This is a genomic window from Pseudomonas sp. Q1-7 (assembly GCF_028010285.1).
Taxonomy (GTDB): domain Bacteria; phylum Pseudomonadota; class Gammaproteobacteria; order Pseudomonadales; family Pseudomonadaceae; genus Metapseudomonas.
Genome location: NZ_CP116304.1, coordinates 822501 through 1271652 on the forward strand (window position 1 = coordinate 822501; position 449152 = coordinate 1271652).

Below are 449152 nucleotides of genomic sequence, written 5' to 3' on the forward strand. Positions count from 1 at the left end.
AAGAAAGCGTAATAGCTCACTAGTCGAGTCGGCCTGCGCGGAAGATGTAACGGGGCTCAAACTACACACCGAAGCTACGGGTTCGTCGTAAGACGAGCGGTAGAGGAGCGTTCTGTAAGCCTGTGAAGGTGAGTTGAGAAGCTTGCTGGAGGTATCAGAAGTGCGAATGCTGACATGAGTAACGACAATGGGTGTGAAAAACACCCACGCCGAAAGACCAAGGGTTCCTGCGCAACGTTAATCGACGCAGGGTGAGTCGGCCCCTAAGGCGAGGCAGAAATGCGTAGTCGATGGGAAACGGGTTAATATTCCCGTACTTCTAGTTACTGCGATGGAGGGACGGAGAAGGCTAGGCCAGCTTGGCGTTGGTTGTCCAAGTTTAAGGTGGTAGGCCGAACACTTAGGCAAATCCGGGTGTTCAAGGCCGAGAACTGATGACGAGTGTTCTTTTAGAACACGAAGTGGTTGATGCCATGCTTCCAGGAAAAGCTTCTAAGCTTCAGGTAACTAGGAACCGTACCCCAAACCGACACAGGTGGTCGGGTAGAGAATACCAAGGCGCTTGAGAGAACTCGGGTGAAGGAACTAGGCAAAATGGCACCGTAACTTCGGGAGAAGGTGCGCCGGTGAGGGTGAAGGACTTGCTCCGTAAGCCCATGCCGGTCGAAGATACCAGGCCGCTGCGACTGTTTATTAAAAACACAGCACTCTGCAAACACGAAAGTGGACGTATAGGGTGTGACGCCTGCCCGGTGCCGGAAGGTTAATTGATGGGGTTAGCGCAAGCGAAGCTCTTGATCGAAGCCCCGGTAAACGGCGGCCGTAACTATAACGGTCCTAAGGTAGCGAAATTCCTTGTCGGGTAAGTTCCGACCTGCACGAATGGCGTAACGATGGCGGCGCTGTCTCCACCCGAGACTCAGTGAAATTGAAATCGCTGTGAAGATGCAGTGTATCCGCGGCTAGACGGAAAGACCCCGTGAACCTTTACTGTAGCTTTGCACTGGACTTTGAGCCTGCTTGTGTAGGATAGGTGGGAGGCTTTGAAGCGAGGACGCCAGTTCTCGTGGAGCCATCCTTGAAATACCACCCTGGCATGCTTGAGGTTCTAACTCTGGTCCGTCATCCGGATCGAGGACAGTGTATGGTGGGCAGTTTGACTGGGGCGGTCTCCTCCTAAAGAGTAACGGAGGAGTACGAAGGTGCGCTCAGACCGGTCGGAAATCGGTCGCAGAGTATAAAGGCAAAAGCGCGCTTGACTGCGAGACAGACACGTCGAGCAGGTACGAAAGTAGGTCTTAGTGATCCGGTGGTTCTGTATGGAAGGGCCATCGCTCAACGGATAAAAGGTACTCCGGGGATAACAGGCTGATACCGCCCAAGAGTTCATATCGACGGCGGTGTTTGGCACCTCGATGTCGGCTCATCACATCCTGGGGCTGAAGCCGGTCCCAAGGGTATGGCTGTTCGCCATTTAAAGTGGTACGCGAGCTGGGTTTAGAACGTCGTGAGACAGTTCGGTCCCTATCTGCCGTGGACGTTTGAGATTTGAGAGGGGCTGCTCCTAGTACGAGAGGACCGGAGTGGACGAACCTCTGGTGTTCCGGTTGTCACGCCAGTGGCACTGCCGGGTAGCTATGTTCGGAAGAGATAACCGCTGAAAGCATCTAAGCGGGAAACTCGCCTCAAGATGAGATCTCACTGGGATCTTGAATCCCCTAAAGGGCCGTCGAAGACTACGACGTTGATAGGTTGGGTGTGTAAGCGCTGTGAGGCGTTGAGCTAACCAATACTAATTGCCCGTGAGGCTTGACCATATAACACCCAAACAATCTGGTGATTGTGGGTGCGACTGGTGAAGTCGATATAGACCGAAAGTTCGCAAGAACCGCAAAGCCAACCACTGTCACATACCTGATTCGGGGTAGCGTCACCGACGATGCCCCAACCGAATTGCTTGACGACTATAGAGCGTTGGAACCACCTGATCCCATCCCGAACTCAGCAGTGAAACGACGCATCGCCGATGGTAGTGTGGAGCTTCTCCATGTGAGAGTAGGTCATCGTCAAGCTCCTATCCCAAACCCCCGATCCGCGACTGCGGTTCGGGGGTTTGTCTTTGCGCGCGGGAAAATCCGGGTTGGATGATGCATGGGCAGGTGGTAGTGCCTGCCCGGTACGTGCCGGATTTCTATGCAACCCAGGTGTGCATGGATATGATGCCTGCCTCATTGTGAGTCGGACCGAGTACATGCTGACCCTATTGAAACTTCTGCAAGATGGACGCTTTCACTCGGGCCAGGCCTTGGGTCGGGCCCTTGGTGTGAGCAGAAGTGCTGTGTGGAAGCAGCTTCAGCAGCTGGAGGTGGAGCTGGGCCTTTCTATATACAAAGTGCGCGGCCGAGGTTATCGCTTGCAATGTCCGTTAAGCCTGCTCGATCAAGATGTTTTGAATGGTACAGGCGTTCCTTGGGAGCACCGGATATTCGACTCGTTGGACTCCACCAATGCTGAAGTGATGCGCCGCCTTTCGATGGGGAGCGCGCCGCCATTCGCAGTTATTGCTGAGCGGCAAACTGAAGGCAGGGGGCGCCGAGGGCGCCGGTGGGTCAGCCCTTATGCCCAGAATCTCTATTACAGCTTGGCGCTACGCATCGATGGTGGTGCTCGTCAGTTGGAGGGCTTGAGCCTGGTGGTTGGGCTGGCAGTTCTGAGGGCTTTGCGTTCGCTTGGCCTTGGATCGGTTGGCCTTAAGTGGCCAAACGATCTCCTGGTGGGGCATCGCAAGATTGCGGGAATTCTTCTTGAGCTGCTGGGCGATCCGGCCGACATCTGCCATGTCGTCGTCGGGATTGGGGTTAACGTGAATATGCAGTTGCCTGCCGAAGAAATCGATCAGCCCTGGACTTCCATGCAAATGGAAATCGGTGCACCGATGGATAGGAATGTGCTGGTGGCTCGCTTGAGTGAATGTCTTGCGGAGTATCTAGAGCGCCATAAGAGAGAAGGCTTTTCAGTCCTGCGTGAGGAGTGGGAGGCTAGTCATCTTTGGCAGGGGAAGCAGGTCAACCTGATTGCGGGTGTACAGACGATTCAAGGACGGGTGCTAGGGATAGATGTAACGGGTGCGTTGCTTCTCAGTGTCGACGGCGAAGAGCGGGCATACAGTGGTGGAGAGCTCAGTTTGAGGTTGAGTGATGATTCTTGAGCTTGACTGCGGCAACAGCTTTATCAAGTGGCGCGTGATCGATGACGCCCAAGTGGTAATCGTGGCGGGTGGGGTGGCCGGTTCCGATGAGGAGCTGATTTCTGCGCTGCGGAAGGTTTCGGGGCTCGCGCTTCGTCACTGTCGGTTGGTCAGTGTCCGTTCCGGGGAGGAAACCTGTGCATTGACTGATCAGTTGCAGGCGGTTTTTGGAGTTACTTGCGTCAGTGCATCACCAGCCATGGAGTTGGGAGGGGTGCGCAACGGCTATTCCGACTTTCAGCGCCTTGGGCTTGATCGGTGGCTGGCGGTCCTGGGCGCCTATCACATTGCCCGTAAACCTTGCCTGGTCCTGGACCTTGGCACGGCGGTGACGTCAGATCTCATCGCTGGGGATGGGGAGCACCTAGGCGGGTTCATCTGTCCGGGAATGCCGCTTATGCGCAATCAGCTTCGCACTCACACCCGTCGCATTCGTTATAACGACGAGGCCGCGGAGAGGGCGCTGCTCGACTTGGCGCCTGGGCGTTCGACCGTTGAGGCGGTAGAGAGAGGATGCCTCCTTATGCTGCGTGGTTTTGTGCAGGCACAGATTGACCTGGCGTCCAAGCACTTTGGCGATGAGTTCGAAGTCTTCCTAACGGGAGGAGATGCGCTACTGGTCAGGGACGTGCTGCCGTGCGCAAGGGTGCTGCCTGATCTGGTGTTTGTAGGCCTGGCAATTGCCTGTCCATTGCATCGAGGTTGATTCATGCGCTGGTTGTTTCTGTTTCTTCTGGTTCTGAATCTCTTCTATTACGTCTGGCACCAGCAACAGGCCCCACTGCGGCCGAAAGAGGTAGAGACGCTGTCGCTCTATAAGGGTGGGCGGCAGGACATTCGTCTTCTTAGCGAGTCCGCCGATGTCCAGCCAAGGCGAAGTGCGTCATCGGCTGTTCCGGTAGCGGAAGTCGAATGTCTCTTTCTGGGAGGGTTTGAGCGTGAAGAGCAGGCTCGTGAGATTGAGCAGCGCTTGATCAGTCTGGATGTCCGCTCGACGGTACAGCCCGTTGATGCTGCGGCGGGCATCGACTATTGGGTCTATCTCTCACCCTTGGCGTCGCGGGAGGCTTCGCTGCGTCAGCTCAAAGAACTGCAGGCCCGGAAGATCGACAGCTACATCGTTACGCAGGGCGATCTGGTCAACGGTATCTCCCTCGGCATTTTCCCGCGTATGGACTCGGCTGAAAGCGTCATGCAGCGACTGCGGGATGCAGGCTACGAGCCTTTTATGCGCGAATTGACCCGTGCGCACCGAGATTATTGGGTGCGCGTGGCTCCTGAAAGCCGCCGCTTGGTCGATGATCCACTGCTCGGGCAGCTGTCGGGAGATTTTTTTGGGCTAAAACATCAACTTATGCCGTGCGAAGGTGTTGCATCTCCTCGTTAGCTTGAATAGAATGGCGCCCGCTTCGCAGGGTGGCCCGAAAAGCCGAATGCGAAGATGCTGTCAAATGAAGCTAACCTCAAGATTTTAATGAGAAAAAGCTTGACAGTAGGGTGGCAGAAGAAGAGAATGCCGCCTCCCTTGGAGGGGTTCCCGAGCGGCCAAAGGGATCAGACTGTAAATCTGACGTCATAGACTTCGAAGGTTCGAATCCTTCCCCCTCCACCAGATTCAAAGCGAGAGCTGCGAGCTCCGCGGGTATAGTTCAGTGGTAGAACCTCAGCCTTCCAAGCTGATGATGCGGGTTCGATTCCCGCTACCCGCTCCAGGTTTGCTGTTTTCGTAATGCGTTTGGCTCATGTAGCTCAGCTGGTAGAGCACACCCTTGGTAAGGGTGAGGTCAGCGGTTCAAATCCGCTCATGAGCTCCATCTCAACAAAGGCAGATATGAAAATATCTGCCTTTGTTTTAATGGTGGCGTGACTTGCTCAATTTTGATGGGAGACGTTCTCGATGGCTAAAGAAAAGTTCGAACGTAACAAACCGCACGTCAACGTTGGCACCATTGGTCACGTTGACCACGGTAAGACCACTCTGACCGCTGCGCTGACCAAGGTTTGCTCCGAGACCTGGGGTGGTGCTGCTCGTGCTTTCGACCAGATCGACAACGCGCCGGAAGAGAAGGCTCGCGGTATCACCATCAACACCTCCCACGTTGAGTACGATTCCGCCATTCGTCACTACGCTCACGTTGACTGCCCCGGTCACGCTGACTACGTGAAGAACATGATCACTGGTGCTGCCCAGATGGACGGCGCGATCCTGGTTTGCTCCGCTGCCGACGGCCCCATGCCGCAGACTCGCGAGCACATCCTGCTGTCCCGTCAGGTAGGCGTGCCCTATATCGTCGTATTCCTGAACAAGGCCGACATGGTCGACGACGCCGAGCTGCTGGAACTGGTCGAAATGGAAGTTCGCGACCTGCTGAACACCTACGACTTCCCGGGTGACGACACTCCGATCGTGATCGGCTCTGCTCTGATGGCCCTGGAAGGCAAGGACGACAACGAAATCGGCGTTTCCGCTGTTCGTAAACTGGTTGAGACCCTGGACTCCTACATTCCGGAGCCGGTGCGTGCCATCGACCAGCCGTTCCTGATGCCGATCGAAGACGTGTTCTCCATCTCCGGTCGCGGCACCGTGGTTACCGGTCGTGTTGAGCGCGGTATCGTCAAGGTGGGCGAGGAAATCGAGATCGTCGGTATCCGTCCGACCACCAAGACCACCTGCACCGGCGTGGAAATGTTCCGCAAGCTGCTCGACGAAGGTCGTGCTGGCGAGAACGTTGGCGCCCTGCTGCGCGGCACCAAGCGTGATGACGTAGAGCGTGGTCAGGTTCTGGCCAAGCCGGGCACCATCAAGCCGCACACCAAGTTCGAGTGCGAAGTGTACGTGCTGTCCAAGGAAGAAGGCGGTCGCCACACTCCGTTCTTCAAGGGCTACCGTCCGCAGTTCTACTTCCGTACCACTGACGTGACCGGTAACTGTGAACTGCCGGAAGGCGTTGAGATGGTAATGCCGGGCGACAACATCAAGATGGTTGTCACCCTGATCGCCCCGATCGCCATGGAAGACGGCCTGCGTTTCGCGATCCGCGAAGGTGGCCGTACCGTTGGTGCCGGCGTGGTTGCCAAGATCATCGAGTAACGACTTGATCTTGGTGTATCAGGCCGGCATAATGGTCGGCCTGACTTTGTTATAGGCCAGTAGCTCAATTGGCAGAGCGGCGGTCTCCAAAACCGCAGGTTGGGGGTTCGATTCCCTCCTGGCCTGCCAGATTCCAAGAAAGAGAATCTGGCATTTCTCTCACAGGATCCTAGCTGATGAATGCCAAGGCTGAAGCCAAAGAAACACGCTTCGACGTTCTGAAGTGGGTCGTTGTGGTGGCTCTTGTTGCTGTTGGCGTGGTCGGCAATCAGTATTTTTCTGCTGAGCCGATCCTGTATCGTGTCCTTGCTCTTCTCGCTCTTGCTGCTGCAGCTGCTGTCATTGCTCTGCAGACTGCTAAGGGTCAGGCTTTCTTTGTTCTTGCCAAGGAAGCTCGTGCGGAGATACGCAAGGTTGTTTGGCCGACCCGTCAGGAAACCACTCAGACCACTTTGATTGTCGTGGCTGTCGTGCTGGTAATGGCGCTGCTGTTGTGGGGGCTTGATACCCTGCTCGGCTGGCTTGTTTCGTTGATTGTTGGTTAATAGGTGCGCCGTGGCTAAGCGTTGGTACGTTGTGCATGCCTACTCGGGTTACGAGAAGCATGTCATGCGCTCGCTGATTGAGCGCGTCAAGCTGGCCGGCATGGAAGATGAGTTCGGCGAGATTCTGGTTCCCACTGAAGAAGTGGTTGAGATGCGTAACGGCCAGAAGCGCAAGAGCGAACGCAAGTTCTTCCCTGGCTATGTGCTGGTGCAGATGGAGATGAACGAGGCGACTTGGCACTTGATCAAGGACACTCCTCGTGTGATGGGCTTTATCGGTGGTACTGCCGATAAGCCGGCTCCGATCACCGAGAAAGAGGCTGACGCCATCCTGCGTCGTGTTGCTGATAGCGGTGATAAGCCGAAGCCGAAAACGTTGTTTGAGCCGGGTGAGACCGTTCGGGTTATCGATGGTCCATTCGCTGACTTCAATGGCGTTGTCGAAGAGGTCAATTACGAGAAGAGCCGGATCCAAGTGGCCGTGCTCATCTTTGGCCGCTCTACGCCGGTAGAGCTGGAGTTCAGTCAGGTCGAGAAGGCTTAGCTGAAAATGGCATCCCAACCCCGCAGCCCTAGGTTGCGGGGTTTTGTCGTCACTGGGATAAACGCGAAAGCAATCGGGGAGCCTTCGGGCGCTAGAACCCGTAACTGGAGTTATACATGGCTAAGAAGATTCAAGCTTATATCAAGCTGCAAGTGAAGGCCGGTCAGGCCAACCCGTCGCCGCCGGTCGGTCCCGCTCTGGGTCAGCACGGCGTGAACATCATGGAGTTCTGCAAGGCGTTCAACGCCAAGACCCAAGGCCTCGAGCCGGGTCTGCCGACTCCCGTGATCATCACCGTATACAGCGACCGCAGCTTCACTTTTGAGACCAAGAGCACCCCGGCTTCCGTCCTGCTGAAAAAAGCGGCCGGCATCGCCAGCGGTTCTCCGCGTCCGAACACCCAGAAAGTAGGCACCGTTACCCGTGCTCAGCTGGAAGAGATCGCCAAAGCCAAGAAGGCTGATCTGACTGCAGCTGACCTGGACGCGGCCGTGCGTAGCATCGCCGGTTCCGCTCGTAGCATGGGCCTGAACGTGGAGGGTGTGTAATGGCTAAGTTGACCAAGCGCCAAAAGGCAATCGCCGAGAAAGTAGAAGCTGGCAAACAGTACGCTTTCGAGGACGCCGCCAAACTGCTGGCTGAACTGGCTACCTCCAAGTTCAAAGAGTCCGTCGACGTCTCCATCAACCTGGGCGTTGATCCGCGTAAATCCGACCAGGTCGTTCGTGGTGCCACCGTTCTGCCGAACGGCACCGGCAAGAGCGTCCGCGTTGCCGTCTTCACCCAGGGTCCGGCCGCCGAAGCTGCTCTGGCTGCTGGCGCTGACAAGGTTGGTATGGACGAGCTGGCTGCCGAAATGAAAGGCGGCGACCTGAGCTATGACGTCGTGATCGCTTCCCCGGATGCGATGCGTGTTGTAGGTCAGCTGGGCCAGATCCTCGGCCCGCGCGGTCTGATGCCGAACCCGAAAGTCGGCACCGTGACCCCGGACGTGGCCACCGCCGTCAAGAACGCCAAGGCTGGTCAGGTGCGTTTCCGTACCGACAAGAACGGTATCATCCACGCTTCCGTAGGCAAGGTTGACTTCGAGCCGATCAAGCTGAAGCAGAACGTGGAAGCCCTGATGGCTGACCTGAAGCGCCTGAAGCCGTCCACCTCCAAGGGTGTGTACCTGAAGCGCGTGACCCTGAGCACCACCATGGGGCCGGGCCTGCAGATCGATCAGGCTTCCCTCGAAGGCTAAGTGATAAGAGGTGCGTCGGATGCGTCCGGCGCACCAGGTATTGGGGTCCCTGCCTGGCGGGGGCTATCCAAGACCGTAGGCGGCGACAGCCTTAAACCGGGAAGTGATTTCCAGGCCTACGCAGATGGTGCTCCCGATTCGTTTACCGAATCAGACACCAAAACGCCGTCCGGCTCCGGCTGGACGAAACGGTAACATCCAGGAGTTAGACCCGTGGCAATTAAACTCGAAGACAAGAAGGCCATCGTCGCTGAAGTCAACGAGGCTGCCAAAGCTGGCCTGTCCGCTGTCGTGGCTGATGCCCGTGGCGTGACCGTAGCCGCTATGACCGGACTCCGTAAAGAGGCCCGCGAAGCAGGCGTATACGTACGTGTCGTACGTAACACCCTGGCTCGCCGCGCCGTTGCCGGCACTCAATTTGAAGTGCTCAACGACGTGTTCAAAGGCCCGACCCTGATTGCGTTCTCCAATGAACATCCGGGCGCAGCTGCCCGCATCTTCAAGGAATTCGCCAAGGGTCAGGACAAGTTCGAGATCAAGGCCGCTGCATTCGAGGGCCAGTTCCTCGCAGCCAATCAGATCGACGTACTGGCGACCCTGCCGACCTACAACGAAGCCGTTGCACAGCTGATGAGCGTAATCCAAGGCGCTACCAGCAAGCTGGCTCGTACTCTGGCGGCTATTCGCGACCAGAAAGAAGGCGCCGCTGCCTGATCCAGGCTGCATCGTCCCTTTCACGAAATCTTTTAATTTTGATGGCCGCGAAGGCTGTCCACCAATACAGGAATTAGAGTCATGGCTCTGACCAACGAAGACATCATCAACGCCGTATCCGAAATGTCCGTCATGCAGATCGTTGAACTGATCAAGGCGATGGAAGAGAAGTTCGGTGTTACCGCTGCTGCCGCCGTTGCCGCTGGCCCGGCTGTAGCTGCTGCTGCTGTTGAAGAGCAGACCGAGTTCACCATCGTCCTGGCCGAAGCTGGCGACAAGAAAGTGAACGTGATCAAGGTCGTTCGCGAGCTGACCGGTCTGGGTCTGAAAGAGGCCAAGGCAGTTGTTGACGGCGCCCCGGGCGTGGTCAAGGAAGGCGCTTCGAAAGAAGAGGCCGAAGCTGCCAAGAAAGCTCTGGAAGAAGCTGGCGCCAAAGTCGAGCTCAAGTAAGCGACGACCTTGCGTCAACAGCCTCCGCGCCTCGCGCAAGGCTGACGGCTGGTGGCTCATGCCACCGGCCTTTTTCCGTTCTAGGTGGTTGTCTCTCCTGACGCCACCTTGAGCGTGACCCGACCTCCATGGGAGGCGGCGCAAACCAAGGGGTTTGCACGATTTTCTGGCTACTCCCGTCGGAGGGGCCAAACAAGCAGGTGACCAAGCTGGGGAACGCTGATGGCTTACTCATACACTGAGAAAAAACGTATCCGCAAAGACTTTAGCAAGTTGCCGGACGTCATGGATGTACCCTACCTCCTGGCCATCCAGCTGGATTCGTATCGCGAATTCCTGCAGGCGGGAGTCAGCAAAGAGCAGTTCCGTGACATCGGCCTGCACGCGGCCTTCAAGTCTGTTTTCCCGATCATCAGCTATTCCGGCAATGCCGCCCTGGAATACGTGGGCTATCGCTTGGGCGAGCCGGCGTTCGATGTCAAGGAATGCGTGCTGCGCGGCGTGACCTTCGCCGTGCCGCTGCGGGTGAAAGTCCGTCTGATCATCTTCGACAAAGAGTCGTCGAACAAAGCGATCAAGGACATCAAGGAACAGGAAGTCTACATGGGGGAAATCCCCCTCATGACCGAGAACGGTACCTTCATCATCAACGGTACCGAGCGCGTCATCGTCTCCCAGCTGCATCGCTCGCCGGGCGTGTTCTTCGATCACGACCGTGGCAAGACCCACAGCTCGGGCAAACTGCTGTATTCCGCTCGTATCATCCCCTACCGCGGTTCCTGGCTGGACTTCGAGTTTGATCCGAAGGACTGCGTGTTCGTCCGTATCGACCGTCGCCGCAAGCTGCCGGCCTCCGTCCTGCTGCGCGCGCTGAACTACAGCACTGAAGAAGTGCTGGACGCGTTCTACGCCACGAACGTTTTCCACGTGAAGGGCGAAGGCCTGCACCTGGAGCTCGTGCCGCAGCGCCTGCGCGGTGAGATCGCCGTGTTTGATATCAAGGACGAGAACGGCAAGGTGATCGTGGAGCAGGGGCGTCGTATCACTGCCCGCCACATCAACCAGTTGGAAAAAGCCGGCATCAAGGAGCTGGAGGTTCCGCTCGACTATGTCCTTGGTCGTACCACCGCCAAGGCCATCGTGCATCCGGCCACCGGCGAGATCATCGCCGAGTGCAATACCGAGCTGACCACCGACCTGCTGGTGAAGATCGCCAAGGCGCAGGTCGTCCGCATCGAGACCTTGTACACCAACGACATCGACTGCGGTCCGTTCATTTCGGACACCCTGAAGATCGACTCCACCGGCAACCAGCTGGAGGCCCTGGTCGAGATCTACCGCATGATGCGCCCGGGCGAGCCGCCGACCAAGGAAGCCGCCGAGACGCTGTTCAACAACCTGTTCTTCAGCGCCGAGCGTTACGACCTGTCCGCCGTTGGCCGCATGAAGTTCAACCGTCGTATCGGTCGCACCGAGATCGAAGGTTCCGGCGTGTTGAGCAAGGAAGACATCGTCGACGTACTGAAGACCCTGGTCGATATCCGTAACGGCAAGGGTATCGTCGACGACATCGACCACCTGGGTAACCGTCGCGTCCGTTGCGTCGGTGAAATGGCCGAGAACCAGTTCCGCGTTGGCCTGGTGCGCGTCGAGCGCGCGGTCAAGGAACGCTTGTCCATGGCTGAGAGCGAAGGCCTGATGCCGCAGGACCTGATCAACGCCAAGCCGGTGGCTGCCGCGATCAAGGAGTTCTTCGGCTCCAGCCAGTTGTCCCAGTTCATGGACCAGAACAACCCGCTCTCCGAGATCACCCACAAGCGCCGTGTTTCCGCACTCGGCCCAGGCGGTCTGACCCGTGAGCGCGCGGGCTTCGAGGTTCGTGACGTACACCCGACCCATTACGGCCGCGTGTGCCCGATCGAAACCCCTGAAGGTCCGAACATCGGTCTGATCAACTCCCTCGCGACCTACGCCCGCACCAATCAGTACGGCTTCCTGGAAAGCCCGTACCGCGTGGTGAAAGGCACTCAGGTTACCGACGAGATCGTCTTCCTCTCCGCCATCGAAGAGGCCGACCACGTCATCGCTCAGGCATCCGCGACGATGAACGAGCAAGGTCAGCTGGTGGACGAACTGGTGGCCGTACGTCACCTGAACGAATTCACCGTGAAGGCTCCGGAAGACGTGACCCTGATGGACGTCTCGCCGAAGCAGGTCGTTTCCGTCGCCGCCTCGTTGATCCCGTTCCTCGAGCACGACGACGCCAACCGTGCACTCATGGGCTCGAACATGCAGCGTCAGGCCGTGCCGACCCTGCGTGCCGACAAGCCGCTGGTGGGTACCGGTATGGAGCGCAACGTTGCGCGCGACTCCGGCGTCTGCGTCGTGGCTCGCCGTGGCGGCGTGATCGACTCGGTCGACGCCAGCCGAATCGTGGTTCGCGTCAACGACGACGAAGTCGAGACCGGCGAAGCAGGTGTGGATATCTACAACCTGACCAAATACACCCGTTCCAACCAGAACACCTGCATCAACCAGCGTCCGCTGGTGCAGAAGGGTGATGTGGTCGCTCGCGCCGACATCCTCGCCGATGGTCCGTCCACCGACATGGGTGAACTCGCTCTGGGTCAGAACATGCGCGTTGCGTTCATGCCCTGGAACGGCTTCAACTTCGAGGACTCCATCTGCCTGTCCGAGCGCGTGGTGCAGGAGGATCGCTTCACCACTATCCACATCCAGGAACTGACCTGTGTGGCGCGTGACACCAAGCTCGGCCCAGAAGAAATCACCGCGGACATCCCGAACGTGGGTGAGGCTGCGCTGAACAAGCTGGACGAGGCCGGCATCGTTTACGTTGGTGCGGAAGTGCAGGCAGGCGACATCCTGGTGGGCAAGGTCACTCCGAAAGGCGAGACCCAGCTGACCCCGGAAGAGAAGCTGCTGCGCGCGATCTTCGGTGAGAAGGCGTCCGACGTGAAGGACACCTCCCTGCGCGTGCCCACCGGCACCAAGGGCACCGTGATCGACGTCCAGGTCTTCACCCGCGATGGCGTCGAGCGCGACAGCCGTGCCTTGTCCATCGAGAAGATGCAGCTGGACGAGATCCGCAAGGACCTGAACGAAGAGTTCCGCATCGTCGAAGGAGCAACCTTCGAGCGTCTGCGTTCCGCTCTGGTTGGCCAGATCGCCGAAGGCGGCGCCGGCCTGAAGAAGGGCACCGAGATCACCGACGAGTACCTCGACGGTCTCGAGCGCGGCCAGTGGTTCAAGCTGCGCATGTCCGAGGACGCCCTGAACGAGCAGTTGGAAAAGGCCCAGGCCTACCTGTCCGACCGCCGTCAGATGCTGGACGACAAGTTCGAAGACAAGAAGCGCAAACTGCAGCAGGGCGATGACCTCGCTCCGGGCGTGCTGAAAATCGTCAAGGTCTACCTGGCCATCAAGCGTCGCATCCAGCCGGGCGACAAGATGGCGGGACGTCACGGTAACAAGGGTGTGGTCTCCGTGATCATGCCGGTCGAAGACATGCCCCACGACGCCAACGGCACTCCGGTGGACATCGTTCTGAACCCGCTGGGCGTACCGTCTCGTATGAACGTTGGTCAGATTCTCGAAACCCACCTGGGCCTCGCTGCCAAGGGTCTGGGCGAGAAGATCAACCGCATGATGGAAGAGCAGCGCAAGATCGCTGAACTGCGCGAGTTCCTCCATGAGATCTACAACGAGATCGGTGGCCGTCAGGAGAGCCTGAACGAGCTGAGCGACCAGGAAATCCTGGACCTGGCGAAGAACCTGAAGGGTGGCGTACCCATGGCCACCCCAGTGTTCGACGGCGCCAAGGAAAGCGAGATCAAGGCCATGCTGAAGCTCGCCGACCTGCCGGAAAGCGGCCAGATGCGTCTGTTCGACGGTCGTACCGGCAACCAGTTCGAGCGTCCGACCACCGTCGGCTACATGTACATGCTCAAGCTGAACCACCTGGTCGACGACAAGATGCACGCACGTTCCACCGGTTCCTACAGCCTGGTTACCCAGCAGCCGCTGGGCGGTAAGGCGCAGTTCGGTGGCCAGCGTTTCGGGGAGATGGAGGTCTGGGCGCTGGAAGCCTACGGCGCCGCCTACACCCTGCAGGAAATGCTGACCGTGAAGTCGGACGACGTGAACGGCCGGACCAAGATGTACAAGAACATCGTGGACGGCGATCACCGCATGGAGGCTGGCATGCCCGAGTCCTTCAACGTGCTGATCAAAGAGATCCGCTCGCTCGGCATCGACATCGAACTGGAAACCGAATAACACGCGACGCCCAAAGCGCTACGGCTGGTCAAGGCCGGTCGTAGCGGGTCCGTGAGGAGGAAAGGCCTTGAAAGACTTGCTGAATCTGTTGAAAAACCAGGGTCAAATCGAAGAGTTCGATGCCATCCGTATTGGTCTGGCCTCGCCCGAGATGATCCGTTCCTGGTCCTTCGGTGAAGTGAAGAAGCCGGAGACCATCAACTACCGTACCTTCAAGCCGGAGCGCGACGGCCTGTTCTGCGCCAAGATCTTTGGCCCGGTCAAGGACTACGAGTGCCTGTGCGGTAAGTACAAGCGCCTCAAGCATCGCGGCGTGATCTGCGAGAAGTGCGGCGTGGAAGTCGCGCTGGCCAAGGTGCGCCGTGAGCGCATGGGCCACATCGAGCTGGCTTCGCCCGTTGCCCACATCTGGTTTCTGAAGTCCCTGCCGTCCCGTATCGGCCTGCTGCTGGACATGACCCTGCGCGATATCGAGCGCGTGCTCTATTTCGAGAGCTACGTCGTGATCGACCCGGGCATGACCACCCTGGAAAAGAACCAACTGCTGAACGACGAGCAGTACTTCGAAGCCCTCGAGGAGTTCGGTGACGACTTCGACGCCCGCATGGGTGCCGAGGCTGTCCGCGAGCTGCTCAACGCCATTGACCTGGACCACGAGATCGGCCGCCTGCGCGAAGAGATTCCGCAGACCAACTCGGAAACCAAGATCAAGAAACTGTCCAAGCGCCTGAAGCTGATGGAAGCCTTCAAGGATTCCGGCAACCATCCCGAGTGGATGGTGCTGACCGTCCTGCCGGTGCTGCCGCCGGACCTGCGTCCGCTGGTTCCGCTGGATGGCGGCCGCTTCGCGACTTCCGACCTGAACGATCTGTATCGTCGCGTCATCAACCGTAACAACCGCCTGAAGCGCCTGCTCGACCTCGCTGCGCCGGACATCATCGTGCGCAACGAAAAGCGCATGCTGCAGGAAGCCGTCGATGCCCTGCTGGACAACGGCCGTCGTGGCCGCGCCATCACTGGCTCGAACAAGCGCCCGCTGAAGTCCCTGGCCGACATGATCAAGGGCAAGCAAGGCCGCTTCCGTCAGAACCTGCTCGGTAAGCGCGTGGACTACTCCGGTCGTTCCGTGATCACCGTGGGTCCGACCCTGCGCCTGCATCAGTGCGGTCTGCCGAAGAAGATGGCGCTCGAGCTGTTCAAGCCGTTCATTTTCGGCAAGCTCGAAGCCCGTGGCATGGCGACCACCATCAAGGCCGCCAAGAAGATGGTCGAGCGCGAGCTGCCCGAGGTCTGGGACGTACTCGCCGAAGTCATCCGCGAACACCCCGTGTTGCTGAACCGCGCGCCGACCCTGCACCGTCTGGGTATCCAGGCGTTCGAGCCGGTACTGATCGAAGGCAAGGCCATCCAGCTGCACCCGCTGGTCTGTGCCGCGTACAACGCCGACTTCGACGGTGACCAGATGGCCGTTCACGTTCCGCTGACCCTCGAGGCCCAGCTGGAAGCGCGCGCGCTGATGATGTCCACCAACAACATCCTGTCCCCCGCCAACGGCGAGCCGATCATCGTGCCGTCGCAGGACGTGGTACTGGGTCTGTACTACATGACCCGCGAAGCCGTTAACGCCAAGGGCGAAGGTCGCGTGTTCGCAGACCTGCAGGAAGTCGACCGCGTGTTCCGCGCCGGCGAAGCATCCCTGCACGCCCGCGTGAAAGTGCGGATCAACGAGACCGTGAAGGAAAAGGACGGCTCCATTTCCAAGAACACCCGCATCGTCGACACCACCGTCGGCCGTGCGCTGCTGTTCCAGGTGGTCCCGGCCGGCCTGTCCTTCGATGTGGTCAACCAGCCGATGAAGAAGAAGGCGATCTCCAAGCTGATCAACCTGTGCTATCGCGTGGTGGGTCTGAAGGACACCGTCATCTTCGCTGACCAGCTGATGTATACCGGTTTCGCCTACTCCACCATTTCCGGCGTCTCCATTGGCGTGAACGACTTCGTCATCCCCGACGAGAAAGCGCGCATCATCGATGCCGCCACCGAGGAAGTGAAGGAAATCGAATCCCAGTACGCCTCCGGCCTGGTAACCCAGGGCGAGAAGTACAACAAGGTGATCGACCTCTGGTCCAAGGCCAACGACGAAGTGTCCAAGGCGATGATGGCCAACCTCTCGAAAGAGAAGGTTGTCGATCGCGAGGGCAAGGAGGTCGACCAGGAGTCCTTCAACTCCATGTACATGATGGCGGACTCCGGTGCGCGGGGTTCCGCGGCCCAGATCCGTCAGCTGGCCGGTATGCGTGGCCTGATGGCCAAGCCGGACGGCTCCATCATCGAGACCCCCATCACCGCGAACTTCCGTGAAGGCCTGAACGTACTCCAGTACTTCATCTCCACCCACGGTGCTCGTAAGGGTCTGGCGGATACCGCGCTGAAAACCGCGAACTCCGGTTACCTGACCCGTCGTCTCGTCGACGTCGCCCAGGACCTGGTAGTGACCGAGATCGACTGCGGCACCGAGCATGGTCTGCTGATGACTCCGCACATCGAAGGTGGCGACGTGGTTGAGCCCCTGGGTGAGCGCGTGCTGGGCCGTGTCATTGCCCGTGACGTGTTCAAGCCGGGTAGCGACGATGGCGAAGTCATCGTTCCCGCCGGCACCCTGATCGACGAGAAGTGGGTCGAGTTCATCGAGCGCATGAGCGTCGACGAAGTGGTGGTGCGTTCGCCCATCACCTGCGAAACCCGTTACGGCATCTGCGCCAAGTGCTACGGCCGCGATCTCGCTCGTGGTCACCAGGTGAACATCGGTGAGGCAGTGGGCGTAATCGCTGCCCAGTCCATCGGTGAGCCGGGTACGCAGCTGACCATGCGTACCTTCCACATCGGTGGTGCCGCAAGCCGTACCTCGGCTGCCGACAACGTCCAGGTGAAGAACGGCGGTACCATCCGTCTGCACAACCTGAAGCACGTTGAGCGTGCTGACGGTGCCCTGGTTGCGGTATCCCGTTCCGGCGAACTGGCCGTTGCCGACGACTTCGGTCGCGAGCGCGAGCGCTACAAGCTGCCGTACGGCGCCGTGATTTCCGTGAAGGAAGGTGACAAGGTCGATCCGGGCGCAATCGTCGCCAAGTGGGACCCGCACACCCACCCCATCGTGACCGAAATGAAGGGTACCGTGACCTTCGTCGGCATGGAGGAGGGCATCACCATCAAGCGTCAGACCGACGAACTCACCGGCCTGACCAACATCGAGGTTCTGGATCCGAAGGATCGTCCGGCCGCCGGCAAGGATATTCGTCCGGCCGTGAAGCTGGTCGACGCCAATGGCAAGGAGCTGCTGCTGCCGGGTACCGACGTTCCCGCCCAGTACTTCCTGCCGGCGAACGCCCTGGTGGGTGTGGCTGACGGTGCCCAGGTGGGCGTGGGTGACGTTATCGCCCGTATCCCGCAGGAAACCTCGAAGACCCGCGACATCACCGGTGGTCTGCCGCGCGTGGCCGACCTCTTCGAAGCGCGTCGTCCGAAAGAGCCTTCGATTCTGGCGGAAATCAGCGGCACCATCTCCTTCGGCAAGGAGACCAAGGGCAAGCGCCGTCTGGTCATCACCCCGAACGACGGTACTGATCCTTACGAGGAGCTGATTCCGAAGTGGCGTCACCTGAACGTGTTCGAAGGTGAGCAGGTGAACCGCGGCGAAGTGATCTCCGACGGCCCGAGCAACCCGCATGACATCCTGCGCCTGCTGGGTGTGAGCGCGCTGGCCAAGTACATCGTCAACGAGATCCAGGACGTGTACCGCCTGCAGGGCGTGAAGATCAACGACAAGCACATCGAGACCATTCTGCGTCAGATGCTGCGTAAAGTGGAAATTGCCGAGTCCGGCGACTCCAGCTTCATCAAGGGCGACCAGATGGAGCTGACCCAGGTGCTGGAGGAAAACGAGCGTCTGTCGACCGAAGATCGCTTCATTGCGAAGTTCGAGCGCGTTCTGCTGGGTATCACCAAGGCCTCGCTGTCTACCGAGTCGTTCATCTCCGCAGCGTCCTTCCAGGAAACCACTCGCGTCCTCACCGAAGCGGCGGTTACTGGTAAGCGCGACTACCTGCGCGGCTTGAAGGAAAACGTGGTGGTGGGTCGCCTGATTCCGGCCGGTACCGGCCTGGCCTACCACAGCGAGCGCAAGCGCCAGCGCGAGGCCGGCAAGCCGGTTCGCGTAAGCGCGAGCGAAGTGGAAGCGGCGCTCACCGAAGCGCTGAATTCCGGCAGCAACTAAGTGCGATGCCCCTGGCGGTCATGAACCGCCAGGGGCATCGCCTTGACGGGGGCATTGAGTCTCTTTAGACTCATGCACCCCTAAATTTGGCAGGGCGTATTGCCCTGTCATTTTGCTTTCTTTGTAAGGCAATAGCGTCGAAAGACAACAGTGGAGCAATTAGATGGCAACTATTAACCAGCTGGTGCGTAAGCCGCGCAGCCGTATCGTCGAGAAATCCGACGTACCTGCGCTGCAGAACTGCCCGCAGCGTCGCGGCGTTTGCACCCGCGTCTACACCACCACGCCGAAGAAGCCGAACTCCGCACTCCGTAAGGTTTGCCGTGTTCGCCTGACCAACGGCTACGAAGTCACTTCGTATATCGGTGGCGAAGGTCACAACCTGCAAGAGCACAGCGTAGTGCTGATCCGTGGCGGTCGTGTAAAGGACCTCCCGGGTGTGCGTTACCACACCGTTCGCGGTTCGCTGGATACCACCGGCGTCAAAGACCGTAAGCAGGGTCGTTCCAAGTACGGTACCAAGCGTCCGAAGTAATTCGGTGCTTTGTCAGTTTTCATATTCATTGAGTCGATAAGAGTAAGGTCGGGCGTAACCAAATGGTTATGGTCCCGGGCTAACCTGAAGACCGTTTGAGGGCTTATCAATGCCAAGACGTCGTGTAGCAGCAAAACGTGAGATCCTGGACGATCCGAAGTACGGAAGCCAGATTCTCGCCAAGTTCATGAACCACGTGATGGAAAGCGGCAAGAAGGCCGTAGCCGAGCGCATCGTTTATGGTGCTCTGGATACCGTCAAATCCCGCAAGAACAGCGATCCCCTGGAAATCTTCGAGAAAGCTCTCGACGCCATCGCTCCGCTGGTCGAAGTAAAGTCCCGCCGTGTCGGCGGTGCCACTTACCAGGTTCCGGTCGAAGTTCGTCCGTCCCGTCGTAATGCCCTGGCCATGCGTTGGCTGGTTGAGTCCGCGCGCAAGCGTGGTGAGAAATCCATGGCCCTGCGCCTGGCTGGCGAGCTGCTGGATGCCTTCGATGGCAAGGGCGCCGCTGTCAAGAAGCGTGAAGACGTGCACCGCATGGCAGAGGCCAACAAGGCCTTCTCGCATTATCGCTTCTAATCTAGCGAGGATTTTTTCGTGGCTCGTACAACCCCTATCAACCGCTACCGTAACATCGGTATCTGCGCACACGTAGACGCCGGTAAGACCACCACTACGGAGCGGATCCTGTTCTACACAGGTCTCAGCCACAAAATGGGTGAGGTGCATGACGGCGCCGCCACTACCGACTGGATGGTGCAGGAGCAGGAGCGTGGTATCACCATTACCTCCGCTGCTGTGACCACTTTCTGGAAGGGTTCCCGTGGTCAGTATGACAACTACCGCGTCAACGTAATCGACACCCCCGGTCACGTCGACTTCACCATCGAAGTGGAGCGCTCCCTGCGTGTTCTCGACGGTGCGGTCGTTGTGTTCTGCGGTACTTCCGGCGTTGAGCCTCAGTCCGAAACCGTATGGCGTCAGGCCAACAAGTACGGTGTTCCGCGCGTCGTCTACGTGAACAAGATGGACCGTGCTGGCGCCAACTTCCTGCGCGTAGTTGGTCAGATCAAGAATCGTCTGGGTCACACCCCGGTCCCGGTTCAGCTGGCTATCGGCGCCGAGGATGACTTCCAGGGCCAGATCGACCTGATCAAGATGAAGGCGATCTACTGGAACGAAGACGACAAGGGCACTACCTACCGCGAGGAAGAAATTCCCGCCGAGCTCCAGGCCCTGGCTGAAGAATGGCGCAACAACATGGTTGAAGCCGCCGCCGAAGCCAACGAAGAGCTGATGAACAAGTACCTGGAAGAGGGTGAGCTGACCGTCGAGGAAATCAAGGCAGGTCTGCGCGCTCGTACTCTCGCCAGCGAAATCGTTCCGGCCGTTTGCGGTTCCTCCTTCAAGAACAAGGGTGTGCCCCTGGTTCTGGATGCCGTGATCGACTTCCTGCCGGCTCCGACCGAGATCCCGCCGATTCAGGGCGTCCACCCGGATAGCACTGATGACAACGAGATCCATGACGAGCGTCGTGCGGACGATACCGAGCCCTTCTCGGCTCTGGCGTTCAAGATCGCTACCGACCCCTTCGTCGGTACTCTGACCTTCGCTCGTGTTTACTCCGGCGTCCTGGCTTCCGGCGACTCCGTGCTGAACTCGGTCAAGGGCAAGAAAGAGCGTGTAGGTCGGATGGTGCAAATGCACGCCAACCAGCGTGAAGAGATCAAGGAATGCCGCGCTGGCGACATTGCGGCCCTGATCGGTATGAAGGACGTCACCACCGGTGACACCCTGTGCGATATCGAGAAACCAATCGTTCTCGAGCGCATGGACTTCCCGGAGCCCGTAATCTCGGTAGCTGTAGAGCCGAAGACCAAGGCCGACCAGGAGAAAATGGGTATTGCCCTCGGCAAGCTGGCCCAGGAAGACCCGTCGTTCCGCGTGAAGACCGACGAAGAAACCGGCCAGACCATCATTTCCGGCATGGGTGAGTTGCACCTGGATATCATCGTCGACCGCATGAAGCGCGAATTCGGCGTTGAGGCCAACATCGGCAAGCCTCAGGTTTCCTACCGCGAAACCATCTCCAAGGACAACGTGGAGATCGAAGGCAAGTTCGTTCGTCAGTCCGGCGGTCGTGGCCAGTTCGGTCACTGCTGGATCCGCTTCTCTGCCGCCGACGTGGACGAGAAGGGCAACATTGCCGAGGGTCTGGTGTTCACCAACGAAGTCGTGGGTGGTGTGGTTCCGAAGGAATACATCCCGGCGATCCAGAAGGGTATCGAAGAGCAGATGAAGAACGGCGTCGTTGCCGGCTATCCGCTCATCGGCCTGAAGGCTACTGTCTTCGACGGCTCCTACCATGACGTCGACTCCAACGAGATGGCGTTCAAGATCGCTGCCTCCATGGCGACCAAGCAACTGGCCCAGAAGGGCGGTGGTAAGGTGCTTGAGCCGATCATGAAGGTAGAGGTGGTGACCCCCGAGGACTACATGGGTGACGTGATGGGCGACCTGAACCGTCGTCGTGGTCTGATTCAGGGGATGGAGGACTCGGTTTCCGGTAAGGTTATCCGTGCCGAGGTTCCGCTGGGCGAGATGTTCGGTTATGCGACCGACGTGCGTTCCATGTCCCAGGGTCGCGCGAGCTACTCCATGGAATTCTCCAAATACGCAGAAGCTCCGTCGAACATCGTCGAAGCGCTGGTTAAAAAACAAGGTTGATTCAGCCCTTTAAGTAAGAGGTTTACTGTCGTGGCTAAGGAAAAATTCGAACGTAACAAACCGCACGTCAACGTTGGCACCATTGGTCACGTTGACCACGGTAAGACCACTCTGACCGCTGCGCTGACCAAGGTTTGCTCCGAGACCTGGGGTGGTGCTGCTCGTGCTTTCGACCAGATCGACAACGCGCCGGAAGAGAAGGCTCGCGGTATCACCATCAACACCTCCCACGTTGAGTACGATTCCGCCATTCGTCACTACGCTCACGTTGACTGCCCCGGTCACGCTGACTACGTGAAGAACATGATCACCGGTGCTGCCCAGATGGACGGCGCGATCCTGGTTTGCTCCGCTGCCGACGGCCCCATGCCGCAGACTCGCGAGCACATCCTGCTGTCCCGTCAGGTAGGCGTACCCTACATCGTCGTATTCCTGAACAAGGCCGACATGGTCGACGACGCCGAGCTGCTGGAACTGGTCGAAATGGAAGTTCGCGACCTGCTGAACACCTACGACTTCCCGGGTGACGACACTCCGATCGTGATCGGCTCTGCTCTGATGGCCCTGGAAGGCAAGGACGACAACGAAATCGGCGTTTCCGCTGTTCGTAAACTGGTTGAGACCCTGGACTCCTACATTCCGGAGCCGGTGCGTGCCATCGACCAGCCGTTCCTGATGCCGATCGAAGACGTGTTCTCCATCTCCGGTCGCGGCACCGTGGTTACCGGTCGTGTTGAGCGCGGTATCGTCAAGGTGGGCGAGGAAATCGAGATCGTCGGTATCCGTCCGACCACCAAGACCACCTGCACCGGTGTGGAAATGTTCCGCAAGCTGCTCGACGAAGGTCGTGCTGGCGAGAACGTTGGCGCCCTGCTGCGCGGCACCAAGCGTGATGACGTAGAGCGTGGTCAGGTTCTGGCCAAGCCGGGCACCATCAAGCCGCACACCAAGTTCGAGTGCGAAGTGTACGTGCTGTCCAAGGAAGAAGGCGGTCGCCACACTCCGTTCTTCAAGGGCTACCGTCCGCAGTTCTACTTCCGTACCACTGACGTGACCGGTAACTGTGAGCTGCCGGAAGGCGTTGAGATGGTAATGCCGGGCGACAACATCAAGATGGTTGTCACCCTGATCGCCCCGATCGCCATGGAAGACGGCCTGCGTTTCGCGATCCGCGAAGGTGGCCGTACCGTTGGTGCCGGCGTGGTTGCCAAGATCATCGAGTAATCGAGGATCTCGCTAGAGAAAAGGGCCCTTCGGGGCCCTTTTCTTTTGGTTGGTCAAAAGTTGACACCCATTCGGCGCATCCGTACAATCACGCCTCCTTTTAACGGGCGTAGTCCGTCCGTTGGGGATAGCAGAGATAGAGTCTGAGGTCAAAATGCAAAACCAACAAATCCGTATTCGGTTGAAGGCTTTTGACCATCGCCTGATCGATCAATCCACCCAGGAAATCGTGGAAACCGCGAAACGTACTGGTGCTCAGGTGCGTGGTCCTATTCCTCTGCCTACTCGCAAAGAGCGGTACACCGTTCTGATCTCCCCGCACGTCAACAAAGACGCGCGTGATCAGTACGAAATTCGTACCCACAAGCGTGTTCTGGACATCGTCCAGCCGACGGATAAAACCGTCGATGCGCTGATGAAGCTCGACCTTGCGGCAGGCGTGGAAGTGCAGATCAGCCTCGGCTAATAACCTTCGGGTTTTAGTCGTGTAACGCTCTGAAATGGGCGGCCATAGCGGGTGAAAGCCCCGTACACTCATGAGGTTTACAACATGACTATTGGTGTAGTCGGTCGTAAGTGCGGCATGACCCGCATTTTCACCGAAGAAGGTGTCTCCATTCCGGTTACGGTCATCGAGATCGAGCCGAATCGTGTGACCCAGTTCAAGAGCGAAGAGAGCGATGGCTACCGCGCCGTGCAGGTGACTGTCGGTGAGCGTCGTGCCTCTCGTGTGACCAAGGCTCAGGCTGGTCATTTCGCCAAGGCGAACGTGGCTGCTGGTCGTGGCGTCTGGGAATTCCGTCTCGAAGACGGCGAGTTCCAGGCTGGCGATCAACTGACTGCCGAGCTGTTCCAAGCGGGTCAACTGGTAGACGTTACCGGTCAGTCCAAGGGTAAAGGCTATGCCGGTACCATCAAGCGCTGGAACTTCCGTGGTCAGGACAATACCCACGGTAACTCCGTTTCCCACCGCGCCCCGGGTTCTATTGGCCAGTGCCAGACTCCTGGTCGTGTCTTCAAGGGCAAGAAAATGTCCGGTCATCTGGGCGCTGAGCGCGTGACCGTGCAGTCCCTGGAAGTTGTGCGTGTCGATGCAGAACGCAATCTGCTGCTGGTCAAGGGTGCCGTTCCCGGCGCTACCGGCGGTGATGTCGTTGTGCGTCCGGCAGCCAAGGCTCGTGGTTAAGAGGGGAAGCTGAGATGCAATTGAATGTAAATGGCGCTCAGGCTATCGAAGTCTCCGAGCGTACCTTTGGCGGTGAGTTCAACGAGACCCTGGTTCACCAGGCTGTCGTCGCCTACATGGCCGGTGGTCGTCAGGGCACTCGCGCGCAGAAGACCCGTTCCGAAGTATCCGGTGGCGGCAAGAAGCCCTGGCGTCAGAAGGGCACCGGTCGTGCTCGTGCTGGCACCATTCGCAGCCCCATCTGGCGCTCCGGTGGTACCACCTTCGCTGCCAAGCCCCAGGATCACTCCCAGAAGCTCAACAAGAAGATGTACCGCGCTGCCCTGCGCTCCATTCTTGCCGAGCTGGTTCGTCAGGACCGTCTGGTAGTGGTTGAGGACTTCGCTGTTGAAGCCCCGAAAACCAAGACTCTGCTGGGTAAGCTGAACGGCCTGGGTCTGACCGACGTGCTGATCGTTTCCGAGGCCGTTGATCAGAACCTGTATCTGGCTGCTCGCAACCTGCCGCACGTTGATGTTCGCGACGTCCAAGGTTCCGATCCGGTTAGCCTGATCGCCTACGACAAAGTCCTGATCACCGTGTCTGCCGTGAAGAAATTCGAGGAGCTGCTGGCATGAACCAGGAACGCGTATTCAAGGTGCTGGTTGGTCCGCACATCTCCGAGAAGGCCACCATGCTGGCAGACAGCAAGGGCCAGTTCGTTTTCAAGGTTGCCACTGATGCAACCAAGCTGGAAATCAAGAAGGCCGTAGAAAGCCTGTTCAGCGTGAAAGTCGCTCGCGTCACCACCCTCAATGTGAAGGGCAAGACCAAGCGTACCGTTCGTGGTCTGGGCAAGCGTAACGACTGGAAGAAAGCGTACATCGCTCTTCAGCCGGGCCAAGATCTCGATTTCGCCAGCAGCGCTGAGTAAAGGGGTGCATCATGGCAATCGTTAAGTGCAAACCGACTTCCGCTGGCCGCCGTTTCGTGGTCAAGGTGGTCAACCAGGAGCTGCACAAAGGCGCTCCCTACGCTCCGCTGGTCGAGAAGAAGTCGAAGACCGGTGGTCGTAACAACAACGGCCGCATCACCACTCGCCACATCGGCGGTGGTCACAAGCAGCACTACCGTCTGGTCGACTTCCGTCGCAACAAGGATGGCATTCCTGCCACCGTTGAGCGCATCGAATACGATCCTAACCGTACTGCTCATATCGCTCTGCTGAAGTACGCCGACGGCGAGCGTCGCTACATCATCGCGCCGAAGGGCGTGAGCGCTGGCGACCAGCTGATCTCGGGTGTCAATGCACCGATCAAGGCCGGTAACACCCTGCCGCTGCGTAACATCCCGGTTGGTAGCACCATTCACGGCATCGAACTCAAGCCCGGCAAAGGCGCGCAAATCGCCCGTTCCGCTGGTGCCTCCGTTCAGCTGGTTGCCCGTGAAGGCGCCTACGTAACCCTGCGTCTGCGTTCCGGCGAGATGCGTAAAGTCCTGGCCGAGTGCCGTGCGACCCTGGGCGAAGTCTCGAACTCCGAGCACAGCCTGCGTTCGCTGGGTAAAGCCGGTGCCAAGCGCTGGCGTGGTGTTCGCCCGACCGTTCGCGGCGTGGCGATGAACCCGGTAGACCACCCGCATGGTGGTGGTGAAGGTCGTACCTCTGGTGGCCGTCATCCGGTGTCTCCGTGGGGCTTCCCGACCAAGGGTGCGAAGACCCGCGCGAACAAGCGCACCGACAACATGATCGTCCGTCGCCGTAAATAACTGAGGATACGACAGTGCCGCGTTCTCTGAAAAAAGGTCCTTTTATCGATCTTCACCTACTGAAGAAGATCGAAGTGGCGGTGGAAAAGAACGATCGCAAGCCGGTGAAAACCTGGTCGCGTCGCTCCATCGTACTGCCGCAAATGGTCGGTCTGACCATCGCTGTGCATAACGGTCGTCAACACGTCCCGGTCCTCGTGAACGAAGACATGGTCGGCCACAAACTGGGCGAGTTCGCCGCTACCCGCACCTATCGCGGGCACGCTGCGGACAAGAAAGCCAAGCGTTAAGGGGTAAGGAACGATGGAAGTAGCCGCTAAGCTGTCGGGCGCTCGAATCTCCGCCCAGAAAGCCCGCTTGGTCGCCGACCAGATCCGCGGGAAGAAGGTGGGCGAAGCGCTCAACCTGTTGACTTTCAGCAGCAAGAAAGCCGCTGAGATCATGAAGAAAGTGCTCGAATCGGCCGTGGCCAACGCTGAGCACAACGAAGGCGCAGACGTGGATGACCTGAAGGTTTCCACCGTTTTCGTCAACGAGGGGCGTTCGCTGAAGCGCATCATGCCGCGTGCCAAGGGCCGTGCTGATCGCATCGTCAAGCGGTCTTGCCATATCACTGTCAAGGTTGCGGACAAGTAACGGAGTCGATCAGATGGGTCAGAAAGTACATCCCACTGGCATTCGCCTGGGTATCGTCAAGGAGCACACCTCCGTTTGGTATGCAGATAAGCGCACTTATGCCGATTATCTGTTTGCCGATCTGAAGGTGCGTGAGTACCTCCAAGACAAACTAAAAAGCGCGTCCGTAAGCCGTATCGATATCCATCGTCCGGCTCAAACCGCACGTATCACCATCCACACCGCCCGTCCCGGTATCGTGATCGGCAAGAAAGGTGAAGATGTTGAGAAACTGCGCCAGGACCTGACCAAGCAAATGGGTGTGCCGGTGCACATCAATATCGAAGAGATCCGCAAGCCGGAGCTTGACGGTATGCTGGTTGCGCAGAGCGTAGCTCAGCAGCTGGAGCGTCGCGTGATGTTCCGTCGCGCCATGAAGCGCGCTGTACAGAACGCCATGCGCATTGGTGCCAAGGGTATCAAGATTCAGGTAAGTGGTCGTCTCGGTGGCGCTGAAATCGCCCGTACCGAGTGGTACCGCGAAGGTCGTGTGCCTCTGCACACCCTGCGTGCCGACATCGACTACGCAACCTATGAAGCGCACACCACCTACGGTGTGATTGGTGTGAAGGTTTGGATCTTCAAGGGTGAGGTCATTGGTGGCCGCCAGGAAGAGCTGAAGCCCGTAGCGCCCGCTCCTCGTAAAAAAGCTGCTAAGTAAGGGGTACGCCAAATGCTGCAACCAAAGCGTACGAAGTTCCGCAAGCAGATGACCGGCCACAACCGTGGTCTGGCTCAGCGCGGTAGCAAGGTCAGCTTCGGCGAGTTCGCGCTGAAGGCAACTGGCCGTGGTCGTCTCACTGCCCGCCAGATCGAGGCTGCACGTCGTGCCCTCACCCGTCACGTGAAGCGTGGCGGCAAGATCTGGATCCGTGTGTTCCCGGATAAGCCCGTGACCAAGAAGCCCCTCGAAGTTCGTATGGGTAAAGGTAAGGGTGGCGTCGAGTACTGGGTTGCCCAGATTCAACCGGGCAAGGTCCTGTACGAGATCGAGGGTGTTTCCGAAGAGCTGGCGCGTGAGGCATTCGCCCTGGCTGCTGCAAAGCTGCCGCTCGCCACCTCCTTTGTTAAGCGGACGGTGATGTGATGAAAGCGAATGAACTTCGTGAAAAATCCGTACAGCAGCTGAACGAGCAACTGCTCGGCCTGCTGCGCGACCAGTTCAATCTGCGCATGCAGAAAGCAACTGGCCAGTTGGGGCAGTCTCACCTGCTCTCGCAAGTGAAGCGCGACATCGCTCGCGTGAAAACTGTGCTCAACCAGCAAGCAGGTAAGTAATCATGGCTGAAGCTCAGAAAACCGTCCGCACGCTGACCGGCCGTGTCGTCAGCGACAAGATGGACAAGACCATCACCGTCCTGATCGAGCGTCGCGTAAAGCACCCGATCTACGGTAAATACGTGAAGCGTTCGACCAAGCTGCACGCCCACGACGAAACCAACCAGTGCCGCATCGGCGACAAGGTCACCATTCGTGAGACCCGCCCGCTGGCCAAGACCAAGTCCTGGTCCCTGGTGGAAGTCGTCGAACGTGCCGTGGAAGTCTAAGGACTAAGGGTCGGAGAAAGATATGATTCAGACTCAATCCATGCTCGACGTCGCTGACAACAGCGGTGCTCGTCGCGTTATGTGCATCAAGGTCCTTGGTGGTTCGCACCGTCGCTATGCCGGCATCGGCGACATCATCAAGGTCACCGTGAAAGAAGCGATTCCGCGTGGCAAGGTGAAGAAAGGCCAGGTAATGACCGCTGTCGTGGTCCGTACCAAGCACGGCGTTCGTCGCCCTGACGGCTCGATCATCCGCTTCGACGGCAACGCCGCCGTCCTGCTGAACAACAAGCAGGAGCCGATCGGCACCCGTATCTTCGGGCCCGTGACCCGTGAACTGCGTTCCGAGAAGTTCATGAAGATCGTCTCGCTCGCCCCCGAAGTGCTGTAAGGAGAAGCCGTCATGCAAAAGATTCGTCGTGACGACGAGATCATCGTCATCGCCGGCAAGGACAAGGGCAAGCGTGGCAAGGTGCTGAAGGTTCTCGCCGACAGCCGTGTGCTGGTCAGTGGTGTAAACCTGATCAAGCGCCACACCAAGCCTAACCCCATGGCCGGTGTCCAGGGCGGTATCGTCGAGCGGGAGGCGCCGCTGCACCTCTCCAACGTTGCCATCTTCAATGCCGAAACCAACAAGGCTGATCGCGTTGGTTTCAAGGTTGAAGAAGGTAAGAAAATTCGTGTCTTCAAGTCGACCCAAAAACCGGTTGATGCTTGAGAACTGCTAGGTAGATAACCATGGCACGACTGAAAGAGATTTACCGGAACGAAATCGCGCCGAAACTGAAGGAGCAACTTCAGCTTTCGAACGTGATGGAGATTCCGCGCATCACCAAGATCACCCTGAACATGGGTCTGGGCGAAGCCATCGGTGACAAGAAAGTCATCGAGAGCGCAGTAGCTGACCTGGAAAAGATCACTGGCCAGAAAGCCGTCGTGACCTATGCTCGCAAGTCCATTGCGGGCTTCAAGGTGCGTGAAGGTTGGCCGATCGGCGTCAAGGTCACCCTGCGCCGTGACCGCATGTACGAATTCCTGGATCGTCTGCTGTCCATCTCCCTGCCGCGTGTACGCGACTTCCGCGGCCTGAATGCCAAGTCCTTCGACGGTCGTGGCAACTACAGCATGGGTGTGAAAGAGCAGATCATCTTCCCGGAAATCGATTACGACAAAATCGATGCGCTGCGCGGTCTGGACATCACCCTGACCACCACCGCCCGTACGGATGATGAAGGTCGTGCCCTGCTGCGCGCCTTCAACTTCCCGTTCCGCAACTGATTGGAGTAGGTAAATGGCCAAACAGAGCATGAAGAACCGTGAGCTGAAGCGTCAGCAAACGGTTGCTAAGTACGCCAAAAAGCGTGCTGAGCTGAAAGCTATCATCGCCAACCCGAACTCCACTCCGGAAGCTCGTTGGGAAGCGCAGGTAGCCCTGCAGAAGCAGCCACGTGACGCCAGCGCCTCGCGCCTGCGTAACCGCTGCCGCATCACCGGGCGTCCGCACGGCGTTTACCGCAAGTTCGGCCTCGGTCGTAACAAGCTGCGTGAAGCCGCCATGCGCGGTGATGTGCCGGGCCTGGTGAAAGCCAGCTGGTAATGATCCTCGGTTAGGCTGGCCTCGGTCAGCCCAACCTGGCTCATCTGAATCAAGCCCCTTTTGGGGCTTGATTCGTTTCTGGAGTATCTCTAGAATGTCCGGCTCGCCGAGCCTGGCATTAGTCCGTCCAGTGCTCGCGTGTGACTCTAGCCGCAAGGCTATTTATTTTTGTATCAGGAGCATCTAGCCCATGAGTATGCAGGACCCGTTAGCGGACATGCTAACTCGTATCCGTAATGCCCAGATGGCTGAAAAGTCTGTCGTAAGCATGCCGTCCTCCAAGCTGAAGGTGGCAGTAGCCGACGTTCTGAAGAACGAAGGTTACATCACGGGATACCAAGTCAGCAGCGACATCAAGCCTCTGCTGTCCATCGAGCTCAAGTACTTCGAAGGCCGTCCGGTCATCGAGGAGCTTAAGCGCGTAAGTCGTCCTGGCCTGCGCCAGTACAAGTCCGTCGATCAGCTGCCGAAAGTACGTGGCGGCCTGGGCGTATCGATCGTTTCCACCAACAAGGGTGTGATGACTGATCGTGCTGCTCGCGCTGCTGGTGTTGGCGGCGAAGTGCTTTGCACTGTGTTCTAAGGGGGTTGAAGCATGTCTCGCGTTGCTAAGAACCCCGTCAAGCTGCCCGCTGGCGTAGAAGTCAAACTCGCCGGTCAGCAGCTCTCGGTAAAGGGCGCCAAAGGCTCCCTCGAACTGAAAGTGCATCCGTCCGTTGAGGTTCTGCAGGAATCCGGTGAGCTGCGTTTCGCTGCTCGCAACGGCGACCAGCAGAACAAGGCAATGGCCGGTACCACCCGTGCGCTGGTAAACAACATGGTGATCGGCGTCAGCCAGGGCTTCGAGCGCAAGCTCCAGCTGGTCGGCGTTGGTTACAAAGCTCAGGCCAAAGGTCAAACCTTGTCCTTGGCTCTTGGCTTCTCGCACCCGGTGGATTACGAACTGCCGCAAGGCATCACCGCTGAAACCCCCAGCCAGACCGATATCCTGATCAAGGGCATCGACAAGCAGCTGGTCGGTCAAGTGGCCGCCGAGATCCGCGACTTCCGTCCGCCGGAGCCTTACAAAGGCAAGGGTGTACGTTACGCCGACGAAGTCGTCCGTCGTAAAGAAGCTAAGAAGAAGTAGGGCATAGCAAATGAGCGTAAAGAAAGAAACTCGTCTGCGTCGCGCTCGCAAGGCACGCCTGAAAATGCGCGAGCTGGAAGCCGTACGCCTCTGCGTGTACCGTTCTTCCCAGCACATCTACGCCCAGGTCATTTCGGCCGACGGCGCCAAGGTCCTGGCCAGCGCCTCGACCCTGGACAAAGAACTGCGTGACGGCGCCACCGGCAATGTCGACGCGGCCAAGAAGGTTGGTCAACTGGTTGCCGAGCGTGCGAAAGCCGCTGGCGTCACTCAGGTGGCATTCGATCGTTCTGGCTTCAAGTACCACGGCCGCGTCAAGGCGCTGGCTGATGCTGCTCGTGAAGGCGGGCTGGAGTTCTAAGTTATGGCAAATAACGAGCAAAAGCGCGACGAAGGCTACATCGAGAAGCTGGTTCAGGTTAACCGCGTTGCCAAGACCGTAAAAGGTGGTCGTATTTTCACTTTCACCGCGCTGACCGTGGTGGGTGATGGCAAGGGTCGTGTCGGCTTCGGTCGTGGCAAGTCGCGCGAAGTGCCGGCAGCCATCCAGAAGGCGATGGAAGCTGCCCGCCGCAACATGATCCAGGTCGATCTGGACGGCACGACTCTGCAGTACCCGATCAAGTCCGCTCATGGCGCCTCCAAGGTGTTCATGCAGCCGGCTTCCGAAGGTACCGGTATCATCGCTGGCGGCGCCATGCGTGCCGTTCTGGAAGTGGCCGGTGTGCAGAACGTTCTGGCCAAATGCTACGGCTCCACCAATCCGGTGAACGTGGTTTACGCCACCTTCAAGGGTCTGAAGAACATGCAGTCCCCTGAGTCCGTTGCGGCCAAGCGTGGTAAGAGCGTCGAGGAGATTCTCTAATCATGGCAACTGTCAAAGTAACGCTGATCAAAAGCGTCAGCGGCCGTCTGGCTAACCACAAAGCTTGCGTCAAGGGCCTCGGCCTGCGTCGCATTGGTCATACCGTAGAGGTCCAGGACACTCCTGAGAACCGCGGCATGATCAACAAGGCTTACTACCTTCTGCGTGTCGAGGGTTAATCCATGAAACTGAACGATCTGCGTTCCGCGCCGGGTGCCCGTCGCGAGAAGCACCGTCCGGGCCGTGGTATCGGCAGCGGTCTGGGCAAGACTGGTGGCCGTGGTCACAAAGGTCAGACCTCCCGCTCCGGTGGCACCATCGCTCCGGGCTTCGAGGGCGGTCAACAGCCGCTGCACCGTCGTCTGCCGAAGTTCGGCTTCGTTTCCCTGAAGGCTCTGGATCGCGCCGAAGTGCGTACCTCCGAGCTGGCCAAGGTTGAAGGCGACGTCATCACTCTGCAGGCATTGAAGGATGCCAACGTGATTAACCAGAACGTACAGCGTGTGAAAGTCATGCTGTCCGGCGACGTTACTCGCGCGGTGACCCTGAAAGGTATCGCAGCCACCAAAGGTGCGCGTGCGGCTATCGAAGCAGCTGGCGGTAAGTTCGAGGACTAAATGGCTAAGCAAGGTGCTCTCTCCGCGCTCAGCAATGGCGGGTTGTCCGAGCTCTGGGCTCGACTGCGTTTCCTGTTCCTGGCGATCATCGTCTACCGGATCGGCGCGCACATCCCAGTGCCCGGTATCAACCCGGACCGGCTGGCCGAACTGTTCCGGCAGAACGAGGGGACCATTCTTAGCCTGTTCAACATGTTCTCCGGTGGTGCATTGGAGCGGATGAGCATCTTTGCGCTGGGGATCATGCCGTACATCTCGGCATCGATCATCATGCAGCTCATGACCGCTATCAGTCCGCAGCTGGAGCAGTTGAAGAAGGAAGGTGAGGCTGGCCGTCGCAAGATCAGCCAGTACACCCGCTACGGCACTGTAGCCCTGGCATTGGTTCAGGCCATCGGCATGTCCGTTGGCCTGGCCAGTCAGGGCGTCGCTTTCTCGACTGATTTCGGCTTCCACTTCGTGGCCGTTACCACCTTCGTGGCTGGTGCGATGTTCATGATGTGGCTGGGCGAGCAGATCACAGAGCGCGGTGTCGGCAACGGTATCTCGATGCTGATTTTTGCTGGCATCGTGGCCGGTCTGCCGAGTGCGATCGGGCAGTCCTTCGAGTCTGCACGTCAGGGCGATATCAATATTCTCGCCCTGGTCGCTATCGGTCTGCTGGCAGTAGCGATCATCGGTTTCGTGGTGTTCATTGAGCGTGGTCAGCGTCGCATTGCGGTGCACTACGCCAAGCGTCAGCAGGGCCGTAAGGTCTTCGCTGCGCAAACCAGCCACCTCCCGTTGAAGGTGAACATGGCCGGTGTTATCCCGGCTATTTTCGCCAGCAGCATCCTGCTGTTCCCGGCCTCTCTGGGCGCCTGGTTCGGTCAGTCCGAAAGCATGGGCTGGCTGCAGGACGTTGCACAGGCCATCGCTCCTGGTCAGCCGTTGAACATTCTGCTGTTTAGTGCAGGGATCGTATTCTTCTGCTTCTTCTACACAGCGCTGATGTTCAATCCGAAAGACGTGGCGGAGAACCTGAAGAAGTCCGGTGCCTTTATTCCGGGCATCCGTCCGGGCGAGCAGTCGGCGCGCTATATCGATGGCGTACTGACCCGCTTGACCATGTTCGGTGCTCTGTACATGACGGCTGTTTGCCTGCTGCCCCAGTTCCTGGTGGTTGCAGCAAACGTACCGTTCTACCTTGGCGGGACCTCGTTGCTGATCGTGGTCGTGGTTGTGATGGACTTTATGGCCCAAGTACAATCGCACCTCGTTTCGCACCAGTACGAATCCCTGATGAAGAAAGCCAACCTGAAGGGCTACGGCAGCGGCATGCTCCGCTGATCCGGTTCCGTAAGGTTCTAGGAGTTACTGATGAAAGTTCGTGCATCGGTGAAGAAGCTGTGCCGCAACTGCAAGATCATCCGTCGCGACGGTGTCGTTCGCGTGATCTGCAGCGCGGAGCCGCGTCACAAACAGCGCCAAGGCTGAGTGTGATTCACGCGTTATGAGCCCGGCAGCTAGTGCGCTGCCGGGTTGATTATTCGTTTTTACAGCGCTAATATCTCGCGCCCTTTTCTTGGCTTCCGGGGCGTAGGTAGCTGTCAACTGGAGTTTCACTGAATGGCCCGTATTGCAGGCGTCAACATTCCAGATAACAAGCACACTGTTATCTCGCTGACCTACATCTACGGTGTTGGTCGCACCACCGCGCAGAAAATCTGCGCTGTCACCGGTGTTAATCCGGCGGCAAAGATCAAAGATCTCTCTGACGAGCAGATCGAACAGCTGCGTGGCGAAGTCGCGAAGCTCACCACCGAAGGTGACCTGCGTCGCGAAATCAACATGAACATCAAGCGTCTGATGGATCTGGGTTGCTACCGCGGCCTGCGTCATCGTCGTGGCCTGCCTGTTCATGGCCAACGTACCAAGACCAACGCGCGCACCCGCAAGGGCCCGCGTAAGCCGATCCGCAAGTAATTGCGCCCGCGAATCGACAGGAATTAAGTCATGGCTAAGCCTGCTGCTCGTCCTCGTAAGAAAGTCAAAAAGACAGTGGTGGATGGGATCGCCCATATCCACGCTTCTTTCAACAACACCATCGTCACCATTACCGACCGTCAAGGTAACGCCCTGTCCTGGGCTACCTCCGGTGGTTCTGGTTTCCGCGGTTCCCGTAAGAGCACTCCGTTCGCTGCCCAGGTTGCGGCCGAGCGTGCCGGTCAGGCAGCTCTGGAGTACGGCCTGAAGAACCTCGACGTGAACGTCAAGGGCCCGGGTCCGGGTCGCGAATCCGCTGTGCGTGCTCTGAACGCCTGCGGTTACAAGATCGCCAGCATCACCGACGTGACGCCCATCCCGCATAACGGGTGCCGTCCGCCGAAGAAGCGTCGCGTGTAATAGGAGACAGTGAGAAATGGCTCGTTACATTGGTCCCAAGTGCAAACTGTCCCGTCGTGAAGGTACCGACCTCTTCCTGAAGAGTGGTGCTCGCGCGCTCGAATCCAAGTGCAACATCGAATCCGCTCCTGGTCAGCACGGTGCCCGTCGCGGTCGCCTGTCCGACTACGGCACCCAGCTGCGTGAAAAGCAGAAAGTGCGCCGTATCTATGGCGTCCTGGAGCGTCAGTTCGGTAACTACTACAAAGAAGCTGCTGCCCGTAAAGGCGCTACCGGCGAAAACCTGCTGCAACTCCTCGAGTGCCGCCTGGACAACGTCGTGTACCGCATGGGCTTCGGCGCTACCCGTTCCGAGTCCCGTCAGCTGGTTTCCCACAAGGCCATCAGCGTGAACGGCCAGACCGTGAACGTTCCGTCCTACCAGGTCAAAGCTGGTGACGTGGTTGCCGTTCGCGAGAAGTCGAAGAACCAACTGCGTATTGCCCAGGCCCTCGAACTGTGCGCCCAGCGTGGCCGCGTTGAGTGGGTCGAGGTAGACGCAGACAAGAAGTCCGGCGTGTTCAAGAGCGTGCCGGCTCGCAGCGATCTGTCCGCCGACATCAACGAAAACCTGATTGTCGAGCTCTACTCCAAGTAAGGGCTAGAAAATAGGTGCATCCATGCAGAGTTCGGTAAATGAGTTCCTGACCCCCCGCCACATTGATGTGCAGGTGGTCAGTCCGACCCGCGCCAAAATCACGCTCGAGCCTCTCGAGCGTGGTTTCGGCCATACCCTGGGCAACGCGCTGCGTCGCATCCTGTTGTCCTCCATGCCTGGCTGTGCAGTAGTCGAGGCCGAAATCGACGGCGTACTCCATGAGTACAGTGCCATCGAAGGTGTTCAGGAAGACGTCATCGAAATCCTGCTCAACCTGAAAGGTCTGGCTATCAAGCTGCACGGCCGTGACGAAGTAACGCTGAGCCTTTCGAAGAAAGGTCCGGGCGTGGTCACTGCTGCCGATATTCAGCTGGATCATGATGTCGAAATCGTCAACGGCGACCACGTGATCGCCAACCTGGCGGATAACGGCGTCCTGAACATGAAGCTCAAGGTGTCCCGCGGTCGTGGCTATGAGCCCGCCGACGCACGCCAGAGCGACGAAGACGAGAGCCGCAGCATCGGTCGCTTGCAGCTCGACGCCTCGTTCAGTCCCGTCCGTCGTGTTGCCTACGTGGTTGAAAACGCCCGTGTGGAGCAGCGCACCAACCTGGACAAGCTGGTCATCGATCTGGAAACGAACGGCACCCTGGACCCTGAAGAGGCAATCCGTCGCGCCGCCACCATCCTGCAACACCAACTGGCAGCCTTCGTCGACCTGAAGGGCGACAGCGAGCCGGTGGTGGTTGAGCAGGAAGACGAGATCGATCCGATCCTCCTGCGTCCGGTTGATGACCTCGAGCTGACCGTACGTTCGGCCAACTGCCTGAAGGCGGAGAACATCTACTACATCGGTGATCTGATCCAGCGCACCGAAGTGGAGCTGTTGAAGACTCCGAACCTGGGCAAGAAGTCCCTGACCGAGATCAAGGACGTCCTGGCCTCCCGTGGTCTGTCCCTCGGCATGCGCCTCGACAACTGGCCGCCGGCAAGTCTCAAGAAGGACGACAAGGCGACTGCCTGATCGTCGTAATCACCGAACGTAGAAGTTTGGTAAGGAATTGAACCATGCGTCATCGTAAAAGTGGCCGTCACCTGAGCCGCACCAGCGCACACCGCAAGGCCATGTTCCAGAACATGGCAGTGTCGCTGTTCGAGCACGAACTGATCAAAACCACCCTGCCCAAAGCCAAGGAACTGCGCCGCGTTGCCGAGCCGCTGATCACCCTGGCCAAGGAAGACAGCGTTGCCAACCGTCGTCTGGCTTTCGACCGCACCCGTTCGAAAGCTGCCGTAGGCAAGCTGTTCAACGATCTGGGTAAGCGCTACGCCAACCGTCAGGGCGGCTACCTGCGCATCCTGAAGTGCGGTTTCCGCGCTGGCGACAACGCTCCGATGGCTTACGTCGAACTGGTTGACCGTCCGGTCGCTGGTGAAGTCGAAGCTGCTGCCGAGTAAGTCGGTCGTTGCATGAAAAACCGGGCCCAGTGCCCGGTTTTTTTATTTCCGCGTTATCCCTCTCCCCCCGCACCGCCAATCCCCCTGCGTGTTCGATCGTTATTTCCCGTCTGCGGCTCTGTAGCTCTGGATGCTGCCTTGTCGTGCGCCTGTGCCCCCTCTGTTTGGCTAGCTCATGTTTCGACATATGCTCAGAGATATTAACTATCGATTTGTTTACTTTAATACATTGGTTCTTCATTAGAACGCGGTCTAGTCTTATCCAACCGTCGGCCGTCAGTAGCGGGCCGACCTGATGAGGAAATGGAGGGAGCAATGACAAATCAAGGTAAATGTCCGTTCAATCATGTCGCCGGCGGCGGCACTACCAACCAGGATTGGTGGCCTAACCAGCTTCGTGTTGACCTGCTTAACCAGCATTCGGGCAGGTCAAACCCGCTCGGCGAAACGTTCAACTACGCGAAGGAATTCAAAAAGCTCGACTACAAGGCGCTGAAGGCCGACCTGGTCAAGCTGATGACTGACTCCCAGGACTGGTGGCCGGCCGACTTTGGTCACTATGGTCCGCAGATGATCCGCATGGCCTGGCACGCGACTGGTACCTACCGCACCACGGATGGGCGTGGGGGCGGCGGTCGTGGTCAGCAGCGTTTCGCGCCGCTCAACTCCTGGCCGGACAACGTCAACATCGACAAGACCCGCCGTCTCCTCTGGCCGATCAAGCAGAAGTATGGTCAGCAGATCTCCTGGGCAGACTTGCTGGTACTCGCCGGCAACGTGGCACTGGAATCCATGGGCTTTCGTACCTTCGGTTTTGGTGCCGGTCGTGAAGATGTATGGGAGCCGGACCTGGACGTGAACTGGGGGGCCGAAATCGCCTGGCTAGGTGTCGATCCTGAGCGCGTTACCGGTGATCGCGAGCTCACGGCTCCCTTCGGCGCTACCCACATGGGGCTGATCTACGTGAACCCCGAAGGTCCGAATGCGAGCGGCGACTACATGCTGGCGGCCAAGGACATTCGTGCCACCTTTGGGCGGATGGCCATGGACGACGAGGAAACCGTCGCGCTGATTGCCGGCGGCCATACCTTCGGCAAGGCCCACGGCGCAGCGCCCGAATCCCACAAGGGGCCGGAACCCGAGGGAGCCCCCATCGAGGCGCAAGGCTTGGGCTGGATGAGCAGTTTCGGCAGCGGCCATGGAAAGGACACCATCTCCAGCGGCATTGAGGTTACATGGACCAAGACGCCGGCGTTGTGGAGCAACAACTTCTTCGAAAACCTGTTCAAGTACGAGTGGGAGCTGACCACCTCTCCAGCCGGTGCCAAGCAGTGGGTGGCCAAGGATGCCCCGGATATCATTCCGGACGCGCATGTTCCCGGTAAGTTCCACAAGCCGACTATGCTGACCACCGACCTGACCCTGCGTTTCGATCCGGAATTCGGCAAGATTTCCAAGCGTTTCCTGGACGACCCGCAGGCCTTCGCCGACGCTTTCGCCCGTGCCTGGTACAAGCTGACCCACCGGGACATGGGGCCTAAGGCCCGCTACCTTGGCCCGGAAGTACCAAAGGAAGACCTGATCTGGCAAGACCCGCTCCCTGCCGCGACCCACAACCCCAGCGCGGCCGATATCGCCGACCTGAAGTCCAGCATCGCCGCGTCCGGCCTGTCGGTCGGTGATCTGGTCTCGGTGGCCTGGGCCTCGGCTTCGACCTTCCGGGGTGGCGACAAGCGCGGTGGCGCCAACGGTGCCCGCCTCGCCTTGGCACCGCAGAAGGACTGGGCGGTCAACCAGCGCGCGATCAAGGCGCTGCCGAAGCTGGTGGATATCCAGAAAGCCTCCGGCAAGGCGTCATTGGCTGATGTGATCGTGCTGGCCGGCAATGTGGCGATCGAACAGGCCGCCAAGGCGGCCGGTGTGAGCGTGGATGTACCTTTTGCCCCGGGGCGTGTCGATGCCCGTCAGGACCAGACCGATGTCGAGTCCTTCGGCGTGCTCGAGCCTGTTGCCGACGGTTTCCGCAACTACGTCAAAGGCAAGCTTGGTGTTCCCACGGAAGCGATGCTGGTGGATAAGGCGCAGTTGCTGACCTTGACCGCTCCGGAACTGACCGCGCTGGTCGGAGGGCTGCGTGTGCTGGGGGCGAACCATGACGGCAGCCAGCATGGTGTGTTCACCGATAAGGTCGGGGTCCTGAGCAATGACTTTTTCATCAACCTGCTCGACATGGGTACGGAGTGGAAACCGGTCAACGGCGACGCCGAAGTCTTCGAGGGACGGGATCGCAAGTCCGGTCAGGTGAAGTACACCGGTACTCGCAGCGACCTGGTGTTCGGCTCCAACTCGGTGCTGCGTGCCTACGCAGAGGTCTACGCCAGTGGCGATGCCAAGGAGAAGTTCGTCAGGGACTTCGTCGCGGCCTGGACCAAGGTGATGAACCTGGATCGTTTCGATCTGGCCTGATTTGCCGGTAATACGAAGAAGCCCCGCATTCGCGGGGCTTCTTCGTTTCAGGCGCGGTCTCGCTCCAGGAGCGGCTTGAGGAAGCGTCCGGTGTGGGACTGGGCCATTGCCGCCACGTCTTCCGGCGTGCCGGTCGCGATGATCTGGCCGCCCTTGGAGCCGCCCTCGGGGCCGAGGTCCACGAGCCAGTCGGCGGTCTTGATCACATCCAGGTTGTGTTCGATGACGACCACGGTATTGCCGTGGTCGCGGAGTCGGTGCAGCACGTCCAGCAACTGTTGGATATCCGCGAAGTGCAGGCCCGTGGTGGGCTCGTCGAGGATGTACAGCGTCTTGCCGGTGTCGCGCTTGGAGAGCTCGCGGGACAGCTTCACCCGTTGCGCTTCGCCGCCCGAAAGGGTGGTGGCCGACTGGCCCAGGCGGATATAGGACAGGCCGACGTCCATCAGGGTCTGCAACTTGCGGGCAATGGCCGGCACGGCATCGAAGAATACGCGGGCTTCTTCGATGGTCATCTCCAGCACTTCGTGGATGCTCTTGCCCTTGTAGCGGATCTCCAGGGTTTCTCGGTTGTATCGCTTGCCCTTGCAGACGTCGCAGGGGACGTAGATATCCGGCAGGAAGTGCATTTCCACCTTGATCACGCCGTCGCCCTGGCAGGCCTCGCAGCGGCCGCCCTTGACGTTGAAGGAGAAGCGCCCGGGGCCGTAGCCGCGCGAACGGGATTCCGGTACGCCGGAGAACAGCTCGCGGATCGGGGTGAACAGCCCGGTATAGGTCGCCGGGTTGGAGCGCGGCGTACGGCCGATCGGGCTCTGGTCGATGTCGACCACCTTGTCCAGGTGCTGCAGGCCGTCGAAGCTGTCGTGGGCCGCCGCTTCCAGCGAAGTGGCGCCGTTCAGCGCGGTGGCGGTGATCGGGAACAGGGTGTTGTTGATCAGGGTCGACTTACCCGAGCCGGACACCCCGGTCACGCAGGTCAGCAGGCCGACCGGAATCTCCAGGTTCACGTTCTGCAGATTATTGCCGCTGGCGCCCTTGAGCTTGAGGGACTTCTTCTTGTCCCGCGGCGTGCGCTGCGCCGGGTAGCGAATCTTCTCGCGACCGGAGAGGTACTTGCCGGTGAGTGAGTCAGGATGGTTCATCACCTCGTCCGGAGAGCCCTCGGCGACGATGCGGCCACCATGCACGCCGGCGCCAGGGCCGATGTCGACCACGTAGTCGGCGAGGCGGATGGCGTCTTCGTCGTGCTCCACCACAATCACCGTGTTGCCGAGGTTGCGCAGGTGAGTGAGGGTGGCCAGCAGGCGCTCGTTGTCCCGCTGGTGCAGGCCGATGGAGGGTTCGTCGAGGATGTACATAACCCCCACCAGGCCGGCGCCGATCTGGCTGGCCAGGCGGATACGCTGGGCTTCGCCGCCGGACAGGGTGTCGGCGCTGCGGTCCAGGGTCAGGTAGTCGAGGCCGACATTGACCAGGAACTGCAGGCGCTCGCGGATTTCCTTGAGGATCTTCTCGGCGATCTCGCCACGGCGGCCGGTCAGGCTCAAGCCGCCGAAGTACTCCGCCGCATCACCCACCGGCAGGCCGGTGACCGCCGGCAGGGTCTTGTCGCCCACCCAGACGTGACGCGCTTCGCGGCGCAGGCGGGTGCCGCGGCAGTCGGGGCAGGGCTGGGTGCTGAGGAACTTGGCCAGCTCCTCGCGTACGGTGGCCGATTCGGTTTCGCGATAGCGCCGTTCCAGGTTGGGGATGATCCCTTCGAAGGGGTGCGAGCGCTTGACGATGTCGCCACGGTCGTTGAGGTAGCGGAAGTCCACGTCCTCGCGACCGCTGCCGAACAGGATCACCTTCTGGTGCTCGGCGGACAGCTGGTCGAAGGGTTTTTCCAGGCTGAAGCCGTAGTGGGCGGCCAGGGAGCCGAGCATCTGGAAGTAGTACACGTTGCGCCGGTCCCAGCCGCGAATGGCGCCCTCGGCCAGGGTCAGCTCGCCGTTCACCAGGCGTTTGGCGTCGAAGAACTGCTTCACGCCCAGGCCGTCGCAGGTGGGGCAGGCGCCGGCCGGGTTGTTGAAGGAGAACAGCTTGGGTTCCAGCTCGCTGATGGAGTGGCCGCAATGGGGGCAGGCGAAGCGCGCGGAGAAGATGATCTCCTCACCCTGTTCGTCGTCCATGGGGGCCACCAGGGCGATACCGTCGGCGAGGTTGATGGCGGTCTCGAAGGATTCCGCCAGACGCTGCTGCAGGTCCTCGCGGACTTTGAAGCGGTCCACCACCACATCGATGCTGTGCTTCTTCTGCTTGTCCAGCTTGGGCAGTTCATCCAGCTCGTAGAGCCTGCCGTCCACCCGCGCGCGGACGAAGCCCTGGGCGCGCAGCTCCTCGAACACCGCCAGGTGCTCGCCCTTGCGCTCGCGTACCACCGGCGCCAACAGCATCAGCTTGCGGCCTTCGGGCAGGGCCAGGACCTGGTCCACCATCTGGCTGACGGTCTGGGCCTCCAGCGGCACATCATGGTCCGGGCAGCGCGGCGTGCCCACGCGAGCGTAGAGCAGGCGCAGGTAGTCGTAGATCTCGGTGATGGTGCCGACGGTGGAGCGCGGGTTGTGGGAGGTGGATTTCTGCTCGATGGAAATCGCCGGGGAAAGACCTTCGATGGTGTCCACATCGGGTTTTTCCATCATCGACAGGAACTGCCGGGCATAGGCCGACAGGGATTCCACATAGCGGCGCTGACCCTCGGCGTAGAGGGTGTCGAAGGCCAGCGACGACTTGCCCGAACCGGACAGTCCAGTGATCACGATCAGCTTGTCGCGGGGCAGGGTGAGGTCGACGTTCTTCAGGTTGTGGGTGCGTGCCCCACGGATCAGGATCTTGTCCACAACGGCCTCACTTGGCGGGCGGAAACCCGCGATTATACGGCCCGCCACGGGAGCGCGGCAAAGCGTCACAAGTGTGTCGCAATCCGTCGGGACTGCTAGAATGCGCGGCATTTTTCGGGCTCCGGCGGCTGCCGGACACCCAGGATCGGGTGGTCAGCCAGGCAGGGGCGCATGACGCGAGCCCCGACCGTTCTCCCTCGAGGCATCTATGCACGATTCCCACTCTGAACGCATGAGCGGCAGCGAAACGCGCGCGGCCAGCGGCCTGGCCCTGGTGTTCGCCTTCCGCATGCTCGGCATGTTCATGGTATTGCCGGTGCTGGCCACCTACGGCCAGGACCTCGCCGGCGCCACCCCGGCCCTGATCGGCCTGGCCATCGGCGCCTACGGTCTGACCCAGGCCGTGCTGCAGATCCCCTTCGGCGTCCTCTCCGATCGCATCGGCCGGTTGCCGGTCATCTACGTCGGCCTGCTGATATTCGCCGCCGGCGCCGCGCTGGCGGCCAACGCCGATTCCATCTGGGGCGTGATCGCTGGCCGCGTGCTGCAGGGCGCCGGGGCCATTTCGGCGGCGGTGATGGCGTTGCTTTCCGACCTCACCCGCGAGCAGCACCGCACCAAGGCCATGGCCATGATCGGCATGAGCATCGGCGTTTCCTTCGCCGTGGCCATGGTGGTCGGCCCGCTGCTGACCCGCGCGTTCGGCCTGTCCGGTCTGTTCTGGGCAACCGCCATCATGGCCGTGCTGGGCATGCTGATCATCGCCGTCATGGTGCCGCGTGCGGCGCATCCGCTGCAGCACCGCGAATCCGGCGTGGCGCGCCGGGCCTTGATCCCGACGCTCCGGCATCCGGACCTGCTGCGTCTCGACTTCGGCATCCTCGCCCTGCACGCCATCCTCATGGCCAGCTTCGTCGCCCTGCCGCTGGCCCTGGTGGAGAAGGCCGGCCTGCCCAGGGAAGATCACTGGTGGGTTTACCTGACCGCTTTGCTGGTGGGTTTCTTCGGCATGGTCCCCTTCATCATCTATGGCGAGAAGAAGCGCCAGATGAAGCGGGTACTGGTCGGCGCGGTCGCCGTGCTCGGCGCCTGCGAACTGTTCTTCTGGCAGTTCGGCGACAGCCTGCGCGCCCTGGTGTTCGGCGCCATCGTGTTCTTCACCGCCTTCAACCTGCTGGAGGCCTCGCTGCCCTCGCTGATCAGCAAGGTCGCCCCGGCCGGCGGCAAGGGCACGGCCATGGGCGTTTATTCCACCAGCCAGTTCCTTGGCGCGGCCCTGGGCGGCATCCTCGGCGGCTGGCTGTTCCAGCACGGCGGGCTGTCGACGGTATTCGTCGGCTGTGCGGTGGTCTGTGCGATTTGGCTGGCCATTGCTGTTACTATGCGTGAACCTCCGTACGTGACCAGCCTGCGCCTGCCGCTCAGCGCGGCGGCCGTGGCCGATACCGGGTTGGTTGCGCGTTTGCTGGCATTGCCTGGAGTGGCGGATGCCGTCGTGGTGGCCGAAGAGGCGGCCATCTATATCAAAGTGGATTCTGAAAAACTGGACCGCACGTCCCTGGAGCGCCTGATCGAATCGGCCCCGGAACGTGCTGAAGCCTAGGAGAACGTCATGGCCCGTGGGGTTAACAAAGTCATTCTGGTTGGTAACGTCGGTGGTGATCCGGAAACCCGCTACCTGCCCAACGGCAATGCGGTGACCAACATCACCCTGGCCACCAGCGAGTCCTGGAAGGACAAGCAGACCGGCCAGCAGCAGGAGCGCACCGAATGGCACCGCGTGGTGTTCTTCGGCCGCCTCGCCGAGATCGCCGGTGAGTACCTGCGCAAGGGCTCGCAAGTCTACGTCGAAGGTTCCCTGCGCACCCGCGAGTGGGAAAAGGACGGCGTGAAGCGCTACACCACCGAGATCGTGGTGGACATCAACGGCCAGATGCAACTGCTCGGCGGCCGTCCCGGCAGCGAAGGCGACGCCCCGCGCGCGCCGCGCCCGCAGCGCGAGCCGCAGCAGGCCGCCCCGCAGCAGCGTCCGGCTCCGCAACCGGCCGCCCAGCCCGCTCCGGACTACGACAGCTTCGACGACGACATCCCGTTCTGAGTCGAATCGCGCAAGCGGAAAGACAGAAAGGCGCAGCCATCGGGCTGCGCCTTTTTCGTTTCAGCGGCTGGTGAGCGGCATGACCGCCATGCGCCAGGTGATCTCCAGGGTTTCGCCCGCCGCCAGCAGGCGCAGTCCGGGACGGCCCTGCAGATGGTGGGCGTTGACCGGGTGGGTCACCGGCTCGAAGCAGAAGAACGGCTGGTCCTGCGGGCAGAACAGCAGGAAGGTGTCGCAGCCCCTGGCGCTGCATGCCAGGCGGTAGCCGAGGTCGGGCTGGAGGATGCTGCAGGTGCCCGACCAGCCGCTGAAGCCGTTGTCCACCAGCTCCTCCGGCAGCGCGGCGCCTTCGGCGAAGTCCCAGGCCGGGGGGAGGCCGACCTGGGCCGTGGGCAGCTTGTCGGCGCCGCACAGCCAGGCGCTTTCGGCGTGGGCGAGCAGGCGCGTTGCGGGCGTGCGCGGAAAGTAGGGATGCAGCCCGAGCCCGTGCCAGATGGGGCGTTCATCCAGGTGGGTGGTCTTCAGGCTGATTTCCAGACAACCCGCCGCCAGGCGGAATTCCTGTTCGGCGCGATAGGCGAAGGGCTCCCTGCTTTCCAGGCCGAGCCGCACCCGGCCATCGGCCTGTTCGAGGACTTCCCAGGGTTGCTGCCAGGCACTGCCGTGGATGGGCAGGGGATCGTTCGTGGTATTGGGCTCCAGAGTCAGCCAGCCGTCCGGCAGGGCAAAGCCGCCGTTGCCGATGCGGTTCGACCAGGGCGCCAACGGGTAGCAGCCGAGCCGCCTGGGCGTGCCCGCCGCCAGGGCCGATGCGTCGGCGTGGCGCAGCAGCGGTTGGCCGCTTTCCAACAATTGCCAGTTGGCGATGGCGCCGCCCAGTCCGGGCGCCAGGGAGAGGCGGCTGTGAGCGTCTTCGAGCGTGATCAGGGGCGTGGTCATTGTCGGCTTACCGGGTTGTAGGAATGCAGGTAGAACCCCCGACAGTTGCCGCGGACGAGTGTCATCGTACAACTTGCTGGGCTATGATGGGCGCTCAGTTTCCGCCGAGATCGAATGTCGACATGGACAACCCGAGTACCCAGCAACGACCGCGCCGCAAGCACCGCAGCCTGGCCCAGGAGCTGGTGAGCGAACTCTCCCAGCAGATCCAGGACGGGGTGATCAAGCGGGGCGAGAAGCTGCCCACCGAGTCGGCCATCATGGAGGCCCAGGGCGTCAGCCGCACCGTGGTGCGCGAGGCCATTTCGCGCCTGCAGGCCGCCGGCCTGGTGGAAACCCGCCACGGCATCGGCACCTTCGTGCTGGACACGCCGAGCCCCATGGGCTTTCGCATCGACCCGGCGACCATCGTCACCCTGCGCGACGTGATGGCGATCCTCGAGTTGCGCATCAGCCTCGAAGTGGAATCCGCCGGCCTCGCCGCCCAGCGCCGTTCCCCCGAGCAACTGGCGGCCATGCGCGAGGCGCTGGACGTCTTCCTCAACGCGGCGCACCGCAGCGATGCGGTGGCTTCGGACTTCCAGTTCCACCTGCAGATCGCCCAGGCCACCGGCAACCGCTACTTCACCGACATCATGACCCACCTGGGCACCAGCATCATTCCGCGGACCCGGATCAACTCGGCGCGCATCGCCCACGATGACCAGCAGCACTACCTGGCCCGGCTCAGCCGCGAGCACGAGGAAATCTACGAAGCCATCGCCCGCCAGGACGCCGAAGCGGCGCGCGCGGCCATGCGCCTGCACCTGACCAACAGCCGCGAACGGCTGCGCCAGGCCCACGAAGAGGCCGAGCGGGAGCAGCAGGAAGCCTGATGCCCTCGCCTGGGCGCCCATGGCGCTCAGGCATCCTTCCGATAGGTCAGCAGCACGATGCCGGCAACCACGATGGCGCCGCCGGCCAACTGCATCCCGCTCAGCACCTGGTCCAGCAGAACCCAGCCGAGCAGCAGCGTGGCGATGGGCTCGACGTTCATCACCGGCGCGTTCTGCGGCATGTTCAGGCGCGGCACGCTGACGAAGAGCACCGAGAACGCCGTGCCGTACAGCAGCACCAGGGCGCCCAGGGCCATCCAGCCGCCGCTGCTGGACGGCGTGCTCATGCCGCCCGGCACCAGTCCGCTGGCGCCGGCCACGGCCATGCTGCAGAACACGATCATCAGGGTCAGCATGCTGCGTACCGGCCCGCGCAGGGCGGCCAGCTTGTGGTCGGTTATCCACAGGGCGCAGGCGAAGGCGCACGCGGCACAGAAGGCCAGTGCGACGCCCAGGCTCCACTCGGGGCCGGCGCCTTCGTGGGCGGCCAGGCGACCGGGCACGTCCAGGACGAAGACCAGCCCGAGCAGGATCAAGCCCATCAACGTGGCCTGGCGCCGGCTCGGTGCGCCTCCGCCCAGCGCCCAGGTGAGCAGCGCCAGCACGATGGGAAAAGTGTTGCCCACCAGCAGCGCCAGGGCCACCGGGATGCGCGCCACCGCGGAGTAGAGGCACAGGCTCTGGGTGGCGATCAGCAGGCCCAGCAGTAGCTGCCAGCGGCGGGTGCCGGCGGGCAGGCCGAGGGGCTGGCGCTGCCAGAGCACGATGCCGGTGAGCACCAGCATGGCGACGCCCGAGCGGCAGAGGATGGCCAGCAGCAGGCCGGTGCCGTCATCGAAGGCGATGCGCGCGGAGATGTGGTTGCCGGCGAAGGCGCAGGCGAGCAGGGCGAGTAGCAGGACGGCGACCTGCCGGGGGAAGAGGGCGGGTGACGCGGTGGGGGCGGGCATGGAAACGGTCCGTGTGGTCGGGGCTCCAAATGGCGCGTGGCCGCTGGTCTGGAGAAGGAAGGGCGGGCCGCGAACGGCCCGCCGGGGTGGATCAGAGTACGACGCTGGGCAGCCAGAGGGAGATCGCGGGGATGTAGGTCACCGCGATCAGCACCAGGAACAGGGCCAGGTAGAAGGGCAGCAGCGCCTTCACCGTGCTCTCGATGCTGACCTTGCCGATGGCCGAGCCGACGAAGAGTACCGCGCCCACCGGCGGGGTGATCAGGCCGATGCCCAGGTTCACCAGCATGATCATGCCGAAGTGCACCGGATCGACGCCGATACCGGTGATCACCGGCATCAGGATCGGGGTGAGGATCAGGATCAGCGGCGCCATGTCCATCACGGTGCCCAGCAGCAGGAGCATGGCGTTGATGCACATGAGGATCACGTAGCGGTTGTCCGACAGGGTCAGGAACAGCGTGGTGATCTTCGCCGGGATCTGCATCAGGGTCATGATGTAGCCGAAGCTGGCGGCGAAGGCGATGAGGATCATCACGATGGAGATGGTCCGCACCGTGCGGTGCATCAGCTTGGGCAGGTCGCGCCACTTGTAGTCGCGGTAGATGAACATGGTCACGAAGAACGACCAGACCACCGCGATGGCCGCCGACTCGGTGGCGGTGAACACCCCGGAGAGGATGCCGCCGAGAATGATCACCATGGCCATCAGGCCCCAGAGCGCCTCACCGGCGATCTTCAGCGCCTGGCGCAGCGGGATCACTTCGCCCTTGGGGTAATTGCGCTTCTTCGCGAACACCAGGCACAGCCCCATCATCACCGCCGAGAGCAGCAATCCGGGCATGACGCCGGCCACGAACAGTGCGCCGATGGACACGGTGCCGCCGGCCGCGAGGGAATAGAGCACCGAGTTGTGGCTGGGCGGGGTCAGCAGGGCCTGCACCGAGCCGCTCACGGTGACGGCGGTGGAGAACTCGCGGGGATAGCCCTTGCGCTCCATCTCCGGGATCAGCACCGAGCCCACCGAGGCGGTGTCGGCCACCGAGGAGCCGGAAATGGCACCGAAGAAGGTGGAGGCCATGATGTTCACCAGCGACAGGCCGCCACGTACGAAGCCCACCAGTACCCCGGCGAAGGCCACCAGGCGCCGCGACATGCCGCCCTCCGCCATGATGGCGCCGGCCAGTACGAAGAAGGGGATCGCCAGCAGGGAGAACTTGTTAACCCCGCCGGCCATCTGGATCATCATCGCCTGCAGCGGGATGTCGATCCACCAGGCGCCGATCAGGGCGGACAGGCCCAGGGCGTAGGCCACCGGCATGCCGAGGAGGATCAGCAGGATGAAACTGCCAAGAAGGATGAATGCGTCCACTTATGCGGCTCCTTCGTTTTCTTCCACCAGGTCGAACTGCACCACGCGGCGGTGGCTCTGGTCGCCCAGCAGGAGCTTCTCGAGTACGAATATCAGGGTCAGCACGCCACCGATCGGGATTGGCGCGTAGGTCAGGCCCACCCGCAGGCTGGGCAGCGATGCGACGAACTGGTTCCAGGTGGTGGCGCACAGCTTGGCGCCCCAGATGGCCATGAACAGGCAGATCAGCGCCATCAGCACCTGGACCAGCAGCGAAGCCGCCTGCTTCAGGTTTGGCGGCAGGCGGTCGGTGAGCATGTTCACCGCCATGTGCGCGCCGGCGCGGTAGCTGGCGGCGGCGCCGATGAAGGTGAACACCACCATCAGCAGGATCGACACCGGCTCGGGCCAACTGGAACCGCTGCCCAGCACATAGCGGGCGAAGATGCCCCAGGGAATGATCAGGGACATGGTGGCGACGGACAGGCCCGCGACCCAGATACAGGTCATGTACAGGCCGTCGTTGAAACGCAGCAGGGTGTCTTTCATGGGGCTTCACCGGCACCGTGGCGAGCCCGGCCCGCCACGGTGTTCTTCAGGGAGTTGAGTCGCTGTTACTGGACGTCGCCGATGCGCTTGATCAGGTCGGCGTACTGGGCGCCGTACTTCTCGCGAATCGGCGCGGTGGCATCGAAGAAGGGTTTCTTGTCCACGGTGATGAACTCGACGCCGGCGGCCTTGAGCTTCTCTTCGCTGGCGGCGGACTTGGCGTCCCACAGGGCGCGTTCTTCCATCTGCGCGTCGCGGGCGAGCTTCTTCACCAGTGCCTGTTGCTCGGGCGTGAGTTTTTCCCAGGTGGTCTTCGACATCACGACCGGCTCGGGGAGGATCAGGTGGCCGGTGAGGGTGTAGTACTTGGCGTTCTGGAAGTGGTTGTGCTCCAGCATGGTCGGCGGGTTGTTCTCGGCGCCGTCGATCACGCCGGTCTGCAGGGCGCTGAAAATCTCGCCGGTGTCCATGGCGATGCCGTTGCCGCCCATGGCGTTCATCATCTCGATGAACATCGGGTTGCCCATGACGCGGATCTTCTTGCCGTGCAGGTCGTCGATCGTGCGCACCGGCTCCTTGGTGTAGAGGTTGCGCGTACCGCCGTCCATCCAGGCCAGGGCCACCAGGTTGAATTCGGAGTGAGTGATCTTGTCGAGGATCTCCTGGCCGATCTCACCGTCGATGACCTTGCGCATGTGGGCGTGGTCGCGGAATACGAAGGGCATGTTGAAGACGTTCACGTCCGGCACTACCGGACCGACGATGCCGAGGCTGACACGGGCCATCTGGATGGCGCCGATCTGGATCTGCTCGACCACTTCCTTCTCGGAGCCGAGCACGCCGCCGGCGAACATCTTGAAGGCGATATCGCCGTTGGTGGCTTCCTCCAGCTTCTTGCCCATGTTCTGTTCGGCGACCACGGTCGGGTAACCGGCCGGGTGGATCTCGGCGAACTTGATGTCCAGGGCATGGGCGCTGCCAGCCAGGCAGAAGGCGAAGGGCAGGGCGGCGACGAGCAGTTTGCGTTTGAGGTTCATGGGGAAACTCCGGTCTTGTTGTTGTTGGGTTTCGATCCAGCGGGTTGCAGGTATTGCCGGGGGTTCAGCCCCGGAATTGCGGTTCCTCCAGGCCTTTCACCCCGGGACGCAGGGCGAATACGCCGCCGGCCAGGGGCTGGTCCGTGAGGTCGACGCCGCCCGGACGGATGGAGGTGACGAACAGGGTGTCCAGATCGGGGCCGCCGAAGGCGCACATGGCCGGCTTCTTCACGGGCACTGGCAGGGAGCGGTCGAGGCGCCCGTCGGGCGTGAAGCGGTGCACCAGGCCAGCGTCGTTGCCGCAGATCCAGTAACAGCCGTCTTCGTCCACGGCGGCGCCGTCGGGCCGGCCGGGAAACTCGCGCATGTCGACGAAGAGCCGGCGGTTGTAGGGCGTGCCGCTGTCGATGTCGTAGTCGAAGGTCCAGATGGCCTGGACCTGCGGGTGCGAATCGGAGAGGTACATGCGCGTGCCGTCCGGGCTGAACGCCAGGCCGTTGGGCACGATGAAGTCATCCAGGCGCGCCTCCAGCGGCGCGTGCTCACCATCGAAGCGGTAGAGCGCGCCGACCCGTGCGCCGACGCCCATGTCCAGGAGCATGGTGCCGGCCCAGAAGCGGCCCTGGCGATCGCAGCGGCCGTCGTTGAAGCGCATCGCCGGGGCGGCATGGGCCGCTTCGGCGAGGCGGGTCGCGGTGATGCCGCCCTCGGCATCCGGTTGCAGGTGGAAGATGCCGCTCTGCATGCCGGCGATCCAGCCGCCACCCTGGGCGTCGCCGCGGCGGGCGATACAGGCGATCATTTCTTCGGCCTGCCAGCTATGGCTGGCGCCGTCCCGCAGGCACCAGCGGTGCAGGCGGGCGGCGGGGATATCGACCCAGTAGAGGGCCTGTTCCCGTGGCAGCCACACCGGGCTTTCGCCCGTGGCGTTGCGGGCATCCACTATGAGTTCGGCATGCATGGCGAGTGATCTCTTGTTCTTGTCGGCCGTGCGCAGCGGGGGCGGACTCAGTCGAACGGCCCGGCCGCGACGAAGGCGCCACCCTGGTAGACCGCCACCGGGTCGTCGTCGGCCGGCGCCGGTTGTGCTTCCACTTGGGCGCGGAAGGGCTCGGAGCTGTCCTTGGGCGCGTAGTCCAGATGGCTGGCGAGGCGGTTATCCCACCAGACGTCGCGGTTGTCGGACATGCCATAGACCACGGTGTGGCCGACGTCGGGCGTGAACAACGCCTTGCCGATGAGTTGGGTCAGGTCGTCGTAGCTCAGCCAGGTGGAGAGCATCCGGCGGTTCTGCGGCTCGGGGAAGGAGGAGCCGATGCGGATGCTCACGGTCTCGATGCCGTAACGGTCGAAGTAGAAGCTGGCCATGTCCTCGCCATAGGACTTGGACAGGCCGTAGTAACCATCGGGGCGGCGCGGCGACGCCGCGTCGAGGCGCTGGTCCTGGCGATAGAAACCGATCACATGGTTGGAGCTGGCGAACACCACGCGCTTCACACCGTGGCGGCGCGCGGCTTCATAGATATGGAAGACGCCGCGGATATTGGCATCGAGTATTTCCTCGAAGGGGCGCTCCACCGAGACGCCGCCGAAATGCAGGATGGCGTCGACGCCCTGCACCAAGGCATCCACCGCCGCCTTGTCGGCGAGGTTGCAGGGGATTACTTCTTCATGGGCGCCGGTCGCGGGGGTCATGGCGGCGATATCGGAGAGGCGCAGGACTTCGGCGAAGGGGCGGACGCTCTCGCGCAGGACCTTGCCAAGGCCGCCAGCGGCGCCGGTGAGCAGGATGCGCTTGAGGCATGGGAATGCGGGTTGGGATGGGGTCATCGTGTGGGCCTTTCCATCTCTTGTTGTTATGAAACGTCGTCATATGTTGTCGTACGACAGTGGGTGAATTATCTGCCGGGTTTTTTGAGCTTGTCAACGCGACATAGGTGGAAAATTTCCTGTCCGGAGCCAACGGCGTGGGCTCTCCGCGGGGTACCCGTTCTTCGGCTGAAAGCCCTATTCTGGTGCGGTTATGCCGAGCCGGAGGGGTGAGGTCGCGAGGGGTGCCGAAGGCATCCTCCGGCGCGGTGGCGGACGAGCGGTCGGCAAGCAGGCGGAAGGGATGAGTGGGGATTGGCAATTTCTATAGTTGTACGATAACGTATCTCTCAAGCCGGATCACCGGCTCAACTCAAATCGCTTCGCAGGGTGCTCGAATAATGAATCCACAAGAACTCAAGTCCATCCTCTCCTCCGGGTTGCTGTCCTTCCCCGTCACCGACTTCGACGCTGCCGGCAATTTCCGCGCTGACACCTACGCCCGCCGCCTGGAATGGCTGGCTCCCTACGGCGCTTCGGCACTCTTCGCCGCGGGCGGTACCGGTGAATTCTTCTCCCTGGCGCCGGACGAGTACTCCGCCGTCATCAAGACCGCCGTCGACACGTGCGCCGGCAGCGTTCCGATCCTCGCCGGCGTCGGCGGCCCGACCCGCCTGGCCATCCAGTACGCCCAGGAGGCCGAGCGCCTTGGCGCCAAGGGCCTGCTGCTGCTGCCGCACTACCTGACCGAAGCCAGCCAGGAAGGCGTGGCCGCCCACGTCGAGCAGGTCTGCAAGTCGGTGAACATCGGCGTGGTGGTCTACAACCGCAACGTCTGTCGCCTGACCCCGGCGCTGCTGGAGCAACTGGCCGAGCGCTGCCCGAACCTGATCGGCTACAAGGACGGCCTGGGCGATATCGAGCTGATGGTCTCCATCCGCCGTCGCCTCGGCGACCGCTTCAGCTACCTGGGTGGCCTGCCCACCGCCGAGGTCTATGCCGCCGCCTACAAGGCGCTGGGCGTGCCGGTCTACTCCTCGGCCGTGTTCAACTTCATCCCCAAGACCGCCATGGACTTCTACAAGGCCATCGCCGCCGACGACCACGCCACCGTGGCCAGGCTGATCGACGATTTCTTCCTGCCTTACCTGGACATCCGCAACCGCCGCGCCGGCTATGCCGTCAGCATCGTGAAGGCCGGCGCGCGCATCGTCGGCCATGACGCCGGCCCGGTCCGTGCGCCGCTGACCGACCTGCTGCCGGACGAGTACGAGCGCCTCGCCGCGCTGATCGACGCCCAGGGCGCGCAGTGATCCGCCACCAGGAGAAGACCCGTGACTGACAAGCGCTACGACAACTACATCGGCGGGGAATGGGTGACTGGCAGTGGCTGGTCGCGCAACATCAATCCCTCCGACCTGAGTGACTGCCTGGGCGAGTACGCCCAGGCCGACGCCGCCCAGGTGACCCAGGCCATCGCGGCGGCCCGTGCGGCCTTTCCGGCCTGGTCGGTGTCCGGCATCCAGGCCCGCGCCGATGCCCTGGACAAGGTGGGCAGCGAGATCCTCGCCCGCCGCGAGGAGCTGGGCACCCTGCTGGCGCGGGAGGAGGGCAAGACCCTGCCCGAAGCCATTGGCGAGGTGAGCCGCGCCGGCAATATCTTCAAGTTCTTCGCCGGCGAATGCCTGCGCCTTGCCGGCGAGGTACTGCCCTCGGTACGTCCCGGCGTGTCGGTGGAAGTCACCCGCGAGCCCCTGGGCGTGATCGGCCTGATCACCCCGTGGAACTTCCCCATCGCCATTCCCGCCTGGAAGATCGCCCCGGCGCTGGCCCACGGCAACTGCGTGGTGTTCAAGCCGGCGGACCTGGTGCCCGGCAGCGCCTGGGCCCTGGCCGAGATCATCTCCCGCGCCGGCTTCCCCGCCGGGGTGTTCAACCTGGTGATGGGCAGCGGCCGGGTGGTCGGCGAGGCCCTGGTCAATGACCCGCGCGTCGACGGCATCAGCTTCACCGGCTCGGTGGGTGTGGGCCGTGGCATCGCCGCTGCCTGCGTGGCCCGTGGCGCCAAGGTCCAGCTGGAAATGGGTGGCAAGAACCCGCAGGTGATCCTCGACGACGCCGACCTCAAGACCGCCGTCGAGCTCGCCGTGCAAAGCGCCTTCTATTCCACCGGCCAGCGTTGCACCGCCAGCAGCCGCCTGATCGTCACCGCCGGTATCCATGACCGCTTCGTCGAAGCCATGGCCGAACGCATGCGCGCTATCCGCGTCGGCCACGCGCTGCAGAGCGGCGTCGACATCGGCCCGGTGGTGTCCCAGGCGCAACTGGAGCAGGATCTCGGCTACATCGAAATCGGCCGCGGCGAAGGCGCGCGTCTGGTGGTCGGTGGCGAGCGGGTGCGCTGCGAGACCGAGGGCTACTTCATGGCCCCGACGCTGTTCGCCGACAGCGACGCGGAGATGCGCATCAGCCGCGAGGAAATCTTCGGTCCGGTGGCCAACGTCATCCGCGTAGCCAACTACGAAGAGGCGCTGGCGCTGGCCAACGACACCGAGTTCGGTCTGTCGGCCGGCATCGCCACCACTTCGCTGAAGTACGCCAACCACTTCAAGCGTCATGCCCAGGCCGGCATGGTCATGGTCAACCTGCCCACTGCCGGGGTGGATTACCACGTGCCATTCGGTGGTCGCAAAGGTTCGTCCTACGGCCCGCGCGAACAGGGGCGCTACGCCCAGGAGTTCTACACCACGGTGAAGACCACCTACATCGGCGGCTGATCCGACGCGTCGGCACATCGCGGGGCAGCCTCTGCCCCGCGCTTCAACAGCAACTACCGGTACAACAACAAGCACAGGTAGGAATCGGTCGTGAAGATCAAACGAGTCAGAGTTACCCCCATCGCCTTTCGCGATGCGCCGCTGCTCAACGCCAGCGGTATCCACGAACCCTTCGCGCTGCGCTCGATCATCGAGGTGGAAGGCGACAACGGCCATGTCGGCCTCGGCGAAAGCTACGGCGACGCGCCGGTCCTGGCCGTGCTGCAAGCCATGCAGGACAGCCTGGTCGGGCTGGACGCCTTCGACCTCAACGGCCTGCGCGCCCGCGTCGTGCAGACGGTCGCCCGCCTCGGGCCGGCCAGGGCCGGTGCCGAACTGGCGCCCGGCTCCCATCCCAGCAAGCAGGTGGCCAACGCCTATTCCGCCTTCGAGGTGGCCTTCCTCGACCTGCAGGCGCGCTCCCTGGGCTTGCCCCTGGTCGACCTGCTGGGCGGTGCCGTGCGCACCGAGGTGCCTTTCAGCGCGTACCTGTTCTTCAAGTACGCCGAGCACATCGACGCGCCCTACGCGCCGGACTCCTGGGGCGAAGCCCTGTCCGAGGCGCAGATCGTCGCCCAGGCCGCGCGCATGATCGAGGCCCACGGCTTCCAGAGCATCAAGCTCAAGGCCGGTGCCTTGCAGCCGGAGCACGAAGTCGCCTGCATCAAGGCGTTGAAGAAGGCCTTCCCCGATCACCCGTTGCGCATCGACCCCAACGGCAACTGGTCGCTGGAAACCGCCGTGCGCATGGCCGAGCTGCTCGGCGACGACCTGCAGTACTACGAGGACCCGACTCCCGGCCTGGAAGGCATGGCTGAGCTGCACGAGCGCACCGGTCTGTCCCTGGCCACCAACATGGTGGTCACCGACTTCGACGAGTTCCGCCGCAGCGTGGCGCTGAACAGCGTGCAGATCGTCCTCGCCGACCACCACTACTGGGGCGGCCTGCGGGATACCCAGGCGCTGGCGCGGATGTGCGACACCTTCGGCCTCGGCCTGTCGATGCACTCCAACTCGCACCTCGGCATCAGCCTGATGGCCATGACCCACGTGGCCGCCGCGGTGCCCAACCTCACCTACGCCTGCGACACCCACTACCCCTGGCAGGAAGAGGACGAGGAGGTCATCAAGGGTGGCAAACTGCCGATCCGCAACGGGTGCGTGAGCATCACTCGCGCGCCCGGCCTGGGTGTCGAGCTGGACCAGGATCAACTGGCCAAGCTGCATGAGCAGTTCCTGTCCATCGACATCCGTAGTCGCGACGACGCACGGCAGATGCGCAAGTACGACCCGGCCTGGAAGATCAGCAAGCCGAGGTTCTGACACCCGTCCGCTGCCTGCGGAATGCACAACCCTCGCGCGCCAGCCGCGCGAGCTCTTCGACAAGAACAATTCAGAGAGAAGAACCATGGGCCAGACACTGCAAAGAACCCGTGTGCGCTACCTGATCCTGCTCATGCTGTTCCTGGTGACCACGATCAACTATGCCGACCGTGCCACCATTTCCATCGCCGGCTCCGCCATGCAGAAGGACCTGGGCATCGACGCCGTCATGCTCGGCTACATCTTCTCCGCCTTCGGCTGGGCCTATGTGCTCGGCCAGATTCCCGGCGGCTGGCTCCTCGACCGCTTCGGCTCCAAGCGTGTCTATGCCTTCAGCATCTTCACCTGGTCGGTGTTCACCCTGTTGCAGGGCTTCGTCGACGTGGTGCCCATCGCCTGGTCGGTGATGACCCTGTTCATGCTGCGCTTCCTGGTGGGCTTCGCCGAAGCGCCGTCCTTCCCCGGCAACGCGCGCATCGTCGCCGCCTGGTTCCCCACCGCCGAGCGCGGCACCGCTTCGGCGATCTTCAACTCCGCGCAGTACTTCGCCACCGTGATCTTCGCCCCGCTGATGGGCTGGATCGTCCACAGCTTCGGCTGGGAGCACGTGTTCATCGTCATGGGGGTGATCGGCATCCTGTTCTCCGGGGTCTGGCTGAAGTTCATCTACAACCCCAAGGAACACCCGCTGATCAACCAGGCCGAGATCGATCATCTCGCCAGCAATGGCGCCCTGGTGGACATGGACCAGAACCGTCGCCTGCCGGGCAACGGGCCGAAGTGGGAGCACGTCAAGCAACTGGTGAGCAACCGCATGATGGCCGGCATCTACCTGGGCCAGTTCTGCATCAACGCGCTCACCTACTTCTTCCTCACCTGGTTCCCGGTGTACCTGGTGCAGGAACGCGGCATGACCATCCTCAAGGCGGGCATCATCGCCTCCCTGCCGGCCATCTGCGGCTTCATCGGCGGCGTACTCGGCGGCGTGCTTTCCGATTGGCTGCTGCGTCGCGGCCATAGCCTCAGCGTGGCGCGCAAGACCCCGATCGTCTGCGGCATGCTGCTGTCCATGAGCATGATCCTGTGCAACTACGTGGACGCCGACTGGATGGTGGTGGGCTTCATGGCCCTGGCCTTCTTCGGCAAGGGCATCGGCGCCCTCGGCTGGGCGGTGATGTCGGACACCTCGCCCAAGCAGATCGCCGGCCTCTCCGGCGGCATCTTCAACACCTGCGGCAACCTGTCGTCGATCTCCACCCCCATCGTCATTGGCTACATCATCGCCGCCACCGGTTCCTTCAAGTGGGCCCTGGTCTTCGTTGGCATCAACGCCTTCGTCGCCGCCTTCAGCTACCTGTTCATCGTCGGCGAGATCAAGCGCATCGAGCTCAAGGGCGCAACGCCCGAACCCGAGGCTCCGTCGGCCGGCGAAGCGCCCGCCGCCAGCCCGGCCCGCTAATGACAAGAAGGACTGCGAGATGACCCCACACAACCTGCCCAGCGGCACGCCGCGTATCACCGAACTCACCGTCGTCCCGGTGGCCGGCCAGGACAGCATGCTGATGAACCTCAGCGGCGCCCACGGTCCGTACTTCACCCGTAACGTGGTGATCCTCAAGGACAACGCCGGCCATGTCGGCGTCGGCGAAGTGCCCGGCGGCGAAGCCATTCGCCAGACCCTGGAAGATGCCCGCGGCCTGCTCGTGGGCCAGTCCATCGGCCACTACCAGCGCCTGCTCAACCAGGTGCGCCAGGCCTTCGCCGACCGCGACGCCGGCGGCCGTGGCCTGCAGACCTTCGACCTGCGCATCGCCATCCATGCCGTCACCGCGCTGGAAGCGGCGCTGCTCGACCTGCTGGGCCAGCACCTGGACGTGCCGGTGGCGGCCCTGCTCGGCGAAGGCCAGCAGCGCGACGAGGTGGAGATGCTCGGCTACCTGTTCTACATCGGCGACCGCAACAAGACCGACCTCGGCTACCGCAGCGAGGCCGATGCCGATGACGCCTGGTTCCGCGTGCGCAACGAAGAGGCGCTGACCCCCGAGGCGGTGGTGCGCCTGGCCGAGGCGGCCCACGCCCGCTACGGCTTCAACGACTTCAAGCTCAAGGGCGGCGTATTGCCGGGCGAAGCGGAAATCGAAGCGGTGACCGCGCTGGCCGAGCGCTTCCCCGAGGCGCGCATCACCCTCGACCCGAATGGTGCGTGGTCGCTCAAGCAGGCCATCGCCCTGTGCCGCGACCAGCACCCTGTACTGGCTTACGCCGAAGATCCCTGCGGTGCCGAGAACGGCTATTCCGGCCGCGAGGTGATGGCCGAGTTCCGCCGTGCCACCGGCCTGCCCACCGCGACCAACATGATTGCCACCGACTGGCGCCAGATGGGCCACGCCATTTCCCTGCAATCGGTGGACATCCCCCTGGCCGACCCGCACTTCTGGACCATGCAAGGTTCGGTGCGGGTGGCGCAGATGTGCAACGACTGGGGCCTGACCTGGGGCTCGCACTCCAACAACCACTTCGACATTTCCCTGGCGATGTTCACCCACGTCGCCGCGGCCGCGCCGGGCCGGATCACCGCCATCGACACTCACTGGATCTGGCAGGACGGCCAGCGCCTGACCAAGGAACCGCTGCGTATCGTCAACGGCAAGGTGGCCGTGCCGCAGAAGCCGGGCCTGGGCGTCGAGCTGGACACGGACGAACTGGCCAAGGCCCATGCGTTGTACAAGGCCAAGGGCCTGGGCGCCCGCGACGACGCGGTGGCCATGCAGTTCCTGGTGCCGAACTGGACCTTCGACAACAAGCGTCCCTGCCTGGTGCGCTGAAGCGAGAACCAAGCTGACCCGTAGGGTGGACATCGCTCTTCATGTCCACCATCGGCGCCGATCCCACTCCCGATGGTGGATCGGTGAAGCGTGATCCACCCTACGAACGTCCACCGCCTCACCCCGAGAACAACAATGGAGTCAGTCATGCAGTTGATCCAACACCAGGACTCCCCGCGCCACGTGCGCCTGCACCCCGATGACAACGTCGCCATTGTCATCAACGAGCAGGGCGTGGCCGAGGGCGGCCAGTTCCCCGATGGGCTGGTCACCCGTGAAGCCATTCCCCAGAGCCACAAGGTCACCCTGGTGGACATCCCCGCCGGCGGCGCCGTGCTGCGCTACGGCACGGTCATCGGCCATGCCCTGCGGGATATCCCCCGAGGCAGCTGGGTGCGCGAGGAGCTGCTGAGCATCCCCGAGGCGCCCGGCCTGGACCGCCTGCCCATGGCCACCGCCGTACCGCCGCCCCTGGCGGAGCTTCCGGGCTACACCTTCGAGGGTTTCCGCAATCCGGACGGCAGCGTCGGCACCCGCAACATCCTCGGCGTCACCACCACCGTGCAGTGCGTCACCGGCGTGCTGGACCACTGTGTCCAGCGGGTGCGCCAGGAAATCCTGCCCAAGTACCCGCATGTCGATGACGTCATCGCCCTGACCCACAGCTACGGCTGCGGCGTGGCCATCAACGCGCCGGATGCGGTGATCCCGATCCGCACCCTGCACAACATCGCGCGCAACCCCAACCTCGGCGGCCAGGCGCTGGTGATCGGCCTTGGCTGCGAGAAGCTGCAGGCCGAGCAACTGATGCCCGGCGACGCCCTCACCGCCGGCCAGGACGAGGACGCCTGGCTGTTCCGCCTGCAGGATTCGGACAGCGGCTTCGCCGGCATGGTCGAGCAGATCATGGGCATGATCGAGGATCGCCTGAAGGTGCTCGACCAGCGCCGTCGGGAAACCTGCCCGGCCTCGGAGCTGGTGCTGGGCATGCAGTGCGGCGGCAGCGACGCCTTCTCCGGCGTCACCGCCAACCCGGCCCTGGGTGTGGCCGCCGACTTGCTGGTGCGTGCCGGCGCCACCGTGATGTTCTCGGAAAACACCGAAGTGCGCGACGGCATCCACCTGCTGACCCCGCGCGCCGCGACGGCTGAGGTGGCCCAGGCCCTGGTGCGCGAGATGGACTGGTACGACCGCTACCTCGCCCGTGGCATGGCCGATCGCAGCGCCAACACCACGCCGGGCAACAAGAAGGGCGGGCTGAACAACATCGTCGAGAAGGCCATGGGCTCCATCGCCAAGTCCGGCAACAGCGCCATCGCCGGCGTGGTCGCCCCTGGCGAGCGCGTGCGCGGCAAGGGCCTGCAGTACTGCGCCACCCCGGCCAGCGATTTCGTCTGCGGCACCCTGCAACTGGCCGCCGGCATGAACCTGCACGTGTTCACCACCGGGCGCGGTACGCCTTACGGCCTGGCGATGGTGCCGGTGATCAAGGTGTCCACCCGCACCCAGCTCGCTGAGCGCTGGCCGGACCTGATCGATGTCGATGCCGGGCGCATCACCTCGGGGCGCATCAGCCTGGAGGAACTGGGGTGGGAGCTGTTCCGCTACTACCTGGACGTGGCCAGCGGCAAGGAACGCACCTGGGCCGAGAAGCACCGGCTGCACAACGACCTGACCCTGTTCAACCCGGCGCCCATCACCTGAAGGCCGGAATACCAAGGAGCATCGGGATGGACTGCAGAATCCTCCAGGTCGGCCCGCTGACCGAACGCTTCAACCGGCGCCTCGCCAGCGAGCACGCGGTCGTGCCGCTGTGGTGCCAGGGCGATGCCCTGGCCTTTCTCGACGGGCAGGGCGCCGGCTTCGACATCGTCGTCACCTCGGCGCGCTTCGGCTGTTCCGCCGCCATGCTGGAACGCCTGCCGAACGTTCGCGCCATCTGCAGCTTCGGCGTCGGCTACGACGCCATCGCGGTGGAGGCGGCGCGGCAGCGCGGCATCCAGGTCAGCTACACGCCGGACGTGCTCAACGACTGCGTGGCGGACCTGGCCATGGGCCTGGTGATCGACTGCGCGCGGCGCATCAGCGCGGCGGATCGCTTCGTTCGCGCGGGCCTCTGGACCGCCGGCAACTTCCCCCTGGCGCGCAAGGTCAGCGGCAAGCGGCTGGGCATCGTCGGGCTCGGCCGCATTGGCAAGGACGTGGCGCGCCGGGCAAGCGGCTTCGACATGCAGGTGCGCTACCACAATCGCCGGCCGGATGCCGACGCGCCCTACGGCTTCGAAGCGGACCTGCTGGCGCTCGCGCGCTGGTCCGACTTCCTGGTGCTGACCTGTCCGGGCGGCGCCGCCACCCATCACCTGATTTCGGCGCCGGTGCTCGACGCCCTGGGGCCGGAGGGCATCCTGGTCAATGTCTCCCGGGGTTCGGTGGTGGACGAAACCGCACTGGTGGCGGCGTTGCTGGAAGGGCGCCTGGGCGGTGCCGGGCTGGATGTGTTCGAGGCCGAACCGCAGGTGCCAGACGCCTTGCTGGCGCTGGATAACCTGGTGCTGGCGCCGCATATCGGCAGCGGCACCGAGGAAACCCGCTTGCAGATGGAGGAACTGGTGTTCGCCAACCTGCGGGCTTTCACGGACAAGGGCGAGTTGCTCACCCCGGTGGTCTGACTCGCCCCCAGATAGCGGAGGTCGCGTCGGGCGGCCTTCCTATACGGCGCCGGGCCACACGCCTGGCGCCGGATTACTCCCACGGACTGAGCTGCAGATTCGCGGCGACGGCGCACCACGAGTGCGCCGATTTTTTTTAGGCGCCGCAGGCCTCCCGTAGGTTGGGTTGAGGTACGAAACCCAACACTGCGAGGTCGGGCTTTGCCGCGTTGGGCCTCGTTCCTCGGCGCCAACCTACCTGGCCTGCGCTTGAATCCCTGCCAAGAAAAAGGTTCATCGCGCTTTCCCGGGGAAGGCGGCCTTGATTTTCAGGAAGAAGTAGTGGGAGTCCCGGAAGCCGTAGGCCATCCGTTTGATCACCTTGATGCGGTTGTTCACGCCTTCCAGGACGCTGGTGTGCAGGGGGAAGCGGGCGCTGGCGAGGATGCCCCGGGCGTATTTGCGCAGATTCCGGGCAAAGCGTTGGAGCGGCGCCAGACCGCTGTCCCGAGCATGCCGTAGCCAACTTCGCCAGCGCCGCCAGCCCTCTCGCACAGTGGGGGCGTACCAGACTTCCTTCAGGGCATCCTTGAGCACGTAGACCGTGGCCAGCGGCTGGTTGGCGTCGAGTAGCTCCTGCAACTGCACGGCTTGCCCGTCCTTCAGACTCTCGCGGTTGCGCAGCAACAGCCAGCGGCTCTGCTTGACCACCTTGCGCGCCGGTTTGTCCTGGCGCAGCAGGTTGGCCTGGTCGACCCGGATGCGGTCGATCACCTCGCGGCCGTAGCGCGCCACCACATGGAAGAGGTCGTACACCACTTCGGCCTGCGGGCAATGCCGCTGCACCTCCAGGTCGAACGCGGTGTTCATGTCCATCGCCACCGCCTCGATCTGTTGGCAGCGCTCGCCGAGCAGCTCGAAGAACGGACGAATCGCCTCACGGCTGTTGCCATGCCCCACCCACAGCACCCGTGTCCGCTCGGCATCCATGATCACCGTGGCGTAGCGATGGCCCTTGTGCAGGGCGAACTCGTCCATCACCAACCGGCGCACCTCGCCCGGATCGAACGCGCCGACGGCGGCTTCCAGGCGACGTTTATCGAGCTGCTTGAGCGTGTGCCAGTGCAAGCCGGTGAGGCGGCTGACGTGGCTGATCGGCAGCAGTTGCAGCAAAGCCTCGAGCCAGGCCTGCAAGCGCCGCGTCAGGCGTGACGCCGGCTCCAGCCAGGCGATCCGCTCGGTCACCCGCCCACAGCGCAGGCAGTCAACGCGGCGCACCGGCACCTGGAGCAGAACGCGCTGGTCGAGCAAGTCGCGATCGCGTACCCGACGCAGTCGGCACTCATGGATCAGCGGACAAGCTTGGCCGCAGCGCCCACATTCGGGGATGGCGTCGGCTCGAGGCTTGAGTTCGATCAGCAGGGTGTTGTCGGCAGAGGGGCGACAGGCGACGACTTCGTAGCCTGGCCAGAACTGGGCAAGATCAATAGGATGCACGGCGGCAGCAGGGAGTGGGGGTTGGTTCGTTTGGCGACTGCCAATTTACCCACTTCCCTGACTGTCAACGCGCTCTTCCCCCAGACTCCGCGAAGAACCAAGAAAAAAGGCACCCGAAGGTGCCTTGAGGAAAGCCGGGATGAAGGGAGCCCCATCCCGGTCGGCGCATCAGAGAATCGACAGCGGGTAGTTGATGATCAGGCGGTTCTCGTCGAACTCGTTGTTGCTGAAGTCGCGGCGGACGCTCGCGTTGCGCCACTTCACGCTGAGCGCCTTGAACACCCCTGACTGCACGACATAGGCCAGCTCGGTCTCGCGCACCCATTCCTTGCCGTCGGTCACCGTGCCGATGTGGGCGTCCTCGCCGCTGATGTAGCGGTTCATCAGGGTCAGCCCGGGCACGCCGAGGGCAGCGAAGTTGTAGTCGTGGCGCAGTTGCCAGGACTCTTCCTTGGCGTTGTCGAAGCTGGAGTTGTAGCTGTCGTTGGCCAGGGTGCCGCCGCTGGTGCCGTTGACGCGCATCCAGGCGTTGTCGCCGCTGACCTTCTGCAGGCCGAGGGAGAAGGTGTTGCCGCCGTATTTGGCGGAGAGCAGGGCGGACCAGGTGCGGTTGTCCAGGTCGCCGGCCAGGGCGCTGCCGTTCTCCTTGCCGTCGAAGTAGCCGAGGTTGGCGCCCAGGGTCCAGTCGCCCACGGGCTGGCTGTGCGTCAGTTGCAGGTACTGCTGCTGGTAGATGTCGTCCAGCTCGGCGTACCACAGGCCGACCAGGGTGCGCTTCTCGTTGAAGGCGTACTCGCCGCCGGCGAAGTTGAAGCGGTCCGAGGTGAAGGCGGCGCGGCCGTTCATCGACATATCTTCCAGGCTGGCGTCGTTGCGCGGGCTGTTCTGGCGGAACTGGCCGCCGTACAGGGTCAGGCCGTCGAGCTCCTGGGAGGTGACCTGGCCGCCCTGGAAGGTCTGCGGCAGGGAGCGGCCGTCGTCGGCGCGGAGGATCGGCAGCACCGGCATCCATTCGCCGACTTTCAACTCGGTCTTCGACACGCGCATCTTGCCGGCCGCGGCCAGGCGGCCGAAGTCGTCGGCTGGGCGGCCGTCGTCATGCACCGGCAGCAACTGGGTGCCGCGGGTGCCCTTGCCGCCGTCGAGCTTGACCGCAAGCAGGCCGAGCAGGTCCACGCCAAACCCCACCGGCCCTTCGGTGAAGCCGGAGCGGGCGTCGAGGATGAAGCTCTGGGTCCATTCCTCGGCCTTGCCCTGGGGGTTGGTCGGGTTCACGAAGTTGCGGTTGATGTAGAAGTTGCGCAGGTTCAGGCCGACCTTGGCGTCTTCGGCGAAGCCGGCGGCGTGGACGCTGGCGGGCAACAGGGCGAGGCCGCAGGCGAGGCTGCCGGCCCCCAGGAGGGTGGAGTGAAGGGCGGTGCGGAGGATCATTGTTGTTGTGCTCCGGGGTTTCTTGGGTTGAGCCGGCCCCTGCGCGCGGCGTGCGCACATCGACAGGGTGGGGGCAAGGTGTGGCCCTGGACTCAGGGCATGATCTGGCCGGGTGGCCAGGTATCAGCCGCGGCTAGCCGTCGGCGAATCCGCTGGGCGCCAGTCGGGCGCGCCGGGAAAACGGGAGAATGGCCTGGCTGGCGCAGGCCTGGCGGGATGCAGTGAAGCCTGGGAAGTCGAGGGTCATGGTGGGCCCCTGTGGCAGTCTTGTTCTTATGCTCTGTTATACGTTGTCGTACAACATGGCGGCGATTATCAACAGGCTGCTTCGCCGTTGTCAACGCGTATAAGGCTTTAGTTCAAGGGCGCTGGGGACGTCAGGGGAAAGGGCGACGGATGGTGGTTGTACGATAACGAGGCGTCTCCATGGAGATCGGCATGGGTTTCGCTTCGCTCTACGCCATCCCGGGGGAGCGCTCAGCGATACCAGCGCGGCGTATACACCCAATCCTCGCCATTGCCCTTGGGCACGCGGCGGGTCAGCGACGAGCCGACGATCACCAGGGTGCGCATGTCCACTTGATCCGGGGTCAGTTCGCCGAGGCTGGTGAGCGTGAGCTTTTCCGCCGGGCGGCCGATATCCCGGCCCAGCACCACCACCGTTTCCGGCTTGCGGTGGCGGGCGACGATGTCCAGGGCGCGGCCCAGTTGCCAGGGGCGGGCCCGGGAAATCGGGTTGTAGAAGGCCATGGCCAGGTCGGCGGCGGCGGCATGGTCGAGGCGGTCCTCGATCACGGCCCAGGGCTTGAGGTTGTCCGACAGGGAAATCAGGCAGAAGTCGTGGCCCAGCGGCGCACCGGCCTTGGCCGCCGTGGCCAGGGCGGCGGAAACGCCGGGGTACACCTGCAGCTCCACCCGCAGCCAGTCGGGATCGCGGGCGTCGTCGAGGGCTTCGAGCACGGCGGCGGCCATGGCGAACACCCCCGGATCGCCGGAGGACACCACCACCACGCGGCGGCCGCTGGCGGCCAGCTCGAACGCGTGGCGGGCACGCTGCAGTTCTTCACGGTTGTCGGTGCAGTGGGCCACCTGGCCGGGGCGCAACGGTCCGGCCATGCGGATGTAGGTGTCGTAGCCGAGCAGGTCCTCGGCCTCGTCCAGGGCCCTGCGCGCGGCCGGCACCATGAATTCGGCGGCGCCGGGGCCGAGGCCGATCACGCTCAGGCGTCCGCGCGGCTGGCCGAAATCCTTCGGGTCCAGCGGTTGCGCCGCGAGGTGGAGGTCCAGGGTTTCGCCCTGATGATGCAAGGGGGGCAGGGCCGCTTCGCCCTCGATGAAGCGCAACGGCACACCGAGTGCGGCGGCGCTGGCCGCCAAGGCGGCATCCGTCATGCGCTCGCGAGGCGCCAGCAGGCAGGCCAGTGCCTGCGGCGCCAGCCCGGCGGTGGATAGCGCCTCGTGCAGGCTGTCGGCCGTTACGTCGCCATGGATGCGGGCGAGGACGACGCGGGGGTGGATGAGCAGTTCGTCGCGTTCGGCGGGACGAGCCTCGGCGGTGATCTGGATGACCCGTCGCGCCGTCTCGGCCAGGGGCAGACGGGCGTCCTCCAGCCAGGGCGCGGCACCTTCGACCCGCACGTTTTCCCCGCCGAGCAGGTCGGCGACGAAGCGCTTGCCCTGCTCGATATCGGCCAGGGCATAGCCCGCCGGCGGGTCCAGCAGGCAGGTGCCGAAGCGCAGTTCGCCGCTGGTGGTGATGGCCGGCGCCACGTCCAGCGCGGCGGCGATTTCCCGCGCCATGCGGTTGACCCCGCCAAGGCCGCCGAGCAGCGGCACCACGGCGCTGCCGTCCTCCGCCAGGGCCAGTACCGGTGGCTCGGCACCCTTGCTCGCCAGCAACGGTGCCAGGGTGCGGATGACGATGCCGGCGGCGCACAGGGCGATGATCGGCGTGTCCTCGCGATAGAGCCCGCGCAGGGTTTCTCCGAACTCCGCGTAGTGGGCGTCGGCGCCTTCGACCCGGCCGGCGAGGCCGAGGATGCGCGCCTGTGGATAAAGCGCCTGGATTTTCCGGGCGACCGGCAGGCCGCTCGCGCCGAGAAGCAGGATGGCCGGTGCGTTGCGCTGTTGCATCAGCCTCTCCACTGCTGGCCGGGGATGACGATCATCGAGAAGTAGGGCGAGGCCATGGGGTCCACCTCGTCCAGCGGCACGATGCGCTGGTTGGCCATGGTGGCGCGCTCCACGTAGTGAGCGCGGTCGGCGATGCCGAGCTGCTGCAGCACCCGGCGCACCTTGTCGAAGTTGCGCCCGAGCTTCATCACCACGGCGGCTTCGGCGTCAGCGAGGCGCGTCTTGAGTTCGTCTTCCGGCAACACGCCGGAGAGTACCGAGAGGCTCTGGTTGCGGTACACCAGGGGCACGCCGAGCACCGCCGCGCTGCCCAGCATGGAGCACACGCCGGGCACCACTTCCACCTCGTAGCGCGCGGCCAGGCGGTCGTGCAGGTACATGTAGGAGCCGTAGAAGAATGGGTCGCCCTCACAGATCACCGCCACGTCGCGACCGGCGTCCAGATGCTGGGCGACCTGTGCGGCGGCGGTGTCGTAGAAGTCGCTGATCACGGTCTCGTAGGACAGCGGCGGTTCCAGCTTCTCGGTGGTCACCGGGTAGACCAGAGGCATGCGCTGCTGCGTCTCGCCGAGGTGCTGCTCGATGATGCCGAAGGCATTGCCGCCCTGGCCCTGGCTGGCCTTCGCCTTGGCCACGAAATAGCCGACCACGGCGGCCGACTGCAGCAGGCGCAGGGCCTTGAGGGTGATCAGTTCGGGGTCGCCGGGGCCCACGCCCAGGCCGATCAGCCGTCCCTTGCGTTCCATCATTCCACCTCCGTGGCCAGGGCGTTGACCGCCGCCGCCGCCATGGCGCTGCCGCCGCGCCGCCCGCGTACGATCACGTAGGGCACGCCACGGCTGTCGGCGGCGAGCAGGTCCTTGGATTCCGCCGCGCCGACGAAACCCACCGGGAAGCCGAGGATCAGCGCCGGTCTGGGGGCGCCGGCATCGAGCATTTCCAGCAGGTAGAAGAGCGCGGTGGGGGCATTGCCGATCACCACCACGCTGCCTTCCAGATGCTCGCGCCAGTGCTCCAGCGCTACCGCCGAGCGGGTATTGCCGCGTTCGCGGGCCAGCTCCGGCACGCCCGGATCGTTGAGGGTGCAGATGACCCGGTTGTCCGCCGGCAGGCGCGCGCGGGTGATGCCTTCGGCCACCATGCGCGCATCGCAGAGGATCGGCGCGCCAGCGGCGAGCGCCGCGCGGCCGGCGCTGCCCGCGCCGGGCGAGAAGCGCAGGTCCGCCACCACGTCGACCATGCCGCAGGCGTGGATCACCCGCACCGCGAGCTTTTCCAGGTCGGCGGGAATACCGCTGAGATCGGCCTCGGCGCGGATGATGGAGAAGGAGTTGCGATAGATCTCCTGACCATCGCGGATGTATTCGATCATGGGGTGGAACTCCAGGTGTCAGGAGGCGTGGCCAGCCGTTCGCCGGCCTCTTGGATGCTGAGGTCGCGCGCCAGCAGCCGGCCGAAGCCGGCGCCGCCACGCTGGTACAGGTCATAGCGCCCCGGGCCGCTGGCCAGCAGGGTAAACGGCGCCACATGGGCGGCGGCGCAGGAGCGCGGGCAGCCGCTGAGGTGCACCACGGCGTCCGCCGGCAGCCGCGGCGCCAGGGCCAGGGCGTCGGCCTTGGTGTCGGCCAGGCCCCGGGTGCAGCCGGCGGAACCGGTGCAGGCGACCAGCCGCGCGAAGGGCTCGCTCGCCCCGGTGGCAAGGCCCAGTCGCCCCATGGCCCGCAGGACCGCGTCAGGGTGCCGCGCGTTGGGCAGCAGCAGGGATTGCCAGGGCGTCAGGCGCAGGCTGCCGTCGCCCAGGTCGTCGGCGAGTTCGGCCAGCGCCTGGAGCTGAGCGGCCCCCAGCCGGCCCAGTGCGGGGGCGCCACCGACGTGGCGGCCGGCGTGCGTGCCCAGGTGGGCGAAGGGCTGTGGCGTGGGGCGGCACCAGTCGCCGGCCGGCAACAGGGGAACGTCCAGCCGCTGCTGCAGACGCAGCAGCAGGTCGCCCTCCGGGTATTGGGCGAGCAGGTGGCGCATGCGCGTCTGCTCGGGTGTCGCCAGTTCGAGGAACAGCGCCAGCACGGCTTCCACCAGGGCGGGCACCTGGTCGCGCGCTACCGCCGCCAGGGCAGGGGCATCGCCAGCGGCGTGCGGCGGACAGCCCGCCAGGCCGAAGGCGAACAGTGCCTGATCGCCATCGCCCATGGCCGACAGCCAGAGATCGTGGGGATGGTCGAGCATCGCCATGGCCTCGCCGCCGTCCAGCAGCAGGGCGAACTTGGGCGACAGGGCGTGGAAGCGCGTCTGGTCTTGCAGCAGCGCGAGGATGCGTTCGGCCAGCGGCGAGATATCCACCAGGGCGCTGCCGTCGAGGCCGGCCAGCGGGCTGACCATCAGGTTGCGCACATCGTCGGCGCCGGGGGAGCCCGCGCCCAGGCCGGCGGCCAGCAGGGCCCCGATCAGCGCGCCCTCGCCGCCCGGTTTCACGCCGCGAATCTGCAGGTTGGAACGGTTGGTCGTCTCGATCACGCCAGCGGCGTATGCGGTCGCCGCGGCCGCCACGGCGCGGGCCTGGCTCGAACCCAGGCGGCCACAGGGCAGCTTGATCCGGCAGATGCCGCCGTCCCTGGCCTGGACGATGCGCAGCAACCCCGGACAGGCCGAGGGGCGGACGGAGGGGACTGTGGGTTGCGCGTGCTTCACTCAGGTCACCATGGTTGGCGTCGCGGCGACCCGGTTCCCTTGGCAAGGGACAACGTTGCACCGATACACCCCGCTCGATGCGCGCACACGCGACTGGTTCCACCGGCAGGTCTCCTGGCTGGCAGGTCGTCGTCCTCTGCGGCCTTCCCGAAAATTCAGTGGCCTGTTCAGGTTGAGCAAATGCTGCTGCGCTCGATGATGGGGGCGTTGGCGACGGCCTTGCCTAATCTTCGCGCGCGACGCTTTCGATCAATCTGGAATGCATGGACTCGCTGCTTACAGTTGCGGGGGCAGCCACGGCTCGACCGTGTTCCCTCTTAGGCCGGGCTCGTCAGGTGAGCGCCGGCGACCGATGAAGGGCGCTATTATGCCCGCTTTGCCCGGAGCGGGGAAAAGGCTGCCTGTCGGAAGCCGGATATCCCGGGCGATTTCGGAAATGAGGACGGCAAATGCAGCCCTGGCTGACAGTGATTGGTATTGGCGAAGACGGCTACGCGGGCCTGGGCAAGGCGGCCCGTCACGCCCTGCTGGACGCCGCCGAGGTGGTCGGCGGAGCGCGCCAGCTCGACCTGCTGCCCCGCTGCATCCGCGCCCGCCGCACGCCCTGGCCGAGCCCCTTCTCTCTGGCGCCGGTGCTGGAAAAACGCGGTACGCCGATCTGCGTGCTGGCCAGCGGCGATCCCATGCTGTTCGGCGTCGGCGCCAGCCTGGCGCGGCAGGTTGCCAGCGCGGAAATGCGTGTGCTGCCCGCGCCTTCGTCCTGTTCGCTGGCGGCTGCCCGCCTGGGCTGGCCGCTGCAGGAGGTGGTCCTGCTGTCGCTGGTCGCCCGGCCCCTGGCCGTGCTGAATGCCCACCTGCATGAAGGCGCCCGCCTGCTGGTGCTGAGCAACGACGGCAGCAGCCCGGCCGCCGTCGCGGCGCTGCTGGCCGAGCGCGGTTTCGGCTGCAGCCGGCTGACCGTGCTGGAGCACCTGGGGGGCGAACGGGAGCGGCGTATCGACGGCGTCGCCGGTGAATGGCCGGCGGGCGACAACGCCGCGCTCAACCTGCTGGCCATCGAAGTCCAGGGCGACGCGGGCACCCGTGCGTTGCCCCTGACCACCGGCCTGGCGGACGACGCCTTCCGCCACGACGGCCAGCTCACCAAGCGCGACGTGCGCGCCATCACCCTGGCGCGGCTGGCGCCACGTCCGGGTGAATTGCTGTGGGACGTGGGCGCCGGTTGCGGCTCCATCGGCATCGAATGGATGCGCGCCCACCCGACTTGCCGCGCCATCGCCATCGAAGCCAACGCGGAGCGCCAGGCGCACATCGCCCACAACCGCGATGCCCTCGGCGTGCCCGGCCTGCAACTGGTGGCTGGCGAGGCTCCGGCGGCGCTGGACGGCCTGCCCGCGCCGGACGCCCTCTTCATCGGCGGCGGCGTCACCGAAGCCGGCGTGCTGGACACCTGCTGGAGCCGGCTGAAGCCTGGCGGACGGCTGATCGCCAATGCCGTGACCCTGCAGAGCGAGGCCGTCCTGATGGCCTTCCGCACAGCCCATGGCGGCGAACTCACGCGCATCGCCGTGGCCCAGGCCCAACCACTGGGTGGCTTCGACACCTGGCGTTCGGCCCTGCCGATTACCCTGCTTGAGGTGACCAAGCATGCGTAGGTTGGTGCCGAGGAACGAGGCCCAGCATCGACGCGTTGGGCTTCGCTGCGCTCAGCGCCAAGCTGAACCTCTGAGTGGACCCGCCATTGCCCATGCGTGACGAAACCCCCGAACAGCCCGCGCCCCTGCGCAGCGGCTACACCACCGGCAGCTGCGCCACGGCGACCAGCCTGGCGGCGGCGCGCCTGTTGCTGGGCGGGGAGGCGACGGATGCGGTGGAAATCGTGCTGCCCAAGGGGCAGCAGGTGCTGATGCGCCTGGAGTTCTGTCGGCTGATGGGCGGCGGCGCCGAAGCCGGCACCCTGAAGGATGCCGGCGACGACCCGGACGTGACCCACGGTGCGCTGATCTATGCCCAGGTGCGCCTGGCCGCCGAAGCCGGCGTGCGCTTCCATGCCGGCCCCGGCGTCGGCACCGTCACCAAGCCGGGCCTGACCCTGGCCGTGGGCGAGCCGGCGATCAACCTGGTGCCCCGGCAGATGATCACCGAGCACCTCACCCGCCTCGCTGCCGAGCGCGGCTACCGCGGCGGATTCGCGGTGACGCTCTGCGTACAGGGTGGCGAGGAGCTGGCGCTGAAGACCATGAACCCGCGTCTGGGCATCCTCGGCGGCCTGTCGATTCTCGGCACCACCGGCATCGTCAGGCCGTTCTCCTGCTCGGCCTACATCGCCTCCATCCACCAGGGGATCGATGTCGCCCGTGCCAATGGCTTCCGCCACCTGGCCGCCTGCACCGGCAACGCCAGCGAGGACGCCATGCGCCGCCGCTACCACCTGGACGACACCGCGCTGATCGAAATGGGCGACTTCGCCGGCGCGGTGCTCAAGCACCTGCGCAAGGCGCCGGTGGACAAGCTCAGCCTGTGTGGCGGCTTCGGCAAGATCAGCAAGCTCGCCGCCGGCCACCTGGACCTGCACAGCCGCAGCTCCAGCATCGACCTGCCGCTGCTGGCGCAATGGGCCGCCGAACTGGGTGCCAGCGCCGAGTTGCAGGCCGCCATGCGCGGCGCCAACACCAGCCAGCTGGCGCTGGTCATGGCCCAGGACGCCGGCATCGCGCTGGGCAACGCGGTCTGCGCCCATGCCCTGGCCTTCGCCCGCAAGACCGTGCCGGCCGGCGTGGCGCTGGAAGTCTTCGCCATCGACCGTCTGGGCAACATCGTCGGTGAGGCCGTGGAACCGCGATGACGCGCATCCTCCTGCTGGGCGGGGTCAGCGAAGCCCTGGCCATCGCCCGCCGCCTGGGACCCGCGCACGTCTACAGCCTCGCCGGCCTCGGCAAGGTGCCGGACGACCTCGCCTGCCAGGTGCGCGTGGGCGGTTACGGCGGCGCCGAAGGCCTGGCCCGGTTCATGGCCGCCGAAGGCATCGGCCTGCTGCTGGACGCCACCCACCCCTATGCCGCGCAGATCAGCCGCAATGCCGCTGCCGCCGCCCGGCTGGCGGGCGTGCCCTGCTGGGCCCTGCGCCGTCCCGGCTGGCAGGCGGGCGAGGCCGACGACTGGCGCGAGGTCGAAGACTGGCAGGGGCTGACGGCGGCCCTGAGGGCGTTCCGCCGCCCGTTCTTCACCCTCGGTCGCGAACCCCTGGAGCACCTCCACGAGATTCCGCCACGGCAGCACTGGACCGTGCGCTGCCTGCAAGACCAGCCGGCGGGTGAGCGCTACGAGGTGATAGGCGCCCGTGGCCCCTTCGACCTCGACGGCGAGCGCGCGCTGTTCGCACGGCTGGGCAGCGACGTGCTGGTCAGCAAGAACAGCGGCAGTCAGTCCACCGAACCCAAGTTGCAGGTGGCCCGCGAACGCGGGCTGCCGGTGCTGATCCTCAAGCGTCCGGACCTGCCGCCGGTGACGCGCGAATTCGATTCGGTCGAGCGCCTCTGGCAGGCCCTTGCCCCCTACCTGGAAACCCCATGAACGCAACTTCCTACGCCCGCGTGCTGTTCGCCGGGCCGGACCTCGGCGAGGGTGCCTTCGCCGAACTCTTCCGTCGCCAACTGGCTGCCCTGCGCGGTGGGCCGGCCCTGGCCGATGTCGTCGATACCAGCGCCGGCTACGACGCCCTCTGGCGCGAAGTGCAGGCCAGTGCGCGGCCGCTGCTGGTGATCGATCTGGAGCCGCAAGCCTCTGCCCCGCACCTGGACTGGCTGCGCAGCGAACTGGGCCGGCTGGAGGCGCCCGACGGGTTGTTCGTCGCCAGCCTGCTCGGCCAGTTCGAGGCCGACCCGGCCGGCGCCGCCTGTGCCCTGGTCGAGCGCCCGGCGTTGCACCTGGCCTGCCTGGATGTGCCCGCTCTACCCGGCAGCCACGCCTGGTCCTGCATCCCGCCCCACGCCCGTCGCCTGCTGCTGTGCAACGGTCCGCGCTGCACCCGCCGCGGCGCCCTGCCACTGTGGAAGAAGCTGCGGGAAACGCTCAAGGCCGCCGGCAAGCTGGAGTGCGAAGGCGGTGTACACATCACCCGCACCCAGTGCCAGTTCCCCTGCGACGAGGGCCCCACCGCCAGCCTCTACCCGGAAGGTGAGTGGTACCGCATCCGCGATGAGGAAGAGGTGCTGCGCTGGGTTCAGGCGCGGATCGTGGAAGAGCGGCAAGTGCCGGAGATGTTGATGAAGGGCTGAATCCATTCGGCCGGCGGCTTTGACCGGCATGCCTGAGTGCGCATAGTCTGTGCGCATTGCTCGTGAGGATCGATCATGCCCGCCATCTACGATCAGCATGCCCCCAAGAAGCCTGCGAATCTCAGCATCAACAGTGACTTGCTGAACAAGGCCCGCTCGCTGGACATCAACCTCTCCGCCACCCTCGAACAGGCCCTGGTGGAAGCGCTGAGAGCCCGTCAACGCGAGCTTTGGCTGGAAGAGAACCGTGCAGCGATGGCCGCCTACAACCAGCACATCGAGATGGACGGTGTGTTCAGCGACGGCCTGAGACGCTTCTGATGCCTCAGTTCGCTGTCCACCTCAATGCGAACCCCGCCACGCGTACGACCATTCCCTATCTGCTGGATATCCAGAGTGACCTGATCGCCGATCTGGGAAGCCGAGTGGTGGTGCCGCTCTACACCGTCGACGTGATGAAGGGCCGGGTGCTCAAGACCCTGATGCCCCTGTTCGAGGTGGAGGGAAACACCGTCGTGATGGTGACGCCGGAGCTGGCCGGTGTCTCCAGGAAGGCGCTGGGCGAGCAGGTCGCCGACCTTTCTGCATTGCGCAACGAAATCATCGCGGCACTGGATTTGCTGATTACTGGGATCTAGCGCGCAGGATGGGTTGAGGAACGAACCCCATCGATTCCCAGTTCGGCGATGGTCCGGTACTCCGCCAGCAACGCCTCCGCCAGCCGCTTCGCCCGTCCCAACCGGATCGGCCCACTTTCGATATCCACCAGCAGCGCTGGGCACCCCAACGGCTGCAGCGCCGGCCAGTCCTTCAGGCGGCCATCGGTGAGGATCAGCATCCGCTGGGTCTCGGCGGGCTTCTGCCGTTGGCGCCGTTCCAGCCATCGGCCGGCCTGGTGCAGCGCCTCGATCAACGGCGTGCCGCCGCCAGCGCCGAGTTCGGCGAGCCAGTGATGCAGGGCGGGGGACGCCTTGCTGCCCTGCCACAGCCACTGGGGCGCGCGGCCGGTGGCGTGGAGCACGGCGAGACGGGCGCGCTGGCGGTAGGCGGACTCGAACAGCTCGGCCAGCAACCCCTTGGCCTGGCTCAGGGCGCCATGGCGACGGGTGGAGGCGGAGGCGTCCACCAGCACCAGCCAGAGTTCATCGGGGTGTTGGCTACGCGGCACGCGAACCAGATCGGCGGCCTTGCGCGGGCGGCCGCGCAGCAGGGTGGGCAGCCATTGGATGGCGCCCTCGACGCCGGAACGGCGTGCGCCGCTGCGACCGTTGCCGAGGGGGCCGGGCCTGGGTCGGGCACCCGCCCCTGTGACCGTGTGCGGGCGGATGCTCAGGGCTTTTTTGGCCAGCGTGGCAGCTCGCGCCGTTCGCCCATGGGTACGGCCTGCGCGGGCAGTTCGCCCCATTGGCCTTCGCCGTCGCTGGGCTGGGATTGAGTGCCGCCGGGCGGGGATTGCGGCGCTTGTGCGGCCGGTGGCGGGGTGTGGGTACGGCGGTGGGCCAGGGCGAAGTGCTCGACGGCGTCGAGGTCTTCCGCCTCGATCCGCGCGGCGCCGCGCCAGGCGGCATGGGCGCGGGCGGCGCGCAGCCATACCAGGTCGGCGCGCAGGCCGTCGACCCCGGCGGCGAAGCAGCGGCGGGCGATCTCGTCCAGCGCGGCGTCGTCCAGGGGAATGCCGGCCAGCCGGGTGCGGGCGTTCCGGCAGCGTTCGGCCAGGGCCTGTTGCTCGGTGTGCCAGCGGGCGACGAAGGCCTGCGGGTCGGCATCGAAGGCCAGGCGGCGTCGGACGATCTCGGCGCGCTCGGCCGGTTGCGGCTGGCCGTCCTGCAACACCTTGAGGCCGAAGCGATCCAGCAGTTGCGGGCGCAGTTCGCCTTCCTCGGGGTTCATGGTGCCGATCAGCACGAAGCGCGCGGCGTGACGGTGGGAAATGCCGTCACGCTCCACCAGGTTGACGCCGCTGGCGGCCACATCCAGCAGCAGGTCCACCAGGTGGTCGGGCAACAGGTTCACCTCGTCCACGTAGAGGACGCCGCCGTGGGCCTTGGCCAGCACGCCGGGGGAGAAGCGGGCGCGGCCTTCGCCGAGGGCGGCGTCGAGGTCCAGGGTGCCGACGATGCGTTCCTCGCTGGCACCCAGTGGCAGGGTGACGAAGCTGGCGTCTTCCAGCAGGTCGGCGATGCCCCGCGCCAGGGTGGACTTGGCCATGCCGCGCGGACCTTCGATCAGCACGCCGCCGATGGCGGGGTCGATGGCGGCGAGCTGGAGCGCCAGCTTCAGCTCATCGGCGCCGACCACGGCGCTGAGGGGGAAGTGGGGGAGGTCGGACATGGCAGATTCCTACGGACGCGTGCGGCGCATGGTAGCGAAACACCGGGGCGGCCGATAGAAAACAGTGATTGAACGGCACGGGGCGATGCAGTAGGTTAGCCAGCATTCGCTTTGGAGATCGTCATGCCGCACACCGCTTCCACTTCGCCCATCGCTCGCCCGGCCTCGGCCCAGGCGCGTGTGCGTGTGGCCGCGGCGGCCAGCTATTTCCACGGGTATTGGTTTAGCCAGGGGCTGACCTGATACCCATCAGGCGGCCCACTCCAGCAGGGTCGCCGCCAAAGCTCCACGAAACCCCCGGTCGGCAACCCGACCGGGGGTTTTTGTTTTCCAGGGTCCAAAAGACCGAACCGACGTTACCGAGGATCGCACCATGATCAGCTACCGCACCGACTCGACCTATTACCGCAACGACTGGCGATTTAGCCGCTCCCGTACCGCCCGCACCCCCTTGAATCGAACACCCAGATAGCGCGCCGCGCGCGGATCGAGCCGCGCCGGCCGAGGACGCCAGTCATGAATTCTTCCGTTTCCGTTCTGCCCACCGCTGTACCGCCGCTGCATGCCCTGGACGTGGTCATCCCGTCATCCCGCAGCACGCGTCCGCTGCCCACCCCTGCCGACCTGCGCCAGCGCCTGCCGCTGACCCATGAGCTCGCCCGCCAGATCCGCGCCCAGCGCGAGGCCGTGCGCGCCGTGCTGGATGGCGAGGACTCGCGCCTGCTGGTGGTGGTCGGCCCCTGTTCCCTCCACGACCCGCAGTCCGCCCTCGACTACGCCCGGCGCCTCGCCGCCCTGGCACCCGAGGTGAGCGACCAGTTGCTGCTGGTGATGCGCGCCTACGTCGAGAAGCCCCGTACCACCGTGGGCTGGAAGGGACTGGTGTACGACCCACGGCTGGACGGCAGCGGCGACATGGCCGAAGGACTGGCGCTCAGCCGCCGGCTGATGCTGGACATCGCCGAGCTGGGCTTGCCGGTGGCCACCGAGTTGCTGCAACCCCTGGTGGCCGGTTACCTGGACGACCTGCTGAGCTGGGCCGCCATCGGTGCGCGCACCAGCGAATCGCAGATCCACCGCGAGCTGGTCAGTGGCCTCGACCTGCCGGTGGGCTTCAAGAACGGAACCGACGGCAGCCTCGGCATCGTCACTGACGCCATGCGCTCGGCGGCCCATGCCCACCAGCATTTCGGCCTCGACGACCAGGGCCGTCCGGCGCTGGTGCAGACCGCCGGCAATGCCGATACCCACCTGGTGCTGCGCGGCGGTCACCAGGGCCCTAACTTCGACGCCGAGAGCGTTCAGGCGGCCCGCGCCGGCCTGGAGAAGCTCGGTATCGCTCCGCGCATCATGGTCGACTGCAGCCACGCCAACAGCGGCAAAGACCCGCTGCGCCAGCCGGCGGTACTGGAGGATGTGATCGCCCAGCGCCTTGCCGGCCAGGACGCGCTGCGCGGGGTGATGCTCGAAAGCCACCTGTTCGACGGCGCCCAGCCGCTGTCCTGCGACCTGCGCTACGGCGTGTCCATCACCGATGGCTGCCTGGGCTGGGAAGGCACTGCGCGCATCCTGCGGGAGGCGGCGGCGCGTCTGCGGGGGTGAGCCGTGGGGATGCTCTCGTAGGTTGGGTAGAGCCTGCGAAACCCAACGTGCGGGCTCTACCTCGAAACGTTGGGCTTCGCTGCGCTCTGCACCAACCTACTGTTCTTCGCTATCGAGCAGCAGGTTCTCGATCGCCTCGCGGTAGTCGCCCGGGTTTTCCCATAACCCGCGCTGCTGGGCTTCCACCAGGCGCTCGGCGATATCGCGCAGGGCCTCGGGGTTGTGCTGGCGAATGAACGCGCGGGTGTCCGGGTCCAGCAGGTAGGCATCGGCCAGTTGCCGGTACTGGTGGTCGTCCACCAGTTCGCTGGTGGCGTCGAAGGCGAACAGGTAGTCCACGGTCGCGGCCAGTTCGAACGCCCCCTTGTAGCCGTGGCGCTTCATGCCGGCGATCCACTTCGGATTGGCCGCGCGGGCACGAACCACGCGGGCCAGTTCTTCCTTGAGGCTGCGGATGCGTGGCAGGTCGGGCTGGCTGTGGTCGCCGTGGTAACTGGCGACCCTTTCCCCGCGCAGGGTTTCGGCGGCGGCGAGCATGCCGCCCTGGAACTGGTAGTAGTCGTTCGAATCGAGCAGGTCGTGCTCGCGGTTGTCCTGGTTCTGCAGCACCGCCTGCAAGCGTTGCAGGCGCTGGGCGAAGCGTTCCCGAGCCGGGGTGCCGGCATCCTGCGCGCCATAGGCATAGCCGCCCCAGTTGAGATAGACCTCGGCCAGCTCGGCGCGGTCCTGCCACTGGCGTGCCTCGATGGCGCCCTGCACGCCGGCGCCGTAGGCCCCGGGCTGGGCACCGAAGACCCGCCAGCCGGCCTGCAGGCGGGCATCTTCGACGGCCAGGCCTTCGGCGGCGAGGCGTGTGCTTTCCTGTTTCACCCGTGCCGCGAGGGGGTTCAGGTCCTCCGGTTCGTCCAGTTCAGCCACGGCCTGCACGGCGGCGTCGAACAGGCGGATGAGGTTGGCGAAGGCGTCGCGGAAGAAGCCCGACACCCGCAGGGTCACGTCCACCCGCGGACGATCCAGCAGGGACAACGGCAGGATTTCGAAGTCTTCCACTCGCTGGCTGCCGGCCTGCCACACCGGCCGCACGCCCATCAGCGCCAGGGCCTGGGCGATGTCGTCGCCGCCGGTGCGCATGGTGGCGGTGCCCCACACGGAAATACCGAGCTGGCGCAGGTGGTCGCCCTGGTCCTGCAGGTGGCGCTCCAGCAACAGGCTGGCGGACTGGAAGCCCAGGCGCCAGGCGGTGGGCGTGGGTAGATTGCGCACGTCCACGGTGAAGAAGTTGCGCCCTGTGGGCAGTACGTCGAGGCGGCCGCGGCTCGGCGCGCCGCTGGGGCCCGGCGGGACGAAGCGGCCTTCCAGGGCGGCCAGCACGCCGCCGATTTCGGCGCCGCCGCAGGCATCCAGGGTGGGGGCGATCCGGGTCCGCAGGTTGTGGATAACCGCATCGCTGGCGGCGCCGATGGAGCCGAAGTCGCGGGTCTCGATCAGGCCCAGGGCGAGCAGTTCCAGGCGTTCGCGGGTGTCTCCATTGCTGCGCCAGGGTTCCGCGCTGATGGCGTCCAGCACCGCAGGGCGCGGGCCTTGCCAGGGCTCGCCCCAGTTCAGGTCGAGCGGGTCGCTTCCCAGTTTCAGGTCACTGGCCAGGGCACGCAGCAGGCTGGCGTTGGCGCCCTTGCCATCGCTGCGCGGTATCCGCACCAGGGACAGCAGGGTGTCATCCCGCAGGCGTCCGGACGGCGACTCGCCGAACACATGGAGGCCATCGCGGATCTGCGATTCCTTGAGGTCGCAGAGGTAGGCATCCAGTTGCGGCAGCCAGCTGTCGGCGTCGTCGTTGAGGCCGAGGTTCAGCTCGCGGTCGAGTGAGGTTGCCCTCACCAGTTCGAGGATTTCTCCCCGCAGTTGCACGGCCCGGCGCGGGTCGAGCAGGGTCGCGTCGTAGTATTCGTCGGCCAGCCGTTCCAGGTCGCGCAGGGGCCCGTAGGTCTCGGCGCGGGTCAGCGGCGGCATCAGGTGGTCGATGATCACCGCCTGGGCGCGGCGCTTGGCCTGGGCGCCTTCGCCGGGGTCGTTGACGATGAACGGGTAGATGTTCGGCAAGGGGCCCATCACCGCGTCCGGCCAGCACTCGGCGGACAGGCCGACGCCCTTGCCCGGCAGCCATTCCAGATTGCTGTGCTTGCCGACGTGGACCAGCGCGTCGGCGGCGAAGACCTCCCGCAGCCAGAAGTAGAAGGCCAGGTAGCCGTGGGGCGGCACGAGGTCGGCATCGTGGTAGATGGCCGCCGGGTCCAACTGGTAACCGCGTGCCGGCTGGATGCCGACGAAGGCGAGGCCGCAGCGCAGGCCGGCGACCATCATCCTTCCGGCGCGGAACATCGGGTCCTGCTGCGGCTCGCCCCAGCGCGCGCGCACCGCGTGCTGGTTGGCCTCCGGCAGGCGGGCGAAACAGGCGAGGTAATCGGCCAGCGCCAGGCTTTGCGCGCAGGGACGCAGGTCGAGGTTGTCCAGGTCGTTGCTGACGCCACCCAGCAGGCTGTGGATAAGTGCCGTGCCGCTGTCCGGCAGACCGGCCACGGGATAACCCTCGGCCTCCAGGGCGCGCAGGATGTTCAGCGCCGCTGCCGGGGTGTCCAGGCCCACGCCGTTGCCGATGCGGCCGTCGCGGGTGGGGTAGTTGGCGAGAATCAGCGCGACGCGCTTGTCGGCGTTGGCCTTGCGCGCGAGCGCGCACCAGCGCCGGCCCAATTCGGCGACGAAGTCCATGCGCTCGACCTGGGGCAGGTAGCAGACCACGTCGCTCTGGCTGCGCTCGCTGCGCCAGGCCAGGCCCTTGAAGCTGATGGGGCGGGTGATGATGCGGCCATCCAGTTCCGGCAGGGCGATGTGCATGGCCAGGTCGCGCGGGCCCAGGCCTTGCGGGTTTTCGCGCCAGAGCGGTTCGTTGTCCAGCGAGCAGATGGCCTGCAGCACCGGAATGTCGCGGCGGAACGGGCGCGGGCCGGGAGTGTCCGGGTTGGACTGGGCGAAGCCGGTGGTGTTGATGATCAGACTGGCGTCGGCCGCGTCCAGCCAGTGCTCCACCGTCTCCAGGCATTCGGCCTCCTTGAGGCTGGCGACGGCGATGGGCAGCGGATTCAGGCCCTGGGCGGCGATGCGCGCGCAGAAGCTGTCGATGAAGGCTGTGTTGGCGGCCTGCAAGTGGGTTCGGTAGAAGAGCAGGGCGGCCACCGGCTGTCCGGGCTGCCACTCGGATTGCCAGTCGTCCAAGCGCGCCGGGCTCAGGCGCGGGTGGTAGAGGGCGACGCGGGGCAAGGCGCGGGGTTCGCTCCAGGGGTAGTCGCGGTCAAGCCAGCGGCTGGCCAGGCAATGGAAGAGCTGTCGCGCGTTGTCCAGGCCGCCCTGGCGCAGGTACTGCCAGAGGCGTTCGGCCTCTTCGGCGGGCACGTTGCACAGGCCGGTCAGCTCCGGGTCGGGGCGGTCGTCACCGGGTACCAGTATCAGCGTCGCGCCACGCTCGGCCAGCGTCACCAACTGCTCGATGCCGTAGCGCCAGTAGCCGACGCCGCCATGCACCGAGATGAGGATCACCTTGGCGTGTTGCAGCACTTCGTCGACATAGAGGTCCACCGAGGCGTGGTTCTGCAACTGCATGGGGTTGGCCAGGCGCAGGCTGGGGTAGTCCGCCGGCAGCTCGCGGGCGGCCTCGGCCAGCAGCGCCAGGTGGGAGTCGCCGCTGCAGAGAATCACCAGCTCGGCAGGCGTCTGGGCCAGGTGGGCGATGCCGTCGTCGGGGACGAAGCCGCCGGGTTGGGTGCGCAGGAGGTGCATGCTCTTTTACCCCCTCTCCCTCTGGGAGAGGGTTGGGGGGAGGGAAGGTCCCCGCGCCCGGCTATTGCCCTCACCCCCGGCCCCTCTCCCGATGGGGGAGGGGCGTTGTGCGTGCCTCATGCCAGCGCAGTCCGCAGCTCATTGGCGATGGCGACCTGGTCCAGCTCCTGGCCGATCACCACCAGGCGGGTGCCACGGGGTTCGTCGGCCAGCCATTTGCGGTCGAAGTGCTTGTCGAAGCGCTTGCCGACGCCCTGCACCAGCAGGCGCATGGGTTTGCCGGGGATGGCGGCGAACCCCTTGATGCGCAGGATGGCGTGGCGTTCCACCAGTTGGCCGAGGGCGCTGAGCAGCGTGGTTTCGTCCACGTCCGGCAGGTCGACGTGGAAGGAATCGAACTCGTCGTGATCGTGGTCCTCGTGGCCTTCGTGGTCGTGGTGGGTGGGGCGGCTGTCGATGTGCAGCTCGGCCTCGGCATTCAGGCCCAGGAGGATATCGAGCGGCAGCTTGCCGGCGCTGGCCTCGACGATCTTCACCGCCGGCGGCAGCTCTTCCGCCACCTCGGCGCGCACCGCGGCCAGGGCGTCGGCGCTGAGCAGGTCGGCCTTGTTCAGCACCACCAGGTCGGCGCTGGCCAACTGGTCCTCGAACAGCTCGTGCAGCGGCGATTCGTGGTCCAGGTTCGGGTCCTGGCGGCGCTGCTCGTCCACCTGTTCGGGGTGGGCGGCGAAGGTGCCGGCGGCCACGGCCGGGCTGTCGACCACGGTGATCACCGCGTCGACGGTGCAGGCGTTGCGGATTTCCGGCCACTGGAAGGCTTGCACCAGTGGCTTGGGCAGGGCCAGGCCGGAGGTTTCGATGAGGATCTGGTCGAGGTCGCCACGGCGTGCCACCAGCTCGCGCATCACTGGGAAGAACTCTTCCTGCACGGTGCAGCAGAGGCAGCCGTTGGCCAGCTCGTAGACGCGGCCCACGGCCTCTTCCTCGCTGCAGCCGATGGCGCATTGCTTGAGGATTTCGCCGTCGATGCCCAGCTCGCCAAATTCGTTGACGATCACCGCGATGCGCCGGCCGGAGGCCGAGTCCAGCATGTGACGGAGCAGGGTGGTCTTACCGGCGCCGAGGAAGCCGGTGACGATGGTGACGGGGAGCTTGGCCAGGGTTTTCATGCGCGCCTCTGCGTGGTCGGTCGGCGGGCATGACGAACGCAGCGGGGCTCGCCCCGCGCAACGGATTCGCCACCGGATCACCCCGCCCGGTTGTGTGGAATGTCGTCGAGGCAGGTCTCCTGGCTCTCGCCCGGCCCGTTTCGGGGCCTTTCCTTCGCCTTCCCGCATGAAGCAGTGGCATTTCGAAGGCGTTCGCGGCGATCACAGTTGCGGGGGCAGCCGTGGCCTTGACCACGTTCCCTCTTAGCTCCGGGACGTGCCCGGAGAACCTCGAAAGGGCGAAGGCTACGCAGGGCGCCAACGGCGGTCAATCGCGCCAGTTGACGCTTGGTCGGTCTCGTGTTGTCCTAGCGCGGATTTTTCAGGTGCCTTGCGTCGCCGTACGCGAGGTGAAACGGGAAGTCGGTGCATCCAATTTCGGATAAGTCCGACGCTGCCCCCGCAACGGTAAGCGAACGTAGGGATTAGTAGGCCACTGTGCTTTCGGGCATGGGAAGGCAAGCCCATCCTGCCATCGGCAGGCGTCGCAAGCCCGGAGACCGGCCTGATCACGTTTTGGCAACCCGCGGTGGGCGGGCGCAAGCCGGAAATCGGGGTGCCTGTGCGCCCGCTTCCCTCATGCGCGTTCCCCTGCCGCCATCACTCGCAACGCAGAGGGAACCTCCATGTCCAGCCGCACCCTGTCCCATTCCGCCGCTTCGTCATCGACCCTGGCCCAGCGTCTCGTCCTGGCCATCGGTGCCGGCCTGATCGGCCTGTCCCTGGTGTATTTCGCCGGCTTCTCGCATATCGAGGCTGTGCACAACGCCGCCCACGACACCCGCCACAGCGCCGCCTTCCCCTGCCACTGAGTAAGCTCCGATGATCAAGCGCATTGCCCAGACCGCCGGGTTCGCCGGCCTGATCGCCGCCCTGGTGCTGACCCTGTTGCAGAGTCTGTGGGTCACGCCGCTGATCCTCCAGGCGGAGACTTACGAGACCGCCGAGCCGGCGCCTGTGGAACAGCCCCACGAGCATGAACACGGCGGCGCCGCCGTGGCCCACATCCACGATCACAGCGACGAAGCCTGGGCCCCGGAAGACGGTTGGCAGCGCACCCTCGCCACCGGGGGCAGCAACCTGGTGGTGGCGGTGGGCTTCGCCCTGATCCTCGCCGGGTTGTTCAGCCTGCGCGGCCCGACCCGCGCCTGGCAGGGCCTGCTCTGGGGGCTGGGCGGTTTTGCCACCTTCGCCCTGGCGCCGTCCCTCGGCCTGCCGCCGGAGCTGCCGGGCACCGCCGCCGCCGATCTGGCCCAGCGCCAGACCTGGTGGGTAGGCACCGCCTGCGCCACCGCTGTGGGCCTGGCGCTGATCGCCTTCGGCCGCCACTGGGCCCTGCGCGTGGCCGGCCTGCTGCTGCTGGTGATCCCGCATCTGCTGGGCGCGCCGCAACCGGACGTCCACACCAGCCTAGCGCCTGAAGCCCTGGAGCACGCGTTCATCGCGGCCTCGCTGATCACCAATGCCCTGTTCTGGGCGGTGCTGGGCTGGGCCGCCGCCTGGCTGCACCAGCGCCACGCGTCGCCCTCCGTTTGAAACTGGTCGCCGGGCTGGGTTGCCGACGCGGCTGCCCGGCGGACGAGTTGCAAGGCCTGCTGCGGCAGTGCCTGGCCGAGGCCGGCGCGTCCTTCGAGGCGCTGGTCGCGCTGGCCAGCGCCGAAGGCAAGGCGGCGGAGCCCGGGCTGAACGACCTGGCCAGGGAGCTGGGGCTCCCGCTGCATTGCCTGCCTGTGGATAAGCTGGTTGCCCAGGAACGGCGCCTTAGCCAGCCTTCCGAGCCGGTGCGCGCGGCCAGCGGCAGTGCGGGGGTGGCCGAAGCCGCCGCCCTGGCCCTGGCTGACACCCTGTTTGGCAGTCGCGCCGTCCTGCTCATCGACAAACGCCGCAGCGCCAGCGCCACCTGTGCCCTGGCCTGCCTCCAGCACGAGGTAGAACGGCCATGACCGTTTATTTCATCGGCGCCGGCCCCGGCGATCCGGAACTCATCACGGTGAAGGGCCAGCGGCTGATCCGCTCCTGCCCGGTGATCCTCTACGCCGGTTCGCTGGTGCCGGAAGCGGTGCTGGCCGGGCATTGCGCAGAGCGCGTGGTGAATACCGCCGAACTGCACCTGGAGGAAATCGTCGCCCTGCTGGCCGAGGCCCACGCCAGGGGGCAGGACGTGGCGCGGGTGCATTCCGGCGATCCGTCCCTCTACGGCGCCATCGGCGAGCAGATCCGCCACCTGCGTGCGCGGGGCATTCCCTACGACGTGGTGCCGGGGGTGACTGCCACCTCCGCCTGCGCCGCCCTGCTGGGCTGCGAGCTGACCCTGCCGGAGGTGTCCCAGACGCTGATCCTCACCCGCTACGCCAGCAAGACACGGATGCCGGAAGGCGAAGCGCTGGGCGACCTGGCGCGGCACCGTGCGACCCTGGCCATTCACTTGGGGGTAAGCCAGTTGGCGAAAATTGTCGAAGAACTGCTGCCGCATTACGGCGCCGAGTGCCCGATCGCGGTGATCCACCGCGCCAGCTGGCCGGACCAGGAGCAGGTCACCGGCACCCTGGGCGACATCCTGCCCAAGGTGGCGGCACGGGATTTCCGCCGCACCGCGCTGATCCTGGTGGGTGAGGTGCTGGCCGCCGAGGGCTTCGCCGATTCCTCCCTCTACCGCGCCGAGCACAGCCATCTGTTCCGCCCGGCGCGGGCGGAGCCGCCACGCGGTTAGTGACGTACGGCGGTGAAACCCGCAGAATGCGGCTCTTAAGCGGCGGGCGAATGACCCGCCCACTCCCTCTAACCGGCTTTAAGCGACCTTTTTCTCTATGCGAATGCGCTTGATGCTGTTGGGTGGCGGCAATTCACTCGGACAGGCGCTGATTCGCCTGGGGGCCGAGGAAGACATTGGATTTCTCGCTCCGCGTCCGCCCGAACAGGGCTGGGACGCCGCCAGCCTGACGCAGCTGCTCGATGACACCCGGCCCGACGCCGTGGTCAACCTCGCCTACTACTTCGACTGGTTCCAGGCCGACGAAGTCAGCGATGCCCGCCTGGCCGCCCAGGAGCGCGGCGTGGAGCGTCTGGCCGAACTCTGCCAGCACCACGGCATCGTCCTGCTGCAACCTTCCACCTATCGGGTGTTCGACGGTTCCCGCGCCACCGCCTACAGCGAGAAGGACGAAACCGTCCCCCTCAGCGCGCGTGGCCAGGCGATCTGGCGCATGGAGCAGAGCGTTCGCGCGACCTGCCCCAAGCACGTGCTGCTGCGCTTCGGCTGGTTGCTCGACGACAGCCGCGAAGGTGCCCTCGGGCGTTTCCTCGGCCGCGCCGAACAGGCCGACGAGATTTGCCTGGCCGACGACCGCCGGGGCAATCCCACGCCGGTGGACGATGCCGCGCGGGTGCTGCTGGCCGTGCTCAAGCAACTGGATTGCTCCGCGCCGCTCTGGGGGACCTACCACTACGGCGGCCACGAGGCGACCACACCCCTGGCCTTGGGCCAGGCGCTGCTCGCCGAGGCCCGCGCCCTGCACCCGCTGAAGGTGCAGGACATCACGCCCCAGGCCCACGCCGCCCGCCCCGACGCGGCGGAAGAACCGCAGAACGCGGTGCTGGCCTGCAAGAAAATCCTCCACACCTTCGGCATCAAGCCGCGCGCCTGGCGCGCCGCGTTGCCGACCCTGCTGGATCGTTACTACCGCCATGGCTGATTCTCCCATCCTCATTACGGGCGGCGCCGGTTTCATCGGCTCGCACCTGGCCGATGCGCTGCTTGCCAAGGGCCACGCCGTGCGTGTGCTGGATAACCTCTCCACCGGCAAGCGCGCCAACCTGCAACTGGATAACCAGCGGCTGGAACTCATTGAGGGCGACGTGGCCGATGCCGCCGTGGTGGCGCGTGCCATGTCCGGCTGCAAGGCGGTGGCGCACCTGGCGGCCGTGGCTTCGGTGCAGGCCTCGGTGGATGACCCGGTGGCGACCCACCAGAGCAACTTCATCGGCACCCTGAACGTCTGCGAGGCCATGCGCCGGCACGGCGTGAAGCGGGTGGTCTTCGCGTCCAGCGCGGCGGTGTACGGCCAGAACGGCGAAGGCACGGCCATCGACGAAGACACGCCGAAGGCGCCGCTGACGCCCTACGCGGTGGACAAGCTGGCCAGCGAGCAGTACCTGGACTTCTACCGCCGCGAACATCGCCTGGAGCCGGCGGTGTTCCGCTTCTTCAACATCTTCGGGCCGCGCCAGGACCCGTCTTCGCCCTATTCCGGGGTGATCAGCATCTTCACCGAGCGCGCCCTGGCCGGGCTGCCGATCACCCTGTTCGGCGATGGCGAGCAGACCCGCGACTTCGTCTACGTCGGTGACCTGGTGCAGGTGCTGGTGCAGGCGCTGGAAGCGGAGTGGCTGGAGGCCGGCCCGGTGAATGTCGGCCTCAACCAGGCCACCAGCCTCAAGCAATTGCTCGCCGCCATCGGCGACGTGCTGGGCGACCTGCCGCCAGTGACCCATGCCGAGCCGCGTGCCGGGGATATTCGCCACTCGCGGGCGAACAACGCGCGCCTGCTGTTGCGCTACGACTTCCCCACGGCGACACCGCTGCGCGAGGGCGTGGCGCGCCTGCTGGGGCGCTGAGCCCGCCTGACCTGCCTATGGTTTCCCTGGTGGGAGCGAATTCATTCGCGCCGGGCCGCATTGCGGCCCCATGAGTCCTTGGGCAGGACTGCGTCCTGCTTTCGCGAATGAATTCGCTCCCACCCCCATCCTGTGTATTCCTCCAGATACGAAAAAGGCGCCCGGAGGCGCCTTGAAAGAACTGGGTCAGAACCTGTCCATGAGCTTGCGAGCTAGAGAAGAACAAGGCGGATATGGCTGAGGATGCGGAGTTCACGAGCTGTAAATGAGCACATCCGAAGCCATTTCCAACGCAGTTATTCCGACGCGCAGCGGGTCATGGGCAGGTTCTCAGAACTTGTAGCCGACACCCACCATGTAGACCCATGGGTCCACGTCCACATCGACCTTGACCTTGCCGACACCGGCCAGGTCGGTGGTGGCCTGGGTGTCGATGTCGATGTACCAGACGGCGGCGTTGAGCAGGATGTTGTCGGTCAGCATGTAGTCCATGCCCACCTGTGCGGCGAGGCCCACGGAATCGTCCAGGTCCAGGTTACTGAAGCCCTGGGCCTTGCGCGCGCTGGTCAGGTCCTCGTCGAAGAACAGGGTGTAGTTGATGCCCGCGCCGACATAGGGCTGGAAGGCCGAATTCGGGTCCAGCGGGTAGTACTGCAGGCTGAGGGTCGGCGGCAGTTGCTTGATGTCGGCCAGCTTGCCGTCGAGGCCGCCCAGGCCTTTCACGCCCACTTCGTGCTGGAAGGGGGTGGCGGCCAGCAGTTCCAGACCGATGTGGTCGGTGAGCATGTAGGTGCCGGTCAGGCCGAGTTGGGTGTCGTTTTCCAGGGTGGCCTTGGTGCCACCGACCTTGGTGCCGGCGATGGACAAGGCGGAGCTGTCTTCATTCGGGGCGACGGTGGCGGCGCCTGCGCGGACGATCACATCGCCGGCCTTGTGGGCCTGGGCCAGGGGCGAGGCAACGGCGAGAGCGAGCAGGGAGGCGGTAAGAAGATGCTTGCGCATGGATGGCTCCAGTCGGTTCTAAGTGTGTTGGACTGGTGCCAGTTTCGTTAGTTAGGAAGCTTCGTATCTTGATCCAGAGCAATGCCGCTGGGTGCGGACGGCAAAAAGGCCCGGTAAATCCGGGCCTTGGCGTATCCAGGGTCAGCTGGCGGGTGATTCGTAGGGGTAGATCTTGTTCGCGTCCATCTGGTAGCCGGCTTCGGCCAGCTCGCTGCTGCTGGCCTGCACCCGCAGGGGCCCCTCGATCCAGAAGGGCTGGTAGAGGGCATCCAGCAGCACACCCAGTTCGCTTTTCACATGGACGATCTGGTTCGACGGCGGTGGCGGCACGTGGATGCAGGCGCCAAAGTAGGGCACCAGCAGGAACTCGGTGACGCGCCCTTCCTCGGTGACTTCCAGGGGCACGATATAGCCCGGCAGCTTAACGTCCTGGCCGTCGAGCGCCTTGACCACCGGTGCCGCCGGCGATTGCTGGGTGGCGGCGGGGCCAGCCTCGGCGCTGAGGGCGTCGGACAGTTGCGAGAGGTCGTGGATGGGCGCGGGCGGCGCGGGTGGCGGCGCGCCTTCGGGGATCATCTCGGACCAGGTGAGTTCGCGCGGCTCGCCAGCCCAGAGTGGTGAGGAAAGGGTCAACAACAGAGCCAGCAGCACGCGCGTCATGGAGGTCTCACAGGCGAATGGAAAGGCCGTCGGCCAGCGACTGCCGGTAGGCACGCCAGGCCGGCACCACGCCCATCAGCAGGGCGGCGGCCAGAATAGCGCCGAGCAGCGACCACTCATAGGGGCTTGGCAGGGCCAGGGGCAGGTAGAGGCCGTAGTTGGCCTGCACGTAGCCCTGGCCGAGGCCGATGCCCAGGTACAGCAGGCCCAGGCCCAGCGTCGCCCCGGCCAGGGCCAGGGCGAAGGCTTCCAGCACCAGCAGGCTGCCGATATGCCAGGGCCGCGCGCCCACCGAGCGGAGGATGGCCATTTCCCGGCGGCGCTCGTTGAGGCTGGTGAGGATGGCCGTGAGCATGCCGATCAGGCCGGTGAGCACCACGAACAGCGAGACGACGAACAGCGCCTTCTCGGCCGTGCCCATCAGGCTCCACAGCTCCTGCAGGGCCACGCCGGGGAGGATCGCCAGCAGCGGTTCGCCACGGTACTCGTTGATCTGCCGCTGCAGCGCGAAGGTGGCGATCTTGCTGTTGAGGCCGAGCATGAAGGCGGTGATCGCCTTGGGTTGCAGGTCCAGGGCGCGGGCCTGGTCGGCGCTGACCTTGCCGGCCCCGCGTGCGGGGACGCCGTTCTGCCAGTCGACGTGCAGTGCCTCCATGCCGGCCAGGGAAATGTGCAGGGTACGGTCCACCGGGGTGCCGGTGCGGGCGAGGATGCCGACCACGGTGAACGGCTTGTCGTCGTGCTGCACCAGGCTGACGGTGCTGACGCCGTGGGCGAGGACGATGCGCTCGCCGAGCTTGTACTGCAGCGCCTCGGCCACGTCGGCGCCCAGCACCACCTCGAACAGGTCGGCGAAGGGCTTGCCCTCGGCCAGGCGCAGCGGCTGGCCGCGGCCGTAGCGGTAGTGCTCGAAATAGGCGGCGCTGGTGCCCATCACCCGGTAGCCGCGGTGGGAGTCGCCGAGGGAGACGGGGATGGCCCATTTGACCCGTTTGTCCTGGCTAATGGCCTCGAAGCTGTCCCAGCGGATGTTGTTGGTGGCATTGCCGATGCGGAACACCGAGTAGAGCAGCAGGTTCACCGAGCCGGAGCGCGCGCCGACGATCAGGTCGGTGCCGCTGATGGTGCTGGCGAAGCTGGCGCGGGCCTCGGTGCGCACCCGTTCCACGGCCAGCAGCAGGCAGACCGAGAGGGCGATGGCGAAGACCGTCAGCAGGGCCGTGAAGCGGCGGTTGGCAAGGCTGGCCAGGGCCAGGCGCAGCAGATACATCTCAATCCTCCTCGATGCGTGCGGCGCGGTTCAGCTCCGCCAGGGACAGGCTGCGGTCGAACAGCGGCGCCAGGCTCTGGTCATGGCTGACGAACAGCAGGCTGGCACCGGCGTCGCGGCATTCGGCGAAAAGCAGGTGGAGGAAAGCCTCGCGAGCATCGAAGTCCAGCGCCGAGGTGGGCTCGTCGGCGATCACCAGCTCTGGCTGGCCGATCAGCGCGCGGGCGGCGGCGACCCGCTGCTGCTGGCCGATGGACAGGGCGTCGGCGCGGCGTTGCAGCAGTTCTTCCTTCAGGCCCAGGTGGCGCAGCAGGGTCGCGGCGGCCGCGTCGACGCTGCCGTGGCGCTGGCGGGCGCGTGCGGCGCGCAGGCGCGAGAAGCGGCAGGGCAGCTCGACGTTCTCCCGCACCGAGAGGAATGGCAGCAGGTTGAACTGCTGGAAGATGTAGCCGGTGTGGTCGACGCGAAAGTGGTCGCGGGCGCTGGCGGAAAGCGTCGCCAGGTCCTGGCCGAGCAGGCGGATGGTGCCGCGTCCGGGTTGCTGCACGCCGCCGAGCAGCCCCAACAGGGTGGTCTTGCCGCTGCCGCTGGGGCCTTTGAGGAAGAGGCTTTCGCCCCGTTTCAGCGAGAACGCCGGGATATCCAGCAGCTCCCCGTGACCGGGCCAGGCGAAGCCCAGCCCCTGGAGTTCGATCAGTGTCTGGCTCATGGGCAAGCGACCGGGTTACCCCGGTCGGTTCGTGGGAAATTAGAAGCTCAGGCTGGCGTTGGCGGCGGTGAGTTCCGCGCCTTGCTGGCCCTTCGGGCCGATCAGTTGTACCTGAATTTTCCGGGTGGCGGGGAAGCGCTTGAACAGCTCGGCGAGGTCCAGGGCCTTCAGCGCCTCGGGGGCGGCGCACGCCAGGCGGTACTGGGCATGGACGTCGGTGTGCGCCTGCTCCTCGGCGTGCTCGTCATGGCCTTCGTGGTCATCGGCGTGGTCGTCGCCGAACAGCGGACTTTCCAGCTCCTGGGAGGCCACCTTGCAGCCGGCCGCGGCGGGCAGGGCGAAGAGCGCCAGGGGCTGCTCCAGTTCGGCGCGGGCGGCGGCCACCTTGGCCTTGTCGGCAGCGCTGTTCACCGCGTGCTCGAAGCCCACCAGGTTCATGGCCGGGCTTTCCAGCTCCAGCTCCAGGGTCTTGCCGTCCAGTGCCGCGTTGAGCCGCGCCACCCCGTGCTCGTGGGCGTCGAGGCTGCCATGTGCGTGGTCATGGTCGTGTTCGTGGTTCTGGGCCTGGGCGATGGCCAGGGGCAGCAGGGCGAGGGGGAGGGCGAACAGCAGGCGACGCATGGGCGTGACTCCAAGGCGAGGTATTGGTTTGCGTTACGTTATAACAAATGTGGGCATCTCGCCAGCGAAGTGGGAGCATTGCCCAGTCGTTTCTGGAGGAGTGGGACATGCTGCGCATACGTGGACGGATCGGTGACTGGCCGGTGGACCTGACGGTGGAGATGGACGCCGAGGACTGGGACCAACTGGCGAGGCGGATTTCGCCTGAGGCGGTGGCGCAGGTTCCGGCGGCGCCAAGGACGCCCGGCGCCCCGCGCAGCGACGCGCTCTGGGAGACCGCTCAGCAAGTGCTGCGCGAGGCTGGACAGATGGAAGGACCGCGCCTGCTGGCCGAGCTGGAGGGCCTGGCCGGCGGCGTGGCGGCGGGCAAGCGCCTGCTGGTGCGCCTGCGCCACAACGAGCAGGTGCACGTCGAGGTGCGGGAAGACGCGCCGCTGTATATCTGGAAGGGCTGAGGACCCGCGCGTTGGGCTTCGTGTCTCAGCCCAACCTACAGGCGTAGGTTGGTGCCGAGCTTGCGAGGCCCAACGGCCAGGGCGATCAATAGATGGCGTTGTACAGCTTGCGGCGGTAGGTGGTGACCAGCGGGTGGTCGTTGCCCAGCAGGTCGAACACCTGCAGCAGCGTCTTGTGGGGCAGGCCGTTGTCGTAGCCGCGATTGCGCACGAAGAGCTTGAGCAGGGCCTCCAGCGCGGGTTCGTACTGCTGGCGGGAAAGCTGCTGCACCGCCAGTTGGTAGACCGCTTCGTCATCGCCGGCGTCCTGCGCCAGGCGGGATTTCAGGTCGGCCACTTCCGGCAGGTCGGCGGCCTGGCGGAGGAAGGTCAACTGGGCGCGCGCGCCGGCCAGGGCCTGCTTGTGCTCGTCGCTCTTCACCGCATTGAGTACGCTTTCCGCTTCGCCCAGCTCACCGCGCTCGGCCAGGCAGCGGGCGTAGAGGATCAGACCGGCGGCATTGGTGTTGTCCTCGGTCAGCAATTGCTTGAGCAGGTTCTCGGCTTCGCCGATGCGGCCGTCGCTGAAGGCGGCCTGGGCGGCGTCCAGCAGGTTTCCCTGGGGTGTGGCCGGCATCTGCACATGGGGTTCGAGCATGGCGCGGATGGCCGATTCCGGCTGGGCGCCGGCGAAGCCGTCCACCGGCTGGCCGTCCTTGAACAGCACCACGGTGGGCAGGCTGCGGATGCCGAAGCGCATCACGATGTCCTGCTCGATGTCGCAGTTGACCTTGGCCAGCAGCAGTTCGCCCTGGTAGGACTCGGCGATCTGCGCCAGCAGCGGCATCAGCGCTTTGCACGGCGCGCACCAGTCGGCCCAGAAGTCGACCAGCACGGGCTTGTGGAAGGAGTTCTGGATCACCGCCTGGTCGAAATCGGCGCCGGTGGTATCGAAGATGTAGGGAATGTCGCTCATCTGGAGTCTCGAAAGCGCGAAAGGATGGGCGAATCATACGGCCGCCGGAGGCAGCCGCCTACAGGAAGACGCAGGCTGGATGCGAGCGCCGGGCTTCCCCGTTACTCGGTCTGCTCTACCCGTAGGAGCGAATTCATTCGCGAATCGGGCCGCAGGTCCGGCCCCGGGAAACCACTCGGGAGCGCTGCGCACGCCATCGCGAATGAATTCGCTCCCACAAGGTATGTCCCACCCATGACCCGCACCCGCGTCAGCGTATCGCGTGATACAGGCTCACGCTGCGGAATTCCGCCGGTTCGGCCAGGTCCGGCCAGGTGCAGGCGTCGAGCACGGCCAGGCGGGTGTAGAGCGGGTGCTGGAAGTCGCGGACCCGCGAGTCGGCCACCAGGGCCTGACGCCCGCGACTGAGGAAATGGTCGAGCAGCGGCAGGTTGGCGCGGTCGTAGAGCACGTCGGCGACTATCACCAGGTCGAAGCGGTCCTCTTCCTGGAAGAAGTCCGTCGAGTAGTTCAGCTCTACCCCATTCAATGCCGCGTTGGCGCGGCAGGCGTCCAGGGCCAGCGGGTCGAGGTCACAGGCCACCACGTCGAGGGCGCCGGCCTTGGCCGCGGCGATGGCGGCGACGCCGGAGCCGGCGCCGAAGTCCAGCACGCGCTTGCCCGCCACCCACTCCGGCTTTTCCGCCAGCCAGCGCGCCAGGGCCAGGCCGCTGGCCCAGCAGAAGCACCAGTAGGGCGGCTCTTCGAGGATGCGCCGGGTTTCCTCGGGGCTGAAGGCCCTGTCCATGTTGCTGGCGTCGATCAGCCAGAGCTTGAGATCGGTGCCGGGCAGGGTTTCCGCGCTCAGGCTGGCATCGCCCAGCAACTGGCCAAGGGCCTGCTGAAGCGGCTGTGGAGCTTTCATGGTGCGGGCACCATGTGCAGGGTGCCCAGGGCCTGGCTGTCCGGCTGCAGGATGAGGCGCGGCTGCAGCTTGAGGATCAGGCGTCCGGACAGCGTGGCGCGGGCGCGCAGTTCCACCCGTTCGCCACGGGGGAAGGCTTCGGGGTTGAACAGCAGGCGGAAAGGCAGGGGACCGCCGTTGCCACTGAGCACCAGGCTGCCCAGCAGGCGTTGTGGCCGGTCGCGGGAATCGACGCTCAACAGGGCCATCTCCACTTCGCTGCCCGATGGTGGCAGCTGCAGTACGCCGCTGAGTTCGCGCAGGTGCGCGGGCGTGGCCTGTACCTTCGGCGCGGGAGTCGGGGCAGGCTGGGGCGGGGCGGGCTCTTCGCTGGCGCAAGCCGCCAGCAGGGCCGCAAGGAGCAGGGGGAGGACTGGGCGCATCGGGGCTTCCTGATCTCTGTGCGCGGGCCTTATAGCGCAAAGGCGTCGACTTGTCTTGCCTCGGGGATGCGCTACCATGGACCACCTTTTCTGCCGATGCCCTCCCGAACGCCATGCACTGTCCCTTCTGCGGCGCCCACGACACCAAGGTCATTGATTCGCGGTTGGTCGCCGAGGGCGATCAGGTGCGCCGCCGTCGCGAGTGCCTGGCCTGCGAAGAACGCTTCACCACCTTCGAAACCGCCGAGCTGGTGATGCCCCGGCTGATCAAGCAGGACGGCAGCCGTCAGCCCTTCGACGAAGACAAGCTGCGCGCCGGCATGCAGCGCGCGCTGGAAAAGCGCCCGGTGAGTGTCGAGCGGCTGGAAGCGGCCATCGCCCACATCAAGCATAAACTGCGCGCCACCGGCGAACGCGAGGTGAAGTCGCGGGTGCTGGGCGAGCTGGTGATGGCCGAGCTGCAGAAGCTCGACGAAGTCGCGTACATCCGCTTCGCCTCCGTCTACCGCCGCTTCCAGGATCTCAACGAGTTCCGCGAGGAAATCGAACGCCTGGCCCGCGAGCCCTCGAAAGACTGATGGCCGGTAACGATCAGGCCTACATGGCCCGCGCCCTGGAGCTGGCGCGCAAAGGCGTCTACTCCACTCATCCCAATCCCCGCGTCGGTTGCGTCATCGTGCGCGATGGTCAGGTCGTCGGCGAAGGCTGGCACGTCCGCGCCGGCGAGCCGCATGCCGAAGTCCATGCCCTGCGCCAGGCCGGTGAACGGGCCCGTGGCGCCACCGCCTACGTCACCCTGGAACCCTGCAGCCACCATGGCCGCACGCCACCCTGCGCCGACGCCCTGGTGGCCTCCGGTGTCGGCCGTGTGGTGGCGGCCATGCAGGACCCCAATCCCCAGGTCGCCGGCCGTGGCCTCCAGCGCCTGGCGGACGCCGGCATCGCCGTCGCCAGCGGTGTGCTGGAAGCCGAGGCGCGCGCGTTGAATCCCGGTTTCATCAAACGCATGGAGCAGGGCCTGCCCTTCGTGCGGGTCAAGCTGGCCATGAGCCTGGATGGCCGCACCGCCATGGCCAGCGGCGAAAGCCAGTGGATCACCGGCCCGGCGGCGCGTTCCGCCGTGCAGCGCCTGCGCGCCCGCGCCAGCCTGGTGCTGACCGGCGCCGACACCGTGCTCACCGACGCCGCGCGCCTCACCGTGCGCGGCGACGAACTGGGGCTGGACCCCGAACTCACCGCCCTGGCCGTCAGCCGCCCGCCGTTGCGCGTCCTGGTGGATGGCCGACTGCGGGTGCCCGCCTCCGCGCCCTTCTTCCAGGCCGGTCCGGCGCTGGTGGCCACCGCACTGGAAGGCCGTAACGCCCATCCGGGGCACGAGCTGCTGGCGCTGCCCGGCGCCGATGGCCATGTCGACCTGCGCCGCCTGCTGCTGAAGCTGGCCGAGCGTGGCGCCAACGAGGTGTTGGTGGAAGCCGGCCCGCGCCTGGCCGGCGCTTTCGCCCGCGAAGGGCTGGTGGACGAGTACCAGATCTTCATCGCCGGCAAGTTCCTTGGTTCCAGTGCGCGCCCGCTGCTGGACTGGCCCCTGGAGCGGATGGCCGAGGCGCCGGAGCTGACGATCGTCGAGATACGGGCCGTGGGCGACGACTGGCGGGTTATCGCGGTTCCCCGCGTTCCCGCCTGATTTCCCGGTCGCCGGCAGGGCCGCAAAGGCCGATGCAAGATCGCCACGACTGTGATAAAACGCCTGCCAGCCAGTCTCATCGACTGGCTGAAACGTTCTCAGGGCGGGGTGAAAGTCCCCACCGGCGGTGATTGCGCAGTACGCGCATAGCCCGCGAGCGCTTGCGTGGATTTATGTTCAAGATTGAGCGAGCTGGAGCGAGACAAGGCGGTTTTCAACGCCGTATCGCCGACGCGCAGCCAATCGCTTCCAGCAAGGTCAGCAGACCCGGTGTGACTCCGGGGCCGACGGTTAAAGTCCGGATGAAGAGAGAACGGGATTGCCTGCCTGGGTCGGGGTGCGTCCGCACTGCTGCCCGCCAGATCCCTTTCGATCCGATACGCCCTGTTTTTCACGAAACAGGAGTTCCATCGATGCCACATGCAATGACCCACTTCCTTCCGGCGCCGGCGGCCTGCCTGCGCGCGGGCCGGGCGTGGGCGCCTATACTGCCTCACTCGCCGGTTCCGGCCGGTTCGCTGCACGCTCTGGAGGTCCCATGTTCACCGGCATAATCGAAGCCATCGGCACCATCCGTGCGATCACGCCCAAGGGCGGCGACGTCCGCGTCCTGGTGGAAACCGGCAAGCTGGACCTGTCCGACGTCAAGCTCGGCGACAGCATCGCGGTCAATGGCGTCTGCCTGACCGCCGTGGAGCTGCCCGGCAACGGCTTCTGGGCCGACGTCAGTCGCGAAACCCTGGCCCGCACCGCCTTCGACGACCTCAAGCCCGGCAGTCCGGTCAATCTGGAAAAGGCCCTGACCCCCACCAGCCGCCTGGGCGGCCATCTGGTCAGCGGTCACGTCGACGGCATCGGGGAAGTGGTGGCCCGGGAAGACAATGCCCGCGCCGTGCAATTCCGCATCCGCGCCCCCCGCGACCTGGCCAGGTACATCGCCCTCAAGGGCTCGATCACCGTCGACGGCACCAGCCTGACGGTGAACGCGGTGAACGGCGCCGAGTTCGAGCTGACCATCGTCCCGCACACCCTGGCCGAGACCATCATGGTCGACTACCGCCCCGGACGCCGGATCAACCTGGAAGTCGACCTGCTGGCCCGCTACCTGGAGCGCCTGCTGCTCGGCGACAAGGCGGCCGAGCCCCAGTCTTCCGGCCTGACCGAAAGCTTCCTCGCCGAACACGGCTACCTCAAACACTGAATTCATAAGGAGGGCCCATGGCTCTCAACAGCATCGACGAACTGATCGAAGACATCCGCCAGGGCAAGATGGTCATCCTCATGGATGACGAGGATCGCGAGAACGAAGGCGACCTGATCATGGCCTCCGAGTGCGTGCAGGCCGAGCACATCAACTTCATGGCCAAGTTCGCCCGTGGCCTGATCTGCATGCCCATGACCCGTGAGCGCTGCGAGCTGCTCAAGCTGCCGCTGATGGCGCCGCGCAACGGTTCCGGCTTCGGCACCAAGTTCACCGTCTCCATCGAGGCCGCCGAGGGTGTCACCACCGGCATCTCCGCCGCCGACCGCGCGCGCACCGTGCAGGTGGCCGCCGCCAAGAACGCCAAGGCCGAGGATATCGTCAGCCCCGGCCACATCTTCCCGCTGATGGCCCAGCCCGGCGGCGTGCTGGCCCGTGCCGGCCACACCGAGGCGGCTTGCGACCTGGCGCGCATGGCCGGTTTCGAAGCGAGCGGGGTGATCTGCGAGATCATGAACGACGACGGCACCATGTCCCGTCGTCCGGAGCTGGAGGCCTTCGCCGCCGAGCACGGGATCAAGATCGGCACCATCGCCGACCTCATCCACTACCGCCTGATCCACGAACGCACGGTCGAGCGCATCGCCGAGCAGCCGCTGGACAGCGAGCTGGGCCACTTCAACCTGGTGACCTACCGCGATGCCGTGGAAGGCGACGTGCACATGGCCCTGACCCTGGGCAATATCTGCCCGGAAGAGCCGACCCTGGTGCGGGTGCACAACATGGACCCGCTGCGCGACCTGTTCATGGTCAACCAGGCCGGCCGCTGGAGCCTGCGCGCCGCGATGAAGGAAGTGGCCGCCGCCGGCAGCGGCGTGGTGCTGCTCCTCGGCACCCCGCTCACCGGCCCGCAGCTGCTGGCGCACCTGGAGCGCCAGATGGGCGCCGAGACCCGCGTCACCAACCCGACCACCTACAGCACCGTCGGTGCCGGATCGCAGATCCTGCGCGACCTCGGGGTGCGCAAGATGCGCCTGATGAGCTCGCCGATGAAGTTCAACGCGATATCCGGTTTCGACCTGGAAGTTGTAGAATACCTGCCCGCTGAATGACCCGCAGGGCTCCGGCCATCAAGGCCGGGGCCCTCGCTCTTTAAATTGACGAGAACTCGCCCATGTCCCTGAAGACCATCGAAGGTACCTTCATCGCCCCCAAAGGCCGCTATGCCCTGGTGGTCGGCCGTTTCAACAGCTTCGTCGTGGAAAGCCTGGTGAGCGGCGCCGTAGACGCCCTGGTCCGCCACGGTGTCAGCGAAAGCGACATCACCCTCATCCGCGCCCCCGGCGCCTTCGAAATCCCGCTGGTGGCCCAGAAGGTCGCCCAGCAAGGCGAGTACTCCGCCATCATCGCCCTCGGCGCGGTCATTCGTGGCGGCACCCCGCACTTCGAATACGTCGCCGGCGAGTGCACCAAGGGCCTGGCCCAGGTTTCTATGGAATTCGGCGTACCGGTCGCCTTCGGCGTGCTGACCGTCGACTCCATCGAGCAGGCCATCGAGCGCTCCGGCACCAAGGCCGGCAACAAGGGCGCCGAAGCCGCCCTGTCCGCCCTGGAGATGGTCAGCCTGCTGGCTGCCCTGGAGGCCAAGTGAGCAACGCAGACGGTTCGGCGCCCAAGGCGCCGAAAGGCAAGATCGCAGCCCGTCGCCAGGCCCGCAGCCTGGCGATGCAGGCGCTCTACTCCTGGCACATCGCCGGTCAGCCGCTCAACGAAATCGAGGCGCAGTTCCGCGTCGACAACGATTTCAGCACGGTCGACGGTGCCTACTTCCATGAAATCCTCCACGGCGTGCCGCGCCTGAAGACCGAGATCGACGAGGCCTTCCTGCCCTGCCTGGACCGCGCCCTCGAGGAAGTCGACCCGGTCGAGCTGGCGATCCTGCGCCTGTCCACCTACGAACTGATGAACCGGGTGGACGTGCCGTACCGCGTGGTAATCAACGAAGGCATCGAGCTGGCCAAGGTGTTCGGCGCCACCGACGGGCACAAGTTCGTCAACGGCGTACTGGACAAGCTGGCGCCGCGCCTGCGGGCCGCCGAAGTCCGCGGCGGCAAGCGCTGATCGCAGCGCGCGCCCCTCAGTGAATGGGTGAGTTCGAGCTGATCCGCCGTTTCTTCGCCTCCGCCGCCTGCGCGGCCGGGGGCGAAGGCATTGCCCTCGGCATCGGCGACGACTGTGCCCTGTTGCAACTGCCTGCCGGCGAGCAACTGGCGATTTCCACCGACACCCTGGTGTCCGGCGTGCACTTCCCCCACGCTGCCGACCCCTTCCTGCTCGGCCAACGCGCCCTGGCGGTGTCCGTCAGCGATCTGGCGGCGATGGGCGCCGCGCCTGTCGCCTTCACCCTCGCCCTGACCCTGTCCGAAGCCCGGCCCGACTGGCTGGAAGGCTTCGCCCGTGGCCTTTGCGCCATGGCGCAGGGTTGTGGCATCGGCCTGGTGGGCGGCGACACCACGCGCGGGCCGCTGAGCCTGACCCTCACCGTATTCGGCCGGCTGCCCGCCGGCCAGGCGCTGACCCGCGCCGGTGCGCGTGCCGGCGACCTGCTCTGCGTGGGCGGCAGCCTGGGCGATGGTGCCGGGGCCTTGCCGCTGGTGCTGGGCGAGCGGCAGGACAGCGGCGCCGAGGCGGATTACCTGCTGCAGCGCTACTGGGCGCCGCAGCCGCAATTGGCCCTGGGCCAGGCCTTGCGTGGCCGGGCCACGGCGGCACTGGACATCTCCGACGGCCTGCTTGCCGATTGCGGGCACATCGCCGCCGCCTCCGGAGTGGCGCTGTGGATAGACATCGCGCGACTGCCGCTGTCGGCCGCGCTCGCGGGGCTCCATTCGAGGGATTTCGCCCTCAACTGTGCGCTGTCCGGTGGCGACGACTACCGCCTGGCCTTTACCCTGCCCGCCGACGAGCTGGCCGCTGTCCAGGCCGCATGGCCCGAGGTGGCGGTGATCGGGCGGGTCGAGGCGGGGCAGGGCGTGCACCTGCTGGATGCCGCCGGCCAGGCCGTGCAGCCGTCGGCACTGGGTTATCAACATTTCGGGAGTCAAGGTGACTGATCACGACTCGGCCACGCCGCAGCCAATCCCCCATTCGGTGTGGAGCAACCCCTGGCATTTCATCGCTTTCGGCTTCGGCTCGGGCACCTTGCCCAAGGCGCCCGGCACCTGGGGTTCGCTGGTGGCGCTGCCGTTCATTCCGCTCTGGCAGATGCTGCCGGACTGGGGCTACTGGCTGATGCTGGGACTGACCATGCTGTTCGGCTTCTGGCTGTGCGGCAAGGTGGCCGACGACCTGCGGGTGCATGACCATGAAGGTATCGTCTGGGACGAGATGGTCGGCATGTGGATCACCCTCTGGCTGGTGCCCGAGGGCTGGCAGTGGCTGCTGCTGGGATTCCTGATGTTCCGGGTGATGGACATTCTCAAGCCCTGGCCGATCCGCTGGATCGACCGGCATGTTCACGGCGGCGTGGGCATCATGCTCGACGACGTGCTGGCCGGGGTCTTCGCCTGGCTGGCGATGCAGCTCATTGTCTGGGGCCTGGCCTAGTGCCGGCCGGGTGCGGGTCTAAGGCGCACGGAGGGCGGATGCGGAACTGGATACTCAAGGTGCTGGTCGGGTGCCTGCTGGTGCCGGCGGCCTGGGCCGCCCCCTTTCCGGTCGACGAGATCCACCTGGTCGCCGAGGTCTGGGCCCGGCATACCGAGGCCGATGGCAGCGGCCTCGGCTGGGACATCCTGCGCCGCGTGTACGAGCCCGCGGGGATCCGGCTGAAGATCCGCTCCGTGCCCTATACCCGCTCCATCGGCCTGGTGCAGCGCGGCGAGGCGGATGCCTGGGTCGGCTCCTACCCTGACGAGGTCGAGGGCACCCTGTATCCGCGCTGGCACTACGACGCCGACCGGGTCAGCGCCCTGTCGCGGAGTTCGACGCCTGTCCCCACCCTGGCCAGCCTGGGCCAGTACCGCCTCGCCTGGATGCGTGGCTACAACTACCAGGCCTACCTGCCGAACCTGAAGCACTTCGAGGAAATCCAGCGGCGCAACGGTATCCTGTCGATGCTCGACCTCGGCCACGTGGACTTCTACATCGACGCCCGCACCGAGGTGGACGATGTGCTGCACAGCGCTGCCGATCCCAGCCGTTATCGGATCACCCCGCTGACGCGCCTGCCGCTCTACCTGGGCTTCGCCAATACCGAGCGGGGGCGGCGCCTGGCGGACATCTTCGATCGCCGCATGGGGGCCCTGGTCGCCAGTGGCGAGTTGCGGCCGCTGTTCCGCCGCTGGCAGCAGCCCTACGCTTTCGACAAGGAACTGGAGAGACCCCATGCCACGCCCTGATCTACGCATCGCCGCCTGCCTGCTGGCACTCGCCCCGGTGTTCGTCGGCGCTGCGCAGGTGCAAGTGGTCGGCCTGTTTCCCGGCGCGGCGGTGATCAACGTCGATGGCCAGCGCAAGCTGGTGAAGGTGGGCCAGACCGGCCCTGGCGGCGTGCAGGTGATCAGCGCCGACAGCAAGGGCGCGGTACTGCGGGTCGATGGCGTCGAGCGCCACTATGGCCTCTCCCGCGAATACAACCAGGCTGGCCCTTCCTCCGGCGCGTCTTCCGTAACGGCCCCGCCGCAGAAGGCCCAACTGAGCATCGCCCGCAGCAACAATGGCCATTACCAGGTCGCTGGCTCCATCGACGGCCACCCGGTGCAGTTCCTGGTGGATACCGGGGCTACCAGCGTCGCCATGAACGAGCACCAGGCACGGCGGCTGGGTATCGACTACCGGGTCAAGGGTCTGCCGATGAAGGCCAGCACCGCGGGCGGTACGGTGAACGCCTGGCGGGTGACCTTCGACCGGATCAAGGTCGGCAGCCTCGAAGTGCTGGGCGTGGAGGGCGCAGTGATCGAGGGGCAGGCGCCGGTGGACGTGCTGCTGGGCATGAGCTTCCTCAACCGTGTGCGCTGGCGCGAAGAGCAGGGCGTGCTGTTGCTGGAGTCCAAGTTCTAGCCGGATTGCTTCCAGGCATTCGATATTTATCCCCAACTATTCAGTCTGACCGGCCGGTTGGCGCTGCTGATACAATGCCGGCCTTGTCACTATCCAGGAGTCCTACGGTGTCCGTCGTATTCGTCGCCGCCTCCCAGTTGCCCACCCCGTTCGGCGTGTTCACCATGCACGGCTTCCTCGATGAAACCAGTGGCAAGGAGCACGTCGCCCTGACCCTGGGGGATGTGGCCAGCGGCGAACCCGTGCTGGGTCGCCTGCACTCCGAGTGCCTCACCGGCGACGCCCTGTTCAGCCTGCGCTGCGACTGCGGTTTCCAGCTGGAAGCCGCGCTGCGCGCCATCGCCGAAGTCGGCCGCGGCGTACTGCTCTACCTGCGCCAGGAAGGCCGAGGCATCGGCCTGCTGAACAAGATCCGCGCCTATGAGCTGCAGGACGGCGGTGCGGACACCGTGGAGGCCAATGAGCGCCTGGGATTCGGCGCCGACCAGCGCGACTACGCCATGTGCCAGCCCATGCTGGAGCACCTGGGTATCAGCGCCATCAAGCTGATGACCAACAACCCGCGCAAGGTCAAGGCGCTGGAAAGCTATGGCCTGAACGTCTCCGAGCGGGTGCCGCTGCAGACCGGCCTGAACAAGCACAACCGCAAGTACCTGGCTACCAAGGCCGGCAAACTCGGGCACATGCTCGGCAACCTGCACCAGGCGGAAGCCGAGTCGTGACCCGCGCGCAAGCCCGTCGCCGGCTGGGCGTGGCCTGGTGGCGGCAGTTGCTGCTGACCCTCGCGCCGCTGTTCCTGATGGAGGCCTTCCTCGGCGGCCGTGAATGGTTGCCGGCGCTGCAGATGCCGATGTTCATCGTCGGCCTGCTGGCCATGTTCCCCAGCCTCAAACTGTTCGCCGCCTACAAGCGTGCGCTGGTGGCTACCGAGGCCGTTCTCGACACGCCCGAGGAACCCGCTGCCTGGACCGCGCTGGGTCGTTGTCGCGCCAAGGCCCTGCAGGTCGCCTCGCTGCCGGCCTGGATCGCCGCCCTGGCGGTGCCGGTGGGCCTCAACGGCGTCGCGCTGTTCCTGCTGGCCATGAGCAGCCTGGTGCTGCTCTACCTCTACCGAATTCCCCGCCAGCTCGGCTGATGCGCCGGCTGCTCGCCTGCCTGCTGCTGTGCCTGGCACTGCCCGCCGCGGCGCAGTTGCGGGTGGTCAGCCTGGCACCTTCCCTTACTGAAATCATGCTCGACCTTGGCGCGGGCGACCTGCTGGTGGGCGTGCTCGATGGTGGCGAGCGACCGGCTGACCTGACGGGGCTACCGTCCGTGGGGCGCTACGGCCAGTTGCAGGCGGAAAGCCTGCTCGCCCTGAAACCCGATCTGGTGCTGCTCTGGCCGGACAGTGTCGGCGCCACCGGCCGCGAGCAACTGGCCAGGCTGTCGATTCCGCAACTGGTGGTGGAACCCCGGGATCTGGCGCAACTGGCGCAGTCCTTCGCCGCCATCGGTGAGCGCGTCGGCCGCGCCGAGCAGGGACGCCAGTTGGCCGCGCGCTTCGAGGCGGGCCTGGCCGCGCTGCGTCAGCGCCATGGGCGCGAGGTGCCGCTGAAAGTCTTCTATCAGGTCTGGGACAAGCCGCTCTACACCCTGGGCGGCCGGCAGATCGTCAGCGATGCCCTGACGCTCTGTGGGGCGCAGAACGTTTTCGCCGACCTGACGCTGCCGGCGCCGCAAGTGGGGATCGAGGCCGTGCTGCAGCGCGACCCGGCGGTGATCCTGGTCAGCGAGCCCAGTCAGGCGGGCGCCTGGAAGGCCTGGCCGCAGGTGGCGGCGGTGAGGAATGGGCAGGTCTGGGCGGTGCCGGATCGGGGCCTGGAGCGTCCGAGCTTCCAGATGCTCCAGGCCACCGAGAAGCTTTGCCGGCTGCTGGATACCGCGCGCTAGCCACCGATGGGTTTCGTGCCTCAACCCATCCTACAGTCGGGCTGCGTAGGATGGCGTAGAGCGAAGCGAAACCCATCACAGCAGAACGATGGGTTTCGTGCCTCAACCCATCCTACGGTTGCGGTTGCGTAGGATGGTGTAGAGCGAAGCGAAACCCATCACAGCGGAACGATGGGTTTCGTGCCTCAACCCATCCTACGGTCGGGCTGCGTAGGATGGTGTAGAGCGAAGCGAAACCCATCATCGCGGGCCGATGGGTTTCGTGCCTCAACCCATCCTACGGTCGGGCTGCGTAGGATGGTGTAGAGCGAAGCGAAACCCATCGCGTGGGGCGGGCTCAGAGGCCCAGCAGCGCTATCCGCTGACGTACCGAGGCTTCGATGCCGGCCGCGTCCAGTCCGCATTCGGCGAGCATTTCCGCCGGCTTGGCGTGTTCCACGTAATAGTCCGGCAAGCCCAGGTGCAGCACCGGCCTGACCAGGTTCTCGCGGGCGAGGAATTCGCTGACGGCGGCCCCGGCGCCACCCATCACGCTGTTTTCTTCGATGGTCACCAGCAGCTCGTGGCTGCCGGCCAACTCGCGCACCAAGTCCTCGTCCAGGGGTTTGACGAAGCGCATGTCCACCACCGTGGCGTCCAGGGATTCGGCCACCTGCAGGGCCTCGGCCAACTGCACGCCGAACACCAGCATCGCCACTTGACTGCCCTTGCGGCGCACCACGCCCTTACCGATTTCCACCGGCGCCAGGGCCGGGTCGATCGGGGCGTTGGGGCCGCTGCCGCGCGGGTAGCGCACCGCCGCCGGGCCTTCGAAGTGGTAGCCGGTGGTGAGCAGCAGGCGCAGTTCGTTCTCGTCGCTCGGCGTCATCACCAGCATGCCGGGGATGCAGCGCAGGTAGGAGAGGTCGAAGCTGCCGGCGTGGGTGGGGCCGTCTTCGCCCACCAGACCGGCGCGGTCGATGGCGAAGGTCACGTCGAGGTTCTGCACCGCCACGTCGTGGATCAGTTGGTCGTAGCCGCGTTGCAGGAAGGTGGAGTAGATCGCCACCACCGGCTTGGCGCCGTCGCAGGCCATGCCCGCCGCCAGGGTCACGGCGTGCTGTTCGGCGATGGCGACGTCGAAGTAGCGGTCCGGGAAGCGCTCGGCGAAGGCCACCAGATCGGAACCTTCCTTCATCGCCGGGGTGATGCCCACCAGGCGCGGGTCCTGCCCGGCCATGTCGCACAGCCACTGGCCGAACACGTTGGAATACTTCGGCCCGGATGGCTTTTTCGGCGCGGCCGGGGCGTTCATCGGCTCCAGCTTGGTGATGGCGTGGTAGCCGATGGGGTCGACCTCCGCGGGGGCGAAGCCCTTACCCTTCTTGGTCACCACATGGAGGAACTGCGGGCCCTTGAGGTCGCGCATGTTGCGCAGGGTGGCCACCAGGGTGGGCAGGTCGTGGCCGTCGATGGGGCCAATGTAGTTCCAGCCCAGTTCCTCGAACAGGGTGCCGGGCACCAGCATGCCCTTGGCGTATTCCTCGGTGCGGCGGGCGATTTCCCAGGCGCCGGGCAGGCGTGAGAGCACTTTCTTGCTGCCCTCGCGCATGCTGGCGTAGGTGCGGCTGGAGAGAATTTTCGCCAGGTAGTTGGACAGGCCGCCGACATTGCGCGAGATCGACATGTCGTTGTCGTTGAGGATCACCAGCATGTCGGCCTGTACGTCCGAGGCGTGGTTGAGGGCCTCGAAGGCCATGCCGGCGGTGAGCGCGCCGTCGCCGATCACGGCGATGGACTTGCGCTCCGAACCCTGCATGCGGGCGGCGATGGCCATGCCCAGGGCGGCGCTGATGGAGGTGCTGGAGTGGCCGACGCCGAAGGTGTCGTACTCGCTTTCCACGCGGCGCGGGAAGGCGGCGATGCCGTCCTTCTGGCGCAGGCTGCCCATCTGCTCGCGGCGACCGGTCAGGATCTTGTGCGGGTAGGCCTGGTGACCCACGTCCCAGACCAGCCGGTCGTCGGGCGTGTCATAGACGTAATGCAGGGCGATGGTCAGTTCCACCACGCCCAGGCCGGCACCGAAGTGGCCGCCAGTCTTGCCGACGGTATAGAGCAGGTACTGGCGCAGTTCGTCGGCCAGGGTTTCCAGCTCCGCCTCACCGAGCCGGCGCAACGCCTCCGGCGTTACCGCGCGGTCGAGCAGGGGCGTGACGGGGCGTTCGCGGGGAATCTCGTGGAACGTCGTGGGCATCAGGCTTATCGTTATGGGCAAAAAAAAGATGGGCAAGTTTACCTGATGCCGCTTTGCCTGCCCAAGACATGGTGTCGGATGCCCTTGCCGCCCGCCCGCGCTACCAGGTATCCACGAACCGCCGCTTCTTGCCGTCGCGCGCATCGGGGCGGGGCGCGGCGTTGAGTCCGCGCAGCAGCCAGCGGCGGGTTTCCTGCGGGTCGATGACGGCGTCGATTTCGAGGAAGCTGGCCATGTTGATCGCCTTGCCGTTCTCGTAGGCCTTGCCAACCATCTTCTGGAACAGCATTTCCCGCTCGGCGGGGTCTGCCACGGCGGCCAGTTCCTTGGCGTAACCCAGGCGCACCGCGCCTTCCAGCCCCATGGCGCCGAATTCGCCGCTGGGCCAGGCGATGGTGAACAGCGGCGAGTGGAAGCTGCCCGCCGCCATGGCTTGCGCGCCCAGGCCATAACCCTTGCGCAGCACCACGGTGAAGAAGGGCACCGAGAGGCCGGCGGCGGAAACGAACATCCGCGAAACGTGGCGCACCGTGGCCTGCTTCTCCGACTCGGGGCCCACCATGAAGCCGGGGGTGTCGCAGAGGGACAGCATGGGGATGTCGAAGGCCTCGCACAGCTGCATGAAGCGCGCGGCCTTGTCGCCGGCCTGGGCGTCGATGGCGCCGCCCAGGTGCATCGGGTTGTTGGCGATCAGGCCGAAGGCCTTGCCTTCGATGCGGATAAACGCCGTGACCAGCCCCGGCGCGAACTGTCGCCGCAGCTCCAGCACCGAACCCCGGTCGGCCAGGGTCTCGATCAACGCGCGGATGTCGTAGACCCGCAGCCGGTTCTCCGGGATGGCGTGGCGCAGCAGACGCTGGTCGGCGCATTCCCAGTCCGCCAGGTCGCCCTGGAAATAGGACAGGTACTGCCGCGCCACCCGCACCGCCTCGGCTTCGTCCGCCACCAGCACATCGATCACCCCGTTCGGGCCCTGGACGCGGGTGGGGCCGACCTCCTCCGGGGCAAAGCGGCCCAGTCCGCCACCCTCGATCATCGCGGGGCCGGCCATGCCGATGCTGGCGTTCCTCGTGGCGATGATCACGTCGCAGCATCCCAGCAGCGCCGCATTGCCGGCGAAGCAGCGGCCGGACACCACTCCCACCAGCGGCACCAGGCCGGACAGCCGGGCCATGCCGACGAAGGTGTGGCAATCCAGCCCGGCCACCCCGACGAAGTCCGAATCCCCCGGCCGGCCGCCACCGCCCTCGGCGAACAGCACCAGCGGCAGGCGCCATTGCTCGGCGAGGCCGAGCATGCGGTCGGTCTTCTTGTGGTTCATCACCCCCTGGGTGCCGGCGAACACCGTGTAGTCGTAGGCAATGGCCATGCAACGCGCCGTTTCGGCGCCGAAAAGGGCGGCGTTGACTGTGCCGATGCCCGCCACCAGGCCGTCCGCCGGGCTCTGTTCGATCAGCGCCTCCAGCGCGCGGCGCCGGCGTTGGGCGGCCAGGGCCAGGGCGCCGTACTCGATGAAACTGTCCTCGTCGAGCAGGTCATCGAGGTTCTCGCGGGCGGTGCGCTGGCCGGTGCGGCGACGCTTTTCCACCGCGTGCGGGCGTCGCTCGTCCGTGGTGATGGCGTGGCGTTCGAGCACCTCGGCGAGGTCGGCGCGGATCTGCGCCAGGTCGATGCTTTCCTCGGTCTGTAGCGCCCCGTTGCTCACCTCGGCTGGCTCCAGGAACAACAGCGGTGCGCCTTCGAACAGACTGCTGCCGGGTGCCACGGCCAGGGCACGGACGATGCCGCCCTGGCTGGCCTTGACCACGAACTCCATCTTCATCGCCTCCAGCACCGCCACCGGCTGGCCGGCCGCGACGGCGTCGCCCACCTGCACGTCCAGGCTCACCAGCACGCCCTGACTGGGGGCATTCAGCGGTATGCAGCCGGCCGGGGCGTCCACCTGTCCGGCCTGGGCGCCGGCAATGCCGGTCGCGACGCTGGCGAACCGGTGCGGATGGGCTTCCTGCTGTGGTGCCAGCAGTTGGCCGATTTCTCGTTCGATGAAGCGGGTGTCCACGCCCGTGGCCAGCTCCGGGCGGCGCAGCAGGTTCTGCAAGAAATGGATATTGCTCGCCACCCCTTCCAGGCGGAATTCACAGAGGGCGCGGTAGGCGCGGCGTAGCGTGGCGGGCAGGTCGTCGCCCTGGACGATCAGCTTGGCCAGCAGCGAGTCGTAGCTCGGGCTGGTGGCGTAGCCGGCGTAGCCATAGCCGTCGACGCGGATACCCGGTCCGCTGGGTGGCTCGTAGGCGCTGATCAGGCCGCCGGCGGGGCGGGCGCTGCCGTCGGCCTGCATGTTTTCCAGGTTGATCCGCAGCTGCACGGCGAAGCCACGGGGTGCGGCGGGCTCCAACAGGCCCAGCTCGGCCAGGCGGGCGCCAGCCGCCAGGCGCAGCTGCGCCTGCACCAGGTCGATGCCGGTGACCGCCTCGGTGATGCAGTGCTCCACCTGGATGCGCGGGTTGGCCTCCATGAACACGAAGTCGCCGCGTTCGCCGTCCACCAGGAACTCGAAGGTGCCGATGCCGCGATAGTTCACGGCGCCGGCCAGGGTCAGCGCGGCCTCGAGGATGCGCTGGCGCAGGCCGGCGTCCAGTCCCGGCGCGGGGGCGATCTCGATCACCTTCTGATGGCGTCGTTGCAGGCTGCAATCGCGCTCCCAGAGATGAGCGACACGCTCGCCGTCGCCCAGCACCTGCACCTCGATGTGCCGGGCATTGTCGATCAGTCGCTCGACGTAGAGGTCGCCATTGCCGAAGGCGGCGCGGGCCTCCGACTGGCAGCGTTCGAAGGCCTGCTCCAGCTCGCCGGCCTCGCGCACCGCACGCATGCCGCGCCCGCCGCCGCCAGCCAGGGCCTTGAGCATGATGGGGCCGCTCTCCAGCAGGGCGCGGGCTTCCGCCAGGCTGGTGGCGCGGTTGCTGCCGGCGGCCAGGGGCAGGCCGCAGCGCGCCGCCAGCTCACGGGCGCGGGCCTTGTCGCCGAACAGTTCAAGGGCTTCGGGGGAAGGGCCGACGAAGCGGATGCCGGCGGCCTCGCACTGGCGGGCGAAGTCGGCGTTCTCGCTGAGGAAGCCGTAGCCGGGATGCAGCGCGTCGCAACCCTGCTGGCGGGCCACCTCCACCAATTGCGCGGCGTCCAGGTAGGCGGCCGCGCCCCGGCCCTGCAGCGGCACCGCCAGGTCGGCCTTGCGCAGGTGCAGGGAGGCGCCATCGTCCTCGGCGTACACCGCGACACTGCGGATGCCCAGCTCGTCGGCGGCGCGGGCGATGCGGATGGCGATCTCGCCACGGTTGGCGATCAGCAGGGACTGGATGGCTCGATTCACGGCGGAGGTCCTTGGCGGGCGATCCATGGATCTTAGGCATCGACCGCACGACGCCGCAGCCAACTGTGTCGCGACGAATACCCGCCACTCAGGGCGATTGATGATCCGGTGACATGGATTGTCCTGATCGGACCTTGTTCGTGGTGCGCCGGTTGCAGTATCTCTGGCGCCTTTATCCCCTCTACAAGGACCGTCCATGAACGAACTGCTGCACAGCCTGGACTGGGTGCTGCCCCTGCGCAGCGACACGCTGACGCCGGTGATGCGTTTCTTCACCCTGCTGGGCTACGAGAAGTTCATCCTGTTCTTCCTCCCCCTCGGCTACTGGGCCTGGAACCGTGGGGTGTTCCTGCGCCTGCTGGTGCTGGTGGCCGTGACTGCGCTGCTCAACGCCTGGCTCAAGGACTACTGGCAGGACCCGCGCCCGGACATTGCCCTGCGCATGGATCACGACGTGGGCGACAGCTTCGGCCTGCCCAGCGGTCACGCGCAGATCGCCGTGGTCATCTGGTTCTGGCTGGCCTTCGAGTTGCGCCGCACCTGGGCCTGGCTGGTCAGCGGGGTGGTGGTGACGGGGATCATTTTCAGCCGCCTGTACCTGGGCGCCCATGATGTGGAGGACGTGCTGGGCGGCTCGCTGCTGGGTGTCGCCACCCTGCTGCTGTTCGCCCAGGTGCGGCATTGGAACGGGTGGCGCGAGGCCCATGGCCTGCTGCACCTGGGGCTGATCCTGCTGGTGTTTCTGGCGGCCTGGCTGACCTGGCCGGGTGTGGCGCCGAGCTACGTCCCGTTGCTGGCGGGGCTGATGATCGGCGTGCTGTTCGGCTATCGCCAGGTGGCGTTCTCCGCCGAGGTCGCCACCTGGCGCCGCCTGCTGGCCGCCGCCATCGGCGCAGTGGCCTTCATCCTGCTGCAGAAAGCATTGAAGCTGGCCGGCGCATCCTGGCCGCTGGACCCGCAGCTCTGGCAAGGCTTGCGCGGGCTGGTCATGGGGCTGTTCGTTGCCTTGGCGATGCCCTGGCTGCTGGTGCGTCTCGGCCTGCTGGCCGCCGGGCGCGAGCCTGTTTCCAAAGCGCTGGCGCAGACGGCCGCCTGAAGGGGCTGGGGCGGAGCGGATCAGCCCCGGCAGGTGTCGCGGTACTGGCTGGGGGAAAGCCCGGTCAGGGCCTTGAACTGGCGGCTGAAGGCACTGTGGTCGGTGTAGCCGCAGCTGAGCGCGATCTCGGTGATGGGTAGGTCGCCGGTGAGCAATTGGGTGGCGGCGCCCAGGCGCGCCTTGTGGATCATCTGCCGGGGCGTGAGCTGGAAGATGCGTTTGCACAAACGCTCCAGCTGGGCGACCGAGAGACCCGCGATGTCGGTCAGTTGTTCCAGGCTGATGGCGGTGTCGTAGTGCTCGCGGATGTAGGCATCCACCGCCGCCAGCCGCTGGTAGGCCGGGTGGCTGGACTGCGGGGCCTGCAGGTCGTAGGAAATCCCGGCCATGCCGATCACCCGCTGCTGGTCGTCGCGCAGCGCCAGCTTGTGGGTCAGGCACCAGCCGGGTTGCCGGCCAGGGTACAGGTGCAGTTCCAACTGGTCGCTCAGCGGCTCGCCCCGGTCCAGGACGCGCCGGTCCTGCTCGGTGTAGTTCGGCCCGAAGCGGGTCGGGAAAACGTCTTCGGCGGTGCGCCCGAGCAGGGCTTGCTTGCTCTTGAGGCCGCAGCGCCGGGCCAGGGTCTGGTTGACCAGCACATAGCGCGCCTGCGGGTCCTTGATGAAAAACACCACGTCGGGCATGGCATCCAGCAGCGGGACGATCTGCTCCAGGCCGTCGAGCAGCGTGGCCAGGTTGCGGGCGGTGGGCAGGTGTTCGAGTTTCATGATGCGATGTGCCTCCTCGCTGTCGTCATCCCACCCGCTCAGGCATTGTCGACCGCTGGCGGGCGCTGGTGCAGAGGATGAGTGTGCCGTAGGCAGGGGCCTGCCGTGTGCGGCATTTCCTGGCAGAAGACGCTGCTGCTGCCTGCCCCTGCGCTGGAAGGGGCTCGCAAGGGTGGCGCCGTGGGGGCGTCGGCGGCTTGAGGGATTTCTGCCGGGCGTGTGACGAAATCGGCACAGGCCCGGCGGCGGTCAGCTGCGCCGTTCGACGATGTAGCGCGCCAGGGCGCGCAGCGGTTCGGCGCTGTCGCCCAGGTTGGCGACGGCGCGCAGGGCCTGGTCGCGCAGGTCCAGGGCGTAGGCCTTGGCGTTGTCGAGGCCGAGCAGCGCGGGGTAGGTGGGCTTGTCGTGGGCCTGGTCCTTGCCCTGGGTCTTGCCCAGGGTGGCGGTGTCGCTTTCCACGTCGAGGATGTCGTCCTGCACCTGGAAGGCCAGGCCGATGGCGCGGGCATAGATGCGCAGCGCGGCCAGCGCCGCGGGGTTCGCCTTGCCGCTGGCCAGGGCACCGAGGCGCACGCTGGCTTCGATCAGGGCGCCGGTCTTGTGCCGGTGCATGGTTTCCAGCGCGGCCTGGTCGAGCTTGCGGCCGACCGAGCCGAGGTCGATCGCCTGGCCGCCGACCATGCCGGCAGGGCCGGCGGCCTGGCCGAGGCTGGCGATCATCGCCAGGCGGGTCTCGGCGTCGTGGGGGTTGCGCTCACCGTCGGCCAGCACCTCGAAGGCCAGCGCCTGCAGGCCGTCGCCGGCGAGGATGGCGCTGGCTTCGTCGAAGGCGATGTGGGTGGTGGGCTGGCCGCGACGCAGATCGTCGTCGTCCATGGCCGGCAGGTCGTCATGGACCAGGGAATAGGCGTGGATCAGCTCCACCGCGCAGGCCGCGCCGTCGGCACGGGCCGGATCGCCGCCGAGGGCTTCGCAGGCGGCGTAGACCAGCAGCGGGCGAACGCGCTTGCCACCGTTCACCACGCTGTAGCGCATGGCCTGGTAAAGGCGCTCCAGTGGCGCCAGCGGCGCGTTGAACAGTTCGCCGAGGGCGCTGTCGACCCGCTGCTGGCAGCGCGCCTGGTAGTCGGCGATCATGCTGGCTCGTCCGCGTCGAAGGGCGCTTCTTCCAGTTGGCCGTCGCGCTCCAGCAGGATCTGCACCTTCTGCTCGGCCTGGTTCAGCGCGGCCTGGCATTCGCGGGTGAGGCGGATGCCCTGCTCGAAGGCGCTGAGCGAGTCCTCGAGCGACAGTTCACCGCTTTCCAGGCGTTCCACCAGGCTCTGCAGGTCGGCGAGGGACTGTTCGAAATCGGGGGTGGCTTTCTTGCGGGCCATGCTGCTGTCTCGCGAAGGTCGAATCGGGCGCGACACTAGCAGAGCCGCACCCTGCGGGCAAATGAAGGGGGCGGATGGCTGCGGTCCGCAGCCGCTTTTTCCTGTGGGGCTGGCTCAGTCGGTAGCCCAGTGATGTCTGGGTTGTTGGGCCCCGCCGTGCTCGGCACCCACCTGCGAACAACCTGTGGTGCGGCCTTCTGTCCGCCTTGCTCCTGCAGCCTGTGGGGTGGTTTCAGGTGGTGACGAAGTAATACACCGTCATCCCCGCGCCCACCGCGATCACCAGCCAGCGCAGCCAGAGGGTCGGCAGGCGCCGGGCCAGGGCGCCGCCGCAGTAGCCCCCGCAACTGGCGGCGGCGAGCAGCACCGCCAGCTCCGCCCAACTGACCCGGCCGGCCACCACGAAGGTCACTACCGCCACGCTGTAGATGGTGCTCGACAGCAGGTTCTTCAGGGCATTGGCGCGCAGCAGGGGATGGCCTTCGATGGAGAAGGCGGCCAGTTGCAGGATGCCCATGCCGGCGCCGAAGTAGCCGCCGTAGATGGCCACCAGGCTGTGGCAGAGATGGCTGCCAAGACCGTGGGCCGGCAGTTCTCCGGCCTCGCGTTGGCGGTTGATCAGCCGGCTCAGCCAGGGGCTGGCGGCGAACAGCAGGGTCGCGGCCAGCAGCAACCAGGGAATCAGCCGGCGGAAGATTTCGTCGCCGCCGGCGAGCAGCAGCAGACCGCCACCCAGGCCACCCAGCAGCGACACCAGCACCAGCGGAACCACGTAGCGCCCGAGCGGCCGCAATTGCTCCCGCGCCGCCCAGCTCGCCGCCAGGCTGGCCGGCCACAGGGCCACGGCATTGGTGGCGTTGGCAGTCACCGGTGGCAGGCCGGTGGCGAGCAGGGCGGGAAAGGAGAAGAAGGTCCCGCCACCGGCGAGGGCGTTCATGCCGCCGGCGGCGAAGCCGGCGAGCAACAGCAGGATGATGTCGTGGAGGTTCATGGACGGCTGCGCAAAAAGCGGCAGGTTACTCCTCGGGCATGAACGGTGGCAAAGGCGGGGCGAATGGTCGGCCGCACGGAGGGCCGCCGACCAATGAGCCGAATCGGTGATAAGCGGGGGTGCCTGGTTCCGCGATAGCAGTATGCTTTCACTAACTCGTATGGGGCGGGGGCAGTAACGTGCAGGGAAGCCCACTCCACAGCCTTTCCAGGCAGTAGCAGCGGAAGACTGAAAACGCAGAGAGTCACGCTAAGGCGTCAGGCCGGAACCGGGTTCAGCAGTCCCGCTTCCGGCCTCTTTCATTGGGCCTTTGGCTCGTCCGCCAGCAGGCCGAAGCCTTCGCGGTTGTCGCTGACGATGCGGAAGTGTTCGCTCTGGCCGGGCTCCACACGGGCGGCCTTTTCACGGCGCAGGCGGCCCTTGGAGCAGAGGGTGTCGTCCTGTTCGTCGATGCCGATGCCGACGATGCGATCCCCCGGCGGCACTTCGAAACTGGCCTCTTCGCCGATGCCGATGCGCGCCGCCAGCTGGCGGTCTACATGCACGGCGATGTAGCAGCCGCTGCCCAGTCCGCCCATGTCGCGGTTCACCACGATCCGGCCGCCGCCCTCCACCGGCGTCTGGAACGCCAGGAGGCGATCGGCCGGGACCTGGGTGATGTGTTCCGGGGTCGCCCGGTAGGACGAGCAACCGGCGAGCAGGAACAGCGAAGCGGCGACGCAGATCAGGCGCATGGAAGCCCTCCTTGGGCGGAATGATCGGGAAGCGATGCAGGAACTCTAGTGGATGGGCCGGGCTTTGCCACGGGCGGGTTCCTTTCAGGGGCCTTCGGCCGGGCGTCTCTTCAACCGGTAGGCCAGGGCGGGGCGGGTCATGCCCAGCAGGCGCGCGGCTTCGGAGACGTTGTTGCGGGCGCGTTTCATGGCGCCCTGCATCAGCGCTTCTTCGACGGCTTCGAGGCTGACGCCGTGGTCGATCAGGCGTTCCACCCACTCGGGCGCGGCGCTGGCGCTGGCCTCCACCAGGGCGCCGTCGCTGGACAGGCCGATGCTGTCGGCTTCGGCCGAGAGGTGGGGGAAGAGCGCGTCGGCGCTGATGCTCTGCTTGGCGTCGGTGATGATCACGCCGCGTTCGATGAGGTTCTCCAGTTCGCGAATGTTGCCCGGCCAGTCGTAGCGCATGCAGGCTTCCAGGGCGCGGTCGGAAAGGCCGAGGGTGGTCTTGCCGTAGGCCGCGTGCAGGCGCGAGAGGAAGTGCTCCACCAGGCGCGGGATGTCTTCCTTGCGTTCGCGCAGTGAGGGGATCAACACCGGGTAGACGTTCAGCCGGTAGTAGAGGTCGGCGCGGAAACGACCGTCCTTCACCGCCTGGGCGAGGTCCTCGTGGGTGGCCGCCACCACGCGGACGTCCACCTTGCGGGTCTGGGAGTCGCCTACCCGTTCCAGTTCTTCCTCCTGCAGCACGCGCAGCAGGCTGGCCTGGGCGCGGGGCGTGAGCTCCACCACTTCGTCGAGGAACAGGGTGCCGCCGTTGGCGCGTTCGAAGCGGCCCATGCGCGACTGCTGCGCCCCGGTGTAGGCGCCGCGTTCGACGCCGAACAGTTCGGCCTCGATCAGGTCGGGCGGGATGGCGGCGCAGTTCAGCGCGACGAAGGGGCCGGCGGCGCGTTCGCTGCGCAGGTGCAGGCTGCGCGCCATGACTTCCTTGCCCACCCCGGTTTCGCCCAGCAGCAGCACCGAGGCCTTGCCCGGCGCGACCTTGTCGATCAGGGTGCAGGCCTTGCGGTAGAGCGGTGCCTTGCCGATGCCGTAGTACTGCCCGGCATCCTGTTCCAGGCGCTGGCGCAGGTCGGCCACCTGCACTTGCAAGGCCTGGAGTTCGTCGATGATGGGGTCGCTCTGGAAATAGCGGAGGAAGGCCTCCGCGTCCTCCCATTCTTCCACCGGCTTGCCGATGATGCGGCAGCGGGCATCGCCGCAACCCCGGCAGCTGACTTCCTTGTAGAGCACCTGGCGGCCGAGGAAGAAGGACGAGTAGGCGATGGCGTAACCCAGCAGGGTCCAGCACACCGGCTGGTCGGAGTGCAGGCCTTCGACCTGGCAGTTTTCCACCTCGTAGGAGTTCTGCCATTCGAGGTCGGCGTAGAACTGGCCGTTGTCGATGTCGATGTTCATCTCCAGCGGATTGACCTTGACCATGCCCTTGAGGGAATGCAGTTGCGGTCCGGTGAGGAACATCTCCACCGCGTCGGCTCCGGGGCGCAGCTTGCGCGCCAGTTCGGCGTCCTTCAGCCCCGACTGGTAGCCCAGGCGCAGGAAGAACCCCTTGGCCCGTTCCTCCCCGAGCATGTCCACCAGCTCGCGGCGGAAGGAGCCCATGGCGGCGGACTGGAGCAGCAGCATGCGCTGCTCATCGAGCCAGATCTTGCCCTCGTTGCCGAGGAAGTGAACCCGGTCGGTCAGGTCCTTGAGGGTCGGGCAGTGTTCCGACGCCTTGTAGTCGACTTTCATGGTGTCGCACCCCTGATTGTTCTTGTGCGGGGAGTTCGGTGAAGCATCGCTCAGGCAGGCGATTCCTGCGATTCGTCCGGGCGGCCGGCGTACGCAAGGCGGCCACGTTCTTTTTTCTAAGCGGCCTGATTGGCGGACAAAAGTCAATTGCCGCGCAAGCCGGCGGATCAGCGTTGCTCATTTGCTCAAACCGCCTGCGGGGCTTTGATCAAATGGTGAAGGTCGTGCGTTCGCGGATGCGTCGCGCCAGACGCTGTGTCTTCTTTTAAAGTCTATATAAAACAATCACTTGTGTTGTTATGGCGGCGACTTGAAGGCCCCTGGCACAGCCGTTGCTCCTGCCCTGGCAACCGCCCCCGGAGTTGCCTTGCATGAGCCAGCCACAACCCAGCTTCGATCAGCTTCCGCGCTACGTGCGGGTACGCAGCGAACCCGACGCCGCGTTCGTCGAGTTCGACTTCGCCATCGGTTATCCGGACCTCTTCGTCGAGCTGGTGCTGCCGCGTGCGGCTTTCGCCAGCTTCTGCGAGCGCAACCGGGTCCGGCACATGGATGCAGCGATGGCCGAGGCCGTCGACGCCGACATGGAGAAATGGCGCTACGGCGCGAGCCGCGGCCAGGCCGACTGACCCCGGCCACTCGCGTCGATCCCCCACAACAACAAGTACAGGACGCCCTGCATGAGTATCGAGATCAAGACGGCGACGGCCGAGCCGATCCGCCAGACCTTCAGCCACACCCGCCGACGTTTCGGCGACAAGCCTGCCAGCCGCTACCAGGAGGCCAGTTTCGACATCGAGGCGGCCACCAACTTCCACTATCGACCGTTGTGGCAGCCGGACAAGCTGCTCAACGACCCCAGCCGCACCGCCGTGCGCATGGCCGACTGGTATGCCGTCAGCGACCCGCGCCAGTTCTACTACGGCGCCTACGTGCAGACCCGCGCCAAGATGCAGGAGAACGCCGAGCACGACTACGCCTTCTGCGAGAAGCGCAACCTGCTGGCGACCCTGGATGCCGCCAGCCGCGAGCGCATCGCCCACCTGTTGCTGCCCCTGCGCCACGCCGAGCTGGGCGCCAACATGAACAACAGCGGCATCGCCGCCGACGGCTTCGGCACCAGTCTCACCCAGATGCACATGTTCCAGGCCATGGACCGCCTCGGCATCGCCCAGTACCTCTCGCGCATCGGCCTGATGCTGGACGACGGCGGCACCGAGCTGCTCGCCGAGGCCAAGCGGCAGTGGCTGGAAGAGCCGGCCTGGCAGGGCCTGCGCCTCTACGTGGAAGACACGCTGGTGGTGCGCGACTGGTTCGAGCTGACCCTGGCGCAGAACCTGGTCAGCGACGGCCTGCTGTATCCATTGGTCTTCCACAAGTTCGACGAACAGCTCTGCGCCCAGGGCGCCGGCCAGGTGGGCATGCTCACCGAGTTCATGCGCCTGTGGTTCGCCGAGACCCAGCGCTGGGTCGATGCCCTGGTGAAAACGGTGGTGGCCGAGAGCGCCGACAACCGCCAGCTCGTCGAAGGCTGGGTCGCCCACTGGCAGGCCCGCGCCCTGGAGGCCCTGGCGCCGCTGGCGGAGATGGGGCCGGGACGCGATGCCCTCGACAGCGTGGCAGGCGACTTCTCCGCCCGCCTGAAGAAACTCAGCCTTGCAGGAGCCGCGCAATGACGTCCCTCGTCTACATCGCCTTCCAGGACAACGACAACGCCCGCTACATCGTCGAAGCCATCGTCCAGGACAACCCCCACGCCGAGGTCCAGCACCAGCCGGCCATGATCCGCATCCAGGCCGAAGGCCGCCTGGAGATCCACCGCGCCACGGTGGAGGAAAAGCTCGGCCGCGAATGGGACGTGCAGGAAATGCTGATCGACGTCATCACCCTCGGCGGCAACGTCGAGGAAGACGAAGACCGCTTCGCCCTGCACTGGAACTGACCGCGCCTTCACAACAAGAATCCGGAGCACCGAGATGGCCGCCAAACGCCTGAACCAGAAAGACAAGTACCGCTGCCTGACCCGCGACCTGGCCTGGGAGCCGAGCTACCAGAGCAAGGACGACATCTACCCCTACGAGCGCTTCGAGGGCATCAAGATCACCGACTGGGACAAGTGGGAGGACCCCTTCCGCCTGACCATGGACGCCTACTGGAAGTACCAGGCCGAGAAGGAGAAGAAGCTCTACGCCATCTTCGACGCCTTCGCCCAGAACAACGGCCATACCAACCTGTCCGACGCGCGCTACGTCAACGCGCTGAAGCTGTTCCTCTGCGGCGTGACCCCGCTGGAGTACCAGGCCTACCAGGGCTTCGCCCGTGTCGGCCGGCATTTCGGCGGCGCCGGGGCGCGGGTCGCCTGCCAGATGCAGGCGATCGACGAACTGCGCCACGTGCAGACCCAGATCCACGCCATGAGCCACTACAACAAGCACTTCAACGGCCTGCATGACTTCGCCCACATGCACGACCGGGTGTGGTTCCTCTCGGTGCCCAAGTCCTTCTTCGAGGACGCCCGCACCGCCGGGCCGTTCGAGTTCCTCACGGCGATTTCCTTCAGCTTCGAATACGTGCTGACCAACCTGCTGTTCGTGCCCTTCATGTCCGGCGCCGCCTACAACGGCGATATGGCCACCGTCACCTTCGGCTTCTCGGCCCAGTCCGACGAGGCGCGTCACATGACCCTGGGCCTGGAAGTGATCAAGTTCCTGCTGGAACAGCACGAGGACAACGTGCCCATCATCCAGCGCTGGATCGACAAGTGGTTCTGGCGCGGCTACCGCCTGCTGACGCTGGTGGGAATGATGATGGACTACATGCTGCCGAACAAAGTCATGTCCTGGGCCGAAGCCTGGGAGGTGTACTACGAGCAGGCCGGCGGCGCGCTGTTCAAGGACCTGGAGCGCTACGGCATCCGCCCGCCCAAGTACGTCGAGCAGACCACCATCGGCAAACAGCACATCAGCCACCAGGCCTGGTCGATCTTCTACCAGTACAGCCAGGCCACCAACTTCCACACCTGGATGCCCACGGACGAAGAACTGGACTGGCTCTCGGCCAAGTACCCGGACACCTTCGACCGCATCTACCGCCCGCGCTACGAGCACTGGCGCGAGATGCACGCCCGTGGCGAGCGCTTCTACAACACTGCGCTGCCGATGCTCTGCCAGATCTGCCAGATCCCGCTGTCCTTCACCGAGCCGGACGCCGACACCACCCTGAGCCATCGCAGCGTCGTGCATGGCGGCGAGCGCTTCCATTTCTGCTCGGACGGTTGCTGCGACATCTTCCAGCACGAGCCGGAGAAGTACGTCCAGGCCTGGTTGCCGGTGCACCAGATTTTCCAGGGCAACTGCGGCGGCGGCGATGTCGAGAGCGTGGTGCGCGACTACTACAACATCGCCTTCGGCCAGGACAACTTCGACTACCAGGGCTCGCCCGAGCACCAGCGCTGGCGCGAATGGCAGGGCGACAAGCCCGCCGGCCTCGATACGGTCGATAGCGCCAAGGCCGTATGAGCCCTCCACCCCATTACAAGAAGGACAGCATCATGCCCGTGACTGCCATCGGCGCCTATGCGGCGCAATCCCTGGACCGCCAGGAACACTTCAACGGCCTGCAACTGGTGTACCTCTGCTGGGAACGCCACCTGATGTTCTGCGCCCCCTTCACCTTGCCGCTGCCGCCGGACATGCCCTTTGGCGACTTCATCGAGCAGGTGGTGAAAGCCGCCATCGCGCCGCACCCGGATGCGGCCAGGGTGGACTTCACCCAGGCCCGGTGGCGCCTCGACGACGCCGAATTCCACCCCGATCCGCAGCAGGGCCTCGCCGCCAACGGCATCGGCCACAAGAGCCTGCTGCACCTTGCCACCCCCGGCCTGGATGGCCTCGACGGCAGCTTCAACTGAGGAGGTCGCCATGAGTTACCAGGTCACTATCGAGCCCACCGGCGAGCAGATCGACGTCGAGGAGGGCCAGACCATTCTCCAGGCCGCACTGCGCCAGGGCGTCTGGTTGCCCTTCGCCTGCGGCCACGGCACCTGCGCCACCTGCAAGCTGCAGGTGCTGGAAGGGGAGGTGGACGTCGGCGCAGCCTCGCCCTTCGCCCTGATGGACATGGAACGCGACGAAGGCAAGGTGCTGGCCTGCTGCGCCATCCCGCAGAGCGACCTGGTGATCGAGGCCGACATCGACGTCGACCCGGACTTCGCCGGCTACGCCGTGCAGGACTACCGCGCGACCGTGGTCGCCCTGGACGACCTGTCGCCCACCATCAAAGGGGTGCGCCTGAAGCTGGACCGGCCCATGGACTTCCAGGCCGGGCAGTACATCAACCTGCAGATACCGGGCATCGACGGCACCCGCGCCTTCTCCCTGGCCAACCCGCCGAGTCGCGCCGACGAGGTGGAGCTGCACGTGCGGCGGGTGGAGGGCGGCCAGGCCACCGGTTTCATCCACGACACGCTGCAAGTGGGCGATGCGCTGGAGCTGTCCGGCCCTTATGGCCAGTTCTTCGTGCGCGGCTCGCAGGCCGGCGACCTGATCTTCATCGCCGGCGGTTCCGGGCTGTCCAGCCCGCAGTCGATGATCCTCGACCTGCTGGAGCAGGGCGACACGCGGCGCATAGTGCTGTTCCAGGGCGCGCGCAACCGGGCGGAGCTGTACAACCGCGAGCTGTTCGAGCGCCTGGCCGAGGAGCACGAGAACTTCACCTATGTGCCGTCCCTCAGCCAGGCCGCGGAAGACAGTGAATGGAGCGGATTCCGTGGCTACGTGCATGACGCCGCGAAGCAGCATTTCGACGGCCGCTTCTCCGGCAACAAGGCCTACCTCTGCGGGCCGCCGCCGATGATCGACGCCGCCATCACTGCCCTGATGCAGGGGCGGTTGTTCGAGCGCGACATCTTCATGGAGCGCTTCCTCACCGCCGCCGATGGCGCCGGCGAGAGCACCCGCTCGGCGCTGTTCAAGCGCATCTGACCCGCTTCACCCGCCGCTCCGCGCCGCGAGCGCGGACGGCGGCCCACGCCCATAAAAACAAGAAGGAAATGCCGATGAGCGCCACACTGCGTGCCCTGTCCTGCTGCATCCTCGCCACCCTCGGGCCCGTCGCCCAGGCCACCGAAGGCGGCGGCTCCACCTACCCGATGGGCGCCGAGAACTACATGTCCGGCGCCATGCCGCCGCCCGGCCTCTACGGCCAGGTATTCTCCACCCACTACGAGGCCGACACCCTGCGCGGCAATGACGGCAAGAGCCTGCCGGTGGACTTCCGCGTGCGTGCCAGCGTCATCGCGCCGCGCCTGATCTGGGTCTCCGAGCAGCAACTGTTCGGCGGCAACCTGGCCTTTGCCGCGCTGTTCCCCTTCGTCGACCTGAAGGTGGACGTGAACGGCCAGTCGCAGCACAAGAAGGGCCTGGGCGACATCATCTTCGGCCCGGCCCTGGGCTTCCACCACAGCGACAAGCTGCACAGCATCTTCGCCCTGGACTTCATCGCCCCCACCGGGGAATACGACCGCGGCGACCTGGCCAATATCGGCCGCAACTACTGGACCGTGGAGCCGGTCTGGGCAATCTCCTACGTCGACCCCGCCGGCCTCAACGCCAGCGTCAAGCTGATGTACGACTTCAACCTGGAAAACAACGCCACCGACTACCGCTCCGGGCAGGAATTCCACTTCGACTACGCCGTCGGCTGGGGGCTGGGCAACGGCTGGGTGCTGGGCGTGGGCGGCTACTTCCATCGCCAGACCACCGACGACCGCCAGCACGGCGAGCGCATCGACGACAACAAGGGGCGCGCCTTCGCCATCGGCCCGTCGGTCATGTACAGCAACCCGCAGGGCTGGTTCCTCACCGCCAAGTGGGAGCAGGAAACCCAGGTGCGCAACCGCGCCGAAGGGGAGGCCTATTGGTTGAAGCTGACGGTGCCGTTCTAGCCCTCACCAACCCCGGGGCAGGACTGCGTCCTGTTTCGCGAATGAATTCGCCCCCACAGGTTTATCGAACCCTGGCACGGACAGAGACGTAGGATGGGTTGAGCGGAGCGATACCCATGCGGACATGGTTGATGGGTATCGCAAATTCGGCCGGCGTGAGTCACCCCTCTCCCACATGTGGGAGAGGGGCCGGGGGAGAGGGGGAGTCAGCATGATGCTGGGCCTCGTTCCTCGGGCCAGCGTGGCCCGCACCAACCTACGGCAGGACTTCGTCCTGCTTGGCGAATGAATTCGCCCCTACAGGGTGACCCTGCCCGCTCGATCTACCCGCGTCGAAACACCAACGCCTTCAATCCGGCATCCGGATCGATGTCTTCGAATTCTGGCGGATTCTCCAGTCGCTCCACGAACCTCAACTCAGGCGCCTCCGTTTTCATGCCCTGAATGAGGAAGTCCGGGCCGATCCCCGGATCGTTCACACACGCCAGCACCACACCGTTCTCGGTCAGCAATTCCGGCAGACGACGGAGGATCTTCTGGTAATCGCGGGTCAGGGCAAAGCTGCCCTTCTGGAAGGACGGCGGATCGATGATCACCAGATCATAAGGACCGAGCTTCTTCACCTTGCCCCAGGACTTGAACAACTCATGGCCGAGGAAGCTCACCCGGCCCAGGTCATGGCCGTTGAGGCGGTGATTGTCGCGCCCCCGGCTCAACGCCGAACTGGCCATGTCGAGGTTCACCACCTGCTCCGCACCGCCCTCGATGGCCGCCACCGAGAAGCCGCAGGTGTAGGCGAACAGGTTGAGCACCTGCTGGCCCCGGGCGTTGGCACGCACCCAGTCGCGGCCATGGCGCATGTCCAGGAACAGTCCGTTGTTCTGCTTCTTGCCCAGGTCCAGCTTGTAGCGCAGGCCGCTTTCGCTGACGACGCACTCATCCACCGCCTCGCCCCACAGCAGCTCCACGGTGCTGTCCAGCAGGTAGCGATGCTGCAGCAGCAGGCTGCGTGCCTGGCTCTCGCTCCAGACTGGGGATGCGCTGAGCCGCAGCAACATCGCCTTCAGCGCGCCGATCTCGTCCCCGCCCGGTTCGCGAAACAGCGACACCAGCACCACCCCTTCCAGCCAGTCGACCGTCACCTGTTCCAGCCCCGGCCAGCGCCGCCCACGGCCATGGAAAATGCGGCGCACCTCCGCTGGCGGGGTCTCCAGGGCGGAGGTCAGTTGCTGTTCCAGGGTGGTAATGGCGTCGAGGTTCATGGCGGAGCGGCACGAGGGAAAACGGAGCGGCATTCTAACCCGAGCCTTCCGCCGAGGGCGGGTCGGTCAGGCGTTCTCGGCTGATGAGCCGGCATCAAGGTCCAGGCTTGGCCGCAGCAGGCGAAGGTGCGCCGCCTCGTAGAGCACGCGGGCATCCGCCAGCAGGATGCCGACGGCGGCGGCCAATCGCGCCGCCTGGTGCCGGGTGAGGTCCTGGCTGTCGCTGAACTCCACCAGATGCAACAGGCTGAGTACCGCGTTCATGCGAAGCTCGGCGGTATCGAAAAGATCCGTCGCCGGGGCGGAGGCGTTGAAGAAAAGCACGTCCTGGCAGGGCTGGGGGAGGGGCTTGAAGTCGGTCATGGCATTGGTCCGGAAGTTCCATGGTCTGTACCCGGCTCACGCAGTCCTGCCAGGGCACCGGAAGAATCTCTGCGCTGAGCTTGCCGTACTTCTTTCAGGGCGTTACTAAGAGTTCCTTAACTTGGCTGCCGCAACTGGCAGATCAGCGACTGTCCGTCGTTTGGGGCGATGTGAGGCAAGGCAGGGGGACGCGAAGGGGGAACGATGAAGGTCCGTGATACCTAATCTTCAGGCAATAAAAAAGCCGGCTTGTGGCCGGCTTTCTTTTTGATTATCTACTTGATTTTAAAGAATAAATAAAATTCATGCTCGCTTGACCCTCACATTGACCCACACTTTGTCCCTTGCGTAAACCGCACAGGACTTGAGGGCCCTCTTTGAGCATCCTTTGGGGAAGTGCATTGCAGGGCCCTCTGGATCAGTCTTGCTCATCAGTTCAAACAGTGGTGTTGAATTGGCAAGAGTGGCCATGATCCATAACTGGTAAATGCTACTTCTCTTTTTACCTTGCTCGGCTATTGCTGAGCAGGCCTTCCTGGGCGACGTAGCGAAGAGCGGTTCTAGCCTGCTCCATTTTCCTCTCGACCAGTTGCTTGATGGCTGCTTCATCGAGATCTGAGTTCGGCAGACTCTCTCCATGGATGGTTTCCCACATCGATAGGCGCTGTAGGTGGTTCCCAAGCTGTTTCATTGCTTCTTCGAGCTGCGCTTTGTACGAGTCCGATTCTGACGCTCTACGTTCGCGCTCAAGCACTAAGGCCTCCTTCAGCTTTTTCACCTGCTCACTGTCTTTCTGACTCCGTTGCTCTGCATCGTCGATGAGCGAGGTGACTATTGATGTTTCTGTCTGTTGACGCTGCCTAGCTAGTCGGCGGAGCTGCGTCACGGTGGAATTGGGAAGCGAGAAGGTGCATGCCTTTCTGCCGTTGCTGGGGGAGCGGTACTTGCGTTGCTTCAAGGCATTCTTGAGCTTCTGAATCAGTATCCATCCTTCGGGGTGCTCCTGGAGGGCCTTAATGACGGCCATCACATCGGAGTGCGTCGATCTCCATCGAGGGCTTGATGCGTCGTTGACGATCTTAGAGAGATGCTCCGATTTGGTGCGAGTCCAGATGTAGTCCTTTGCCCATTCTGCTTCCCGTTGAGGAAGCCATCCTTCGCGGTTAGCTGTCAATTCGAGGCCCTCAGATTTCTATTTTTCGCAATGAAAAATATGTATTAATTTGTAAATGAAAATTTATTGGTTATGCGTTATGTTATCAGTCACGTAACGCATAACTTAAAAATTATTTTATAGCCTTTTTATCACCTGTTAATTTCGCTGATTTAAACGACGACGCTTACCGATGTCCCTGTATGTTCATGAGAAATGCACTGCTCTAGCTGGCTGTGGGCCCGAGGCCAGGTTCCTGCTTGAAGCGGTATCCCGTCAGGTGCAGATTGGTGCATGTAACAGGCGTCAGGCCTTAAGGCCAAAGATCCTTTCCAAGCAGTTCCGTCTTGCGGAGCAGCCGGTCAAGAGAGCGCTCCGCGAGCTCGAGGCTGCAGGGGCGCTGGTGTTCGATGAGGGAGTGCCGGGAAGGCGGGGAAGGCCGCCGATCCTTTTCAGGATCTCGCCTGCCACATTGGCGGAAATTCAGGGGCGACAGCAGGTATGTCACGTCCATGCGCCTATTGTGGCGCGTCTCTTTTCTCCGGAAGACATCATGACTGCGGCGCTGGAGCTGGAAGAAGGGGGAGCCAAAGAGGACGCTAGCCCTCGTGACACGACCTTGAGTGCGTGCAATCGATTTCTACTGGCCACTTTGTTGATGCATGCGGACCAGTTCGGCGTGGTGACGATTAGTAAGGGAAAGCTCAAGCAGTTGACAGGGTTTAGCGATGCCCGCTTGAGGTATCGGCTGGACGGCTTAGTGGGTTCGAGGCTGATCGTCGCCCATATCCCCGGAATCTCCAGTTCGATATTTCCCAAGAGTAAGGCCAGTAGTACCTATTTTCTTGATCTGGCCGTTCTTGGGGCTGGGATACCGGGTGAGGAGTTTTTGCCGGAGCAAAAGCTAGGGCACCCAGGCGCGCAGTGTCCCTCGCGTGACCAAATCCTAGGACTGGATCTCGGCAAGAAGGAGGCTAGGCCCGTTCGCCTCAAAGCCTTCCTGTCGGGGCAACGTGATGCTGTCTTTGATGTCCTTCGATTTAGGTTTCTCAGGTATGCCTCGTACGTGCTTTCTCGCTACGGGGTCAACCCAACGATCACACCGACCATTGAAGACGCTCAGCTTCGTGAGACGATTTCGGCTGACTTCCAGGTACCTGAACGATGGAGGAATGGTCAGGAAGTGCATGATCTGGAGTGGGAAGAGATCATTAGCCATTTCTACAGACTGGCTTTCACTGTTGCGAGGACCTTCGCCCAGAGGTCTGATCTGCCTCTCTGGGTGGATGGTACTTTTGAGGAAATGTGCATCGTACCTTCGGATGGTCGGGTTCAGCTTTTCTTCATGCTGTACCGAGTAGATGCCTTGGGGGCGAGCCAGGCTGCTGACTCTGCGCCATAGCTCTAAGGGCAGGGCCAGGTAGTTTTTTACTGGGCGTGCCAATCCTCTGAACGAACACGAGGAGCCCGTTCATGAGGATCATTCGCCTGAAAGAAGTCATCGATTCGACCGGCCTGGCCCGGTCCACCGTCTACAAGTACATCGCCGAGGGTACCTTCCCGAAACCGGTCTCTCTGGGAGACCGTTGTGTGGGCTGGGTAGAACGCGAGGTGCACGACTGGATCCTGGCCAGGATCGCGGAGCGTGACTTGGCTGAGGCTGTCGCAGCATGACGCCGGAGCAGAAAACCTGTTGATGACATACAGCACCATGGCGGAGCTTGGGCTCCGCCATGGTGCTTATGCTGGTAATGCGGAGGGGCGAATCTCAGATAACTCACTCATGCCGCAGGCCGGCAAACCTCCCTGCCAGCAGGGCAGTGTCGCTCCACGCTGCCTTGCCTGCCGGGGATTTCGGTCTGTGGCATGAGCTGGTTCTAGTTATATACATACATCTACTACCTACCAACACACGTAGCTCATCCAGCCATCTACTACCACCCACTGCCCAGACAGGAGAACACGGGTTGTCGGTTAAAAAGTACACAGCCTGTACCTGATACGTCACAGACCATCAGGTACACGACCATGACCAGCTTTGCCCCCTACATCCAGCTTTCCCAATCCGAGGTTGCTGTCCAGATCGAACGGCTAGTCCAAGCGATCGAGCAGCACGACACCCCTGCCTTCAGATTCAGGCAAACGCGCTCTGGAGAAGAGCAGGTTGAAGAGACCAGGCTGTCTCGCTACTTCGATCACATCCAGCAGATGTTCGATCTGTTCGATGATTGCCACTCCTACCGCTACAGCGAGCACCTACAAGTGTTCCAGGATGCCTGCTGTGACATCGGCTTGGAGCGTAGCCCGGTCGGTCTTGTGTGTCTGAACGAGCAAGAATCCGCATACCTGGACTCTCATCGCACCATGAATGCTGTGGTCGAACGGATTCGCGAGCTCACTTGTGAGCCGCATTATCGCCGCAGGAAGAGCGATCGTAGCTATGAGGTGGGCCAGTTGCAGCGTCGGGTCAGTAAGTACGTCGACGCCGTGTTGGATCGCTACTCACGCACGGTAGTGGTCAGGGTCAACCTCTACTACCGTACGGAAGCGCAGGCCAGGCTGCGCGCTGAGCACGTGTTCGATCATCTGGATAGGCTGATTGATGCACGTGAGCGGAACCCGATCTTCGAGCACGAAACGGGATATATCTGCAGCGTCGAGCAGGGGGCGCGTCGGGGCTACCACATCCATGCTGCCTTTTTCTTCAATGGGGCGGAGGTGCGCGGCGACGTCTACAAGGCCCAGAAGATCGGAGAACTGTGGGAGCGCATCACTCAAGGGCAGGGATGCTACGACAGTTGCAACCATGACAAGGATGCCTACGGAGACAGGTGTGCCATCGGCATTATTTTGCGTAGCGACGATGATGTCCGGCCACATGTTCACCGCGCCATGCATTACTTGGTCAAGGGTGAGCAGAATCTGCGGATGAAGCCCGTAGGGGCGCGTGCAGTACGGATGGGAATATGTCGCTAAATGCTCTGTTACGCTGGTGGGGTTTGAGAAACGCAAGCTTGGCCCGGTGAGCAATTGCACTTGTTTGACTAGCCAACGGCATTATCGCTGACCACCTATTGAAGCTTGGAATGGGAGACTCCCACGCGGCAAAAAAAGCCAGGCATGGCCTGGCTTTTGATGGGATCACCGCCATCGCGGCCTGTTCACACGACCTGTTCCTCGATAGCCTGAGCATTGGCACTGTCAGGGTGCCTGCTCCGGTCCGCGTCGTGATAGACCCCTGGAAAGGCCAGCAGCCCAATCAATCCTTCAAGATCATTCAGGCTTACCAGCCGAGTCCTCCATTCCGGTGTGATGCTGAACTCCAAGGGCACGGATGACAGGTCCTGCTCCAAAAGGAAGGGGAAGACCTGCAACTGACCGTCGCTAACCGCGCAGATCACTTTCCAGTACCTGACGGGAATCCGGACATCCTCGGTACCTGCGAAGACCTTGTCACTGTCGCTGAGCACGGGGCCGGCAAAGATGCACAGCCTCTCGGCCTTTGCCTGCTTGCCGATATGGTTTTCGAGCTGCCCCCATACGCCGGACTCGGCAGCCTGGTTAAAGCCCTTCACCTGCGGTGAGCAGTTGGTGACGTGATACGTGTCGCCATTTGCGCGCTGCACTTCAGCATAGGTGCTTCCCCAGCACACATCGTCTCGGCGTACCAGGTGGCCTTTATCGAATGCTTTGTTGTCGTTCGTATAGAACTTGTCTGGAACCTGATTCTCTTCCGGAACTCGAGGGTCCAGCAGCCATTTCTCCTGGTCGTTTTTCCCCAGCCCGCCGAGTGATTTTCTCGAGTAGGCCAGGCCAGGTTCGGGATTCTTGGCTGTTTCGTTCCAGTCGACATTTGAGGCGGTGTAGAGGGCCAGCTTTCTTTCAGCATGTAGGACAACGCTGAAGTGCTCATAGGGGATCACGTACTCGCTGGAGCCTTTCATCTTCACAACCTTGTCTTTGTCGATCACCTCCGGCAGCGGCGTGGGAAGCTCCAGAAAATCGGCATTGAAACCCGCCCGCGTCACATAATCGCGGTCGACGATGGGCTCCCTGAACGCTTCAAGAGCGCCACTGTCCAGTACTGCAGCGGAGAGGGCAGACAGCTCGGGTGCCCGGCCTTTGAGTTCCAGGACTAGCGTGCCGAGCTCCAGGCGTCCCTGAGCAATGCTGATGGGAGCATGGGGGGCAGTAGCAGAGGCTATCTCTGTATGGCTTCTACTGTATGCAGCGGACAGCACATCGCCGCCCTCCATTGCCGCTTTCAGCTCCGTGAGAAACTCGCCCGCCGGTGCAGCATTCAGGAAGTATGCGCAGATGCTGCTGATCCGAACGCCTTCGTTAGCAATCCAGACGATTGATTCTTCTGCTACGCCATCCAGGGAGTCCCGGGTGCTGCCGTCCTTGAGCACGAATCTGCCTTGGGTGTCCTGCTGAGCCTTTCCGGAGTGGTGAAGCGCCACCACCTGGAAGCTGTCGTTGAGCACTGGTGCGCCGCTTGAGCCGGGAGCGGTGTCGCTCATGTACCAGATGAAGTTGGGATCAGTCGCATCAATGCACTGATTTTCCCTGATGGCCCACTGACGGTAGGCGCCGCCGGGATGCTGAACGATGCTGAGCCATTCTTTCGGTACCACTTTGCCGCTGCGGGCCAGAAGCCGATGATAGCCAAAGGACGACAGTCCAACTGCCCCGTCCAGAGAGACCGGCTCAACCGCCACCATCGCGAAATCCAGCCCTTCATCGGAAAGGAAGAACTGATCTGGGCGCAGTTTGAAGCGGTACGACTTCTCGGGTTCGCCCGCCACCCCCAGTCGATAGTTGAACTCGGCCAGGCTCGGAGCAGCATCCTCCGGTGTGGCGAATACATGGTGGTTGGTCAGCATCAGGCGAGGGGACACCATGAAGCCGGTTGCCCACCCCCGGATCGCGCCCGAATCATGCCTGACCGCAATGCGGCAGATGGGTTTGCCCACCAGCAAGGCGCGTTCAAAGAAGAACTCATCCACTAGGTCATTGGCGCCAAGAATTCGCTCAAACTCTATTCCAGACGGCTTGGCCCCGCCGGCGAATAGAAAGGAATTTCTCACATCCGGATCAATCACCCGCAAGAGGTGGGCAGGAGTGAATTCAAGACCCTGTTTTACATTGATATTTTTCAGTACCTCGGGAGTCCGCCTTTTACTGCCCTCCAACTGCTGCTCTTTAATCAAGCTCATTTGAAGTCTCCTTTGCCCTAAGCAATCCAGGGCCACCAGTCACAGTGGCCAACAGAGCGTAGTCGAAGCAGGGCGTGTGCAGAGTTTTCATGGTCGGGGTTGGTGGCAGTCTTTACATGCGAAGAGTGGGGGCAGTGATTCCCAAAGCTGCTTTTTTTTGGAAGCTCCGTGGGCGAGTTCATCTCAATGTGTTGCTACCCGGAGCTGTTGCTTCGACATACTTTCGTCCCCCTTCGGATAATTCTGACGCCTCCCTCGGTCGTTGAAAGCACCTTCCTTGGGGCCATTGCTACTGTGTTTGGTGGCGGGGCCGCGTAGTGTAGATGCTCAGCCCTCAGGTCAGTGGGAACCTGGCGGCACTGTTCAACGGCAAACGACGCTGGGGCTGCGCGATCATCAGTGTGTCCATTTACGCCGAGGACAAGGCATAGCAAGATGCCGGCTTTTCGCAAGGAAGGGCAGCATGTTTGACTGGGCGAGGAAGATCGGCGGAGCGCCTTATCGTTGGTTTGAGTCAATGGTCTCCCCGGGGGAGGACTTAGGGCTCTCGAAGCTGTACCGCCTGTTTGTGCTTGCGGTCATCTTGGTACTGGCAGCATTTCTGATTGATCTTTATTTGACGAAAAATGCTGATGCTAACTCCGCCTGGCATGGCATCTTCGGGGACTTCTTCGGCGGCGTCGTAAACCCGATTTTGACGTTCTTGACCTTCTTTGGTCTGCTGATCACGATTGTGCTGCAGAAGGAGGAGCTGAGCGAAACCCGCAAGGAGCTTGCGCGGTCAGCTTCGGCGCTCGATGCCCAGGTTGCGCAATTCAAGCGGCAATCCGCAATCGCGACCTTCTACAAGATGCTCGACACCCATATGGCTGTGGTGGCGTCGATCGACTTGATTGACATGAACAAACACCGGACGGTTGGGCGTGACTGTATGAGAGTGTTCCGGTCTAGGTTAAAGAAATGCTTTAAGGACGGTGTTCGCTACGGAGAGCAGCACAACGTTGTGGACACTCGGCCGCTGGCCACGGACTTGGTCGCTGTGAAAATCTGCTTCGTAGACTTCTGGAGGGAGAATGGCGAGGAACTGCAGCATTATATCGCTGGAGTACGACTGACTCTTTCGTTCCTGTATCAGGCGCTGGAGGGGCAGGACGAGTTGGTGGAGATGTACAAAGCGCTGTTCACCGATTCGGAGAAGGCGCTGATCTTTTACTACGCCGTATCCATGGGTGACGCCGACTTTTGCGCCAACCTGGAAAAATCGGCTTTTTGTGTCGGCATGCCTAGGTCTCATCTGCTGCTTGGCTTTCATGAGTCTGGTTTGGCAACTGTAATGATCCCTGCATATGGCTCTTAATTTTTTGTTTCTGCAGGATGTATTACCGGTAGAGATGTGGACTTCGGGCCAGTCACATGAGCCTTGGAACTCCCAGCGTCGAAGCACATTTATGCTGGGAGGGACGGGCGGGACAGAGAGGCTTATTTTTTATAGGTGACGTAGATGCTTGCGTTGAATATGCTCTTTCCTATTTCGTAGTCAGGGTTCCATGTAACGATGTTGTGGGCAGCAATTGCAATCCCTGAGAGTAAACCTAGAGCTCCTGTAACGCCACCGAAGATAGTCGCTCCTGCTGTTGCGACTCGTCCTATTGTGTAGGTTCTGAATTTTAGCCCTTGCCCGTCAATGGTTTTTTCTATGAGATCAATGGCTGATGAGAACCTCATTGGATCAACTCTCTGTATGACGAAGCTCTCTCTTTTCTTTATTTTATCTAATAGTTGGCTGTTGGAAATTTCTTCTAGTGTGTATACATTGACTTCCATGGTTTGTCCGTTATCTGGAATTATATTGATCCCCGCCATTCTGTTTAATCAGAGTGGCGGAGCAGTTCGGGGTGACGGTGGTGCCCAAAGCATAGCTGATTAAGGTTTTCGGGGCTTTGTGTTAGGGCTGCTTCCCTTCTGCGCACCAGCCTTCCCATTCATCAAAGAAGCTGTAGTGAATCAGGGCTTCTTCACCATTCTCCTTGCGGAAAGCAGAGATCCATTTGTCGACGCAAGTATCCGTATCGGAACTGCTAGCTTTTTCTTTCACTGCTAAAGCCGGGGCGGTTTCCCCTCCAGCTTCAGGTCCACTCCCCTTCATGTACGCAACGATACGACCATCTGCTGCATTACCAAGGTAGTAGCCGCGATGAAGAAGTATGGGGGTGTAATTGGATTGCTGGACTTGGCCTGCGTATTCGTTGGTGGAGTAGAAGATACCGCTGCTGCTTTGTTCGTGGAATTCGCAGACACCTTGTTTGCAGATGGCAGTTACTCGGCTGGGTAATACTTGGGTGCTTCCATCATCCATTCGGTATGGAAGTCGAGCGGGAGTTTCTTCAGAGGTGCAGTCCAGCCAGTTTTCGTTTTGGGAACTGGTGGGACATTCTTGAACTTCATTCAGTTGCCAAGCGGTTGCGTTCAGTGCACTGCAGCCGACCACCCAGCCGAGCAGTAAGGCCAAAGAGTGTTTCTTGTCCATCCAAGTATTTCCTTGTGTTGATTGAATAAGCAGACCGTCCAGAGTGCTTGGTAAGTCGATTTTCATCTTTATGAGTTGATTCTCAACTTGTGACGTCCTTCATGTCAACGAGTCGATGCCCAACCATCCAGGTTGACTGGTGGAGGCGTCATGGTAGAAGCGAATCAAAAATCTCTGGCGGAAGCGATGGGGCGTGCCATCGCCAAGCAGCGCCTGCGTTGTGAGATGACACAGGAAGAAGTAGCCGAGCGGTTGGGGATTGGTAACGAAGCGGTTTCCCGTATCGAGCGGGGGCTCGTCATTCCAAACATCGGCCGGTTGTTCGACTTTGCGTCGATCTTTCAGTGCAAGGCGTCGGACCTGCTCAATGAGGTCAGTCCTCGCCCCGATGACCAAGCCAGTCGACTCAGCCAATTGCTGAGCGAGTTGGATCAGACTGATCGTCAGTTGGTCGTCGAGATGGTGGAGCGTCTGAGCGAGCGGTTGGGGCGCCGCTGAGGAGCATTTCAGCGGGGCTGTTCATCGTATTTCGCTCCGCAACGAAGGCAGAGACAGTCGTACTCCATGAACTGATGCTTCCTGACGTCGCGGATGAAGTCGCTGGTATTGGCCCAGCTGCACGCCGCGCCAGCGAGGCCGTCGACCATCAAATTGAAGGCACGTTCTAGAGGGCGCAGTGCTGCATCCGCGTCGGATGCTATTGCTTGCCGCTTGGCGGTGGACTGCTGAACGCCTTGCAGGAAACCGTCCAGGGTGCCAATCAGGCGAGCGATGGCGATAGCGGCATCCTTGGACAGAACAACGGAAGAGTTACAGATCAGGCAGCGCGTGACCATAAGGACTCCTGTTGGATGAAAGGTTAAGGCGAGGGGAATGGGGTGGACAGGCGGCAGAGCAGTCGCCTGTCGATGCTGTATCAGTCGCGAGTGCTGACGTGGATGCCGCTGTGTTCCATGAGCCAGCCGAACAGCGCAATGGCCATAACGCCCACGAGTAGCACCGGCCAGAACCGCAGCATGAGCAACAGCAGCATGACAACGACCACACAGCTAGCGAGCACGCCGATGAACGCGAGCAGCAGCCCTAAGAAGCGCACGACACTCATGACGTGACTTCCAGAGTCGTGCTTGCCATTTCGGAAGTAGTCGAATGCGCTGCTTCGATAAGATGCCTTTGCTGGTCGTGCTGTCTCGCTGAGTGCTCTAGCTTTTCAGCCAGAGTGGATAGAGGATGGATTGTGGCCCTCGACCGCATGGGCCGATCATCCATCGCTGGATAAAACTCCTCGATTACGGCGCCGCCATCCTCTTCGCTGTCTTCGAATGCTCCATTGCTGAAACCCCGGCGGGCTGCTTCATCCAGTGCTGCTTGGTCGAAGCCTGCTGCCTGTCGTTGCGCATCGAGTTCGCTCGCCTGCTGCAGCGCTTCGGCCATGTTCATGCCGGAGCGTACCGTGAGGTCGACGTAGAAGATCGGCGTGCCGTGGCTCTGCCGGGTCGACTTGCCGCGCAGGCGCAGTTCCAGCGGCAGGCAGGCCAGGCGGTTGCCGGAGATGGCCTGGAAGTAGTGCAGACGAGCCGCCAGGGTGCGGATGCTGTTGAAGCCGGTGGTGCGGAACACGAAGCTGCCTAGCGGGTCGTCATCTCCGATGACCACGTTCAGCCGGCCGTAGGGCTTGCACGCGCCACCCTTGGCCAGCGGACAGGCATCGGGCGAAGGGCAGGGCAGCGACTGCATGCCGTCCTGGGTGGCCCGTTTACAGGTCTCGCCATTGCCCACGCACAGCGGCCGTCCGGACTGCCGGTCGAACAGGGTGTAGTCGGCGCGGAAATTCAGGTCCGGCTCGTTGAACAGCAGGCGTACCGGAATGCTGCGCAGCTTGTCGTCCTTGCCCTGACGCAGCTCGTCGTTGAGCGGATGCAGCAGCCAGCCGTCCTTGCCCTGTACCTGGGACGTGATGGTGAACTGGTCATCCTTCTCCGGCAGGCGCTTGCCGTTCTTCTCGACGACCTTACCGATGGAGATGCGGCCGAGCACCGGCGGTGTGATAGCCAGACCTTTGAGCATGATGGTTCTCCTGGAAACGAAAAAAGGCCAGCCACGCAGCGCGAACTGCGCGGACTGGCCAAGGGGAGGGATTGGTTGAGAGAGGTTGAAATCAGCCGACCAGAAAACGCCGCGCGCCGGGTTTCAGCAGCGGGTACTTGGCCTGCAGGTAGGGCTTGTCCTGGAGCAGTTGAGCGACATCGAGACCGATGCTGTCCTTGGCCTTGCGCCAGGAGACATAGCCGCTGGAGAACTCCGCTCGACTGGCATCGCCCATGGCCTGCTGTAGCATCTGCTTGAGTTCGGCCTCGCGCTTTTCCTTGTCGGCAATCGACTGGCGTACAGCCTTGAGCTCGATGTAGGCAGCGGTTAGCCCAGCATGACTGCTGAAGTCGACGACCTGGCCGTTGTCCTCCGGATAGAGGCAACGCAGCGCTGCTTCCGCAGAGGCGCTGCCATCGGCCGGCGGTGGCGTGTCGGTCTCCACGTACTGCCAGAACTTGCGCTCCAGCTCGATCAGGCGAGCGATCATCTGCTCGTCGCGTTCGATACGGTGGATCTCCAGCGTCTGGCCGCCCAGCAGCACGGCGACATCTGCTGCCTGCTTGCCGGTGACCGCTAGCTGGTGCATGACCTGCAACTGCACATATTCAGGCACGCCTTCCTTCCAGAGGCGTGCGCCGTTTATGCCGGTGGTCTTGCATTCGAGGATCTGCACATCGTCGGCCCCGATCACCTCGCGGTCGATGTTGGCCAGCATCCAGGACAGCTCGGGATCGGGATGCTGCAGCACGGCGTTGATGCGGCGGACCTTGTTCTTCGTGCGCTTGCTGTAATGCCAGGCCACGATGGGCTCCAGGACGTTGCCCCAGTACATCGGGCTTTCCTCATCGTGAGGATCGGCCTTCGGCATCCCCGTATCGCGCCCGGTCTTCTCCAACCACAGTTCCAGCTGCGACTTGTACGGATTCAGTCCCACTGCAGCTGCAGCGTCCGAACTGCCAATGCCCTGCTTGCGGATCTGCAGCCAGTCCTCGCGCGGCAGCTCCTTGGTGCTGACCAGGCGCAGAGCAGGGCGTTTCTTGCCGGTGCTGCCGTTCAATGACGTTGCTTTCATGGTATTCACCTGCAGACATAAAAACGCCCGACCAGCACAAGGCTGACCGGGCGCGAGGATTGATGTAATTGAGGGTTAAGCAGCGAGCTGCAGCGCGGCATCCAGAGCACGTTGCTTGATCTGTGCGCCCTGACCGAACCAGGCCGAGTCCATGCGGTATTCGTTGCTGCGCGCACGGCGCTCGTGGTCGACGTACTCGGTCACGGCGTTGAGCAGGCCCCAGGCGGTACCGCGCGCCGAGTCCAGCTGGCTACCGCGACCACGGCCTTCGTACAGCTCCTGAACCTTGCGCAGGGCGCGCTCGTTCGGCAGTTGCTCCGGCAGCGCGCCGGTCGGGCTGGTCTCGCACATCACGTTCATGAAGAAGCCCAGTGCCTCATGCCACTGCACCTTGCGCTCAGCCAGAGCGCGCATGCGGTACATAAAGTCATCCCATTGCGAGACGGCGATACCAAGTTGCTTCTTCACCGCCTTCGGATCGAAGCGGGTGTTGTGCGGCACCTTGATCGCGCGACTGGTGCCGTCCAGGGCGATGGTCAGGGTGTTATTACAGACTACGCGCACGGTAGTAGGCGTTGCCGTGGTGGCCAGGGTGCCGTCGCAGGAGGTGGCGAGCAGCAGGTAGCCGTTGACCTGATCGTTGCCCTTGAGCTCGGAGCCCTGCCCGGTACGCGCCAGCGCCCAGAACTTGCGTCCGCCCTTGAGCACACCAGCGGTTTCCATCTCGTAGCCGGAGACTTCGGTCAGGTCCCGGTAGAACTCGAGCACTTCGCGCGGCTGCACGGTGTGATAGCGCTGGGAGACCACCGACAGCGGTGCCTTGGTGTCCGAACGGAAGAGCACCTTCTGTTCGGGGAAGGAGTGGATTGCGCCCAGGTGGCCCGTGACCTCTGATTTGAAATGCACGGGGCTTTCGAGGATCTGCCAGTCCATGCCGGCTTCGCGTTGCCAGACTTCGATGGGCTGTTTCTGGGTGAGCTGATTGCCCAGGCCATGCCACGGAGTAGCGCCGGCGTAGGCCATGGTTTCGACGAGATGTGCCATGTGAACGATTCCTTTGGGTGCAGGCCGGCATAAAGCGCCGCGCCAGGCGCAGCACCGACCGGACGATTGAAATAAGAGGAGAGAACGGGCCGGATCAGGCCGGCAGGTTGAAGCGATGACCGCAGAGCAGGCAGAGGTTGTGGGCCAGGACGTGGCGGTCGAGCGACTCGCCGAGCTGAGCCCCGAGCGCGCAGCCGCCAACCCCACCGGCCAGGCCGCCGAGGATGGCACCGGATACCGAACCGAGGGTGATACCGACAGGGCCAGCGAAGGCGCCGATAGCTGCGCCAGCCTGGCCACCTGCCAGGGCAGCGCTAACGCCACGGGCTACACCGCCTACGGTGCCAATGGCGGCGCCGACTTTCATGGCGTGATGGAAGGAAGCGACTTTGGGGGAGTGACAGCGAGGGCACTGCAATGACATGGGGGCTAACCTCCTTGGTGGTGATGTCATTGCGGTTATGTAGGTCTGAGAATTTTTCGAATCGAAAAGACTTTGTTTGAGAGCAGTCCATCAATGCCGTAACGGGCTGCAGTTAACCCATACCGGTCGGCCAGATTGTTTTATAGGGATTTTTCCCTTCAGTTAGGCAACCTGCTGGGGAGAAAGGATACAGTGCACGCTGGCCTGGGAGGGAACCGCATGTTTTTGAACGATCAGGAAACGGCGACCGATCTGCTGTACTACGAAGCGATCGCCAAGACGGTGGTGAAGCTAATCGGGAAAACCCCGGAAACTCCGATCACCATCGGCGTACACGGGGATTGGGGGGCGGGAAAATCCAGTGTGCTGAAAATGCTGGAGGCCTCGTTCGAGGGCAACGACCGGACGCTGTGTCTGTGGTTCAACGGCTGGACCTTCGAAGGGTTCGAGGACGCCAAGACCGTTGTCATCGAGACGATTGTCGATGAGCTGCGCCGTGCCAGGCCCACATCCAAGAAGGTGGCCGATGCGGCGAAGAAGGTCCTCAAGCGCGTCGACTGGCTCAAGCTTGCCCGAAAAACCGGAGGGTTCGCGCTCACGGCCTTTACCGGGATCCCCACCTTGGATCAGCTCAAGGGCGCCTATGAATTTGCGTCCGGGTTCCTGGCCAAGCCGCAGGAGAGTGTCTCGGCCGAGGACATCAAGTCTTTCGCCGAAAAAGCGGGCGATTTTCTCAAGGACGCAGACGACTCCGCCGACCACCTTCCCGAGCATATTCACGCCTTCCGTGCGGAGTTCAAGGCACTGCTCGACGCAGCGGACGTGGACAAGCTGGTGGTCATCGTCGATGACCTGGACCGCTGTCTGCCGAAGACGGCGATTGCCACTCTGGAGGCCATCCGGCTGTTCCTATTTGTCGAGCGGACGGCGTTTGTCATCGGCGCCGACGAGATGATGATCGAGTATGCCGTGCGAGAGCACTTCCCCGATCTGCCCCAGAGCGTCGGGCCGGTGTCTTACGCCCGCAACTATCTTGAGAAACTGATCCAGGTCCCGTTCCGCATTCCTGCACTGGGCGTGGCCGAAACCCGCGTGTACGTGACCCTGCTACTCGCCGAGAACGCCTTGGGGTCGACTGATGAACGCTTCGAGAACCTGCTGGCCGAAGCGCGTAAAGATATGCAGCGACCCTGGAAGAGTCGCGGCCTGGACCGGAGGACGGTCGAGGAGACCATGGGGGGGACGGTACCGCCGGAGGTCGACCAGGCGCTGGTAATCAGCGCGCATGTGACCAAGATTCTCAGCGAAGGCACGCGCGGCAATCCGCGGCAGATCAAGCGCTTTCTCAATTCCCTGATGCTTCGCCATGCCATCGCGGACGAGCGAGGCTTTGGGGCTGACATCCAGCGCCCCATTCTGGCGAAGATCATGCTGGCCGAACGTTTTTATCCTGACTTCTACGAGCAGATCGCCCGGTTGGCCGCGGGACATCCAGATGGCAAGCCCGAGGCGATCCGCCAGTTCGAGGCGCAGATTCGCGCCGAGGCCAAGGTAGAGCAGGCAGACGACGAAGAGGCCACGGCCAAGAAGACGCGCAAGGTCATGCAGGCGATAGCTCCAGAGGTCACTGAGTGGGAGAAACACCAATGGGCGAAAGACTGGGCTGCCATTGAGCCCGCGCTCGCTGGCGTCGATCTGCGTCCGTATGTCTTCGTGACCCGTGACAAGCGCAGTTCCCTGGGGGGATCGGTGGCCGTCAGCCACCTGGAAGAGCTCGTCGAAAAGCTGATGGGTCCCCTGATTATGGTGCGCGCAGCGAGCGGTGAACTGGGCAAGCTCACCGGTGCGGAACCAGAGGAGGTCTTCGAGGCTATCCGTAGCCGAATCCTCCAGGAGGACAGTTTTACCAGGAAGCCGAAGGGTATCGATGGCCTGGTTCGTCTGGTCGAAGCACACCCGCAGCTCCAGCGCAGGCTGCTGGACTTTGTGCGTGAGTTGCCCACCAACAAGATCCGGGCCTGGGCGGCATCGAGCTGGACTACCTGTTTCAAGGACGCATTCGACACAGAATTCCAGGGCGTATTGAGGGGCTGGGCGGAGCAGACCGAAAACACAACCCTGCAAACTGCGGCGCAGGGCATTCTCAGGCTACAGGGGCAGGGTTGATACGATGGGTACTTCCAAAGCCTACGGAGGGCCCGCGAGCGGCCTGGTTCCGTCATTCGTGGACAATCCGCCGCCTCCTACCGTTCCTCGCCCGCCGGTAGCACCGGCATCCGCACCGTCTCAACCGGCGCAGCCAGGTGCGCCTGGCACTCCTGTGGCGCCGGGCGCACCAGGGCAGCAGCCGGCGGCTCCAAGACCGCCAGATATCGGTGGGGCGGGTACCTCCTTCAGAGGGGCGCGCAGCAACTTCTCGCGGTTCGCCAATACCGGGAGCAGCAGTTCGCTGGGTAGGGCCATGGCGAGCTATGTACGCAGCGGTACGGGCGGTGCCCGGCGCGCTAGCCGCCGGATGGGGTCGTCCCAAGTGGCGGCCAGGGGGATACTCGGCATCGTCCGCGATATCCAGCAGTTGGGGCCCGAGCAGACGCTACGCCAGCTCAACCTCGGCAATCTGGCTGGACAGCCGGCCGCGGATGTTTTCGTGGCGCTGATGGAGTTCATCTGTCCGCCGGGTGGCGCAGTCGACGAAGGTATCGCCCGCCAGGCCATGGTTGAAACGATCGCAGACATGGCCGATGCCGGTGTCGGCAGCTTCGATACGCTGACCCGTGAGCAACTGAACGACGTGTTCCTGGATTTCATTGTCCATTCGATCGAGGGGCGGGTCATGGCTGACATGGGTGGGCGTGGAATTACGCTGCCCGACGATGTGGCCGCGGTGGAGCATATGCAGGACCAGTTGCATGACTTCGTATCGGGCGCGACGCGGGGGCAGCTCGCGGGGCGCCTGGATGGGGTTGCGAACTTGTCGGATCGCGACATCGAAGTGAAGGTCAACCAGATCTATGAGACGGCCTTCGACCTGATTGCTGTTGCCGGGGAGGAAGCCGAGTGAAACATCACTCCATCATTGCCAGGCTCGGAGCCACGGATACAAACCTGGTCACCACGAGCCGTCTCGATACGCAACCGACCACGATCAACTTCTTGGATGGACATGGCCACCTTAACTTCGGCCTATGGCAGGCACTGAAGGCCCTCAACGAGTTGGGCCTGACTCCCTCAGAGAAATCCGTGGATCTGGCTCTGTTGGCGGCTGCGGTGACCGCCGCCGACACCCGTATTTCACGCGACGAAGATGCTCAGGATTCCTGGACCCGGGAAATCGACGTCCATCTCCCGGTTGCTGACCCGCAACTCTGGAGCAGCCTTGCGCCGCTGATCGTGAAGCTTCTGAACTTCCTTACCGGGGATCGCTGGGGTGTCCATTTCCGTCCACGCCCAACCCTTGGAGGCGGACTCGCACCGGAGCAGACGCAGTTGCGCATGGTTCATCCCACCTCGGTGTGTCTGTTTTCTGGAGGGCTGGACAGTTTCATCGGGGCCATCGACTTGCTCTCGGACGGGCAGGCGCCTTTGCTGGTCAGCCACTATTGGGATGGGCTCACCAGCTCGTACCAGTCCAGTTGTGCGGAGCTCCTGACCACACACTTCGGCAGCCCCCTTGAACATGTCCGCGCTCGGGTGGGTTTCCCGAACGACATGGTCGATGATAACGGCGGTGAAGACACACTCCGCGGCCGATCCTTTCTCTTCTTCTCCCTTGCCGCAATGGCGGCGGATGCCGTGGGCGGGGACATGGTCATCCACGTGCCGGAAAATGGCCTGATCTCGCTTAACGTGCCGTTGGACCCCCTGCGCGTTGGCTCGTTGAGCACCCGGACGACACACCCCTATTACATGGCGCGCTTCGACGATCTCCTTCGCGGACTCGGCATCCGGGCCCGGCTGGAGAACCCGTACGCCTTCATGACGAAGGGAGAAATGGCCAGGCAATGCCGAGACCAGGTCTTTCTCGAGCACACCGCCGGCAGTACGATGTCCTGCTCGTCTCCGTTGAGTCGACGCTATGACCCAGACCCGGCCGAGCGTTCGCCCAAGCACTGCGGTCGTTGTGTGCCGTGCCTGATTCGTCGGGCCGCCTTGCACGAGGCCTTTAGTAGCGACAACACGCCGTACCGCATTGCCGACCTGCATGCGCAGGTGCTGGATACCAACAAGGCGGAAGGGGAGCATGTGCGTTCGTTCCAGCTCGCCCTGGCGCGGCTCGCGCGTAGACCTGGCCGTGCGCGGTTCGACATTCACCAGCCGGGCCCGCTGATCGATTTTCCCGGCAGGCTGTCCGACTATGAGGCCGTATACGTGCGGGGGCTGAGCGAGGTCGGGCGACTGCTGCAGGGTGTGCAAGCGCGCCCTCTTTGACATGACCGTACCGATGCAAAAATCATCACCACTGTGGGTCGACTTCCATTGCCATGTCGACCTCTACAACGACCACGAGGCGCTCATCGCCGAATGTGACCGCGAGCGTGTGGCGACGCTCGCCGTCACCACCACGCCGAAGGCCTGGTCGCGCAATCGTGAGCTGACCCAGCGTTCACCCTACGTTCGCGTCGGGCTGGGGCTACACCCGCAGCTTGTCGCTGAGCGGGCGGGTGAGCTGCCCCTGTTCGAGCGCTACTTGCCCGATGCCCGGTATGTCGGGGAAATCGGGCTGGATGCGGGGCCTCGCTTTTACAGCAGCTTCGAGGCTCAGGAACGTGTGTTCGAGCGCATCCTGCGCGCATGCGCGGAGCAAGGCGACAAGATCCTGAGCATCCATAGCGTGCGGACAACTGGGAAGGTGCTGGGGCATCTCGAGCGGGCGCTGCCGCCCGAACGGGGGAGGGTGATCCTGCACTGGTTCACCGGCTCGGCCGCAGAAGCGCGCCGTGCGGTGGAGATGGGCTGCTACTTCTCGGTCAACGAGGAGATGCTGCGTTCGCCCAAGCATCGGAAGCTAGTCGCCAGTTTGCCACTGGACCGCTTGTTGACCGAAACGGATGGTCCGTTTGTACATCGCGATGGCAGCCCAATCCGCCCATCGCAGGTGGCCCTGGCGGTCGGCGAGATCGCCGTGGTACATGGTCTGACGGCGGAACAGACGGCCAAAGCGATCCTACAGAACCTTAAGCGCTTGGTGACGGCCTGACCGGCCTGCGGAAAGGGACTTCCTCCACCTGTGGGCTACTCGGCCCGGAGCGACAAGAACATGGACTTCCCGGCCCTGAGGAAGATGCTTCGCCCGGTAGTGGGTGACCTGAAGGACCATTGCACGAACACGAGCATGCCTGAGTTTTGTCGGCAGCTCGGACTACCCGTGCCCGACGACGCCGGGTCAAAACGCGACCGCATGCACGCGGCCTTCGACGCGCTGGACGACGAGGAAATTTCCGGACTCGTCCAGGCGCTGCTGGCTCAGCGTTTGCTCGCCCCCGCAGTGCGCAACCAGGTTCAGGACCTGCTGTGGGCTGTCGAGCCCGTAATCGTGGTCCCCAAGCGGCATCGCCGGGAACTGGCCAGAGCCCTGCAGACCCACGACCTGTTTCGCCACTGGGGGCACTTTGCGCAGTTGCTCAGGGACATTTTCGTCATTCCCGACGATCTGGAAGCGCTGATATTGGGTACTGAGACAGGAGCCCTTGCGGAGATCCATCGACATTTCGTGCGCAACCCAGAGGATGCCGACGTCGAATGGCTGTTCGAGCGGCTGCCGGTATTCGATCTCTCCGAGCAGCGGTTTCGCCGATGGCTGGAGGGGCTGACTTCGGCCGACGTGCAGACGGATGTCGATGCCCAGCTCGCCATCGTTGAGGCCATGAACGCGGTGCTACGCACCTGCGGCGCCGAATTGCGACAAATATCCGAGGCGGGAGGATATCCTGTCTTTGGGCTGGTGGCCCTGCGCGCGGCCCGCGGCCGGCCCAAGAACATCATCTTCGCGTCCCGCGCCAAGCCCGATATCCGACTGAGTGATTCGCTGGAGAACGACATCGAGATTCTCTCGAATCCGGACGAGGTGCTGGTGTACGACAGGCCGCTGGGCGCGGACGGGCTGCGCTGGCGGGAACTGCAGCACTGGTGGGCAGAGATGACCGGTGAGCCGGACGCCACCTGCGCCAAAAATTCGCTGTACCGCCGCTTGCTCCAGAGTCTGCCGAGTACATCTCCGCCGCAGCGGCTGCTGTTCGATGCCTTCTTCCGTGGCTTCGGCCAGGCCGTACATGAGCTGCCGGCGCTGCTCCCCGAGGTTTGGCTGCACTGGGATCCGAAGACCGTGGCCGAACGGGGTGCCAAGGCGCTACTCAATCATCGGATGGATTTCCTCATGCTGCTGCCCGCCGGCGGGCGGGTGGTCATCGAGGTAGACGGCATCCAGCACTATTCAGACAATTCGCAGCGTGCGAACACCCGCAAGTATGCACAACTGGTGGCTGGCGACCGCGAGCTAAAACTGGCGGGGTACGACGTCTATCGCTTTGCAGGCGTTGAGCTCCAGGGCGATGAAGCTCCTGCCAGAATAAAGGCCTTCTTCGTAGCGCTGCTGCTGCGCCATGGGGTGAGGGCGGCATAAGATCCTCGCCTTGCTTTCCTGTCGACCAAAACATGGCGTCGTCCCATGCGGAGCGGATGTCATAGCAGTAGCCGACGACCAGCATGCGCACCATCAACTCCGGATCAATCGATGGTCGCCCAATGGGACTGTGGAAGTCGGCTAGGTGGGCGCGCAGGTCGCTGAGATCCAGGCACTGATCGATGCGACGCAGGAGGTGTTGGGGCGGGACGTGGTCTTCCAGATTGAACGAGTAAAACAGGCGCGCCTGCCCTCCCGGTAACTGCCCCATCATGCTGCCTGCCCCCACACCCACTGAGCGCGTGATTTTGCCGGGGGCATGAGGCGGCAGCTACTTTTTCAACAGAATCGGCCGATTTCTGCCTGATGCAACGGGCAGAAATCGGCCAAAAAGCGGCCATTTCTAACCTATTGAACGTTCCCGGCTAGCAGCGCCGAATCCTGCTCCGCCTGCTCGCTCAACCATTGAGAAACTGCGCGAAACCGAGCTACCTGACCTGCATCCTTGTGGCTGAGCAACCACAGCTCCCTCTGTGACTCTGGCTCCTGTTGTAACCGGACAAGCCCCAAGCGATCGCCCACTACGCAGGGAAGCAGTGCGATCCCAATCCCTGCTTCGCAGGCGCTAGCAATCATTGAAATGCTGGTCAGTCGTATTTTCTGTAGCGGCCCGATCTTGGCCAACCATTGCATCTCCGCCAACCGGGCCATCTCATCTGGAAATGACAGCCAAGGCAGGGCTGGCCAGTCCTTGCGCGAGGCGCCGGAGAAGTTCTTGGCGCCGTAAACCGCGAAACCCAACGTCCCGATCTTGCGCATTCGTAGGGCGGCGTCTGCACTGGGCCTGTTGAGACGAAGGGCGAGGTCGGCTTCGCGCCGGGTGAACGAAAGTTCACGAAAATCTCCTATCAGGTTCAACTCAAGGCGTGGATGCTTGGCCAACAGTGCAGGCACATGACGCACCAGCCAATGACTGAGCAGAACGTCGATTGCGGTGATATTGACCGCACCGGAGATAGCCTGTGCTTCCTCCTGGCTTTCCAGGAGCATCGTCTTGACACGGTCAACGATGGTGTCGGCATGGGACAAGAGAATTTTTCCGCCAGCGGTCGGCTGGTAACCGGTGTTGTCACGGATGAAGAGTCGGATGCCCAGCGCCTGCTCGGCCGCCGCGACCCGTCGGCTCACGGTGGACGTAACCAAGCCTAGCTCGCGTGCTGTCTGGGCCATGTTGCCGGACTCGGCGAGCTTCAGCAGCAGGGGGATGTCATTCCAGTCGAAGTTCATGGGGCCATCACTCAGAGCAAGCGTTGCGCCAATCGCATTGCTTTTTTGCAACTTGTGATTGCAATCGTAGCTATTTAAGCAACGCCACGCGAGGCGTAAAAAGTCCCCATCGGATGACTACTGCGCCAGCATCAGCGGCAACAGACTCCAGGCAGGACGGCCCGCCCCACTACTTCGACCGCTATCTCGCTACAGGAAAAATGATCATGAGCACCCTGCATGCCACACCCTTCGAACAGACTGCCGCTACTGCTGAAAATCAATACGTGGGGGTCAATGGCAACACTATCGCCTACCGCTCCATCGGCTCAGGCAGCCCCATCGTCCTGGCCAACCGCATGCGCGGGACGCTCGACACCTGGGATCCGCTGTTCCTGGACAAGCTGGCCGAACGACACACCGTCATTACCTTCGACTATCCGGGCGTTGGATACTCGAGTGGCACGCTACCCGACGACCTGGGGCAGGTCGCCAGTTTCGTTAACGACTTCACCACGGCCATCAAGCTGGACAAATTCGCCATGCTGGGCTGGTCGTGGGGTGGTTTCACCACCCAGACCTTGCTGCTCGACCAGCCAGAGCGCGTGACCCATGCGATCCTGGTAGGCACCAATCCTCCAGGGCCGGGCCAACTGCCGATCCAGCAGGTGTTCATCGAGCGCGCCATGAAGCCTGTGAACGACCTGGACGACGAAGAAGTGCTGTTCTTCGAACCAAAATCCGAATTCAGTCGCGCGGCGGCCAAGGCCTCTCATGAACGCATCTACGCCCGCCCCGATGTCGTGTCGAAGATTCCTTCGCAGCTGGAGCAGTTCCTGGTCTACCTGAAGGCTGCCGAAGCCTTTGGCGAAGACACCCTGGGACGCCGCGCTAGACTGACCCAGACGCGTACACCGATGCTGGTTATCAGTGGCGACAATGACACCAGCACCGCCGGCCAGAACTGGTTCCCGCTCATCGGCCAACTGCGCAACGCTCAATTCGTTTTCTATCCCGAAGCCGGGCATGGCCCGCAGCACCAGTATCCGGAGCTGTCAGCGGAGTACATCGCCGACTTCATCGCGCGCACGTCCAAGTAACTACATCCTTGCAGGCCGTTGAGCACGGCCTGCTCTGCGGAGGAACACGTCATGCGTTATCGCATCTTCGGCAATACCGGCCTTCGGGTTTCCTCACTCGCCCTGGGTACTGGCAACTTCGGCAAGGGCTGGGGTTATGGCGCCGACCAGGAAGAAGCCCGCCAGATCTACACCCGCTACCGCGAAGCCGGTGGCAACTTCATCGATACGGCCGATCAGTACCAATTTGGTCAGTCGGAAGCGATGCTTGGCGACTTCATCGCCGCCGACCGCGACGACATCATCCTGGCCACCAAATTCTCCCTCGGCGACTCGCCTGATGCTGGCCTCCAGCGCTCCGGCAACAGCCGCAAGGCCATGCTTCGCTCGGTCGAAGCCAGCCTGAAACGCTTGAAAACGGATCACATCGACCTGCTGTGGGTGCACATGCCCGACGGGGTAACCCCCATCGACGAAATCGCTCGTGGCCTCGACGACCTCATTCGTTCCGGCAAGATTCTCTACGCTGGCCTGTCGGATTTCCCCGCCTGGCGGGTGGCCACCGCCGCTACCCTGGCGGAGTTGCGAGGCTGGTCGCCCATCTCGGCCGTGCAGTTGGAGTACAGCCTGGTGGAAAGGTCGGCGGAGCGTGAGCTACTACCGATGGCCGCCGGATTCAATCTGGGCACGGTCGGCTGGTCACCGCTGGGAGGCGGTTTGCTCACCGGCAAATACCGCAAGGGTGAAACGGGGCGGGCGCAGGGGCTGGGAGTGGTCATCCACGGCGAGAGCGACCAGCGCAAGACCTCGACTGTCGATGCTGTGCTGGCAGTCGCCGAAGAGACAGGGCATTCACCAGGACAAGTCGCCATTGCGTGGGTTCTCGCCAAGGGAACACTTCCGATCATCGGCCCACGCACAGCCGAACAGCTCGCTGACAACCTTGCGTCGCTAGAGGTTCGGCTGACGTCGGCACAGCTCGAACGACTGGACGCCGCCAGCGCCATCACCCTCGGGTTCCCGCACGACGTGGTAGCCGCGACGGCACCAGCGCTCGCTGGTGGGAAGCCAGAACTCATCGATGCGCCAACCCGCGCCATTCGTTGATTTGGAGCGGTAGAGGCCAAAGGCGTGACGGACAATCACGGCTTTGGCCAAAAAGCGAATGCCCCCCTTCTGGCCGGTAGTGACCCGTTGATCAGCGTATTGAAACGACTTTTCTGTCCCGATTTTCTTTGATAGCTGACACCGACAGGTTGCCGGTAGCCGCTTCCTGAATGTGCTCGCTCCACCAGGTCATCATTGGACGCCTTCGCTCGATGTAGTCCGTCCGGTTGTAGTTCTGGGAGGGCTAATCACCGTCGAGTCATTGTCCGCTCATGCAGAACTCTGCCCAGTCAGTCATCAGTGCTCTGCGCTTCTCCAGAAGGTCAGAGCGCGAGTAGGCAGCCTCGGTCTGGTTGCGTTCATCATGGGCAAGCGCAAGCTCGCAAACCTCTCGTGGGTAGTGAGTGCACTCGTTTGCCCAGTCCCGAAAGGTGGATCGGAAACCGTGTCTTGTGATGTCTGCATACCCCATTTTGTGCAGCAGGTTGCGTACGGCGTTGCCATGCATGACGCCGCTTTTCCCTTGCCCAGGGAAAAGATAGGTTGAATGAGTCTTATTAGTTTCCTTCAGCATCTCGACTACCTGAGGCGACAGTGGGATGACGAAAGGTTTTCGCATCTTCATGCGCTCAGCCGGAAGTGCCCAGGTGCCAGCTTCGAGGTCAAACTCAGGCCATTGAGCATGCTGCATCATGTGGTAACGAGCACCGGTCAGAATCAGCAGCCTGGTAGCGATTGCATCGCGTGTCTGGATTTTGGCCAGGGTGGCTATCAGCTTCGGGGTGTCTTTCCATTGCAGTGCTGGGAAATGCTGGCGCTGCCTGGCCTTCTTTTTTTCTGCTTTGCTCAGTAGGTTGTCCAGGTGTCCGCGCCAGCGGGCAGGGTTGTCCCCCTCGCGTAAGCGCCGAGCTTTGGCTGCATCCAGTATTTGCTCGATCTGGCCGCGGACTTCATCCGCAGTACGGGTCTTGGTTGCCCAGATGGGTTGCAATGCAGCAAGCACATGCTCGGTACTGATGATGTCAGCAGATAGCTTGCCCATGGTCGGGAAGGCGTAGAGCTCCAGTTTGCGTAGCCAGCCTTTCCGCCATTTCTCAGACCAACTGCCGCCGTGTGCGTGTTGGTATTCGCGAGCGAGATCCTCGAACGTCGTGCGATGTGCTGCGGCTTGGCGTTGGGCCTCGCGCTTGGCTTCCTTCGCAGCGTCGCGGGTTGCGAGTGGGTCACTTCCGGAAGCGAGGAGCTTGCGTTGGTCGGCGGCCAACTGTCGGGCTTGGCTGAGTGTGACTGCAGGGAAGGGGCCTAGCCCCATTTCGCGGCCTCGGCCGTCTAGTTTGTAGCGGAAGATCCAGCTTGTGCCGCCGCTCTTGGATACTTGGAAATACAGACCGTCGCCATCATTGGTTTTTCCTGGCGTTGCAGCTTTGGCGATCGACTCCACTGTCTTGCTGGTCAGCTTGCCCATTGCTCGCTCCTTCTCTAACCCACACCCCTAGACCCACACTCTGACCCACACCTTGGTCATGGATTTTATGGATGGTTACTGGATGTCCAGGGACGGATGCTAAGCTGTAAGGCCCGTGTTTACTAGGTCTCTTGGATCTTGTTGGATTTCTTCGGGCAATAAAAAAGCCGGCTTGTGGCCGGCTTTCATTGGGTGGCCAGGGCTCATTTTTGGTAAGCCCCGGCCGCCTTTAGAATTCTGCGAGCATCAGGCGCATGGCCCTGGCTGCGGGCGCGAACTCTAACAAATTCATAACCATGCCGCCACTTCTACGCATGTTTCAGTGGCCGGCCATTTCGGCCAGGGCACCCAACAGCACACCATCCGCCTGCGCCAGGTCCTCGAGTACGGAGAAGTGGTTGCAGACCGGTACGTGAATCAACGAGGCGGCTTCACCGGCGGCCTGGCATGCCATTGCATAGTCATCCGCATGGCGGATGAGTTCCGGTAGTTCCGCTGCGCCCACGGCAACCAGGGTTGGTGCGCCGGCGCCGATGTGGCGCAGTGGGCTGTAGGCGTGGATCTCGCCCGTTGTGAGGTGCAGTTTTTCGTTGAGCCATGACAGGCTGATCGGTTCCAGGTCCACCAGTGGGCTGATCGGCAGCGCGGTGCTCACCATCGGGTGCGCGCGATGCTGGGCTGACAGGTGGCCGCCGGCCGAATGCCCACTGAGTAGCAATGGGCTGCCTGCACAGCCGAGACGATCGCGGTCCGCTGCGAGATGGTCGAGCAGGTTGCCGATCTCGCTGACGATCTGGCCCATGGAGGCTTGCGGCGCCAGGGTGTATTCCGCCAGGACGACGTTGAAGCCGTTGGCGAGTGGCCCAGAAGCGATGAAGGCAAAATCTTCCTTGGCGCAGGCCTGCCAGTAGCCGCCATGGATGAAGACGAAGGTGGGGGCATTGGTTCTGCCGCAGGGTATCCAGTCATAGCGCTGCCCCGGATTCTCGCCGTAGCGCAGGTCGCGCCGGCAGGTCGTGCTGGCGTAGAGCTGGGCGCTGCGGGATTGGAAGTCGGCAAGGATGGCGGGGAAGTCCTCGACCGCTGCGGTGTTGTCGTAGGCCGCATCGAGCGTTGCGCGGTCCATGCCGCGATAGAGAGTGGTCATTTTCAGGTCCTGATAGAGGTCTGGCCGTCCATGAGCAGGATCGGCTTCAGGGTCACCCCGGCCTCGCTGTCTGCGGCGGCCTGGTTGATCGCGTCGAAGGGGTAGAACTTCACCAGCCGGTCGAAGGGGAAACGACCCTGCATGTGCAGTTCAACCAGTTCCGGGATGAATTTGCGCGGTACGCTGTCGCCTTCGCAGATACCGCGAATGCTCTTGCCGGCGATCATCAGGTCGTTGAGGTCGAACCGGGCTTGCGTCCCTTGCGGGGACGCGCCCACCACCCCCAGCACACCCAGCGGCGCCAGGGCCGATACGCCCTGGGCCAGGATGGCCGGGCGCCCGGTGGACTCGAGGGCGAAGTCCACACCGCCGCCGGTGACTTCCCGGACTGTCTCGACCCACTCGGGGTCTCCACTGTCGAGGGCGTGGCTGGCGCCAATCTCCAGTGCCAGTTGCAGGCGGCTTGGAACCCGATCGACTGCAATGATGGTCGCGGCACCGGCGAGCTTGGCAGCCAGCACGGCAGACAGCCCGACCGCGCCAGCGCCCAGGGCGAGGAAGCGGCTGCCGGGGGTCACCTTGAGTGAGTTGATGACGGCGCCGGCGCCGGTCTGGATGCCGCAGCCGAGCGGCCCCAGCAGTTCGAGGGGCGCGGTCTTCGGCACCTTGATGGCGTTGCGTTCGCGGCTCAGGGCGAGTGTCGCGAAGGAGGACTGGGCGAAGAAGTGGTCGTGCAGGAACTCGCCCTTGGCGTCGACGATGGCGCAGTTGCCGTGCTGGTCGGTCCCGCCAAAGTTGTGGGCGTAGAAGTCGGTGCAGTAAGAGGTGCGTCCCGCGCTGCAAGGCAGGCAATGACCGCAGTGGCCATACGTCAGCACGACGTGATCGCCGACGGCGAGAGAACTTACTTGCGGGCCTATGGCTTCGACTACGCCCGCACCCTCGTGCCCCAGCACCGCTGGCAGGGGCACGGGGTAGTATTGGTCACGGATGATCAGGTCGGTATGGCAAAGACCGCTGGCGATGATGCGCACCAGCACTTCATCACCCTGAGGAGCCCGCAGGCGAGCCGCCTCCAGTTGGAACGGCTCGCCCTTGCCGCGGGTGACGGCGACGCGGATGTCGTGGAATTCATACTTGTTCATGGATCGTCTCCTGGCTGGCGCCGCTGCGGGCGGCGCCAGGGAGTGGAAGGTCAACCCAGGTACCAGGGCTCGATCACGCGGTTGCGGACGGTGACCGACTTCACCCGCGAGTAGATGTTCAGGGTTTCACGGCCGTGTTCCATGCCGATGCCGCTTTCCTTGACGCCACCGAAGGGCACGCCGCTGCTGAGGTTGAAGTACTGGTTGATCCAGACCGATCCGGCCTCCAGCGCATCGGCGGTGCGCATGGCGTTTTCCAGGTCAGCGGTATAGAGGCCGGCGGCCAGTCCGTAGGGGACGCCGTTGGCTTCCTTCAGCATCTGCTCGTAGTCGCTCCAGCGAAGGATGCTGAGCACCGGCCCGAAGATCTCCTCCTGTTCCACGCGCATGCCGTGGCGCACTTCCAGCAGGGTCGGCTGGATGAAGTAGCCGGCCTCGCAGCCCGCGACGCTTTCGCGCTCGCCGCCGAACAGGACCTTGGCTCCTTCCGCCTTGCCGATGCCGATGTACTCCAGTACCCGCTTCCCTTGCTTGGCGGATACCAGGCAGCTCAGGTGCGCTGACTCGTCCAGCGGATTGCCGACCTTCAGGCGCGAGGCAGCGCTGGCGAGCTTGTCCACGAAGGAGGCGTAAATATCGTCGTGGACGAACAGGCGAGTGCCGGCCAGGCAGGATTGGCCGTTGCAATACAGGGCGGCGAACAGGGCGTTATCCACCACCGCATCGAGGTCATCGGCATCCGGGAACACGATGTTGGGGCTCTTGCCGCCCAGTTCCAGGGACACCGGCACCAGTCGTTCGGCACCGGCGTGGGCGATGATGCGGCCGACCTCGGGGCTGCCGGTGAAGGCGAGCTTGGCCACCTTCGGGTGAGCGGTCAGGGCGGCGCCGACTTCCTCGCCGAAGCCAGGTACCACGTTGAGAACGCCCGGCGGGAAGATGCCGCCAGCGATCTCGGCGAATTCCAGGGTGGACAGCGAGGCGTTCTCGTCGGGCTTGAGCACCAGGGTGTTGCCCGCCGCCAGCGCCGGCGCCACCTTGAGGGCGACCATCAGGGCCGGCACGTTCCACGGGATGATCTGCCCGACCACGCCCATGGGTTCACGCTTGACCATCAGGTAACCGTCCGGGATCGGTCGACCATAGTCCTCGTGGGTCAGGATCGCACCAGCAAAGTAACGGTATTGAGCGATGGCCTTCTGGTGGTCCAGGCGGGTTTCGGCGATGCGCCGGCCAACGTCCAGGGCGTCGATCAGCGCCAGGCGTGGAAGCTCCTTTTCCAGCGCGTCGGCGAGCCGGTTCAGCAGGGCGGCGCGTTCTTCGTAGCTCGTGGCCTTCCAACCGGGGAGGGCGCGCTGTGCGGCCTGGACGGCCGTGTCGACGTCGGCGGCGTTACAGCGGGCGATATGGGCGAGGTGCTCGCCCGTAGCGGGGTTGGTGGCGGCGAACACCGCCCCCTGGGACGGAACAAATCCACCGTTGATGTAGGCCGTATAGTTTTTCTTGAGTGAAGGTTTCATGGTTCTACGCGAGGCTCCATCGGTTGGCGATAGGGCCCCATGGTCGGACGGGCGTCAGCGGGCCGGCTATCTATCCGGCGCCGTCCGCATCGGAAACGCGCCTTTATCGACAGGCCGACCCCGCGCCATGGAGGAAGTGGAACGTGAAGAGCCAGTTTTCCCATCCCGGAACGCCACCCAGGTCGCCCGGCCCCTTGCTGGCCCATGGCGACATGCCGCGCAGTGCGCTGGTGTTCGAGTCCATGGACCTTGATTTCGCGCGTGAAGAGGTCGGCCGGGTGTATTGCCCCTACCGCTTCCACGCGTCCCGCCAGCGTCGTTGGCCCGCCAGCATGTCCCGGCTGCAGGGCGAGAGCGTTGCGCTGTCCTGGTTTACCTACGGTGCAGACATCTCGATCGCGCCGGAGGTTTTCGGGGACTTCGTCCTGGTGCTCACCACGCTGGCGGGGCGCGCGGATATCCGCAGCGGAAGCATCGAGCACATGGGGGGAGCCGGCTCGACCATGGTCATCGCCCGGGATGCGCCATCGAGATACCGCTACAGCCCGGACAACGTGCAGCTGGGGGTGCGCATCGATGCGCGACGGCTCGACGAGTACTGGCGGCGCCTGTCCGGACGGTCGCTGCCGGGCGGATTGTCGTCCTGGGTATTGGATGCGCCAGGGCAACGCGATCGCTGGCTGGCGTCCGTGGAAATGCTCCGGCAGCTGCTGCACCCCGATACGCCGAAAAGCGTGAGGACGATGCTGCTGCCGCGGGCGGAAGAGCTGCTGATCATGAACCTGGTCGCGGACCGGTTGGGCGGGTTATCCGGGGCGGACGGCGCTATCGCCCCGGCCTGCCTGAGGCGCGCCATGGCCTTTATCGATGAGCAGGCTGGGCAGCCGCTGACGCTGGCGGCGATCGCCGCCGCGGCCCATTGCAGCATCCGGACGCTGCAGCGGGTCTTTCACCAATGGCGCGATATCGGGGTGATGCGCTATGTGAAGGAAGTCCGCCTGCAGCGGGTGAGGGAGGCGCTCCTCGATCCGGAGCAGACGGCGTCGATCACCGAGATCGCATCGCGCTGGGGATTCGCCCACCTGGGGCAGTTCGCTGCGGACTATCGAAAGGCCTATGGCGAGCGGCCGTCGGATACCCGGCTGCGGGCCTGAGCCGAAGCCGGACCCGGAAACGACAACGCCCGTATCCATGGATACGGGCGTTGTCTGCGGGAGGCGATTGCCGGTCTTACTTCTGGTAAGCCGCAACTGCTTTAGTGATCTCGGCACGGGCTTCGTCAGCGTTGCCCCAGCCTTCTACTTTCACCCACTTGCCTTTTTCGAGGTCTTTGTAGTTCTCGAAGAAGTGCTTGATCTGCTCCAGCAGCAGGGCCGGCAGGTCGGTGTATTCCTTCACGTCCTTGTACAGGACGCTCAGTTTGTCGTGGGGCACGGCCAGCAGTTTGGCGTCGCCGCCGGCTTCGTCGGTCATGTGCAGGACGCCGACCGGACGGGCGCGGATCACGGCGCCCGGCGCGACCGGGTAGGGGGTGACGACCAGCACGTCCAGGGGATCGCCGTCGTCAGCCAGGGTGTTGGGGATGTAGCCGTAGTTGGCCGGGTAGAACATCGGGGTGGCCATGAAGCGGTCGACGAACAGGCAGTCGCTGTCTTTGTCGATTTCGTACTTGATCGGCGCGTGGTTGGCCGGAATTTCGATCGCGACGTAGATGTCGTTCGGCAGGTCTTTGCCGGCCGGGATCTTGCTGTAGCTCATGGTCGACTCCCAGGGGGTGGGCCAAAAAAGTGGGCGCGATTATAGGCACATTCAATGGCCGATGCCACGCCGTTGTGCTTAGCCATTGGTCGCGTCGCGGTAGTCCGGATGGTCGTCTTGGAGGCGTTTCAGGCGGGCCAGCGGGTCCTGGCGGTAGAAGGCCTGGAGCTGGCGGTAGACGGCGGGGAAGGCCTGCTCCAGCAGGTCCGGTGCGGTGAAGAAGTATTCGCTGGCGACGGCGAAGAATTCCGCCGGGTCTTCGGCGGCGTAGGGGTCGATGGGCGTTTCGGCGTCGGGGTCGCGGTCGAGTTCGGCGTTCAGCGCGTCGTAGGCGCTCTGCATGGCCAGGGCCCAGTCGGACTGGCGCATGTCGCGGTGCAGTGGTGGCAGGCCGTTGGGGCCGCCGTTGAGCATGTCGAGCTTGTGCGCCAGTTCGTGGATCACCAGGTTGTAGCCGTCCCAGCCGCCGCTGGCCTGGACGCCGGGCCAGGCGAGGACGACCGGGCCGAACTGCCAGGACTCGCCGCTGCGTTCGTCGTCATATTCGTGTTCCACGCCAGCTGCGTCGCGGTGGCGTTGGGGGCTGACGAAGTCGTCGGGGTAGAGCACCAGTTCGTGGAAGCCCTGGTACCAGTTGAGGTCCGGCAGGTGCAGCAGCGGCAGTTGGGCGAGGGCGGCGAGGGTCAGGCGGTCCTCATGGGACAGCTCCACGCCGGGCAGGGCGCTGATGCGCTTGTCGTGCAGGAAGAGCACGCTGCGCTCGCGCAGGCGCTGGTCTTCGGCCTCGTCCAGGCCATCGAGGATCGGCAGGCGCTGGCGCACCGTCGCCCACTGCTGCGGGGCTACCGGGTTGCGGGTGAGGATGCGCCGGCGGCGCCAGTTGCGGTACGACCACATGGCCCGGCTCAGTGCGGTTGCTGGGCGCGCTTGGCGGCGGGGTGCCGGCGGTTGCGCAGCATGCCGATCAGCATCGGCAGCAGCGACAGGCCGATGATGGCGATGATCATCAGCGACAGGTTCTGCTTGATGAAGGGGACGTTGCCGAAGAAGAAGCCGAGGGTCACCAGGCCGCCGACCCAGAGAATGGTGCCCAGGACGCTGAAGGCGAAGAAGCGCGGGTAGGGCATGCGGCCCACACCGGCGACGAAGGGGGCGAAGGTCCGCACGATGGGCAGGAAACGCGCCAGGGTCACGGTCTTGCCGCCATGGCGGTCATAGAAGTCGTGGGTGCGTTGCAGGTAGTCGCGGCGGAAGATCTTCGAGTCCGGGTTGCTGAACAGGCGTTCGCCGGCGGTGCGTCCAATCAGGTAGTTGAGGCTGTCGCCGCTGATGGCGGCGAGCATCAGCAGGCCGCCCAGCAGCCAGGGGTCCATCGCGCCACCGGCGCAGACGGCGCCGGCGATGAACAGCAGCGAGTCGCCCGGCAGGAAGGGCGTCACCACCAGGCCCGTCTCGCAGAAGATGACCAGAAACAGGATGGCGTAGACCCAGACGCCGTACTGGGTGACCAGCAGGTTGAGGTAATGGTCCAGGTGCAGGATCAGGTCGATCGGGTTGAAATCCATGGAGAGCCTTGTGGAGAGCGGGTCGGGGGGGAAGCTGATGGGCGCATTATAGGGACAAGTCTTCCGGGCACGGTGAGTCTCCGTGCCGAACGGTGAACGGCATAAAGGCTGCAACTGTTTCCATAGTTTTCCTGGATAGAGATGCGCGCCTATGCCCTTGCAACTGCTGGAACACCCCGCCGTGAGCCTGGCCCAGGGGCATGGTCTGGACCTGCCGACCCAGGCGGCCCGCGCCCGTGCGACTTGGGTGGCCGGGCGCCAGGGACGTCCGCCGTCCCTGCTGGTGGCGCTGCTCTGGGGATGTTCATGCACCAATGTGGTGCAGGTGCTTGGGCAATACCTGGACGCCCTGTTCGCCGACTACACCTGTACCCCCGAGGGCTGGAGCGAGACTCAGGCGGCGCGGCAGGTGCTGGCAGCGCTCAACCTTCAGTTGTTCCGCCGCCGTCAGGCGGGTGAGCCGGTTCCGGAGCTGAGCGCCGGCCTGCTGCTGGTTCAGGATGGCGAGGCACACTTTCTCCAGGCCGGGGCGGTCGGCCTGGTGTGCTTCCAGAGCGGACCTGCGGAGGGACTGGTCGGGCGACCGAACCCGCTGGGGGAACAGGCGGAACTGGCGGTTATTCAGCACAGCCTGTCGCTGGTCCCCAACCGGCCATTGCTGATGGCGCCCCAGCCGCTGCTGGAGGTGGCCGATCTGGGGGCCCTGCGCGAAGCCTGCGACAACCTGCAACCCGGCCAACTGGGCGGCTTGCTGGAGCCCCTGCTCAGCGCCCCTGGCGCCGCTGCCCTGGTGTTGCCGGGGGAGCCTCATCGCCTGCCGCCGTCGGCGCCGTGCGGTCATTGGCCGAGTCTGCGGGGCGCCGCGCCAGGTATGGAGATCGACGGTTGGCAGTTGGTCGCACCCTGCGACTATGGACCGCCAGGTCGCCTGTTCCAGGCGCGGGATGAGGAACGCGAGGCCCTGCTCTGGCTGGCCGAGGCGGATGCCGACGAGGCCTTCTGGCAGCGCGAATGGGTGTTGCGCCGCAGCCCGGTGGTGACCCTGCCGCAGGTGCTGTCGCCGCGCCATGTCCGTCGCCATGCCTTTCTGCTGTTCGCCCTGCCGCCGGCCGGCGTGCGCAGCCTGGCCAGAATCAGGGAGGGGCGTGGTCCGCTGGATGCCGGTGCCACCCTGAGCATCCTGGCGCAACTGATCGAGGCGGTTCGCTCGTTGCAGCGGCGCGGCATGCAGGGCCTCTGGCTGACTCCCCGGCAGATCCTGCTGGATGAGCAGGGGCGTCTGCTGCTGTTGCCGGAGTTCGCCGCCATTCTGCCGGGCGTCCCACGGCAAGCCGTCCCGCCCCAGGCCATTCCGCTCGCGCCGGAGCTGCGCCAGGGCCGAGCCGCCGACGGCAGCGCCGACCAGTTTGCGCTGGCGGCGCTGGCCTACTGGCTGCTCGGTGGGCACTGGCCGGAGGCGGCGCGGCCCGAGGGCGACCAGTCCAGCCGCTATGTGCCCTTGGCCGGTCGCGTAAGCGGGATTCCCGAGGGCTGGGATGGTGTGCTGGCCAAGGCGCTGGCGCCGCAGCCACGGGCCCGCTTCGAGGCCTTGTCGGAATTCCAGCTGGCGCTGGAGCGGCTGCTGGAACAGGCCCGCCGGACGGCGCCCGCGCCCCGTCGACCCCGCTTGCGGCAACTGGCGCTGGCGCTGGCGCTCGGGCTGCCGGCGTTATTGGGGCTGTGGTTGGGGCTGGGTTAGGGGGAGGAAAGAGCCCGGCCCATGGCTCGGGCTCGCACAGCGGGGGTCAGTCGCTGTTGATCGGCAGGATGTAGTTCTTGAACTCGGCGTCTTCGCGGAAGCCAATGGACTCGTACACCTTGTGCGCCACCTCGTTGCTCACGCTGGTGGAGACGCGCATGCGCACGGCGTTGGTTTCCCGCGCCATTTTTTTCGCGGTCTGCAGCAGGCGGTCGGCCACCAACTGGCGGCGGGCGTCTTCGGCAACGTAGATGTCGTTGAGGATCCACACGCGCTTGAGGGCCAGCGAGGAGAAGCTCGGATAGAGCTGGCAGAAGCCGAGCAGGCGGGTGTCGTCGTCATCCGGAAGGGCCAGGTAGATCACCGATTCCTTGCGGCTCAGGCGCTTCTCCAGAAACTTTCTAGAGGATTCCGGAAACGGCAGTTCACCATAGAACTCACGGTACTTCACGAACAGCGGCGTAAGCAGGTCCAGGTGCTCCAGGGTGGCTTGGACGATGCGCATGATGGGCCTCGATATCTGTGGTTGGACGTGTATGGCGATGCAGGTGGCGTGCCAGCCAGGTTCATCGATGCTGCACCAGAAGTTATGGAAAGCGCAATCCAAGCAAGCGTTTGACCGGGTTGCGTACTTCATCGAGCCGGCGCCGTGCCTGGCCTGGCGACCCATGGTGCGGAGCGGGTCCGGACGTGGCGGCTCAGTGGTGGTCGGCCGCCAGCAGGAAGTTGCCTGCCAGGGCGTTGTCCGGATCGCCGGCCAGGGACGGCACTTCGGCCTCGTCCTTCAGGTTCACCCCGGACAGTTGGCGGCGGCAGGCCTCACGCATCAGGTAGAGCAGGCGGTGGGAGGCCATGCCATAGGACAGGCCTTCCAGGCGCACGTTGGAGATGCAGTTGCGGTAGGCGTCGGTCAGCCCCACACGCGGCGCCCAGGTGAAGTACAGGCCGAGGCTGTCCGGCGAGCTCAGGCCCGGTCGTTCGCCGATGAGGATCACCACCATCTTCGCGCCCAGCAGTTCGCCCACTTCGTCAGCCACGGCAACCCGACCCTGTTGCACCAGCACCACCGGCGACAGCGACCAGCCTTCGGCCTGGGCCTGCTCCTCCAGGCGTTCAAGGAAGGGCAGGGTATGGCGCTGCACGGCGAGGGCGGAAAGGCCGTCGGCTACGACCACTGCAAGGTCGCAGCCACCAGGGTTGGCCTGGGCGTGTTGCTGCAGGATCTCTCGCGAGGCGGCGTCCAGGCGTCGACCGAGGTCGGGGCGTTGCAGGTAGGTGTCGCGGTCCTTGGCGGCGCTGTGCAGCAGCAGCGTGGCGCGGCCGCGCTCAGTCAGCTTTTCGACCAGCCCGGCGTGGTCGAAGGGCAGGTGCACGGCGTCGCGGGCTTGCGCATGGGCGTACTGGAAATTCAGTTGGGCATGGGTGGGCAGGCTGATGCCGGCACGGCCCAGGGCGATGCGTGCCGGGGTCAGCCGGCGCAGTTCTTCCCAGGGGTTGGCGGTGTGGCCGGAGAACTGGCGTGGTGTTTTCATCCGTCGGTCCTCGAAGTCAACCCAGTCGCGCGATGGCCTGGCGGAACGCCGGCGGCAGGTGCTCGCCGAGTATGACCCGGCCGTCGTTCTGCACCAGAATGCCCATGCGCTCGAGCCAGTGCTCGAACTCCGGTGCCGGCTTCAGACCCAGGCTCTGGCGGGCGTAGAGGGCATCGTGGAAGGAGGTGGTCTGGTAGTTGAGCATCACGTCGTCGGAGCCGGGGATGCCCATGATGAAGTTGATGCCGGCGACGCCGAGCAGGGTGAGCAGGGTGTCCATGTCGTCCTGGTCGGCTTCGGCGTGGTTGGTGTAGCAGATGTCGCAGCCCATGGGCACGCCGAGCAGCTTGGCGCAGAAGTGGTCTTCCAACCCCGCGCGGATGATCTGCTTGCCGTTGTAGAGGTATTCCGGGCCGATGAAGCCGACCACCGTGTTCACCAGGAAGGGATTGAAGTGCCGTGCCACGGCGTAGGCGCGGGTTTCGCAGGTCTGCTGGTCGACGCCGTGGTGGGCGTTGGCCGAGAGCGCACTGCCCTGGCCGGTCTCGAAGTACATCAGGTTATTGCCCAGGGTGCCGCGCTTCTGCGACAGGCCCGCTTCGTAGCCTTCCTGGAGAATCTTCAGACTGATGCCGAAGCTGGCGTTGGCCGCCTCGGTGCCGGCGATGGACTGGAACACCAGGTCCAGCGGTACGCCGCGTTCGATGGCGGCGATGGAGGTGGTGACGTGGGTCAGCACGCAGGCCTGGGTGGGTATCTCGTAGCGCTGGATGATGGCGTCGAGCATTTCCAGCATGGCGCAGATGGAGGCAATGCTGTCGGTGGCCGGGTTGATGCCGAGCATGGCATCGCCGTTGCCGTAGAGCAGGCCGTCGAGGATGCTCGCGGCGATGCCGGCCGGTTCGTCCGTGGGGTGGTTCGGCTGCAGCCGGGTGGAGAGTCGCCCACGCAGGCCCATGGTGTTGCGGAAGCGGGTGACCACGCGGATCTTCTGCGCCACCAGCACCAGGTCCTGCACGCGCATGATCTTCGACACGGCGGCCGCCATCTCCGGCGTCAGGCCCTTGGCCAGGGCGCGCAGGCTGGCCTCGTCGGCGTGCTCGCTGAGCAGCCAGTCGCGCAGGCCGCCAACGGTGAGGTGGCTCACCGGGTCGAAGGCCGCGCGGTCGTGGCTGTCGATGATCAGGCGCGTGACTTCGTCCTCTTCGTAGGGGATCAGCGCCTCGTCGAGGAAGTGCTTCAACGGAATGTCGGCCAGGGCCATCTGCGCGGCGACGCGCTCACCGTCGCTGCTGGCCGCGACCCCGGCCAGGTAGTCGCCGGAGCGCGCCGGGCTGGCCTTGGCCATGACCTCCTTGAGGCTGTCGAAGCGCCAGGTCTCGCCGCCGACGCTGTGGGAAAAACTGGCCATCTGTATCTCCGTCCTCCAGGTCAACATGGACCGGCGATCGCGGTAGCCCGGATGCCATCCGGGGAAACCAGGGCTCCCGGATTCCGTCCGGGCTACGACCACCCCGCAGCCGTGCGACGGGGTGGAAATGCCGTCAAGCGCGGTTCAGCAGCGCATCGGCCGGTGCGTCGGCACGATGGTGGGCGGTGAACTGGAAGTAGATATACCCCGCCGCCATGAAGCCAAGGAAGATCAAGCCGATCAGGGTGTTGAACCAGATCATCGCCAGCAGGCAGACCACGGCCAGTACCAGGGCGATGGCCGGCACCACCGGGTAGCCCGGCGCGCGGAAGGTGCGCTCCAGGTGCGGCTCGGTGCGGCGCAGCTTGAACAGGCTGAGCATGCTGATGATGTACATGACGATGGCGCCGAACACGCTCATGGTGATCATCGCCGCGGTGAGGCTCATGCCCTGCAGGTTCACCAGGCCGTCGCTGTAGATGGCGGCGATGCCGATCACGCCGCCGGCGATGATGGCGCGGTGCGGGGTCTGGAAGCGCGACAGCTTGGCCAGGCCGCGCGGCAGGTAGCCGGCGCGGGCCAGGGCGAAGAACTGCCGGGAGTAGCCGAGAATGATGCCGTGGAAACTGGCCACCAGGCCGAACAGGCCGATCCACACCAGCATGTGCATCCAGGTGGAGTCGTTGCCCACCACGGCCTTCATGGCCTGGGGCAGCGGGTCGTTGATGCCCGAGAGTTGGCGCCAGTCGCCCACGCCGCCGGCCATCACCATCACGCCGATGGCGAGGAACACCAGGGTCAGGATGCCGGCGATGTAGGCGCGCGGAATGGTGCGTTTCGGGTCCTTGGCTTCCTCGGCGGCCATGGCCGCGCCCTCGATGGCGAGGAAGAACCAGATGGCGAAGGGAATGGCGGCGAAGATGCCGGAAATGGCGTGGCCGCCGAATTCATTGGTGCCGGCCCAGCCGTTGACCACGAAGTTGCTGAAGCTGAAACCCGGTGCCACCACGCCCATGAACACCAACAATTCGGCCACGGCGAGCACGGTGACCACCAGCTCGAAGGTGGCGGCGATGCTGACGCCGAGGATGTTCAGCGTCATGAAGATAAAGTACGCGCCCACTGCCGCGTGCTTGGGGTCCAGTTCCGGGTACTGCACGTTGAGGTAGGCACCGATGGCCATGGCGATGGCCGGCGGGGCGAAGACGAATTCGATCAGGGTGGCGATACCGGCGATCAGTCCGCCCTTTTCGCCGAAGGCGCGGCGGCTGTAGGCGAAGGGGCCGCCAGCGTGGGGAATGGCGGTGGTCAGTTCGGTGAAGCTGAAAATGAAACAGGTGTACATGGTGGCCACCAGCAGGGCGGTGACCAGGAAGCCGAGGGTGCCGGCGGCGCCCCAGCCGTAGCTCCAGCCGAAGTATTCGCCGGAGATCACCAGGCCGACGGCGATACCCCAGAGGTGCAAGGTGCCGAGCGTGGGTTTTAGTTGTGTCGTGCTCATCGGGACTCCTCGCCCTGCTGAGGGCGTCGTGGGTGGGTGCCTGGCTCGATGGTATCCAGCGACGCACTCAAGGACTTGACCCTGGAGCCCCGCGTGCGGCCTCTGCGGTCAAGTCGCACGGCACTGTTACCCATCGCCCCACCCACCTTGCCCCGGCACGGGGCGCGGCGCGGCGGCGTGCACGCATATGGCCCGGAAATCCCCCTTTCACGGGGGCGCAGCGGCGTATCCGCGCGGCCGTTCGGAGGGCATGGGTTTTGCTTGAATGCCTGATCAAAAAAAGACTTGGTAATCCGTGATGAACCCGTCCCTGTTTTCCAGTGTCGGCCTGCAGGCGCCCACGGCGAGCAATGTCGGCGTGCTCTCGGCGGCCGCCAGCGGACTCGACCGCTTCATCACCGACCAGGGCGGCGATCTGGACCGCATCTTCGGTCGCGCCGGGATCGACCCGGAGCAACTGCTCCATCCCACCCTGAGCCTGGCGTTGCCGAACTATTGCCAGGTGCTGGAAGAGGCGGCGCGGCAGTCCGGTTGCGACAACTTCGGCCTGCGCTACGGCCAGCAGTTCCAGCCCCGCGCCCTCGGTCTGCTGGGGTATGTCGGGCTCAGTTCCGACACCCTGGACGAGGCGCTGAAGAACTTCGCGGCGGCCTTCCCCTTCCACCAGCACAGCACCCTGATCCGTCTGGTGGATTGCGGCGAGTGCTACCGCTTCGACTATCAGGTTCGCCACGGCGCCATCCTCGACCGCCGTCAGGATGCCGAGCTGACCATGGGCATGGCGCTGAACCTGATCCGCCATGCCCTGGGCCGCGACTGGACGCCGCGCGCGGTGGCCTTCGAACACGAGCGGCCGGAGGGTTGGCAGGAGCACGTCGAGGCGTTCGGCGCGCCGGTGCAGTTCGGCCGGCCGTGCAACTTCCTGCTGGTGCCCAAGGGGGATGTGCAGGGCAAGGCCATGCCCGAGCGCGATCCCAACCTGCTGTTCCTGTTCCAGGATGTGATCCGCCGCCTGGGTGAGCAGGGCGCCCGCCCGAGCCTGCTGGAGGAGGCCGGCACCCAGATTCGCCTCGCCCTTGGCCTGGGCGAGCCCAGCCTGGAGCAGATCGCCGAGCGTCTGGAACTGACCCCGGCGGGCCTGCAGCGCCGCCTGCGCGACGAAAACCTGAGCTTCAGCCAACTGGTGGAACAGACCCGCCGCGAACTGGCGCTGCACTACCTGCGCCAGCGCCAGAGGCCCATCTCCGAACTGGCGCCGCTGCTGGGCTATTCCGAAACCAGCGCCTTCTCCCGTGCCTTCCGCCGCTGGTTCGGGGTGAGCCCGCGGCAATGGCGGGGCGACGAGCGCTGATCCCGGGCGCGAGTCCATCCTACGAGGCAGCAATGCCGCCTCGTAGGATGGCGTAGAGCGAAGCGAAACCCATCGGGGGCCAATATCAGGCGCCGTGGTCATCTCTGACCCGGAGCGACCCCCGGCATAGGCCTGTTGGGTTTCGTTCCTCTACCCAACCTACGCGCTTGTTGTGTGGGTGGGAGTCGGGTGGCAATGCCGCCTCGTAGGATGGCGTAGAGCGAAGCGAAACCCATCGGGGGCCAATAGCAGGCGCCGTGGTCAGCCCTGACCCGGAGCCACCCCCGGCATGGGCCTGTTGGGTTTCGTTCCTCTACCGAACCTACGCGCTTGTTGTGTGGGTGGGAGTCGGGTGGCAATGCCGCCTCGTAGGATGGCGTAGAGCGAAGCGAAACCCATCGGGGGCCAACAGCAGGCGCCGTGGTCAGCCCTGCCCCGGAGCCACCCCCGGCATGGGCCTGTTGGGTTTCGTTCCTCTACCCAACCTACGTGCTGATCCCGGGCGCGTGTCCATCCGCCAGGGGTGGCAATGCCGCCTCGTAGGATGGCGTAGAGCGAAGCGAAACCCATCGGGGGCCAACAGCAGGCGCCGTGGTCAGCCCTGACCCGGAGCGACCCCCGGCATGGGCCTGTTGGGTTTCGTTCCTCTACCCAACCTACGGTGTCGGGCGTGCCGCTGGAGCGAAACGAAACCCATCATCGCCAACGCTCCTAAACAAAAAACGCGGCCTAAGCTGCGTTTTCTGTTGCCGGAGGAGGATCAGAAGAAGCCCAGCGGATTGATGTCGTAGCTCACCAGCAGGTTCTTGGTTTGCTGGTAGTGGTCGAGCATCATCTTGTGGGTTTCACGGCCGACGCCGGACTTCTTGTAGCCACCGAAGGCGGCGTGGGCCGGGTACAGGTGGTAGCAGTTGGTCCACACGCGGCCGGCCTTGATGCCGCGGCCCATGCGGTAGGCGCGGTTGATGTCGCGGGTCCAGAGACCGGCGCCGAGGCCGAACTCGGTGTCGTTGGCGATGGCCAGGGCCTCGGCCTCGTCCTTGAAGGTGGTGACGCCCACCACCGGGCCGAAGATTTCCTCCTGGAACACGCGCATCTTGTTGTTGCCCTTCAGCAACGTCGGCTGGATGTAGTAACCGGTGGACAGGTTGCCTTCCAGCTTCTCCACGGCGCCGCCGGTGAGCACTTCCGCGCCTTCCTGCTGGGCGATGTCGAGGTAGCTGAGGATCTTCTCGAACTGTTGCTGCGAAGCCTGGGCGCCGACCATGGTGTCGGTGTCCAGCGGGTCGCCACGCTTGATGGCCTGGACCTTCTTCATCACCTCGGCCATGAAGGCCGGGTAGATGGATTCCTGCACCAGGGCGCGGGACGGGCAGGTGCAGACTTCACCCTGGTTGAAGAAGGCCAGCACCAGGCCTTCGGCGGCTTTCTCGATGAAGGCCGGCTCGGCCTGCATGATGTCTTCGAAGTAGATGTTCGGGCTCTTGCCGCCCAGTTCCACGGTGGAAGGGATGATGTTCTCGGCGGCGCATTTGAGGATGTGCGAGCCCACCGGGGTGGAGCCGGTGAAGGCGATCTTGGCGATGCGCTTGCTGGTGGCCAGGGCCTCGCCCGCTTCCTTGCCGAAACCTTGCACCACGTTGAGCACGCCGGCCGGCAGCAGGTCGCCGATGAGCTCCATCAGCACACTGATGCCCAGCGGGGTCTGCTCGGCGGGTTTCAGCACCACGCAGTTGCCGGCGGCCAGCGCGGGAGCCAGTTTCCAGGCGGCCATCAGCAGCGGGAAGTTCCACGGGATGATCTGCCCGACCACGCCCAGCGGCTCGTGGATGTGGTAGGCGACGGTGCCTTCGTTGATCTCGGCGGCGCCGCCTTCCTGGGCGCGGATGCAGCCGGCGAAGTAGCGGAAATGGTCGACGGCGAGCGGGATGTCGGCGTTGAGGGTTTCGCGGACCGGCTTGCCGTTGTCCCAGGTCTCGGTGACGGCCAGGACTTCAAGGTTCTGCTCGATGCGGTCAGCGATCTTCAGCAGGATGTTCGAGCGGTCCTGCACCGACGTGCGGCCCCAGGCATCGGCCGCGGCATGGGCGGCGTCCAGGGCCTTGTCGATGTCTTCGGCAGTGGAGCGGGGGAACTCCGCGATCGGCTGGCCATTCACCGGGGAGGTGTTGGTGAAGTACTGGCCTTTGACCGGGGCGACGAACTCGCCGCCGATGTAGTTGCCATAACGGGACTTGAAGGAAACGACAGCGCCGGGGGTACCGGGTTGGGCGTAACGCATGGTGTTTCTCCTGTCTCTTGTTGTAGTGGAGATAACGCAGGGTGGCGTATGTCTTCCACAGAGCAAGGGCTGGGCCAGGGCGCCGTGAGTACCGTTGCAGAGCGGTTTGCGCCCGGCTCTGGCGCCGCGCTGGAGAAGGCCTGTGGCAGGCCTGCCACAGTTGAGAGTGACACTTTGTCACGCATCTGGCACAGCGAGTGACCAGCGGGTCGCGCGGCCGTTGCAAAGGCTTCTACGCTGGAGGATGCTGCGTCGACGCGGGCGCCGTTCCACGGCCAGGGCTGCCTCCCGGGAAGCCCGCACAGGAGAACAACAAGAATGCAGAATCCTCTCAGCCGTCACGCCCAACAGGTGATGACCCTGGCACAGGGCAAGGCGCAGGCCAGCGGTCCGGCCGCCGACCCTTCCATTGCCCGCTCCTGGCTGCGTTGCCTGGAGGACTACCACCTCGACCCCGCCTTGCCGGTGGCGCCCACCGTGCTGGAGCACGGCCGTATGCTGGAGCGCCGCGAGCGCCTGCAGCAGGTGCTGGAGGTGGCCAATGGCGAGATGAACAACTTGTATCGCCAGCTCTCCGGAGCGGGGCACGCGGTGCTGCTCACCGATGCCCGCGGGGTGATCCTCAACTGCGTCACCGCCCATGCCGAACGGCCCGCCTTCGAGCGCGCCGGGCTCTGGCTCGGCGCCGACTGGAGCGAGGCCCGTGAAGGCACCAACGGTATCGGCACCTGCGTGGTGGAGCGCCAGGCGCTGACCATACACCAGGACGAACACTTCCGCAGCCGCCACACCGGCCTCACCTGCTCCGCCAGTCCGGTGTTCGATCCCCAGGGCGAGCTGATGGCGGTGCTCGATGTCTCCTCTGCGCGGCATGACCTGTCGCGCCAGAGTCAGTTCCACACCATGGCGCTGGTCAACCTCTCGGCCAAGATGATCGAGAGCTGCTATTTCCTGCGTCGCTTCGAAGGCGTGTGGCTGCTGCGCTTCCACCTGCAGGCCGAGTACGTCGGCCTGTTCAGCGAGGGGCTGCTGGCCTTCGACGGGGAAGGGCGCATCAGCGCGGTGAACCAGAGCGCCATCAACCTGCTCGGCAACCCGCGCGAGCGCCTGATCGGCCAGCCGCTGGAAGCCTTTTTCGACTGCCGCCTGGATGACTTGCTCGGTCGCGCTATGCCGCAGCCCTCCACCAGTTGGCCGTTGCGCACGCGCGATGGCCGGGCGCTGTTCGCCGCATTGCGCGGCCAGCCCCGCAGCCAGCCGCAGGCCCTGACGCAGACGCCGTCGAAACCGGCGCAACCGGGTATCTGCCTGGGGGATGCGGCGTTGCAGAACGACTTCCGCCGTGCCTTGCGCGTCTACGAACGCGACGTGCCGCTACTGATCAACGGCGAAACCGGCTCCGGCAAGGAAGCCTTCGCCCGTGCGCTGCACCAGGCCAGTTCCCGCGCCGAGCGGCCTTTCGTGGCCCTGAACTGTGCAGCCATCCCGGAAACTCTGATCGAGAGCGAACTGTTCGGCTATCGCGGCGGCAGCTTCACCGGGGCGCGCAAGGAAGGCATGCGCGGCAAACTGCAGCAGGCCGACGGCGGCACCTTGTTCCTCGACGAGATCGGCGATATGCCGCTGGCCCTGCAGACCCGTCTGCTGCGGGTGCTGGAAGAGCGCCAGGTGGTGCCCATCGGCGGCGAGCCGCAGGCGGTGGACGTGCGCATCATCAGCGCCACCCACCGCGAACTGGAGGAGCGCGTAGGCGATGGCACCTTCCGCGAGGACCTGTACTACCGCCTCAACGGCCTGGTCATCGACCTGCCGCCGCTGCGCGCGCGCAGTGACAAGGCGGAGCTGCTGCACTACCTGCTGGCGGAAGAGGCGCGCGACATGCGCGTGGTGCTGACCGAGGAGGCGCGCCAGACCCTGCTGGATTACCACTGGCCGGGCAACGTGCGGCAACTGCGCAACGTACTGCGTACCCTGGCGGCGCTGTGCGAGGACGGCATCATCCGCCTGCCCGACCTGCCTCGCGAGGTGTTGCGGGCGGCGCCCGTGTCGGCCGCTCCCGAACCGCTGGCCAATCCGTTGGACGACGCCGAACGCACCGCACTGCTGAACGCCCTCGACAGCCAGCGCTGGCACATGACCCGTACCGCCGAGCAACTTGGTATCAGTCGCAATACGCTCTATCGCAAGCTGCGCAAGCATGCGATTGCAACGCGGGGCTAGCGACGAAGGCCGTTGTAGGGGCGGGTTCTGCCGGGGTTACGAGAAGGCCCTGGGCGCCGCTTTTCTGTGGGAGCGAATTCATTCGCGAAGCGGCCCGCAGGGCTGGCCTTCGGACTTGCTGGGGGACGCTGCGCATCCCATCGCGAATAAATTCGCCCCCACAGGGTTCGAGGTTCGCCGGAGATTTCGAGAAGTCCCTGGCGGCCGATTTTTTGGTTCTTCGCGGAGTCTGGGGGAAGAGCGCGTTGACAGTCAGGGAAGTGGGTAAATTGGCAGTCGCCAAACGAACCAACCCCCACTCCCTGCTGCCGCCGTGCATCCTATTGATCTTGCCCAGTTCTGGCCAGGCTACGAAGTCGTCGCCTGTCGCCCCTCTGCCGACAACACCCTGCTGATCGAACTCAAGCCTCGAGCCGACGCCATCCCCGAATGTGGGCGCTGCGGCCAAGCTTGTCCGCTGATCCATGAGTGCCGACTGCGTCGGGTACGCGATCGCGACTTGCTCGACCAGCGCGTTCTGCTCCAGGTGCCGGTGCGCCGCGTTGACTGCCTGCGCTGTGGGCGGGTGACCGAGCGGATCGCCTGGCTGGAGCCGGCGTCACGCCTGACGCGGCGCTTGCAGGCCTGGCTCGAGGCTTTGCTGCAACTGCTGCCGATCAGCCACGTCAGCCGCCTCACCGGCTTGCACTGGCACACGCTCAAGCAGCTCGATAAACGTCGCCTGGAAGCCGCCGTCGGCGCGTTCGATCCGGGCGAGGTGCGCCGGTTGGTGATGGACGAGTTCGCCCTGCACAAGGGCCATCGCTACGCCACGGTGATCATGGATGCCGAGCGGACACGGGTGCTGTGGGTGGGGCATGGCAACAGCCGTGAGGCGATTCGTCCGTTCTTCGAGCTGCTCGGCGAGCGCTGCCAACAGATCGAGGCGGTGGCGATGGACATGAACACCGCGTTCGACCTGGAGGTGCAGCGGCATTGCCCGCAGGCCGAAGTGGTGTACGACCTCTTCCATGTGGTGGCGCGCTACGGCCGCGAGGTGATCGACCGCATCCGGGTCGACCAGGCCAACCTGCTGCGCCAGGACAAACCGGCGCGCAAGGTGGTCAAGCAGAGCCGCTGGCTGTTGCTGCGCAACCGCGAGAGTCTGAAGGACGGGCAAGCCGTGCAGTTGCAGGAGCTACTCGACGCCAACCAGCCGCTGGCCACGGTCTACGTGCTCAAGGATGCCCTGAAGGAAGTCTGGTACGCCCCCACTGTGCGAGAGGGCTGGCGGCGCTGGCGAAGTTGGCTACGGCATGCTCGGGACAGCGGTCTGGAGCCGCTCCAACGCTTTGCCCGGAATCTGCGCAAATACGCCCGGGGCATCCTCGCCAGCGCCCGCTTCCCCCTGCACACCAGCGTCCTGGAAGGCGTGAACAACCGCATCAAGGTGATCAAACGGATGGCCTACGGCTTCCGGGACTCCCACTACTTCTTCCTGAAAATCAAGGCCGCCTTCCCCGGGAAAGCGCGATGAACCGATTTTTTTGTGGGAGCGAATTCATTCGCGAACCGGCCCGCAGGGTCGGCCTACGGACTTGCCGGGGGATGCTACGCATCCCATCGCGAATGAATTCGCTCCTGCAGGGTTCGAGGTCGTCGGAGATTTCGAGAAGGCTTGGGGCACCGTTTTTTTGTGGGAGCGAATTCATTCGCGAACTGGCCCGCAGGGCTGGCCTTCGGACTTGCTGGGGGACGCTGCGCATCCCATCGCGAATGAATTCGCTCCCACAGTGTCCGAGGTTTGCCGGGGGTTACGAGAAGGCTCGGGGCACCGCTTTTTTGTGTGGGGGCGAATTCATTCGCGAACCGGCCCGCAGGGTCGGCCTTCGGACTTGCCGGGGGACGCTGCGCATCCCATCGCGAATGAATTCGCCCCCACAGGGTTCGAGGTTCGCCGGAGATTTCGAGAAGGCTTGGGGCACCGTTTTTTTGTGGGAGCGAATTCATTCGCGAACTGGCCCGCAGGGCTGGCCTTCGGACTTGCCGGGGGACGCTGCGCATCCCATCGCGAATGAATTCGCCCCCACAGGGTTCGAGGTTCGCCGGAGATTTCGAGAAGGCCCTGGGCGCCGCTTTTTTGTGGGAGCGAATTCATTCGCGAAGCGGCCCGCAGGGTTGGCCTTCGGGCTTGCTGGGGGACGCTGCGCATCCCATCGCGAATGAATTCGCTCCTACAGGGTTCGAGGTTCGCCGGAGATTTCGAGAAGGTCCTGGGCGCCAATTTTTTTTGGTTCATCGCGCTTTCCCGGGGAAGGCAGCCTTGATTTTCAGGAAGAAGTAGGCTGAGTCTCGGAAGCCATAGGCCATGCGCTTGATCACCTTGATACGGTTATTCACGCCCTCCAGCAGGCTGGTATGTAGGTGGAAACGCGCACTGGCGAGGATGCCCCGGGCGTATTTGCGCAGGTTGCGGGCAAAGCGTTGCAGTGGCGCCAGACCGCTGTCCCGGGCATGCCGTAGCCAACTTCGCCAGCGCCGCCAGCCCTCCTGCACACTGGGGGCGTACCAGATTGCCTTTAACGCATCCTTGAGCACATAGACCGTGGCCAGTGGTTGGTTGGCCGCGAGCAGCTCTTGCAACTGCACGGCCTGCCCGTCCTTGAGGTTGTCGTGATTGCGCAGCAGCAGCCAGCGACTCTGCTTGACCACCTTGCGCGCCGGTTTGTCTTCGCGCAGGAGGTTGGCCTGGTCGACGCGGATACGGTCGATCACCTCACGGCCGTAGCGCGCCACCACGTGGAACAGGTCATACACCACTTCGGCCTGCGGGCAGTGCCGCTTCACCTCCAGGTCGAAAGCCGTGTTCATGTCCATCGCCACCGCCTCGATCTGCTGGCAGCGCTCGCCCAGCAATTCGAAGAACGGGCGAATCGCCTCGCGGCTGTTGCCATGCCCGACCCACAGCACCCGCGTCCGCTCGGCATCCATGATCACCGTGGCATAACGATGCCCCTTGTGCAGGGCGAACTCGTCCATCACCAGACGGCGAACATCGCCCGGCTTGAAAGCGCCAACGGCGGCCTCCAGGCGGCGCTTATCGAGCGTCTTGAGCGTGTGCCAGTGCAGGCCGGTGAGGCGGCTGACATGACTGATGGGCAGCAATTGCAGCAAGCCTTCGAGCCAGACGCGCAAGCGTTGGGTCAAACGCGACACCGGTTCCAACCAGCTGATCCGCTCGGTTACCCGCCCACAACTCAGGCAATCGACGCGGCGCACCGGTAGCTGGAGCAAGACGCGCTGGTCGAACAGATCGCGATCGCGCACCTGACGAGTCCGCCGCTCATGGATCAATGGACAGGCTTCACCACAGCGTCCGCATTCGGGGATGGAGCCGACTTGAGGCTCGAGCTCGATTAGCAGGGTGTCGTGGGTTGATTGGCGACAGGAGACGACTGCGTAGCCTGGCCAGAAAGCAGCAAGATCAATAGGATGCACGGCGGCAGCAGGGGGTGGTGGTTGGTTCGTTTGGCGACTGCCAATCTAACCACTTCCCTGACTGTCAACTCGCTCTTCCCCCTGATCCCGCGAAGAACCGTTTTTTTGTGGGAGCGAATTCATTCGCGAACCGGCCCGCAGGGTCGGCCCTCGGGCTTGCCGGGGGATGCTGCGCGTCCCATCGCGAATGAATTCGCTCCTACAGCGCAAGGCCCGGCTTCACGAAGAAGCCGGGCCTTGCGTCTTTAGGTGCGGGCGTCCATGCCCGCCGGGGGAAGGGGCCGACGGCTGACCCCGTTTCCAATCAGCTGGACTGGGGCATCTCGCCACGCGCCAGGCGCTTGTTGATGTCGTCGATTACCGCCGGCAGGTCGGCGATGGTGTCGATCAGGTAGTGCGGGCGGGAGGCTTCGAACATCTGGCCGATGCGCGCGCGCTCCGCCTCCAGCTTGTCTTTCGGCAAAGCCTTGAACTGCTCCCAGGTCAGGCCCAGGGCGTTGCCAGAGCAGGTCAGGGCCACGCTCCACATGCCGGCGCTACGGCCTTCGAGGATGCCCGGCCAGGTGTCGTCCACCTTCACGCAGGCGGCCACGTCGCTGATGCCCAGGGCGATCACGTTGGCCAGGGACTGCGCCGGGTGCGGGCGGCCGTTGGGCACTTCGTCGGTGGCGACCACGTGGTCCGGCACGTAGCCGTTGTCGCGGGCCAGTGCCACCACTTTCTCCATCACCACCTTCGGGTAGCCGGAGCAGGTGCCGATCTTCAGGCCCTTGCCACGCAGTTCGGCGATGGCGTCGAGGGCGCCGGGGATCAGCGCGGAGTGCACGCCGATCTTCTCGATTTGCAGCGGCATGAAGCGCTCGTAGATAGCGGTGACGTCGTCATCGGTGGGCAGGCGGCCGAAGGCGGCGCGGTAACGCTCGCCGATGGCGGGGATGTCGCAGAGGGTGCGGATGTGGTCCCACTTGCCCATGCCCATGGGGCCTCGGGCTTCTGCCAGGGAGACGGCGACGCCGAACTCGGCGAAGGCCTCGACGAAGATCTGGGTCGGGGCGAAAGAGCCGAAGTCGACGACGGTGCCGGCCCAGTCGAGGATGGCGGCTTGCAGTTGGGTGGGTTGCGTGTAGTGCATGGTGAAGACTCCAGCGGGTGGCAGTTCAGGTAAGCGGATTCAGGATTTGGCGCCGGCCAGGGCCGGTTGACCGGTGGCCGGCATGCTGTCCGGCGCGTTCAGGGTTTGCGGGCGGCTGTTCCAGAAGGGCACCAGCATCAGACTGGCGAGCAGGGCCGCAGCGGTGAACACGAGGAATACGGTGGTGGTGTCGAAGTAGCCCGGCAGCAGGCCGCCGAGGATGGCACCCACCGAACCGCAGCCGTTGACGAAGCCCGCGGCGGTGCCGGCGGCTTCCTGGGTGCCGAAGTCGATGGCGGCGGAGCTGCTGATCATCGAGTCCGGGCCGTAGAGGGTCATGCCCATCAGGAACAGCAGCCCCACCACCAGGTACAGGCTGCCGCTCTGCATGGCCGGAACGAACAGCGCCAGGCAGACGGTGAGGGCGATCAGGCTGAACACGCAGGCCGGCATGCGGCGGGCGCCGAACAGCTTGTCCGAGGCGATGCCGATGAGGATCGGCCCTACCAGGCCGGCCAGTTCGAAGGCGGTGGGGACGATGGCAGAAGCCACCTTGCCAATGGACGGCATGCGTTCGTAGACGATCACCGGGCCCCAGAGAAGGATGGCGTAGCGCGCCGGCTTCAGCAGGAAGTAGGCCAGGCCCAGGACCAGTACGGTGCGGTTCCTCATCACCCTGCGCAGGGCGTTCCAGTGGCTTTCGCGCGGACCGTTTCCGCTGCCGGCCTCCGCTTCCACCGGGGCGTGGCCGATATCTTCCGGCCTGTTGCGCTGCAGGAAGAAGAAGGCCACGGCCACGGCGAACACCACCAGGGCGCTGGACATGAACGCCATGCGCCAGTCGTGGAACACTTCGTAGGCCCACCAGCCGGCGAAGGGGGTGGCCACCAGGCCGCCGAAGGCGTAACAGGTACTCCAGTAACCCAGCACGCGGCCACGCTCGCGGGTGGCGAAGAAGCTGCCGATGTTCTTGCACAGGCCCGACCAGCCGGTGGACTGGGCCAGGCCCTGGACCAGCATGCAGGTGGCGAAGATCGGCAGGGTGGCGAAGGTGCCCATGGCCACCGCCGCCAGGGCCGACACCACTAGACCGCCAAGCACCACCACGCGCGGGCCGAAGCGGTCGGCGAAAATGCCCCAGGTGAACTGGCCCACGGCGTAGGCGGCGAGATACAGCGCATCGAGGTTGGCCATGGCGGCCTTGTCGAGTTCGAAGCCCGGGTCTTCGCCGATGCCGAGCTTGGCCACCGAGAAGGCTTTGCGGGTGAAGTAGAAGGCGGCGTAGGCCAGCCAGGTGATGAGGAAGATCTGGACGCGCCAGCGCTGGAGGGACTTCCAGCCACTGTGCAAGGCACCTGCGTTGTTGTTCATGGTTCTGACCCCGTGTGGGAATGCCGGACAGTGCAAATAGGGAGGTTGTTGTTGTTCTGCTGCTGGGCTGTCTAAACGCACGGCCTTGGTCAGATGGCAGCGGTCGTGGCGTCAGGCGGGTGGATGAGTTCGGCGCTAGTAGGCTCCCTGCCCGGCGCTGCCGAGCGGCTGATTTACTACGGCGATGTGACAAAAAGAGGTCGCTGGGGCGGGGAGGCGACCTGCGGCATCCCCGCGCGGAAGCCAGCGATCCCTGACGGTTCCTCAGGCGGCCGGCATCTCCACGTCCATCACCTCCAGGGTGTCGGCGATGGCGCGCAGCAACTGGCGGACGATGTGCTCGTCGATCTGCCCGATGCAGCCGATGCGGAAGCTTTCCGCCACGGTCAGCTTGCCCGGGTAGATGATGAAGCTACGGGCCTTCAGCTCTTCGTAGAAGCGCTTGAACTCGAAGTTCGGGTGCTCCGGGCTGAAGAAGGTGGTGATGATCGGCGACAGCCACTGGTCTTCCAGCAGGGTCTTGAATCCCAGTTCGCGCATGCCGGCCACCAGTACGTCGCGGTTGCGGCTGTAGCGTGCCAGGCGGCCCGCCACGCCACCTTCGGCGGCGTGCTGTTCCAAGGCGCTACGGAAGGCCACCACGCTGTGGGTCGGCGGCGTGAAGCGCCATTGGCCGGTGCGCTCCATGTACGTCCACTGCTCATGGATATCCAGGGCCAGGGAGTGGGCGCGGCCCTTGGCGGCTTCCAGCACGGCACGGCGGATGATCACGAAGCCGAAGCCGGGGATGCCCTCGATGCATTTGTTGGCCGAGGACACCAGCACGTCGAAGGCCACTTCGTTGATGGTCAGCGGCACGGCGCCGAAGGAGCTCATGGCGTCGACGATCAGGCTCTTGCCATGGGCCTTCACCACGTCGGCGATCTCGCGCAGCGGGTTGAGGATGCCGGAGCTGGTCTCGCAGTGGACCAGGAACACGTTGGTGATGTCCGGGTTGGCCTGGAGCAGGGCGTCCACTTCGTCCGGCTGCGGCGGCAGGTAGTCGCCCTTGTCCAGGGTCAGGTAGGCGCGGCCCAGGTAGTCCAGGGTCTTGGCGGCGCGCTGGCCGTAGGCGCCGTTCATCAGGATCAGGCACTTGCCGTCGCGGGGGATGGCGGTGGCCAGGGCGGCTTCCACTGAGAAGCTGCCGCTGCCCTGCAGGGGGACGCAGGCGAAGCTGTCGTCCTGTACGCCGGCCATGGACAGCAACTCCTGGCGGACTTCGGCGGTGACCCGGTTGAAGGCGCCGTCCCAGGAGCCCCAGTCGCGCAGCATAACTTCCTTGGTGGCCCTGGAGGTGGTCAGCGGGCCGGGAGTCAGCAGGTAGGGCTCGCCGAAGGCGGGCGCGGCCAGCGGCTGGGTGGAGGAGGGGGATTCGGCTTTGGTCATGGTCGTCTCCAGCGTCTGTGCTCTGGTAAGGGCGCGTTGCGGTGGAGAGATGAAACCAATTCCCTAAAAATAATAAAAATCGATTTATAGTATTTCAAAAATAAGCTGAGCTTATTTATCTGGAGTGGACGGATGGCGGTTTCCCAGGCGCAGCTCAAGGCCTTTCATGCGGTGGCGGTGCACGGCAATTTCACCCGCGCGGCCGAGGCGTTGTGCCTCAGCCAACCGGCGGTGTCCGACCAGGTGCGCAAGCTGGAGGAGCGCTTCGGCATCCTGCTGTTTCACCGCAACAAGCGCTCGGTGCAGTTGACCGACCTCGGCGAGCGGCTGCTGGCCATCACCCAGCGCCTGTTCGCCGCCGAGGCCGAGGCCCAGGAGCTGCTGTCCACGTCCCGCGCCCTGGAAACCGGCAGCCTGACCCTGGCGGTGGATTCGCCGGTGCACCTGCTGGGGCATATCGCGCGGTTCTGCGAGCGTTATCCGGGCATCCGCGTCAGCCTGGTCACCGGCAACAGCGACGAATGCCTGCGCCGGCTGCAGGAGTACAAGGCGGACTTCGCCCTGCTGGGGCGGGGGGTGGAAGACGATGGCCTGATCACCCATGTATTGAGCAGTGACCCGCTGGTGGCCTTCGTGGCCCATTCCCATCCCTGGGCGCAGCGCGACGCCATCGTCCTCGCCGACCTGGAGGGTATGCCCCTGGTGCTGCGCGAGCGCGGTTCCATGACCCGGCAGATCCTGGAAAGCGAAATGCAGCGCGCGGGGCTGTCGATTCGCCCGGCCATCGAGGTGGAGGGCCGGGAGGCCACCTTCGAGATGGTGGCCGCCGGCCTCGGCGTTGGCTTCGTCTCCGCCGCCGAAGTGGGCGCCAGCGCCAACGTCCATGTGCTGCCGGTCCGTGACTGCCGGCAGCGCATGACCGAAACCCTGGTGTGCCTGCGCGAGCAGGGCTCGCGGCGGATCATCGAGGCGTTCTTCGAGGTGGTGCGCGGCAGGCGCTCCTAGGCCTGGCTGGCACGGCGCCGGTTCGGGCCCAGCCTGCCCTGGAACGCGGCGCGCAGGTCCTCCGTGGGTGGCGGCATGAAACGCAAGCGGGCGAACAGCCCGTTCAGGTGCCGGCACATCAATTCGCTGGCCCGTTCCGTGTCGCCATCCGCCAGGGCCTGCACCACGGCCTGGTGTTCGTCGCAGGAGGTTGCGCTGTAGGCGCGGCTGCGGCTCAGGGCGATGCTCAGGGCGGCGCGTGGCAACAGGCGGGCGAGGAAGTCCAGCAGCCAGGGGTTGCCAGCATGTTCGGCGAGGCGCAGGTGGAAGCGGTTCGCCTGGCCGAGCATGCCCGCGTGGTCGCCGCCGGCCAGGCACTGCCGCTGGCGCTCGATCATGTCGCGCAGCTCGTCCAGTTGTTCCGGTGCGAGGCGGTCGCCGATCAGGCGAATGACCTGCGACTCGATCATCAGGCGTGCTTCCAGCAGTTCGCGGGCGTTCCGCTCGCAGGGCCGGGCGATGGATGCCACCTGGTTCGGCGCCAGCTCCACCGCACCGTCCTCGGCCAGCCGGCTGAGGGCGCGCTGCACGGTGCCGGTGCTGACGCTGAAGATGCGGCCGAGGGTTTCCTTGCTGAGCCGGGTATTGGGGGCCAGGCGCCGGTCGAGGATCGCCGTGTAGAGCGCCTCGTAGACCTGGTGTCCGGCGGCGCGTGGTTCACCGCCAGTGCGGGAAAAGGTGATGTCGATGTTGTGCATGCTCCCACCTCGCATCGCGTGAAGTGTCGACTGGGGGCCCTTTCCGGGCCGTGGCTAGCTGGCGCGCGGACGCGCGCCGGGTCAGGTTTCGGGTAGTCGCAGGTCGATGTTCAAGCGCACGCCCTCATTGAGAATGTGCTGGCGCATGGCGCGGCTGGCCTGCTCGCTGTCGTGTCGGCGGATGGCGCGCAGGATGGCCTCGTGTTCCTCGAGTACCTGCTCGGCGTGTTCCGGACTGTGCAGCGTCGGCCCTTCGCTCTGCTCCAGGGCGCTACCGATCTGCCGGGACACGCTGAGGAAGATGGGGTTGGAGGTGATCGCCACCACCTTGCGGTGGAAGCCCGAATAGGCGCTCGCCAGGGCCGTGGGATTGCGGTCCTCCACCGCCTCGCGCATGTCCAGTACCAGCAGGCGCAGCTGGCTCAGGGCGTTGTCGTCCACCGTCTGCGCCACCAGGCCGACGATGAAGGGCTCCAGGGCATAGCGCAGTTGCAGCACGTCGGCGGCGGTCGCCGCGTTGGGCACCGGAACCACCGCCATGGGCTGGCTCCGGCGTTCCAGGACCATCACGCCCTTGCCCGGCAGGGAGCGCACCACGCCCAGGGTTTCCAGCACGGTGATGGCCTCGCGCAGGCTCGGGCGGCTGATCTCCAGCTGCTCGGCCAGTTCCCGCTGCCCCGGCAGCATCTGGCCGGCGGCCCACTGCCCCTGTTCGATGGGGTCGAGCAGCTTCTGCACGATCGAGTTGACGAGTTTGGATGACGAGAACATTGAACCTCCCTAGTGCTTGGAATCCGTCGGCCCGGTGGCGCCCCCTCCGGGGCGCCAGCCGTTTTCACGCATCCGTTTCACCCGGTCTGACCAGTTGTGTGCGCAGTTGCATGGAACCGTCGTCGTCTCCGGTCGCGCCGCCGGCGAGCACGCCCTGGGTGCGCTGGAGGTCGATGTCGTTCTCCCAGCGGGCGATGGTGACGGTGGCGACGCAGTTGCCGATGAGGTTGGTCAGGGCCCGGCCGATGCCCATGAACCAGTCGACCGAGAGTACCAGTACCAGGCCGGCGGCGGGGATGGCCGGCACGGCGGTGAGGGTCGCGGCGAGGATGACCAGGGCCGACCCGGGGATACCGTGGGCACCCTTGGAGGTGACCAGGGACACCAGCAGGATGGTCAGCAGGTCGCCGGCCGACAGCGGCGTGCCGGTGGCATGGGCGATGAAGACCACGGCCAGGGTCAGGTAGATGGAGAAACCGTCGAGGTTGAAGGAGTAGCCGGTGGGAATCACCAGGCCCACGGTGGAGCTGCGGATGCCGAGGCGTTCGAGCTTGCGCATCACCTGCGGCAGCACGGCGTCGGACGACGCGGTGCCGACGACGATCAGCAGTTCCTCGCGGAAGTAGCGCAGGAAGGGCAGCATCGGCACGCCGCACAGGCGCAGCACGCCGCCCAGGACCACCAGCACGAAGAGGGTGCAGGTCAGGTAGAACACCGCGACCAGGGCGCCTAGGTGGCTGAGGGATTCGAGGCCGTAGCGGCTGGTGGTGAAGGCCACCGCGCCGAACACGCCCAGCGGGGCCAGGCGCACGATCATGCCCATGATGCGGAAGATCACGTGGCTGACCTCGCCGATCAGCCTGGAGATGCCGCTCGCCTGTTCACCCACCAGGTTCAGGGCGCTGCCGAAGAGTACGGCGAACAGCAGGACCTGGAGGATGTTGTTCTCGGCGAAGGCGCTGAAGATAGAGGACGGGATCAGGCCCATGATGAAATCCACCGGGCCATGCATCTGCTTGGTGGCCGAACCGTAGACCGCCGCGTCGGCGCCGTGCAGGCTGGACAGGTCGATGTTGGCGCCGGAGCCCAGCCCCAGCCCGTAGGCCACCGCCAGTCCCAGCACCAGCGCCAGGGTGGTGAGCACTTCGAAGTAGATCACCGACTTGAGGCCGATGCGCCCGACCTTCTTCAGGTCGCCGGCGCCCGAGATGCCATTGACCACCACGCAGAACACGATCAGCGCGATGAGCATCTTGATCAGCTTGATGAAGCCGTCGCCCAGGGGTTTGAGTTGGGAAGAGAATTCGGGAAGTCCGACGCCGAACATCACGCCGATTACCAGGCCTATCACGACTTGCAGAAAGATCGAGCGGGTGCAGAGCTTGAATAGCATCGCGGGGGTCTCCGTTCGGTGCATTCGTGGCGTCTCGGAAGGCATGAGGCGCTGGAACCGAATGCGTTTAATTGTTGTGGTATTACCGGTCAGACCAGTGCAGCCTATTGCCAATCTCCGGTACTTGGCAAGCGCCGTTTGTCCCGGCATGAAAAAGGCGCCTCGCCGATCTTTTCTCCATGGCCGCGGTCGAACGCCGGCGATGCGCGACCGCTCCCGCCTGGCGGGCGTCGGACGGGGCCGCTGTGCTAACCTGCGACAAGTTTTTTTCGGGCCCCGGCGGCCCGTTCCAGAGGTCATCCATGCATATCCACATCCTCGGCATCTGCGGCACTTTCATGGGTTCGCTGGCGGTGCTGGCCAAGGCGCTTGGCCACCGCGTCACCGGTTCCGACGCCAATGTCTACCCGCCCATGAGCACCCAGCTGGAGGCCCAGGGCATCGAACTGATGCAAGGCTACGAGCCGGCTCACCTCGAACCCGCGCCGGACCTGGTGGTCATCGGCAACGCCCTGTCCCGTGGCAATCCGGCGGTGGAGCATGTACTGAACAAGGGCCTGCCCTACGTCTCCGGCCCGCAGTGGTTGGCCGACCATGTGCTGCAGGATCGCTGGGTCCTGGCGGTGGCCGGCACCCACGGCAAGACCACCACCACCAGCATGCTGGCCTGGGTGCTGGAGCATGCCGGCATGAGCCCGGGCTTCCTGATCGGCGGTGTGCCGCAGAACTTCGGCGTGTCCGCGCGCCTGGGCGGCACGCCCTTCTTCGTGGTGGAGGCCGACGAGTACGACAGCGCCTTCTTCGACAAGCGCTCCAAGTTCGTCCACTACCGCCCGCGCACCGCGATCCTCAACAACCTGGAATACGATCACGCGGACATCTTCCCCGACCTCGCGGCCATCGAACGGCAATTCCACCACCTGGTGCGGACTATTCCCGGCGAAGGCCTGATCATCCACCCGACTTCCGAAGGCGCCCTCGCGCGGGTGCTGGAGATGGGCTGCTGGACCCCGGTGCAGACCACCGGCGAAGGCGGCCAATGGCAGGCGCGCCTGCTGGCCGAGGACGGCTCGCGCTTCGAGGTGGCATTCGAAGGTGCCATCGCCGGCACCGTGGACTGGGAACTGACCGGCCAGCACAACGTCGCCAACGCCCTGGCCACCCTGGCCGCCGCCCGCCATGTCGGCGTGGTCCCGGAGTTGGGCGTCGCCGCCCTGTCGGCCTTCAAGAGCGTCAAGCGGCGCATGGAGAAGGTCGCCGAGGTGAAGGGCGTGACCCTTTACGACGACTTCGCCCACCATCCCACCGCCATCGCCACGACGCTCGACGGTCTGCGCAAGCGTGTGGGCGACGCCCCGGTAATCGCCGTGATCGAACCGCGCTCGAACTCCATGAAGCTCGGTGCCCACCGCGACGGCCTGCCGGAGTCGGTGAAGCTGGCCGACCAGGTGTTCTGGTACGCACCGCCGAACCTCGGCTGGGACCTGGCGGCCACCGCGATGGCCTGCCCGGTGCCGGCCCAGGTCTGCGACTCCCTGGAGAGCATCATCGCCGAGGTGAAGGCGATCGCCGTGCCCGGCGCGCAGGTGGTGATCATGAGCAACGGTGGATTCGGCGGCCTGCACGGCAAGCTGGCCAAGGCCCTGGAAGAGTAAGGAGCGGGTCATGAGCGGACCTTCCCGCATCACCCTGGCGATGACCGGCGCTTCCGGCGCCCAGTATGGCCTGCGCCTGCTGGACTGCCTGATCCAGGAAGACCGCGAGGTGCATTTCCTGATTTCCAAGGCCGCGCAGTTGGTGATGGCCACCGAAACCGACGTGACCCTGCCGGCCAAGCCGCAGGCCATGCAGGCCTTCCTTAGCGAATACACCGGCGCCGCGCCGGGGCAGATCCGCTGCTACGGCAAGGAAGACTGGATGTCCCCGGTGGCGTCCGGCTCCGGCGCGCCGGCGGCCATGGTGGTGGTGCCCTGTTCCACCGGCACCCTCTCGGCCATCGCCACCGGCGCCTGCAACAACCTGATCGAGCGTGCCGCCGACGTGACCCTCAAGGAGCGCCGCCCGTTGATCCTGGTGCCGCGCGAGGCGCCGTACTCCAGCATCCACCTGGAGAACATGCTCAAGCTGTCCAACCTGGGCGCGGTGATAGTGCCGGCGTCGCCGGGCTTCTATCACCAGCCGCAGACCATCGACGACCTGGTGGACTTCGTGGTGGCGCGCATCCTCAACCTGCTGGATATCCCCCAGGACATGCTGCCGCGCTGGGGCGAGCACCATCAGGGCGTCGATGACTAAGCCTTTCGCCGCGCTCCTGCTGGCGCTGTTCCTGCTGCAAGGGTGCGCCAGCGTCGGCACCCTCAACGCCGCCAAGCCCGGGGCGCCGATCATCTATTCCGGCACCCGCCTGGACTGGTATGCGCTTAATGGTGGCTGCTGCCCGGCCGATCGTTTCGGCGTCGAGGCGCCGGCCTACCCGGCACTCGACCTGCCGGCCAGCGCCTTGCTCGATACCCTGCTGCTGCCCTTTGCAGTGGCGGCGGAGCTGGGTGTGGGGCTGGGGGTTAGCGGCGGGTATTGAAGGCTAAGTCCATTTGAGCGAGCGCATTGGCCGTTGTGGCGCCGGCCCGGCCCCCTGTCTCAGGCGGCCAGGCCACGCACCTCGGCAAGGCTGTCGACCAGGCCGTAGCGACCCTTGGCATCGCGCACCACGCGGCCCATGGCGACGGCCGGGTCATGGGTGAAGACCAGTCGGCCATTGCGTTCGAGCAGGTCGGCCAGCAGGGCTTGCTTCTCCTCGATCAGACCCTCGGGGAAGCGGTCGTAGCCCATGGTGATTGGCAGGTGCACCCAGGGCGCACCGGGAATCAGATCGCCACTGAAGAGCACCGGGCCATCGGGCATGTCCACTTCCGGCAGGAGCTGGCCGGGGGTGTGGCCGTCGCTCCAGTGGAAGCGCCAGCCGGCGCCCAGGCTTTCGCTGTTGCCGCCTTCCTCGATCAACTCCAGGCGGCCGCTGCCTTCCAGCAGGTCGAGCAGTTCCGGGATGTAGGAGGCGCGGTCGCGGGGATGGGGCTTGCAGGCGCGTTCCCATTGGCGGCGACCGGTGACGAAGCGTGCCCTGGGGAACAGCAGGCGCGGCGGCTGGCCGTCTTCCCAGGGGGCAAGCAGGCCGCCGGCATGGTCGAAGTGCAGGTGGGTGAGCAGAACGACGTCGATGTCGGCGTCACCGAGACCCACGGCGGCCAGGCTGTCGAGCAGCACGTGGCGCTCTTCCTGGACGCCGAAGCGCTGCTTGAGTTCGGGGGAGAAAAAGGCACCGATGCCGGTTTCCACCAAGACGTTGCGGCCCGGCTCCTGGACCAGCAGGGCACGGCAGCCGAGGTCGATGCGGTGCTCGGCGTCCGGTGTCATCCAGCGCTCCCAGAGGGCACGCGGGGCGTTGCCGAACATGGCGCCGCCGTCGAGTTTCTGACTGTTGCCGAGCAGGGTGGTGAGGGTACGCATGGCTGGGGTTCGCATTCGATGGCAAGGCGCCAAGGCTAAACCTTGCCCGGGACGCTGCCCAGCCCCGGTGATCCGGGCGTGCGTTCAGCGCCCCAGTCGGCGCAGTTCGTCCGACTCGATGATGCGCACGCCGTCCTCTTCCTCCAGCGCCAGGCGCCAGAGCGCGCGCGCCAGGGTGCAGACGTCGATGCCCCGGTACTTGCCCGGCAGCCAGCGCAGGAAGGTTGCGGCCAGGCGTTCGCCGAAACGAAACTCGCTGCGGGGACCCATCAGCAGGGATGGGCGGGCAATGGTCAACTGCGGCCAGTCCATGGCTTTCAGCGCTTCCTCCATCTCGCCTTTGACCTTGTTGTAGAAGATCGACGACGCGCGGTCGGCGCCCATGGCGCTGACCACGATGAAATGCCGCGCGCCCATCTCGCGCGCACGCCGGGCGAAGGCCAGCACCAGGTCCAGGTCCACCGCACGGAAGGCTTCCCGGGAACCGGCCTGGCGGAGGGTGCTGCCCAGGCAGCAGAAGGCGACGTCGACCTGTCCTTGAAGCTGCGGGAGTAGTTCGCCCAGTGGGCCGACGGGGTTCAGCAGGTGTGGATGCTCGGCCAAAGGGCGCCGGGTCGGGGCCAGGACCCGGGCCACCGTGGGTTCGTTGAGCAGGCGGTCGAGCAGGTGCTCGCCGGTCAATCCAGTGGCGCCGGCGAGCAATGCGTGCTGGGGCGTCAGGTACATGATGTTTCTCCGCTGATACAAGCTGAGCTTAGTGGCTTGGCACGGTTTTGTCGGGGGGCGCCGCGCGCTGGGCGGTCAGGGCCTGTTCCGCCTGTTGCTCGCGCAGTGCGTGCCAGCGGGCCGTGACGGCCTTGGGGGCCCAGATCTGCGGCTCGGAGGCTTCGAAGTCGTCGGCCTTCTCGCGCTCGGCGACCTTGTCCCTGGCCATGCCGAAGGCCTGTTCCAGGTCGTCGGTCTCGCTCAAGGCCTCGGCGAACAGGGCGCGCCCGAAGTAGGTGAAATCGTTCTCCTCGGAACAGCCGAAGGACACGCGGTCGGAGCGGGCGGCGGTCATGATCAGGGTCTTCTCATCCTTCAGTGGGGGAATGAACCCGCCGGAGTAGCAGGCGGAGATCACCAGCACCTTGTACCTGTCCTTGAGAGGGGCGAGCAGGTTGGCAAGCTCCTGCGCCGGCAGGTTCCCCAGTTGCAGGCCGGGCTGTTCCAGGGCCAGCTCGTGGGTTGGCGAGCCATGGCTGGTCAGGTAGATGAACACCAGGTCCTCCGGGCCGCTGCGCGCGGCGACGGCCTGAAGGGTCCGGGACAGGCTTTCGCGGGTGGCCAGCGGGCGGTCGGCGATGTGTTCGCGGTGGTTGACCAGGGTGACCTGGCCATGGGCGCCGAAGCGCTCGGCCAGCAGTTTCGACACGTAGTCCGCTTCGCGCAGGAACACACTCTGGCGGCCGTCGCCGGCCACGCTGACGGAGTAGAGTTCCACGTGCGGGGTGGACGTCGGCAGGGCGTCCAGCGCTTGCTCGAGCAGTCGGCCCTGGGCCAGCAGGCCAATCTCCAGCGGGTCGGGCAGGGCCTTGCCCTGTTCGTCGCGGATGCGTGTGCCGTCCTGCCAGATGCCTGCTTCCAGTTTGCCGTCCGCTTGGGTCAGGCGACCGCTGCCATTGTAGAGTCCAGCGCTGAAATGGCCCTGGTAGCGGGCCCCGTCGGCCATCGACAGGGTGCCTTCGCCCTGGTATCGCCAATGCTTGAAGTGCCCCGTGTAGCGGCTGCCGTCGGCGCCGATGAACTCGCCTTGGCCGATCAGGGCGCCTTCCTTGAAGGTGCCGCTCCAGACATCGCCGTCGGCGCTGGTGAAGCGCCCCTTGCCATCGAACAGGCTGTTCTTGAACTCACCGATGTAGTGGGAGCCGTCTTCGCCCTGGTAGGCCCCCTGGCCCTGCAGTTGGCCGCGATCGAAGCGGCCGCTGAAGCGGTTGCCGGCTTCATCGGTGCGCACGCCTTCACCATTCGGCTGTCCGGCGCGGAACAACCCCTGGTAGTTGCTGCCGTCGGGCCATTCGAGGCTGCCGAACCCCTGGTACTGGTCATTGCGGAACTGGCCGCGGTAGGTGGCGCCGCCCTGGCGCAGGGTGCCTTCGCCGTCGAACTGGTTGTGGGCGAAGCCGCCTTCATAGGTGGTGCCGTTGCCGTAGCTGAGGCTGCCCTGGCCGTGGAACAGGCCGGACTTGAACTCGCCGATGTAGACCAGGCCGTTGGGGCCGTGCCATTCGCCACGGCCTTCGGGCTGGCCGTCCTTGAACTGGCCCTCGAACCAGGTGCCGTTGTCGTAGTCCAGGCGACCCGGCCCCTGCAGCAAGCCGTCCACCAGCTCGCCGCGATAGCGGGAGCCGTCGGGCAGGCGGGCGTCCGGCGGGGTCAGAGGCTCGCCCTCGCCGCAGGCCGCGAGCAGCAGGGCGAGGGTCAGGGGCAGAAGCGGCTTCATCGAAAATCCTTGTCCTGGCATCTGCCATTCAGTGTGGCGCAAAAAAGCCCGCGATTGCGGGCTTTTTTGGCGACGGGCGGTCACTCAGACAAAGCAGAGGCTGAGCGACTCGGCGATGTAGGCGGGCTTTTGCTGGCCTTCGATTTCCAGGGTGCAGAGGGCCTTGATCAGCCACTGGCCGGGGTTCTTCTCGGTGACGTCCATGACCTTCACGGCCAGGCGCACGCGGGAGTCCACCTTCACCGGCTGGATAAAACGGACGGTGTCGAGGCCGTAGTTGACCACCATCTTCGCGCCTTCCGGCAGGACCAGCAGGCCGTCGATCAGCTTCGGGATCAGCGACAGGCTGAGGAAGCCATGGGCGATCGTGCCGCCGAAGGGCGTCTGCTTGGCGCGTTCCGGGTCGACGTGGATGAACTGGTGGTCTTCGGTGCATTCGGCGAACTGGTTGATGCGAGACTGGTCGATGGTGACCCAGTCCGAGTGGCCCAGCTCCTTGCCGATGTAGTTCTTCAGTTCCGCTACTGGTACGAACGCCATGCGTCATCCTCCGTGGATGCAGTGTTGTAATTCTTCTGATCGGGGCTTCGCCCCTCCCTTGCGTGCAGGGCGTAGATCAACATGCCGGACGAGGACGGTCAAGACGGCATGCCCCCTGCGAATGGCGGGTTATAGCAGGGCGGCGGGCCAGCCTATAATGCCGCGTCCCGGCCGAGGGCCGCCCGGCCGGATCTGACCCGTGGAGATTTTCATGCTGTTGCGCGGACTGACCTGGCTGGTGCTGTTCCAACTGATCGGCAGCGGGCTCAACGCCCTGTTCCTGTCCATGCTGCCCGGGCCCATCATCGGCCTGGTGCTGTTGTTCCTCTATCTGCTGGCGCGGGGCGAAGTGAGCGAGCCCTTGAGCCTGGCGGCCGGCAGCCTGCTGCGCTACCTGCCGTTGCTGCTGGTGCCGCCGGCGGTGGGCGTGATGGTCTACGCCGAGGCCATCTGGGCGGATTTCTGGGCGATAGTCGGCGTCCTGGTGCTGTCGCTGCTGGGGGCCTTCCTGTTCTCCGGCTGGCTGATGCAGAAACTCATCGATCGTCAGGCGCATCGCCGGGAGGACGCATGAGTCTGCAGTGGCAGTCGGCAGTCGAGGCCGTTGTGCACCATCCCCTGTTCGGCTTCGGCGTGACCCTTGCGGCCTACCAGTTGGCGCTGGCCGCCTACGAGAAGACCCGCTGGGTCTTCCTGCAGCCGGTGCTGCTGTCCATGCTGCTGCTGATCGGCGTGCTGCTGGCGTTCGGCATCAGCTACCAGGAATACCGCGAGAGCACCTTTCTGCTGACAGTCTTCCTCGGGCCGGCCACCGTGGCCCTGGCGGTGCCGCTGTTCCTCAACCTGCGGCGGATTCGCCAGCTGTTCTGGCCCACGCTGCTGACGCTGGTGTTCGGCGGGCTCTTCGCTACGCTGTCGGTAGCCCTGCTGGGCTGGTGGTTCGGCACCGAGCGCATGGTGTTGATGACGTTGCTGCCGAAGTCGGTGACTTCGCCGATCGCCATGCTGGTGGCCGAACAGCTCGGTGGGGTGGCGGCGCTGGCGGCCGTATTCGTGCTGATCACCGGCGTGCTTGGCGCCATACTGGGACCGGAGTTGTTGCGCCGCTGCGGTGTCCGCCATCCGGCTGCGCAGGGCATGGCCCTGGGGCTCACCGCCCATGCGGTGGGCACGGCCCGGGCACTGCAGGAAGGCGAGGAATGCGGCGCCTTCGCCGCCCTGGCGATGAGCCTGATGGGCGTCGCCACCGCGGTGTTGTTGCCGCTCGCCGTTGCCATGATTGCTTGAGGTCGATGCATGAAGCTGCCGCTTTTTCCGCTCAACACCGTGCTGTTCCCGGGGTGTGCGCTGGACTTGCAGATCTTCGAGGCGCGCTACCTGGACATGATCGGGCGCTGCATGAAGCAGGGCGAGGGGTTCGGCGTGGTGTGCATCCTCGAAGGCCAGGAAGTGGGCGAGGCGGCCAGCCGCTTCGCCGCCGTCGGCTGCGAGGCGCTGATCCGTGACTGGCAGCAGCGTCCCAACGGCCTGCTCGGCATTCGCGTGGAAGGCGGCCGGCGATTTCACGTCAGCAAGGCGGAAGTCCTGCGTGACCAACTGACGCTGGCCGAGGTGGAGTGGCTCGACGAACCCGCCGAACGGCCGTTGCGGCCGGAGCATGCGGACCTTGCGGCTTTGCTCAATGCGTTGGCCGAGCATCCCATGGTCCAGGGGCTGGGCATGGGTGGCGTGGTCGACGGGCAGCAGGCGCTGGCCAACCAGCTGTCCTACCTGCTGCCGTTCCCGATCAAGGAGAAGCTGCATCTGCTGACCCTGGCCGATCCCGACGAGCGCCTGGACTTCCTCCAGGGGTTGCTCGACCAGCTACAGGGCGAGTCCGTCGCCTGACCCGTGGCGGGGGTCAGTAGCTGTAGCGCGCCAGCGCCTCCGGCAGCGCCCAGGTGGCGACGGCGCCAAGCAAGGCCAGGCAGGCCGGCAGGATCACCAGCCATACCCGTGGGGCCATGGCGGTCAGCGGGGCGGCGCGTTGCATCAGCACCAGCCCGGCCGCCGCGATGCCCCCCGCCAACAGGGCGCCGGCGAGGATGTCGGTGGGCCAATGCACCCCGAGGTAGACCCGCGACAGGGCGATGACCACGGCCGGCAGGCAGGCCAGCAGCAGCCAGGTCAGACGCAGGCGCCCCGGCTGGCCGCGGCCGGCGAGAATCCCCAGCACCAGGAAAAAGGCGAAGGCCGCCGAGCTGTGCCCGCTGGGAAAGCTGAAGGTGGACAGCGGTTCGGCGAGCACCTCAGGCCGCGCTCGGGCAAAGAGGTGCTTGAGCCCGCCGTTGGCCAGCGCCGTCGTCACCAGGGTGCCGATGGCGAAGCAGGCCGGACGCCACTGGCGTAGCGCCAGTAGCAGGGTGGCGAGAACGCCGCCGGCGAGAAGTTGGGTCTTGAAGTCGCCCACGCGGGTGACCAGCACCATCAAGTGGTCGAGGCTGGCGTGGCGTTGCTCCTGGACCAGCGCCATCAGGCCCTGGTCCAGGGCCTGCAGGTAAGGCCAGCCGACCAGCAGGGCACCCAGCGCCAGCAGGCACAGGCCCGCTGCCAGTGGGTTGGCCCAGCGCTTTTCGCCCAGGGTGTTGTGGACGATCAGGCCAAGCATCGTCACCACCACCACGATCACAACACCCGCCTCGCCCCAGAAGCCTTCCGGCAGCGGCAGGCGCAACGCCGCGCCGGTGGCCCAGCCCGGCACCAGGTAGGCCACCGCCCAGCCGGCGGCCGCCAGCATGCTCACGGCGATGAAGCGTGGGAACGGCATGTCCAGCATGCCCGCCACCATTGGCAGCATGGGGCGCAGCGGACCGATGTAGCGGCCCACCAGCAGGCTGGCGACACCGTAACGCTGGAAGTAGTTTTCCGCGCCGCCGATCCACTCCGGGTGATCGCGCAGCAGTGGCAGGCGGCGGATGTTCTGGTGGAAGCGCCGGCCCACGCCGTAGGAAATCAGGTCGCCGAGAAGTCCCCCGCAATAGGCCAGCAGCAGGGTTTCCCAGAGTTCCAGGGCGCCGCTGCCGGCCATGACGCCGACCGCGAACAGCAGGGCCACGCCCGGCACCACGATGCCGGCGATGGCCAGGCACTCGACGCAGGCGATCAGGAAAATGGCCAGGCCAAGCCATTCCGGGTTGGCCCCGAGCCAGGCGGTGACCTGGTCGAACCATTGACTCATGGGTGCGTGTCCTCGATCAGGTGATAGTCGCGCCCTTCGACCTGGCCACGGCGCAGCGGGTTGCGTGTGCAGTGGCGGGCATAGGCGGCATCGACGAAACGGTAGGGCAGGTGTTCGTCGCGGCCATGGGGAATGCCCAGGCGCGCGGTCTGGATGATGGCGGCCGGGCGTTCGCCGACGTCGTCGACGAACAGGCGTTGCCAGTCGAAGCGCTGACCGTCCCAGTCCGGCACCTTCAGGCCCATGGACCGGCACAGCAGGGTCTGCCCGGCGCACAAGCATTCGGCGGGGCGCGGCCGGCCCTGGGCGTCGGGGTTGTTGTGCTGCATGACGGACAGGGCTTCGGCGGGGGAAATGGCGTCGACCCAGGGATGCCCGGACTTGATCAGTACCGCGTTGCCGGCGCCGTGGGCGCTGAAGTTCAGCGAGTCGCCGCCGCGGGCGTAGTACATATAGATGTGCCCGCCATCAAGGAACAGCGCGCGGCGCTTGTGGGTGTAGCCGAGTGAGGCGTGGCTGCCCTTGTCCACCAGGTAATAGGCTTCCGTCTCGATGATGCGCGCGGAGAGCCAGCGGTCGTCGAGCCGGTGGCGGATGACCTTACCCAGGAGCTCCCGTGCCACCTGCTGGGCGTCGCGGTCGAAAAAGGTGTCCGGCAGCGGGCGGGCGTCGGGCCAGGGCAAACTTAGGATGGGATCGCGGGACATGGGGCTGTCGCGGGGTTCCGGCTGGGAATAGGCTGGCGATTATACGGAAGCCTGCTGAGCCGAAGCTGAACGTCGGCGCCGGAATCGTCACGCCAGATAACAAGAGTCCCGCTGCCATGCCCCGAGCCGCCCGCCTCGACAGTGCCCATATCACGCCCAGCGCGCACTACACCGGCTACGTCTGGTATCGCCACCGACTGGCCGAGGAACCGTTCGTCACCGCCTTCGGGCGCCTCGCCCATGGCTTGCTGGCGCCGCTGAGCTGGGGCGCGCGGACAGCCTTCGGGCTGGATGTCGAGCACCTCCTGCTGCAGCGCCACCTGCTGATCGATGCCCTGCTGCGCGAGGCCATCGAGCAGCAGGGCATGCGTCAGGTGGTGGAAATCGCCTGTGGCCTGTCGCCGCGCGGGCGGCGCTTTTGCGTGCGCTACCCGGACGTGCGTTACCTGGAGGCTGACCTGCCGCCGATGGCTGCGCGCAAACGCTTGTTGCTGCACGAGGAGGGCTGGCTGGATAGTCGCCACCAGGTGCGCCCTGTGGATATCCTCGCCGAATCGGGTGCGCATGACCTGCAAACGCTGTTTTCCGGACTGAACCCGGAAGCGCCGGTGCTGGTGATCACCGAGGGCCTGGTGAACTACTTCGAGCTGCCGGTGATCGAGTCCTTCTGGGCGCGTCTGGCCGCCGAACTCCGCCGTTTCCCCGCCGCCACCTACCTCACCGACCTCTATCCCGACCTGCGCGAGCATCCGCGCTACCGCCAACTGCGCTGGGGCATCGACCTGGTGGGGCGGCTGACCCGCGGTCGCTATTACCTGCACTACCAGGATGACGCGGCCATCGCCAGGGGCTTCTCCGGCTGCGGTTTCAGCGCGGTGCGGCTGCATGATCCGAAGGAGGTGGCGGCCGCCCCACAGGACGCCTGGCCGGCGCTGGTGCGGGTGGTGGAAGCGCGGGTCTGATCGCCTCTGCGAAGGTGAACTCATTCGCGAACAGATGCGCGCTCAAACCGCGTGGGTTCGATTCAGGCGTAGGCCACCGACGGCGGTTCGGCTCGCGCCACCTGCGCGGCCAAGGCCTCGCTGGCGGTTGCATCGGTATGGGGAAAGACCAGTGCCAGGCTGTCGCCTTCCCGTCGCAGGGGCAGCATGTCCAGGGGCGGCAGGTCGCCGGCCTGCAGACGCCAGCCACGGTAGGGAAGGTCGGCGGGCAAGTCGGCCTGGAGCAGCGCGCCGAAAAATCCCAGTTCCTTGATCTCCACCGGCCATTCGCCGCCTTCGCCGTGCAGCAGTCGACCGTGCCGGTTCAACGGCGCCAGGCGCGGCTCCTGGCGCCGCTCCAGGTGGGTCAGGCGGTTGCGTGCCAGGCGTGTGGCGCCCGGGCTGGCCAGGGGCAGCGCTGCGCCTTGCAGGAATGGCCGATAGAAGCTGGCGCAGGCCTCGCGCTGCTCGAACTGGGCCAGGTGATCGGCGTTGTGGATCAGTGCGCAATCGGCATCGGTGCAGGCGGCGGCGAAGCGGGCATGTTCCCAGGGTTGGGTGAAGTGATCGTACTCGCCGGCCAGCACCAGTGTCGGGCAGGCGGGGTGATGGTCGAAACCGGGGAAATCCAGCAAGCGCTGGCTATTTTGCCGGTAACGCTCGATTTCCTGCGGGGAAAGACGCTGGATCTGTCGCAACAGCGATTTGCGGAACGCCGTTGAAATGCCGGTTTCCGTCAGGCGCAGGGGGTTGATAAGGCCGGCCAGTGCGCCTTGGGCGAACGGCAGGACCCGGCCTTCGCCCAGCAGGTCCAGGCCTTCTCCGAGCAGGCGCCGGGCGCCGGGGCGGCCGAAGGTGGTGACGCCGGCCAGCAGCAGGCGCGCGCAGCGCTGCGGGTGGCGCGCCGCGAACAGTGCCGCCAGGGCAGAGCCGTAGGACAGGCCAATGGGCATCAGCGGCGGTAGCCGGAGTTCGTCGGCAAAGGCGGCGATCAGGTCGGCCAGGTGTACCAGCGCAAGTTCCGGCGCCAGTTGCGGATTGCCACCCTGGCTCGGCAGGTCGAGGAGGATCACCGGATGGCGTGGCAGCAGTTCCTGCACCTCGGCGCTGAAGGAGCGAAAGCTCTGGAAAGCGCCGCCGAGCATCAGGACTGGCTCACGGCCGTCCGCGGCGAAGCGAGAGAAGGCCTGGTAATGCAGAGTCCAGCGGCCGAGCCGAAGGGTGCGGGGCGGGGCGTTCAGGTGCGAAGGGGCGAAGTCGGTCTGGTAGCGCATGGCGGGTGCTCCGGCGCGGCGGCGCGTTCTTGTGCTTCTGCGGCGACTGGGATTGGAAGGTAAACAGCGGAGACACTTTTGTTTACCCAACCTTCGGGCGGCGGGGCGGCCGGGTGTCACCGTCGCGGCCGCGATGCGCCTGGGCGGCGGCTCACTTCGTTACCGTCAAAGGCCGCGGAATGGACGGTCTACCATCCGCCCGACGCCGCTGGGCGCGGGCGAGCGCGGCCGCTATAATCAGCCGCTTTCCCTCCGCCAGAACCCGAGACCATGACCGAGTCCGTTCTCGATTACATGACCCGCCTTGGCCGCGCTGCCCGCGCTGCCTCGCGCGTGGCCGCCCGTGCCAGCACCGCGCAGAAGAACCGCGCCCTGCTGGCCGCCGCCGATGCCCTGGACGCCGCCCGTGACGCGCTGTCCGCCGCCAACGAGCAGGACCTGGCCAACGGCCGCGCCAATGGTCTGGAGCCAGCCATGCTGGACCGCCTGGCGCTGACCCCGGCGCGCATCGACGACATGATCGAGGGCCTGCGCCAGGTCGCTACGCTGCCGGACCCCATCGGCGAGATCCGCGACATGCGTTACCTGCCGTCCGGTATCCAGGTGGGCAAGATGCGCGTGCCGCTGGGTGTGATCGGGATCATCTACGAGTCGCGGCCGAACGTGACCATCGATGCCGCCAGCCTGTGCCTGAAGTCCGGCAACGCCACCATCCTGCGTGGCGGCTCCGAGGCCATCCATTCCAACCAGGCGATTGCGGCCTGCATCCAGAAGGGCCTGGCCGATGCCGGCCTGCCGAGCGAGCTGGTGCAGGTGGTGGAAACCACCGACCGCGCTGCCGTGGGCGCGCTGATCAGCATGCCGGAATACGTCGACGTAATCGTCCCGCGCGGCGGCAAGGGCCTGATCGAGCGCATCAGCCGCGAAGCCAAGGTGCCGGTGATCAAGCACCTGGACGGCATCTGCCACGTCTACATCGACGTTGCCGCCGACCTGGACAAGGCGATCCGCGTGGCGGACAACGCCAAGACCCAGCGCTATGCGCCGTGCAACACCATGGAAACCCTGCTGGTGCACAGCGGCATCGCCGCCCGCGTGCTGCCGCCGCTGGCCGCCATCTACCGCGACAAGGGCGTTGAGCTGCGCGGTGACGCCGCCACCCGCGCGCTGCTGGGCAGCGACGTGCTGGAAGCGACCGAGGAAGACTGGCGCACCGAGTACAACGCGCCGATCCTCTCGATTCGTATCGTCGACGGCCTTGAGCAGGCCATCGAGCACATCAACACCTACGGCTCGCAGCACACCGACGCCATCATCACCGAGAACTTCAGCGATGCCCGGCGCTTCCTTACCGAGGTGGACTCCGCTTCGGTCATGGTCAACGCCTCGACCCGATTCGCCGATGGTTTCGAGTACGGCCTGGGGGCGGAGATCGGCATTTCCACCGACAAGCTGCACGCCCGCGGCCCGGTTGGTCTGGAAGGCCTGACCAGCGAGAAGTACGTGGTTTTCGGCGACGGTCACGTGCGCACCTGATGGGCAAGCGTATCGGCCTCTTCGGCGGCACCTTCGATCCCGTGCATATCGGCCACCTGCGGGGCGCCCTGGAAGTGGCCGAGCAGTTCGGCTTCGACGAGCTGCGCCTGATCCCCAGCGCTCGCCCGCCGCACCGGGAAACCCCGCGGGTGTCGGCGATGCAGCGCCTGGAAATGGTCCGGCTGGCGGCGAGCGGTGTCGCGCCGCTGACGGTGGACGATCGCGAACTCAAGCGCGAGCGACCGTCCTGGACCATCGAAACGCTGGAGTCCCTGCGCACCGAGCTGGACGCCGGCGACCAACTGTTCCTGCTGGTCGGCTGGGACGCCTTCTGCGGATTGCCCAGCTGGCACCGCTGGAGCGAGCTGCTGGACCATTGCCACATCCTGGTCCTGCAGCGCCCGGATGCCGACAGCGAAGCGCCGGAAACCCTGCGCGACCTGCTGGCGGCGCGCAGCGCGGTCGATCCGCAGTCGCTGCAGGGACCGTCCGGGCAGATCGCTTTCGTCTGGCAGACGCCCCTGGCGATTTCCGCCACCCAGATCCGCCAATTGCTGGGGGAGGGGCGCTCGGCGCGCTTTCTCGTGCCCGACGCCGTATTGGCCTATATCCATGCGCACGGCCTGTACCGTGCGCCGAACTGATTCACTGAGGTAGTTGAACCCGATGCAAAACGAAGAACTCGTCAAGGTCGCCATCGCGGCCCTGGAAGACCTGAAAGGCCAGGACATCACCACCATCGACGTGCGTGGCAAGACCAGCATCACCGATTTCATGGTGATCGCCAGCGGTACCTCCGGCCGTCACGTGAAGTCCCTGGCGGAGAACGTCCTGGAAAAGGCCAAGGAACAAGGCGTGCGTGCCCTGGGCAGCGAAGGCCTGGATGGCGGCGAGTGGGCCCTGCTGGACCTGGGCGATGTGGTGGTGCACGTGATGCAGGTCGCCACCCGCCAGTTCTACGACCTGGAGCGCCTGTGGCAGGGCGCCGAGCAGAGCCGCGCCCATCACAGCCACGAGTAAGCGGGGCGTCCCTTGCGTCTACGTCTGATTGCCGTCGGCACGCGGATGCCGCGCTGGGTCGAGGAGGGCTGGCAGGAGTACGTCAAGCGCCTGCCGCCGGAACTCAGCCTGGAATTGGTGGAGATTCCCCTGACCACGCGCGGCAAGAATGCCGACGTGGCGCGGATGATCCGCCAGGAAGGCGAGGCCATGCTGTCCAAGGTGCAGCCGGGGGAACGCATCGTCACCCTGGAAGTCCAAGGTCGACCTTGGAGCACCGAGCAACTGGCGACCGAACTGGACCGCTGGCGGTTGGACTCGCGCACCGTCAACCTCATGGTCGGCGGCCCCGAGGGGCTGGCGCCGGAGGTCTGCGCCCGTAGCGAGCAGCGCTGGTCGCTGTCGCCGCTGACGCTGCCGCATCCGCTGGTGCGCATCCTCATCGGCGAGCAGATCTACCGTGCCTGGACCGTGCTGTCCGGCCACCCCTATCACAAGTAAGTCCGTCCATGCCGCAACCGATCCGCCTGAAAGACCACGAGAAGGACGCCCGCCTGGTGCGGCGGCGCGTGGTCGTCGGTGCGGTGGCGGTGTTGCTGCTGACCTGTGTGCTGATCGCCCGGTTGTACTACCTGCAGGTCATTCAGTACGAATACCACTCGACCCTGTCGGAGAATAATCGCGTCCATGTGCAGCCGATCCCGCCCACCCGTGGGCTGATCTTCGACCGCAACGGCGTGATCATTGCCGACAACCGCCCCAGTTTCAGCCTCAGCGTCACCCGCGAGCGGGCCGGCGACTGGGAGAAGACGCTCGACGTGATTGTCGAGGTGTTGCAGTTGACCCCGGACGACCGCGCGCTGTTCGAGCGGCGCATGCGCCAGGGGCGCAGACCCTTCGAGCCGGTGCCCATTCTCTTCGAGCTCACCGAAGAGCAGATTGCCCGGGTGGCGGTGAACCAGTTCCGCCTGCCCGGCGTGGAAGTGGTGGCGCAACTGGTGCGGCACTATCCGCAAGGCGCGCACTTCGCCCATTCCGTGGGCTACGTCGGTCGCATCAACGAGCGGGAGCTGAAACAACTCGACCCGGTGAACTACAGCGGCACCCACCATATCGGCAAGACCGGCATCGAGCGGTTCTACGAGGATCAACTGCACGGCGAGGTGGGCTACGAGGAAGTCGAGACCAACGCCCGTGGCCGAGTGCTGCGCGTGCTCAAACGCACCGACCCGAAGCCCGGCAAGGACCTGGTGCTGACCCTCGATGTGCGCCTGCAGGAGGCCGCCGAACAGGCCCTGGCCGGCCGTCGTGGCGCCATCGTCGCCATCGAGCCATCCAGTGGCGACGTGCTGGCGATGGTCAGCCAGCCCAGCTTCGACCCCAACCCCTTCGTCACTGGTATCAGCTTCAAGGCCTATGCCGAGCTGCGCGACTCCATCGATCGGCCGCTGTACAACCGCGTCCTGCGCGGCCTTTACCCACCGGGCTCGACCATCAAGCCGATGGTGGCGGTGTCCGGCCTGGATGCTGGCGTGGTGACCCCGGCTTCGCGGGTCTTCGACCCGGGTTTCTACCAGTTGCCGAACTACGACCACAAATACCGTAACTGGAACCGCTCCGGGGACGGTTGGGTGAACATGGAAACCGCGATCATGCGGTCAAATGACACCTACTTCTACGATCTTGCCCACAAGATGGGTATCGACCGCCTGCATGACTACATGAGTCGCTTCGGCTTCGGCCAGCGCGTGGCCCTGGACATGTTCGAGGAGTCCGGCGGCCTGATGCCGTCCCGCGAGTGGAAGCGCGCACGCTATCGCCAGGCCTGGTATCCGGGGGAAACGCTGATCCTCGGCATCGGCCAGGGCTACATGCAGTCCACGCCCCTGCAACTGGCGCAGGCCGTGGCGCTGATGGCCAATCGCGGCAAGTGGATTCGCCCGCACCTGGCCAAGACGATCGAAGGCCAGCCGCCGGTGGACCCGAACCCGATGCCGGATATCGTCCTGCGCGATCCAAAGTACTGGGATGCCGGCCGCATCGGCATGGAAATGGTGGTGCATGCCGCGCGTGGTACCGCGCACAAGGTCGGCGCCACTTCCGTGTATCGCATCGCCGGCAAGTCTGGTACTGCCCAGGTAGTGGCCATCAAGCAGGGTGAGAAGTACGACCGCTCCAAGGTCCAGGAACGCCACCGCGACCACGCGCTGTTCGTGGCCTTCGCACCGGCGGAGGACCCGAAGATCGCTGTTGCGGTCATGGTGGAGAACGGCGAGTCCGGCTCCGGCGTTGCCGCGCCAGTGGTCAAGCAGGTCATGGATGCCTGGCTGCTCGGCGAGGACGGCCAGTTGAAACCCGAGTTCCGCCCGCCGCAGCCGCTGGCGGACCAGCAGAGCGCCAATCGATGAACAGCAACTTCGATCGCACCATCTCCCAGGAAGACGTGCTCAAGCGCCGCGCCACCCTGCTGCAGCGCCTGCACATCGACGGCTGGCTGTTGCTGATCATCCTGATGCTCGCGGCCGGCAGCCTGTTCGTCCTCTATTCCGCCTCCGGCAAGCACTGGGAGCTGCTGATGAAGCAGGCCAGCTCCTTTGGCCTGGGTATCGGCGCGATGATCGTCATCGCCCAGTTCGAGCCCCGCTTCATGGCGCGTTGGGTGCCCCTGGCCTATCTGGTGGGGGTGTCCCTGTTGCTGGTGGTGGAGATCATGGGCCATACGGCCATGGGGGCCACGCGCTGGATCAACATTCCGGGGGTGATTCGCTTCCAGCCTTCGGAGTTCATGAAAATCATCATGCCGGCGACCATCGCCTGGTACCTGTCGCGGCACAACCTGCCGCCCAAGTTCAAGCACATCGCCGTCAGCCTGGTGCTGATCCTCGTGCCCTTCGTGCTGATCCTGAAACAGCCCGACCTTGGCACCGGCCTGCTGATCCTCGCCTCGGGCGCTTTCGTACTGTTCATGGCCGGCCTGCAGTGGCGCTGGATCTTCGGCGCCGTCGCGGCGGTGGTGCCGGTGGCGGTGGCCATGTGGTACTTCGTGCTGCACGACTACCAGAAGCAGCGCGTGCTGACTTTCCTCGATCCGGAAAGCGATCCGCTGGGCACCGGTTGGAACATCATTCAGTCGAAGGCCGCGATCGGCTCTGGCGGCGTGTTCGGCAAGGGCTGGCTGCTGGGCACCCAGTCGCACCTGGATTTTTTGCCCGAGAGCCATACGGACTTTATCATTGCCGTCCTCGGCGAAGAGTTCGGCCTGGTGGGCGCCTGCCTGCTGCTGCTGGTCTACCTGCTTCTGATTGGTCGCGGCCTGGTGATCACTGCCCAGGCCCAGACCCTGTTCGGCAAGCTGCTGGCGGGCAGCCTGACCATGACCTTCTTCGTGTACGTGTTCGTCAACATCGGCATGGTCAGTGGACTCTTGCCGGTCGTGGGGGTACCCCTGCCCTTCATTAGCTACGGCGGAACCCATCTGGTGACGCTGCTGTCAGGGTTTGGGGTGTTGATGGCGATCCAGACCCATCGCAAATGGATCGCCCAGGTTTGAAACGAGTGAATGATTTGAAAGCACTGCGCACGTGGATGCAGCTGGGCGCCACCGGCGTCGCCCTGGCCGGACTGCTGGGGGCAGCCGGGCCGGCGGTTTCCGGGGATTACGAGGGATCGCCGCAGGTGGCCGAGTTCGTCGCCGAGATGACCCGGGACTACGGGTTTGCCGGCGAGCAATTGGTGGAGCTGTTCCGGGAAGTGGAGCGCAAGCAATCCATTCTCGACGCCATCTCCCGCCCCGCCGAGCGGGTCAAACCGTGGAAGGAGTACCGGCCGATCTTCATCACGCCGGCGCGCATCCAGAAAGGCCTGGCCTTCTGGAATCAGCACGCCGAGGCCCTGGCCCGCGCCGAGAAGGAATACGGCGTGCCGGCCCAGGTGATAGTGGCGATCATCGGCGTCGAAACCTTCTACGGCGGCAACACCGGCAACTTCCGCGTGATCGATGCCCTGTCCACCCTGGGCTTCGACTATCCGCCGCGCGCCGACTTCTTCCGCAAGCAGCTCAAGGAGTTCCTCCTGCTGGCCCGCGAGGAGCAGGTCGACCCACTGATGCTCAAGGGCTCCTACGCCGGCGCCATGGGCCTGCCGCAGTTCATGCCGAGCAGCTTCCGGGCCTATGCCGTGGATTTCGATGGCGATGGCCATATCGACATCTGGAAGAACCCGGTGGATGCCATCGGCAGCGTCGCCAGCTATTTCAAGCGCCATGGCTGGGTGCCCGGTGGCCCGGTGGTCAGCCGCGCCCAGGTGCGCGGCGAGCGAGTCGACGAAGGGTTGACCCAGGGGCTGGACCCGGTGAAGAACGTCGGCGATCTTAGGGCGCTGGGCTGGGCAAGCCGCGACGTACTGCGCGATGATGTGCCGGTGACGGCCTTCCGCCTGGAGGGGGACGAGGGTGCGGAGTACTGGATGGGATTGCCGAACTTCTACGTCATTACCCGCTACAATCGCAGCGTGATGTACGCGATGTCCGTGCATCAGCTTTCCGAACTTCTGGTCAACGCAAGGGGCGGGCGTTAACCGATGCCACTACCGATAAGAGCCGCCGTCTACGGCGCCGTAGCATTGTTTCTGGCCAGTTGCTCGAGCAGTCGTGCGCCTGAGCCGGTCCAACCCGGCGGGCCGATCTCCGGTCCCGGCAACTATTCGCGTCCGCACAAGGATGGCGCTCCCTGGTGGGACGTCGACGTCTCGCGCATCCCCGATGCCGTGCCGATGCCGCACTACGGTGCGTTCAAGGCCAATCCCTACACCGTGCTGGGCAAGACCTACTACCCGATGAACGATGCGCGGCGCTACCAGGCCGTGGGCACCGCGTCCTGGTACGGCACCAAGTTCCACGGCCAGGCCACCGCCAACGGCGAGGCCTACGACCTCTACGGCATGACCGCCGCGCACAAGACCCTGCCGCTGCCGAGCTACGTGCGGGTGACCAACCTGGACAACGGCAAGACCGTGATCCTGCGGGTCAACGACCGGGGGCCCTTCTACTCCGACCGGATCATCGACCTGTCCTTCGCCGCGGCGAAGAAGCTCGGCTATGCCGAGTCCGGCACCGCCCGCGTGAAGGTGGAGGGTATCGATCCCCACGAGTGGTGGGCTGCCCAGGGCCGCCCGGTGCCGATGGTGCTGGCGCAGCCGAAGATGGCCGGCCAGCCGCAACCGCAACCGCAACCGCAGCCCCAGCCGGTGGTCCAGGTGGCCAGCGCACCGATCGAGCAGTACACACCGCCGCCGCAACAGCATGCCGCCGCCGTCCTGCCCGTGCAGATCGACGCAAAAAAAAACGATTCACTCGCAGCCTCTGGCCTGTATCTCCAAGTGGGCGCCTTCGCCAATCCGGACGCTGCGGAGCTCCTCAAGGCCAAGCTGAGCGAGACGGTGACTGCCCCGGTATTCATCAGCTCGGTCGTGCGCAACCAGCAGATTCTGCACCGGGTACGCCTGGGGCCGATCGGAACCCAGGGTGAGGCCCAGCAGGTGCAGAACACCGTGCGTCTGGCCAACCTCGGCCAGCCCACCCTGGTGAAGCCGGACTGACGGCTTCCACAATTCGCCCGCAAGGGCCTGTCAGACCATTAGCAATTTCTCAGAGAGACGGATGAACATCTTCAGCTTCGCCAAACGCCTGTTACTGCCCGCAGCCCTGCTCATCGTCGCGCCGGCCTCCATGGCGGCCCAGCAGATCATCCCCTCGCCGCCGCAACTGGCCGCCAAATCCTATGTGCTGATGGACGCCCAGAGCGGCCAGGTGCTTGTCGAGAACAACGGCGACCAGCGCCTGCCCCCGGCCAGTCTGACCAAGCTGATGACCGCCTACATCGCCACCCTGGAAATCCGCAAGGGCCAGATTGGTGAAACCGATCCGGTGACCATCAGCGAACACGCCTGGCGCACGGGCGGCTCGCGCATGTTCGTCCAGGTGAATACCCAGGTTTCCATGAGCGACCTGCTGCACGGCATCATCATCCAGTCCGGCAACGACGCCAGCGTGGCCGTGGCCGAGCACATCGCCGGCAGCGAAGACGCCTTTGCCGACATGATGAACACCACCGCCGAGAAGCTCGGCATGGCCAACAGCCATTTCATGAACGCCACCGGCCTGCCCAACCCGGAGCACTATTCCACCGCCCATGACATGGCGACCCTGGCCCGCGCGATTATCTACGAAGATCCCGCCCACTACGCCATCTACTCCCAGAAGGAGTTCTTCTGGAACAACATCAAGCAGCCCAACCGCAACCTGCTGCTGTGGCGCGACAAGACCGTCGACGGTCTGAAGACCGGCCACACCGAGGAAGCCGGCTACTGCCTGGTGGCTTCCGCCGTGCGTGACAATATGCGCCTGATCGCCGTGGTGTTCGGCACCAACAGCGAGCAGGCCCGCGCCGCCGAGACCCAGAAACTGTTGACCTACGGCTTCCGCTTCTTCGAAACCCAGTCCTTCTATCAGAAGGGTGCCGAGCTGGCCAAAGCCCAGGTATGGAAGGGCGAGTCCCGTGAAGTCAAGGCTGGCCTGGCCCAGGACCTGACCATGACCCTGCCCAGGGGCCAGGCCAAGAAGCTGCAGGCCAGCATGACCTTGAATCCGCAACTGATCGCCCCCATCAAGCAGGGCGATGTGATCGGCAAGGTGGACGTCAAACTGGAGGACCAGGTGGTCCACAGCGCCGACCTGATCGCCCTGGAGACCGTCGAGGAGGGTGGTTTCTTCCGCCGCCTGTGGGATAGCATCCGCCTGTTCTTCTACGGCCTGTTCAACTGACCTACTGAGCCGACGCCTCGCGCCCTGTCCGGGTACGGGGCGTCCGCATCGCGGACCACGAGTCCGCCGCCGCCATGACCGATACCCCTGACGTACAACCCCCGAAAATCGAGTTCCCCTGCGAGCGTTACCCCATCAAGGTGATCGGTGATTCCTTCGATGGATTCTCCGACCTGGTGATCGAGATCATCCAGCGCCACGCACCGGACCTCGACGCTGCCACCCTGGTGGTGCGCGACAGCCGCAATGGCCGCTTCCTCTCGGTGCAGGTGCTGATCACCGCCACCAGCGTCGACCAACTGCAAGCCATCCATGTCGACCTGCGCGCCACTGGCCGCGTACACATGGTGCTCTAGTGCTGCCACCTGCCGAACTCATCGTGCGTCACCTGGGGCTGGCGGACTACCTGCAGACCCTGGAGGCAATGCGCCGTCTGACCCGCGAGCGCGACGAGCAGACGCCCGATGAAGTCTGGTTGCTGCAGCATCCACAGGTGTTTACCCAGGGGCAGGCCGGCAAGGCCGAACACCTGCTGGCGCCGGGAGACATCCCGGTGATCCAGGTCGAGCGCGGGGGCCAGGTCACCTATCACGGCCCCGGTCAACTGGTGGCCTACCTGATGCTGGACCTGCGCCGCCTGGGACTGGGCGTGCGCGAACTGGTTACCGCCATGGAGCAGAGCCTGGTCGACGTGCTGGCGACCTATGGCGTTGAGGCGGCACCCAAGGCGGATGCTCCCGGCGTTTACGTCCAGGGCGACAAGATCGCCTCGCTGGGCCTGCGGGTCAGCCGGGGCTGCTCGTTCCACGGTCTTGCGCTCAACGTGGATATGGACATGTCGCCGTTCTGGCGGATCAATCCCTGCGGCTACGCCGGGCTGAAGATGGTACAGCTCAAGGATCTGATCGAGACGCCACCGCAACTCGATGAGGTGGCGCAGCGCCTGGAGCAGGCGCTACGTCGGCGGCTGGGCTACAGCCGCTAGACGAGAGGGGGATTTCTCCTCTTCCATCGGGAGAGGGGACGGGGTGCTGGCGGGGTTCAGAGGGGGCTTGATTGCTGCCGCCCTCTTGGCGGTAAGTCCCCGCTCAACCCAGGTTGAGTGCCGGAATCAGGCTGGTGTCAACGGGCTGGCCCGGCACTGGAGCCGGCGCAGCCAGGCCCAGGTTGTTCTTCTCGAACACCCGGTCGGCCCTGTAGCTGGAGCGCACCAGCGGGCCGGCGGCGACTTCCATGAAGCCCTTCTCCAGGCCGATATCACGGAAACGGTTGAATTCCTCCGGGCTGACCCAACGCTGCACCGACAGGTGGTTGCGGGTTGGCTGCAGGTACTGGCCGAGGGTGAGGATGTCCACGCCGATCGCGCGCAGATCGTCCATGGTTTCGATGACTTCCTCGTCAGTCTCGCCCAGCCCCAGCATCAGGCTGGTCTTGGTCAGTACGTCCGGTCGGTGGCGCTTGGCATGTTCCAGCACGCGCAGGGTCTTCTCGTAACCGGCGCGGGGGTCGCGCACCACATGGGTCAGGCGCTTCACCGTTTCGACGTTCTGCGCGAATACCTCGAGGCCGGAGTCCACGACCCGCTCGATGGACGGCAGGTCGCCGTTGAAGTCCGGGGTCAGGGCCTCGACCACCACCTTGGGCGTACGCTCCTTGATGGCGCGTACACAGGCGGCGTAGTGACCGGCGCCACCATCGTCCAGGTCGTCGCGATCCACCGAGGTCAGCACGATATAGCGCAGCGCCATCAGCTCCACCGACTTGGCGGTGTTCTGCGGCTCTTCCTTGTCCAGCCAGCCGTTGGGATTGCCGGTGTCCACAGCGCAGAAACGGCATGCACGGGTGCACACCGAGCCCATCAGCATGATGGTGGCGGTGCCGTTGGACCAACATTCGCCCATGTTCGGGCAGTGGGACTCCTGGCACACGGTACTCAGGCGATGTTCGCCGACATTGCGCTTGACCGCCTCGAAGCGGCTACCACCCGGCGCCTTCACCCGCAGCCATTTGGGCTTGGGTTCGTAAACCTCGGGCTCGGCGCCGTTGCGCCGCTTCTGGCCATCCTTGATCGCGGTGATGCCTTGGGCATTACGGAACTTTTCGCCGCTGGCGACGGGTTTGGACGAGGCGGTATCGGACATCGGAAACTGGCTCCGCGAGAGGCTCCGTGGGTAGCCGGAGGGGCAAGAGGGGGTGGCGAAGTTTATCACAAAGGCGCCTGAGCGAACGGGCGGCCGTCCAGAGGCGCAGGGGCTCAACGCCCCTTGCGCAACCGCTCGAGCAGATCCTGGTTGGGATGGCCGTCTGCTGGCCAACCCAGGCGCTGCTGGTAGCCACGGATCGCCTTGCGGGTGTTGGCGCCGATGATGCCATCCGGGCTGCCGGGGTCGTAACCGGCGGCGGCCAGGGATTCCTGTAACTCCACCCGTTCGCTGCGGCTCAGCGGACGTTCGTCGCGCGGCCAACTGCCGGCGATCTGCCCGCCGCCGTCGAAACGCTGGCCCAGCACGCTGACGGCCAGGGCGTAGGACGACGAATTGTTGTACTTGAGGATGGCGCGGAAGTTGTCCAGCACGAGGAACGCCGGGCCGCGATGGCCGGCCGGCAGCAGCAGGGAGGCGGATTCATGGGTGAGCCCGGCGCCTTGCGGGCCGACCTCTACACCCATCGCCTGCCATTGCGCCACGGACTTGCGGATCTCCGCATCGGCATGGGCGTAGTCGAAGCCCTGGGGCAGTTGCACTTGCAGCGACGCGGGCCTGCCGTTGCGCCAGCCGGAGGCTCGCAGGTAATGGGCGGCCGAGGCGAGGGCGTCGGCCGAGGAGTTCCAGATATCACGGCGGCCGTCGCCGTCGAAGTCCACCGCGTGGCTGTTGTAAGTGGTGGGGATGAACTGGGTCTGGCCCATGGCGCCGGCCCAGGAGCCGAGCATGCTGCCCGGCTGGATGTCGCCATGCTGGAGGATCTGCAGGGCGGCGAGCAACTGGGCGTGGGCGAACTCGGGGCGGCGGCCTTCGTAGGCGAGCGTGGCCAGGGAGCGGATCACTGACTTGTCGCCCATGAACTGGCCGAAACTGCTTTCCATGCCCCAGATGGCGACCAGTGTCTCGCGGTCCACGCCGAATCGCTGCTCGATGGCATCCAGGGTCGCGGCGTGTTCGGCCATCAGTGCCTGGCCCTTGCGCACGCGATAGGGCGAGATGGCGCCTTCGAGGTATTCCCACACAGGGCGGGTGAATTCGGGTTGGCTGCGATCGGCATTGATCACACTGGGGTCGGGGGTGACGCCGGCGAAGGCGTGGTCGAAGGTGGCGGCATCGATACCCTGGGCCAGGGCCTCGCGACGAAAACCGTCACGCCAGGCGCTGAAGCTGAGCGCCGGCAAGGCTGCTCGGGGCGGAGCCGGTGTGGCAGTCGGGTTGGCCACAGGTTGGCTGACCTGGGACAGGGGCGCGCTCGCGGGGTTCTGGGCCGGGGCGTCAGCGCAGGAGGAAAGCAGGGTCAGGGCAGAGGCCACGGCCAGGCTGCGGAACATCGGGCCAGGGGCTGGGGCATCGAACATACGAAGGTCTCGAGGCAGGCGAATCAAGCCGCGACATTATCATGTTCGGGATGAATCAGGCGGCCCTTTCAACGGGGCGAGGGGCGGTCTGCGAGATATTTTGCGGCCCCATTAACGACGAAGCCTCCCAATCGTGGGAGGCTTCGCGGCGGTAACTGCCTTTGCCTTTCTGGGGCTTTTCCTGGCGGCAGCGAAAGAGGGGTTGAGCTACCAGGGATTTTGCGCGGTTGGGCGCGCCTTGTTTGCGCTTCTTGGCCATGGCCGATCCTCGATTGGTGCCCGCACCAGCGCGGGCGGACGCATCATCGGCTTGCGCTTGGAAATTGTCCAGTCACTCGGCGGGCAAGGGCAGGCGCTGGCCGGCCAGCAGCAGGGCGACGCGTGCCAGACCGTTCCAGGGGTCGCCCTGGGCCTGGCCCTTGATCTGCGCGTCGATGCGTTGGGCGTCCTGGAGCAACTGGTTCCAGCGTGAGGCCGGGTGGCGTTGCAGGGCGCGCGTGACCAGCGGGCGGCGCTTGTCCCAGACCGGCGGGCGGGCGGCGGCGAAGGCCTTTTCCAGGGGAACGCCCTGGCTGTACTGCTGGGCCAGGCCGGCGAGCAGTCGCAGTTCCCGGGCCAGCGCCCAGAGGATCACCGGCGGCTCCACGCCTTCGCCGCGCAGGCCTTCGAGGGTGCGCAGGGTGTGGGCGGGTTCGCCATTGAGCGCGGCGTCGATCAGGCCGAAGACGTCGAAGCGGGCGCTATCGGCCACGGCGGCCTGGACGGTGGCGGCATCCACCTGTCCACCCTCGGCCAGCAGCTTGAGTTTCTCGATCTCCTGGGCGGCGGCCAGCAGGTTGCCCTCGACGCGGGCGGCGATCAGGTCGACCGCTTCCTGGTTGGCGGCCAGCCCGGCCTGGGACAGGCGCTGGCGAATCCACTGCGGCAGGTTGTGGGCCTCGATGGGCCAGATCTGGATGAACTGGGCGTCCGCGCCGTCGATCAGGGCCTTGGCCCACTTGGTTTTCTGGGTGCTGCCATCCAGCTTGGGCAGGCTCAGCAGTAGGACTGTGTCTTCCGGCGGACGGGAGAGGTATTCCAGCAACGCGGCCGCACCCTTGTCCCCCGGCTTGCCGGAGGGCAGGCGGACTTCCAGCAGGCGCTTCTCGGCGAACAGCGACAGGCTGGCGCCCGCTTCGAGCAGCAGGCCCCAGTCGAAGTTGGCTTCGGCGTTGAACACCTGGCGCTCGCTGAAGTCCCGCGCGCGGGCGCTGGCGCGAATGGCGTCGCAGGCTTCCTGGCAGAGCAGCGGCTCATCGCCACTGACGACGTAGACCGGAGCCAGTTGGCCCTGCAGGTGTTTGCCCAGTTGTGCGGGGTTGAGTTTCATAGGCGCAAATGACCGGGGCCGCTGTGCGGCCCCGTGTACTCACTGGATGGGCAGTTGCAGCGGCGACTGCTGCGGTTGCTGGGCCTGCTCGGCCCGGCGTGCGGCTTCCAGCGCCTCGGCTTCGGCCTTGGCCTTGGCTTCGGCGGTCTGTTGCAGTTGGTCCAGTTGGGCCGGGGTGATCAACTGCAGGCGCATGATCATCTGCTGGACCATTTCCTGGCGCATCTCGCGACGCAACTGGGCCGCTTCCTGGTCGGAGCCGATCAGGTTGTTGCTGTCGTGCACGTAGTACTTCTGCACGGTCATCTTGTCGTCCATCAGCAGCAGGTCGTTGCTGCCGCGGATTTCGTACTGCAGGGTCTGGGTCAGCTCGTACTCGGCGCTGCGGGCGCTGCCGGTGTAGGACGCGGTGCGCTGGCTTTCGTCGTCGCGGGCCAGGACCAGGGTGTAGGGTGCGCCGCCATGCACGTTGACGCCATTGTCCTGCAGGGCCTGGCGCATGTCCTTGACGGTCTGGCCGTAGGCGTTGCGGGCGGTGACGTCCAGTTCGGTCAGGGCGAACTTGGCTTCGCCCGTGCCACGCAGATGGAAGCCGCACGCGCTCAGCAGCGCGGTGAGGCCCAGGACCAGCAGATTCCGTTTCATCATTTCTTGCTTTCCCCTTGCGAACGCTCCGGCGCCGCTCCCGCAGGAGGGCGCCGGCCTCAGTCAGTTGGCGACGATATTGACCAGTTTGCCCGGCACCACGATGACCTTGCGGATGGTCAGGCCGTCGGTGAAGCGCAGCACGTTCTCGTTGGCCCGTGCGGTGGCTTCTACCGCTTCTCGGCTGGCGTCGGCCGGCACTTCGATGTGGCCACGCAGCTTGCCGTTGACCTGGACCACCAGTTGCAGGCTGTCCTGCACCAGTGCGGCCTCGTCCACGGCCGGCCAGGCGGCGTCGATGATGGCGTCGGCATGGCCCAGCTCGCGCCACAGCTCGTGGCTGATGTGCGGCGTAATCGGGGCCAGCAGCAGGGCCACGGTTTCCAGGCCCTCCTGGAGCAGGGCGCGGTCGGCGGTGTCGGCTTGCGGGGCCTTCTCCAGCACGTTCATCAGGGTCATTACGGCGGCGATGGCGGTATTGAACTTGTGATGCTGGCCAATATCCTGGCTGGCCTGGCGGATGGCCAGGTGGATGGCGCGGTGCACCGCCTTCTGCTCATCGTTCAGGGTACTGCGGTCCAGATCGCCCGGCAGACCGGCGGCAACGTGGGCCTGGGCCAGGCGCCAGACGCGGCGCAGGAAGCGGCTCGCGCCTTCCACGCCGGAGTCGGACCACTCCAGGCTCATGTCCGGCGGCGAGGCGAACATCATGAACAGGCGGCAGGTGTCGGCGCCGTAGGCGTCGATCATGGCCTGCGGGTCGACGCCGTTGTTCTTCGACTTGGACATCTTCTCAGTGCCGCCGATTTCCACCGGCAGGCCGTCGGTCTTCAGCCTGGCGCCGATGACCTTTGCCTTGGCGTCACGCTCCACCTCGACGTCGGCCGGGTTGAACCAGTCCTTGCCGCCGTTGGAGGCAGTGCGGTAGTAAGTCTCTGCCACCACCATGCCCTGGGTGAGCAGGTTCTTGAACGGCTCGTCGGAGCTGACCAGGCCCTCGTCGCGCATCAGCTTGTGGAAGAAGCGTGCGTAGAGCAGGTGCAGGATGGCGTGTTCGATGCCTCCAATGTATTGGTCCACCGGCAACCAGTGGTTGGCCGCGGCGGGGTCGACCATGCCCTTGTCGTAGTTCGGCGAGGCGTAGCGGGCGAAGTACCAGGAACTCTCCACGAAGGTGTCCATGGTGTCGGTTTCGCGCTTGGCCGCGGTGCCGCATTTCGGGCAGGTGCAGGTGTAGAACTCGGGCATCTTCGCCAGGGGGCTACCGGCACCGTCCGGCACCACGTCCTCGGGCAGCACCACCGGCAGCTGGTCTTCCGGTACCGGCACGTCGCCGCAGCTCGGGCAGTGGATGATCGGAATCGGGCAACCCCAGTAACGCTGGCGGCTGATGCCCCAGTCGCGCAGGCGGAACTGGGTACGGGCCTGGCCCAGGCCTTTCTTCTGCAGGGCCACTTCGATGGCATCGAAGGCGCCCTGGTAGTCCAGGCCGTCGAACTCGCCGGAATTGATCAACTGGCCGTGCTCGCCGTAGGCGTCCTGCCACGGTGCCGGGGTTTCGTCGCCGGCGGCGGTGCGGATCACCGCTTTTATCGGCAGGTCGTACTTGTGGGCGAAGGCGAAGTCGCGCTCATCGTGGGCCGGGACGGCCATCACAGCGCCTTCGCCATAGTTCATCAGCACGTAGTTGGCGACCCAGACCGGCAGCTTCTCGCCCGTCAGCGGGTGCTCGACGAACAGGGGAGTGGGCAGGCCCTTCTTCTCCTGGGTGGCGATGTCGGCTTCAGCGACGCCGCCGCGCTTGCACTCGTCGATGAAGGCCTGGAGTTCGGCGGCCTGCTCGGCCGGCAGCTTCTGCACGGCCAGGGTAGCCAGCGGGTGCTCGGCGGCGACGGCCACGTAGGTGGCGCCCAGCAGGGTGTCCGGACGGGTGGTGAAGACCTTCAGCGCGCCTTCGTGGCCGATGCTGGCCTGGTCGAAGGGGAAGCTGACTTCCATGCCGCGGGACTTGCCGATCCAGTTGCGCTGCATGGTCTTGACCTGCTCGGGCCAGCCGTCCAGGTCGTCGAGGCTGCTCAAGAGTTCATCCGCGTAGGCGGTGATCTTGAAGTAGTACATCGGGATCTCGCGCTTCTCCACCAGCGCGCCGGAGCGCCAGCCACGGCCGTCGATCACCTGTTCGTTGGCCAGCACGGTCTGATCCGCCGGATCCCAGTTCACGGTGCCGTTCTTGCGGTAGATCACGCCCTTTTCGAACAGTTTGGTGAACAGCCACTGTTCCCAGCGGTAGTAGTCCGGCTTGCAGGTGGTGACTTCACGGGACCAGTCGATGGCCAGACCCAGGCTCTTCAGCTGGGTCTTCATGTAATCGATGTTCTCGTAGGTCCACTTGGCGGGTGCGACGTTGTTCTTCATCGCGGCGTTTTCCGCCGGCATGCCGAAGGCGTCCCAGCCCATGGGCTGCAGCACGTTCTTGCCCAGCATGCGCTGGTAACGGGCGATCACGTCGCCGATGGTGTAGTTGCGCACGTGCCCCATGTGTAGCTTGCCGCTCGGGTAGGGGAACATCGACAGGCAATAGAAGGTGTCCTTGCCGGGCTGCTCACTCACTTCAAAGGATTTGTGCGCGTCCCAGTGGGCTTGCGCGGCGGCTTCGATTTCGCGGGGCTGATACTGTTCGTGCATGGCTACTGGCGCTGGAAGATGGAGTTCCCCGGACCGGTCACGCGGGCTTTGGCCGCGCTTCCGGACGTTGGGGGAAACGGAAATTCAAGCGCCGTAGCATACATGACCCCCGTCGGCCTAGGGAAACCCTGAATGCACCGGCGGGCGTCCGTCGGCAAACGCCGCGCCGTTTGTCGCAGGCGCCTTGCGGCGAAGAAGCGAACGCTAAGCTTTTCATAAGCAATGCAAGCGTTTACGCAGTTCGAGGTGCCGGATGGGTGAGTTGCGGCGGACGGATTCAGGGAACGGGCTCTACGAGCGGTTGTTGCACCGGCTGGCCTTGGCGCTGGATGAAGCGGATACGGCGGTTCGCTTGCGCGATGAGGAACCGCGCGAGTTGGAACTCAAGGGGCTGACGCCGGCCGAGATGGAGTTGATCCGCGCCTATCTGGATCGCGATACGCGTTGGTTGCGTGGCTGGCACGCGGCCGCCGAGGAAATGGCCGCGAGGGAGGCAGTGGCCTCGCAACGCTTCGCCTTGAAACCCCGCCCCATGCCGGAACGCCGCCAGCAGCTTTGCTGCGCCATGTGCGGCACCCCGGCCATCTGGCAGCGCGGGCAGGGCGTGCAGGCCTGCATGTCCTGTGGCTCCCAGCTTTTCCGCACGTCCGATCCCCGCTAGGCTCCGGGCACCGGGGAGGTGCCCAATGCCGATTCGTTACATCCTCAAGCAGTTCCTGCTGCCGCCCGGCGGCCTGCTTCTTCTGTTGCTGCTCGCCTGGTGGTTGCGCCGGCGCATGCCGCGCTTGTCACTGGTCTGCTTCATCGCCGGGCTCGGCGGCCTTTGGCTGATGAGCCTGCCGATCATGGTCGAGTGGTCCGCGCGGGCGCTGGAGCAAGAGCCTCCGCTGGCGGAAGCCGAGTGGCCGGGCCTTCCCGGCCGGGTGGACGCCATCGTGGTGCTGGGTGGCGGGCGAGAGCGTGATGATCCGGCCTGGCGTGCCGACCAACCCTCGGCCATGGCTCTGGAGCGCCTGCGCTACGCGGCTCGGCTGGCCCGTGCCGGCAATCTGCCTGTGCTGACCAGCGGCGGCTTGCATTACGGCGAGCCACCCACTGAGGCGTCGATCATGGCCGAGGTACTGAAGCGCGACTTCGGCGTGGCGGTGCGTTGGCAGGAAGGCGAAAGCCGTACCACCTGGGAGAACGCCACCCACAGTGCGAAGCTGCTGCAGCCCCTGGGCGTTCGCCGGGTGCTGCTGGTCACCCAGGCTGCGCACATGCCCCGTGCCCGCTGGTGCTTCGAGCGTGTCGGCTTCGACGTGGTCGCGGCACCCATGGGCTACTTGGGGGTTCCCAACGGCCGGCCGCTGGGCGGCTGGCTGCCGGAGAGCAAGGCGGTCTGGCAGAGCGGGATGCTGCTGAACGAGGCTGTGGGATTGCTGGCCTATCCGTTGGCCTATGACTGAACGGGGTAGGGGCTGGGGCCGCTTCGCGGCCCTTGGCGAATGAATTCTCCCCTGCAGGGAAGTTGCGTGGTCATACCGTCTTGGCAATCCGGCTGGCCAACAGGGCCCAGGCGAACAGCAGGCCGCAGAGGATCACCAGGGGCCAGGCACGCCACTGCAGGTAAGGCGTCAGCCCCTGCATGGGCAGGACCTCGCCGTACAGCACGCCTTGCTGGAACTGCGGGATGCCTGCGGTGATTCGACCGAACGGGTCGATCAGCACGGTGACGCCGTTGTTGGTGGCGCGGATCATCCAGCGGCCGGCTTCCAGGGCACGCATCTGGGCCATCTGCAGATGCTGCAGGGGGCCGATGGAGGTGCCGAACCAGGTGTCGTTGCTCACCGTCAGGAGGATATCGCTCTTGGCCGCCAGGTTGGCGGCGAACTCGGGATAGACGACCTCGTAGCAGATGTACGGGGCGATGCGGTAACCCTTGGCCAGCAACGGGCCCTGGTTGGAGTCGCCGCGGGCGAAGTCGGACATGGGCAGGTCGAAGAAGGCGATCAACCCGCGCAGCAGGTCTTGCAGCGGAACGTACTCGCCGAAGGGCACCAGTTTCTGCTTGAGGTAGGTGCCTTCGCCCTGGCCGACCACGGTGATGCCGTTGTAGTAGCGTTTTTCGCCCCGTTCGTTGTTCTGGCGAATCGGCACGCCAGTGATCAGGGCGGACTGGCGATCGTTGGCGAAACGGTTCATCACGCCGAGGTAGCCGTCGACGAACTCCTTGAGGACTGGTACGGCGGTTTCCGGCCAGACGATCAGGTCGGCTTTCTGTGCGCTGAAGGTCATGTCGCGGTAGAGGGCAAGCTGGGCGTTGAGCTGCTCGGGGTCCCACTTCAGGTTCTGTTCGATGTTGCCCTGCATGGCCGCCACCTTCAGCGGCTCGCCGGCAGGTTGGGTCCAGGCGTGGCCTTTGAGTGCCACGCCCAGGGTCCAGGGCGCGACCAGCAGGGCGATGCCTGCCGCGAGGAAGGCGGGGCGCTTGCGCAGGTGCGCCAGGTTCACCAGCAGGGCGGCGGTCAGCGCCAAGGTGAAGGAGAGCAGCCAGACGCCGCCCAGCGGCGCCAGGCCGGCCAGCGGTCCGTCGAGTTGGCTGTAGCCGGCGTAGAGCCAGGGGAAGCCGGTGAGGAACCAGCCGCGGAAGGCTTCCTGGGCCAGCCACAGGGCGGCGAAGGCCAGGGTGTCGGCCAGGGCCGCTTCGCTGCGGCGCAGCCAGCGCGCCCAAAGCCAGGCGGGCAGGGCGAAGAACAGCGCCACCCCGGCACTGAAGCCGACGGTGAGGAAGCTCGCCAGGGGCACCGAGGCGGCGCCGTAGTCGTGGATGCTGACGTAGATCCAGCCGGTTCCGGCCAGGAACAGGCCGAGGCCGTAGCACCAGCCACGCGAGAACGCCGGCTTGGGCGCCAGGTCGCGCAGGCCGAGGTAGAACAGCGCCAGGGATAGGAGTTGCAGGGGCCAGAAATCGAAGGGGGCGAACGCCAGAGGCGTCAGGGCGCCGGCGCCCAGCGCCAGAAGGTTGCCCGGCCAGCCGGGGCGGGTGATCCAGTTCATGCTCGGTCCTTGGGCGGGTGGGGAGCTGGAGTAGCGTGCGGGGCGGGATTATCCACGGGCGCCCCTCCACTGTGGAAGGGGCGCCCGCGTATCAGTGGGACAGCGGGGAGAGACGCAGCAGATGAATGCGGCGACTGTCGGCGTTGAGCACGCGGAAGCGGAAGTCGCCGAGCTCGGTGGTTTCGTTGCGCTTGGGCAGGTGGCCGAAGGCACCCATGACCAGGCCGCCGACGGTGTCGAACTCGTCTTCGGAGAAGTCGGTCTCGAAAAATTCGTTGAAGGCGTCGACCGGGGTCAGCGCCTTGACGATGAAGTCGCCGCTGGGCAGTGGCTTGATGTAGCTGTCTTCCTCGACGTCATGCTCGTCCTCGATGTCGCCGACGATCTGCTCCAGCACGTCTTCGATCGTCACCAGGCCGGCGACGCCGCCGTATTCGTCGATGACCACGGCCATGTGGTTGTGGTTGGCGCGGAATTCGCGCAGCAGCACGTTGAGGCGCTTGGACTCTGGCACGAAGGTGGCCGGCCGGAGCAGGTCCTTGATGTTGAAAGGCTGGCTGCCGTCCTGGAGGATCAGCGGCAGCAGGTCCTTGGCCAGCAGGATACCCATGACGTCATCCAGGCTTTCGCCGATGACCGGGTAGCGGGAGTGGGCGGCATCGATGATCGCCGGGAGGAACTCCTTCGGCGACTGGTTCGCCCTGATGCTGATCATCTGCGAGCGCGGCACCATGATGTCGCGCACCTGCAGGTCGGCAACCTGGATGGCGCCTTCGACGATCGACAGCGCCTCGCTGTCGAGCAGTTTGTTCTGGTGGGCTTCGCGCAGCAGCTCGAGGAGCTCCTGGCGGCTTTTCGGTTCATGGGCAAAGGCCTGGGTCAGCTTTTCCAGCCAGGACCTGTGCCCGTTGCTCGATCGATCTTCGCTCATATGTCCTTTGCTCGGTGCTTCTTATTGGTCTTCGTCGTCGTAGTAAGGGTCGGGGTGGCCAAGCTCGGCCAGCAATTCCCGTTCCAGGGCTTCCATTTCCTCGGCTTCCTCGTCCTCGATGTGGTCGTAACCCAGGAGGTGGAGGCAGCCGTGTATCACCAGGTGCGCCCAGTGCGCTTGCGGGGACTTGCCCTGTTCGGCAGCTTCCCGCGCCACCACCGGTGCGCAGATCACCAGGTCGCCGAGCAACGGGATGTCCAGCAATTCATCGGGAACGTCGGCGGGGAAGGAGAGCACATTGGTAGCGTAGTCCTTGTGCCGCCAGGTGCGGTTGAGTTCGCGGCCCTCGGCTTCGTCCACCAGTCGTATGGTCAGCTCGGAGTCGGCGCTGCGCTGGCGCAGGGCCAGTTCGCACCAGCGACGGAAGTCCTCCTCGCTCGGCAGGTCCTGGACCGTGCTGGCGAGCTGCAGGTCGAGTTCAAGCATGGTCGTCTATCGCGCCCGGGTCGTTGTCGGCTGGCTTGGCCTTGGCGGCCTGCTGGCGGCTGTCGAAGCGGTCGTAGGCTTCGACAATGCGTTGTACCAAGGGGTGGCGCACCACGTCCTGGGACTTGAAGTGAGTGAAGCTGATGCCCGGCACGTCACGCAGCACGTCGATCACGTGGGTCAGGCCCGAGCGGGTGCCGCGAGGCAAGTCGATCTGGGTGATGTCGCCAGTGATCACGGCGGTGGAGCCGAAGCCGATACGGGTCAGGAACATCTTCATCTGCTCGACGGTGGTGTTCTGACTTTCGTCGAGAATGATGAAGCTGTTGTTAAGGGTGCGGCCGCGCATGTAGGCCAGCGGGGCGACTTCGATCACCTGTTTCTCGATCAGCTTGGCCACGTGGTCGAAACCGAGCATTTCATAGAGTGCGTCGTAGAGGGGGCGCAGGTAGGGATCGATCTTCTGTGACAGGTCGCCGGGGAGGAAGCCGAGCTTTTCGCCGGCCTCGACCGCCGGGCGTACCAGCAGGATGCGGCGCACCTGTTCGCGCTCCAGGGCGTCCACGGCGCAGGCCACTGCCAGGTAGGTCTTGCCGGTACCGGCCGGGCCGATGCCGAAGTTGATGTCGTGGTCGAGGATCGACTTCACGTAGTTCTGCTGGTTGGCACCGCGCGGGCGGATCTGGCCCTTGCGGGTGCGCAAGGTCACGGCCTCGGTCTTGGGGCTCGCTTCGTCCATGCCGGTTTCGCGCAGGAACAGGTGCACCATGTCGGGCTCGAGTTCGATGGCTTCGGTTTCGCGGTAGAGACGGCGCAGGAGGTTTTCCGTGGCGCGGGTGCGTTGCGGGTCGCCGACCAGTTCGAACTGGTTGCCGCGGTTGCGGATTTCGATGCCCATGCGCTGCTCGATCAGGCGCAGATGCTCGTCGAACTGGCCGCATAGGTTGGCGAAGCGGCGGGCTTCAAAGGGTTCCAGGGTGAAGCGGTGCAGATCCAGGGAGGCGTTCAATGTCGTGTGTTCGCCCTTGGGCGTAGAAAAGGGATGACTGGAAGAATAACCCCGAGGGCCCGGCTGGGAAAGCCAGGGCCCGTCAGACCTTAGTGCAGGTTTTCTTCGAGCAGACTGCCGCGCAGGGAGTGGGGCAGGGCATCGTCGATGCGCACGTCGACGAACTGGCCGATCAGGCGCGCGTTGGCGCTGCGGAAGTTGACGATGCGGTTGTTCTCGGTGCGGCCCTGGAGCATGCCCGGGTCCTTCTTGGAGAAGTCGCTGACCAGGATGCGCTGGACGCTGCCCACCATTCGTCGGCTGATCTCGAAGCCCTGCTGGTTGATGCGGCCCTGGAGAATCTGCAGGCGCTGCTTCTTCACTTCTTCCGGCGTGTCGTTCGGCAGGTCGGCCGCCGGAGTGCCGGGGCGCGAGCTGTAGACGAAGGAGAAGGAGAAGTCGAAACCGACGTCTTCCACCAGTTTCATGGTCTGCTCGAAGTCCTTGTCGGTCTCGCCGGGGAATCCGACGATGAAGTCCGAGCTGATGCAGATGTCCGGCACTGCCGCCTTGAGCTTGCGGATGCGCGATTTGTATTCCAGTGCGGTGTGGTTGCGCTTCATCGCCGCGAGGATGCGGTCGGAGCCCGCCTGCACCGGCAGGTGGACGAACTTCACCAGCTCCGGCACCTCGGCGTGGGCCTGGATCAGCGCGTCGGAAAATTCCAGCGGGTGCGAGGTTGTGTAGCGAATGCGGTCGATACCGTCGACGGCGGCGACCACGCGGATCAGCTCGGCGAAGTCGGCGATGCGGCCGTCATGGGTCAGGCCGCGGTAGCCGTTGACGTTCTGGCCCAGCAGGGTCACTTCGCGGACGCCGTTCTCGGCCAGGTGGATCACTTCGGCCAGTACGTCGTCGAACGGGCGGCTGACTTCCTCGCCGCGGGTATAGGGCACCACGCAGAAGGTGCAGTACTTGCTGCAGCCTTCCATCACCGAGACGAAGGCGCTGGGGCCGTCGACGCGCGGTTCGGGCAGGCGGTCGAACTTCTCGATCTCGGGGAAGCTGATGTCCACCTGGGGCTTGCGGGTGACGCGGGCGGCGTCGATCATCTCCGGCAGGCGGTGCAGGGTCTGCGGGCCGAACACGACGTCCACGTAGGGCGCGCGCTCACGGATGGCGGCGCCTTCCTGGCTGGCCACGCAGCCGCCGACACCGATCACCAGTTCCGGGTTCTGCTGTTTCAGCTCGCGCCAGCGGCCAAGTTGCGAAAACACCTTCTCCTGCGCCTTCTCGCGGATCGAGCAGGTGTTGAGCAGAATCACGTCGGCTTCTTCGGCGCGTTCGGTTACCTCCAGCGCCTGATGTTCGCCGAGCAGGTCGACCATGCGCGACGAGTCGTACTCGTTCATCTGGCAGCCGTGGGTTTCGATATAGAGCTTCTTGGCCATGCACTTAGCAATCAGGTGGTTCGAAGAACCGCGCATTATAGTCGCCATCCCGCGCTGTTCCTAGCGCCGGCTGCCTGGCGGCTATGCTATGATCTGCGCCCCCGAAATCCGCTGTGACGACCCGCCAATCCGCCATGAGCAAGTCCGACCCCATCTACAAGGTGATCTTCCTGAACCAGGGCCAGGTGTACGAGATGTACGCCAAGCAGATCTACCAGAGCGACCTGTGGGGATTCCTGGAGGTGGAAGAGTTCGTCTTCGGCGAGCGCACCCAGGTGGTGGTCGACCCCAGTGAGGAGAAGCTCAAGGCCCAGTTCGAGGGCGTTGTGCGCAGTTTCCTGCCGATGCATTCGATCATCCGCATCGACGAAGTGGAGCGCTTGGGCACGCCGAAGATCAGCGAGGCGAAAGGCAGCGGCAACGTGATGCCGTTCCCCATGCCGATGCCGGAGAAGTAGGCAGTCGTTTCGGCGTCTTGAGTCGCTTCAGGGCAGCGGCGCGAAGGGCGAGCCGCCGTCGGCGGCCTGCAGTTCCAGCAGGTAGTTGCGGAAGATCTGGCCCAGCACCTGGGTGGCGATTTCCAGCTCGTCGGTACGCATCTGCGCGGCCACCAGGTCGGCGCTGTCCATTGCTTCGTCCGAACCGTTCACCGCCGCCATCTTCAGCACGATGTAGGCCTGCACATTGTTGGCCGGCACGCCTTCGCCCCGGAAGAACATGTTGCCCAGCCGCAGTTGCGCCTGCGCATGGCCCTTGAGGGATGCCTGCTCGAACCATTGCAGGGCCTGGGCCAGGTCGCGCGGGGTGCGTTTGCCGTCGTAGTAGAACTCGCCGAGTTCGTACTGGGCTTCGGCATCGCCGCTCTGGGCGGCCTGCTGGCAGGCGGAAACGGCTTCCGAGAGGTTCTCCGGCAGGCTGTTCAGGCTGCAGCGGCCGGTGGCAGGAATCAGCAGGGAGTTACCGCCGGCATTGGCCAGCAGCGGCAGGGAGAGCAACAGGCAGCCCAGGATCAGGGCGCGGCCGGTGCGGTTCATGGGGATCACAGCGCCTCGGAAGCAGTGCGGGCATCATGCCCGGCCGGCGAAAAACGCGCCGACCGTCACATTATGAAATAAGCCGGGACGATCTTACAAAGCCTTTACGGGGGTGGCGGCGTCGGGGCGTCCGGGCGGCGCGTGAGCGGCGTGGCGCGGGGCGGTTTGCTGTAACGAATGGATAACAGATGGGCCGACCCGGCCCGCGCAGGGTGCGCTGGCCGGGCGGTGAGCGGGCTCAGGCCTGCTTGAGCCTGGAGAAGGCGCGCTCGGCAGCGTCCAGGGTGATCGCCAGTTCCTGGTCACCGTGGGCGATGGAGGTGAAGCCCGCTTCGTACGCGCTCGGCGCCAGGTACACGCCGCCCGCCAGCATCAGGTGGAAGAAGTGCTTGAAGCGTTCGGCGTCGCTGGCCATCACATCCTGGAAGGTGATGATGTCGTCGGCGCCACTGAAGTAGAGACCGAACATGCCGCCCGCCTGGGTGGTGACGAAGGGGATGCCGGCGGCATCGGCGCGTTGTTGCAGGCCGTCGAGCATGCGGGTGGTGTAGTCGGTCAGCTCGGCGTGGAATCCCGGGCGGCTGATCAGCTTCAGGGTGGTCAGACCGGCGGCCATGGCCAGCGGGTTACCGGAAAGGGTGCCGGCCTGGTAGACCGGGCCCAGCGGGGCGATGTGGGACATGATTTCGCGTTTGCCGCCGAAGCAGCCCACCGGCATGCCGCCGCCGATGATCTTGCCGAAGGTGGAGAGATCCGGGGTGATGCCGTAGTAGGCCTGGGCGCCGCCGAGGGCGACGCGGAAGCCGGTCATCACTTCGTCGAAGATCAGCACCACGCCGTGTTGGTCGCAGAGGCGGCGCAGGCCTTCGAGGAAACCTGGCGCCGGCGGTACGCAGTTCATGTTGCCGGCCACCGGCTCGACGATGATGCAGGCGACTTCGTTGCCGACGTCGGCCAGGGTCTTTTCCACTGCTTCGATATCGTTGAACGGCAGGGTCAGGGTGTGCTGGGCGAAGGCCGCCGGCACGCCCGGGGAGCTGGGCACGCCCAGGGTCAGGGCGCCGGAACCGGCTTTCACCAGCAGGGAGTCGGAGTGGCCGTGGTAGCAGCCCTCGAACTTGATGATGCTGTCGCGGCCGGTGAAGCCACGGGCCAGACGGATGGCGCTCATGGTGGCCTCGGTGCCGGAGCTGACCATGCGCACCATTTCCATGGACGGCACCAGGGCGCAGACCAGGTCGGCCATTTCCACTTCCAGCGCGGTCGGTGCGCCGTAGGACAGGCCGTGGTCCAGTTGCTTGCGCACGGCGTCCAGTACGTCCGGGTGGCTGTGGCCGAGGATCATCGGGCCCCAGGAGCCGACGTAGTCCACATAGCGCTTGTCGTCCTCGTCCGTCACGTAGGCGCCTTCCGCGTGCTTGAAGAACAGCGGCGTGCCACCGACGCTCTTGAAGGCGCGGACCGGCGAGTTGACGCCGCCAGGGATGTGTTTCTGGGCGTTGGCGAAGAGGGTTTCGGAACGGGACATGGCAGGTCTCTCTTTCAAGCGAATTCGGGATCAGGCGGCGTCGAACAGCGCGCTGAAGGCGCGGGCGCGGCGTTCCACCTCGGCGGCCGAGTCGGCGCCGAACAGGGCGTGGATCACCGCGACCATGCTGGCGCCGCGGGCGATCAGCTCGGGGGCGTTATCCAGGGTCACGCCGCCGATGGCGACGATGGGGGCCTGGAAGCGATTCCGGGCCTGCTCCAGCAGGTCCAGGGTGGCGGCGGGCGCGCCCGGCTTGGTCTGGGAATTGTAGAAGCGGCCGAAGGCGATGTAGCTGGCACCTTCCCTGATGGCCGCGTCGGCCAAGTCGAGGCTGGCGTGGCAGGTGCCGCCGATGATCGCCTGGCGACCGAGCAGGGCGCGGGCGGCGGCCAGGGAGCCATCGCTCTGGCCCAAATGGAGGCCGACACCCAGTCGAGCGGCCAGTTCGGCGTCATCGTTGATGATCAACTGGGCACCATGGCGGGCGCACAGCTCGCCCAGGGCCTCGGCTTCGCGCAGGCGACGGGCTTCGTCGCTGGATTTGTCGCGGTACTGCAGCAGCTTGGCGCCACCCTTGAGGGCCGCTTCCACGAAGGGCAGTAGCTTGCCGCCGGCCAGCAACTGGCTGTCGGTGATGGCATAGAGACCACGGAGTTTCATTGGCAGAAGTCCAGCGGCAGGCGACGCGGCACGTACTGGCCGTGGCCGGGTTGTTCGGCGTCACGCAGGGTGCGCCAGGTGTAGTCGAGGGCGCTGCGCACGGCGCTGGACAGTTCTTCGCCCAGGGCCAGGCGGCCGGAGAGGGCGCTGGCCAGGGTGCAGCCGGAGCCGTGGTAGCTGCCCGGCAGGCGCTGGCAGGTGAAGGTGTGGTGCTCGCCGTTCCGGGTGTAGAGACGGTTGTGGACTTCGGTCTCGTCGCCGTGGCCGCCGGTGATCAGCAGGTTGCGGCAGAAGGGCAGGAGCTTTTCCGCGCACTGGTCCGGCGTGCCGTCGGGCAGCTCGGCGAGGATGCGCGCTTCCGGCAGGTTCGGGGTGGCGATGGTGGCCACCGGCAGCAGGCGTTCGCGGATCGCATAGCCGACTTCGTCCTTGCCCAGGGCGCCGCCGCCGCCGGCACGCAGTACCGGGTCGCAGACCAGCGGTACGCCCGGCAGGGACTGCATGATTTCCAGGACGGTTTCGACCATTTCCACCGAGCCGAGCATGCCCAGCTTGACGGCGGCCACCGGCAGGTCGGCGATCACGGCGCGGGCCTGGGCCAGCACCCATTCGCGGTCGAGGACGCGGAAGTCGGAAACGTTGACGGTATCCTGCACGGTCAGGGCGGTCACCGCCGGGGCGGCGTGGCAGCCTTGCGCGATCAGGGCTTCGATATCCGCCTGGAGGCCGGCGCCACCACTGGGGTCGTGGCCGGAAAGGCAGAGGACTACGGGGCGAGAGTGGGTCGTTTTCATGGTCGGCGAGCTTACCACTAAACACCCCGCCGGGCCGCACCGGCGGCGCTTTGCCCCAGGGTGACCGGCGGCGGTTCCGTTCGTCGGGCTGAAAGGGCCGGAATAGAGCTGTTGCCGTGTGATAGCAAAGTGCAGCTTCCCGCGGGCTTGTGCTGTGCTAGAGTGCGGTTTTTGAACAACCTGGCCCTGGATGGCGCGTCGGATAAGGAGGTGGGACTCCCGGACGCGGTCAGGCGGCCATTGCGGGGCTGCATGCGTATCCTCCTTTTCCTTACTCTCTGCCTGCTGACGGGCCTGGCCAATGCCGTGGCCTTCGATGAGCAGTTGCACAGCCTTCCGCTGGGCCAGCACATGGACGTCTTCGAGGACGTGCGTGGCGACGCTGAAATCGACGACATCACGTCCCCGGCCCTGGAGGGGAGTTTTCGCCGCAACGAGAAAGCGGTGCTCAATGCCGGTTATTCGCGTTCGGTGTTCTGGCTGCGCATCGACCTGGACTACCGCCCGCGCGACAAGGGCGGCCAGCGGGAGTGGCTGCTGGAGCTGGCCTATCCGCCGCTGGACCACCTCGACCTCTACCTGCCTGATGGCCAGGGTGGCTACCGCCTCGCGCAACGCACCGGCGATGCGCTGCCGTTCGACAGCCGGGAGATCAGGCAGAACAACTACATCTTCAGCGTTGCCCTGCAACCCAACGAGAGCAAGCGCATCTACCTGCGCCTGCAGAGCGAAGGGTCCATCCAGGCGCCGCTGACGCTCTGGTCGCCCCAGGCCTTTCTCGAAGAGCAGCCGGAACGCATCTATGTACTCGGCATCATCTACGGCGTGCTGCTGGTGATGCTGTTCTACAACCTGTTCATCTTCCTCAGCGTCCGCGACACCAGTTACCTCTATTACATCCTCTATATCGCGTCGTTCGGGCTCTATCAGATCTCGGTCAATGGCGCCGGCATCCAGTACTTCTGGCCGGAAAACCCCTGGTGGGCCAATGCCGCGACTCCCTTCCTGATCGGTTCGGCGGCGCTTTTCGGCTGCCAGTTCGCCCGCAGCTTCCTGCACACCGCCGAGCACAGCCCCTGGGTCGACCGCGCACTGCTCGGCCTGATGGCACTGGGGGGACTGGCGATGGTCCTGGCGTTGACCGCCAGCTACGGCCTGGCCCTGCGCCTGGCCACTTCCCTGGCGTTGATCTTCACCGTGGTGATCTTCTCCGCCGGCGTGCTGGCCTGGCTGCGGGGCATGCGGGTGGCGCGCTATTTCATCATCGCCTGGAGCACTTTCCTCCTCGGCGGCGCCATCAACACGCTGATGGTGCTGGGCTACCTGCCGAACGTCTTCCTCACCATGTACGCCAGCCAGATCGGCTCGGCACTGGAAGTGGGGCTGCTGTCCCTGGCCCTGGCCGACCGCATCAACGCAATGAAGGAAGAGCGCACGCGCATCCTCCAGGACGCAGGCCGCAAGCTGGAAGCGCTCAACCAGGAGCTGGCCAACAGCAACCGCCTGAAGGACGAGTTCCTCGCCACCGTCACCCATGAGCTGCGCACCCCGATGAATGGTGTGATCGGTTCCCTCGAGCTGATGCAGACCCTGCCGCTGGACGACGAACTGGATCAGTACCAGCGCACTGCCGCCGGCTCGGCGCGGGACATGATGCGCCTGGTCAACGACATTCTCGCCATGACCGAGTTGCAGGCCGGCAAGCTCTACCCCCGGCGCGAGCCTTTCAGCCTGCGTGGTCTGATCGACAGCCTGCGGGTACAGTTCGCCCCGCGCGCCGAGGAAAAGGGCCTGGACTTCGACCTGGAACTCGACCACAAGCTGCCGGATACCCTGGAAGGTGACGCCGGTAAGCTGGCCCAGGCCCTGGGTTATCTGCTGGACAACGCCATCAAGTTCACCAGCCGCGGCCGCGTCGGCCTGCGGGTCGGCGGACGGGCTTCCGCCGAGGGCAGTGTGGCGTTGAGCATCGACGTCACGGATACCGGCATCGGCTTCGCCACCCCGCCGGATGGCCTGATCTATCGGCGCTTCTACCAGCTCGATGGGTCCATGACCCGTGAATACGGCGGCCTGGGCATCGGACTCGCCCTCAGCCAGCAATTGGTCGCGCTGCTCGGCGGCACGCTTTCCCACCAGTCCGCGCCGGGACAAGGCAGCACCTTTACGCTGACGTTGAGCCTGACCCTGCCGGCGCAGGCCCAGGTCATCCCTCTGCGCCGTTCCGGCGGTCAGCCCCAGCGTCGTCCGGAGCAATGCACCGTGCTGGTGGTGGAGGACAACGCCATCAACCAGTTGGTCACCCGCGGCATGCTGCTCAAGCTCGGCTATCGCGTGCGTACCGCCGACAACGGCGCCGAAGCCCTCGAACAGATCCGCCGCGAGAAGATCGATGCCGTGCTGCTGGATTGCCAGATGCCGGTCATGGACGGCTTCGCCACCTGCCGCGCCCTGCGCGCCATGCCCGGCTGCGCTGACCTGCCGGTGCTGGCCATCACCGCCCACAGCCACAGCGGCGACCGCGAGCGCTGCCTGGCAGCGGGCATGAGCGACTACATGGCCAAGCCGGTGAAGTTCGAAGAGTTGCGAGCGCTGTTGAATGACTGGCTGTTGTGCAAGCCGGTGGAAAGCGCCACATCGCTCGGCTGATCCTTCACCTTGGCGGCATTTTTGTCGCTGTTCGCGGCCAATATCCCGCTTTCTGCAAAGTCTGAATCCTGATTCACTGAAATGAGTGAATCAGGATTCAGATCATGGCCTATCGCACCACCGCTTCCCGAATCGATCGTGACCAGGCATTGCGCAGCCGCATCCTGGCCTGTGCCCATGCACGGGTGGTGGAGGGCGGGTTCGCGGCCCTGACCATGCAGGCCCTGGCCGAGGACGTCGGCATCGCCACCGGCAGCCTCTATCGCCACTTCGGCAACAAGGGCGAGCTGGCGGCGGAAGTCTTCGCCCAGGCCAGCCAGCTGGAAGTGGACAGCCTGGCCGAGGTGCTGCGCGGTGAGGGCTCGGCCGCCGAGCGCCTGGCCCGTGGGCTGCGCCAGTTCGCCGCGCGTGCCTGGCACAGTCGGCGCTTGGCCTTCGCCCTGATCGCCGAACCGGTGGATGCGCAAGTGGACGAGCAGCGCCTGCTCTATCGCGAAGCCTACGCCGACCTGTTCTGCGCGCTGCTGGCGGATGGCCAGGCGCGCGGTGAGTTCCAGGTGCCATCCATTTCCCTGACCGCGGCCTGCCTGGTCGGCGCCATCGCCGAATCCCTGGTCGGCCCGCTGTCCCCGCCCGCCCGCGCCCTGCGCGAGGCCGGACAGCGGCCGGACGACCTCGAGGCCGTCTGCGCCAACCTCGTCACTTTCTGCCTGCGCGCCCTGGGCGCCAGCCAAACTGCCCTGGAGACCTGAGATGAGCCTGCACGCGTTCGCCGAAACCCATGAAGTCTTCAACCAGGTGCCGCCACTGGATGGCGCCAACCTCTACCGTGTCGACCTGCCGCTGCAGGAGTGGGTGCGCCGCTACCAGGGTGGTTGGGCCGAAGGGCGCCTGGAGGCCTACGGCGCCCTGGCCGGCGGTCCGCTGATGGCGGCGGGCTTTCTCGCCAACGAGAACAAGCCGGTGTTCAAGAGCCATGACCGCTACGGGCACCGCATCGACCTGGTGGAGTTCCACCCGGCCTACCACGAGCTGATGCGGGCTTCCATCGAGCATGGCATTCCCTCCATGCCCTGGACCGACCCGCGCGCCGGCGCCCAGGTTGCCCGCGCCGGCCTGAGCTACCTGCACAGCCAGGCCGAGGCCGGCACCGGATGCCCGCTGACCATGACCTTCGCCAGCGTGCCGGCCCTGCGCCTGCAGCCGGAGATCGCCGAAAAGTGGCTGCCGAAGATCCTCTCCACCGAGTACGACCCGCGCAACCTGCCCATGGAGCAGAAGACCGGCCTCACCATCGGCATGGCCATGACCGAGAAACAGGGCGGCACCGACGTGCGCGCCAACACCACCCGCGCCCATCCCGTGGGAATTCCGGGGCCAGGCCAGGCCTACGAGCTGGTGGGGCACAAGTGGTTCTGCTCGGCGCCCATGTGCGATGCCTTCCTGACCCTGGCCTACACCGACAAGGGGCTGTCCTGCTTCCTGCTGCCGCGCCACCGCCCCGACGGCAGCCGCAACGCGTTCTACATCCAGCGCCTGAAGAACAAGCTGGGCAACTGGTCCAACGCCTCCAGCGAGGTGGAATACCGTGGCGCGCTGGCCTGGATGGTGGGCGAGGAAGGGCGCGGCGTGCCCACCATCATCGAGATGGTGGCGCTGACCCGCTTCGACTGCATGATCGGCTCCAGCGCCCTGATGCGTCAGGCGCTGACCCAGGCCGCCCACCACTGCGCCCACCGCAAGGTCGGCGGGCGGGTACTGGCCGAGCAGCCGCTGATGCAGAACGTTCTGGCCGATCTGGCCCTGGAAAGCGAAGCCGCGCTGGCCCTGACCCTGCGCATGGGCCGTGCCCTGGACAGCGCCCACGACGAGCAGGAAGACAAGTTCGCCCGTCTGGTCACCGCCGTCGGCAAGTACTGGATCTGCAAACGCGCCCCCGCGATGATCAACGAGGCCGCCGAATGCCTGGGCGGCGCCGGCTACGTGGAGGACACCATCCTGCCGCGTCTCTACCGCGAGGCCCCGGTGAACTCCACCTGGGAAGGGTCCGGCAACGTGCAGTGCCTGGACGTGCTGCGGGCCCTGTCCAAGGAGCCGGGCGTGCTCGACGCGCTCTTCGCCGAGCTGGGCGATGGCCATGGCGATGCCCGTCTGGCGACGTTCATCGGCAACCTGAAAAAGGGTTTCGCCGACACCGCCGACATCCAGTACCGCGCCCGTCAGCTCACCGAAGACGTGGCCGTGGCGCTGCAGGCCAAGCTGCTGCTGGAAGCCGGCAACGCCACCGTCGCCGATGCCTTCATCGGCAGTCGCCTGGGCGGGCAGGGCCGCGTCTACGGCACCCTGCCGCGTGGCGCCGACGTCGAGGCGCTGGTGGCCCGTTCCACGCCGCACCTGGTGTGACTCCGGGCTCGTGCCGCCTGTTTCGGGGCGGCACGGGCGGCGAAATTACCTGCCTTTTCGTTCTATGCCTTTGCCTGTCCGAGCAGGCAAGATAGGTCCAGAACGAACTGAAAGGATGCCGGCCGTGAGCCTCGAACCGAACGATTTTGTGATTGCCGCAACCGCCGAGGAAGCCGTCGACCGCCTCGCCGAGCTGCACCGGCAGGCCACCGGAGCTCTGAGCCAGGCGCTGAAGCGTTACATCAAGGAGCGCGTCGAGCCGGATGCCGCACAGCGCGCGCTGTTCCGCTATCCGCTGCTGCGCATCACCTACCGCTGCCAGGGCGAAGTGCCGTCCACGACCCGCGCCTTTGCGAAGATCCAGGTGCCGGGCAACTACAGCGTCACCGTCACCCATCCGGATGCCTTCCGCACTTACCTGCTGGAACAACTGCGGCCGCTGATGCACGACTTCACCGTGCAGGTGGAAGTGGGTACCAGCCAGCAGAACATTCCTTATCCCTACGTGGTGGAGCAGGGCGACGAGTTGGCCGGTTCCGGCGTGACCGCCGCCGAGCTGGCGCGGGTGTTTCCCAGTACCGACCTTTCCGCCGCCACCGACGGCGTGGCCGACGGCCTCTACGACTGGGAGAACGCCGATCCCCTGCCGCTGGCCCTGTTCGACGCGGCGCGGGTGGACTTCTCCCTGCGCCGCCTGGTGCATTACACCGGCAGCGACTGGCGCCATGTGCAGCCGTGGATCCTGCTGACCAACTACCACCGTTACGTCGACCAGTTCATCCGCCACGGCATCGACCAGCTCCGCGAGGACCCGCGTTTCGTGCGCATGGTGCTGCCGGGCAATGTGGTGGTGGAGCGCGGCATGGACGAGGGCGAGATGCAGGCCATCGTCGACGGCGTGGTCTGGCACCGCTACCAGATGCCGGCCTATCACCTGATCGCCGCCGACGGCCACGGCGTCACCCTGGTGAATATCGGCGTCGGCCCGTCCAACGCCAAGAACATCACCGACCACCTGGCCGTGCTGCGCCCGCATTGCTGGCTGATGATCGGCCACTGTGGCGGCCTGCGGCAGTCGCAGACCATCGGCGATTACGTGCTGGCCCATGCGTACATGCGCCGCGACGGCATCCTCGACCGGGTACTGCCGCCGAATATCCCCTTGCCGGCCCTGGCCGAGGTGCAGCAGGCGCTGCAGGAGGCCGCGGCCCAGGTCACCGGCGACCGTGGCGAAGACCTCAAGCGCCGCCTGCGTACCGGCACCGTGCTGACCTACGACGACCGCAACTGGGAATTGCGCTGGGCCCAGGAGCGACCACTGATCAACCTGTCGCGGGCCGTGGCGGTGGACATGGAAAGCGGCACCGTGGCGGCCCAGGGCTATCGCCTGCGGGTGCCCTACGGCACGCTGCTGTGCGTATCCGACAAGCCGCTGCACAGTGAGATCAAGCTGCCCGGCTCGGCCAGTGCCTTCTACCAGCGCGCCGTCAGCCAGCACCTGCGCATCGGCATCGCCGCCCTGGATCTGTTGCGCACCCAGCTCAACGCGCTGCACTCACGCAAGCTGCGCAGCTTCGACGAGCCGCCGTTCCGCTGATCGGGGTGGCGGCTCAGGCCTCCTGCGGGCGCGGATCCATTCGCACCGGGGTGTCCGCCAGGCGCGGAATCCGCCACTGATACCCCGGCGTCGGCACGCGGAAACTGTCGGCGTCCACCTGCCAGTCGGCCAGGGCCTTGGCCAGGTCGCGGGGTGGGGCGAACTGGCCTTCGTCGGTGAGGTTGAAGGTACCGAAGTGGATCGCCAGGCTGCTTTGCGCTTCCAACTGCCTGTGGGCCTGCGCCGCGTCGTCCGGGTTCATGTGGTTGTCACGCATGAACCAGCGCGGGGCATAGGCGCCAATGGGCAGGGCGGCGAAGCGCATCGGGCCGAAGCGCTCGCGGATCAGGCGGAATTCCGGCCCCAGGCCGGTGTCGCCGGGGAACAGGACGGGGCCGTCCGGCGACTCGATCACGAAGCCCATCCACAGGGTTTCGTTGGTGTCGCTGCGGGTCCGCGCCGACCAGTGCTGCACCGGCACCGCGTGCAGTTTCAAGTCTCCCGATAGAGGCAGCTCCTGCCACCAGTCCAGTTCGATGACCTGTTTGAAGCCGGTTTCGCGGATCAGCGGGCCATTGCCCAGCCCGCTGACCACCGTGGCTTGCGGGAAGCGTTCCGCCAGCCCGCGCAGGCTTTCCAGGTCCAGGTGATCGTAGTGGTTGTGACTGACCAGGATCAGGTCGATGGGCGGCAACTGGTCCAGCCCGAGGCCCGGCGGGTGGTGGCGCCGGGGGCCGAGGAAGCTGAACGGGCTCACCCGCTGGGACCAGACCGGGTCGGTGAGGATGTTCAGGCCACGATGCTGGATCAGCAGGGTCGCGTGATTGATGTAGGTGACCCGCAGCTCGTCGCCTTGCACCCGGACTGGCACCTCGGGCGCCGTCGCCGGGCCCGGCTGGTCGATCCACGGCGCCTGTTTCTCGCGGCTGAACTGCCAGCGGAGGAAGGCGCGCAGGTTCTTGTGCGGCTTCGGTTCGAGGTTGCGGAAGCGGCGGCCGTCGAAGTGGCTCGACGCCGGGCCACGGTAGGGGGCGCGGTGGCAACCGGCGAGGGTCATCAGGTTGATCAACCAGGTGGGGCGCAGGGCACGTGGCATGACCTTCTCTCTTGCGGCGGGGAAGCACAGAACCTAGCATGCCTCTCCCGTTTCCTGTCCGCCAACCCGTTTCCAGGCATGTCGCGCCCAACTCGTCCCGCCCGCCCCGCTTCACGCCGCCCCGCGCCCCCGGCGCCTCGCCGCGTGGCCAAGGCACCGCCCGTGGAGCCGCGGCTGGTGCTGTTCAATAAACCCTTCGACGTGCTGACCCAGTTCAGCGATGGCGAAGGCCGCGCGACCCTCAAGGACTACATCCCCATCCCCGGCATCTACCCCGCCGGCCGTCTGGACCGCGACAGCGAAGGCTTGCTGCTGCTGACCAACGACGGTCGCCTGCAAGCGCGCATCGCCGATCCCAAGCACAAACTGCCGAAAACCTACTGGGTGCAAGTCGAGGGCGAGCCCAGCGACGAGCAATTGCAGCGATTGCGCGAGGGCGTGGAACTGAACGACGGGCCGACCCTGCCCGCCGAGGCGAGGCGGCTGGACGAACCGCAACTGTGGGAGCGCAACCCGCCGGTGCGCTTTCGCAAGAGCGTGCCCACCGCCTGGCTGGAGCTGGTGATCCGCGAGGGGCGCAATCGCCAGGTCAGGCGCATGACCGCCGCGGTGGGCTTGCCGACCTTGCGTCTGGTGCGGGTGCGCATCGGCCCCTGGAGCCTCGACGGCCTGGGCCTGGGGGAATACCGGGACGTCCCCGCGAAGCTCTGAGCCGGGGACGCACGCGGCGGGAGACGGCTTACATGCCTTCCAGGCCGCCGATCACCAGGGTCTTGATCACGAAACCGAGCACGCCCAGGCCCAGGGCGAGGAACAGGATCATGGTGCCGAAGCGGCCGGCCTTGGACTTCTTGGCCAGGTCCCAGACGATGAAGGCCATGAAGGCCACCAGCACGGCGATCATCGCCGTCATCATCAACTCTTCGATTTTTTCCGGACTCATCGCATACCTCGAGGGTGAATACAGGCTGCACCTGCACGGCCGAGAGGCCGGGCGTCAGGCGGGCGGTGCGCTTGTGATTCTGCGAGCCGGAAGGCTCTTATGGGGCGGGGCCGCGCGGAGGGTACAGCAAAGCGCGGCGATTATACGCCACGCCGCTCCGCGCGCGAGGCCCGTTCAGCCGCGCAGGTGACCCAGGGGCAGCTCGGTGCTGCTCAGCACCTGGTTGAGTACGAAGCTCGAACGCACGCTGGTAACGCCCTCGATGCGGGTCAGCTGGCCGAGCAGGAATTGCTGGTAATGCTCCATGTCCGGCACCACCACCTTCAGTTGGTAGTCCGCCTCCATGCCGGTGACCAGGCTGCACTCCAGCACTTCGGGGCACTGGCGAATCACTTCCTGGAAGTGCTCGAAGCGTTCCGGCGTGTGGCGGTCCATGCCGATCAGCACGTAGGCGGTGAGGCTGAGGCCGAGCTTCTTGCGGTCCAGCAGGGCGACCTGGCGGACGATGTAGCCGTCATCTTCGAGTTGCTTGACGCGCCGTGAGCAGGGGGAGGGCGACAGGCCGATGCGCTCGGCCAGCTCCTGGTTGGAGATGCGTGCGTCGCGCTGCAGTTCGGCGAGGATTTTAAGGTCGTAGCGATCAAGTTTTTCCATGGTACTGGCCGTTGATTGGTTTGGTTGCTGCAAATATTGCTTCTTTGGTGATTAATTGCGCAAGTGGCGCTTTATTGAGCAATCTTAGCAATCATTTGTCGCCCTTGAAGACGTAAGCTTTCCCTCAGTTTCACGGCCCGGACAGCACGTCCACCCGACCCGCCCAATCAGGTGTGTCGGCGCCGCCGATCCAACCGGTTCGAGCAGGCCCCCGGGTCCGCGCTGCCCAATCAGGCAGGCGATGAAAGCGGCGACACAATCGCCAGCACAGGACGAATTTCCCGAAGGGGACCCGCGGTATGGGGTCCCCTTTTTGGTTGCCCGCAACGCCCTGCGGCGGGGACGAAACCATGGGTGAATCGTGCGCGGCCTAGGCGCGTTTCACCACTTCGCTGGGATCGGCGTGCACCAGTACTTCGGCACGCGGGTAGCGCGCGGTGATGGCGCCTGCGGCCTGTTCGCAGAGCGCATGGGCGCGGGACAGCGGCAGCTCGCCGGGCAGCTCCAGGTGCAGTTGCACGTACCAGCGGTTGCCGGAGATCCGCGTGCGCAGGTCGTGGGCCCCCAGCACGCCGGGAATGGCGCAGGCCAGCCGGTGCATCTCGGCGCTGATGTCCGACGACAGTTCTTCATCCATCAGCACCGAGACCGACCCGCGGGCGATACCGACGGCGCTCCAGAAGATGTAGCCGGCGATGCCCAGGCCGAACAACCCGTCGGCGTGCTGCCAGCCCAGGCTGGCCAGCACCAGGGCGAGGAGGATGCCGCTGTTGAGCAGCAGGTCGGAGCGATAGTGCAGGGCGTCGGCGCGGATGGCGGTGGAGCCAGTGGCGCGGATCACCCGGCGCTGCAACATCAGCAGGCCCGCGGTCAGCGCCAGCGACAGGAGCATCACCGCAATGCCCAGCCCCTCGGCCTCCAGCGGCTGGGGAGCGTTCAGGCGCTCGTAGGCCTGGACTGCCACCAGCACCGCGCTGATGCCGATGAACAGCGCCTGGGCCAGTCCGGCCAGGGCCTCCGCCTTGCCATGGCCGTAGCGGTGGTCGTCGTCCGCCGGCTTCAGCGCGTAGCGCACCGCCAGCAGGTTGAGCAGGGAGGCGGCGCTGTCCATCAGTGAGTCGGTGAGGCCGGCCAGCAGGCTGACCGAGCCGCTCATGGCCCAGGCGATGGCCTTGGCCAACACCAGGGTGATGGCGACGGCGAGGGAGGCGCGAGTGGCCAGGCGAAGCAGCTGCGCGTGCTGGCGGGAAGAGGTCATGCCGACTCCGGGCCGAGGGGGTGACGATCAAGCGCCCGTCCGTGGCGCCGGGTGCCGGGCGAGGGGCCGCGCATCTGGCGCCGGACGCTGGAGCGCATCTCAGGCGGCGGGGCGCAGGCCGAGGGCCGCCAGTTGTTGCAGGTTGCCACTGCGCTGGAGCAGTTGCGGGTTATCCAGCGGCAGGTCGTGGCCGGTTTCGCGGGCGATGATGGCCTTCAGGCGCACCGGGTCCACCTTGCCGTCGGCGCTGATGGCTTCCTGGAGTTTCTCCGGGGCGATCTGGGCGTTCTGGCCTGCGGGCAGGTAGATGGCGCCGGTGGCGAAGTCGACGGCGAAGGCGATCAGCCCGGGGATGACGAAGAAGAGGATGCCGATGGCGTCCATGGCGGCGACGGCCGGGTCGACCTTGCCTTCGATCTGGCCGCGGCGATCCGGGTAGAACAGGGTGCCGCAGGCGGTGAGCTGGGTGAGCAGGGCAACGGCGACGGCGCCGCCGATCCATCGGGAAGCAATACGCATGAGCATCTCCTGGTCGAAAGAGCGCAACTATACCAAGCGGCCTGTTGCAAATCCGCATGCCGTAGCGGCGACCCCGGCAAGGAACGGGCAGTTCGCCGGTATACTTCCGGGCCTGCCTGGAGTGCCCATGATTCCGTTACCCATCGATGCCGTCCTGCCCGATCTGCGGGCCGCCCTGCGATCCCGCCATGAAACCGTGCTGGAGGCGCCGCCCGGCGCAGGCAAGACCACGCGCGTGCCCCTGGCGCTGCTGGACGAACCCTGGCTGGCCGGGCAGTCCATCCTGATGCTGGAACCGCGCCGCCTGGCCGCCCGCGCCGCCGCCGAGCGCCTGGCCAGCGAGCGGGGTGAGGCGGTGGGCGAAACCGTCGGCTATCGCATCCGCCTGGAGTCGAAGGTCGGCCCGCGTACGCGCATCGAGGTGGTGACCGAGGGCATCCTCGCGCGCCGATTGCAGGAAGACCCCGCGCTGGAAGGCGTCGGCCTGGTGATTTTCGACGAATTCCACGAGCGCAGCCTGGATGCCGACCTGGCCCTGGCGCTGTGCCTCAACGGCCGCGCCCTGCTGCGCGACGAGCCGCCGCTGAAGGTGCTGTTGATGTCCGCCACCCTGGAGGGCGAGCGCCTGTCGCGCCTGCTGGACGGGGCGCCGGTGGTGCGCAGCGAGGGTCGCATGTTCCCGGTGGAACAACGCTGGGGCCGACCGAGCCAACCCGGCGAAGCGCTGGAGCCGCGCGTGGTGCAGACCGTGCTGCAGGCGCTGGCCGACGAGCCCGGCAGCCTGCTGGTGTTCCTTCCCGGCCAGGCCGAGATCCGCCGCGTGGCCGACCAGTTGGGCGAGCGTCTCGACGGGCGTGCCGACATCCTGCTCTGCCCGCTGCACGGTGAGCTGGACCTGGCCGCGCAGCGCGCCGCCATCGAGCCGGCACCGGCCGGCACGCGCAAGGTGGTGCTGGCCACCAACATCGCCGAGACCAGCCTGACCATCGACGGCGTGCGCGTGGTGGTGGATGCCGGCCTGGAGCGGGTACCGCGCTTCGACCCGGCCAGCGGCATGACCCGTCTGGACACCCAACGCATTTCCCGCGCCTCCGCCACCCAGCGCGCCGGCCGCGCCGGGCGCCTGCAGCCCGGCGTCTGTTACCGGCTCTGGTCCGAGGCCCAGCACGAGCAGCTGGCTGCCCATGGCAGCGCGGAAATCCTCCAGGCCGACCTGGCCGGCCTGGCCTTGCAGCTGGCGCGCTGGGGCGTCGGCGACCCGGGCGAACTGGCCTGGCTCGATCCGCCGCCCGTCGCGGCCTATACCCAGGGCCGCGACCTGCTGCAGCGCCTCGGCGCCCTGGCCGAGGACGGCAGCCTGACCCGCCACGGCCAGGCCATGGCCGAACTGCCTACCCATCCGCGCATCGCCCACCTGCTGCTGCGGGGTCAGGCCCTGGGCCTGGGCGCACTGGCGTGCGACCTGGCGGCCCTGTTGGGCGAGCGCGACATCCTGCGCGGCGGCGGTGCCGACCTGCACAGTCGCCTGGCGCTGCTGGCCGGCGGCGACAAGGCTGCGCGGGGTGCCCGTGGTGCGGTGCAGCGTGCGCGGCAACTGGCCCGGCAATTCCGTTCCTACCTGCGGGGCCCGGCCAGCGAGGCGGTGGCCGACCCGGATCATCCGCGCTGGCTCGGTTGCCTGCTGGCCTTTGCCTACCCGGACCGCATCGCCCAGCAGCGCCGCGCCGGAGGGGCTGACTATCGGCTTGCCAATGGTCGCGCCGCGCAGTTCGGCGAGCCGGATGCGCTGATGAAGGAACCCTGGTTGGTGATCGCCGACCTCGGCAGTCGTCAGGGCCAGCGGGAGGAACGCATCTACCTGGCGGCAGCGCTTGAGCCGGAACTCTTTTCTTCGGTGCTCGGCGAACGGGTCACTCAGCGGGACGAGCTTGAGTGGGACGAGCGGGAAGGGGTCTTGAAGGCCGAAAGGCAACGTCGAGTGGGGGAGTTGGTGCTCAGTCGCGCCGCATTGCTGAACCTCGACGAAGAGGCACGCTTGAAGGCATTGACCGGTCTGGTTCGGCGCAAGGGCATCGAACTGCTCCCCTGGAGTCCTGAGCTGCGCCAGTGGCAGGCCCGTGTGGCGCTGCTCCGCCGGCTGGATATCGAGCGGCAAGGGGAGAGCGAGTGGCCCGATCTGTCGGATACCGCCTTGCTGGACTCCCTCGACACGTGGCTGGCTCCCTATCTGGGAAAGGTGAATCGACTGAGCCACTTCGCCAACCTCGACTTGCCGGGCATCCTGCTCGGCCTGCTGCCCTGGCCATTGCCGCAGCGCCTGGATGAGCTGGCGCCGAAGTCGCTGCAGGTCCCGTCGGGTTCGCGGATCGCCCTGGATTACTCAGAGCATCCGCCGGTGCTCGCGGTGAGGCTGCAGGAGCTGTTCGGCTTGGCCGAAACGCCGCGCATCGCGGGCGGCCGGCAAGGGGTATTGCTGCATCTCCTGTCTCCTGCGCGTCGTCCGGTACAGGTAACCCAGGACCTGGCCAGTTTCTGGGCCAACACCTATGCCGAGGTGAAAAAGGATTTGAAGGGACGCTACCCGAAGCATTGGTGGCCCGATGACCCGATGGAAGCGGAGCCCACCGCCAGGGCCAAGCCGAGAAAATAGGAACCGTCCGAGTCAGCGTCCTGCACCCGATGGACGTCCTCGACCGCCTGGGAATCGACCACCTGGAGAGCGGGCGTTACCCGCTCGATTGACCGTCCGGTCCTGAAGGCCCGGTTTGCGCGTCAGTCGGGCCGTACGCGGCTGAAGCGTGCGCTGGCCGTCCGCAGGGGGCGGTCGTCAGCGTTAGACGTACGATCTGATTCATTACATCGCGTTACTAATGATGTGATCGGTCCCGCCTTTATCGCTATCGGGAGAGGTCATAAATTTCCCGCCACTGCCTACTCCCATCATGTCGATGAGCAGTCATTGGAGGGCTGTCATGCCGTTCGTCAGCGTACGTATCACCCCCGACGGCGTCACTCGAGAACAGAAATCTCGGGTGACCGCCGACATCACCGAAACCCTGGAGCGAGTTCTCCACAAACGCCCGGACCGGACCCACATCGTGATCGACGAGGTCGATGGCGATAACTGGGGATATGCCGGGATGACCACCACCGCCTACCGGCAACGACTCCCGGAGCAGCCGTCATGACTCGTCCGTCCGTCACCATCGATTTCGTCTCTGACGTGGTGTGCCCCTGGTGCGCCCTGGGGGCGACAGCGTTGGAACAGGCCATTGCCAACCTGGCCGATGAGGTGTCGGTGGAGTTGACGTTCAAACCCTTCGAGCTGAACCCGGATATGCCGGCCGAAGGCGAGCACGCCGTCCGGCACATGATGCGCAAGTACGGACGCACCGCCGAAGAGGTCGCCACACGAAACGCGATGGTGATCGCCCGTGGCCAGGCCATCGGCTTCCATTTCGACCTGGAAAGGCGCAGTCACTTCTACAACACCTTCGACGCGCACCGCCTGTTGTTCTGGGCATTGCTGGAAGGTCGGCAGGCCCGGCTCCACAAGGTCTTGCTGCGTGCCTACTTCACCGACGGAAAGAACCCGAGCGATCACGAGACGCTCGCGCATCTGGCGGCCGAAGCAGGGCTGGACCCGGCGCAAGCGCGCGAGGTACTGGCGACCGGGGCGTTCGCCAAGGAGGTTCGTGAGCTCGAAGCGTTCTACCGCGAACGGGGTATCGATTCGGTACCGACCATGATTCTCAACGGCCGCCACCTGGTGTCGGGTTCGCAGTCCGTCGGCGACTACGAACAACTCTTGCGGCAACTGGCTCAGGCCACAGCCGAAGCCTGATCGATCGTTCTTTCCAATCCCCGTTGCAACTGGAGGTTCATCATGAGCAATGCAAGAAAAGTCGTCGTCGTCACTGGCGCTTCCCAGGGTATCGGTGCCGCGGTGGTCAAGGCCTTCCGTGATCTCGATTACCGGGTGGTCGCCACGTCGCGCTCGATCAAACCCTCCACCGACCCGGACATCCTCAGCGTGGCCGGTGACATCGCCGATCCGGCGACCGCCGAGCGCGTGATTCGGGAAGGCATGGCGCGTTATGGCCGTATCGACACCCTGGTCAACAACGCTGGAATCTTCGTCGCCAAGCCGTTCACCGATTATTCCCACGAAGATTACGCCGCGGTGCTGGGCGTCAACCTCGGCGGCTTCTTCTACATTTCCCAGCTCGCGATTACCGAGATGGAGAAGCAAGGGAGTGGCCATGTGGTCAGTGTCACCACCAGCCTGGTGGATCACGCCATCGAAGGTGTGCCGTCGGTTCTGGCGTCGCTGACCAAGGGAGGCATCAATGCGGCGACCAAGTCCCTGGCCATCGAGTACGCCAAGCGCGGAATCCGCGTCAACGCTGTCTCCCCCGGCATCATCAAGACGCCGATGCACGGCGAGGAAACCCACGCGGCGCTGGGCCGGTTGCACCCGGTCGGCCATATGGGCGAGACCCACGATGTCGCGCAGGCCATCGTCTATCTGGAGCGCGCCGGGTTTGTCACCGGTGAAATCCTGCACGTCGATGGTGGCCAGAGCGCGGGTCACTGACGTAAGGGGCGGCGCCGCCGATCGGACGTGGCGGCGCTGCCAAGCGCGCGGTAGAGCCCATCGGCGTGCGCACCATGAATGCTCGCGCAGATGGACTTCAATGTGCCGGCGGCAAGAAGAACCTCGCGGTGAGCGGCAGGTGATCGGAAATCCGCAGGGTGTCGTGCCGCCGGACCCGGGCTTCGATACGTGCCAGGCTGGGGCTGTGGAAAACGTAGTCGAGGGTCCGGTCCGGGCCCTTCACGCGTGGGTCATTGGGAAAGTGGGTGAACCAGCGGGCGCGCTGCTCACCGCTGGCCTCGCCCACGCTGGGGATCATCGGATAGTGGCGCCACAACGCCTTTAGTTCGCTGTCCGGGCTATGGCGGCTGCGCTGCTGCGGAGCCAGCCGCTCGAATTGGCCAGGGGGCAACTGGTCGAAGTCGCCGGCCAGCACCCAGGGCACCTCTTCGGCCTGGAGCCGGTCGAGCAGGGCTCGGGTCATGCCCACCTGGCGTTTCAGCGTGGCCTGGTCCGAGGCACGCTCATCCAGGTGGGTGTTGATCGTCGCCAGACGTCCACCGCCGCGAATCGGCAAGTAACTGACCAGCAGGGCACGCTGCTTGTCGAACTGGCGGCTGAGCGGGTCGTTCTCTTCCCGGGGGAGTTGCAGGCGTTCGGCACTCGCGATACGGAAGCGGCTGAGGGTAGCGAGCTTCATGCCAACGCTGCCGAGAATATGCGGGTCAGGCACGAAAGCGGCCTTCCAGTAGAAGGCCTGGCTGGTGCAGGGATAGAGGTCGGCCAGGCGCTCCTGCAGCAGGGCCAACTGGTCCTGGTGGTCGGTCGCGCGGGCACCTTCGTGGAGTTCCTGGAGGTTGACGATGTCCGGCTGTTCCTCGCGTATCACCCGCACCACCTCGTCGAGGCTGTAGGCCAGGTCTTGCGCCGTGGGTCGCTCGTCCGGGCCTTCGCCGTCGGGCAGGTCGTCGTAGAAGACGTAGCGCTTGCCGGCCAGGTACTGCAGGTTCCAGGTCATCACCTTGAGGGCCTGCCCCGGTTGCAGCTGCGGCGCTTCGGCCTGGCAGGCCAGGGGGGCCGGCTCACGTGGCGCGGGGTGCCAGGTGAGCGCATAGACCAGCGCCACCAGGCCGACGGCGAGGACCGACAGGCTGAGCAGGGCGAATCGCAGGACTCGGGGCATCGGCAGAAGCTGGCATCTATGCTGGAAGAGGGCGAGCATACCCGAGCCGCCGCGGCGGCCCAAGCCAGGCGCGCCCGGGAGGAATGCCGTGAGCAGCGAGGTGCGGATCGCCCGCAAGGGTCCCTTCGAAGTGGAGGTCGTGGCCGGCCAGGATTACTTCTGGTGCCGCTGCGGCCGCAGCCAGCAACAGCCGTTCTGTGACGGATCTCACAAGGGCACTGGCCTGGCGCCACTCAAATTTCATGCAGAGGTCAGCGAAACCCTGTATTTCTGTGGCTGCAAACATAGCCACTCGCCACCGTGTTGCGATGGCACCCACAACGAACTGCAAGACTGATCCGGGAGCCGGCATGCAGCTGGGCGTAGTCCTCTGGTCATTCCTGGCCTTGATTTACAAAACGTCGCGGCTTCGCCTCGGGCTGGCGAGCCTGATGCTGCTGCCCGGCATCGCGTGCGCCGACCACCCGGCACCCCTGCGCGTGATGACCGATTACTGGCCGCCGTTTCGCATCGCTGGCGAAGGCGAGCAGTTGCGTGGCCTGGACATGGACCTGCTGGCCGAACTGGAGCGCCGCACCGGGCTGCGCTTCGAGGTGCAGCGGGCGCCCTGGTCGCGGGGGTTGGCCGCCCTGGAGCGGGGCTCGGCGGATCTGATGACGGGCCTGGCCAGGACGCCCGAGCGGGAGCGCTACATCGACTACCTGGAGCGTCCCTATTTCACCTGCGCACCACGTTTCTACAGCCTGCCTGAGCTGTCCCGCAGCGTTACCGGCTACCCGCAACTGGGGCGGTACGTCATCGGTTTCGTGCGCGGGTCGGCCTACTTCGAGCCCTTCGATTCCGACCAGGCGCTGAACAAGGTAGGGGTCGGCAACGAAGGCCAGTTGCTGGACATGTTGCGCCACAAGCGGCTGCAGCTGGTGATCGGTACCGATTGCCAGGTGGATTACGAACTGCTGCGCGACCCGACGCTGGCCGGACGCATCGTCAAGCTGGCCTACCGGCCGCCGGCGCGCACCGAACTTTTCCTCGGCTTTTCGCGCCAGCGGTCCCTGCAGGGCCAGCGCCGGGTCATCGCCGAGGCCTTGGGGCAGATGATCGACGAAGGCTGGGTGTTGGACGCCGCGCGGCGCTACCGTCCGGGCGCTCAGTGAGCGTGCGGCTCGATGTACAGCTCGTAGTCCGGGTGCAGATCCACGTCCCAGAACGCGGCCTCGATCTTGTGGCCATCCGGGTCGCGGATGAAACAGCCGTAGTAGGGATCACCGTATTGCGGGCGTGGGCCGGGTTCGCCATCGCCCTTGCCGCCGGCCTCCAGCGCCGCTTCGAAGAACGCCTGCACCGCGGCCTTGCTGGCCGCGAAGAAACCGATGTGGGTGCCATTGCCGACGCTGGCCGGGTGGCCGTCGATGGGCGCCTGCACCCAGAATTCCGGGTACTCGCGGCCGTATGCCACGGCGCCGGGGTGTTCCATGATGCGCTTGCAGCCCAGGGTGGGCAGGACCTTGTCGTAGAAGGCGACGGCGCGTTCGAAGTCGTTGGTGCCTACCGAAATGTGGGACAGGATGCTGGGGTTTTCAGTCATGAGTTGTCCTCCTTGAATGGCTCGAAAAGCCTAGCAGCCCCGGGGAAAACCACTGAACGCGGACGCTGCCCGCCGCATTGGCGTCGCGCTCACGGCTCCGCCGCCGACTCGGTCACCAGGGCGAACATCCGGTACAGGGCGATGCTGACGAACAGCTGGAAGAAGCTGTTGAAGCTTTCCAGGACCACGGTGCCCACCGGGTCCGGGTTGTTCCCCAGTTCACGGTAGGCGAACCAGTCCACCAGCCAGATCGGCCCCATCACCAGCAGCACGCAGGCGAGGATGTTCCAGAAGTGGCCGCGGGTCAGGGCGAAGCTTTCCTTGATGGCGTCCAGCGGCTGTTTGCCTTCCAGCACCAGCAGGTACTCGGCGAAGGCCAGCTTGATCATCACGTACAGGCCCGGAAGGATCAGCATCCAGGCGCCGACCATGATCAGCAGCGTGCTGATGGCCGCCAGCACGGCGAAGGCGGGCCAGCGGAACACAGCCATTTCCAGCACCTGCCGTGGCTTGAGGCGGATCCGGTGGCTGCGGCTGTCGACAAAGATGATCAGCGCCCCGACGTAGAGCGGATAGAACAGCATGCTGATGATGATCGAGGCGCCCTGGGATTTATCCGGACCGAGCCAGGCGATCACCCCTTGCTGGGTGATGGCTTCGATCAGGATGACCGGCAGGCAGAGCAGGGCGATTTCACCTGCGTTGCGGGAGAAGAAGTACCAGGAGGCGCGCAGCAGCTCGAACGGGTTCATCAGTGGGTATTCATATCTTGCGGCAGTCGGTCTTGGGCACTTTAGCCCAAGCCGCTGCCGCCTCCTAACGTCGGTTCATGCGGAACGATAGTGCAGCACCCGGTTCGGCAGGCGTGGCAGGAGCCGGGCGAGGTCGGCGGTGGCCACTTCCAGGGTGCGTTCCGGTGGGCCGGGGGAGTAGATCAGGTAGTCGTGCCGGAAGATCGCTTCGTCGAACACCAGGGCGATCGCTTCGGCGTGGCCCAGGGGGCAGGCGCACTGGGGCACGCAGCCGGTGAGCGCGACCAGTTCCTCGTCGCTGGCGATACTCGGTCGCGCGCCCAGCAGCGCCTTGAGCTGGGCCCAGTCGGCCCGCGCGCCCTCCAGGGTCACCAGCATGGCGTAGCCGCCACCTCGGAGGCGCAGGAACAGGCTCTTGCTTTCCACCCCGCGCAGGCCGAAGCGCTGGCGTACCGCGTGGGCGGTCGGGTAGTCGAGCACGGCTTCGTGGCTGACCTCCCGGTAGGGGATGGCGTGTTCGTCGAGCAAGGCCAGGTTGCGGGCGTGGAGCGACATTGCGGGTTCCGGCGGAGGGCAGAAGGGAGCGCCATGATAGTCGCTCAGGGCGGGCTGAGATCATCCAGCCCGGCTTCCTGCAGGACCTGCCGTTCGATCGCCAGCAGGCGGCCGTTCTGCGCCATGCGCCGCAGTACCGCCTCCAGGCGAGGGGCGAGGTCGCGGTGGCGCGGGTTGAGGTAGTGGTGCATGGAGAAGCGCTCCAGCACCGGATGCAGGGGCTGAATGCCGCGCATGCCGCTCTGGCGCAGGACGCACATGCCCGTGTAGTAATCCTCCACATGCACGTCCACCCGGCCGCCGGCCAGCTTGCGCAGGCCATTCTCGACCCCGTTGGAGGGCGACAGGCGTACCCCTTTCAGGCGCAGCTCCAGCCCCGTCTTGCCGCGTTCGAATCCCACCAGGTAGGGCTTCAGGCTGGACCAGTCGCGCAGGTGCAGTGGGCGATTGGCGAAGGCCACCGCGTAGGACTCGAACAGCGGCGTGCGGATCAGCAGCAGGTCGCTGGGCTGCTCGGCGAGCAGGTTGGTGCGGCACAGCTCGCCATCGTTCATGCCGCGCTCGGCGTATTGCAAGGCGCGGGCGGCGGGCGCGGCGCGGGTTTCGATGCGGATACCGAGCTCGGCGTAGGCTTCGATCAGGATGCGTTTGCAAATCTGGAAGAGCGGCAGGCCCTGGCCGGGAAAGGCGCTGAACACCAGGCGCGCTTCGGCATGGCAGGGGGCGGAGAGCAACAGCAGGGCAAGCAGGCAACATCCATGGGCACGCATTGCACTATCGCCTGGTGCATGGCCTGCGGCTGGAGTGACTGCCAGACGGCGCCGCCTGCCATGGCGGGCGCCTTGCTCCCTGCAACAGACCCATGCGGTGGGTCTTGGCGTCGTCCCCGTTCTCGATGTACGCGGGGTAACTGAAACTATAGACGGCCGCCGTCAGGGTGTCGGCCCGCGCGCCAGCAATTCGTCCATGGACAGCACCCGGGCGTACTCGCCCTGCAGGTTGGCCATCGCCATGTCGTGGACCTCGTCGGCGCTGCGCGGGCGGCCGGCGAAATCGGCCTTGGCGAAGGTGTAGCAGGCGTCCGCCACCACGCAGGTGGCGAAGCCCAGGTTGCCGGCGCTGCGGGCCGTGGCTTCCACCGAGTTCTCGCTGGCGACGCCGACGATGACCACGGCGTCGAGGCCGCGCACCCGCAGCCAGCGTTCCAGGCCGCTGTTGACGAAGGCGTCGGGCACGTTCTTCTCCAGCACCTGTTCGCCCGGCTGCGGTTCGAATTCGGCCTGGAACAGGGCCCCGGGTTGGCCGGGGGCGAAGACCGATCCGGCCTCGCGGGAGATATGGCGGATATGCACCAGTGGCCAGCCGGCGCCGCGCCAGTGCGCCAGCAGGGTGGCCATACGGCTTTCCGCCGCGGGGTTGTTGCGCGGCTTGTCGAGGCGACGGATGCCTTGCTGCTGGTCGATGATCAGCAGGGCACCCGGAGACTTCTCCATGGTCTTATCCACTTTCCACTCTCTTAGGCTGGCATACTGGCCGCACTCTATCCTTACCCGGACCGCGCCAGCCAGCCACCGAGGAGCCGCGTTGAAGAAAATCGCCGTATTCGCCGACGTGCAAAACCTCTACTACACGGTACGCCACGCCTACGGCTGCCATTTCCACTACAGTGCCTTCTGGCAGAGCGTCGCCGCCGAGGGCGCGATAGTCGAGGCCACCGCCTACGCCATCGACCGTGGCGACCCGCGCCAGCAGCAATTCCAGCAGATCCTCCGCAACCTGGGCTTCACCGTGAAGCTCAAGCCTTTCATCCAGCGCAGCGATGGTTCGGCCAAGGGCGACTGGGACGTCGGCATCACCATCGACGTGCTCGACGCCGCGCCGCGGGTGGACCAGGTGGTGCTGGCCTCCGGCGACGGCGACTTCGACCTGTTGCTGGAACGGGTGGCCCAGGCCCACGGCGTGGAAACCCTGGTCTATGGCGTGCCCGGCCTCACCGCCCAATCCCTGATCCGCGCCGCCAGCCGCTACCAGCCCATCGAGGGCAACCTGCTGTTGCGCAACTGAACCGCGCCCCAACCTGGAATTTCCTGTGGACCCCATTGCCGTCATCGACTTCGAAACCACCGGCGTCTCGCCGAGCGACCGCTGCCGCGCCACCGAGATCGGCATCGTCATCCTGGAGAACGGACGCATCGTCGACCGTTACCAGAGCCTGATGAACGCGGGCCTTCCGGTGCCGCCCTTCATCCAGGGCCTGACCGGCATCAGCACCGCCATGCTGCGCAATGCCCCGCCGGTGGAGCAGGTGATGGGCGAAGCCGCGGACTTCGTCGGCGAACTGCCGCTGCTGGCGCACAACGCCGCCTTCGACCAGAAGTTCTGGGATTTCGAGCTGGCGCGCATCGGCCGCACCCGCCGCCAGGCGTTCGCCTGCTCGCTGCTGCTGTCCCGGCGCCTGCTGCCGGAAGCGCCCAGCCACAAGCTCGGCAACCTCAACAGTTGGGCGCACCTGCCGGATACCGGCAAGGCCCACCGCGCCCTGGCCGACGCCGAAATGGCCGCCAACCTGGCCCTGCACCTGGCCGGTCGCCTGCGTGATCGCTACGGGGTACAGGACGTTTCGCACCCGCTGTTGTGCCGCCTGCAGAAGCTGGCGGTGGCGAAGATCCCCGAGATGCTCCGGCGCCACCGCGACGGCTGATCGTGCAGGTGGGGCGACGAGCGCAGCGAGGCCCCCACCGACGTGAAGCAACCGCTCAGCCTTTCGCCGTCTTCAGCACTTCCACCTTGCCGCGCTCCTGCAGGGCGCCGGGTATGCGCTGCTCGAAGGGGGTGGAGAGGATCAGCGAGGTCTTGGTGGCGCCGAAGGTGCCGATCTGGTCGATCAGGTCCTGCAGCTCCGGCATCGAGGCCACGGCGGCCTTGATCAGCAGGCAGGCGTCGCCAGTGACGCGGTGGCAGAGGCTGAGCTGCGGAATCTTCTCCAGGGCGTCCTGGGTGCGCTTGTAGTCGCGGTCGGTGATGCGCAGCTCGATCACGCACTCGATGGGCAGGCCAACCTTGGCCAGGTCCACGCTGGCGTGGTAGCCGGTGATGACCCCGGCGGCTTCCAGCTTGGCCACCCGGTCGGCCACCGCCGGCGGCGACAGGTTGACCCGGCGTGCCAGGTCGGCGAAGGACGCGCGGCCGTTCTCGATCAGGGCCGACAGCAGCAGGCGGTCGTATTTGTCCACGGGACCTCCGGATGGGCTTCCGTCGAATCGACGGCGGAAGCGGATGAAAACAACGCTTTCCAAGGTTTGTGCGGCGATGAAGCAGGCTTTCATCCTTATTCGCGGCACATCGCCTTACATAGAATAGACGCCTCAATCCTCCCCGTGTCGAGTTCCGATCATGCCTGCGCGCCGCTTCCCGCTGTTGCTCATAGGGGCTTTCATTGCCCTCTACCTGATCTGGGGTTCCACCTACCTCGCCATCCGCATCGGCGTGGAGTCCTGGCCGCCGCTGCTGATGGCGGGCATCCGTTTCGTGGTGGCCGGCACGCTGATGTACGGCTTCCTGCGCTGGCGCGGCGTGCCCAATCCGACCTGGCAGGAATGGAAGTCCGCCGCCGCCATCGGCTTCCTGCTGCTCAGCTGCGGCAACGGCGGCGTGACCCTGGCCGAAGACCTCGGCGTGGCATCCGGCGTGGCGGCCCTGGCGGTAGCCACGGTGCCGTTGTTCGCTCTGCTGTTCGGGCTGATCTGGGGCCAGCGCACCAACCGCCTGGAATGGGCCGGCATCGTCCTCGGGCTGATCGGCATCGGCCTGCTCAACCTCGGCTCGAACCTGCAGGCGAGCCCCATCGGCGCGGCCCTGATCATCTTCGCCGCGGCGTCCTGGTCCTTCGGCTCCATGTGGAGCAAGAACCTCAAGCTGCCCGCCGGCCCCATGGCCAGCGCGGTGGAAATGCTCGCCGGCGGCGTCGCCTTGCTCGCCGGCAGCCTGCTCAGTGGCGAGCACCTGGTCGCCGCGCCGACCCTGGCGGGCTGGGGTGCCCTGGCCTACCTGATCGTCTTCGGCTCCATCATCGCCTTCAGCTCCTACCTCTATCTGCTGAAGAACGTGCGCCCGGCGGCGGCCACCAGCTATGCCTATGTCAACCCGGTGGTGGCGGTGCTGCTGGGCATCGGTTTCGCCGGCGAGACCATCGGCGTCGAGGAAGGCCTGGCCATGCTGGTGATCATCGGCGCCGTGGTGCTGATCGGCCTGCCGCAATGGCGTGAGCGCAAGGAGGAGAGGGAGCGCCAGGCGGAAGGGCTGCAAGAGCAGACCAGTTGATCCCGGAGTAGCGGGGCGGCCTGCTAGAATCGCGGCTTTTCCGCACTCTACGGCTGCCCCCCATGACCTTCGCTTCCCTCGGCCTGATCGAACCCCTGTTGCGCGCCACCGAGGCGCTCGGCTACCAGACCCCGTCGCCGGTGCAGGCCGAGGCGATTCCCGCCGTGCTCAAGGGGCGCGACCTGATGGCCGCGGCCCAGACCGGCACCGGCAAGACCGCCGGCTTCGCCCTGCCGCTGCTGCAGAAACTCACCCAGGAAGGCCCGCAGGTGGCCAGCAACTCGGTACGGGCGCTGGTGCTGGTGCCCACCCGCGAGCTGGCCGAACAGGTCAACGAGAGCTTCCGAGTCTACGGCCAGCACCTGCCGTTGCGCAACTACGCGGTGTACGGCGGCGTCAGCATCAACCCGCAGATGATGAAGCTGCGCAAGGGTATCGACGTCCTGGTCGCCACCCCCGGCCGCCTGCTCGACCTGTACCGGCAGAACGCGGTCAAGTTCAACCAGCTACAGGCACTGGTGCTGGACGAAGCCGACCGCATGCTCGACCTGGGCTTCGCCCGTGAGCTGGACGAGCTCTTCGCCGCGCTGCCGAAGCGCCGCCAGACCCTGCTGTTTTCCGCCACCTTCTCCGACGCCATTCGCCAGATGGCCCGCGAGCTGCTGCGCGACCCGCTGTCCATCGAAGTCAGCCCGCGCAACGCGGCGGCGAAAAGTGTGCGCCAGTGGCTGATTCCGGTGGACAAGAAGCGCAAGAGCGAACTGTTCCTGCACCTGCTGGAAGACCGCGGCTGGGGCCAGGTGCTGGTCTTCGCCAAGACCCGCAAGGGGGTCGACCAACTGGTGGATGAACTGCAGGCCCACGGCGTCAGCGCCGACTCCATTCACGGCGACAAGCCGCAGCCGTCGCGACTGCGCGCCCTGCAGCGCTTCAAGGCGGGCGAGGTGCAGGTCCTGGTGGCCACCGATGTGGCGGCCCGTGGCCTGGACATCGACGACCTGCCGCTGGTGGTCAACTTCGACCTGCCCATAGTCGCCGAAGACTACGTGCACCGCATCGGCCGTACCGGCCGCGCCGGCGCCACGGGTGAAGCGGTGTCCCTGGTCTGCGCCGATGAGGTGCAACTGCTGGCGGCCATCGAAGTGCTGATCCGTCAGACTATCCCGCGTCGTGACGAACCCGATTTCTTCCCTGACCACCGCGTGCCCGTGACCGATGCCACCGGGCAGGTGATCAAGAAGCCGAAGAAACCGAAGAAGCCCAAGGAACCCCAGGCCGGCGCCGGCAAGGCGGGCAAGTCCGGTGCGCTGGGGCGCTGGATCGACAGCGAGAAGCCCAAGGTGAAGTCGGTGCGCAAGGCGCCGGGGTTTGGCAAGGCGAAGAAAGGCTGACTCGCGCCGGCCAGTCCGCCGCGGTCCTCGGTCTGAAATCAAGCGCTGGCGTCGCTGGCCGGGGTGCAATCCGGGCAACGAATGGGGATATCCACGCACCCCTACAAGGGCCGCGGACCATGCGCTTCCTGTAGCTGCCGCTTGAGCCGCGCCACTTCGGTCATGTCGGTGATCATCAGGCACACCCGCTCCACCTGCCCGCCGGCCGTGGCCAGGGGAATGAGGGTGAGGTTCTGGTACATGAAGTCCTCTTCGCCGGTGATCGGCCGGTAGTTCTCGAAGCGGATCAGGTAGGGCCGCTGCTCCCACAGGCTGAAGGCACGGGTGCCGAGTTGCAGCACGGTGTCCACCTTGCGCCGGAGCCAGCTGCGGTCGATCTCCGGGAAGAGTTCGAAGAGGTTCTTGCCGTGTACCCGGTCGGGACCCAGGCCCGAGTGGTTCTCCATGAAGCTGTTCCACACCTCGACGCGGTACTGGCGGTCCAGCACCACCACGCCGACGTCCAGGCACTGGACGATGTCCAGCAGCCAGTGGAGCTCCTTGAAATCGATCTGTGCCGGCATGGGTCAGTCCATCAGGTAGTGGATCTTCTGGGTCAGGCGCGCGATGGAGGTTTCGGTGAACAGCAGCAGCAGGTCGAAGTGCAGGTTGTGGTCTTCGATGGTGTAGCTGATCTCCACCGCCAGCGTCTTGCGCCAGCGCCGGTTGTTAAGCCGGAACAGTCGTTCGACGCAGGTGTGCTGGCCGAGCAGTTGCGGGTGGCCCTGGGAAAAGCGCACGTCGATCTGCTCGGCGATGCCGGCCAGGCAGGCGCCGATCAGGATGCTGCCCAGGTCCAGCAGCATCTCCGCCTCGTCGCTGTCGCTCCCCGGCTGCCTGCCGAGCAGGCGGGCGACTTCGGCGTTCTCGGCGTCGTGGAACAGCAGCAGCGCCTCGCCGGCGATGGATTCGCCGATGAAGCCCTGGCAGACCGCCGACAGCCGTTCGCCGCGCTGGGTATCGGCCAGGGCCATGTGCAGTTCGCTGACTTCGAAGAGGTTGACGTTGGGCACCGGCAGCTGCACGAAGACCCCCAGCACGCGCGCCAGCAAGGCCCCCGCGCGCCCCATGGCGACGTTGCTGACCTCGCGCAGGGCGTCGCGGAAATTCACCCGCAGGTCCGGGTCGCTGCGCAGGGGGATGCCGCTGACCGGGCTGGTGGACGGTGCCGGGTGCAGCAGGCCGAGGCTGATCAGGGTTTCCCGCAGTTCGTCGGGGTCGGCGGGCTTGTGGATGAACGCCAGGGCGCCCAGTTCATGGACGCGGCGCTGGGCTTCTTCCTGGACATCCCCCGAGACCACGATCACCCGGGCCGGCAGGCGCTCGGCGCGGAGCCGGCTGAGCACCTGGTAGCCGTCCATGACCGGCATGGTCAGGTCCAGCAGGACCACCTGCCCCTGGCCCTGGCGAATAGCCTGGAGGGCTTCTTCGCCGTTCGTGGCCTGGGTGATATGCACCGGCCAGTCCAGCGGCAGGGCGCGGATCAACTGCTTGCGCGCCATCATCGAATCGTCGCAGACGAGGAGGGGAATCACCTTGGGGGCACCGCATGGAGAAAGCTGGGCTCTGGGCAAGCATAGACGTTGGCCGCGCCGCAGCCGACACCTCGCGGCCGGCATCCGATCAGATGTTCCGGGTGCTGCGCCAAAGGCTGCCGACGGGGCCGGAGCGGATGAACACGCGCATGCCCACGGACGGGGCCGTGGGCCGGCGGAGGCGGTTACCGCGGCGCGGGCCGCTCCGAGAGCCAGCGCAGCGCGCCCTGGGCGGCGACCCGACCGCTGGCGAAACAGGCGGTGAGCAGGTAGCCGCCGGTGGGGGCTTCCCAGTCGAGCATCTCGCCGGCACAGAACACGCCCGGCAGGCGTTCGAGCATCAGGCCGGCGTCCAGCGCCTCGAAGGGCACGCCGCCGGCCGAACTGATGGCTTCGTCCAGCGGCCGTGCGCGCACCAGGCGCAATGGCAACTTCTTGATGACGGCGGCCAGGCGCGCGGGGTCGAGGAAATCATCCTGGGTCGCGAGTTCCCGCAGCAGGCCGGCGCGGGCACCGTCGATACCCAGCTGGCTGTGCAGGTGCTTGGCCATGGAGCGCGAGCCGCGTGGTCGCGCCAGGGCCTTGGCCACCTTGTCCGGCGGCTGGTTGGGCAGCAGGTCGAGGTACAGGGTGGCGCTGCCTTCGGCCTCGATCCGCTCGCGGATGGCGGCGGAGAGGGCGTAGATCAGGCTGCCTTCGACGCCCGTGGCGGTGAGCACGAACTCGCCCTGGCGCGGCGGCTGCTGATCCAGGCGGATGGCCACGGGCTTGATCGGCGCGCCGGCGAATTTCTCCTGCAGCAACGGGCTCCAGCCGTCCACCTCGAAGCCGCAGTTGCTCGGTTGCAAGGGCGCGATGGCGACACCCTGGGCTTGCAACAGCGGTACCCAGGCGCCGTCCGAACCCAGTCGCGCCCAACTGCCGCCGCCGAGGGCGAGGATGCAGGCATCGGCCTGCACCGTGGTTTCGCCGTCCGCCGTGGCGATGCGCAGGGCGCCGCCGTCGTCCCAGCCGAGCCAGCGACTGCGGGTGTGAATCGCCACGCCCTGCTCGCGCAGGCGCTTGAGCCAGGCCCGCAGCAGCGGGGCGGCCTTCATGTCGGTGGGAAAGACCCGCCCCGAGCTGCCGACGAAGGTGTCGATGCCCAGGCCGTGAATCCACGCACGCAGCTCTTCGCCAGCGAAGTGCTCCAGCAACGCGGCCACTTCCTCACGGCGCGCGCCGTAGCGTGCGATGAACGGGGCCCTGGCTTCGGAGTGGGTGATGTTCATTCCGCCGACGCCGGCCAGCAGGAACTTGCGCCCCACCGAAGGCATGGCATCGAACAGCTCCACCCGCGCACCGCCTGCGGTCAGGACTTCGGCGGCCATCAGGCCGGCAGGGCCGCCGCCGATGACGGCGACGAGGGGGGCGGAGTCTTTCATGGGGATTGGTCGGACAGGAATGGGGAGGGCGCATTCTACCGGACCGCGAGGCGTTCGGAGGATGGGGTGTCGGCTTTGCGGCGATGGGTTTCGCTGCGCTCTACCCATCCTACGGCGCTATAGGACTTCAGCCGCCCAGCCCCATTTCCCGCCAGACTCGATCCGCGCTGTGATGGAGGATGCCATGGCGGCGGGCGAGGGCGGCGCGGTCCTTGTCGTAGCCGCCGCCGATCAGGCCCACCACCGGGATGTCGCGGGACAGGCACTGGCGGATCACCCGCTCGTCGCGCTCGGCCACGCCGGCATCGGTGAGTCGCAGGTAGCCCAGGGCGTCGTCCTTGTGCACATCGACGCCGGCGTCGTAGAGCACCAGGTCGGGCTGGTAAAGCGGCAACAGATAGTTCAGCGCGTCGTCCACCACCCGCAGGTAGTCGGCGTCGCCCATGCCCATGGGCAGGGGAATGTCCCAGTCGCTTTCGGCCTTGCGCGCGGGGAAGTTCTTTTCGCAGTGCAGGGACACGGTGACGGCTTCCGGCGTGTCGGCCAGCAGCCGCGCGGTGCCGTCGCCCTGGTGCACGTCGCAGTCGAAAATCAGCACCCGCTGCACCTTGCCCGCCGCCAACAGGTAGCGGCTGATCACCGCCAGGTCGTTGAAGATGCAGAAGCCCGACGCATGATCGAAATGCGCATGGTGGGTGCCGCCGGCCAGGTGGCAGGCCAGGCCGTGCTTCAGGGCCAGGTCGGCGGCCAGCAGCGAGCCGCCCACCGCGCGTACGGTGCGGCGCGCCAGGGGCGGGCTCCAGGGCAGGCCGAGGCGGCGCTGTTCCTCGCGGCCGAGTTCGCCTGCGAGGAAACGCTGGATGTAGTCTGGGCAATGAGCCAGGGCCAGTACCTCGGCTGGGCAGATAGCCGGCCGGTGCAGGTGCTCGTCGGTGGCCAGTCCGCTGTCCAGCAGGTGCTCGTAGAGCAGGCGGAACTTCTCCATGGGGAAGCGGTGCTCCGCCGGGAACGGCGGGCTGTAGTCGTCGTGGTAGACCAGTGGCAGGAACATCGATGGGCACTCGGGAGCATCACGGCGGCAGTATGATGGGGGCCTCTCGCCGCGCTCAAGAGAACCGCCCGTGTCTCCGATAGAACTCGATACCCCGCGCCTGCGCCTGCGCACCTGGCGTGACGACGACCTCGCGGCCTTCGCCGCGCTCAACGCCGACCCCGAGGTGATGCGGCATTTCCCCGCCTGCCTTGGCCGCGAGGACAGCGATGCCCTGGCGGCGCGTATTCGCCGGCATTTCCAGGACCACGGCTTTGGCCAGTTGATCGTCGAGCGGCGCGAAGACGGTGCCTTCGTCGGCGTGCTCGGCCTGCAGAACGTCAACTTCGAGGCGCCGTTCACCCCGGCGGTGGAGATCGGCTGGCGCTTCGGGGCCGGCCACTGGGGGCAGGGACTGGCCTGCGAGGCCGCCCAGGCGGTGCTGGCCTTCGCCTTCGAACGCCTGCTGCTGGCCGAGGTGTTGGCCTTTACCGTGCCGGCCAACCAGCGCTCCTGGGCGCTGATGCTGCGCCTGGGCATGCAGCGCGACCTGGACGGCGACTTCGAACACCCCCTGTTGCCCGAGGGCCATCCCCTGCGCGGCCATGTGCTTTATCGACTGGGCCGCGCGCAGTGGGAGGCGCTGCGATGAGCGATGGCGTGCGGGCCTATCACGAACTGAGCAAGCACCGCCCGGACCGTTTCGCCCCCGGCCCCGGACAGCTGGACTGGGCCACTCAGCCGGCGCCCTTTCGCCGCTACCGGGGGGCGCCGTTGCTGGAGCTCTGGCACCGCCCGCTGGAAGAGACGCCACCCTATGACGCCGTGTTCGCCGGCCCCCTCGACGAGCCGGCGCCGCTGGACCGCGCCAGCCTGGCGCAACTGCTCTACGACAGCCTGGCGATTTCCGCCTGGAAAGAGGCCGGCGCCAGTCGCTGGGCGCTAAGGGTCAACCCGTCCTCCGGCAACCTGCATCCCACCGAGGCCTACCTGCTGGTGCCGGCCGGCGCGGTGACGGAAGGCGCGCTGCTGGCCCACTACGCGCCGGATGTCCACAGCCTGGAGGTACGCGCCGAACTGCCCGCGCCCCTGGCCGCGCAACTGAGTGCCGCCCTGCCGGCGGGCGGCTTCCTGCTCGGCCTGGCCAGCATTCCCTGGCGCGAGGCCTGGAAGTACGGCGAGCGCGCCTACCGTTACTGCCAACACGACCTGGGCCATGCCCTGGCGGCCCTGGCCATCGCCGCCAGCGCCCTGGGCTGGCAGGTAAGGGCCTTGGGCGGCGTCGCCGAAGAGGCCCTGGACGCGCCGCTGGGTCTGGATCGCCCCGGGTTCGTCGAGCGCGAGTGCGCCGATGTGCTGCTGTGGATAGGTCCGGCGCAGGCACGCGAGTTCGAACTCCCGGCGACGCTGCTGGAGGGTGTCGCCGCGCTGGCGCTGCAAGGCACGCCGAACCGGCTGTCCCGCGAGCAGCGTCATTGGCCGGAGCTGGACCGCGTCCATGGCCTGTGTCGGGCACCACGCCTGCCCCTGGCCGACTGGCGCGCGGCGGCTGCCGGCGCCGCTGTGGATAACCCCGGACTGCCCTTGCGTCCGCTTCTGCACCGGCGGCGCAGCGCGCAGTCCATGGATGGCCGCAGCGGCATCCAGGCCGAGTTGCTGCTGGCCTGGCTGCGTCGGCTGCTGCCGGCGAACTCGCCGGTGCCCTTCGCCAGCCTCGCTGCGCCCCGGGTGGACCTGCTGCTGTTCGTTCATCGCGTGCAGGGGCTCTCGCCAGGGCTCTACTGGCTGGCGCGCGGTGCTGCCCCCGAGGGCGAGCTGGCGGTCGGCCTGCGCGAGGATTTCCTCTGGCAGCGGGCCAGCGACGAGCTGCCGCTTTTCCGTCTGCTGGAAGGCGACGCCCGTGGTTTGGCGGGTTTCCTGTCCTGCGGCCAGGAGATCGCCTCCGACGGTTGCGTCGCCCTGGCGATGCTCGCCCGCTTCGACGCCGCACTGGAACAGGGCGCCTGGCTCTATCCCCGGCTGTACTGGGAGTGCGGGCAGATCGGCCAACTGCTCTACCTGGAAGCCGAGGCCGCGGGACTGTCCGGCACCGGCATCGGCTGCTACTTCGACGATTCGGTACATGAATTGCTGGAAATCGCCGACAGTCGTTGGCAAAGCCTTTACCATTTCACCATTGGCCGCGCGCTGTGGGACGAGCGCCTGACGACGCTGCCGGCCTATCCCGAATTACGAAGACCGCCCCGGCCATGACCGGGGCGGCTGCCTTGCTGAGGAGAATGTCATGACCCAGGTGCTCGACGAGCTGGTCGCGCTGCTGAGCCTTGAATCCATCGAAGAGAACCTGTTCCGTGGCGTCAGCCAGGACCTCGGCTTCCGCCAGCTGTTCGGCGGCCAGGTACTCGGCCAGTCGCTTTCCGCCGCCAGCCAGACGGTGGAGCCGGAGCGCCATGTGCATTCCCTCCACGGCTATTTCCTGCGCCCCGGCGACGCCACCCTGCCGGTGGTCTATTCGGTGGAGCGGGTGCGCGATGGCGGCAGCTTCAGCACCCGCCGCGTCACCGCTATCCAGAAGGGCCAGCAGATCTTCACCTGCAGCGCCTCCTTCCAGCAGGACGAAGAGGGCTTCGCACATCAGTTGCCCATGCCCGAGGTGCCGGGCCCGGAAAACCTGCCCAGCGAGTTGGACCTGGCGCGGAAGAATGCCCACCTGCTGTCCGAGCGGGTGCGTGACAAGTTCCTCTGCGCCAAGCCCATCGAGATCCGCCCGGTCACCCTGGAGAACCCCTTCGATCCGGCGCCGGGCGAGCCGGTCAAGTACGTCTGGTTCCGCGCCGACGGCAGCCTCCCCGACATTCCGGCGCTCCACAAGTACATCCTCGCCTACGCCTCGGACTTCGGCCTGCTCACCACCTCGATGCTGCCCCACGGCGTGTCGGTGTGGCAGAAGTTCATGCAGGTGGCCAGTCTCGACCATGCCCTGTGGTTCCACCGTGACCTGCGTGCGGACGACTGGCTGCTCTACGCCATGGACAGTCCCTGGGCGGGTAATGCCCGTGGATTTTCCCGTGGCAGCATCTTCAACCGCGCCGGCCAACTGGTGGCCTCGGTGGCCCAGGAAGGCCTGACGCGCCTGCGCGAGGACTGGAGGTGAGCGAAACCGGTCTCGCGCAGTACCGCCACTGGGTGTTCGACATGGACGGCACCCTGACCATTGCCGTGCACGACTTCGCCGCCATCCGCGAGGCGCTGGACATTCCGCCGCAGGACGACATCCTCCACCACCTGGCCGCCCTGCCCGAGGCTGACGCCGCCGCCAAGCATGCCTGGCTGCTGGAGCACGAGCGCGAGTTGGCGCTGAACGCCCGACCCGCCGCCGGGGCGTCGGACCTGGTGCGCGAACTGCACCGGCGCGGCTGCCGGCTCGGCATCCTCACCCGCAACGCCCACGAACTGGCGCTGCTCACCCTGCAGGCCATCGGCCTCGGCGACTGCTTCGCCACCGAGGACATCCTCGGTCGCGGCGAGGCGCCGCCAAAGCCCCATCCGGGTGGTTTGTTGCACCTGGCCGAGCGCTGGCGGATCGAACCCCGGCAACTGGTGATGGTGGGGGACTACCGCTTCGACCTCGACTGCGGCCGCGCGGCGGGCGCGGGCACCGTGCTGGTGAACCTGCCGGAGAACCCCTGGCCGGAGCTGGCGGATTGGGTGGCGCGGGATTGTGGGGAGTTGTTGGGGATGGTGGAGGGGTGAGGGAGGTATCGAGCTAGAGGTGGCACGGATTGCCCCCTCTCCCGCTCGCGGGAGAGGGCGGGGGGAGAGGGTGTAAGCGAGCAAGGAGGCTCAATGGAACTCAAGCACTATGCCAAGGCACTGCGCAGCAATATGACCGAGGCCGAGCGTCATCTCTGGTACCACCTGCGTGGTCATCGTTTCCTCGGACTCAAGTTCAAGCGGCAGAAGCCCATGGGGCACTACATTGTCGACTTCATCTGCATCGAGCGGCGGCTAGTGATCGAACTGGATGGCGGGCAGCACCAGCAACAAGCGGTATGGGATGCTGAGCGAGACCGCTGGTTAATGGAACAGGGGTATCGGGTGTTGCGTTTCTGGAATCATGAGGTGCTGGGTGAAACGGACTCGGTGCTGGAGGCCATCAGACGAGCCGTGATCGACGTCGGCTGACCCTCTCCCCAGCCCTCTCCCACAGGTGGGAGAGGGAGTGGTTCGTGCCATGGGGAAAAGTCGAGCCGGGCGCCGACCAGGCCCCCCTCTCCCGCTCGCGGGAGAGGGCGGGGGGAGAGGGTGAAAGGTCTTACAGTCTCGCCGTCGCAAAGGTATCGCACCTCCCCACTTCGCCCTTCTCGAATCCCACCTTGAACCAGCGCACCCGCTGCTGGGACGTCCCGTGGGTAAACGAGTCGGGCACCACCTGGCCGCGAGCCTGGCGTTGCAGGCGGTCGTCGCCGATGGCGTTGGCGGCGTTGAGGGCTTCTTCCAGGTCGCCGGGTTCCAGCCAGTCCAGACGCTTCTGCGCGTGGTAGGCCCAGACGCCGGCCAGGCAGTCGGCCTGGAGTTCCTGGCGCACCAGCAGGCCGTTGTCGCCTTCCACTTTCTCGCCCCGCTGGCGGGCAGCGTTGATCCTGGCGGAAACGCCCAGCAGGGTCTGCACGTGGTGGCCGACTTCGTGGGCGATCACGTAGGCCTGGGCGAAGTCGCCGGCGGCCTTGTAGCGGCTGGCCAGTTCCTCGAAGAAGTCCAGGTCCAGGTAGACCTTGCGATCCCCCGGACAATAGAAGGGGCCCACCGCCGACGAGGCGAAGCCGCAGGCCGACTGCACGCCGCCGTTGAACAGCACCAGCGTCGGGTCCTGGTACTGGCGGCCGGCGGCCTGGAAGAGGGCGCGCCAGGTGTCCTCGGTGTCGCCGAGGATGGCACGGACGAACTCGCGTTCTTCCGGCGTGCCGGTGGGCATGGCCGATTGCTGCTGCGGGTTGATCGAGGCGCCCTGCTGGGTGATTTCACCGAGGATCTGCAGCGGGTCTTCGCCCATCAGCAGCGCCACGACCACCACTATGGCGATGCCGCCAAGGCCCAGGCCCTTGCCGCCGCCCAGGCGCATGCCGCCACGCCCCATGCCTCCGGCGTCTTCTACGTTGTCGCTGCGACGCGCACGTTGCCAGCGCATGACCGCTCTCCGTTCGACAGGCGAGTTATTCAGTGTTGACGCTGGCGGCAGGCGCCGCCAGCCCGGTCGTCAGCCCAGCGCTGTCACGGCCGGCAGCAGGCGGGCCTGGGCGAGCAGCTGCACCTTGCCGCCCACCTGTACATGACCGGATTCGCTGACACGGACGTCCAGCCGGCTCGGGCGGCCGAGGAAGCGGCCCTGGGCCAGGGTGAAGGCTTCTCCACGGCGTTCCAGGCCCTGGGCCACGCGCCAGGCGGCCACCGGGCCGGCGGCGCTGCCGGTGGCGATGTCTTCCACCACGCCGAGCGGGTCCCAGGTGCGGCCTTCGCGTGCGTCCACATCCATCAGGAAGACGAACGCCGCGCCGATGCCGGCCAGGGCGTCGTCCAGCATCTCGCGCTGTTTCGCCGAGGCCAGGCCGGCGGCGGTCACCGGCAGCAGCAGATAGGGCAGGCCGGTGCTCACCACCTGGGCCGGGTAGCGTGCATCGCGCGTGCTGCCGAAGGCGGCGGCGAAAGCGTCGGCGCGGGCGTCGTCCAGCACCTGACCGAACGCCGCCGGCCCCTGGTCCATTTCGGCGTAGAAACCCTTGTCCAGGCGGCGGGTGGCAATGCTCACCTGCTTTTCCGGCAGCCGCAGCAGCCAGTCGGCCGAGGCTTCGCGGGTGTGCAGGTGATGCAGCAGGGCGGCGGCGCCGAGGATCGGGTGGCCGGCGAAGGGCAGTTCCTCTTCCACCGTGAACACACGGGCGGCGAAGGCGTTGGGGGCTTCCAGCGGCGCCAGGAAGATCGATTCGAACTGCCGCAGCTCGCGGGTCAGTTCCTGCATGGCGGCGGCAGAGAGACCGCGGCAATCGGGGAAGACGGCCAGGCCGTTGCCGGCCAGGACTCGTTCGGCGAATACATCGACTTGCCAGTAATCCATTTCGGGCTCCATGGAAAGCGAAACGGCCGCATCGGCGGCCGTCGGATTGGGCGGGAGAAGGCTCAGCGCGCAGGATACTCGCTGAGCACGCTCTGCTGGCCATTGCTGGCGACGCCTATGACCTGGTAGGCGTCGTGGCGGTCGCCCATTTCCATGCCGGGGGAGCCGATCGGCATGCCGGGGACGGCGGCGCCCAGCTGGTCGGGACGCTCGCGCAGCTTGAGCACGTCGCTGGCCGGCACGTGGCCTTCGACGAACTTCCCGTCCACTACGCCGGTGTGGCAGGAACCGAGGTTGTAGGGCACGCCGAGGCGGGTCTTCACCGCCGCCATGTTGGACTCCTCGTGATCGCGCACTTCGATGCCGTTGTCGCGCAGGTGGCTGATCCAGGCCTTGCAGCAGCCACAGTTGGGGTCGCGGTAGACGTCCATGGCGACCGGTTCGGCGGCCTGGGTGATGCCGGCGAGCAGAGTGGTGGTGAGGAGAAGAGCGCGCATGGGGGACTCCTTGCAGCCGCACGGGCCGGACAAAGAAGGGCAGCATAGCGCCGGCGATGCGGCGCCCCAAGCGGCGCTCTGTTTCAGACTGTTCCCGGCGGCCTATGCTGTGTTCCTGACCCGTAGCGAGACCGGACGATGCTCTTCACCCGTATCCTGCTGGGCCTGCAGGCCTTGATCCTCGCCGGCTTCGGCCTGGCCTACTTCATCCGCCCGGAGCAGATGGCCGCCCTCAGCGGCATGCTGCTGATGGACCCCGCGGCGGTCACCGACGTGCGAGCCTGGTACGGTTGCCTGCCGCTGGGAGTCGCCGCCTTCCTCCTGTTGGCGCAGTTGCGCCTGCAACTGGCGCGGGCGGCGCTGGACCTGCTGGTGCTGGTCTTTGTCGCGCTGGCCCTGGGGCGGATCAGCGGGCTCTGGCTGGACGGTAGCCTGGGACAGACGTTCAACCTCTATGCGCTGCTGTACGAGGTGGTTTCCGCCGGGCTGGCCTTTGCGGCACTGCGCAAGCTGGATGGCACTTGAAGGAAGTACGGCACCCGCGAGGCGCAGGTGGAACTGCGCGTGAGCAGCCGGCAGCCAGGCAGCCTGGGCTACCGGACGCTGGTGATCGATCTGGCGCGCGCCTTCTCATGGGTAGGCGTTCTTGTCGGTTGGGCTGAAGCATGAAGCCCAACGCTTCTCGGCACGGACATGTGCCAGGAGTCGTTGGGCTTCGCTGCGCTCGGCGCCAACCTGCGCCGATTCGCGGAACCCGGGAGGGGGCGAACGCTTACGAACGCCGCTCCAGCAGCACACCCGATTCCATGTGGTGGGTGTAGGGGAACTGGTCGAACAGCGCGGACTTCACGATGCGGTGGGTGTCGTGGAGTTGCTGGATGTTCGCCGCCAGGGTTTCCGGGTTGCAGGAGATATAAAGGATGCGGTCGAAGCGGCGGGTCAGCTCGCAGGTGTCCGGGTCCATGCCGGCGCGGGGCGGGTCGACGAACACCGTGCCGAAGTCGTAACCCTTCAGGTCGATGCCGGCCAGGCGGCGGAAGGGACGCACTTCGTTCAGCGCCTCGGTCAGCTCTTCGGCGGACAGCCGCACCAGGGTGACGTTATCCACCGCGTTGTCGGCCAGGTTGGCCAGGGCGGCGTTCACCGAGGTCTTGCTGATCTCGGTGGCCAGCACCTGGCGCACGCGGGTGGCCAGCGGCAGGGTGAAGTTGCCGTTGCCGCAGTAGAGTTCCAGCAGGTCGTCCTGGCGTTCGCCCAGGGCCTCGAAGGCCCAGGCCAGCATCTTCTGGCACACCTCGCCGTTGGGCTGGGTGAAGGCGCCCTCCGGCTGGCGGTAGCGGAACGCGCGCCCGGCGACGCTGAGTTCCTCCTCCACATAGTCGCGGCCGATGACGATGCGCTTGCCCCGGGAACGGCCCACCAGGCTCACGCCCAGGTCGGCGGCGAGCTTTTCCGCCTCGACCCGCCAGGCGTCGTCCAGCGGGCGGTGGTAGCAGAGGGTGATCAGCCCATCGCCGGCCAGGGTGGTGAGGAACTCCACCTGGAACAGCTTGAAGGACAGCACCGGGTTCGCCTCCCAGCCGGCCTTGAGGCGCGGCATCAGTGCGTTGATGCGGCGGCTGGCGATGGGAAAGTCCTCGATCAGCACCGGGGTGAATTTGTCGCCGGCCTCGAACATCGCGTAGTGGCGGGTCTCGTTGCCGCTCTCGCGCCACAGGCGGAACTCCGTGCGCAGGCGGTAGTGCTCGCGCGGCGAGTCGAAGACTTCCGGCTCCGGGGCGTCGAAGGGCGCCAGCAGCGCCTTGAGGCGCTGTGTCTTCTCGGCGAGTTGGGCGGCGTAGGCCGCCGGGTCGAACTGGGGACGGCTCATCAGTGGAAGAAACCCATCTTGATTACGAAGAGCACGGCCAGGATCACCAGGGCCGGGCTGAGCTCGTTGAAGCGGCCGGCCAGGGTCTTGATCGCGGCCCAGGCGATGAAGCCGAAGGCGATGCCGTCGGCGATGGAGTAGGTGAAGGGCATGGCCAGGGCGGTGAGCAGCACCGGCGCGGCGGTGGTCAGGTCATGCCAGTCGATCTCGGCCAGGCCCGAAGCCATCAGCACGGCGACGAAGAACAGCGCCGGCGCGGTGGCGAAGGCCGGCACGCTGCCGGCCAGCGGCGAAAGGAACAGGGCCAGCAGGAACAATACCGCCACGGTCAGCGCCGTGAGGCCGGTGCGACCGCCGGCGCTGACGCCCGCCGCCGATTCGATGTAGCTGGTGGTGGTGGAGGTGCCCAGCAGGGAACCGCCCATGGCGGCGGTGGAGTCGGCGATCAGCGCGCGGCCCATCTTCGGCATGTAGCCGTCGGCGCGCATCAACCCGGCCTTCTTGGCCACGGCAATGAGGGTGCCGGAGTTGTCGAACAGGTCGACGAAGAGGAAGGCGAAGATCACGCTCACCAGGCCGATTTCCAGGGCGCCCTTGATGTCCAGCTGGAGGAAGGTGGGCGCCAGGGATGGCGGCATGGAAAAGATGCCGCCGAACTGCGACACGCCCAGCGCGATGCCGGCGATGGTCACGGCCAGGATGCCGATCAGCACCGCGCCGGTGACCTTGCGCGCTTCCAGGGCGACGATCAGGAAGAAGCCGAGCACGGCGAGGATCGGCTCGGGCTTGGTCAGGTCGCCGACGGTCAGCATGGTCACCGGGTGGGCGGCGACGATGCCGGCCTTCTGCAGGGCGATCAGGCCGAGGAACAGGCCGATGCCGGCGGCGATGGCCGAGCGCAGCGCCAGCGGGATGCTGTTGATGATCCATTCGCGGATCTTGAAGATCGACAACAGGAAGAACATGCAGGCCGAGAGGAACACCGCGCCCAGGGCCACCTGCCAGGTGTGGCCCATCTGCAGCACCACGGTGTAGGTGAAGAAGGCGTTCAGGCCCATGCCGGGCGCCAGGGCGATGGGGTAGTTGGCGATCAGCGCCATGGTCGCCGAGCCGATGGCGGCCGCCAGGCAGGTGGCGACGAAGATGGCCCCCTTGTCCATGCCGGTTTCACCGAGGATGGCCGGGTTGACGAAGAGGATGTAGGCCATCGTCAGGAAGGTCGTCAGACCCGCCAGGACCTCGGTGCGCACAGTGGTGTCGTGTGCCTTGAGTTGGAACAGCTTTTCCAGCATGTATGGGCTCCCCGTGACGCATTGCGTCGTTGTCATCCAGCTGGCGAAAAGCAAAGCACAAATGCACGGCGCGCGGGCGCCATGGACTTTTCTCTGCCAGTCTGGAAAAAGGCGCGCATCATACCAGCTCACCTGGGAGCGGTGAATTTATGACCGGACCGACAGCTTCGGTCTCCACGAACAGGAGAACGCCATGCACACCCAACCCCATCTCAAGGCCCTGATCGCCGTCGCCGAAGGCGTGGAGGACCTGGAAACCGTGACCCTCATCGACGTGCTGCGGCGTGCCGAGGTGAAGACGGTGGTGGCCAGCATCGAGACCCGCCGCATGATCACCCTGGCCCGTGGCACCCGCCTGACCGCCGACACCATGTTGCTCGATGTGCTGGCGCAGGATTTCGACCTGATCGTGCTGCCCGGCGGCATGCCCGGCGCCCAACGCCTGGGCGAGCACGAACCGTTGGCCGAGATGGTTCGCCAGCAGGCCAAGGCCGGCCGCTTCTTCGCCGCCATCTGCGCGTCCCCGGCCATGGCCCTGCAGCCTTACGGCGTGCTGCGCCAGCGGCGCATGACCTGCTACCCGGGCTTCAGCGACCGCCTGTCCGGCTGCACCTTCGTCGACCAGCCGGTGGTGGTGGACGGCAACTGCATCACCAGCCAGGGCCCCGGCACCGCCCTGGCCTTCGCCCTGACCCTGGTGGAGCAGCTGTGCGGCAAGGCCAAGCGCAACGAAATCGCCAAGGCGATGCTGGTGCCTTGAGAGGCGAGGGGCTTTGCCATGGGGGCTCTTTTTGTGGGGGCGATTTAAATCGCTAAGCAGGTCGCAGACCTGCCCTGCAGGTATTCAGGGGGTAGCCGCGCTGCCCTCAGCGAATAAATTCGCCCCCACAGAGAGCCGGCCGCAAGCTCAATGCAGCTTGTCCCGCTTCGCCAGAGTGGGGAACAGCTTCATCCACAAGCCGGTCACGATCAGCGTGCCGACGCCGCCCATCACCACGGCGGGGACGGTGCCGAACCAGGCGGCGGTGACGCCGGACTCGAATTCCCCCAACTGGTTGGAAGCGCCGATGAACAGGCCGTTCACCGCGCTGACGCGGCCGCGCATCTCGTCCGGGGTGTGCAGCTGCACGAAGGCGCCACGGATCACCATGCTGATCATGTCCGCCGCGCCGAGCACGGCCAGCACCGCCAGGGAGAACCAGAAGGAGGTGGACAGGCCGAACGCAATGGTGGCCACACCGAAGATGCCCACCGAAGTGAACATGATCCGCCCGACGTTGCGCTCGATGGGGAAGCGCGCCAGCCAGAAGCTCATCAGCAGCGCCCCCACCGCCGGCGCCGAGCGCAGCAGGCCGAGGCCCCAGGGACCGGTGAGCAGAATGTCCTTGGCGAACACCGGCAGCAGGGCGGTGGCGCCGCCCAGCAGCACGGCGAACAGGTCCAGGGAAATGGCGCCGAGGATGTCCGGGCGGCTGCGGATGAAGCGGATGCCCGCCAGCAGGTTCTCCAGGCTGGCCGGCGCCTTGCTGGCCTGCTGCTGGCTGCTGGACAGGCTGAGCATCAGGGTGCAGGCGGCGATATAGAGGACGGCGGTCGGGCCATAGACCCACAGGCTGCCGAAGGCATAGAGCAGGCCGCCCAGGGCCGGCGCGACGATGGTGGCGGCCTGCATCGCGGAGGCCGAGGCCGCCACCGCGCGGGGGAAGAGTTCCTTGGGCACCACGTTGGGCAGCAGGGCCTGGGTGGCCGGCATCTCGAAGGCGCGGGCGGCGCCGAGGACGAAGGCCACGATGAAGATCAGCTCGCGGCTGGCGCTGTCGGTGGCGCTGGCGAACACCAGCACGCCGGCCACCAGCGCCTGCAGCACCTGGCAGATGGCCGCGACGCGGCGGCGGTCGAAGCGGTCGGCCACATGCCCGGTGTGGAGCATGAAGAGCACCCGGGGGAGAAACTCCACCAGACCCACGAGGCCGAGGTCGAGGACGCTGCCAGTGAGCGCGTAGATGTGCCAGCCGATGGCGACGGTGATCATCTGGAAGCCGCTCGCGGTGCAGACGCGGGCGAACCAGAACGCCAGGAATGGGCGATGGTGGCGCAGGAGTGTGGGCTGGGACATTTCAACATTTGCTTAGGTTGCTATCGGTGTGCAGCCTAACACGCGCCTGAAACATGCGGTTGCATTTGCCGAACAAAGCGTTTCAGCAGCCGTTTTCGGGCCTTTCCCGGTCCAGACGAATGCGAAGGTGGAGGCAGCGTCGTGTTCTGGTTACGGAAAAATCTGACCGAAGGGTTGGTTTTTTCTTGTCTGCCGGCTGGCTTTCATTAAAATCTGACCTCCGAGTTAGTTTTCTCCCCGCTACGTTTGTAGAGGTCCCCCATTGGCGTGGGGCCGGGAATCCTTCGCGACCATGAAACGCGGCCCGGCTCGTCCGGGCCCGAGAGGAACGGGCATGTCCACTCCTGAGTTATCCCGCCGCGCCTTCTTGCAAGGCAGCGTCGTCGCCGGCATCGGCATCACCCTCGCCCCGTTGGGCAGCCAAGCGTTCGCCGCGCTGTTCGAAGAGCAGGTCACCCGCACCCCGGAACCCTGGTACACCCGTGGCGGCCAGGCCAAGGGGCGGATTGACGGCGTCAGCAAGGTTTGTGGCGAGAAGGTGTTCGCCCGCGATATCCGCGCCAAGGACATGCCCGGTTGGCCGCAGCAGCAGGGTCATGCGCTGCTCCTCAAGGCCACCCGTGCCGACCAGCTCTACACCGGCTTCGACCTGTCCATGCTGGGCGACGAACTCAAGCCTGATCGCGTGGTGACGGCCGCAGACCTGGTGCGGGACGGCATCGCTTTCCCCGAAGGCCACAGCCCCGATCCTTTCCTGCCGGAAGGCCAGGTGCCGATGTTCATCGGCCATCCGGTGGCGCTGCTGATCTGGAAGGACTTCGAGCGCTTCCGCCGGGCGAAGAACATCCTCAAGTTCAACGAGAAGGTGGTGCGCTACGGCGCCAAGGCCCCGCTGTTCCAGCGTGATCCCTATGGCAGTTTCCGTTTCGTGCGGGTCGGCGGCGCCACCCCCTTCGAACCGGACACCTTCTCCAGCCTGAAGGACAGCATGCTGTTCCCGCTGATCCGCGAGCGCAAACCCACCTGGGGCGCCGGCAACCCGACCGGCGACCTGACCGCCCAGGGTCTGTACCACGCCGAGCAGATGCAGTCGAAGCTGGCCAATCCGCCGGAAGGCTGGCTGGTCTTCGACGAGCGTTACAAGACCCAATCCATCGAGCCGGCTGCCCTGGAAGCGGACAACGGCAACGGTTGGTACGACGCGGCCAGCGGCACCCTGCATTTCGTGGTGGCGACCCAGTGCCCCTTCGAAGTGGCCGAGCAGACCGCGCACATGCTGGCGCCTTCGCGCTTCAAGGTGCACAGCCTGAACATGCACCCCGGCTACACCGTCGGCTACGGCTCGAAGGACAACAACATTTTCGTCTTCTACGCCGCCCTGGCCGCGATGTACGGCGACGGCGTGCCGGTGCGCCTGGCCAATGACCGCTACGAGCAGTTCCAGAGCGGCATCAAGCGCCACCCCTTCGACATGCATTACCAGTTGGCGGTGAACAAGGACGACCTGTCGTTCCAGATCTTCCGTGCCCACATGGACGTCGACGGCGGCGGCCGCATCAACTACAGCCCCTCGGTCGCCGCCGTGGGTGCCACCGCCGCGCAGTCCATCTATTACCTGCCGCAGAGCGACCTGGCCGCCACCGCCTACCACTCCCGTGGCGTCGAGGCCGGCTCCATGCGCGGTTACGGCACCCTGCAGACCATGGCCGCCACTGAGATGATGGTGGATGAAGTGGCCCAGCGCCTGGGCGTGGATGCCATCGAGCTGCGCAAAAAGAACGTCTTCAAGTCCGGCATGAAGAACACCCAGGGCGCCATCCCCGCGGGTGCGCTGCGCCTGGACGAAATCCTCGAGAAGGCCGCCCGGCACGACCTCTGGAAAAACCGCGACGCGCGCAAGCGCGAGGAAGAAGCCAAGGACCCGGACAACTGGTATGGCGTCGGCTTCGCCATTTGCCAGAAGGACTTCGGCACGGGTTCCGAGGCGCCCATGGCGAGCCTGGAGTTCACCGCCGAAGGCCGCGTGATGCTGCGCCAGATCGCCATCGACATGGGCACCGGCATGGCCACCTCCCAGGCCCTGCTGGTGGCCGATTACCTGGGGCACCCGGCGGACGATATCCGCACCGGCGTCACCGAGTGGGCCGAGTTGGGCCTGACCACCAGCGGCAACCCCTACCTGATCAGCCAGGACGAGCAAGACGCCGCGCTGAAGAACCCGCGCTGGGTCGGCAAGCTGGCCTCGCCGTCCTCGGCCACCAACTCTTCCTACTACACCGGCCACGGCACCCGCGAGGCCGCGCGCATCCTCTTCAACCACGGCCTGTGGCCGGCGGCGCTCTCCATCTGGGGTCGCGGCGAATACGGCGGCCTGGCCAACCCCTACGTGGTGCGTCGCGAGGACGCCCATTGGGTGGACGGCAAACTCACCGCCAACGGCCTGCCGCCGATTCCCTTCGAGCTGCTGGCACACAAGGCCCACGAGCTGGGCCTGGTCACCGGCGTCAGCGTCCACGGCTTCAACCGCTGGGCCTGGGCCGAAGGTGAGTTCGAGGTCGACGGCAAGCGCGATACCTTTCCGCTGGACGCCGTGGCGGTGAAGTACGGCGACGGCGCCAGCGCCGAGAAGAAGGCGCGGATGACCAGCCATGGCTTCCACCTGCTGGACCGCAGCGCCATCAAGTACCCGCCGACCCAGCTGAACAACGCCATGGTCACCTACTACAGCCCGGTGGCGACCCTGGTCGAAGTGAAGGTGAACAAGGGCAGTGGCGAGGCGCGGGTGATCAACCACCACTCCTGGCTGGAGTGCGGCCGGGTGATCGTGCCCGAGCTGGTGCTCGGCCAGTTGGAAGGCGGCATCGCCATGGGTATCGGCCACGCACTGACGGAAGAAATGCCGCTGTACGAAGGCGGCCCCGGCGAAGGCACCTGGAACTTCAACCGTTACGTCCTGCCCCGCGCCAAGGACTGCGCGGTGTGGAAGCAGAGCGCCGAAATCCTCCCGCCGCTGTCGCCCAGCGACCCGGCCAAGGGCATCGCCGAAGTGGTGATGATCCCCGTGGTCGGCGCCATCGTGAATGCCGTGGCCCACGCCACCGGCAAGCGCCTGCGCGACCTCCCCCTGACCCCGGCCCGCATCAAGGAGGCCCTCCATGGCTAAGCGCGCCCTCAGCATGACCCTCAACGGCCAGGCCGTCGGTCCCTTCACCGTGGACGACGACCTGATGATGATCGACTTCCTCCACGAGTACCTGAACCTCACCGGCTCGCGCCTGGGCTGCGGCCAGGGCATCTGCCACGCCTGCGTGGCGATCCTCGACAAGCCGGACGGCACCAGCGAGGAAATCCGCACCTGCATCACCGGCGCGCATTTCTTCGACGGCAAGCAGGTGCGCACCGTCGAGGCCCACGCCAAGCGCGACGCCAAGGGCGCGGTCACCGAGTTGAACCCGATCCAGCAGAAGTTCATCGACCAGTTCGCCTTCCAGTGCAGCTACTGCACCCCCGGCTACGTCAACGCCGCCACCGTGCTGGTGGAAAGGCTCCAGCGCCAGCCGGTCAAGCGCAGCGAACTGGAAGGGGAGATCGAGAACGCCCTGGGCAACCACATCTGCCGCTGCACCGGCTACGTCCGCTACTACAACGCCGCGCGCGAGGTGGTGGAAGACCTCGGCCTGGTCAAGGAGGGTTGAGGATGCGTGCGTTATTCCTCGCGGCACTGCTGCTGCCCCTGGCCGCCCAGGCGGCTGAACAGCCGGCGGACAAGGCGCTGATCGAGCGCGGCAAGTACCTGGCCCGCGCCGCCGACTGCGTGGCCTGCCACAGCATCGAAGGCGGCGCCGAGTACGCCGGCGGCCTGCCGCTGGTGTCGCCCTTTGGCACCATCTACGGCACCAACATCACGCCGGACAAGGAATATGGCATCGGCCACTACAGCGCCGAGGACTTCTACCTGGCGGTGACCCAGGGCGAGCGCAAGGACGGCGGCAAGCTCTATCCGGCCATGCCCTACACCTCCTACCACCTGCTCAAGCGTGAAGACTCCGACGCCCTCTACGCCTACCTGATGAGCCTGGACCCCATTGCCAAGCCGAGCCCGAAGACCGACCTGGCCTTCCCCTTCAACCTGCGCTTCGGCATGACCTTCTGGAACCTGCTCTACAAGAACCGCGTGCAACTGGAACCGGCCGAGGGCAAGGGCGAGGAATGGCAGCGCGGCCAGTACCTGGTGGAAGTGCTCGGCCACTGCGGCGAATGCCACACCCCGCGCAACGCCCTGGGCGCCCTGCAGCAGGACCTGCGCATGAGCGGCGGGGTGATCCTCGGCTACGAGGCCCCCAGCCTGCTGGCCAGGGATCTCGCCGAGCGCGGCTGGACCACCGACGACCTGGCCACCTTCCTCAAGCACGGCGTCAGCGCGCAGGGCACGGTGTTCAACGAGATGTACCCGGTCTTGCACCACAGCACCCAGTACCTGCCCCAGGACGACCATCGCGCCATGGCCACCTACCTGCTCGGCGAGCAGCCGCCTGCGCCGCGCAGCATCGCCGCCGTGCCCGCGGGCGAGCTGGGCGAGAGCGCCGCCCGTGGGCGCCAGGACTACCTCAATGTCTGCGCCGGTTGCCACGGCGTGGAAGGCGAGGGCGTGCCCCATGTGGCCGTTGCCATGAATGGCAACACAACCCTGCGCCTGGCGGATTCGCGTAACCTGCTGCGGGTGATCGACGACGGCATCCGCGAACAGCAGTTCACCGGCTTCGAACGGATGCAGCCGATGCCCGGCTTCAGGGATAAACTCGACGACGGCCAGATGCGCGACCTGCTCAACTACCTGCGCCAGACCTGGGGTGGCCTCGAGGCTGAGGTGAGCCCGGAGCGGGTGGCGGAACTGCGCAGCGAGGCCCCGTCCCACTGATCGAGGGTATTTCCTCCATGCAACACCTTGACTTGCTGGTGGTGCGCAAGGCCCTGGAATGGTCCACGACCGGCCAACCCGTGTGGCTGTGTACCGTGCTTGCCACCTATGGCTCGGCGCCCCGCGCGCCGGGCTCGCTGCTGGCGGCCACGACCGACGGCCACTGGATCGGCTCGCTGTCCGGCGGGTGCGTGGAGGACGACTTTCTCGAACGCCTGGCGGCAGGCGCCTTCCCCGAGCCGGTGCAGCAGGTGCGCTATGGCGACGGCAGCGATACCCACTCGTCGATCCGCCTGCCCTGCGGCGGCATCCTCGACGTGCTGGTGGAGAACTTGCCTGCAGATTGCGACGTGCAGGCCCACCTGCGCGAACTGGAAAGCGCCCTGGCCGGGCAGCGCCGGCTGATCCGCGAAGTCTCCCTGCCCGATGGCGCGCGCCGCTTGCTGCCGGACCACGAACACGGCCCACGGGTGGAACGTGAAGGCGACCTGCTGCGGCTGCGCGTCGGCGCCGCCCAGCGCCTGCTGCTGGCGGGCTATTCCAGCGTCGCCCAGGTGTGCGCCGAGTTCGGCCAGAGCCTCGGCTTCGAGGTGGTGCTCTGCGACCCCCGCGACGAGGCGCTGCAAGGCGTCGAGCTGCCGGGAGTGGAAATCCGCCGCGAGCTGCCCTCGGAGTACATCCGCCTCGGCGGCTGCCACGCCGATACCGCCGTGGTCGCCCTGACCCACGACCCGAAGATCGACGACCTGGCGATGATCGAGGCGGTGCGCACCGAGGCCTTCTACATCGGTGTGATGGGCTCCATGGCCACCAGCGCCAAACGCATGGAACGCCTGCGCCGGGTGGGCGGCCTGGACGAGGCGGAGCTCGCCCGGATCATCGCCCCCATCGGCCTCAATCTCGGCAGCAAGACACCTTCCGAAATCGCCCTGGCGGTACTGGCGGACATCCTGCGGGTGCGCAATGGCATCGCTCGGGAGCGCCTCTAGCGCCGATCGCCTGGTTAATCGTGGGAGCGAATTCATTCGCGAAAGGGCTGCGCAGCAGCCCCAGCCCGGTGGGATTGGCAGGCCTGCAGCCTGCTTCGCGAATGAATTCGCACCTACAGGGTTGGTTTCCCTCCACCACTGGAGTTGATTGATGCCCAACGTCCCCGCTCTGATCCTCGCCGCCGGCTTCGGCTCTCGCTTCGGCAGCGACAAGCGCCGCGCCACCCTGGCCGATGGCCGCACCCTGCTGGCGGCGAGCCTGGAGCGGGCGCAGCGGGTGTTCGACGAGGTGCACCTGATCCTGCGCCCGGAGGACGACCCGCAATCGCTGGGCCTGCCTGACGGCTGCAGCATCATCCGTTGCGCCGACGCGGGGCAGGGCATGGGCCATAGCCTGGCGGCCGGTGTCCGTGCCCTGGCGGACAGCCCGGCCGAGGCCATTGCCGTGCTGCTGGGCGACATGCCCTGGATTGCCGAATCCAGCTTGCACGCGCTGGTCGCCAAGTCCGCGGCCGGACGTATCGTGTTCCCGGTCCATCACGACGAACGCGGCCATCCGGTGCTGTTCGGGCGCGACTTCTGGCCGGAGCTGCAACGGCTCACCGGAGACGAAGGCGCCCGGAGGGTGTTGCGCGCTCACGCCTCGGCCTGGGTGGCGGTCGGCGTCGATGATCCGGGTGTTCTGCGCGACGTGGACAGCCCCGAGGTCCTGGCGCCGTAGGTCGTTGTCCTGTGGGAGCGAATTCATTCGCGAAAGGAAGCAGGCAGGTCTTCGACCTGTATCGCGATTGAAATCGCTCCCACGCCATCTCTATGCTCAGGACGTCTGCGGCGCACGGCCGCGCGGCAACCTGTCGCGCGGCAACCGACCACAGATTCCAAAATGCCCTGAACGGCTACTCTCTAGGCATTGCTTGATCCGCGTCAAAACACAAGGCGCGGATTCGTGAAGGCCGACCTGGCCTGCATCCAGCCGCAGCACTTCCCACAAGAACAATCCGTCCCGCCCGGCTCCAGGTCCGATGGAGCTACGCTGGACCCGTGCCCGTATCAACCTGATTAGAGGATTCGCCATGTTCGGATTGGAGGCTCTCGATCTCGCCCGAATGCAGTTCGCCTTCACCGTGTCCTTCCACATCATCTTCCCGGCCATCACCATCGGCCTGGCGAGCTATCTCGCCGTGCTGGAAGGCCTGTGGCTGAGGACGCGGCAGGAGGTCTACCGCGACCTCTATCACTTCTGGTCGAAGATTTTCGCCGTGAACTTCGGCATGGGTGTGGTTTCCGGCCTGGTCATGGCCTACCAGTTCGGTACCAACTGGAGCGCCTTCTCCGACTTCGCCGGCGCGGTCACCGGGCCTTTGCTGACTTACGAAGTGCTCACCGCCTTCTTCCTGGAGGCCGGCTTCCTCGGCGTCATGCTGTTCGGCTGGAACCGCGTGGGGCCGGGACTGCACTTCTTCTCCACGGTGATGGTGGCCATCGGCACCCTGATCTCCACCTTCTGGATTCTCGCCTCCAACAGCTGGATGCAGACACCCCAGGGCCACGAGCTCATCGATGGCCGCGTGGTGCCGGTGGACTGGCTGGCGGTGATCTTCAACCCGTCCTTCCCCTACCGCCTGCTGCACATGGCCACCGCCGCCTTCCTCGCCACCGCCTTTTTCGTCGGCGCGTCGGCGGCCTGGCACCTGCTGCGCGGGCGCGACAATCCGGCGATCCGCAAGATGCTCTCCATGGCCATGTGGATGGCGCTGATCGTGGCGCCGGTACAGGCGTTCATCGGCGACCTGCACGGCCTCAACACCCTCAAGCACCAGCCGGTGAAGATTGCCGCGATGGAAGGCCACTGGGACAACAGCAGCGGCGAGGCGACCCCGCTGATCCTCTTCGGCTGGCCGGACATGGAACGCGAGGAAACCCGCTTCAAGGTGGAAGTGCCCTACCTCGGCAGCCTCATCCTGACCCACAGCCTGGACAAGCAGGTGCCGGCGCTGAAGGACTTCCCCAAGGAAGACCGGCCCAACTCCACCGTGGTGTTCTGGTCGTTCCGCATCATGGTCGCCCTGGGGCTGCTGATGATCCTGGCCGGTGTCTGGAGCCTGTGGCTGCGCTGGCGCGGCGGCCTGTTCCGTGCGCGGCCGTTCCTCTACCTCTGCCTGTGGATGGGGCCCTCCGGGCTGATCGCCATCCTCGCCGGCTGGTTCACCACCGAGATGGGCCGCCAGCCCTGGGTGGTCTACGGGCTGATGCGCACCAGCGAGGCCGTGTCCAACCACAGCGTGACGCAGATGAGCCTGACCCTGGTGAGTTTCGTGGTGGTGTACTTCCTGCTCTTCGGCGCCGGCCTGGGCTACATGATGCGCCTGGTGCGCCAGGGCCCGCGCACGGACGAAGGCAAGGAGCAGGGTATCGGCGGCCCCGGCCAGCACCGCACGCCCGCCCGCCCGCTCTCGGCGGCCACCGACGAGGGCCTGGACGATGACGACAACGCTGTAACCGAGCCGAGGAGCTGAACATGGGCGTCGACCTTTCACTGATCTGGGCGATCATCATCATCTTCGGCGTGATGATGTACGTGGTGATGGACGGTTTCGACCTCGGAATCGGCATCCTCTTCCCCTTCGTCAAGGATGACGGCGAGCGCGACGTGATGATGAACACCGTGGCGCCGGTGTGGGACGGCAACGAGACCTGGCTGATCCTCGGCGGCGCGGGCCTGTTCGGCGCCTTCCCGCTGGCCTACTCGGTGGTGCTCTCGGCGCTCTACCTGCCGCTGATCCTGATGCTGCTGGGCCTGATCTTCCGTGGCGTGGCCTTCGAGTTCCGCTTCAAGGCCAAGCCGGCCAAGCGTCACCTGTGGGACAAGGCCTTCATCGGTGGCTCCATCGCCGCGACCTTCTTCCAGGGCGTGGCCCTGGGCGCTTTCATCGAGGGGATTCCGGTGGTGGACCGCGCCTACGCCGGCGGCTCCCTGGACTGGCTGGCGCCCTTCCCGCTGTTCTGCGGCCTGGGCCTGATCGCCGCCTATGCGCTGCTGGGCTGCACCTGGCTGATCATGAAGACCGAGGGCCGCCTGCAACAGCAGATGCACGACCTGGCGCGGCCGCTGGTGCTGGTGCTGCTGGGCATCACCGGCATCGTCAGCATCTGGACCCCGCTGGCCCATGCCGACATCGCCGCGCGCTGGTTCAGCCTGCCCAACCTGTTCTGGTTCATGCCGGTGCCGATCCTGGTGCTGGTGTGCACCTGGGCGCTGCTGCGCGCGGTGGCCAACAACGCCCACCATGCGCCCTTCGTGTTGACCCTGGTGTTGATTTTCCTCGGCTACAGCGGCCTCGGGATCAGCCTCTGGCCGAACGTGATCCCGCCGTCCATCTCCATCTGGGACGCGGCGGCGCCGCCGCAGAGCCAGGGCTTCATGCTGGTGGGCGCGCTGTTCATCATCCCCTTCATCCTGATGTACACCGCCTGGAGCTACTACGTGTTCCGCGGCAAGGTGACCCAGGAAGACGGTTACCACTAGGAGCCGGGCGATGGGCGAATCCGAGAAGAAACCCCTGTGGCAGCGCCTGGGCTGGCTGGTGGGCATCTGGGCCCTCAGCGTGCTGGCCCTGGGGGCGGTGGCCTACCTGCTGCGCATGGTGATGTCGGCGGCGGGGTTGAGTACGCACTGAGCTTTTCTCCCCACTCCCTTCGGGAGAGGGGCCGGGGGAGAGGGCTGCCGTGCCTCGCTCGAGTTTCGGGGGCAACTGCGTTGCCCTTCGCGAATGAATTCGCTCCTACAGGGCGGCGCGAGACGGTGGTGTCATTTGCTCGCCTTGAGCACCACGAACTTCGGCGTTGCCGCCACCTGTTCCACGCCCCGGAACAGGCGCTTGAGCTTGGCGTGGTAGCCCAGGTGGCGGTTGCCCACTATCCACAGCTCGCCGCCTTTCACCAGCGCATTGCGCGCCTGCACGAACATGCGCCAGGCGAGGAAGTCGCCCACCACCTGCTGCTGGTGGAAGGGCGGGTTGCACAGCACCAGGTCCAGTGAGTCCGCCGGCTGTTCGGCCAGGCCGTCGCCGGCACGGATATCCACCGGGCGGTCGCCAAGGGCGGCGCGCCAGTTTTCCCGTGCCGACTGCACCGCCATGTAGGACTCGTCCACCAGGGTCAACTGCGCCTGCGGATTGGCCAGCGCGTAGGCGATGCCCAGCACGCCATTGCCGCAGCCCAGGTCCGCCGCGCGAACGTCCGCCAGGCTGCGCGGCAGGTGGGGAAGAAAGGCGCGGGTGCCGATGTCCAGGCCTTCACGGCAGAACACATTGGCGTGGTTGACCAGCGCCAGGCGCGGTTGGTCCAGTTGGTAGCGGGTGGGGTAGGGGGAGGCCTGGGCCGGTTTATCCACAGGTGTGGCGATCAGCAGGCGCGCCTTCTTCACCGCCAGCGACGGCTGCATCGGACCGATGTACTTGGCCAGCAGGTCGCCGGCGGCGTGGGGCAGGTGCTTGACCATGCCGGCCGCCACCACCGTGGCGCCGGGGGCCAGTTGACCGTGCAGGCGGATCAGTTGTTCTTCCAGCAGGGCGAGGGTCTTGGGCACGCGGATCAGCACCCGGTCGAAGGGCCCTTCGGCCGCTTCGCTGGCGGGCACGAAGCGCACGCTGGCGGCCTCGAGCCCATTGCGTGCCAGGTTGCGTATCAGGCCGAGATATCCCAGGTGGGAATCGCCGCTGCTGGTGACTTGCGCATGGGTTGCCAGGCTGGCGGCCAGGGCGCCGAAGCTGTCGTTCAGCACCAGGATACGTGTTGCGGCCGTGACACCCTGTTCATGCGCGTGGTTGAGCAGGTACTCGTCGGCGGCGTCGAAGGCCTGCAGCGGGTCATCCTGCTGCTCGGGCTGGCGCACCAGGTCGAGCTGGGCGAAAGGCGTAGTGAATATAGGCATAAGAACCGGCGGTGTTTCTGGCGACCGCTTTGCGAGACACTGGGGGCGGTCGTCGATCGAATCGAAAATGAGTGGGAGCGGAGTATGACCGCCAGCGAAGAGAAGTTCACCCGTCAGACCCTGCTGGATGTGCAGACCCTGACGCCCAGCCTGTTCACCCTGCGCACCACCCGCGACGCGGGCTTTCGCTTCCGCGCCGGGCAGTTCGCCCGACTGGGGGTGACCAAGGCCGATGGCAGCACCGTCTGGCGCGCCTACTCCATGGTTTCGGCCCCCCACGACGAGCATCTGGAATTCTTCTCCATCGTGGTGCCGGAGGGCGAATTCACCAGCGAGCTGTCACGCCTCGCGGTCGGCGACACCCTGATGGTGGACAAGCAGGCCTTCGGCTTCCTCACCCTCGACCGCTTCGGCGACGGCCGCGACCTCTGGCTGCTCGCCACCGGCACCGGCCTCGCGCCTTTCCTGTCGATCCTGCAGGACCTGGAGGTCTGGCAGCGCTTCGAGCGCATCATCCTGGTCTACAGCGTGCGCCAGGCCGCCGAACTGGCCTACCAGCCGCTGATCGAGTCGTTGAAGGCGCTCGACTACCTGGAGGGCGCGGCCGACAAGCTGCTGTACATCCCCGTGGTGACCCGCGAAGAGGTGCCGGGCGCGCTGCACGGCCGCATCACCACCCTGATCGAGAACGGCGAGCTGGAACGGGCCGCTGGCCTGGAGCTGACCCCCGAGCATTCCCGCGTGATGCTTTGCGGCAACCCGCAGATGATCGACGACACCCGCGCGGTGCTGAAAAAGCGCGACATGCACCTCAGCCTGACCCGCCGGCCGGGGCAGGTGGCGGTGGAGAACTATTGGTAGGGGGCGGTCCGCTCATGCGTAGGATGGGTAGAGCGGAGCGAAACCCATGCTGTCCGATCGATGGGTTTCGCAGGCTCTACCCATCCTACGCATCCATCTCGACCCGCCGCGCACAACGTCCATCGCACCTACCCGGACAGCTGCACCCCGTGCTGCTGCGCCCGGTGGCGCGTTCCATGCGCCGGGCCACCGGCTCGTCGTCGGCGAAGGGCAGCATGGTGGCTTCGTCGATCTGCCGCTGGCTCTTGCCGCCCAGGCTGGCCTGGATGGCGAGGTAGAAGAAGGCCACCGCTCCCAGACTGAGTAGGGCGAAGGCGCTCTCGCTATCCATGGGCCACCGTCTCCGGCAGCGCTTCGGTGGCGTGGGCATTGCCGACGCGGATCGTGCGCCAGGTGTTGTACGCCATCAGCAGCATGCCGGTGACGAAGAACACGCCGCCGATCAAGCGCACCAGGAAGCCGGGGTGGCTGGCCTCCAGCGCTTCGACGAAGGCGTAGGTGAGGGTGCCGTCTTCGTTCACGGCACGCCACATCAGACCCTGGGTGATGCCGTTGACCCACATGGAGGCGATGTAGAGCACGGTGCCGATGGTGGCCAGCCAGAAGTGCGCGTTGATCAGCGCCACACTGTGCATCTGGGCGCGCCCCCAGAGGCGCGGGATCAGGTGGTAGAGCGAGCCGATGGTGATCATCGCGACCCAGCCAAGAGCGCCGGCATGTACGTGGCCGATGGTCCAGTCGGTGTAGTGGGAGAGGGCGTTGACCGTCTTGATGGCCATCATCGGGCCTTCGAAGGTGCTCATGCCGTAGAAGGCCAGGGACACCACCAGGAAGCGCAGGATCGCGTCGTCGCGCAACTTATGCCAGGCGCCGGAGAGCGTCATCATGCCGTTGATCATGCCGCCCCAGGACGGGGCCAGCAGGATGATCGACATCGCCATGCCAAGGGACTGCGCCCAGTCGGGCAGGGCGGTGTAGTGCAGGTGGTGCGGGCCGGCCCAGATGTACAGGGTAATCAGCGCCCAGAAGTGCACGATGGACAGCCGGTAGGAATACACCGGGCGTCCGGCTTGCTTGGGGATGAAGTAGTACATCATCCCGAGGAAGCCGGTGGTCAGGAAGAAGCCCACGGCGTTGTGGCCGTACCACCACTGCACCATGGCGTCGGTGGCCCCGGAGTAGACCGAGTAGGACTTGAACCAGCTCACCGGGATGGCCAGGTGGTTGACCACGTGGAGCATGGCGGTGACGACGATGAAGGCGCCGAAGAACCAGTTGCCCACATAGATGTGCCTGGTCTTGCGCTTCATGAGCGTGCCGAAGAACACCACGGCATAGGCGATCCAGACGAGGCCCATCCACACCGCGCCGGTGAACTCCACTTCGGCGTATTCCTTGGTGGTGGTCAGGCCCTGGGGCAGCGTCACCAGCAGGATCACCACCAGCGCCTGCCAGCCCCAGAAGGTGAAGGCGACCAGCGGGCCGCCGTACAGGCGTGCCTGGCAAGTGCGTTGCACCGTGTAGTAGCTGGTGGCGAACAGGGCGCTGCCGCCGAAGGCGAAGATCACCAGGTTGGTGTGCAACGGGCGCAGGCGGCCGAAGCTGGTCCAGGGCAGGTCGAGGTTGAGTTCGGGCCAGACGAGCTGGGCGGCGATGAACACCCCCATGCCCATGCCGACGATGCCCCAGACCAGGGTCATCAGGGTGAATTGGCGGACCACCTTGTAGTCGTAGGTCGGTCCCGGAAGTGCAGGGTTCATGGGCGGGCCTTTGGGTTGGAAGCTGAACGGTCGCCACTCTAGGAATCCTGTCGGGAAGGAAACAGACTCAGATCCAAGCGCTTTTTGGTGCTCAGACGCGGGAGTACCGATCAAACCTGCCCTCCACACCCGGCTGGCTGCATCTGATAGGTTTTTTTGCGACGAAACTGAAGCTGTTTCCCATCGTCGCCCCTGTCCATATTGAAGGCCCCCGCCCACCCTGCTGGAGCCTGCGATGTACCACTACGACGACTATGACCGCGCCCTGGTGCAGGAACGCGTGGCGCAATTCCGCGACCAGGTGGCGCGACGCATGAGCGGCGAGCTTTCCGAGGAAGAATTCCTGCCGCTGCGTTTGCAGAACGGCCTGTACCTGCAGAAACACGCCTACATGCTGCGGGTCGCCATTCCCTACGGCACCCTGTCGTCGGCCCAGTTGCGCTGCCTGGCGCGCGTCGCCCGTGAGCATGACCGTGGCTACGGCCACTTCACCACCCGGCAGAACATCCAGTTCAACTGGATCGAGCTGGTCGAGGTGCCGGACATCCTCCAGCAGTTGGCCGACGTGGAGATGCACGCCATCCAGACCTCCGGCAATTGCGTGCGCAACATCACCACCGAAGCCTTCGCCGGGGTGGCGGCCGATGAGGTGCTGGACCCGCGCCCGTTGGCGGAAATCCTTCGCCAGTGGTCCACCATCAACCCGGAATTCCTCTTCCTGCCGCGCAAGTTCAAGATCGCCCTCTGCGCCGCCGAAGAGGACCGCGCCGCCGTGCAGATGCACGACATCGGCCTGTACCTCTACCGCGACGAAACCGGTGAAATGCGCCTGCGGGTGCTGGTGGGCGGCGGCCTGGGGCGCACGCCGATCCTGGGCCAGCAGATTCGCGACGGCCTGCACTGGCGGCATCTGCTGTCCTATGTCGAAGCCATCCTGCGGGTCTACAACCGCCACGGCCGGCGCGACAACAAGTACAAGGCACGGATCAAGATCCTGGTGAAAGCGCTGGGCATCGAGGCTTTCGCCCGCGAGGTGGAAGCCGAATGGCATCACCTCAAGCACGGCCCCGCCGAGCTGACCGAGGACGAGTACCAGCGCGTTGCCGCCAGTTTCGACGTGCCCGCCTACGAACGCCTGGACCAAGCCGACCTGGCCTTTGGCAGCGCCCTGGCGTCTGACCCGGCCTTCGCCCGCTGGTGCGCGCGCAACCTGCAGCCGCACAAGGTGCCCGGCTACGCGGCTGTGGTGCTCTCCACCAAGCCGGGCCCGGAAGCCCCGCCCGGCGACGTGACCGCCGCGCAGATGGACGCGGTGGCCGATTGGGCCGAACGCTTCGGTTTCGGCGAAATCCGCATCGCCCACGAACAGAACCTGGTGCTGCCCGACGTGCGCAAGGCGGACCTGTACCCCCTCTGGCAACTGGCGTGCGAGCAGGGCCTGGCGACGGCCAATATCGGTCTGCTCACCGACATCATCGCCTGCCCCGGCGGCGACTACTGTTCCCTGGCCAATGCCAAGTCCATCCCCATCGCCCAGGCCATCCAGGCGCGCTTCCCCGATCCTGTCGCGCTGCAGGCGCTGGGCGACCTGAGCCTGAACATCTCCGGCTGCATGAACGCCTGCGGCCACCACCACATCGGCAATATCGGCATCCTCGGCGTGGATAAGGGCGGCAGCGAGTGGTACCAGATCACCCTCGGCGGCGCCCAGGGCATGGACAGCGCGCTGGGCAAGGTCATCGGCCCCTCCTTCAGTGCCGAGGAAGTGCCCGACGTGATCGAAAAGGTGGTGGCGACCTTCCGCGACCACCGCGAGGCGGACGAGCCTTTCGTCGACACGCTGCGGCGCATCGGCCTGGAGCCCTTCAAGGAACGGGTCTACGCCAGGGCGGAGGTGCCGGCATGAACAACCTGATCAAGCTGGTGGAGGGCCAGGCACGCCTGGTGGCGGACGCCTGGACCCTGGTGCGGGACGCGGAGGAGGGCTTGCCGGGCGGACCGTTGATCCTGCCGCTGGCCCTCTGGCGCGAACGCGAGGGCCGCGACGGCCTGCTGCTGCAGCCGGACGACGAGGTGGAGCCCCTGGCGTCGCTGTTGTCCGACGCGGTGCCGCTGATCGCGGTGGATTTTCCCAGCTTCCGCGACGGTCGCGGCTACAGCCAGGCCTACCTGCTGCGGGCGCGCCTGGGCTGGCGCGGCGAGCTGAGGGCGGTGGGCGATGTGCTGCGTGACCAGCTCAGCCATATGCGCCAGTGCGGCTTCGATGCCTTCGCCGTGCGCGAAGACAAATCCGCCGAGGATGCGCTCAAGGGACTGCCCGGTGTCAGCGTCCTGTACGGGCGCTCGGTGATCGAGCCGAGGCCGCTGTTCCGCCGTCGCTGAGGGTCGCGCGGCCGTTCGTACAAGATTGGTAAAGATTCCCGGCTTAGTGAGGGATATTTTCTAACCTAGGATGTGCGACTTGTTCTCCCCGACCGGACGCCAATGAACAGCGATTGTTGCAAGCCGCCCCCTGCGCATCAGGGTGCGGCCACCCACCCCTTCGGCGCATTCGCGCGCCACGCCGATCCGCAGCGCCCCGCTGCCAACGCCCAGTGCATGTCGATGCAACGCCCGCAGGCGTCGTTCGCGCCTGCCCGTAACCTTTCCACGAGAGCCTGACCCATATGGAATGGATAGCTGACCCCACGGCCTGGCTGGGCCTGCTGACCCTGATCGTCCTGGAGATCGTCCTGGGCATCGACAACCTGGTGTTTATTGCGATCCTCGCCGACAAGCTGCCGCCCGATCAGCGTGACCGTGCGCGGTTGATCGGCCTGTCGCTGGCGCTGCTGATGCGCCTGGGCCTGCTGGCCAGCATCTCCTGGCTGGTGACCCTCACCGAGCCTCTGTTCGACGTGTTCGGCAAGAGCTTCTCCGGCCGCGACCTGATCATGTTGTTCGGCGGTGTGTTCCTGCTGTTCAAGGCCACCATGGAGCTGCACGAACGCCTGGAAGGCCACGTCCACAGCCCGTCCGGCAGCCGCACCTACGCCCTGTTCTGGCCGGTGGTGGCGCAGATCGTGGTGTTGGACGCCGTGTTCTCCCTGGACGCGGTGATCACCGCCGTCGGCATGGTCGAGCACCTGGAAGTGATGATGATCGCCGTGGTCGTGTCCATCGGCCTGATGATCATCGCCAGCAAGCCGCTGACCGCTTTCGTCAACGCCCACCCGACGGTGATCATGCTGTGCCTGGGCTTCCTGATGATGATCGGCTTCAGCCTGACCGCCGAAGGCCTGGGCTTCCATATCCCGAAGGGCTACCTGTACGCCGCCATCGGCTTCTCCCTGCTGATCGAGGCTGCCAACCAACTGGTGCGCTGGCGCCGCAAGCGCCACCTCCAGGGCGGCCGCGACCTGCGCGAGCGCACCGCCCACGCGGTGCTGCGCCTGCTGGGCGGCCGTGGCGTCGAAGCCGACGAGGTGGGCGAGGAAATCGCCGACCTGCTGGCCGGCGGCGATGCCGGCAAAGTGCCCTTCGACCGTCGCGAGCGAATCATGATCAGCGGCGTGCTGGGCCTGGCCGAGCGTCCCATCCGTACCTTGATGACCCACCGCGGCGAAGTGCACCGCATCGACCTGGCGGAAACGCGCGAGGCCGTTCGTGACGCCCTGCAGCGCTCGCCCCACTCGCGCCTGCTGGTGATCCGCGCCGGCGAGGTCGACGAGCCGCTGGGCTATGTGCACAAGAAGGAATTGCTGCGCGAGTTATTGCAGGGGGCAGAGCCGGATATCGAGCAATTGCTGCGAGTCCCGCCGAACCTGCCGGAAAGCGCTTCGGTGCTGGCCGCCCTGGAGGAAATGCGCAAGGCCTCCACCCACGTGGCTTTCGTGGTCAACGAATTTGGCGGTTTCGAGGGCCTGCTGACCATGACCGATGTCCTCGAATCCATCGCCGGCGAGTTGCCGGACGCCAGCGAAGTGGACGGCCTGGACATCGAGCCCTGGGAGGACGGCTGGAAGGTCAGCGGCGCGGTGAACCTGAGTCTGCTGGGCGAGCGCCTGGGCTTTTCGGCCAAGCCCGGCGAGGACTACCAGACCCTGGCCGGCCTGGCCATGAGCCTGCTGGACCGCCTGCCGGTGACCGGCGACTCCCTGGAAGTCGAGGGCTGGCAGCTGGAGGTGATCGAGGTGAAGGAACGGCGGGTGAACCGGTTGTTCCTCAAGCCCCTTTCACAGGTGGGCTGAACACGGTGGGGGCCGCCTCGCGACCCATAGCGAATGAATTCGCCCCCCGACAAGCGACAACGGCGCCATTGAGGCGCCGTTGTCGTTTCTTTCCGGGTTACTTGCTCTGCTGCGCCTTGAGCAGGTCGCGGATTTCGGTCAGCAGCTCCTGGTCCTTGGTCGGCGCCGGCGGGGTTGCCGGGGCGGCGGCTTCTTCGCGCTTGAGCTGGTTGAGCACCTTGATCCCCATGAAGATCGCGAAGGCGACGATCACGAAATCCAGCACGGTCTGGATGAACTTGCCGTAGCTCAGCACCACCGCCGGGATATCGCCTTCGGCCGCCTTGAGGGTGACTGCCAGGTCGGTGAAGTCCACACCGCCGATGAGCAGGCCGATCGGCGGCATGATCACGTCGCCAACGAAAGACGAGACGATCTTGCCGAAGGCCGCGCCGATGATGATGCCCACAGCCATGTCGACCACGTTGCCCTTGACGGCGAAGGCTTTGAATTCACTGAGCAGGCTCATGTGTTACTCCCTGGGGTTCTGGTTTTAAGGCTGAAGTGTAATTCAGCGGTTCGAGGCCGCCAGTGACGGCGCACCTCCCTGTGCGGGAAGCACATGCTAGGGGCCGGCATGGAGGGTGCCAAGTTCCCCGTCGGATTCCGTCGGGCGGCGCTTTCCGTCGCCGGACCCTGGTCTAGCCTGAGAGGGAGGCTGCAAGAGGAGGGTCGCTGCCATGCCACTAGAACACCACCCGCTCAACCGTGAATTCCCGGAGTTCAAGGACACCATGCGCACATTGCTGCAGAGCAACGCGCACTTTGCCCGGTTGGCGGGGGAATACCAGAATCTGGATTCGCGAATCTACGAGGTCGAGGACGGCAACCAGGCCCTCGACGATAACGCCCTGCACGGCTTGAAGGTCCAGCGGGTTGCCCTGAAGGACGAGATCGCCCGCATGCTCAAGGACGCCAAGGGCTGACATCCGGCCGTGACCGGAGGCGACGGCGGGGGTGGCTGCCGTGGCTGATCCGCTATCATGCGGGCTTTCGTTTTCCGACGGAGTCCGCAGATGGCCAAGGCCAAGCGCATGTACGGCTGCACCGAGTGCGGCGCCACCTTCCCCAAATGGGCCGGCCAGTGCGCCGACTGCGGGGCGTGGAACACCTTGGTGGAAACCGTGCTGGAGGGCGCCGCCGCGACCTCCGGCGGGCGTGGGGGCTGGGCCGGCCAGCAGGCGCAGATCAAGACCCTGGCGGAAGTCAGCGTCGAGGAAATGCCGCGTTTCTCCACCGCTTCCACCGAGCTCGATCGCGTCCTCGGGGGCGGCCTGGTGGACGGCTCCGTGGTGCTGATCGGCGGCGATCCCGGTATCGGCAAGTCCACCATCCTGCTGCAGACCCTGTGCAACATCGCCACGCGCTTCCCCGCACTCTACGTCACGGGTGAGGAGTCCCAGCAGCAGGTGGCCATGCGTGCCCGCCGCCTGGGCCTGCCGGAAGACAAGCTCAAGGTCATGACAGAGACCTGCATCGAGAGCATCATCGCCACCGCGCGGGTCGAGCAGCCCAAGGTGATGGTGATCGACTCGATCCAGACCATCTTCACCGAACAGTTGCAGTCGGCCCCCGGTGGCGTGGCCCAGGTCCGCGAGAGTGCGGCGCTGCTGGTGCGCTTTGCCAAGCAGAGCGGCACGGCGATCTTCCTGGTCGGCCACGTGACCAAGGAAGGCGCCCTGGCGGGCCCCCGCGTGCTGGAGCACATGGTGGACACCGTGCTGTATTTCGAAGGCGAGTCCGACGGCCGCCTGCGTCTGCTGCGGGCGGTGAAGAACCGCTTTGGCGCGGTCAACGAGCTGGGCGTGTTCGGCATGACCGACAAGGGCCTGAAGGAGGTTTCCAACCCGTCGGCGATCTTCCTCACCCGCGCCCAGGAGTCCGTGCCCGGCAGCGTGGTAATGGCCACCTGGGAAGGCTCGCGACCGATGCTGGTGGAGGTGCAGGCGCTGGTGGACACCAGCCACCTGGCCAATCCGCGCCGGGTCACCCTGGGCCTGGACCAGAACCGCCTGGCCATGCTGCTGGCGGTGCTGCACCGCCACGGCGGCATCCCCACCTACGACCAGGATGTGTTCCTCAACGTGGTGGGCGGGGTGAAGGTGCTGGAAACCGCTTCCGACCTGGCGCTGATCGCCGCGATCATTTCCAGCCTGCGAAACCGCCCGCTGGCCCATGACGTGCTGGTGTTCGGCGAGGTGGGCCTGTCCGGCGAAGTGCGTCCGGTCCCCAGCGGCCAGGAGCGCCTCAAGGAGGCCGCCAAGCACGGTTTCAAGCGTGCCATCGTGCCCAAGGGCAACGCGCCCAAGGAGTCACCGCCCGGCTTGAGCGTGATCGCCGTGACGCGTCTGGAGCAGGCGCTGGATGCGTTGTTCGAGTAAGGGAAGGTCTGCTTTCGCGAATGAATCCGCTTCCGGAGGATTGGCTCACGCCATCATTGCCGCACCGACATCGACCTCCCCGCTTGCGGGAGAGGGGGAGGAGAGGGCGACCCCTACTCTTCCCCTAGCGCCGTCAAGTCGCGCTCCAGCAGGGCTTCGCTGCCCAGGTTGAGTTCGACCAGGCGGCGCAAGTGGCTGATGGAGTCCAGGTCGATGTGCCGGCAGACGAAGCCGAGCTGGTCGCCCTGGTCGCGGGTCAGTTCCACCTCCATGCTGACCTGGATATCGGCGCCCAGGTCGATATTCGCGTCGAAGGGCTTCGCCGGATCGCCCGCCCAATCCTCTGGGCGAATCACCAGCAGGCCCTTGAGGGAGATGTCGTGCAACTCCACCATCCAGCTCTTGTCGCCCTGGGTGATGATGGTGGCGGCGTCGAAATTGATGCGGTGGAAGCGCCGACGCTCGCTGGCGGTCTCACTCATGTTCTGGCTCCTGCGGAATTTCAACCACTATAGCCAAGGCCGGAGGGGGATTTCACGTGCCGTCTTGATGGGTTCCCTGGTGCAGTCGGCCCGCAAGGGTGCCTTCACGGGGAGCGGCGAACCCCTGCGCCGACGGGTTTGACAGTTCAGCATCTGTCACCAAAGCTGCTTAGGCGGTTTTTCTATAAATCCATGCGGAGCGCAAAATATGGATAAGCGACTGCTTAGCAAGGGGTTGATCGTGGGGCTGCTAAGCGCGGCCAGCCTGGGGGTCCATGCGGCCCAGGCCGGTGGCGGCGGCTGCGGTTGGGGCAACATGGTTTTCGAAGGGCAGCGCGGCCTGGTCCCGCACCTGTTGGCCACTACCACCAACGGCACGTCCGGTAACGCCACCTTCGGCCTCACCTCGGGCACCAACGGTTGCGATTCCAGTGTGACGCTGGGTTACGGCGGCCGCTCGCTGTTCGCCATGAACGGCATGCTGGACAACATCGCCGAAGACATGGCCCAGGGCCAGGGCGAGGCGCTGGACGCCTATGCCACCCTGCTGGGCATCGAGCAGGCTGACCGCGCCCACTTCGCGCAGGTTACCCAGGCCAACTTCTCCAGTATCTTCTCCTCGCCGGATGTGACCGGGGAGCAGGTGCTTGCCGCGACCCTCGACGTGATGAGCCGCGACCAGCAACTGGCCCGCTACGCCAAGCAGCCGACCTAGAGGTCGTCGCGTACAGGAAAGCCGGGCGGTGCCCGGCTTTTTTCATGCTGCTCGCGGAACCCTCCAAGCGTGCTCCCATGCCGGGTCGGCGAACGAGCGCGCGTCACGACACGCCTGAACCCGTTTGGCTTATCCCTTCGCGCGCCCAAGAAAAAACCCGGCATTCGCCGGGTTTCTTCGTTGCGCGTCTGTCGCTTACTTGCCGTATACCGGCAGCTTGGCGCAGGTGGCCTTGACCTGCTCGCGAACGCGGTCGATCACGGACTCGTCACCCATGTTCTCCAGGATGTCGCAGATCCAGGTGGCCAGTTCGCGGCACTCGACTTCCTTGAAGCCGCGGGTGGTCACGGCCGGGGTGCCGATGCGCAGGCCCGAGGTGACGAAGGGCGAGCGCGGGTCGTTGGGCACGGAGTTCTTGTTCACGGTGATGAAGGCGCGGCCGAGGGCGGCGTCGGCATCCTTACCGGTGATGTCCTGCTTGATCAGGCTGAGCAGGAACAGGTGGTTCTGGGTGCCGCCGGAAACCACGTCGAAGCCACGGTCGATGAACACCTGGGCCATGGCCTGGGCGTTCTTCACCACTTGCTGCTGGTAGGCCTTGAACTCGGGCTGCAGGGCTTCCTTGAAGCACACGGCCTTGGCGGCGATCACGTGCTCCAGCGGGCCGCCCTGGGCGCCGGGGAACACGGCGGAGTTCAGCTTCTTCTCGATTTCCTCGTTCTTGCGCGCGAGGATCAGGCCGCCGCGCGGGCCGCGCAGGGTCTTGTGGGTGGTGGTGGTGACCACGTCGGCGAAGGGCAGCGGGTTCGGGTACACGCCGGCGGCGACCAGGCCAGCCACGTGGGCCATGTCGACGAACAGGTAGGCGCCTACCTTGTCGGCGATGGCGCGGAAGCGGGCGAAGTCCAGGACCTGGGAGTAGGCGGAGAAGCCGGCGACGATCATCTTCGGCTTGTGCTCGACGGCCAGGCGCTCGACTTCGTCGTAGTCGATCAGGCCGTTGGCATCGATGCCGTACTGCACGGCGTTGTACAGCTTGCCGGAGGAGGAAACGCTGGCGCCGTGGGTCAGGTGGCCGCCATGGGCCAGGCTCATGCCGAGGATGGTGTCGCCGGCGCTCAGCAGGGCCAGGTAGACGGCGCTGTTGGCCTGGGAGCCGGAGTGCGGCTGGACGTTGGCGTAGTCGGCGCCGAACAGTTCCTTGGCGCGGTCGATGGCCAGTTGCTCGACGATGTCGACGTACTCGCAACCGCCGTAGTAGCGCTTGCCCGGGTAGCCTTCGGCATACTTGTTGGTCAGCACGGAGCCCTGGGCTTCCATCACCGCCGGGCTGGTGTAGTTCTCGGAGGCGATGAGCTCGATGTGCTCTTCCTGGCGCTGGGCTTCCTGCTCCATCGCGGCGAAGAGTTCGGCATCGTAGCGGGCGAGGGTCAAATCACGGCTGAACATGGCGGTCCTCATCAGGATCGGTCTGTGGAAAGCTGCGCATTCTACCTGATAGGTCGTTGGCTGGCATATGAAGGTCGGTCATGTGACAGACAAGTGGCCTTCATTCACGGCGGGCGCGACTCAGCTGAGAATGAAGTGGGCGCTGCTGCCGAACATGCGCTCGAACTGGGCCGCCGGCACCGGGTGGCCGAACAGGTAGCCCTGGACTTCGTCGCAGCCGTGTTCGCGGAGGAAGCCCAGCTGCGCATGGGTCTCCACGCCTTCGGCGATCACCGCCAGGTTCAGACTGTGGGCCATGGCGATGATGGCGCGGGCGATCTGCGCGTCGCGTTCGCCGTCGGGCAGGCCGTCGACGAAACTGCGGTCGATCTTCAGCACGTCGATGGGGAACTGTTTGAGGTAGTTGAGCGAGGAGTAGCCGGTGCCGAAATCGTCCACCGCGATGCACAGGCCGAGGCGCTTGAGGTTTTCCAGGATGGCCATCGCCTCTCCTACGTCGCGCATCAGGATGCTTTCGGTCAGCTCCAGCTCCAGGCAGGCCGGCGGCAGGCCGCTGTCTTCGATGATGGCGGCGATGCGCTCGGCCAACTGGCCATCGGCGAACTGGCGGGCGGAGATGTTCACCGAGATTTTCGGCAGGCGCATCTTCGCCTGGTGCCAGGCCTTGAGCTGGCGGCAGGCCTCGCTCAGCACCCAGTCGCCCACCTGCACCACCAGGCCGAGTTCTTCCAGCACCGGAACGAACTCGCCCGGCGGCACCAGGCCGCGTTTCGGATGGCGCCAGCGTAGCAAGGCCTCGACACCGGTCAGGCGCTTGCCGTCGCCGGAGAACTGCGGTTGGTAATAGAGCAGGAACTCGCCCTGTTCCAGCGCGTGGCGCAGGTCGCTTTCCAGCTCCAGGCGCTCCAGGGCGCGAGCGTTCATGTCCGTCTGGTAGAACTGGAAGTTGTTCTTGCCGCGTTCCTTGGCGTGGTACATGGCGGTGTCGGCGTTCTTCATCAGTTGGCTCAGCTCGCGGCCGTCCTGGGGCGAGAGGGCGATGCCGATACTGGCGGTGACGAAGAACTCCCGCCCTTCCAGGACGAAGGGGCGGGCCAGGCTGTCGAGTATCTGTTCGGCGACGTGGATGGCGCGGTTCAGCGCCCCTTCGCGGGTTTCGCACGGCTGCAGCAGCAGGGTGAATTCGTCGCCACCCATGCGCGCCACGGTGTCGTCCTGGTCGACGCAGGCGGCGAGGCGCACGGCCACGTCCTTGAGCATGCGGTCCCCGGCGGCATGGCCGAGGGAGTCGTTGATCGGCTTGAAACGGTCGAGGTCGAGGAACATCAGCACCACCCATTCCTGGTGCCGTTCCGCGTACTGCAGGGCGGAGTGCAGGCGGTCCTGGAAGAGGGTGCGGTTGGGCAGGTGGGTCAGGCCGTCGTAGTAGGCCAGGCGGTGGATGCGTTGCTCGCTGGCCTTGCGTTCGCTGATGTCGCTGAAGAAGCAGACGTAGCTGACCAGGTCGTCGTCTTCATCGTGCACGGCGGTGATGCCGACCCAGGCCGGGTAGTGGTCGCCCACGCGACGCTTGAGCCAGATCTCGCCCTCCCAGCTGCCGCGCTGGTTGAGCTGGCCGAGGATGTAGTTGAGCTGGTTGGCTTGCTGGCGGTCGGCGGTGAGCATCGACGGCAACTGGTCCAGCACCTCCCGTGCGGCATAGCCGGTGATGCGGCAGAAGGCTTCGTTGACCTGGACGATATAACCCGCCGGGTCGGTGACCAGGATGGCCGAGGTGGAGTGTTCGAACACCGTGGCCGCCATGCGCATGTCTTTCTCGGCGCGGCGCTGTTGGCTGATGTCGCGGCCGACGCCGAGCATGCCCTCGAAGCGCCCGTACTCGTCCCACATCAGCATGGTGCGCAGTTCCACCGGTATCTTCTGCCCGTCGGCGCGCATGCAGTCGAAGAGGAACAGCCGTGACGGCAGTTGGTTGCGCAGCTCGGCCAGGCGTTGCGGGTTGCCCAGGGCGTTGCGGATCTGTTCCAGCTGCTCGAACAGTTCCAGCATCTGCCGCGTATCGGCGGCCAGTCCGTGGAAGCCGTTGGCGAGGGTCCAGTCGGCGCTGTAGCCGAGCACCGGCAGTACCGAGGGGCTGACGTAGTTCAGTTGCAGCTCGCTGTCGGTGGTGAAGATCACATCGCTGATGCTTTCGGCCAGCATGCGGTAGCGGCGTCCGCTCTCGCGCATGGACTCGGTGGCCTCGATCTGTTCGGTGATGTCCTTGGCGACACCGATCAGGCGGCTGACGCGCCCGTGCTCGTCGCGGGCCAGCGCCTGTTCGCGGATGTCGAACCAGTGCCAACTGCCGTCCTTGTGCCGCCAGCGCAGTTGGCATTGCAGCAGCAGGCCGTCGCCCACCACCTGTTGCAGGCTGCGAATGCGCCAGTACTGCTCGGTGTCGTCCGGGTGCAGTACCTCCTCCCAGAAACGCTCGCCCATCCGCATGATGTCGGCGCGACTGTAGCCCAACTGCGGGCCGAGGCGGTTGTTGGTGAGCATCACCCGCTTGTTGATGATGTCGTGCACATAGAGGGTGTCGGGCAGCGCCAGCACCACGTCGGACCAGAAGCGTTCACGCTCGATCAGCGAGAGTTCCACCTCCTTGCGGCTGGTGATGTCGTTGATGCTGAGGGTCACCGCTTCCAGGTCCTGGACCATATCCGGCAGGTGCAGCACCAGCCAGATGTGCCGGCTCTGGCCCTGGGCAGTGACGATCTGGCTTTCCATCTCCAGGTGCTTGCTGCCGCCCAGCAGGGCCGCCATCACCTGGAAGCGGATGCCGCCATCGCGCAACGGGTGGTTGCCGACCAAGTGGTGCCAGGCCTGCTCGCTGCTGCCGACGCCCAGCAGTTGCATGGCTTCCTGGTTGACCTCGGTGATGCGCAGCAGGCGCAGCAGATCGCCATGGTGCTGCGGGTTGTCGCGGATCCAGGCAGCCAGGCCGGCACGCTCACGTATGCCGTTCAGGAGCAGATACCGACGCAGGTCGGCGAGGTCGAGCACGCACAGGGCGATACCGCCGCCCTCGAAGATGTCCTGGTAGCGCCGACGGGTCTCCTGCAGTACGCGCAGGGCGCGCTGTTCCTCGGTGACATCACGCAGCACCCAGACGTAGCCGAGCAACTGGGCACCTTCGTTGAGGTCGCTGCGGGTCACCGCCAGCAGGCGTAGTTCGCCGTCGCACTGGAACTGCACGAGGTCCGAGCCCAGTTCGTGGTCGAGGCTGGGGGCGTTGAGCAGCAGCGGGTCCAGGCCCGGCAGCAGGGCCAGCAGGTGGTGATCCTGGGCGGCCTCGCCGCTGATGCCGAACATCGCTTCGGCCTGGGGGTTGAGGTAGCTCAGGCGGCCGTCCACCTGGGTCACCAGCACGCGCTCCTCGATCACGCCGAGGGCGCTGGCGGCCTGGCGCAGGGAGCGCCGTGAGGCATCGCTGAGCTCGCGCAGGCTGCGTTGCTCGCGTTGCAGGTAGTAAAGGGCGATCAGTGCCAGACTGGCACTGATGAGGAACAGCAGCAGCTTGCTGAGCAGTTCCGGCAGCAGGCTGGCGCGCACCTGGCGCTCGTCGTGCAGGGCGCGGAGCTGCCAGTCGCTGTGGCCGAGAGGGGAGACGAGGATGGTCTGCGCTTCCTGCTCGGCGGTCACCGGCATGACGATGGGGCTGGTGCGACGGACGCGGCCGCCCTGGGCCAGCACACGCTGGAGATAGTGATCTTCCAGCAGCCAGCGGTAGTCGCGGTCCTCGTGCTTGAGCAGCCAGGTGCGGATGGCTTCGGCGTCCAGGCGCAAGGCCCAGTAGCCGCTGGGCTCGGGCAGCGGCGACTGGCGCAGCACCAGGTAGACCTCACCGCGGCCCTGGGGGCTGAAGGCGTAGCGATAGATCTCGCCTTCGCTGCGTTGCACCAGGCTGGCGAGGAACATGGCATCGTCGTCGCCGGAACGGGTGTCGGCCAGTACCCCGCCGTTGGGATTGAGCCAGGCGAGGCTGGTGATGGCGGGCAGCAGGGGGCGCAGCAGGTCCATGTCCGCCAGCCGCTCGTCCTCGCTCCCGGGGCTCGGCGACTGCCGGCGGAGCAGGGTGAGCACGGCCTCGGCCTTCATTTCCATGACCAGTTCGAGGTGGCTGGCCAGCTCGCGGGTCAGGGTGTAGTTGCGCTCGCGTGCGGTGTCCTGCAACTGGCGGTATTCCTGGTGCAGCTGCCACAGGAGCAGGGCCAGCATCAGCAGCACCAGGCCCATCAGCAGGCCCTTCACCGAACGGCGCGTGGGGATGTCGGACAGGGGGTGTCCTGACTCGCTCGGGGAGGGCGTGAGTGGGCTGGCTGGCACGAATGGCGTTCCTGCTGTTACTGCTCGCTGGGCAGGTGGCGGGGCGTCCCGGGCCGGGGCGCGCGCGGACCGGCTAGCATGCCTTGACGGGCTGCAAAGTGCCAGCACGACCGACGAGCGTCGTTTGCCCTCCCCGGCGCATTCCGGTAGCTTTGCCGCACGCGCGTGGGAGCGCCTGTTCCCTGAATTGTCGCTTCCCCGCCTTATCCCACTTTCGCTACAGCACCAAGGTCAGTCATGGCTCAATACGTCTACACCATGCACCGGGTCGGCAAAGTCGTGCCCCCGAAGCGTGAGATTCTCAAAGACATTTCCCTGTCCTTCTTCCCGGGCGCCAAGATCGGCGTGCTCGGCCTGAACGGCGCGGGCAAGTCCACCCTGCTGCGCATCATGGCCGGGGTTGATACCGAGATCGACGGTGAAGCCCGCCCGATGCCGGGCATCAAGGTCGGCTACCTGCCCCAGGAGCCGAAGCTCGACCCCACCAAGAGCGTGCGTGACATCGTCGAAGAGGCGGTGGGCGAGATCAAGCAGGCCCAGGCCCGTCTGGACGAGGTCTACGCCGCCTACGCCGAGCCGGATGCCGACTTCGACGCCCTGGCCGCCGAGCAGGCCAAGCTGGAGGCCATCCTGCAGGCCGCCGACGGCCACAACCTGGAACGCCAGCTGGAAGTCGCCGCCGATGCCCTGCGCCTGCCGGCCTGGGATGCGAAAATCGAACACCTGTCCGGTGGCGAGAAGCGCCGCGTGGCCCTCTGCCGCCTGCTGCTGTCGGCCCCCGACATGCTGCTGCTGGACGAGCCGACCAACCACCTGGACGCCGACTCGGTGGCCTGGCTGGAGCACTTCCTCCACGACTTCCCCGGCACCGTGGTCGCCATCACCCACGACCGTTACTTCCTCGACAACGTCGCCGGCTGGATCCTCGAACTGGACCGTGGCCACGGCATTCCCTTCGAGGGCAACTACTCCGGCTGGCTGGAATCCAAGGCCAACCGCCTGGCCCAGGAAGCCAAGCAGGAAGCCTCCCATGCCAAGGCCATGAAGGCTGAACTGGAATGGGTGCGCCAGGGTGCCAAGGCGCGTCAGTCCAAATCCAAGGCGCGCCTGCAACGCTTCGAGGAAATGCAATCGCAGGAATTCCAGAAGCGCAGCGAAACCAACGAGATCTACATCCCCGCGGGCCCGCGCCTGGGCGACAAGGTCATCGAACTGCACAACGTCACCAAGGGCTACGGCGACCGCGTCCTGATCGAAGACCTGTCCCTGAGCATTCCGAAGGGCGCCATCGTCGGCGTGATCGGCGGCAACGGCGCGGGCAAGTCCACGCTGTTCCGCATGCTCACCGGCAAGGAGCAGCCGGACTCCGGCACCATCGAGATCGGCGAAACCGTGCAGATCGCCAGCGTCGACCAGAGCCGCGACAGCCTGGAAGGCACCAAGACCGTCTGGGAACAGGTTTCCGACGGTTTCGAGCAGATCCGGATCGGCAGCTACGAAGTCCCGTCGCGCAGCTACGTCGGCCGCTTCAACTTCAAGGGCGCCGACCAGCAGAAGTTCGTCAAGGACCTCTCCGGTGGTGAGCGTGGCCGTCTGCACCTGGCCCTGACCCTGAAGCAGGGCGGCAACGTGCTGCTGCTCGACGAACCGTCCAACGACCTCGACGTGGAAACCCTGCGTGCGCTGGAAGAGGCGCTGCTGGACTTCCCCGGCGCCGCCATCGTGATTTCCCACGATCGCTGGTTCCTGGACCGTATCGCCACCCACATCCTGTCCTACGAGGACGACGGCAAGGTGACCTTCTTCGAAGGCAACTACACCGAGTTCGAAGCGGACCGCAAGAAACGCCTCGGCGAAGCGGCCGCCCAGCCGCACCGGGTACGTTACAAGAAGCTGGCGCAGTAAGCGCCGCGTGACGACGGAGCCGCAAGGCTCCGTTTTCGTTTCTGGAGGCTCGATGAAAGGATTCAACCACTATCTGCTCTGGCTCTCGACCCTGGCGCTGTTCGGGGTCTGTGGGCTGTACTTTTCCTTCTATCCCTCTGCGGCGTGGAAGCTCGGGTCGGTGCTCTGCGCTCTGCTGCTGGGTGGCGGGCTTTACGCCTGGCTGGCCTGGCGCGAGCGCTTCGTCAGTCTGTTCGGGCTGGAGACCGCGTCCGCGCGCTGGCAGTTGCACCTGACCCTGGGCCCGCTGCTGGTGCTGGTGGTCTGGGGTGTCCTGCAGGTGCCGATGGCGGCGCTCTATACCCAGTGGCTGGGCGAGGATGCCGCGTTCAGCGCGCGGGTCCTGGGCAAGGAGCAGGGCGGCCTGGGCTGCGAGTTTCGCGTGGAGCTGGTGCTGGACGCCGCCGCCATGGGGGTGGGCGTCTGCGTATCCGAAGCCGTCTGGTTGTCCTTACCGGAACGCGGCGCGGTGGTCATGCGCGGCAAGCGCAGCAGCCTGGGGATCAGCCCTCGGCAGGTGCTGCGGGAGTCGGGCCAGTAAGTGGGCGCCGAGCCCGCGAGGCGCAACTCCCAGGGCGCTTCCCCACGGCGTTGGGCTTTGTGCGGCCTCTGATTGTTCTTGGTGCGTTATGTGTCGCGTCTTGGTGCGCCTGTATTCCGCTTTATTGGCGGCTATTTATATTCTGCGCACCAAAAAGATTCATAAATGCGTCATTTCGCCCTATCGAGGTGCTGACATGGCTTGGTAGAGTCTCGGGCCTCGAATTGTTCACAAAAGAAGAACTGGTGAGAAACATGACGCAATCCGTCGACGCATTCCTGCTGCGCCTGAAGCAGCGCGACCCCGACCAGCCCGAGTTCCATCAGGCCGTGGAAGAGGTGCTGCGCAGCCTGTGGCCATTCCTTGAAGCCCATCCGCAGTACCTGGAGGCCGGCATCATCGAACGGATCGTCGAACCGGAGCGCGCCGTGCTGTTCCGGGTGCCCTGGGTCGACGACCAGGGGCGGGTGCGGGTCAACCGGGGTTTCCGCGTCCAGATGAGCAGCGCCATCGGCCCCTACAAAGGCGGCCTGCGCTTCCACCCCTCGGTGAACCTCGGCGTGCTGAAGTTCCTCGCCTTCGAGCAGGTCTTCAAGAACTCCCTGACCTCCCTGCCCATGGGGGGCGGCAAGGGCGGCTCGGATTTCGATCCCAAGGGCAAGAGCGATGGCGAGGTGATGCGTTTCTGCCAATCCTTCATGAGCGAGCTGTACCGCCACATCGGCGCGGACCTGGATGTGCCGGCCGGCGATATCGGTGTGGGCGCACGTGAAATCGGTTTCCTCTTCGGCCAGTACAAGCGCCTGTCCAACGAATTCACCTCGGTCTTCACCGGCAAGGGCCTGGCCTACGGCGGCAGCCTGATCCGTCCGGAGGCCACCGGCTACGGCTGCGTCTACTTCGCCCAGGAAATGCTCAAGGGCATCGGCCGCGATGTCGACGGTCAGCGCGTGGCGATTTCCGGTTCCGGCAACGTGGCCCAGTACGCAGCACAGAAAGTGATGGAGCTGGGGGGCAAGGTGATCTCCCTGTCCGATTCCGAAGGCACCCTGTTCGCCGAGGCCGGCCTGAGCCTGGAACAATGGGAAGCGCTGATGGAACTGAAGAACCTCCGTCGTGGCCGTATCAGCGAGCTGACCGGCCCGGGTCTGCGATTCATGCCCGGCCAGCGTCCCTGGTCGCTGCCCTGCGACATCGCGCTGCCGTGCGCGACCCAGAACGAACTGAACGCCGAAGACGCCCGCGCGCTGCTGGCCAACGGCTGCGTCTGCGTGGCCGAAGGCGCCAACATGCCGTCGACCCTGGAGGCTGTGGATATCTTCCTGGAGGCCGGCGTGCTCTTCGCGCCGGGCAAGGCCTCCAACGCCGGCGGCGTGGCCACCAGCGGCCTGGAAATGAGCCAGAACGCCATGCGCCTGCACTGGACCGCCGGCGAAGTGGACCAGCGCCTGCACGGCATCATGCAGAACATCCACCATGCCTGCGTCAGCTATGGGCAGGAGAAGGGGCGGGTGAACTACGTCAAGGGCGCCAATATCGCCGGCTTCGTGAAGGTGGCCGACGCCATGCTGGCCCAAGGCGTGGTCTGATGGCCGAACGCTGAACCTGTGGGCGCGATTTCAATCGCGAAAGCAGCCCGCAAGGCTGCCCTGCGGACTCGACGAGGGTAGCGGTGCTGCCCAATCGCGAATGAGTTCGCTCCTACAACAGGCTCCCGTCAGCCCTTGACGCACACCACCTGGCGCAGCGTGTGCACCACTTCCACCAGGTCGCGCTGGGCGGCCATCACGGCGTCGATATCCTTGTAGGCCATGGGGATCTCGTCGATCACGTCCTTGTCCTTGCGGCATTCCACGTGGGCGGTGGCGCGGACCTGGTCTTCCACGGTGAACAATTTCTTCGCCCGGCCGCGGCTCATGCTGCGGCCGGCGCCATGGCTGCAGGAGCAGAAGGCCTCTTCGTTGCCCAGGCCCCGGACGATGAAACTCTTGGCGCCCATGGAGCCGGGAATGATGCCCAGCTCACCCCGCTGCGCCGACACCGCCCCCTTGCGCGTCACCAGCACCTCGCGACCAAAGTGCCGCTCCTTCTGCACGTAGTTGTGGTGGCAGTTCACTGCTTCCAGGCTGGCCTCGAAAGGTTTCCTGATCACCCTGCGGGCGGCTTCTATCACCGCCTGCATCATCAGGGCGCGATTCTGCCTGGCGAAGTCCTGGGCCCAGCCCACGGCTTCCACGTAGTCGTCGAAATGGCGGCTGCCCTCCTCGAAATAGGCCAGGTCGCGATCCGGCAGGTTGGCGAGGTGTTGCCGCATGTCGGCCTGGGCCAGTTCGATGAACAGGGTGCCGATGGCATTGCCGACGCCGCGCGAACCGCTGTGGAGCATGAACCAGACGCGGTCGGCTTCGTCCAGGCAGACCTCGATGAAATGGTTGCCGGTACCGAGGGTGCCGAGGTGGTGGCGATTGTTGGTTTTCTCCAGGCGCGGGTACTTGGCCGTGATGGCCTTGAAGCGCCTGGCCAATGGTCGCCAGGCCTGGTCGGCGGCATCCGGCACGTTGTCCCAGGCGCCCTGGTCGCGCCTGCCGAAGGTCTTGCCGTGGGGCACGGCGCGCTCGATGGCGCTGCGCAGACCGTGGAGGTTGTCCGGCAGGTCCGACGCGCGCAACGAGGTGAGGGCGGCGATCATGCCGCAACCGATGTCCACGCCGACCGCAGCGGGGATGATGGCCCCGACCGTGGGAATCACACTGCCGATGGTGGAGCCCTTGCCCAGGTGAACGTCGGGCATCACCGCCAGGTGTTTGAAGATGAAGGGCATCTTCGCGGTGTTGATCAGTTGCTGGCGGGCTTCCTCTTCCACCGGGACGCCCTGGGTCCAGAGGTGGATGGGCTTACCGCCGGCCACTTCCAGCAGTTCCGGGACGTTCGGTTTCATCGGCATGGCCTGGTGGGTTGTGAATGACATTGTGCGCCCGTTCCGCCGGGGCGAGCGCGCATCTTACCGGCGGAGCGGCTGCCGCAGGATGGGTTGCGGTACGAAACCCATCAACCATTAGCTATCTGTACCGGCAGAACACAGGCTCTGCCCATCCTGGGATTGCGGCGCCATTCACCTGCAAGCTGTGCCGGTGAGGATCAGGTGATCAGCCCCTAGGGCACTCAGACGCGCTTTTCCTTCGTGAATGAATTCGCGACGGGAAAGTGTCAGGTGGTGGCCGCCAGCGCCTCGAGGAAGCTTTCCAGCACCAGGTGTGGCCGGCGTCCCTTGCGGGTCACCGTGGACAGCGACAGGTCATAGAAGCGGGTCGCCGGCTTCAACGCCCGCAGGCGGCCCTGCTGTACCCAGAAGGTGGCGTAGTGGTCCGGCAGGTAGCCGATGTAGCGTCCGGTGAGGATGAGAAAGGCCATGCCCTCGCGGTCCGAGGCGCTGGCCGTGCAGTTGAGCACCTGGTAGTGCGCCTGGATGTCCGCCGGCAGGCGGAAGGTGGGGGCGATGGCGTCCTGCTGGTTGAGGCGCTCGTCGCTGAGCTGGGCGTCGTCCACGTAGAACAGCGGGTGACCCACGGCGCAGTAGAGCAGCGAGCGTTCGTCGTACAGCGGCTGGTACTCCAGGCCGGAGAGGGCGGCGCTCTGCGGCACCACGCCGACGTGCAGGCGGCCGTCCAGCACACCTTGCTCCACCTCGCTGGGCGGCGTCATGCGGATGTTGATCCGCACGTCCGGGCCAAGGGCCTTCAGGCGCGACAGCGCGTGGGTGATGCGCATGTGCGGCAGGGTCACCAGGTTGTCGGTGAGGCCGATGTTCAGTTCGCCGCGCAGGTGCTGGTGCAGGCCGTTGACCTCGGTGCGGAAGGTTTCCAGCGCCGCCAGCAATTGCATGGACGAGTGGTACACCTCGCGGCCTTCCTCGGTCAGGGCGAAGCCGGCGCGGCCGCGCTGGCACAGGCGCAGGCCGAGGCGTTGCTCCAGGTCGCTCATCTGCTGGCTGATGGCCGAGCGGCCAATGCCCAGCACGCTCTCGGCGGCGGAGAAACCGCCGCATTCCACCACGCTGCGGAAGATGCGCAGCAGGCGGATATCGAAATCGCTGACCTGCGCCAGCGGCTCGGGGCGGCGGGTGCTCATGGTTTAGTGGCCTCTAACCTAAAGATTTGAAAAGTTGGATTTTCGTGACTTTATGCCCGTGGCAATGTCGACATCAAGCAGCCCGTCGTTCCCAGAACAAGACACCTTCGAGGCCAGACATGAACATGCCGCAGAACGCCCAGCTTCCCCTCGCCAGCCAGCTCAAGCTGGATGCGCACTGGATGCCCTTCTCCGCCAACCGCAACTTCCAGCGCGACCCGCGCCTGATCGTCGCCGCCGAAGGCAGCTGGCTGATCGATGACCAGGGCCGCCGCGTGTACGACAGCCTCTCCGGCCTGTGGACCTGCGGTGCTGGCCACTCGCGCAAGGAAATCCAGGACGCCGTGGCCAGGCAGCTCGGCACCCTCGACTACTCCCCGGGCTTCCAGTACGGCCACCCGCTGTCCTTCCAGCTGGCCGAGAAGATCGCCAACCTCACCCCCGGTGAACTGAACCACGTGTTCTTCACCGGCTCCGGCTCCGAGTGCGCCGACACCTCCATCAAGATGGCCCGCGCCTACTGGCGCCTGAAGGGCCAGCCGCAGAAGACCAAGCTGATCGGCCGCGCCCGTGGCTACCACGGCGTGAACGTGGCCGGCACCGCCCTGGGCGGCATCGGCGGCAACCGCAAGATGTTCGGCCAGTTGATGGACGTCGACCACCTGCCGCACACCTTGCAACCCGGCATGGCCTTCACGAAAGGCATGGCCGAGACCGGCGGCGTCGAGCTGGCCAACGAACTGCTCAAGCTGATCGAACTGCACGACGCGTCCAACATCGCTGCGGTGATCGTCGAGCCGATGTCCGGCTCCGCCGGCGTGATCGTGCCGCCCCAGGGCTACCTGCAGCGCCTGCGGGAAATCTGCGACCAGCACAACATCCTGCTGATCTTCGACGAAGTGATCACCGCCTTCGGCCGCATGGGCACCATGACCGGCGCCGAGTACTTCGGCGTGACCCCGGACCTGATGAGCGTGGCCAAGCAGGTCACCAACGGCGCCATCCCCATGGGCGCGGTGATCGCCAGCCGCGAGATCTACGAGACCTTCATGAACCAGGCGACGCCCGAGTACGCCGTCGAGTTCACCCACGGCTACACCTACTCCGCGCACCCGGTCGCCTGCGCCGCCGGCCTGGCCGCCCTGGACCTGCTGGAGAAGGAAAACCTGGTGCAGCAATCCGCCGAACTGGCCCCGCACTTCGAGAAGGCCCTGCACGGCCTGAAGGGCGCCAAGCACGTCATCGACATCCGCAACTGCGGCCTGGCCGGCGCCCTGCAGATCGCCCCGCGCGACGGCGACGCCATCGTCCGTCCGTTCGAGGCTGGCATGGCGCTGTGGAAGGCCGGCTTCTACGTGCGCTTCGGTGGCGACACGCTGCAGTTCGGCCCGACCTTCAACGCCAAGCCGGAAGAACTCGACCGCCTGTTCGATGCCGTCGGCCAGGCCCTGCAGGGCGTCAACTGATGAGCCAGCGCCCGCAGGCCGTGCCCACTGTGCAGGTGGACAACGACGAGGTGATCGTCACCGAGTGGCGTTTCGCCCCCGGCGCGGAAACCGGCCGCCACCGCCATGGCTATGACTACGTGGTGGTGCCCATGACCCACGGCACCCTGCTGCTGGAAACTCCGGAGGGCGACAAGCACGCCCCCCTGGTGGCCGGCCAGAGCTACTTCCGCAAGGCCGGCGTCGAGCACAACGTGATCAACGCCAGCGACCACGAAGTGGTCTTCGTGGAAACCGAATTGAAATAGCGCACGGAAAACCCCCTCTCCCTCCGGGAGAGGGCTGGGGTGAGGGAAGCATCCATCGCTCCGAGCTTCCGGCGCCACCCAGACAAAAGCCCTACAAGAGACCTCACCCATGACCAGCATCCCGCACCTGATCAACGGCGAACGCATTACCGAGCAAGGCCGCACCGCCGACGTGTTCAACCCGTCCACCGGCGAAGCCCATCGCCAGGTTGGCCTGGCCAGCCGCGCCACCATCCAGCAGGCCATCGACGCCGCCAAGGCCGCCTTCCCGGCCTGGCGCAACACCCCGCCGGCCAAGCGCGCCCAGGTGCTGTTCCGCTTCAAGCAACTGCTGGAGCAGAACGAGGCGGAAATCTCCCGGCTGATCAGTGAAGAACACGGCAAGACCCTGGAAGACGCCGCCGGCGAACTCAAGCGCGGCATCGAAAACGTCGAGTACGCCTGCGCCGCCCCGGAAATCCTCAAGGGCGAATACACCCGCAACGTCGGCCCGAACATCGACGCCTGGAGCGACTTCCAGCCGCTCGGCGTGGTCGCCGGCATCACCCCGTTCAACTTCCCGGCCATGGTGCCGCTGTGGATGTACCCGCTGGCCATCGCCTGCGGCAACACCTTCATCCTCAAGCCCTCCGAGCGAGACCCCAGCTCCACCCTGTTCATCGCCGAGCTGTTCCATCAGGCCGGCCTGCCCAAGGGCGTGCTGAACGTGGTCAACGGCGACAAGGAAGCCGTGGATGCGCTGATCGAAGCGCCGGAAGTCAAAGCCATCAGCTTCGTCGGCTCCACCCCGATCGCCGAGTACATCTACACCGAAGGCGCCAAACGCGGTAAGCGCGTGCAGGCCCTGGGTGGCGCCAAGAACCACGCCGTGCTGATGCCCGACGCCGACCTGGACAACGCCGTCAGCGCACTGATGGGCGCCGCCTACGGCTCCTGCGGCGAGCGCTGCATGGCCATCTCCGTGGCCGTGTGCGTGGGCGACCAGATCGCCGACGCCCTGGTGGACAAGATCGTCCCGCAGATCGAGGGCCTGAAGATCGGCGCCGGCACCAACTGCGGCCTGGACATGGGGCCGCTGGTCACTGCCGCCGCCCGCGACAAGGTGGTCGGCTACATCGACGACGGCGTCGCCGCGGGTGCCAAGCTAGTGGTGGACGGCCGTGGCTACCGCGTGGCCGGCCATGAAGACGGCTACTTCGTCGGCGGCACCCTGTTCGACCACGTCAAGGCCGACATGCGCATCTACCAGGAAGAAATCTTCGGGCCGGTACTCTGCATCGTCCGCGTCGGCAGCCTGGAAGACGCCATGCAGCTGATCAACGACCACGAATACGGCAACGGCACCTGCATCTTCACCCGCGACGGCGAAGCCGCCCGCCTCTTCTGCGACGAGATCGAAGTGGGCATGGTCGGCGTCAACGTACCGCTGCCGGTCCCGGTGGCTTACCACAGCTTCGGCGGCTGGAAGCGCTCCCTGTTCGGCGACCTGCATGCCTACGGCCCGGACGGCGTGCGCTTCTACACCCGCCGCAAGGCCATCACCCAGCGCTGGCCGCAGCGCGCCAGCCACGAGGCGGCGCAGTTCGCGTTTCCCAGCAATGGCTGAGTGATGCGTTGAATGAAAAAGCCCCGGCACGTGCCGTAATGCTGTTCACATAAGCATTTGAGCTGCAGCCGAGGCTCCCCGAGAATCCGATGCCAGACCTCTGGCATCGGATTTTTTATGTCCTTTCAACAGCAGTTGCTCGACCTGGGCGAGTTGTTCAACTTCTCCGACTTGAGCACCTTCACCCAAAACATCCCGATCGAGTGGGTGGCCTCGGCGCTGGACCTTTCTGCCCAAGCCACCATCCGCCGCCGGCGCCTGCCCAGTGATCAGGTGCTCTGGCTGGTGCTCGGCATGGCCTTGTTCCGCGACGAGCCGGTCCATGAGGTGGCGCGGCGCCTGAACATCTGCGCCCAGGGTCTGGCCTCCGACCACCTGCTGGCCAGAAGTGGGGTCACCGAGGCACGCAAACGGCTGGGGGCCGATCCGGTTGAATGGCTGTTTCGCCAGACGGGTCAGCAATGGGGGTGTGAGCGCTATGACGGCGATACCTGGCAGGGCCTGCAGGTGTTGGCGGTGGATGGTGCACTGCTGCGCACCCCGGATACACCCGAACTGCGGGAGCATTTCGGCTCTGGCAATACCGCCACCGACCGTCAGACGCCGTTCCCCATGCTGCGGCTCGTGGCCCTGATGAATGTGCGCTCGCACTTGATTCTGGATGCCCAGCTGAGCCCATACCGGCGCAGTGAAATGCGTTTGGCCGATGCCTTTGTGCAGCAGATTCCCGACCATTCGGTGACCTTGTTCGACAAGGGGTTCTGGAGCGCCGACTTGCTGTTGGGGTTGAACAAGGGCGGTGACCACCGACATTGGTTGATCCCGGCCCGCCAGGGCCTAGTCAGCGAGGAAGTGACGCGTTATGGCAAAGGGGATCGCCTGTTGCGCATGAAGGTGTCGCCCCAGGCGCGAAACCGTAACCCGAACCTACCCACGCACTGGGAGGTGCGCGAGGTCAGCTACGAAGTCCAGGGCAAGGTAAAAACCGTTCTGACCTCGCTGCCGGCCGAGCGCTACAGCGCCAAGGCGGTCGCCACACTGTACCGGGAGCGCTGGGAGATCGAACTGGGTTTCCGGAACATCAAGAGTTCCCTGCAGCAGAATGCGGTGACCCTGCGCAGCAAGGTCAAGGCGTTGGTCTACCAGGAGGTCTGGGGATTGTTGCTGGCCTACAACATCATCCGCCGTGAGGCCGGTCAGGCGGCAGTCGCCTTCGGCCGCTCACCCGCCGACATCCGCTTCAAGCCGGTGGCTCACTATATCGCCGTGCAATTGATCGTGATGGCGGCGGCCAACCCGATTTCGGCCACGGGCCGCCGCCTGTCGGAGTTGCGAGCCGGTATTGGCGGGCTGTTTCTGGATCACCGCCCCAAGCCATCAAGACCCAGGACGGTAAAGATTTCCAAGACCCGCTACCCGGTGGACCGCAAGGCTGCTCCGCTTAAGTGAACAGCATTACGGCACGTGCCGGGGCTTTTTTGTTTGGGCGTATCAAGTGTTCGAGCGGGCGAAATCGATGATCGCCTGGATCGCGGCGCGCGCTTGCGGGCTGTTGTGCCAGCAGGTCGAACCCATCATCTGCGATATCTGCTTCGTCAGGTCCGCCGCCTCGCAGCCGGCCAACTGCTCCAGGGCGCTGAATCCAATCTGCTCCAGCCGACCCACCACCATCGGGCCGACGCCTTTCAGCATGATCAACTGGGCGCGGGTTTCCTCGGGAAAGCCTACCTTGTCCTTGGTGTCCATATGGTTCTCCTTCGTTGGTCGTGTGGGGCGCTCTACACAGCACCCACCCCGTAGGATGGCGTAGAGCGAAGCGAAACCCATCACCGTTCCCCTGCACCAATGTCGATATCGTCCCCGTTCCCCGCCCAATCCGCTGGCAGGATGCCTGCTTTCACATACCGATGAAACGACGACCAGGGCCAATCGGCCACGCGCTCCACATGCCCATGCTTGCGCGGGTTGTGATGGATGTAATCCACATGCCTCTCGAAGTCGTTTTCGTCTCGGATACGGTGTTCCCAGAAGCGGCGCTGCCAGATGCCGCGCTCGCCCTTGCTCCGGCGGCTTCCGGAAATGCTTTCGCCGTGAGGCAAGGCGCGGGAGAAGCCGCTTTTGATCTGGCGCCATCGCGTGGCGTAGTCGTTGTCCCCCGGAGGCAGCGTACAGAGCGCATGCAGGTGATCGGGGAGGATCACGATGGCATCGATGCACCAGGGATGGCGCCTCATACCAGCACGAAAGCTGGTTCGGAGCAGGTCGATGCGCTCAGTGAGCAGTCGACTGCTGCGATCGGCGAGATTGAGCGTGAAGAACCAGGTCGAGCCTGGCGTGCGGTCGCGACGGTAGTTTGTCATGGGTGGCCTCCTTGCCTGTGACGCGATGGGTTTCGCGGGCTCTACCCATCCTACGGTTCGTGCGTTGAGGCGGTGTCGGGATGCTTTGCCTGATACGTCCGAAAAGGCTCGGCCTGCGGCGCGATGGGTTTCGCGGGCTCTACCCATCCTACGGTTCGTGCGTTGAGGTGGTGTCGGGATGCTTTGCCTGACAGGTCCGAAAAGGCTCGGCCTGTGGCGCGATGGGTTTCGCGGGGTCTACCCATCCTACGGTTCGTGTGTTGTGGCGGTGTCAGGATGCTTTGCCTGATACGTCCGAAGAGGCTCAGCCTGCAGCCGTAGGATGGCGTAGAGCGAAGCGAAACCCATCGCCGTGCTCAGGCGCTCACGTATCGCGGCACCTCCTCCCACGGCATCCACAACTCTCCCTGCCATTCCAACATCACCAACCGTTGCGACTGCCAACTGAGGATCACCCGGCGTGGATGAAAGTAGTGCTCGGCGTGCTGGTCGCGCAGGGTGGGGATGACCTCACGCGTCAGCCATTCCTCCAGATGCTGGCATTCGGGGTGGCCGAAGCGGATCAGTGCGTTGTAGAGGCCGGCTTCGTTGATCAGGTCGACGGATTCTTCGCTGCCGGTGGCATAGCGCAGGCGGGCGCGGCGGGTTTCGAAGGGCTTCAGGCGGCGGTGCAAGGCGTGTGGGTGGTGCAGGCCCAGCAGGCGGGCGAAGTCGTAGGCGGAGAACCAGGGTTGGTTGTCGATCATCACGCCACGCAGTGGGCGCTTGTGACGGGTGAAGAAGGTGGAGGTGTATGCGTCGTGCATGGTGGAACTCCAGTGGTTGGTTCAGGAGCTGCCACTTTCGTCGTCATCAAAAAGGTGGCAGACCACGCGGGGTTGACGAACCGGACCACTGAGCCGGCAGATCCCGAAGGACCTCCCCGCGCGGCCTGCCATAAAGGAGCGCAGTGTAGGGACTGCGCGCGTGGAGGGATGCGCGGGAAACGTACGCCGTTTCCCGCATGCCCTGTAGGCAGAACGCGCTAGTGGTATCAGGTCGTCAAACCCGGTCGCGGGATTGATCGCGACCGGGGCACCCTAGGGATAAGGCAGGGGACGAACAAGGCCTGGGAATGGCTTTCGGAAATTTCCGAGGGCAGCTTCAGCAACGAGCAGCGCCTGCGGCGCGATGGGTTTCGCGGGCTCTACCCATCCTACGGTTCGTGCGTTGTGGCGGTGTCGGGATGCTTTGCCTGAGATGCCCGACAGGCTCGACCTGCATCCGTAGGATGGCGTAGAGCGAAGCGAAACCCATCGTGCCGCCTGCTGTGCCGCTCGGGCTTTCTGGCGGCAGCGGCGCTGAGGGTATTGCTGGAGGGTTGAGGGGAGTACCGAGATGCAAGGCGGCTCACACCTTGCGCACGAACTCCGATTTCAGCTTCATCGCGCCGATGCCGTCGATCTTGCAGTCGATGTCGTGGTCGCCGTCCACCAGGCGGATGTTCTTCACCTTGGTGCCGACCTTGACCACCAGGGACGAGCCCTTGACCTTGAGGTCCTTGATCACGGTGACGGTGTCGCCGTCCTGCAGGACGTTGCCGACGGAGTCCTTGATCACTTTTTCATCGCTGGCGGCTTCTCCGGCGGCATCGGCGCTCCACTCGTGGGCGCATTCGGGGCAGATCAGCAGCGCGCCGTCTTCGTAGGTGTATTCGGAGTTGCATTTGGGGCAGGGCGGCAGTGTGCTCACGGTGTACCTCGACGTCGATGTCACGAAAAAGCCGCAGATTATATAAGGTTTTTTCGCTCAGGGCGTGTCGACGGGCTCAGGGATGCTCAGCACGCCGGCATCGGTGAAGTGACGGGTGCCCCAGAAACCGCCGCCGAGCTTGCCGCGCAGGGCATAGGGGACGTTCTGCACGGGGCCGGTGCCGGAGAAGCGCCAGGCCTGGCGCAGTATGGAGAAGGCGGAGAGGGTCACGGGCACTTCGACCAGGGTTTCACTAAAGCCTGCCAGGGTGCCGCCCTGGCTGCTGACGCCGCTGGCCAGGGGCAGGTCGTTGAGGTCCAGTTCCAGGGCGACGCCGCTGTAGTGGATGGCGCCTTCATTAGGGTTCTGCACCCGCAGCTTGAGGTTGAAGCGCATTTCCAGGCCTTCGCCGGGGATGGGCTCCATGCCGGCCAGGTCGACCTGCAACGGGTCGCGGCTGCCAAACAGGGCGCAGCCTCCGAGCAGCAGTAACAGCCAGATGAGGGCGAGGCGAGCGATGGACATGGCGATTTCCCGCGCGGTGGCCTGTCTTGAGTAAAGAACAGTGCGCTTCGGGTGTGCCCACATTTTCTGTGGAGCGTGCTGTGGATATCTTCTGGATGGATTGCGCCAGGGCCCGGTCCAGATGGGCTGCGGCGGGTTGCTCGTTTACTGCTCGAAAAAGGTGCAACCCGGCGTGCCCCGCCGTGCCGGGGATACCCACGGATTCTGTGGGGCAAGCTGTGGATAGCTTTGGGGTGGATGGCTGGAGGCCGCGTAAAGTCTGGTATTCGGCTGGGTGGTTAAATTCTGTGCAGGAGAGTTGGCCTGCTTGGGGGCAGGTTGCGATGGGCGGTTTTTCGCAAATGAGTTCGCTCCCGCGGAGGGTGGAGCTGTCGCCGTGGGTGGCCAAGGGATGCCCACAGAATCTGTGGGCGGCTCTGTGGATATCTTTGGGATAATCGCTTGGACGGCCCGTGATGACTGGCGTGGAAGCACTTGCTCGGTTTTTCGGCGTCAGTCGTATTCGGCGGCGGCGTGGTCGCCCAGCAGGCGGCGCTGTCGGGGCGTGCAGGCGGCCACCACGTCGGGGTTGAAGCGGAAGTCCAGGTAGGGCGAGAACTTCTGCGCCACCATGCGTCGGCCGTAGTGCACCTGCAGCAGATGGCGCGTGCGGTCCACGGTGCGATTGCGGCTGCCGGCGTGCCAGAGCTCGCTGCGAAACATCAGCACATCGCCAGCCTTGCACAGCACGGCCTCGGCGGTGCGGCCGCGCCAGTGGGTTTCCCCGGGGAGCGGTTTGCGACCGGAGCGGTGGCTGCCGGGGATGACCAGGGTGGGGCAGAGGTCGGCGTCGATGGCGTCCAGATACAGGTGGGCGCTGCAGATCTGCATCGGCAGGCAAAAGGCCGGGTCGGCCAGCAGGTTTTCCGGCAGCTCCATCGCCAGGTGGTCCACGTGCAGGTCGCCGCCGATGAATCCGGGGCGGCTCTGCCAGGCGGTCATGCCGATCAGGTGGCAGTCCTCGCCCAGGGCAGCCTCGGCCAGTTCGATCACGCCGGGCAGGTCGAGGTAGGGCAGCCATTCCGGCCCCCGGTTGAACACGCATTTGAAGTGGTCGTCCACCAGGCCCTGGTAGTCCCAGTGAATGGGTTGGAGCCGGTCCATCAGCGCACGCAGGCTGGCGACGCCGGTGGCATCGAGCACGCCGGGGAGGAGGGTGAAGCCCTGCTCGTGCAGGGCTGCTAGATGGGCGGCGGTGGACATGGGTTGTCCTCGTACATTCGGGGGCGGAAGCGCGCCGTCCATTGATGGGTTTCGCTTCGCTCTACGCCATCCTACGTTCAACCGGTCAGCTGTTCAGCAGGCCCTCCAGCCGGGTGCGCAACGGTTCGATCTCGTCATGCGTCAGGTCCAGTAGGAAGTCGTCCTTGAGTGTCTGGACCAGCTCGGCGGCGTCGTCGATCTTGCGGCTTTCCAGCCGGCCGTCGCGGTGGCGGCGGTTGAAGGTGCCGTTGGCCAGGGTCAGGCGCCATTCGCCGTCGCTGCGGGCGCTCATCAGCATTTGCCGGAATACGCTGTCCGGGTGCGTGGAGGTGTACCAGTTGCGCGGGATGCAATCGACCCAGGCATTCACGTCGGGGCCGAAGCGGTAGCAGGCGGCCCAGCCGGTCTCGGCGCGGAAGTTTTCCAGTTGCACCTCACCCGTGCCGTCGTACTGCGGCTGCAGGCGATAGGGCAGGTCGGCCGGCATCGGGCCTTCCAGGGGCACGGCACGCCAGGGGGTGGCGGAGCCGAAGCCGACGTCCGCCAGATACGGGCCTTCCGGCAGCAGCACCCGCAGCATCAGGTGGGACAGCATGGTCTGCGGCGCGTCCAGGGGCAGACCCCAGCGCACGCGGGCGGCCAGCAGTTCGACGCGGTAGCCGAGGGCGAGCAGCAGGCGGGCGAACAGGTTGTTCAGTTCGAAGCAATAGCCGCCGCGGCCGCGCTCCACCACCTTGGCGAACACCCCGTCGGCATCGATGTGAATGGGCCGGTCGAGCAACACGTCGACGTTTTCGAAGGCCACGCGCTGCTGGTGGGCGGCGATCAGCCGGTCGAGGCTGACGAGGTCGGTGTCCTGCGGGGCGGGGGCGTCCAGGTGCTGCAGATAGGCCTCGGCCTGTTGCGGGTTGAGCGCGTACATGCGGGGGGCTCCTTGGCGATGACGTCTGGATGCTAGCAGATGCCCAAGCGGGTCGGACGAACGGTAGTCAGGTGTCTTTCTTAATCAACATGGCATGTAAAAAATAAAGAACTGATGAGTCATGCTCATGCGCAGGTATCTCTTTCATATCAGTGCATTACGTGGGTTTTGTTGAGGCGGTGGCGTCGTCATCCCGTCGATTTTTTTGCTCAATGGCGTTGTTATTGTTTGACATATTTTACGTCTTTGGCAGACTGCGCCTCCGTGGTACCCGCCTGCTTCGCTCGGCACCGGGCCTCTGCGCGTCAATAACAAAAACTCCGTCAGCCGAGGTGCCCGTCCATGGCGCCCGGCCCCGACGGGCGTGCCTCTGGAACAAGAACAAATGCTGATCTGGTTTGTTGCGGTATACCTGCTGATCACCGTTGGTGTCGGTTTCTACGCTTCCACGCGTGTCAAGAACTCCAAGGACTTCGCCGCCGGCGGCCGGAGCATGTCCTTTCCCCTGGTCGCGGCGATGGTGTTCGCCACCTGGTTCGGCTCGGAGGCCGTTCTGGGTATCCCCGCGACGTTCATCGAGGAAGGCTTCGCCGGGATTGTCGAAGACCCCTTCGGTTCGTTCGGTTGCCTGATGCTGGTGGGCCTGGTGTTCGCCCGCCCGCTGTACCGCATGAACCTGCTGACCATCGGTGACTTCTTCCGCAAGCGCTTCGGGCCGCAGGTGGAAACCCTCACCAGCCTGGTGATCATCGGTTCCTACCTGGGCTGGGTGGCCGCGCAGCTCACCGCGCTCGGGGTGGTGTTCAACGTGCTCTCTGACGGTTCCATCACCACCACCCAGGGCATGCTGATCGGCACCGCCATCGTGCTGCTCTACACCCTGTTCGGCGGCATGTGGTCCGTGGCCCTGACCGACTTCATGCAGATGATCATCATCGTCGTCGGCCTGGTGTACCTGACCTGGCTGATCGGCGACATGGCCGGTGGCGCCGATGTGGTGATCAGCCACGCCGCCAGCGAGGGCAAGCTGACCTTCATGCACAGTTTCGAGCCGAGGGACATCGTCGCCTTCGTCGCCGCGGCGGTGACCATGATGTTCGGCTCCATTCCGCAGCAGGACGTGTACGCCCGCGTGATGTCGGCCAAGACCGAGAACATCGCCGCGCGTGCTTCGATGGCGGGTGCCGTGTTCTACCTGTCGTTCTGCATGCTGCCGATCTTCCTGACCTACGCCGCCTCGCTGATCGACCCGGCCATGGTGCAGAAGTGGCTGGCCGAGGATGCGCAGATGATCCTGCCGCACCTGATCATGGAGCGCACGCCGCTGTTCGCCCAGGTGATGTTCTTCGGCGCGCTGCTGTCGGCCATCATGTCCACCGCCTCGGGCACCCTGCTGGCGCCTTCGGTGACCTTCACCGAAAACATCCTCAAGCGCTTCATGCCGGACATGACCGACCGCCAGTTCCTGCTCGCCATGCGCGTGAGCGTGGTGGGCATGACCGTGGCCACCTCGGTGTTCGCCCTGTACTCCGACGCCAGCATCTACGAGATGGTCGGCAACGCCTACAAGGTGACCCTGGTCGCCGCCGTGGTGCCGCTGTTCGCCGGCCTGTTCTGGAAGCGCGCCACCACCCAGGGTGCGCTGATGGCGATCGCCTTCGGCCTGCTGTCCTGGAGCTATCTGGAGGCCACCTACGTCGACACCGACTTCTGGCCGCCGCAGCTCGCGGGCCTGCTGCTCAGTGCCCTGGGCATGTTCCTCGGTTCGCTGCTGCCGCAGTTCGTGCGTAGCCGCCGCGAGAGCCTGGAGCCGGCCGCGGCCTGATCCGTCCCGGCATGAAAAAGCCCCGCCAAGTGCGGGGCTCTTCTTTGGACGGGAAGCAGGAAAGTAATGGCGAGTCAGGCCACCAGTTCAACGAAGCCGCGCAATACGGTGAGGCCGACGAACAGGGTCATGGCGATGGCGCTGCCGCGGGGCAGTTCGTCGCAGAGGCCCTTGTAGTTGATGGGGCCGAGGAAGAGTTTCGGCCAGCAGGCGAAGGCGGCGCAGAGGGTGATCAGCGAGAGCGCGGCGAGGCCGGCGGAGAGGTCGAAGGGGTCGTCGGAGAAGATGCAGCTGACGGGGATGGCAACGGCGAGGGTGAGCCAGCCGCCGGTGACCAGTTTTTCCCCTCGGGTTCGCGCAATGGCGTGGGCGCTTTCGCGGGCCATCTGAGGATTCCTTCTCTGACTGCAGGCTGAGACTGCCGCGCATTCTCCCCCCGCCCTTTCCAGGGCGCAAGACAGTGGGGCCCGCCCGCGTGACGGGCCCCGCTGTCCTCAGAAGTGCACCTTGGCCAGCAGGCTGAAGGTGTTCTGGTCGGTGCCGCCGAGGAGGTCGTCGCCGAGGAAGCTGTTGTCGTCGATGGCGTACTTGTTCTTCCAGTAGTCGTACTCGATACCGACGTAGACGTGCTTCGCCGCGCTCCAGCCCATGGCCTTGCCCAGGTCGTACTTGATCTGCGGGTTGAAGTGCAGGTTGGCGTGCAGGTCGTTCGGGCGGTCGGAGGTGGCGTCCTTGTTGTTCCACACCCAGTCCATGAAGCCGTCGATGAGGATGTCCGAGTTACCCACCGCAAGGGTGTAGGACCACACCGGGGTGACCTGCCACTGGCCGGACGGGTTGCCGGTGATGCCGTCGGGCTTGCGGTAGTAGAGGTTCAGCTGGAAGTAGTCGAAACCGGGGAGCGCGAGGTCGAAGCCCGGGCCCAGCAGGTAGTTCTGGTTGCGGTTCTCGCCGCGCTCGTAGGTGGCGGCCAGCAGCACGTCGCTGATGGGGCCGAATTCCAGCTTCTGGTCGAAGACCTTGCCGAAGGACAGGCGCGGGGAGATTTCACCGTAGTAGGTGTTCTTGCCCAGGTTCGGGTCTTCTTCGCCGTTGTAGTTGATCTGGTCGACGAAGATGAACAGGTCGCCCCAGGTCCAGCCGCTGGCGTGTTCGTAGGTGAAGGTCTGCTGGGTGTCCGGGTTGATCTTGAAGTCCTGGCCGTAGAGGTAGGTCAGGCTGTTGTCCTGCCACAGCAGGGGGCCGTCGGCCAGGGTGGTGCCGGCCGCCAGCAGGGTGCCGGCGAGCGTCAGGGAAGAAAGGCTGCGATTCATCAGGGTTCCAATGGTCGTTGGCAGTTTCCATCTGCGTGGAAATTCGACTGCCTGGTCAGGCCGCCTGCGGGTTGGACAGGGGCGGGGCGCGGGATTATCGGGTGTGGACGAGGTTTTTCAAGAGGCAAGGGGCTGTCGCGGCCGGATGCTGACAGTCGGTCCCTGGCGCGGGTGGGTGGCAGTCGTTCGGCCCCCGAAGTCCGCCGTCCGTCCGACGCCCTGCGGGGCGATCGCCCGGGGCGTCCGCGCGGGGCAACTCCCATGCCATTCGACGGCACCCGCTCTGCCTCGCGGGGCGGCGGGAATTCGCCCCAACCCGTCACCGCCGGGCGCCGCCGGCAATCTGGGGACATATCCCCAGATGTGGGGAAAAAGTGGGGAAGACAGGGGAGAGGGCCACCCGCTTGTGGTTCGGTGGTCGCCGAACGGTAGGGCCGCCCGGGACGGTGCCTGGGCTATAAATACCTGAGCCTGCGCGGGAAGTGCCGGCCTGGCCGACGGCGTTTCTGCACGCTTGCCCGCGCGCGCCACCGGCTTTCCCGTGCGCACGATGATCCAGGGCCTTTGTGCCGCCATCGGCATCGACAGCCGGGAAAACACCGGCACCAACGTGCACTTGACCTTCAAGGTCACGGCAGGGGGATAAGCAGCTATGGGCAACAGCATTCTGATCGTCGAAGACGACGAGATCCTGGCCGACAACTTCTGCACCTACCTGCAGCGGCGGCAGTTCGACGTCATGGTCTGCGGCTCCGCCGAAGAGGCCTTGCCGATCATCGAGGCGCAGCACCCGGACCTGGTGCTCACCGACTACTGCCTGCCGGGCGTGAGCGGTTGCGAGCTGATCAGCCGCGCCCGCGCGCTGGATGAACAGCTCAAGGTCATCATGATCACCGGCCACGGCAACGTGCAGGGCGCGGTGGAGGCGATGAAGGCCGGCGCCAGCGATTATCTGACCAAGCCGGTGGCCCTGGCCGAGCTCAAGCTGGTGGTGGACAAGGTGCTGGAGGCGCGCCGCCAGGAGCAGCGGCTGTCCTTCTACCAGCAGCGCGAGGCCCAGGACTCCGGGCTGGCCGGACTGATCGGCGATTCCGAGCCCATGTGCAACATGAAGGACATGGTGCGCCAGGTGCTGGCGGCCGAAGAGCGCATGGCCGGCGAGGACCTGCCGGTGGTGCTGATCGAGGGCGAAACCGGCACCGGCAAGGAACTGGTGGCGCGCGCCCTGCATTTCGACGGTGCGCGTCGCAAGGGGCCCTTCGTCGAGTTCAACTGCGCGTCGATTCCCTCGCACCTGCTGGAGGCCGAACTGTTCGGCCACGAGAAGGGGGCCTTCACCGACGCCAAGGACCGCCGCGTCGGCCTGGTGGAAGCGGCCGACGGCGGCACCCTGTTTCTCGACGAGGTGGGGGAGATCGACCTGCTGCTGCAGGCCAAGCTGCTCAAGCTGCTGGAAGACCGCACCATCCGCCGCCTGGGCTCGGTGCGCGAACGCAAGGTCAACCTGCGCATCATCAGCGCCACCAACTGCAACCTCGAACAGATGGTCCAGGAGGGTAAGTTCCGCCGCGACCTGTTCTTCCGTCTGCGCATCATCACCATCAAGGTGCCGCCGCTGCGCGCCCGTGGCGACGACATCCTGACCCTGGCCGAGCACTTCGTCGCCCAGCACGGCAAGCGCTACGGCAAGCCGGGGCTGCGCTTCAGCGCCGACGCCCGTGCCGTGCTCAAGGGCTACAGCTGGCCGGGCAACGTGCGCGAGCTGCGCAACATGCTGGAGCAGACCGTGCTGCTGGCGCCGGGCAATCTCATCGGCCCGGAACAGCTCACCATCTGCCGTGGCCTGCTGGCCGGCGCCGGTGTGACCGAGGCGGCTCCGGCCACGGCGGGCGGTGCGCTGGGTGTGGAAGACGAGAACATGAGCCTGTCCGACGCCGAGCGCGACATGGTGGTGAAAGTGCTGGGCAAGACCGACTGGAACATCTCCAAGTCGGCGCGCATGCTCGGCCTGACCCGCGACATGCTGCGCTACCGCATCGACAAACTGGGCCTGGAGCGGCCCGACCGCCAGCAGCACTGAGCCTCGCCCCGGGGATTTCCCCGACCAAGGGTGGGGTTTCCCCCATGGAGGAACTTTCGTCCCGATCTAGACTCTGGGAAGTATCGGCCCGGGCGGGCCGAATCCGCGTTGGCGTGGAACGTGCAAGGATGCAATCGGCGGCCGCACCGGCCGCCGTCCGATCTCCTGACAGGGGAGCAGCCGCAGTGTCGAAGAAAGTACTGATAGTCGACGACGAAGAAATCCTCGCCGGGAATTTCCGGACCTACCTGGAAATGCTCGGTTGCGAGGTGCAGGTCGCCACCAGCGGCGCCGATGCCCTGCGGACGGTCCTGGGCTTCAAGCCCGACCTGCTGGTGCTCGACTATCGTCTGCCGGACATGACCGGCTTCGAGGTCTACGATGCCCTGCGCACCCTGCACAGTTGCGAGGCGGTGCTGATGACCGCGCATCCCAGCATCGAGGTGTGCAACCGCGCCATCGAACGCCATATCGACGTCATCCTGCTCAAGCCCTTCCCCCTGCACGAACTGGGCAATGTGGTGCTCCACGGCCTGCCCGCCGGCACCCCGCGCGAACAGCCGGCGTCCGCCGAACAGCCGGACCAGGTGGAGCGCCGCCGGGGCGGCGAGGTGAGTTTCCCGCTGAAACTCTACGATGGCGCCTGGGTGCTCGCCGACCGCCGCCGTCCCGTGGCCGACACCGACGTGCCGTTGAAGCAGGTCACGAAAGGCAGTTGAACCTGCCGGTTCGGCAACAAGCGCAGGCCAGGGCCTGCGCTTTTTCGTTGCTCGCGCAATTACTGGATGCTCGATGCCAGCTCGAAGATGGGGATGTACATCAGGATCACGATGACCCCGATGATCAGCCCGATGAAGGTCATCAGCAGTGGCTCGAACAGCCGTACGAACCATTCGATCCAGCGACTGGTTTCCTCGTCGTGGAAGTCGGCGGTGCGCTCCATCATCGCGCCGAGGTTGCCGGACTGTTCGCCCGCCCGCAGCATGCGCAGCGACACCGGCGTCGCCAGGCCGTGCTCTTCCAGGGCGCGGGACAGCGCCTGGCCTTCGCGGATGCGCGCGGCGGCCTGGTCCAGGCGTGGACGCGAGGCGGCGCCGAGCAGGCCACGGACCATGTCGATGGCGGTGAGGATGGGGATGCCGCCCTGCAGCAGGATGCCCAGGGAGCGGTAGAAGCGCGCCAGCTCGTACACCTGGATGCGTTCGCGGATCGCCGGCAGGCGCTCCACCTGGCGGCCGAGGGCGCGCCTGACGCGCTCCTGGCGCAGTAGCAGCACCAGACCGACCAGCGCCAGCGTGGCGCCGCCGAACACCTCGGCCTGGTGCGAATGGAGGAACAGCCCGCTGTGCAGCAGCACCCGCGACAGCCAGGGCAGGTTCGAACCCAGCCCCTCGAACACCAGGCTGAAGCGCGGCACCACGTAGCCCACCAGGAACAACAGCACCCCGCAGCCGACGAGGAACAGCAGCACCGGGTACACCGAGGCGCTGACGACCTTCTGCCGCACCTCATCCATCCGCGTGCGGTAGGCCACGTAGCGGCCCAGGGCATCGCCCACCGCGCCGGTCTTCTCGCTGGACTGCACCAGCGCCACGTAGAGCGCCGGGAACACCGCCGGGAACTGCGCCAGCGCCTGGGACAGCGACTTGCCCTCGTAGAGCAGCCGCACCAGCCCGGCCAGCACCTTGCGCGCCTGCGGGTCGGTTTCCTTCTCGGCCAGGCTCTCCAGCGCATCGATCAAGGCCAGGCCGGCGTTCAGCAGGGTGGTCAGTTCCTGGCTGAACAGCAGCAGTGGAAAGGCCTCGCGCCGCCGCCAGCCCCGCAACGACCAGCCGCGCTCCGGCTCCAGGGCCAGCACCCGCAGGCCCTGGGCCTCGGCCTGGCGGCGGGCGTCGTCCTGGCTGGCCGCCTCCACCACCAGCGCCACCACCCCGGCCTGGGGGCGCAGCGCCTTCACCTGGAAGCGCATGGCGCTCACTGCCAACTGGTGACTTCGGCGTTCTCGCCGTCGCCGCCGGGCTGGCCGTCCTTGCCGAGGGTGAGCAGGTCGAAGTCACCGTTCTCGCCGGGGGCGCGGTAGACATAGGCGCGGCCCCAGGGGTCCTCGGGCACTCCCTTCTGCAGGTAGGGGCCGGCCCAGTTCGGCTCGTCGCTGGGGGCGCTCACCAGGGCCGACAGGCCCTGCTCGGTGCTGGGGTAGTGGCCCACCTCCAGGCGATAGATATCCAGGGCCTTCACCAGGCCCTCGATCTGCGCCCGCGCCACCTTGGTCTCGGAGCGGCCGAGCTGATTGAAATACTTGGGTGCCACGATGCCGGCCAGCAGGCCGAGCACCACCAGCACCACGAGGAGTTCGAGGAGGGTGAAACCCTGTTCGAGTCGACGACGCATCTTCATGGGAGCCTCCGCTGCGGGTCACTGCCGGCGGTCATGCAAGAGCTGTGCACGACGGGCGGGCGAGGGTGGCGACACATCGCCCGCTGAATCATCCGGCACGTGCTTTGCTCACAGGACAGCACCGAGCAACCCCAGGGGCCGCGGCCCCCGGCAGGGAGACCCGAACGATGAAAGTGCCCGCCCTGGTGCTGTGCAGCATCCTCGTAAGCAGCGCGTTCTGCGCCCAGGCCGACATCTTCCGGGTGGTGTCGGCCGACGGCAGCATCACCCTCACCAACATTCAGCGCACGGACCGCAAGCAGGTTCGCGTGGCACGCGAGAGAACCCTTCCGGTCAAGGCTTCCAGCCTGGCGGCGGCCTCGCGCAAGCGTCCGGCCACGGCCCCGCGCTACGCCCTGATCGTTGCCCAGGCGGCCTTCGACTACGACCTGCCGGCGGAGCTGCTGCACGCGGTGATCCAGACCGAGTCCAACTACGACCCGGCGGCCCTCTCGCCCAAGGGCGCGGCCGGCCTGATGCAACTGATGCCCGGCACCGCCAGGGACCTGGGCGTGCATGACGTGTTCGACCCCACCGCCAACGTGCGCGGCGGGGCGCGCTACCTCAAACGCCTGATGAGGCAGTTCGACAACGACCTCTCCCTTGCCCTGGCCGCCTACAACGCGGGTCCTGGCGCGGTGCTCGCCTACGGCAGCGCCATTCCGCCCTACCCGGAAACCCAGCGCTACGTGCCCAGCGTGCTGGGGCACTACCAGCGCCTCCAGGCCGACGCGAAACGCCCCCGCTAGTGGGGAAATTCCCCAGATGCGGGGGCGCATTTCGCGCCTTTCCGCGAACCGGATCGATCCCACCCCATGGGGCCCGCCGGGAGCCTGGACGATGGGTTTCGCTGCGCTCTACCCATCCTACGGAGCTGATTCCGCGATGAACCAAAAAAACCGGGGAATTGGGTGGGAAACGGGTGGGGGAAATACTGGCATTCCCCAATTCGTGAGATGCAAGTCTTTGAAATAAAAACATTTAATCTGATGGCACAGGCATTGCTCGGACCGTCCTGCCCTGTATTGGCATTCGCGCACCTGATACCGAGGTCAGCCAAGATGAACCGGACTCTATCTTCGAGCAGTGCAAACCCCCTTTCCGCGGGTGCCCGGTGGACCCCCCTCTACCTGGGCGGCGCCCTCCTGTTGCTGGGCGCGCTTTTCTCCGCCGGGAGCGCCGAGGCGGCCGTGCAGTGCCAGCGCAACCTGGTGGCCAATGTGGTGGCCCTGGACCAGCCGCTGATGTTCAACCGCCTGGGGGCGCAGAACATCAACGGCATGATGTTCGCCCTGCGCCGCGACGTGGTGGACCGCAACGAGGTGCCGCTCACCCAGGGCGGCGCGGCGGTACCCGGCGAGGTGGCGCTGCGCCCGGACAAGCGTCCGCGCCCGCTGGTGCTGCGGGTGGCGGCCGGCGATTGCCTGACCATCAATCTGCAGAACCTGCTGGCCTATCAGGCCAACCCGAACGACCCGGACGACCCGCTGTTCAAGAAGGACGAGCAGGTCGCCGACCGCCATGTCGGCTTCCAGGTCAACGGCATGCAGGCGCTCAACGACATCGGCGACATCGCCACCAATGCCGGGCGCAACGCCAACAGCCTGATTCCACCCGGTGGCAGCCGCAGCTACACCCTCTACGCCGAGCGCGAAGGCGCCTTTGCCGCGTCCAGCTACGGCGCCACCTTCGGTGGCGAGGGCACCGGCGGCAACACCGCCAACGGGCTGATCGCCCAGGTGGTGGTGCTGCCCAAGGGCGCGCGCACCTACCGCAACGTCGTCACCGAGGAAGAGCTGCGCCTGGCCACTACCGGCCGAACCCCGGCTGGCCAGCCGATCATCGACTACGAGGCCCGCTACCCGCAGGAGGCCCCCTGGACCAAGGAAGGCAAGGGCGGCCTGCCGGTGCTCGCCATGATGGACAACGGCGAGATCGTCGCCAGCGACACCGACGCGGTGGTCATGGGCCCCAACCCCGACGGCAGCTTCCCACGCAGCACCTACCCGCTGGAAAGCTATGGCAAGCGCAACCCGGCGCTGCCCAACCGGCTGGAGCCGTTCCGCGACTTCTCCTCGGTCTTCCATGACGAGAACGCCGTGGCCCAGGCCTTTCCCGGTTACTGGAACGACCCGGTGTTCGGCCACGTGCTGGAGCCGACCCGCGACTCCTTCATGATCAACTATGGCGCCGGCGGCATCGGCGCCGAAGTGGTGGCCAACCGCCTCGGCGTCGGTCCCATGCACGACTGCCTGTCCTGCGCCTTCGAAGAGTTCTTCCTCAGCGCCCACACCGTGGGCGACATCGCCATGCAGGTGGACGTGCCGGCCAACGTCGGCCTGGAGAACATCCTCCCCGGCCAGGTGCCGCCGGAGGGCAGCACCGGGGTCAAGGCGAGCATGGCGCTGTTTCCGGCCGAGCCGTCCAACGTCGCCCACAGCTACATGGGCGATGCGGTGCGCTTCCGCAACAGCCACAACGGCTACGAGCAGCACGTTTTCCACCTGCACGGCCACCAGTGGCTGTTCAACCCCGACGACGACAATTCCGACTACATCGACGCCCAGGGCATCGGCCCGGGCTCGGGCTACACCTACGAGATCGCCAATGGTGGTTCCGGCAACCGCAACCGGACGGCCGGCGACGCCATCTACCACTGCCACTTCTACCCGCACTTCGCCCAGGGCATGTGGGCCATGTGGCGCGTCCATGACGTGTTCGAGGAAGGCACCCGCCTGGCGGTGTCCGAAGAGGGCGACGACGGCTTCCACAAGAAACCCTTCGAGCTGCGCAGCGGCCTGCCGGCGCCGGGCGCCCGCGCCCTGCCGGATGGCGAGATCGTCGCCGGCACGCCGATCCCCGCCATCGTCCCGCTGCCGGGCAAGGCCCTGCCGCCGATGCCGGGCAAGGTGGCGGTGGTGCCCAAGTACGGCAAGGAACTGGTCGCCGGCAACGACGATGACGAAGAAGACGACGACGATGACGATTCCAGCCACGCGTCCGAGCGCAAGGCGGTCGGTTCCGTCGCCCTGGTGGACCGCAGCGAGGCCAACCGCAACGCCGACGGTAGCCTGAAGAACCCCGGCTTCCCGTTCTGGATCGGCGGCATTGAGAAGACCGTCGGCCAGCGTCCCAGCACCCCGCCGCTGGACATGCTCGACAGCGCCAAGGCCCAGGCCCTGAAGGACTCCGGCAAGGCCCTGTGGGCGAACATCGACCCGGCCCAGGCCGGTGGCTGGGACGGCGGCCTGCCCCGGCATACCCTGGACGGCGTGTCCGCCGGGGGGGAGGCCGAGGTGGTCACCAGCGCCCTGGACTTCTCCAAGGTGGTCCACCGCGCCAAGGCGGTGTTCCTCCCCGAGGAGGGCACCGACGTCGAGCAGTCGGTCATGGCCTATCACGCCAAAGCCAGCCACCCGAGCTTCGCCGTGCTGCCCGGTGGCACCGTGCAGCCCAGGGACTTCCGCACCAACGGCAACCTGCCGGTAGGGGGCGCGCCGTACTACGAGCCGTGCATGGATGACACCGGCAAGCGCCTGACCCAGGCGTCCGCCCTGGGGCGCTTCAACAGCGGTGAAACCCTCGCCGGCCAGTCCTTCACCGGCAGCTCGGCCTATACCGCCGACCGGCCGCGCGTCTACAAGGGCGCCAACATCCAGTTCGATGCGGTGTTCAACAAGGTCGGCTACCACTTCCCGCAGACCCGCATCCTCACCCTCTGGGAAGACGCCTGGCCGGTGATCAACAAGCAGCAGCCGCCGGAACCGCTGGTGATGCGGATGAACACCTTCGACTGCACCATGTACCAGCACACCAACCTGATCCCGGCGGTGTACGAGCTGGATGATTACCAGGTGCGCACGCCCACCGACATCGTCGGCCAGCACATCCACCTGCCCAAGTGGGACCTGACCGCCGCCGACGGCTCGGCCAACGGCTGGAACTACGAGGACGGCACCCTCTCGCCGGCCGCCGTGGTGGAACGCATCCACGCCATCCGCGAATACAACCATTGCACCGAGGGCGACGCCCGCGACGGCACGGCGGACTGCCCGCTGGCCCGGCAGCACCCGTACTTCGGTCAGTTCGGCCGTGCCGACTGGCTGGGCGCCCGCACCACCCTGCAGCGCTGGTTCGCCGACCCGCTGGTCAACACCTACAACGTCGACCGCGGCCTGGGGAACATCTTCACCCACGACCACTTCGGCCCCTCCACCCACCAGCAGGTCGGTCTCTACGCCACCGTACTCACCGAGCCGGCCGGCTCCAGCTGGTACCACGCCGAAACCGGCCAACCGCTATACAGCAGTGCGCGGCAGGACGGCGGTCCGACTTCCTGGCAGGCGGTGATCGCCACCGGCGACGTGGACGGCGACGGCAAGAACGACAGCTTCCGCGAGTTTTTCATGGAGTACAGCGACTTCCAGCATGCCTACGAGGCGGGCGTGTATGTCGGTGCCGGCCCTGACGGCGTCCCGGATGCCGGCGCCTACCCGACTTCCCGCGACAGCTTCCGCTACGCCATCAACCCGCCGGTGCGGCAATCCGGGCCGAACTTCTTCGAGTCGGTGCGTGAAGTCGCCGGCGGCGAGGTTCCCGGTTGCCCGAGCCGGCCCTGCCCGCAGGCCATCTCGGTGGATGACCCCGGCATGTTCGTCGTCAACTACCGTAACGAGCCTGTCGGCCTGCGCATCTTCGACCCGAACAAGGCAGCCCCGGACGGCAAGCCGGGGATGCAGGCCGACGGCCTGGCCGGTGACCTCGCCCATGCCCTGCAGAGTCGCACCGACCGCGCTATCCCGGCGCTCAACCTGGCGCCGAGCGCCATCAGTTCGGCCACTGGCCCGACCGGTGCGAGCACCGCGTTCCCGCCGCACATCAACGCGGCGGGCGACCTGCCCGGCGACCCGTTCACGCCGTTGCTGCGGGCCTACTCCGGCGACAACGTGCGCCTGCGCATGCACGCCGGCGGCCACGAGGAGGAGCACAACGTCACCCTCCATGGCGTGAAGTGGCTGCATTCCGGCACGGGTTTCGGCAACAGCGGCAACTCGGGCTGGAAGGCCTCGCAGATGGTGAGCATCTCGGAGCAGATGGGCTTCGTCGCCCCGGTGGCCATGATGTCCGGCAATACCGCCCTGGAAGCCGCCGACTACCTGTACAACATGGATGCTTCCATCGAGGGCTACTGGAACGGTATCTGGGGCGTGATGCGCAACTACACCCAGCCGCGCGCCGACCTGTTCGCGCTGCCCAACAACCCGCGCCCGGTGTCGTCGCGCAACACCACCCAGTTCGATGGCGTGTGCCCGCGTACCACGCCCAACCCCAGCGGTATCGGCTCCCGGCCCACGGTGCAGCGCAACTACGAGATAGTCGCCGCCCTGGCCAATGACATCCTCGGCAACCCGCTGGGGCTGACCATCGGCGATCCGGACAATGCCGGCATGCACGCCGGCGGCCCGCTCGATCCGCAGGGCGGCACCCTGGTGTTCAACCCGCGGCGGGTGACCATCCCGCAGGCCACGGTGGTGGACGAGGAGGACGGCGAAGTGTTCACCATCGGCGGCCAGTCCGGTCCGCTGCATGACCCCACCGCCATCCTCTACGTGCGCAAGGCCGACCTCGACCCGCTCACCGGCAAGCTCAAGCCCGGCGTCCCGGTTGAGCCGCTGGTGCTGCGTGCCGCTGCCGGCGACTGCGTGAACATCACCCTGGAGAACCGCCTGCCGCTGGTGATGCCCGACCTGCCCACCCACGCGGTGATGCAGGGCCTGGTGAAACGCGACCGCGACAGCGCCCGGGGCTCCACCACCTTCAACAACAACATGATGCGGCCCTCCAGCCACGTCGGCCTGCATACCCAACTGCTGGCCTACGACATCACCAAGGCGGATGGCTTCAACGTCGGCATCAACCCGGTGCAGACCGTCGAGCCGCGCGGCGCGGCGGGCGGCGCCTGGCCGTCGAAGAGCTACAAGTTCTACGTCGGTCACCTGGAGCGCGAAGGCAAGCCGGTCACCCAACTTGGCCGCAGCGTCGACAACATCACGGCGTCCCCGATCGAGTTCGGCGGCTTCAACCTGCTGCCGGCCGACCCGATCAAGCAGGGCCAGAAGGGCCTGGCCGGCGCCATGAGCATCGCGCCCCAGGGCGCCACCTGGACCGAGGACGCCGGCAGCCGTGCCGCCGCCACCGTGACCCCGCTGTCCGGCACGCCGTACCGCGACTTCTCGCTGGTGCTGCACAAGTCGCTGAACATGCGCTGGGCCGACGGTCGCTCGGTGGCGAACATGGCCTCCGAAGGCTTCGGCATCCCGGCCGATCCCAAGGACAACTCCGGCATGGCGGTGAACTACCGGAGCGAGCCGCTCTGGTACCGCTTCGCCAAGGCACCGGACGCGCCCTTCGGCCACGCCCAGGGTCACGGTTGGGGCGACGTGCCCAACGCACACATGGCCTACAACAACGAGCTGGTGGGCGGCGACCCGGTGACCCCGATCCTGAAGGTCAAACCCGGCCAGCCGTTCCGCACCCACGTGACCATGCCTTCCGGCGGCAGCCGTGGGATGACCTTCCAGCTCGACGGCCATGTCTGGGCGTTCAACCCCTTCCTTTCGGAGAACATCGACCAGTGGGGCTACCCGCTCAAGAATGCCGGCATCGGCTCGACCCGCTTCGGCCTCAACCCGGCGGCCATGTACATCGGCGCCCAGGAGAGCGTGCTGCCGGCGGCCCACTTCAGCCTCTGGCTGCCCAGCGCCGGGGGCGCCAACGCGGTGCCGGGGGACTACCTGTACCGGGACTACGCCGCCTTCGGCAACGTCGGCGGGGTCTGGGGACTGCTGCGGGTGACCGACGAGCCCTGAGGGGGGGGAGATTCATTCGCGAGGGCGGCCAGCATCGCGAATGAATCTCCCGCGGAAGTACGAGGCCCGCATTGCGGTCCGTTCGCAAGTGAATGCGCACCGGGCTCAGGGCTCGATCAATAGTGATACCACTTGAGTTCCAGCATCACCTCGTTCACCGGCGTGGCGAGCTGGCTGAATTCCCGTTGCGCGGAGACGCGCAGGCCGAGGTTGCGGGAGATTTCCCAGTGCTGGTTGAGGGACAGGCGGCGGCGGACTTCGCCGTTGTGGAAGTAATCGCCGGAGGCTTCCAGGCTGAGGCTGCCCAGCGGGTTGTGCCAGAGCAGGCCGGTGTCGAAGCCGGCGGCGGTGGCGATGAAGGGCGCGAAGTCTTCGTTGTGCTCGAGGCGCGCGGTGGCCAGGGCGAAGCCCAGGGCTTCGTCGCCGAGCTGCCAGGTGCCGCCGGCTCCGCCGTTCAGGTGGCTGACCAGGCGCTCGTCGCCGTCTTCGCCGAGCACCCGTTCCAGGCCGCCGGCCACCTGCCAGGACCAGGGCTTGAGCAGCTCGCCGCGCGGGGTGAGGGAGCGAATGGTGGCCAGGTCCAGGCGCTGCAATTGCCAGTGGTTGCGCTCGTACTGGCGCAGCTTGGCCTGGAGGATTTCGATCTGCGCGCCCAGGGGGAAGCCGGACAGGTTGTCGTTGAGGTCGTGGTAGGCCATGCGCAGGCCGTACTCGGCGAAGGCGCGGTCCTCACGGGTGCCCACGCCCAATTGCCAGGTCCGCGATTCGTGGCCTTCCTCGGGGAGGTCCGGTCGATCCACCTGGAGTTCCGGCGGCGGGTTGCGGTTGATGCTCTGCAGCAGCTTGAAACTGCGGGTCGCGGTCTCGGCGGTGCGTTCCTCGCCGGTGCTGCGGTAACGCACCAGGCGAAACGCGGCATCCTGGATCAGCGCACGGCGTGGGGCGGGCAGGGCGAGGAAGGCCGGGTCGTCCAGCTGGCGTTCATCCCCGGCCAGGCGCAGCACCCAGCGCTGTTCGGCGGCGTCCAGCGGTTCGGCGCGGGCCAACAGTTCCTTTTCCCGCGAGGGGCGATAGTCGATGGATGCCACCAGGCCGGCCTGCTTGACCGCGCGCACGGTGTCGGTGGGGATGGCGGTGATCGGGAACTGGTCGGTGAGTTCGATGCCGGGGCGGGCGATTTCCAGCAGTTCCAGCAGGCGGTAGGAACAGTTCTCGTCGAAGAAGAAGTAGTCGAAGCGGATCTGCTTGAGTTCCCAGACGTGTTCCACCATGCGTCCGGTCTCCGCCGGGCTGAGGTTCAGGCGGTACTCCCAGAGGTCGCGGTTCTCCAGGCGGCTGTATTCCTTGAGCTTGTCGCGGTAGGGCACCAGGGCAAACAGGCCGGGATAGCCGCCCATTAGACCTTTCCACGCATAGAGGATGCTGTTGTCCGCGCCTTCGATGAAGGCGCCGAAGTTCAGCGCATAGCTGAGCATGACCGTGTTGTTGTCGTGGACGTCCGGCTGGTCGATGCGCAGCAGGGTGTGGCCGAACATGGACGACGGGCTGTTCAGGTAGGCGGCGGGGAACACCAGGACCGTGCTGTGCGGGTTGACGTCGGCGTACCAGCGCTCGAATTCGTTGCAGGCCGGCTGTGGCAGGTCGTTCAGTCGGAGTTGCTCGCGCAGCCAGCGGGTGCGCGCCGGGTAGGTGCATTGCGGGTGCTTGTCGCCCAGGCTCGCCGGCTGGTAGAGGGCGTCCAGGGTAGCGCGCAGTTCGGCGGCCGGCTGGCTCGCGCCGTCCTCGGCGAGGAAGAAGTCATCGTCGTCCACATAGCTGCGCCAGCCGCCCAGCTTGCCGGTCTCGTAGTGGCCGAGGGCGACCCAGTAGGGATCGTCCGCCAGCGCCTGCAGGCGTTCGGCGGGGACATTGGGAGCGGCGTGGGCTGTGATCCAGGTGCACAGTGCGAGGTACGGGAAAATCCGTTTCAAGGGCGCGGCTCTTCTTGGTGAGAGGTTCGTCGGCCGGAGCTTTGGGTAGGCCGGGGCGAGTGTCAAGCAAGGCCAGGGCAGGCATTTGCGCAAGTTTGCCGAACCAGGATGCAGGCTGCGTTACAGCGTCCACACTTAGGAGTGTGAACTGGGGAGATTCCAGCATGACTGTCACCGACCCTCGGGCCGCACTCGATGCCCTGATCGTGGAGTACACCGCCCGCGCCAATGCCATTCGCGAGGACCTGGCCCGCAGCCACTCGCCGGATTTCGCCGAGCAGGCGATCCAGCGCGAGAACGACGAAGTGCTCGAGGCCATCCTCGCCGAGACCGAAGCGGCCCTGCGTCGCGTGGGGTTGGCCAAGCTGCGCCTGGCCGACGGCAGCTACGGCTATTGCCAGCGCTGCGGCGAGCCCATCGAGCCGGCGCGCCTGGCGGTGCTTCCGGCGGCCGAATTCTGCCTCGGCTGTGCGGACCTGGCCCATTGACCAGCCCCCCGGCGTAATGCCTTGCCAGTGATGTCGGGGCGGCGCCAGAATGCGGCCATCGCTTTCTTGCCGAGCCATTAAGGACACTCGATGCCTGACTCCTTCGCTGCCAGCCTGCGTCTGGCGCCCGATGCGCTTACCCGTCCCTTCGAGCCCCAGCAGTTCAGCTTCAAGAGCACTGAAGACCTGGAACCCTTTCGCGGCGTGCTCGGTCAGGAGCGCGCGGTGGAGGCCCTGCAATTCGGCGTCGCCATGCCGCGCCCCGGCTATAACGTCTACGTGATGGGCGAGCCGGGCACCGGGCGCTTCTCCTTCGTCCAGCGCTACCTCAAGGCCGAGGGCAAGCGCCTGGAGACGCCGGTGGACTGGGTCTACGTCAACCATTTCGACGAGCCCCGCGAGCCCCGTGCCCTGCAGTTGCCGGCGGGCGAGGCGAGCGACTTCATCGTTGACATAGAACACTTGGTGGACAACCTGCTGTCCACCTTTCCGGCGGTGTTCGAAACGCCCACCTTCCAGCAGAAGAAGAGCGCCATCGACCGTGCCTTCAACCAGCGTTACGACCGTGCGCTGGACGTGATCGAGCGCCTGGCGCTGGAAAAGGACGTCGCCCTCTATCGCGACAGCGCCAACATCGCCTTCACCCCGATGAAGGACGGTAAAGCGCTGGACGAGGCGGACTTCTCGCAACTGCCGGAATCCGAGCGCGAGCGTTTCCACGACGACATCGCCGCGCTGGAAGAGCGTCTGAACGAGGAACTGTCCAGCCTCCCGCAGTGGAAGCGCGAGTCCAGCAACCAGTTGCGCCAGCTCAACGAGGAAACCATCGCCCAGGCCTTGCAGCCCCTGCTGTCGCCGTTGTCGGAAAAGTACGCGGAGAATGCCGGCGTGGTCGCCTACCTGCAGGCCATGCAGGTCAACCTGCTGAAGACGGTGGTGGACCAACTGCTGGATGAAAAGCCGGATGCCCAGCGCCGCGAGCTGCTGGAAGAGCAGTACTGCCCGAGCCTGGTGGTCGGCCACCACGCCAGCGGTGGCGCACCGGTGGTGTTCGAGCCGCACCCCACCTACGACAACCTGTTCGGCCGGATCGAATACGGCACCGACCAGGGGGCCCTCTACACCAGCTATCGCCAGTTGCGCCCGGGGGCGTTGCATCGCGCCAACGGCGGCTTCCTGATCCTGGAGGCGGAGAAGCTGCTGGGTGAGCCCTTCGTCTGGGATGCACTGAAGCGCGCCCTGCATTCGCGCCAGTTGAAGATGGAATCGCCGCTCGCAGAATTGGGCCGCCTGGCCACCGTGACCCTGACACCCCAGGTGATCCCGCTGCAGGTGAAAGTGGTGATCATCGGTTCGCGCCAGCTCTACTACACGCTGCAGGACCTGGACCCGGACTTCCAGGAGATGTTCCGCGTGCTGGTGGACTTCGACGAGGAGATCGCCCTCTCGGACGACAGCCTGGAGCAATTCGCCCAGTTGCTGAAGACGCGCACGTCGGAAGAGGGGATGGCGCCCCTCACCGCCGCCGCGGTGGCCCGCCTGGCCACCTACAGCGCGCGCCTGGCGGAGCACCAGGGGCGCCTGTCGGCCCGCATCGGCGACCTGTTCCAACTGGTCAGCGAGGCGGATTTCGTCCGCAACCTGGCTGGCGAGCCGGTGACGGATGTCGGCCACATCGACCGCGCCCTGAAGGCCAAGGCCACCCGCACCGGCCGGGTTTCCGCGCGCATTCTCGATGACATGCTGGCGGGCATCATCCTGATCGACACCGCCGGTGCCGCCGTGGGCAAATGCAATGGCCTGACCGTGCTGGAAGTGGGCGATTCGGCGTTCGGCGTGCCGGCGCGGATTTCCGCGACCGTCTATCCGGGCAGCTCGGGTATCGTCGACATCGAGCGCGAGGTCAACCTCGGTCAGCCGATTCACTCCAAGGGCGTGATGATCCTCACTGGCTACCTCGGCAGCCGTTACGCCCAGGAATTTCCCCTGGAGATTTCCGCCAGCATTGCCCTGGAGCAGTCCTACGGCTATGTCGATGGCGACAGTGCGTCCCTCGGCGAAGCCTGCACCCTGATCTCCGCCCTGTCGCGCACGCCGCTCAGGCAATGCTTCGCCATCACCGGCTCGATCAACCAGTTCGGCGAAGTCCAGGCGGTGGGTGGGGTCAACGAGAAGATCGAGGGTTTCTTCCGCCTGTGCGAGGCTCGCGGGCTGACCGGCGAACAGGGGGTGATCATTCCCCATGCCAACGTCACCAACCTGATGCTCGACGACCGCGTGCTGGACGCCGTACGCAGCGGGCGCTTCCACGTCTATGCCGTGCGTCAGGCCGACGAGGCACTGAGTCTGCTGGTCGGCGAACCGGCCGGGGTGCCGGATGACAAGGGCCAGTTCCCCGAAGGCAGCGTCAACGCCCGTGTGGTGGCGCGGCTGCGGGAGATCGCCGAGATGGGCCTGGAGGAAGAAGAGAAGGCCGCGCCGGCGCAAGAAGTGGTGGAGGCCGTGTCCAAGGTCGCCGCACCTCCCAAGCCTTCGCGCAAGGGGCCGAAGCAGGAGCCGGGCAAGGCGCCGGCCCCCGACAAGACCCAGGGACCGGCCTGAGTGCCTGCTCGACCGGCCGCGCGGACATCGGTTTCGGCGTGGCTGGTCAGTCAGTGATCGGTGGCGGGCGCGGCCTGCACGTAGCGCGTCCCACGGCCTTTCCCTCACCCTGTTCACAGGGTTATCCACAGTTCGCGTGGATAAGCGCCGCGCTTTCGCAGGTCCGAACTCCGGTGTAGGCTGAAAAACAGTCCTCTGCGAGGAACGCCGCCATGACGCGCAACCTCTGCCTTACCCGCCAATGCCTGGGACTGGTGACCCGGATCGAATGCGAGATTCGTCCGCTGGCGGGAGAGAATGGACTCTGGACGCTGCTCTGCGCAGCGGGAATGTCGGGGGAGCAACCCTCGGCGATCAAGGCCCAGGGGCCATTCCACGGGCCTTTCGTGGCGGAGTCCGTACTCTCCGCAATTGCCGATTGCCTGGTCGAGCAGGGGTATACCGAAGCCCATGACCCGCCGATCTGGCGTCTGCATCTGCAAGGCGAACTGCGCCGTATCAATGGCACGCGCTGCCGGAACCTGGGCAACTGCCAGTTCCGTCCTGAAACCTGACGGCGGGCGCCTGGCCAGCTTTTGAACAACGGCCGGCGAGTGGCGGGAGCAGGGCGCTTGCCCGGACGTTCCAATGCCCATTCACAGACTTATCCACAGTGTCTGGGGATATTTCAGTGTGTTGCCATTATTTTTCTGCAGGAAGCGCCTCGTTATACTCGCGGCCGGTTTTCAACTGACTACGAGAAACCATGGAACGCTTTCTAGAGAACTCGATGTATGCCGCACGCTGGCTGCTGGCGCCGATCTACTTCGGCCTTTCCCTGGCACTGTTGGCGCTGACCCTGAAATTCTTCCAGGAAGTCCTGCATATCCTGCCGCACGTGTTCGAAAAGACCGAGGCGGACCTGATCCTGGTACTGCTCTCGCTGATCGATATGTCGCTGGTCGGCGGCCTGCTGGTGATGGTGATGATCTCCGGCTACGAGAACTTCGTTTCGCAACTGGACATCGATGAAGACAAGGAGAAGCTGAGCTGGCTCGGCAAGATGGATTCCGGCTCGCTGAAGATGAAGGTGGCCGCATCCATCGTGGCAATTTCCTCCATCCACCTGCTGCGCATCTTCATGGACGCGCAGAACATCGATAACGGCAAGATCATGTGGTACGTGATCCTGCACATGACCTTCGTCCTCTCCGCCTTCGCCATGGGCTACCTGGACAAGATGACCAAGCACGACCACTGACGCCTGCTTCCAGACCGCCCATGCCGCCCGGCCGCTGAAAAGCGGACGGGCGGTTGCGTTTCCGGCGCCCCCATAGCGCCTCGTGCATTAGATTTGAGGTGTACAGCGCGCGAGGGCGACGCCATGAAATTGCACGACCTCACCAGCCATGCCCGTGCCGGGCACGTTGAAGAAATCAACCTGATCTCCCTGGAGGGTGGCATCTACTTGCTGGAAGCCCGAATCGACGGTCGCTCCCATCACTTGGATGACGGCCAGGGCCACGCCACCCACCTGCGTTCGGTCGAGCATGCCCGGGAAGTGCTCCACGAATTCCCCGACCTGCCCTTCCACCTGGTTCACAGCGTGGTACACGACGAGATGTGCGGGATGGATGCGGATAGCCAGGACACGGTGCGCGTTCCCCTCTCCACCCGCATCGCCCACTGAGCCTGGCGCGACCGACGGCGGTCCGCGCTCGGGGAAGGAAGCTGTGCTAGTCTGGCCGGCCTTTTTTCCCCTGAGCGGAGTTCCGCCATGTCCCAACTTGATCTCTCTACCGACGAAACCCGCGTCAGCTACGGAATCGGCCGTCAGCTCGGCGACCAGATCCGTGACAATCCTCCGCCTGGCGTGAGTCTGGATGCCGTGCTGGCCGGCCTTAGCGATGCCTTCCAGGGGCTGGAAAGCCGCGTTGACGGCGCTGCCCTGTCCGCGAGCTTCCGCGTGATTCGCGAGCGCATGCAGGCTGAAGCCCAGGCAAAGGCTGAGGCGGCCGCGGGCGCTGGTCGTGCTTATCTGGAAGAGAATGCCAAGCGTGCGGACGTGACCGTCCTGCCGTCCGGCCTGCAGTACGAAGTGCTGGTGGCGGGCGAGGGCGCCAAGCCGTCGGCCGAGGACACCGTGCGCACCCACTACCACGGCACCCTGATCGACGGCACCGTGTTCGACAGCTCCTACGATCGCGGTCAGCCGGCGGAATTCCCGGTAGGTGGAGTGATCGCCGGCTGGGTCGAGGCCCTGCAGCTGATGAACACCGGTAGCAAGTGGCGTCTCTACGTGCCGAGCGAACTGGCCTACGGCGGCCAGGCCGTCGGCAGCATCCCGCCGCACAGCGTGCTGGTGTTCGACGTGGAACTCCTGGACATCCTCTGACCCGGAGTGACTCCTGGACGAGCCTTCCCTGGCCCGCCCAGGAACCGGCGAGGGCGCCTTTGCCCTCGCTGCAAGCCTGGCGCCCGGGCGCCCGGCTTGCGGACGACGCATCCTGGCGTCATCCGGAATCCCACCTGCTTTCAGTGCGCTTCGCCGTGCGGCCGCAGCGCCCTGGCATAGCAGAATAGAAAAAGATTGCGCACCAACTCCTTGAGTACCAAGGGCTCGCTGGAGTTCAGGCCGGCGAGGTCCAGATCGCCCTGATCGCGCAGTTCATCGAGCGCATCTTCTTCCAGCACCGCGCAGACTTCGCCGGTTTCCCGGTGGAGTATCCGCAGATAGGGGTGTGGGCGATCCAGCCAGGCATCGATCAGGTAGGTCATGGCTCATCTCCTTGAAAGAACATTTAGATGAGAATAATTCCTATTAGCAAAATAGCAAGCGCCAATCGATGCCTTTTGTCCAGGCAGAAAAAAGCCCGTCACGGGGACGGGCTTTCGTCGATTCAGGCGCTCAGTGGGTCCGGGCCACGGCGAACTCGGTGAGTTCCTTCAGGGCATCGCGGTACTCGCTGGATGGCAATTGGTCCAGGCAAGCGATGGCGCGGGCAGCGTAGTCGCGCGCCAGGCGGGCGGTGTAGTCCAGGGCGCCAGCCGCTTCCACGGCGGCTCGGATGCCTTCGAGGTCCTGGCTGCCGCCCTGCTGGATCGCCTTGCGTACCAGGGCGGCCTGTTCCGGGCTGCCGTCGCGCATGGTGGCGATCAGCGGCAAGGTGGGTTTGCCCTCGGCCAGGTCATCGCCGACGTTCTTGCCCAGGGTGGCGGCGTCGCCACGGTAGTCCAGCAGGTCGTCCACCAGTTGGAAGGCAATGCCCAGGGCGTCGCCGAACTGGCGCAGGGCTTCGGCCTGCTCGGTGCTGGCATTGGCCAGTACGGCGGCGCTGTGGGTGGACGCCTCGAAGAGCATCGCGGTCTTGCCGCGGATGACTTCCATGTAGGTCTCCTCCGTGGTACTGGCGTCGCGAATCTTGGACAGCTGCAGCACTTCGCCTTCGGCGATCACGCGGGTGGCCTGGGAGATGATGCGCATCACCGGCATGGAGCCGAGTTCCACCATCATTTCGAAGGAGCGGGCATAGAGGAAGTCGCCTACCAGCACGCTGGGCGCGTTGCCCCAGAGGGCGTTGGCGGTGGAGCGGCCGCGGCGCAGGCCGGAGGCATCCACCACGTCGTCGTGGAGCAGGGTGGAGGTATGCAGGAACTCGATGGTGGCGGCCAGCAGGCGCAGTTGGTCGCCGCCGAAGCCCAGGGCATTGCCGCTGAGCAGCACCAGCAGTGGGCGCAGGCGCTTGCCGCCGGCGGATACGATGTAGTCACCGATCTTCTCCACCAGGGGAACGCGGGAGGTCAGTTGTCGGCGAATGATTTCGTCGACAGCGGTAAAGTCGTCCGCCACCACGCGGTAGAAAGCCTGGGGTTGCATCGGCCAGAAGTGCTCCTGTTGGGATGCGCGGCATGCTAGGGACCGGGCTGGGGGCTGTCAAGGCGAGCGCCGGCGGCGCTTGCGCGGGAATCCCGGCTTGCGTACAATCGCGGCCCCTGAACTTCCTTGGGCATTTTCCTGCCTTACGCAATTGCACGGGCGTCAGTTCCGGCCCCATGCAGCCATGCCGACCCATACCTCTTTTTATAAAGCGTCGGGTGAGCAGGTTTAACGGAGAAAATCCATGTACGCAGTTATCGTTACCGGCGGCAAGCAATACAAAGTCGCTGAAGGTGAATTCCTGAAGGTCGAGAAGCTCGAAGTCGCCACCGGCGAATCCGTGACTTTCGACCGCGTCCTGCTGATCGGCAATGGCGACGACGTGAAAATCGGTGCTCCGGTCGTTGATGGCGCCAAAGTAGTCGCTGAAGTGGTCTCCCAAGGCCGTCACGACAAAGTGCGCATCATCAAGTTCCGCCGTCGTAAGCACCACATGAAGCGCCAGGGCCACCGCCAGTGGTTCACTGAAATCAAGATCACCGGCATCCAGGCCTAATTTCCTTTTTGGAGGATTTGACTCATGGCACACAAAAAAGCTGGCGGTTCTACCCGCAACGGCCGCGATTCCGAAAGTAAACGCCTTGGCGTGAAACTGTTCGGCGGCCAGGCTGTCAAGGCCGGCAACATCATCGTGCGTCAGCGCGGCACCAAGTTCCACGCCGGCGTCGGCGTCGGCCTGGGCAAGGATCACACCCTGTTCGCGAAAGTGGACGGCGTGATCAAGTTCGAGGTCAAAGGTGCTTTCGGTCGCAAGTACGTAAGCATCGTCGCTGCCTGATAGCGACACCGCTGGAAAAGCCCCGTCTTGCGACGGGGCTTTTTTGTTTCTGCTTCTTGGAAACTCTGCATCGGGCGGGGTTCCCTGTATCCTATGTGCTTTGTTTCACTCAACCCGTCCCCGTGGCGGGAGGCGTCCTGATGAAATTCGTCGATGAAGTATCGATCTTTGTAAAAGCGGGCGACGGCGGCAACGGCCTGATGAGTTTCCGTCGCGAAAAATTCATTGAAAAGGGCGGTCCCAACGGTGGCGACGGGGGGGATGGCGGCTCCGTGTTCATGGAGGCCGACCCCAATCTCAATACGCTGGTGGATTACCGCTACACCCGCCGTTTCGATGCCCAGCGCGGCGAGAATGGCGGTAGCAAGGACTGCACCGGGCGCAAGGGGGACGACCTGGTCCTGCCGGTGCCGGTGGGTACCACTGTGATCGATGCGGCCACCCAGGAAATCATTGGCGACCTGACGAAGCCGGGCCAGCGCCTGCTGGTCGCGCAGGGTGGTTGGCACGGGCTGGGCAATACCCGCTTCAAGTCCAGCACCAACCGTGCGCCGCGCCAGACCACCAAGGGTAAGCCGGGCGAGTCCCGTGACCTCAAGCTGGAACTCAAGGTGCTGGCGGACGTCGGCCTGCTGGGGCTTCCGAATGCGGGCAAGAGCACCTTCATTCGTGCCGTTTCCGCCGCCAAGCCGAAAGTGGCCGACTACCCCTTCACCACCCTGGTGCCGAACCTGGGGGTGGTCAGCGTAGGCCGTTTCAAGTCCTTTGTAGTGGCCGATATCCCCGGCTTGATCGAGGGCGCTGCCGACGGTGCCGGCCTGGGCATTCGTTTCCTCAAGCACCTGGCGCGTACCCGCCTGCTGTTGCACATCGTCGACATGGCGCCGCTGGATGAAAGCGACCCGGCTGAGGCTGCTGCGGTCATCATCGACGAGCTGGGGCGTTTCAGTCCGGCGCTTACCGAGCGTGATCGCTGGCTGGTGCTGAACAAGGCCGACCAGTTGCTCGATGAAGAGCGCGATGCGCGCATGAAGGCCGTGCTTGAGCGCCTGGGTTGGACGGGGCCGGTGTTCGTCATTTCCGCCCTGGAGCGCGAAGGCACCGAGGCGCTTTCCCAGGAAATCATGCGCTACCTCGACGAGCGCACCCTGCGCATGGAAGAGGAGCCGGCCTACGCCGAAGCGCTTGCCGAGCTGGACCAGCGCATCGAGGACGAGGCGCGTGCCCGTCTGCAGGCCATGGATGACCAGCGTGCCCTGCGCCGTGCCGGCATCAAGAGTGCTGGCGCCGACGATGATGACGATTTCGATGACGACGAGGATGACGGCGACGGGCCGGAAATCTTCTACGTACCCTGATTCCGGCGCCACCCGGCGCTGTGGACTGTTCGCATGGCCGCGCGGCCGTAGCTTCTAACTAGGGTTGGACGATATGCGGGACAAGGTGACTGGCGCGCGGCGCTGGGTGGTGAAGATCGGTAGTGCTCTGCTGACCGCTGACGGCCGAGGGCTGGATCGCTCGGCCATGGCGGTCTGGGTCGAGCAGATGGTTGCCCTGCGCAATGCGGGGGTCGAGCTGGTGCTGGTGTCCTCTGGTGCTGTTGCGGCTGGCATGAGCCGTCTGGGGTGGTCCAGTCGTCCAAGTGCGGTCCATGAGTTGCAGGCCGCTGCCGCGGTGGGGCAGATGGGGTTGGTGCAGGCCTGGGAGTCCAGCTTCGCCGAGCACGGTCGTCATACCGCGCAGATTCTCCTGACCCACGATGACCTGTCCGACCGCAAGCGCTACCTGAACGCGCGCAGCACCTTGCGTACCCTGGTGGAGCTAGGGGCGATTCCGGTGATCAACGAGAACGACACCGTGGTCACGGATGAAATCCGCTTTGGCGACAACGATACCTTGGCGGCACTGGTGGCCAACCTGGTGGAGGCCGACCTGCTGGTGATTCTCACCGATCGGGACGGCATGTTCGATGCCGACCCCCGTCACAATCCAGATGCCCAACTGATTTCCGAGGCTCGCGCCGATGATTCGGCCCTGGACGCCGTGGCGGGCGGCTCCGGTGGAGCCCTGGGGCGTGGTGGCATGCAGACCAAGCTGCGCGCGGCGCGCCTGGCAGCGCGCTCCGGGGCTCACACTGTGATCGTTGGTGGTCGCATCGAGCGTGTGCTGGATCGTCTCAAGACGGGCGAGCGCCTGGGCACCCTGCTGGCGCCCGAGCGCGGCATGCTGGCGGCGCGCAAGCAGTGGTTGGCCGGCCATCTGCAGACCCGTGGCACCCTGGTGCTCGATGCCGGTGCGGTGAAGGCGCTGCGCGAGGCTCGCAAGAGCCTGTTGCCGGTCGGCGTGAAGGCTGTCCAGGGCAGCTTCCGTCGAGGGGAAATGGTGGTCTGCGTCGGGCCTGATGGGGTCGAGATCGCGCGTGGCCTGGCCAACTACAGTGCGCTCGAGGCGCAGAAGATCATCGGTCAGTCGTCCGATCTCATCGAGAAGTTGCTGGGCTATGTCGACGAGCCTGAGTTGGTGCATCGCGACAATCTGGTTCTGGTCTGAGGCTGGCGGAAGGATGCGACTGATCAAGGGAATGGCGGCTGCGTTGCTGACGATGCCGCTGCTGGTTGCGGCCGAGGAAATCGGTTCGGTGTCCACCGTATTCAAGTGGGTGGGGCCGAACGACAAGATCGTGGTAGAGGCGTTCGACGATCCCCGGGTGGAGGGCGTGACCTGCTACCTGTCGCGTGCGAAGACCGGTGGGGTAAAAGGAGGTCTGGGGCTGGCCGAAGATCGCGCCGAAGCCTCCATCGCCTGTCGTCAGGTGGGGCCGATTCGCTTCAAGGGTGAACTCAAGGATGGCGAGGAAGTGTTCAAGGAGCGCACTTCGCTGGTGTTCAAGACCATGCAGGTGGTGCGTTTCTTCGACCAGAAGCGCAACACGCTGGTGTATCTGGTCTACAGCGACCGGGTGATCGAGGGCAGTCCGCAGAACGCGGTCACGGCGATTCCTGTCCTGCCCTGGCCAGGTAAGCCTTGAGTCAAAGGAAAAGCCCGGCATGCCGTAATGCTGTTCACTTAAGCGGAGCAGCCTTGCGGTCCACCGGGTAGCGGGTCTTGGAAATCTTCACCGTCCTGGGTCTTGATGGCTTGGGGCGGTGATCCAGAAACAGTCCGCCAATACCGGCTCGCAACTCCGACAGGCGACGGCCCGTGGCCGAAATCGGGTTGGCCGCCGCCATCACGATCAATTGCACGGCGATATAGTGAGCCACCGGCTTGAAGCGGATGTCGGCGGGTGAGCGGCCGAAGGCGACTGCCGCCTGACCGGCCTCACGGCGGATGATGTTGTAGGCCAGCAACAATCCCCAGACCTCCTGGTAGACCAACGCCTTGACCTTGCTGCGCAGGGTCACCGCATTCTGCTGCAGGGAACTCTTGATGTTCCGGAAACCCAGTTCGATCTCCCAGCGCTCCCGGTACAGTGTGGCGACCGCCTTGGCGCTGTAGCGCTCGGCCGGCAGCGAGGTCAGAACGGTTTTTACCTTGCCCTGGACTTCGTAGCTGACCTCGCGCACCTCCCAGTGCGTGGGTAGGTTCGGGTTACGGTTTCGCGCCTGGGGCGACACCTTCATGCGCAACAGGCGATCCCCTTTGCCATAACGCGTCACTTCCTCGCTGACTAGACCCTGGCGGGCCGGGATCAACCAATGTCGGTGGTCACCGCCCTTGTTCAACCCCAACAGCAAGTCGGCGCTCCAGAACCCCTTGTCGAACAAGGTCACCGAATGGTCGGGAATCTGCTGCACAAAGGCATCGGCCAAACGCATTTCACTGCGCCGGTATGGGCTCAGCTGGGCATCCAGAATCAAGTGCGAGCGCACGTTCATCAGGGCCACGAGCCGCAGCATGGGGAACGGCGTCTGACGGTCGGTGGCGGTATTGCCAGAGCCGAAATGCTCCCGCAGTTCGGGTGTATCCGGGGTGCGCAGCAGTGCACCATCCACCGCCAACACCTGCAGGCCCTGCCAGCTATCGCCGTCATAGCGCTCACACCCCCATTGCTGACCCGTCTGGCGAAACAGCCATTCAACCGGATCGGCCCCCAGCCGTTTGCGTGCCTCGGTGACCCCACTTCTGGCCAGCAGGTGGTCGGAGGCCAGCCCCTGGGCGCAGATGTTCAGGCGCCGCGCCACCTCATGGACCGGCTCGTCGCGGAACAAGGCCATGCCGAGCACCAGCCAGAGCACCTGATCACTGGGCAGGCGTCGGCGGCGGATGGTGGCCTGGGCAGAAAGGTCCAGCGCCGACGCCACCCACTCGATCGGGATGTTTTGGGTGAAGGTGCTCAAGTCGGAGAAGTTGAACAACTCGCCCAGGTCGAGCAACTGCTGTTGAAAGGACATAAAAAATCCGATGCCAGAGGTCTGGCATCGGATTCTCGGGGAGCCTCGGCTGCAGCTCAAATGCTTATGTGAACAGCATTACGGCATGCCGGGCTTTTTCATGAGTGGGCTGGATTCTGTGGGCAATAAAAAACCGGCCAGAAGGCCGGTTTTTCGCAAGAACTCAAGCTCAGGCAGCAGCTTGACCGAGCGCCTTGATGTGGGCGTTCAGGCGGCTCTTGTGACGAGCGGCTTTGTTCTTGTGGATGATGCCCTTGTCGGCCATGCGGTCGATTACCGGCACGGCAGCGGTGTAAGCAGCCTGGGCCTTGGGCAGGTCTTTGGCGTCGATGGCCTTGACCACGTTCTTGATGTAGGTACGAACCATGGAGCGCAGGCTGGCGTTATGGCTACGACGCTTCTCAGCCTGTTTGGCGCGTTTTTTGGCAGAAGGTGTGTTGGCCACCGTCAAGCTCCTCGAAACTGGGGAATTGAATCAAATTAAGGCCGCGAATCATGCCGAGGTGACTTTGCCTTGTCAAGGGTGATCGGACAGGTCGGGCGACGAGCGTGAGCATCATCGCGGGATGCTTTTATCCCGGCCGGACTCTACACTCGGCAACCTCGACCGACCGCCGGCAGTGTACCGGTGCGCCGTGCCACTCCTGTCCGGACACCTGAATGAATCTGCTCAAGTCGCTGGCGGCCGTCAGCTCCATCACCATGCTTTCCCGTGTCCTGGGGTTTGTCCGCGACACCATCGTGGCGCGCTTCTTCGGCGCCGGCACGGCCACCGACGCCTTTTTCGTGGCATTCAGGCTGCCCAACCTACTGCGCCGCATCTTCGCCGAAGGGGCCTTTTCCCAAGCGTTCGTGCCCATCCTGGCCGAATACAAGACCCAGCAGGGCGAGGAGGCGACCCGCACCTTCATTGCCTATATCGCCGGGCTGCTGACCCTGGCGTTGGCCTTGGTGACCCTGCTGGGCATCCTGGCCGCGCCCTGGGTGGTCTGGCTGACGGCTCCGGGCTTCGCCGATTCGCCCGAAAAATTCGCCCTGACCACTGACCTGTTGCGGGTGACCTTTCCATACATTTTCCTGATTTCGCTGTCGTCCCTGGCGGGTGCCATTCTCAATACCTGGAACCGCTATGCGGTGCCGGCCTTCGTGCCGACCCTGCTGAACGTCAGCATGATCGCCTTCGCGCTGTTCCTGACGCCCTATTTCGACCCGCCGATCATGGCCCTGGGCTGGGCGGTGCTGGTCGGCGGCCTTGCCCAACTGCTCTACCAACTGCCTTCGCTGAAGCGTATCGGCATGCTCGTGCTGCCGCGTCTGAACCTGCGCGACACCGGTGTCTGGCGCGTGCTCCGGCAAATGGGCGCGGCGATCTTCGGGGTTTCCGTGGGCCAGGTCTCGCTCATCCTCAACACCATCTTCGCCTCCTTCCTGGCGGCGGGTTCGGTGTCCTGGATGTACTACGCCGACCGGCTGATGGAACTGCCCTCCGGCGTGCTGGGCGTGGCCTTGGGCACCATTCTGCTGCCGTCCCTGGCCAAGACCTATGCCAGCGATGATCGCCACGCCTACTCGCAACTGCTCGACTGGGGGCTGCGCCTGTGTTTCCTGCTGGTGCTGCCCTGCGCGCTGGCTCTGGCGCTGCTGGCCGAGCCGCTGACGGTGGCGCTGTTCCAGTACGGCAAGTTCACCGCCCACGATGCCCTGATGACCCAGCGCGCACTCATCGCCTATGCGGTCGGGCTGCTCGGGATCATCCTGGTGAAGGTGCTGGCGCCCGGGTTCTATGCGCGGCAGAACATCCGTACGCCGGTGAAGATCGCCCTCTTCACTCTGGTGGCGACCCAGTTGATGAATCTCGCGTTCGTCTTTCCCCTGCGTCATGCCGGGTTGGCTTTGGCCATCAGCCTGGCGGCCTGCATGAACGCCGGATTGCTCTACTGGCAGCTGCGCAAGCAGCAGCTGTTCCAGCCGCAGCCGGGGTGGGGGCGCTTCCTGCTCAAGCTGATGGTCTCCGTGCTGGTGATGTGCGCGGTGCTGCTGGGCGTGATGCAGCTGCTGCCCGCCTGGGAGCAGGGCAACATGGTCGAGCGCCTGCTGCGCCTGGGGCTGTTGGTGGGAGCAGGCGTAGTCGCCTATTTCGGCATGCTCGCGCTGTTGGGTTTCCGTCTGCGGGATTTCGCCCGGAAGGCCGTCTGATTCAATGCTGCCCGCCGGCCGCTTGTCATGTCGGCAGGCTTGCTGCGCCTGTTGTCCGGCTCCGGCTGTGCGTATAATCGACCACTTTGTGAACAAGACTTGTGCTATGCAGCTGGTTCGAGGTCTACACAACCTGCGGCCCCTCCATCGGGGCTGCGTCGCCACCATCGGCAATTTCGACGGCGTGCACCGCGGCCACCAGGCCATTCTGAAGCGGTTGCGCGAGCGAGCGGCTGAGCTGGGTTTGCCCACCTGCGTGGTGATTTTCGAGCCACAGCCCCGCGAATTCTTCGGCCCGGATACCGCGCCCGTGCGGCTCACGCGCCTGCGCGACAAGCTCGAACTGCTGGCGCGCGAAGGCGTCGACCGCGTGCTCTGCCTGGCCTTCAATCGCCGCCTGCGCGAGCTCAGCGCTGCCGAGTTCGTCCATGCGGTGCTGGTGGAGGGCTTGGGCGCCAAGCATCTGGAGATCGGCGACGATTTTCGATTCGGCTGCGACCGTGCCGGCGACTTCGAATTCCTGCAGCAGGCCGGCGAGGCCGAAGGTTTCAGCGTCGAGGCGGCCGCCACTGTGGAGCTGGATGGCCAGCGGGTCAGCAGCACGCGGGTGCGTCAGGCCCTTGCCGAAGGTGATTTCCTGTTGGCCGAGCGGCTGCTGGGGCGTCCCTTCGCCATTTCCGGACGGGTCCTGCATGGGCAGAAGCTCGGTCGCCAGTTGGGCACGCCGACCGCCAACGTGCAGCTCAAGCGCCGCCGCGTTCCGCTCAACGGCGTGTACCTGGTCAGCGTGGACCTGGACGGGCAGCCACTGCCCGGCGTGGCGAATATCGGTGTGCGCCCCAGCGTCAAGGGCGACGGGCGCGCCCACCTGGAGGTCCACCTGCTGGATTATGCCGGCGATCTCTATGATCGGCGGATCAGCGTGACCTTCCACCACAAGCTGCGTGATGAGCAGCGTTTTGCCTCCCTGGAGGCGTTGAAGTCGGCGATCGATGCGGATGTCGCTGCCGCCCGTGCCTATTGGCAGGGTACTCAATCAAATTGAAGAGCCTGGACTGAAATGACCGATTACAAAGCGACCCTGAACCTGCCCGAGACGGCATTCCCGATGAAGGCCGGTCTGCCCCAGCGCGAGCCGGAACTGCTGCAGCGCTGGAACAGCATCGACCTGTACGGCAAGTTGCGGCAGATCGGCGAAGGTCGTCCGAAGTTCGTCCTGCACGATGGCCCGCCCTATGCCAACGGCAGCATCCACATCGGTCACGCGGTCAACAAGATCCTCAAGGACATCATCGTCCGTTCCAAGACACTCGCAGGCTACGACGCGCCCTACGTGCCGGGCTGGGACTGCCACGGCCTGCCGATCGAGCACAAGGTCGAAACCACCCACGGCAAGAACCTGCCGGCTGACAAGACCCGCGAACTCTGCCGTACCTACGCCGCCGAACAGATCGAGGGACAGAAGGCCGACTTCATCCGCCTGGGCGTGCTGGGCGACTGGGACAACCCGTACAAGACCATGGCCTTCGCCAACGAGGCCGGCGAAATCCGCGCCCTGGCCGAGATGGTCAAGCAGGGCTTCGTGTTCAAGGGCCTGAAGCCGGTGAACTGGTGCTTCGACTGCGGCTCGGCACTGGCCGAGGCGGAAGTCGAGTACGCCGACAAGAAGTCCGACGCCATCGACGTCGCCTTCCCGGTGGAAGATGCCGACAAGCTGGCCAACGCCTTCGGCCTTGCGAGCCTGGCCAAGCCAGCCGCCATCGTCATCTGGACCACCACGCCCTGGACCATTCCGGCCAACCAGGCGTTGAACGTTCACCCCGAGTTCAACTACGCGCTGGTGGATACCGGCGCGCGCCTGCTGGTGCTGGCCGAAGAGTTGGTGGAGTCCTGCCTGCAGCGTTACGGCCTGGAAGGCCAGGTCGTCGCCACGACCAAGGGCGAGGCGCTGGACCTGATCCGCTTCCGCCATCCCTTCTACGAGCGCCTGTCGCCCGTCTACCTGGCCGAATACGTCGAGCTGGGCGCTGGCACCGGTATCGTGCATTCGTCGCCGGCCTACGGCGAGGACGACTTCCGTACCTGCAAGCAGTACGGCATGAGCAACGACGACATCCTCAGCCCGGTGCAGAGCAACGGCGTCTATGTTCAGGACCTGCCGTTCTTCGGCGGCCAGTTCATCTGGAAGGCCAACCCGGCCATCATCGCCAAGCTGGAGGAAGTGGGCGCACTGCTCAAACACGAGTCCATCAGTCACAGCTACATGCACTGCTGGCGCCACAAGACCCCGCTGATCTACCGCGCTACCGCCCAGTGGTTCGTCGGCATGGACCGGACCGTCTCGGCCAAGCAGCCGGAACAGGGCGCCACCCTGCGGGAGCGTGCGCTGGCGGCCATCGAGCGCACTGAGTTCATCCCGGCCTGGGGCCAGGCGCGCCTGCAGGGCATGATCGCCGGCCGTCCGGACTGGTGCATCTCCCGTCAGCGTAACTGGGGCGTGCCGATTCCCTTCTTCCTGCACAAGGCCACCGGCGAGCTGCACCCGCGCACCGTCGAACTGATGGACGAAGTCGCCAAGCGCGTCGAGCAGGAAGGCATCGAGGCCTGGTTCAAGCTGGACGCCGCCGAGCTGCTGGGCGACGAGGCCAGTCAGTACGACAAGATCAGCGACACCCTCGACGTCTGGTTCGACTCCGGCACCACCCACTGGCACGTGTTGCGTGGCTCCCACGCCGAACTGGGGCATGCCAGCGGCCCGGCCGCCGACCTCTACCTGGAGGGCTCCGACCAGCACCGAGGCTGGTTCCACTCCTCGCTGCTGACCGGTTGCGCCATCGATGGCCACGCGCCGTACCGCCAACTGCTGACCCACGGTTTCACCGTGGACGAGAGCGGTCGCAAGATGTCCAAGTCCCTGGGCAACGTGATCGCCCCGCAGCAGGTCACCGACAGCCTGGGCGCCGACATCCTGCGCCTGTGGGTATCGGCCACCGACTACTCCGGTGAGATGGCGGTGTCCCAGCAGATCCTCCAGCGCAGCGCCGATGCCTACCGCCGTATCCGCAACACCGCGCGTTTCCTGCTGGCCAACCTGAACGGCTTCGACCCCGTCCGCGACCTGTTGCCGGCCGAGGACATGCTGGCGCTGGACCGCTGGGCCGTCGACCGCGCCCTGCTGCTGCAACGTGAGCTGGAGGAAGCCTACGGCGAGTACCGGTTCTGGAACGTCTATTCCAAGGTGCACAACTTCTGCGTGCAGGAGCTGGGCGGCTTCTACCTCGACATCATCAAGGACCGCCAGTACACCACTTCCGCCGACAGCGTGGCACGCCGGTCCTGCCAGACCGCGCTGTTCCACATCGCCGAGGCACTGGTGCGCTGGATCGCGCCGATCCTGGCCTTCACCGCCGACGAGATCTGGCAGTACCTGCCGGGCGAGCACAACGAGTCCGTCATGCTCAACACCTGGTACCAGGGTCTGACCGAGCTGCCGGAAGGCTTCGAGCTGGGCCGCGAGTTCTGGGACCAGGTCATGGCGGTCAAGGCGTCCGTGAACAAGGAGCTGGAGAACCTGCGCAGCACCAAGGCCATCGGCGGCAACCTGCAGGCCGAGGTCACTCTGTTCGCCGAAGATGCCCTGGCGGCCAGCCTCGCCAAGCTGGGCGACGAGCTGCGCTTCGTGCTGATCACCTCGGCCGCGGACGTCCAGCCGCTGGCCAGTGCCCCGGCCGATGCGGTGGAAACCGAGGTTGCGGGCCTCAAGCTGAAGATCCACAAGTCCGGCCATACCAAGTGCGGCCGTTGCTGGCACCATCGCGCCGACGTTGGCCAGTTCGTGACGCATCCGGACCTGTGCGGCCGTTGCGTGGAGAACATCGATGGCGCCGGCGAGGTGCGTCACTATGCCTAAGGAATACGGCCGGCTCGGTTGGCTCTGGCTGACCGCCCTGGTGTTCGTGCTGGACCAGGGCAGCAAGTGGTACTTCGAGAGCGAGCTCAACCTCTACGAACAGATCGTGGTAATTCCCGATCTCTTCAGCTGGACCCTCGCCTACAACACCGGGGCGGCCTTCAGTTTCCTCGCTGACAGCTCCGGCTGGCAGCGTTGGCTGTTCGCCCTGATCGCCCTGGTGGTCAGCGGTGTGCTGGTGGTCTGGTTGAAACGCCTGAAACCCGAGGAAACCTGGTTGGCCGTTGCACTGGCCCTGGTTCTCGGCGGTGCGCTGGGCAACCTGTACGACCGCCTGGTGCTGGGCCATGTGGTGGATTTCATCTACGTGCACTGGCAGCACCAATGGCGCTTCCCGGCGTTCAACCTGGCCGACAGCGCCATCACCGTCGGCGCGGTGATGCTGGCACTGGACATGTTCAAGACCAAGAAATCCGGAGACCCCGCCCATGACTGAACATCGCATAGGGCCGGACATGGAAGTCACCCTGCATTTCGCCATCAAGATGGACAACGGCGACGTGGTGGACAGCACCTTCGAGAAGAAACCGGCCACCTTCAAGGTGGGTGACGGCAACCTGCTGCCGGGCTTCGAGAACGTACTTTTCGGCCTCAAGGCCGGCGACAAGCGCGTGCTCGCCATCGAGCCGGAGCATGGTTTCGGCCAGCACAATCCGCAGAATGTGCAGGTGATGCCGCGCGGCAACTTCCAGGACATGGAGCTCTCCGAAGGCCTGCTGATCATCTTCAACGACGCCGCCAATGCCGAACTGCCCGGCGTGGTGAAGTTCATCGACGACAGCCACGTCACCATCGACTTCAACCACCCGCTGGCCGGCAAGCCGCTGAGCTTCGAGGTGGAGATCCTGTCGGTCGGTCCGGCCTGATTCCCCGAGGCCGGACGAGGTAACCACCATGCAAATCAAACTCGCCAACCCCCGTGGCTTCTGCGCCGGTGTCGATCGTGCCATCGAGATCGTCAACCGCGCCCTTGAGGTGTTCGGCCCGCCGATCTACGTGCGCCATGAAGTGGTGCACAACAAGTTCGTCGTCGAAGATCTGCGCGCTCGCGGCGCTATCTTCGTCGAAGAGCTCGACCAGGTACCGGACAACGTCATCGTTATCTTCAGTGCCCATGGCGTTTCCCAGGCCGTGCGCCAGGAAGCCACCCGTCGTGGCCTGAAAGTGTTCGACGCTACCTGCCCGCTGGTGACCAAGGTGCACATGGAGGTCGCGCGCTACAGCCGCGATGGCCGTGAATGCATTCTTATCGGTCACGCCGGCCACCCCGAGGTGGAAGGCACCATGGGTCAGTACGACGCGCGCAACGGTGGAGCCATCTACCTGGTGGAGGACGAAGCGGACGTGGAGCGCCTGCACGTGCGCAATCCCGAGGCGCTGTCCTTCGTTACCCAGACGACCTTGTCGATGGACGACACCAGCCGTGTCATCGACGCACTGCGCGCCAAGTTCCCCAACATTGGCGGCCCGCGCAAGGACGATATCTGCTACGCCACCCAGAACCGCCAGGATGCGGTGAAGCAACTGGCCCATGAGAGCGATGTGGTTCTGGTCGTCGGCAGCCCCAACAGCTCCAACTCCAATCGCCTGCGCGAGCTGGCCGAGCGCATGGACACGCCGGCCTACCTGATCGATGGCGCCGAGGACCTCAAGCGCGAGTGGTTCGAGAAGGTGCAGCGGGTCGGTATCACCGCCGGCGCCTCGGCTCCGGAAGTACTGGTGCAGGGAGTGATCGAGCAACTCCGCGAGTGGGGCGCCGAGGTCGCGGTCGAACTGGACGGCCGTCCGGAGAACGTGACGTTCTCGATGCCGAAGGAGTTGAGGGTTAAGTCGGTTTGAAAAAAGATAAGGCCTGACGTAGTCGGGCCGTTGCAAGCTTGGCCCCCCACAAACGCCCCGATTGGTTCGGGACGTTTGCTTTGGTGCATAACGAGCTCCGCGTAAGTTCGGATCATTGCAGCCGTTCGATCAGGGGGCGAGAACTGAGCACCCGAATGCCTGTGTGAGGCAATGGGCTAGTACCGCCAATGATATTTCCGAACGGGTGTAGTGTTGGTTTCTTCATTTGAGTCACCAGCAGTGCGCCACGCTTCCCGTGCCGCTGATCGCCTTGACGCCCCGGCTGTTGATGGAGAGGTTTCCGCACTCATTGTCGGTGGCTTGTGCGCCGGTACGAGTCGCTGTCAGGTTCACGCAGTTAGCGATCGTACTGCCTGCGCAGGCTGCCGCTGCAATGGTATAGCGCCTTTCGGCTGAAGGAACAGCTGCGTCCGCGGCAACCCCGAGCCCCAAGCCTCCCGCCCCCAAGTTGGTTACGTAGGTTTGATTCTGGGAGTAGTAGCGCTCCTGCGCCTGCATGATCTCCATCAACTTGGCCTGGCCGTCGGCACGACCGCCACGCAGGACAAAATTCTGGTAGGAGGGGTAGGCGACCGCCGCAAGGATTGCAACGATCGCCACCACAATCATCAGTTCTATAAGGGTGAAGCCCGACGAGTGTGATCTTTTCACTGCTCTCTCCAATAGGTCGGTTGGACGTTGTTCCCCGGACGACAGAAGGGTACGTCCTGGCGGCATTCAACCGGCACATCGTCGACACAGCTGTTAGTAAGCGCGCACTTCTTGAAGGGGTCCACTTCGGTACCGCTAATGAGGACGGCGCCATCCGAGGTTGGAATCACGGTGGGGCTCGGGGCAATGCCGGGGCGCACGAGATTGACGCTGCGAATCGGCACGGGCTCGCCATTGATTGTCTGCTGATAGAGTGCAGAACCATCCACCAGATTGGTTGCGTAGAGGCGACTGGTCCCGACGTCAGGCGCACAGCCGGACGTCTGCCCCGTTGGCAGGAAGGAGTTGAAGAACAGGGCTCCCTGCAAAGTGATGGAGGCGGAGAGCACTTTTTCGCCCGGAGCCAGGCGAATGAACCAGCCATCGCTCCCATTCAGCAGGTTCGAGTTGACCGTATAGCTATTACCCGGAGAAAGGCTGGAGTAGAGCTGATTGATTTCCTCACGCAAGGTGGGGATGTTGCTCTGTGCGGCACCGCGTGCTGCAAGCAATAGATAGTTGTAGGCCTCGAACCAGGTAAGGGTGCCGTCTGCGTCGTTGGCCTGTGCGTCTGACAGTTGGGCGGAATTGAGTAAGTTGCTGCTGGTGTCGTATGCCTGAGTCGCTAATGCATCCATATCCGACTGAATGACATCTCGTGCCGCGATGGCTGTGTTCAGGGCAGCAGTGCGCTCATCAAGCGAAGCCGTTTGATTGGTGATCGACGTGTTGAGATTCTGCTCCCGGATTGCCAGTTCGTTCTGCTTGCCTTGCTCGTCTCGTGCCAGCAGATCGCTGACGCCAAGATTGCTGCCGGAAAGGTTGCTGATCCCCAGGCTGGCAAGAAAATCATTCAGGGCCACAGTGGCATCACTCAACTCATCCTCCTTTTGCTCGATCTGGCCCTGGTCGCCCGTGGTCATCGCCGTCAGCAAGCCATCAAGGCTAGCTGCCAGGTTGGTTTGGAGGCTGCCGAGCTGGGCGCTGCTGCTATCCGTGATCAGGGCAGAGCGCATGGTCAAGTTGGGGTCCGCCGGCAAGCTGTCGTCCTCTGTCGTGTCCGGGTTGTCCGGCCGTCCGTAAAGCGCTTCACTCAGTGCAACCAATTCCTGCTCTAGGGCCGCCGTGGGTTGTCCGGCGGCGGCAGCGTTGGCAATCGCCTGCTGCTTCTGCTGGATATTCAGCTCTTTGCCTGCGATCACGCTCTGGATGGAAAGTTGGGTGTTATAGAGGTTCGCTAATTGTTCCTGGACTGCAGTCGCCGCCGCTATTTGCGCGCTGTCGCTCAACCCCTTAATTTTCTCGGCGAGCTCAGACACCAGACGTTGTGATTCGACGATTTCCCCTTGCTGGTCGTTAGCGGGCGCCACACGTCCCAGTTCGGTCTCAAGCGCGTCAACGGAAGCACCCAGAGTGTCGAGTTCCTGGCGAAGGATGGTGATCTCTGTGTTCTTGGCCAGCAGTGCATCTCGTTTAGCTGTATGGCCGATGTTGGCCTTGTACCGATCAAAGTTGGTCTCGGCATTTACGACTGCATCGTTGTACTGCTCAATCAGCGCCAGCTTCTCATCGATATCCGCTTTGGTCTGCTCGTACTCGGCATCGCTCAAATTGATGCCGGTGGCGTCGACCATGGTGGCTTCTGTCACAGTCGAATAAGTGCTGGGCGCTGCCAGCACATTTCGATCACGGATGGCATAAAAGCGGTCCTGGGTTGTGTCATTGAGCGGGTGCTCACGCCAGCCGCTTCCCAGCGCAATGGTGTAGTAAGTGCTGCCGCCGCGCTCCCGTACAAGGGAAACGTCCGGGGCGTAATAGAACCGACGGTTGCTGGCGGCGCTGTCATCGCTCGTCGTGGTGTTGTTGTCACCCAGACGTGCAATACGCCCGCCAGTGGCAAAGTTGGCTGCACCAGTGTTGTTCTGGCGAATGTCAAAACGAAATACCTGGCCCCTCATATCCGCCATGAAAATAGTGTTGACCAGGCCATCACCGGAAATATCGATCAGTGTCGGGCCGCCGGGAACGCTGTTGGTCAGGCTGTCGATAGCGAGGTTGACGCCGGTTTCGCTGGTATGTCCGGCGCGCCATAGCAGGCTGCCCGTATCGGCATCGACCATGTAGAGCGCATTCCCGTAACTGTCGTTGCGCGGCAAGTTTGGGCTGTCATTGTCCTGGGTAGGGTCATAGCCGCCGGAAAAAAATAGTACCGGCTTAATAGTTCCATTCCATTTTACCTTTGCCAGCTTGGCCGCCGACCAAGTCTGCCCCAGCTTTTCGAAGCCCGCGGTGCCGCCGGTTCCTCCCTTGATGACCCACTTGAGTTTGGGCGAGTCGATATCGAGAACATTCAGGGCGTAGTAGTTTCTTCCGCCGCGGCGCATGCCGGCGACCAAGTCAACCCGGTTCGCGTGCCTGACATTCGCTACGGCGTCTCCATACTCTACCCAGACGCTGATATTCCCATCTAGGCCGTAGCGCTTGGTGTCGACGCCTTGCGGGTCTTGGTAATAGTCCTTCAGGTTTGGGAGCAATTCCTTCGGAATGAAAGAGAATTTCTCAGCGCCGTTGTTTGGGTCGACGGCATGTAGGCCGCCCTGGTTGCTCCCGAAGAACATATACAGAGTTTCTTGCGGGGGGCTGCTGGAGTTGTCGACGCGATATGAAACTAGTTTCGGCTCGTTATGCAATAGATCGCCGATGAACAAATTGTTGCCTATAACATTTCCATCCTTGTCCAGATCATTACCGCGGGTCCAGTTGATGATCTGCGCTCGCAATTGCGCGGTCATGTTCTGGTCGCCGAGCATCGTAGTGGTTACATGATTCCCGGTGTTGCCCGTTACCAGCGGGAAGTTGCTGAGTGTTACAGAGGTTGAGCCAGGGGGCAGTTCTGCGCCGGTGTAGGTGTAAAGGTTCCGACTTGCAGGCGTAGTAAGTCGGCTGGCAGCGCCACCCTTGCTCACATCACCACCGTCCACCGTTGGGCTCCACCAACTTTGTGCTGTGGACTTGAAGAAGCCAGCGTCATCACCGTCATAGCTGATTGCCGCGCGACTGTTGAAGTCCTGGATCTCTGGTGCACCGCTCGCATCTTTGCCCAATTTGTAACGCTTCACATTGCCCGGCCAGCGACTGCCTTGAGCTGGTCGGAAAAGTGCATAGTAAAGCTCATTTCGATAACCGATGTTGTTGTAGGCACTGACCGAGACGGTCGGTGTGGTGAAGGTCGCGTTCTGAGCAAGGATCTCGTTGATAATGGTGCGCAGAGACTTGACCAAGCCTGAAACGTCATCTGCCGTGTAATACTTCCCGCCGCCTCGAGTCGCGGTACTCTGGAGAAGGGGGCTGTCCTCAAAGAATCCAATGGTATGGGTGGTGACCGTTTGCTTGCCGTCCTGAACGGCTGACTGGTCTTCCTGAAAGAGAAACTCAGAAAGCTCGTCCATGCACTCGCCATTGTTGTTGCCGCAATTTTTTCCAGTAAGTGATCGTATTGCGCTGGCAGCGTCGGTGTCGCCAGTCGGCGCGCCGTCCGTCAAATAGATTATATGGTTCTTCTGACAGGAGCTTTCGATCGGGGAAATGTACGTGGCATTGTTCTTGCTGTAAGAGGTGCTGAGATTACTGTACTCGACGATTTTGCTTCCACTGTATGATTCCCTTACGCTGGGCGAGAATATTGTTGGAGGGTTGTTTCCTTCCGTGTCTTTCGTCGAGCTTGTCAGGCCGTAGTAGACGCGGTCCCCGCGATAATATCGCGCTGCTTCGTAGAGTGTCTCGGAAAGGGGGGTATTGCCGTTGGCGCGATATCGATTGAGTCTCTGAATTATAGTGCTTGCACCATCGGCAATAGGCGTGATCGGATAGGTGATCATCCCTCCTTGTGCTTGCATATCGAATCGCATGAGGCCGAAGTTTATCTTTCCATCTGCCTTGAGTTCATTGATGAGTTCGGCTGTAACCAGTTTCACGACGCCCAGTCGACTGAGTTTCTTGCTGTCACAAAGATCTGCGATATTGCTGCCTTGAATGCAGGATGTTCCGGTGACTCCGCTGGACATCGAGCCAGAAGTGTCGAGTACAAGTAGTACGTTTGGATTGGTCTTCTTGTCCGCCTTCGGAGTGAGGCCCACATAAATTTCCGTGTCGTCGGCCAGCGCGATTGAGGCTGAAATGCTGACGTAGAGAAAGGCTGCACTGGCACTCAGGAGGGAAGTGGTGAAGGTCTTCATTTTGTTCCCTCAATAAGTGCTGATGCGTACAATGGTGGTCGGTGCACTTGCTTCGGCGAAAACATCAGCCCGCCACCGGGCGCGAGCAAATAGGTCAGAAAGCGTGGCGGTTCCGCCGTTTATCTTGACTTTCGAACTGCCAGTGAATCCCATCTTGACTGGCGTGCAACTTTCGCATTCATAAACTAAGGCGTAGCGTTCTTGCGGCGTCGAGACGGTTAGCACGGTCGCCCCTTCGTAAATGACGGTGTTGTCATTTACGAAGGCAGCGAAGGCCGTGCTCGAGAGAACAAAAAGGCCGATGGTTATATATGTCTTCATGACGACTTTCCTTAAGGTTTCGGCATCTGAATATTGAAGCCCTGTACCTGATCCGAATAGGCGCCGCTGTTGAGTTCGCGCTTGACGTTCAGTTCGAACGCATAGTTGTAGAACTTGTCCAGGCTACTGCTTTCGGCCACGCGCTCGCCAATGTAGGTCAGGTTTATGCTGGTGCTGCCAGCTGCAACTGTGTCGCTATTAAGCCGTGCTGTCAGGTTGGCCAGTGGCTGACGCTTCTCGGGAAGTTTCACGTCCGCTGGAGATAGCCTCGGGCGATCATAAGCTCGCACACTGTCGATCCGGGTGGCGTCCTTGCGCATATGCTCGATCTGTGCACGGATCTCGCTGTACGAAGTGTGGAAAGCGGCTCCCCGGAACTGCGCATTGCTGGACATGCGTTCTTCTGTTGTGGCGAGCGTAAACGCCGCTATTCCAGCCGCCGTGAGTACCGCCAGGAACACCAAGGCTATGATCAGGCTGGAGCCGCGCTGGCTGGTTGAATTAGCCATCATTGGTCCTTAGTCAAGGTTGTGAAAACGCAAGGTTGTGGTGAACACCTGGCGCGTCATGCCATCTGCGGCGGCATTCACCCGGGTATCGAGCAAGATGAAATTGACTGGAGCGTTCGCATCGCTGGCAGCCCGGCCCATCGAGTTAGCCAGTACCGCAACGCGAATGGCGCTTACCTTTGACCAATCGGTGACGCGGTCAGCGGAAACAAACTGATTGACGCTCTGCGGATCGCCTGTGGTGCTGATCCCGTAGAGCAGTTGCAGGTTTTCTATGCCGTCCACCAGACGTACTGTCTGGAAGTCGTCCGGCTCTTCTACTGTGAAAGTGGTGCAAGCCAAAGAGGGATAGGGGTTGTTCGCGTCCGCAGCCGCTATATGGAACACGTTTGCGATAATCGTATCCTCCGCGACCTCATTACCTGCGCAGTCCCTACGCATCGCAGCACTGCTGGGATCGTCCTTTATCAAGGGGGGTTGCAGGATGAAGGTCACCCGGTCGTTTGTCGCGCCGTTTGCCGTGCAGTGCTCGTCTGCAGTACTTGGCCAGTTGCAGTTGGTTTCTGCCAGGGGGAGGCGCTTGTCGATCAGGAGATAGGGTTCGAGGTAGCCGGCCTGGCGGGCGCTTTGCGCGATGAATTCCAAGGCGAATCGACCATTCTCTTGAGTCCGGGCCAGCGCTTCTGTAGTTGCATAAGTACGATTGCTTGACAGGAAAACTTGCAGCACACCGCCAATCAGGATTGAACTCAGCAATAACGCTACCATCAATTCGACGATTGAAAGTCCTGCTTGACCACGAATACTAACGTATTTCATACGCTCACTTCCTGATCGTCATCTGTGCAGACTGATTATCCCCGTCGCTATTGGCGGAGTTTTCTCCACCTTTCCCTTTCCAGGAAAGCGTCAGGTCAAGCGAGTCGTTCACGGTGTCGCCGTTGGAGTCACGTGCGGCAATGTTGAGTGCCTGCAAGTTTATGAAGTCTCGGCTATTACTTCGGGTCTGCTTGGCAGCAGCATTGCCCTGATAGGCGGCGGTATCTCGGTAGCGGCACATGGCTTCCCAGCGGTCGAAACTTGCCATCTGCGCCGGCGTGCAGTTGCTACCGTTCACCTTGGCGCCTGTCACTGGATTGAAGAAGTCTGCGCAAACGGGATTCGGAAGTGCGTTGCAATTAGGTGCCGCGCCGCTGTAGTCAGCAATAGTCGCCACGCCGTTGGAGTAAACCCGATCAGCGAAATCCTGCAGCAGCCAAGTCGCATGTGCGCGTTGCACGCTGTCGTTGGTACCTTGCAGGGCTTTCAACTGCAGGCCCGCCAACCCGAGCAGGCCGACGGTAAATATCAGAAGTGTCACCAGGACTTCTATCATGGTGATGCCAGTTTGATGGGTTTTAACAGTCATTGAATGTCCTCAGCAATCATCGTCGCGGTTGATAGCCTCAACCGATACACGGCCAATTGCATCCAGCGTCAGACAGCGGGCGCGATTTCCTGTATTGGACAGATTCGCGGAGCTAATTTTGATCGTGCCAGAGACTGCAGGGGCGCGGGTTCCGTTGCGTCGGAAAGTCAGGACGTTACCTGTCTGCAGGTAGTCGCCCTCGATGGTGACACCTGCCGGAGCCGGGTCGTATCGACGCAATATATTGCCGTTGCAGTTACTGAGCTCCGCCAGAATGACGCACCAGCCCTGCGTCCAGCCATTCGTGCTGTTGGCAACGGGAACGACCTTTATCCGGCGGTTTTTGGTCGTGGCTTCCGAGCGCGCGAACTGGAGTGCGCTACTCAAGGCGGAGGCCTGCCCTGATACACGCTGGTTCAAAAGAAAACTGCTCATTGCCGGGGCCGCCAGTGAGGCGATTATTGCGAGGAGCGCGATCGCTATCATGAGTTCAATTAGCGTAAATCCGCGGGATGGGGGCATATTTCGATCCATACTGATAAGCCTCTAGTGCAGAGCATAAGCACACTAACAATTGGCTCAATGCCTACAGGATATTCGGATGGATCGTAAGGGCGAGCGGTCAGCATTGCGAGCCTTTGGAAAGGCCACGTCGCAGTCGTCCTTGACGATTGAGCACCAAGTCACGAATCACGTGGCCATTGCTACAAATCCTCAATCGGCCGTTCGTCACAGCGGTATGCCCTTGAAGGTTGAGGTGGATCGAGCGGTTGCCTCCCATTCCTCGCCAACTGACTTCAACCCTAGGCTCGCGCTCTAGCGTGCTGATCAGTTGCTCGTCGGGGTCCAGGCGCCTGTTGCCGTTCATGTCCTCGAAGCTGCTGATTGGGCCATTCCAGTTCCGCTGGCACCGCTGATCGGCCCCGAGGGGACAGATGGTGACACGCTTTCGCTGGGTGACGGCGTGGAGGCGAGCCCGCTGTACGAGTAGGAAAAGACCGTCCTGGAACTGGTTTATGCGTGCCCGCGTTAAGAAATTAACCAGCGAAGGTAGGGAGAAGCTTAGGGCAGCGATCAGGGTAATGGTTACAAGTAGTTCAGGTAGCGTGAAGCCGCGAAGATTTCTGCATTCCATTGCATCGATTCCTTGCTCGCTTTGGCATCAGAGATCCTAAGGCGAGTAGCATTGCGCGGCATGATGGAAATATCTGAATCGAATGCAGAATTGGCTGAAAGAGGACAGCAATCTTGGGTAAGACTTGTGTAGTGGGGGGGGGGGTCATTGGTCTTCTATCGGCACGCCAGTTGGCTACGGCAGGGGAGTCCGTGGTCGTCATCGAAAAAAGCAATACAGGACGCGAGGCCTCCTGGGCGGGAGGCGGTATCGTTTCGCCGCTGTATCCGTGGCGATACAGCCGTGCGGTGACGGCGTTGGCGCATTGGTCCCAGGACTTTTACCCACAGCTTGGTCAGCGATTGCTGGCTGAAACAGGGACGGATCCCGAGGTTCACGAGACCGGTCTCTACTGGCTGGACCTGGACGACGAGGCCGAAGCCCTGGCCTGGGCGGCTCGTGAAGGGCGACCCCTGGCACCCGTGGCGATGGAGCGGGTGCACGCTGCGGTGCCGCCGCTGGGGACTGGGTTCCAGCGCGCCATCTATATGGCTGGCGTGGCCAATGTGCGGAATCCGCGACTGACTCGTGCGCTGCGGGAGGCGCTGCTGCGGATGCCGAACGTGTCGTTGCGGGAGAACTGCGAAGTGCGTGGTTTCATCCGCCGAGACGGGGGCGTGGTTGGGGTGAGCACGGCGGAAGGCGACCTGTTGGCGGATCGCGTGGTCGTTGCGGCGGGCGCCTGGAGCGGTGAGTTGCTGGCGAGCGTGGGGCTGGTGTTGCCGGTGGAGCCGGTCAAGGGGCAGATGATTTTGTTCAAGTGCGCGGCCGACTTTCTGCCCGCCATGGTGTTGGCCAAGGGGCGTTATGCGATCCCGCGTCGGGATGGCCATATCCTGGTGGGCAGTACCCTGGAGCATGCCGGTTTCGACAAGACGCCCACTCACGAGGCGCTGGAAAGCCTCGAGGCTTCGGCCTTCGAACTGTTGCCGCAGCTGGCGGACGCCGAACGGGTAGGTCACTGGGCGGGGTTGCGTCCGGGGTCGCCGGAGGGCATTCCCTTCATCGGGCCGGTGCCGGGGGCGGAGGGGCTGTGGTTGAACTGCGGCCATTACCGCAATGGGCTGGTGCTGGCACCGGCTTCCTGCCGCCTGTTGGCGGACCTGATGCTGGGGCGCGAGCCCATCATCGACCCGGCGCCCTATGCGCCGGACTTGCGCCTGGGCTGAGCGCCCGGCGCGGGCTGGGCATCAGTCGATGCCCAGCTTCTTCAGGCGATAACGCATGGAGCGGAAGGTCAGCCCCAGGCGCTGAGCCGCCGCCGTACGATTCCAGCGGGTTTCTTCCAGCGCTTGCATGATCAGCTTGCGCTCGATGTCTTCCAGGTAGTCTTCCAGGTTGTCGATCTGCGCCAGGTTGGCCTCGCCCGTTTCGGAGGCGCCGGCGGCTTCGGCCAGGCGCAGGTCGCGGGCCTGGATCTGGTCGTCCTCGCACAGGGTGTAGGCCCGTTCGAGCATGTTCTCCAATTCCCGCACGTTGCCCGGGAAGCGATAGCACTTGAGCTTGTCCAGGGCTTCGGCGGAGAGGCTGGCGGCCGGCAGCCCACTCTGCTGGGCCAGGCGCTTGAGCATGGTGTCGGCCAGCAGCGGAATGTCTTCGCGGCGTTCGCGCAGCGGCGGCACGCTGAGTTCGATCACGTTGAGGCGGTAGTAGAGGTCCTGGCGGAACCGGTCGGCGGCCACTTCCGCCGCCAGGTCCTTGTGGGTAGCACTGAGGATGCGCACGTCCACCACCACTTCCTGCTGGCCGCCGACGGCGCGCACGGCTTTCTCCTGGATGGCGCGCAGTAGCTTCACCTGCATCGGCAGCGGCAGGTCGGCCACTTCATCGAGGAACAGGGTGCCGCCGTTCGCAGCCTGGAACAGGCCCTGCTTGTCTTCCACCGCGCCGGTGAAGCTGCCTTTCTTGTGGCCGAAAAACTCGCTTTCCATCAACTCGGACGGAATGGCACCGCAGTTGACCGGCACGAAGGGACGCTCGGCACGGGGGCCTTGTTCGTGGATCAGGCGCGCCACCAGTTCCTTGCCGCTGCCGGACTCACCGCTGATATAGACGGGGGCCTGGCTGCGGGCGAGTTTCTGGATCTGCTTGCGGAGGGTGGTCATGGGCGGCGAGTTGCCCAGCAGGCGGCCGTCCACCGGCGGTTCGCCGTCTTCCGGCGCGCTCAGGCGCAGCGCAGTGCCGACCAGTTCGCGCAGGCGGCCCAGGTCCACCGGTTTGGTGAGGAAGTCGAAGGCGCCTGCCTTGAGGGCGTTTACCGCGGTGTCGAGGCTGCCGTAGGCGGTGATCATCGCCACCGGCACCATGGGGTGGCGCTGCTGGATGTACTGCACCAGATCCAGGCCGGTGCCGTCGGGCAGGCGCATGTCGGTCAGGCACAGGTCGAAGGGTTCGCGCGCCAGCCACTCGCGGGCTTCCTTGAGGTTGCGGGCGCTGCGGGTGTCGAGCTTCATCCGGCCGAGGGTGATCTCCAGCAGTTCGCGGATATCGGGCTCGTCGTCGACGATCAGGGCTCTCTGTCGGGTCATGGTCAGCTCAGTTTGCGCGGGTGGGCGAAGGTGATGCGGAAGCAACTGCCGCCCTGCTCGCGTGGTTTGTAGTCGAGGCGGGCCTGGTTGCTCTCGCAGAGTTCGCGGGAAATGTACAGGCCGAGACCGGTGCCTTTGCTTTCAGTGGTGAAGAAGGGTTCGAAGATATGGTGTACCTGTTCGGGCGGGACGCCTTCTCCGTCGTCTTCCACTTCCAGTACCGGCAAGTCGCTTTCGGCGTCCCGGAAGAGCCTGAGCCAGACCTGGCCCCGGGGGTGCTTCTTGGCGCTGTAGCGCAGGCCGTTCTGCACCAGATTGGTCAGCACCTGGGTCAACTGGTGCGGGTCCATGCGGGTATGGAGCGTGCTGCCGAGGGTGTTCAGGTGCAGGGTCTGACTGTCGCCGGAGGCGGCGCGGAACTCGCTGGCGAACCGGGTCAGCCAGTACTTGAGGTCCAGCAACTGGGGCTCCGACTGGCGCCGGCGGGACAGCTGGAGCACGTTCTCGATCACCAGGTTCATGCGCCGCGAGTGATCCTGGATGATCTGCGCCAGGCGTCGGTCGGGGCCTAGCAGGTCTTCCGATTCCTGCAGGAGCTGGGCGGCGTGGCTGATGGCGCCCAGCGGATTGCGGATCTCGTGGGCGATGCCGGCGGTAAGGCGGCCCAGGGCGGCAAGTTTGAGCTGCTGTGCCTGCTGGGCGATCTGCGAAATGTCTTCGAGGAAGACCAGGGTGTTCTGCTGGTCGCCGTGCTGCAGGTGGACGAAGCTGGGCTGCAGCGTAGGGCTGTTGCTGGAGGACTGGATGCTCTGCGGTCGCAGCGTCGGGTTGGCGAGCCACTGCTGCAGGCTTTCCAGGAGCTCCGGGCAGTGGGGCGCCAAGGGCCGGCCCTGAAGCTTGTCCTTGCCCAGCATGGCCTGCGCGCCGTTGTTGGTCAGCAGGATGTAGTTCTGCGGGTCCAGCACCAGGATGCCCGTGCGCATGCGCTGGAGGATCTGCGCATTCAGGGCTTCCAGGTTCGCCACCTCGGCGGCACGCTGTTCGGCGAGGTTTTCGCTGAGCTGCAGGCGTCGGCTGATGCCTTGGATGAACAGTGCCGCGGCGAAGCACAGGGCGCCGAACCCACCGGCTTGGACGAACTGGCTGGTCGCCCGGGGGTGTGTGATGCTGAGGTAGAAGGTCAGGTAGATCAATCCGATCGCCGCCACCGCTGCGACCAGCAGGCCAACGCGCCCGCGCAACAGGATGTTGGAGATGGCCACCGACACCACGATCAGGTTGGCGATACCGCTGGGCGTGCCGCCCGCCGCGAAGAACAGGCAGGACAGCAGCAGGACGTCCACCAGCGCGAGGCTGAACACCTGGACCATGGTGCGAGGGCGCGGCACCAGGGTGGCGATCAGGGCGTTGAGGATCAGGTAGAACCAGCTGGCGTTGCGGAACAATTCCGGACGCGCCAGTTCCAGCAGGTGGTCGTCCAGCTCACTGGAGATCAGCATCACCAGGGTCAGGCCGATCACCAGCCGATACAGGCTATAGAGGCGGAAGATGCGCCGCCCCTGGGCGCTCAGCGCGCCGGGGGCGGAAAGGCTATCAGCGCTCACCGGAGTTCCGGTCCTGTTCCAGGTGGGCGCGGCTGCAGTACCAGCGATCATCCTGAGAGAGCGCATGGCTGCGGGGTACATGCACGCCGCACTGGGCACAGCGCACCATGGGCTGGTTTTCGTCCGGCTGGCGCGGCGTGGGTCGGGGCGTCGAAGGGGACTTGAAGCGGCGCCACAACCAGATGGCGGCGAAGATCACGGCAATCCAGAACAGCAGGCGAAACATGCCGAAGGTGCTCTCTTCTCGGTGGAAAGCTGGCAGTTTAGCCAAGCCGCATGTCCTCGCACAGAGACCGGCCGCACGCCCGTGCGCGTTGCCCGGTTTCCGCTGCGGGCGGGGCGGAGTATGGTGGCGTTGAGACGCGTTCCATGCCTTGCACACTGCCCGGGAGGCGGCCATGCGCCAGAGCCTGCGAATCGTGATGGCCCAGCTCAATCTGCGTGTCGGCGACATTCAGGGCAATGTCGAGCGGATAATCGAGGCAGCGAATGCCGCGCGCGAGGCGTGGGAGGCGGATGCCATCGTCTTTCCCGAGCTGTCCCTGTGCGGCTACCCGCCAGAGGACCTGCTGTTGCGCTCCAGCATGCAGCGGCGCATCGAGCAGGGCTTGCGGCAGTTGTGCGACGAGGTGCGCGGTATCTACCTGGTGGTGGGCTATCCCTGGCTGGAGGACGAACTGCGTTACAACGCCTGCGCGGTAATCGCCGATGGCCAGATCCTGGCCAGCTACTACAAGCAGCGACTGCCCAACTACCGGGTATTCGACGAGAAGCGCTATTTCGAACCCGGCCAGCAACCTTGCGTGGTGGATATCAAGGGGGTGCCGGTGGCGTTGTCCATCTGCGAAGACGTCTGGCACCCCGAACCCATGGCCCAGGCCCAGGCCGCTGGGGCGAAGCTGATGCTCAGCCTGAACGCTTCGCCTTTCCACCTGGACAAGCAACTGGAGCGCGAAGAAATGCTGGCCGAGCGGGTCGCCGAGGGAGAAATGCCGGTCATCTACGTCAACCAGGTGGGGGGGCAGGACGAACTGGTGTTCGATGGCGGCAGTTGCGTCATGGATGTCGGTGGACTGGTCTGTCAGCGTGCCCCGGCTTTCGTCGAAGGACTTTACCCGGTGGACCTGCAACTGCAGGACGGCCGCTGGGTGCCTCGCCGGACGCACTGCGCCGAGTTGCCGGAACTGGAGGCGAGTGTCTACCAGGCGCTGGTGCTGGGGGTGCGCGACTATGTCCGGAAGAACGGTTTCAAGGGGGTGGTGCTGGGATTGTCCGGCGGTATCGATTCGGCCCTGACCCTGGCGGTGGCGGTGGATGCCCTGGGGGCGGAGCGGGTGGAGGCGGTGATGATGCCCTACCACTACACCGCGCAGATCAGCCTGGAAGATGCCGAGGTCGAGGCGCGGCTGCTTGGCGTCACCTATCGGGTGTTGCCCATCGCGCCCATGATGGACGCCTTCCAGCACGTACTGGCGCCGGTGTTCGATGGCCATGTCCGCGACGCCAGCGAGGAGAACCTGCAGGCGCGCTGCCGGGGGAATCTGCTGATGGCGATCTCCAACAAGAAGGGCAGCCTGGTGCTGACCACGGGAAACAAGAGCGAGCTGGCCGTGGGCTACGCCACCCTCTACGGCGACATGGCCGGTGGGTTCGATGTACTCAAGGACGTGCCCAAGACCCTGGTATTTCGCCTGGCCGAGTACCGCAACAGCCTGGGGCCGGTGATCCCGCCCCGGGTGATCGAGCGGCCGCCGTCGGCCGAACTGTCGCCGGGGCAGCGGGATGAGGATTCGCTGCCGCCCTACCCGGTGCTGGATGAGATCCTCAAGCTCTATATCGAACACGACCTGTCGGCCAGCGCGATCATTGCCGAGGGGTTCGACGAGGACACGGTGAACCGCGTGCTGCGCATGGTGGACCGCAACGAGTACAAGCGGCGCCAGGCGGCGGTGGGCGTCAGGGTCACGCAGCGGGGCTTTGGCCGGGATCGGCGCTATCCCATTACCTCAGGCTGGCGTCTGGGGGATTAGCAGGGGGGGCTGCTTCCGGAGGGCTCGGCGATCGTAGCCTGGATTGCGCCAGGCTGCCGACTGAAATGAAAAGGGAGGCACTTGGCCTCCCGTTTCACCTGTGGCGCTGTCAGTCGAACAGGCCGAAGGTCATGTAGCTGAACCAGGAACGGTCGTTCTGGTTGGCCTCGGACTCGTGCTCTTCCTCGCGCACTTCATCCTGGTTCTCCGGCAGCAGCTCCTGCGGAATTTGTTCCTTGGCGTCTTCGTACTGCTTGATCACGTCCTGGGCGGCGCGGGTTTCGCCCGGGGGCAGCGGCGCGTCGCTCTCGATCAGGCCCAGGGTGGCCTTGGCCAGCCAGGAACGGTTGTCGGCTTCTTCCTCGCGCGCGACGAACTGCCCTTCCACCAGTTGCGGGTGGTCCGGGTAGTTGAGCTTCAGGGTCTCCAGGCTGGTGGCCGCCAGCTCGTTCAGGCCCAGGCGCTGGTAGGACTCCACCATCACGGCCAGGCCATCGCCCACGGCCGGGGTTTCCTGGAAGTTCTCCACCACGTAACGGCCACGGTTGGCGGCGGCGACATAGGCCTGGCGGGTCAGGTAGTAGTGGGCGACGTGGATTTCGTAGGCAGCCAGCAGGTTGCGCAGGTAGATCATCCGCTGCTTGGCGTCCGGGGCGTAGCGGCTGTTCGGGTAGCGGCTGGTGAGCTGGGCGAATTCGTTGTAGGAGTCGCGGGCGGCACCCGGGTCGCGCTTGGTCATGTCCAGCGGCAGGAAGCGCGCCAGCAGGCCACGGTCCTGGTCGAAGGAGGCCAGGCCCTTCAGGTAGTAGGCGTAGTCGACGTTCGGGTGCTGCGGGTGCAGGCGGATGAAGCGCTCGGCGGCGGACCTGGCTGCTTCCGGTTCGACGTTCTTGTAATAGGCGTAGATCAGTTCGAGCTGGGCCTGCTCGGCGTACCGGCCGAAGGGGTAGCGGGATTCCAGGGCCTTGAGCTTGGCGATGGCGGGGGTGTAGCTGCTGTTGTCCAGGTCGGCCTGGGCCTGCTGGTACAGCTCGGCTTCGCTCAGATTCTCGTCCACCACTTCTTTGTTGGAGGAACAGGCGGCGGTGAGGGCGAGAGTGGCGATCAGCAGCAGGTGTTTCACTTGCATGGCGGCTTGCGTCCCTGTGACGGCTGGCTGTCTTGGCTGGAGCCGTCCTGTTATGATGGGCGCCCCGGAACCCCCGGGACAAAGACGCGGTATTTAACCACAAGCGCGCAACCGAAACCAAAGGCTGCGCCCCCTCCGTTCCCGAGCATGTCTTCCATCACCAAGCACGTCATCCAACTCAGCGCCGAGGTGCCGTCCGAACTGGGCGGGCAACGCCTCGACCAGGTCGCTGCACAACTCTTTTCCGAGCACTCCCGTTCCCGCCTCGCCGGCTGGATCAAGGACGGCCTCCTCACTGTCGACGGCAGCGTACTGCGGCCGCGGGACATCGTGCACGGCGGTGCGCTGCTGGAGCTGAACGCCGAACAGGAGTCCCAGGGAGAGTGGGTCGCCCAGGACATCGAGCTGGATATCGTCTATGAAGACGACCACCTGCTGGTGCTGGACAAGCCCGCCGGGCTGGTGGTGCATCCGGCGGCGGGGCACGCCGACGGCACCCTGCTCAACGCCCTGCTGCACCACGTGCCGGGGCTGGCAAACGTGCCGCGTGCGGGCATCGTCCATCGCCTGGACAAGGACACCACCGGCCTGATGGTGGTGGCCAAGACGCTGGAGGCCCACACCAGCCTGGTGGCGCAGCTACAGGCGCGCAGTGTGAGCCGGGTCTACGAGGCGGTGGTGGTAGGGGTCATCACCTCCGGCGGCAAGGTGGATGCGCCCATCGGTCGTCACGGCCAGCAGCGTCAGCGCATGGCCGTTGTCGCGGGCGGCAAGCCGGCGGTCAGTCATTACCGGGTGCTGGAGCGCTTCCGCTCCCACACCCACACCCGCGTCAAGCTGGAAACCGGCCGTACCCACCAGATCCGCGTGCACATGGCCTACGTGAATTTCCCGCTGGTAGGCGACCCGGTGTACGGCGGTCGCTTCCGCATTCCGCCGGCGGCGAGTCCGACCCTGATCCAGACCCTCAAGGAGTTCCCGCGCCAGGCTCTGCATGCGCGCTTTCTCGAACTGGATCATCCGGTGACCGGCGAGCGCATGAAATGGGAGTCGCCGCTGCCCGATGACTTCGTCTGGCTGCTCAGCCTGCTGCGCCAGGACCGCGAGTCCTTCGAGCAATGAAGACCTGGCTGACGCCTGACTGGCCCGCCCCCGCGCGGGTGCGGGCCTGCGTCACCACCCGCGAAGGGGGCTTCAGCCAGTCCCCTTATGAGGGGCTGAACCTTGGCAGTCATGTCGGGGATGACTCGCAGGCTGTCGAGCGCAACCGCCGGACCCTGACCGAAACCCTGGGCTGCCAGCCGGCCTGGCTGAGCCAGGTGCACGGCGTGCGCGTGGTCGAGGCCGACCCGCAGCGCGTGGACGAAGCGGACGCCAGCTGGACCTCCGAGCCCGGCGTCGCCGCTGCGGTGCTCACCGCCGACTGCCTGCCGGCGCTTTTCTGCGACCGCGCGGGCACCCGGGTTGCCGCGGCCCATGCCGGATGGCGCGGCCTGGCCAATGGCGTGCTCGAAGCGACCCTGGATGCCTTGGGGCTGCCGCCGGAAGAGGTGCTGGTGTGGCTCGGCCCGGCCATCGGTCCCGAGGCCTTCGAGGTCGGCCCCGAAGTGCGCGAGGCCTTTGTCGCCTGCCATCCGCAGGCGGGGCAGGCTTTCCGGCCCAGCGCCAACGCCGGCAAATTCATGGCCGACATCTATCAACTGGCGCGCCTCCGCCTGGCCGCTCGCGGCGCAACAGCCGTATATGGCGGCGGCTTCTGCACCGTCAGCGACCCGCGCTTCTATTCCTATCGCCGCGCCGCACAGACCGGCCGCTTCGCCAGCCTGGTCTGGCTCGCGGATTGACCGCTGACCTTCCTAGCGGGATAGGGCGGGTGGCGTTCCGCGAGCGGAGCGAAACCCATCCTGCGGAAAGCCTCTTCATGACCTCGGTCAATCTTGCAAAGGTTGAATCGCCCGGAATCGTCCCTATCTAACCTTTCATCCCGGCGGGTTTTCGTATCTGGCGCCGTCATCGCGCCGCCCGCCATCTGAAGGAAGGACGAACCCATGCGAATCGACCGTTTGACCAGCAAGCTGCAACTGGCGCTTTCCGATGCCCAGTCCCTGGCTGTCGGCCACGACCACCCCGCCATAGAACCCGTACACCTGGTATTGGCCCTGCTCGACCAGCAGGGCGGCTCCATCAGGCCCCTGCTCATGCAGGTAGGCTTCGACGTGCAGGCCCTGCGCCAGGGCCTGACCCGCGAGCTCGATCACCTGCCAAAGATCCAGAACCCCACCGGCGACGTGAACCTGTCCCAGGACCTGGCGCGCCTGCTCAACCAGGCCGACCGCCTGTCCCAGCAGAAGGGCGACCAGTTCATCTCCAGCGAACTGGTGCTGCTCGCCGCCATGGATGAGAACACCCGACTCGGCAAGCTCCTGCTCGGCCAGGGCGTGACCCGCAAGGCCCTGGAGAACGCCATCGCCAACCTGCGTGGCGGCCAGGCGGTGAACGACCCCAATGTCGAGGAATCCCGCCAGGCGCTGGACAAGTTCACCGTCGACCTGACCAAGCGCGCCGAAGAAGGCAAGCTGGACCCGGTCATCGGCCGCGACGACGAGATCCGTCGCACCATCCAGGTGCTGCAACGCCGCACCAAGAACAACCCCGTGCTGATCGGCGAGCCCGGCGTCGGCAAGACCGCCATCGCCGAAGGCCTGGCCCAGCGCATCGTCAATGGCGAAGTGCCGGACGGCCTCAAGGACAAGCGCCTGCTCGCCCTGGACATGGGCGCGCTGATCGCCGGTGCCAAGTTTCGCGGCGAGTTCGAGGAGCGCCTGAAGGGCGTGCTCAACGAACTGGCCAAGCAGGAAGGTCGGATCATCCTGTTCATCGACGAACTGCACACCATGGTCGGAGCCGGCAAGGCCGAGGGCGCCATGGACGCCGGCAACATGCTCAAGCCGGCCCTGGCCCGTGGTGAGCTGCATTGCGTCGGCGCCACCACCCTGGACGAGTACCGCCAGTACATCGAGAAGGACGCCGCCCTGGAACGCCGCTTCCAGAAAGTGCTGGTGGACGAGCCGAGCGAAGAGGACACCATCGCCATCCTCCGTGGTCTCAAGGAGCGCTATGAGGTGCACCACGGCGTGACCATCACCGACGGCGCCATCATCGCCGCCGCCAAGCTGTCGCATCGCTACATCACCGACCGTCAGTTGCCGGACAAGGCCATCGACCTGATCGACGAAGCCGCCAGCCGCATCCGCATGGAGATCGACTCCAAGCCGGAGGCCTTGGACCGCCTGGATCGTCGTCTGATCCAGCTGAAGATCGAACGCGAGGCAATGAAGAAGGAAGAGGACGAGGCGGCGAAGAAGCGCCTGTCCAAGCTGGAAGAGGATATCCAGAAGCTGGAGCGCGAATACGCGGACCTGGAGGACATCTGGAAGTCCGAGAAGGCCGAGGTGCAAGGCTCGGCGCAGATCCAGCAGAAGATCGAACAGGCTCGCCAGGACATGGAGGCTGCCCGCCGCAAGGGCGACTTGCAACGCATGGCGGAGCTCCAGTACGGCGTGATTCCGGATCTGGAGCGCAGCCTGCAAATGGTCGACCAGCACGGCAAGACCGAAAACCAATTGCTGCGCAACAAGGTCACCGATGAGGAGATCGCCGAAGTGGTGTCCAAGTGGACTGGCATCCCGGTGGCCAAGATGCTGGAAGGCGAGCGCGAGAAGCTGCTGCGCATGGAAGAGGGCCTGCACAAACGGGTCATCGGCCAGCATGAGGCGGTGGTGGCGGTCGCCAACGCCGTGCGCCGTTCCCGCGCAGGCCTGGCCGATCCGAACCGGCCCAGTGGCTCCTTCCTGTTCCTTGGTCCCACCGGTGTGGGCAAGACCGAGCTGTGCAAGGCCCTCGCCGAGTTCCTCTTCGATACCGAAGAGGCTCTGGTGCGCATCGACATGTCCGAGTTCATGGAGAAACACTCGGTGGCCCGACTCATTGGCGCCCCGCCGGGCTACGTCGGTTACGAAGAGGGCGGCTACCTGACCGAGGCCGTGCGCCGCAAGCCCTACTCCGTGGTGCTGATGGACGAGGTGGAGAAGGCCCATCCGGATGTGTTCAACGTGTTGCTGCAGGTGCTGGAGGACGGCCGTTTGACCGACAGCCACGGCCGTACCGTGGACTTCCGCAACACCGTGGTGGTGATGACCTCCAACCTGGGCTCCGCGCAGATCCAGGAGCTGGTGGGCGACCGGGAAGCACAGCGCGCGGCGGTGATGGATGCGGTGAGCACGCATTTCCGCCCCGAGTTCGTCAACCGCATCGACGAAGTGGTGGTGTTCGAGCCCCTGGGTCGCGACCAGATCGGCGGCATCGCCGAAATCCAGCTGCAACGCCTGCGCAAGCGCCTGGCCGAGCGGGAGCTGGGCCTGGAGCTGAGCCCGGAAGCTTTGGACAAGCTGATCGCCGTGGGGTACGACCCGGTGTACGGCGCTCGTCCGTTGAAGCGGGCGATCCAGCGCTGGATCGAGAACCCCCTGGCCCAGCAGATTCTCGCCGGTCAGTTCGCCCCAGGCGCCACCATCACCGCCACGGTGAAGGGCGAGGACATCGTTTTCGGCTGAGCGTCGAGACGAGCCCAAGTAGCCCCGCGATGCGGTCATGCTGTTCACTTGAGCGCTTTCACCCCTCTCCCGTAAACGGGAGAGGGAACCAAACGCTTCTCTGAACGGCATTACCGCCAAGTGCGGGGCTATTTTTTCATCCGAGGGATGGCATTTGCGGGGCTGTGCGTGGGGGGTGAATCCTTTCCCGGCCAATCCGCGTACGGAACGTCGTCTGATCGAACTGCCGGGCTGCAGCGCGGCCCTTTGCGAATGAGTTCGCTGCTGGGGTTCTCCCCGGATTGCATCCGGGCCGATTCCGTAGGCGGGGCGGGCCACGCGGGTCCGAGCGCAGCGAGGCCCGACAACCGCCCGCTGCAGCCTTCTTAGGGCGCGCGAACCAGTTCCAGCAGGCCCTCCAGGGCGGCGGCCTGGTCGTCGGCCAGGTCGATGATATGAAAGCCGGCCCAGCAGTTACGCTGGTCCTCGCCCATGCGTGTCCACAGGCAGTCGGCGCCCAGGCGGATTTCCTCCAACCCTTCCACCCAGGTCAGGGGAACCAGGCGGCATTCCCAGACCGAATCGGCAACGAGCGGCATCTCGCTGAGAAGCATGAAGCCATCCATCGACAGGTCGACGATGCGGCCCAGGCGCTGCTGCGAATGCACATCGAATACCTCCAGCTGCAGCTCTGTGGCATGGCGGCTGTGCTGGCGACGTTCTTCCATGGTGAACTCCTGATGCGGGCTCAGTTGGTGCGGCCGGTAAAGCGCTGCAGCACCCGATAGATGGCGCCCAAGGCGCGGTCAACCAGCGGGGCGCTACGTTCCGGCGGGACCAGCCGGGCCAGTCCTTGCTCCATGTCCAGGGCCAACTGGGTGATGGGCATGATCGCCACGCGCTGGCCGCTGTGGTCGACGAACATGTAGTTGTGGGTGGTGGGGCTGTACCAGGAGAGCTTGAGGACACGGGTGTCCGGGCCGTCGATGAACTCGAACCAGGTACCGAATTCCAGGCGGGAGAGCTCCTTGATCAGTGCCTGGGCGCGATTGGAGAGATTGACGGGGCGCGGGGTGGCAGCCAGTTCGGCATCTTCCCCGAGCATTTCGCCCAGCTTGCTTTCCGGCAACGGGCTGTCGATGCGCGCCGCCACCTGGGGTTGCTGCGACTGCACGGCGTGCTGGCAGGCCACCAGGTCCTGGAGCAGGCGGCGGATGCCATCTTCGTGGTAGCCCCCCAGTAGCTCAAGGCCCTTGCGCAGGTCTTCGAGCATGGGGATGCGCAGTTGCTGCAGGCGGGCACGGCCATCCGCATCCAGCGGGGTGCCGCTCCAGGCCAGTTGCTCGGCGACTTCCACCGAGCGTTGCCATTCGCTGCTGCGATCGCCATGGCGGAGCAGGACGAAGACCAGCACGTCGGTCCAGGTGAGTTCGAGGAAGTGCTGGATGATGCCCGGCAGCTCGCAACCTTCCAGAAGCCGACTTACCGTGTCGACGGCCTGCTGGCGTGCGCCGAGCAGTTTGTCGCGGCCCTTGGCGGCTTCAACGGCGCGCTGTTCGCGCAGCTCCACCTTGTGCCGCAGGGTGCCGACGTATTCGTTGAACTCGTCCAGCAGGCTGTCGAACAGCAGCAGGTCGCCGCTGAATCCGTGGACCACGCGTTCCACCACCCAGTGCATCTTCGCCAGCAGTCCACGCTCCTCGCCTTCGCCGGCATAGAGCACGCCGGCCTGGGCCATGCCGTTGAGCAGACGCCGGGCGGGATGGTGGTGCTGGGTGAACAGCGCCTTGTCCTGCAACGCAACCTTGAGGTACGGCGTGTGCAGGTGGGAGAGGGCGGTCTTGTAGACGTCGGCCAGGTTGTCGTCGTCGAGGATGAAGTCGAAGAGCATGCCCACCAGGTCGATCACATCGGCTTCGTAATCCGACAGCTTCTGCTGGCCGGGCAAGCTGCTGTGGCTTTCCAGTTGTTCTTGCAGCTCGGCCTTCAGGCCTTCGACACGCTGTGGCTGGCGTAGCTTGCTGGCAAGGTCCTGGGCGGACTGTTGCTGCAGACGGTTCAGCGCTTCCAGCAGTTCGGCAGCGCTGTAGGTTCGCGTCGCGCCGCGCGGGGCGAAGCTGGAGATGCTCGGTGTACCGCCGGGTAGCGGCGCATCGCTGTGGTGCAGGCGGCGTTCGCCCAGTAGCGCGGCCAGGCCGCTGAACAATTGGCCGGGGTCACTGGGTGGCGCGCCTGTCAGGTCCAGCGGGCCACTGGCGGGCGTGGTCGGCTTGGCCTGGGGTTCGCCGGGTGTCGATTGGCCCGCGGAGGGCGGCTGGTCAGGGCTGGGCGAAGACCGCTGGGGGGCGCTGCCGGAGCGCTGCACGCTGTACTTGAGGTTGGGCAGCACGCCGGCCTGGATCAGTCGCTGATTGAGGGCCTCGTAGACGTTGTCCAGCCCCTGCATCACATGCTGGTCGAAGAGCATGTAGAGGATGGTCTTGATCCGCAGCGGAAAGGGGCAGGGCTCCAGCGCCTCGCGAAATGCCAGCGCCACCGCCTGCGGGCCAAAGGGATTGTCGTCGTCGCCCAGCTTGCGTCCGCCGTTAAGTACCGCCAGGCGCTGGTCGAGGGCGAACAGCGATTGCGCACAGCGAGCCTTGACCCGGCTGACCATGTTGGTGACCAGCAGGTTTTCCTCGTATTCGTCGTTTTCCATGAGCTGGAGGTGATCGGCATCCAGCTCGGCGGCTTTCAACTCGGGTTTCTGCTCGCCGCTGAGAAAGTCTTCGAAGCTCTTCGCGATGCGTTGGTGGTAGGCGCGCTCTATTTGCGGACGCTGCTTGCGGATGTCCCGCATGCTGTCGAAGAAGAGAGTCTGGACCTGATTGTTCTCGGCCTTTTCGGCGCATTCGAAGAGGGTGTCGTCAACCTGGCCGAAAACCCCGGTGAGGTGTTCGGCCAATCGGTTCATCACCAGCTTGCGGCAGCTTTGCACCAATTCACCGAAGCGCGGTTGTATGCCGCGGCTGGCCAGGGTCGTCACGGGGCCGGGTGGAATTGGAGGTCGATCCTGATTGCTCATAGCCGTCCTGTAGGGAGTCAGGTCGCGACCACGACCTGCAACGATCTCGCCACGGCTCAGGTATAGCACTCGAGCGGTCTTCTGCAAATCATTGTCGGAATTCGTTTTTTAGGGGTTGACAGGCGGTTCTGGAACCGTAAAATGGCGCGCCTCTGAAGCGCTAAACCAAATCGGTGAAGCGATGAAGAGTTGGAAGACCGAAGTTCCGCGATAGCTCAGTCGGTAGAGCAAATGACTGTTAATCATTGGGTCCCTGGTTCGAGTCCAGGTCGCGGAGCCAACTTCCAGACGGGGTATAGCGCAGTCCGGTAGCGCGCCTGCTTTGGGAGCAGGATGTCGGGAGTTCGAATCTCTCTACCCCGACCACCTCAGCATGGGTCGTTAGCTCAGTCGGTAGAGCAGTTGGCTTTTAACCAATTGGTCGTAGGTTCGAATCCTACACGACCCACCATACAAGACCTCCCCGGGAGGTCCGAGAAAGCGGTAAGGCGAAAGCCTTACCGCTTTTTTGTTTGGCCCGGGAAATCCGCAAATGCCGGTGCGGTTTCGGCCTACTCGCGAACGACGCCAAGCGGGCCGTTCGCGAGCGGGAGTACGCCGCAGGTTATGGTCTGTGTCAGTGCAGCTTCAGGCGTGGGTCCGTGCTGCGACCGATCCTGTCGCTGAGCATCAGCAGGGCGGTGCGGAATCCGCCGTAGAGCGCCATCTGGTGCATCCGGTAGAGCGAGATGTAGAACATCCGCGCCAGCCAACCTTCGAGTTTCACGCTGCCCATCAGATTGCCCATGAGGTTACCCACGGCGCTGAAGCTCGACAGCGAGATCAGCGAGCCGTAGTCCTTGTACTGGTAGTCCGGCAGGGGCTGGCCTTGCAGGCGCAGCTTGAGCGACTTCACCAGCAGCGAGGCCTGCTGGTGCGCCGCCTGGGCGCGGGGCGGCACGTTGCGTTCGCTGCCGTCGCCCAGCGGGCAGGCGGCGCAGTCGCCGAAGGCGAAGATGTCGTCGTCGCGGGTGGTTTGCAGGGTCGGACGCACCACCAGTTGGTTGATGCGGTTGCTTTCCAGGCCGTCCAGATCCTTGAGGAAGGCCGGGGCGCGGATGCCGGCGGCCCAGACCTTGAGGCTGGCAGGAATCATCTCGCCCTGGGCGGTGAGCAGGCCTTCCGCGGTGACTTCCTTGACCGCGGCGCCAGTCATCACCGTGACGCCGAGCGTCTCCAGGGTACGGTGCACCGGGGCGCCGATGCGCTCTGGCAGGGCGGGAAGTACGCGCGGGCCGGCTTCGATCAGGGTGATGCGCATGTTTTCCGGCTGGATGCTGTCCAGGCCATAGGCTGCCAGTTCGTGGGCGGCGTGGTGGAGCTCCGCCGCCAGTTCGACGCCCGTGGCGCCGGCGCCGACGATGGCGACGCTGATCTGGTCGTTCGCGTCCTGCTGGGCGTGGGCGCGCAGGTAGTGGCTGAGCAGCTTGCGGTGGAAGCGCTCGGCCTGCTCGCGGGTGTCGAGGAAGATGCAGTGCTGGGCTGCGCCTTCGGTGCCGAAGTCATTGGTGGTGCTGCCGACGGCAATCACCAGACTGTCATAGGCGAGTTCGCGGGAAGGCACCAGTTCGCGCCCGTCCTCGTCATGGGTGGCGGCCAGTTGGATGACCTTGCGCGTGCGGTCCAGCCCGCTCATGCGACCGAGCTGGAACTCGAAATGGTTCCACTTGGCCTGGGCCACGTAGTTCAGCTCGTTCTCCGTGGAGTTCAGCGAACCGGCCGCCACTTCGTGGAGCAGGGGTTTCCAGATATGGGTGAGGTTGGCGTCGGCCAGGATGATCTTGGCCTGGCCTTTCTTGCCGAGGGTCCTACCCAGACGGGTAGCGAGCTCCAGGCCGCCGGCGCCGCCGCCGACGATCACGATGCGATGGGACATGGGAAAGTCTCACAAGGCTATAGGAATTCTTTGTCGCCGAGGGCGAGCGCAGGGGGCGGCTCATAGCACCAGTCGGCTCAGGAGGCGGCTGAGGATACCCAGGGCGACGACGATGGCCAGTACGATCCACAGCAGGCGCCATGGACGGAACGGCTGGCGTTCCACCTGGTGCTGGGGGAGGTTCAGGTACTGGTCGACCTTCTGCTGGTCTTCGGGCGTCAGGCGGCTGGGCATGGGGGCCTCGACTTTGGACTGACGGGCATTCTAGCTGGCGGATTCGCGGCGGCTCAACGCGCGGCGCGGGAAAATTGCGTGGGGCCGGTCAGAGGCCGATGCCGACGTCGAACAGAATGGTCCGGCCGAGGTTGTTGCGCAGGAAGTCCGGCGCGTCGGCATGGGCGAAGAGTACCCGGGCAAAGTTCGACCCCACCAGCGACAGCGAGCGCCAGCCCTGGCGCAGGTATTCGGTAGGGGGCGGAAAGGGGCTGTTGAAGTCCGGTGTGGCTCGTTTGAGGTTGACGAATGCCAGGAGGTCGAGATCGCCCGGGTCGAGGCCGCGCTCGCCATAGTTGCGCGCTTTCTTGCGCAATGTCGGTGCCAGGCGTGCCTGGAGTTCGGCGGCGGCAATGCGCTTTGGGCGGCTTTCCCGGCGCACCAGTTGAGCGAGGGAAAAGGCGCTGCGCCGGCGTTCCAGTTCGGCGCGCCATTCCTCGTTGAGGCGGCGCCCTTCGTCGAGGACGAAGAACACCTCGAAATTGGCTTCGCGAAACTGCACGTCTGGCGGTTCCTGGCCGGTGCTGAAGTCTTCGAGCCGATAGGGCAGGTTGAGCGCCTGCAAGAGTCGCTGGCAGACCCAGCGCTCGCGTTCCCACTTGCGCGCATTCGACAGGAAGTCGTTGGCTTGCTCGGCCTGCCGCGTCAGCAGGCGCAGGTAGTCGGACTCGTTCATGCCCCGCAGCTTAGCCCTCCGGCCAGGGCTCTGGGTACCCCCGGCGGGCCATCGCGACAACTGCGCGCAGGTTGCCTGGCGCAGGGGCGGTGTAAACTTTCAGGACTTGCCGGGAGCCCGTCATGCGCATTCGCCCCATTACCGCCGCCGACCATGCCGCTTTGCTCGAACTCTGGCGCCGCACGCCGGGCATCCGGTTGCGCGCGGAAGATGAGCTGGAGCCCTTCTGCGCGTTCCTGCAACGCAATCCCGATCTCTGTCTGCTGCTGGAGGATGATCGCGGTCGCCTGGCCGGCAGCCTGTTGGTGGGGCACGACGGGCGCCGCGGCTATCTGCAGCACCTGGTGGTCGACTTGCCGTTTCGCGGCAAGGGATGGGCGCGCGCCCTGCTGCAGGAGGCGCTGCGGCGGCTGACGGCCCTGGGAATCCGCAAGTCCCACGTGTTTGTCCTGGAGGACGCGCCCGAAGCGTTGGCCTTCTGGCAGATGCAGCGCGGCTGGTCGGAGCGTGAAGACATTCGGGTCTATTCGACCAGCGGAGACTGAATCGATGCGGAGCTGCCTGGGCGTGGTGCTTTGTCTGCTGGCCACATTCGGTCATGGGTTGGAGGTGGGCGAACGTCTGGCGCCCTGGACCCTGCTGGACCAGTACGAGAAGCCCTACAGCCTCAACGATGGCCTGCAGGTGCTGCTGGTGGCGCGCAGCATGGAGGGTGGCGAGCTGGTGAAAGCCGCACTGGAGGGGCGCTCCAGCGGGTATCTCGAAGCTCGCCGTGCGGTGTTCGTGGCCGACATCAGCCGCATGCCCTCACTGGTCGCCTCGCTTTTCGCCATTCCCGCGATGCGTAATTACACCTACCGCGTCCTGCTGGACCCTGAGGCCCGCGTCGCCAGCCGCTATCCGGGGGATGAATCCCGTGTGCTCTGGCTGCGGCTCGATCGCGGCAGGCTCATGGAGCGCAAGGAGTTTGGCGATGCGGCGGCGCTGCGTGCGGCCCTGGAGTCGCTGGCGCCGTGATCACCGCCGATCTCCTGTCTGCACAGACCCTGGCGCTTGGTTGGGGGCTCTACCTACCCGCCATTGCCTGGGCGGCATGGCGCGCGCCCTGGGTCGAGCTCTTCAGCGATGTTCGCCGCCAGCACCTTGTGTTCGGCACGGTGCTGCTGCTCTTTCTGCTCTGGCTGATGCGGCGTGACTTCGACTCAGGCGTGTCCTATCACTTCATCGGCATGACCGCCGTTACCCTGTTGCTGGATTGGCCATTGGCGGTGCTGGGAGGCCTGGTCGCGCAGCTGGGCCTGCTATTGCTGGGCAAGCAGGAGCTGGCGGCCCTGGGCATCAACGGTGTCTTGCTGGTGCTGCTGCCGATCCTGGTCACTGAGCTGTGCGCCAGTTGGGTCGAGCACTACCAACCGCGCAACCTGTTCGTCTACATCTTCTGCTGCGGCTTTTTCCCGGCGGCCCTGGCTGCGCTGCTGTGCGTGCTTGTTGGGCTGGGGCTGCTGTGGATGGACGGCCTCTTTCCCATGCCGCCCTGGCTGGAGGACTTCATCGGCTACCTCTGGCTGGTGATGTTCCCCGAAGCCTTCATCAACGGCACGGCCGTGACCGCCTTGGTGGTGTTCTGCCCGGAATGGCTGGAAACCTTCAATCGAACCCGTTACCTCCAGGCTCCCTGGAAGGACGACGACACACGTTCGTGAGCCTGGTGGGCGGTGCCTACCCCATCTGCCAGCAGCGCTGGGCCGGGCCGCCAAAAGCACGCGTCACCTTGCCCATCGTGGGGGCGAATGTATTCGCGAAGGGCGGATAACCCGGCCCTGGAGCGTGACTACAGGGGGCTGCGGCCCCGCCTGTTGGGTTTCGTTCCTCTACCCAACCTGCGCCAGCAGCCGGCCGGGGCCTGCGAATTCATTCGCGAAAGGACCGCAGCGCGGTCCCGTAGGTTTGCGCTGAGGAACGAAGCCCGACACTCCGGCCAACTCCGCGCAGCCTGGTCGGGCAGACGGCCCGGGGCGCGACTACAGCGTCGTGCGACCTTGAACGGCCGCTCAGTGCTCGCGCGGCGGCAGGTCGCCGGAGAAAAGGTCGTCTTCCAGATTGTCGCCGGGAATCGCATGTTCCTCGGCCGCCCAGGCACCCAGGTCGATCAGCTTGCAGCGCTCGGAGCAGAAGGGGCGGGAGGGGCTTTGCGGGCCCCACTCCACTGGAGCGCCGCAGGTCGGGCACTCCACTGTGACGGGTTGGCTCATGGCTGGCCTCCTCGCAGGGTCAGGTAGAAGTCGTGCAGGCGCTCCACTTCGCGGCGCAACCAGTTCAGGTCGCGGTCGTTCAGCAGCACGTCGTGGGCATGCTTCAGCCGCTCTTCGCGGCTGGCCTGTACCTTCAATATGGCTTGGACCTGCGCTTCGGGCACGTTGTCCCGCTGCATGGTGCGTTGGATCTGGGCGGTTTCCGGGGCGTCGACCAGCAAGATACGCTGGGTGAGCCGATGCTGGCCGGACTCGATCAGCAGCGGCGACACCAGAATGGCGTACGGGGATTCGGCGCGGGCCAGGTACTGGCTGATTTCCTGCCCGATCAGCGGGTGCAGCAGGCTCTCCAGCCAGCGGCGCTCTTCCGCATTCTCGAAAATGCGCTGGCGCAGGGCCGCGCGGTCCAGTTGGCCGTCCGCCTGCAGCACGTCGTTGCCGAAGTGCTCGGCGATCTTCGCCAGGGCCGGGCGGCCGGGCTCCACCACCCAGCGAGCGGCCTGGTCGGCATCCACCAGGTGGACGCCAAGGTCACTGAAGTGGGCGGCGACGGCGCTCTTGCCGCTGCCGATGCCGCCCGTCAAGCCAAGAATCCAGGGTTTGTTCATTTGAATCCGGCGAACTGCAGATAGGTCGCCGTTATTTGATCACCCCAGAGCAGTGCAATCCAGCCGGCAATCGCCAGATAGGGGCCGAACGGGATGGGTGTGGCGGTGTCCTGGTTGCGCAGACGCAGCATGATCACACCAAGGATCGCGCCCACCAGGGACGACAGCAGGATGGTCAGCGGCAGCACCTGCCAGCCGCCCCAGGCGCCGAGCATCGCCAGCAGCTTGAAGTCGCCGTGGCCCATGCCCTCCTTGCCCGTCACCAGCTTGAACAGCCAGTACACCGACCACAGGCTCATGTAGCCGGCGACCGCGCCCCAGAGCGCATCTTCCAGGCTGGCGAACAGCCCCTGGCTATTGAGGATCAGGCCCAGCCAGAGCAGCGGCAGCACCAGCACATCCGGCAGCAGCTGGTGGTCGACGTCGATCAGGCTCATGGCCAGCAGGCCCCAGGTCAGCACCAGGAAGGCACCGGCCTGCCAGCCGAAACCGAACTGCCAGGCCACATAGGCCGACAGCAGGCCGCAGAACAACTCCACCAGCGGGTAGCGTTTGCTGATCGGGGCTTTGCAGGAAGAGCATTTGCCGCCCAGCGCCAGGTAGCTCACCAGCGGAATATTCTCCCAGGCGCGGATTTCATGGCTGCAATGGGGGCAGCGGGAATTCGGCAGGATCAGGTTGAACGCCGGCCCCTTGGGCTCCGCCGGCAGGCTCAGTGCCTCGCGGGCCTGCTCCTGCCAGTCGCGCAGCATCATCTGCGGCAGGCGATGGATCACCACATTGAGAAAACTGCCCACCAACAGGCCGAGCACCAGAGCGCACAAAACAAAGGCCAGCGCATGGCTGGCCAGAAAGTCGATCAATTGCATTTTTAGACGACGTTGCCGAGTTGGAAGATGGGCAGGTACATGGCGATGATCAGGCCACCCACCAGCACGCCGAGCACGGCCATGATCATGGGTTCCATCAGCGCAGTGAGACCGTCGACGGCGTTATCCACTTCCGCTTCGTAGAAGCTGGCGACCTTGTCCAGCATCTCGTCCAGCGCGCCGGATTCTTCGCCGATGGCGGTCATCTGGGTGGCCATGGCCGGGAAAACGCCCGTGGTGCGCATGGAGAAGTTCAGTTGCATGCCGGTGGACACATCCTGCTTGATCTTCAGTACGGCATTCTTGAACACCACGTTGCCGCTCGCGCCGGCAACGGAGTCCAGCGCATCCACCAGCGGAACGCCCGCCGCGAAGGTGGTGGCGAGGGTGCGGGCGAAGCGCGCCACAGCGGACTTGTACAGGATGTCGCCGACAACCGGCAGCTTGAGCACGGTGTGGTCGACCCAGTCGCGGAATTTTTCCGATTTCCGGTGCGCCTGCTGAATCGCAAAACCGATGGCGAAGAACCCCAGCAGGACAAAAAACCACCATTCCTGCAGGAGCTCCGAAAGCCCAATAACCATCAGGGTAAAGGCGGGGAGCTCAGCGCCAAAATTGGCGAACACCGACTGGAACTGCGGCACCACCTTGATCAGCAGGATGGCTGACACGATGATGGCGACCACAACTACGGCAATCGGGTAGTTCATCGCCTTCTTGATCTTGGCCTTCAGGGCTTCGGTCTTCTCCTTGTAGGTGGCGACACGGTCCAGCAGGGTTTCCAGTGCGCCAGCCTGTTCGCCGGAGTCCACCAGGTTGCAATAGAGCTCGTCAAAATAGAGCGGTTTCTTGCGCAGGGAATTGGCCAGGCTGTTACCGGCGGCCACCTCCTGCTTGACCTCGTTCACCAGCGTGCGCATGGCGGGTTTCTCGAAACCCTCGCCGATGATGTCGAAGGACTGCATCAGCGGCACGCCGGCCTTCATCATGGTCGCCATCTGCCGGGTGAACAGAGCGATGTCCAGGGGCTTGATCTTCTTACCTGCCCCCAGCAGTGAACTGGACTTCTTGCGCACCCGGGTCGGGTTGATGCCCTGCTTGCGCAGTTGGGCCTTGACCAGCGCCGGAGTCGCTCCGGTCAACTCGCCCTTGACCTTCGAGCCTTTCTTGTCCGTACCTTCCCAGGCGAAGGTACTGGTTTTCAGCGCTTTTTCCGCCATGGTTAATCCTTAGTCACGCGGTTGACTTCCTCCAGGCTGGTGATGCCGTTCATGGCTTTCACCAGACCCGAGGTTCGCAGGTCATTGAAGCCATCGCGGCGCGCCTGCTGGGCGATCTGGATGGAGTTGCCTTCTTCCATAATAAGCTGCTGCATGGCCGGCGTGATTTTAACCACTTCATAAATACCCACTCGGCCCTTGTAGCCCTGGTTGCAGTTCTCGCAGCCGACCGGGGCATAGAGCGTGAAGCTGCCGATCCGGTCTTCGGGAAAGCCTTCCTTGAGCAGGGTCTCCCGCGGCACCTCATGCTCCTTCTTGCAATGGCCACACAATTTGCGTGCCAGGCGCTGGGCGATGATCAGGTTGACCGAGGTGGCGATATTGAACGCCGGTACGCCCATGTTGCGCAGGCGGGTCAAGGTCTCGGCGGCGCTATTGGTGTGCAGGGTGGATAGCACCATGTGGCCGGTCTGGGCAGCCTTGATGGCGATCTCGGCGGTTTCCAGGTCGCGGATCTCGCCGACCATGATCACGTCCGGGTCCTGGCGCAGGAAGGCGCGCAGGGCCTGGGCGAAATCCATGCCCTGCTTGGGGTTCACGTTGACCTGGTTGATGCCTTCCAGGTTGATCTCCACCGGGTCTTCCGCCGTGGAGATGTTGATATCCACCGTGTTGAGGATGTTCAGGCCCGTATAAAGGGAGACGGTCTTGCCCGAACCGGTGGGGCCGGTGACCAGGATCATCCCCTGGGGCTGCTTCAGGGCCGTGAGGTACAGCTCCTTCTGTTCTTCCTCGTAACCCAGGGCATCGATACCCATCTGCGCGCTGGTGGGGTCGAGAATCCGCATCACGATCTTCTCGCCCCAGAGGGTGGGCAGGGTGTTGACGCGGAAGTCGATGGATTTCGTCTTGGAAATCTTCATCTTGATCCGGCCGTCCTGGGGTTTGCGGCGTTCGGAAATATCCAGGGCGGCCATCACCTTGAGGCGGGCCGAGATACGGCTGGCCAATTGGATCGGCGGCTTGGCCACCTCATGCAGCATGCCATCGGTGCGGAAGCGGACCCGGTAGGCGCGCTCATAAGGCTCGAAGTGCAGGTCCGACGAGCCGCCGCGGATGGCATCCAGCAGCATCTTGTTGACGAAACGCACCACCGGCGCGTCATCGGCATCCGCGCCACCGGGGCCATCGTTCTTGTCGTCATCCACCGCCTCGACGTCGATGCCGTCCAGGTCGACGTCTCCCAGGTCCTCCATGCCGCTGCCGGCGGAGTCGAAGAACTTTTCGATGGCGTCGCCCAGTTTGTCGTCTTCGACCAGGATGGCTTCAGTATTCAGGCCGGTGCTGAACTGGATATCCGTCACCGCCTGATGATTGGTGGGGTCGGAGATGGCGACGAACAGCTTGTTGCCGCGGCGCCACAGGGGCAGGGCGCGGTGCTGGCGCACCAGTTTCTCGCTCACCAGGTCCCTGGGTTGGGATTCTTTGTCTATGCCGGCGAGGTCGAGAAAGGCGACGCCGAACTGGTCCGCGGCCATCTCCGCCAGGTCGCGGCTTTTCAGCAGCTTGTTCTGCACCAGGTAGGTGATCAGCGGAATCTTGTTACGCTGCGCCTGGGTATGGGCCTGCAGGGCGCTCCGCTCATCGAGGAGATTGGTCAGTACCAGTTGTTTGGCCAGGCCAGAAAGAGTGGATGCGGTCTCGGTCATGGGGGGCGTCAGTCTGCTGGTTGTGACTCTGCCTTATAACGTAGTTGACCATTGTCGCCAAATGTAGGTGGAAGGGGTGACAAAAAAAGGCAGTTAGTGGCTATTTGTGAATTTTTATAGAGGTTCGAGAACTGTAATGAGAGCGCGCGGGACGGGGGCTATTCAGATTGCGTGGTTCCAATAAGCGTAGTTTCGGCGGTTTCAGAAGGTGGTCGATGACTTGGCACGAACTGTGCCTTAGTGTCCGCAGGTCGTCTGGCCTATCACATATCGAGGATATAAATATATGAAGGCTCAAAAAGGTTTTACTCTAATTGAATTGATGATCGTCGTTGCGATCATCGGCATTCTCGCCGCAGTCGCATTGCCCGCCTATCAGGACTACACCAAGCGCGCCAAGATGTCAGAAGTAGTTTTGGCTGCTTCCGCGTGTCGTACTACGGTGACTGAGGTTGTACAGTCGTCAAGCGTTTCTTTGCCTGCGGCGAATGCTTGGGGATGTGAGTCTGCATCGCAGAGCTCCCGCTACGTTAAGGCGGTGAGCACTACGGCGGCTGGGGTTATCAGTGTGCAGGCGACTGGCTTCAACGACTCGGATATTGATGACAAGTTCATCACGCTCACACCGTACACTGATGGCGCCGCCTCTTCTGCTCTTGCCGCTACCGATGCGGGTAAGACTGTGGCTGCATGGAAATGTGGTCCTGCTGCAACTAATGGGGTCCCGGCGAAATTCCTTCCGGGCTCTTGCCGCGGCAACTAATCTGTTAACGCTTTTAAGAAGGGGAGATGCCTAGGCATCTCCCTTTTTTTGTGGGGTGGATATGGAAAGAGTGTCAATCCTGTTTTTATGGGTGGCGAGTATTCTCATGGTGATGTCCTGGTTATTGCCTAATCACTATTATCCATGGGTTTCCTTTTATAATGATTTTTCTGCTTTCTTGGCTCTGATTGTTCTATCTGGTTTTTTTATTTTTTCGCAGGGCTTTCCTATCTCTGCGACTAGTTTGTCATTGATGGTGGTGGCTTGTGTTCCGGTCGTTCAATGGTCGTTCGGTAAGATTTTCTTTCTAGGCGATGCCTTGATCGCAAGCTCTTATTTGTTTGGTGCTGCGCTTGCTGTTGTCTCTGGTCGAATGGTGTTTTTTTTTCTGGGGGCTAGGGCTTTCGAGTGCATGGCATGGATTATATTGGTTGGGGCGATATTGTCTTGTTGGGTGGCGCTAAGACAGTGGTTGGGGTTTGATGGAAATATCTGGGTTGTCGATTTGTCGCCGGGAGGGCGGCCCTATGCGAATCTATCCCAGCCTAACAACTTGGCGACTTTGTTATGCATGTCGTTAGTTTCTATCTTGTATTTGTGGGAGCGGTTTCGGTTAGGTCGATTTTCGGCGGCGTTAGTCGCTTTATATCTGATTGTAGGGGTGGCAATCACTCAGTCTCGTACGCCATGGCTGGGCGCTTTATGCATTCTTGTCTGGTGGTCCTGCAAAGCACAACGCGCCAATATGCGACTTTCTGTCTCATGGCTCACCCTTTGGGTTGGAGTGTATGCGGTAGCAGTGCTGGCTTTACCATATTTGGCGGATGCTTTGTATCTATCTGCTGTCAACCTGGTGGAGCGTGCTCAAGCATTGCATCGTATAGAGCTTTGGCGGCAATTATGGATGGCCATATTGCATGGGGGGTGGTGGGGTTATGGGTGGAACCAAGTCAGTGTTGCGCAAATAGGAGTCTCCTTAGGTCATTCAGTTCAATTGATGTCTGAGCATAGCCATAATATCTTTCTTGATATTTTGATATGGAATGGGCCCTTGCTAGGGGGGGGGGTCGCCTTGCTGGTTTTGGCTCATTTTTCGCGATTGGCGTGGCGCATCAAAACTTGTGAGGGTGTATTTGCTCTATTGGTGATCGGGTTGGTTTTCCTGCATGGTCTGCTTGAGTTTCCTCTAGAGTACGGGTTCTTTCTATTACCTATTGGTATCCTGTTGGGAATGCTGGAAGGAGAGCAAAGCATTCCTGAGGTTTTTGTGTTGCCTCGCTGGGGCAGTGGTTCCGCGTTGCTCGTGGGAGTGTTAGTGCTAGGTTGGGTTTGGCATGACTATCGACTCCTTGAGGAGGATCACCGTCTCCTGCGTTTTGAAAGTGCGCGTATAGGTGAGGTCAAGGCTGAGCGAATAGCGCCAGATGTTCATCTATTGACTCAGCTACGGGAGTTTCTGCAGTTTGCTCGCACTCAGGCGCAACCTAGTATGACTGCTGATCAACTCGAATGGATGCGTCGGGTAGTCTATCGCTATCCCTACCCCCCGAGTTTGTTTCGCTACTCCTTGGCCTTGGCGTTGAACGGTAAGCCCGAATTAGCAAGGTTGGAGCTAATGCGGTTGCAGGCGTTGCATGGTGATGCGCTTTACCAAGAGGCTCGCCAAGGCATGGCAACAATCTCCGAAAGATATCCACAGTTGGAGAGTTTCTGGCTTGTTGATCACGAGGATTGAACTCAGCTAGCGGGATTGCTACTTTACGCCAGCCGCCGGTGTAGCTCAGTCGGTAGAGCAGCTCATTCGTAATGAGAAGGTCGGGGGTTCGATTCCTCTTACCGGCACCATGATCCAAACAGAAAGCCCCGCAGGTTCTGCGGGGCTTTTTGCTTTCTTGTGGCGCGTGCGCTGGCTCAGTCCTTTCTTCTTGCCTTCTCGGCGGCGCCATACAGCTCCATGGCTGAGCATTGCATCAGGTCCGAGATGGATTTGATGGCATGGTGCAGGCCTTTCAGGTCCCGGTCGGTCAGGTGGTGTTCGAGGCCATCGCAACCCAGCAGGTCGGCGAGGGTGCCGAGGGCATAGCTGGCGCTCAGGATACGGTCACCTTGGCGGTCGGCCAGGCGGGCGAAGGTGTTCATGGTTCACCTCCGGCGGTTTTCCGATTGAGGGGAATAGCGGCTCGCGGAGGGCGGGGGTTGCCTACGGATGCCTGTGGATGCGGACGTCCTATGTTCATGTGTGTGGCTCCAACTTGAGGGGGGGCTGCCACAAATCGTCGCCAAACTATTAGAGGTGGCAGCTGTGCGCAGGTTGGCGAACCGGGCAAGTTGGCACCCGGCAGACCTTTCGGTCTCCCGCGCACAGCCGCCATGACACGGCATTGCGGGCACAAAAAAGCGCCTGCAATTGTCTGGGGCGCCTGAGCGCCAACTTGTATTTCGGGTCGCCAAACCCGGTCCCGGAATTTGCCAGGACGGCGGCACCATAGCTTTGCGAAGGCAGCTTGGCAACGACCGGCGGTGTCTCACGTGTTGTGCTGAGGGGCTCTCGCGCCTAAGATCTGTATCCCAAATGGTACGGAAACCATATGAAGTCTATTCTCACCACGGACACTTTCGATTCATGGTTCGCCGGCCTCCGGGACAAGCGGGCCGTCATGCGCATCCAGGCGCGCATCGATCGAGCGGAGGGCGGCAACTTCGGCGACTGCGAGCCGGTCGGCGAGGGTGTTTCGGAGATGCGTATTCACTATGGGCCAGGTTATCGGGTGTACTTCATCCAACGGGGCCTGGAGATCGTGATCCTGCTGGCAGGCGGCGAAAAGTCTACCCAGCAAAACGATATCAAGGCCGCGATCGACATCGCGCGACAGCTTTAGGAGGTCGGCATGACTACCGTCAAACTGCGCAAATGGGATAGCGCCGAATACCTCAAAACCGATGAGGACATGGCGCTCTACCTGGAAGCCTGCATCGAGGAAGCCGGCGACGATGCGGCGTTCATTGTGAGGGCGCTGGGCACTATCGCCCGAGCCCGAGGTATGACGCAGCTGGCGCGAGACACTGGTCTCGGGCGCGAAAGCCTGTACAAGGCTCTGTCAGGTGAAAGCAACCCGAGTTTCGCGACCATTCTCAAGGTGACGCGCGCGCTTGGCATCAAGCTTCACGCAGAAGTCATCCCCACCCACGCGGCGGGTTGAGCCGCGATCCAAACAATAAGCCCCGTTCGAGCGTAATGCTGTTCAGATAAGCGTTTGGTTCCCTCTCCCGTTTACGGAAGAGGGTTAGGGAGAGGGCATAAACAGCGCTTTTCCCTCTCCCACCAGCCCATCCCCCACACGTGGGAGAGGGGTGAAAGCGCTTAAGTGAACCGCATTACGTTTGAGCGGGGCTTTTTGTTGGCGAAAGATTGGTCAGAGACTCAGCCGCATGGACAGGTCGACGGCTTTGACGTCTTTGGTCAGGGTGCCGATGGAGATGTAGTCGACGCCCGTTTCGGCGATGGTGCGCAGGGTGGTTTCGTTGACGCCGCCGGAGGCTTCGAGCTTGGCGCGGCCACTGGTGAGGCTGACGGCGCTGCGCATGTCGTCGAGGCTGAGTTCGTCGAGCATGATGATGTCGGCGCCGGCATCCAGGGCCTGCTGGAGCTCGTCGAGGTTTTCCACTTCCACTTCCACCGGCTTGCCGGGGGCGATGCGGTGGGCGGCGTCGACGGCCTGGGCGATGCCGCCGGATGCGGCGATATGGTTTTCCTTGATGAGGAAGGCGTCGTACAGACCGATGCGGTGGTTGTGGCCGCCGCCGCAGGTCACGGCGTACTTCTGCGCCAGGCGCAGGCCGGGCAGGGTCTTGCGGGTGTCGAGGAGTTTCACCCGGGTGCCTTGCACCAGGCTCACATAGTGGCCGACGCGGGTGGCGACGCCCGACAGGCACTGGAGGAAGTTCAGCGCGCTGCGCTCGCCGCTGAGCAGGGCGCGGGCCGGGCCTTCGAGGTGGAAGAGGGCCTGGTTGGCTTCGGCACGCTGGCCATCCTGCACGTGCCACTCCACCCTCACCCGTGGGTCGATCTGGCGGAACACTTCGTTCACCCAGGCGGTGCCGGCGACGATGGCTGCTTCGCGGGTGATCACGGTGGCGCGGGCCTGGCGGTCGCCGGGAATGAGTTGGGCGGTGATGTCGCCGCTGCCGATGTCTTCCTTGAGGGCGGTGTGTACGTTGGCCTCGATTTCAGCGGCGAGGTCAGCGAGGAGAAGGTTGGGCATGGTGGGCTCCGCGGGCAGGATGGCGGCGATTATAAAGGCTGCCGACGACCGGTGCAGTGCCGATGAACAACCGGCTCGCGGTTTCTGCTAGATAGTCAGGGGTGCAGGCTGCGCGTTCGTCGGCGGCGGTTCCTGCATCTGTGACTTGATTCATGTCTGTAGGAAATCTCCGCTTGGTTGTCATGGCGTCATCCATATAATGACATCGGAAATTTCTAATTTGACGCCAGATGATTGACGTTATGGATGACTCCCCATGTTCGAATTGCGGTCCGACACGCCCTTTGGAAGGGCGCGGCCTGCGGGAGGCTCGTGATGCAGACCGACGCTAAGGTGGTGCCGCTGAACAAGGGGGCCGCCGAGCAATCGCCAACTTCGCCGGTAGGTAGGCTGCCCGTGGCCTTGATCCAGGTGCGCGACAAAGTGGCATTGCAGTTGAAGCAGACGCTTCAGATGCTGTTCGACAATGCGGACGACACCCTCTTCGAGATGGCGGACCGCGCCACCAGCAATGCCGAGCAGAATGCCTTCTTCGAGGCCATGCGCGACCTGCGGCTCAAGCGCAAGAGCATCGAGCGTGCCTTCCTGCAGCAGGTCCTGGAGTCATTTTCCTCTCTCAACCAGTATGAGATCGGCAAGGCACCGCAGCTGGACGCGGTGTCCTTCGACAGTCTGTCGCTGGTGCAGAACGACGAACTGGAGGAAACCGTGGCGCTGGACGCCATGGTTGCCAAGGTGATGGCGCGCGACGGCGTCGCCCTGGGCCACCTCACCACCCGCTTCAATGCCCTGGTCAGCAAGAAGGTCGACGACAAGTCCAACCCGCTGGGCCCGCGCCTGTTGTGCGAGGCCTTCCTGGATGCCTGCCGCAGCCTCGGCGTGGAGATCAAGGTCAAGCTGATCATCTTCAAACTGTTCGAGAAGTACGTCCTCGCCGAGCTGGACCCGCTGTATGCCGAGGCCAATCAGCTCCTGGTGGCCGCCGGCGTGCTCCCGGACCTGCGTTCGGCGCCCCCCCGGCGCGAGCCGGAGCGTCCCGGATCGGGGCGTCCCGCTCAGTCCGCCGCCGCACCGGGTGCCGTCCAGGCCACCGACGAGGGGGTGCAGGAAGTCTTCGGTGTGCTTCAGGACCTGTTGTCGCAGGTGCGCGGCCACGCGTTGCCGAGTCGCGAGCACCCCGTCGATGCCGTGCCGGTCAGCAGCGTCGACCTGATGCGCCTGCTGTCGCACCTGCAGCAACACCTGCCGCAGCAGCCGAGCGCCGATTACGACCTGCGCATCAGCCTCGACCAGTTGCTCACTCGTGCCAGTGCCCGCAGCGGTCGCGCGCGGGTGGTCGGCCAGGTCGACGATGACGTCATCAACCTGGTGTCGATGCTATTCGAGTTCATTCTTGATGACCGCACCCTGCCGGATTCGCTGAAGGCCCTGATCGGCCGGATGCAGATTCCCATGCTCAAGGTCGCCCTGCTGGACAAGACCTTTTTCAGCCGCGGCAGCCATCCGGCCCGCCGCCTGCTCAACGAAATCGCCTCCGCCGCCCTGGGCTGGGTGGAGCAGGACGATGCCCAGCGCGACAGCCTCTACCACCGTATCGAGCAGGTGGTGCAGCGCCTGCTGAACGATTTCGTCGACGACCCGGCGATCTTCTCCGAACTGCTCGCCGAGTTCCTTGCCTACACCGGCGACGAGCGCCGCCGCAGCGAGCTGCTGGAGCAGCGTACCCGCGACGCCGAAGAGGGGCGCGCCAAGGCCGAACTGGCCCGTCGCCAGGTGGAAGACGCGCTCAACCAGCGCCTGCTCGGCCGGACCCTGCCGGAAGTGGTGGTGCGCCTGCTGCAGGAAGCCTGGAGCAAGGTGCTGCTGCTGACTTGCCTCAAGCACGGCGTGGAGTCGGCCGAATGGCAATCCGCGCTGCAGACCATGGACGACCTGGTGTGGAGCGTGGAGCCTCACGAGGCGCCCGAGGCGCGTGCACGCCTGCTGGAGCTGGTGCCGGGCCTGCTCAAGTCCCTTCGCGAGGGGCTGGCCAGCGCCGCGTTCGACCCGTTCTCCACCAGCGAGTTCTTCAGCCGGCTGGAGGCCCTGCATGTCCAGGCCTTCCAGCGTCTGCGCAAGCCCGAACCGGTGGACGTGGTCGCCGACGACGGTCTGGAATCCACGCCCCTGCTGCTCGACCTCCCCGATGAAAATGAGGTGGAAGAGGAGGCTGCCCCGGCCATGGTGGCGGTGGTCGAGGAGATCGTCCTGGCTGCGCCGGGCGAAACCCAGGTGCAGGAGCCCGAAATCAGTCTGGCGGATGACGATGAGGCCCTGGGCTTTGTCGACAACCTGCGGGTCGGTAGTTGGGTCGAGTTCCAGGAGGACGAGGAGCACAAGCTGCGCTGCAAGCTCGCGGCGCTGATCAAGCCCACGGGCAAGTACATCTTCGTCAACCGCACCGGCATGAAGGTACTGGAGAAGACCCGCATGGGCCTGGCTGTCGAGTTCCGTCGCAAGGCGATTCGTCTGCTGGACGATGCGCTGCTGTTCGATCGCGCCCTGGAATCGGTGATCGGCAACCTGCGGCGGCTCAAGGGGGCTTGATAGCGGCATCGGCAGGTTGGCGCGGGCCACGCCGGTCCGAGCGCAGCCAGGCCCAACACGTCGTTTGCAATGGGGCCAACCATGTTGGGCGTCCTGCTTCAGCGGAACGCCGCCCGGTCCAACCCGCGGGAAAGGTCCCGGGCCCCCTCTCGCTAAAATGGCTTCTCTGTGCCTAAAGTGGCGGCAGACCAAGGAGCCGACATGCAGCTGGACCCCGCATCCGGTTGGTGCCAGGGCATCAGCCAGTGCCCATCGCCCAACTTCAATGAGCGCCCACAGGGGGAAGTCTCCCTGCTGGTGATCCACAACATCAGCCTGCCGCCCGGCCAGTTCGGCACGGGCAAGGTGCAGGCGTTCTTCCAGAACCGTCTGGACCCCGCCGAGCATCCGTACTTCGAAGGCATTCGCGATCTGAAGGTGTCCGCGCATTTTCTGATCGAGCGTGATGGCGCCGTCACCCAGTTCGTTTCCTGCAACGAGCGCGCGTGGCATGCCGGGGTTTCCCGGTTCGAGGGCCGGGAGAGCTGCAATGACTTTTCCCTGGGCATCGAGTTGGAGGGCACTGACGACCTCGCCTTCACCGAGTCCCAGTACGCGGCGCTGATCGCCCTGGTGGCGCAACTGCGTCGTGCCTACCCGGCCATCACGCCGGAACGTATCTGCGGCCACAGCGATATCGCCCCCGGGCGCAAGACCGACCCGGGGCCCGCATTCGATTGGGCGCGCCTGCGGGCCGCGCTCGTACCTTAGGAAGAGGAGGGACCCATGTATTTTCTGGTACTGCTGCTGGTGCTCTGGATCGAGAAGTTCTCTGCCTGGCGTCGGCATATCCAGCAGGACGGCTTCTGGCTGCGCGAGCTGGCCAGGGCCGAGGCCAACCCGCGCTTGAACGAGCGCCCCTGGGCAATCCTGATGCTGCTGGTGCTCCTGCCCCTGGTGCTGCTGGCGCTGATCCTGCTGGCCCTGGAGCCGCTGGCCTACGGCTGGCTGGCGCTGCCGGTGCACCTGCTGGTGATCGTCTACAGCCTGGGCCGTGGCGACGTGCTGGCCGACCTCGGTCCCTTCCGCGATGCCTGGCGGCGAGGCGATACCCAGGGGGCCTACCACGTGGCCGAGCGCGATCTCGGCCTGGAGGCGGACGAGGGCGGCGATCTCCTGCGGCAGGTGCAGGGCTACCAGCTCTGGCAGGCCTATCAGGGTTTTTTCGCGGTGATCTTCTGGTACGCGCTGCTCGGTCCGGTGGCGGCGCTGGCTTACCGCCTCCTCGCCCTGGCCGCCGAGCACGCCGAGACGCCCGCGCTGCGCGAGCGCGCCGAGGTGATCCGCCACGCCTTCGACTGGCTGCCGGTGCGGGTGCTGGCGGCCAGTTTTTCGCTGGTGGGGAATTTCGTCGGGGTCAGCCGGGTGTTGCTGCATGAGCTGCTGAGCTGGGAAATTTCGGCGCGGCACTACGTTGAACTGGCTGGCTGCGCGGCCGCCGAATTGCCGGAAGTGACCACCGGCGAGGCCGGCGTGGCGACCCTGGACGCCCTCTGGCAACTGCTGGTTCGCGCGGCGGTGCTCTGGTACGCCGGGTTTGCAGTCTGGGCCCTGCTGCTCTGAAATCCTGATCTTTCGCCCGCCCGACACGACCGTCGGGCGGGTCCCGTCGAGATTAACCTTTAGTTACAGAAACTCTGGCCGATATCGGGTACACAGATGGGCGCGCCAGAATTTTCTGACTTGGCTCACGGAAACATCTGAGCGATGTCAGGCGACCGCCCGCAGTGGGGAGATGCTGCGAGGGAGCGAGCGTTGTCCGCTGTTCCAGGCGCGCCCATAACAATAATGAGAACAGGAGACGTCTCGTGAAGACCCTGTTGTATCCTGCCATCGCGCTGATGAACCGCCTCAGTTTCGGCATAAAGTTCAGTCTGATCAGCGTTCTGTTCTTCCTGCCGATGTTGATCACCAACTTCTACCTGGTGCGCGACTCCTACCGACAATTCGTCAGCACCCGTTCCGAACTGCAGAGCCTCGACCTGCTGGGCGCCAGCCTGAGCGTGCGGCGCAACCTGGAAAGCCTCAACGACATGGTGCTGATCAACGCGATGATCGGCCAGTCGGGCCAGGCCGGGGACCTGGAGAGGCGCGTCGCCGCGCTGGAGCAGGAATTGCTTTCGACCCTCCAGGGCCTGGCGCCAGTCACTTCCGATCCGGAACAGGTCGACGCCTTCGATAGCAAGCGCGATGAGCTGATCACCGCCTTGCAGGCCGCCAAGGGCGAGACGTCCCTGCAGAGCAAGGGGGCGATGATCGAGAAGCTGCTTGGCAACGCCCAGGTCTTCATCAAGTTCGTCGCTTCCCAGGCGGGCCTTAGCCAGGACAACCAGCCGGACGTGCGCAAGATCACCGATCTGGTCACCAACGCCACGCCGGAGGTGACCATGGCCATCGGCAAGGGCCGCGCCATCGGTGCCTACTCCCTCGGCCAGGGCTTCCTCAATTCGGCGGCCAGCACCAAGCTGGATGACCTGCTGCTGGAGCTGGATAAACTCAACGCCGAATACGGCCTGAGGATCACCGACGCCCTCGACGGCAGCCCGCGCGCCCACCAGGCGCTGGATGGGCTGAGCGCCGCCAGCCGCGAGACGATCAAGCAGAACGCCACGCTGTTCGAGGACAAGGTCATCATGGCCGATACCCTCGACATGCCGTGGCAGCAGTTCTACGACCAGGTCAGCACGTCGCTGGAAAAGACCTATCAGCTCAATGACGGCGCCCTGGCCTTCCTCAAGGCCGAGCTGGAAAGCCGCCTGGCCGGCAAGCGCGTGCAGACCGTACTGCTGGTGGTGGCGCTGGTGGTGGTGTTCCTTGCCATCGTCTACCTCTACGGCGCGTTCTACGTCTCCACCCGCGCCACCCTCAAGAGCCTGGGCAAGGTGATGGACCAGGTCGCCGCCGGCGACATGACCGTCAGCTTCCGCGCTGAAAGCCGCGACGAACTGGGCGAGCTGGGGCAGGTGTTCAATGGCACCGTGGCGAAGATCCATGACCTGATCGAGCTGGTGGGCCAGACCGTGATCGAAGTGGAGCGCCAGGCCGGCCGGGTGGAGCAGGTTTCCGGCGAGAGCAACCAGGCCGTGGCCGGGCAGCGCAGCCAGATCGAGCAGGTGGCCACGGCCATGAACGAGATGTCCGCCACCGCGCAGGAAGTCGCGCGCAGTGCCGCGGCGGCCGTGGACAGCGCCCAGAGCGTCAACCAGGAAACCGTCAGCGGCCGCGCCCTGGTGGAGTCCCAGCTTGGCAGCATCGAGCGGCTGGCCGGGGAGATCGATCAGTCGGTGGCGGTGATCAACCAACTGGCTGCGGACAGCGCCTCCATCAGCCGGGTGCTGGAAGTGATCAAGGGCATCGCCGAGCAGACCAACCTGCTGGCGCTGAACGCCGCCATCGAAGCCGCGCGGGCCGGTGAGCAGGGGCGCGGCTTCGCCGTCGTGGCGGACGAGGTGCGTACCCTGGCCAAGCGTACCCAGCAGTCCACCGAGGAAATCGAGCAGATGATCGTCAAGCTGCAGGGCGGTGTCGGCGCCGCGGTGAAGGCGATGAACACCAGCCACCAGATGGCCGACGGCACCGTCAGCCAGTCCGGCAAGGTGCAGGCGGCACTGGAGAACATCCTCGGCGCGGTCGGCATGATCGTCGACCAGAACCAGCAGATTGCCGCCGCCGCCGAACAGCAGACCGCCGTGGCCCACGATATCGACCAGAATATCGTCGAGATCAACCACGCCGGCGAGCGTACCGCCGAAGGCGCGAACCAGACCGAGCAGGCCAGCCGCGAGCTGTCCGGCCAGGTGGCGCAGCTCAAGCAGTTGATCGGCGCATTCCGCGTCTGACGCGCGACCCAGGACAGGAGCCCGCCGACTGGCGTAATGCTGTTCACATAACGAAGTAACGGGACTCGATCAGTCCCCTCGCCCCTTTGGGGAGAGGGTTAGGGAGAGGGGGAAACGACTGTTTCGCAGGGATTTCGACCCTCTCCCCCAGCCCCTCTCCCATGAATGGGAGAGGGGAGCGAGTCATGCGCGCGCTTGAGTGAACAGCATTACGCCGACTGGCGGGCTTTTTTGTGCCTTCTCGTACGAGGCTGGATGGCGCAGTCCCATCCACCCGCGGCACCTCCACCCGCCCGCCGGCCTTTCCGGCCAGGGTATTTCACGCCACAATTCCCAGAATCTGGAGCCGTCGCCACAAGCAGTCCGGCACCATCAGCCCGAGCCCTGGCCGCATGTACGGTGGGGCCGTGAGGAGCGAGCCATGAGCAGCCAAGATCGCGTCATCATCTTCGACACCACCCTGCGCGACGGCGAGCAGAGCCCCGGCGCGTCCATGACCAAGGAAGAGAAACTGCGTATTGCCAAGGCCCTGGAACGCCTGCGGGTGGACGTGATCGAAGCCGGCTTCGCCATCGCCAGCCCCGGCGACTTCGAGGCGGTCAAGGCCATCGCCGACAGCATCAAGGACAGCACCGTGTGCAGCCTGTCCCGCGCGGTGGACGGCGACATCGACCGCGCCGCCGAGGCCCTGGTCGGGGCCAACTCCGGGCGCATCCACACCTTCATCGCCACCAGCCCCATCCACATGCAGTACAAGCTGCGCATGGAGCCGGACCAGGTAGTGGAACAGGCCGTCCGCGCGGTCAAGCGCGCGCGCAACCTCTGCGCCGACGTGGAGTTCTCCTGCGAGGATGCCGGCCGCTCCGAGATCGATTTCCTCTGCCGCATCATCGAAGCCGCCATCGACGCCGGCGCCCGCACCATCAACATCCCCGACACCGTCGGCTACGCCATCCCGCACCAGTACGCCGATACCATGCGCCAGTTGCTGGAGCGCATCCCCAATGCCGACAAGGCGGTGTTCTCCGTGCACTGCCACAACGACCTGGGCCTGGCCGTGGCCAACTCCCTGGCCGCCGTCGCGGTCGGCGCGCGGCAGGTGGAGTGCACCATCAACGGTCTTGGCGAGCGTGCCGGCAACGCCGCGCTGGAAGAAATCGTCATGGCCATCAAGACCCGCCAGGACGTGCTCGGCGTCTACACCAATATCGACACCCCGCACATCCTCAGCACGTCGCGCATGGTCTCCGGCATCACCGGCTTCCCGGTGCAGCCGAACAAGGCCATCGTCGGCGCCAACGCCTTCGCCCACGAATCCGGCATCCACCAGGACGGCGTGCTCAAGCACCGCGAAACCTACGAAATCATGTCCGCCGAGTCCGTCGGCTGGCACACCAACAAGATGGTGCTGGGCAAGCACTCCGGGCGTAACGCCTTCCGCACCCGCCTCGACGAACTGGGCATCCAGTTGGCCAGCGAGGCCGAGCTGAACGCCGCCTTCGCCCGCTTCAAGGAACTGGCGGACAAGAAGCACGAAATCTTCGACGAAGACCTCCAGGCGCTGGTTTCCGACACCCTGGGCGAGGAAGCCCCGGAACACTTCAAGCTGGTCTACCTGGAGGTCGCCTCCAAGACCGGCGAAGTGCCCCAGGCCAAGCTGGTGCTGTCCATCGACGGCGTGGAGCAGGGCTCCAGCGCCGAGGGCTCCGGCCCGGTGGACGCCACCTTCAAGGCCATCGAAAGCCTGGCCGCTTCCGAGTCCAGCCTGCAGCTCTACTCCGTCAACGCCATCACCCAGGGCACCGATTCCCAGGGTGAAGTCACCGTCCGCCTGGAAAAAGCCGGACGAATCGTCAACGGAAACGGCGCGGATACCGATATAGTTGTCGCCTCCGCCAAGGCCTACCTCAATGCGCTGAACCTGATGCAGGCAGGCGTGCGCAAGGCTCACCCACAGGTTGCTGACGTTTGATCACAGAACACCGCCGTCGCGCGTATCTCGATGCCATGCAGGTAGCCACCTGGCTGCCGCGCGTGGCATTGCCCTTTGCCGCGCCCTCCAACCCTGAACTGCTCGCCCTGGCTCCGGACGTGCCGCCGGAGGAGGCTCCGGCCCCGGTCGCCGGCGCAGCCCCCGTTACCCCGGCCGCCGAGGCCAGCCCGGCGCCCTCCGCGCGCGCGCGGATCGAGATTCCCCGCCCAGGCAGCGGCGCGCGCCCGGCTGCGCAACCCGCACCCGAGCCGGTCGCCGAGGCCGAAGCCGCCCCGGCCAAGGTCGAAGCGCTGCCGCCACCGCGTTTCTCCCTGCAGTTGCTGCGTGCCGGCAACTGCCTGCTGCTGGTGGAGCTGCCCACCGGCGAACCCTTTCAGAGCCGCGATCCAGCCTACCTGCTGCTCAAGGATCTGCTGCGCGCCGCCGGCCTGCCGGATAGCCCGCAGATCCTCGGCGAACCGGTGCGCTGGCCGCTGCTGGCCCGGGGCAACATGGACCAGGGCCCGGATGCCGCCCGCGACTTCGTCCAGGGCTTTGTCGGCATGCGCGTGGAAGAGCAGGGCGAGTGCGCCTGCCTCTGGCTGGTGGGCCTGCCCGCCGTGCGCTTCGCCGGGGAGGCCGACGCCGGCGCCTTCAACCGCGAGCTGCAGGTCGAAGGCCTGGGTGCCGCCTGGGCCCTGCCGGGCCTGGAACTGTTGATGGACGAGCCGGAGCGCAAGCGCGAACTCTGGCAAGCCATGCGCCGTGTGATGCGCCGCTGGAAGCACACTGAATGACCGATGCCGTTTCCTTCCGCCCCATGACCGAGGCGGACCTCGATGCCGTCCTGAAAATCGAATACGCCGCCTTCAGCCACCCCTGGACCCGCGGCATCTTCACCGACAGCCTCAAGTCCTATGACTGCTGGCTGATGTTCGAAGGTAGCCAGCAAGTCGGCCATGGCGTGATCAACGTCATCGTCGGCGAGGCCCACCTGCTGAACATCACCGTCAAGCCCGAAAGCCAGGGGCGCGGCCTGGGCCTGCGTCTGCTGGAGCGCCTGATGGAGCGCGCCCGCGAACTGCAGGCTGCCGAATGCTTCCTTGAAGTGCGCGCCAGCAACCAGTCGGCCTATCGCCTGTACGAGCGCTTCGGTTTCAATGAAGTCGGCCGCCGCCGCGACTATTACCCCGCCGTGGGCGGCCGAGAAGACGCCCTGGTGATGGCCTGCACCCTGGTCGACTAAGCCCCGCGCAGGCCATTGCCAAAGCGCCCGGCGCTCCGTAAGGTGCGCCGGCCAGAGGAGGAGAAGACGCAATGAGCGACCTGCAGCAGTTGATCGACAACAACGCGCGCTGGGCCGAAAGCATCAAGCAACGCGACCCGGACTTCTTCGCCAAGCTGGCCAAGCAGCAGGTGCCGGAATACCTCTGGATCGGCTGCTCCGACGCCCGCGTGCCGGCCAACGAAATCGTCGGCATGCTGCCCGGCGATCTCTTCGTCCACCGCAACGTCGCCAACGTCGTCCTGCACACCGACCTCAACTGCCTGTCGGTCATCCAGTACGCGGTGGACGTGCTCAAGGTGCGGCACATCCTGGTCACCGGCCACTACGGCTGCGGCGGCGTCCGCGCCGCCATGCGCGACGTGCAGTACGGCCTGATCGACGGCTGGCTGCGCACCATCCGCGACCTCTACTACGACCAGCGCGAGCACCTGGCCACTTTCGCCACCGAGGAAGAGCGCGTCGACCGCCTCTGCGAGCTCAATGTCATCCAGCAGGTGGCCAACGTCAGCCACACCACCATCGTCCAGAACGCCTGGCACCGTGGCCAGGAACTGTCCGTGCACGGCTGCATCTACGGCATCAAGGACGGCATCTGGAAAAACCTCAACGTCACCGTCAGTGGCATGGAGCAGCTGCCGCCGCAGTACCGCCTGCGTCCCCTCGGCCAGAGCTGAGCCCATGTCGAAACCCGATGGCCGGACCGTCGGCCTGGCCTGGCTCGGCCTGCTCGTGGCCAGCTTCTTCTGGGCCGGCAACGCCCTGGTGGCCCGCGCCTTCCACGACGCCATTCCACCCTTCACCCTGGCCTTCTGGCGCTGGAGCCTGGCGCTGGCCATCCTCTTGCCCTTCGTCGGCCGGGCCATGTGGGCGCACCGCGAAGGGCTGCGCCGCGCCGGCTGGCGCCTGCTGCTGGTGGCTGCCCTGGGGATCAGCACCTTCAGCGTGCTGCTGTACTTCGCCGCGCGCACCACGGTGGCCATCAACCTCACCCTGCTCAACACCTGCCTGCCGCTGGCCACCTTCATCGGCGCTGGCATCCTGCTCAACGAATGGCCGCCCCGGCGCGCCTGGCTCGGCCTGCTGGTGGCGACAGTCGGCCTGCTGGTGCTGATCGCCCAGGGGCGGCTGGCCATGCTGGCCGCGCTGTCGTTCAACCCCGGTGACCTGATCATGCTCCTGGCGGTGCTCGACTGGGCCCTCTACACCCTGCTGCTGCGCCGCTGGAGCCAACACTTTCAACTGCCGCCGCTGGTGCTGCTGGGTGCCTTCATCCTCTGCGGCGTGCCGCTGCTGCTGCCGTTCTACCTGCTGGAACTGGCCGACGGGCAGCGCTTCGAACTCTCTGTGGAAAACCTTGCCGCCATCGCCTACACCGGCATCTGCGCCTCGCTGCTGGCCTACCTGCTGTGGAATCATGGTATCCGCGTGCTGGGCGTGGCCAAGGCCGTGCTCACCAACTACCTGATGCCGGTGTTCACCGCGCTGCTCGGCTACCTGCTGTTGGGCGAAGGCTTGCAGGCTTACCATTGGTTCGGTGGGGCGCTGATCTTCGCCGGCCTGCTGTTGGCGACACGCCCCTCGTTGAGGTAAGCCCATGCACAAACTCGTCGTCATTCCTGGAGACGGCATCGGCCGCGAAGTGGTGCCGGTGGCGGTCCAGGCCCTGGAGAAACTCCTGCCCGACCTGCGAACGGTGGAAGCCGAAGCCGGCTGGGACTGTTTCCAGCACGGCGGCACTGCGGTGCCGGACGCCACCTTCCAGGCTCTGCGCGAATGCGGCGCCGGCCTGTTCGGCGCCGTCTCCTCGCCCGCCAGCCAACGCGTACCCGGCTACCGCAGCGCCATCCTGCAACTGCGCCAGACCCTCCAGCTCAACGCCAACCTGCGCCCCGTGCGCAGTTGGCCCGGCGTCTCGCCCCGGCCTGGCGTGGACCTGATCATCCTGCGCGAGAACAGCGAGGGCCTCTACAGCGGCCGCGAACACCTGGAAGCCGACGGCGTGGCCATCGCCGAACGGGTGATCACCCGCGCCGCCTGCGAAGCCCTGGCCCGCCGTGCGCAGGAAGTGGCCAAGGCACGCCAGGCCCGGCGCATCACCCTGGTGCACAAGGCCAACGTCCTGCCATTGACCTGTGGCCTGTTCCGCGACACCTGCCGAGAAGTGCTGGAAGGGGAGGGCTGGGCCGCCGAAATCGACGAATGCCTGGTGGACCTCGCCGCCCTGCGCCTGGTGGAACAGCCCGAAGCCTTCGACCTGATCGTCACCACCAACCTCTTCGGTGACATCCTCTCCGACCTCGCCAGCCACTGGAGCGGCGGCCTGGGCCTGGCCCCGTCGCTCAACTGGGGCAACGGCATCGCCCTGGCCGAACCCGTCCACGGCAGCGCCCCCGACATCGCCGGCAGCGGCCGTGCCAACCCAATCGCCACCCTGTTGAGTGCCGCCCTGCTGCTGCGCCACCACTGGCAGCAGCCCGGCCTCGCCAAACGCCTGGAAACCGCCGTGGAAACCTTCCTGCGCGAAGAAGGCAAGGCCGACTTCGGCTTTGAAACCACACAAGTCGTCGGCCAAGGTATCCTCGCTGCGCTATAAGGCCCCTTTCCCTTTGAGAGAGGGCCGGGGTAAAGGTAACAACCCCGCCCAGGTAGCCCAGCACGGCAAAACCCACCCCGGAAAAAGAAAACCCCGCCGCAGCGGGGTTTTCAACATCAACTTGAATCCGGTGGGTAGCGCATGGGCGTGTACGAGCCCCTTTCCTCCAGAACCAGCATCGGCTTCGGCGCCCGAAGCTCGAGCCGCGCCGTGCCGTCCTCGATGGGGCCCACGACAATCTCGATCCCCTCGGCCTTCAACAGCGCCATCAACACTGACTCGCTGACTCCTTCCAGCACCCTCAGCGTCAGAACATCACCTTCCTTGCGTTCACCGACATGAATCTGCATGTGGAGTACCTCGCATGGATGACTGCGCAAGATCATCACGAGGCGGAGCGGCGTTCTACGGGGGAGGATGGCGTTCGGAAATTTCCTATAGAGGGTTCGGATGGCACCGGAACAGGGCCGCGTCAGATTTGTTCGAAAGGTGGCTCAGCGGCGTGAACTACCCGAGCAGCAACCAGCTGGCCCTTGAAGCCTAGTCAGCCCCAGACCAGATGCAATTGCCGCTGACGGCAGACGGTTTCCTGCCGACAGGTAGTCAAGGTTCCCTCTCAATGAGCGTGGTTTGGAAAACCACCATCTGCATCATCATCGGGACTCAGATGCCCGTGTTCGGGCTCGACACGCCCTGAAATCAACCAAAGTGCGTACTGAGGGTAGGCGTTTGCCAGGATTCCGACCTCTTCTGTGCTGATCCTGATTTTCCCCCCGCTGATATTTCTCCAGCGCTCGTAGTTTTTCCCGCCGAGTTCACTGAGGTGTTTCGGGCCAACCGTCCGTATGAGTTGGAGTGCTCTTTTTCTTACAGCGTCCATGGAAATTTCTCAGAAAGAGTAATCTTTACTCAATTTGCGAGTTGGAGTAATTTTTACTCATTGAGTAATGATTACTCTTTGTCTGCTTGGATTACATCTGGCCGATTATAGGGACATTGTATGGAACAGTCTGGTGTAACGAGGTTTTCCCTCGAAGACCCAACCGAGCGCATCTCCGATCTCCGCGATCCGCCCTTCTGCTCGCAGCTGGCCTTGGCGCGCATGTTGGGCATCGAGCAGATCACCGAGGATGTGGTGCGTGGCTGGGTGGAGTCGGCGACCTTGCCGACGGTGAAGATCGGTCGCCGGCGGGTGATCAATCTGCACCGCCTGCGCAGGGACCTGGATGAAGGCAAGACGGTGTTCAGCGCGGGGGACTACGCCGATGCGTAATCGAACATCCTTACTCTTCCGGGGTTCATCGACTCGCTGCCTGTGGCTGGTCTGCATGCTGTTCCACGCGTCCAGGGGCAAGAGCCGGGCAGAGCCGATCCTGACGACGCATCGGCCCGCGCCCTTTGTGGCGCTTTCCGGGCGTTATCCCCATTCTGGGCGTCCCCTGTCAGTGGCACTGGATTTGCGCCGCGTGCCGAAGGGGCCGGGCCTTTTCCTGCGTTACGTACAGGCACGCGTGCCCCGGCCCGAGGTGTTGGCGCGTTGTCGGGTTGTCGGCGCCCGTTCGTGGCTAAGCTGAGCCTTCCTATGACGGTTCGCAAGGAGGGCGGTAGCTGGACGGCGGATTTCTACGAGAACGGCAATGCAGGTCGTCGAGTTTGCAAGCAGGGCTTTGCCACCCGAGCCGCCGCCCGGCGTTACCAGGCCGACGTCATCGCGTTGCGAGCGTTAACCGGCCAGCCCCTGTACCAACGCCTGTCCGAACTGGTGCTGCTCTGGTACAGGGGCCACGGCCAACCGTCTGGTCTATCGATAGGCGAGAGAGACGTTGGAGATTCTTTCGTGCCGCTATCACTACTGACCGGCGGTTGATGTGCAGAGAGGCGAGGTAGTCGGGGCGTAGTCTGTTGATCCATGCCCGCCAAGGTGAGCCGGCTGTAGCGGTGGAAATCGATGAGCTGATCGCCCAACGCATACAGGCGCTTTCATGATGCAGGGAAAGGTGGTGGCGACGCCTGCGACTGGCTGGACCTGCGCGAATGCAGAGATCGTCGATCTGCATTACACCGTCGAAACCCTAGTCGTGCTCCTGCAGGATCGGGCAGGAGGAGCGCAATGGCGCATCGAGTTTCCTGGGGGCGAAGGATTTCGTGTCCTAGACGAGGGAGACCTAATGGAGTTCTGGCCCAGCTGCCGTAATTCTGTGCTGGTCTGGGAAGTGACTTCTGGTGGCTGGTTGGAGCAGGAGTGCACGCGGCCTGGCTACATCGGCAAGTGGACCAAGCAGGTGCGGGAGTACTTCGTGGCCGGGGAGAACGCTTGCGTAAGCGTAATTTCCTGGACGGAGCCTGTAGTTTCGCCCGTATGACCGAGATCGCAGTGGTTTTCCCGCAGGCCAGAGAAAAGGGTTAGCTTTCGCTAACCCTTTTGCATTTAGTGACTAAGAACCCGCCACATCAGCGAATTATGAATCACCCGAGCCACGCCTCGCTGGAGCCAAAAGCACCATAAATTGGGCCTTCCAGCAGCCTCCTAACCTCGCAAAACCAGAGCTTTCCAGAATAATCGACGAAGCGATTCACCAAGGGCCGCATACCAATACTTGAGTTTAAGTAGCCAACATCTCAGTGGCCATTGCGTAGCATTTTTTTCAGAACGTGCAAGCAAACGTCGAATTCTGGGTAATCATCTTTATTCTTGTTTTTCTCTTCTTCGAATAGTTTCTTATAATAATTTGGATCGCCTCCAAGATTTGTATAGCCTTCTGTCCCAAGTTTGTGTAGTTGGGCAATTGCCAAGGGATATCCTGATCCGGCCGATTTCCTCATAAGAGTTACAAAGTTAGAAGAGCCGTAATCAAAGTCTCCGATCCTGCTGCCAACGACAGCACTATAGAAGTCGACCTCTCCTTCGGAATTACAAGCTGATCCTCGCTTAAGAAGAAGTTTTGCTAACGCATATCCATCACGAGTTTCATTGACAATTATTATTTTTGCAGACAAGAGATCGTGTTTGCATAGCACTGCCAGGTCTTGGGCGGAAAGAGCTTCATTTGCATTTGAAGCGAACGGTGTGAGCAGTAATGCAAGCGCTATGATTTTCTTACGCATTTAATAACTCTTGTCCGGAGTACTTGTTGTTGTCGCCAAGGGTTTGCCCATTTTTGGGGCTGGTCGCTGCATGGCTCTAGGATTGAGCGCCGGGAAGGGATAGGCGTTGCTATTCACCTGGACCGCTCCTTGGTTCAATGGGGGGCACGCTGTCGTTCGTCCAGTTAGCCCAAAGTCGTTGCTGGTGGCTATTTACGAAGGGCAGTGTACCGCGTTAGCTTCGCCTATGGCCTTGTGCCACGTATGGATACCACGAGAGCGCAAGGAATGGCACGTCGTCGTAGAACCTCCACGTTTGAAGATCTCATCTCCCTCGCAGCGCTGCTGCCCTGGTGGGCCAGCCTGTTGATTGCCCTGGTGTCATGGTTCCTGCTGCATGGATTTGCCACCAGCGCACCTCCCGCCATTACGCATCCCAACCAATTCTCCACAGCTATGACGGGGACTGTCCTTCGCAGTCTCGCCATGGTTGGTCAGTTCCTAATCCCGCTCGCGTTCGTGTTCGGCGCCATCGGCTCGATCTTCGGCCGGGCCAAGCGCAAGAAACTCATCAAGGACGTAGCCGCTGCTACTCAGCCCGGTAAAACCGTCGAGGGCATCAGTTGGCGTGAGTTTGAGCAGTTGGTGGGCGAAGCATTCCGCCGTAAGGGCTTCACCGTAACTGAGAGTGGTGGCGGTGGCCCGGATGGTGGTGTTGATCTGGTCCTGCATCTTGGGACGGACAAGTACCTGGTCCAGTGCAAGCAATGGAAGGCCATCAAGGTTGGCGTCACCGTGATACGCGAGTTCTTCGGCGTAATGGCGGCTGAAGGTGCTGCGGGTGGGTTCGTTGTCACCTCCGGCACCTACACCGAAGAGGCCAAGGCATTCGCCCAGGGGCGCAACATTCAGTTGGTCGACGGAACGCTGCTCAAGCGCTGGATTGCTAGTCGATCCGGACCCACGCAACCCACAGCAGCAACGCCTGAGGATGCGAAGCCCTCGACTCGGTCTGCCGTTCCGATCTGCCCCGTCTGCAGTTCTTCAATGATCCTGCGCACCGCAAAGCGTGGGATGAACCTGGGCAATCAGTTCTGGGGCTGTGCGAAGTACCCGGCGTGCCGAGGCATACGTCAACTGGGGGAGGCTTCCGTATGAGCGAGCCCAAGTCCTACAAATGGGCGTACAGACGCCGCACCTGGTCCTTTAGCTTGAGCAGCATAGTCGTTGTGCTCCTGGGCGGAGTCTTTCTGGCAACGCATCGGAGTATGGGCATTCAGATCAACGACATCGAGGTCCTGGTCGTTGGGGTAGTAGCTGTCCTGATCTATCTACTCAAGCGCTCTATCTGGTGCTGCCCGGCATGTGGGCATAGTTTCGAAATAGGTGGATATGGCCCAGCAATGAAAAGCTCCAGCCTAGATAACTGCCCGAGTTGCAAGGTGTCATTCCGGTAAAAAGGAAAAATAGTAATCTGTCCAATTTGTGGATGCATGTATTTCATTGAGTGCGTTTATTCGAGATTTGGTGAAAGGGAATTTTGATAATGGTTTTGAAGCGTGGTCGCTACTATTTGGGGCGGGTGGTAAAAATTAATCTAACACAAGACGCTCTGATGGATGCTCTTGTGCAGGCTCCTACTATTACGATTGGAAAGTTTGACTGGACAATTACCGACGTAGTGGATTCGCGAGAGGGTGATTTAAAATACATCTTCGGTAAGTTGTCTAAGTTTGCTAAGGATGGCCATGTTACTGTAATTGATGAAGAAAATAGGTCGCAAGTTGATGCTGATGCGCCAAATCTGCTTGTGGCAAGTTCTCCCTTTGTTTACCTGCCAGAGTTTTCTGGCATGGCATTTCTGCACGTATGGGATGGAATTCAAGAAGATGTGTTTCCTCGGCGAATCCAGAAAATTGTAGAAGCGGCTTATGATGGATTATTGGTTTCTTGTGAGGTTGAGCCAGTAGCCGACTATCGGGCGTTTACATCTCGTTTGAAGAGGCTTAGCAAGTTTATTGAGTTTTCTGCCACTGTATATCCGCCCAACCCGCTGTTCGGTCGTCTGTGGGCCGAGCTGAATAATTACATTGGGGAGCGAAACGCATCAGAGGTTAGTATCAAAGAGCAAACATCCAAGCCAAATGGACTAAAGTCAAAGATAATTGAGCTAATGGATAAAATAATCCTAGATCGGGGCTATCAGCCAGAAGCCGTTCCGGGAATAGCAGACGCGGCTATTCTTATGGCCGCAGACGGTTATGGGAAAGGTAAGGTGATTGGTGTTGAAGATGGCGAAGAAGTGGTTATTAAAACTAGCGATACACAGAAAAGCTTTTTATTTTCAAAAGATCCATTGCCAGCAGAGTTTGCTGAGAAAGCCAGGGTGTACTTGGGTAGGGTAAGCATTGAGCGGGATATGGGGCATAGATGAAGTTTTTATATTATGTTCGTGTGCTTTTGGTGAGCTTCGAGTTTCTGATTGTGGTGTTTATGGCTGCGATTTATCTGGCTTTTAATGATCAGATAGATACTTTAATTTTGAGTGGTTCACCGAACGAGAAAGCCGTCGATTGGTTGATTCTATATCCTATGGCTGTTGGTGCGTGGGTTTTGAATGAAGCTAGAAATGTTCTGTTTCCGACGGGTGGTGCGGATTCTGTATTGCATCAATGGGAAGGGTATTGGCGCCTAAAGGCTCACTATAATGTTGGTCTATTTTACTGCCTGTTTCCTATTGTTCCATGTGTTTTGGTTTGGCTTTTTAATTCGATTTTTACGTCTTGGGGGATAACTTTGTTTTTTGCCTGTGTCGTGGTTGTTTCTGTGTCGGCGATTAGTTTTTATCAGGCCAATGTGAGATTGAGGGAATTGCTTATTAACGTCAGCCAGGGTTGATGTTTGGTATGGTTATTCCGTTTTTTATCTCCCGCGTCAGTCCATGTGCGCGGTGATTGCACAGGGCTGTTGGTTTTTTTTGATCTGCAACTATGCGTCTAGGTACTTGAATAGAACTGCTGGCGGAGCTTCGCCTAACTGGCGCCTGGCTTGAAATTATCCTTTAATAAACAGGACAGAATTTTTCCCGCTTTGCTTTTGTTTTTTCACTTGGATTCTGTTCATCCTGTAGCGTCCAGAACCTGCACTCAGGGCTAGCCAAACGCCGCTCCTGCTCTGCTTGAGCTAGCTGAGCCTGACGCGCTTCCTCTCTTTCAGCCCGTTCGTTGGTCAAACGCTCCTGAGCCCGTCGTTGATTCTCCAGGATGTTTTCCTGCATCTTCACGAAGGATTGATTGGTAGTTTTGCTGAGATTTTCAGTAGCTGATTGAATGAACAGTGTCATGGCAACTGTCCAGAAGATGAAGATTGTGGCGCTGGACAATAAGATGCCCAAGAAAATCTTGAGGCCGCGGTTTACCCCTCTCTGCCTCGGACGCCGCTGGCGCCGGGACCAGCTCTCGTCCTCTTCATCAATCCTTATGCTTTCGTAACGATCCTTCATCTCCGCTCTCCCTTTCCCTTCGGGCGTACCAGCGCCTAGTCACTTCCTTGGTGATCGTATCCCGCGTTCTGATCGGGCAAGTTTCGATGGGCCTCGTCATATTCGGGGCTCGTCTGGCCGATCTCTGGAGCTATCTGGCCGCTAGCCAACCAAAGGGCGTACTGAGGGAAGAGCTGCACCACGGCGTCAATCTCCGCATCAGAAAGACGTGCCTTGCCGCTCCGGATGTTTCCCCAGCGATACCGGTCAATTCCAGTCTCCCTCTCGAACCAGACGCTGGTCCGTCTGCTATCGAAAAGACTTATAAGGCGATGTTTTATCATTCCAAAACATTCTAAGTAGTACATTGTACTAAGTAGCTCGATAGGCATAATGGGCTACGTAGTAATTTGTACTTAGTTATTGATGGTTCAGATTATAGGGTAAATCCATGGAACAGTCTGGAGTAGTGGGGCTCACCTTCGAAGGGAAACCCGAAAACGTCACCGATTTCCGCAACGCGCCGTTCTGCACGCAGCTCGTGCTGGCCGAGATGCTGGGCATCGACGAAATCACCGAAGACGTGGTGCGCGGCTGGGTTGAAACCAGGACGCTCCCCACCGCCAAGATCGGCCGCCGCCGCGTCATCAACCTGCACCGCATCCGCAAGGACCTGGATGGGGGCAAGACGGTGTTCAGCGCGGGGGATTACGTCGATGGTTGATCTCTCCTCATTTCGCCCGCGTCGCTACCGTGACAATCAGCTCTGGCTGCTGTGCCAATTAATACCGCTGGGCCGAAGCAAGCGACGATCGCAGCCTATCCAGACCTGGCATCGCCCCACCCCTTTCAAGGGGCCTGTGGGTAGGTATCCCCAGATATACAGGGGCTGTGCCTCGGTCGGTGTCGACCTGCGCGGCCTGCCGGATGGCGTGGGAATCTATCTGCGTCTTGTGAATAGCTGGCACCCACGCGCCGAGGTACTGGCTCGCTGCCGGTGGCAGGCCGAATGAGGTGCGTGCTCCCCGGGGCGGCACAGGCCAAGGGAGGGCCGAGGTTTGCAGAAAGGGGAGTGGCATGACGGTACGTAAGGATGGCGAGTGTTGGATGGCGGACTTTTACGAGAACGGCCAAGCCGGACGACACATCTGCAAGCACGGCTTCGCCACCCGTGAAGCCGCTGAGCGTTACGAATCTGACTTCCTCGCTCTGCGGCAATTGACCGGGCGCCCCCTCGACGAACGCCTGTCCGACCTGGTGCGCCTTTGGCACGAACGCCGTGGCCACTTCGTCCGCAATTCCGGAAATCGACTGAACATCCTGCTGGGAACGGTCAAGCGCCTGGGTGACCCAGTCATTAGCGAATTCGACGCCACGGTCTGGAGTCGCTATGAACAAACCCGCAGCACGCAAACCGTGCCCAAGCGAGTCCGTGCTGAGCTGCGCTACCTCTCGGCGGTCTATTCGGACTTGATCCGCTATGGCGTTTGGCGCGGGGAGAATCCCTTTGCACCGCTTCGTGAGGCGGAGTCTGACGTCGCCAAAAGCTCGGTTTACAAGTTTCGTCGATCGCGAGAGCTTTTTGCTGAAGTGGACGATGTAGATCTAGAGCTACCTCCCCGTACCTGTAAGGCACGCGCGGCGCAATTCAACGACTAGGTGCACATGCGGGGAGGCGCGACCAGGTGCGCTCGGTGAATGGAACAAGGCAGGGCTGTTATGCGCGTAATCAGTTTCTCTGATGCCTTCAACAACCTGGAGAGCGTCATCGATGAAGTTGTCGATGATTCGGACTTCACCATCATTCATCGATGCGATGCGCCGGATGTCGTGCTGCTTTCGCTCGACAGCTTCAATCGCCTGATGGAGGCCGCCTGCCTGATGAAGTCCCCGGCTAATACTGCCCTCCACGTTGTTCCGCCTGCGCGCTATCAAGGGATGCTCGAACTGATTGAGGTGCTTCGCCTGGCCGAACTTGTCCGTGCTCGCCAGGGGGAGCCGACTGTGGCGGTGGATATCGACGAACTGATCGCCCAGGCGGGCGAACGTTGAGTTAGTCGATTACCACTGATGAGGAGGCACCATGGCAATCAATGGCATGCGCTCCATTCATCCTGGAAAAATTCTGCGGGAAGAGTTCCTGGAGCCGCTGGGCATCGCACCGGCCGCTCTTGCTCGTGCGCTGCATGTGTCCGCACCAACCGTGAACGACATCGTGCGCGAGCGTCGCGGGATTACCGCTGATATGGCCCTGCGACTGGGCCGTTACTTCGATACCTCCGCCCGATACTGGATGAACCTGCAGACTGAGTACGCCTTGGCTAAAACGTACGCTGAGGCCAGCGAAGAAATTGCGAATAAAATAGAGCCGCTGCGAGCGGTCAGATAAGCTAGTCAGTTCACACGGGTTTTACCCCACACCACACGGAAGTTCAGAGCACTGCCATGAAGAAGCTCATCCTCATCCTCGCTGTCGGTTTCGCTGCGTGGCAGTTCTACTTCAAGCACCAGGACCGCCAGACGATCACAAGCTACGAAAGTGATCGGGCTCCCTCCAGCTATACCGCCCAGCCTGCTGCGCCCAGCCTTGCTCGCTCCTATTCGTGCGATGGGCGGACTTACTGCTCTCAGATGAGCTCATGCGAGGAGGCGACCTACTTCCTGCAGCATTGCCCTGGAGTGAAGATGGACGGTGACAGCGATGGTGTTCCCTGTGAGCAGCAATGGTGCCGTTGAGGGGAGAGGTAGACAGGGTGTAGTCACTTTGTAGTCACTACCCCAGAAAGCACAAAGGGTTAGCTTTCGCTAACCCTTTGCTTTGTATGGTGGCTACACCGGGACTTGAACCTGGGACATCAGCATTATGAATGCTGCGCTCTAACCGACTGAGCTATGTAGCCGAGTGGCGCGCATTTTCCGTATCTCGCGGGAGGCTGTCAAGCCTTTCGCTTAGATAATTTTGTGATCTTTCAATTGTTTAGGCGGTGGAAGGGCTTTCAGGGGAATAGGTGGCGTTTGGTGAGGCGGGGGAGGGGAGTTGATGGGTTTCGCTGCGCTCTACGCCATCCTACGGATGAAAAAAGCCCCGGAGGTCCGGGGCTTTTTCGTGGATCAGACGTTGAAGCGGAAGTGCATCACGTCGCCATCCTTGACGATGTAGTCCTTGCCTTCCAGGCGCCATTTGCCGGCTTCCTTGGCACCGCCTTCGCCCTTGAACTGGATGAAGTCGTTGTAGGCGACCACTTCGGCGCGGATGAAGCCTTTTTCGAAGTCGGTGTGGATGACGGCGGCGGCCTGCGGGGCCGTGGCGCCGACGCGGACGGTCCAGGCGCGAACTTCCTTCACGCCGGCGGTGAAGTAGGTCTGCAGGTTGAGCAGCTCGTAGCCGGCGCGGATCACGCGGTTCAGGCCGGGCTCTTCGAGGCCGAGGGATTCAAGGAACATGTCCTTCTCCTCACCGTCGTCCAGCTCGGCGATTTCGGCTTCGATCTTGTTGCACACCGGCACCACGACCGCGCCTTCTTCGGCGGCGATGGCTTTCACCACGTCCAGGTGCGGGTTGTTCTCGAAGCCATCTTCGGCAACGTTGGCGATGTACATCACCGGCTTGCTGGTGAGCAGGTGGAAGCCGCGCACCATGCGCTTCTCGTCGTCACCCATGGTCTTCAGCAGGGAGCGGGCCGGCTTGCCTTCGGTGAAGTGGGCGATGAGCTTTTCCAGCAGGCCTTTCTGGGCCAGGGCTTCCTTGTCGCCGCCCTTGGCGTTGCGGGTGACGCGCTGCAGTTGCTTTTCGCAGCTGTCGAGGTCGGCGAAGATCAGTTCGAGGTCGATGATCTCGATGTCGCGCTTGGGGTCGACGCTGTTGGAGACATGGATGACGTTCTCGTCTTCGAAGCAGCGAACCACGTGGGCAATGGCGTCGGTCTCGCGAATATTGGCAAGGAACTGGTTGCCCAGGCCTTCACCCTTGGAGGCGCCTTCCACCAGGCCGGCGATGTCGACGAATTCCATGGTGGTGGGGATCACGCGCTCGGGTTTGACGATCTCGGCCAGGGCGTTGAGGCGCGCATCGGGCATGGGCACGATGCCGCTGTTCGGCTCGATGGTGCAGAAGGGGAAGTTCTCCGCCGCGATGCCGGACTTGGTCAGGGCGTTGAACAGGGTGGACTTGCCGACGTTGGGCAGGCCGACGATGCCGCAATTGAATCCCATGGTGTGTGCCTCTGCTGGGGTCAGGCCTTGCGACTGTGCAGTTTCTGCATGGCGCGGGTGAGGTCACCGGCGAGCAGTTCTGGCATCACGTCGAGGGCGAAATCGATGCTGGTGTCGAGCAGTTCCTGTTCGCTGCGTGGGGCGCGACCAAGTACGAAGCCGGAGACCAGGCTGCTGTGCCCCGGATGGCCGATGCCAAGCCGCAGGCGATGGAACGAATTCTGGTTGCCGAGCTGGGCGATGATGTCGCGCAACCCGTTGTGGCCGCCGTGGCCGCCGCCGGTTTTGAGCTTGGCGACGCCGGGGGGCATGTCGAGTTCGTCGTGGGCCACCAGGATGGCGTCCGGGGGAATGCGGAAGAACCCCGCCAGGGCCGCCACGGACTGGCCGCTGCGGTTCATGTAGGTGGTAGGGATCAGCAGACGAACGTCGCGGCCTTGATGGGAGAATTTCCCGACCAGGCCGAAGTACTTCTTGTCGAGGCTCAGGTTGACCCGTTCGCGGTCGGCCAGGCGCTCAACGAAAAGGGCCCCTGCGTTATGCCGGGTCTGGTCGTATTCGGGGCCTGGATTTCCCAGGCCGACGATCAGTTGAATGGCAGTCACTACAGGGGCCCTTTTTCAGCTTCCGAGCAAGTACCCGCCGGGTAGGGCGGGTTCAGGCATTACTCGGCTTCGCCTTCTTCCTTCACCACGCGGGAAGCGTGGATGTTGGCGACTGCCAGGTCGTTGCCGTGGGCCAGGGCCACCAGCTCGACGCCTTTCGGCAGCTTGAGGTCGGACAGGTGAACGGTCTGGCCGACTTCGACCTTGGCCAGGTCGACTTCGATGAACTCCGGCAGGTCTTTCGGCAGGCAGGAGACTTCGACTTCAGCGATGGTGTGGGAAACTTCGCCGCCGCCTTGCTTCACGCCAACGGAGGTCGCTTCGTTGATGAAGTGCAGGGGGACGTGGGCGGTCAGTTTCTGGCCGGCAACTACGCGCTGGAAGTCAGCGTGCAGTACGAAGCCTTTGGCCGGGTGGCGCTGCAGGGCCTTGATCAGAACGGTTTCGGTAGCACCGGCAACGTTCAGGGCGATCACGTGGCTGAAAGCAGCTTCGTTTTCCAGCAGCTTGGCCAGATCTTTGGCCAGCAGGCTTACGGATTGCGGGGCTTTCTCGCCGCCGTAGATTACAGCGGGAACCAGGTTGGCATTACGACGCAGGCGGCGGCTCGCACCTTTCCCCAGGTCGGAACGCACGTCGGCATTCAGGGCGAAATCAGTCATTACAGTTCTCCAAAATAACCAAAACGCCCGTAATGCTTGCGACCAGCATCCGGGCGGTTGGGCAAAAAGCCCCGCCGGAGCGGGGCGCGTTTCGTCAGGGATGGCCGCTTAGCGGAACATCGCGCTGATCGATTCCTCATTGCTGATGCGGCGGACCGCTTCAGCCACAACCGGCGCGATATCCAGCTGACGGATACGCGAGCAGGCTTGTGCCGCGGCGGACAGCGGGATGGTGTTGGTCACCACCAGCTCGTCCAGCACGGAGTTTTCGATGTTCTCGATGGCACGGCCGGACAGCACCGGGTGGGTGCAGTAGGCGTAGACCTTGGCGGCGCCGTGGTCCTTCAGGGCCTTGGCGGCATGGCCGAGGGTGCCAGCGGTGTCGACCATGTCGTCGACCAGCACGCAGGTGCGGCCTTCGACATCGCCGATGATGTGCATGACTTCGGACTGGTTGGCCTTCGGGCGGCGCTTGTCGATGATGGCAAGGTCGACGCCCAGGGACTTGGCCACGGCACGGGCGCGAACCACGCCGCCGATGTCCGGGGAAACGATCATCAGGTTCTCGAAGCGCTGGTCTTCGATGTCATCGACCAGGACCGGGGAGCCGTAGATGTTGTCCACCGGAATGTCGAAGAAGCCCTGGATCTGGTCGGCGTGCAGGTCGACGGTGAGAACACGGTCGATACCGACGACGGTCAGCATGTCAGCCACTACCTTGGCGCTGATGGCCACGCGGGCGGAACGCGGACGGCGGTCCTGGCGGGCATAGCCGAAGTAGGGGATGACCGCGGTAATGCGGGAAGCCGAGGAACGGCGGAAGGCGTCGGCCATCACCACCAGTTCCATCAGGTTATCGTTGGTCGGTGCGCAAGTCGGCTGGATCAGGAAGACGTCCTTGCCGCGGACATTCTCATTGATTTCAGCACTGATTTCGCCGTCGGAGAACTTGCCTACGGAGGCATCGCCGAGGGGAATATGCAGTTGACGTACGACGCGACGCGCCAGATCGGGGTTGGCATTCCCCGTGAAGACCATCATCTTGGACACGCGCAGTACCTGCCGGCTGAGGGTGGACCTGATGAATCAAAAAGCCGTTCAAAGGCCGTGGGCTTTTGAACAGCTTTTCAAGTGTATGGCAGGGGCGGCTGGATTCGAACCAACGCATGGCAGGATCAAAACCTGCTGCCTTACCGCTTGGCGACGCCCCTATGTGTATAACTCGCGTTGCAGGGCTTTCGTTTCGTTGTGCGCATAACCCGTGAGGTTAATGGCAGGGGCGGCTGGATTCGAACCAACGCATGGCAGGATCAAAACCTGCTGCCTTACCGCTTGGCGACGCCCCTGTATCGTACAACCGAATGCCTTGCATTCCTTCTCACGCCAGGCCTTGAAGCTTGCGGTGCAACATCGAGATGTTACGCCCCTGAGCGACGAAGCTCGGCAGAGTGGCCGGAAGTTGGCGGCGAACTTTATCAGCATCGCCCTGGTTTGGGAAGCTCCCAAACACGCAAGCTCCAGTGCCGGTCAGTCTGGCCGATGTGAATTTATTCAATTCGATCAGCGCGTTACGTACATCCGGGTAACGTTTCTCGACCACCGGCTGGCAGTCGTTTCGACCGCCCCCCTCAAGAAGGCTGCGAACTTTAATGGGCGGCGTATTCCGTGTCAACTCGGGATCGGAGAAAACTTCTGCTGTGCTGACAAAGACTTGCGGTACCGCGACGAGGAACCAGGGCTCCGCCAATTCCACGGGGGTGAGCTGCTCGCCGACCCCTTCGGCGAAGGCCGCACGACCCCGAACGAACACCGGTACGTCGGCGCCCAGGGTGAGGCCCAGGGCAGCCAGGCGATCCTCGCTCCAGCCAAGGTTCCACAGGCGGTCCAGGGCGAGGAGGGTGGTGGCGGCGTCGGAGCTGCCGCCACCGATGCCGCCGCCCATGGGCAGGCGCTTGTCCAGCCAGATGTCAGCCCCCAGCGGGCAGCCGGACTCGGCCTGCAGCGTGCGGGCGGCGCGGACGATCAGGTTGCTGTCGTGGGGAACGCCGGGTATGTCGGTGCGCAGGTGAATTTCACCGTCCTGGCGCGGGGAAAAACCCAGTTCGTCGCCGTGGTCGAGGAACTGGAAGAGGGTCTGCAGCTCGTGATAACCGTCGGCGCGGCGACCGAGGATGTGCAGCATCAGGTTGAGCTTGGCCGGTGCCGGCAGGATGAGTTGCGCGTCCTGCATCAGTGGCCGAGCTGGCGCGGTTGCCAGTCCTTGATCACCAGGGTGACGTCGAGGTTCTCGCCGCTGAGCTTGATGCGTTCGGGCAGGGCATAGCCGTTCTGTTCGACATAGCTGAGGTACTGCACCTGCCAGCCATCCTGTTCCAGGCGGGCCAGGCGGCTGCCGGCGTCGAGGGTGAGGAGGCTGCGACTGTCCGGGGCGGGCAGGCCGCGCATCCACCAGAGCAGGTGGGACACCGGCAATCGCCAGCCGAGCTGTTCTTCCAGCAGCGCTTCAGGGGAGGCGGCCTGGTAGCGGCCCTGGTTGGCCACTTCCAGTTCGATCTTGCCCGGGCGGCCGGTCAGGCGTGCTGCGCCGCGGCCCAGCGGGCCGGACAGGCGGATGTCGTAGTAGTCCTGGCGCTGCAGCCAGAAGAGGGTGCCGCTGCCGGAGTCCTTCGGTGCGCGGATGCCCACCTTGCCGCTGATCTGCCAGCCGTCGAGGGTGCTGATTTGTGCCTTGTGGGTGTTCCAGGCGGCCTGGCTACCCTGGCCTTCGAGGGTTTCTTGGGGGATGAGGGCGGCGCAGCCGGTGAGCAGCAGGAGCATGCCGGCGGCGAGGAGGTTAGGTAAACGCATGGATCAGAGGGTTCCGGAGCCGGTCAGGCGTTGCAGGGTGTCTCGAAGGATGGCGCTGTCGGGCTGCTTCTGCAGGGCTTCGGCCCAGACCTTGCGGGCTTCGACCTGTTTGCCCTGGGCCCACAGGACTTCGCCGAGGTGGGCGGCCACTTCATGGTCGGGGAATTCTTCCAGGGCCTGGCGCAGCAGCCGCTCGGCTTCCGGCAGGTTGCCCATGCGGTAGTTCACCCAGCCGAGGCTGTCGAGGATGGCGGGGTCGCTCGGGTTGAGCTTGTGGGCCTGCTCGACCAGTTGTTTGGCCTCGTCGTAGCGCGTGGTGCGGTCGGCCAGGGTGTAGCCGAGGGCGTTCAGCGCCATGGCGTTTTCCGGCTCGCGCTCGATGATGAAGCGCAGGTCCTTTTCCAGTTGGGCCAGGTCGTTGCGTTTCTCGGCCAGCATGGCGCGGGTGTAGAGCAGGTTGAGGTCGTCCGGGAACTGCTGCAGGCCCTGGTGGATGACCTTCCAGGCGCGTTCCGGCTGCTGGCGCTCGGCGAGGCTTTCGGCCTCGATCAGGTAGAGCTGGATGGCGTAGTCCGGCTGGGCATCGCGGGCTTTGTTCAGGCGTGCTTCGGCTTCGTTGGCGCGGCCGTCCCCCAGGAGGATGTCCACTTGGCGCATCTGGGCCGGCAGGTAGTCGTTGCCGGGACCGACCAGGGCGTATTCGATCAGCGCACTTTCCTTGTCGCCGAGCTTTTCGTAGACCTGGCCGAGGTTGAAGTGGGCCGCATCGACATGGCTGCCGCGTTCCACCAGTTCCTCCAGGTAGACCTGGGCTTCGTCCCAGGCTTCGCCTTCCAGGCAGACCAGCGCCAGGGAGTAGCGCAGGTCGTCATCGTCGGGGAATTGCTGGACCAGGCCGGAGAACTCGGACTTGGCTTCGTCCAGGCGGTTCTGCTCCACCAGCATGCGGGCGTAGGTCAGGCGCAGACGTTTGTCGTCCGGGTGTTGCTTGATGGCCTTCTGCAGCAGCGGCAGGGCTTCGTCGCCGCGCTTGAGGCCCTGCAGCAGGCGCGCGCGCAGCAGCGTCGGGGCGATTTCCTTGTCGTTGGCCGGCACCCCTTCCAGCAGGGCCAGAGCGTCTTCGGTGCGGCCGTCCTGTTGCAGCAGCACGGCCTTGCCGAACACCAGTTGGCTATTGTCCGGATGCTTGGCCAGCAGGCGGTCGAAGCTCTGCAGCAGGCCGGCGCGGGTGTCGGCGTCGGTTTCCGCGGCGGAAAGGGCGAGGAAGTCGAAGTGGGTGTCGCCCTGGCCCTGGAGCACCTTCTCCATATAGGCCATGGCGTCGTCGTAGCGGCCGGCGCGGGCCAGCTGGACGGCGGCGGCGCGCTGGGCGTCGAGGTTGCCGGGGGCGTTCTTCGCCCAGATCATGGCCGTGTCCAGGGCGGCCTGGTCGGCGCCCAGGTATTCGGCGATGCGGAAGGCGCGCTCGGCAACCGCCGGGTCCTGGGTCGCATTGGCCTGCTGGACGTAGTTGCCGAGGGCGATATCGAAGCGGTTGCGCTGACCGGCCAGTTCGGCGGCGAGCAGGGCGTAGAGGGTTTCGCGGCTGAACGAACCGTAGACTTCGGGCTTGGCGGGCGCAGAGGCCTGGCTGCCTTCCTCCACCGGTGGCGCGCCGTCCGGAGTCTTCTGGGTCAAGCTCTGACAGCCGCCAAGGAACAGCAGGGCGGTCAGCAACGCGAGGGATCTATTCATATAGGAAGGAGGGGGCTAACCAGCGAGTGGCCCATCATGACACAAGCCGTCAGGCTAGCACATGGGGCGGGGAGCCGGCCGGGGCCGGGCCAAACCTGTTCAAGCAGACAATTATCGGCGGTGGTTGTCGTTGTTCGGGTGAAGTAGGACAATTGCGCGCCCTCCTGTTTCAGTTAGCGACCCTGCATGGCCTTCATTGCTCTTGGTATCAACCATAAGACCGCCTCGGTGGATGTCCGCGAACGCGTGGCCTTCACTCCCGAGCAGTTGGTGGAGGCCTTGCAGCAGCTGTGTCGCATCACGCCCAGCCGCGAGGCGGCGATTCTCTCCACGTGTAACCGCAGCGAGCTCTACCTGGAGCAGGATCACCCCAGCGCCGACGAGGTGCTCGCCTGGCTGGCTGGCTATCACAACCTCAGCCTGGAAGAGCTGCGTGCCTGCGCCTATGTGCATCAGGATGACGCTGCCGTCCGCCATATGATGCGGGTCGCCTCCGGGCTGGACTCCATGGTGCTCGGCGAGCCGCAGATCCTCGGCCAGATGAAGTCCGCCTATGCCGTCGCGCGTGAGGCCGGGACCGTCGGTCCGCTGCTGGGCCGCCTGTTCCAGGCCACTTTCAGCACCGCCAAGACGGTTCGCACCGACACCGCCATTGGCGAGAACCCGGTTTCCGTGGCCTTCGCCGCCGTCAGCCTGGCCAAGCAGATATTCGCCGACCTGCACCGCAGTCAGGCGCTGCTGATCGGCGCCGGCGAAACCATCACCCTGGTTGCCCGCCACCTGCACGAGCAGGGCGTGAAGCGTATCGTGGTCGCCAACCGTACGCTGGAGCGCGCCAGCATCCTCGCCGAGGAGTTCGGCGCCCACGCCGTGCTGCTGGCCGACATGCCCCAGGAACTGGTCAACAGCGACATCGTCATCAGCTCCACCGCCAGCCAATTGCCGATTCTCGGCAAGGGTGCGGTGGAGCGTGCGCTGAAACAGCGCCGGCACAAGCCGATCTTCATGGTGGACATCGCCGTCCCGCGCGATATCGAGCCCGAAGTGGGCGAGCTGGACGACGTTTACCTCTACACCGTGGACGACCTGCACGAGGTGGTCGCGGAGAACCTCAAGAGCCGCCAGGGCGCGGCCCAGGCCGCCGAAGAGCTGGTGGGCGCGGGGGTCGAGGACTTCATGCAGCGCTTGCGCGAGCTGGCCGCGGTCGACGTGCTGCGTGCCTACCGCCAGCAGGCCGAGCGTCTGCGTGATGAGGAAGTGCTCAAGGCCCAGCGCCTGCTGCAGAACGGCACGTCGGCCGAGGAGGTGCTGGCACAGCTGGCCCGTGGCCTGACCAACAAGCTGCTGCACGCGCCCAGCGTGCAGCTGAAGAAACTCTCCGCCGACGGCCGTTTCGATGCGCTGGCCGTGGCCCAGGAACTCTTCGCCCTCGACGAGGGCTCGGATAAACGCTCGCAATGAAAGCCTCCCTGCTGAACAAGCTCGACCTCCTCCAGGACCGCTACGAGGAGCTCACCGCCCTGCTCGGCGATGCCGAAGTCATCAGTGACCAGGGCAAGTTCCGGGCGTATTCCAAGGAGTTTGCCGAGGTCGAGCCGGTGATCGTGGCGTTCCGCGAGTTCCGCAAGGTGCAGAACGACCTCGAGGGCGCCCAGGCGCTGCTCAAGGACAGTGACCCGGACCTGCGCGAAATGGCCGAGGAGGAAGTCGCCCAGGCCCGCGAACAGCTGGTGGGGCTGGAAGACCGCCTGCAGCGCATGCTGCTGCCGAAGGACCCCAACGATGGCCGCAACGTCTTCCTGGAAATCCGCGCGGGTACTGGCGGCGACGAGGCGGCGATCTTTTCCGGCGACTTGTTCCGCATGTACTCCCGCTATGCCGAGCGCCAGGGCTGGCGTGTGGAGATCCTCTCCGAGAACGAAGGCGAGCACGGCGGCTACAAGGAAGTGATCGCCCGCGTGGAGGGCGACAACGTCTACGCCAAACTCAAGTTCGAGTCCGGTGCGCACCGTGTGCAGCGGGTGCCGGAGACCGAATCCCAGGGCCGCATCCACACCTCCGCCTGCACCGTCGCCGTGCTGCCGGAGCCGGACGAGCAGGCCGCCATCGAGATCAACCCCGCCGACCTGCGCGTGGACACTTATCGCGCGTCCGGCGCTGGTGGCCAGCACGTGAACAAGACCGACTCGGCGGTGCGCATCACCCATATCCCGTCGGGCATCGTGGTCGAGTGCCAGGAAGAGCGTTCCCAGCACAAGAACCGCGCCAAGGCCATGGCCTGGCTGGCGGCCAAGCTGAATGACCAGCAGGAAGCCGCCGCCCACAAGGAAATGTCCGACACCCGCCGCCTGCTGGTGGGCTCCGGCGACCGTTCCGAGCGCATCCGCACCTACAACTATCCGCAGGGCCGAGTCACCGACCACCGCGTCAACCTCACCCTCTACGCCCTGGACGATGTCATGGCCGGTGGTGTGGAAGCGGTGATCGAGCCGCTGCTCGCCGAATACCAGGCCGACCAGCTGGCGGCCCTGGGAGACTGATGTGACCATCATCGCCAGCCTGCTGAGCCAGGCCCGACTGCCGGACTCGCCCACCCCGCGCCTGGACGCCGAATTGCTGCTGGCCGCCGCCCTTGGCAAGCCGCGCAGCTTTCTGCACACCTGGCCGGAGCGGGTGGTTTCCAGCGACGTGGCCGAGTGTTATGCCGGCTACCTGGCGCGACGCCGCGGTGGCGAGCCGGTGGCCTATATCCTCGGCCACCAGGGGTTCTGGAGCCTGGACCTGGAAGTCGCGCCGGACACCCTGATCCCGCGTCCCGACACCGAACTGCTGGTGGAAACCGCCCTGGCCCTGCAGCCGACGGGTCCCGCCGAGGTGCTCGACCTGGGCACCGGCAGCGGCGCCATCGCCCTGGCCCTGGCCTGCGAACGCCCGGCCTGGCAGGTCGCCGGTGTCGATCGCATTTCCGCCGCCGTGCAACTGGCCGAGCGCAACCGTGCGCGACTCAAGCTGAACAACGTGCGGTTCCTGGAGAGCCACTGGTTCTCCTCCCTGGGTGAGCGACGCTTCGCCCTGATCGTCAGCAACCCGCCCTATATCCCGGCCCGGGACCCGCACCTGGCCGAAGGCGATGTGCGCTTCGAGCCGGCCAGCGCGCTGGTGGCCGGCGTCGATGGGCTGGACGATATCCGCCAGATCATCGACCAGGCCCCCCGGCACCTGTTGCCCGGCGGTTGGCTGCTGCTGGAACACGGCTTCGACCAGGCCCCGGCGGTGCGCGACCTGCTGGCCAGCGCCGGTTTCGAGCGGGTGGAAAGCCGTCGCGACCTGGGCGGCCATGAGCGCATCTCCCTGGGGCAATGGCCATGCTGAGCGACCAGGAGCTTCTCCGCTACAGCCGGCAGATCCTGCTGCCGCAAATCGATGTCGACGGGCAGCTGCGCCTGAAACAGGGGCGGGTGCTGATCGTTGGCCTGGGTGGCCTTGGTTCGCCCGTCGCCCTCTACCTGGCTGCCGCCGGCGTCGGCGAACTGCATCTGGCGGACTTCGACAATGTCGACCTGACCAACCTGCAGCGGCAGATCGTCCATGACAGCCACAGCGTCGGACAGGGCAAGGTCGATTCGGCCATGGTGCGCCTCGCTGCGCTGAACCCGGACGTGCGACTGGTGCCCATCACCCGTGCGCTGGACGAAGACAGCCTGGCCGCCGCCGTCGCCGCCGTGGACCTGGTGCTGGATTGCACCGACAACTTCGGCACCCGTGAGGCAGTCAATGCCGCCTGCGTCGCGGCCGGCAAGCCGCTTGTGTCCGGCGCAGCCATCCGCCTCGAAGGCCAGCTGTCGGTGTTCGATCCGCGTCGCGACGACAGTCCGTGCTACCACTGCCTTTACGGCCACGGCAGCGAGGCCGAACTGACCTGCAGCGAAGCGGGCGTGGTCGGCCCGCTGGTGGGGCTGGTGGGTAGCCTGCAGGCACTCGAAGCCCTGAAGCTGATCGCCGGCTTCGGCGAGCCTATGGTGGGCCGCCTGTTGCTGGTGGATGCACTGGGCAGCCGTTTCCGCGAGCTACGGGTCAAGCGCGACCCGGCTTGTGCCGTCTGCGGGACCCGCCATGGCTGAGGCCGCCACGATCGGGGTCTTTGACTCGGGGGTCGGCGGTCTCTCTGTCCTGCGGGAGATTCGCACTTTACTGCCGCGCGAATCGCTGCTTTACGTGGCCGACAGCGGTCATGTTCCCTACGGCGAGAAGAGCGCCGACTTCATCCGCGAACGCAGCCACCAGATTGCCGAGTTCCTGCTTGGCCAGGGCGCCAAGGCGCTGGTGCTGGCTTGCAACACCGCCACCGTGGCCGCCGTGGCCGACCTGCGCGAGCGTTATCCGCAACTGCCCATCGTTGGCATGGAGCCGGCGGTGAAGCCTGCCGCTGCCGCCACCCGCAGTGGCGTGGTCGGGGTGCTGGCGACCACCGGTACGCTGAGGAGCGCCAAGTTCGCTGCGCTGCTGGATCGCTTCGCCGCGGACGTGCGGGTGATCACCCAGCCCTGCCCGGGCCTGGTGGAGCGCATCGAAGCCGGCGACCTGATGGGGGCGCTGACGCGCGAACTGTTGATGGGCTATGTCGAGCCGCTGCTGGCGGAAGGCTGCGACACGCTGATTCTCGGCTGCACCCATTACCCCTTCCTGCGCCCGCTGCTGCACGAACTGGTGCCGGACTCGGTCAGCCTGATCGATACCGGTGCGGCAGTCGCCCGCCAGGTCCAGCGCCTGTTGGATGCACATGATCTGCTCGCCGAAGGCGAAGCGGTGGCTTGCCGCTTCTGGTCCAGTGGTGATGCGGCGGCGATGCAGCGAATCCTGCCTACGCTCTGGGGCGAATTTGGCCGAGTGGAAAAGTTGCCGGATTGAGCGAAGTTTCCGGTAGATTTCTTTCTCTGATTAGAAAGCTATCTATAATCGCTGCCAGGTATTAACAGAATCTGTCAGCACATCAGAATAAGGACTGTTTTCATGAAGAGACTTTTCTTCTGGGCCGCGGCTGCAGCCATTTCCCTTGGTCCGGTCGTTTCCGCCCAGGCCGCCGATGTTTCCCTGGATATCGGCCAGACCGGCGACTCCACCATGACCTACCGTCTGGGCACCCAATTCGACTTCTCCAGCAACTGGTTCCAGAGCGACGTCGGTCGCCTGACCGGCTTCTGGGACGCCGCCTACACCTACTGGGAGGGCGACGAAACCTCCAGCAACCACAGCCTGTCGTTCTCTCCGGTATTCGTCTACGAATTCGCCGGTGACACCGTGAAGCCCTACATCGAGGCAGGTATCGGCGTGGCGGTATTCGAGAACACCGATCTGGAAGACAACGACCTGGGCTCCTCCTTCCAGTTCGAGGACCGCATCGGCCTGGGCCTGCGCTTCGCCAACCAGGAAGTTGGCGTACGCGCCTTCCACTACTCCAACGCCGGCATCAAGCAGCCGAACGATGGTGTCGAGTCCTACACCCTGCACTATCGCCTGTCCTTCTGAGGCGTAAAGGCAGACGAAAACCGGGCCAGGCGCCCGGTTTTTTATTGCCCGGCCATCAGGCCGGGTCGGTTCAGACCACCCGCTTCGACAGATTCCCGAACGCCGCCAGGGCGCGTTCCCGGCTGGCGGCGAGGTCCACCAGCGGCGGCGGGTAGCCCGCCACGCCGAACAGGCCGCCGAGACCGGCCGGGTTGTGGATAGCGCGACTGTCGAGGTGCGCCAGTTCCGGCAGCCAGTGGCGTAGAAAACGGCCGTCCGGGTCGAACTTCTGCGACTGGTTGATGGGGTTGAAGATGCGGAAGTACGGAGCCGCGTCAGTGCCGGTGGACGCGCTCCATTGCCAGCCGCCGTTGTTCGCTGCGAGGTCGCCGTCGATCAGGTGGCGCATGAACCAGCGTTCGCCTTCGCGCCAATCGATCAGCAGGTTCTTGGTGAGGAACATCGCCACCACCATGCGCAGGCGGTTGTGCATCCAGCCGGTGGCGAGCAGTTGGCGCATCGCCGCATCGATGATGGGGATGCCGGTGCGGCCCTGTTGCCAGGCTTCGAGCTCGCGCGGCGCACGGCGCCAGGCCAGGGCTTCGGTTTCCTGGCGGAATGCACGGTGTTGGGACACGCGTGGGAAGCCGGCGAGGATGTGTTTGTAGAACTCGCGCCAGAGCAGTTCGTTGATCCAGCTGACGGCGCCAGGGTCGCCGCTGTCGAACTCGCCCTGGTTGTTGCGCAAGGCCGCATGCAGGCACTGGCGGGGCGAGAGTACCCCGGCTGCAAGGTAGGGCGAGAGCTGGCTGGTGCCGGCTTGCGCGGGAAAGTCGCGACGCTGCTCGTAGCACCAGAGCGCTTCAACGCTGAAGGCATCCAGGCGTTCGCGGGCGGCGGCCTCGCCGGCGGGCCAGCGTTCGCGCAGGCTGTCCGGTGGGGTGGAGAACCCGTCCACCGAGGTGGGCAGTAGGTCGCTCGCAACTTCCAGTCTGGCCTGGGGCCTGGGTGGTGGTAGGCAGTTCGGCAGGGCTGTGTGCAGGCGCTGGTAGCAGACCTTGCGGAACTGGCTGTAGACCTGGAAATAGCCGCCGGACTGGGTGAGCACGCTGCCCGGGCGGAAGAGCAGCTGATCGAGGTGGCTGCGCAGGGCGATGCCGTCTGCGGCCAGCAGGTCGGTCACCCGGCGGTCGCGCAGGGTTTCGTTGAGACCGTATTCCTCGTTCACCTGCACGGCGCCGATACCGAATGAATGGCAGAGTTCGCGTAGCACCTTCGGGGCTTCGGCCCAGGTCTCGGCGTGGCGGATCAACAGTGGAACGTTGAGGTGCTGCAGGGCCCTGGCCAGTTCGGCCAGGTTGCGCAACCAGAAGTCCACCTTGGCTGGCGCATCGTCATGGGCTTGCCACTGGCCGGGACTGATGAGGTACAGGGCGAAGGTCGGACCGGCGGCGAGGGCGGCGTGCAGGGCGCTGTTGTCCTGCACCCGCAGGTCAGTACGGAACCAGATGAGCTGGCGCATGGGCGCTCCTGTGGGCGGTGCCGCGGTTGCCTAGATGGCGTTGCGCAGGCCGAGTTCTTCCGGATGCGGCTGCAGGTAGGCCTGCTGGGCGATGTAGCGATCCGGATGGCCGTTGAAGTGGTGCTTGAGTAGGGTCATGGGCGCCACCAGCGGAACGATGCCATCGCGGTACTGCTCGATCAGCCGCTGCAACTCGGCTTTCTCGCCGCTATCGAGGTGGTTCTTGAGGTAGCCGCCAAGGTGCTGCAGGACGTTGCTGTGGGTGCCGCGCGTGGCGCACTTTCGCAGGGCGGTCATCAGGGCGGAGAAATAGCGTGGGCCGACCTCCTCCGGCGGGTACTCGCCGATGCCGCCGAGCAGGCGGCCCAACGTCCGGTACTGCACCGGGTCATGGGCCATCAACTGGTACTTGTAGCAGGCGTGAAAGGCGATGATCCCCTGGTGGCTCAGGCCTTCGCGACACAGCGCGCGCCACCGGGCGTGGGCATAGACGCGGGTGAGGAAGTTCTCCCGCAGCACTGCGTCGTTGAGTCGGCCCTCTTCCTCCACCGGCAGGTCGGGGCGCAGGGCGCGGAAGGCGCCAGCGAACACGCCACGCCCCTGAGCGCTGGCGCCTCGACCATCGTCCATATAGACCCTGACCCGATCCAGCCCGCAGGAAGGGGACTTCTGCATGAAGATGCAGCCATCGATATCCCCGAGTTGCGTGGCCATGAGTGCGCCGAATCCGGCCAATGCTTCGGTGTGATCGCGCGAGGTCCGTAGCCCCACGGCGCGTGGCTCTGCGGGGTCGCCCACCAGGCGGATAGGCTCGCGGGGGTTGCCGAGGCCGATGGCCATTTCCGGGCAGAAGGGTACGAAATCGACATGCAGCGCCAGGTCGCGGCTGCACAATCGCGATTCCTTGTGCCCACCGTTGTAGCGCACCGGGTTGCCGAGCAGGCAGGCGCTGATGCCCAGTCGGGGCCGCTGTGGCAGGTCGAAAGGCATGGACATAAGTTGTACATCCCTAGGTATATGTACATGTTTTGTGAAAATGGTAGACGAAAACTTGTACAATAAAAACACTTTGTACAAGATTCGCGCGGGGCCAGGGGCGTCAGGCCGGCCAGCGGTGGTTGCGCATGGCCTCGGGCGTCAGGGTGGGCGTGACGCCTGCGTCATGTGGGAATGAGTCAGTGAGGTGGAAAGGTGCGGCGCTCAAAGATGTTCGAGCAGGCGGCGAGCCGCTTCCTGGCCGCTGAGCCAGGCACCTTCCACACGGCCGGACAGGCACCAGTCGCCGCAGGCATAGAGGCCCAGGTCGGCGTCGGCAAGGGCGCCCCACTGGTGCGCCTGGGTCGGGCGGGCATAGAGCCAGCGGTGGGCCACGCTGAAGTTGGGGGCTGGCACGGCACAGCCGATCATCTCGGCGAAGGCGCCATGGAGGTACTCGATGACCGTTTCCTTGGGCAGGTCCAGATGCTGTCGGCTCCAACTGCTGGTGGCGTGCAGGACCCAGGTGTCCACGTTGGTTTCACGGCCGGGCTTGGAGCGGTTGCGGGCCAGCCAGTCCAGGGGACTGTCCTGCAGGAAGCAGCCTTCGACGCGGGTGTCCAGCGGTTCGCTGAAGCCCAGGGCTACGGCCCAGGTGGGCTCCATGGCGACGCTGGCGGCGGCGCCGGCCAGCTTCGGTGCGGCGGCCAGCAGGGCGGTGGCCTGGGGCGCCGGCGTGGCGACAATCACATGGCTGAAGGGCCCGTGGCTGAGTCCGTCGGCATCCTGCAGGCCCCAATGGCGTTCGCCGCGGAAGACTTCGGTGATACGGCAGGCGAAGTTCACCGGCAGGGCGCCGAGCAGGGCGCGGGTAATGGCGCTCATGCGTGGCGTGCCGACCCAGCGGATCTGCTCGTCGGGGGAGGGCAGCAGGCGGCCTTCCCTGAAATTGAAGAGGCTCGGAGACCACTCGGCGACCCAGCCCCGGTCGCGCCACTGCTGCACCACTTCGGCGAAGCGGCGGTCGCGTACGGTGAAGTACTGCGCGCCAAGGTCCACCGAACCGGCGTCGCTGCGCTTGCTGGCCATGCGACCACCACTGCCGCGGCTCTTGTCGAAGAGTTCCACGTTCTGCCCAGCCGCATGCAGCGCCTGGGCGGCGGAGAGGCCGGCCAGGCCGGTTCCGATGATGGCGATAGGTGCACTCATGGTCTACCTCGTTACCTATGGCTTACAGGCTACGCTTTAGACAAGACCTGTACAATTTTCAAGCCTTGTACAGGTTGGTCGTTCCAATCGCGGTCTTCTGCATTTTCTGACGATACGGGGCCCAAAGCGGGGCACGTCGGATCGTCATAATCCAGACTAGGGCGATATCCGCAGTTAGCGCCATGCGAGGAGGATGCCATGCACATATTGCTGACCGGCGGTACTGGTCTGATTGGCCGGGCGCTCTGTCAACGCTGGTTGGCCGAGGGGCATCGGCTCACGGTGCTGAGCCGCCGGCCGCAGAGCGTCGCCAGCTTGTGCGGCCGCTCGGTGCGTGGCATCGGCGAGTTCGCCGAGTATGGCGACGAACCGCTGGACGCCATCGTCAACCTGGCCGGCGAACCCATTGCCGACCGGCCCTGGACCAACAAGCGCAAGGCACAACTCTGGGGCAGCCGCATCACCCTCACCGAGCAGTTGCTGGAGTGGTTGAAGAAGCGCGACCAGATGCCGCAAGTCCTGCTCAATGGCTCGGCGGTGGGCTGGTACGGCGATGGCGGAGAGCGGGAATTGACCGAGGAATCGCCGCCGGTGACCGATGACTTTGCCAGCCAGCTCTGCGTGGCCTGGGAAGAGACCGCACAACGGGCCGAGGGGTTGGGCATCCGAGTGGTGCTGGTGCGCACCGGTTTGGTGCTGGCGCGCGATGGGGGGTTCCTCAAACGCCTGGTGCCGCCTTTTCGCCTTGGCCTGGGTGGCCCCCTGGGCGGCGGCCGGCAATGGATGCCCTGGGTGCATCTGGACGACCAAATCGCCCTGATGGATTTTCTCTTGCGGCGGGAAGAGGCGCGCGGTCCCTATAATGCGTGCTCGCCGCAGCCGGTGCGCAACCGCGACTTCGCTCGCAGCCTAGGGCGTGCGCTGGGACGACCGGCCGTAATGCCCGCGCCGGCCTTTGTCCTCAAGGTGCTCCTGGGCGAACTGGCCGGTCTGCTGCTGGGAGGGCAGCGGGCGGTTCCGGCCCGTTTGCAGGCGGCGGGTTTCACCTTTGCATTCACCGATCTGGATTCGGCGCTCGGCGACCTGCTGACGCCTAAGGATGTTTGATGACTGATCACGCGCTGCTGCTGGTCAACCTGGGGTCCCCCGCTTCCACCAAGGTGGAAGATGTGCGGCGCTACCTCGACCAGTTCCTCATGGACCCTTACGTGGTCGATCTGCCCTGGCCGCTGCGGCGTCTGCTGGTTTCGTTGATCCTGATCAAGCGTCCGGCGCAGTCGGCCCACGCCTATTCGTCCATCTGGTGGCCGGATGGCTCCCCGCTGATCGTGCTCAGCCGCCAGTTGCGGGACGCCATCGTCCCCTACTGGCCCCACGGTCCCGTGGAGCTGGCGATGCGCTACGGCCAGCCTTCCATCGAAGGGGCCCTGCGCAAGTTGGCCGGACAGGGGGTCAGGCGAGTGACCCTGGCGCCGCTCTACCCGCAGTTCGCCGACAGCACGACCACGACCGCCATCGAAGAGGCGCGCCGGGCGATCCGCGAGCAGGGCCTGCAACTCGAGGTCGAGGTGCTGCCGCCGTTCTTCGCCGAGCCGGATTACCTGGACGCCCTGGTGGCCAGTGCCAAGCCCTATCTAGAGGAAGGTTTCGACCACCTCCTGCTGAGCTTCCACGGCCTGCCGGAGCGGCATATCCGCAAGTTGGTGAAATCCATCGATCCGCAGCACGACCTGCGCGCCCAGGACAGCCGCGGCGTCAGCGACGAGGTTCTGGCGGTGTGCTACCGAAGCCAGTGCCAGCGCACCGCCGAAGCGTTCGCCGAGCGTGCCGGGCTGAAGCCCGGGCAGTGGTCGGTGTCCTTCCAGTCGCGCCTGGGCCGCGACAAGTGGATCGAGCCCTACACCGAGACGCGCCTCGACGAACTGGGCAGGCAGGGCGTGAAGAAGCTGCTGGTGATGTGTCCGGCCTTCGTCGCCGACTGCATCGAGACGCTGGAGGAAATCGGCCAGCGTGGCAGCGAGCAGTTCCAGGAAGCGGGTGGCCGCGAGCTGGTGCTGGTGCCCTGCATGAACAGCCATCCGCAGTGGGTGTCGGCCCTGGCGAGATTGTGCGAGACCGTGGCCCGGCCGCTCTGACCGCGATCCCGCAGGGACTCGTTCCAGGGTTCCCCCATCAACTGGATGGCATGGCGCGCATTCATCCCGCCTATATGATGGGTGTTTCGGTATTCAGGCCGCCCATGGCCACCTAAGCTGGGTTCTCCTTCAACCGTCGTGCGCCGCACCGGCGGCGCCGAGGAGAGCCCAGTGCAGAACAAGAACAATGGCTACCCCTCGAGTCTGAGCGCCTGGACCACGGTCGCCATCCTGATGGTGGCGTACGTGCTGTCCTTCATCGACAGGCAGATTCTCAACCTGCTGGTGGAGCCCATCCGCCGCGACCTGGCTATCAGCGACACCCAGATGAGCCTGCTGATGGGCCTGTCCTTCGCGTTGTTCTACACCGTGTGCGGCATTCCCCTCGGCCGCCTGGCCGACAGCCGCAGCCGGCGTGGACTGATCGCCGTCGGCGTGCTGTTCTGGAGCGCCGCCACGGCGGCCTGCGGCATGGCCAAGCTGTACTGGCAATTCCTGATCTGCCGCATCGGCGTCGGCGTGGGCGAAGCGGCGCTGTCGCCGGCGGCCTACTCGCTGATCGCCGACAGCTTTCCCAAGGAGCGCCGCGCCACCGCCATCAGTGTCTATTCCATGGGCGTCTACCTGGGCTCCGGGCTGGCCTTCCTGCTGGGTGGGCTGGTGATCACGTTCGCTTCGGCCCAGGGCAACGTGCACCTGCCGCTGCTGGGCGAGGTGCGGCCCTGGCAACTGATTTTCCTGGTGCTGGGGGCGGCCGGCGTGCTCTTCACCCTGCTGATGCTGGCCGTACGCGAGCCGCAGCGGCGTGGCATCGGCGCTGGCGTGGTGGTGCCCCTGGCGGACGTCGGCCGCTACCTGCGCAGCAATCGGCGCACTGTGGTCTGTCACAACTTCGGCTTTGCCGGCCTGGCGTTCGCCGGCTACGGCAGCGCGGCCTGGATTCCCACCTTCTACATCCGTACCCATGGCTGGGACGCCGGCCAGGTGGGGGTGATCTACGGCAGCATAGTGGCCGTGTTCGGCTGCCTCGGCATCGTCTTCGGCGGGCGCCTGGCGGACTGGATGGCCAAGCACGGGCGGGCGGACGCCAACATGCGCGTCGGCCTGTTCGCCGCCCTCGGCGCGCTGCCGCTGGTGGCACTCTTCCCACTGCTGGACGACGCCTTCTGGGTGACGGTGCTGATGGCGCCCACGGTGTTCTGCCTGAGCATGCCCTTCGGCGTGGCGCCGGCGGCGATTCAGGAGATCATGCCCAACGCCATGCGCGGCCAGGCTTCGGCCGTCTACCTGTTCGTCATCACCTTGATCGGCCTGGGCTTCGGTCCCACCGCCGTGGCGCTGGTGACCGATTACCTGTTCGCCGACGACATGGCCCTGCGCTACTCGCTGCTGATCGTCACCACGCTGGCGGTGGCCAGTTCGGTCGTGCTGCTGTGGGCCGGTCTCAAACCCTATCGCGAAAGCCTCAAGCGCCTGCAGCAGTGGGGCGTCGACGCCCGGCAGGACGAGGTGCCCGGTGAGGCGCAGTTGTCCTCGTAGGATGGCGTTGAGCGTAGCGAAACCCATCAATGCAGATCGATGGGGGCTGCGGTCTCGCGGAACGCCGCCCGTCCCGTCCTGCGGCTACCCCATTGTCGGCAGAGCCCCGGAAAGGCTCTTCACGGATTTTCGGGGATGTGAAGTCCACACCGGATTGGCAGATTTGTGTGATTGCCCTTGATTGGCAATGTGCAGTCGGATGCATCCCTCACCCCCGCCCCTCTCCCGGAGGGAGAAGGGTGACTCGCGCGGGCAGCACCCAGGCAGATCCGAAGCCCGTGCTGGCCTGAAACCAAGAGAACAAAGGTGGGGCGGCGACTCCGCCCCTTCAGGAGGCCGAGCGGAATCCTTGCAAAACGGAGCGCAGCGAAGTAACAGCCGAAGGCTGGCCCGAAGGGCGAGCGCAGCGAGTACGCCAGGATGGAGGGAGGGCACCCGGCGCAGCCGGGCCGGATGCAGGGGCAAGCCCTTTGGTTCCTTTCGGCGACTGAGAAAGGGGCTCGCCCGGCAAGGCGAAACAGAAAGCTGAAACCCGCTCGGCAATGAACCATGCACATAACCCTGAGCCCCCTCACACCGGATTGCCAATCCGGTGTGACCCCTTCTTCCCGGCATTTCCTCGAAGCACTCAATAAAAAGCCCCGCAAGTGCGGGGCTTCTTCATGGCGCCGGGCTCAGATGTGCGGTGCATCATCCGCGGCCTGATGCTTCCAGATCTGGTGCCCTGGCAGGATCAGGTTCAACGCAATGGCGACAATGGCGCAGAGGGCGATGCCCTTGAGGCCGAAGTCGTCCTGGCCGGTGCCGGTCCCCACCAGCATGCCGCCGATGCCGAACACCAGGGTCACCGACACGATCACCAGGTTGCGTGCCTCGGCCAGGTCCACCTGGTGGCGGATCATGGTGTTCAGGCCGACGGCGGCGATGGAGCCGAACAGCAGGCAGAGGATGCCGCCCATGACCGGCACCGGGATGCTCTGCAGGATGGCGCCGAACTTGCCGATGAAGGCCAGGCCGATGGCGAACGCGGCGGCCCAGGTCATGATCTTCGGGTTGTAGTTCTTGGTCAGCATCACCGCGCCGGTAACTTCGGCGTAGGTGGTGTTCGGCGGACCACCGAACAGGCCGGCGGCCGAGGTGGCCAGGCCGTCGCCCAGCAGGGTGCGGTGCAGGCCGGGCTTCTTCAGGTAGTTGCGGCCGGTCACGCTGCCGACCGCGATCACTCCGCCGATGTGCTCGATGGCCGGGGCCAGAGCCACGGGCACGATGAACAGGATGGCCTGCAGGTTGAATTCGGGAGCGACGAAGTTCGGCAGTTCCAGCCAGGGCGCGGCGGCGATCTTCGCGGTGTCCACCACGCCGAACCAGAACGACAGGGCGAAGCCCACCACCACGCCGGAAATGATCGGCACCAGGCGGAAGATGCCCTTGCCGAACACCGCGACTATCAGGGTGGTCAGCAGCGCCGGCATGGAGATCCACATGGCGGTGTCGTAGGGGATCAGTTCGGTGCCGTCACCGGCCTTGCCCATGGCCATGTTGGCGGCGATGGGGGCCATGGCCAGGCCGATGGAGATGATCACCGGGCCGATCACCACCGGCGGCAGCAGGCGGTCGATGAAACCGGTGCCCTTGATCTTCACCGCCAGGCCCAGGAAGGTGTAGACGAAACCCGCCGCCACCACCCCGCCCAGGGTCGCGGCCAGGCCGAACTGGCCCTTGGCGAGGATGATGGGGGTGATGAAGGCGAAGCTGGAGGCCAGGAACACCGGCACCTGGCGCCCGGTGACCAGTTGGAACAGCAGGGTGCCGAGGCCGGCGGTGAAGAGCGCTACGTTCGGGTCCAGTCCGGTGATCAGCGGCATCAGCACCAGGGCACCGAAGGCCACGAAGAGCATCTGTGCACCGGAAAGGATCTGGCGCCAGAGCGGGTCCTTGAATTCGTCGCTCATCGATCAGTTTTCCTTCTGCTTGGTGCCGAAGATCTTGTCGCCGGCATCGCCCAGGCCCGGAATGATGTAGCCGTGCTCGTTGAGTTTCTGGTCGATGGAGGCGGTGTAGATCATCACGTCCGGATGGGCGTCGCTGACGACCTTGATGCCTTCCGGCGCGGCGACCAGCACCATGGCGCGGATTTCCTTGCAGCCGGCGCGCTTGAGCAGGTCGATGGTGGCGACCATGGAGCCGCCAGTGGCCAGCATCGGGTCGATGATCAGCGCCAGGCGCTCGTCGATTTCCGGGGCCAGCTTCTCCAGGTAGGTGTGGGCCTCCAGGGTTTCCTCGTTGCGGGCCACGCCCACGGCGCTGACCTTCGCACCCGGTATCAGGCTGAGCACGCCGTCGAGCATGCCGATGCCGGCGCGCAGGATGGGCACCACGGTGATCTTCTTGCCGGCGATTTTCTCCACCTGCACGGTGCCCGCCCAGCCCTGGATCTCGTAGCTTTCCAGGGGCAGGTCATTGGTTGCTTCGTAGGTCAGCAGGGCGCCGACTTCCTGTGCCAGTTCGCGGAAGTTCTTGGTGCTGATGTCGGCGCGGCGCATGAGGCCGAGCTTGTGGCGGATCAGCGGATGGCGGATCTCACGGATGGGCATGGGAGGGGTCTCCGGCGGGCTGGCAAAAAAATCGCGATAGCTTAATCCAATGCGCACGGGCTGTGCTGAACTGACTGGCGGGTTCCTGCCGCCATGTCGCAGCGAGGCAAGGAACTATCCGACAGCGGGGCAACCTGCTGCAGTATGGTAGACGCTCATCCAGTGGGACTTGCCCGAGGGCAGTCGGATGGGTACCTTTGCCGACTTTTATCTTGACGCCCCGTTCAAGTTTCCAGCGGGAACCGCGCATGTTCCCCCCGCCGAATCCAGAGGAATTGCCATGTCCGCCGATCTCGCCCACATCCGCCAAGTGATGGCCGAAGCCGATTGCCTGTACCCCGAAGCCCAGGTAGAAGCAGCCATCGGCCAGGTCGCCGAGGCCATCAACGGCGAACTGGCCGAGTGTAATCCGGTGGTGTTCTGCGTGATGAACGGCGGCCTGATCTTCGCCGGAAAGCTGCTGCCCAAGCTGAACTTCCCGCTGGAGCTGTCCTACCTGCACGCCACCCGCTACCGCAACGAAACCAGCGGCGGAGAGCTGTTCTGGAAGGCCAAGCCGGAAATCTCCTTCATCGACCGCGACGTGCTGATCATCGATGACATCCTCGACGAAGGGCACACCCTGGCGGCCATCATCGACTTCTGTAGGCACGCCGGCGCCGCCCGCGTGCACACCGCCGTGCTGATCGACAAGACCCACGACCGCAAGGCCCGCCCGGACCTGAAGGCCGACTACGTGGGGCTGGACTGCGAAGACCGCTACATCTTCGGTTACGGCATGGACTACAAGGGCTACTGGCGCAACGCCGCCGGCATCTTCGCCGTCAAGGGACTCTGAACCATGGCCGCGCCACGTTTCCTCGACCAGGCACTGTTCGCTGAACTGGCCGGCGGGGCCGCGGCGAGCCCGCGCAAGCGCCAGCACCACAACTTCCACGAAATGGAAGAACCCTGCCACCGCCTGGCGGTGGGGCTGCAACCGGACACCTACATTCCGCCGCACCGCCACCTGTCTGCCGACAAGGCCGAGGGCCTGCTGGTGCTCAAGGGTCGCCTGGGCCTGTTGATCTTCGATGAGTGCGGCGTGGTCACCGACAGGCGCGAGCTGGTGGCCGGCGGTGATTGCGTTGGTGTCGACCTGCCGCCGGGGGTATTCCACGCCCTGGTGGTGCTGGAGCCGGACAGCATTCTGTTCGAATGCAAGGCCGGCCCCTACCGTCCCCTGGGCGAGGGTGAACACCCCGCCTGGGCGCCCCGAGAAGGGGAAGAGGGCGTGGCCGCCTACCTCGCCTGGATGACCTCGCTGTTCGACTGAACTTCGGTAGGCTCCAGCCAGCGCAATGCCTTGGCGCGCGCCTGCTCCAGGGTCTTCACATAGGCCAGTTGGCCGGTTTCTCGATGCACGCCGGCGCGGCGCAGTTTCAGCCGCACCCTTGGCGTGGTGCCCACCAGCACCAGGCCAATGCCCTGGCGGTGGTAGTCGTGCAGCAGGTTCTCCAGGGTGGCCAGCGCGGTCATGTCCAGCATGGGCACGGCGCTCATTTCCACGATCACAACCTTCACTTCGGGATTGAAGCGGCGCAGCACGCTGAGGGCCTTTTCTGCCGCACCGAAGAATAGTGGCCCGCGAATGGCGTAGGCCAGCACCTGTTCCGGCAGTTCGCGCAACGACTCATGAAAATGCTGGGGCAGCGGCGCGGTGTCGGTGAGGTCGCTCATGCGCTTGATGAACAGGCCAGCCGCCAGCAGCAGGCCGACGCCCACCGCCAGCACCATGTCGAACAGCACGGTCAGCACCAGGCAAGTGAGCAGAACCAGCACGTCGTTGCGCGGGGCGATGCGCAGGGTGTGCGCCACATGCCGCGCCTCGCTCATGTTCCAGGCCACCATCAGCAGCAGCGCCGCCAGGGCGGCCATGGGCAGGTAGCTGAACAGCGGCGCGAGCAGCAGCATCGCCAGCAGCACCACGCCGGTGTGGATGATGGCGGCGATCGGCGAGCGCGCCCCGGCGCGCACGTTGGCGGCGCTGCGGGCGATGGCGGCGGTCGCGGTGATGCCGCCGAACAGCGGCGCCACCAGGTTGCCCAGGCCCTGGCCGAGCAGTTCGGCATTGGGATCGTGGCGGGTGCCGGCCATACCGTCGGCCACCACGGCGCAGAGCAGCGATTCGATGGCGCCGAGCATGGCGATGGCAAAGGCTGGCGCCAGCAACTGGCGGATCAGCTCGAAGCTCAGGCCCAGGGGCTGGCCATCCGGCCCGGGCAGTTGCCAGGGCCAGGCGAAGCTCGGCAGGAAGGGCGGGATGCCGGGATGGCTGATGCCGTCCACCACATAGCTGAAACGTTCGCCAAGGGTGGCGACGGGCAAGTTCAGTGCCTCCAGCAGCAGGCCGAGCAGGGCGCCCAGGGCCAGCGCCACCAGATGGCCCGGCACCTTGGTCACGAAACGCGGCCAGACCACCAGCACGGCGAAGCAGGCGATGCCCACCAGGACGTCGCCCGGCTGTGTCGTTGGCAGCGCTGAGGCGAGCAGGCGCAACTGGTCCAGATAGTGCTGGGGCGCCTGCGCCAGCTGCAGGCCGAGCAGGTCCTTGATCTGCAGGGTGGCGATGACGATGCCGATGCCGGCGGTGAAGCCCAGGGTCACCGGGTAGGGGATGAACTGGATCAGCCGGCCCAGGCGCGCCAGGCCCATGGCAATGAGGATCAACCCGGCCATCAGGGTGCAGAGCAGCAGCCCGCCGACCCCGTATTGCTGGGTGATGGGCAGCAGGATCACCACGAAGGCGGCGGTGGGGCCGGAGATGTTGAAGCGCGAGCCGCCGGTGAGGGCGATCAGCGGCGCCGCCAGCAGCACGGTGTAGAGCCCGTGCTGCGGTGCCACGCCGACCGCGATGGCCAGCGCCATGGCCAGGGGAATGGCGATGATGCCCACGGTGATGCCGGCGGCCAGGTCGCCGCGCAGGCTGGCCAGGGAATAGCCCTCGCGCCACGCCTGGCGCAAGGCTGCAAACAAGGGAGGCAGGTATCGGGACATGGTCACTCCTGTGGCAGAACTCACAAGTATAAGGGGGGGGACTGCCCATCGGTGAGTCGGCAAGGGTCGAATGCCCTTATCCGAAAGGCCCGTGATAGAGTGCCTGGCCGCGAAAATGGAGTTGTCGATGTCTGCCTTCCTGCGTGCCGGTGCCTACTTGACCCTGCTGCTGAGCCTGCCCCTTGGCGCTGCCGAAAACCCGCCCATGCATGCCCGGTTCCTGCCGCCGGATGATCTCGCGGTGCGCCAGGAGCAGCCGGACCAGCAGCAACTGATCCAGATCACCGAGTATTCCGTGGTACTGGGCAGCCAGCGTCAGTCCAACCAGCAGCCGATTCCCATCACCTCGCCGACCGTGGTGCGCCTGAAGGGCAGGCCGCTCAGCAAGGGCGCCGACGTGCGCCAGGTGGTGATCCAGTTCGACACCGAAGGCAAGAGCCTGAAGAAACCGAACTACGACCCCGCGAGCCGCATCCTCAGCCTGAACTACCCGCTGGCGCAGTACGCGGCCGTGCTCGACCTGCTGCGCAACGGGCCGGTCTATTGCCAGTTCCTCAGCTACCCCAACGGCCACGTCTGGGCCGACCTGCACAGCGGCGCGGTACGCCCGCGTTGAGCGCAGCGGCCGGGCGGGGGTAAACTGCCCGCCCCCGTGAAACCCGGCCCGAGAGATGTGAGCGATGCGTAAAGACAAGAAGCAGGTGATAGGCGAAGAAATCTCCGATGACTCGATCAAGCTGTTCCTCGACGTCGAGCCGGCCGACTCCACCCCGCCTTCGCTGCACAAGCTGATCAAGGCCTACCGTGGCCTGCGCATCGACGACTTCGAGCGCTTCGTCGGCTTCTTCGTCGAGGCCGGCTACGACCTCAATGCCACGGATGAGCAGGGCAACGACTTCATCGCCCTGATCCAGGACCAGCGCATGGCCGAGCCTTACATCGAGGTGATCAAAGCCGCCCGCGGCTGATCCCCGGTGCTGCCGGAAGAGCCCGCCCTGGCGCGTAATGCTGTTCACTTAAGCGGAGCAGCCTTGCGGTCCACCGGGTAGCGGGTCTTGGAAATCTTTACCGTCCTGGGTCTTGATGGCTTGGGGCGGTGATCCAGAAACAGTCCGCCAATACCGGCTCGCAACTCCGACAGGCGACGGCCCGTGGCCGAAATCGGGTTGGCCGCCGCCATCACGATCAATTGCACGGCGATATAGTGAGCCACCGGCTTGAAGCGGATGTCGGCGGGTGAGCGGCCGAAGGCGACTGCCGCCTGACCGGCCTCACGGCGGATGATGTTGTAGGCCAGCAACAATCCCCAGACCTCCTGGTAGACCAACGCCTTGACCTTGCTGCGCAGGGTCACCGCATTCTGCTGCAGGGAACTCTTGATGTTCCGGAAACCCAGTTCGATCTCCCAGCGCTCCCGGTACAGTGTGGCGACCGCCTTGGCGCTGTAGCGCTCGGCCGGCAGCGAGGTCAGAACGGTTTTTACCTTGCCCTGGACTTCGTAGCTGACCTCGCGCACCTCCCAGTGCGTGGGTAGGTTCGGGTTGCGCTTGCGTGCCTGGGGCGACACCTTCATGCGCAACAGGCGATCCCCTTTGCCATAACGCGTCACTTCCTCGCTGGCTAGGCCCTGGCGGGCCGGGATCAACCAATGTCGGTGGTCACCGCCCTTGTTCAACCCCAACAGCAAATCGGCGCTCCAGAACCCCTTGTCGAACAAGGTCACCGAATGGTCGGGAATCTGCTGCACAAAGGCATCGGCCAAGCGCATTTCACTGCGCCGGTATGGGCTCAGCTGGGCATCCAGAATCAAGTGCGAGCGCACATTCATCAGGGCCACGAGCCGCAGCATGGGGAACGGCGTCTGACGGTCGGTGGCGGTATTGCCAGAGCCGAAATGCTCCCGCAGTTCGGGTGTATCCGGGGTGCGCAGCAGTGCACCATCCACCGCCAACACCTGCAGGCCCTGCCAGCTATCGCCGTCATAGCGCTCACACCCCCATTGCTGACCCGTCTGGCGAAACAGCCATTCAACCGAATCGGCCCCCAGCCGTTTGCGTGCCTCGGTGACCCCACTTCTGGCCAGCAGGTGGTCGGAGGCCAGCCCCTGGGCGCAGATGTTCAGGCGCCGCGCCACCTCATGGACCGGCTCGTCGCGGAACAAGGCCATGCCGAGCACCAGCCAGAGCACCTGATCACTGGGCAGGCGTCGGCGGCGGATGGTGGCCTGGGCAGAAAGGTCCAGCGCCGACGCCACCCACTCGATCGGGATGTTTTGGGTGAAGGTGCTCAAGTCGGAGAAGTTGAACAACTCGCCCAGGTCGAGCAACTGCTGTTGAAAGGACATAAAAAATCCGATGCCAGAGGTCTGGCATCGGATTCTCGGGGAGCCTCGGCTGCAGCTCAAATGCTTATGTGAACAGCATTACGCCCTGGCGCGGGCTTTTTTGTGGGCGCTATCCACCCGGCAAGCCTGGTTTCGAGGACAGGCAGCCATGAAAAAACCGCCCCGAAGGGCGGTTTCTTTCAGCGCGGGGCGAAGGCTCAGGCGATGCTCTGGGCCGCCGTGTTGACGCTGGTCAGGCCCAGCGCCGCATCGGAGCGGGTGCTGACTTCGCGGTACAGGGCCGCGTCGCTTTCCAGGGCTTTCTCGCGGGCGGGGAAAATCTCCTTCAGCTTGGCCGTCCACTGCTCGGAACGGGACTGCTCGGCGAAGCAGCGCTCGATCAGGTTGAGCATGATGGAGACGGTCACCGAAGCGCCCGGCGAGGCACCCAGCAGCGCCGCGATGCTGCCGTCGGCGGACGAAACCAGTTCGGTGCCGAACTGCAGGATGCCGCCTTTCTTGTCGTCCTTCTTGATGATCTGCACGCGCTGGCCGGCCACTTCCAGGCGCCAGTCGGCCGGGTCCAGTTCCGGGTAGAACTTGCGCAGAGCATCCAGGCGCTGCTCTTGGGACTGCATCACTTCCTTGATCAGGTAGCGGGTCAGGTCCATGTTGTCGCGGGCCACGGAGAGCATCGGCAGCAGGTTGCCCGGACGTACCGAGAGCGGCAGGTCCATGAAGGAGCCGTGCTTGAGGAACTTGGTGGTGAAGCCGGCGTAAGGCCCGAACAGCAGGGAGGTCTTGCCGTCCACCACGCGGGTGTCCAGGTGCGGCACGGACATCGGCGGGGCGCCGACCTCGGCCTGGCTGTAGACCTTGGCCTGGTGCTGCTTGACCACGTCGGGGTTGTCGCAGCGCAGCCACTGGCCGCTGACCGGGAAGCCGCCGAAACCTTTGCCTTCCGGGATGCCGGAGAGCTGCAGCAGGGGCAGCGCGCCGCCACCGGCGCCAAGGAACACGAAGCGCGCCGAGACTTCACGGCTGGCGCCGCTCCGGGTGTTCTTGATGCTGACTTTCCAGCCCGCGTCGGTGCGCGTGAGGTTGGTGACCTTCTGGAAGTAGCTCACGCGGGTGTCCTGCAGGCTGGAGAGGTACTGCAGAAGCTGGTTGGTGACCGCGCCGAAGTTGACGTCGGTGCCGTTCATGGCACGGGTCGCGGCGATCTTCTCGGACGCATCGCGGCCTTTCATCATCAGCGGCGCCCATTTGGCCATGGTGGCGCGGTCTTCGGTGTATTCCATCTCGCTGAAGGCGTGGTGCTGGCGGAGCAGCTCGAAGCGCTTCTTGAGGAAGGCGGTGTCCTGGTCGCCGCGCACGAAGGAAAGGTGCGGGACGGGGTTGATGAAGGTTTTGGGCGAGCCGAAGGCGCTCTTGCCGCTCATGTAGGCCCAGAACTGCTTGGAAACCTCGAACTGGGCGTTGATGTTGACGGCCTTCTTGATGTCGATGGACCCATCGGCCGCCTGCGGGGTGTAGTTCAGTTCGCAGAGACCCGCATGACCGGTCCCCGCGTTGTTCCAGGGGTTGGAGCTCTCGATCGCCCCCGACTCCCGGAGTTCGGCGATCTCCAGCTTGATGCCGGGATCGAGCTCTTTAAGCAGTACCGCCAGCGTAGCGCTCATGATGCCGGCCCCGACCAGCAACACGTCCACTGCTTCGTAATCGTTTTGCGCCATTTGCTCGCCACTCTCTCGTGAAGTAGTGAAAAACCGTCATCTCACGCTCTTTTGGAGTCGTGAACCTCAAAAGATTCGGCTACCCCATGGGCAGGCCGCTTCCGTCTGCACGCGTGTCATCACGCATGCGTCCCTGCAACAAAGCGTTTGCATTTCGGGCGGAAGGATGCGGCAAGCCAACGAATGGCAGCGCGAAAAGTGGACGGCTCTCTGTGGGGCTGTGCGGATGCCCAAGCTGGCGCGAGTGCGGTGTTGCGAGGCCCGATCAGGAGACGACCTTATAATCGGGGGGCGATTATAACGATGAAATCGGGGGAATAGGGCGCGGGGTGTGACTTTTCTTCATCCGCTGGTCAGGCTGCCAACGCACGGCGCTTTGCAGGCTGTGCGACGACCGGTGCGACGCGGACGCCGGCGGGGAGCGGCTGGTCGAGCCAGGCCAGGCTGGATTCGCGCACTTCCACCCAGTTGCCGTCAGTCGGGCGATCGGTTCCCTGGTGCAGGCCACGGCAGATCCCGGCGTTGTCCACCAGGGCGAAGCTGCGGCGTTGCGGGCGGCGGGCGAACAGGGAGCAGAAGAGGAACATCGGTACGACTCCAGTAGGAACAGCCCCTTTATCCCATTCGGCCGTGACAGGGCGATGACAGGAACCGCACTTCCGGGTGGCGGTCTGAACAGGCAAGGAGACTGGCGCTCTGTCAGTACCCGGGTCGGATGGTTATACTGCCGGCCGTTTTGCCTTCATTCCTGGAGAGATAAAGCATGCTGAATCGCTCGTTGCTTGGCCTGCTGGCCGTCCTCAGCCTGACCCTGGTCGGCTGTGCCCTCAGCCCGCAGCAACTCAGCCCGCAACCCAAACTCACCGGCCCGCTGACCCCGGTCGGCCAAGGTCAGCCGGTGGTGGTGCGCGTCACCGACGGCCGTCCTTCCCCGGTGCTTGGCACCCGTGGCGGCATTTACGCCGAAACCAGCGCCATCAGCGTACAGAGCCAGGACATTCTGCCGCGCCTGCAGGCCGAAGCCGAGGCCGCCGTGCGTCTGCTGGGCTTCACCCCGTCGCCGAACGCCTACAACGCCCCGCAACTGACCCTGACCCTGGCCGACCTGAAGTACCAGTCGCCCAAGGAAACCTATGTCACCGAGGCCAACATCAGCGCCAGCTTCCGCGTCGACGTGCAGAACAGCAGCCGCCGTTACAGTGGCAAGTACGGTGCCTCGCTGAACCAGCGCTTCGGCACCGCGCCGAACCAGCAGACCAATACCAAGCTGGTGAGCGATGTCCTGAGCGATGCCATGACCCGCGCCTTCAAGGACCCGACCATCGGTCAGGTCCTGTCCCAGTAAGCGGACGCTGCAAGGAAAGCCCGGCCTCGCGCCGGGCTTTTTCGTTCTGGCGGCGCGGCGCTGAACATTCCCCCGGTTTGTCCGCACGGCGGCATTCGTCGGACGGCCGTCTGTCCCGGGGGCGGATTCGGTAAACTCTGCGCCTCTGAATAGACCGCCCGGCTCGGGGCGGACCGATCCTTGTCTTGCAGGTCGGGTGCATGGCCGCACCACCTGAAGCGGAGTTGAAGATGTCGCTGCAGGCGCTTTGGGCCATGTTCCTGGCTCACCCCGCACAGGTCGTGAATGGCCTGGCCCTGTTTTTTGCTTGTGCCGGTGCTTGGGTGCTGCTGGCCACCCGCCTGCGTGAGCAGCGTTCCATCGCCCGTCTGGCCGCCGAGAGCGAGCTGGAGGACGTGGACGAAGATGCCGACCTGCAGGATGAGGCCGCCCAGCGCGTGAACCGCTTCTTCTATGCCTTCGGCCTGTTCAGCCTGCTGGTGGCTCTAGGTGTGTCCTGGGGCAGCACGCAGCTCTAAAACGCAAAACGGCGACCACGGGTCGCCGTTTGCATTTCAGGGGCGGCTCAGAGCGGCAGCCCGGCCTTGATCCGGTACTGGTTGCGCACCGGGGTGGCGTACTGCTGGACAAGATAGGGGCGCTGTTCCGCCGGGCAGGCGTCCAGGCGTTTCTGCCACTCGGCCTGGGCCTTGGCCAGTTCCTCGCCCTTGAACAGCTCGGCCGCGCTCGGCACGGCCAGTTCCGGGTCGCGCTCGCTCCACATGGCGTAGGCCAGGTAGTGCACGGGGAACAGGCGGTAGCCGCCGAGAACCTGCTTGTCGATTTCCTGGGCCAACTGCTTGGCGTCTTCACTGGCGCTGCCGATCTCGCTGCCGAAGGCGATATGGACGCGGCCCTTGTAGCCGGTGATGCCGAGGGCAATGCTGGCATCGTCCTCGCCCGGGGACTTGGCGTAGCTGCCGGTGCTGGCGCGGATCTGCAGCTCGCGGGCCTTGGCCAGGTCGCAGGGGTCGTACTCGTAGCTGATGGACACCGGGATCAGGTGCAGGTCGCGGATCACTTCGCCGAAGGGTTCGTCCTTGCGGCTCATATGGAACATCTTGAGGATCGCCGAATCGGTGCGGTCGTCGCCGTCCTTCGCACGGCCCTCTGCCTGGGCGATCCAGATCGACTGGCCGTCCTGGCGGATCGAGTGGTTGATGTAGGCCGACAGCAACTGGAAGGCCGCCAGCTTCTCGCGGCGGCCGGCCAGGTTGCGGTGCACGATGAAGCTCTTGTTCAGGCGCATCAGGTCGCTGACGAAGGGCTTCTGCAGCAGGTTGTCGCCAATGGCGATGCGCGGCGTCGGCAGGCCGGCGTGGTACACGGCGTAGTTGACGAAGGCCGGGTCCATGACGATGTCACGGTGGTTGGCCAGGAACAGGTAGGCGGTGCCCGGTTTCAGGCGTTCCACGCCTGAGTAGGTCACGCCGTCGGTGGCACGCTCGATGGTAGTGTCTACGTAAGGCTCGATGCGGTCCTGCAGGGCGGCCACCGAGTCGATGCTGGCGAACTCCCGGCGCAGCCGATGAGCTATAACAGGCTTGAGGAGCCAGCCCAGCGGGCCCGCCAGTTTCGGGAAACGGTAGCGGGTGAGGGTGCCGAGGAAAGCGTCGTCGGCAAAGAGGCGCGCCAGCACCGCCGGGACCTCGGCATCGTCGTAGGGTCGGATGGCTTCAAATTCGCCCATTGGTCACTCTTGTTCTGGAATCGGCTGGGTAGTAAGGGTGGGGGCCCCGTCATCCGGGGCGTCAAATAGACCGGCGATTATACAGGCAAGTCACACGGGAGGCGGGGATGCTGGAGACAGAGGACTACCAATGCCCGTATTGCGGCGAGCCGGCCGAAGCCGTGCTCGACCTTACCGGCGGCGACCAGCAGTACATCGAGGACTGTCCAGTGTGCTGCCGGCCCATCCTGTTCCTGCTCCACACGGATGGCCAGGACTGGAGCCTGGAGGTTCGAAGGGAGGATGACTGATGCGGCGCATCTACGAGCCCAGGGACCTGATCGAAGCCGAACTGCTGCTGAGCATGCTCGCCAGCGAAGGGGTCGAGGCGCATCTGGCGGGCGGCCATCTGCTGGGAGGTATCGGTGAGCTGCCAGTGTGCGGCCTGCTCGGCCTGTTGGTGGAGGACGAAGACGCCGAACGCGCCAGCCGGCTGATCGCCGCGTACAATGCCGCGCAACCTTTGCCGGGCGACGAGCCCGACAGCTATCCCGGCACCTTGCTCTGCTGATTCCCCGACCCGTACTGGCCCCTCCATGTCTGGACGTATTGCCCTGTTTCGCTGGTCGCCCGCGCTGGCGGCCCTGCCTGGTTTCCCCGCCGACCACCAGCCGCACTGGAACCTGGCTCCCGGCGGCCGGGTGCTGATGCTGCGCGAGCTGGCGGGCGAGCGTCGCGTCGACATGGCCCGCTGGGGGTTGACCCCGGCCTGGCTCACCGACCTGTCAAAGACTCCCGCCCATGCCCGCGTCGAAACCCTGGCCGACCAGCCGATGTTCCGCGAGGCGTTCCGGGCGAGGCGTTGCCTGATCCTGGCCAACGGTTTCTATGAGTGGCGCGGGGTGCGCAAGCGGCCCTACTGGATCAGCGCCGAAGGCGGGATGCTGCACTTCGCTGCGCTCTGGGAGGCCTACCCGGCCGGTGATGTGGAGTACCTCAGCCTGGCCATGGTCACCCAGCCGATAGCTGATCTGCGCCGTCCGCTGGTGCTGGACGAGGACGGGCAGCAACGCTGGCTGTCGGCCGACGCGACGCCGATGCAATTGCTCGAACTGCTGGGCAAACCCGGGCCGCAGCTGCGCGAGCGCGCCCTGGCGAATCTGGTGAACGATCCGAAACTCGACGGCCCGGAATGCCTGACGCCGGCTTGAGTCGGTTCCGTTGTCGGGCATTGGGCTTTTCTTGTGGGAGCGAATTCATTCGCGAATGAATTCGCTCCCACAAGAAAAATGAAGCCCCTCCGAAGAGGGGCTATTGCCTTACACCTTGAACTGATTGATCAGCCGTCGCTGCTGCTCGGCCAGCTTGGTCAGCTCGGCGCTCGCCTGGGAGGCTTCGTCCGCACCGCCCGCGACCTGGTTGGCCACCTGGCCGATGTTGATCACGTTGCGGTTGATGTCCTCGGCCACCGCGCTCTGCTCTTCAGCGGCGCTGGCGATCTGGGTGTTCATGTCGTTGATCACCGAAACCGCCTGGGTGATGGACTCCAGGGCATGGGCGGCCTCGTTGGCATGCTGCACGCTGGTGTCGGTCTTCTCCTGGCTGTCCTGCATCACCTTCACCACTTCACGGGTGCCGTGCTGCAACTGCTGGATCATCGTCTGGATTTCTTCGGTGGCCTGCTGGGTCTTCTGCGCCAGGTTGCGCACCTCGTCCGCCACCACGGCGAAGCCGCGGCCCTGTTCACCGGCCCGCGCCGCTTCGATGGCCGCGTTCAGCGCCAGCAGGTTGGTCTGTTCGGCGATGCCGCGGATGGCCACCAGGATGGCGTTGATGTTCTCGCTGTCCTTGGCCAGGTTCTGCACCACGCCCACCGCGCGACCGATCTCGGTGGCCAGGGCGGAAATGGCTTCGGCGGTGCTGTGGACAATGCGCTTGCCGTGGTTGGCAGCCTGGTCGGCGTGGCTGGCCGCTTCCGCCGCATGGGTGGCGTTGCGTGCCACGTCCTGGGCGGTGGCGGTCATCTCGTGGACGGCGGTGGCCACCAGTTCGATCTCCGCCAGCTGTTTCTGCACGCCCTGGTTGGTGCGGATGGCGATGTCGGCAGTGTGTTCGGAGGAGTCGCTGACTTTCTGGACCGAGGTCACCACCTGGCTGATCATCGATTGCAGCTTGCCGAGGAAGGTGTTGAAGCCGTTGGCGATGGCCCCCATCTCGTCGGCGCGGTTGTTGTGCAGGCGCTGGGTCAGGTCGCCGTCGCCTTGGGCGATGTCGTCGAGCATGCCGACCATCTGGCGCAGCGGACGGGCGATGCCGTAGCCGACGAAGCCGATCACTACCAGGCCGAGGCCGGCGATCAGCAAGCCCACCAGGGTCATGCCGAAGATGTCGGTGTCGCGCTGGGCGTCCAGTTCGCTCTGCAACCGGGTCAGATCCTTCATGACCGCCTGCACCGGCAACTGGATCAGCAGGACCCAGCGCGCATCGGTGTCACCGATGCCGAAGGGCATCATCAGCTCGATGCGTTGGCTGGCCTGGTCGATACGGTAGGCCGGCTGGCTGCCGGACAATCCGCGCAGGCTGTCCATGGTGCTGGTGTCGAGCACCTTGGCAGCTTCTTCACCCAGCTTGGTACTGTCCTTGGAATAGGCCACCAGGCGATTGTTACTGGCGATCAGTGCCAGTTCGCCGGCCCCCTCGTAAAGCTGCTGGTCGGCCTTGGCCAGGAGCTCCTGGATGAAGTTGAGAGCGAAGTCGGCGCCGGAGATGCCCTTGAATTCGCCCTTGATCATGATCGGCGCGGTGAAGGAGGAGAGGATCATGATCTTGCCGCCCACGTCGTAGGGGGCCGGGTCGATGGCGCAGGGTTTCTTGCGTTCTTTCGGGCAAAGGTAGTACTCGCCTTCGCGCACGCCCGTGGAGAGCATCTTCTCGCTCTCCATATAACCGATGGCGTCCTCGCCCAGGCTGCCGTCGGCGTTGCGGAACCACCAGGGCAGGAAGCGTCCGCTGCCGTCGTAGCCGTTGTCCTTCTGCCCGGCATAACTGGCATCGGCGCCGTCGAAGGCATTGGGTTCCCAGCCGATATAGCTGCCGTTGAGCTTCGGATTGCGCTCGGTGGTCTGGCGTACCAGGTTGTTCAGGTGTTCACGGCTGAGGCTCAGGCTGGGATTGCCGGCACCGTCCGTTTCGCCCAGCAGGCTGTTGAGGTTGGCCATGTTCTTGGCGATGCCCAGCGGCAGTTCCAGTTCGCGCTGGATCTGGCTCACCTGGGATGCGGCGAGGGCCACCAGGCGTTCGTTGATCACCTGTTCGAGCAGGGCCTGGGTTCGCTGCTGCACCAGTTCCTGGGTGCGGGCGCCGGAAAACAGTGCGTAGAGCACCAGGGCGGCCACCACCGCCAGCACGCTGGCTCCTGCCAGGGCGGCGATGGAAAACTGAATGGACCTGAACTTCATGTTGGCTCCGGAAAAGGCATTCACCGTGATTCCTTATATCGGCAGACACATTAAATTTCCTAAGTCGCCCATGCAGATAAAAGCGCCGCCGGCTTGTCTACATGCGACGCGGTTGCCGGGCTTCCGGGCCAGCCGTAGCATTACCGACCTCGCAAAGAGATGGAGAGCCACCATGGCCAAGCTGTTTTACCTGACCGGCCTGACCGCGGCCCTGTTCCTGGCAGGATGCCAGGCCGTCAATACCACCAGCGGCGGCGCGGTGGGCGTCGAGCGCAAGCAGTACATGTTCAGCATGCTGTCGAGTGCCGAGCTCAACCAGATGTACGCCCAGTCCTACCAGCAGACCCTGAACGAGGCCCAGCAGAAGGGCGTGCTGGAAAAGAACAGCACCAACGCGCGGCGTGTCGATGCCATCGCCAGGCGCCTGATCGCGCAGACACCGGCCTTCCGCCCGGACGCCGCGCAGTGGGCCTGGGAAGCCAACGTGATCGACAGCGACGAGCTCAACGCCAACTGCGGTCCGGGCGGCAAGATCATCGTCTACAGCGGCCTGATCGATAAGCTCCAGCTCACCGACGACGAACTGGCGGCGGTGATGGGCCACGAAATCGCCCACGCCCTGCGCGAGCACAGTCGCGAAGCCATGTCCAAGGCCTACGGTGTGCAGATGGCCAACCAGATCGGCTCCGTGCTGGGTGTCGGCCAGGCCGGCCTGGGTATGGCCAACGCCGGGGTGGAGTACCTGATGACCCTGCCCAACAGCCGCTCCAACGAGAACGAGGCCGATCTGATCGGTCTGGAGCTGGCCGCCCGCGCTGGCTTTGACCCGAACGCCGCCATCAGCCTCTGGCAGAAGATGGAGAAGGCCGGTGGCGGTGCGCCGCCCGAATTCATGAGCACTCACCCATCGTCCGGATCGCGCATGGCCTCGCTGAAAGCGGCGATACCCAAGGTGATGCCGCTGTACCAGCAGGCAAAGGGGCAGCGTTAGGCGCCTGGCTGTCGCGCTACCGCCTGGCAACCCGGCACCCCGCGTTCTAGACTGCTTGCCGCCGCCCCGGGCACTCCGGGGTGGCGAATCTCCAACGGATGAGGAGTCGCAGTGAAAATCGGCGTACTTGGAGCGACTGGCTTGCTCGGTCATCACGCGGCTCGTGCAGTGAAGGCTGCGGGGCATCAACTGGTGCTGATCCACCGGCCATCGTCACGCATCGAACGGCTGGCCTACCTGGAGCCCGAGTTCCGTGCCGCCGAGCTGCTCGACCACGCCGCCCTCAGCCGCGCCCTCGGCGGCCTGGACGGCGTGATCTTCTGCGCCGCCGGCTATCCGACGCGGCCCCGCCGCTGGCAGGAAGAGGTCGCCAGCGCCCTCGACCAGACCAACCATTTCTATGCCGCCTGCCTTGCGGCTCATGTGCCGCGCGTCCTCTATACCGGTGCCGCCATCGCCCTGCCACCTCATCCCGAAGGTCTGCCCGGTCACGAGGGGCTGTTCTACGAAGGCATGCCGCGCTGGAAGAATGCCTACCTGCTGAGCAAGTGGGCGCTGGACGAGCAGGCGCGCGAACAGGCGCGTAGCGGGTTGCCGGTGGTCATCGGCATTCCCGCCATGTGCCTGGGCGAGTTCGATGCGGGGCCGAGCACCGGTCGCCTGGTCACTGCCATGGCCCAGGGCTGGATGACCCACTACGTGCCCGGCCGGCGCAACCTGGTGGATGCCGCCGATGCCGGCCGCGGGCTGCTGCTGGCCCTGGAAAAGGGGCGAGTGGGCGAGCGCTATTTGCTGACCGGGCAGAATATCGAGATGGCTGAGCTGACCGAACGCATCGCCACCCTGTTGGGCGTGCCGCCGCCGCAACCCATGCCGCTGGCGATGGCCAAGGGCATGGCGGTGCTGGGACGGCTGCGTTACCGGTTGTCTGGCGAGTTGCCGAAGCTGGACGACACCGCCATCGCGGTGATGGCCGGCGGGCAGTTCCTCGATGGCAGCAAGGCGCGCCAGGAGCTGGGCTACGTGGCGGAGACGCCGCTGGACATCACGCTGGAGCGCACCGTCGGCTGGTTCCGCGCCAACGGCTATCTCTGATTCAGGGGAGCGCTTTCTCGGCCAATGGCTGGGTGGCAAGGCCCAGCTGCGCGCGGAAGCTTTCCATGTCGAACATGGTGCAGATCTCTTGCACCTGTCCCAGGCTGTTCAGGGTCCAGAAGGCCATCGCCGAGATGCTCAGGACCTTGTCGCTGGGCGGATACCCCAGGGCGGGCTTCTGGATACTGCCAATCAGGGTGCACCAGGTCACCACCTTGTTGCCTTCAGCGATGCATTCCTCCACCACCACTTCCAGGTCGGGCATGGCGTCACGGATGTTCGCCACCATCCGGCCGTAAGCCGCACTGTTCAGGGGGCGGCTGATGAAGGAACTCTTGTAGAGGAAGTCCTTGCTTTGCAACTGCTCGGCCAGGGCCAGGCGGCCCTTGTTCCACGACAGTTCGATGTGCTGGCGAACCAGCCGTTTCATATCGTCCAGTGACATGGTGCGTTCTCCTGCGTCTTGATGCTGCGCGCCACTTTACCCGTACGCCCGTGCCAGGCATTGGCCGAAGCGCCGTGGGTTACGTCGGAGTACGTGTAAGTTGGCGCTGAGCCTGCGGAGCCCAACACGGCGAGGTCGTGCCTCGCGGCGCTCGGCGCCAACCTGCATGCCTTACAGCACGCCGCTGAGCTTCATGGCTTCGTACACGGCATAGGTGGCCAGGGCGGCGAAAGCGGCAGCGGCCAGGCGGCGGATCAGCGTGAGCGGCAGGCGGTCCGCGGCGAAGTTGCCGGCCAGCACCACCGGAACGTTGGCGATCAGCATGCCGAGGGTGGTGCCCATCACCACCATGACGAAGTGCGGGTACTGGGCGGCCAGCATCACGGTGGCGACCTGGGTCTTGTCGCCCATCTCGGCGAGGAAGAAAGCGATCAGGGTGGTGAGGAAGGGGCCGTATTTCTTCAGGCCGGACTCCTCGTCGTCCAGCTTGTCCGGTACCAGGGTCCAGAGGGCCACGGCGGCGAAGGAGGCGGCGAGGATCCAGCTCAGGGTAGCGGCGGAGAAAAAGCTGGCGACCCAGGCGCCCACGGCACCGGCGGCGAAATGATTGGCGAGGGTGGCGACGACTATGCCCCAGATGATCGGCCAGGGTTTGCGGAAACGGGCGGCGAGGAGCAGGGCGAGCAGTTGCGTCTTGTCGCCGATTTCGGCGAGGGCGACGATCAGCGTCGGCACGAAGAGGGATTCCAGCATCAGGGTTCCTACGGGGGCGGGTCGACTTATCACCATGACACGTACAGCCTGCCCGCCCCGGGTCAGGTTGTGCGTGTCATAGGTCTTGTCAAACCGCAGGCCTGTCTGTGCAGGCTCGGGGTCGCATGCGCCATGGTCTGCGGACCAAGTGTGTTGACGCATGCCGGGCGAGCAGGGTGCTCGCGGGAGACTACTCCCCTAGGACGGGGCGAATTGTGCACAAGCCGGGAAGCCCCGGCAAGACCGAAATGTGCTCGGTCAATTTGCACCGGGGCGCACGTCCATCTCCGCGTAGCCCACCAGGCGGCTGCCTTTCTTGAAGCGATAGCCCAGCCAGATGGCGAGGAACAACGGCAGGCTGACGTAGGTGGCGGTGAGGCCGGCCCAGTCGATGCGTTCGCCGAAGAACGCCTGGTAGTTCTGTCCGAGGGTGATCAACAGGCACAGGGTGAAGGCGAACAGCGGACCGAAGGGGAACAACGTGGCGCGGTAGGGCAGGTCTTCCAGGCGGCCGCCCTGGGCCAGGTAGCCCTTGCGGAAGCGGTAGTGGGAGATGGCGATGCCCAGCCAGGCAATGAAACCGCACATGCCCGAGGTGTTCAGCAGCCAGGTGTAGAGGGTGCTGTCGCCGACGATGGAGGTGAAGAAGCACAGCGCACCGACCAGGGTGGTGGCGTAGAGCGCGTTGCGCGGCACCCCGCTGGCGGACAGGCGGCTGAACAGTTTCGGCGCCTTGCCCTGCACTGCCAGGTTGTAAAGCATGCGGGTGGAGGCGTACATCCCCGAGTTGCCGGCCGAGAGGATGGCGGTGAGGATGACTGCGTTCATCACGCTGGCCGCAGCGGCGAAGCCGGCACGCTCGAAGAGCAGGGTGAAGGGCGACACGCTGATGTCGCTGGCGTCGTTCTTCAGCAGGTTCGGATCGGTGTAGGGAATCAGCATGCCGATCACGAAGATTGCCAGGATGTAGAACATCAGGATGCGCCAGAACACCTGGCGGATGGCGATGGGGATGTTCTTCCTGGGGTTCTCCGATTCGCCGGCGGCGACGCCGATCAGCTCGGTGCCCTGGAAGGAGAAACCAGCGATCATCGCCACGCCGACCATCGCCTGCAGGCCGCCGACGAAGGGGGCGTCGCCCTGGGTGAAGTGGCTGAACCCGGGGGACTCGATGCCGCCCATGATGCCGAAAATGGTGGCCAGGCCAATGCCGATGAACACCACCACCGCGACCACCTTGATCAGCGCGAACCAGAACTCGCTTTCGCCGAAGCCCTTCACCGAAACGAAGTTGAGCAGGAACATCAGGCCGAGGAACAGGGCGCTCCAGTAGAGGCCGGGCACGTCCGGCAGCCAGAAGCTCATGATCAACTGCGCCGCCACCAGCTCCGCGGCGATGGTCACCGCCCAGTTGTACCAGTAGTTCCAGCCCAGGGCGAAACCGAAACCATCGTCGACGAAACGGCTGCCATAGGTGCTGAACGAGCCGGAAACCGGAATGTGTGCGGCCATTTCCCCAAGGCTGGTCATGAGGAAGTACACCATCAGCCCGATCAGCGCGTAGGCCAACAGCGCGCCGCCTGGCCCGGCGCTGGCCACGGTCGCGCCGGACGCGACGAACAGGCCGGTGCCGATGGAGCCGCCGATGGCGATCATGTTCAGGTGGCGGGGTTTGAGGGAACGGTGCAGGCCTGCCGTGGAGGAAGGGGCGTTGGCAGTGTTCAGATCAGTCACGAAAAAACTCCAGGTTCCCCGGCCGGGGCCGGGGAGAGGACGGCCATCGGGGCCGCTCGAGTAGGGCAAGGGAGGCGGAGCCCGTCCGGTCAGTTCCGGCGGGCGCGGTAGATCCGGAAGCCATCCCCTTCGGCGAGGGTCTGGCAGGGGCCGAGATGGTACTCGATCAGCGGCGGGTATTTGAGGAAGCTGTTGGCCACGATGCGCAACTCGCCGCCCGGCAGCAGGTGATGGCGGGCTTCGCGCAGCAGGTCTTCGCTGGCCTGGTAGTCGGTGTGTACGCCCTGGTGGAAGGGCGGATTGCTGAGGATGGCGGCAAGACTTTCGGGCGCGCCATGGATGCCGTCGGCGGCGATCACCTCGCCCTCCAGACCATTGGCCGCCAGGGTCAGGCGGCTGCTGGCGACCGCGAAGGCATCGACGTCCAGCAGGGTCAGCCGGCTCTGTGGATAGCGGCGCTTGAGCGCGGCACCGAGCACTCCGGCGCCACAGCCGAAGTCCAGCAGGTGGCCGCTGGGCAGGTCGTCCAGTTGCCGCATCAGCAGGGCGCTGCCGCGGTCCAGGCGGCCGTGGCTGAACACCCCGGGCAGGCTGACCACTTCCAGCGGGCCGTCGGCCAGCTCCAGGTGATAGCGCTGGGCGAGCTGCAGCAGGTCCGGTGCGGCCGGGGTCTGTTCCACAGTGACTTGCCAGAGTTGGCAGTGGCGGGCGCTGTCCAGCTTGCGTGGCTTGCCGAGGACCGCCTGTTGCTTGGCGGCGCGTTCGATGCCGCCACGTTTCTCGCCGACCAGGAAAAGTTCGCCGCCGGGCAGGCTGGCGGCCAGCGCGGCCAACAGGTAGTCGGTCAGCTCACGGGACTTGGGTAGGAACAGCACGGCGGCGGCAAAGGTGGCCTCAGGCGGCGTGGTGCCGAAGTGGCTGCGGCCGGCGAAGCGACTTTCAAGGGCCGCGTGCTCGCCGGCATGCCAGCTCCAGCCACAGGCCTGCGGCAGGCTGCCGAGCAGGTCGTCGGCCGGCAGCCCGGCCAGCAGCACCGGGCGTTGGAACAGGTCGGCCTGTCGAAGCAGGACTTCGCTGCGTGGGTCCATCTGAAAAAGGTCCTGATAAAAGCAGCGAATTTTATCAGGGTCTTATACGAATTAGCCTATAACTCTGACGGGCGAGGCCTTGAACCAGGCCGTGGCGTTCTCTGCCAGTTGCTGGACGATGCGTTGCCGTGCCTCGCGGCTGCCCCAGGCGCTGTGGGGGGTGACGATCAGGCGCGGGATGTCGGCAGCTAGCAGGGGGTTGCCGTCGCGTGGCGGTTCCTGGGTCAGTACGTCGGTGGCGGCGCCACCTAGGTGACCGCTGCGCAGGGCTGCGGCCAAGGCTTGCTCGTTCACCAGTCCGCCACGGGCGGTATTGATCAACAGGGCGCCCGGCTTCATCAGGGCCAGCTCGGCGCTGCCGATCATGTCTCGGGTCTGTTCGTTGAGCGGGCAGTGCAGGGTCAGGGCGTCCACCTGGGGCAGCAACTCATGCAGCGGCAGGCGATCGGCGCGGAGCGGGCGTCCTGGCAGCTGGCCGAGCAGCACGCGCATGCCGAAGGCTTCCGCCAGGCGGGCCACCGCGCCACCCAGCTCGCCGTGGCCGAGCAGTCCGAGGGTCTTGCCTTGCAGTTCGAAGATGGGAAAATCCAGCAGGCAGAACTGGCTGGCCTGCTGCCAGCGGCCGGCGCGCACGGCGGCCTGATAGTCCGGCAGGCGGGTGGCCAGGGCGAGCAGCAGCGCGAGGGTGTGCTGGGCCACGGACGGCGTGCCGTAGGCCTGGCAGTTGCAGACGGTGACACCCTGGGCGCGGGCCGCCTCCAGGTCGATGTTGTTGGTGCCGGTGGCGGCGACCAGGATCAGCTTGAGGTCCGGGTTGGCGGCCATCGCCGTGGCATCGATGCGCACCTTGTTGCTGATCGCCACCTGGGCGCCGCGCAGGCGTTCGGTTACGTCCTCGGCGGCGGTCTGCGGATGCAGCAGCAGTTCGCCGAAAGCCTGCCGCAGCGGCGCCAGATCGAGATCGCCGAGGTCGAGGGAGGCATGGTCGAGGAAAACGGCGCGACTGCTGTTCATGGAGGGCTGTACCTTTTGCGGTTCCACTGGAAGGCGTAAGGTTGCCAGCCTAACAGGTCCCGCCATATCCATCGGAGGTCGCATGTACTGGACGGAATTTCTCACCGTCGCCCTGATCCACCTGCTCGCCGTGGCCAGCCCCGGTCCGGATTTCGCCATCGTGGTGCGCGAAAGCGTGGCCCATGGACGTCGCGCCGGGACCTGGACGGCCCTGGGCGTCGGCACCGGCATCTTCGTGCATGTGGCCTATTCGCTGCTGGGCATCGGCCTGATCGTGTCCCAGTCGATCATGCTGTTCAACGCACTGAAATGGGCCGCTGCCGCTTACCTGCTGTACATCGGCATCAAGGCGCTGCGTGCCCGGCCAGCCGACCCGGTGACCGCCGAAGCCGCCCTCATGGCCGGCGAGCGCAGCCCGCGCGGTGCCTTTGCCACCGGCTTCGTCACCAACGGCCTGAATCCCAAGGCGACGCTGTTCTTCCTGTCGCTGTTCACCGTGGTCATCGATCCGCATACGCCGCTGACGGTGCAGGCTGGCTACGGCGTCTATCTCGCCTGCGCCACCGCCGCCTGGTTCAGCCTGGTGGCGCTGCTGTTCAGCCAGCGCCGCGTACGGGCCGGCTTCGCCCGCATGGGCCACTGGTTCGACCGGCTGATGGGCGCTGTCCTGGTAGGGCTGGGCGTGAAGCTGGCCTTTACCGAGCTGAAGTAACCCCCGCCAACCGGGCAGAAAGAACAAGGGCGCGGTATCGACCGCGCCCTTGTTCTTTTCGCATAGCGCTTACAGCAGCTCGATCGCCACCGCGGTCGCTTCACCGCCGCCAATGCACAGCGAGGCCACGCCGCGCTTGCCGCCCTTGTTACGCAGGGCGTTGATCAGGGTGATGATGATGCGCGAGCCGGTGGAGCCCACCGGGTGGCCCTGGGCGCAGGCGCCGCCGTAGACGTTGACCTTGGCGTGATCCAGGCCATGCTCGCGCATGGCCAGCATGGTGACCATGGCGAAGGCTTCGTTGATCTCGAACAGATCGACGTCGTCCTTGTTCCAGCCAGTCTTCTTAAACAGGTTGGTCATGGCGCCGATGGGGGCCAGGGTGAATTCGCTGGGGTCCTGGCTCTGGGTGGCGTGGCCGACGATCTTCGCCAGGGGCTTCAGGCCGCGACGGGCGGCTTCATCAGCGGTCATCAGGACCAGGGCGCTGGCGCCGTCGGAGATGGAACTGGCGTTGGCGGCGGTGATGGTGCCGTCCTTCCTGAAGGCGGGCTTGAGGCCGGGGATCTTGTCCAGGTTGGCGGTCAGCGGCTGCTCGTCCTCCTTCACGACCACCTCACCCTTGCGGGTGGTCACGGTCACCGGGACGATCTCGGCGGCCAGGGAGCCATCGGCGATGGCGGTCTGGGCGCGCTTCAGCGATTCGATCGCGTAGGCGTCCATCTCTTCACGGGTGACGCCGTGCTTGTCAGCGGTTTCCTGGGCGAAGGAACCCATCAGGCGGCCGGTGCGGGCATCTTCCAGACCGTCGAGGAACATGTGGTCCTTGATCTCGCCGTGCCCCATGCGCAGGCCAGCGCGGGCCTTCTCCAGCACGTAGGGGGCGTTGGACATGCTTTCCATGCCGCCGGCCACCATCACGGTGTTGCTGCCGGCCTTGAGCAGGTCGTGGGCCAGCATTACGGCCTTCATGCCCGAGCCGCAGAGCTTGTTGATGGTGGTGCAGCCGGTGGCGGCGGGCAGGCCGGCGTTCAGCGCGGCCTGGCGGGCCGGGCCCTGTTTGAGACCGGCGGGCAGCACGTTGCCCATGATCACTTCCTGCACGTCGTCCGGCTGGATGCCGGCGCGGCTGACGGCCTCGCGTATGGCCAGCGCTCCGAGGTCCACGGCGGAAACGCCGGACAGGCTGCCCTGGAAGCCGCCCATGGGTGTACGGGCGCCACTGACGATAACGATATCGGACATCTCGAACCTACCTATCTATCTGCATGACTGGCCGCGACCGGCCTGAGCCGTTGATTCTATATGGTGACCAGAAAGTGAAAAAGAGTCACCCGTCAAATCACTCTTTTGACTGATTTGCGGCTGGCCTCCCGGCTCTAAAGTTGTAAACCACAATAAAGTCACCAACCTCGCCAGGTATGCACCATGCTTCAGACCCGCATCATCAAGCCCGCTGAAAATGCCTACGTCTACCCGCTACTGATCAAGCGCCTGCTGATGTCCGGCAGCCGCTACGAGAAGACCCGCGAAATCGTCTACCGCGACCGCATCCGCTACAGCTACGCCACCTTCAACGAGCGAGTGGCGCGTCTGGCCAACGTTCTCACCGAGGCCGGGGTAAAGGCCGGCGATACCGTGGCGGTAATGGACTGGGACAGCCACCGCTACCTGGAGTGCATGTTCGCCATCCCGATGATCGGCGCCGTGCTGCATACCATCAACGTCCGCCTCTCGCCGGAGCAGATCCTCTACACCGTGAACCACGCCGAGGATCGCTTCGTGCTGATCAACAGCGAGTTCGTGCCGGTGTTCAACTCCATCCGCGGCCAGATGACCACCGTGGAGAAGACCCTGCTGCTCACCGACGGCGCCGACCATGAGGCTGACCTGCCCAACCTGTTGGGCGAGTACGAGACCTTGATGGCTGCGGCGAGCCCGACCTATGACTTCCCCGACTTCGACGAAGACTCGGTGGCCACCACCTTCTACACCACCGGCACCACCGGCAACCCCAAGGGCGTCTACTTCACCCACCGGCAGCTGGTGCTGCACACCTTGTCCATGGCCACCGCCATCGGCGCGCTGGACAGTATCCGCCTGATGGGCACCGACGACGTTTACATGCCGATCACCCCGATGTTCCACGTGCATGCCTGGGGCGTGCCGTACGTGGCCACTATGCTCGGGGTCAAGCAGGTGTACCCGGGCCGCTATGAACCCGACATGCTCTGCAAGCTGATCCGCGAAGAGAAGGTCACCTTCTCCCATTGCGTGCCGACCATTCTGCAGATGGTGATGAACGCGCCTACCGCCCAGGGCCATGACTTCGGCGGCCTGAAGATGATCATCGGCGGCAGCGCGCTGAATCGCAGTCTCTATGAAGCCGCCAAGGCCCGGGGCATCCAGCTCACCGCTGCTTATGGCATGTCCGAGACCTGCCCGCTGATCTCGGTGGCGCATCTGAACGAGGAACTGCTGGCCGGCAGCGAGGATGAGCGCATCACCTATCGCATCAAGGCCGGCGTACCGGTGCCGCTGGTGGAAGCGGCTCTCATGGACGGCGAAGGCCGGTTCCAGCCGGTGGATGGCGAGTCCCAGGGCGAGCTGGTGCTGCGCGCACCCTGGCTGACCCTCGGTTACTTCAACGAGGCGCAGAAGAGCGAAGAACTCTGGGAGCACGGCTGGCTGCACACCGGTGACGTGGCGACCCTCGACGGCATGGGCTTCATCGATATCCGCGACCGCATCAAGGACGTGATCAAGACCGGTGGCGAGTGGATTTCCTCCCTGGAGCTGGAAGACCTGATCAGCCGTCACCCGGCGGTACGCGAAGTGGCCGTGGTGGGAATACCTGACCCGCAGTGGGGCGAACGACCCTTTGCCTTGGTGGTGCTTCGTGACAACCAGGCCCTGGACGCCAAGGCGCTGAAGGAACACCTCAAGCCCTTTGTCGAACAAGGTCTCATCAATAAGTGGGCAATTCCCAGCCAGAT

The 449152-nt window shown here is 64.8% G+C and carries 435 protein-coding genes, 11 tRNA genes, 2 rRNA genes, 4 pseudogenes and 5 riboswitches (2 of these 457 only partly in view); of the genes and pseudogenes, 259 read left to right on the forward strand and 193 right to left on the reverse strand.

Annotation, left to right across the window (positions count from 1 at the left end):
• The 51 genes from PJW05_RS03680 to katG all read left to right on the forward strand — a co-directional run.
• Positions 1-1817, forward strand: a 23S ribosomal RNA gene (locus PJW05_RS03680); it begins 1073 nt to the left of the window's first position.
• Between the two features lie 139 nt (positions 1818-1956).
• Positions 1957-2072 (forward strand): 5S ribosomal RNA (rrf, locus tag PJW05_RS03685).
• Positions 2073-2251: 179 nt separating this feature from the next.
• Positions 2252-3208: a bifunctional biotin--[acetyl-CoA-carboxylase] ligase/biotin operon repressor BirA gene (gene birA, locus PJW05_RS03690; protein ID WP_271410418.1), complete on the forward strand. Its 957-nt coding sequence runs from the start codon at positions 2252-2254 to the stop codon at positions 3206-3208.
• Positions 3198-3953, forward strand: coding sequence for a pantothenate kinase (locus tag PJW05_RS03695; RefSeq protein WP_271410419.1), 756 nt, complete (start codon positions 3198-3200; stop codon positions 3951-3953). Before birA ends, PJW05_RS03695 begins: the two co-directional genes overlap by 11 nt.
• A 3-nt stretch (positions 3954-3956) precedes the next feature.
• Positions 3957-4634, forward strand: coding sequence for an SPOR domain-containing protein (locus PJW05_RS03700; RefSeq protein WP_271410420.1), 678 nt, complete (start codon positions 3957-3959; stop codon positions 4632-4634).
• Positions 4635-4774: 140 nt separating this feature from the next.
• Positions 4775-4859 (forward strand) — tRNA-Tyr (locus PJW05_RS03705).
• A 26-nt stretch (positions 4860-4885) separates the two neighbouring features.
• Positions 4886-4959, forward strand: a tRNA-Gly gene (locus PJW05_RS03710).
• A 26-nt stretch (positions 4960-4985) separates the two neighbouring features.
• A tRNA-Thr gene (locus PJW05_RS03715) sits at positions 4986-5061 on the forward strand.
• A gap of 83 nt (positions 5062-5144) precedes the next feature.
• On the forward strand, positions 5145-6338 hold the full coding sequence (gene tuf / locus PJW05_RS03720; protein WP_271410421.1) for an elongation factor Tu: 1194 nt from the start codon (positions 5145-5147) through the stop codon (positions 6336-6338).
• Between the two features lie 53 nt (positions 6339-6391).
• Positions 6392-6467, forward strand: a tRNA-Trp gene (locus PJW05_RS03725).
• Positions 6468-6514: 47 nt separating this feature from the next.
• A complete protein-coding gene (gene secE / locus PJW05_RS03730; RefSeq protein ID WP_271410422.1) occupies positions 6515-6883 on the forward strand; it encodes a preprotein translocase subunit SecE in 369 nt (122 codons plus the stop codon).
• 10 nt (positions 6884-6893) lie between these two features.
• On the forward strand, positions 6894-7427 hold the full coding sequence (nusG, locus tag PJW05_RS03735; protein ID WP_021702718.1) for a transcription termination/antitermination protein NusG: 534 nt from the start codon (positions 6894-6896) through the stop codon (positions 7425-7427).
• A gap of 116 nt (positions 7428-7543) precedes the next feature.
• The gene (gene rplK / locus PJW05_RS03740; protein ID WP_003448698.1) at positions 7544-7975 is read left to right on the forward strand and encodes a 50S ribosomal protein L11; all 432 of its coding nucleotides are present in this window, start codon (positions 7544-7546) and stop codon (positions 7973-7975) included.
• Complete coding sequence (gene rplA / locus PJW05_RS03745; protein ID WP_271410423.1) at positions 7975-8670, forward strand: 50S ribosomal protein L1; 696 nt, start codon at positions 7975-7977, stop codon at positions 8668-8670. The genes rplK and rplA overlap by 1 nt, the downstream gene beginning before the upstream one ends.
• Before the next feature lie 213 nt (positions 8671-8883).
• Entirely contained in the window at positions 8884-9384 is a 501-nt protein-coding gene (gene rplJ / locus PJW05_RS03750; protein WP_016490524.1) for a 50S ribosomal protein L10, read from the forward strand.
• 81 nt (positions 9385-9465) lie between these two features.
• Positions 9466-9834, forward strand: coding sequence for a 50S ribosomal protein L7/L12 (gene rplL, locus PJW05_RS03755; protein ID WP_271410424.1), 369 nt, complete (start codon positions 9466-9468; stop codon positions 9832-9834).
• 222 nt (positions 9835-10056) lie between these two features.
• Positions 10057-14130, forward strand: coding sequence for a DNA-directed RNA polymerase subunit beta (gene rpoB / locus PJW05_RS03760; protein ID WP_271410425.1), 4074 nt, complete (start codon positions 10057-10059; stop codon positions 14128-14130).
• Between the two features lie 67 nt (positions 14131-14197).
• Entirely contained in the window at positions 14198-18403 is a 4206-nt protein-coding gene (rpoC, locus tag PJW05_RS03765; RefSeq protein ID WP_271410426.1) for a DNA-directed RNA polymerase subunit beta', read from the forward strand.
• Between the two features lie 163 nt (positions 18404-18566).
• Positions 18567-18938, forward strand: coding sequence for a 30S ribosomal protein S12 (gene rpsL / locus PJW05_RS03770; protein WP_003448708.1), 372 nt, complete (start codon positions 18567-18569; stop codon positions 18936-18938).
• A gap of 109 nt (positions 18939-19047) precedes the next feature.
• Entirely contained in the window at positions 19048-19518 is a 471-nt protein-coding gene (gene rpsG / locus PJW05_RS03775) for a 30S ribosomal protein S7 (protein ID WP_151131571.1), read from the forward strand.
• Between the two features lie 18 nt (positions 19519-19536).
• Entirely contained in the window at positions 19537-21666 is a 2130-nt protein-coding gene (gene fusA, locus PJW05_RS03780; protein ID WP_271410427.1) for an elongation factor G, read from the forward strand.
• A 30-nt stretch (positions 21667-21696) separates the two neighbouring features.
• Positions 21697-22890 carry an elongation factor Tu gene (tuf, locus tag PJW05_RS03785; RefSeq protein WP_271410421.1) on the forward strand — a complete coding sequence of 398 codons (1194 nt, stop codon included), beginning with the start codon at positions 21697-21699 and terminating at the stop codon, positions 22888-22890.
• A gap of 154 nt (positions 22891-23044) precedes the next feature.
• Positions 23045-23356, forward strand: a complete 312-nt coding sequence (gene rpsJ, locus PJW05_RS03790; protein ID WP_003243886.1) for a 30S ribosomal protein S10 — start codon at positions 23045-23047, stop codon at positions 23354-23356.
• An 84-nt stretch (positions 23357-23440) separates the two neighbouring features.
• A complete protein-coding gene (gene rplC / locus PJW05_RS03795; protein ID WP_271410428.1) occupies positions 23441-24076 on the forward strand; it encodes a 50S ribosomal protein L3 in 636 nt (211 codons plus the stop codon).
• Positions 24077-24090: 14 nt separating this feature from the next.
• Positions 24091-24693, forward strand: coding sequence for a 50S ribosomal protein L4 (gene rplD / locus PJW05_RS03800; RefSeq protein WP_271410429.1), 603 nt, complete (start codon positions 24091-24093; stop codon positions 24691-24693).
• Positions 24690-24989 (forward strand): 50S ribosomal protein L23, encoded by a 300-nt coding sequence (gene rplW / locus PJW05_RS03805; protein ID WP_044870895.1) that lies wholly within the window; start codon positions 24690-24692, stop codon positions 24987-24989. The genes rplD and rplW overlap by 4 nt, the downstream gene beginning before the upstream one ends.
• An 11-nt stretch (positions 24990-25000) precedes the next feature.
• Positions 25001-25822 (forward strand): 50S ribosomal protein L2, encoded by an 822-nt coding sequence (gene rplB / locus PJW05_RS03810; protein WP_271410430.1) that lies wholly within the window; start codon positions 25001-25003, stop codon positions 25820-25822.
• Between the two features lie 14 nt (positions 25823-25836).
• Positions 25837-26112, forward strand: coding sequence for a 30S ribosomal protein S19 (gene rpsS, locus PJW05_RS03815; RefSeq protein ID WP_016490535.1), 276 nt, complete (start codon positions 25837-25839; stop codon positions 26110-26112).
• 13 nt (positions 26113-26125) lie between these two features.
• Positions 26126-26458 (forward strand): 50S ribosomal protein L22, encoded by a 333-nt coding sequence (gene rplV, locus PJW05_RS03820; RefSeq protein ID WP_007161246.1) that lies wholly within the window; start codon positions 26126-26128, stop codon positions 26456-26458.
• Between the two features lie 13 nt (positions 26459-26471).
• Positions 26472-27158 (forward strand): 30S ribosomal protein S3, encoded by a 687-nt coding sequence (gene rpsC, locus PJW05_RS03825; protein WP_028629286.1) that lies wholly within the window; start codon positions 26472-26474, stop codon positions 27156-27158.
• 12 nt (positions 27159-27170) lie between these two features.
• On the forward strand, positions 27171-27584 hold the full coding sequence (gene rplP / locus PJW05_RS03830) for a 50S ribosomal protein L16 (RefSeq protein WP_016490537.1): 414 nt from the start codon (positions 27171-27173) through the stop codon (positions 27582-27584).
• Complete coding sequence (gene rpmC, locus PJW05_RS03835; protein ID WP_016490538.1) at positions 27584-27775, forward strand: 50S ribosomal protein L29; 192 nt, start codon at positions 27584-27586, stop codon at positions 27773-27775. The genes rplP and rpmC overlap by 1 nt, the downstream gene beginning before the upstream one ends.
• A 2-nt stretch (positions 27776-27777) precedes the next feature.
• The gene (gene rpsQ, locus PJW05_RS03840; RefSeq protein WP_003448733.1) at positions 27778-28044 is read left to right on the forward strand and encodes a 30S ribosomal protein S17; all 267 of its coding nucleotides are present in this window, start codon (positions 27778-27780) and stop codon (positions 28042-28044) included.
• A 22-nt stretch (positions 28045-28066) separates the two neighbouring features.
• The gene (rplN, locus tag PJW05_RS03845; RefSeq protein WP_003448734.1) at positions 28067-28435 is read left to right on the forward strand and encodes a 50S ribosomal protein L14; all 369 of its coding nucleotides are present in this window, start codon (positions 28067-28069) and stop codon (positions 28433-28435) included.
• 12 nt (positions 28436-28447) lie between these two features.
• Complete coding sequence (gene rplX, locus PJW05_RS03850) at positions 28448-28762, forward strand: 50S ribosomal protein L24 (RefSeq protein WP_271410431.1); 315 nt, start codon at positions 28448-28450, stop codon at positions 28760-28762.
• Positions 28763-28782: 20 nt separating this feature from the next.
• Complete coding sequence (gene rplE, locus PJW05_RS03855; RefSeq protein WP_271410432.1) at positions 28783-29322, forward strand: 50S ribosomal protein L5; 540 nt, start codon at positions 28783-28785, stop codon at positions 29320-29322.
• Between the two features lie 13 nt (positions 29323-29335).
• Entirely contained in the window at positions 29336-29641 is a 306-nt protein-coding gene (gene rpsN, locus PJW05_RS03860) for a 30S ribosomal protein S14 (RefSeq protein WP_044872687.1), read from the forward strand.
• Positions 29642-29831: 190 nt separating this feature from the next.
• Positions 29832-30224 carry a 30S ribosomal protein S8 gene (gene rpsH / locus PJW05_RS03865; protein ID WP_271410433.1) on the forward strand — a complete coding sequence of 131 codons (393 nt, stop codon included), beginning with the start codon at positions 29832-29834 and terminating at the stop codon, positions 30222-30224.
• Between the two features lie 12 nt (positions 30225-30236).
• Positions 30237-30770, forward strand: a complete 534-nt coding sequence (gene rplF, locus PJW05_RS03870; RefSeq protein WP_271410434.1) for a 50S ribosomal protein L6 — start codon at positions 30237-30239, stop codon at positions 30768-30770.
• Between the two features lie 10 nt (positions 30771-30780).
• Positions 30781-31131: a 50S ribosomal protein L18 gene (rplR, locus tag PJW05_RS03875; RefSeq protein WP_044872684.1), complete on the forward strand. Its 351-nt coding sequence runs from the start codon at positions 30781-30783 to the stop codon at positions 31129-31131.
• Positions 31132-31134: 3 nt separating this feature from the next.
• Positions 31135-31635 carry a 30S ribosomal protein S5 gene (rpsE, locus tag PJW05_RS03880; protein WP_003448746.1) on the forward strand — a complete coding sequence of 167 codons (501 nt, stop codon included), beginning with the start codon at positions 31135-31137 and terminating at the stop codon, positions 31633-31635.
• Between the two features lie 2 nt (positions 31636-31637).
• Complete coding sequence (rpmD, locus tag PJW05_RS03885) at positions 31638-31814, forward strand: 50S ribosomal protein L30 (protein WP_021219605.1); 177 nt, start codon at positions 31638-31640, stop codon at positions 31812-31814.
• A 3-nt stretch (positions 31815-31817) separates the two neighbouring features.
• Positions 31818-32252 (forward strand): 50S ribosomal protein L15, encoded by a 435-nt coding sequence (gene rplO / locus PJW05_RS03890; protein WP_271410435.1) that lies wholly within the window; start codon positions 31818-31820, stop codon positions 32250-32252.
• The gene (gene secY / locus PJW05_RS03895) at positions 32253-33581 is read left to right on the forward strand and encodes a preprotein translocase subunit SecY (RefSeq protein ID WP_271410436.1); all 1329 of its coding nucleotides are present in this window, start codon (positions 32253-32255) and stop codon (positions 33579-33581) included. It abuts the gene before it with no gap.
• Between the two features lie 30 nt (positions 33582-33611).
• Complete coding sequence (rpmJ, locus tag PJW05_RS03900) at positions 33612-33728, forward strand: 50S ribosomal protein L36 (RefSeq protein WP_003281814.1); 117 nt, start codon at positions 33612-33614, stop codon at positions 33726-33728.
• A gap of 132 nt (positions 33729-33860) precedes the next feature.
• Positions 33861-34217 (forward strand): 30S ribosomal protein S13, encoded by a 357-nt coding sequence (gene rpsM, locus PJW05_RS03905; protein ID WP_003448758.1) that lies wholly within the window; start codon positions 33861-33863, stop codon positions 34215-34217.
• Between the two features lie 30 nt (positions 34218-34247).
• Positions 34248-34637 carry a 30S ribosomal protein S11 gene (rpsK, locus tag PJW05_RS03910; RefSeq protein WP_003093689.1) on the forward strand — a complete coding sequence of 130 codons (390 nt, stop codon included), beginning with the start codon at positions 34248-34250 and terminating at the stop codon, positions 34635-34637.
• A 16-nt stretch (positions 34638-34653) separates the two neighbouring features.
• Positions 34654-35274, forward strand: coding sequence for a 30S ribosomal protein S4 (gene rpsD, locus PJW05_RS03915; RefSeq protein WP_271410437.1), 621 nt, complete (start codon positions 34654-34656; stop codon positions 35272-35274).
• Positions 35275-35296: 22 nt separating this feature from the next.
• Positions 35297-36298 (forward strand): DNA-directed RNA polymerase subunit alpha, encoded by a 1002-nt coding sequence (locus PJW05_RS03920; protein ID WP_271410438.1) that lies wholly within the window; start codon positions 35297-35299, stop codon positions 36296-36298.
• 44 nt (positions 36299-36342) lie between these two features.
• Entirely contained in the window at positions 36343-36732 is a 390-nt protein-coding gene (gene rplQ, locus PJW05_RS03925) for a 50S ribosomal protein L17 (RefSeq protein ID WP_004419938.1), read from the forward strand.
• A gap of 315 nt (positions 36733-37047) precedes the next feature.
• Positions 37048-39198, forward strand: coding sequence for a catalase/peroxidase HPI (gene katG, locus PJW05_RS03930; RefSeq protein ID WP_271410439.1), 2151 nt, complete (start codon positions 37048-37050; stop codon positions 39196-39198).
• Between the two features lie 47 nt (positions 39199-39245).
• Here the strand turns inward: katG and uvrA are convergent, their stop codons facing one another.
• Positions 39246-42080: an excinuclease ABC subunit UvrA gene (gene uvrA / locus PJW05_RS03935; RefSeq protein WP_271410440.1), complete on the reverse strand. Its 2835-nt coding sequence runs from the start codon at positions 42078-42080 to the stop codon at positions 39246-39248.
• Positions 42081-42288: 208 nt separating this feature from the next.
• Here uvrA and PJW05_RS03940 point away from each other — a divergent pair, with 208 nt between their 5' ends.
• Together PJW05_RS03940 and PJW05_RS03945 are read left to right on the forward strand one after the other, a co-directional pair.
• Positions 42289-43683 (forward strand): MFS transporter, encoded by a 1395-nt coding sequence (locus PJW05_RS03940; RefSeq protein ID WP_271410441.1) that lies wholly within the window; start codon positions 42289-42291, stop codon positions 43681-43683.
• A gap of 9 nt (positions 43684-43692) precedes the next feature.
• Complete coding sequence (locus tag PJW05_RS03945; RefSeq protein ID WP_271410442.1) at positions 43693-44178, forward strand: single-stranded DNA-binding protein; 486 nt, start codon at positions 43693-43695, stop codon at positions 44176-44178.
• Positions 44179-44238: 60 nt separating this feature from the next.
• Here the strand turns inward: PJW05_RS03945 and PJW05_RS03950 are convergent, their stop codons facing one another.
• On the reverse strand, positions 44239-45117 hold the full coding sequence (locus PJW05_RS03950; RefSeq protein WP_271410443.1) for an aldose 1-epimerase: 879 nt from the start codon (positions 45115-45117) through the stop codon (positions 44239-44241).
• A 122-nt stretch (positions 45118-45239) separates the two neighbouring features.
• Here PJW05_RS03950 and PJW05_RS03955 point away from each other — a divergent pair, with 122 nt between their 5' ends.
• Positions 45240-45992 carry a FadR/GntR family transcriptional regulator gene (locus PJW05_RS03955; protein WP_271410444.1) on the forward strand — a complete coding sequence of 251 codons (753 nt, stop codon included), beginning with the start codon at positions 45240-45242 and terminating at the stop codon, positions 45990-45992.
• Positions 45993-46018: 26 nt separating this feature from the next.
• Here PJW05_RS03955 and PJW05_RS03960 read toward each other — a convergent pair whose 3' ends face one another.
• From PJW05_RS03960 to PJW05_RS03985, 6 genes are all read right to left on the reverse strand, one after another.
• On the reverse strand, positions 46019-46942 hold the full coding sequence (locus tag PJW05_RS03960; protein WP_271410445.1) for an EamA family transporter: 924 nt from the start codon (positions 46940-46942) through the stop codon (positions 46019-46021).
• A 91-nt stretch (positions 46943-47033) separates the two neighbouring features.
• Positions 47034-48314 (reverse strand): TRAP transporter large permease, encoded by a 1281-nt coding sequence (locus tag PJW05_RS03965; RefSeq protein ID WP_271410446.1) that lies wholly within the window; start codon positions 48312-48314, stop codon positions 47034-47036.
• Positions 48315-48842, reverse strand: coding sequence for a TRAP transporter small permease (locus PJW05_RS03970; protein WP_271410447.1), 528 nt, complete (start codon positions 48840-48842; stop codon positions 48315-48317). It abuts the gene before it with no gap.
• Between the two features lie 65 nt (positions 48843-48907).
• Entirely contained in the window at positions 48908-49879 is a 972-nt protein-coding gene (locus PJW05_RS03975) for a TRAP transporter substrate-binding protein (protein ID WP_271410448.1), read from the reverse strand.
• Between the two features lie 64 nt (positions 49880-49943).
• Positions 49944-50840 (reverse strand): SMP-30/gluconolactonase/LRE family protein, encoded by an 897-nt coding sequence (locus PJW05_RS03980; RefSeq protein ID WP_271410449.1) that lies wholly within the window; start codon positions 50838-50840, stop codon positions 49944-49946.
• Between the two features lie 47 nt (positions 50841-50887).
• Positions 50888-51709, reverse strand: coding sequence for an NAD-dependent epimerase/dehydratase family protein (locus PJW05_RS03985; RefSeq protein WP_271410450.1), 822 nt, complete (start codon positions 51707-51709; stop codon positions 50888-50890).
• 380 nt (positions 51710-52089) lie between these two features.
• On the opposite strand from PJW05_RS03985, the gene kdgD reads away from it, so the two are divergent.
• The 7 genes from kdgD (at position 52090) to PJW05_RS04020 (ending at position 61321) form a co-directional block, all read left to right on the forward strand.
• A complete protein-coding gene (gene kdgD, locus PJW05_RS03990; RefSeq protein WP_271410451.1) occupies positions 52090-53001 on the forward strand; it encodes a 5-dehydro-4-deoxyglucarate dehydratase in 912 nt (303 codons plus the stop codon).
• Between the two features lie 21 nt (positions 53002-53022).
• The gene (locus PJW05_RS03995; protein ID WP_271410452.1) at positions 53023-54465 is read left to right on the forward strand and encodes an aldehyde dehydrogenase family protein; all 1443 of its coding nucleotides are present in this window, start codon (positions 53023-53025) and stop codon (positions 54463-54465) included.
• A gap of 90 nt (positions 54466-54555) precedes the next feature.
• Positions 54556-55827, forward strand: a complete 1272-nt coding sequence (locus PJW05_RS04000) for a glucarate dehydratase family protein (RefSeq protein ID WP_271410453.1) — start codon at positions 54556-54558, stop codon at positions 55825-55827.
• 85 nt (positions 55828-55912) lie between these two features.
• Complete coding sequence (locus PJW05_RS04005; protein WP_271410454.1) at positions 55913-57286, forward strand: MFS transporter; 1374 nt, start codon at positions 55913-55915, stop codon at positions 57284-57286.
• Positions 57287-57305: 19 nt separating this feature from the next.
• Positions 57306-58652, forward strand: a complete 1347-nt coding sequence (gudD, locus tag PJW05_RS04010; protein WP_271410455.1) for a glucarate dehydratase — start codon at positions 57306-57308, stop codon at positions 58650-58652.
• 147 nt (positions 58653-58799) lie between these two features.
• On the forward strand, positions 58800-60356 hold the full coding sequence (gene garD / locus PJW05_RS04015) for a galactarate dehydratase (RefSeq protein ID WP_271410456.1): 1557 nt from the start codon (positions 58800-58802) through the stop codon (positions 60354-60356).
• A gap of 26 nt (positions 60357-60382) precedes the next feature.
• Entirely contained in the window at positions 60383-61321 is a 939-nt protein-coding gene (locus tag PJW05_RS04020) for a 2-hydroxyacid dehydrogenase (protein ID WP_271410457.1), read from the forward strand.
• A gap of 273 nt (positions 61322-61594) precedes the next feature.
• On the opposite strand, the gene PJW05_RS04025 is transcribed toward PJW05_RS04020, so the two are convergent.
• From PJW05_RS04025 to cobG, 6 genes are all read right to left on the reverse strand, one after another.
• Positions 61595-62797: an ISL3 family transposase gene (locus PJW05_RS04025; RefSeq protein ID WP_271408251.1), complete on the reverse strand. Its 1203-nt coding sequence runs from the start codon at positions 62795-62797 to the stop codon at positions 61595-61597.
• 168 nt (positions 62798-62965) lie between these two features.
• Positions 62966-64228, reverse strand: a complete 1263-nt coding sequence (locus PJW05_RS04030; RefSeq protein WP_271410458.1) for an OprD family porin — start codon at positions 64226-64228, stop codon at positions 62966-62968.
• A gap of 477 nt (positions 64229-64705) precedes the next feature.
• A complete protein-coding gene (cobJ, locus tag PJW05_RS04035) occupies positions 64706-66361 on the reverse strand; it encodes a precorrin-3B C(17)-methyltransferase (protein ID WP_271410459.1) in 1656 nt (551 codons plus the stop codon).
• Positions 66361-67110, reverse strand: coding sequence for a precorrin-2 C(20)-methyltransferase (locus PJW05_RS04040; protein ID WP_271410460.1), 750 nt, complete (start codon positions 67108-67110; stop codon positions 66361-66363). Before PJW05_RS04040 ends, cobJ begins: the two co-directional genes overlap by 1 nt.
• The gene (locus PJW05_RS04045) at positions 67107-67733 is read right to left on the reverse strand and encodes a precorrin-8X methylmutase (RefSeq protein WP_271410461.1); all 627 of its coding nucleotides are present in this window, start codon (positions 67731-67733) and stop codon (positions 67107-67109) included. Before PJW05_RS04045 ends, PJW05_RS04040 begins: the two co-directional genes overlap by 4 nt.
• Positions 67730-69046: a precorrin-3B synthase gene (gene cobG, locus PJW05_RS04050; RefSeq protein ID WP_271410462.1), complete on the reverse strand. Its 1317-nt coding sequence runs from the start codon at positions 69044-69046 to the stop codon at positions 67730-67732. The genes PJW05_RS04045 and cobG overlap by 4 nt, the downstream gene beginning before the upstream one ends.
• A gap of 87 nt (positions 69047-69133) precedes the next feature.
• Positions 69134-69415, reverse strand: a riboswitch (cobalamin riboswitch).
• 80 nt (positions 69416-69495) lie between these two features.
• Here cobG and cbiE point away from each other — a divergent pair.
• From cbiE to PJW05_RS04080, 6 genes are all read left to right on the forward strand, one after another.
• Positions 69496-70701 carry a precorrin-6y C5,15-methyltransferase (decarboxylating) subunit CbiE gene (gene cbiE / locus PJW05_RS04055; RefSeq protein ID WP_271410463.1) on the forward strand — a complete coding sequence of 402 codons (1206 nt, stop codon included), beginning with the start codon at positions 69496-69498 and terminating at the stop codon, positions 70699-70701.
• Between the two features lie 92 nt (positions 70702-70793).
• Complete coding sequence (locus tag PJW05_RS04060) at positions 70794-71891, forward strand: cobalt-precorrin-5B (C(1))-methyltransferase (protein WP_271410464.1); 1098 nt, start codon at positions 70794-70796, stop codon at positions 71889-71891.
• Positions 71888-72619 (forward strand): cobalt-precorrin-6A reductase, encoded by a 732-nt coding sequence (locus PJW05_RS04065; RefSeq protein ID WP_271410465.1) that lies wholly within the window; start codon positions 71888-71890, stop codon positions 72617-72619. The genes PJW05_RS04060 and PJW05_RS04065 overlap by 4 nt, the downstream gene beginning before the upstream one ends.
• A complete protein-coding gene (locus tag PJW05_RS04070) occupies positions 72616-73323 on the forward strand; it encodes a (2Fe-2S) ferredoxin domain-containing protein (RefSeq protein ID WP_271410466.1) in 708 nt (235 codons plus the stop codon). Before PJW05_RS04065 ends, PJW05_RS04070 begins: the two co-directional genes overlap by 4 nt.
• A 75-nt stretch (positions 73324-73398) precedes the next feature.
• Positions 73399-73644 (forward strand): type II toxin-antitoxin system CcdA family antitoxin, encoded by a 246-nt coding sequence (locus PJW05_RS04075; protein ID WP_271410467.1) that lies wholly within the window; start codon positions 73399-73401, stop codon positions 73642-73644.
• The gene (locus tag PJW05_RS04080; protein WP_271410468.1) at positions 73644-73961 is read left to right on the forward strand and encodes a CcdB family protein; all 318 of its coding nucleotides are present in this window, start codon (positions 73644-73646) and stop codon (positions 73959-73961) included. The genes PJW05_RS04075 and PJW05_RS04080 overlap by 1 nt, the downstream gene beginning before the upstream one ends.
• Here PJW05_RS04080 and PJW05_RS04085 read toward each other — a convergent pair.
• Both PJW05_RS04085 and PJW05_RS04090 read right to left on the reverse strand, forming a co-directional pair.
• Positions 73958-74728, reverse strand: a complete 771-nt coding sequence (locus tag PJW05_RS04085) for a vWA domain-containing protein (RefSeq protein WP_271410469.1) — start codon at positions 74726-74728, stop codon at positions 73958-73960. The two genes, PJW05_RS04080 and PJW05_RS04085, sit on opposite strands and share 4 nt — an antisense overlap.
• The gene (locus PJW05_RS04090; RefSeq protein WP_271410470.1) at positions 74653-75654 is read right to left on the reverse strand and encodes an ATP-binding protein; all 1002 of its coding nucleotides are present in this window, start codon (positions 75652-75654) and stop codon (positions 74653-74655) included. Before PJW05_RS04090 ends, PJW05_RS04085 begins: the two co-directional genes overlap by 76 nt.
• 516 nt (positions 75655-76170) lie before the next feature.
• Here PJW05_RS04090 and PJW05_RS04095 point away from each other — a divergent pair.
• A complete protein-coding gene (locus PJW05_RS04095; protein WP_271410471.1) occupies positions 76171-77256 on the forward strand; it encodes a 3-deoxy-7-phosphoheptulonate synthase in 1086 nt (361 codons plus the stop codon).
• A gap of 96 nt (positions 77257-77352) precedes the next feature.
• Here PJW05_RS04095 and cobN read toward each other — a convergent pair whose 3' ends face one another.
• Complete coding sequence (cobN, locus tag PJW05_RS04100) at positions 77353-81087, reverse strand: cobaltochelatase subunit CobN (protein WP_271410472.1); 3735 nt, start codon at positions 81085-81087, stop codon at positions 77353-77355.
• 116 nt (positions 81088-81203) lie between these two features.
• Entirely contained in the window at positions 81204-82256 is a 1053-nt protein-coding gene (gene cobW, locus PJW05_RS04105; protein WP_271410473.1) for a cobalamin biosynthesis protein CobW, read from the reverse strand.
• Positions 82257-82348: 92 nt separating this feature from the next.
• A riboswitch (cobalamin riboswitch) is annotated at positions 82349-82544 on the reverse strand.
• Between the two features lie 58 nt (positions 82545-82602).
• Positions 82603-82818, forward strand: a riboswitch (cobalamin riboswitch).
• Positions 82819-82921: 103 nt separating this feature from the next.
• On the opposite strand from cobW, the gene PJW05_RS04110 reads away from it, so the two are divergent.
• The 6 genes from PJW05_RS04110 to PJW05_RS04135 all read left to right on the forward strand — a co-directional run bounded on the left by PJW05_RS04110 (position 82922) and on the right by PJW05_RS04135 (position 86909).
• The gene (locus tag PJW05_RS04110; RefSeq protein ID WP_271410474.1) at positions 82922-83107 is read left to right on the forward strand and encodes a CbtB domain-containing protein; all 186 of its coding nucleotides are present in this window, start codon (positions 82922-82924) and stop codon (positions 83105-83107) included.
• A gap of 10 nt (positions 83108-83117) precedes the next feature.
• Positions 83118-83831, forward strand: a complete 714-nt coding sequence (locus PJW05_RS04115) for a CbtA family protein (protein ID WP_271410475.1) — start codon at positions 83118-83120, stop codon at positions 83829-83831.
• Positions 83828-84238 carry a cobalamin biosynthesis protein gene (locus PJW05_RS04120; RefSeq protein WP_271410476.1) on the forward strand — a complete coding sequence of 137 codons (411 nt, stop codon included), beginning with the start codon at positions 83828-83830 and terminating at the stop codon, positions 84236-84238. The genes PJW05_RS04115 and PJW05_RS04120 overlap by 4 nt, the downstream gene beginning before the upstream one ends.
• Positions 84235-85005 (forward strand): precorrin-4 C(11)-methyltransferase, encoded by a 771-nt coding sequence (gene cobM, locus PJW05_RS04125; protein ID WP_271410477.1) that lies wholly within the window; start codon positions 84235-84237, stop codon positions 85003-85005. The genes PJW05_RS04120 and cobM overlap by 4 nt, the downstream gene beginning before the upstream one ends.
• A 97-nt stretch (positions 85006-85102) precedes the next feature.
• Positions 85103-85987 carry a sugar nucleotide-binding protein gene (locus tag PJW05_RS04130; RefSeq protein WP_271410478.1) on the forward strand — a complete coding sequence of 295 codons (885 nt, stop codon included), beginning with the start codon at positions 85103-85105 and terminating at the stop codon, positions 85985-85987.
• Positions 85980-86909 (forward strand): NAD-dependent epimerase/dehydratase family protein, encoded by a 930-nt coding sequence (locus PJW05_RS04135; RefSeq protein WP_271410479.1) that lies wholly within the window; start codon positions 85980-85982, stop codon positions 86907-86909. Before PJW05_RS04130 ends, PJW05_RS04135 begins: the two co-directional genes overlap by 8 nt.
• Before the next feature lie 330 nt (positions 86910-87239).
• Here the strand turns inward: PJW05_RS04135 and PJW05_RS04140 are convergent, their stop codons facing one another.
• The 5 genes from PJW05_RS04140 to PJW05_RS04160 form a co-directional block, all read right to left on the reverse strand.
• Positions 87240-87911, reverse strand: a complete 672-nt coding sequence (locus PJW05_RS04140; RefSeq protein ID WP_271410480.1) for an OmpW/AlkL family protein — start codon at positions 87909-87911, stop codon at positions 87240-87242.
• A gap of 141 nt (positions 87912-88052) precedes the next feature.
• Positions 88053-88571, reverse strand: coding sequence for a DUF3299 domain-containing protein (locus PJW05_RS04145; protein ID WP_271410481.1), 519 nt, complete (start codon positions 88569-88571; stop codon positions 88053-88055).
• 7 nt (positions 88572-88578) lie between these two features.
• Entirely contained in the window at positions 88579-89841 is a 1263-nt protein-coding gene (locus PJW05_RS04150; RefSeq protein WP_271410482.1) for an ABC transporter permease, read from the reverse strand.
• A gap of 1 nt (position 89842) precedes the next feature.
• Entirely contained in the window at positions 89843-90550 is a 708-nt protein-coding gene (locus PJW05_RS04155; RefSeq protein WP_271410483.1) for an ABC transporter ATP-binding protein, read from the reverse strand.
• Positions 90551-90589: 39 nt separating this feature from the next.
• Positions 90590-91171 carry a DUF2796 domain-containing protein gene (locus PJW05_RS04160; protein ID WP_271410484.1) on the reverse strand — a complete coding sequence of 194 codons (582 nt, stop codon included), beginning with the start codon at positions 91169-91171 and terminating at the stop codon, positions 90590-90592.
• A gap of 107 nt (positions 91172-91278) precedes the next feature.
• On the opposite strand from PJW05_RS04160, the gene PJW05_RS04165 reads away from it, so the two are divergent.
• Positions 91279-91626 (forward strand): hypothetical protein, encoded by a 348-nt coding sequence (locus PJW05_RS04165; protein WP_271410485.1) that lies wholly within the window; start codon positions 91279-91281, stop codon positions 91624-91626.
• 85 nt (positions 91627-91711) lie between these two features.
• On the opposite strand, the gene trxA is transcribed toward PJW05_RS04165, so the two are convergent.
• From trxA to PJW05_RS04180, 3 genes are all read right to left on the reverse strand, one after another.
• Positions 91712-92581 (reverse strand): thioredoxin, encoded by an 870-nt coding sequence (gene trxA, locus PJW05_RS04170; RefSeq protein ID WP_271410486.1) that lies wholly within the window; start codon positions 92579-92581, stop codon positions 91712-91714.
• Positions 92582-92831: 250 nt separating this feature from the next.
• Entirely contained in the window at positions 92832-93485 is a 654-nt protein-coding gene (locus PJW05_RS04175; protein ID WP_271410487.1) for a class I SAM-dependent methyltransferase, read from the reverse strand.
• On the reverse strand, positions 93482-93907 hold the full coding sequence (locus PJW05_RS04180) for a YbaY family lipoprotein (protein ID WP_271410488.1): 426 nt from the start codon (positions 93905-93907) through the stop codon (positions 93482-93484). Before PJW05_RS04180 ends, PJW05_RS04175 begins: the two co-directional genes overlap by 4 nt.
• 113 nt (positions 93908-94020) lie before the next feature.
• Between PJW05_RS04180 and nrdR the strand changes: the two genes are divergently transcribed.
• The 13 genes from nrdR to PJW05_RS04245 all read left to right on the forward strand — a co-directional run bounded on the left by nrdR (position 94021) and on the right by PJW05_RS04245 (position 103785).
• Positions 94021-94485: a transcriptional regulator NrdR gene (nrdR, locus tag PJW05_RS04185; RefSeq protein ID WP_044872644.1), complete on the forward strand. Its 465-nt coding sequence runs from the start codon at positions 94021-94023 to the stop codon at positions 94483-94485.
• Positions 94485-95591, forward strand: coding sequence for a bifunctional diaminohydroxyphosphoribosylaminopyrimidine deaminase/5-amino-6-(5-phosphoribosylamino)uracil reductase RibD (gene ribD, locus PJW05_RS04190; protein WP_271410489.1), 1107 nt, complete (start codon positions 94485-94487; stop codon positions 95589-95591). Before nrdR ends, ribD begins: the two co-directional genes overlap by 1 nt.
• 90 nt (positions 95592-95681) lie before the next feature.
• Positions 95682-95910, forward strand: a riboswitch (FMN riboswitch).
• A gap of 219 nt (positions 95911-96129) precedes the next feature.
• Positions 96130-96792: a riboflavin synthase gene (locus tag PJW05_RS04195; protein ID WP_271410490.1), complete on the forward strand. Its 663-nt coding sequence runs from the start codon at positions 96130-96132 to the stop codon at positions 96790-96792.
• Positions 96793-96809: 17 nt separating this feature from the next.
• Positions 96810-97904: a bifunctional 3,4-dihydroxy-2-butanone-4-phosphate synthase/GTP cyclohydrolase II gene (ribBA, locus tag PJW05_RS04200; protein ID WP_271410491.1), complete on the forward strand. Its 1095-nt coding sequence runs from the start codon at positions 96810-96812 to the stop codon at positions 97902-97904.
• A 62-nt stretch (positions 97905-97966) separates the two neighbouring features.
• Positions 97967-98443 carry a 6,7-dimethyl-8-ribityllumazine synthase gene (gene ribH / locus PJW05_RS04205; RefSeq protein ID WP_016490611.1) on the forward strand — a complete coding sequence of 159 codons (477 nt, stop codon included), beginning with the start codon at positions 97967-97969 and terminating at the stop codon, positions 98441-98443.
• Entirely contained in the window at positions 98440-98913 is a 474-nt protein-coding gene (gene nusB, locus PJW05_RS04210) for a transcription antitermination factor NusB (protein WP_271410492.1), read from the forward strand. The genes ribH and nusB overlap by 4 nt, the downstream gene beginning before the upstream one ends.
• A gap of 23 nt (positions 98914-98936) precedes the next feature.
• Positions 98937-99905 carry a thiamine-phosphate kinase gene (gene thiL / locus PJW05_RS04215; RefSeq protein ID WP_271410493.1) on the forward strand — a complete coding sequence of 323 codons (969 nt, stop codon included), beginning with the start codon at positions 98937-98939 and terminating at the stop codon, positions 99903-99905.
• Entirely contained in the window at positions 99898-100398 is a 501-nt protein-coding gene (locus tag PJW05_RS04220; RefSeq protein WP_271410494.1) for a phosphatidylglycerophosphatase A family protein, read from the forward strand. The genes thiL and PJW05_RS04220 overlap by 8 nt, the downstream gene beginning before the upstream one ends.
• 38 nt (positions 100399-100436) lie before the next feature.
• Entirely contained in the window at positions 100437-101192 is a 756-nt protein-coding gene (locus PJW05_RS04225) for a substrate-binding periplasmic protein (RefSeq protein WP_271410495.1), read from the forward strand.
• The gene (locus tag PJW05_RS04230) at positions 101179-101853 is read left to right on the forward strand and encodes a retropepsin-like aspartic protease family protein (RefSeq protein ID WP_271410496.1); all 675 of its coding nucleotides are present in this window, start codon (positions 101179-101181) and stop codon (positions 101851-101853) included. Before PJW05_RS04225 ends, PJW05_RS04230 begins: the two co-directional genes overlap by 14 nt.
• A 107-nt stretch (positions 101854-101960) precedes the next feature.
• Complete coding sequence (ribA, locus tag PJW05_RS04235) at positions 101961-102575, forward strand: GTP cyclohydrolase II (protein WP_271410497.1); 615 nt, start codon at positions 101961-101963, stop codon at positions 102573-102575.
• Positions 102572-102988, forward strand: coding sequence for an MFS transporter (locus tag PJW05_RS04240; RefSeq protein WP_271410498.1), 417 nt, complete (start codon positions 102572-102574; stop codon positions 102986-102988). The genes ribA and PJW05_RS04240 overlap by 4 nt, the downstream gene beginning before the upstream one ends.
• Positions 102988-103785, forward strand: coding sequence for a cobalamin-binding protein (locus PJW05_RS04245; RefSeq protein WP_271410499.1), 798 nt, complete (start codon positions 102988-102990; stop codon positions 103783-103785). Before PJW05_RS04240 ends, PJW05_RS04245 begins: the two co-directional genes overlap by 1 nt.
• Positions 103786-104122: 337 nt before the next feature.
• Here PJW05_RS04245 and dxs read toward each other — a convergent pair whose 3' ends face one another.
• Both dxs and PJW05_RS04255 read right to left on the reverse strand, forming a co-directional pair.
• Complete coding sequence (gene dxs, locus PJW05_RS04250) at positions 104123-106018, reverse strand: 1-deoxy-D-xylulose-5-phosphate synthase (protein ID WP_271410500.1); 1896 nt, start codon at positions 106016-106018, stop codon at positions 104123-104125.
• A gap of 100 nt (positions 106019-106118) precedes the next feature.
• The gene (locus PJW05_RS04255) at positions 106119-109388 is read right to left on the reverse strand and encodes a carboxyl transferase domain-containing protein (protein WP_271410501.1); all 3270 of its coding nucleotides are present in this window, start codon (positions 109386-109388) and stop codon (positions 106119-106121) included.
• Positions 109389-109584: 196 nt separating this feature from the next.
• On the opposite strand from PJW05_RS04255, the gene PJW05_RS04260 reads away from it, so the two are divergent.
• Complete coding sequence (locus tag PJW05_RS04260) at positions 109585-110484, forward strand: phosphatase PAP2 family protein (protein WP_271410502.1); 900 nt, start codon at positions 109585-109587, stop codon at positions 110482-110484.
• Between the two features lie 20 nt (positions 110485-110504).
• Here the strand turns inward: PJW05_RS04260 and PJW05_RS04265 are convergent, their stop codons facing one another.
• The 6 genes from PJW05_RS04265 to PJW05_RS04290 all read right to left on the reverse strand — a co-directional run bounded on the left by PJW05_RS04265 (position 110505) and on the right by PJW05_RS04290 (position 116128).
• Positions 110505-111251 (reverse strand): AraC family transcriptional regulator, encoded by a 747-nt coding sequence (locus tag PJW05_RS04265; protein ID WP_271410503.1) that lies wholly within the window; start codon positions 111249-111251, stop codon positions 110505-110507.
• Between the two features lie 249 nt (positions 111252-111500).
• On the reverse strand, positions 111501-112388 hold the full coding sequence (gene ispA, locus PJW05_RS04270; protein ID WP_271410504.1) for a (2E,6E)-farnesyl diphosphate synthase: 888 nt from the start codon (positions 112386-112388) through the stop codon (positions 111501-111503).
• Positions 112385-112627 (reverse strand): exodeoxyribonuclease VII small subunit, encoded by a 243-nt coding sequence (locus PJW05_RS04275; RefSeq protein WP_271410505.1) that lies wholly within the window; start codon positions 112625-112627, stop codon positions 112385-112387. The genes ispA and PJW05_RS04275 overlap by 4 nt, the downstream gene beginning before the upstream one ends.
• 232 nt (positions 112628-112859) lie before the next feature.
• The gene (locus PJW05_RS04280; protein WP_271410506.1) at positions 112860-113618 is read right to left on the reverse strand and encodes a sulfite exporter TauE/SafE family protein; all 759 of its coding nucleotides are present in this window, start codon (positions 113616-113618) and stop codon (positions 112860-112862) included.
• Positions 113619-113917: 299 nt separating this feature from the next.
• Positions 113918-114352, reverse strand: a complete 435-nt coding sequence (locus PJW05_RS04285) for a 3-isopropylmalate dehydratase (protein WP_271410507.1) — start codon at positions 114350-114352, stop codon at positions 113918-113920.
• A gap of 84 nt (positions 114353-114436) precedes the next feature.
• A complete protein-coding gene (locus PJW05_RS04290; RefSeq protein ID WP_271410508.1) occupies positions 114437-116128 on the reverse strand; it encodes a sigma-54-dependent Fis family transcriptional regulator in 1692 nt (563 codons plus the stop codon).
• A 371-nt stretch (positions 116129-116499) separates the two neighbouring features.
• Between PJW05_RS04290 and PJW05_RS04295 the strand changes: the two genes are divergently transcribed.
• From PJW05_RS04295 to PJW05_RS04325, 7 genes are all read left to right on the forward strand, one after another.
• Positions 116500-116757: a phenol hydroxylase subunit gene (locus PJW05_RS04295; protein ID WP_271410509.1), complete on the forward strand. Its 258-nt coding sequence runs from the start codon at positions 116500-116502 to the stop codon at positions 116755-116757.
• A 51-nt stretch (positions 116758-116808) separates the two neighbouring features.
• Complete coding sequence (locus tag PJW05_RS04300) at positions 116809-117804, forward strand: aromatic/alkene monooxygenase hydroxylase subunit beta (RefSeq protein ID WP_271410510.1); 996 nt, start codon at positions 116809-116811, stop codon at positions 117802-117804.
• Positions 117801-118070 carry an MmoB/DmpM family protein gene (locus tag PJW05_RS04305; RefSeq protein WP_137823516.1) on the forward strand — a complete coding sequence of 90 codons (270 nt, stop codon included), beginning with the start codon at positions 117801-117803 and terminating at the stop codon, positions 118068-118070. The genes PJW05_RS04300 and PJW05_RS04305 overlap by 4 nt, the downstream gene beginning before the upstream one ends.
• A 34-nt stretch (positions 118071-118104) precedes the next feature.
• Positions 118105-119646: an aromatic/alkene/methane monooxygenase hydroxylase/oxygenase subunit alpha gene (locus tag PJW05_RS04310; protein ID WP_271410511.1), complete on the forward strand. Its 1542-nt coding sequence runs from the start codon at positions 118105-118107 to the stop codon at positions 119644-119646.
• A 32-nt stretch (positions 119647-119678) separates the two neighbouring features.
• The gene (locus PJW05_RS04315) at positions 119679-120038 is read left to right on the forward strand and encodes a phenol hydroxylase subunit P4 (protein ID WP_271410512.1); all 360 of its coding nucleotides are present in this window, start codon (positions 119679-119681) and stop codon (positions 120036-120038) included.
• 10 nt (positions 120039-120048) lie between these two features.
• A complete protein-coding gene (locus PJW05_RS04320; protein ID WP_271410513.1) occupies positions 120049-121110 on the forward strand; it encodes an NADH:ubiquinone reductase (Na(+)-transporting) subunit F in 1062 nt (353 codons plus the stop codon).
• 74 nt (positions 121111-121184) lie between these two features.
• Positions 121185-122072 (forward strand): SphA family protein, encoded by an 888-nt coding sequence (locus tag PJW05_RS04325; RefSeq protein WP_271410514.1) that lies wholly within the window; start codon positions 121185-121187, stop codon positions 122070-122072.
• A gap of 323 nt (positions 122073-122395) precedes the next feature.
• Here PJW05_RS04325 and PJW05_RS04330 read toward each other — a convergent pair whose 3' ends face one another.
• The 3 genes from PJW05_RS04330 to PJW05_RS04340 all read right to left on the reverse strand — a co-directional run bounded on the left by PJW05_RS04330 (position 122396) and on the right by PJW05_RS04340 (position 124871).
• Positions 122396-123334, reverse strand: a complete 939-nt coding sequence (locus PJW05_RS04330) for a class I SAM-dependent methyltransferase (protein WP_271410515.1) — start codon at positions 123332-123334, stop codon at positions 122396-122398.
• Positions 123335-123400: 66 nt separating this feature from the next.
• Positions 123401-123697 carry a hypothetical protein gene (locus PJW05_RS04335; protein WP_271410516.1) on the reverse strand — a complete coding sequence of 99 codons (297 nt, stop codon included), beginning with the start codon at positions 123695-123697 and terminating at the stop codon, positions 123401-123403.
• Positions 123698-124199: 502 nt separating this feature from the next.
• Positions 124200-124871, reverse strand: a complete 672-nt coding sequence (locus PJW05_RS04340; RefSeq protein WP_271410517.1) for a hypothetical protein — start codon at positions 124869-124871, stop codon at positions 124200-124202.
• A gap of 172 nt (positions 124872-125043) precedes the next feature.
• Here PJW05_RS04340 and PJW05_RS04345 point away from each other — a divergent pair, with 172 nt between their 5' ends.
• The 3 genes from PJW05_RS04345 to PJW05_RS04355 all read left to right on the forward strand — a co-directional run bounded on the left by PJW05_RS04345 (position 125044) and on the right by PJW05_RS04355 (position 127826).
• Entirely contained in the window at positions 125044-126252 is a 1209-nt protein-coding gene (locus PJW05_RS04345; protein ID WP_271410518.1) for a hypothetical protein, read from the forward strand.
• 71 nt (positions 126253-126323) lie between these two features.
• Positions 126324-126524: a helix-turn-helix transcriptional regulator gene (locus PJW05_RS04350; RefSeq protein ID WP_271410519.1), complete on the forward strand. Its 201-nt coding sequence runs from the start codon at positions 126324-126326 to the stop codon at positions 126522-126524.
• 354 nt (positions 126525-126878) lie between these two features.
• A complete protein-coding gene (locus PJW05_RS04355; protein ID WP_271410520.1) occupies positions 126879-127826 on the forward strand; it encodes a YagK/YfjJ domain-containing protein in 948 nt (315 codons plus the stop codon).
• Positions 127827-128011: 185 nt separating this feature from the next.
• Here the strand turns inward: PJW05_RS04355 and PJW05_RS04360 are convergent, their stop codons facing one another.
• Complete coding sequence (locus tag PJW05_RS04360) at positions 128012-130069, reverse strand: DNA/RNA non-specific endonuclease (RefSeq protein ID WP_271410521.1); 2058 nt, start codon at positions 130067-130069, stop codon at positions 128012-128014.
• Positions 130070-130532: 463 nt separating this feature from the next.
• Here PJW05_RS04360 and PJW05_RS04365 point away from each other — a divergent pair, with 463 nt between their 5' ends.
• On the forward strand, positions 130533-131426 hold the full coding sequence (locus PJW05_RS04365) for a hypothetical protein (RefSeq protein WP_271410522.1): 894 nt from the start codon (positions 130533-130535) through the stop codon (positions 131424-131426).
• A 122-nt stretch (positions 131427-131548) separates the two neighbouring features.
• On the opposite strand, the gene PJW05_RS04370 is transcribed toward PJW05_RS04365, so the two are convergent.
• Together PJW05_RS04370 and PJW05_RS04375 are read right to left on the reverse strand one after the other, a co-directional pair.
• Positions 131549-131893, reverse strand: a complete 345-nt coding sequence (locus PJW05_RS04370) for a hypothetical protein (RefSeq protein ID WP_271410523.1) — start codon at positions 131891-131893, stop codon at positions 131549-131551.
• A 121-nt stretch (positions 131894-132014) separates the two neighbouring features.
• Positions 132015-132596: a hypothetical protein gene (locus tag PJW05_RS04375; protein ID WP_271410524.1), complete on the reverse strand. Its 582-nt coding sequence runs from the start codon at positions 132594-132596 to the stop codon at positions 132015-132017.
• 150 nt (positions 132597-132746) lie between these two features.
• Here PJW05_RS04375 and PJW05_RS04380 point away from each other — a divergent pair, with 150 nt between their 5' ends.
• Positions 132747-133094 (forward strand): helix-turn-helix domain-containing protein, encoded by a 348-nt coding sequence (locus PJW05_RS04380; RefSeq protein WP_271410525.1) that lies wholly within the window; start codon positions 132747-132749, stop codon positions 133092-133094.
• 8 nt (positions 133095-133102) lie between these two features.
• On the opposite strand, the gene PJW05_RS04385 is transcribed toward PJW05_RS04380, so the two are convergent.
• From PJW05_RS04385 to PJW05_RS04410, 6 genes are all read right to left on the reverse strand, one after another.
• Positions 133103-133432, reverse strand: coding sequence for a hypothetical protein (locus tag PJW05_RS04385; RefSeq protein WP_271410526.1), 330 nt, complete (start codon positions 133430-133432; stop codon positions 133103-133105).
• A gap of 80 nt (positions 133433-133512) precedes the next feature.
• The gene (locus tag PJW05_RS04390) at positions 133513-133701 is read right to left on the reverse strand and encodes a hypothetical protein (protein WP_271410527.1); all 189 of its coding nucleotides are present in this window, start codon (positions 133699-133701) and stop codon (positions 133513-133515) included.
• Positions 133698-134663: a recombination directionality factor gene (locus PJW05_RS04395; RefSeq protein ID WP_271410528.1), complete on the reverse strand. Its 966-nt coding sequence runs from the start codon at positions 134661-134663 to the stop codon at positions 133698-133700. Before PJW05_RS04395 ends, PJW05_RS04390 begins: the two co-directional genes overlap by 4 nt.
• A 91-nt stretch (positions 134664-134754) precedes the next feature.
• On the reverse strand, positions 134755-135759 hold the full coding sequence (locus PJW05_RS04400; protein ID WP_271410529.1) for a YqaJ viral recombinase family nuclease: 1005 nt from the start codon (positions 135757-135759) through the stop codon (positions 134755-134757).
• Between the two features lie 75 nt (positions 135760-135834).
• The gene (locus PJW05_RS04405; RefSeq protein WP_271410530.1) at positions 135835-136803 is read right to left on the reverse strand and encodes a DUF932 domain-containing protein; all 969 of its coding nucleotides are present in this window, start codon (positions 136801-136803) and stop codon (positions 135835-135837) included.
• Positions 136804-136897: 94 nt separating this feature from the next.
• Entirely contained in the window at positions 136898-137227 is a 330-nt protein-coding gene (locus tag PJW05_RS04410) for a hypothetical protein (protein ID WP_023094888.1), read from the reverse strand.
• 219 nt (positions 137228-137446) lie between these two features.
• Between PJW05_RS04410 and qatA the strand changes: the two genes are divergently transcribed.
• From qatA to PJW05_RS04435, 5 genes are all read left to right on the forward strand, one after another.
• The gene (gene qatA / locus PJW05_RS04415; protein ID WP_271410531.1) at positions 137447-139393 is read left to right on the forward strand and encodes a Qat anti-phage system ATPase QatA; all 1947 of its coding nucleotides are present in this window, start codon (positions 137447-137449) and stop codon (positions 139391-139393) included.
• Between the two features lie 295 nt (positions 139394-139688).
• The gene (gene qatB / locus PJW05_RS04420; RefSeq protein ID WP_171960496.1) at positions 139689-140288 is read left to right on the forward strand and encodes a Qat anti-phage system associated protein QatB; all 600 of its coding nucleotides are present in this window, start codon (positions 139689-139691) and stop codon (positions 140286-140288) included.
• Positions 140285-141655 carry a Qat anti-phage system QueC-like protein QatC gene (qatC, locus tag PJW05_RS04425; protein ID WP_271410532.1) on the forward strand — a complete coding sequence of 457 codons (1371 nt, stop codon included), beginning with the start codon at positions 140285-140287 and terminating at the stop codon, positions 141653-141655. The genes qatB and qatC overlap by 4 nt, the downstream gene beginning before the upstream one ends.
• Position 141656: 1 nt before the next feature.
• Positions 141657-142424 (forward strand): Qat anti-phage system TatD family nuclease QatD, encoded by a 768-nt coding sequence (qatD, locus tag PJW05_RS04430; RefSeq protein WP_271410533.1) that lies wholly within the window; start codon positions 141657-141659, stop codon positions 142422-142424.
• Between the two features lie 60 nt (positions 142425-142484).
• Positions 142485-143846 carry a hypothetical protein gene (locus PJW05_RS04435; RefSeq protein WP_271410534.1) on the forward strand — a complete coding sequence of 454 codons (1362 nt, stop codon included), beginning with the start codon at positions 142485-142487 and terminating at the stop codon, positions 143844-143846.
• A 49-nt stretch (positions 143847-143895) separates the two neighbouring features.
• Here the strand turns inward: PJW05_RS04435 and PJW05_RS04440 are convergent.
• Together PJW05_RS04440 and PJW05_RS04445 are read right to left on the reverse strand one after the other, a co-directional pair.
• Positions 143896-144120: pseudogene (locus tag PJW05_RS04440) on the reverse strand (transposase); the annotation flags it as partial.
• Positions 144121-144254: 134 nt separating this feature from the next.
• On the reverse strand, positions 144255-145133 hold the full coding sequence (locus tag PJW05_RS04445; protein ID WP_271410535.1) for a LysR family transcriptional regulator: 879 nt from the start codon (positions 145131-145133) through the stop codon (positions 144255-144257).
• 206 nt (positions 145134-145339) lie between these two features.
• On the opposite strand from PJW05_RS04445, the gene PJW05_RS04450 reads away from it, so the two are divergent.
• Together PJW05_RS04450 and PJW05_RS04455 are read left to right on the forward strand one after the other, a co-directional pair.
• The gene (locus PJW05_RS04450; RefSeq protein WP_271410536.1) at positions 145340-146212 is read left to right on the forward strand and encodes an alpha/beta fold hydrolase; all 873 of its coding nucleotides are present in this window, start codon (positions 145340-145342) and stop codon (positions 146210-146212) included.
• Positions 146213-146263: 51 nt separating this feature from the next.
• Entirely contained in the window at positions 146264-147298 is a 1035-nt protein-coding gene (locus PJW05_RS04455; protein WP_271410537.1) for an aldo/keto reductase, read from the forward strand.
• A gap of 91 nt (positions 147299-147389) precedes the next feature.
• Here the strand turns inward: PJW05_RS04455 and PJW05_RS04460 are convergent.
• The 5 genes and pseudogenes from PJW05_RS04460 to PJW05_RS04480 form a co-directional block, all read right to left on the reverse strand.
• Positions 147390-147530, reverse strand: a pseudogene (locus PJW05_RS04460) (integrase); the annotation flags it as partial.
• Between the two features lie 27 nt (positions 147531-147557).
• Positions 147558-148763 (reverse strand): tyrosine-type recombinase/integrase, encoded by a 1206-nt coding sequence (locus PJW05_RS04465; RefSeq protein ID WP_271410538.1) that lies wholly within the window; start codon positions 148761-148763, stop codon positions 147558-147560.
• 319 nt (positions 148764-149082) lie between these two features.
• Positions 149083-149910 (reverse strand): alpha/beta hydrolase, encoded by an 828-nt coding sequence (locus PJW05_RS04470; protein ID WP_271410539.1) that lies wholly within the window; start codon positions 149908-149910, stop codon positions 149083-149085.
• A gap of 2 nt (positions 149911-149912) precedes the next feature.
• On the reverse strand, positions 149913-151055 hold the full coding sequence (locus PJW05_RS04475; RefSeq protein ID WP_271410540.1) for an NAD(P)-dependent alcohol dehydrogenase: 1143 nt from the start codon (positions 151053-151055) through the stop codon (positions 149913-149915).
• 50 nt (positions 151056-151105) lie between these two features.
• Positions 151106-152575 carry an aldehyde dehydrogenase family protein gene (locus PJW05_RS04480; RefSeq protein ID WP_271410541.1) on the reverse strand — a complete coding sequence of 490 codons (1470 nt, stop codon included), beginning with the start codon at positions 152573-152575 and terminating at the stop codon, positions 151106-151108.
• A 143-nt stretch (positions 152576-152718) separates the two neighbouring features.
• Between PJW05_RS04480 and PJW05_RS04485 the strand changes: the two genes are divergently transcribed.
• Positions 152719-153729, forward strand: coding sequence for an AraC family transcriptional regulator (locus PJW05_RS04485; protein WP_271410542.1), 1011 nt, complete (start codon positions 152719-152721; stop codon positions 153727-153729).
• A gap of 76 nt (positions 153730-153805) precedes the next feature.
• Here PJW05_RS04485 and ppa read toward each other — a convergent pair whose 3' ends face one another.
• The 3 genes from ppa to PJW05_RS04500 all read right to left on the reverse strand — a co-directional run bounded on the left by ppa (position 153806) and on the right by PJW05_RS04500 (position 155898).
• The gene (ppa, locus tag PJW05_RS04490; protein ID WP_004420411.1) at positions 153806-154333 is read right to left on the reverse strand and encodes an inorganic diphosphatase; all 528 of its coding nucleotides are present in this window, start codon (positions 154331-154333) and stop codon (positions 153806-153808) included.
• 78 nt (positions 154334-154411) lie between these two features.
• Entirely contained in the window at positions 154412-155230 is an 819-nt protein-coding gene (locus PJW05_RS04495) for a zinc-dependent peptidase (protein WP_271410543.1), read from the reverse strand.
• A gap of 8 nt (positions 155231-155238) precedes the next feature.
• Positions 155239-155898: a DedA family protein gene (locus PJW05_RS04500; RefSeq protein WP_271410544.1), complete on the reverse strand. Its 660-nt coding sequence runs from the start codon at positions 155896-155898 to the stop codon at positions 155239-155241.
• 151 nt (positions 155899-156049) lie between these two features.
• Here PJW05_RS04500 and PJW05_RS04505 point away from each other — a divergent pair, with 151 nt between their 5' ends.
• Positions 156050-157636 carry a protein kinase gene (locus PJW05_RS04505; protein WP_271410545.1) on the forward strand — a complete coding sequence of 529 codons (1587 nt, stop codon included), beginning with the start codon at positions 156050-156052 and terminating at the stop codon, positions 157634-157636.
• 46 nt (positions 157637-157682) lie between these two features.
• Here the strand turns inward: PJW05_RS04505 and PJW05_RS04510 are convergent, their stop codons facing one another.
• The 4 genes from PJW05_RS04510 to eat all read right to left on the reverse strand — a co-directional run bounded on the left by PJW05_RS04510 (position 157683) and on the right by eat (position 162080).
• Positions 157683-158141, reverse strand: coding sequence for a GNAT family N-acetyltransferase (locus PJW05_RS04510; RefSeq protein ID WP_271410546.1), 459 nt, complete (start codon positions 158139-158141; stop codon positions 157683-157685).
• 193 nt (positions 158142-158334) lie between these two features.
• The gene (gene eutC / locus PJW05_RS04515) at positions 158335-159168 is read right to left on the reverse strand and encodes an ethanolamine ammonia-lyase subunit EutC (RefSeq protein WP_271410547.1); all 834 of its coding nucleotides are present in this window, start codon (positions 159166-159168) and stop codon (positions 158335-158337) included.
• A 16-nt stretch (positions 159169-159184) separates the two neighbouring features.
• Positions 159185-160579, reverse strand: a complete 1395-nt coding sequence (locus PJW05_RS04520) for an ethanolamine ammonia-lyase subunit EutB (RefSeq protein ID WP_271410548.1) — start codon at positions 160577-160579, stop codon at positions 159185-159187.
• Between the two features lie 133 nt (positions 160580-160712).
• Complete coding sequence (eat, locus tag PJW05_RS04525) at positions 160713-162080, reverse strand: ethanolamine permease (RefSeq protein WP_271410549.1); 1368 nt, start codon at positions 162078-162080, stop codon at positions 160713-160715.
• A 298-nt stretch (positions 162081-162378) separates the two neighbouring features.
• Between eat and qhpR the strand changes: the two genes are divergently transcribed.
• On the forward strand, positions 162379-163431 hold the full coding sequence (gene qhpR / locus PJW05_RS04530) for an AraC-like transcriptional regulator QhpR (RefSeq protein WP_271410550.1): 1053 nt from the start codon (positions 162379-162381) through the stop codon (positions 163429-163431).
• Between the two features lie 760 nt (positions 163432-164191).
• Here qhpR and exaC read toward each other — a convergent pair.
• On the reverse strand, positions 164192-165712 hold the full coding sequence (gene exaC / locus PJW05_RS04535) for an acetaldehyde dehydrogenase ExaC (protein ID WP_271410551.1): 1521 nt from the start codon (positions 165710-165712) through the stop codon (positions 164192-164194).
• A gap of 318 nt (positions 165713-166030) precedes the next feature.
• Between exaC and PJW05_RS04540 the strand changes: the two genes are divergently transcribed.
• Positions 166031-167932 carry a sigma-54-dependent Fis family transcriptional regulator gene (locus PJW05_RS04540; RefSeq protein WP_271410552.1) on the forward strand — a complete coding sequence of 634 codons (1902 nt, stop codon included), beginning with the start codon at positions 166031-166033 and terminating at the stop codon, positions 167930-167932.
• A gap of 313 nt (positions 167933-168245) precedes the next feature.
• On the forward strand, positions 168246-169448 hold the full coding sequence (locus tag PJW05_RS04545) for an ISL3 family transposase (protein WP_271407857.1): 1203 nt from the start codon (positions 168246-168248) through the stop codon (positions 169446-169448).
• Positions 169449-170206: 758 nt separating this feature from the next.
• Here the strand turns inward: PJW05_RS04545 and PJW05_RS04550 are convergent.
• The 4 genes from PJW05_RS04550 to PJW05_RS04565 all read right to left on the reverse strand — a co-directional run bounded on the left by PJW05_RS04550 (position 170207) and on the right by PJW05_RS04565 (position 175340).
• The gene (locus PJW05_RS04550) at positions 170207-171409 is read right to left on the reverse strand and encodes an ISL3 family transposase (RefSeq protein ID WP_271410553.1); all 1203 of its coding nucleotides are present in this window, start codon (positions 171407-171409) and stop codon (positions 170207-170209) included.
• A 304-nt stretch (positions 171410-171713) separates the two neighbouring features.
• Positions 171714-172541 carry a phosphonoacetaldehyde hydrolase gene (phnX, locus tag PJW05_RS04555; protein ID WP_271410554.1) on the reverse strand — a complete coding sequence of 276 codons (828 nt, stop codon included), beginning with the start codon at positions 172539-172541 and terminating at the stop codon, positions 171714-171716.
• Between the two features lie 39 nt (positions 172542-172580).
• A complete protein-coding gene (locus PJW05_RS04560) occupies positions 172581-173912 on the reverse strand; it encodes an MFS transporter (RefSeq protein WP_271410555.1) in 1332 nt (443 codons plus the stop codon).
• 264 nt (positions 173913-174176) lie between these two features.
• Positions 174177-175340 carry a 2-aminoethylphosphonate--pyruvate transaminase gene (locus PJW05_RS04565; protein ID WP_271410556.1) on the reverse strand — a complete coding sequence of 388 codons (1164 nt, stop codon included), beginning with the start codon at positions 175338-175340 and terminating at the stop codon, positions 174177-174179.
• A gap of 132 nt (positions 175341-175472) precedes the next feature.
• Between PJW05_RS04565 and PJW05_RS04570 the strand changes: the two genes are divergently transcribed.
• Positions 175473-176345, forward strand: coding sequence for a LysR substrate-binding domain-containing protein (locus tag PJW05_RS04570; RefSeq protein WP_271410557.1), 873 nt, complete (start codon positions 175473-175475; stop codon positions 176343-176345).
• On the opposite strand, the gene PJW05_RS04575 is transcribed toward PJW05_RS04570, so the two are convergent.
• From PJW05_RS04575 to PJW05_RS04585, 3 genes are all read right to left on the reverse strand, one after another.
• On the reverse strand, positions 176342-177082 hold the full coding sequence (locus tag PJW05_RS04575) for a GntR family transcriptional regulator (RefSeq protein WP_271410558.1): 741 nt from the start codon (positions 177080-177082) through the stop codon (positions 176342-176344). The two genes, PJW05_RS04570 and PJW05_RS04575, sit on opposite strands and share 4 nt — an antisense overlap.
• 81 nt (positions 177083-177163) lie before the next feature.
• The gene (locus PJW05_RS04580; RefSeq protein ID WP_271410559.1) at positions 177164-177853 is read right to left on the reverse strand and encodes a FadR/GntR family transcriptional regulator; all 690 of its coding nucleotides are present in this window, start codon (positions 177851-177853) and stop codon (positions 177164-177166) included.
• A gap of 64 nt (positions 177854-177917) precedes the next feature.
• The gene (locus PJW05_RS04585; protein WP_271410560.1) at positions 177918-179270 is read right to left on the reverse strand and encodes a C4-dicarboxylate transporter DctA; all 1353 of its coding nucleotides are present in this window, start codon (positions 179268-179270) and stop codon (positions 177918-177920) included.
• A 278-nt stretch (positions 179271-179548) separates the two neighbouring features.
• Between PJW05_RS04585 and mpl the strand changes: the two genes are divergently transcribed.
• Genes mpl through PJW05_RS04600 form a run of 3 tightly spaced genes read left to right on the forward strand, consistent with a single transcriptional unit; the run spans position 179549 to position 181824 of the window.
• On the forward strand, positions 179549-180901 hold the full coding sequence (mpl, locus tag PJW05_RS04590; RefSeq protein WP_271410561.1) for a UDP-N-acetylmuramate:L-alanyl-gamma-D-glutamyl-meso-diaminopimelate ligase: 1353 nt from the start codon (positions 179549-179551) through the stop codon (positions 180899-180901).
• A gap of 10 nt (positions 180902-180911) precedes the next feature.
• Entirely contained in the window at positions 180912-181541 is a 630-nt protein-coding gene (gene ubiX, locus PJW05_RS04595) for a flavin prenyltransferase UbiX (protein ID WP_271410562.1), read from the forward strand.
• Positions 181534-181824 (forward strand): YceK/YidQ family lipoprotein, encoded by a 291-nt coding sequence (locus tag PJW05_RS04600; RefSeq protein ID WP_271410563.1) that lies wholly within the window; start codon positions 181534-181536, stop codon positions 181822-181824. Before ubiX ends, PJW05_RS04600 begins: the two co-directional genes overlap by 8 nt.
• 59 nt (positions 181825-181883) lie before the next feature.
• On the opposite strand, the gene PJW05_RS04605 is transcribed toward PJW05_RS04600, so the two are convergent.
• From PJW05_RS04605 to PJW05_RS04620, 4 genes are all read right to left on the reverse strand, one after another.
• Positions 181884-182750 carry an MBL fold metallo-hydrolase gene (locus tag PJW05_RS04605; protein ID WP_271410564.1) on the reverse strand — a complete coding sequence of 289 codons (867 nt, stop codon included), beginning with the start codon at positions 182748-182750 and terminating at the stop codon, positions 181884-181886.
• 84 nt (positions 182751-182834) lie between these two features.
• Positions 182835-183476: an oxidoreductase gene (locus PJW05_RS04610; protein ID WP_271410565.1), complete on the reverse strand. Its 642-nt coding sequence runs from the start codon at positions 183474-183476 to the stop codon at positions 182835-182837.
• Positions 183477-183504: 28 nt separating this feature from the next.
• On the reverse strand, positions 183505-185232 hold the full coding sequence (locus PJW05_RS04615; protein ID WP_271410566.1) for a C13 family peptidase: 1728 nt from the start codon (positions 185230-185232) through the stop codon (positions 183505-183507).
• Positions 185233-185316: 84 nt separating this feature from the next.
• A complete protein-coding gene (locus PJW05_RS04620) occupies positions 185317-185772 on the reverse strand; it encodes a MaoC family dehydratase (RefSeq protein ID WP_271410567.1) in 456 nt (151 codons plus the stop codon).
• 211 nt (positions 185773-185983) lie between these two features.
• Here PJW05_RS04620 and PJW05_RS04625 point away from each other — a divergent pair, with 211 nt between their 5' ends.
• The 3 genes from PJW05_RS04625 to PJW05_RS04635 are packed head-to-tail and all read left to right on the forward strand — an operon-like array spanning position 185984 to position 187659.
• Entirely contained in the window at positions 185984-186346 is a 363-nt protein-coding gene (locus PJW05_RS04625; protein ID WP_271410568.1) for a CidA/LrgA family protein, read from the forward strand.
• On the forward strand, positions 186343-187059 hold the full coding sequence (locus PJW05_RS04630) for an LrgB family protein (protein ID WP_442969205.1): 717 nt from the start codon (positions 186343-186345) through the stop codon (positions 187057-187059). The genes PJW05_RS04625 and PJW05_RS04630 overlap by 4 nt, the downstream gene beginning before the upstream one ends.
• Before the next feature lie 9 nt (positions 187060-187068).
• Complete coding sequence (locus tag PJW05_RS04635) at positions 187069-187659, forward strand: LON peptidase substrate-binding domain-containing protein (RefSeq protein WP_271410569.1); 591 nt, start codon at positions 187069-187071, stop codon at positions 187657-187659.
• A gap of 13 nt (positions 187660-187672) precedes the next feature.
• On the opposite strand, the gene PJW05_RS04640 is transcribed toward PJW05_RS04635, so the two are convergent.
• Both PJW05_RS04640 and PJW05_RS04645 read right to left on the reverse strand, forming a co-directional pair.
• Entirely contained in the window at positions 187673-188989 is a 1317-nt protein-coding gene (locus PJW05_RS04640) for a bifunctional DedA family/phosphatase PAP2 family protein (protein ID WP_271410570.1), read from the reverse strand.
• Positions 188986-189696 (reverse strand): DNA-3-methyladenine glycosylase, encoded by a 711-nt coding sequence (locus tag PJW05_RS04645; protein WP_271410571.1) that lies wholly within the window; start codon positions 189694-189696, stop codon positions 188986-188988. Before PJW05_RS04645 ends, PJW05_RS04640 begins: the two co-directional genes overlap by 4 nt.
• A 116-nt stretch (positions 189697-189812) precedes the next feature.
• On the opposite strand from PJW05_RS04645, the gene PJW05_RS04650 reads away from it, so the two are divergent.
• A complete protein-coding gene (locus PJW05_RS04650) occupies positions 189813-190658 on the forward strand; it encodes a class I SAM-dependent methyltransferase (RefSeq protein ID WP_271410572.1) in 846 nt (281 codons plus the stop codon).
• 62 nt (positions 190659-190720) lie between these two features.
• Here PJW05_RS04650 and PJW05_RS04655 read toward each other — a convergent pair whose 3' ends face one another.
• Positions 190721-191950 carry an alpha/beta fold hydrolase gene (locus tag PJW05_RS04655; protein WP_271410573.1) on the reverse strand — a complete coding sequence of 410 codons (1230 nt, stop codon included), beginning with the start codon at positions 191948-191950 and terminating at the stop codon, positions 190721-190723.
• 270 nt (positions 191951-192220) lie between these two features.
• Here PJW05_RS04655 and PJW05_RS04660 point away from each other — a divergent pair, with 270 nt between their 5' ends.
• The 11 genes from PJW05_RS04660 (at position 192221) to lipB (ending at position 202290) form a co-directional block, all read left to right on the forward strand.
• On the forward strand, positions 192221-193486 hold the full coding sequence (locus PJW05_RS04660) for a glutamate-5-semialdehyde dehydrogenase (RefSeq protein WP_271410574.1): 1266 nt from the start codon (positions 192221-192223) through the stop codon (positions 193484-193486).
• Positions 193486-194130, forward strand: coding sequence for a nicotinate-nucleotide adenylyltransferase (gene nadD / locus PJW05_RS04665; protein ID WP_271410575.1), 645 nt, complete (start codon positions 193486-193488; stop codon positions 194128-194130). The genes PJW05_RS04660 and nadD overlap by 1 nt, the downstream gene beginning before the upstream one ends.
• A 22-nt stretch (positions 194131-194152) precedes the next feature.
• A complete protein-coding gene (gene rsfS / locus PJW05_RS04670) occupies positions 194153-194506 on the forward strand; it encodes a ribosome silencing factor (protein WP_271410576.1) in 354 nt (117 codons plus the stop codon).
• Between the two features lie 12 nt (positions 194507-194518).
• Positions 194519-194986 carry a 23S rRNA (pseudouridine(1915)-N(3))-methyltransferase RlmH gene (gene rlmH / locus PJW05_RS04675; protein ID WP_271410577.1) on the forward strand — a complete coding sequence of 156 codons (468 nt, stop codon included), beginning with the start codon at positions 194519-194521 and terminating at the stop codon, positions 194984-194986.
• An 8-nt stretch (positions 194987-194994) separates the two neighbouring features.
• On the forward strand, positions 194995-196893 hold the full coding sequence (gene mrdA / locus PJW05_RS04680; protein WP_271410578.1) for a penicillin-binding protein 2: 1899 nt from the start codon (positions 194995-194997) through the stop codon (positions 196891-196893).
• A complete protein-coding gene (gene rodA, locus PJW05_RS04685) occupies positions 196890-198035 on the forward strand; it encodes a rod shape-determining protein RodA (protein ID WP_271410579.1) in 1146 nt (381 codons plus the stop codon). Before mrdA ends, rodA begins: the two co-directional genes overlap by 4 nt.
• Positions 198036-198070: 35 nt before the next feature.
• Positions 198071-199060 (forward strand): lytic murein transglycosylase B, encoded by a 990-nt coding sequence (gene mltB, locus PJW05_RS04690; RefSeq protein ID WP_271412165.1) that lies wholly within the window; start codon positions 198071-198073, stop codon positions 199058-199060.
• A 3-nt stretch (positions 199061-199063) separates the two neighbouring features.
• The gene (locus PJW05_RS04695; protein ID WP_271410580.1) at positions 199064-200080 is read left to right on the forward strand and encodes a septal ring lytic transglycosylase RlpA family protein; all 1017 of its coding nucleotides are present in this window, start codon (positions 199064-199066) and stop codon (positions 200078-200080) included.
• A 61-nt stretch (positions 200081-200141) separates the two neighbouring features.
• Complete coding sequence (locus PJW05_RS04700) at positions 200142-201305, forward strand: D-alanyl-D-alanine carboxypeptidase family protein (RefSeq protein WP_271410581.1); 1164 nt, start codon at positions 200142-200144, stop codon at positions 201303-201305.
• Positions 201306-201379: 74 nt separating this feature from the next.
• Positions 201380-201661 carry a DUF493 domain-containing protein gene (locus tag PJW05_RS04705; protein WP_271410582.1) on the forward strand — a complete coding sequence of 94 codons (282 nt, stop codon included), beginning with the start codon at positions 201380-201382 and terminating at the stop codon, positions 201659-201661.
• Between the two features lie 68 nt (positions 201662-201729).
• Positions 201730-202290, forward strand: coding sequence for a lipoyl(octanoyl) transferase LipB (gene lipB, locus PJW05_RS04710; RefSeq protein ID WP_442969239.1), 561 nt, complete (start codon positions 201730-201732; stop codon positions 202288-202290).
• A gap of 103 nt (positions 202291-202393) precedes the next feature.
• On the opposite strand, the gene lipA is transcribed toward lipB, so the two are convergent.
• The 6 genes and pseudogenes from lipA to leuS form a co-directional block, all read right to left on the reverse strand.
• The gene (gene lipA, locus PJW05_RS04715; RefSeq protein WP_271410583.1) at positions 202394-203446 is read right to left on the reverse strand and encodes a lipoyl synthase; all 1053 of its coding nucleotides are present in this window, start codon (positions 203444-203446) and stop codon (positions 202394-202396) included.
• Positions 203447-203559: 113 nt separating this feature from the next.
• Positions 203560-204867: a lytic murein transglycosylase gene (locus tag PJW05_RS04720; RefSeq protein ID WP_271410584.1), complete on the reverse strand. Its 1308-nt coding sequence runs from the start codon at positions 204865-204867 to the stop codon at positions 203560-203562.
• A 109-nt stretch (positions 204868-204976) separates the two neighbouring features.
• Positions 204977-205126, reverse strand: a pseudogene (gene arfA, locus PJW05_RS04725) (alternative ribosome rescue factor ArfA); the annotation flags it as partial.
• A 72-nt stretch (positions 205127-205198) separates the two neighbouring features.
• Positions 205199-206236 carry a DNA polymerase III subunit delta gene (gene holA, locus PJW05_RS04730; protein ID WP_271410585.1) on the reverse strand — a complete coding sequence of 346 codons (1038 nt, stop codon included), beginning with the start codon at positions 206234-206236 and terminating at the stop codon, positions 205199-205201.
• Between the two features lie 39 nt (positions 206237-206275).
• A complete protein-coding gene (locus PJW05_RS04735) occupies positions 206276-206884 on the reverse strand; it encodes an LPS-assembly lipoprotein LptE (protein WP_271410586.1) in 609 nt (202 codons plus the stop codon).
• 60 nt (positions 206885-206944) lie between these two features.
• Positions 206945-209566 (reverse strand): leucine--tRNA ligase, encoded by a 2622-nt coding sequence (leuS, locus tag PJW05_RS04740; RefSeq protein ID WP_271410587.1) that lies wholly within the window; start codon positions 209564-209566, stop codon positions 206945-206947.
• Between the two features lie 253 nt (positions 209567-209819).
• Between leuS and PJW05_RS04745 the strand changes: the two genes are divergently transcribed.
• Positions 209820-210227, forward strand: coding sequence for a hypothetical protein (locus PJW05_RS04745; RefSeq protein WP_271410588.1), 408 nt, complete (start codon positions 209820-209822; stop codon positions 210225-210227).
• Positions 210228-210252: 25 nt separating this feature from the next.
• Positions 210253-211014 (forward strand): YdcF family protein, encoded by a 762-nt coding sequence (locus PJW05_RS04750; protein WP_271410589.1) that lies wholly within the window; start codon positions 210253-210255, stop codon positions 211012-211014.
• Between the two features lie 70 nt (positions 211015-211084).
• Here the strand turns inward: PJW05_RS04750 and lnt are convergent, their stop codons facing one another.
• From lnt to miaB, 5 genes are all read right to left on the reverse strand, one after another.
• Positions 211085-212605 carry an apolipoprotein N-acyltransferase gene (lnt, locus tag PJW05_RS04755; RefSeq protein WP_271410590.1) on the reverse strand — a complete coding sequence of 507 codons (1521 nt, stop codon included), beginning with the start codon at positions 212603-212605 and terminating at the stop codon, positions 211085-211087.
• Positions 212606-212696: 91 nt separating this feature from the next.
• Entirely contained in the window at positions 212697-213536 is an 840-nt protein-coding gene (locus PJW05_RS04760; protein WP_271410591.1) for an HlyC/CorC family transporter, read from the reverse strand.
• Between the two features lie 21 nt (positions 213537-213557).
• Complete coding sequence (gene ybeY / locus PJW05_RS04765; RefSeq protein WP_271410592.1) at positions 213558-214022, reverse strand: rRNA maturation RNase YbeY; 465 nt, start codon at positions 214020-214022, stop codon at positions 213558-213560.
• Positions 214015-215031: a PhoH family protein gene (locus PJW05_RS04770; protein WP_271410593.1), complete on the reverse strand. Its 1017-nt coding sequence runs from the start codon at positions 215029-215031 to the stop codon at positions 214015-214017. The genes ybeY and PJW05_RS04770 overlap by 8 nt, the downstream gene beginning before the upstream one ends.
• An 89-nt stretch (positions 215032-215120) precedes the next feature.
• The gene (gene miaB, locus PJW05_RS04775) at positions 215121-216461 is read right to left on the reverse strand and encodes a tRNA (N6-isopentenyl adenosine(37)-C2)-methylthiotransferase MiaB (RefSeq protein WP_271412167.1); all 1341 of its coding nucleotides are present in this window, start codon (positions 216459-216461) and stop codon (positions 215121-215123) included.
• 134 nt (positions 216462-216595) lie between these two features.
• On the opposite strand from miaB, the gene PJW05_RS04780 reads away from it, so the two are divergent.
• A complete protein-coding gene (locus PJW05_RS04780; protein ID WP_271410594.1) occupies positions 216596-216919 on the forward strand; it encodes a DUF1820 family protein in 324 nt (107 codons plus the stop codon).
• A 27-nt stretch (positions 216920-216946) separates the two neighbouring features.
• On the opposite strand, the gene PJW05_RS04785 is transcribed toward PJW05_RS04780, so the two are convergent.
• The 4 genes from PJW05_RS04785 to PJW05_RS04800 all read right to left on the reverse strand — a co-directional run bounded on the left by PJW05_RS04785 (position 216947) and on the right by PJW05_RS04800 (position 220477).
• Entirely contained in the window at positions 216947-217495 is a 549-nt protein-coding gene (locus PJW05_RS04785; RefSeq protein WP_271410595.1) for a tetratricopeptide repeat protein, read from the reverse strand.
• Positions 217496-217733: 238 nt separating this feature from the next.
• Positions 217734-219023 (reverse strand): glutamate-1-semialdehyde 2,1-aminomutase, encoded by a 1290-nt coding sequence (gene hemL / locus PJW05_RS04790; protein ID WP_271410596.1) that lies wholly within the window; start codon positions 219021-219023, stop codon positions 217734-217736.
• Positions 219024-219053: 30 nt separating this feature from the next.
• Positions 219054-219683, reverse strand: a complete 630-nt coding sequence (gene thiE, locus PJW05_RS04795) for a thiamine phosphate synthase (protein WP_271410597.1) — start codon at positions 219681-219683, stop codon at positions 219054-219056.
• A complete protein-coding gene (locus tag PJW05_RS04800) occupies positions 219680-220477 on the reverse strand; it encodes a hydroxymethylpyrimidine/phosphomethylpyrimidine kinase (protein ID WP_271410598.1) in 798 nt (265 codons plus the stop codon). Before PJW05_RS04800 ends, thiE begins: the two co-directional genes overlap by 4 nt.
• Before the next feature lie 252 nt (positions 220478-220729).
• Between PJW05_RS04800 and PJW05_RS04805 the strand changes: the two genes are divergently transcribed.
• The 4 genes from PJW05_RS04805 (at position 220730) to amn (ending at position 227126) form a co-directional block, all read left to right on the forward strand.
• Positions 220730-223126: a hybrid sensor histidine kinase/response regulator gene (locus tag PJW05_RS04805; protein ID WP_271410599.1), complete on the forward strand. Its 2397-nt coding sequence runs from the start codon at positions 220730-220732 to the stop codon at positions 223124-223126.
• 104 nt (positions 223127-223230) lie between these two features.
• A complete protein-coding gene (locus PJW05_RS04810) occupies positions 223231-223878 on the forward strand; it encodes a TetR/AcrR family transcriptional regulator (protein ID WP_271410600.1) in 648 nt (215 codons plus the stop codon).
• Position 223879: 1 nt separating this feature from the next.
• A complete protein-coding gene (locus tag PJW05_RS04815; RefSeq protein ID WP_271410601.1) occupies positions 223880-225529 on the forward strand; it encodes an acyl-CoA dehydrogenase family protein in 1650 nt (549 codons plus the stop codon).
• Between the two features lie 115 nt (positions 225530-225644).
• Positions 225645-227126, forward strand: coding sequence for an AMP nucleosidase (amn, locus tag PJW05_RS04820; RefSeq protein ID WP_271410602.1), 1482 nt, complete (start codon positions 225645-225647; stop codon positions 227124-227126).
• A gap of 13 nt (positions 227127-227139) precedes the next feature.
• Here amn and PJW05_RS04825 read toward each other — a convergent pair whose 3' ends face one another.
• A complete protein-coding gene (locus PJW05_RS04825; RefSeq protein WP_271410603.1) occupies positions 227140-228222 on the reverse strand; it encodes an MBL fold metallo-hydrolase in 1083 nt (360 codons plus the stop codon).
• Positions 228223-228366: 144 nt separating this feature from the next.
• On the opposite strand from PJW05_RS04825, the gene PJW05_RS04830 reads away from it, so the two are divergent.
• Positions 228367-228933, forward strand: coding sequence for a pseudouridine synthase (locus PJW05_RS04830; protein ID WP_271410604.1), 567 nt, complete (start codon positions 228367-228369; stop codon positions 228931-228933).
• A 28-nt stretch (positions 228934-228961) separates the two neighbouring features.
• On the opposite strand, the gene PJW05_RS04835 is transcribed toward PJW05_RS04830, so the two are convergent.
• From PJW05_RS04835 to PJW05_RS04850, 4 genes are all read right to left on the reverse strand, one after another.
• Entirely contained in the window at positions 228962-229165 is a 204-nt protein-coding gene (locus PJW05_RS04835) for a DUF2788 domain-containing protein (protein WP_271410605.1), read from the reverse strand.
• A gap of 174 nt (positions 229166-229339) precedes the next feature.
• Positions 229340-229819: an Lrp/AsnC family transcriptional regulator gene (locus tag PJW05_RS04840; protein ID WP_271410606.1), complete on the reverse strand. Its 480-nt coding sequence runs from the start codon at positions 229817-229819 to the stop codon at positions 229340-229342.
• Positions 229820-230189: 370 nt separating this feature from the next.
• Entirely contained in the window at positions 230190-231077 is an 888-nt protein-coding gene (locus PJW05_RS04845) for a cation diffusion facilitator family transporter (protein WP_271410607.1), read from the reverse strand.
• Between the two features lie 99 nt (positions 231078-231176).
• Complete coding sequence (locus tag PJW05_RS04850; RefSeq protein ID WP_271410608.1) at positions 231177-231596, reverse strand: polyribonucleotide nucleotidyltransferase; 420 nt, start codon at positions 231594-231596, stop codon at positions 231177-231179.
• 127 nt (positions 231597-231723) lie between these two features.
• Here PJW05_RS04850 and hrpB point away from each other — a divergent pair, with 127 nt between their 5' ends.
• From hrpB to PJW05_RS04870, 4 genes are all read left to right on the forward strand, one after another.
• Positions 231724-234246, forward strand: a complete 2523-nt coding sequence (hrpB, locus tag PJW05_RS04855) for an ATP-dependent helicase HrpB (RefSeq protein ID WP_271410609.1) — start codon at positions 231724-231726, stop codon at positions 234244-234246.
• 322 nt (positions 234247-234568) lie between these two features.
• The gene (locus PJW05_RS04860; protein ID WP_271410610.1) at positions 234569-234784 is read left to right on the forward strand and encodes a tautomerase family protein; all 216 of its coding nucleotides are present in this window, start codon (positions 234569-234571) and stop codon (positions 234782-234784) included.
• Entirely contained in the window at positions 234781-235440 is a 660-nt protein-coding gene (locus tag PJW05_RS04865) for a DsbA family oxidoreductase (RefSeq protein ID WP_271410611.1), read from the forward strand. The genes PJW05_RS04860 and PJW05_RS04865 overlap by 4 nt, the downstream gene beginning before the upstream one ends.
• Positions 235441-235482: 42 nt before the next feature.
• Positions 235483-236193 carry an SDR family NAD(P)-dependent oxidoreductase gene (locus PJW05_RS04870; RefSeq protein ID WP_271410612.1) on the forward strand — a complete coding sequence of 237 codons (711 nt, stop codon included), beginning with the start codon at positions 235483-235485 and terminating at the stop codon, positions 236191-236193.
• Positions 236194-236290: 97 nt separating this feature from the next.
• On the opposite strand, the gene PJW05_RS04875 is transcribed toward PJW05_RS04870, so the two are convergent.
• The gene (locus PJW05_RS04875) at positions 236291-237376 is read right to left on the reverse strand and encodes an endonuclease/exonuclease/phosphatase family protein (protein WP_271410613.1); all 1086 of its coding nucleotides are present in this window, start codon (positions 237374-237376) and stop codon (positions 236291-236293) included.
• An 88-nt stretch (positions 237377-237464) separates the two neighbouring features.
• Here PJW05_RS04875 and PJW05_RS04880 point away from each other — a divergent pair, with 88 nt between their 5' ends.
• Positions 237465-237713, forward strand: a complete 249-nt coding sequence (locus PJW05_RS04880) for a CDGSH iron-sulfur domain-containing protein (RefSeq protein WP_271410614.1) — start codon at positions 237465-237467, stop codon at positions 237711-237713.
• Positions 237714-237726: 13 nt separating this feature from the next.
• Positions 237727-238530: a substrate-binding periplasmic protein gene (locus tag PJW05_RS04885; RefSeq protein ID WP_271410615.1), complete on the forward strand. Its 804-nt coding sequence runs from the start codon at positions 237727-237729 to the stop codon at positions 238528-238530.
• On the opposite strand, the gene PJW05_RS04890 is transcribed toward PJW05_RS04885, so the two are convergent.
• From PJW05_RS04890 to PJW05_RS04910, 5 genes are all read right to left on the reverse strand, one after another.
• A complete protein-coding gene (locus PJW05_RS04890; protein WP_271410616.1) occupies positions 238524-238961 on the reverse strand; it encodes a VOC family protein in 438 nt (145 codons plus the stop codon). The two genes, PJW05_RS04885 and PJW05_RS04890, sit on opposite strands and share 7 nt — an antisense overlap.
• 89 nt (positions 238962-239050) lie before the next feature.
• Entirely contained in the window at positions 239051-239713 is a 663-nt protein-coding gene (locus tag PJW05_RS04895) for a YciC family protein (RefSeq protein ID WP_271410617.1), read from the reverse strand.
• 75 nt (positions 239714-239788) lie between these two features.
• Positions 239789-240268, reverse strand: a complete 480-nt coding sequence (locus PJW05_RS04900) for a YbaK/EbsC family protein (protein ID WP_271410618.1) — start codon at positions 240266-240268, stop codon at positions 239789-239791.
• Positions 240269-240312: 44 nt separating this feature from the next.
• Positions 240313-241038, reverse strand: a complete 726-nt coding sequence (locus tag PJW05_RS04905; RefSeq protein WP_271410619.1) for a hypothetical protein — start codon at positions 241036-241038, stop codon at positions 240313-240315.
• Positions 241039-241200: 162 nt separating this feature from the next.
• On the reverse strand, positions 241201-241761 hold the full coding sequence (locus tag PJW05_RS04910) for a cysteine hydrolase family protein (protein ID WP_271410620.1): 561 nt from the start codon (positions 241759-241761) through the stop codon (positions 241201-241203).
• A gap of 91 nt (positions 241762-241852) precedes the next feature.
• Between PJW05_RS04910 and PJW05_RS04915 the strand changes: the two genes are divergently transcribed.
• Both PJW05_RS04915 and PJW05_RS04920 read left to right on the forward strand, forming a co-directional pair.
• A complete protein-coding gene (locus tag PJW05_RS04915; protein WP_271410621.1) occupies positions 241853-242332 on the forward strand; it encodes a LabA-like NYN domain-containing protein in 480 nt (159 codons plus the stop codon).
• 25 nt (positions 242333-242357) lie between these two features.
• Complete coding sequence (locus PJW05_RS04920) at positions 242358-242969, forward strand: 3'-5' exonuclease (RefSeq protein ID WP_271410622.1); 612 nt, start codon at positions 242358-242360, stop codon at positions 242967-242969.
• A 55-nt stretch (positions 242970-243024) separates the two neighbouring features.
• On the opposite strand, the gene PJW05_RS04925 is transcribed toward PJW05_RS04920, so the two are convergent.
• Entirely contained in the window at positions 243025-243501 is a 477-nt protein-coding gene (locus tag PJW05_RS04925) for an Lrp/AsnC family transcriptional regulator (protein WP_271410623.1), read from the reverse strand.
• Between the two features lie 160 nt (positions 243502-243661).
• On the opposite strand from PJW05_RS04925, the gene yedA reads away from it, so the two are divergent.
• Positions 243662-244588: a drug/metabolite exporter YedA gene (gene yedA / locus PJW05_RS04930; RefSeq protein WP_271410624.1), complete on the forward strand. Its 927-nt coding sequence runs from the start codon at positions 243662-243664 to the stop codon at positions 244586-244588.
• Between the two features lie 62 nt (positions 244589-244650).
• Positions 244651-245979 (forward strand): DEAD/DEAH box helicase, encoded by a 1329-nt coding sequence (locus PJW05_RS04935; RefSeq protein ID WP_271410625.1) that lies wholly within the window; start codon positions 244651-244653, stop codon positions 245977-245979.
• Between the two features lie 101 nt (positions 245980-246080).
• On the opposite strand, the gene PJW05_RS04940 is transcribed toward PJW05_RS04935, so the two are convergent.
• The 4 genes from PJW05_RS04940 to PJW05_RS04955 all read right to left on the reverse strand — a co-directional run bounded on the left by PJW05_RS04940 (position 246081) and on the right by PJW05_RS04955 (position 250028).
• Positions 246081-246542, reverse strand: coding sequence for a PAS domain-containing protein (locus tag PJW05_RS04940; protein WP_271410626.1), 462 nt, complete (start codon positions 246540-246542; stop codon positions 246081-246083).
• A gap of 3 nt (positions 246543-246545) precedes the next feature.
• Positions 246546-247520, reverse strand: a complete 975-nt coding sequence (locus tag PJW05_RS04945; protein WP_271412168.1) for a response regulator — start codon at positions 247518-247520, stop codon at positions 246546-246548.
• 218 nt (positions 247521-247738) lie between these two features.
• Positions 247739-248977 carry a TIGR03862 family flavoprotein gene (locus tag PJW05_RS04950; protein ID WP_271410627.1) on the reverse strand — a complete coding sequence of 413 codons (1239 nt, stop codon included), beginning with the start codon at positions 248975-248977 and terminating at the stop codon, positions 247739-247741.
• A 127-nt stretch (positions 248978-249104) separates the two neighbouring features.
• Positions 249105-250028 (reverse strand): histone deacetylase family protein, encoded by a 924-nt coding sequence (locus PJW05_RS04955; protein ID WP_271410628.1) that lies wholly within the window; start codon positions 250026-250028, stop codon positions 249105-249107.
• A gap of 70 nt (positions 250029-250098) precedes the next feature.
• On the opposite strand from PJW05_RS04955, the gene PJW05_RS04960 reads away from it, so the two are divergent.
• The 5 genes from PJW05_RS04960 (at position 250099) to PJW05_RS04980 (ending at position 254192) form a co-directional block, all read left to right on the forward strand.
• The gene (locus tag PJW05_RS04960) at positions 250099-250659 is read left to right on the forward strand and encodes a GNAT family N-acetyltransferase (protein ID WP_271410629.1); all 561 of its coding nucleotides are present in this window, start codon (positions 250099-250101) and stop codon (positions 250657-250659) included.
• A complete protein-coding gene (locus tag PJW05_RS04965) occupies positions 250656-252260 on the forward strand; it encodes a nitroreductase family protein (protein ID WP_271410630.1) in 1605 nt (534 codons plus the stop codon). The genes PJW05_RS04960 and PJW05_RS04965 overlap by 4 nt, the downstream gene beginning before the upstream one ends.
• 31 nt (positions 252261-252291) lie before the next feature.
• Entirely contained in the window at positions 252292-253161 is an 870-nt protein-coding gene (tesB, locus tag PJW05_RS04970) for an acyl-CoA thioesterase II (protein ID WP_271410631.1), read from the forward strand.
• Positions 253162-253202: 41 nt separating this feature from the next.
• Positions 253203-253760 (forward strand): HAD family hydrolase, encoded by a 558-nt coding sequence (locus tag PJW05_RS04975; RefSeq protein ID WP_271412169.1) that lies wholly within the window; start codon positions 253203-253205, stop codon positions 253758-253760.
• Between the two features lie 93 nt (positions 253761-253853).
• The gene (locus tag PJW05_RS04980) at positions 253854-254192 is read left to right on the forward strand and encodes an endonuclease domain-containing protein (RefSeq protein ID WP_271410632.1); all 339 of its coding nucleotides are present in this window, start codon (positions 253854-253856) and stop codon (positions 254190-254192) included.
• Between the two features lie 130 nt (positions 254193-254322).
• Here the strand turns inward: PJW05_RS04980 and ypfJ are convergent, their stop codons facing one another.
• The 3 genes from ypfJ to PJW05_RS04995 all read right to left on the reverse strand — a co-directional run bounded on the left by ypfJ (position 254323) and on the right by PJW05_RS04995 (position 256616).
• Positions 254323-255195: a KPN_02809 family neutral zinc metallopeptidase gene (gene ypfJ / locus PJW05_RS04985; RefSeq protein ID WP_271410633.1), complete on the reverse strand. Its 873-nt coding sequence runs from the start codon at positions 255193-255195 to the stop codon at positions 254323-254325.
• A gap of 69 nt (positions 255196-255264) precedes the next feature.
• Positions 255265-256119: a PhzF family phenazine biosynthesis protein gene (locus PJW05_RS04990; protein WP_271410634.1), complete on the reverse strand. Its 855-nt coding sequence runs from the start codon at positions 256117-256119 to the stop codon at positions 255265-255267.
• Between the two features lie 62 nt (positions 256120-256181).
• A complete protein-coding gene (locus PJW05_RS04995; protein WP_271410635.1) occupies positions 256182-256616 on the reverse strand; it encodes a DUF411 domain-containing protein in 435 nt (144 codons plus the stop codon).
• Positions 256617-256754: 138 nt separating this feature from the next.
• Here PJW05_RS04995 and PJW05_RS05000 point away from each other — a divergent pair, with 138 nt between their 5' ends.
• Positions 256755-257141 carry a DUF4345 domain-containing protein gene (locus PJW05_RS05000; protein ID WP_271410636.1) on the forward strand — a complete coding sequence of 129 codons (387 nt, stop codon included), beginning with the start codon at positions 256755-256757 and terminating at the stop codon, positions 257139-257141.
• A 247-nt stretch (positions 257142-257388) separates the two neighbouring features.
• On the opposite strand, the gene trmA is transcribed toward PJW05_RS05000, so the two are convergent.
• Together trmA and PJW05_RS05010 are read right to left on the reverse strand one after the other, a co-directional pair.
• A complete protein-coding gene (trmA, locus tag PJW05_RS05005) occupies positions 257389-258486 on the reverse strand; it encodes a tRNA (uridine(54)-C5)-methyltransferase TrmA (protein ID WP_271410637.1) in 1098 nt (365 codons plus the stop codon).
• Positions 258486-259778: an NCS2 family permease gene (locus PJW05_RS05010; RefSeq protein WP_271410638.1), complete on the reverse strand. Its 1293-nt coding sequence runs from the start codon at positions 259776-259778 to the stop codon at positions 258486-258488. The genes trmA and PJW05_RS05010 overlap by 1 nt, the downstream gene beginning before the upstream one ends.
• A 193-nt stretch (positions 259779-259971) precedes the next feature.
• Between PJW05_RS05010 and PJW05_RS05015 the strand changes: the two genes are divergently transcribed.
• Entirely contained in the window at positions 259972-260538 is a 567-nt protein-coding gene (locus PJW05_RS05015; protein ID WP_271410639.1) for a DJ-1 family glyoxalase III, read from the forward strand.
• Between the two features lie 147 nt (positions 260539-260685).
• Here PJW05_RS05015 and PJW05_RS05020 read toward each other — a convergent pair whose 3' ends face one another.
• On the reverse strand, positions 260686-261894 hold the full coding sequence (locus PJW05_RS05020; RefSeq protein ID WP_271410640.1) for an MFS transporter: 1209 nt from the start codon (positions 261892-261894) through the stop codon (positions 260686-260688).
• A gap of 334 nt (positions 261895-262228) precedes the next feature.
• On the opposite strand from PJW05_RS05020, the gene PJW05_RS05025 reads away from it, so the two are divergent.
• The 8 genes from PJW05_RS05025 (at position 262229) to PJW05_RS05060 (ending at position 271478) form a co-directional block, all read left to right on the forward strand.
• Positions 262229-265057, forward strand: coding sequence for a xanthine dehydrogenase family protein molybdopterin-binding subunit (locus PJW05_RS05025; RefSeq protein ID WP_271410641.1), 2829 nt, complete (start codon positions 262229-262231; stop codon positions 265055-265057).
• On the forward strand, positions 265050-265589 hold the full coding sequence (locus PJW05_RS05030; RefSeq protein ID WP_271410642.1) for a (2Fe-2S)-binding protein: 540 nt from the start codon (positions 265050-265052) through the stop codon (positions 265587-265589). Before PJW05_RS05025 ends, PJW05_RS05030 begins: the two co-directional genes overlap by 8 nt.
• Positions 265590-265591: 2 nt before the next feature.
• Complete coding sequence (locus PJW05_RS05035) at positions 265592-266812, forward strand: cytochrome c (RefSeq protein ID WP_271410643.1); 1221 nt, start codon at positions 265592-265594, stop codon at positions 266810-266812.
• A 17-nt stretch (positions 266813-266829) separates the two neighbouring features.
• The gene (locus PJW05_RS05040) at positions 266830-267801 is read left to right on the forward strand and encodes an XdhC family protein (protein ID WP_271410644.1); all 972 of its coding nucleotides are present in this window, start codon (positions 266830-266832) and stop codon (positions 267799-267801) included.
• A gap of 151 nt (positions 267802-267952) precedes the next feature.
• Positions 267953-268522, forward strand: a complete 570-nt coding sequence (locus tag PJW05_RS05045; RefSeq protein WP_271410645.1) for a nucleotidyltransferase family protein — start codon at positions 267953-267955, stop codon at positions 268520-268522.
• Positions 268523-268874: 352 nt separating this feature from the next.
• A complete protein-coding gene (locus PJW05_RS05050) occupies positions 268875-270317 on the forward strand; it encodes a cytochrome ubiquinol oxidase subunit I (RefSeq protein ID WP_271410646.1) in 1443 nt (480 codons plus the stop codon).
• Positions 270318-270319: 2 nt separating this feature from the next.
• Positions 270320-271327, forward strand: coding sequence for a cytochrome d ubiquinol oxidase subunit II (gene cydB, locus PJW05_RS05055; RefSeq protein ID WP_271410647.1), 1008 nt, complete (start codon positions 270320-270322; stop codon positions 271325-271327).
• Between the two features lie 10 nt (positions 271328-271337).
• The gene (locus PJW05_RS05060; protein ID WP_271410648.1) at positions 271338-271478 is read left to right on the forward strand and encodes a DUF2474 domain-containing protein; all 141 of its coding nucleotides are present in this window, start codon (positions 271338-271340) and stop codon (positions 271476-271478) included.
• A gap of 131 nt (positions 271479-271609) precedes the next feature.
• Here the strand turns inward: PJW05_RS05060 and PJW05_RS05065 are convergent, their stop codons facing one another.
• On the reverse strand, positions 271610-272734 hold the full coding sequence (locus PJW05_RS05065) for a methyltransferase (protein WP_271410649.1): 1125 nt from the start codon (positions 272732-272734) through the stop codon (positions 271610-271612).
• Positions 272735-272818: 84 nt separating this feature from the next.
• On the opposite strand from PJW05_RS05065, the gene PJW05_RS05070 reads away from it, so the two are divergent.
• The gene (locus PJW05_RS05070) at positions 272819-273595 is read left to right on the forward strand and encodes a ferredoxin--NADP reductase (RefSeq protein WP_271410650.1); all 777 of its coding nucleotides are present in this window, start codon (positions 272819-272821) and stop codon (positions 273593-273595) included.
• Between the two features lie 85 nt (positions 273596-273680).
• On the opposite strand, the gene PJW05_RS05075 is transcribed toward PJW05_RS05070, so the two are convergent.
• Complete coding sequence (locus PJW05_RS05075) at positions 273681-273926, reverse strand: cbb3-type cytochrome c oxidase subunit 3 (RefSeq protein WP_271410651.1); 246 nt, start codon at positions 273924-273926, stop codon at positions 273681-273683.
• Positions 273919-275355 carry a cytochrome-c oxidase, cbb3-type subunit I gene (ccoN, locus tag PJW05_RS05080; protein WP_271410652.1) on the reverse strand — a complete coding sequence of 479 codons (1437 nt, stop codon included), beginning with the start codon at positions 275353-275355 and terminating at the stop codon, positions 273919-273921. Before ccoN ends, PJW05_RS05075 begins: the two co-directional genes overlap by 8 nt.
• Positions 275356-275590: 235 nt before the next feature.
• Between ccoN and PJW05_RS05085 the strand changes: the two genes are divergently transcribed.
• From PJW05_RS05085 to PJW05_RS05095, 3 genes are all read left to right on the forward strand, one after another.
• Positions 275591-277261 (forward strand): nitrite/sulfite reductase, encoded by a 1671-nt coding sequence (locus PJW05_RS05085; protein WP_271410653.1) that lies wholly within the window; start codon positions 275591-275593, stop codon positions 277259-277261.
• A complete protein-coding gene (locus PJW05_RS05090) occupies positions 277258-277737 on the forward strand; it encodes a DUF934 domain-containing protein (protein WP_271410654.1) in 480 nt (159 codons plus the stop codon). The genes PJW05_RS05085 and PJW05_RS05090 overlap by 4 nt, the downstream gene beginning before the upstream one ends.
• 284 nt (positions 277738-278021) lie before the next feature.
• Positions 278022-279584, forward strand: coding sequence for a TerC family protein (locus PJW05_RS05095; RefSeq protein ID WP_271410655.1), 1563 nt, complete (start codon positions 278022-278024; stop codon positions 279582-279584).
• Between the two features lie 97 nt (positions 279585-279681).
• On the opposite strand, the gene mscL is transcribed toward PJW05_RS05095, so the two are convergent.
• A complete protein-coding gene (mscL, locus tag PJW05_RS05100) occupies positions 279682-280092 on the reverse strand; it encodes a large-conductance mechanosensitive channel protein MscL (protein WP_271410656.1) in 411 nt (136 codons plus the stop codon).
• Between the two features lie 211 nt (positions 280093-280303).
• Between mscL and PJW05_RS05105 the strand changes: the two genes are divergently transcribed.
• Together PJW05_RS05105 and radA are read left to right on the forward strand one after the other, a co-directional pair.
• Positions 280304-280549 carry a YdcH family protein gene (locus tag PJW05_RS05105; protein WP_271410657.1) on the forward strand — a complete coding sequence of 82 codons (246 nt, stop codon included), beginning with the start codon at positions 280304-280306 and terminating at the stop codon, positions 280547-280549.
• Between the two features lie 90 nt (positions 280550-280639).
• A complete protein-coding gene (gene radA / locus PJW05_RS05110; RefSeq protein ID WP_271410658.1) occupies positions 280640-282004 on the forward strand; it encodes a DNA repair protein RadA in 1365 nt (454 codons plus the stop codon).
• A 113-nt stretch (positions 282005-282117) separates the two neighbouring features.
• On the opposite strand, the gene PJW05_RS05115 is transcribed toward radA, so the two are convergent.
• On the reverse strand, positions 282118-282486 hold the full coding sequence (locus tag PJW05_RS05115; protein WP_271410659.1) for a PilZ domain-containing protein: 369 nt from the start codon (positions 282484-282486) through the stop codon (positions 282118-282120).
• 208 nt (positions 282487-282694) lie between these two features.
• Here PJW05_RS05115 and PJW05_RS05120 point away from each other — a divergent pair, with 208 nt between their 5' ends.
• A complete protein-coding gene (locus tag PJW05_RS05120; protein WP_271410660.1) occupies positions 282695-283201 on the forward strand; it encodes a DUF3015 domain-containing protein in 507 nt (168 codons plus the stop codon).
• A gap of 195 nt (positions 283202-283396) precedes the next feature.
• Here the strand turns inward: PJW05_RS05120 and glyA are convergent, their stop codons facing one another.
• Complete coding sequence (gene glyA, locus PJW05_RS05125) at positions 283397-284650, reverse strand: serine hydroxymethyltransferase (RefSeq protein WP_271410661.1); 1254 nt, start codon at positions 284648-284650, stop codon at positions 283397-283399.
• Positions 284651-284770: 120 nt separating this feature from the next.
• Positions 284771-289018: a sensor domain-containing protein gene (locus tag PJW05_RS05130; RefSeq protein WP_442969207.1), complete on the reverse strand. Its 4248-nt coding sequence runs from the start codon at positions 289016-289018 to the stop codon at positions 284771-284773.
• A 237-nt stretch (positions 289019-289255) separates the two neighbouring features.
• Here PJW05_RS05130 and ettA point away from each other — a divergent pair, with 237 nt between their 5' ends.
• The 3 genes from ettA to gdhA all read left to right on the forward strand — a co-directional run bounded on the left by ettA (position 289256) and on the right by gdhA (position 293092).
• Complete coding sequence (ettA, locus tag PJW05_RS05135) at positions 289256-290923, forward strand: energy-dependent translational throttle protein EttA (RefSeq protein WP_271410662.1); 1668 nt, start codon at positions 289256-289258, stop codon at positions 290921-290923.
• Positions 290924-290975: 52 nt separating this feature from the next.
• A complete protein-coding gene (locus PJW05_RS05140) occupies positions 290976-291503 on the forward strand; it encodes a hypothetical protein (protein WP_271410663.1) in 528 nt (175 codons plus the stop codon).
• 254 nt (positions 291504-291757) lie between these two features.
• Complete coding sequence (gene gdhA, locus PJW05_RS05145) at positions 291758-293092, forward strand: NADP-specific glutamate dehydrogenase (protein WP_271410664.1); 1335 nt, start codon at positions 291758-291760, stop codon at positions 293090-293092.
• Between the two features lie 128 nt (positions 293093-293220).
• On the opposite strand, the gene PJW05_RS05150 is transcribed toward gdhA, so the two are convergent.
• Positions 293221-294441: an RtcB family protein gene (locus PJW05_RS05150; protein ID WP_271412171.1), complete on the reverse strand. Its 1221-nt coding sequence runs from the start codon at positions 294439-294441 to the stop codon at positions 293221-293223.
• Positions 294442-294710: 269 nt separating this feature from the next.
• Positions 294711-295631, reverse strand: coding sequence for a LysR family transcriptional regulator (locus tag PJW05_RS05155; RefSeq protein ID WP_271410665.1), 921 nt, complete (start codon positions 295629-295631; stop codon positions 294711-294713).
• A 119-nt stretch (positions 295632-295750) separates the two neighbouring features.
• Between PJW05_RS05155 and PJW05_RS05160 the strand changes: the two genes are divergently transcribed.
• The 4 genes from PJW05_RS05160 (at position 295751) to PJW05_RS05175 (ending at position 300439) form a co-directional block, all read left to right on the forward strand.
• A complete protein-coding gene (locus PJW05_RS05160; RefSeq protein ID WP_271410666.1) occupies positions 295751-297097 on the forward strand; it encodes an aspartate aminotransferase family protein in 1347 nt (448 codons plus the stop codon).
• Entirely contained in the window at positions 297097-297384 is a 288-nt protein-coding gene (locus PJW05_RS05165) for a cupin domain-containing protein (RefSeq protein ID WP_271410667.1), read from the forward strand. Before PJW05_RS05160 ends, PJW05_RS05165 begins: the two co-directional genes overlap by 1 nt.
• Positions 297385-297493: 109 nt before the next feature.
• Positions 297494-298990, forward strand: coding sequence for a CoA-acylating methylmalonate-semialdehyde dehydrogenase (locus PJW05_RS05170; protein WP_271410668.1), 1497 nt, complete (start codon positions 297494-297496; stop codon positions 298988-298990).
• 117 nt (positions 298991-299107) lie between these two features.
• Complete coding sequence (locus tag PJW05_RS05175; RefSeq protein ID WP_271410669.1) at positions 299108-300439, forward strand: IS4 family transposase; 1332 nt, start codon at positions 299108-299110, stop codon at positions 300437-300439.
• A gap of 42 nt (positions 300440-300481) precedes the next feature.
• Here PJW05_RS05175 and PJW05_RS05180 read toward each other — a convergent pair whose 3' ends face one another.
• The 7 genes from PJW05_RS05180 to PJW05_RS05210 form a co-directional block, all read right to left on the reverse strand.
• Positions 300482-300736, reverse strand: a complete 255-nt coding sequence (locus PJW05_RS05180; protein WP_271410670.1) for a helix-hairpin-helix domain-containing protein — start codon at positions 300734-300736, stop codon at positions 300482-300484.
• An 80-nt stretch (positions 300737-300816) separates the two neighbouring features.
• Positions 300817-301350, reverse strand: coding sequence for an REP-associated tyrosine transposase (locus PJW05_RS05185; RefSeq protein ID WP_271410671.1), 534 nt, complete (start codon positions 301348-301350; stop codon positions 300817-300819).
• 356 nt (positions 301351-301706) lie between these two features.
• Complete coding sequence (locus tag PJW05_RS05190) at positions 301707-302156, reverse strand: BRO-N domain-containing protein (RefSeq protein ID WP_271410672.1); 450 nt, start codon at positions 302154-302156, stop codon at positions 301707-301709.
• A gap of 583 nt (positions 302157-302739) precedes the next feature.
• Entirely contained in the window at positions 302740-303081 is a 342-nt protein-coding gene (locus tag PJW05_RS05195; protein ID WP_271410673.1) for a zinc ribbon domain-containing protein YjdM, read from the reverse strand.
• A gap of 57 nt (positions 303082-303138) precedes the next feature.
• Complete coding sequence (locus tag PJW05_RS05200; RefSeq protein ID WP_271410674.1) at positions 303139-303606, reverse strand: LEA type 2 family protein; 468 nt, start codon at positions 303604-303606, stop codon at positions 303139-303141.
• A gap of 492 nt (positions 303607-304098) precedes the next feature.
• Positions 304099-304848, reverse strand: a complete 750-nt coding sequence (locus PJW05_RS05205; RefSeq protein WP_271410675.1) for a phytanoyl-CoA dioxygenase family protein — start codon at positions 304846-304848, stop codon at positions 304099-304101.
• Between the two features lie 85 nt (positions 304849-304933).
• Positions 304934-305770 carry an arylamine N-acetyltransferase family protein gene (locus PJW05_RS05210; RefSeq protein WP_271410676.1) on the reverse strand — a complete coding sequence of 279 codons (837 nt, stop codon included), beginning with the start codon at positions 305768-305770 and terminating at the stop codon, positions 304934-304936.
• A 385-nt stretch (positions 305771-306155) separates the two neighbouring features.
• On the opposite strand from PJW05_RS05210, the gene PJW05_RS05215 reads away from it, so the two are divergent.
• On the forward strand, positions 306156-307595 hold the full coding sequence (locus PJW05_RS05215; protein WP_271410677.1) for a sodium:solute symporter family protein: 1440 nt from the start codon (positions 306156-306158) through the stop codon (positions 307593-307595).
• A 74-nt stretch (positions 307596-307669) separates the two neighbouring features.
• Here PJW05_RS05215 and PJW05_RS05220 read toward each other — a convergent pair whose 3' ends face one another.
• Positions 307670-307981 carry a hypothetical protein gene (locus PJW05_RS05220; protein ID WP_271410678.1) on the reverse strand — a complete coding sequence of 104 codons (312 nt, stop codon included), beginning with the start codon at positions 307979-307981 and terminating at the stop codon, positions 307670-307672.
• A 108-nt stretch (positions 307982-308089) separates the two neighbouring features.
• On the reverse strand, positions 308090-308908 hold the full coding sequence (locus PJW05_RS05225) for an outer membrane protein OmpK (protein WP_271410679.1): 819 nt from the start codon (positions 308906-308908) through the stop codon (positions 308090-308092).
• 652 nt (positions 308909-309560) lie between these two features.
• Between PJW05_RS05225 and PJW05_RS05230 the strand changes: the two genes are divergently transcribed.
• Together PJW05_RS05230 and PJW05_RS05235 are read left to right on the forward strand one after the other, a co-directional pair.
• The gene (locus PJW05_RS05230) at positions 309561-310988 is read left to right on the forward strand and encodes a sigma-54-dependent transcriptional regulator (protein WP_271410680.1); all 1428 of its coding nucleotides are present in this window, start codon (positions 309561-309563) and stop codon (positions 310986-310988) included.
• A 185-nt stretch (positions 310989-311173) separates the two neighbouring features.
• Positions 311174-311707 (forward strand): response regulator, encoded by a 534-nt coding sequence (locus PJW05_RS05235; RefSeq protein ID WP_271410681.1) that lies wholly within the window; start codon positions 311174-311176, stop codon positions 311705-311707.
• A 59-nt stretch (positions 311708-311766) separates the two neighbouring features.
• Here the strand turns inward: PJW05_RS05235 and PJW05_RS05240 are convergent, their stop codons facing one another.
• Both PJW05_RS05240 and gspG read right to left on the reverse strand, forming a co-directional pair.
• Positions 311767-312957, reverse strand: a complete 1191-nt coding sequence (locus tag PJW05_RS05240; protein WP_271410682.1) for a type II secretion system F family protein — start codon at positions 312955-312957, stop codon at positions 311767-311769.
• Between the two features lie 5 nt (positions 312958-312962).
• A complete protein-coding gene (gene gspG, locus PJW05_RS05245) occupies positions 312963-313385 on the reverse strand; it encodes a type II secretion system major pseudopilin GspG (RefSeq protein WP_271410683.1) in 423 nt (140 codons plus the stop codon).
• 167 nt (positions 313386-313552) lie between these two features.
• Between gspG and PJW05_RS05250 the strand changes: the two genes are divergently transcribed.
• The gene (locus PJW05_RS05250; protein ID WP_271410684.1) at positions 313553-314173 is read left to right on the forward strand and encodes a lytic transglycosylase domain-containing protein; all 621 of its coding nucleotides are present in this window, start codon (positions 313553-313555) and stop codon (positions 314171-314173) included.
• A 399-nt stretch (positions 314174-314572) separates the two neighbouring features.
• Positions 314573-320293 (forward strand): manganese-oxidizing multicopper oxidase MnxG, encoded by a 5721-nt coding sequence (mnxG, locus tag PJW05_RS05255; protein ID WP_442969208.1) that lies wholly within the window; start codon positions 314573-314575, stop codon positions 320291-320293.
• A gap of 116 nt (positions 320294-320409) precedes the next feature.
• Here mnxG and PJW05_RS05260 read toward each other — a convergent pair whose 3' ends face one another.
• Positions 320410-322263: an Lnb N-terminal periplasmic domain-containing protein gene (locus PJW05_RS05260; RefSeq protein ID WP_271410686.1), complete on the reverse strand. Its 1854-nt coding sequence runs from the start codon at positions 322261-322263 to the stop codon at positions 320410-320412.
• Positions 322264-322427: 164 nt separating this feature from the next.
• Between PJW05_RS05260 and PJW05_RS05265 the strand changes: the two genes are divergently transcribed.
• From PJW05_RS05265 to PJW05_RS05290, 6 genes are all read left to right on the forward strand, one after another.
• Positions 322428-322751 carry a TraR/DksA family transcriptional regulator gene (locus tag PJW05_RS05265; protein WP_271410687.1) on the forward strand — a complete coding sequence of 108 codons (324 nt, stop codon included), beginning with the start codon at positions 322428-322430 and terminating at the stop codon, positions 322749-322751.
• Between the two features lie 90 nt (positions 322752-322841).
• A complete protein-coding gene (locus PJW05_RS05270) occupies positions 322842-325352 on the forward strand; it encodes a Lon protease family protein (protein ID WP_271410688.1) in 2511 nt (836 codons plus the stop codon).
• Between the two features lie 212 nt (positions 325353-325564).
• A complete protein-coding gene (locus PJW05_RS05275) occupies positions 325565-325906 on the forward strand; it encodes a PA4575 family protein (protein WP_271410689.1) in 342 nt (113 codons plus the stop codon).
• 191 nt (positions 325907-326097) lie between these two features.
• The gene (locus PJW05_RS05280) at positions 326098-326592 is read left to right on the forward strand and encodes a TIGR00645 family protein (protein ID WP_271410690.1); all 495 of its coding nucleotides are present in this window, start codon (positions 326098-326100) and stop codon (positions 326590-326592) included.
• A 123-nt stretch (positions 326593-326715) separates the two neighbouring features.
• Positions 326716-327021, forward strand: a complete 306-nt coding sequence (locus PJW05_RS05285; protein ID WP_271410691.1) for a DUF6482 family protein — start codon at positions 326716-326718, stop codon at positions 327019-327021.
• Positions 327022-327108: 87 nt separating this feature from the next.
• Entirely contained in the window at positions 327109-327726 is a 618-nt protein-coding gene (locus PJW05_RS05290) for an FKBP-type peptidyl-prolyl cis-trans isomerase (RefSeq protein WP_271410692.1), read from the forward strand.
• A gap of 140 nt (positions 327727-327866) precedes the next feature.
• Here PJW05_RS05290 and PJW05_RS05295 read toward each other — a convergent pair whose 3' ends face one another.
• Positions 327867-328109, reverse strand: coding sequence for a PA4570 family protein (locus PJW05_RS05295; RefSeq protein WP_271410693.1), 243 nt, complete (start codon positions 328107-328109; stop codon positions 327867-327869).
• A gap of 130 nt (positions 328110-328239) precedes the next feature.
• Entirely contained in the window at positions 328240-329208 is a 969-nt protein-coding gene (locus PJW05_RS05300) for a polyprenyl synthetase family protein (protein WP_271410694.1), read from the reverse strand.
• A 244-nt stretch (positions 329209-329452) separates the two neighbouring features.
• Between PJW05_RS05300 and rplU the strand changes: the two genes are divergently transcribed.
• The 5 genes from rplU (at position 329453) to PJW05_RS05325 (ending at position 333074) form a co-directional block, all read left to right on the forward strand.
• Complete coding sequence (rplU, locus tag PJW05_RS05305) at positions 329453-329764, forward strand: 50S ribosomal protein L21 (RefSeq protein ID WP_004420147.1); 312 nt, start codon at positions 329453-329455, stop codon at positions 329762-329764.
• A 24-nt stretch (positions 329765-329788) separates the two neighbouring features.
• Positions 329789-330046, forward strand: coding sequence for a 50S ribosomal protein L27 (gene rpmA / locus PJW05_RS05310; RefSeq protein ID WP_271410695.1), 258 nt, complete (start codon positions 329789-329791; stop codon positions 330044-330046).
• Between the two features lie 140 nt (positions 330047-330186).
• Entirely contained in the window at positions 330187-331404 is a 1218-nt protein-coding gene (cgtA, locus tag PJW05_RS05315; protein WP_271410696.1) for an Obg family GTPase CgtA, read from the forward strand.
• Between the two features lie 73 nt (positions 331405-331477).
• Positions 331478-332596 (forward strand): glutamate 5-kinase, encoded by a 1119-nt coding sequence (proB, locus tag PJW05_RS05320; RefSeq protein WP_271410697.1) that lies wholly within the window; start codon positions 331478-331480, stop codon positions 332594-332596.
• A gap of 13 nt (positions 332597-332609) precedes the next feature.
• Positions 332610-333074: a CreA family protein gene (locus PJW05_RS05325; protein ID WP_271410698.1), complete on the forward strand. Its 465-nt coding sequence runs from the start codon at positions 332610-332612 to the stop codon at positions 333072-333074.
• Positions 333075-333108: 34 nt separating this feature from the next.
• Here PJW05_RS05325 and PJW05_RS05330 read toward each other — a convergent pair whose 3' ends face one another.
• Positions 333109-334440 (reverse strand): IS4 family transposase, encoded by a 1332-nt coding sequence (locus PJW05_RS05330; protein ID WP_271407860.1) that lies wholly within the window; start codon positions 334438-334440, stop codon positions 333109-333111.
• Positions 334441-334609: 169 nt separating this feature from the next.
• The gene (gene rpsT / locus PJW05_RS05335; protein ID WP_004420142.1) at positions 334610-334885 is read right to left on the reverse strand and encodes a 30S ribosomal protein S20; all 276 of its coding nucleotides are present in this window, start codon (positions 334883-334885) and stop codon (positions 334610-334612) included.
• Positions 334886-335100: 215 nt separating this feature from the next.
• Between rpsT and murJ the strand changes: the two genes are divergently transcribed.
• The 6 genes from murJ (at position 335101) to ispH (ending at position 342445) form a co-directional block, all read left to right on the forward strand.
• Positions 335101-336636: a murein biosynthesis integral membrane protein MurJ gene (gene murJ / locus PJW05_RS05340; protein WP_271410699.1), complete on the forward strand. Its 1536-nt coding sequence runs from the start codon at positions 335101-335103 to the stop codon at positions 336634-336636.
• Between the two features lie 106 nt (positions 336637-336742).
• Positions 336743-337681, forward strand: coding sequence for a bifunctional riboflavin kinase/FAD synthetase (gene ribF / locus PJW05_RS05345; RefSeq protein WP_271410700.1), 939 nt, complete (start codon positions 336743-336745; stop codon positions 337679-337681).
• 15 nt (positions 337682-337696) lie between these two features.
• Positions 337697-340546, forward strand: a complete 2850-nt coding sequence (gene ileS, locus PJW05_RS05350; protein WP_271410701.1) for an isoleucine--tRNA ligase — start codon at positions 337697-337699, stop codon at positions 340544-340546.
• On the forward strand, positions 340539-341042 hold the full coding sequence (lspA, locus tag PJW05_RS05355) for a signal peptidase II (protein WP_271410702.1): 504 nt from the start codon (positions 340539-340541) through the stop codon (positions 341040-341042). The genes ileS and lspA overlap by 8 nt, the downstream gene beginning before the upstream one ends.
• Positions 341035-341472, forward strand: a complete 438-nt coding sequence (locus PJW05_RS05360) for an FKBP-type peptidyl-prolyl cis-trans isomerase (RefSeq protein WP_271410703.1) — start codon at positions 341035-341037, stop codon at positions 341470-341472. The genes lspA and PJW05_RS05360 overlap by 8 nt, the downstream gene beginning before the upstream one ends.
• Positions 341473-341500: 28 nt before the next feature.
• Positions 341501-342445, forward strand: coding sequence for a 4-hydroxy-3-methylbut-2-enyl diphosphate reductase (ispH, locus tag PJW05_RS05365; RefSeq protein WP_271410704.1), 945 nt, complete (start codon positions 341501-341503; stop codon positions 342443-342445).
• 231 nt (positions 342446-342676) lie between these two features.
• Here the strand turns inward: ispH and PJW05_RS05370 are convergent, their stop codons facing one another.
• The 8 genes from PJW05_RS05370 to PJW05_RS26680 all read right to left on the reverse strand — a co-directional run bounded on the left by PJW05_RS05370 (position 342677) and on the right by PJW05_RS26680 (position 350764).
• Positions 342677-343117: a type IV pilin protein gene (locus PJW05_RS05370; RefSeq protein WP_271410705.1), complete on the reverse strand. Its 441-nt coding sequence runs from the start codon at positions 343115-343117 to the stop codon at positions 342677-342679.
• A complete protein-coding gene (locus PJW05_RS05375) occupies positions 343114-347391 on the reverse strand; it encodes a PilC/PilY family type IV pilus protein (RefSeq protein WP_271410706.1) in 4278 nt (1425 codons plus the stop codon). Before PJW05_RS05375 ends, PJW05_RS05370 begins: the two co-directional genes overlap by 4 nt.
• Before the next feature lie 9 nt (positions 347392-347400).
• Positions 347401-347712, reverse strand: a complete 312-nt coding sequence (locus PJW05_RS05380) for a hypothetical protein (RefSeq protein ID WP_271410707.1) — start codon at positions 347710-347712, stop codon at positions 347401-347403.
• An 11-nt stretch (positions 347713-347723) separates the two neighbouring features.
• Positions 347724-348221, reverse strand: a complete 498-nt coding sequence (locus PJW05_RS05385) for a pilus assembly PilX family protein (protein WP_271410708.1) — start codon at positions 348219-348221, stop codon at positions 347724-347726.
• 9 nt (positions 348222-348230) lie between these two features.
• Positions 348231-349040, reverse strand: a complete 810-nt coding sequence (locus tag PJW05_RS05390; protein ID WP_271410709.1) for a PilW family protein — start codon at positions 349038-349040, stop codon at positions 348231-348233.
• 4 nt (positions 349041-349044) lie between these two features.
• Positions 349045-349629, reverse strand: a complete 585-nt coding sequence (gene pilV / locus PJW05_RS05395) for a type IV pilus modification protein PilV (protein ID WP_271410710.1) — start codon at positions 349627-349629, stop codon at positions 349045-349047.
• A 9-nt stretch (positions 349630-349638) separates the two neighbouring features.
• Positions 349639-350151 (reverse strand): GspH/FimT family pseudopilin, encoded by a 513-nt coding sequence (locus PJW05_RS05400; protein ID WP_271410711.1) that lies wholly within the window; start codon positions 350149-350151, stop codon positions 349639-349641.
• A 100-nt stretch (positions 350152-350251) separates the two neighbouring features.
• The gene (locus PJW05_RS26680) at positions 350252-350764 is read right to left on the reverse strand and encodes a GspH/FimT family pseudopilin (RefSeq protein ID WP_442969209.1); all 513 of its coding nucleotides are present in this window, start codon (positions 350762-350764) and stop codon (positions 350252-350254) included.
• Between the two features lie 110 nt (positions 350765-350874).
• Between PJW05_RS26680 and thiO the strand changes: the two genes are divergently transcribed.
• Positions 350875-351972 carry a glycine oxidase ThiO gene (thiO, locus tag PJW05_RS05405; protein WP_271412172.1) on the forward strand — a complete coding sequence of 366 codons (1098 nt, stop codon included), beginning with the start codon at positions 350875-350877 and terminating at the stop codon, positions 351970-351972.
• Positions 351973-351993: 21 nt separating this feature from the next.
• On the opposite strand, the gene PJW05_RS05410 is transcribed toward thiO, so the two are convergent.
• The 3 genes from PJW05_RS05410 to PJW05_RS05420 are packed head-to-tail and all read right to left on the reverse strand — an operon-like array spanning position 351994 to position 355161.
• Positions 351994-353331, reverse strand: coding sequence for a sigma-54-dependent transcriptional regulator (locus PJW05_RS05410; protein WP_271410712.1), 1338 nt, complete (start codon positions 353329-353331; stop codon positions 351994-351996).
• 2 nt (positions 353332-353333) lie between these two features.
• On the reverse strand, positions 353334-354935 hold the full coding sequence (locus tag PJW05_RS05415) for a sensor histidine kinase (protein ID WP_271410713.1): 1602 nt from the start codon (positions 354933-354935) through the stop codon (positions 353334-353336).
• Entirely contained in the window at positions 354925-355161 is a 237-nt protein-coding gene (locus PJW05_RS05420; protein ID WP_271412173.1) for a PP0621 family protein, read from the reverse strand. The genes PJW05_RS05415 and PJW05_RS05420 overlap by 11 nt, the downstream gene beginning before the upstream one ends.
• Positions 355162-355333: 172 nt before the next feature.
• Between PJW05_RS05420 and PJW05_RS05425 the strand changes: the two genes are divergently transcribed.
• Complete coding sequence (locus PJW05_RS05425; protein WP_271410714.1) at positions 355334-356965, forward strand: NAD+ synthase; 1632 nt, start codon at positions 355334-355336, stop codon at positions 356963-356965.
• 109 nt (positions 356966-357074) lie between these two features.
• Here the strand turns inward: PJW05_RS05425 and PJW05_RS05430 are convergent, their stop codons facing one another.
• Positions 357075-358094: an outer membrane protein assembly factor BamD gene (locus PJW05_RS05430; RefSeq protein WP_271410715.1), complete on the reverse strand. Its 1020-nt coding sequence runs from the start codon at positions 358092-358094 to the stop codon at positions 357075-357077.
• A 147-nt stretch (positions 358095-358241) separates the two neighbouring features.
• On the opposite strand from PJW05_RS05430, the gene rluD reads away from it, so the two are divergent.
• The 3 genes from rluD (at position 358242) to clpB (ending at position 362707) form a co-directional block, all read left to right on the forward strand.
• The gene (rluD, locus tag PJW05_RS05435; protein WP_271410716.1) at positions 358242-359216 is read left to right on the forward strand and encodes a 23S rRNA pseudouridine(1911/1915/1917) synthase RluD; all 975 of its coding nucleotides are present in this window, start codon (positions 358242-358244) and stop codon (positions 359214-359216) included.
• Entirely contained in the window at positions 359213-359938 is a 726-nt protein-coding gene (gene pgeF, locus PJW05_RS05440) for a peptidoglycan editing factor PgeF (RefSeq protein ID WP_271410717.1), read from the forward strand. The genes rluD and pgeF overlap by 4 nt, the downstream gene beginning before the upstream one ends.
• A gap of 204 nt (positions 359939-360142) precedes the next feature.
• On the forward strand, positions 360143-362707 hold the full coding sequence (clpB, locus tag PJW05_RS05445) for an ATP-dependent chaperone ClpB (RefSeq protein ID WP_271410718.1): 2565 nt from the start codon (positions 360143-360145) through the stop codon (positions 362705-362707).
• Between the two features lie 365 nt (positions 362708-363072).
• Here the strand turns inward: clpB and PJW05_RS05450 are convergent, their stop codons facing one another.
• Positions 363073-363414: a PilZ domain-containing protein gene (locus tag PJW05_RS05450; RefSeq protein WP_271410719.1), complete on the reverse strand. Its 342-nt coding sequence runs from the start codon at positions 363412-363414 to the stop codon at positions 363073-363075.
• A gap of 20 nt (positions 363415-363434) precedes the next feature.
• Complete coding sequence (locus tag PJW05_RS05455; protein WP_271410720.1) at positions 363435-365750, reverse strand: DUF1631 domain-containing protein; 2316 nt, start codon at positions 365748-365750, stop codon at positions 363435-363437.
• A 204-nt stretch (positions 365751-365954) separates the two neighbouring features.
• Here PJW05_RS05455 and PJW05_RS05460 point away from each other — a divergent pair.
• From PJW05_RS05460 to PJW05_RS05470, 3 genes are all read left to right on the forward strand, one after another.
• Positions 365955-366030: transfer RNA gene (locus tag PJW05_RS05460), tRNA-Asn, on the forward strand.
• A 9-nt stretch (positions 366031-366039) separates the two neighbouring features.
• A tRNA-Pro gene (locus tag PJW05_RS05465) sits at positions 366040-366116 on the forward strand.
• 9 nt (positions 366117-366125) lie between these two features.
• Positions 366126-366201: transfer RNA gene (locus PJW05_RS05470), tRNA-Lys, on the forward strand.
• A 165-nt stretch (positions 366202-366366) separates the two neighbouring features.
• Here PJW05_RS05470 and PJW05_RS05475 read toward each other — a convergent pair.
• From PJW05_RS05475 to PJW05_RS05485, 3 genes are all read right to left on the reverse strand, one after another.
• Entirely contained in the window at positions 366367-367665 is a 1299-nt protein-coding gene (locus tag PJW05_RS05475) for an NAD(P)/FAD-dependent oxidoreductase (protein WP_271410721.1), read from the reverse strand.
• 60 nt (positions 367666-367725) lie between these two features.
• A complete protein-coding gene (locus PJW05_RS05480) occupies positions 367726-367899 on the reverse strand; it encodes a DUF3094 family protein (protein WP_151131884.1) in 174 nt (57 codons plus the stop codon).
• Between the two features lie 88 nt (positions 367900-367987).
• Positions 367988-368614: a DUF1780 domain-containing protein gene (locus PJW05_RS05485; RefSeq protein ID WP_271410722.1), complete on the reverse strand. Its 627-nt coding sequence runs from the start codon at positions 368612-368614 to the stop codon at positions 367988-367990.
• A gap of 122 nt (positions 368615-368736) precedes the next feature.
• Here PJW05_RS05485 and PJW05_RS05490 point away from each other — a divergent pair, with 122 nt between their 5' ends.
• The 3 genes from PJW05_RS05490 to PJW05_RS05500 are packed head-to-tail and all read left to right on the forward strand — an operon-like array spanning position 368737 to position 370317.
• Positions 368737-369159 (forward strand): GNAT family N-acetyltransferase, encoded by a 423-nt coding sequence (locus PJW05_RS05490; protein WP_271410723.1) that lies wholly within the window; start codon positions 368737-368739, stop codon positions 369157-369159.
• Between the two features lie 4 nt (positions 369160-369163).
• The gene (locus PJW05_RS05495) at positions 369164-369631 is read left to right on the forward strand and encodes an FAD/FMN-containing dehydrogenase (RefSeq protein ID WP_271410724.1); all 468 of its coding nucleotides are present in this window, start codon (positions 369164-369166) and stop codon (positions 369629-369631) included.
• On the forward strand, positions 369628-370317 hold the full coding sequence (locus tag PJW05_RS05500; protein ID WP_271410725.1) for an energy-coupling factor ABC transporter permease: 690 nt from the start codon (positions 369628-369630) through the stop codon (positions 370315-370317). The genes PJW05_RS05495 and PJW05_RS05500 overlap by 4 nt, the downstream gene beginning before the upstream one ends.
• Positions 370318-370665: 348 nt before the next feature.
• Here PJW05_RS05500 and yacG read toward each other — a convergent pair whose 3' ends face one another.
• Genes yacG through pilB form a run of 5 tightly spaced genes read right to left on the reverse strand, consistent with a single transcriptional unit; the run spans position 370666 to position 375272 of the window.
• Positions 370666-370866 carry a DNA gyrase inhibitor YacG gene (gene yacG / locus PJW05_RS05505; RefSeq protein WP_151131890.1) on the reverse strand — a complete coding sequence of 67 codons (201 nt, stop codon included), beginning with the start codon at positions 370864-370866 and terminating at the stop codon, positions 370666-370668.
• On the reverse strand, positions 370863-371474 hold the full coding sequence (coaE, locus tag PJW05_RS05510) for a dephospho-CoA kinase (protein ID WP_271410726.1): 612 nt from the start codon (positions 371472-371474) through the stop codon (positions 370863-370865). The genes yacG and coaE overlap by 4 nt, the downstream gene beginning before the upstream one ends.
• Positions 371471-372343, reverse strand: a complete 873-nt coding sequence (locus PJW05_RS05515) for a prepilin peptidase (RefSeq protein ID WP_271410727.1) — start codon at positions 372341-372343, stop codon at positions 371471-371473. The genes coaE and PJW05_RS05515 overlap by 4 nt, the downstream gene beginning before the upstream one ends.
• 2 nt (positions 372344-372345) lie before the next feature.
• A complete protein-coding gene (locus PJW05_RS05520) occupies positions 372346-373563 on the reverse strand; it encodes a type II secretion system F family protein (protein WP_271410728.1) in 1218 nt (405 codons plus the stop codon).
• 2 nt (positions 373564-373565) lie between these two features.
• Positions 373566-375272 (reverse strand): type IV-A pilus assembly ATPase PilB, encoded by a 1707-nt coding sequence (gene pilB, locus PJW05_RS05525; RefSeq protein WP_271410729.1) that lies wholly within the window; start codon positions 375270-375272, stop codon positions 373566-373568.
• 286 nt (positions 375273-375558) lie between these two features.
• On the opposite strand from pilB, the gene PJW05_RS05530 reads away from it, so the two are divergent.
• From PJW05_RS05530 to PJW05_RS05540, 3 genes are all read left to right on the forward strand, one after another.
• Positions 375559-376035, forward strand: a complete 477-nt coding sequence (locus PJW05_RS05530; RefSeq protein WP_271410730.1) for a pilin — start codon at positions 375559-375561, stop codon at positions 376033-376035.
• Positions 376036-376105: 70 nt separating this feature from the next.
• Positions 376106-377770 carry a PglL family O-oligosaccharyltransferase gene (locus tag PJW05_RS05535; RefSeq protein WP_271410731.1) on the forward strand — a complete coding sequence of 555 codons (1665 nt, stop codon included), beginning with the start codon at positions 376106-376108 and terminating at the stop codon, positions 377768-377770.
• Positions 377771-377804: 34 nt separating this feature from the next.
• Positions 377805-377880 (forward strand) — tRNA-Thr (locus tag PJW05_RS05540).
• A 66-nt stretch (positions 377881-377946) separates the two neighbouring features.
• Here PJW05_RS05540 and PJW05_RS05545 read toward each other — a convergent pair.
• Entirely contained in the window at positions 377947-378174 is a 228-nt protein-coding gene (locus tag PJW05_RS05545) for a hypothetical protein (protein ID WP_271410732.1), read from the reverse strand.
• Positions 378175-378623: 449 nt separating this feature from the next.
• Here PJW05_RS05545 and PJW05_RS05550 point away from each other — a divergent pair, with 449 nt between their 5' ends.
• The gene (locus PJW05_RS05550; RefSeq protein ID WP_271410733.1) at positions 378624-378914 is read left to right on the forward strand and encodes a type II toxin-antitoxin system RelE/ParE family toxin; all 291 of its coding nucleotides are present in this window, start codon (positions 378624-378626) and stop codon (positions 378912-378914) included.
• Positions 378915-378923: 9 nt separating this feature from the next.
• Complete coding sequence (locus PJW05_RS05555; protein WP_271410734.1) at positions 378924-379235, forward strand: addiction module antidote protein; 312 nt, start codon at positions 378924-378926, stop codon at positions 379233-379235.
• Between the two features lie 213 nt (positions 379236-379448).
• Here the strand turns inward: PJW05_RS05555 and nadC are convergent, their stop codons facing one another.
• Entirely contained in the window at positions 379449-380297 is an 849-nt protein-coding gene (gene nadC, locus PJW05_RS05560) for a carboxylating nicotinate-nucleotide diphosphorylase (RefSeq protein WP_271410735.1), read from the reverse strand.
• Positions 380298-380612: 315 nt separating this feature from the next.
• Here nadC and PJW05_RS05565 point away from each other — a divergent pair, with 315 nt between their 5' ends.
• The 10 genes from PJW05_RS05565 (at position 380613) to PJW05_RS05610 (ending at position 392614) form a co-directional block, all read left to right on the forward strand.
• Complete coding sequence (locus PJW05_RS05565; RefSeq protein WP_271410736.1) at positions 380613-382883, forward strand: DUF1631 domain-containing protein; 2271 nt, start codon at positions 380613-380615, stop codon at positions 382881-382883.
• A 201-nt stretch (positions 382884-383084) separates the two neighbouring features.
• Entirely contained in the window at positions 383085-383633 is a 549-nt protein-coding gene (gene ampD, locus PJW05_RS05570; RefSeq protein ID WP_271410737.1) for a 1,6-anhydro-N-acetylmuramyl-L-alanine amidase AmpD, read from the forward strand.
• Between the two features lie 15 nt (positions 383634-383648).
• Entirely contained in the window at positions 383649-384485 is an 837-nt protein-coding gene (gene ampE, locus PJW05_RS05575) for a regulatory signaling modulator protein AmpE (RefSeq protein ID WP_271410738.1), read from the forward strand.
• 1571 nt (positions 384486-386056) lie between these two features.
• A complete protein-coding gene (locus tag PJW05_RS26685; RefSeq protein ID WP_442969241.1) occupies positions 386057-386761 on the forward strand; it encodes a methyl-accepting chemotaxis protein in 705 nt (234 codons plus the stop codon).
• A gap of 421 nt (positions 386762-387182) precedes the next feature.
• A complete protein-coding gene (locus PJW05_RS05585; RefSeq protein WP_271410740.1) occupies positions 387183-388733 on the forward strand; it encodes a 2-isopropylmalate synthase in 1551 nt (516 codons plus the stop codon).
• Positions 388730-389530 (forward strand): energy transducer TonB, encoded by an 801-nt coding sequence (locus tag PJW05_RS05590; RefSeq protein WP_271410741.1) that lies wholly within the window; start codon positions 388730-388732, stop codon positions 389528-389530. The genes PJW05_RS05585 and PJW05_RS05590 overlap by 4 nt, the downstream gene beginning before the upstream one ends.
• Positions 389527-389979, forward strand: coding sequence for a ribosomal protein S18-alanine N-acetyltransferase (gene rimI / locus PJW05_RS05595; RefSeq protein WP_271410742.1), 453 nt, complete (start codon positions 389527-389529; stop codon positions 389977-389979). The genes PJW05_RS05590 and rimI overlap by 4 nt, the downstream gene beginning before the upstream one ends.
• A 71-nt stretch (positions 389980-390050) precedes the next feature.
• Complete coding sequence (can, locus tag PJW05_RS05600) at positions 390051-390695, forward strand: carbonate dehydratase (protein WP_271410743.1); 645 nt, start codon at positions 390051-390053, stop codon at positions 390693-390695.
• A 4-nt stretch (positions 390696-390699) separates the two neighbouring features.
• Positions 390700-391611 carry a DMT family transporter gene (locus tag PJW05_RS05605; RefSeq protein ID WP_271410744.1) on the forward strand — a complete coding sequence of 304 codons (912 nt, stop codon included), beginning with the start codon at positions 390700-390702 and terminating at the stop codon, positions 391609-391611.
• Positions 391612-391615: 4 nt separating this feature from the next.
• Positions 391616-392614, forward strand: a complete 999-nt coding sequence (locus PJW05_RS05610) for an isocitrate/isopropylmalate dehydrogenase family protein (protein ID WP_271410745.1) — start codon at positions 391616-391618, stop codon at positions 392612-392614.
• A 116-nt stretch (positions 392615-392730) separates the two neighbouring features.
• On the opposite strand, the gene PJW05_RS05615 is transcribed toward PJW05_RS05610, so the two are convergent.
• On the reverse strand, positions 392731-392964 hold the full coding sequence (locus PJW05_RS05615) for a hypothetical protein (protein WP_271410746.1): 234 nt from the start codon (positions 392962-392964) through the stop codon (positions 392731-392733).
• A 650-nt stretch (positions 392965-393614) separates the two neighbouring features.
• Here PJW05_RS05615 and PJW05_RS05620 point away from each other — a divergent pair.
• Both PJW05_RS05620 and PJW05_RS05625 read left to right on the forward strand, forming a co-directional pair.
• Positions 393615-393887 (forward strand): DNA-binding protein, encoded by a 273-nt coding sequence (locus PJW05_RS05620; RefSeq protein WP_271410747.1) that lies wholly within the window; start codon positions 393615-393617, stop codon positions 393885-393887.
• Positions 393888-394196: 309 nt separating this feature from the next.
• Positions 394197-394481 (forward strand): hypothetical protein, encoded by a 285-nt coding sequence (locus PJW05_RS05625; RefSeq protein WP_271410748.1) that lies wholly within the window; start codon positions 394197-394199, stop codon positions 394479-394481.
• Between the two features lie 752 nt (positions 394482-395233).
• Here the strand turns inward: PJW05_RS05625 and PJW05_RS05630 are convergent.
• Entirely contained in the window at positions 395234-395719 is a 486-nt protein-coding gene (locus tag PJW05_RS05630) for a hypothetical protein (RefSeq protein WP_271410749.1), read from the reverse strand.
• Between the two features lie 267 nt (positions 395720-395986).
• Between PJW05_RS05630 and PJW05_RS05635 the strand changes: the two genes are divergently transcribed.
• The 3 genes from PJW05_RS05635 to PJW05_RS05645 all read left to right on the forward strand — a co-directional run bounded on the left by PJW05_RS05635 (position 395987) and on the right by PJW05_RS05645 (position 398596).
• Positions 395987-396856, forward strand: a complete 870-nt coding sequence (locus tag PJW05_RS05635) for a restriction endonuclease (protein ID WP_271410750.1) — start codon at positions 395987-395989, stop codon at positions 396854-396856.
• A 388-nt stretch (positions 396857-397244) separates the two neighbouring features.
• Entirely contained in the window at positions 397245-398132 is an 888-nt protein-coding gene (locus PJW05_RS05640; protein ID WP_271410751.1) for a hypothetical protein, read from the forward strand.
• Positions 398129-398596 carry a hypothetical protein gene (locus PJW05_RS05645; protein WP_271410752.1) on the forward strand — a complete coding sequence of 156 codons (468 nt, stop codon included), beginning with the start codon at positions 398129-398131 and terminating at the stop codon, positions 398594-398596. Before PJW05_RS05640 ends, PJW05_RS05645 begins: the two co-directional genes overlap by 4 nt.
• A 163-nt stretch (positions 398597-398759) precedes the next feature.
• Here the strand turns inward: PJW05_RS05645 and PJW05_RS05650 are convergent, their stop codons facing one another.
• Both PJW05_RS05650 and PJW05_RS05655 read right to left on the reverse strand, forming a co-directional pair.
• Complete coding sequence (locus PJW05_RS05650) at positions 398760-399200, reverse strand: hypothetical protein (RefSeq protein ID WP_271410753.1); 441 nt, start codon at positions 399198-399200, stop codon at positions 398760-398762.
• A 35-nt stretch (positions 399201-399235) separates the two neighbouring features.
• Positions 399236-399523 (reverse strand): DNA-binding protein, encoded by a 288-nt coding sequence (locus PJW05_RS05655; protein WP_271412174.1) that lies wholly within the window; start codon positions 399521-399523, stop codon positions 399236-399238.
• 107 nt (positions 399524-399630) lie between these two features.
• Here PJW05_RS05655 and PJW05_RS05660 point away from each other — a divergent pair, with 107 nt between their 5' ends.
• The 5 genes from PJW05_RS05660 (at position 399631) to PJW05_RS05680 (ending at position 401915) form a co-directional block, all read left to right on the forward strand.
• Positions 399631-399903, forward strand: coding sequence for a DNA-binding protein (locus PJW05_RS05660; RefSeq protein WP_271410754.1), 273 nt, complete (start codon positions 399631-399633; stop codon positions 399901-399903).
• Between the two features lie 353 nt (positions 399904-400256).
• Complete coding sequence (locus PJW05_RS05665; RefSeq protein ID WP_271410755.1) at positions 400257-400838, forward strand: phage integrase; 582 nt, start codon at positions 400257-400259, stop codon at positions 400836-400838.
• Positions 400839-400898: 60 nt separating this feature from the next.
• On the forward strand, positions 400899-401231 hold the full coding sequence (locus PJW05_RS05670; protein WP_271410756.1) for a type II toxin-antitoxin system Phd/YefM family antitoxin: 333 nt from the start codon (positions 400899-400901) through the stop codon (positions 401229-401231).
• A 31-nt stretch (positions 401232-401262) separates the two neighbouring features.
• Complete coding sequence (locus tag PJW05_RS05675; protein WP_271410757.1) at positions 401263-401568, forward strand: HigA family addiction module antitoxin; 306 nt, start codon at positions 401263-401265, stop codon at positions 401566-401568.
• Between the two features lie 56 nt (positions 401569-401624).
• Positions 401625-401915: an excalibur calcium-binding domain-containing protein gene (locus PJW05_RS05680; RefSeq protein ID WP_271410758.1), complete on the forward strand. Its 291-nt coding sequence runs from the start codon at positions 401625-401627 to the stop codon at positions 401913-401915.
• An 87-nt stretch (positions 401916-402002) separates the two neighbouring features.
• On the opposite strand, the gene PJW05_RS05685 is transcribed toward PJW05_RS05680, so the two are convergent.
• From PJW05_RS05685 to PJW05_RS05730, 10 genes are all read right to left on the reverse strand, one after another.
• Positions 402003-402079, reverse strand: a tRNA-Met gene (locus PJW05_RS05685).
• A gap of 211 nt (positions 402080-402290) precedes the next feature.
• Positions 402291-403391 carry a redox-regulated ATPase YchF gene (ychF, locus tag PJW05_RS05690; protein ID WP_271410759.1) on the reverse strand — a complete coding sequence of 367 codons (1101 nt, stop codon included), beginning with the start codon at positions 403389-403391 and terminating at the stop codon, positions 402291-402293.
• Between the two features lie 20 nt (positions 403392-403411).
• The gene (gene pth, locus PJW05_RS05695) at positions 403412-403996 is read right to left on the reverse strand and encodes an aminoacyl-tRNA hydrolase (protein ID WP_271410760.1); all 585 of its coding nucleotides are present in this window, start codon (positions 403994-403996) and stop codon (positions 403412-403414) included.
• A 59-nt stretch (positions 403997-404055) separates the two neighbouring features.
• On the reverse strand, positions 404056-404658 hold the full coding sequence (locus PJW05_RS05700) for a 50S ribosomal protein L25/general stress protein Ctc (RefSeq protein WP_271410761.1): 603 nt from the start codon (positions 404656-404658) through the stop codon (positions 404056-404058).
• A gap of 108 nt (positions 404659-404766) precedes the next feature.
• Positions 404767-405708, reverse strand: a complete 942-nt coding sequence (locus tag PJW05_RS05705) for a ribose-phosphate pyrophosphokinase (protein ID WP_028629917.1) — start codon at positions 405706-405708, stop codon at positions 404767-404769.
• Positions 405709-405794: 86 nt separating this feature from the next.
• Positions 405795-405869: transfer RNA gene (locus PJW05_RS05710), tRNA-Gln, on the reverse strand.
• Between the two features lie 60 nt (positions 405870-405929).
• Positions 405930-406004: transfer RNA gene (locus tag PJW05_RS05715), tRNA-Gln, on the reverse strand.
• Between the two features lie 32 nt (positions 406005-406036).
• Positions 406037-406888: a 4-(cytidine 5'-diphospho)-2-C-methyl-D-erythritol kinase gene (gene ispE, locus PJW05_RS05720; RefSeq protein ID WP_271410762.1), complete on the reverse strand. Its 852-nt coding sequence runs from the start codon at positions 406886-406888 to the stop codon at positions 406037-406039.
• Positions 406888-407505, reverse strand: coding sequence for a lipoprotein insertase outer membrane protein LolB (gene lolB / locus PJW05_RS05725; RefSeq protein WP_271410763.1), 618 nt, complete (start codon positions 407503-407505; stop codon positions 406888-406890). The genes ispE and lolB overlap by 1 nt, the downstream gene beginning before the upstream one ends.
• Positions 407506-407508: 3 nt before the next feature.
• Positions 407509-409239: a tetratricopeptide repeat protein gene (locus tag PJW05_RS05730; RefSeq protein WP_271410764.1), complete on the reverse strand. Its 1731-nt coding sequence runs from the start codon at positions 409237-409239 to the stop codon at positions 407509-407511.
• Between the two features lie 186 nt (positions 409240-409425).
• Between PJW05_RS05730 and hemA the strand changes: the two genes are divergently transcribed.
• The 6 genes from hemA to PJW05_RS05760 all read left to right on the forward strand — a co-directional run bounded on the left by hemA (position 409426) and on the right by PJW05_RS05760 (position 414765).
• On the forward strand, positions 409426-410700 hold the full coding sequence (hemA, locus tag PJW05_RS05735; protein ID WP_271410765.1) for a glutamyl-tRNA reductase: 1275 nt from the start codon (positions 409426-409428) through the stop codon (positions 410698-410700).
• Complete coding sequence (gene prfA, locus PJW05_RS05740; RefSeq protein WP_271410766.1) at positions 410697-411779, forward strand: peptide chain release factor 1; 1083 nt, start codon at positions 410697-410699, stop codon at positions 411777-411779. Before hemA ends, prfA begins: the two co-directional genes overlap by 4 nt.
• A gap of 1 nt (position 411780) precedes the next feature.
• Positions 411781-412611 (forward strand): peptide chain release factor N(5)-glutamine methyltransferase, encoded by an 831-nt coding sequence (gene prmC, locus PJW05_RS05745; RefSeq protein ID WP_271410767.1) that lies wholly within the window; start codon positions 411781-411783, stop codon positions 412609-412611.
• Complete coding sequence (locus tag PJW05_RS05750) at positions 412605-413360, forward strand: molybdopterin-synthase adenylyltransferase MoeB (protein ID WP_271410768.1); 756 nt, start codon at positions 412605-412607, stop codon at positions 413358-413360. Before prmC ends, PJW05_RS05750 begins: the two co-directional genes overlap by 7 nt.
• Complete coding sequence (gene murI / locus PJW05_RS05755) at positions 413353-414147, forward strand: glutamate racemase (RefSeq protein WP_271410769.1); 795 nt, start codon at positions 413353-413355, stop codon at positions 414145-414147. The genes PJW05_RS05750 and murI overlap by 8 nt, the downstream gene beginning before the upstream one ends.
• 102 nt (positions 414148-414249) lie before the next feature.
• On the forward strand, positions 414250-414765 hold the full coding sequence (locus tag PJW05_RS05760; RefSeq protein ID WP_271410770.1) for an acyloxyacyl hydrolase: 516 nt from the start codon (positions 414250-414252) through the stop codon (positions 414763-414765).
• A gap of 70 nt (positions 414766-414835) precedes the next feature.
• Here PJW05_RS05760 and phrB read toward each other — a convergent pair whose 3' ends face one another.
• The 3 genes from phrB to PJW05_RS05775 form a co-directional block, all read right to left on the reverse strand.
• The gene (phrB, locus tag PJW05_RS05765; protein ID WP_271410771.1) at positions 414836-416266 is read right to left on the reverse strand and encodes a deoxyribodipyrimidine photo-lyase; all 1431 of its coding nucleotides are present in this window, start codon (positions 416264-416266) and stop codon (positions 414836-414838) included.
• 30 nt (positions 416267-416296) lie between these two features.
• Complete coding sequence (locus PJW05_RS05770) at positions 416297-417262, reverse strand: YbgA family protein (protein WP_271410772.1); 966 nt, start codon at positions 417260-417262, stop codon at positions 416297-416299.
• 204 nt (positions 417263-417466) lie between these two features.
• Entirely contained in the window at positions 417467-418450 is a 984-nt protein-coding gene (locus tag PJW05_RS05775) for an NAD(P)/FAD-dependent oxidoreductase (RefSeq protein WP_271410773.1), read from the reverse strand.
• Between the two features lie 198 nt (positions 418451-418648).
• Between PJW05_RS05775 and PJW05_RS05780 the strand changes: the two genes are divergently transcribed.
• The 3 genes from PJW05_RS05780 to PJW05_RS05790 all read left to right on the forward strand — a co-directional run bounded on the left by PJW05_RS05780 (position 418649) and on the right by PJW05_RS05790 (position 422124).
• A complete protein-coding gene (locus PJW05_RS05780) occupies positions 418649-419557 on the forward strand; it encodes a TIGR01777 family oxidoreductase (protein ID WP_271410774.1) in 909 nt (302 codons plus the stop codon).
• Positions 419557-420585 carry a ferrochelatase gene (gene hemH, locus PJW05_RS05785; protein WP_271410775.1) on the forward strand — a complete coding sequence of 343 codons (1029 nt, stop codon included), beginning with the start codon at positions 419557-419559 and terminating at the stop codon, positions 420583-420585. The genes PJW05_RS05780 and hemH overlap by 1 nt, the downstream gene beginning before the upstream one ends.
• Positions 420586-420756: 171 nt before the next feature.
• The gene (locus PJW05_RS05790; protein WP_271410776.1) at positions 420757-422124 is read left to right on the forward strand and encodes a spinster family MFS transporter; all 1368 of its coding nucleotides are present in this window, start codon (positions 420757-420759) and stop codon (positions 422122-422124) included.
• A gap of 674 nt (positions 422125-422798) precedes the next feature.
• Here PJW05_RS05790 and PJW05_RS05795 read toward each other — a convergent pair.
• Together PJW05_RS05795 and upp are read right to left on the reverse strand one after the other, a co-directional pair.
• The gene (locus PJW05_RS05795) at positions 422799-424076 is read right to left on the reverse strand and encodes a uracil-xanthine permease family protein (RefSeq protein ID WP_271410777.1); all 1278 of its coding nucleotides are present in this window, start codon (positions 424074-424076) and stop codon (positions 422799-422801) included.
• A gap of 3 nt (positions 424077-424079) precedes the next feature.
• The gene (gene upp, locus PJW05_RS05800) at positions 424080-424718 is read right to left on the reverse strand and encodes a uracil phosphoribosyltransferase (RefSeq protein WP_271410778.1); all 639 of its coding nucleotides are present in this window, start codon (positions 424716-424718) and stop codon (positions 424080-424082) included.
• Positions 424719-424998: 280 nt separating this feature from the next.
• Between upp and PJW05_RS05805 the strand changes: the two genes are divergently transcribed.
• A complete protein-coding gene (locus PJW05_RS05805) occupies positions 424999-425556 on the forward strand; it encodes a hypoxanthine-guanine phosphoribosyltransferase (RefSeq protein WP_271410779.1) in 558 nt (185 codons plus the stop codon).
• 3 nt (positions 425557-425559) lie between these two features.
• A complete protein-coding gene (locus PJW05_RS05810; protein ID WP_271410780.1) occupies positions 425560-426033 on the forward strand; it encodes a WbuC family cupin fold metalloprotein in 474 nt (157 codons plus the stop codon).
• Here the strand turns inward: PJW05_RS05810 and dauA are convergent.
• Complete coding sequence (dauA, locus tag PJW05_RS05815; protein WP_271410781.1) at positions 426000-427754, reverse strand: C4-dicarboxylic acid transporter DauA; 1755 nt, start codon at positions 427752-427754, stop codon at positions 426000-426002. The genes PJW05_RS05810 and dauA overlap by 34 nt on opposite strands.
• 127 nt (positions 427755-427881) lie before the next feature.
• On the opposite strand from dauA, the gene PJW05_RS05820 reads away from it, so the two are divergent.
• Together PJW05_RS05820 and PJW05_RS05825 are read left to right on the forward strand one after the other, a co-directional pair.
• Complete coding sequence (locus PJW05_RS05820; protein ID WP_271410782.1) at positions 427882-428370, forward strand: hypothetical protein; 489 nt, start codon at positions 427882-427884, stop codon at positions 428368-428370.
• A 64-nt stretch (positions 428371-428434) separates the two neighbouring features.
• Positions 428435-428722 carry a PA4642 family protein gene (locus tag PJW05_RS05825; protein ID WP_271410783.1) on the forward strand — a complete coding sequence of 96 codons (288 nt, stop codon included), beginning with the start codon at positions 428435-428437 and terminating at the stop codon, positions 428720-428722.
• A gap of 44 nt (positions 428723-428766) precedes the next feature.
• On the opposite strand, the gene PJW05_RS05830 is transcribed toward PJW05_RS05825, so the two are convergent.
• From PJW05_RS05830 to PJW05_RS05840, 3 genes are all read right to left on the reverse strand, one after another.
• Positions 428767-430098 (reverse strand): IS4 family transposase, encoded by a 1332-nt coding sequence (locus PJW05_RS05830; protein ID WP_271410784.1) that lies wholly within the window; start codon positions 430096-430098, stop codon positions 428767-428769.
• Between the two features lie 197 nt (positions 430099-430295).
• Entirely contained in the window at positions 430296-431813 is a 1518-nt protein-coding gene (mqo, locus tag PJW05_RS05835) for a malate dehydrogenase (quinone) (RefSeq protein ID WP_271410785.1), read from the reverse strand.
• 353 nt (positions 431814-432166) lie between these two features.
• A complete protein-coding gene (locus PJW05_RS05840) occupies positions 432167-432400 on the reverse strand; it encodes a hypothetical protein (protein ID WP_271410786.1) in 234 nt (77 codons plus the stop codon).
• A 176-nt stretch (positions 432401-432576) separates the two neighbouring features.
• Between PJW05_RS05840 and PJW05_RS05845 the strand changes: the two genes are divergently transcribed.
• On the forward strand, positions 432577-433158 hold the full coding sequence (locus PJW05_RS05845) for a YajG family lipoprotein (protein WP_271410787.1): 582 nt from the start codon (positions 432577-432579) through the stop codon (positions 433156-433158).
• 230 nt (positions 433159-433388) lie between these two features.
• The gene (locus tag PJW05_RS05850) at positions 433389-433676 is read left to right on the forward strand and encodes a hypothetical protein (RefSeq protein WP_271412175.1); all 288 of its coding nucleotides are present in this window, start codon (positions 433389-433391) and stop codon (positions 433674-433676) included.
• Positions 433677-433723: 47 nt separating this feature from the next.
• On the opposite strand, the gene PJW05_RS05855 is transcribed toward PJW05_RS05850, so the two are convergent.
• Complete coding sequence (locus PJW05_RS05855) at positions 433724-434887, reverse strand: 1-acyl-sn-glycerol-3-phosphate acyltransferase (protein WP_271410788.1); 1164 nt, start codon at positions 434885-434887, stop codon at positions 433724-433726.
• 107 nt (positions 434888-434994) lie between these two features.
• Between PJW05_RS05855 and PJW05_RS05860 the strand changes: the two genes are divergently transcribed.
• Genes PJW05_RS05860 through PJW05_RS05870 form a run of 3 tightly spaced genes read left to right on the forward strand, consistent with a single transcriptional unit; the run spans position 434995 to position 436077 of the window.
• Positions 434995-435177: a CPXCG motif-containing cysteine-rich protein gene (locus PJW05_RS05860; RefSeq protein ID WP_271410789.1), complete on the forward strand. Its 183-nt coding sequence runs from the start codon at positions 434995-434997 to the stop codon at positions 435175-435177.
• A complete protein-coding gene (locus tag PJW05_RS05865) occupies positions 435177-435437 on the forward strand; it encodes a putative signal transducing protein (RefSeq protein ID WP_271410790.1) in 261 nt (86 codons plus the stop codon). The genes PJW05_RS05860 and PJW05_RS05865 overlap by 1 nt, the downstream gene beginning before the upstream one ends.
• A 25-nt stretch (positions 435438-435462) precedes the next feature.
• Positions 435463-436077, forward strand: a complete 615-nt coding sequence (locus PJW05_RS05870) for an SOS response-associated peptidase (protein WP_271410791.1) — start codon at positions 435463-435465, stop codon at positions 436075-436077.
• 108 nt (positions 436078-436185) lie between these two features.
• Here PJW05_RS05870 and PJW05_RS26690 read toward each other — a convergent pair whose 3' ends face one another.
• Both PJW05_RS26690 and PJW05_RS26695 read right to left on the reverse strand, forming a co-directional pair.
• A complete protein-coding gene (locus PJW05_RS26690) occupies positions 436186-437079 on the reverse strand; it encodes a methyl-accepting chemotaxis protein (protein ID WP_442969242.1) in 894 nt (297 codons plus the stop codon).
• Between the two features lie 12 nt (positions 437080-437091).
• Positions 437092-438324, reverse strand: a pseudogene (locus tag PJW05_RS26695) (methyl-accepting chemotaxis protein); the annotation flags it as partial.
• Between the two features lie 172 nt (positions 438325-438496).
• On the opposite strand from PJW05_RS26695, the gene PJW05_RS05880 reads away from it, so the two are divergent.
• Positions 438497-439315 (forward strand): M48 family metallopeptidase, encoded by an 819-nt coding sequence (locus tag PJW05_RS05880; RefSeq protein ID WP_271410793.1) that lies wholly within the window; start codon positions 438497-438499, stop codon positions 439313-439315.
• Positions 439316-439426: 111 nt separating this feature from the next.
• Positions 439427-440410 carry an NAD-dependent epimerase/dehydratase family protein gene (locus tag PJW05_RS05885; protein ID WP_271410794.1) on the forward strand — a complete coding sequence of 328 codons (984 nt, stop codon included), beginning with the start codon at positions 439427-439429 and terminating at the stop codon, positions 440408-440410.
• Between the two features lies 1 nt (position 440411).
• On the opposite strand, the gene PJW05_RS05890 is transcribed toward PJW05_RS05885, so the two are convergent.
• From PJW05_RS05890 to PJW05_RS05910, 5 genes are all read right to left on the reverse strand, one after another.
• The gene (locus tag PJW05_RS05890) at positions 440412-440855 is read right to left on the reverse strand and encodes a ketosteroid isomerase-related protein (RefSeq protein ID WP_271410795.1); all 444 of its coding nucleotides are present in this window, start codon (positions 440853-440855) and stop codon (positions 440412-440414) included.
• A gap of 171 nt (positions 440856-441026) precedes the next feature.
• Complete coding sequence (locus PJW05_RS05895; protein ID WP_271412176.1) at positions 441027-441605, reverse strand: TMEM165/GDT1 family protein; 579 nt, start codon at positions 441603-441605, stop codon at positions 441027-441029.
• A 93-nt stretch (positions 441606-441698) separates the two neighbouring features.
• Positions 441699-441819, reverse strand: a riboswitch (yybP-ykoY riboswitch).
• 47 nt (positions 441820-441866) lie between these two features.
• On the reverse strand, positions 441867-443342 hold the full coding sequence (locus PJW05_RS05900) for an amino acid permease (protein ID WP_442969210.1): 1476 nt from the start codon (positions 443340-443342) through the stop codon (positions 441867-441869).
• Between the two features lie 89 nt (positions 443343-443431).
• The gene (locus PJW05_RS05905) at positions 443432-444430 is read right to left on the reverse strand and encodes a class I SAM-dependent methyltransferase (RefSeq protein ID WP_271410796.1); all 999 of its coding nucleotides are present in this window, start codon (positions 444428-444430) and stop codon (positions 443432-443434) included.
• Between the two features lie 51 nt (positions 444431-444481).
• Positions 444482-445444: a 2-hydroxyacid dehydrogenase gene (locus PJW05_RS05910; protein ID WP_271410797.1), complete on the reverse strand. Its 963-nt coding sequence runs from the start codon at positions 445442-445444 to the stop codon at positions 444482-444484.
• Between the two features lie 82 nt (positions 445445-445526).
• On the opposite strand from PJW05_RS05910, the gene PJW05_RS05915 reads away from it, so the two are divergent.
• Entirely contained in the window at positions 445527-446156 is a 630-nt protein-coding gene (locus tag PJW05_RS05915; RefSeq protein ID WP_271410798.1) for a LysE family translocator, read from the forward strand.
• 69 nt (positions 446157-446225) lie between these two features.
• On the opposite strand, the gene PJW05_RS05920 is transcribed toward PJW05_RS05915, so the two are convergent.
• Positions 446226-447401 carry an acetyl-CoA C-acyltransferase gene (locus PJW05_RS05920; protein WP_271410799.1) on the reverse strand — a complete coding sequence of 392 codons (1176 nt, stop codon included), beginning with the start codon at positions 447399-447401 and terminating at the stop codon, positions 446226-446228.
• A 183-nt stretch (positions 447402-447584) separates the two neighbouring features.
• Between PJW05_RS05920 and PJW05_RS05925 the strand changes: the two genes are divergently transcribed.
• Positions 447585-449152, forward strand: partial view of a fatty acid--CoA ligase gene (locus PJW05_RS05925; RefSeq protein WP_271410800.1) — the 5' portion only. 115 nt of this gene lie beyond the right edge of the window; only the first 1568 of its 1683 coding nucleotides appear in the window; its start codon is at positions 447585-447587; its stop codon lies beyond the right edge, outside the window.

Coding starts and splice junctions, on each gene's coding strand:
- PJW05_RS04325 (WP_271410514.1), top strand. CDS start 121,185: ATGAGCGCCACACTGCGTGCCCTGTCCTGCTGCATCCTCGCCACCCTC.
- cgtA (WP_271410696.1), top strand. CDS start 330,187: ATGAAATTCGTCGATGAAGTATCGATCTTTGTAAAAGCGGGCGACGGC.
- rplE (WP_271410432.1), top strand. CDS start 28,783: ATGGCACGACTGAAAGAGATTTACCGGAACGAAATCGCGCCGAAACTG.
- lipB (WP_442969239.1), top strand. CDS start 201,730: ATGCGCCGTCTGACCCGCGAGCGCGACGAGCAGACGCCCGATGAAGTC.
- mqo (WP_271410785.1), bottom strand. CDS start 431,813: ATGGCGCAAAACGATTACGAAGCAGTGGACGTGTTGCTGGTCGGGGCC.
- secE (WP_271410422.1), top strand. CDS start 6,515: ATGAATGCCAAGGCTGAAGCCAAAGAAACACGCTTCGACGTTCTGAAG.
- PJW05_RS05495 (WP_271410724.1), top strand. CDS start 369,164: ATGCGGAGCTGCCTGGGCGTGGTGCTTTGTCTGCTGGCCACATTCGGT.
- PJW05_RS03970 (WP_271410447.1), bottom strand. CDS start 48,842: ATGAAAGACACCCTGCTGCGTTTCAACGACGGCCTGTACATGACCTGT.
- PJW05_RS05295 (WP_271410693.1), bottom strand. CDS start 328,109: ATGACCTACCTGATCGATGCCTGGCTGGATCGCCCACACCCCTATCTG.
- PJW05_RS05625 (WP_271410748.1), top strand. CDS start 394,197: ATGACGGTTCGCAAGGAGGGCGGTAGCTGGACGGCGGATTTCTACGAG.
- PJW05_RS04840 (WP_271410606.1), bottom strand. CDS start 229,819: ATGGAAAAACTTGATCGCTACGACCTTAAAATCCTCGCCGAACTGCAG.
- PJW05_RS04560 (WP_271410555.1), bottom strand. CDS start 173,912: ATGAACAACAACGCAGGTGCCTTGCACAGTGGCTGGAAGTCCCTCCAG.
- PJW05_RS04030 (WP_271410458.1), bottom strand. CDS start 64,228: ATGATCCTCCGCACCGCCCTTCACTCCACCCTCCTGGGGGCCGGCAGC.
- PJW05_RS05585 (WP_271410740.1), top strand. CDS start 387,183: ATGAGCAGCCAAGATCGCGTCATCATCTTCGACACCACCCTGCGCGAC.
- PJW05_RS05115 (WP_271410659.1), bottom strand. CDS start 282,486: ATGAGTGAGACCGCCAGCGAGCGTCGGCGCTTCCACCGCATCAATTTC.
- cbiE (WP_271410463.1), top strand. CDS start 69,496: ATGCAGCCCTGGCTGACAGTGATTGGTATTGGCGAAGACGGCTACGCG.
- ispE (WP_271410762.1), bottom strand. CDS start 406,888: ATGCAGGACGCGCAACTCATCCTGCCGGCACCGGCCAAGCTCAACCTG.
- pgeF (WP_271410717.1), top strand. CDS start 359,213: ATGAAGACCTGGCTGACGCCTGACTGGCCCGCCCCCGCGCGGGTGCGG.
- eutC (WP_271410547.1), bottom strand. CDS start 159,168: ATGAAAACACCACGCCAGTTCTCCGGCCACACCGCCAACCCCTGGGAA.
- PJW05_RS05840 (WP_271410786.1), bottom strand. CDS start 432,400: ATGTTCCTCTTCTGCTCCCTGTTCGCCCGCCGCCCGCAACGCCGCAGC.
- PJW05_RS04475 (WP_271410540.1), bottom strand. CDS start 151,055: ATGAACAAGTATGAATTCCACGACATCCGCGTCGCCGTCACCCGCGGC.
- PJW05_RS04610 (WP_271410565.1), bottom strand. CDS start 183,476: ATGTACCTGACGCCCCAGCACGCATTGCTCGCCGGCGCCACTGGATTG.
- PJW05_RS04195 (WP_271410490.1), top strand. CDS start 96,130: ATGTTCACCGGCATAATCGAAGCCATCGGCACCATCCGTGCGATCACG.
- PJW05_RS05390 (WP_271410709.1), bottom strand. CDS start 349,040: ATGAAATACGTTAGTATTCGTGGTCAAGCAGGACTTTCAATCGTCGAA.
- PJW05_RS05485 (WP_271410722.1), bottom strand. CDS start 368,614: ATGAACGAGTCCGACTACCTGCGCCTGCTGACGCGGCAGGCCGAGCAA.
- ypfJ (WP_271410633.1), bottom strand. CDS start 255,195: ATGCGCTGGCAACGTGCGCGTCGCAGCGACAACGTAGAAGACGCCGGA.
- PJW05_RS04110 (WP_271410474.1), top strand. CDS start 82,922: ATGTCCAGCCGCACCCTGTCCCATTCCGCCGCTTCGTCATCGACCCTG.
- PJW05_RS05030 (WP_271410642.1), top strand. CDS start 265,050: ATGGCTAAGCGCGCCCTCAGCATGACCCTCAACGGCCAGGCCGTCGGT.
- katG (WP_271410439.1), top strand. CDS start 37,048: ATGACAAATCAAGGTAAATGTCCGTTCAATCATGTCGCCGGCGGCGGC.
- PJW05_RS04345 (WP_271410518.1), top strand. CDS start 125,044: ATGTCCCTGTATGTTCATGAGAAATGCACTGCTCTAGCTGGCTGTGGG.
- radA (WP_271410658.1), top strand. CDS start 280,640: ATGGCCAAGGCCAAGCGCATGTACGGCTGCACCGAGTGCGGCGCCACC.
- PJW05_RS05660 (WP_271410754.1), top strand. CDS start 399,631: ATGGAACAGTCTGGAGTAGTGGGGCTCACCTTCGAAGGGAAACCCGAA.
- PJW05_RS04070 (WP_271410466.1), top strand. CDS start 72,616: ATGAACGCAACTTCCTACGCCCGCGTGCTGTTCGCCGGGCCGGACCTC.
- PJW05_RS05565 (WP_271410736.1), top strand. CDS start 380,613: ATGCAGACCGACGCTAAGGTGGTGCCGCTGAACAAGGGGGCCGCCGAG.
- rpmD (WP_021219605.1), top strand. CDS start 31,638: ATGGCAACTGTCAAAGTAACGCTGATCAAAAGCGTCAGCGGCCGTCTG.
- rpsM (WP_003448758.1), top strand. CDS start 33,861: ATGGCCCGTATTGCAGGCGTCAACATTCCAGATAACAAGCACACTGTT.
- PJW05_RS05605 (WP_271410744.1), top strand. CDS start 390,700: ATGTCGAAACCCGATGGCCGGACCGTCGGCCTGGCCTGGCTCGGCCTG.
- cobW (WP_271410473.1), bottom strand. CDS start 82,256: ATGAAAACCCTGGCCAAGCTCCCCGTCACCATCGTCACCGGCTTCCTC.
- PJW05_RS05325 (WP_271410698.1), top strand. CDS start 332,610: ATGCGACTGATCAAGGGAATGGCGGCTGCGTTGCTGACGATGCCGCTG.
- PJW05_RS05270 (WP_271410688.1), top strand. CDS start 322,842: ATGCCTGACTCCTTCGCTGCCAGCCTGCGTCTGGCGCCCGATGCGCTT.
- PJW05_RS05880 (WP_271410793.1), top strand. CDS start 438,497: ATGGCCAAGCTGTTTTACCTGACCGGCCTGACCGCGGCCCTGTTCCTG.
- cobJ (WP_271410459.1), bottom strand. CDS start 66,361: ATGCAACAGCGCAACGCACCGGCCATCCTGCTTCTCGGCGCGAGCGGC.
- PJW05_RS05155 (WP_271410665.1), bottom strand. CDS start 295,631: ATGAGCACCCGCCGCCCCGAGCCGCTGGCGCAGGTCAGCGATTTCGAT.
- PJW05_RS04945 (WP_271412168.1), bottom strand. CDS start 247,520: ATGGCGCGCAAGCAGTTGATCCGCGCCCTGCCGCTGGACTGGCCGGTG.
- gspG (WP_271410683.1), bottom strand. CDS start 313,385: ATGAAGATGCGTCGTCGACTCGAACAGGGTTTCACCCTCCTCGAACTC.
- hemH (WP_271410775.1), top strand. CDS start 419,557: ATGACTGATCACGCGCTGCTGCTGGTCAACCTGGGGTCCCCCGCTTCC.
- can (WP_271410743.1), top strand. CDS start 390,051: ATGAGCGACCTGCAGCAGTTGATCGACAACAACGCGCGCTGGGCCGAA.
- PJW05_RS04940 (WP_271410626.1), bottom strand. CDS start 246,542: ATGCCGGCACAGATCGATTTCAAGGAGCTCCACTGGCTGCTGGACATC.
- amn (WP_271410602.1), top strand. CDS start 225,645: ATGCCGGCCGTGAGCCTCGAACCGAACGATTTTGTGATTGCCGCAACC.
- yedA (WP_271410624.1), top strand. CDS start 243,662: ATGCCTGCGCGCCGCTTCCCGCTGTTGCTCATAGGGGCTTTCATTGCC.
- PJW05_RS04330 (WP_271410515.1), bottom strand. CDS start 123,334: ATGAACCTCGACGCCATTACCACCCTGGAACAGCAACTGACCTCCGCC.
- rplK (WP_003448698.1), top strand. CDS start 7,544: ATGGCTAAGAAGATTCAAGCTTATATCAAGCTGCAAGTGAAGGCCGGT.
- PJW05_RS04310 (WP_271410511.1), top strand. CDS start 118,105: ATGGCCGCCAAACGCCTGAACCAGAAAGACAAGTACCGCTGCCTGACC.
- yacG (WP_151131890.1), bottom strand. CDS start 370,866: ATGAGCCAACCCGTCACAGTGGAGTGCCCGACCTGCGGCGCTCCAGTG.
- PJW05_RS05410 (WP_271410712.1), bottom strand. CDS start 353,331: ATGACCCGACAGAGAGCCCTGATCGTCGACGACGAGCCCGATATCCGC.
- PJW05_RS03700 (WP_271410420.1), top strand. CDS start 3,957: ATGCGCTGGTTGTTTCTGTTTCTTCTGGTTCTGAATCTCTTCTATTAC.
- PJW05_RS04480 (WP_271410541.1), bottom strand. CDS start 152,575: ATGAAACCTTCACTCAAGAAAAACTATACGGCCTACATCAACGGTGGA.
- PJW05_RS04085 (WP_271410469.1), bottom strand. CDS start 74,728: ATGGGGCGAACTGCCCGCGCAGGCCGTACCCATGGGCGAACGGCGCGA.
- PJW05_RS05070 (WP_271410650.1), top strand. CDS start 272,819: ATGACCGCCAGCGAAGAGAAGTTCACCCGTCAGACCCTGCTGGATGTG.
- ccoN (WP_271410652.1), bottom strand. CDS start 275,355: ATGAACCCTGCACTTCCGGGACCGACCTACGACTACAAGGTGGTCCGC.
- birA (WP_271410418.1), top strand. CDS start 2,252: ATGCTGACCCTATTGAAACTTCTGCAAGATGGACGCTTTCACTCGGGC.
- PJW05_RS04745 (WP_271410588.1), top strand. CDS start 209,820: ATGGGTGAGTTGCGGCGGACGGATTCAGGGAACGGGCTCTACGAGCGG.
- PJW05_RS04300 (WP_271410510.1), top strand. CDS start 116,809: ATGAGTATCGAGATCAAGACGGCGACGGCCGAGCCGATCCGCCAGACC.
- rpsH (WP_271410433.1), top strand. CDS start 29,832: ATGAGTATGCAGGACCCGTTAGCGGACATGCTAACTCGTATCCGTAAT.
- PJW05_RS04375 (WP_271410524.1), bottom strand. CDS start 132,596: ATGGACAAGAAACACTCTTTGGCCTTACTGCTCGGCTGGGTGGTCGGC.
- PJW05_RS04150 (WP_271410482.1), bottom strand. CDS start 89,841: ATGTATCTGCTGCGCCTGGCCCTGGCCAGCCTTGCCAACCGCCGCTTC.
- PJW05_RS05865 (WP_271410790.1), top strand. CDS start 435,177: ATGCGGCGCATCTACGAGCCCAGGGACCTGATCGAAGCCGAACTGCTG.
- PJW05_RS04395 (WP_271410528.1), bottom strand. CDS start 134,663: ATGCTCAAAGGTCTGGCTATCACACCGCCGGTGCTCGGCCGCATCTCC.
- PJW05_RS04780 (WP_271410594.1), top strand. CDS start 216,596: ATGAGCAAGTCCGACCCCATCTACAAGGTGATCTTCCTGAACCAGGGC.
- PJW05_RS04160 (WP_271410484.1), bottom strand. CDS start 91,171: ATGCGTCGCCTGCTGTTCGCCCTCCCCCTCGCCCTGCTGCCCCTGGCC.
- rplV (WP_007161246.1), top strand. CDS start 26,126: ATGGAAGTAGCCGCTAAGCTGTCGGGCGCTCGAATCTCCGCCCAGAAA.
- PJW05_RS26680 (WP_442969209.1), bottom strand. CDS start 350,764: ATGGAATGCAGAAATCTTCGCGGCTTCACGCTACCTGAACTACTTGTA.
- PJW05_RS04900 (WP_271410618.1), bottom strand. CDS start 240,268: ATGTCGCTCCACGCCCGCAACCTGGCCTTGCTCGACGAACACGCCATC.
- rplR (WP_044872684.1), top strand. CDS start 30,781: ATGAGCGTAAAGAAAGAAACTCGTCTGCGTCGCGCTCGCAAGGCACGC.
- PJW05_RS05730 (WP_271410764.1), bottom strand. CDS start 409,239: ATGAATAGATCCCTCGCGTTGCTGACCGCCCTGCTGTTCCTTGGCGGC.
- PJW05_RS05000 (WP_271410636.1), top strand. CDS start 256,755: ATGCTCTTCACCCGTATCCTGCTGGGCCTGCAGGCCTTGATCCTCGCC.
- PJW05_RS05750 (WP_271410768.1), top strand. CDS start 412,605: ATGCTGAGCGACCAGGAGCTTCTCCGCTACAGCCGGCAGATCCTGCTG.
- rplC (WP_271410428.1), top strand. CDS start 23,441: ATGACTATTGGTGTAGTCGGTCGTAAGTGCGGCATGACCCGCATTTTC.
- qhpR (WP_271410550.1), top strand. CDS start 162,379: ATGAACCCGTCCCTGTTTTCCAGTGTCGGCCTGCAGGCGCCCACGGCG.
- PJW05_RS05385 (WP_271410708.1), bottom strand. CDS start 348,221: ATGGCTAATTCAACCAGCCAGCGCGGCTCCAGCCTGATCATAGCCTTG.
- PJW05_RS04870 (WP_271410612.1), top strand. CDS start 235,483: ATGAGCAATGCAAGAAAAGTCGTCGTCGTCACTGGCGCTTCCCAGGGT.
- PJW05_RS05700 (WP_271410761.1), bottom strand. CDS start 404,658: ATGACTGATTTCGCCCTGAATGCCGACGTGCGTTCCGACCTGGGGAAA.
- PJW05_RS05855 (WP_271410788.1), bottom strand. CDS start 434,887: ATGGGCGAATTTGAAGCCATCCGACCCTACGACGATGCCGAGGTCCCG.
- rpmC (WP_016490538.1), top strand. CDS start 27,584: ATGAAAGCGAATGAACTTCGTGAAAAATCCGTACAGCAGCTGAACGAG.
- PJW05_RS04400 (WP_271410529.1), bottom strand. CDS start 135,759: ATGAAAGCAACGTCATTGAACGGCAGCACCGGCAAGAAACGCCCTGCT.
- PJW05_RS26690 (WP_442969242.1), bottom strand. CDS start 437,079: ATGGGGGCCATCGCCAACGGCTTCAACACCTTCCTCGGCAAGCTGCAA.
- PJW05_RS04965 (WP_271410630.1), top strand. CDS start 250,656: ATGAGCGATGGCGTGCGGGCCTATCACGAACTGAGCAAGCACCGCCCG.
- PJW05_RS03950 (WP_271410443.1), bottom strand. CDS start 45,117: ATGACCACGCCCCTGATCACGCTCGAAGACGCTCACAGCCGCCTCTCC.
- PJW05_RS05555 (WP_271410734.1), top strand. CDS start 378,924: ATGACTACCGTCAAACTGCGCAAATGGGATAGCGCCGAATACCTCAAA.
- exaC (WP_271410551.1), bottom strand. CDS start 165,712: ATGCGTTACGCCCAACCCGGTACCCCCGGCGCTGTCGTTTCCTTCAAG.
- PJW05_RS04620 (WP_271410567.1), bottom strand. CDS start 185,772: ATGGCGTTCGTACCAGTAGCGGAACTGAAGAACTACATCGGCAAGGAG.
- ppa (WP_004420411.1), bottom strand. CDS start 154,333: ATGAGCTACAGCAAGATCCCGGCCGGCAAAGACCTGCCGAACGACATC.
- lolB (WP_271410763.1), bottom strand. CDS start 407,505: ATGCGTTTACCTAACCTCCTCGCCGCCGGCATGCTCCTGCTGCTCACC.
- PJW05_RS05920 (WP_271410799.1), bottom strand. CDS start 447,401: ATGTCCGATATCGTTATCGTCAGTGGCGCCCGTACACCCATGGGCGGC.
- PJW05_RS03920 (WP_271410438.1), top strand. CDS start 35,297: ATGCAGAGTTCGGTAAATGAGTTCCTGACCCCCCGCCACATTGATGTG.
- PJW05_RS05220 (WP_271410678.1), bottom strand. CDS start 307,981: ATGGCCCGCGAAAGCGCCCACGCCATTGCGCGAACCCGAGGGGAAAAA.
- PJW05_RS04720 (WP_271410584.1), bottom strand. CDS start 204,867: ATGTTCGATGCCCCAGCCCCTGGCCCGATGTTCCGCAGCCTGGCCGTG.
- mscL (WP_271410656.1), bottom strand. CDS start 280,092: ATGAGCCTGCTCAGTGAATTCAAAGCCTTCGCCGTCAAGGGCAACGTG.
- PJW05_RS04355 (WP_271410520.1), top strand. CDS start 126,879: ATGACCAGCTTTGCCCCCTACATCCAGCTTTCCCAATCCGAGGTTGCT.
- PJW05_RS04695 (WP_271410580.1), top strand. CDS start 199,064: ATGCCACTACCGATAAGAGCCGCCGTCTACGGCGCCGTAGCATTGTTT.
- hemL (WP_271410596.1), bottom strand. CDS start 219,023: ATGTCCCGTTCCGAAACCCTCTTCGCCAACGCCCAGAAACACATCCCT.
- PJW05_RS05480 (WP_151131884.1), bottom strand. CDS start 367,899: ATGCCCAGCCGCCTGACGCCCGAAGACCAGCAGAAGGTCGACCAGTAC.
- cobM (WP_271410477.1), top strand. CDS start 84,235: ATGACCGTTTATTTCATCGGCGCCGGCCCCGGCGATCCGGAACTCATC.
- PJW05_RS03985 (WP_271410450.1), bottom strand. CDS start 51,709: ATGACCCCATCCCAACCCGCATTCCCATGCCTCAAGCGCATCCTGCTC.
- ribBA (WP_271410491.1), top strand. CDS start 96,810: ATGGCTCTCAACAGCATCGACGAACTGATCGAAGACATCCGCCAGGGC.
- PJW05_RS04630 (WP_442969205.1), top strand. CDS start 186,343: ATGAGTCTGCAGTGGCAGTCGGCAGTCGAGGCCGTTGTGCACCATCCC.
- rplA (WP_271410423.1), top strand. CDS start 7,975: ATGGCTAAGTTGACCAAGCGCCAAAAGGCAATCGCCGAGAAAGTAGAA.
- ribH (WP_016490611.1), top strand. CDS start 97,967: ATGTCCCTGAAGACCATCGAAGGTACCTTCATCGCCCCCAAAGGCCGC.
- PJW05_RS05430 (WP_271410715.1), bottom strand. CDS start 358,094: ATGCAAGTGAAACACCTGCTGCTGATCGCCACTCTCGCCCTCACCGCC.
- ettA (WP_271410662.1), top strand. CDS start 289,256: ATGGCTCAATACGTCTACACCATGCACCGGGTCGGCAAAGTCGTGCCC.
- PJW05_RS04435 (WP_271410534.1), top strand. CDS start 142,485: ATGGACTTCCCGGCCCTGAGGAAGATGCTTCGCCCGGTAGTGGGTGAC.
- PJW05_RS05240 (WP_271410682.1), bottom strand. CDS start 312,957: ATGCGCTTCCAGGTGAAGGCGCTGCGCCCCCAGGCCGGGGTGGTGGCG.
- PJW05_RS05810 (WP_271410780.1), top strand. CDS start 425,560: ATGGCCGCGCCACGTTTCCTCGACCAGGCACTGTTCGCTGAACTGGCC.
- pilB (WP_271410729.1), bottom strand. CDS start 375,272: ATGACCGAGACCGCATCCACTCTTTCTGGCCTGGCCAAACAACTGGTA.
- PJW05_RS04155 (WP_271410483.1), bottom strand. CDS start 90,550: ATGAGCCAGACACTGATCGAACTCCAGGGGCTGGGCTTCGCCTGGCCC.
- rpoB (WP_271410425.1), top strand. CDS start 10,057: ATGGCTTACTCATACACTGAGAAAAAACGTATCCGCAAAGACTTTAGC.
- PJW05_RS05680 (WP_271410758.1), top strand. CDS start 401,625: ATGAAGAAGCTCATCCTCATCCTCGCTGTCGGTTTCGCTGCGTGGCAG.
- PJW05_RS05165 (WP_271410667.1), top strand. CDS start 297,097: ATGAGCCAGCGCCCGCAGGCCGTGCCCACTGTGCAGGTGGACAACGAC.
- lipA (WP_271410583.1), bottom strand. CDS start 203,446: ATGTCCGATACCGCCTCGTCCAAACCCGTCGCCAGCGGCGAAAAGTTC.
- PJW05_RS05275 (WP_271410689.1), top strand. CDS start 325,565: ATGACGCGCAACCTCTGCCTTACCCGCCAATGCCTGGGACTGGTGACC.
- PJW05_RS04575 (WP_271410558.1), bottom strand. CDS start 177,082: ATGCACAACATCGACATCACCTTTTCCCGCACTGGCGGTGAACCACGC.
- PJW05_RS04640 (WP_271410570.1), bottom strand. CDS start 188,989: ATGAGTCAATGGTTCGACCAGGTCACCGCCTGGCTCGGGGCCAACCCG.
- PJW05_RS04975 (WP_271412169.1), top strand. CDS start 253,203: ATGGACGGCACCCTGACCATTGCCGTGCACGACTTCGCCGCCATCCGC.
- PJW05_RS04075 (WP_271410467.1), top strand. CDS start 73,399: ATGCCCGCCATCTACGATCAGCATGCCCCCAAGAAGCCTGCGAATCTC.
- PJW05_RS04225 (WP_271410495.1), top strand. CDS start 100,437: ATGCGGAACTGGATACTCAAGGTGCTGGTCGGGTGCCTGCTGGTGCCG.
- PJW05_RS03960 (WP_271410445.1), bottom strand. CDS start 46,942: ATGCCCGCCCCCACCGCGTCACCCGCCCTCTTCCCCCGGCAGGTCGCC.
- qatD (WP_271410533.1), top strand. CDS start 141,657: ATGACCGTACCGATGCAAAAATCATCACCACTGTGGGTCGACTTCCAT.
- PJW05_RS04950 (WP_271410627.1), bottom strand. CDS start 248,977: ATGAAAGACTCCGCCCCCCTCGTCGCCGTCATCGGCGGCGGCCCTGCC.
- PJW05_RS04175 (WP_271410487.1), bottom strand. CDS start 93,485: ATGAAAGCTCCACAGCCGCTTCAGCAGGCCCTTGGCCAGTTGCTGGGC.
- PJW05_RS04910 (WP_271410620.1), bottom strand. CDS start 241,761: ATGGAGAAGTCTCCGGGTGCCCTGCTGATCATCGACCAGCAGCAAGGC.
- PJW05_RS03980 (WP_271410449.1), bottom strand. CDS start 50,840: ATGCATGCCGAACTCATAGTGGATGCCCGCAACGCCACGGGCGAAAGC.
- PJW05_RS05795 (WP_271410777.1), bottom strand. CDS start 424,076: ATGAGCGACGAATTCAAGGACCCGCTCTGGCGCCAGATCCTTTCCGGT.
- rpsJ (WP_003243886.1), top strand. CDS start 23,045: ATGCAAAACCAACAAATCCGTATTCGGTTGAAGGCTTTTGACCATCGC.
- PJW05_RS05290 (WP_271410692.1), top strand. CDS start 327,109: ATGTCCCAACTTGATCTCTCTACCGACGAAACCCGCGTCAGCTACGGA.
- PJW05_RS04040 (WP_271410460.1), bottom strand. CDS start 67,110: ATGATGGAACGCAAGGGACGGCTGATCGGCCTGGGCGTGGGCCCCGGC.
- ubiX (WP_271410562.1), top strand. CDS start 180,912: ATGAGCGGACCTTCCCGCATCACCCTGGCGATGACCGGCGCTTCCGGC.
- PJW05_RS05905 (WP_271410796.1), bottom strand. CDS start 444,430: ATGGACCCACGCAGCGAAGTCCTGCTTCGACAGGCCGACCTGTTCCAA.
- PJW05_RS04895 (WP_271410617.1), bottom strand. CDS start 239,713: ATGAACCCGTTCGAGCTGCTGCGCGCCTCCTGGTACTTCTTCTCCCGC.
- PJW05_RS03695 (WP_271410419.1), top strand. CDS start 3,198: ATGATTCTTGAGCTTGACTGCGGCAACAGCTTTATCAAGTGGCGCGTG.
- PJW05_RS04260 (WP_271410502.1), top strand. CDS start 109,585: ATGAACGAACTGCTGCACAGCCTGGACTGGGTGCTGCCCCTGCGCAGC.
- PJW05_RS04890 (WP_271410616.1), bottom strand. CDS start 238,961: ATGACTGAAAACCCCAGCATCCTGTCCCACATTTCGGTAGGCACCAAC.
- kdgD (WP_271410451.1), top strand. CDS start 52,090: ATGAATCCACAAGAACTCAAGTCCATCCTCTCCTCCGGGTTGCTGTCC.
- PJW05_RS04825 (WP_271410603.1), bottom strand. CDS start 228,222: ATGCCACGTGCCCTGCGCCCCACCTGGTTGATCAACCTGATGACCCTC.
- PJW05_RS04445 (WP_271410535.1), bottom strand. CDS start 145,133: ATGAACTTCGACTGGAATGACATCCCCCTGCTGCTGAAGCTCGCCGAG.
- PJW05_RS04815 (WP_271410601.1), top strand. CDS start 223,880: ATGAGCCTGCACGCGTTCGCCGAAACCCATGAAGTCTTCAACCAGGTG.
- PJW05_RS04990 (WP_271410634.1), bottom strand. CDS start 256,119: ATGGATTACTGGCAAGTCGATGTATTCGCCGAACGAGTCCTGGCCGGC.
- PJW05_RS04540 (WP_271410552.1), top strand. CDS start 166,031: ATGCAGAATCCTCTCAGCCGTCACGCCCAACAGGTGATGACCCTGGCA.
- prfA (WP_271410766.1), top strand. CDS start 410,697: ATGAAAGCCTCCCTGCTGAACAAGCTCGACCTCCTCCAGGACCGCTAC.
- PJW05_RS05150 (WP_271412171.1), bottom strand. CDS start 294,441: ATGAAACCGAACGTCCCGGAACTGCTGGAAGTGGCCGGCGGTAAGCCC.
- PJW05_RS04245 (WP_271410499.1), top strand. CDS start 102,988: ATGCGCCGGCTGCTCGCCTGCCTGCTGCTGTGCCTGGCACTGCCCGCC.
- PJW05_RS04275 (WP_271410505.1), bottom strand. CDS start 112,627: ATGGCCCGCAAGAAAGCCACCCCCGATTTCGAACAGTCCCTCGCCGAC.
- PJW05_RS05225 (WP_271410679.1), bottom strand. CDS start 308,908: ATGAATCGCAGCCTTTCTTCCCTGACGCTCGCCGGCACCCTGCTGGCG.
- PJW05_RS04860 (WP_271410610.1), top strand. CDS start 234,569: ATGCCGTTCGTCAGCGTACGTATCACCCCCGACGGCGTCACTCGAGAA.
- PJW05_RS05205 (WP_271410675.1), bottom strand. CDS start 304,848: ATGTCCACCGCCGCCCATCTAGCAGCCCTGCACGAGCAGGGCTTCACC.
- PJW05_RS04450 (WP_271410536.1), top strand. CDS start 145,340: ATGAGCACCCTGCATGCCACACCCTTCGAACAGACTGCCGCTACTGCT.
- glyA (WP_271410661.1), bottom strand. CDS start 284,650: ATGTTCAGCCGTGATTTGACCCTCGCCCGCTACGATGCCGAACTCTTC.
- PJW05_RS05025 (WP_271410641.1), top strand. CDS start 262,229: ATGTCCACTCCTGAGTTATCCCGCCGCGCCTTCTTGCAAGGCAGCGTC.
- mrdA (WP_271410578.1), top strand. CDS start 194,995: ATGCCGCAACCGATCCGCCTGAAAGACCACGAGAAGGACGCCCGCCTG.
- PJW05_RS04360 (WP_271410521.1), bottom strand. CDS start 130,069: ATGAGCTTGATTAAAGAGCAGCAGTTGGAGGGCAGTAAAAGGCGGACT.
- rplB (WP_271410430.1), top strand. CDS start 25,001: ATGGCAATCGTTAAGTGCAAACCGACTTCCGCTGGCCGCCGTTTCGTG.
- PJW05_RS05650 (WP_271410753.1), bottom strand. CDS start 399,200: ATGAAGGATCGTTACGAAAGCATAAGGATTGATGAAGAGGACGAGAGC.
- PJW05_RS05670 (WP_271410756.1), top strand. CDS start 400,899: ATGCGCGTAATCAGTTTCTCTGATGCCTTCAACAACCTGGAGAGCGTC.
- PJW05_RS04365 (WP_271410522.1), top strand. CDS start 130,533: ATGTTTGACTGGGCGAGGAAGATCGGCGGAGCGCCTTATCGTTGGTTT.
- PJW05_RS03975 (WP_271410448.1), bottom strand. CDS start 49,879: ATGAACCTCAAACGCAAACTGCTCGTCGCCGCCCTGCCCTTCGCCTTC.
- PJW05_RS04800 (WP_271410598.1), bottom strand. CDS start 220,477: ATGAAAACGACCCACTCTCGCCCCGTAGTCCTCTGCCTTTCCGGCCAC.
- PJW05_RS04145 (WP_271410481.1), bottom strand. CDS start 88,571: ATGACGCGCGTGCTGCTGGCTCTGTTGTTGACCCTTTCCTCACCACTC.
- rodA (WP_271410579.1), top strand. CDS start 196,890: ATGAACAGCAACTTCGATCGCACCATCTCCCAGGAAGACGTGCTCAAG.
- PJW05_RS04805 (WP_271410599.1), top strand. CDS start 220,730: ATGCGTATCCTCCTTTTCCTTACTCTCTGCCTGCTGACGGGCCTGGCC.
- PJW05_RS05665 (WP_271410755.1), top strand. CDS start 400,257: ATGACGGTACGTAAGGATGGCGAGTGTTGGATGGCGGACTTTTACGAG.
- PJW05_RS04455 (WP_271410537.1), top strand. CDS start 146,264: ATGCGTTATCGCATCTTCGGCAATACCGGCCTTCGGGTTTCCTCACTC.
- ybeY (WP_271410592.1), bottom strand. CDS start 214,022: ATGCTTGAACTCGACCTGCAGCTCGCCAGCACGGTCCAGGACCTGCCG.
- PJW05_RS04165 (WP_271410485.1), top strand. CDS start 91,279: ATGCTGCGCATACGTGGACGGATCGGTGACTGGCCGGTGGACCTGACG.
- PJW05_RS26685 (WP_442969241.1), top strand. CDS start 386,057: ATGTCCGCCACCGCGCAGGAAGTCGCGCGCAGTGCCGCGGCGGCCGTG.
- PJW05_RS04750 (WP_271410589.1), top strand. CDS start 210,253: ATGCCGATTCGTTACATCCTCAAGCAGTTCCTGCTGCCGCCCGGCGGC.
- PJW05_RS04655 (WP_271410573.1), bottom strand. CDS start 191,950: ATGCGCTACCAGACCGACTTCGCCCCTTCGCACCTGAACGCCCCGCCC.
- PJW05_RS04230 (WP_271410496.1), top strand. CDS start 101,179: ATGCCACGCCCTGATCTACGCATCGCCGCCTGCCTGCTGGCACTCGCC.
- rplQ (WP_004419938.1), top strand. CDS start 36,343: ATGCGTCATCGTAAAAGTGGCCGTCACCTGAGCCGCACCAGCGCACAC.
- PJW05_RS05455 (WP_271410720.1), bottom strand. CDS start 365,750: ATGAGCAATCAGGATCGACCTCCAATTCCACCCGGCCCCGTGACGACC.
- PJW05_RS04650 (WP_271410572.1), top strand. CDS start 189,813: ATGCCCCGAGCCGCCCGCCTCGACAGTGCCCATATCACGCCCAGCGCG.
- PJW05_RS05475 (WP_271410721.1), bottom strand. CDS start 367,665: ATGTCCCATCGCATCGTGATCGTCGGCGGCGGCGCCGGCGGCCTGGAG.
- ribD (WP_271410489.1), top strand. CDS start 94,485: ATGGCCGGTAACGATCAGGCCTACATGGCCCGCGCCCTGGAGCTGGCG.
- cobN (WP_271410472.1), bottom strand. CDS start 81,087: ATGCACCTCCTGCGCACCCAACCCGGCGGCTTCGTCCCCGACGACGGC.
- PJW05_RS05285 (WP_271410691.1), top strand. CDS start 326,716: ATGAAATTGCACGACCTCACCAGCCATGCCCGTGCCGGGCACGTTGAA.
- secY (WP_271410436.1), top strand. CDS start 32,253: ATGGCTAAGCAAGGTGCTCTCTCCGCGCTCAGCAATGGCGGGTTGTCC.
- PJW05_RS05615 (WP_271410746.1), bottom strand. CDS start 392,964: ATGCAGATTCATGTCGGTGAACGCAAGGAAGGTGATGTTCTGACGCTG.
- PJW05_RS04615 (WP_271410566.1), bottom strand. CDS start 185,232: ATGAAGCCGCTTCTGCCCCTGACCCTCGCCCTGCTGCTCGCGGCCTGC.
- cydB (WP_271410647.1), top strand. CDS start 270,320: ATGGGCGTCGACCTTTCACTGATCTGGGCGATCATCATCATCTTCGGC.
- rpsD (WP_271410437.1), top strand. CDS start 34,654: ATGGCTCGTTACATTGGTCCCAAGTGCAAACTGTCCCGTCGTGAAGGT.
- PJW05_RS04410 (WP_023094888.1), bottom strand. CDS start 137,227: ATGTCATTGCAGTGCCCTCGCTGTCACTCCCCCAAAGTCGCTTCCTTC.
- coaE (WP_271410726.1), bottom strand. CDS start 371,474: ATGAACAAACCCTGGATTCTTGGCTTGACGGGCGGCATCGGCAGCGGC.
- PJW05_RS05360 (WP_271410703.1), top strand. CDS start 341,035: ATGACTGAACATCGCATAGGGCCGGACATGGAAGTCACCCTGCATTTC.
- PJW05_RS05620 (WP_271410747.1), top strand. CDS start 393,615: ATGGAACAGTCTGGTGTAACGAGGTTTTCCCTCGAAGACCCAACCGAG.
- mpl (WP_271410561.1), top strand. CDS start 179,549: ATGCATATCCACATCCTCGGCATCTGCGGCACTTTCATGGGTTCGCTG.
- rplX (WP_271410431.1), top strand. CDS start 28,448: ATGCAAAAGATTCGTCGTGACGACGAGATCATCGTCATCGCCGGCAAG.
- PJW05_RS05050 (WP_271410646.1), top strand. CDS start 268,875: ATGTTCGGATTGGAGGCTCTCGATCTCGCCCGAATGCAGTTCGCCTTC.
- rplU (WP_004420147.1), top strand. CDS start 329,453: ATGTACGCAGTTATCGTTACCGGCGGCAAGCAATACAAAGTCGCTGAA.
- PJW05_RS04060 (WP_271410464.1), top strand. CDS start 70,794: ATGCGTGACGAAACCCCCGAACAGCCCGCGCCCCTGCGCAGCGGCTAC.
- PJW05_RS05095 (WP_271410655.1), top strand. CDS start 278,022: ATGGAATGGATAGCTGACCCCACGGCCTGGCTGGGCCTGCTGACCCTG.
- dauA (WP_271410781.1), bottom strand. CDS start 427,754: ATGTCCCGATACCTGCCTCCCTTGTTTGCAGCCTTGCGCCAGGCGTGG.
- PJW05_RS05170 (WP_271410668.1), top strand. CDS start 297,494: ATGACCAGCATCCCGCACCTGATCAACGGCGAACGCATTACCGAGCAA.
- PJW05_RS03945 (WP_271410442.1), top strand. CDS start 43,693: ATGGCCCGTGGGGTTAACAAAGTCATTCTGGTTGGTAACGTCGGTGGT.
- thiL (WP_271410493.1), top strand. CDS start 98,937: ATGGGTGAGTTCGAGCTGATCCGCCGTTTCTTCGCCTCCGCCGCCTGC.
- PJW05_RS05775 (WP_271410773.1), bottom strand. CDS start 418,450: ATGAGTGCACCTATCGCCATCATCGGAACCGGCCTGGCCGGCCTCTCC.
- PJW05_RS04350 (WP_271410519.1), top strand. CDS start 126,324: ATGAGGATCATTCGCCTGAAAGAAGTCATCGATTCGACCGGCCTGGCC.
- PJW05_RS05655 (WP_271412174.1), bottom strand. CDS start 399,523: ATGATAAAACATCGCCTTATAAGTCTTTTCGATAGCAGACGGACCAGC.
- PJW05_RS05215 (WP_271410677.1), top strand. CDS start 306,156: ATGCTGATCTGGTTTGTTGCGGTATACCTGCTGATCACCGTTGGTGTC.
- PJW05_RS05425 (WP_271410714.1), top strand. CDS start 355,334: ATGCGCCAGAGCCTGCGAATCGTGATGGCCCAGCTCAATCTGCGTGTC.
- PJW05_RS05630 (WP_271410749.1), bottom strand. CDS start 395,719: ATGCGTAAGAAAATCATAGCGCTTGCATTACTGCTCACACCGTTCGCT.
- qatB (WP_171960496.1), top strand. CDS start 139,689: ATGGCGAGCTATGTACGCAGCGGTACGGGCGGTGCCCGGCGCGCTAGC.
- PJW05_RS05850 (WP_271412175.1), top strand. CDS start 433,389: ATGTCGCTGCAGGCGCTTTGGGCCATGTTCCTGGCTCACCCCGCACAG.
- PJW05_RS04005 (WP_271410454.1), top strand. CDS start 55,913: ATGGGCCAGACACTGCAAAGAACCCGTGTGCGCTACCTGATCCTGCTC.
- PJW05_RS05090 (WP_271410654.1), top strand. CDS start 277,258: ATGAACAACCTGATCAAGCTGGTGGAGGGCCAGGCACGCCTGGTGGCG.
- PJW05_RS03940 (WP_271410441.1), top strand. CDS start 42,289: ATGCACGATTCCCACTCTGAACGCATGAGCGGCAGCGAAACGCGCGCG.
- PJW05_RS04605 (WP_271410564.1), bottom strand. CDS start 182,750: ATGCGTACCCTCACCACCCTGCTCGGCAACAGTCAGAAACTCGACGGC.
- gudD (WP_271410455.1), top strand. CDS start 57,306: ATGACCCCACACAACCTGCCCAGCGGCACGCCGCGTATCACCGAACTC.
- PJW05_RS04390 (WP_271410527.1), bottom strand. CDS start 133,701: ATGAGTGTCGTGCGCTTCTTAGGGCTGCTGCTCGCGTTCATCGGCGTG.
- PJW05_RS04315 (WP_271410512.1), top strand. CDS start 119,679: ATGCCCGTGACTGCCATCGGCGCCTATGCGGCGCAATCCCTGGACCGC.
- PJW05_RS04635 (WP_271410569.1), top strand. CDS start 187,069: ATGAAGCTGCCGCTTTTTCCGCTCAACACCGTGCTGTTCCCGGGGTGT.
- rpsQ (WP_003448733.1), top strand. CDS start 27,778: ATGGCTGAAGCTCAGAAAACCGTCCGCACGCTGACCGGCCGTGTCGTC.
- PJW05_RS05190 (WP_271410672.1), bottom strand. CDS start 302,156: ATGCACGACGCATACACCTCCACCTTCTTCACCCGTCACAAGCGCCCA.
- PJW05_RS04065 (WP_271410465.1), top strand. CDS start 71,888: ATGACGCGCATCCTCCTGCTGGGCGGGGTCAGCGAAGCCCTGGCCATC.
- PJW05_RS04865 (WP_271410611.1), top strand. CDS start 234,781: ATGACTCGTCCGTCCGTCACCATCGATTTCGTCTCTGACGTGGTGTGC.
- nadD (WP_271410575.1), top strand. CDS start 193,486: ATGGGCAAGCGTATCGGCCTCTTCGGCGGCACCTTCGATCCCGTGCAT.
- PJW05_RS04115 (WP_271410475.1), top strand. CDS start 83,118: ATGATCAAGCGCATTGCCCAGACCGCCGGGTTCGCCGGCCTGATCGCC.
- nrdR (WP_044872644.1), top strand. CDS start 94,021: ATGCACTGTCCCTTCTGCGGCGCCCACGACACCAAGGTCATTGATTCG.
- phnX (WP_271410554.1), bottom strand. CDS start 172,541: ATGCACTACACGCAACCCACCCAACTGCAAGCCGCCATCCTCGACTGG.
- PJW05_RS04570 (WP_271410557.1), top strand. CDS start 175,473: ATGGCGGTTTCCCAGGCGCAGCTCAAGGCCTTTCATGCGGTGGCGGTG.
- rplD (WP_271410429.1), top strand. CDS start 24,091: ATGCAATTGAATGTAAATGGCGCTCAGGCTATCGAAGTCTCCGAGCGT.
- PJW05_RS04280 (WP_271410506.1), bottom strand. CDS start 113,618: ATGAACCTCCACGACATCATCCTGCTGTTGCTCGCCGGCTTCGCCGCC.
- PJW05_RS05890 (WP_271410795.1), bottom strand. CDS start 440,855: ATGTCACTGGACGATATGAAACGGCTGGTTCGCCAGCACATCGAACTG.
- PJW05_RS04835 (WP_271410605.1), bottom strand. CDS start 229,165: ATGAGTCCGGAAAAAATCGAAGAGTTGATGATGACGGCGATGATCGCC.
- pilV (WP_271410710.1), bottom strand. CDS start 349,629: ATGACTGTTAAAACCCATCAAACTGGCATCACCATGATAGAAGTCCTG.
- thiE (WP_271410597.1), bottom strand. CDS start 219,683: ATGAAACTCCGTGGTCTCTATGCCATCACCGACAGCCAGTTGCTGGCC.
- PJW05_RS05015 (WP_271410639.1), top strand. CDS start 259,972: ATGCACACCCAACCCCATCTCAAGGCCCTGATCGCCGTCGCCGAAGGC.
- PJW05_RS04995 (WP_271410635.1), bottom strand. CDS start 256,616: ATGCGCGCTCTTCTCCTCACCACCACTCTGCTCGCCGGCATCACCCAG.
- mltB (WP_271412165.1), top strand. CDS start 198,071: ATGCAGCTGGGCGCCACCGGCGTCGCCCTGGCCGGACTGCTGGGGGCA.
- PJW05_RS04810 (WP_271410600.1), top strand. CDS start 223,231: ATGGCCTATCGCACCACCGCTTCCCGAATCGATCGTGACCAGGCATTG.
- PJW05_RS04700 (WP_271410581.1), top strand. CDS start 200,142: ATGAACATCTTCAGCTTCGCCAAACGCCTGTTACTGCCCGCAGCCCTG.
- miaB (WP_271412167.1), bottom strand. CDS start 216,461: ATGGCCAAGAAGCTCTATATCGAAACCCACGGCTGCCAGATGAACGAG.
- PJW05_RS04285 (WP_271410507.1), bottom strand. CDS start 114,352: ATGCGCCTGATCTGCGTCGCCGCTTCGCTGTTCCTGCTCGCCGGTTGC.
- PJW05_RS05450 (WP_271410719.1), bottom strand. CDS start 363,414: ATGGAAGAACGTCGCCAGCACAGCCGCCATGCCACAGAGCTGCAGCTG.
- hrpB (WP_271410609.1), top strand. CDS start 231,724: ATGATTCCGTTACCCATCGATGCCGTCCTGCCCGATCTGCGGGCCGCC.
- rplN (WP_003448734.1), top strand. CDS start 28,067: ATGATTCAGACTCAATCCATGCTCGACGTCGCTGACAACAGCGGTGCT.
- PJW05_RS04875 (WP_271410613.1), bottom strand. CDS start 237,376: ATGCCCCGAGTCCTGCGATTCGCCCTGCTCAGCCTGTCGGTCCTCGCC.
- nadC (WP_271410735.1), bottom strand. CDS start 380,297: ATGCCCAACCTTCTCCTCGCTGACCTCGCCGCTGAAATCGAGGCCAAC.
- PJW05_RS04385 (WP_271410526.1), bottom strand. CDS start 133,432: ATGGTCACGCGCTGCCTGATCTGTAACTCTTCCGTTGTTCTGTCCAAG.
- garD (WP_271410456.1), top strand. CDS start 58,800: ATGCAGTTGATCCAACACCAGGACTCCCCGCGCCACGTGCGCCTGCAC.
- PJW05_RS04140 (WP_271410480.1), bottom strand. CDS start 87,911: ATGCGCAAGCATCTTCTTACCGCCTCCCTGCTCGCTCTCGCCGTTGCC.
- PJW05_RS05420 (WP_271412173.1), bottom strand. CDS start 355,161: ATGTTTCGCCTGCTGTTCTGGATTGCCGTGATCTTCGCCGCCATCTGG.
- PJW05_RS05530 (WP_271410730.1), top strand. CDS start 375,559: ATGAAGGCTCAAAAAGGTTTTACTCTAATTGAATTGATGATCGTCGTT.
- PJW05_RS05060 (WP_271410648.1), top strand. CDS start 271,338: ATGGGCGAATCCGAGAAGAAACCCCTGTGGCAGCGCCTGGGCTGGCTG.
- PJW05_RS04845 (WP_271410607.1), bottom strand. CDS start 231,077: ATGACCTCTTCCCGCCAGCACGCGCAGCTGCTTCGCCTGGCCACTCGC.
- PJW05_RS04370 (WP_271410523.1), bottom strand. CDS start 131,893: ATGGAAGTCAATGTATACACACTAGAAGAAATTTCCAACAGCCAACTA.
- holA (WP_271410585.1), bottom strand. CDS start 206,236: ATGAAACTCAACCCCGCACAACTGGGCAAACACCTGCAGGGCCAACTG.
- PJW05_RS04320 (WP_271410513.1), top strand. CDS start 120,049: ATGAGTTACCAGGTCACTATCGAGCCCACCGGCGAGCAGATCGACGTC.
- tuf (WP_271410421.1), top strand. CDS start 5,145: ATGGCTAAAGAAAAGTTCGAACGTAACAAACCGCACGTCAACGTTGGC.
- clpB (WP_271410718.1), top strand. CDS start 360,143: ATGCGAATCGACCGTTTGACCAGCAAGCTGCAACTGGCGCTTTCCGAT.
- PJW05_RS04735 (WP_271410586.1), bottom strand. CDS start 206,884: ATGATGAAACGGAATCTGCTGGTCCTGGGCCTCACCGCGCTGCTGAGC.
- PJW05_RS05830 (WP_271410784.1), bottom strand. CDS start 430,098: ATGTCCTTTCAACAGCAGTTGCTCGACCTGGGCGAGTTGTTCAACTTC.
- PJW05_RS05035 (WP_271410643.1), top strand. CDS start 265,592: ATGCGTGCGTTATTCCTCGCGGCACTGCTGCTGCCCCTGGCCGCCCAG.
- PJW05_RS05825 (WP_271410783.1), top strand. CDS start 428,435: ATGCGTAAAGACAAGAAGCAGGTGATAGGCGAAGAAATCTCCGATGAC.
- PJW05_RS04850 (WP_271410608.1), bottom strand. CDS start 231,596: ATGCGTATTGCTTCCCGATGGATCGGCGGCGCCGTCGCCGTTGCCCTG.
- PJW05_RS04935 (WP_271410625.1), top strand. CDS start 244,651: ATGACCTTCGCTTCCCTCGGCCTGATCGAACCCCTGTTGCGCGCCACC.
- PJW05_RS05820 (WP_271410782.1), top strand. CDS start 427,882: ATGTCTGCCTTCCTGCGTGCCGGTGCCTACTTGACCCTGCTGCTGAGC.
- PJW05_RS05265 (WP_271410687.1), top strand. CDS start 322,428: ATGACTGTCACCGACCCTCGGGCCGCACTCGATGCCCTGATCGTGGAG.
- lspA (WP_271410702.1), top strand. CDS start 340,539: ATGCCTAAGGAATACGGCCGGCTCGGTTGGCTCTGGCTGACCGCCCTG.
- ampD (WP_271410737.1), top strand. CDS start 383,085: ATGCAGCTGGACCCCGCATCCGGTTGGTGCCAGGGCATCAGCCAGTGC.
- rpmA (WP_271410695.1), top strand. CDS start 329,789: ATGGCACACAAAAAAGCTGGCGGTTCTACCCGCAACGGCCGCGATTCC.
- trmA (WP_271410637.1), bottom strand. CDS start 258,486: ATGAGCCGTCCCCAGTTCGACCCGGCGGCCTACGCCGCCCAACTCGCC.
- dxs (WP_271410500.1), bottom strand. CDS start 106,018: ATGCCCACGACGTTCCACGAGATTCCCCGCGAACGCCCCGTCACGCCC.
- PJW05_RS05760 (WP_271410770.1), top strand. CDS start 414,250: ATGAAGAGACTTTTCTTCTGGGCCGCGGCTGCAGCCATTTCCCTTGGT.
- PJW05_RS04495 (WP_271410543.1), bottom strand. CDS start 155,230: ATGTGGTCGTACCGCAACTGGCGCCGCCGGCGCATCCTCACCCGCAAC.
- PJW05_RS05020 (WP_271410640.1), bottom strand. CDS start 261,894: ATGTCCCAGCCCACACTCCTGCGCCACCATCGCCCATTCCTGGCGTTC.
- PJW05_RS04645 (WP_271410571.1), bottom strand. CDS start 189,696: ATGTCCCGCGATCCCATCCTAAGTTTGCCCTGGCCCGACGCCCGCCCG.
- PJW05_RS05780 (WP_271410774.1), top strand. CDS start 418,649: ATGCACATATTGCTGACCGGCGGTACTGGTCTGATTGGCCGGGCGCTC.
- PJW05_RS04180 (WP_271410488.1), bottom strand. CDS start 93,907: ATGCGCCCAGTCCTCCCCCTGCTCCTTGCGGCCCTGCTGGCGGCTTGC.
- PJW05_RS04705 (WP_271410582.1), top strand. CDS start 201,380: ATGACCGATACCCCTGACGTACAACCCCCGAAAATCGAGTTCCCCTGC.
- PJW05_RS04130 (WP_271410478.1), top strand. CDS start 85,103: ATGCGAATGCGCTTGATGCTGTTGGGTGGCGGCAATTCACTCGGACAG.
- trxA (WP_271410486.1), bottom strand. CDS start 92,581: ATGAGCGACATTCCCTACATCTTCGATACCACCGGCGCCGATTTCGAC.
- PJW05_RS05175 (WP_271410669.1), top strand. CDS start 299,108: ATGTCCTTTCAACAGCAGTTGCTCGACCTGGGCGAGTTGTTCAACTTC.
- PJW05_RS05300 (WP_271410694.1), bottom strand. CDS start 329,208: ATGCAACCCCAGGCTTTCTACCGCGTGGTGGCGGACGACTTTACCGCT.
- PJW05_RS04500 (WP_271410544.1), bottom strand. CDS start 155,898: ATGGATTTCAACCCGATCGACCTGATCCTGCACCTGGACCATTACCTC.
- ispH (WP_271410704.1), top strand. CDS start 341,501: ATGCAAATCAAACTCGCCAACCCCCGTGGCTTCTGCGCCGGTGTCGAT.
- PJW05_RS05330 (WP_271407860.1), bottom strand. CDS start 334,440: ATGTCCTTTCAACAGCAGTTGCTCGACCTGGGCGAGTTGTTCAACTTC.
- PJW05_RS05610 (WP_271410745.1), top strand. CDS start 391,616: ATGCACAAACTCGTCGTCATTCCTGGAGACGGCATCGGCCGCGAAGTG.
- PJW05_RS05515 (WP_271410727.1), bottom strand. CDS start 372,343: ATGCAATTGATCGACTTTCTGGCCAGCCATGCGCTGGCCTTTGTTTTG.
- PJW05_RS04020 (WP_271410457.1), top strand. CDS start 60,383: ATGGACTGCAGAATCCTCCAGGTCGGCCCGCTGACCGAACGCTTCAAC.
- PJW05_RS04905 (WP_271410619.1), bottom strand. CDS start 241,038: ATGCGTGCCCATGGATGTTGCCTGCTTGCCCTGCTGTTGCTCTCCGCC.
- PJW05_RS05380 (WP_271410707.1), bottom strand. CDS start 347,712: ATGAAGACATATATAACCATCGGCCTTTTTGTTCTCTCGAGCACGGCC.
- rpsL (WP_003448708.1), top strand. CDS start 18,567: ATGGCAACTATTAACCAGCTGGTGCGTAAGCCGCGCAGCCGTATCGTC.
- PJW05_RS04470 (WP_271410539.1), bottom strand. CDS start 149,910: ATGACCACTCTCTATCGCGGCATGGACCGCGCAACGCTCGATGCGGCC.
- PJW05_RS04405 (WP_271410530.1), bottom strand. CDS start 136,803: ATGGCACATCTCGTCGAAACCATGGCCTACGCCGGCGCTACTCCGTGG.
- PJW05_RS05845 (WP_271410787.1), top strand. CDS start 432,577: ATGCTGAATCGCTCGTTGCTTGGCCTGCTGGCCGTCCTCAGCCTGACC.
- rplW (WP_044870895.1), top strand. CDS start 24,690: ATGAACCAGGAACGCGTATTCAAGGTGCTGGTTGGTCCGCACATCTCC.
- PJW05_RS04045 (WP_271410461.1), bottom strand. CDS start 67,733: ATGATCGAATACATCCGCGATGGTCAGGAGATCTATCGCAACTCCTTC.
- PJW05_RS05770 (WP_271410772.1), bottom strand. CDS start 417,262: ATGTCCATGCCTTTCGACCTGCCACAGCGGCCCCGACTGGGCATCAGC.
- rsfS (WP_271410576.1), top strand. CDS start 194,153: ATGCAAAACGAAGAACTCGTCAAGGTCGCCATCGCGGCCCTGGAAGAC.
- PJW05_RS04785 (WP_271410595.1), bottom strand. CDS start 217,495: ATGAACCGCACCGGCCGCGCCCTGATCCTGGGCTGCCTGTTGCTCTCC.
- PJW05_RS05105 (WP_271410657.1), top strand. CDS start 280,304: ATGCCACTAGAACACCACCCGCTCAACCGTGAATTCCCGGAGTTCAAG.
- PJW05_RS04660 (WP_271410574.1), top strand. CDS start 192,221: ATGACCGAGTCCGTTCTCGATTACATGACCCGCCTTGGCCGCGCTGCC.
- rpmJ (WP_003281814.1), top strand. CDS start 33,612: ATGAAAGTTCGTGCATCGGTGAAGAAGCTGTGCCGCAACTGCAAGATC.
- PJW05_RS04520 (WP_271410548.1), bottom strand. CDS start 160,579: ATGGCCAGTTTTTCCCACAGCGTCGGCGGCGAGACCTGGCGCTTCGAC.
- rpsG (WP_151131571.1), top strand. CDS start 19,048: ATGCCAAGACGTCGTGTAGCAGCAAAACGTGAGATCCTGGACGATCCG.
- PJW05_RS04580 (WP_271410559.1), bottom strand. CDS start 177,853: ATGTTCTCGTCATCCAAACTCGTCAACTCGATCGTGCAGAAGCTGCTC.
- PJW05_RS04600 (WP_271410563.1), top strand. CDS start 181,534: ATGACTAAGCCTTTCGCCGCGCTCCTGCTGGCGCTGTTCCTGCTGCAA.
- PJW05_RS05675 (WP_271410757.1), top strand. CDS start 401,263: ATGGCAATCAATGGCATGCGCTCCATTCATCCTGGAAAAATTCTGCGG.
- PJW05_RS05230 (WP_271410680.1), top strand. CDS start 309,561: ATGGGCAACAGCATTCTGATCGTCGAAGACGACGAGATCCTGGCCGAC.
- PJW05_RS04295 (WP_271410509.1), top strand. CDS start 116,500: ATGAGCCAGCCACAACCCAGCTTCGATCAGCTTCCGCGCTACGTGCGG.
- PJW05_RS05870 (WP_271410791.1), top strand. CDS start 435,463: ATGTCTGGACGTATTGCCCTGTTTCGCTGGTCGCCCGCGCTGGCGGCC.
- PJW05_RS04980 (WP_271410632.1), top strand. CDS start 253,854: ATGGAACTCAAGCACTATGCCAAGGCACTGCGCAGCAATATGACCGAG.
- upp (WP_271410778.1), bottom strand. CDS start 424,718: ATGCCCATCCGTGAGATCCGCCATCCGCTGATCCGCCACAAGCTCGGC.
- PJW05_RS05860 (WP_271410789.1), top strand. CDS start 434,995: ATGCTGGAGACAGAGGACTACCAATGCCCGTATTGCGGCGAGCCGGCC.
- PJW05_RS05550 (WP_271410733.1), top strand. CDS start 378,624: ATGAAGTCTATTCTCACCACGGACACTTTCGATTCATGGTTCGCCGGC.
- PJW05_RS05910 (WP_271410797.1), bottom strand. CDS start 445,444: ATGAACAGCAGTCGCGCCGTTTTCCTCGACCATGCCTCCCTCGACCTC.
- lnt (WP_271410590.1), bottom strand. CDS start 212,605: ATGAACTGGATCACCCGCCCCGGCTGGCCGGGCAACCTTCTGGCGCTG.
- rplP (WP_016490537.1), top strand. CDS start 27,171: ATGCTGCAACCAAAGCGTACGAAGTTCCGCAAGCAGATGACCGGCCAC.
- PJW05_RS05645 (WP_271410752.1), top strand. CDS start 398,129: ATGAAGTTTTTATATTATGTTCGTGTGCTTTTGGTGAGCTTCGAGTTT.
- PJW05_RS05140 (WP_271410663.1), top strand. CDS start 290,976: ATGAAAGGATTCAACCACTATCTGCTCTGGCTCTCGACCCTGGCGCTG.
- PJW05_RS04465 (WP_271410538.1), bottom strand. CDS start 148,763: ATGGGCAAGCTGACCAGCAAGACAGTGGAGTCGATCGCCAAAGCTGCA.
- ispA (WP_271410504.1), bottom strand. CDS start 112,388: ATGATCGCCGACTACCAGGCGCGCTGCCAGCAGCGGGTCGACAGCGCC.
- phrB (WP_271410771.1), bottom strand. CDS start 416,266: ATGCGCCAGCTCATCTGGTTCCGTACTGACCTGCGGGTGCAGGACAAC.
- rplO (WP_271410435.1), top strand. CDS start 31,818: ATGAAACTGAACGATCTGCGTTCCGCGCCGGGTGCCCGTCGCGAGAAG.
- eat (WP_271410549.1), bottom strand. CDS start 162,080: ATGAGCACGACACAACTAAAACCCACGCTCGGCACCTTGCACCTCTGG.
- PJW05_RS05400 (WP_271410711.1), bottom strand. CDS start 350,151: ATGCCCCCATCCCGCGGATTTACGCTAATTGAACTCATGATAGCGATC.
- PJW05_RS05635 (WP_271410750.1), top strand. CDS start 395,987: ATGGCACGTCGTCGTAGAACCTCCACGTTTGAAGATCTCATCTCCCTC.
- PJW05_RS04885 (WP_271410615.1), top strand. CDS start 237,727: ATGCAGCTGGGCGTAGTCCTCTGGTCATTCCTGGCCTTGATTTACAAA.
- PJW05_RS05085 (WP_271410653.1), top strand. CDS start 275,591: ATGTACCACTACGACGACTATGACCGCGCCCTGGTGCAGGAACGCGTG.
- PJW05_RS05045 (WP_271410645.1), top strand. CDS start 267,953: ATGCCCAACGTCCCCGCTCTGATCCTCGCCGCCGGCTTCGGCTCTCGC.
- PJW05_RS04335 (WP_271410516.1), bottom strand. CDS start 123,697: ATGACCGACTTCAAGCCCCTCCCCCAGCCCTGCCAGGACGTGCTTTTC.
- PJW05_RS04380 (WP_271410525.1), top strand. CDS start 132,747: ATGGTAGAAGCGAATCAAAAATCTCTGGCGGAAGCGATGGGGCGTGCC.
- PJW05_RS05120 (WP_271410660.1), top strand. CDS start 282,695: ATGGATAAGCGACTGCTTAGCAAGGGGTTGATCGTGGGGCTGCTAAGC.
- PJW05_RS05375 (WP_271410706.1), bottom strand. CDS start 347,391: ATGAAGACCTTCACCACTTCCCTCCTGAGTGCCAGTGCAGCCTTTCTC.
- PJW05_RS04625 (WP_271410568.1), top strand. CDS start 185,984: ATGCTGTTGCGCGGACTGACCTGGCTGGTGCTGTTCCAACTGATCGGC.
- rpsN (WP_044872687.1), top strand. CDS start 29,336: ATGGCCAAACAGAGCATGAAGAACCGTGAGCTGAAGCGTCAGCAAACG.
- murJ (WP_271410699.1), top strand. CDS start 335,101: ATGAATCTGCTCAAGTCGCTGGCGGCCGTCAGCTCCATCACCATGCTT.
- tesB (WP_271410631.1), top strand. CDS start 252,292: ATGACCCAGGTGCTCGACGAGCTGGTCGCGCTGCTGAGCCTTGAATCC.
- PJW05_RS04265 (WP_271410503.1), bottom strand. CDS start 111,251: ATGAAACTCGAACACCTGCCCACCGCCCGCAACCTGGCCACGCTGCTC.
- PJW05_RS04505 (WP_271410545.1), top strand. CDS start 156,050: ATGCCCTTGCAACTGCTGGAACACCCCGCCGTGAGCCTGGCCCAGGGG.
- leuS (WP_271410587.1), bottom strand. CDS start 209,566: ATGCACGAACAGTATCAGCCCCGCGAAATCGAAGCCGCCGCGCAAGCC.
- rplL (WP_271410424.1), top strand. CDS start 9,466: ATGGCTCTGACCAACGAAGACATCATCAACGCCGTATCCGAAATGTCC.
- rplF (WP_271410434.1), top strand. CDS start 30,237: ATGTCTCGCGTTGCTAAGAACCCCGTCAAGCTGCCCGCTGGCGTAGAA.
- PJW05_RS04080 (WP_271410468.1), top strand. CDS start 73,644: ATGCCTCAGTTCGCTGTCCACCTCAATGCGAACCCCGCCACGCGTACG.
- PJW05_RS05640 (WP_271410751.1), top strand. CDS start 397,245: ATGGTTTTGAAGCGTGGTCGCTACTATTTGGGGCGGGTGGTAAAAATT.
- rluD (WP_271410716.1), top strand. CDS start 358,242: ATGTCTTCCATCACCAAGCACGTCATCCAACTCAGCGCCGAGGTGCCG.
- ileS (WP_271410701.1), top strand. CDS start 337,697: ATGACCGATTACAAAGCGACCCTGAACCTGCCCGAGACGGCATTCCCG.
- qatA (WP_271410531.1), top strand. CDS start 137,447: ATGTTTTTGAACGATCAGGAAACGGCGACCGATCTGCTGTACTACGAA.
- ychF (WP_271410759.1), bottom strand. CDS start 403,391: ATGGGATTCAATTGCGGCATCGTCGGCCTGCCCAACGTCGGCAAGTCC.
- ribF (WP_271410700.1), top strand. CDS start 336,743: ATGCAGCTGGTTCGAGGTCTACACAACCTGCGGCCCCTCCATCGGGGC.
- PJW05_RS05180 (WP_271410670.1), bottom strand. CDS start 300,736: ATGGACACCAAGGACAAGGTAGGCTTTCCCGAGGAAACCCGCGCCCAG.
- rpsK (WP_003093689.1), top strand. CDS start 34,248: ATGGCTAAGCCTGCTGCTCGTCCTCGTAAGAAAGTCAAAAAGACAGTG.
- hemA (WP_271410765.1), top strand. CDS start 409,426: ATGGCCTTCATTGCTCTTGGTATCAACCATAAGACCGCCTCGGTGGAT.
- proB (WP_271410697.1), top strand. CDS start 331,478: ATGCGGGACAAGGTGACTGGCGCGCGGCGCTGGGTGGTGAAGATCGGT.
- PJW05_RS04305 (WP_137823516.1), top strand. CDS start 117,801: ATGACGTCCCTCGTCTACATCGCCTTCCAGGACAACGACAACGCCCGC.
- PJW05_RS05520 (WP_271410728.1), bottom strand. CDS start 373,563: ATGGCGGAAAAAGCGCTGAAAACCAGTACCTTCGCCTGGGAAGGTACG.
- PJW05_RS05075 (WP_271410651.1), bottom strand. CDS start 273,926: ATGGATAGCGAGAGCGCCTTCGCCCTACTCAGTCTGGGAGCGGTGGCC.
- PJW05_RS05915 (WP_271410798.1), top strand. CDS start 445,527: ATGTACTGGACGGAATTTCTCACCGTCGCCCTGATCCACCTGCTCGCC.
- PJW05_RS04585 (WP_271410560.1), bottom strand. CDS start 179,270: ATGCACCGAACGGAGACCCCCGCGATGCTATTCAAGCTCTGCACCCGC.
- PJW05_RS05250 (WP_271410684.1), top strand. CDS start 313,553: ATGAAAGTGCCCGCCCTGGTGCTGTGCAGCATCCTCGTAAGCAGCGCG.
- PJW05_RS04760 (WP_271410591.1), bottom strand. CDS start 213,536: ATGAGCGAAGATCGATCGAGCAACGGGCACAGGTCCTGGCTGGAAAAG.
- PJW05_RS05490 (WP_271410723.1), top strand. CDS start 368,737: ATGCGCATTCGCCCCATTACCGCCGCCGACCATGCCGCTTTGCTCGAA.
- rpsE (WP_003448746.1), top strand. CDS start 31,135: ATGGCAAATAACGAGCAAAAGCGCGACGAAGGCTACATCGAGAAGCTG.
- PJW05_RS05200 (WP_271410674.1), bottom strand. CDS start 303,606: ATGTCCATCGCTCGCCTCGCCCTCATCTGGCTGTTACTGCTGCTCGGA.
- PJW05_RS04090 (WP_271410470.1), bottom strand. CDS start 75,654: ATGTCCGACCTCCCCCACTTCCCCCTCAGCGCCGTGGTCGGCGCCGAT.
- rpsC (WP_028629286.1), top strand. CDS start 26,472: ATGGGTCAGAAAGTACATCCCACTGGCATTCGCCTGGGTATCGTCAAG.
- murI (WP_271410769.1), top strand. CDS start 413,353: ATGGCTGAGGCCGCCACGATCGGGGTCTTTGACTCGGGGGTCGGCGGT.
- PJW05_RS04095 (WP_271410471.1), top strand. CDS start 76,171: ATGAATTCTTCCGTTTCCGTTCTGCCCACCGCTGTACCGCCGCTGCAT.
- PJW05_RS05185 (WP_271410671.1), bottom strand. CDS start 301,350: ATGACAAACTACCGTCGCGACCGCACGCCAGGCTCGACCTGGTTCTTC.
- PJW05_RS04955 (WP_271410628.1), bottom strand. CDS start 250,028: ATGTTCCTGCCACTGGTCTACCACGACGACTACAGCCCGCCGTTCCCG.
- PJW05_RS05210 (WP_271410676.1), bottom strand. CDS start 305,770: ATGTACGCGCTCAACCCGCAACAGGCCGAGGCCTATCTGCAGCACCTG.
- PJW05_RS05160 (WP_271410666.1), top strand. CDS start 295,751: ATGAACATGCCGCAGAACGCCCAGCTTCCCCTCGCCAGCCAGCTCAAG.
- ampE (WP_271410738.1), top strand. CDS start 383,649: ATGTATTTTCTGGTACTGCTGCTGGTGCTCTGGATCGAGAAGTTCTCT.
- rimI (WP_271410742.1), top strand. CDS start 389,527: ATGACCGATGCCGTTTCCTTCCGCCCCATGACCGAGGCGGACCTCGAT.
- PJW05_RS04135 (WP_271410479.1), top strand. CDS start 85,980: ATGGCTGATTCTCCCATCCTCATTACGGGCGGCGCCGGTTTCATCGGC.
- PJW05_RS04290 (WP_271410508.1), bottom strand. CDS start 116,128: ATGAAAGTCGACTACAAGGCGTCGGAACACTGCCCGACCCTCAAGGAC.
- PJW05_RS03955 (WP_271410444.1), top strand. CDS start 45,240: ATGGACAACCCGAGTACCCAGCAACGACCGCGCCGCAAGCACCGCAGC.
- PJW05_RS05545 (WP_271410732.1), bottom strand. CDS start 378,174: ATGAACACCTTCGCCCGCCTGGCCGACCGCCAAGGTGACCGTATCCTG.
- gdhA (WP_271410664.1), top strand. CDS start 291,758: ATGACGCAATCCGTCGACGCATTCCTGCTGCGCCTGAAGCAGCGCGAC.
- PJW05_RS05280 (WP_271410690.1), top strand. CDS start 326,098: ATGGAACGCTTTCTAGAGAACTCGATGTATGCCGCACGCTGGCTGCTG.
- PJW05_RS04510 (WP_271410546.1), bottom strand. CDS start 158,141: ATGCGCATCGTCCAAGCCACCCTGGAGCACCTGGACCTGCTTACGCCG.
- PJW05_RS05040 (WP_271410644.1), top strand. CDS start 266,830: ATGCAACACCTTGACTTGCTGGTGGTGCGCAAGGCCCTGGAATGGTCC.
- PJW05_RS05805 (WP_271410779.1), top strand. CDS start 424,999: ATGTCCGCCGATCTCGCCCACATCCGCCAAGTGATGGCCGAAGCCGAT.
- PJW05_RS05010 (WP_271410638.1), bottom strand. CDS start 259,778: ATGCTGGAAAAGCTGTTCCAACTCAAGGCACACGACACCACTGTGCGC.
- PJW05_RS04565 (WP_271410556.1), bottom strand. CDS start 175,340: ATGACCAAAGCCGAATCCCCCTCCTCCACCCAGCCGCTGGCCGCGCCC.
- PJW05_RS05065 (WP_271410649.1), bottom strand. CDS start 272,734: ATGCCTATATTCACTACGCCTTTCGCCCAGCTCGACCTGGTGCGCCAG.